This is a genomic window from Acinetobacter radioresistens DSM 6976 = NBRC 102413 = CIP 103788, from assembly GCF_006757745.1.
Classification (GTDB): Bacteria; Pseudomonadota; Gammaproteobacteria; order Pseudomonadales; family Moraxellaceae; genus Acinetobacter; species Acinetobacter radioresistens.
Genome location: NZ_AP019740.1, coordinates 2,073,245 through 2,534,617, shown reverse-complemented (window position 1 = coordinate 2,534,617; position 461,373 = coordinate 2,073,245). Strand labels below are relative to the sequence as shown.

Annotated in this window: 408 protein-coding genes, 9 tRNA genes, 2 other RNA genes and 4 pseudogenes (2 of these 423 only partly in view); 257 read left to right on the top strand and 166 right to left on the bottom strand. The window is 41.9% G+C overall.

Annotated features, from left to right (window positions below):
- The 6 genes from ACRAD_RS11870 to fghA form a co-directional block, all read left to right on the top strand.
- On the top strand, positions 1-468 hold the 3' portion of the coding sequence (locus ACRAD_RS11870; RefSeq protein WP_005018592.1) for a gamma carbonic anhydrase family protein. 63 nt of this gene lie to the left of the window's left edge; the window shows 468 of its 531 coding nt (coding positions 64-531); its start codon lies off the left edge, out of view; its stop codon occupies positions 466-468.
- A 135-nt stretch (positions 469-603) separates the two neighbouring features.
- The gene (gene tsaB / locus ACRAD_RS11865; protein WP_005027710.1) at positions 604-1,269 is read left to right on the top strand and encodes a tRNA (adenosine(37)-N6)-threonylcarbamoyltransferase complex dimerization subunit type 1 TsaB; all 666 of its coding nucleotides are present in this window, start codon (positions 604-606) and stop codon (positions 1,267-1,269) included.
- A gap of 13 nt (positions 1,270-1,282) precedes the next feature.
- A complete protein-coding gene (locus ACRAD_RS11860; protein ID WP_005027708.1) occupies positions 1,283-2,107 on the top strand; it encodes an undecaprenyl-diphosphate phosphatase in 825 nt (274 codons plus the stop codon).
- Positions 2,108-2,110: 3 nt separating this feature from the next.
- Positions 2,111-2,911: a class I SAM-dependent methyltransferase gene (locus ACRAD_RS11855; RefSeq protein ID WP_005027706.1), complete on the top strand. Its 801-nt coding sequence runs from the start codon at positions 2,111-2,113 to the stop codon at positions 2,909-2,911.
- Positions 2,912-3,039: 128 nt separating this feature from the next.
- On the top strand, positions 3,040-4,467 hold the full coding sequence (locus ACRAD_RS11850; RefSeq protein WP_005027704.1) for a C13 family peptidase: 1,428 nt from the start codon (positions 3,040-3,042) through the stop codon (positions 4,465-4,467).
- A gap of 13 nt (positions 4,468-4,480) precedes the next feature.
- A complete protein-coding gene (gene fghA, locus ACRAD_RS11845) occupies positions 4,481-5,320 on the top strand; it encodes an S-formylglutathione hydrolase (protein ID WP_005027702.1) in 840 nt (279 codons plus the stop codon).
- Between the two features lie 24 nt (positions 5,321-5,344).
- On the opposite strand, the gene ACRAD_RS11840 is transcribed toward fghA, so the two are convergent.
- Entirely contained in the window at positions 5,345-5,626 is a 282-nt protein-coding gene (locus ACRAD_RS11840; RefSeq protein ID WP_005018600.1) for a DUF2218 domain-containing protein, read from the bottom strand.
- A gap of 172 nt (positions 5,627-5,798) precedes the next feature.
- Between ACRAD_RS11840 and rpe the strand changes: the two genes are divergently transcribed.
- The 3 genes from rpe (at position 5,799) to ACRAD_RS11825 (ending at position 7,849) form a co-directional block, all read left to right on the top strand.
- Positions 5,799-6,485: a ribulose-phosphate 3-epimerase gene (gene rpe / locus ACRAD_RS11835; protein WP_005027700.1), complete on the top strand. Its 687-nt coding sequence runs from the start codon at positions 5,799-5,801 to the stop codon at positions 6,483-6,485.
- A 538-nt stretch (positions 6,486-7,023) separates the two neighbouring features.
- The gene (locus tag ACRAD_RS11830; protein WP_005018603.1) at positions 7,024-7,344 is read left to right on the top strand and encodes a DMT family transporter; all 321 of its coding nucleotides are present in this window, start codon (positions 7,024-7,026) and stop codon (positions 7,342-7,344) included.
- 16 nt (positions 7,345-7,360) lie between these two features.
- Positions 7,361-7,849: a methylated-DNA--[protein]-cysteine S-methyltransferase gene (locus tag ACRAD_RS11825; RefSeq protein WP_005018605.1), complete on the top strand. Its 489-nt coding sequence runs from the start codon at positions 7,361-7,363 to the stop codon at positions 7,847-7,849.
- A gap of 17 nt (positions 7,850-7,866) precedes the next feature.
- Here ACRAD_RS11825 and ACRAD_RS11820 read toward each other — a convergent pair whose 3' ends face one another.
- Positions 7,867-8,430 (bottom strand): 3'-5' exonuclease, encoded by a 564-nt coding sequence (locus ACRAD_RS11820; protein WP_005027697.1) that lies wholly within the window; start codon positions 8,428-8,430, stop codon positions 7,867-7,869.
- Between the two features lie 125 nt (positions 8,431-8,555).
- On the opposite strand from ACRAD_RS11820, the gene ACRAD_RS11815 reads away from it, so the two are divergent.
- From ACRAD_RS11815 to ACRAD_RS11805, 3 genes are all read left to right on the top strand, one after another.
- A complete protein-coding gene (locus ACRAD_RS11815) occupies positions 8,556-9,182 on the top strand; it encodes a nuclease-related domain-containing protein (RefSeq protein WP_005027695.1) in 627 nt (208 codons plus the stop codon).
- 450 nt (positions 9,183-9,632) lie between these two features.
- Positions 9,633-11,846 (top strand): TonB-dependent siderophore receptor, encoded by a 2,214-nt coding sequence (locus ACRAD_RS11810; RefSeq protein WP_016801133.1) that lies wholly within the window; start codon positions 9,633-9,635, stop codon positions 11,844-11,846.
- Positions 11,847-12,449: 603 nt separating this feature from the next.
- Positions 12,450-13,364: a LysR family transcriptional regulator gene (locus tag ACRAD_RS11805; RefSeq protein WP_005027690.1), complete on the top strand. Its 915-nt coding sequence runs from the start codon at positions 12,450-12,452 to the stop codon at positions 13,362-13,364.
- 288 nt (positions 13,365-13,652) lie between these two features.
- Here the strand turns inward: ACRAD_RS11805 and ACRAD_RS11800 are convergent, their stop codons facing one another.
- The 3 genes from ACRAD_RS11800 to ACRAD_RS11790 all read right to left on the bottom strand — a co-directional run bounded on the left by ACRAD_RS11800 (position 13,653) and on the right by ACRAD_RS11790 (position 18,457).
- Positions 13,653-14,936, bottom strand: a complete 1,284-nt coding sequence (locus ACRAD_RS11800; RefSeq protein ID WP_005027688.1) for a ribonucleotide-diphosphate reductase subunit beta — start codon at positions 14,934-14,936, stop codon at positions 13,653-13,655.
- 139 nt (positions 14,937-15,075) lie between these two features.
- Positions 15,076-15,204, bottom strand: coding sequence for a hypothetical protein (locus tag ACRAD_RS11795; protein ID WP_005018611.1), 129 nt, complete (start codon positions 15,202-15,204; stop codon positions 15,076-15,078).
- A gap of 424 nt (positions 15,205-15,628) precedes the next feature.
- On the bottom strand, positions 15,629-18,457 hold the full coding sequence (locus ACRAD_RS11790) for a ribonucleoside-diphosphate reductase subunit alpha (RefSeq protein WP_005027685.1): 2,829 nt from the start codon (positions 18,455-18,457) through the stop codon (positions 15,629-15,631).
- Between the two features lie 597 nt (positions 18,458-19,054).
- Here ACRAD_RS11790 and bfmR point away from each other — a divergent pair.
- Entirely contained in the window at positions 19,055-19,771 is a 717-nt protein-coding gene (gene bfmR, locus ACRAD_RS11785; RefSeq protein WP_005018641.1) for a response regulator transcription factor BfmR, read from the top strand.
- A 55-nt stretch (positions 19,772-19,826) separates the two neighbouring features.
- Positions 19,827-21,479 carry a sensor histidine kinase BfmS gene (gene bfmS / locus ACRAD_RS11780; protein WP_005018642.1) on the top strand — a complete coding sequence of 551 codons (1,653 nt, stop codon included), beginning with the start codon at positions 19,827-19,829 and terminating at the stop codon, positions 21,477-21,479.
- Between the two features lie 22 nt (positions 21,480-21,501).
- Here the strand turns inward: bfmS and ACRAD_RS11775 are convergent, their stop codons facing one another.
- Positions 21,502-21,858 (bottom strand): hypothetical protein, encoded by a 357-nt coding sequence (locus ACRAD_RS11775; RefSeq protein WP_005018643.1) that lies wholly within the window; start codon positions 21,856-21,858, stop codon positions 21,502-21,504.
- A gap of 96 nt (positions 21,859-21,954) precedes the next feature.
- Positions 21,955-23,376, bottom strand: coding sequence for a GGDEF domain-containing protein (locus tag ACRAD_RS11770; protein ID WP_005027683.1), 1,422 nt, complete (start codon positions 23,374-23,376; stop codon positions 21,955-21,957).
- A 414-nt stretch (positions 23,377-23,790) separates the two neighbouring features.
- Between ACRAD_RS11770 and ACRAD_RS11765 the strand changes: the two genes are divergently transcribed.
- From ACRAD_RS11765 to upp, 14 genes are all read left to right on the top strand, one after another.
- Positions 23,791-24,342 carry an NADH-quinone oxidoreductase subunit A gene (locus tag ACRAD_RS11765; RefSeq protein ID WP_005018657.1) on the top strand — a complete coding sequence of 184 codons (552 nt, stop codon included), beginning with the start codon at positions 23,791-23,793 and terminating at the stop codon, positions 24,340-24,342.
- 6 nt (positions 24,343-24,348) lie between these two features.
- On the top strand, positions 24,349-25,026 hold the full coding sequence (locus ACRAD_RS11760; RefSeq protein ID WP_005018660.1) for a NuoB/complex I 20 kDa subunit family protein: 678 nt from the start codon (positions 24,349-24,351) through the stop codon (positions 25,024-25,026).
- Positions 25,027-25,114: 88 nt separating this feature from the next.
- On the top strand, positions 25,115-26,902 hold the full coding sequence (gene nuoC, locus ACRAD_RS11755) for an NADH-quinone oxidoreductase subunit C/D (protein ID WP_005018663.1): 1,788 nt from the start codon (positions 25,115-25,117) through the stop codon (positions 26,900-26,902).
- Positions 26,903-26,915: 13 nt separating this feature from the next.
- Positions 26,916-27,425 (top strand): NADH-quinone oxidoreductase subunit NuoE, encoded by a 510-nt coding sequence (gene nuoE, locus ACRAD_RS11750; RefSeq protein WP_005018664.1) that lies wholly within the window; start codon positions 26,916-26,918, stop codon positions 27,423-27,425.
- Positions 27,422-28,750, top strand: coding sequence for an NADH-quinone oxidoreductase subunit NuoF (gene nuoF, locus ACRAD_RS11745; RefSeq protein ID WP_005018667.1), 1,329 nt, complete (start codon positions 27,422-27,424; stop codon positions 28,748-28,750). Before nuoE ends, nuoF begins: the two co-directional genes overlap by 4 nt.
- An 11-nt stretch (positions 28,751-28,761) precedes the next feature.
- Positions 28,762-31,446 carry an NADH-quinone oxidoreductase subunit NuoG gene (gene nuoG, locus ACRAD_RS11740; protein WP_005027681.1) on the top strand — a complete coding sequence of 895 codons (2,685 nt, stop codon included), beginning with the start codon at positions 28,762-28,764 and terminating at the stop codon, positions 31,444-31,446.
- A 2-nt stretch (positions 31,447-31,448) separates the two neighbouring features.
- Entirely contained in the window at positions 31,449-32,462 is a 1,014-nt protein-coding gene (gene nuoH, locus ACRAD_RS11735) for an NADH-quinone oxidoreductase subunit NuoH (protein ID WP_005027679.1), read from the top strand.
- Positions 32,463-32,480: 18 nt separating this feature from the next.
- A complete protein-coding gene (gene nuoI, locus ACRAD_RS11730; protein WP_005018674.1) occupies positions 32,481-33,023 on the top strand; it encodes an NADH-quinone oxidoreductase subunit NuoI in 543 nt (180 codons plus the stop codon).
- The gene (nuoJ, locus tag ACRAD_RS11725) at positions 33,023-33,547 is read left to right on the top strand and encodes an NADH-quinone oxidoreductase subunit J (protein WP_171063943.1); all 525 of its coding nucleotides are present in this window, start codon (positions 33,023-33,025) and stop codon (positions 33,545-33,547) included. Before nuoI ends, nuoJ begins: the two co-directional genes overlap by 1 nt.
- Positions 33,540-33,848 carry an NADH-quinone oxidoreductase subunit NuoK gene (gene nuoK / locus ACRAD_RS11720; protein WP_005018679.1) on the top strand — a complete coding sequence of 103 codons (309 nt, stop codon included), beginning with the start codon at positions 33,540-33,542 and terminating at the stop codon, positions 33,846-33,848. Before nuoJ ends, nuoK begins: the two co-directional genes overlap by 8 nt.
- Positions 33,845-35,737, top strand: coding sequence for an NADH-quinone oxidoreductase subunit L (gene nuoL, locus ACRAD_RS11715; protein WP_005027674.1), 1,893 nt, complete (start codon positions 33,845-33,847; stop codon positions 35,735-35,737). The genes nuoK and nuoL overlap by 4 nt, the downstream gene beginning before the upstream one ends.
- Position 35,738: 1 nt before the next feature.
- Positions 35,739-37,346, top strand: a complete 1,608-nt coding sequence (gene nuoM / locus ACRAD_RS11710) for an NADH-quinone oxidoreductase subunit M (RefSeq protein WP_005018684.1) — start codon at positions 35,739-35,741, stop codon at positions 37,344-37,346.
- A gap of 3 nt (positions 37,347-37,349) precedes the next feature.
- Positions 37,350-38,843 carry an NADH-quinone oxidoreductase subunit NuoN gene (gene nuoN, locus ACRAD_RS11705; RefSeq protein WP_005018687.1) on the top strand — a complete coding sequence of 498 codons (1,494 nt, stop codon included), beginning with the start codon at positions 37,350-37,352 and terminating at the stop codon, positions 38,841-38,843.
- 120 nt (positions 38,844-38,963) lie between these two features.
- Positions 38,964-39,599: a uracil phosphoribosyltransferase gene (upp, locus tag ACRAD_RS11700; RefSeq protein WP_005018688.1), complete on the top strand. Its 636-nt coding sequence runs from the start codon at positions 38,964-38,966 to the stop codon at positions 39,597-39,599.
- A gap of 284 nt (positions 39,600-39,883) precedes the next feature.
- Here upp and gigC read toward each other — a convergent pair whose 3' ends face one another.
- Entirely contained in the window at positions 39,884-40,765 is an 882-nt protein-coding gene (gene gigC / locus ACRAD_RS11695; protein ID WP_005027671.1) for a LysR family transcriptional regulator GigC, read from the bottom strand.
- 85 nt (positions 40,766-40,850) lie between these two features.
- On the opposite strand from gigC, the gene ACRAD_RS11690 reads away from it, so the two are divergent.
- Entirely contained in the window at positions 40,851-41,612 is a 762-nt protein-coding gene (locus ACRAD_RS11690; RefSeq protein ID WP_005027669.1) for a ferredoxin--NADP reductase, read from the top strand.
- Between the two features lie 26 nt (positions 41,613-41,638).
- On the opposite strand, the gene ACRAD_RS11685 is transcribed toward ACRAD_RS11690, so the two are convergent.
- Positions 41,639-42,061 (bottom strand): hypothetical protein, encoded by a 423-nt coding sequence (locus tag ACRAD_RS11685; protein ID WP_005018694.1) that lies wholly within the window; start codon positions 42,059-42,061, stop codon positions 41,639-41,641.
- A gap of 156 nt (positions 42,062-42,217) precedes the next feature.
- On the opposite strand from ACRAD_RS11685, the gene ACRAD_RS11680 reads away from it, so the two are divergent.
- From ACRAD_RS11680 to ACRAD_RS16520, 4 genes are all read left to right on the top strand, one after another.
- A complete protein-coding gene (locus ACRAD_RS11680) occupies positions 42,218-42,541 on the top strand; it encodes a flagellar basal body-associated FliL family protein (RefSeq protein WP_005027667.1) in 324 nt (107 codons plus the stop codon).
- Between the two features lie 272 nt (positions 42,542-42,813).
- Entirely contained in the window at positions 42,814-44,775 is a 1,962-nt protein-coding gene (locus tag ACRAD_RS11675; RefSeq protein ID WP_005027665.1) for a mechanosensitive ion channel, read from the top strand.
- 78 nt (positions 44,776-44,853) lie between these two features.
- Positions 44,854-45,060, top strand: coding sequence for a hypothetical protein (locus ACRAD_RS11670; protein ID WP_005027663.1), 207 nt, complete (start codon positions 44,854-44,856; stop codon positions 45,058-45,060).
- A 145-nt stretch (positions 45,061-45,205) separates the two neighbouring features.
- A complete protein-coding gene (locus tag ACRAD_RS16520; RefSeq protein WP_005027661.1) occupies positions 45,206-45,352 on the top strand; it encodes a hypothetical protein in 147 nt (48 codons plus the stop codon).
- A 1-nt stretch (position 45,353) separates the two neighbouring features.
- Here the strand turns inward: ACRAD_RS16520 and ACRAD_RS11665 are convergent, their stop codons facing one another.
- From ACRAD_RS11665 to ACRAD_RS11650, 4 genes are all read right to left on the bottom strand, one after another.
- The gene (locus ACRAD_RS11665; protein ID WP_005027659.1) at positions 45,354-46,553 is read right to left on the bottom strand and encodes a BaiN/RdsA family NAD(P)/FAD-dependent oxidoreductase; all 1,200 of its coding nucleotides are present in this window, start codon (positions 46,551-46,553) and stop codon (positions 45,354-45,356) included.
- A 31-nt stretch (positions 46,554-46,584) separates the two neighbouring features.
- The gene (locus ACRAD_RS11660) at positions 46,585-47,481 is read right to left on the bottom strand and encodes a 1-aminocyclopropane-1-carboxylate deaminase/D-cysteine desulfhydrase (RefSeq protein WP_005027657.1); all 897 of its coding nucleotides are present in this window, start codon (positions 47,479-47,481) and stop codon (positions 46,585-46,587) included.
- A gap of 102 nt (positions 47,482-47,583) precedes the next feature.
- The gene (locus ACRAD_RS11655; RefSeq protein WP_005027655.1) at positions 47,584-48,729 is read right to left on the bottom strand and encodes an HlyD family secretion protein; all 1,146 of its coding nucleotides are present in this window, start codon (positions 48,727-48,729) and stop codon (positions 47,584-47,586) included.
- Between the two features lie 57 nt (positions 48,730-48,786).
- Positions 48,787-50,424 (bottom strand): MFS transporter, encoded by a 1,638-nt coding sequence (locus tag ACRAD_RS11650; RefSeq protein ID WP_005027653.1) that lies wholly within the window; start codon positions 50,422-50,424, stop codon positions 48,787-48,789.
- 463 nt (positions 50,425-50,887) lie between these two features.
- Here ACRAD_RS11650 and ACRAD_RS16515 point away from each other — a divergent pair, with 463 nt between their 5' ends.
- Positions 50,888-51,055 (top strand): NF038215 family lipoprotein, encoded by a 168-nt coding sequence (locus tag ACRAD_RS16515; protein ID WP_005018716.1) that lies wholly within the window; start codon positions 50,888-50,890, stop codon positions 51,053-51,055.
- A 268-nt stretch (positions 51,056-51,323) separates the two neighbouring features.
- On the opposite strand, the gene ACRAD_RS11645 is transcribed toward ACRAD_RS16515, so the two are convergent.
- On the bottom strand, positions 51,324-51,779 hold the full coding sequence (locus ACRAD_RS11645; protein ID WP_005027650.1) for a DIP1984 family protein: 456 nt from the start codon (positions 51,777-51,779) through the stop codon (positions 51,324-51,326).
- A gap of 186 nt (positions 51,780-51,965) precedes the next feature.
- Here ACRAD_RS11645 and ACRAD_RS11640 point away from each other — a divergent pair, with 186 nt between their 5' ends.
- Positions 51,966-52,589, top strand: a complete 624-nt coding sequence (locus tag ACRAD_RS11640) for a LysE family translocator (RefSeq protein ID WP_005027647.1) — start codon at positions 51,966-51,968, stop codon at positions 52,587-52,589.
- A gap of 66 nt (positions 52,590-52,655) precedes the next feature.
- On the opposite strand, the gene ACRAD_RS11635 is transcribed toward ACRAD_RS11640, so the two are convergent.
- Complete coding sequence (locus ACRAD_RS11635) at positions 52,656-53,012, bottom strand: hypothetical protein (protein WP_005027645.1); 357 nt, start codon at positions 53,010-53,012, stop codon at positions 52,656-52,658.
- A gap of 144 nt (positions 53,013-53,156) precedes the next feature.
- Positions 53,157-55,217, bottom strand: coding sequence for a methionine--tRNA ligase (gene metG, locus ACRAD_RS11630; RefSeq protein ID WP_005027642.1), 2,061 nt, complete (start codon positions 55,215-55,217; stop codon positions 53,157-53,159).
- Positions 55,218-55,584: 367 nt separating this feature from the next.
- On the opposite strand from metG, the gene apbC reads away from it, so the two are divergent.
- The 8 genes from apbC (at position 55,585) to ACRAD_RS11595 (ending at position 64,511) form a co-directional block, all read left to right on the top strand.
- Entirely contained in the window at positions 55,585-56,814 is a 1,230-nt protein-coding gene (gene apbC / locus ACRAD_RS11625) for an iron-sulfur cluster carrier protein ApbC (protein WP_005027640.1), read from the top strand.
- Between the two features lie 220 nt (positions 56,815-57,034).
- Entirely contained in the window at positions 57,035-57,211 is a 177-nt protein-coding gene (locus ACRAD_RS16510) for a hypothetical protein (protein WP_005027638.1), read from the top strand.
- A gap of 246 nt (positions 57,212-57,457) precedes the next feature.
- The gene (locus ACRAD_RS11620; protein WP_005018736.1) at positions 57,458-58,051 is read left to right on the top strand and encodes a LysE family translocator; all 594 of its coding nucleotides are present in this window, start codon (positions 57,458-57,460) and stop codon (positions 58,049-58,051) included.
- Positions 58,052-58,167: 116 nt separating this feature from the next.
- Positions 58,168-58,737 (top strand): dCTP deaminase, encoded by a 570-nt coding sequence (gene dcd / locus ACRAD_RS11615; RefSeq protein WP_005018739.1) that lies wholly within the window; start codon positions 58,168-58,170, stop codon positions 58,735-58,737.
- A 243-nt stretch (positions 58,738-58,980) separates the two neighbouring features.
- Entirely contained in the window at positions 58,981-60,444 is a 1,464-nt protein-coding gene (locus ACRAD_RS11610; protein ID WP_005027635.1) for a hypothetical protein, read from the top strand.
- 9 nt (positions 60,445-60,453) lie between these two features.
- Complete coding sequence (locus tag ACRAD_RS11605) at positions 60,454-61,110, top strand: hypothetical protein (protein WP_005027633.1); 657 nt, start codon at positions 60,454-60,456, stop codon at positions 61,108-61,110.
- Between the two features lie 33 nt (positions 61,111-61,143).
- Complete coding sequence (locus ACRAD_RS11600; RefSeq protein ID WP_005027631.1) at positions 61,144-63,420, top strand: DUF6160 family protein; 2,277 nt, start codon at positions 61,144-61,146, stop codon at positions 63,418-63,420.
- A 29-nt stretch (positions 63,421-63,449) separates the two neighbouring features.
- Positions 63,450-64,511, top strand: coding sequence for a hypothetical protein (locus ACRAD_RS11595; protein WP_005018748.1), 1,062 nt, complete (start codon positions 63,450-63,452; stop codon positions 64,509-64,511).
- A 39-nt stretch (positions 64,512-64,550) separates the two neighbouring features.
- On the opposite strand, the gene ACRAD_RS11590 is transcribed toward ACRAD_RS11595, so the two are convergent.
- The 4 genes from ACRAD_RS11590 to ACRAD_RS11575 all read right to left on the bottom strand — a co-directional run bounded on the left by ACRAD_RS11590 (position 64,551) and on the right by ACRAD_RS11575 (position 71,244).
- A complete protein-coding gene (locus tag ACRAD_RS11590) occupies positions 64,551-66,266 on the bottom strand; it encodes a proline--tRNA ligase (protein ID WP_005018749.1) in 1,716 nt (571 codons plus the stop codon).
- A gap of 90 nt (positions 66,267-66,356) precedes the next feature.
- Positions 66,357-69,461, bottom strand: a complete 3,105-nt coding sequence (locus ACRAD_RS11585) for an efflux RND transporter permease subunit (protein WP_005027629.1) — start codon at positions 69,459-69,461, stop codon at positions 66,357-66,359.
- A 12-nt stretch (positions 69,462-69,473) separates the two neighbouring features.
- Complete coding sequence (locus ACRAD_RS11580) at positions 69,474-70,601, bottom strand: efflux RND transporter periplasmic adaptor subunit (RefSeq protein ID WP_005027627.1); 1,128 nt, start codon at positions 70,599-70,601, stop codon at positions 69,474-69,476.
- Between the two features lie 61 nt (positions 70,602-70,662).
- Positions 70,663-71,244 (bottom strand): hypothetical protein, encoded by a 582-nt coding sequence (locus tag ACRAD_RS11575; RefSeq protein WP_005027625.1) that lies wholly within the window; start codon positions 71,242-71,244, stop codon positions 70,663-70,665.
- Between the two features lie 337 nt (positions 71,245-71,581).
- Between ACRAD_RS11575 and pilG the strand changes: the two genes are divergently transcribed.
- The 6 genes from pilG (at position 71,582) to ACRAD_RS11545 (ending at position 80,039) form a co-directional block, all read left to right on the top strand.
- Positions 71,582-71,965 (top strand): twitching motility response regulator PilG, encoded by a 384-nt coding sequence (gene pilG, locus ACRAD_RS11570; protein ID WP_005018759.1) that lies wholly within the window; start codon positions 71,582-71,584, stop codon positions 71,963-71,965.
- 21 nt (positions 71,966-71,986) lie between these two features.
- Positions 71,987-72,355 carry a response regulator gene (locus ACRAD_RS11565; RefSeq protein WP_005018768.1) on the top strand — a complete coding sequence of 123 codons (369 nt, stop codon included), beginning with the start codon at positions 71,987-71,989 and terminating at the stop codon, positions 72,353-72,355.
- A gap of 4 nt (positions 72,356-72,359) precedes the next feature.
- Entirely contained in the window at positions 72,360-72,896 is a 537-nt protein-coding gene (locus ACRAD_RS11560; protein ID WP_005018769.1) for a chemotaxis protein CheW, read from the top strand.
- Positions 72,897-72,941: 45 nt separating this feature from the next.
- Positions 72,942-75,023, top strand: coding sequence for a methyl-accepting chemotaxis protein (locus ACRAD_RS11555; protein ID WP_005018770.1), 2,082 nt, complete (start codon positions 72,942-72,944; stop codon positions 75,021-75,023).
- 165 nt (positions 75,024-75,188) lie between these two features.
- Entirely contained in the window at positions 75,189-79,559 is a 4,371-nt protein-coding gene (locus ACRAD_RS11550; RefSeq protein WP_005027622.1) for a hybrid sensor histidine kinase/response regulator, read from the top strand.
- 15 nt (positions 79,560-79,574) lie between these two features.
- The gene (locus tag ACRAD_RS11545) at positions 79,575-80,039 is read left to right on the top strand and encodes a hypothetical protein (protein WP_005027621.1); all 465 of its coding nucleotides are present in this window, start codon (positions 79,575-79,577) and stop codon (positions 80,037-80,039) included.
- A gap of 60 nt (positions 80,040-80,099) precedes the next feature.
- Here the strand turns inward: ACRAD_RS11545 and dapE are convergent, their stop codons facing one another.
- From dapE to ACRAD_RS11530, 3 genes are all read right to left on the bottom strand, one after another.
- On the bottom strand, positions 80,100-81,236 hold the full coding sequence (gene dapE / locus ACRAD_RS11540) for a succinyl-diaminopimelate desuccinylase (protein WP_005027619.1): 1,137 nt from the start codon (positions 81,234-81,236) through the stop codon (positions 80,100-80,102).
- A gap of 143 nt (positions 81,237-81,379) precedes the next feature.
- Positions 81,380-81,520 carry an entericidin A/B family lipoprotein gene (locus tag ACRAD_RS11535; protein WP_005018775.1) on the bottom strand — a complete coding sequence of 47 codons (141 nt, stop codon included), beginning with the start codon at positions 81,518-81,520 and terminating at the stop codon, positions 81,380-81,382.
- A 137-nt stretch (positions 81,521-81,657) separates the two neighbouring features.
- Positions 81,658-82,527 (bottom strand): DUF1853 family protein, encoded by an 870-nt coding sequence (locus ACRAD_RS11530; protein ID WP_005027617.1) that lies wholly within the window; start codon positions 82,525-82,527, stop codon positions 81,658-81,660.
- Positions 82,528-82,632: 105 nt separating this feature from the next.
- Between ACRAD_RS11530 and ACRAD_RS11525 the strand changes: the two genes are divergently transcribed.
- From ACRAD_RS11525 to ACRAD_RS11495, 7 genes are all read left to right on the top strand, one after another.
- The gene (locus tag ACRAD_RS11525; protein WP_005027615.1) at positions 82,633-83,040 is read left to right on the top strand and encodes a YbaN family protein; all 408 of its coding nucleotides are present in this window, start codon (positions 82,633-82,635) and stop codon (positions 83,038-83,040) included.
- Positions 83,041-83,043: 3 nt separating this feature from the next.
- A complete protein-coding gene (gene elsL / locus ACRAD_RS11520) occupies positions 83,044-83,553 on the top strand; it encodes a cell wall-recycling L,D-carboxypeptidase ElsL (protein WP_005027614.1) in 510 nt (169 codons plus the stop codon).
- A 229-nt stretch (positions 83,554-83,782) separates the two neighbouring features.
- A tRNA-Val gene (locus tag ACRAD_RS11515) sits at positions 83,783-83,858 on the top strand.
- 24 nt (positions 83,859-83,882) lie between these two features.
- Positions 83,883-83,959 (top strand) — tRNA-Asp (locus ACRAD_RS11510).
- A 45-nt stretch (positions 83,960-84,004) separates the two neighbouring features.
- Positions 84,005-84,081 (top strand) — tRNA-Asp (locus tag ACRAD_RS11505).
- A gap of 102 nt (positions 84,082-84,183) precedes the next feature.
- Positions 84,184-84,259: transfer RNA gene (locus ACRAD_RS11500), tRNA-Val, on the top strand.
- Positions 84,260-84,335: 76 nt separating this feature from the next.
- Positions 84,336-84,797 carry a DUF2750 domain-containing protein gene (locus ACRAD_RS11495; protein ID WP_005027612.1) on the top strand — a complete coding sequence of 154 codons (462 nt, stop codon included), beginning with the start codon at positions 84,336-84,338 and terminating at the stop codon, positions 84,795-84,797.
- Between the two features lie 58 nt (positions 84,798-84,855).
- Here the strand turns inward: ACRAD_RS11495 and ACRAD_RS11490 are convergent, their stop codons facing one another.
- Both ACRAD_RS11490 and ACRAD_RS11485 read right to left on the bottom strand, forming a co-directional pair.
- Positions 84,856-86,031 carry a thiolase family protein gene (locus ACRAD_RS11490; protein WP_005027610.1) on the bottom strand — a complete coding sequence of 392 codons (1,176 nt, stop codon included), beginning with the start codon at positions 86,029-86,031 and terminating at the stop codon, positions 84,856-84,858.
- Between the two features lie 110 nt (positions 86,032-86,141).
- A complete protein-coding gene (locus tag ACRAD_RS11485) occupies positions 86,142-86,666 on the bottom strand; it encodes a type IV pilin protein (RefSeq protein WP_005027608.1) in 525 nt (174 codons plus the stop codon).
- 382 nt (positions 86,667-87,048) lie between these two features.
- On the opposite strand from ACRAD_RS11485, the gene omp38 reads away from it, so the two are divergent.
- Positions 87,049-88,095: an outer membrane protein Omp38 gene (gene omp38 / locus ACRAD_RS11480; protein ID WP_005018785.1), complete on the top strand. Its 1,047-nt coding sequence runs from the start codon at positions 87,049-87,051 to the stop codon at positions 88,093-88,095.
- Positions 88,096-88,496: 401 nt separating this feature from the next.
- Here omp38 and ACRAD_RS11475 read toward each other — a convergent pair whose 3' ends face one another.
- Genes ACRAD_RS11475 through ACRAD_RS11465 form a run of 3 tightly spaced genes read right to left on the bottom strand, consistent with a single transcriptional unit; the run spans position 88,497 to position 92,389 of the window.
- The gene (locus tag ACRAD_RS11475) at positions 88,497-89,924 is read right to left on the bottom strand and encodes an amino acid permease (protein ID WP_005027606.1); all 1,428 of its coding nucleotides are present in this window, start codon (positions 89,922-89,924) and stop codon (positions 88,497-88,499) included.
- Between the two features lie 18 nt (positions 89,925-89,942).
- Complete coding sequence (locus ACRAD_RS11470) at positions 89,943-90,959, bottom strand: class I SAM-dependent methyltransferase (protein ID WP_005027604.1); 1,017 nt, start codon at positions 90,957-90,959, stop codon at positions 89,943-89,945.
- A 59-nt stretch (positions 90,960-91,018) separates the two neighbouring features.
- Positions 91,019-92,389 carry a uracil-xanthine permease family protein gene (locus tag ACRAD_RS11465; protein WP_005027602.1) on the bottom strand — a complete coding sequence of 457 codons (1,371 nt, stop codon included), beginning with the start codon at positions 92,387-92,389 and terminating at the stop codon, positions 91,019-91,021.
- Positions 92,390-92,563: 174 nt separating this feature from the next.
- Between ACRAD_RS11465 and typA the strand changes: the two genes are divergently transcribed.
- A complete protein-coding gene (typA, locus tag ACRAD_RS11460; RefSeq protein ID WP_005018791.1) occupies positions 92,564-94,399 on the top strand; it encodes a translational GTPase TypA in 1,836 nt (611 codons plus the stop codon).
- Positions 94,400-94,574: 175 nt separating this feature from the next.
- Positions 94,575-95,021, top strand: coding sequence for a large conductance mechanosensitive channel protein MscL (mscL, locus tag ACRAD_RS11455; RefSeq protein WP_005027600.1), 447 nt, complete (start codon positions 94,575-94,577; stop codon positions 95,019-95,021).
- A gap of 94 nt (positions 95,022-95,115) precedes the next feature.
- Here mscL and ACRAD_RS11450 read toward each other — a convergent pair whose 3' ends face one another.
- Both ACRAD_RS11450 and mutM read right to left on the bottom strand, forming a co-directional pair.
- Positions 95,116-95,400, bottom strand: coding sequence for a peptidylprolyl isomerase (locus ACRAD_RS11450; RefSeq protein WP_005018793.1), 285 nt, complete (start codon positions 95,398-95,400; stop codon positions 95,116-95,118).
- Positions 95,401-95,426: 26 nt separating this feature from the next.
- Complete coding sequence (mutM, locus tag ACRAD_RS11445) at positions 95,427-96,245, bottom strand: bifunctional DNA-formamidopyrimidine glycosylase/DNA-(apurinic or apyrimidinic site) lyase (protein ID WP_005027597.1); 819 nt, start codon at positions 96,243-96,245, stop codon at positions 95,427-95,429.
- Between the two features lie 87 nt (positions 96,246-96,332).
- Here mutM and ACRAD_RS11440 point away from each other — a divergent pair, with 87 nt between their 5' ends.
- Together ACRAD_RS11440 and ACRAD_RS11435 are read left to right on the top strand one after the other, a co-directional pair.
- Entirely contained in the window at positions 96,333-96,899 is a 567-nt protein-coding gene (locus tag ACRAD_RS11440) for a DNA-3-methyladenine glycosylase (RefSeq protein WP_005018795.1), read from the top strand.
- Positions 96,900-97,066: 167 nt separating this feature from the next.
- Positions 97,067-98,188, top strand: a complete 1,122-nt coding sequence (locus ACRAD_RS11435) for an NADH:flavin oxidoreductase/NADH oxidase (protein ID WP_005027595.1) — start codon at positions 97,067-97,069, stop codon at positions 98,186-98,188.
- Positions 98,189-98,232: 44 nt separating this feature from the next.
- On the opposite strand, the gene ACRAD_RS11430 is transcribed toward ACRAD_RS11435, so the two are convergent.
- Both ACRAD_RS11430 and ygfZ read right to left on the bottom strand, forming a co-directional pair.
- A complete protein-coding gene (locus tag ACRAD_RS11430) occupies positions 98,233-99,021 on the bottom strand; it encodes a tetratricopeptide repeat protein (RefSeq protein WP_005018797.1) in 789 nt (262 codons plus the stop codon).
- Positions 99,022-99,449: 428 nt separating this feature from the next.
- Positions 99,450-100,169 carry a CAF17-like 4Fe-4S cluster assembly/insertion protein YgfZ gene (gene ygfZ / locus ACRAD_RS11425; protein ID WP_005027592.1) on the bottom strand — a complete coding sequence of 240 codons (720 nt, stop codon included), beginning with the start codon at positions 100,167-100,169 and terminating at the stop codon, positions 99,450-99,452.
- Between the two features lie 260 nt (positions 100,170-100,429).
- On the opposite strand from ygfZ, the gene acnD reads away from it, so the two are divergent.
- The 12 genes from acnD (at position 100,430) to ACRAD_RS11370 (ending at position 110,678) form a co-directional block, all read left to right on the top strand.
- Complete coding sequence (gene acnD / locus ACRAD_RS11420; protein ID WP_005027590.1) at positions 100,430-103,036, top strand: Fe/S-dependent 2-methylisocitrate dehydratase AcnD; 2,607 nt, start codon at positions 100,430-100,432, stop codon at positions 103,034-103,036.
- A gap of 140 nt (positions 103,037-103,176) precedes the next feature.
- Entirely contained in the window at positions 103,177-104,136 is a 960-nt protein-coding gene (locus tag ACRAD_RS11415) for a hypothetical protein (protein ID WP_005018801.1), read from the top strand.
- A gap of 73 nt (positions 104,137-104,209) precedes the next feature.
- Positions 104,210-104,392 (top strand): zinc ribbon-containing protein, encoded by a 183-nt coding sequence (locus tag ACRAD_RS11410; protein ID WP_227499300.1) that lies wholly within the window; start codon positions 104,210-104,212, stop codon positions 104,390-104,392.
- A 140-nt stretch (positions 104,393-104,532) separates the two neighbouring features.
- Positions 104,533-105,216, top strand: coding sequence for a hypothetical protein (locus ACRAD_RS11405; RefSeq protein WP_005027583.1), 684 nt, complete (start codon positions 104,533-104,535; stop codon positions 105,214-105,216).
- A 39-nt stretch (positions 105,217-105,255) separates the two neighbouring features.
- The gene (locus ACRAD_RS11400; protein WP_005027581.1) at positions 105,256-105,963 is read left to right on the top strand and encodes a DUF1003 domain-containing protein; all 708 of its coding nucleotides are present in this window, start codon (positions 105,256-105,258) and stop codon (positions 105,961-105,963) included.
- A gap of 604 nt (positions 105,964-106,567) precedes the next feature.
- On the top strand, positions 106,568-107,233 hold the full coding sequence (locus ACRAD_RS11395; protein ID WP_005027579.1) for an RluA family pseudouridine synthase: 666 nt from the start codon (positions 106,568-106,570) through the stop codon (positions 107,231-107,233).
- 231 nt (positions 107,234-107,464) lie between these two features.
- Positions 107,465-107,851 carry a ribonuclease E inhibitor RraB gene (locus tag ACRAD_RS11390; protein ID WP_005018810.1) on the top strand — a complete coding sequence of 129 codons (387 nt, stop codon included), beginning with the start codon at positions 107,465-107,467 and terminating at the stop codon, positions 107,849-107,851.
- A gap of 99 nt (positions 107,852-107,950) precedes the next feature.
- The gene (locus tag ACRAD_RS11385) at positions 107,951-108,331 is read left to right on the top strand and encodes a hypothetical protein (protein ID WP_005027576.1); all 381 of its coding nucleotides are present in this window, start codon (positions 107,951-107,953) and stop codon (positions 108,329-108,331) included.
- Between the two features lie 231 nt (positions 108,332-108,562).
- Positions 108,563-108,799 carry a hypothetical protein gene (locus ACRAD_RS11380; protein WP_026443988.1) on the top strand — a complete coding sequence of 79 codons (237 nt, stop codon included), beginning with the start codon at positions 108,563-108,565 and terminating at the stop codon, positions 108,797-108,799.
- 128 nt (positions 108,800-108,927) lie between these two features.
- Positions 108,928-109,521, top strand: a complete 594-nt coding sequence (locus ACRAD_RS11375; RefSeq protein WP_005027573.1) for a DUF2939 domain-containing protein — start codon at positions 108,928-108,930, stop codon at positions 109,519-109,521.
- Between the two features lie 114 nt (positions 109,522-109,635).
- Positions 109,636-109,959 (top strand): DUF1176 domain-containing protein, encoded by a 324-nt coding sequence (locus ACRAD_RS16705; RefSeq protein WP_005027571.1) that lies wholly within the window; start codon positions 109,636-109,638, stop codon positions 109,957-109,959.
- Entirely contained in the window at positions 109,887-110,678 is a 792-nt protein-coding gene (locus ACRAD_RS11370) for a DUF1176 domain-containing protein (RefSeq protein ID WP_319938792.1), read from the top strand. The genes ACRAD_RS16705 and ACRAD_RS11370 overlap by 73 nt, the downstream gene beginning before the upstream one ends.
- Before the next feature lie 29 nt (positions 110,679-110,707).
- On the opposite strand, the gene ACRAD_RS11365 is transcribed toward ACRAD_RS11370, so the two are convergent.
- Complete coding sequence (locus tag ACRAD_RS11365; RefSeq protein ID WP_005027566.1) at positions 110,708-111,649, bottom strand: tRNA-dihydrouridine synthase; 942 nt, start codon at positions 111,647-111,649, stop codon at positions 110,708-110,710.
- 216 nt (positions 111,650-111,865) lie between these two features.
- On the opposite strand from ACRAD_RS11365, the gene ACRAD_RS11360 reads away from it, so the two are divergent.
- Positions 111,866-112,633: a class I SAM-dependent methyltransferase gene (locus tag ACRAD_RS11360; protein WP_005027564.1), complete on the top strand. Its 768-nt coding sequence runs from the start codon at positions 111,866-111,868 to the stop codon at positions 112,631-112,633.
- 43 nt (positions 112,634-112,676) lie between these two features.
- On the opposite strand, the gene ACRAD_RS11355 is transcribed toward ACRAD_RS11360, so the two are convergent.
- Positions 112,677-113,486 (bottom strand): cytochrome C assembly family protein, encoded by an 810-nt coding sequence (locus ACRAD_RS11355; RefSeq protein ID WP_005027562.1) that lies wholly within the window; start codon positions 113,484-113,486, stop codon positions 112,677-112,679.
- A gap of 144 nt (positions 113,487-113,630) precedes the next feature.
- Here ACRAD_RS11355 and ffh point away from each other — a divergent pair, with 144 nt between their 5' ends.
- Positions 113,631-115,046, top strand: coding sequence for a signal recognition particle protein (gene ffh / locus ACRAD_RS11350; protein WP_005018824.1), 1,416 nt, complete (start codon positions 113,631-113,633; stop codon positions 115,044-115,046).
- Positions 115,047-115,202: 156 nt separating this feature from the next.
- Positions 115,203-115,769, top strand: a complete 567-nt coding sequence (locus ACRAD_RS11345; protein WP_005018825.1) for an RBBP9/YdeN family alpha/beta hydrolase — start codon at positions 115,203-115,205, stop codon at positions 115,767-115,769.
- Here the strand turns inward: ACRAD_RS11345 and ACRAD_RS11340 are convergent.
- Both ACRAD_RS11340 and ACRAD_RS11335 read right to left on the bottom strand, forming a co-directional pair.
- Positions 115,751-116,485, bottom strand: coding sequence for a type III pantothenate kinase (locus ACRAD_RS11340; protein ID WP_005027558.1), 735 nt, complete (start codon positions 116,483-116,485; stop codon positions 115,751-115,753). The genes ACRAD_RS11345 and ACRAD_RS11340 overlap by 19 nt on opposite strands.
- Before the next feature lie 17 nt (positions 116,486-116,502).
- Positions 116,503-117,249, bottom strand: a complete 747-nt coding sequence (locus tag ACRAD_RS11335; protein ID WP_005027555.1) for a biotin--[acetyl-CoA-carboxylase] ligase — start codon at positions 117,247-117,249, stop codon at positions 116,503-116,505.
- A gap of 30 nt (positions 117,250-117,279) precedes the next feature.
- On the opposite strand from ACRAD_RS11335, the gene ACRAD_RS11330 reads away from it, so the two are divergent.
- The 6 genes from ACRAD_RS11330 to ACRAD_RS11305 all read left to right on the top strand — a co-directional run bounded on the left by ACRAD_RS11330 (position 117,280) and on the right by ACRAD_RS11305 (position 126,990).
- Complete coding sequence (locus tag ACRAD_RS11330) at positions 117,280-118,089, top strand: sulfite exporter TauE/SafE family protein (RefSeq protein ID WP_026055462.1); 810 nt, start codon at positions 117,280-117,282, stop codon at positions 118,087-118,089.
- Between the two features lie 150 nt (positions 118,090-118,239).
- Entirely contained in the window at positions 118,240-118,935 is a 696-nt protein-coding gene (locus ACRAD_RS11325; protein WP_005018832.1) for a GntR family transcriptional regulator, read from the top strand.
- Positions 118,936-118,945: 10 nt separating this feature from the next.
- Positions 118,946-122,395 (top strand): chromosome segregation protein SMC, encoded by a 3,450-nt coding sequence (gene smc, locus ACRAD_RS11320; protein ID WP_005027551.1) that lies wholly within the window; start codon positions 118,946-118,948, stop codon positions 122,393-122,395.
- A 2-nt stretch (positions 122,396-122,397) separates the two neighbouring features.
- Entirely contained in the window at positions 122,398-123,408 is a 1,011-nt protein-coding gene (locus ACRAD_RS11315; RefSeq protein ID WP_005027549.1) for a cell division protein ZipA C-terminal FtsZ-binding domain-containing protein, read from the top strand.
- A 75-nt stretch (positions 123,409-123,483) separates the two neighbouring features.
- A complete protein-coding gene (ligA, locus tag ACRAD_RS11310; RefSeq protein ID WP_010700205.1) occupies positions 123,484-125,520 on the top strand; it encodes an NAD-dependent DNA ligase LigA in 2,037 nt (678 codons plus the stop codon).
- Between the two features lie 270 nt (positions 125,521-125,790).
- Complete coding sequence (locus tag ACRAD_RS11305) at positions 125,791-126,990, top strand: MFS transporter (RefSeq protein WP_005018836.1); 1,200 nt, start codon at positions 125,791-125,793, stop codon at positions 126,988-126,990.
- A gap of 93 nt (positions 126,991-127,083) precedes the next feature.
- Here ACRAD_RS11305 and ACRAD_RS11300 read toward each other — a convergent pair whose 3' ends face one another.
- Complete coding sequence (locus ACRAD_RS11300; RefSeq protein WP_005027543.1) at positions 127,084-128,520, bottom strand: alpha,alpha-trehalose-phosphate synthase (UDP-forming); 1,437 nt, start codon at positions 128,518-128,520, stop codon at positions 127,084-127,086.
- Positions 128,508-129,356 carry a trehalose-phosphatase gene (otsB, locus tag ACRAD_RS11295; protein ID WP_005027541.1) on the bottom strand — a complete coding sequence of 283 codons (849 nt, stop codon included), beginning with the start codon at positions 129,354-129,356 and terminating at the stop codon, positions 128,508-128,510. The genes ACRAD_RS11300 and otsB overlap by 13 nt, the downstream gene beginning before the upstream one ends.
- Before the next feature lie 533 nt (positions 129,357-129,889).
- On the opposite strand from otsB, the gene ftn reads away from it, so the two are divergent.
- The 6 genes from ftn (at position 129,890) to bioD (ending at position 135,140) form a co-directional block, all read left to right on the top strand.
- Entirely contained in the window at positions 129,890-130,354 is a 465-nt protein-coding gene (gene ftn, locus ACRAD_RS11290; RefSeq protein ID WP_005027539.1) for a heteropolymeric bacterioferritin subunit Ftn, read from the top strand.
- Positions 130,355-130,461: 107 nt separating this feature from the next.
- Positions 130,462-131,178 (top strand): alpha/beta hydrolase family protein, encoded by a 717-nt coding sequence (locus tag ACRAD_RS11285; protein WP_005027537.1) that lies wholly within the window; start codon positions 130,462-130,464, stop codon positions 131,176-131,178.
- 105 nt (positions 131,179-131,283) lie between these two features.
- Positions 131,284-132,576: an adenosylmethionine--8-amino-7-oxononanoate transaminase gene (gene bioA, locus ACRAD_RS11280; protein ID WP_005027535.1), complete on the top strand. Its 1,293-nt coding sequence runs from the start codon at positions 131,284-131,286 to the stop codon at positions 132,574-132,576.
- Positions 132,563-133,720, top strand: coding sequence for an 8-amino-7-oxononanoate synthase (locus ACRAD_RS11275; protein WP_005027533.1), 1,158 nt, complete (start codon positions 132,563-132,565; stop codon positions 133,718-133,720). The genes bioA and ACRAD_RS11275 overlap by 14 nt, the downstream gene beginning before the upstream one ends.
- A complete protein-coding gene (gene bioC / locus ACRAD_RS11270; RefSeq protein WP_005027532.1) occupies positions 133,717-134,499 on the top strand; it encodes a malonyl-ACP O-methyltransferase BioC in 783 nt (260 codons plus the stop codon). Before ACRAD_RS11275 ends, bioC begins: the two co-directional genes overlap by 4 nt.
- Positions 134,496-135,140 carry a dethiobiotin synthase gene (bioD, locus tag ACRAD_RS11265; RefSeq protein ID WP_005027530.1) on the top strand — a complete coding sequence of 215 codons (645 nt, stop codon included), beginning with the start codon at positions 134,496-134,498 and terminating at the stop codon, positions 135,138-135,140. Before bioC ends, bioD begins: the two co-directional genes overlap by 4 nt.
- 48 nt (positions 135,141-135,188) lie before the next feature.
- Here bioD and rluB read toward each other — a convergent pair whose 3' ends face one another.
- The 6 genes from rluB to ACRAD_RS11235 all read right to left on the bottom strand — a co-directional run bounded on the left by rluB (position 135,189) and on the right by ACRAD_RS11235 (position 139,470).
- A complete protein-coding gene (gene rluB / locus ACRAD_RS11260; protein WP_005027528.1) occupies positions 135,189-136,094 on the bottom strand; it encodes a 23S rRNA pseudouridine(2605) synthase RluB in 906 nt (301 codons plus the stop codon).
- A gap of 41 nt (positions 136,095-136,135) precedes the next feature.
- On the bottom strand, positions 136,136-136,726 hold the full coding sequence (gene scpB / locus ACRAD_RS11255; protein ID WP_005027526.1) for an SMC-Scp complex subunit ScpB: 591 nt from the start codon (positions 136,724-136,726) through the stop codon (positions 136,136-136,138).
- Positions 136,723-137,514, bottom strand: coding sequence for a segregation and condensation protein A (locus ACRAD_RS11250; protein WP_005027523.1), 792 nt, complete (start codon positions 137,512-137,514; stop codon positions 136,723-136,725). The genes scpB and ACRAD_RS11250 overlap by 4 nt, the downstream gene beginning before the upstream one ends.
- A gap of 237 nt (positions 137,515-137,751) precedes the next feature.
- Positions 137,752-138,021, bottom strand: a complete 270-nt coding sequence (locus ACRAD_RS11245) for a hypothetical protein (protein ID WP_005018862.1) — start codon at positions 138,019-138,021, stop codon at positions 137,752-137,754.
- A gap of 74 nt (positions 138,022-138,095) precedes the next feature.
- Positions 138,096-138,713 carry an L-threonylcarbamoyladenylate synthase gene (locus ACRAD_RS11240; RefSeq protein ID WP_005018864.1) on the bottom strand — a complete coding sequence of 206 codons (618 nt, stop codon included), beginning with the start codon at positions 138,711-138,713 and terminating at the stop codon, positions 138,096-138,098.
- Between the two features lie 94 nt (positions 138,714-138,807).
- On the bottom strand, positions 138,808-139,470 hold the full coding sequence (locus ACRAD_RS11235; protein ID WP_005018867.1) for an elongation factor P hydroxylase: 663 nt from the start codon (positions 139,468-139,470) through the stop codon (positions 138,808-138,810).
- Positions 139,471-139,567: 97 nt separating this feature from the next.
- Here ACRAD_RS11235 and ACRAD_RS11230 point away from each other — a divergent pair, with 97 nt between their 5' ends.
- The 6 genes from ACRAD_RS11230 to lysM all read left to right on the top strand — a co-directional run bounded on the left by ACRAD_RS11230 (position 139,568) and on the right by lysM (position 143,316).
- Positions 139,568-140,125, top strand: a complete 558-nt coding sequence (locus ACRAD_RS11230) for a YceD family protein (RefSeq protein WP_005018869.1) — start codon at positions 139,568-139,570, stop codon at positions 140,123-140,125.
- A gap of 73 nt (positions 140,126-140,198) precedes the next feature.
- Positions 140,199-140,384: a 50S ribosomal protein L32 gene (gene rpmF, locus ACRAD_RS11225; RefSeq protein ID WP_000290730.1), complete on the top strand. Its 186-nt coding sequence runs from the start codon at positions 140,199-140,201 to the stop codon at positions 140,382-140,384.
- Between the two features lie 154 nt (positions 140,385-140,538).
- Positions 140,539-141,525 carry an ACP S-malonyltransferase gene (fabD, locus tag ACRAD_RS11220; RefSeq protein ID WP_005027519.1) on the top strand — a complete coding sequence of 329 codons (987 nt, stop codon included), beginning with the start codon at positions 140,539-140,541 and terminating at the stop codon, positions 141,523-141,525.
- On the top strand, positions 141,522-142,256 hold the full coding sequence (fabG, locus tag ACRAD_RS11215) for a 3-oxoacyl-ACP reductase FabG (protein WP_005027517.1): 735 nt from the start codon (positions 141,522-141,524) through the stop codon (positions 142,254-142,256). Before fabD ends, fabG begins: the two co-directional genes overlap by 4 nt.
- Before the next feature lie 85 nt (positions 142,257-142,341).
- Positions 142,342-142,581, top strand: coding sequence for an acyl carrier protein (acpP, locus tag ACRAD_RS11210; protein WP_005018879.1), 240 nt, complete (start codon positions 142,342-142,344; stop codon positions 142,579-142,581).
- A gap of 219 nt (positions 142,582-142,800) precedes the next feature.
- On the top strand, positions 142,801-143,316 hold the full coding sequence (gene lysM, locus ACRAD_RS11205; protein WP_005027514.1) for a peptidoglycan-binding protein LysM: 516 nt from the start codon (positions 142,801-142,803) through the stop codon (positions 143,314-143,316).
- Between the two features lie 84 nt (positions 143,317-143,400).
- Here lysM and ACRAD_RS11200 read toward each other — a convergent pair whose 3' ends face one another.
- A complete protein-coding gene (locus ACRAD_RS11200) occupies positions 143,401-144,168 on the bottom strand; it encodes a hydroxymethylpyrimidine/phosphomethylpyrimidine kinase (RefSeq protein WP_005018882.1) in 768 nt (255 codons plus the stop codon).
- Between the two features lie 99 nt (positions 144,169-144,267).
- Here ACRAD_RS11200 and ACRAD_RS11195 point away from each other — a divergent pair, with 99 nt between their 5' ends.
- Positions 144,268-144,924 carry an HAD-IA family hydrolase gene (locus ACRAD_RS11195; RefSeq protein ID WP_005027511.1) on the top strand — a complete coding sequence of 219 codons (657 nt, stop codon included), beginning with the start codon at positions 144,268-144,270 and terminating at the stop codon, positions 144,922-144,924.
- Between the two features lie 123 nt (positions 144,925-145,047).
- Here the strand turns inward: ACRAD_RS11195 and hemJ are convergent, their stop codons facing one another.
- Complete coding sequence (hemJ, locus tag ACRAD_RS11190) at positions 145,048-145,497, bottom strand: protoporphyrinogen oxidase HemJ (protein ID WP_005018886.1); 450 nt, start codon at positions 145,495-145,497, stop codon at positions 145,048-145,050.
- Positions 145,497-146,726, bottom strand: coding sequence for a beta-ketoacyl synthase N-terminal-like domain-containing protein (locus ACRAD_RS11185; RefSeq protein WP_005018889.1), 1,230 nt, complete (start codon positions 146,724-146,726; stop codon positions 145,497-145,499). The genes hemJ and ACRAD_RS11185 overlap by 1 nt, the downstream gene beginning before the upstream one ends.
- Positions 146,727-147,017: 291 nt before the next feature.
- Between ACRAD_RS11185 and ACRAD_RS11180 the strand changes: the two genes are divergently transcribed.
- The 7 genes from ACRAD_RS11180 (at position 147,018) to rimI (ending at position 154,888) form a co-directional block, all read left to right on the top strand.
- Positions 147,018-148,487: an EcsC family protein gene (locus ACRAD_RS11180; protein WP_005027509.1), complete on the top strand. Its 1,470-nt coding sequence runs from the start codon at positions 147,018-147,020 to the stop codon at positions 148,485-148,487.
- Between the two features lie 159 nt (positions 148,488-148,646).
- Positions 148,647-149,021, top strand: coding sequence for a 30S ribosomal protein S12 (gene rpsL / locus ACRAD_RS11175; RefSeq protein WP_000246374.1), 375 nt, complete (start codon positions 148,647-148,649; stop codon positions 149,019-149,021).
- 164 nt (positions 149,022-149,185) lie between these two features.
- The gene (rpsG, locus tag ACRAD_RS11170) at positions 149,186-149,656 is read left to right on the top strand and encodes a 30S ribosomal protein S7 (protein ID WP_004655203.1); all 471 of its coding nucleotides are present in this window, start codon (positions 149,186-149,188) and stop codon (positions 149,654-149,656) included.
- Between the two features lie 132 nt (positions 149,657-149,788).
- Positions 149,789-151,927 (top strand): elongation factor G, encoded by a 2,139-nt coding sequence (gene fusA / locus ACRAD_RS11165; RefSeq protein ID WP_005027507.1) that lies wholly within the window; start codon positions 149,789-149,791, stop codon positions 151,925-151,927.
- Positions 151,928-152,021: 94 nt separating this feature from the next.
- Positions 152,022-153,212: an elongation factor Tu gene (gene tuf, locus ACRAD_RS11160; protein ID WP_005017071.1), complete on the top strand. Its 1,191-nt coding sequence runs from the start codon at positions 152,022-152,024 to the stop codon at positions 153,210-153,212.
- A gap of 236 nt (positions 153,213-153,448) precedes the next feature.
- Positions 153,449-154,324, top strand: coding sequence for a metal-dependent hydrolase (locus tag ACRAD_RS11155; protein WP_005027503.1), 876 nt, complete (start codon positions 153,449-153,451; stop codon positions 154,322-154,324).
- Between the two features lie 105 nt (positions 154,325-154,429).
- A complete protein-coding gene (gene rimI / locus ACRAD_RS11150) occupies positions 154,430-154,888 on the top strand; it encodes a ribosomal protein S18-alanine N-acetyltransferase (protein ID WP_005027502.1) in 459 nt (152 codons plus the stop codon).
- 11 nt (positions 154,889-154,899) lie between these two features.
- On the opposite strand, the gene ACRAD_RS11145 is transcribed toward rimI, so the two are convergent.
- From ACRAD_RS11145 to trxB, 3 genes are all read right to left on the bottom strand, one after another.
- Positions 154,900-155,715: an arginyltransferase gene (locus ACRAD_RS11145; protein ID WP_005027500.1), complete on the bottom strand. Its 816-nt coding sequence runs from the start codon at positions 155,713-155,715 to the stop codon at positions 154,900-154,902.
- Between the two features lie 19 nt (positions 155,716-155,734).
- Positions 155,735-156,466, bottom strand: a complete 732-nt coding sequence (aat, locus tag ACRAD_RS11140; RefSeq protein ID WP_005027498.1) for a leucyl/phenylalanyl-tRNA--protein transferase — start codon at positions 156,464-156,466, stop codon at positions 155,735-155,737.
- Positions 156,467-156,593: 127 nt separating this feature from the next.
- Positions 156,594-157,553 (bottom strand): thioredoxin-disulfide reductase, encoded by a 960-nt coding sequence (gene trxB / locus ACRAD_RS11135; RefSeq protein WP_005018904.1) that lies wholly within the window; start codon positions 157,551-157,553, stop codon positions 156,594-156,596.
- A 251-nt stretch (positions 157,554-157,804) separates the two neighbouring features.
- On the opposite strand from trxB, the gene ACRAD_RS11130 reads away from it, so the two are divergent.
- Complete coding sequence (locus ACRAD_RS11130) at positions 157,805-160,936, top strand: DNA translocase FtsK (protein WP_005027496.1); 3,132 nt, start codon at positions 157,805-157,807, stop codon at positions 160,934-160,936.
- 64 nt (positions 160,937-161,000) lie between these two features.
- Here ACRAD_RS11130 and ACRAD_RS11125 read toward each other — a convergent pair whose 3' ends face one another.
- From ACRAD_RS11125 to ACRAD_RS11100, 6 genes are all read right to left on the bottom strand, one after another.
- On the bottom strand, positions 161,001-161,288 hold the full coding sequence (locus ACRAD_RS11125) for a PA4642 family protein (RefSeq protein ID WP_005027494.1): 288 nt from the start codon (positions 161,286-161,288) through the stop codon (positions 161,001-161,003).
- A 128-nt stretch (positions 161,289-161,416) separates the two neighbouring features.
- Positions 161,417-161,689 carry a cell division topological specificity factor MinE gene (gene minE / locus ACRAD_RS11120; protein ID WP_005018909.1) on the bottom strand — a complete coding sequence of 91 codons (273 nt, stop codon included), beginning with the start codon at positions 161,687-161,689 and terminating at the stop codon, positions 161,417-161,419.
- Between the two features lie 2 nt (positions 161,690-161,691).
- Positions 161,692-162,504: a septum site-determining protein MinD gene (minD, locus tag ACRAD_RS11115; RefSeq protein WP_005018911.1), complete on the bottom strand. Its 813-nt coding sequence runs from the start codon at positions 162,502-162,504 to the stop codon at positions 161,692-161,694.
- Between the two features lie 60 nt (positions 162,505-162,564).
- Positions 162,565-163,266 carry a septum site-determining protein MinC gene (gene minC / locus ACRAD_RS11110; RefSeq protein WP_005027492.1) on the bottom strand — a complete coding sequence of 234 codons (702 nt, stop codon included), beginning with the start codon at positions 163,264-163,266 and terminating at the stop codon, positions 162,565-162,567.
- Positions 163,267-163,386: 120 nt separating this feature from the next.
- The gene (locus tag ACRAD_RS11105) at positions 163,387-164,436 is read right to left on the bottom strand and encodes a hypothetical protein (RefSeq protein WP_005018915.1); all 1,050 of its coding nucleotides are present in this window, start codon (positions 164,434-164,436) and stop codon (positions 163,387-163,389) included.
- A gap of 35 nt (positions 164,437-164,471) precedes the next feature.
- Positions 164,472-165,386, bottom strand: coding sequence for an acyltransferase (locus tag ACRAD_RS11100; RefSeq protein ID WP_005018916.1), 915 nt, complete (start codon positions 165,384-165,386; stop codon positions 164,472-164,474).
- A 240-nt stretch (positions 165,387-165,626) separates the two neighbouring features.
- On the opposite strand from ACRAD_RS11100, the gene ACRAD_RS11095 reads away from it, so the two are divergent.
- From ACRAD_RS11095 to ACRAD_RS11055, 9 genes are all read left to right on the top strand, one after another.
- Positions 165,627-166,256 carry an OmpA family protein gene (locus ACRAD_RS11095; RefSeq protein WP_005018918.1) on the top strand — a complete coding sequence of 210 codons (630 nt, stop codon included), beginning with the start codon at positions 165,627-165,629 and terminating at the stop codon, positions 166,254-166,256.
- A 125-nt stretch (positions 166,257-166,381) separates the two neighbouring features.
- Positions 166,382-168,421, top strand: coding sequence for a UvrD-helicase domain-containing protein (locus tag ACRAD_RS11090; protein ID WP_005018919.1), 2,040 nt, complete (start codon positions 166,382-166,384; stop codon positions 168,419-168,421).
- Positions 168,422-168,460: 39 nt separating this feature from the next.
- Positions 168,461-168,913, top strand: a complete 453-nt coding sequence (dut, locus tag ACRAD_RS11085; RefSeq protein ID WP_005027489.1) for a dUTP diphosphatase — start codon at positions 168,461-168,463, stop codon at positions 168,911-168,913.
- Positions 168,914-169,132: 219 nt separating this feature from the next.
- Positions 169,133-170,557, top strand: coding sequence for a phosphomannomutase/phosphoglucomutase (locus ACRAD_RS11080; protein ID WP_005027487.1), 1,425 nt, complete (start codon positions 169,133-169,135; stop codon positions 170,555-170,557).
- A gap of 10 nt (positions 170,558-170,567) precedes the next feature.
- Entirely contained in the window at positions 170,568-171,488 is a 921-nt protein-coding gene (argB, locus tag ACRAD_RS11075) for an acetylglutamate kinase (RefSeq protein WP_005018923.1), read from the top strand.
- A 143-nt stretch (positions 171,489-171,631) separates the two neighbouring features.
- Positions 171,632-172,480, top strand: coding sequence for a class II glutamine amidotransferase (locus ACRAD_RS11070; RefSeq protein WP_005027485.1), 849 nt, complete (start codon positions 171,632-171,634; stop codon positions 172,478-172,480).
- Positions 172,481-172,764: 284 nt separating this feature from the next.
- On the top strand, positions 172,765-173,211 hold the full coding sequence (locus tag ACRAD_RS11065; RefSeq protein ID WP_005404364.1) for a bacteriohemerythrin: 447 nt from the start codon (positions 172,765-172,767) through the stop codon (positions 173,209-173,211).
- A 150-nt stretch (positions 173,212-173,361) separates the two neighbouring features.
- Complete coding sequence (locus ACRAD_RS11060; protein ID WP_005027483.1) at positions 173,362-174,444, top strand: membrane protein; 1,083 nt, start codon at positions 173,362-173,364, stop codon at positions 174,442-174,444.
- On the top strand, positions 174,444-174,767 hold the full coding sequence (locus tag ACRAD_RS11055) for an RnfH family protein (RefSeq protein WP_005027482.1): 324 nt from the start codon (positions 174,444-174,446) through the stop codon (positions 174,765-174,767). The genes ACRAD_RS11060 and ACRAD_RS11055 overlap by 1 nt, the downstream gene beginning before the upstream one ends.
- Positions 174,768-174,812: 45 nt before the next feature.
- Here ACRAD_RS11055 and ACRAD_RS11050 read toward each other — a convergent pair whose 3' ends face one another.
- Positions 174,813-175,211: an outer membrane protein assembly factor BamE gene (locus tag ACRAD_RS11050; RefSeq protein WP_005027479.1), complete on the bottom strand. Its 399-nt coding sequence runs from the start codon at positions 175,209-175,211 to the stop codon at positions 174,813-174,815.
- Between the two features lie 111 nt (positions 175,212-175,322).
- Between ACRAD_RS11050 and fur the strand changes: the two genes are divergently transcribed.
- Complete coding sequence (fur, locus tag ACRAD_RS11045; protein WP_005018930.1) at positions 175,323-175,760, top strand: ferric iron uptake transcriptional regulator; 438 nt, start codon at positions 175,323-175,325, stop codon at positions 175,758-175,760.
- Between the two features lie 64 nt (positions 175,761-175,824).
- On the opposite strand, the gene ACRAD_RS11040 is transcribed toward fur, so the two are convergent.
- Entirely contained in the window at positions 175,825-176,943 is a 1,119-nt protein-coding gene (locus ACRAD_RS11040) for a PilT/PilU family type 4a pilus ATPase (RefSeq protein WP_005018931.1), read from the bottom strand.
- 28 nt (positions 176,944-176,971) lie between these two features.
- Positions 176,972-178,009 (bottom strand): type IV pilus twitching motility protein PilT, encoded by a 1,038-nt coding sequence (locus ACRAD_RS11035; protein ID WP_005018932.1) that lies wholly within the window; start codon positions 178,007-178,009, stop codon positions 176,972-176,974.
- Positions 178,010-178,132: 123 nt separating this feature from the next.
- Here ACRAD_RS11035 and ACRAD_RS11030 point away from each other — a divergent pair, with 123 nt between their 5' ends.
- The gene (locus tag ACRAD_RS11030) at positions 178,133-178,828 is read left to right on the top strand and encodes a YggS family pyridoxal phosphate-dependent enzyme (protein WP_005027477.1); all 696 of its coding nucleotides are present in this window, start codon (positions 178,133-178,135) and stop codon (positions 178,826-178,828) included.
- Between the two features lie 59 nt (positions 178,829-178,887).
- On the opposite strand, the gene ACRAD_RS11025 is transcribed toward ACRAD_RS11030, so the two are convergent.
- Both ACRAD_RS11025 and ACRAD_RS11020 read right to left on the bottom strand, forming a co-directional pair.
- The gene (locus ACRAD_RS11025) at positions 178,888-182,490 is read right to left on the bottom strand and encodes an AAA family ATPase (protein ID WP_005027475.1); all 3,603 of its coding nucleotides are present in this window, start codon (positions 182,488-182,490) and stop codon (positions 178,888-178,890) included.
- Positions 182,487-183,749: an exonuclease SbcCD subunit D C-terminal domain-containing protein gene (locus ACRAD_RS11020; RefSeq protein ID WP_005027472.1), complete on the bottom strand. Its 1,263-nt coding sequence runs from the start codon at positions 183,747-183,749 to the stop codon at positions 182,487-182,489. The genes ACRAD_RS11025 and ACRAD_RS11020 overlap by 4 nt, the downstream gene beginning before the upstream one ends.
- Before the next feature lie 455 nt (positions 183,750-184,204).
- On the opposite strand from ACRAD_RS11020, the gene ACRAD_RS11015 reads away from it, so the two are divergent.
- Positions 184,205-184,660, top strand: coding sequence for an ABZJ_00895 family protein (locus ACRAD_RS11015; protein WP_005027469.1), 456 nt, complete (start codon positions 184,205-184,207; stop codon positions 184,658-184,660).
- An 18-nt stretch (positions 184,661-184,678) separates the two neighbouring features.
- Positions 184,679-185,593, top strand: a complete 915-nt coding sequence (locus tag ACRAD_RS11010; RefSeq protein ID WP_005027467.1) for a TIGR01777 family oxidoreductase — start codon at positions 184,679-184,681, stop codon at positions 185,591-185,593.
- Between the two features lie 10 nt (positions 185,594-185,603).
- Here ACRAD_RS11010 and ACRAD_RS11005 read toward each other — a convergent pair whose 3' ends face one another.
- A complete protein-coding gene (locus ACRAD_RS11005) occupies positions 185,604-186,737 on the bottom strand; it encodes an NAD(P)/FAD-dependent oxidoreductase (protein ID WP_005027466.1) in 1,134 nt (377 codons plus the stop codon).
- A gap of 15 nt (positions 186,738-186,752) precedes the next feature.
- Positions 186,753-187,766: a porphobilinogen synthase gene (hemB, locus tag ACRAD_RS11000; protein ID WP_005027463.1), complete on the bottom strand. Its 1,014-nt coding sequence runs from the start codon at positions 187,764-187,766 to the stop codon at positions 186,753-186,755.
- 105 nt (positions 187,767-187,871) lie between these two features.
- On the opposite strand from hemB, the gene ACRAD_RS10995 reads away from it, so the two are divergent.
- The 3 genes from ACRAD_RS10995 (at position 187,872) to ACRAD_RS10985 (ending at position 191,354) form a co-directional block, all read left to right on the top strand.
- On the top strand, positions 187,872-188,372 hold the full coding sequence (locus ACRAD_RS10995) for a thioesterase family protein (RefSeq protein WP_005027462.1): 501 nt from the start codon (positions 187,872-187,874) through the stop codon (positions 188,370-188,372).
- Positions 188,373-188,669: 297 nt separating this feature from the next.
- The gene (locus tag ACRAD_RS10990; RefSeq protein WP_005027458.1) at positions 188,670-189,818 is read left to right on the top strand and encodes an HlyD family secretion protein; all 1,149 of its coding nucleotides are present in this window, start codon (positions 188,670-188,672) and stop codon (positions 189,816-189,818) included.
- Positions 189,819-189,824: 6 nt separating this feature from the next.
- Positions 189,825-191,354 carry a DHA2 family efflux MFS transporter permease subunit gene (locus ACRAD_RS10985; protein WP_005027456.1) on the top strand — a complete coding sequence of 510 codons (1,530 nt, stop codon included), beginning with the start codon at positions 189,825-189,827 and terminating at the stop codon, positions 191,352-191,354.
- Positions 191,355-191,402: 48 nt separating this feature from the next.
- Here ACRAD_RS10985 and glpK read toward each other — a convergent pair whose 3' ends face one another.
- Positions 191,403-192,890 carry a glycerol kinase GlpK gene (glpK, locus tag ACRAD_RS10980; protein WP_005027454.1) on the bottom strand — a complete coding sequence of 496 codons (1,488 nt, stop codon included), beginning with the start codon at positions 192,888-192,890 and terminating at the stop codon, positions 191,403-191,405.
- Positions 192,891-193,019: 129 nt separating this feature from the next.
- Between glpK and ssrA the strand changes: the two genes are divergently transcribed.
- Positions 193,020-193,378, top strand: a transfer-messenger RNA (tmRNA) gene (ssrA, locus tag ACRAD_RS10975).
- A gap of 182 nt (positions 193,379-193,560) precedes the next feature.
- Positions 193,561-194,703: a tyrosine-type recombinase/integrase gene (locus tag ACRAD_RS10970; protein ID WP_005027452.1), complete on the top strand. Its 1,143-nt coding sequence runs from the start codon at positions 193,561-193,563 to the stop codon at positions 194,701-194,703.
- Positions 194,704-194,718: 15 nt separating this feature from the next.
- On the opposite strand, the gene ACRAD_RS10965 is transcribed toward ACRAD_RS10970, so the two are convergent.
- Positions 194,719-195,732: a hypothetical protein gene (locus ACRAD_RS10965; protein ID WP_005027450.1), complete on the bottom strand. Its 1,014-nt coding sequence runs from the start codon at positions 195,730-195,732 to the stop codon at positions 194,719-194,721.
- Between the two features lie 367 nt (positions 195,733-196,099).
- On the opposite strand from ACRAD_RS10965, the gene ACRAD_RS10960 reads away from it, so the two are divergent.
- From ACRAD_RS10960 to ACRAD_RS10865, 19 genes and pseudogenes are all read left to right on the top strand, one after another.
- The gene (locus ACRAD_RS10960) at positions 196,100-196,531 is read left to right on the top strand and encodes a hypothetical protein (protein ID WP_005027448.1); all 432 of its coding nucleotides are present in this window, start codon (positions 196,100-196,102) and stop codon (positions 196,529-196,531) included.
- Positions 196,532-196,558: 27 nt separating this feature from the next.
- Positions 196,559-197,491, top strand: a complete 933-nt coding sequence (locus ACRAD_RS10955; protein WP_004812228.1) for an IS5-like element ISAha3 family transposase — start codon at positions 196,559-196,561, stop codon at positions 197,489-197,491.
- Positions 197,492-197,543: 52 nt separating this feature from the next.
- Positions 197,544-198,056: pseudogene (locus ACRAD_RS10950) on the top strand (inovirus-type Gp2 protein); the annotation flags it as partial.
- 103 nt (positions 198,057-198,159) lie between these two features.
- On the top strand, positions 198,160-198,438 hold the full coding sequence (locus tag ACRAD_RS10945; protein ID WP_005027442.1) for a hypothetical protein: 279 nt from the start codon (positions 198,160-198,162) through the stop codon (positions 198,436-198,438).
- Between the two features lie 22 nt (positions 198,439-198,460).
- Positions 198,461-199,492: a DUF932 domain-containing protein gene (locus ACRAD_RS10940; RefSeq protein ID WP_005027439.1), complete on the top strand. Its 1,032-nt coding sequence runs from the start codon at positions 198,461-198,463 to the stop codon at positions 199,490-199,492.
- 175 nt (positions 199,493-199,667) lie between these two features.
- Positions 199,668-200,726 carry a YqaJ viral recombinase family nuclease gene (locus ACRAD_RS10935; RefSeq protein WP_005027438.1) on the top strand — a complete coding sequence of 353 codons (1,059 nt, stop codon included), beginning with the start codon at positions 199,668-199,670 and terminating at the stop codon, positions 200,724-200,726.
- Between the two features lie 195 nt (positions 200,727-200,921).
- Complete coding sequence (locus tag ACRAD_RS10925) at positions 200,922-201,806, top strand: recombination directionality factor (protein ID WP_005027435.1); 885 nt, start codon at positions 200,922-200,924, stop codon at positions 201,804-201,806.
- Positions 201,807-201,885: 79 nt separating this feature from the next.
- Positions 201,886-202,116 (top strand): helix-turn-helix transcriptional regulator, encoded by a 231-nt coding sequence (locus ACRAD_RS10920; RefSeq protein ID WP_005027433.1) that lies wholly within the window; start codon positions 201,886-201,888, stop codon positions 202,114-202,116.
- Positions 202,117-202,188: 72 nt separating this feature from the next.
- On the top strand, positions 202,189-202,773 hold the full coding sequence (locus tag ACRAD_RS10915) for a class I SAM-dependent methyltransferase (RefSeq protein WP_005027431.1): 585 nt from the start codon (positions 202,189-202,191) through the stop codon (positions 202,771-202,773).
- Complete coding sequence (locus ACRAD_RS10910; RefSeq protein WP_005027429.1) at positions 202,766-203,773, top strand: HNH endonuclease; 1,008 nt, start codon at positions 202,766-202,768, stop codon at positions 203,771-203,773. The genes ACRAD_RS10915 and ACRAD_RS10910 overlap by 8 nt, the downstream gene beginning before the upstream one ends.
- A 79-nt stretch (positions 203,774-203,852) precedes the next feature.
- Positions 203,853-206,618: a class I SAM-dependent DNA methyltransferase gene (locus tag ACRAD_RS10905; RefSeq protein WP_005027427.1), complete on the top strand. Its 2,766-nt coding sequence runs from the start codon at positions 203,853-203,855 to the stop codon at positions 206,616-206,618.
- A complete protein-coding gene (locus tag ACRAD_RS10900; RefSeq protein WP_005027425.1) occupies positions 206,615-208,768 on the top strand; it encodes a DEAD/DEAH box helicase in 2,154 nt (717 codons plus the stop codon). The genes ACRAD_RS10905 and ACRAD_RS10900 overlap by 4 nt, the downstream gene beginning before the upstream one ends.
- Positions 208,769-208,783: 15 nt before the next feature.
- Positions 208,784-209,056: a hypothetical protein gene (locus ACRAD_RS10895; RefSeq protein WP_005027423.1), complete on the top strand. Its 273-nt coding sequence runs from the start codon at positions 208,784-208,786 to the stop codon at positions 209,054-209,056.
- Positions 209,057-209,069: 13 nt separating this feature from the next.
- Positions 209,070-210,272, top strand: a complete 1,203-nt coding sequence (locus ACRAD_RS10890) for a GIY-YIG nuclease family protein (RefSeq protein ID WP_005027420.1) — start codon at positions 209,070-209,072, stop codon at positions 210,270-210,272.
- 255 nt (positions 210,273-210,527) lie between these two features.
- On the top strand, positions 210,528-212,156 hold the full coding sequence (locus ACRAD_RS10885) for a PspC domain-containing protein (protein ID WP_005027418.1): 1,629 nt from the start codon (positions 210,528-210,530) through the stop codon (positions 212,154-212,156).
- A gap of 29 nt (positions 212,157-212,185) precedes the next feature.
- On the top strand, positions 212,186-213,136 hold the full coding sequence (locus ACRAD_RS10880) for a hypothetical protein (protein ID WP_010700367.1): 951 nt from the start codon (positions 212,186-212,188) through the stop codon (positions 213,134-213,136).
- A gap of 12 nt (positions 213,137-213,148) precedes the next feature.
- Positions 213,149-215,668, top strand: a complete 2,520-nt coding sequence (locus ACRAD_RS10875) for an Hsp70 family protein (RefSeq protein WP_005027414.1) — start codon at positions 213,149-213,151, stop codon at positions 215,666-215,668.
- Positions 215,669-215,675: 7 nt separating this feature from the next.
- The gene (locus ACRAD_RS10870; RefSeq protein WP_005027412.1) at positions 215,676-217,388 is read left to right on the top strand and encodes an AAA family ATPase; all 1,713 of its coding nucleotides are present in this window, start codon (positions 215,676-215,678) and stop codon (positions 217,386-217,388) included.
- Between the two features lie 180 nt (positions 217,389-217,568).
- Complete coding sequence (locus ACRAD_RS10865; RefSeq protein WP_004672268.1) at positions 217,569-218,777, top strand: IS256 family transposase; 1,209 nt, start codon at positions 217,569-217,571, stop codon at positions 218,775-218,777.
- An 18-nt stretch (positions 218,778-218,795) separates the two neighbouring features.
- On the opposite strand, the gene ACRAD_RS10860 is transcribed toward ACRAD_RS10865, so the two are convergent.
- The 6 genes and pseudogenes from ACRAD_RS10860 to ACRAD_RS16635 all read right to left on the bottom strand — a co-directional run bounded on the left by ACRAD_RS10860 (position 218,796) and on the right by ACRAD_RS16635 (position 224,710).
- Positions 218,796-219,962: an IS256 family transposase gene (locus tag ACRAD_RS10860; RefSeq protein WP_142093798.1), complete on the bottom strand. Its 1,167-nt coding sequence runs from the start codon at positions 219,960-219,962 to the stop codon at positions 218,796-218,798.
- Between the two features lie 121 nt (positions 219,963-220,083).
- Positions 220,084-220,431 carry a hypothetical protein gene (locus ACRAD_RS10855; RefSeq protein WP_005027410.1) on the bottom strand — a complete coding sequence of 116 codons (348 nt, stop codon included), beginning with the start codon at positions 220,429-220,431 and terminating at the stop codon, positions 220,084-220,086.
- Between the two features lie 166 nt (positions 220,432-220,597).
- Positions 220,598-222,025 carry a hypothetical protein gene (locus tag ACRAD_RS10850; protein WP_005027408.1) on the bottom strand — a complete coding sequence of 476 codons (1,428 nt, stop codon included), beginning with the start codon at positions 222,023-222,025 and terminating at the stop codon, positions 220,598-220,600.
- A gap of 26 nt (positions 222,026-222,051) precedes the next feature.
- On the bottom strand, positions 222,052-222,906 hold the full coding sequence (locus tag ACRAD_RS10845; protein ID WP_005027406.1) for a hypothetical protein: 855 nt from the start codon (positions 222,904-222,906) through the stop codon (positions 222,052-222,054).
- A 232-nt stretch (positions 222,907-223,138) separates the two neighbouring features.
- Positions 223,139-223,870, bottom strand: a complete 732-nt coding sequence (locus ACRAD_RS10840) for a Fic family protein (protein ID WP_005027404.1) — start codon at positions 223,868-223,870, stop codon at positions 223,139-223,141.
- A 162-nt stretch (positions 223,871-224,032) separates the two neighbouring features.
- Positions 224,033-224,710 (bottom strand): annotated as a pseudogene (locus ACRAD_RS16635) (cupin domain-containing protein).
- 134 nt (positions 224,711-224,844) lie between these two features.
- On the opposite strand from ACRAD_RS16635, the gene ACRAD_RS10825 reads away from it, so the two are divergent.
- The 5 genes and pseudogenes from ACRAD_RS10825 to ACRAD_RS10805 all read left to right on the top strand — a co-directional run bounded on the left by ACRAD_RS10825 (position 224,845) and on the right by ACRAD_RS10805 (position 229,983).
- Positions 224,845-225,974, top strand: a protein-coding gene (locus ACRAD_RS10825) for an IS3 family transposase (RefSeq protein ID WP_089041187.1) whose coding sequence is annotated in 2 segments (ribosomal slippage) — positions 224,845-225,097 and positions 225,097-225,974 — 1,131 coding nt in all. Because the reading frame shifts where the segments join, the coding sequence is not laid out codon by codon here.
- Between the two features lie 227 nt (positions 225,975-226,201).
- Positions 226,202-227,194, top strand: a complete 993-nt coding sequence (locus ACRAD_RS10820) for a Fic family protein (RefSeq protein ID WP_005027395.1) — start codon at positions 226,202-226,204, stop codon at positions 227,192-227,194.
- A 448-nt stretch (positions 227,195-227,642) separates the two neighbouring features.
- Positions 227,643-228,100: pseudogene (locus tag ACRAD_RS10815) on the top strand (tyrosine-type recombinase/integrase); the annotation flags it as partial.
- Positions 228,084-229,094: a DUF2515 family protein gene (locus tag ACRAD_RS10810; RefSeq protein ID WP_005027390.1), complete on the top strand. Its 1,011-nt coding sequence runs from the start codon at positions 228,084-228,086 to the stop codon at positions 229,092-229,094. The pseudogene ACRAD_RS10815 and the gene ACRAD_RS10810, both read left to right, overlap by 17 nt.
- On the top strand, positions 229,081-229,983 hold the full coding sequence (locus tag ACRAD_RS10805) for a hypothetical protein (RefSeq protein ID WP_010699857.1): 903 nt from the start codon (positions 229,081-229,083) through the stop codon (positions 229,981-229,983). Before ACRAD_RS10810 ends, ACRAD_RS10805 begins: the two co-directional genes overlap by 14 nt.
- Positions 229,984-230,153: 170 nt before the next feature.
- On the opposite strand, the gene ACRAD_RS10800 is transcribed toward ACRAD_RS10805, so the two are convergent.
- A complete protein-coding gene (locus ACRAD_RS10800; protein ID WP_005027387.1) occupies positions 230,154-230,855 on the bottom strand; it encodes a VIT1/CCC1 transporter family protein in 702 nt (233 codons plus the stop codon).
- A gap of 457 nt (positions 230,856-231,312) precedes the next feature.
- On the opposite strand from ACRAD_RS10800, the gene ACRAD_RS10795 reads away from it, so the two are divergent.
- The 3 genes from ACRAD_RS10795 (at position 231,313) to ACRAD_RS10785 (ending at position 233,166) form a co-directional block, all read left to right on the top strand.
- Positions 231,313-231,402 (top strand): hypothetical protein, encoded by a 90-nt coding sequence (locus ACRAD_RS10795; RefSeq protein WP_125825065.1) that lies wholly within the window; start codon positions 231,313-231,315, stop codon positions 231,400-231,402.
- A gap of 324 nt (positions 231,403-231,726) precedes the next feature.
- Positions 231,727-232,614 (top strand): NAD(P)/FAD-dependent oxidoreductase, encoded by an 888-nt coding sequence (locus ACRAD_RS10790; RefSeq protein ID WP_005027386.1) that lies wholly within the window; start codon positions 231,727-231,729, stop codon positions 232,612-232,614.
- A gap of 87 nt (positions 232,615-232,701) precedes the next feature.
- Positions 232,702-233,166 carry an AAA family ATPase gene (locus ACRAD_RS10785; RefSeq protein ID WP_005027385.1) on the top strand — a complete coding sequence of 155 codons (465 nt, stop codon included), beginning with the start codon at positions 232,702-232,704 and terminating at the stop codon, positions 233,164-233,166.
- 651 nt (positions 233,167-233,817) lie between these two features.
- Here ACRAD_RS10785 and ACRAD_RS10780 read toward each other — a convergent pair.
- The 9 genes from ACRAD_RS10780 to fahA form a co-directional block, all read right to left on the bottom strand.
- Positions 233,818-234,258, bottom strand: a complete 441-nt coding sequence (locus tag ACRAD_RS10780; protein WP_005027383.1) for a universal stress protein — start codon at positions 234,256-234,258, stop codon at positions 233,818-233,820.
- Positions 234,259-234,527: 269 nt separating this feature from the next.
- Complete coding sequence (locus ACRAD_RS10775; protein ID WP_005027381.1) at positions 234,528-234,911, bottom strand: carboxymuconolactone decarboxylase family protein; 384 nt, start codon at positions 234,909-234,911, stop codon at positions 234,528-234,530.
- An 80-nt stretch (positions 234,912-234,991) separates the two neighbouring features.
- Positions 234,992-236,170 carry a thiolase family protein gene (locus ACRAD_RS10770; RefSeq protein WP_005027379.1) on the bottom strand — a complete coding sequence of 393 codons (1,179 nt, stop codon included), beginning with the start codon at positions 236,168-236,170 and terminating at the stop codon, positions 234,992-234,994.
- Between the two features lie 91 nt (positions 236,171-236,261).
- Positions 236,262-237,671 (bottom strand): short-chain fatty acid transporter, encoded by a 1,410-nt coding sequence (locus ACRAD_RS10765; RefSeq protein ID WP_005027377.1) that lies wholly within the window; start codon positions 237,669-237,671, stop codon positions 236,262-236,264.
- 134 nt (positions 237,672-237,805) lie between these two features.
- Positions 237,806-238,456, bottom strand: a complete 651-nt coding sequence (locus tag ACRAD_RS10760) for a CoA transferase subunit B (RefSeq protein ID WP_010699856.1) — start codon at positions 238,454-238,456, stop codon at positions 237,806-237,808.
- A gap of 2 nt (positions 238,457-238,458) precedes the next feature.
- Positions 238,459-239,163 carry a CoA transferase subunit A gene (locus ACRAD_RS10755; protein WP_005027374.1) on the bottom strand — a complete coding sequence of 235 codons (705 nt, stop codon included), beginning with the start codon at positions 239,161-239,163 and terminating at the stop codon, positions 238,459-238,461.
- A gap of 18 nt (positions 239,164-239,181) precedes the next feature.
- Positions 239,182-239,739, bottom strand: a complete 558-nt coding sequence (locus ACRAD_RS10750; RefSeq protein ID WP_005018974.1) for a VOC family protein — start codon at positions 239,737-239,739, stop codon at positions 239,182-239,184.
- A gap of 19 nt (positions 239,740-239,758) precedes the next feature.
- Positions 239,759-240,397 (bottom strand): maleylacetoacetate isomerase, encoded by a 639-nt coding sequence (gene maiA / locus ACRAD_RS10745; RefSeq protein ID WP_005027372.1) that lies wholly within the window; start codon positions 240,395-240,397, stop codon positions 239,759-239,761.
- Positions 240,384-241,700, bottom strand: coding sequence for a fumarylacetoacetase (gene fahA / locus ACRAD_RS10740; protein WP_005027370.1), 1,317 nt, complete (start codon positions 241,698-241,700; stop codon positions 240,384-240,386). The genes maiA and fahA overlap by 14 nt, the downstream gene beginning before the upstream one ends.
- Positions 241,701-242,119: 419 nt before the next feature.
- Between fahA and ACRAD_RS10735 the strand changes: the two genes are divergently transcribed.
- Genes ACRAD_RS10735 through ACRAD_RS10725 form a run of 3 tightly spaced genes read left to right on the top strand, consistent with a single transcriptional unit; the run spans position 242,120 to position 245,146 of the window.
- Complete coding sequence (locus tag ACRAD_RS10735) at positions 242,120-242,458, top strand: hypothetical protein (protein ID WP_005027368.1); 339 nt, start codon at positions 242,120-242,122, stop codon at positions 242,456-242,458.
- 47 nt (positions 242,459-242,505) lie between these two features.
- Positions 242,506-244,329, top strand: a complete 1,824-nt coding sequence (locus ACRAD_RS10730; RefSeq protein WP_005027365.1) for a copper resistance system multicopper oxidase — start codon at positions 242,506-242,508, stop codon at positions 244,327-244,329.
- Entirely contained in the window at positions 244,316-245,146 is an 831-nt protein-coding gene (locus tag ACRAD_RS10725; RefSeq protein ID WP_005027363.1) for a copper resistance protein B, read from the top strand. The genes ACRAD_RS10730 and ACRAD_RS10725 overlap by 14 nt, the downstream gene beginning before the upstream one ends.
- 83 nt (positions 245,147-245,229) lie before the next feature.
- On the opposite strand, the gene ACRAD_RS10720 is transcribed toward ACRAD_RS10725, so the two are convergent.
- From ACRAD_RS10720 to ACRAD_RS10710, 3 genes are all read right to left on the bottom strand, one after another.
- The gene (locus ACRAD_RS10720) at positions 245,230-245,916 is read right to left on the bottom strand and encodes a pirin family protein (protein WP_005027361.1); all 687 of its coding nucleotides are present in this window, start codon (positions 245,914-245,916) and stop codon (positions 245,230-245,232) included.
- Between the two features lie 208 nt (positions 245,917-246,124).
- Positions 246,125-246,742 (bottom strand): MarC family protein, encoded by a 618-nt coding sequence (locus ACRAD_RS10715; protein ID WP_005018990.1) that lies wholly within the window; start codon positions 246,740-246,742, stop codon positions 246,125-246,127.
- Positions 246,743-246,762: 20 nt separating this feature from the next.
- Positions 246,763-248,802, bottom strand: a complete 2,040-nt coding sequence (locus tag ACRAD_RS10710) for a choline transporter (protein WP_005027359.1) — start codon at positions 248,800-248,802, stop codon at positions 246,763-246,765.
- Positions 248,803-249,037: 235 nt separating this feature from the next.
- On the opposite strand from ACRAD_RS10710, the gene betI reads away from it, so the two are divergent.
- The 4 genes from betI to ACRAD_RS10690 all read left to right on the top strand — a co-directional run bounded on the left by betI (position 249,038) and on the right by ACRAD_RS10690 (position 253,511).
- On the top strand, positions 249,038-249,619 hold the full coding sequence (gene betI, locus ACRAD_RS10705) for a transcriptional regulator BetI (RefSeq protein ID WP_005018994.1): 582 nt from the start codon (positions 249,038-249,040) through the stop codon (positions 249,617-249,619).
- Between the two features lie 25 nt (positions 249,620-249,644).
- A complete protein-coding gene (gene betB, locus ACRAD_RS10700) occupies positions 249,645-251,120 on the top strand; it encodes a betaine-aldehyde dehydrogenase (RefSeq protein ID WP_005027357.1) in 1,476 nt (491 codons plus the stop codon).
- 15 nt (positions 251,121-251,135) lie between these two features.
- The gene (gene betA / locus ACRAD_RS10695) at positions 251,136-252,791 is read left to right on the top strand and encodes a choline dehydrogenase (RefSeq protein ID WP_005027353.1); all 1,656 of its coding nucleotides are present in this window, start codon (positions 251,136-251,138) and stop codon (positions 252,789-252,791) included.
- A gap of 195 nt (positions 252,792-252,986) precedes the next feature.
- Positions 252,987-253,511 (top strand): acyl-CoA thioesterase, encoded by a 525-nt coding sequence (locus ACRAD_RS10690; RefSeq protein WP_005018999.1) that lies wholly within the window; start codon positions 252,987-252,989, stop codon positions 253,509-253,511.
- A 182-nt stretch (positions 253,512-253,693) separates the two neighbouring features.
- On the opposite strand, the gene ACRAD_RS10685 is transcribed toward ACRAD_RS10690, so the two are convergent.
- On the bottom strand, positions 253,694-253,924 hold the full coding sequence (locus tag ACRAD_RS10685) for a hypothetical protein (RefSeq protein ID WP_005019002.1): 231 nt from the start codon (positions 253,922-253,924) through the stop codon (positions 253,694-253,696).
- Between the two features lie 909 nt (positions 253,925-254,833).
- Here ACRAD_RS10685 and ACRAD_RS10680 point away from each other — a divergent pair.
- From ACRAD_RS10680 to pnuC, 5 genes are all read left to right on the top strand, one after another.
- Entirely contained in the window at positions 254,834-255,856 is a 1,023-nt protein-coding gene (locus ACRAD_RS10680) for a CobW family GTP-binding protein (protein WP_005027351.1), read from the top strand.
- A 93-nt stretch (positions 255,857-255,949) separates the two neighbouring features.
- Positions 255,950-256,480 (top strand): YaeQ family protein, encoded by a 531-nt coding sequence (locus ACRAD_RS10675; RefSeq protein WP_005019006.1) that lies wholly within the window; start codon positions 255,950-255,952, stop codon positions 256,478-256,480.
- A gap of 102 nt (positions 256,481-256,582) precedes the next feature.
- Positions 256,583-257,206: an MgtC/SapB family protein gene (locus ACRAD_RS10670; RefSeq protein WP_005019007.1), complete on the top strand. Its 624-nt coding sequence runs from the start codon at positions 256,583-256,585 to the stop codon at positions 257,204-257,206.
- A gap of 123 nt (positions 257,207-257,329) precedes the next feature.
- A complete protein-coding gene (locus ACRAD_RS10665) occupies positions 257,330-257,671 on the top strand; it encodes an FKBP-type peptidyl-prolyl cis-trans isomerase (RefSeq protein ID WP_005019015.1) in 342 nt (113 codons plus the stop codon).
- 125 nt (positions 257,672-257,796) lie between these two features.
- Entirely contained in the window at positions 257,797-258,369 is a 573-nt protein-coding gene (pnuC, locus tag ACRAD_RS10660) for a nicotinamide riboside transporter PnuC (protein WP_005027348.1), read from the top strand.
- A 116-nt stretch (positions 258,370-258,485) separates the two neighbouring features.
- On the opposite strand, the gene ACRAD_RS10655 is transcribed toward pnuC, so the two are convergent.
- Positions 258,486-258,860 carry a copper resistance protein NlpE N-terminal domain-containing protein gene (locus ACRAD_RS10655; RefSeq protein WP_005027346.1) on the bottom strand — a complete coding sequence of 125 codons (375 nt, stop codon included), beginning with the start codon at positions 258,858-258,860 and terminating at the stop codon, positions 258,486-258,488.
- 158 nt (positions 258,861-259,018) lie between these two features.
- On the opposite strand from ACRAD_RS10655, the gene ACRAD_RS10650 reads away from it, so the two are divergent.
- Both ACRAD_RS10650 and ACRAD_RS10645 read left to right on the top strand, forming a co-directional pair.
- The gene (locus ACRAD_RS10650) at positions 259,019-259,306 is read left to right on the top strand and encodes a hypothetical protein (RefSeq protein WP_005027344.1); all 288 of its coding nucleotides are present in this window, start codon (positions 259,019-259,021) and stop codon (positions 259,304-259,306) included.
- Positions 259,307-259,450: 144 nt separating this feature from the next.
- On the top strand, positions 259,451-259,948 hold the full coding sequence (locus tag ACRAD_RS10645; RefSeq protein ID WP_005027342.1) for a DUF2505 family protein: 498 nt from the start codon (positions 259,451-259,453) through the stop codon (positions 259,946-259,948).
- Between the two features lie 51 nt (positions 259,949-259,999).
- Here the strand turns inward: ACRAD_RS10645 and ACRAD_RS10640 are convergent, their stop codons facing one another.
- Together ACRAD_RS10640 and ACRAD_RS10635 are read right to left on the bottom strand one after the other, a co-directional pair.
- Complete coding sequence (locus ACRAD_RS10640) at positions 260,000-261,268, bottom strand: MFS transporter (RefSeq protein ID WP_005027340.1); 1,269 nt, start codon at positions 261,266-261,268, stop codon at positions 260,000-260,002.
- Positions 261,269-261,544: 276 nt separating this feature from the next.
- Complete coding sequence (locus ACRAD_RS10635; RefSeq protein ID WP_005027337.1) at positions 261,545-262,186, bottom strand: helix-turn-helix domain-containing protein; 642 nt, start codon at positions 262,184-262,186, stop codon at positions 261,545-261,547.
- A 159-nt stretch (positions 262,187-262,345) separates the two neighbouring features.
- On the opposite strand from ACRAD_RS10635, the gene ACRAD_RS10630 reads away from it, so the two are divergent.
- The 4 genes from ACRAD_RS10630 (at position 262,346) to ACRAD_RS10615 (ending at position 268,587) form a co-directional block, all read left to right on the top strand.
- A complete protein-coding gene (locus ACRAD_RS10630; protein WP_005027334.1) occupies positions 262,346-264,622 on the top strand; it encodes a cytochrome P450/oxidoreductase in 2,277 nt (758 codons plus the stop codon).
- Positions 264,623-264,669: 47 nt separating this feature from the next.
- The gene (locus ACRAD_RS10625; RefSeq protein WP_005019035.1) at positions 264,670-266,058 is read left to right on the top strand and encodes an MFS transporter; all 1,389 of its coding nucleotides are present in this window, start codon (positions 264,670-264,672) and stop codon (positions 266,056-266,058) included.
- Between the two features lie 637 nt (positions 266,059-266,695).
- Positions 266,696-268,405 carry an FAD-dependent monooxygenase gene (locus ACRAD_RS10620; protein ID WP_005027332.1) on the top strand — a complete coding sequence of 570 codons (1,710 nt, stop codon included), beginning with the start codon at positions 266,696-266,698 and terminating at the stop codon, positions 268,403-268,405.
- Positions 268,402-268,587, top strand: coding sequence for a hypothetical protein (locus ACRAD_RS10615; RefSeq protein ID WP_005019038.1), 186 nt, complete (start codon positions 268,402-268,404; stop codon positions 268,585-268,587). Before ACRAD_RS10620 ends, ACRAD_RS10615 begins: the two co-directional genes overlap by 4 nt.
- A gap of 188 nt (positions 268,588-268,775) precedes the next feature.
- On the opposite strand, the gene metH is transcribed toward ACRAD_RS10615, so the two are convergent.
- Entirely contained in the window at positions 268,776-272,462 is a 3,687-nt protein-coding gene (gene metH / locus ACRAD_RS10610; RefSeq protein ID WP_005027330.1) for a methionine synthase, read from the bottom strand.
- A gap of 475 nt (positions 272,463-272,937) precedes the next feature.
- On the opposite strand from metH, the gene ACRAD_RS10605 reads away from it, so the two are divergent.
- Positions 272,938-274,554, top strand: a complete 1,617-nt coding sequence (locus ACRAD_RS10605) for an inorganic phosphate transporter (protein ID WP_005027328.1) — start codon at positions 272,938-272,940, stop codon at positions 274,552-274,554.
- 77 nt (positions 274,555-274,631) lie between these two features.
- Here ACRAD_RS10605 and ACRAD_RS10600 read toward each other — a convergent pair whose 3' ends face one another.
- The 4 genes from ACRAD_RS10600 to ACRAD_RS10585 all read right to left on the bottom strand — a co-directional run bounded on the left by ACRAD_RS10600 (position 274,632) and on the right by ACRAD_RS10585 (position 280,112).
- Complete coding sequence (locus ACRAD_RS10600; RefSeq protein ID WP_005027327.1) at positions 274,632-276,188, bottom strand: hypothetical protein; 1,557 nt, start codon at positions 276,186-276,188, stop codon at positions 274,632-274,634.
- Positions 276,189-276,683: 495 nt separating this feature from the next.
- Positions 276,684-277,667, bottom strand: a complete 984-nt coding sequence (locus tag ACRAD_RS10595) for an SUMF1/EgtB/PvdO family nonheme iron enzyme (RefSeq protein WP_005027324.1) — start codon at positions 277,665-277,667, stop codon at positions 276,684-276,686.
- Positions 277,664-279,325 carry an arylsulfatase gene (locus ACRAD_RS10590; protein WP_005027322.1) on the bottom strand — a complete coding sequence of 554 codons (1,662 nt, stop codon included), beginning with the start codon at positions 279,323-279,325 and terminating at the stop codon, positions 277,664-277,666. The genes ACRAD_RS10595 and ACRAD_RS10590 overlap by 4 nt, the downstream gene beginning before the upstream one ends.
- Before the next feature lie 166 nt (positions 279,326-279,491).
- The gene (locus ACRAD_RS10585; protein WP_005019051.1) at positions 279,492-280,112 is read right to left on the bottom strand and encodes a rhomboid family intramembrane serine protease; all 621 of its coding nucleotides are present in this window, start codon (positions 280,110-280,112) and stop codon (positions 279,492-279,494) included.
- Positions 280,113-280,270: 158 nt separating this feature from the next.
- Between ACRAD_RS10585 and nfuA the strand changes: the two genes are divergently transcribed.
- Positions 280,271-280,909, top strand: a complete 639-nt coding sequence (nfuA, locus tag ACRAD_RS10580) for a Fe-S biogenesis protein NfuA (RefSeq protein WP_005027320.1) — start codon at positions 280,271-280,273, stop codon at positions 280,907-280,909.
- Between the two features lie 179 nt (positions 280,910-281,088).
- Positions 281,089-283,296, top strand: coding sequence for a TonB-dependent siderophore receptor (locus ACRAD_RS10575; RefSeq protein ID WP_005027318.1), 2,208 nt, complete (start codon positions 281,089-281,091; stop codon positions 283,294-283,296).
- Positions 283,297-283,335: 39 nt separating this feature from the next.
- Here ACRAD_RS10575 and ACRAD_RS10570 read toward each other — a convergent pair whose 3' ends face one another.
- Both ACRAD_RS10570 and ACRAD_RS10565 read right to left on the bottom strand, forming a co-directional pair.
- The gene (locus ACRAD_RS10570) at positions 283,336-284,337 is read right to left on the bottom strand and encodes a hypothetical protein (RefSeq protein ID WP_005027316.1); all 1,002 of its coding nucleotides are present in this window, start codon (positions 284,335-284,337) and stop codon (positions 283,336-283,338) included.
- 17 nt (positions 284,338-284,354) lie between these two features.
- Positions 284,355-285,386 carry an alpha/beta fold hydrolase gene (locus ACRAD_RS10565; RefSeq protein WP_005027314.1) on the bottom strand — a complete coding sequence of 344 codons (1,032 nt, stop codon included), beginning with the start codon at positions 285,384-285,386 and terminating at the stop codon, positions 284,355-284,357.
- Positions 285,387-285,707: 321 nt separating this feature from the next.
- Here ACRAD_RS10565 and ACRAD_RS10560 point away from each other — a divergent pair, with 321 nt between their 5' ends.
- A complete protein-coding gene (locus ACRAD_RS10560; protein WP_005019060.1) occupies positions 285,708-286,322 on the top strand; it encodes a carbonic anhydrase in 615 nt (204 codons plus the stop codon).
- A gap of 54 nt (positions 286,323-286,376) precedes the next feature.
- Here ACRAD_RS10560 and ACRAD_RS10555 read toward each other — a convergent pair whose 3' ends face one another.
- Complete coding sequence (locus ACRAD_RS10555; protein WP_372410819.1) at positions 286,377-286,934, bottom strand: arylesterase; 558 nt, start codon at positions 286,932-286,934, stop codon at positions 286,377-286,379.
- Between the two features lie 84 nt (positions 286,935-287,018).
- Here ACRAD_RS10555 and ACRAD_RS10550 point away from each other — a divergent pair, with 84 nt between their 5' ends.
- Both ACRAD_RS10550 and ACRAD_RS10545 read left to right on the top strand, forming a co-directional pair.
- Positions 287,019-287,765 carry an ABC transporter ATP-binding protein gene (locus tag ACRAD_RS10550; protein WP_005027311.1) on the top strand — a complete coding sequence of 249 codons (747 nt, stop codon included), beginning with the start codon at positions 287,019-287,021 and terminating at the stop codon, positions 287,763-287,765.
- The gene (locus tag ACRAD_RS10545) at positions 287,746-290,226 is read left to right on the top strand and encodes an ABC transporter permease (RefSeq protein ID WP_005027308.1); all 2,481 of its coding nucleotides are present in this window, start codon (positions 287,746-287,748) and stop codon (positions 290,224-290,226) included. Before ACRAD_RS10550 ends, ACRAD_RS10545 begins: the two co-directional genes overlap by 20 nt.
- Before the next feature lie 27 nt (positions 290,227-290,253).
- Here the strand turns inward: ACRAD_RS10545 and ACRAD_RS10540 are convergent, their stop codons facing one another.
- A complete protein-coding gene (locus ACRAD_RS10540; protein WP_005027306.1) occupies positions 290,254-291,060 on the bottom strand; it encodes a rhomboid family intramembrane serine protease in 807 nt (268 codons plus the stop codon).
- A gap of 78 nt (positions 291,061-291,138) precedes the next feature.
- On the opposite strand from ACRAD_RS10540, the gene mtgA reads away from it, so the two are divergent.
- Positions 291,139-291,813, top strand: coding sequence for a monofunctional biosynthetic peptidoglycan transglycosylase (gene mtgA, locus ACRAD_RS10535; protein WP_005019068.1), 675 nt, complete (start codon positions 291,139-291,141; stop codon positions 291,811-291,813).
- A gap of 109 nt (positions 291,814-291,922) precedes the next feature.
- Positions 291,923-294,001, top strand: a complete 2,079-nt coding sequence (gene ppk1, locus ACRAD_RS10530) for a polyphosphate kinase 1 (RefSeq protein WP_005019069.1) — start codon at positions 291,923-291,925, stop codon at positions 293,999-294,001.
- Between the two features lie 43 nt (positions 294,002-294,044).
- Here ppk1 and oxyR read toward each other — a convergent pair whose 3' ends face one another.
- The 4 genes from oxyR to rubA all read right to left on the bottom strand — a co-directional run bounded on the left by oxyR (position 294,045) and on the right by rubA (position 297,390).
- Positions 294,045-294,965, bottom strand: coding sequence for a LysR family transcriptional regulator OxyR (gene oxyR, locus ACRAD_RS10525; protein WP_005027304.1), 921 nt, complete (start codon positions 294,963-294,965; stop codon positions 294,045-294,047).
- Positions 294,966-294,971: 6 nt separating this feature from the next.
- Positions 294,972-295,916, bottom strand: coding sequence for an esterase EstB (estB, locus tag ACRAD_RS10520; protein WP_005019072.1), 945 nt, complete (start codon positions 295,914-295,916; stop codon positions 294,972-294,974).
- A 60-nt stretch (positions 295,917-295,976) separates the two neighbouring features.
- Entirely contained in the window at positions 295,977-297,155 is a 1,179-nt protein-coding gene (locus ACRAD_RS10515) for an NAD(P)/FAD-dependent oxidoreductase (protein ID WP_005027302.1), read from the bottom strand.
- Positions 297,156-297,225: 70 nt separating this feature from the next.
- The gene (rubA, locus tag ACRAD_RS10510; protein WP_005019074.1) at positions 297,226-297,390 is read right to left on the bottom strand and encodes a rubredoxin RubA; all 165 of its coding nucleotides are present in this window, start codon (positions 297,388-297,390) and stop codon (positions 297,226-297,228) included.
- 611 nt (positions 297,391-298,001) lie between these two features.
- Here rubA and ACRAD_RS10505 point away from each other — a divergent pair.
- Entirely contained in the window at positions 298,002-298,544 is a 543-nt protein-coding gene (locus tag ACRAD_RS10505; protein ID WP_005027299.1) for an adenine phosphoribosyltransferase, read from the top strand.
- Positions 298,545-298,570: 26 nt separating this feature from the next.
- On the opposite strand, the gene ACRAD_RS10500 is transcribed toward ACRAD_RS10505, so the two are convergent.
- Complete coding sequence (locus ACRAD_RS10500; protein ID WP_005404380.1) at positions 298,571-299,080, bottom strand: YqiA/YcfP family alpha/beta fold hydrolase; 510 nt, start codon at positions 299,078-299,080, stop codon at positions 298,571-298,573.
- A gap of 245 nt (positions 299,081-299,325) precedes the next feature.
- On the opposite strand from ACRAD_RS10500, the gene lysS reads away from it, so the two are divergent.
- From lysS to cysN, 4 genes are all read left to right on the top strand, one after another.
- A complete protein-coding gene (gene lysS / locus ACRAD_RS10495) occupies positions 299,326-300,855 on the top strand; it encodes a lysine--tRNA ligase (protein ID WP_005027297.1) in 1,530 nt (509 codons plus the stop codon).
- A 153-nt stretch (positions 300,856-301,008) separates the two neighbouring features.
- Positions 301,009-302,463: a capsule assembly Wzi family protein gene (locus ACRAD_RS10490; protein ID WP_005027295.1), complete on the top strand. Its 1,455-nt coding sequence runs from the start codon at positions 301,009-301,011 to the stop codon at positions 302,461-302,463.
- Between the two features lie 257 nt (positions 302,464-302,720).
- The gene (gene cysD / locus ACRAD_RS10485; RefSeq protein ID WP_005019079.1) at positions 302,721-303,644 is read left to right on the top strand and encodes a sulfate adenylyltransferase subunit CysD; all 924 of its coding nucleotides are present in this window, start codon (positions 302,721-302,723) and stop codon (positions 303,642-303,644) included.
- Between the two features lie 20 nt (positions 303,645-303,664).
- Positions 303,665-305,278: a sulfate adenylyltransferase subunit CysN gene (cysN, locus tag ACRAD_RS10480; protein WP_005027294.1), complete on the top strand. Its 1,614-nt coding sequence runs from the start codon at positions 303,665-303,667 to the stop codon at positions 305,276-305,278.
- Between the two features lie 190 nt (positions 305,279-305,468).
- Here the strand turns inward: cysN and ACRAD_RS10475 are convergent, their stop codons facing one another.
- A complete protein-coding gene (locus ACRAD_RS10475) occupies positions 305,469-307,871 on the bottom strand; it encodes a glycerophosphodiester phosphodiesterase family protein (protein ID WP_005027292.1) in 2,403 nt (800 codons plus the stop codon).
- 305 nt (positions 307,872-308,176) lie between these two features.
- On the opposite strand from ACRAD_RS10475, the gene ACRAD_RS10470 reads away from it, so the two are divergent.
- Positions 308,177-309,172, top strand: coding sequence for an NAD(P)H-quinone oxidoreductase (locus ACRAD_RS10470; protein ID WP_005027290.1), 996 nt, complete (start codon positions 308,177-308,179; stop codon positions 309,170-309,172).
- 167 nt (positions 309,173-309,339) lie between these two features.
- The gene (locus ACRAD_RS10465) at positions 309,340-309,846 is read left to right on the top strand and encodes a hypothetical protein (protein ID WP_005027286.1); all 507 of its coding nucleotides are present in this window, start codon (positions 309,340-309,342) and stop codon (positions 309,844-309,846) included.
- A gap of 342 nt (positions 309,847-310,188) precedes the next feature.
- Here the strand turns inward: ACRAD_RS10465 and ACRAD_RS10460 are convergent, their stop codons facing one another.
- The gene (locus ACRAD_RS10460) at positions 310,189-311,511 is read right to left on the bottom strand and encodes a hemolysin family protein (RefSeq protein WP_005027283.1); all 1,323 of its coding nucleotides are present in this window, start codon (positions 311,509-311,511) and stop codon (positions 310,189-310,191) included.
- 124 nt (positions 311,512-311,635) lie between these two features.
- Positions 311,636-312,628, bottom strand: coding sequence for a LysR family transcriptional regulator (locus tag ACRAD_RS10455; protein ID WP_005019090.1), 993 nt, complete (start codon positions 312,626-312,628; stop codon positions 311,636-311,638).
- A gap of 578 nt (positions 312,629-313,206) precedes the next feature.
- Here ACRAD_RS10455 and ACRAD_RS10450 point away from each other — a divergent pair.
- Complete coding sequence (locus tag ACRAD_RS10450; RefSeq protein WP_005027281.1) at positions 313,207-314,811, top strand: isocitrate lyase; 1,605 nt, start codon at positions 313,207-313,209, stop codon at positions 314,809-314,811.
- 78 nt (positions 314,812-314,889) lie between these two features.
- On the opposite strand, the gene ACRAD_RS10445 is transcribed toward ACRAD_RS10450, so the two are convergent.
- Together ACRAD_RS10445 and ACRAD_RS16505 are read right to left on the bottom strand one after the other, a co-directional pair.
- Positions 314,890-315,387: a copper resistance protein NlpE gene (locus tag ACRAD_RS10445; protein ID WP_005027279.1), complete on the bottom strand. Its 498-nt coding sequence runs from the start codon at positions 315,385-315,387 to the stop codon at positions 314,890-314,892.
- 224 nt (positions 315,388-315,611) lie between these two features.
- Positions 315,612-315,755: a hypothetical protein gene (locus tag ACRAD_RS16505; RefSeq protein ID WP_005019096.1), complete on the bottom strand. Its 144-nt coding sequence runs from the start codon at positions 315,753-315,755 to the stop codon at positions 315,612-315,614.
- Positions 315,756-316,038: 283 nt separating this feature from the next.
- Between ACRAD_RS16505 and ACRAD_RS10440 the strand changes: the two genes are divergently transcribed.
- Complete coding sequence (locus tag ACRAD_RS10440; RefSeq protein WP_010699851.1) at positions 316,039-316,620, top strand: 1-acyl-sn-glycerol-3-phosphate acyltransferase; 582 nt, start codon at positions 316,039-316,041, stop codon at positions 316,618-316,620.
- A gap of 242 nt (positions 316,621-316,862) precedes the next feature.
- Here the strand turns inward: ACRAD_RS10440 and ACRAD_RS10435 are convergent, their stop codons facing one another.
- Together ACRAD_RS10435 and ACRAD_RS10430 are read right to left on the bottom strand one after the other, a co-directional pair.
- Positions 316,863-317,186: a hypothetical protein gene (locus tag ACRAD_RS10435; RefSeq protein WP_026055455.1), complete on the bottom strand. Its 324-nt coding sequence runs from the start codon at positions 317,184-317,186 to the stop codon at positions 316,863-316,865.
- 143 nt (positions 317,187-317,329) lie between these two features.
- Positions 317,330-318,091: a 3-oxoacyl-ACP reductase gene (locus tag ACRAD_RS10430; protein WP_005027272.1), complete on the bottom strand. Its 762-nt coding sequence runs from the start codon at positions 318,089-318,091 to the stop codon at positions 317,330-317,332.
- A 320-nt stretch (positions 318,092-318,411) separates the two neighbouring features.
- Between ACRAD_RS10430 and ACRAD_RS10420 the strand changes: the two genes are divergently transcribed.
- Positions 318,412-318,648 carry a hypothetical protein gene (locus tag ACRAD_RS10420; protein WP_005027268.1) on the top strand — a complete coding sequence of 79 codons (237 nt, stop codon included), beginning with the start codon at positions 318,412-318,414 and terminating at the stop codon, positions 318,646-318,648.
- Positions 318,649-318,667: 19 nt separating this feature from the next.
- On the opposite strand, the gene rsmD is transcribed toward ACRAD_RS10420, so the two are convergent.
- On the bottom strand, positions 318,668-319,219 hold the full coding sequence (gene rsmD, locus ACRAD_RS10415; protein WP_005027266.1) for a 16S rRNA (guanine(966)-N(2))-methyltransferase RsmD: 552 nt from the start codon (positions 319,217-319,219) through the stop codon (positions 318,668-318,670).
- 2 nt (positions 319,220-319,221) lie between these two features.
- Entirely contained in the window at positions 319,222-321,234 is a 2,013-nt protein-coding gene (gene mrdA / locus ACRAD_RS10410) for a penicillin-binding protein 2 (RefSeq protein WP_005027265.1), read from the bottom strand.
- 238 nt (positions 321,235-321,472) lie between these two features.
- Here mrdA and ACRAD_RS10405 point away from each other — a divergent pair, with 238 nt between their 5' ends.
- From ACRAD_RS10405 to ACRAD_RS10390, 4 genes are all read left to right on the top strand, one after another.
- Positions 321,473-321,985, top strand: a complete 513-nt coding sequence (locus ACRAD_RS10405) for a hypothetical protein (protein ID WP_005019112.1) — start codon at positions 321,473-321,475, stop codon at positions 321,983-321,985.
- 60 nt (positions 321,986-322,045) lie between these two features.
- Positions 322,046-323,359 (top strand): hypothetical protein, encoded by a 1,314-nt coding sequence (locus tag ACRAD_RS10400; protein ID WP_005019113.1) that lies wholly within the window; start codon positions 322,046-322,048, stop codon positions 323,357-323,359.
- Positions 323,360-323,465: 106 nt separating this feature from the next.
- Positions 323,466-324,125: an adenylate kinase gene (adk, locus tag ACRAD_RS10395; protein ID WP_005019114.1), complete on the top strand. Its 660-nt coding sequence runs from the start codon at positions 323,466-323,468 to the stop codon at positions 324,123-324,125.
- Positions 324,126-324,216: 91 nt separating this feature from the next.
- Positions 324,217-324,402 (top strand): hypothetical protein, encoded by a 186-nt coding sequence (locus tag ACRAD_RS10390; RefSeq protein ID WP_005019115.1) that lies wholly within the window; start codon positions 324,217-324,219, stop codon positions 324,400-324,402.
- 7 nt (positions 324,403-324,409) lie between these two features.
- Here ACRAD_RS10390 and nth read toward each other — a convergent pair whose 3' ends face one another.
- Positions 324,410-325,126: an endonuclease III gene (gene nth, locus ACRAD_RS10385; protein ID WP_005019116.1), complete on the bottom strand. Its 717-nt coding sequence runs from the start codon at positions 325,124-325,126 to the stop codon at positions 324,410-324,412.
- Positions 325,123-325,923, bottom strand: coding sequence for an RnfABCDGE type electron transport complex subunit B (locus tag ACRAD_RS10380; RefSeq protein ID WP_005019117.1), 801 nt, complete (start codon positions 325,921-325,923; stop codon positions 325,123-325,125). The genes nth and ACRAD_RS10380 overlap by 4 nt, the downstream gene beginning before the upstream one ends.
- Positions 325,924-326,258: 335 nt before the next feature.
- Between ACRAD_RS10380 and gdhA the strand changes: the two genes are divergently transcribed.
- The gene (gene gdhA, locus ACRAD_RS10375; RefSeq protein ID WP_005027261.1) at positions 326,259-327,602 is read left to right on the top strand and encodes an NADP-specific glutamate dehydrogenase; all 1,344 of its coding nucleotides are present in this window, start codon (positions 326,259-326,261) and stop codon (positions 327,600-327,602) included.
- Positions 327,603-327,669: 67 nt separating this feature from the next.
- Here the strand turns inward: gdhA and ACRAD_RS10370 are convergent, their stop codons facing one another.
- The 3 genes from ACRAD_RS10370 to rlmH all read right to left on the bottom strand — a co-directional run bounded on the left by ACRAD_RS10370 (position 327,670) and on the right by rlmH (position 330,305).
- Complete coding sequence (locus tag ACRAD_RS10370) at positions 327,670-328,773, bottom strand: META and DUF4377 domain-containing protein (protein ID WP_005027260.1); 1,104 nt, start codon at positions 328,771-328,773, stop codon at positions 327,670-327,672.
- A gap of 158 nt (positions 328,774-328,931) precedes the next feature.
- Positions 328,932-329,708, bottom strand: a complete 777-nt coding sequence (locus tag ACRAD_RS10365) for a dioxygenase family protein (RefSeq protein WP_005027257.1) — start codon at positions 329,706-329,708, stop codon at positions 328,932-328,934.
- Positions 329,709-329,825: 117 nt separating this feature from the next.
- The gene (gene rlmH, locus ACRAD_RS10360) at positions 329,826-330,305 is read right to left on the bottom strand and encodes a 23S rRNA (pseudouridine(1915)-N(3))-methyltransferase RlmH (RefSeq protein ID WP_005019124.1); all 480 of its coding nucleotides are present in this window, start codon (positions 330,303-330,305) and stop codon (positions 329,826-329,828) included.
- 154 nt (positions 330,306-330,459) lie between these two features.
- Between rlmH and ACRAD_RS10355 the strand changes: the two genes are divergently transcribed.
- Entirely contained in the window at positions 330,460-331,410 is a 951-nt protein-coding gene (locus ACRAD_RS10355) for a M28 family peptidase (protein WP_005027255.1), read from the top strand.
- Between the two features lie 259 nt (positions 331,411-331,669).
- On the opposite strand, the gene lon is transcribed toward ACRAD_RS10355, so the two are convergent.
- Both lon and ACRAD_RS10345 read right to left on the bottom strand, forming a co-directional pair.
- Complete coding sequence (gene lon / locus ACRAD_RS10350) at positions 331,670-334,096, bottom strand: endopeptidase La (RefSeq protein ID WP_005027253.1); 2,427 nt, start codon at positions 334,094-334,096, stop codon at positions 331,670-331,672.
- Between the two features lie 152 nt (positions 334,097-334,248).
- The gene (locus tag ACRAD_RS10345) at positions 334,249-334,830 is read right to left on the bottom strand and encodes a 5-formyltetrahydrofolate cyclo-ligase (protein ID WP_005027251.1); all 582 of its coding nucleotides are present in this window, start codon (positions 334,828-334,830) and stop codon (positions 334,249-334,251) included.
- A gap of 841 nt (positions 334,831-335,671) precedes the next feature.
- On the opposite strand from ACRAD_RS10345, the pseudogene ACRAD_RS10335 reads away from it, so the two are divergent.
- Positions 335,672-337,012, top strand: a pseudogene (locus ACRAD_RS10335) (amidohydrolase).
- A 77-nt stretch (positions 337,013-337,089) separates the two neighbouring features.
- Here ACRAD_RS10335 and ACRAD_RS10330 read toward each other — a convergent pair.
- From ACRAD_RS10330 to ACRAD_RS10320, 3 genes are all read right to left on the bottom strand, one after another.
- Positions 337,090-338,118 (bottom strand): helix-turn-helix transcriptional regulator, encoded by a 1,029-nt coding sequence (locus ACRAD_RS10330; RefSeq protein ID WP_005027238.1) that lies wholly within the window; start codon positions 338,116-338,118, stop codon positions 337,090-337,092.
- Between the two features lie 114 nt (positions 338,119-338,232).
- Positions 338,233-339,438, bottom strand: a complete 1,206-nt coding sequence (locus ACRAD_RS10325) for an alkane 1-monooxygenase (RefSeq protein WP_005027235.1) — start codon at positions 339,436-339,438, stop codon at positions 338,233-338,235.
- Positions 339,439-339,659: 221 nt separating this feature from the next.
- Complete coding sequence (locus ACRAD_RS10320) at positions 339,660-340,019, bottom strand: hypothetical protein (RefSeq protein ID WP_005027232.1); 360 nt, start codon at positions 340,017-340,019, stop codon at positions 339,660-339,662.
- A 253-nt stretch (positions 340,020-340,272) separates the two neighbouring features.
- On the opposite strand from ACRAD_RS10320, the gene ACRAD_RS10315 reads away from it, so the two are divergent.
- A complete protein-coding gene (locus ACRAD_RS10315; RefSeq protein ID WP_005027230.1) occupies positions 340,273-341,034 on the top strand; it encodes a sulfite exporter TauE/SafE family protein in 762 nt (253 codons plus the stop codon).
- Between the two features lie 185 nt (positions 341,035-341,219).
- Positions 341,220-341,330, top strand: a complete 111-nt coding sequence (locus ACRAD_RS16500; protein WP_016801167.1) for a hypothetical protein — start codon at positions 341,220-341,222, stop codon at positions 341,328-341,330.
- 193 nt (positions 341,331-341,523) lie between these two features.
- On the opposite strand, the gene ACRAD_RS10310 is transcribed toward ACRAD_RS16500, so the two are convergent.
- The gene (locus ACRAD_RS10310) at positions 341,524-342,156 is read right to left on the bottom strand and encodes a LysE family translocator (RefSeq protein ID WP_005027228.1); all 633 of its coding nucleotides are present in this window, start codon (positions 342,154-342,156) and stop codon (positions 341,524-341,526) included.
- A gap of 138 nt (positions 342,157-342,294) precedes the next feature.
- Here ACRAD_RS10310 and ACRAD_RS10305 point away from each other — a divergent pair, with 138 nt between their 5' ends.
- Positions 342,295-342,765 carry an Lrp/AsnC family transcriptional regulator gene (locus ACRAD_RS10305; RefSeq protein WP_005027227.1) on the top strand — a complete coding sequence of 157 codons (471 nt, stop codon included), beginning with the start codon at positions 342,295-342,297 and terminating at the stop codon, positions 342,763-342,765.
- A 42-nt stretch (positions 342,766-342,807) separates the two neighbouring features.
- Here the strand turns inward: ACRAD_RS10305 and ssrS are convergent.
- The 3 genes from ssrS to ACRAD_RS10290 all read right to left on the bottom strand — a co-directional run bounded on the left by ssrS (position 342,808) and on the right by ACRAD_RS10290 (position 343,934).
- A non-coding RNA gene (gene ssrS / locus ACRAD_RS10300) (6S RNA) lies at positions 342,808-342,991 on the bottom strand.
- Between the two features lie 101 nt (positions 342,992-343,092).
- Complete coding sequence (locus ACRAD_RS10295) at positions 343,093-343,377, bottom strand: cell division protein ZapA (protein ID WP_005019143.1); 285 nt, start codon at positions 343,375-343,377, stop codon at positions 343,093-343,095.
- Complete coding sequence (locus tag ACRAD_RS10290) at positions 343,374-343,934, bottom strand: hypothetical protein (RefSeq protein ID WP_005027224.1); 561 nt, start codon at positions 343,932-343,934, stop codon at positions 343,374-343,376. The genes ACRAD_RS10295 and ACRAD_RS10290 overlap by 4 nt, the downstream gene beginning before the upstream one ends.
- Before the next feature lie 64 nt (positions 343,935-343,998).
- Here ACRAD_RS10290 and ACRAD_RS10285 point away from each other — a divergent pair, with 64 nt between their 5' ends.
- The 5 genes from ACRAD_RS10285 to ACRAD_RS10265 all read left to right on the top strand — a co-directional run bounded on the left by ACRAD_RS10285 (position 343,999) and on the right by ACRAD_RS10265 (position 348,904).
- A complete protein-coding gene (locus tag ACRAD_RS10285; RefSeq protein ID WP_005027221.1) occupies positions 343,999-344,628 on the top strand; it encodes a UPF0149 family protein in 630 nt (209 codons plus the stop codon).
- A 71-nt stretch (positions 344,629-344,699) separates the two neighbouring features.
- Positions 344,700-346,025 carry a Xaa-Pro aminopeptidase gene (gene pepP / locus ACRAD_RS10280; protein ID WP_026055443.1) on the top strand — a complete coding sequence of 442 codons (1,326 nt, stop codon included), beginning with the start codon at positions 344,700-344,702 and terminating at the stop codon, positions 346,023-346,025.
- 24 nt (positions 346,026-346,049) lie between these two features.
- A complete protein-coding gene (gene ubiH / locus ACRAD_RS10275) occupies positions 346,050-347,258 on the top strand; it encodes a 2-octaprenyl-6-methoxyphenyl hydroxylase (protein WP_005027217.1) in 1,209 nt (402 codons plus the stop codon).
- The gene (locus ACRAD_RS10270) at positions 347,255-348,496 is read left to right on the top strand and encodes an FAD-dependent monooxygenase (protein ID WP_005027216.1); all 1,242 of its coding nucleotides are present in this window, start codon (positions 347,255-347,257) and stop codon (positions 348,494-348,496) included. Before ubiH ends, ACRAD_RS10270 begins: the two co-directional genes overlap by 4 nt.
- Before the next feature lie 147 nt (positions 348,497-348,643).
- Complete coding sequence (locus ACRAD_RS10265; RefSeq protein ID WP_005027214.1) at positions 348,644-348,904, top strand: hypothetical protein; 261 nt, start codon at positions 348,644-348,646, stop codon at positions 348,902-348,904.
- 74 nt (positions 348,905-348,978) lie between these two features.
- Here ACRAD_RS10265 and rsmI read toward each other — a convergent pair whose 3' ends face one another.
- Positions 348,979-349,821, bottom strand: a complete 843-nt coding sequence (rsmI, locus tag ACRAD_RS10260; RefSeq protein WP_005027211.1) for a 16S rRNA (cytidine(1402)-2'-O)-methyltransferase — start codon at positions 349,819-349,821, stop codon at positions 348,979-348,981.
- A gap of 12 nt (positions 349,822-349,833) precedes the next feature.
- Between rsmI and ACRAD_RS10255 the strand changes: the two genes are divergently transcribed.
- The 4 genes from ACRAD_RS10255 to ACRAD_RS10240 all read left to right on the top strand — a co-directional run bounded on the left by ACRAD_RS10255 (position 349,834) and on the right by ACRAD_RS10240 (position 352,864).
- Positions 349,834-350,784, top strand: coding sequence for a penicillin-binding protein activator (locus tag ACRAD_RS10255; protein ID WP_005027209.1), 951 nt, complete (start codon positions 349,834-349,836; stop codon positions 350,782-350,784).
- A gap of 20 nt (positions 350,785-350,804) precedes the next feature.
- Positions 350,805-351,209, top strand: coding sequence for a YraN family protein (locus ACRAD_RS10250; RefSeq protein ID WP_005027205.1), 405 nt, complete (start codon positions 350,805-350,807; stop codon positions 351,207-351,209).
- 81 nt (positions 351,210-351,290) lie between these two features.
- Complete coding sequence (locus ACRAD_RS10245; protein ID WP_005027202.1) at positions 351,291-351,986, top strand: BON domain-containing protein; 696 nt, start codon at positions 351,291-351,293, stop codon at positions 351,984-351,986.
- Positions 351,987-351,991: 5 nt separating this feature from the next.
- Entirely contained in the window at positions 351,992-352,864 is an 873-nt protein-coding gene (locus ACRAD_RS10240) for an alpha/beta hydrolase (protein ID WP_005019162.1), read from the top strand.
- Between the two features lie 10 nt (positions 352,865-352,874).
- On the opposite strand, the gene nudC is transcribed toward ACRAD_RS10240, so the two are convergent.
- The 3 genes from nudC to dnaQ form a co-directional block, all read right to left on the bottom strand.
- The gene (gene nudC / locus ACRAD_RS10235) at positions 352,875-353,633 is read right to left on the bottom strand and encodes an NAD(+) diphosphatase (protein WP_005027199.1); all 759 of its coding nucleotides are present in this window, start codon (positions 353,631-353,633) and stop codon (positions 352,875-352,877) included.
- Positions 353,634-355,277 (bottom strand): hypothetical protein, encoded by a 1,644-nt coding sequence (locus ACRAD_RS10230; protein ID WP_005027196.1) that lies wholly within the window; start codon positions 355,275-355,277, stop codon positions 353,634-353,636.
- 134 nt (positions 355,278-355,411) lie between these two features.
- Entirely contained in the window at positions 355,412-356,779 is a 1,368-nt protein-coding gene (gene dnaQ / locus ACRAD_RS10225; RefSeq protein ID WP_005027195.1) for a DNA polymerase III subunit epsilon, read from the bottom strand.
- A gap of 221 nt (positions 356,780-357,000) precedes the next feature.
- Between dnaQ and ACRAD_RS10220 the strand changes: the two genes are divergently transcribed.
- The 6 genes from ACRAD_RS10220 (at position 357,001) to ACRAD_RS10195 (ending at position 366,979) form a co-directional block, all read left to right on the top strand.
- Positions 357,001-360,054, top strand: a complete 3,054-nt coding sequence (locus ACRAD_RS10220; protein ID WP_005027193.1) for a lytic transglycosylase — start codon at positions 357,001-357,003, stop codon at positions 360,052-360,054.
- 25 nt (positions 360,055-360,079) lie between these two features.
- Positions 360,080-361,924: an extracellular solute-binding protein gene (locus tag ACRAD_RS10215; protein ID WP_005027192.1), complete on the top strand. Its 1,845-nt coding sequence runs from the start codon at positions 360,080-360,082 to the stop codon at positions 361,922-361,924.
- Between the two features lie 37 nt (positions 361,925-361,961).
- The gene (locus ACRAD_RS10210) at positions 361,962-363,029 is read left to right on the top strand and encodes a microcin C ABC transporter permease YejB (RefSeq protein WP_005027190.1); all 1,068 of its coding nucleotides are present in this window, start codon (positions 361,962-361,964) and stop codon (positions 363,027-363,029) included.
- Complete coding sequence (locus ACRAD_RS10205) at positions 363,029-364,042, top strand: ABC transporter permease (RefSeq protein ID WP_005027188.1); 1,014 nt, start codon at positions 363,029-363,031, stop codon at positions 364,040-364,042. Before ACRAD_RS10210 ends, ACRAD_RS10205 begins: the two co-directional genes overlap by 1 nt.
- Positions 364,017-365,612 carry an ABC transporter ATP-binding protein gene (locus ACRAD_RS10200; protein WP_005027186.1) on the top strand — a complete coding sequence of 532 codons (1,596 nt, stop codon included), beginning with the start codon at positions 364,017-364,019 and terminating at the stop codon, positions 365,610-365,612. Before ACRAD_RS10205 ends, ACRAD_RS10200 begins: the two co-directional genes overlap by 26 nt.
- Before the next feature lie 122 nt (positions 365,613-365,734).
- On the top strand, positions 365,735-366,979 hold the full coding sequence (locus ACRAD_RS10195; protein ID WP_005027184.1) for an NADH:flavin oxidoreductase/NADH oxidase family protein: 1,245 nt from the start codon (positions 365,735-365,737) through the stop codon (positions 366,977-366,979).
- Between the two features lie 299 nt (positions 366,980-367,278).
- On the opposite strand, the gene ACRAD_RS10190 is transcribed toward ACRAD_RS10195, so the two are convergent.
- From ACRAD_RS10190 to pyrC, 7 genes are all read right to left on the bottom strand, one after another.
- Positions 367,279-367,354 (bottom strand) — tRNA-Glu (locus ACRAD_RS10190).
- A gap of 25 nt (positions 367,355-367,379) precedes the next feature.
- A tRNA-Glu gene (locus ACRAD_RS10185) sits at positions 367,380-367,455 on the bottom strand.
- Positions 367,456-367,656: 201 nt separating this feature from the next.
- Positions 367,657-369,075: an amino acid permease gene (locus ACRAD_RS10180; protein ID WP_005027182.1), complete on the bottom strand. Its 1,419-nt coding sequence runs from the start codon at positions 369,073-369,075 to the stop codon at positions 367,657-367,659.
- A gap of 98 nt (positions 369,076-369,173) precedes the next feature.
- A tRNA-Glu gene (locus ACRAD_RS10175) sits at positions 369,174-369,249 on the bottom strand.
- A 179-nt stretch (positions 369,250-369,428) separates the two neighbouring features.
- A tRNA-Glu gene (locus tag ACRAD_RS10170) sits at positions 369,429-369,504 on the bottom strand.
- 20 nt (positions 369,505-369,524) lie between these two features.
- Positions 369,525-370,184: a ribonuclease T gene (gene rnt / locus ACRAD_RS10165; RefSeq protein WP_026055442.1), complete on the bottom strand. Its 660-nt coding sequence runs from the start codon at positions 370,182-370,184 to the stop codon at positions 369,525-369,527.
- A complete protein-coding gene (pyrC, locus tag ACRAD_RS10160) occupies positions 370,169-371,203 on the bottom strand; it encodes a dihydroorotase (RefSeq protein ID WP_005027176.1) in 1,035 nt (344 codons plus the stop codon). The genes rnt and pyrC overlap by 16 nt, the downstream gene beginning before the upstream one ends.
- A 148-nt stretch (positions 371,204-371,351) precedes the next feature.
- Here pyrC and ACRAD_RS10155 point away from each other — a divergent pair, with 148 nt between their 5' ends.
- Positions 371,352-372,611 (top strand): GGDEF domain-containing protein, encoded by a 1,260-nt coding sequence (locus ACRAD_RS10155; RefSeq protein ID WP_005027173.1) that lies wholly within the window; start codon positions 371,352-371,354, stop codon positions 372,609-372,611.
- A gap of 61 nt (positions 372,612-372,672) precedes the next feature.
- Here ACRAD_RS10155 and argG read toward each other — a convergent pair whose 3' ends face one another.
- Positions 372,673-374,016, bottom strand: a complete 1,344-nt coding sequence (gene argG, locus ACRAD_RS10150) for an argininosuccinate synthase (RefSeq protein WP_005027172.1) — start codon at positions 374,014-374,016, stop codon at positions 372,673-372,675.
- 616 nt (positions 374,017-374,632) lie between these two features.
- On the opposite strand from argG, the gene lldP reads away from it, so the two are divergent.
- From lldP to ACRAD_RS10120, 6 genes are all read left to right on the top strand, one after another.
- Positions 374,633-376,267 carry an L-lactate permease gene (lldP, locus tag ACRAD_RS10145; RefSeq protein ID WP_248122120.1) on the top strand — a complete coding sequence of 545 codons (1,635 nt, stop codon included), beginning with the start codon at positions 374,633-374,635 and terminating at the stop codon, positions 376,265-376,267.
- A 21-nt stretch (positions 376,268-376,288) separates the two neighbouring features.
- Positions 376,289-377,032: a transcriptional regulator LldR gene (gene lldR, locus ACRAD_RS10140; RefSeq protein ID WP_005019193.1), complete on the top strand. Its 744-nt coding sequence runs from the start codon at positions 376,289-376,291 to the stop codon at positions 377,030-377,032.
- A gap of 1 nt (position 377,033) precedes the next feature.
- Positions 377,034-378,179 carry an FMN-dependent L-lactate dehydrogenase LldD gene (gene lldD / locus ACRAD_RS10135; protein ID WP_005027168.1) on the top strand — a complete coding sequence of 382 codons (1,146 nt, stop codon included), beginning with the start codon at positions 377,034-377,036 and terminating at the stop codon, positions 378,177-378,179.
- 4 nt (positions 378,180-378,183) lie between these two features.
- The gene (dld, locus tag ACRAD_RS10130) at positions 378,184-379,875 is read left to right on the top strand and encodes a D-lactate dehydrogenase (protein ID WP_005027165.1); all 1,692 of its coding nucleotides are present in this window, start codon (positions 378,184-378,186) and stop codon (positions 379,873-379,875) included.
- A 233-nt stretch (positions 379,876-380,108) separates the two neighbouring features.
- Complete coding sequence (locus tag ACRAD_RS10125; RefSeq protein WP_005027163.1) at positions 380,109-382,139, top strand: NADPH-dependent 2,4-dienoyl-CoA reductase; 2,031 nt, start codon at positions 380,109-380,111, stop codon at positions 382,137-382,139.
- 87 nt (positions 382,140-382,226) lie between these two features.
- Positions 382,227-382,316: transfer RNA gene (locus ACRAD_RS10120), tRNA-Ser, on the top strand.
- Between the two features lie 270 nt (positions 382,317-382,586).
- Here ACRAD_RS10120 and ACRAD_RS10115 read toward each other — a convergent pair.
- A complete protein-coding gene (locus tag ACRAD_RS10115) occupies positions 382,587-383,009 on the bottom strand; it encodes an Lrp/AsnC family transcriptional regulator (protein WP_005027161.1) in 423 nt (140 codons plus the stop codon).
- Positions 383,010-383,238: 229 nt separating this feature from the next.
- On the opposite strand from ACRAD_RS10115, the gene ACRAD_RS10110 reads away from it, so the two are divergent.
- The 13 genes from ACRAD_RS10110 (at position 383,239) to ACRAD_RS10050 (ending at position 401,757) form a co-directional block, all read left to right on the top strand.
- The gene (locus tag ACRAD_RS10110) at positions 383,239-384,513 is read left to right on the top strand and encodes a Glu/Leu/Phe/Val family dehydrogenase (protein WP_026055441.1); all 1,275 of its coding nucleotides are present in this window, start codon (positions 383,239-383,241) and stop codon (positions 384,511-384,513) included.
- A 52-nt stretch (positions 384,514-384,565) separates the two neighbouring features.
- Positions 384,566-385,771: an aspartate aminotransferase family protein gene (locus tag ACRAD_RS10105; RefSeq protein WP_005027156.1), complete on the top strand. Its 1,206-nt coding sequence runs from the start codon at positions 384,566-384,568 to the stop codon at positions 385,769-385,771.
- Positions 385,772-385,792: 21 nt separating this feature from the next.
- Complete coding sequence (astA, locus tag ACRAD_RS10100) at positions 385,793-386,836, top strand: arginine N-succinyltransferase (protein ID WP_005027153.1); 1,044 nt, start codon at positions 385,793-385,795, stop codon at positions 386,834-386,836.
- A complete protein-coding gene (gene astD, locus ACRAD_RS10095; RefSeq protein WP_005027151.1) occupies positions 386,836-388,305 on the top strand; it encodes a succinylglutamate-semialdehyde dehydrogenase in 1,470 nt (489 codons plus the stop codon). The genes astA and astD overlap by 1 nt, the downstream gene beginning before the upstream one ends.
- A gap of 32 nt (positions 388,306-388,337) precedes the next feature.
- Positions 388,338-389,678, top strand: coding sequence for an N-succinylarginine dihydrolase (astB, locus tag ACRAD_RS10090; protein WP_005027149.1), 1,341 nt, complete (start codon positions 388,338-388,340; stop codon positions 389,676-389,678).
- A 32-nt stretch (positions 389,679-389,710) separates the two neighbouring features.
- On the top strand, positions 389,711-390,685 hold the full coding sequence (gene astE / locus ACRAD_RS10085) for a succinylglutamate desuccinylase (RefSeq protein WP_005027147.1): 975 nt from the start codon (positions 389,711-389,713) through the stop codon (positions 390,683-390,685).
- A 175-nt stretch (positions 390,686-390,860) separates the two neighbouring features.
- Positions 390,861-392,348, top strand: a complete 1,488-nt coding sequence (locus tag ACRAD_RS10080; protein ID WP_005027143.1) for an amino acid permease — start codon at positions 390,861-390,863, stop codon at positions 392,346-392,348.
- A 380-nt stretch (positions 392,349-392,728) separates the two neighbouring features.
- On the top strand, positions 392,729-393,517 hold the full coding sequence (locus tag ACRAD_RS10075) for a TorF family putative porin (RefSeq protein WP_005027141.1): 789 nt from the start codon (positions 392,729-392,731) through the stop codon (positions 393,515-393,517).
- Between the two features lie 414 nt (positions 393,518-393,931).
- Positions 393,932-395,644: a potassium-transporting ATPase subunit KdpA gene (gene kdpA, locus ACRAD_RS10070; RefSeq protein ID WP_005027140.1), complete on the top strand. Its 1,713-nt coding sequence runs from the start codon at positions 393,932-393,934 to the stop codon at positions 395,642-395,644.
- Between the two features lie 10 nt (positions 395,645-395,654).
- Positions 395,655-397,679 (top strand): potassium-transporting ATPase subunit KdpB, encoded by a 2,025-nt coding sequence (kdpB, locus tag ACRAD_RS10065; protein ID WP_005027137.1) that lies wholly within the window; start codon positions 395,655-395,657, stop codon positions 397,677-397,679.
- 10 nt (positions 397,680-397,689) lie between these two features.
- On the top strand, positions 397,690-398,295 hold the full coding sequence (gene kdpC / locus ACRAD_RS10060; protein ID WP_005027135.1) for a potassium-transporting ATPase subunit KdpC: 606 nt from the start codon (positions 397,690-397,692) through the stop codon (positions 398,293-398,295).
- A 93-nt stretch (positions 398,296-398,388) separates the two neighbouring features.
- Positions 398,389-401,049, top strand: a complete 2,661-nt coding sequence (locus tag ACRAD_RS10055) for a sensor histidine kinase (RefSeq protein ID WP_005027132.1) — start codon at positions 398,389-398,391, stop codon at positions 401,047-401,049.
- Positions 401,050-401,061: 12 nt separating this feature from the next.
- Positions 401,062-401,757 carry a response regulator gene (locus ACRAD_RS10050; protein WP_005027129.1) on the top strand — a complete coding sequence of 232 codons (696 nt, stop codon included), beginning with the start codon at positions 401,062-401,064 and terminating at the stop codon, positions 401,755-401,757.
- A gap of 112 nt (positions 401,758-401,869) precedes the next feature.
- On the opposite strand, the gene ACRAD_RS10045 is transcribed toward ACRAD_RS10050, so the two are convergent.
- Complete coding sequence (locus ACRAD_RS10045; protein ID WP_005027127.1) at positions 401,870-403,297, bottom strand: glutamine synthetase family protein; 1,428 nt, start codon at positions 403,295-403,297, stop codon at positions 401,870-401,872.
- 376 nt (positions 403,298-403,673) lie between these two features.
- On the opposite strand from ACRAD_RS10045, the gene ACRAD_RS10040 reads away from it, so the two are divergent.
- Both ACRAD_RS10040 and epmA read left to right on the top strand, forming a co-directional pair.
- The gene (locus ACRAD_RS10040) at positions 403,674-404,744 is read left to right on the top strand and encodes a 4-phosphoerythronate dehydrogenase (RefSeq protein WP_005027126.1); all 1,071 of its coding nucleotides are present in this window, start codon (positions 403,674-403,676) and stop codon (positions 404,742-404,744) included.
- Positions 404,741-405,715, top strand: a complete 975-nt coding sequence (gene epmA, locus ACRAD_RS10035; protein ID WP_005027123.1) for an EF-P lysine aminoacylase EpmA — start codon at positions 404,741-404,743, stop codon at positions 405,713-405,715. The genes ACRAD_RS10040 and epmA overlap by 4 nt, the downstream gene beginning before the upstream one ends.
- A 53-nt stretch (positions 405,716-405,768) precedes the next feature.
- Here the strand turns inward: epmA and ACRAD_RS10030 are convergent, their stop codons facing one another.
- Positions 405,769-406,770: a Tim44 domain-containing protein gene (locus ACRAD_RS10030; protein WP_005027122.1), complete on the bottom strand. Its 1,002-nt coding sequence runs from the start codon at positions 406,768-406,770 to the stop codon at positions 405,769-405,771.
- 106 nt (positions 406,771-406,876) lie between these two features.
- A complete protein-coding gene (radA, locus tag ACRAD_RS10025) occupies positions 406,877-408,268 on the bottom strand; it encodes a DNA repair protein RadA (RefSeq protein WP_005027120.1) in 1,392 nt (463 codons plus the stop codon).
- 499 nt (positions 408,269-408,767) lie between these two features.
- Here radA and ACRAD_RS10020 point away from each other — a divergent pair, with 499 nt between their 5' ends.
- The 6 genes from ACRAD_RS10020 to ACRAD_RS09995 all read left to right on the top strand — a co-directional run bounded on the left by ACRAD_RS10020 (position 408,768) and on the right by ACRAD_RS09995 (position 414,210).
- Positions 408,768-410,171, top strand: coding sequence for an amino acid permease (locus tag ACRAD_RS10020; RefSeq protein ID WP_005019232.1), 1,404 nt, complete (start codon positions 408,768-408,770; stop codon positions 410,169-410,171).
- Between the two features lie 137 nt (positions 410,172-410,308).
- Positions 410,309-410,560 (top strand): LPS translocon maturation chaperone LptM, encoded by a 252-nt coding sequence (gene lptM, locus ACRAD_RS10015; protein ID WP_005027117.1) that lies wholly within the window; start codon positions 410,309-410,311, stop codon positions 410,558-410,560.
- Between the two features lie 23 nt (positions 410,561-410,583).
- Positions 410,584-411,834, top strand: a complete 1,251-nt coding sequence (gene lysA / locus ACRAD_RS10010; RefSeq protein WP_005027116.1) for a diaminopimelate decarboxylase — start codon at positions 410,584-410,586, stop codon at positions 411,832-411,834.
- A 9-nt stretch (positions 411,835-411,843) separates the two neighbouring features.
- Positions 411,844-412,689 (top strand): diaminopimelate epimerase, encoded by an 846-nt coding sequence (dapF, locus tag ACRAD_RS10005; protein WP_005027115.1) that lies wholly within the window; start codon positions 411,844-411,846, stop codon positions 412,687-412,689.
- Between the two features lie 80 nt (positions 412,690-412,769).
- Positions 412,770-413,660 carry a site-specific tyrosine recombinase/integron integrase gene (xerA, locus tag ACRAD_RS10000; RefSeq protein ID WP_169332038.1) on the top strand — a complete coding sequence of 297 codons (891 nt, stop codon included), beginning with the start codon at positions 412,770-412,772 and terminating at the stop codon, positions 413,658-413,660.
- A gap of 178 nt (positions 413,661-413,838) precedes the next feature.
- The gene (locus ACRAD_RS09995) at positions 413,839-414,210 is read left to right on the top strand and encodes a hypothetical protein (protein WP_005027111.1); all 372 of its coding nucleotides are present in this window, start codon (positions 413,839-413,841) and stop codon (positions 414,208-414,210) included.
- A gap of 324 nt (positions 414,211-414,534) precedes the next feature.
- Here ACRAD_RS09995 and ACRAD_RS09990 read toward each other — a convergent pair whose 3' ends face one another.
- A complete protein-coding gene (locus ACRAD_RS09990) occupies positions 414,535-415,029 on the bottom strand; it encodes an Lrp/AsnC family transcriptional regulator (protein ID WP_005019243.1) in 495 nt (164 codons plus the stop codon).
- 115 nt (positions 415,030-415,144) lie between these two features.
- On the opposite strand from ACRAD_RS09990, the gene ACRAD_RS09985 reads away from it, so the two are divergent.
- From ACRAD_RS09985 to gyrA, 4 genes are all read left to right on the top strand, one after another.
- The gene (locus ACRAD_RS09985) at positions 415,145-415,750 is read left to right on the top strand and encodes a LysE family translocator (protein ID WP_005027109.1); all 606 of its coding nucleotides are present in this window, start codon (positions 415,145-415,147) and stop codon (positions 415,748-415,750) included.
- Between the two features lie 499 nt (positions 415,751-416,249).
- A complete protein-coding gene (locus ACRAD_RS09980; protein WP_005027106.1) occupies positions 416,250-417,002 on the top strand; it encodes an electron transfer flavoprotein subunit beta/FixA family protein in 753 nt (250 codons plus the stop codon).
- Between the two features lie 18 nt (positions 417,003-417,020).
- Positions 417,021-417,953 carry an FAD-binding protein gene (locus tag ACRAD_RS09975; RefSeq protein ID WP_005027104.1) on the top strand — a complete coding sequence of 311 codons (933 nt, stop codon included), beginning with the start codon at positions 417,021-417,023 and terminating at the stop codon, positions 417,951-417,953.
- A gap of 374 nt (positions 417,954-418,327) precedes the next feature.
- Positions 418,328-421,285, top strand: a complete 2,958-nt coding sequence (gene gyrA, locus ACRAD_RS09970; protein WP_010699842.1) for a DNA gyrase subunit A — start codon at positions 418,328-418,330, stop codon at positions 421,283-421,285.
- 47 nt (positions 421,286-421,332) lie between these two features.
- On the opposite strand, the gene ACRAD_RS09965 is transcribed toward gyrA, so the two are convergent.
- The 4 genes from ACRAD_RS09965 to ACRAD_RS09950 are packed head-to-tail and all read right to left on the bottom strand — an operon-like array spanning position 421,333 to position 426,205.
- Positions 421,333-422,421: an ABC transporter permease gene (locus tag ACRAD_RS09965; protein WP_005027101.1), complete on the bottom strand. Its 1,089-nt coding sequence runs from the start codon at positions 422,419-422,421 to the stop codon at positions 421,333-421,335.
- Positions 422,418-423,548 carry an ABC transporter permease gene (locus tag ACRAD_RS09960; RefSeq protein ID WP_005027099.1) on the bottom strand — a complete coding sequence of 377 codons (1,131 nt, stop codon included), beginning with the start codon at positions 423,546-423,548 and terminating at the stop codon, positions 422,418-422,420. Before ACRAD_RS09960 ends, ACRAD_RS09965 begins: the two co-directional genes overlap by 4 nt.
- Positions 423,548-424,678, bottom strand: a complete 1,131-nt coding sequence (locus ACRAD_RS09955; protein WP_005027098.1) for an HlyD family secretion protein — start codon at positions 424,676-424,678, stop codon at positions 423,548-423,550. Before ACRAD_RS09955 ends, ACRAD_RS09960 begins: the two co-directional genes overlap by 1 nt.
- An 18-nt stretch (positions 424,679-424,696) precedes the next feature.
- Positions 424,697-426,205: a TolC family protein gene (locus tag ACRAD_RS09950; RefSeq protein WP_005027096.1), complete on the bottom strand. Its 1,509-nt coding sequence runs from the start codon at positions 426,203-426,205 to the stop codon at positions 424,697-424,699.
- Positions 426,206-426,650: 445 nt separating this feature from the next.
- Between ACRAD_RS09950 and serC the strand changes: the two genes are divergently transcribed.
- Positions 426,651-427,730 carry a 3-phosphoserine/phosphohydroxythreonine transaminase gene (gene serC / locus ACRAD_RS09945; RefSeq protein WP_005027094.1) on the top strand — a complete coding sequence of 360 codons (1,080 nt, stop codon included), beginning with the start codon at positions 426,651-426,653 and terminating at the stop codon, positions 427,728-427,730.
- A gap of 67 nt (positions 427,731-427,797) precedes the next feature.
- Here the strand turns inward: serC and ACRAD_RS16495 are convergent, their stop codons facing one another.
- Both ACRAD_RS16495 and ACRAD_RS09940 read right to left on the bottom strand, forming a co-directional pair.
- Positions 427,798-427,947 carry a hypothetical protein gene (locus ACRAD_RS16495; RefSeq protein WP_005027092.1) on the bottom strand — a complete coding sequence of 50 codons (150 nt, stop codon included), beginning with the start codon at positions 427,945-427,947 and terminating at the stop codon, positions 427,798-427,800.
- Positions 427,948-427,985: 38 nt separating this feature from the next.
- Positions 427,986-428,930 (bottom strand): hypothetical protein, encoded by a 945-nt coding sequence (locus tag ACRAD_RS09940; protein ID WP_005027091.1) that lies wholly within the window; start codon positions 428,928-428,930, stop codon positions 427,986-427,988.
- Between the two features lie 290 nt (positions 428,931-429,220).
- Between ACRAD_RS09940 and ACRAD_RS09935 the strand changes: the two genes are divergently transcribed.
- Together ACRAD_RS09935 and ACRAD_RS09930 are read left to right on the top strand one after the other, a co-directional pair.
- Positions 429,221-429,691, top strand: coding sequence for a YaiI/YqxD family protein (locus tag ACRAD_RS09935; RefSeq protein WP_005019268.1), 471 nt, complete (start codon positions 429,221-429,223; stop codon positions 429,689-429,691).
- On the top strand, positions 429,688-430,614 hold the full coding sequence (locus tag ACRAD_RS09930) for a DMT family transporter (RefSeq protein WP_005027088.1): 927 nt from the start codon (positions 429,688-429,690) through the stop codon (positions 430,612-430,614). Before ACRAD_RS09935 ends, ACRAD_RS09930 begins: the two co-directional genes overlap by 4 nt.
- 9 nt (positions 430,615-430,623) lie before the next feature.
- Here ACRAD_RS09930 and ACRAD_RS09925 read toward each other — a convergent pair whose 3' ends face one another.
- Positions 430,624-431,196 (bottom strand): PilZ domain-containing protein, encoded by a 573-nt coding sequence (locus tag ACRAD_RS09925; protein ID WP_005019270.1) that lies wholly within the window; start codon positions 431,194-431,196, stop codon positions 430,624-430,626.
- A gap of 25 nt (positions 431,197-431,221) precedes the next feature.
- Between ACRAD_RS09925 and ACRAD_RS09920 the strand changes: the two genes are divergently transcribed.
- The 3 genes from ACRAD_RS09920 (at position 431,222) to ACRAD_RS09910 (ending at position 435,659) form a co-directional block, all read left to right on the top strand.
- On the top strand, positions 431,222-432,457 hold the full coding sequence (locus ACRAD_RS09920) for a lipoprotein-releasing ABC transporter permease subunit (protein ID WP_005019271.1): 1,236 nt from the start codon (positions 431,222-431,224) through the stop codon (positions 432,455-432,457).
- Complete coding sequence (gene lolD / locus ACRAD_RS09915) at positions 432,450-433,133, top strand: lipoprotein-releasing ABC transporter ATP-binding protein LolD (RefSeq protein ID WP_005019272.1); 684 nt, start codon at positions 432,450-432,452, stop codon at positions 433,131-433,133. The genes ACRAD_RS09920 and lolD overlap by 8 nt, the downstream gene beginning before the upstream one ends.
- An 84-nt stretch (positions 433,134-433,217) precedes the next feature.
- The gene (locus ACRAD_RS09910; protein WP_005027085.1) at positions 433,218-435,659 is read left to right on the top strand and encodes a DNA internalization-related competence protein ComEC/Rec2; all 2,442 of its coding nucleotides are present in this window, start codon (positions 433,218-433,220) and stop codon (positions 435,657-435,659) included.
- Here ACRAD_RS09910 and ACRAD_RS09905 read toward each other — a convergent pair.
- Complete coding sequence (locus ACRAD_RS09905; RefSeq protein WP_005019275.1) at positions 435,652-436,602, bottom strand: lysophospholipid acyltransferase family protein; 951 nt, start codon at positions 436,600-436,602, stop codon at positions 435,652-435,654. The two genes, ACRAD_RS09910 and ACRAD_RS09905, sit on opposite strands and share 8 nt — an antisense overlap.
- A gap of 129 nt (positions 436,603-436,731) precedes the next feature.
- On the opposite strand from ACRAD_RS09905, the gene sppA reads away from it, so the two are divergent.
- Together sppA and ACRAD_RS09895 are read left to right on the top strand one after the other, a co-directional pair.
- Entirely contained in the window at positions 436,732-437,748 is a 1,017-nt protein-coding gene (gene sppA / locus ACRAD_RS09900) for a signal peptide peptidase SppA (protein WP_005019276.1), read from the top strand.
- A 17-nt stretch (positions 437,749-437,765) separates the two neighbouring features.
- The gene (locus ACRAD_RS09895; RefSeq protein WP_005019278.1) at positions 437,766-438,563 is read left to right on the top strand and encodes an alpha/beta fold hydrolase; all 798 of its coding nucleotides are present in this window, start codon (positions 437,766-437,768) and stop codon (positions 438,561-438,563) included.
- 59 nt (positions 438,564-438,622) lie between these two features.
- Here ACRAD_RS09895 and purN read toward each other — a convergent pair whose 3' ends face one another.
- Both purN and purM read right to left on the bottom strand, forming a co-directional pair.
- On the bottom strand, positions 438,623-439,255 hold the full coding sequence (gene purN, locus ACRAD_RS09890; protein WP_005019279.1) for a phosphoribosylglycinamide formyltransferase: 633 nt from the start codon (positions 439,253-439,255) through the stop codon (positions 438,623-438,625).
- Between the two features lie 6 nt (positions 439,256-439,261).
- Positions 439,262-440,332, bottom strand: a complete 1,071-nt coding sequence (purM, locus tag ACRAD_RS09885; protein ID WP_005019280.1) for a phosphoribosylformylglycinamidine cyclo-ligase — start codon at positions 440,330-440,332, stop codon at positions 439,262-439,264.
- Between the two features lie 137 nt (positions 440,333-440,469).
- Between purM and cxpE the strand changes: the two genes are divergently transcribed.
- The 4 genes from cxpE (at position 440,470) to ACRAD_RS09865 (ending at position 446,733) form a co-directional block, all read left to right on the top strand.
- Entirely contained in the window at positions 440,470-441,657 is a 1,188-nt protein-coding gene (gene cxpE, locus ACRAD_RS09880) for a chloramphenicol efflux transporter CxpE (protein ID WP_005027082.1), read from the top strand.
- 21 nt (positions 441,658-441,678) lie between these two features.
- The gene (gene hda, locus ACRAD_RS09875) at positions 441,679-442,386 is read left to right on the top strand and encodes a DnaA regulatory inactivator Hda (RefSeq protein WP_005027080.1); all 708 of its coding nucleotides are present in this window, start codon (positions 441,679-441,681) and stop codon (positions 442,384-442,386) included.
- 116 nt (positions 442,387-442,502) lie between these two features.
- A complete protein-coding gene (gene rbtA / locus ACRAD_RS09870) occupies positions 442,503-444,314 on the top strand; it encodes a rhombotarget A (protein ID WP_005027077.1) in 1,812 nt (603 codons plus the stop codon).
- Between the two features lie 13 nt (positions 444,315-444,327).
- A complete protein-coding gene (locus tag ACRAD_RS09865; protein WP_005027075.1) occupies positions 444,328-446,733 on the top strand; it encodes a CSLREA domain-containing protein in 2,406 nt (801 codons plus the stop codon).
- A gap of 46 nt (positions 446,734-446,779) precedes the next feature.
- On the opposite strand, the gene ACRAD_RS09860 is transcribed toward ACRAD_RS09865, so the two are convergent.
- From ACRAD_RS09860 to ACRAD_RS09835, 5 genes are all read right to left on the bottom strand, one after another.
- Complete coding sequence (locus ACRAD_RS09860; protein WP_005027073.1) at positions 446,780-447,187, bottom strand: DUF3106 domain-containing protein; 408 nt, start codon at positions 447,185-447,187, stop codon at positions 446,780-446,782.
- A complete protein-coding gene (locus ACRAD_RS09855) occupies positions 447,177-447,497 on the bottom strand; it encodes a hypothetical protein (RefSeq protein WP_005027070.1) in 321 nt (106 codons plus the stop codon). The genes ACRAD_RS09860 and ACRAD_RS09855 overlap by 11 nt, the downstream gene beginning before the upstream one ends.
- On the bottom strand, positions 447,490-448,110 hold the full coding sequence (locus ACRAD_RS09850) for an RNA polymerase sigma factor (RefSeq protein WP_005406789.1): 621 nt from the start codon (positions 448,108-448,110) through the stop codon (positions 447,490-447,492). The genes ACRAD_RS09855 and ACRAD_RS09850 overlap by 8 nt, the downstream gene beginning before the upstream one ends.
- Before the next feature lie 163 nt (positions 448,111-448,273).
- Positions 448,274-449,050 carry a TrmH family RNA methyltransferase gene (locus ACRAD_RS09840; protein ID WP_005027066.1) on the bottom strand — a complete coding sequence of 259 codons (777 nt, stop codon included), beginning with the start codon at positions 449,048-449,050 and terminating at the stop codon, positions 448,274-448,276.
- A gap of 52 nt (positions 449,051-449,102) precedes the next feature.
- A complete protein-coding gene (locus tag ACRAD_RS09835) occupies positions 449,103-450,077 on the bottom strand; it encodes a class 1 fructose-bisphosphatase (protein WP_005027064.1) in 975 nt (324 codons plus the stop codon).
- 173 nt (positions 450,078-450,250) lie between these two features.
- Between ACRAD_RS09835 and ACRAD_RS09830 the strand changes: the two genes are divergently transcribed.
- Positions 450,251-450,439, top strand: a complete 189-nt coding sequence (locus tag ACRAD_RS09830; RefSeq protein WP_005027062.1) for an NF038105 family protein — start codon at positions 450,251-450,253, stop codon at positions 450,437-450,439.
- A 53-nt stretch (positions 450,440-450,492) separates the two neighbouring features.
- Here ACRAD_RS09830 and pal read toward each other — a convergent pair whose 3' ends face one another.
- The 6 genes from pal to ybgC all read right to left on the bottom strand — a co-directional run bounded on the left by pal (position 450,493) and on the right by ybgC (position 455,488).
- Positions 450,493-451,065, bottom strand: coding sequence for a peptidoglycan-associated lipoprotein Pal (gene pal, locus ACRAD_RS09825; RefSeq protein ID WP_005019302.1), 573 nt, complete (start codon positions 451,063-451,065; stop codon positions 450,493-450,495).
- 37 nt (positions 451,066-451,102) lie between these two features.
- The gene (gene tolB / locus ACRAD_RS09820; protein ID WP_016801359.1) at positions 451,103-452,386 is read right to left on the bottom strand and encodes a Tol-Pal system beta propeller repeat protein TolB; all 1,284 of its coding nucleotides are present in this window, start codon (positions 452,384-452,386) and stop codon (positions 451,103-451,105) included.
- 281 nt (positions 452,387-452,667) lie between these two features.
- Complete coding sequence (gene tolA / locus ACRAD_RS09815) at positions 452,668-453,906, bottom strand: cell envelope integrity protein TolA (RefSeq protein ID WP_010699841.1); 1,239 nt, start codon at positions 453,904-453,906, stop codon at positions 452,668-452,670.
- 4 nt (positions 453,907-453,910) lie between these two features.
- Positions 453,911-454,360, bottom strand: a complete 450-nt coding sequence (gene tolR / locus ACRAD_RS09810) for a protein TolR (protein ID WP_005019311.1) — start codon at positions 454,358-454,360, stop codon at positions 453,911-453,913.
- Entirely contained in the window at positions 454,360-455,058 is a 699-nt protein-coding gene (gene tolQ / locus ACRAD_RS09805; RefSeq protein WP_005027054.1) for a protein TolQ, read from the bottom strand. Before tolQ ends, tolR begins: the two co-directional genes overlap by 1 nt.
- Before the next feature lie 22 nt (positions 455,059-455,080).
- A complete protein-coding gene (gene ybgC, locus ACRAD_RS09800) occupies positions 455,081-455,488 on the bottom strand; it encodes a tol-pal system-associated acyl-CoA thioesterase (protein ID WP_005019316.1) in 408 nt (135 codons plus the stop codon).
- A 519-nt stretch (positions 455,489-456,007) separates the two neighbouring features.
- On the opposite strand from ybgC, the gene ACRAD_RS09795 reads away from it, so the two are divergent.
- From ACRAD_RS09795 to ACRAD_RS09785, 3 genes are read left to right on the top strand one after another with little or no spacing between them, the layout of a single operon-like run.
- Positions 456,008-457,003 carry a metal-dependent hydrolase gene (locus ACRAD_RS09795; RefSeq protein ID WP_005019318.1) on the top strand — a complete coding sequence of 332 codons (996 nt, stop codon included), beginning with the start codon at positions 456,008-456,010 and terminating at the stop codon, positions 457,001-457,003.
- A gap of 30 nt (positions 457,004-457,033) precedes the next feature.
- On the top strand, positions 457,034-457,867 hold the full coding sequence (locus tag ACRAD_RS09790; protein WP_005027051.1) for an SDR family NAD(P)-dependent oxidoreductase: 834 nt from the start codon (positions 457,034-457,036) through the stop codon (positions 457,865-457,867).
- Between the two features lie 13 nt (positions 457,868-457,880).
- Positions 457,881-459,428 carry a flavin-containing monooxygenase gene (locus tag ACRAD_RS09785; protein WP_005027050.1) on the top strand — a complete coding sequence of 516 codons (1,548 nt, stop codon included), beginning with the start codon at positions 457,881-457,883 and terminating at the stop codon, positions 459,426-459,428.
- 89 nt (positions 459,429-459,517) lie between these two features.
- On the opposite strand, the gene ruvB is transcribed toward ACRAD_RS09785, so the two are convergent.
- The 3 genes in view from ruvB to ACRAD_RS09770 are tightly spaced (at most 20 nt apart) and all read right to left on the bottom strand, a layout consistent with a single transcriptional unit that may run on beyond the window.
- The gene (gene ruvB / locus ACRAD_RS09780) at positions 459,518-460,522 is read right to left on the bottom strand and encodes a Holliday junction branch migration DNA helicase RuvB (RefSeq protein ID WP_005027049.1); all 1,005 of its coding nucleotides are present in this window, start codon (positions 460,520-460,522) and stop codon (positions 459,518-459,520) included.
- 20 nt (positions 460,523-460,542) lie between these two features.
- Positions 460,543-461,145, bottom strand: a complete 603-nt coding sequence (gene ruvA, locus ACRAD_RS09775; RefSeq protein ID WP_005027046.1) for a Holliday junction branch migration protein RuvA — start codon at positions 461,143-461,145, stop codon at positions 460,543-460,545.
- A 20-nt stretch (positions 461,146-461,165) separates the two neighbouring features.
- Positions 461,166-461,373, bottom strand: partial view of a deoxyguanosinetriphosphate triphosphohydrolase gene (locus ACRAD_RS09770; RefSeq protein ID WP_005019325.1) — the 3' end only. Its footprint extends 1,124 nt past the window's final position; 208 of the gene's 1,332 nt are visible here — the last part of the coding sequence; the start codon falls outside the window, past its right edge; it ends in the stop codon at positions 461,166-461,168.

Here is a 461,373-nt window from a genome sequence, read left to right as displayed (position 1 = left end):
GCAGACAACGCCACAGTGATTGGTCAGGTTGAAATGGGGCAGCAGGTCAGCATCTGGTTTGGAGCGGTGATCCGTGCAGATAATTCTAAAATTCACCTTGGTGATTATACCAATGTGCAGGAAAATGCAGTATTACATACTGATGCCGGCATCGAGATGAATGTCGGGCAATATGTTACGATTGGTCATCAAGCCATGCTGCATGGCTGCACCATTGGAGACAATACATTAATTGGAATTAATTCTGTAATTTTAAATAATGCAGTGATTGGTAAAAACTGTATTATTGGTGCTAATGCATTGATTCCAGAAGGTAAAATTATTCCAGACAACTCAGTTGTTATGGGGTCACCTGGAAAAGTCGTGAAACAGGTGGATGAGCAGGTTGCAGCGCATATCCGTTTCAGCGCACTACATTATGCAGAACATTTTAAGCGGTTTACACACCTAGAAGAAGTTAAACTTTAACGGAATCTGAAAGACGAAAATTTAGCCAAGTATAGACTTGGCTTTTTTGTATTTGCTCTGTGAAATCCTCGCCACTGAAACATGAGTGGAGTATGATAGCCAACAATTTTTAACTGATTTTATTTAAGGTTGTGCATGAAATTGCTGGCATTGGAAACTGCCAACGAGCAGTGTTCCGTATCCATAGTAGATGACATTCAGGAGCTGTTCTTTCAGCTGGATGAGCGTACTAAAGCACAGACACAAATGATACTACCTATGATTGAAAAGGGATTGCAGCAAACTTCACTGCAATTGGAGCAGTTATCCGCAATAGCGTTTAGCCGTGGACCAGGTTCATTCAGCGGCGTACGCATTAATGCTGCAGTCACCCAGGCACTGGCTTGGGCCAACGATTTGCCAGTCATTCCCGTATCAACCTTACAGGCACTGGCTCAGGCAGCCTATCGTCTGACGGGCCTCAAAGAGGTGAGTGCCGTACTGGATGCACGGATGCAGGAAGTTTATATAGGCAGTTTTCAGTTAGATGAACAGCATATTATGCGGCCAGTTGCTGAGGAACAGCTACTTGATTATGAGACTGCCAGACAAGCTGTCCAGTTTCCACTGGTGGGTTCTGGTTCAGCCTTAGTTGATACAGCACAGGTAAACTACCAGCAGATTACGGCAACAGCCCAAGATATTGCAGCGATCGCACGAGTACAGGCATTAAAAGCCGAGTGGTTAAGTGCCGAGCAGGCTTTACCAGTCTACTTGCGTGACAATGCGTGGAAAAAAATACCAGAACAAGGTAAAGCATAATTAGGAATACGGTATGGATCTTTTACTGCTATTTAAAGCAGCCATCATGGGTATTGTTGAGGGAATCACTGAATTCCTTCCGATTTCAAGTACTGGACATTTGATTCTGGCCTCAGAGTTAATGGATTTCTGGACTAAAGAAAAAAGTGCAGTCTTTGTAATTGCCATCCAGATGGGGGCAATCGCGGCAGTGATTTATGAATACTGGTCGCGTCTATGGGACGCTGCCACAGGTATGATCACGGGCGAAGAAAAAGGTCGCCGTCTGGGCTTTGGGCTGATTCTGGCCTCGATTCCAATTGTACTGGTGGGTCTGACGTTTGGTCAGCAGGTTAAAGAGCTTCTATTTAATGATGTGGCAGTAGCAATTGGTTTGATTGTTGGTGGCCTGATTATTATATGGATAGAAAAGAATCCACCTAAAGTCAATGCACCTGAAGTTGAGAATATCAGTATCAAACAGGCAATCTGGATTGGCCTGATTCAGATCTTATCACTGATTCCGGGCACTTCGCGCTCAGGCGCAACAATTATTGGCGGCATGATGTTGGGTCTGTCACGTAAATCGGCAACCGAATTCTCTTTCTTTCTCGGTATTCCTGTCATTATCGGAGCCGGTCTTTTAGATCTGTATCAAAGTTATGATGTACTGGAAAGTAATTTTGACTGGTTGGTAATCGGCTGGGGGATTCTAGTTTCCTTTATTTCAGCATTGTTCCTGATTCGTGTTTTAGTCGCTTATGTGGCCAAGCGTGATTTCATGATCTTTGCCTGGTACCGGATCGCATCCGGATTACTGATCCTGTTATTTGCCTTTACTGGCTGGAGATTATGGTAAGCCATGCGCTTATTTTGTGAAGCTGAATATGAGGATCAAGCACAGCACTACGCTGCTGTGCTTGGTTCACGAGGTATAAATTTAGGTATAGAAACAGTTGAGAAAATCAATAGCCGTTTTTTACGCCTGAATCCGGAACTTGCTTTATGTACAAACGCGCAGGGTTTATGGCTATGTGCAAATGGCATGAAAATGCAACCAGACTGGAAAGCTGAAATTCCACGTTTAAAGCGTGCCAGTTTAAAGTCGGAAATGCTTGCCCGCGCCTGCCAACTGGGAGAAAAGCCGCAACTGATTGATGCCACTGCCGGTTTGGGGCATGACAGCTTGCTGATGGCCCATTTGGGTGCAGAAGTCACTTTAGTCGAGCGTCATCCCATTCTATTTACGCTGCTGGAAGAAAGTCTGGCCCAGGCACAAACTGATGCATTCCTGAACTCAGCCGCAGCAAGGATTAAACTGGTTTTTGCCGACTCTGCTGATTATTTGCGTCAGCAAACAGCTCGACAGCACAGGATAGACGTTGTTTATCTTGATCCGATGTTTCCACAGCGTGACCAGAATCAGCAGGACCATAAAAAACAGGCCCAAGTTAAAAAACAGATGCAGCTTTTACATATGCTGTTGCCTGAACAGGGAGAGATGGATTTGGGAGATAGACTTTTATCTCTTGCACAAGCAGTTGCAAAACGGGTCATAGTAAAACGGCCACGTCATGCAGGATTTCTAGCCGAACAAACACCTGATCATCAATGGTTAGGCGACGCCTGCCGCTTCGATGCCTACTTTTATCTGCCTGATTAAAACTATTTGGTAACAGCTTCAATATTAAGCAAAGTTTTGTTATATAGTTAGAAAGTGGCATTGCTAAATTCTATCTCAGGCCTAAACTGTTTAGGCCTTTAAAAAAATATCATTTTCCCAGACATCCTATGATTAACCTCAAACCATCGATTAATTTTTGGCATGATTTTCAAAGCAATCAGATTGCCGGGATGTGGTTATTTTTAGGTTCTCGTCGCGCACTGGCTGCTGTGCGGCCTTCAATCCTTCAGTTTATTGTCTGGGGCGTACTGGGAGGGCTGGCCAATACTTTATTTAGCTGGCTGACTGCTGGTGAAACTGGCGAGTTTAATTCTCAAGGACTGGTGAGTTATGCCTTATGGCCTTTTCTGGCCTTAATTGTCGGCATATTCCTGTCACAGCGTACCAATAATCCACGATTAATGCTGGTACCGACTATCTTATGGCTGATTCTGGATACGCATATTGCGCTATTGCAAAGCCTGATTCAGTATCTGGGGCAACTTGATTATTTACCTTATGCAATTTATGACTATTTGCCCATCCTGTTTATGGTGCTGTTTGTCTGGCAGAGTATGGCTGTGGTCTGGGTATTTGGTCGTGAACTAAAATGGCCGTGGTGGGAATTTGCCCTGATCATGCTGGCGACATTTATTACATTGGTCGTATGGCAGATGTCAGTTAAAGACCAGCCAATCTGGAAAGTAGAAAGTGTCCCGCCATCATTTTCTGAAGAGGCTTTCTATAAGCAGAGTCAAATACTGAATCGTACTCTAGAAGATGTGGAGTATGGTGAGTTTGCTCAAACGCACTGGTATTTCTTGGGTGTCGCTGGCGCCAGCTATCAGGATGTTTTTAAATCTGAAGTAAAACGGATTAGGGAACAGTTTGATACCCGTTTCGGAACATTCGGCCGTTCGGTAATGCTAATTAATAACCCAGAAACCCGTACTGAAATACCTATTGCTTCTAGAACCAGCATTAATCTGGCGCTACGCCGTATCGGGCAGCAAATGAACCGTGAAAGTGATGTGCTATTTTTATATATGACTTCACACGGACTGCAAAATCAGTTTGAAATTGAAAATGCGCCTTTAGAGCTGGATCAGGTTGATCCAAAATGGCTACGTGAAGCATTGGACCGTTCCGGTATCCGCTGGCGTGTAATTGTAATTTCTGCCTGCTATTCTGGCAGTTTTATACCGGCCTTGCAGTCTGCCAACACTTTAATTATCACAGCTTCTGCTGCTGACCGTGCTTCATTTGGCTGCTCCAATGAAGCTGACTATACTTATTTTGGGCGGGCTTTCTTTGATCAGGCTATGCGTGAACAGTCTTCCTTAAAAACGGCGTTTGAACAGGCACGCAGTACGGTAGCGACTTGGGAGAATGCTCAAGGTTTTGATCCTTCTGAGCCTCAGTGGGTCATCGGCAAAAATATGGAACTGATGTTGCCTCAACTGGAACAGCGCCTGTTCCCGGCTACCACAGCAAATCAGCCTAATTTATCATTAGCTGTATCCCAGTCTGCTCAGCTCGAAAGGGCAGGAAAATAAAAGGAATAAGAATATGGAACTATTGCAGACCAATCGTTGCTTTGATGGTGAACAGCGTATTTATCAGTGGACTTCAAAATATCTGAAGGGTGAGAGCCGTTTTAGTATTTTTTTGCCACCTCAGGCGCTGCTGGATGAACCCTGCACCACTTTATTTTATCTGGCAGGCTTAACCTGTACCGAAGAAACCTTTGCAATTAAAGCCCACGCCCAGCGACTTGCTGCCCAGCTCGGACTAATTCTGGTCTCTCCTGATACTTCGCCAAGAGGGGAAAATGTTGCCCAGGGAGACAGTTGGGACTTAGGCCAAGGCGCTGGCTTTTATATTAATGCCTGTGCAGAGCCATGGTCTGAACATTACCAGATGGAAAGTTATGTGACAGATGAGCTTTATCCGGCAATTCTGAAAAACTTTCCAGTGCAGACCGATAAAGTCGGGATATTCGGACATTCTATGGGTGGCCATGGTGCCTTGACGCTAGCATTGAAATATCCGGAAAAGTTTAAATCGGTATCCGCATTTGCACCGATCTGCGCACCGTGTCAGTGTCCGTGGGGAGAAAAAGCATTTCGACATTACTTGGGTGAAGACCACCAGCAGTGGACTAAACACGACGCTGTACAGCTGGTGACACAAAAAGGTACCTTATTTCCTGAAATCCTGATTGATCAGGGGCTGGATGATCAATTCTATGACCAGCTCAATCCTGAACTGTTTGCACAGGCCTGCAAACAGGCAAGCCAGCCACTACGCTTGCGCCAGCATACTGGCTATGATCATGGTTACTATTTTATTCAAAGCTTTATGGATGACCACTTACAGTTTCATGCCATCCAGCTGGAAGAGAAATAAGCTTGAATGATACAGAGCATACTTCTAGTATGCTCGCCATTGTGCCTGAAATTCCTGTTGTGCCATGCGATTCAGATGATCAATAACGACTTTTTCCAGACGTTGATGCTCATCTTCGGCACGTTGACTTTCTACCTGAACAGCTAACTGTTCAGTTTCAGGGGTTAAAATGACTTTTGCATCTGGCATAACAATTGTAAAAGCTGTCCCATGCTCTTCAATTTCAAACTTGTGTTTCCAGTGATTTACCAGACGTTTAGCTATACGACCAGCATCTTGAGTATCAATTTCTGTGCGACTATTCATGTTGCTTCTCATTCTCAATAACAAGCATACTGTAGCAGAGTTTTACTCAAAGTACTTCCTCAAAATTTTAATACCTGTCTCAACAGGGATTGCATTTATGCTTTAGTGCCCAGTAATCAGGAGCTTTTTGCTATAATAATACAATAGTCAATTTCTCAAGCCAGGTCCTCCGATGTCCAAGCCCTATCTAATTGCACCTTCAATTTTATCTGCAGATTTTGCCCGTCTCGGTGAAGATGTGGAAAAAGTATTGGCAGCCGGTGCTGATGTAGTTCATTTCGATGTAATGGATAATCATTATGTGCCTAATCTTACTTTTGGGGCGGGTGTATGCAAGGCGCTCAAAAAATATGGTATTCAGGCACCCATTGATGTACATCTGATGGTTTCACCAGTTGATCGCACAATCGGTGACTTTCTGGACGCAGGGGCGGACATTATTACCTTTCATCCAGAAGCATCTGACCATATTGACCGCTCTTTACAACTGATCAAATCTGGCGGAGCGCAAGCTGGGCTGGTGTTTAACCCAGCAACTCCATTGCATTATCTGGACTATGTACTGGATAAGGTAGACCAGATTCTGTTAATGAGTGTAAACCCAGGGTTCGGCGGCCAGAAATTTATTCCAATGACTTTAGAAAAACTACGTCAGGTACGCAAGATTATTGACGCAAGTGGCCGTGATATCCGTTTAGAGGTAGATGGTGGCGTAGGACCTGCCAATATTCGTGAAATTGCTGAAGCAGGTGCAGATATGTTTGTAGCAGGTTCAGCCATTTTTGGAAAACCAGATTATAAAAATGTCATTGATGAGATGCGGGCTGAACTGAATAAAGTAGGCAGTGTAGAAGTTTAAGCTATTTTAAATAACTCGATAAGGTCTGTGGATAACTTTGTTTATAACTCTATGGATATCCTTGTTGATAACGCTAGGGATAACTTGGGTGAAATATAAACAATTAACTATCAATTGCTTATTAATTAGACAAAAAAAGTATAAAAAGGATTCAACTGAATCCTTTTTTATTGACTTAATCACTCCAAAAGCAAGTATTTTTATTAGCCAGTGTCTAAAATTTGAACTGTCTAATTTATAGCTACAGCCTGTAGAACAAGGCTTTTTTAAAGCTATATACTTATCTGGAAGTGAAGTTTGGCTTTTGTGCATAACTTTGATAAATTTTTCCCCATCTGCTGTAACACTATTTTTAGGGTTTACTTAAAGCTCAAGAGATTTTAAATTTAAATGAATGGAATCTGAGCAAAAGATACCTTTGTATTGAGCTACTGTTTATCTGGAAAAGCTCAGTTAAAATAATCAAAGTTTCAGGAGGAACGGCCTCCCCATAGTGGAAAAATTGTCAGGACGGCCTGACGAGAAAGGAAAAGACCGGATGGCATGGTTACTATTACTCTTAGCAGGTCTTTTTGAAGTAGTTTGGGCTTACTCAATGAAGCTTTCAGAAGGCTTTACTCGCTTAGGCCCAAGCGTAATTACGATTGTTTTTATGATACTGAGTGTAGTGCTGCTCTCTATTTCGATGCGGACTTTACCTCTAGGTACAGCTTATACTGTCTGGACAGGAATAGGCGCAATCGGTTCTTTTTTACTGGGGATTTTTATTTTAAATGAACCGGCAGGAGCAATGCGAATGCTGGCAGCAGTACTGATTGTATCTGGATTGGTTCTGATGAAATTATCTTCAAGCAATTAGAGGCAGGTAAAAAAATATGAAACTTGCAATGCAGTATATGGATTCTCCAGTGGGCCGTTTAAGGCTGATCGCAAACGAGAAAGCACTGGTAGCCGTTCTTTGGGAAAATGAGCAACCTAAACGTATTCAGCTGGCAGAACTGGTGGTTGAGCCGGAGCATCCGGTTTTGCTTCAGGTACGCCAGCAGCTTGAAGAATACTTTGAGGGAAACCGGCAGCGATTTGACATACCGCTAGACTTTGCCGGAACAGAGTTTCAGAAACTGGTCTGGACCGAACTGTTAAAAATTCCTTATGGACAGACCCGTAGTTATGGGCAGATTGCTCAAGCGATTGGTCGACCTAAGGCGATGCGCGCCGTAGGTGCTGCAAATGGTCGTAATCCGATTTCAATAATTGCACCTTGTCATCGGGTAATAGGAGCTAGTGGTGCATTAACTGGTTTTGCGGGTGGACTGGATAATAAAACAATTCTGCTGAACCTAGAAAAGAATATCCAGCTTTAAGGCGTTGATTTGCTGAGTTAGCCAAGCGGACGGTTCATCTTTAACTGCTGACCCCGTATTAGCCTAAACAGCTCTGCCTGATATAAAGCATCATCTAGAGCATTGTGATTTTTACTTAGCTTTGGATGTAATAGTCGGTCCATATGCCGTGAACTGGTTTCTGACCATTTACAGTGCTGGGCAGCCATAAAATAAGACTTAATATCCAGCGCGCTGATTCCAAATGGGTTATGCCCTAAAAATGCCCAGAAATAATAGTTAATAAACGACCAGTCAAATCCGGCATTTAAACCTACAAAGACCAGTCGTTGATCTCTTACAAGTGAGCTAAGCCACTGATCAAACATTTGCATAGCCTGAACTGGTTCCAGACCGGTTTGCTGTAAGCTCTCTAATGAAAGTCCACAGACATTTAATGCTTCCGGTATTGCATTACTATTTAATGGCTTGATTTCACATTGAAAGTTCTGTTCAGGATGATCAATATTACATGCGCCAATGGAAAGCAGGCTATAAATACCAGGTATAGGGCCAGACGCTTCAATGTCGACTGAAATATAAAGTTCTGATTTCTGAGCCAATATAATTTATTTCCTTGAACACTGCATATTAAATCATAATAGCGCTGAATGAGTTTGAAAAGCTTGATAGAACCTTAAATTCTACTTCATAACATATTTATAGCTAAACAACTGGGGTAAGGAAAATGTTATTTAATTTTATAATTATAGTGGCTGTAATCGGCCTGATTGCTTGGATTTCTTCTCCTAAATTTAAAGGTAAACTGGGCGAATTCACAGTGAAGGTACATGCTAAAAAATACTTGAGTGAAGAGTATATTATGCTAAATGATTGCACGCTACCTGATGAACAGACTGGTACTACTCAAATTGATCATATTCTGTTAAGTCCTTATGGTATATTTATTATAGAAACTAAAAATTATCAAGGATGGATCTTTGGCGGAGAACGCCAGAAACACTGGACACAGAAAATATATAAAAAATCTTTTAGGTTTCAAAATCCGTTATATCAGAACTACAAGCACATTAAGGTATTGGAGTCAGTGCTTAAAGATGTAGTTGAGCCTGAGTATTTGCATTCAATTATAGTTTTTACCCCCCAGAGTACTTTCAAAACACCCATGCCAGCTAATGTATTACAGGGAAAAGCATGGACAGATTACGTCAAACAATTCCAGCAGACTGTGATTCCGGCAATGAAACTCAAACGCATTAAATACCATCTAGAAAAAGAAATACTAGAAAAGGGCTGGAAAACTGACCGGCTGCATATCGAAAATCTTAAGCAAAAACAGGAAGAGCAGAACTGAACCTGTGCAAAAATAAATAACTGATAAAAATAGTCAAACACTGGATTGAGTAAAATTATAGAAATTAAAATCTGATGAATCTTTTATAAATTTGTACCGCTTTCTAATAGGAAAAAGAGAAGCTAATAATTTGTTTAAATTAAATTTTTAGAAATGATTTTAATATCTGAACAATTATATTTAAAATCTAAAAATAAGATAATGATGATAAAAATGATAATTAGTATCATTAAGGTATGCTTCATGTTAAGATTCTGCCGCGATTGAATTGATATACCTTGCTTTAAAAAATTGACTTTAGTGGACTTTGAAAGAAGAACCGTACTATGCAAGGCTAAGGCGAGTTGCAGCCAGTGCCCTATAAAAGTCTAACCTTAATAAAAAGATGAGGGAGACTATATCAATTCATTAAGGGAATTATTGACGACAACTATTTTTGGCTTAACTCGTATGTCTAGACCATTAAACTCTACGCCTAAACCTTTATTTTTGGCAGTACGGACTATTCTGTTTGCTTCCACTGCTTTACTGATACAAACTACCTTTGCAGCAGAAACGGATCAGAAAAATGAAACAAGTCATTCTGATAATGTACAGCAGCTTCAAACCATTACTTTAACAGCAGAGCAGCCACAGGCAGTCACAGAAAACTCCGGAAGCTATACGGTTAAAAGTGCAAGTACAGCGACCAAGCTGGATCTATCTTTACGAGACACGCCACAGACAGTTAAGGTCTATACACGGGCCTATCTGGATGACCGGAATATTGAGTCTTTTCAGGAACTCATGAGCCATATTACGGGAGTAACAGCTTCACGTACCGATGAACGCCAGAGTTATTATGCACGTGGTTTCCAGGTCGATTATTATCTGGTCGATGGCTTGCCAAGTACCTTAACACTGGCTGAAGGTGATCCGGATTTAAGTATTTATGACCGGGTAGAGGTAGTTAAAGGGGCAAATGGTTTAATGACGGGAGCTGGAAATCCGGCAATCGGCCTTAATCTGATCCGCAAACATGCTAATGCAAAAGAACTGACAGGTAACCTGACTGCATCAGCCGGTTCATGGGATAGCTACTCTAGCTCGGCAGATTTTTCAAATGCTTTAAATGAAGACGGTTCATTACGCGGTCGGGTCTTTGTGAAACATTTACAAGAAAATTCCTTTATGGATTTTTATTCCAAAGAGCGCAATATTGCTTATGGAGCACTGGACTACGACCTGTCCGATCGGACCACTTTATCGTTTGCCGCCATGTACCAGCAATTAGAACGTGATGGAATTCGCTGGGGAGGGCTACCGGCCTTTTATAATGATGGTACACGAACCAAATTTGACCGCTCCCTAACCGTTAGCTCAGACTGGACCTATTGGGATGTCGACTCAAAGGCCATATTTGCTTCACTCCAACATAACCTGTTTAATGATGTCGATTTACATATAGGTTATTCTTATCGTCGGGATGACAAAGATACAGCTCTGCTTTATGTCGATGGTAATGTAGATAAAAACACCCAAAAAAGTTTGGGGGCTATTTCTGTTTATTCCTCTGAACAGAGAAATGATGAAAATAATGTCGATATTTATATTACTGCGCCGTTTACCTGGGCTGGACGCCAGCAGGAAATTGTAACTGGTGCTTCATGGAACCAGAATGAGCTTCTTACCAATAAATATGGAACGATTCAGGGAAAAAAAGAAGGTACAAATGATCTGGACATCAATACCCCTAATGAGCTGGATTTTTCCAATATGAATACGGAGTTGCTGACTCCGATTACTAACCCGAAAAGACTGGCATTAAACAAGACTACTCAAAGCGGTGTTTATATTGCTGGTAAATTTCATGTGCTTGACCCTCTTAAAGTTGTGACAGGGGTACGGCTGTCAAACTGGGAATTTGAATCAAGTGATGGCAAGGGAACGCGTAAATTCGACAATCAGGTTACTCCTTATGTCGGAGTCATATATGACTTTGCAGCAGATCATTCGTGGTATGCCAGTTATACCGATATTTTTAAATCGGAAAACCGTCGTGATATAGATGGTGGTTATTTAGACCCGGCTATTGGTAAAAACTATGAAACGGGTATTAAAAGTGAATTTTTTGATGGCCGTTTAAATACAGCTTTATCTGTCTTTAGAATAGAGCAAGATAACTTTGCCGAGAAAATTACAGATGGATATGTAATTGTTAATGGCGTTAAGACCTCTGAACAGGCTTACCGAAGTATTGATGGAGTCGTCAGTAAAGGGGTAGAGCTAGAGGTTGATGGCGAAATTAATGATCAATGGAGTCTTAACTTTGGTATCGCCAACTTTGAAGCACGAGATGCTAAAGGTGAGAAGGTAAATCCCAATAATTCCCGTACTACCTCAAATCTGTTTGTTAAATATAGCCAAGATAAATGGAGTGCTGGAGCAGGAGTGGATTATCGAAGTAAAACTTATTCATTAATAAAAAAGGATAACTGGCGAATTGACCAAGGTAATATCTGGTTGGCGAGTCTTATGCTGGGTTATCAGGTTGACCCGAATATCAAGGTTCAGCTCAATATCGATAACTTATTTGATAAAGTTTATTATGAAGGGATTGGTGAAAGCAGTATGAATTATGGTGCACCACGTAATGCAACACTAAGCTTGCGTTATAAATTCTAACCAGACTTTTGTCTGAAGATTATAAATATTCAAAAGACAAGTAAAAAGGGGTAAATAGCCCTTTTTTATTGTATATAATAGATATATATTTAATGCTCATAAATAAGAATTTTCTTTTAAAGTAAAATATTAGAAGAACTAAATATATTTAAATTTTTATTAATTTTAAATTGTGGTGTAGAGGCGTTTTAAAAAAATAATAGAATAAATGAAATTTTACCCTAATATAAAGGTTTTAACTTAGTTTTTAATAATTAGTCAAAAGTAAGATTTTAATAAAAATAAGTTTAATTTAAATATAATTCAGTATTGAATTAAATGTTAAAATTTGAAGGGTTATTAAATAAAATAATTTATTAATATAATATAAAGATTAATCGGTTAATAAATCTATAGTCTCTAAAGCTGATTTGGAAATGTTTTTAGTGTAGTTATCATAAGATTGGGCTGCTAGACATATAGCTATTATAGTCATAAATAAGATAATTTTTTTATTAATAATCATGTTGAATTAACCCTATTCAATTCTGTTAAAGAAAAGATATATTAATTTAATGATCTAATCTAATATAGAAATATTACTCATCTATCTGTTTTTGAGATATGTTAACTTTTAAACAATGTAATTATCTGATCAGTATTGTTGAAGAAGGCAGCTTTAATGCTGCTTCCGAAAAACTTTTTATTGCTCAGTCAGCTTTAAGCAGACAAATAAAAAATCTGGAAGATGAAATAGGTTTTTGTGTTTTTAATAGATCCGAAAAAAAAATTAAATTGACCCCTGCTGGATTGGTTCTTTATAAAAGTTTAAAGAATCATCTTGAGAATTTTAACAATTCAATTGAACTGGCAAAGAGAATTAGCGAGGGAGAAGACAGAAATATAAAAATCAGCCACTCTAGCAGCATTATCTTTGATCAAAAAAAGTTGCAGATTTTAGATGAGTTATGCGGAAAATATAAAATTAATATAGAAATTAATACTATTTCATCTGAGGATCAAATTGAAGCAATTCTTAGCGGTAATATTGATATCGGTTTTATTCGACCGCCTGTTCATCACAATTTAGATGAAATAGCTTCTATAAGTTTATATGAAGCCCCTTTATATGTAGCAGTTTCTGCTTCTAATCAGAATTTTAGTGACAAGACCAAGGTTTATATCAGAGATTTAAAGGACTTAGAATTTGTTTCTACCCCCCATTCTGAACGAGGAGGACTGAGCTACTTAGCTTCTAATCTTTGCTTAAGCAATGGTTTTTCTCAAAAAAAATCAAGAATAACTTCACGAAAGTTGTCCCAACTGGATTTAGTTGCAAAGGATTTTGGGATTTGTATTGTTCCTGAGGAATTTGTTAGTATTCTTCCACAGAATGTAAAGTTGCTTTCTATAAACGATAAGAATAATCAATCTGAAGTTAAATTAATTTGGAAAAAGGGGAATGATATTATTATTAAAAACTGTGTAGAAGCTATTCAGGATTCTTATATATCGGATTTTAAATTATCTGAAAATTGATAAATAAAGTTTATATTAAGTATTAGAAATATTTAAAAAATAAGGTTTTAAACTAATTTAATAACTTTTATAAAATATAATTTTTATTTATAAGCTGGTTGCTTTTAATACTTAAGCTAAGTTAGATATTAATTTTTCAAATATAAATAATCTTTAAGATATTAAATAAATTTTTATTACTAATTTGATAGAATTGATATAAAGATAGAGCCCTAAAGCTCTATCTTTACTAGTAAAATATATATAATGAAAATAACATCTGATATGTTGTTTTATATTAAGCTACTTTTACCAGCTTAATGCGCCACCCGTCTGATAATCAGTTACGCGTGTTTCAAAGAAGTTCTTTTCTTTACGCAAGTCCATCATCTCAGACATCCACTGGAATGGATTATTTACACCAGCAAACTGCTCAGGCAAGCCCAACTGGTTTAAACGACGATTACAAATAAATTTGAGATACTCTTCCATCATAGCTGCATTCATACCAAGTACTCCACGTGGCATGGTATCCCGTGCATACTCAATCTCAAGCATGGTGCCTTCTAAAATCATCTGAATGATTTCTTGCTGGAACTCTGCAGTCCATAGATGCGGATTTTCAATTTTGATCTGGTTGATCATATCGATCCCGAAATTCAAATGCATTGACTCATCACGCAAGATGTACTGGAACTGTTCAGCTACACCATTCATTTTATTACGGCGGCCCATTGATAAAATCTGGGTAAAGCCACAGTAAAAGAAAATACCTTCAAGAACACAATAAAAGGCAATCAGGTTACGTAGCAGAATCTGGTCATTTTCCGGGGTGCCCGTTTTAAAAGTCGGATCACTTAAAGACTGGGTATACTTCAGTCCCCACGCTGCCTTACGTGCTACTGACGGTACTTCACGGTACATATTGAAGACTTCGCCTTCATCCATTCCCAACGACTCGATACAATACTGGTAAGCATGGGTATGAATTGCCTCTTCAAATGCCTGACGCAGAATATATTGACGGCATTCCGGGTTGGTAATATGACGGTAAATTGCCAGTACCAGGTTATTTGCGACCAGTGAATCTGCAGTCGAGAAGAAACCGAGTGAACGCATGACAATAGTACGCTCATCTTCAGTCAAGCCGTTTTCAGACTTCCAGAGCGCAATATCATGATTCATGTTAACTTCTTGCGGCATCCAGTGGTTGGCACAACCATCCAGATACTTTTGCCATGCCCACTCATATTTGAATGGAACAAGCTGGTTTAAATCAGCACGACAGTTGATCATGGCTTTATCATCAACCTGTACACGCTGCGCACCCATTTCCAGCTCTTCAAGCCCGGGCGCAACATCCAAATGATTTAAGGATTCAGATGCTCGAGCCAGCGTATCGGTTGAATCTGCTGGTCGCAGCTGACCGGTTCCAGCGGATTGTCCATAAGCCGCATTCTGCGGTGATGGCTTTGCATCAGATACCACTTGCGTATGAGCCGCTTTTTGCGGTTCGACGGGCGCAGGCTGCTGTGCTGGAGCAGCCGGTTTTTGCGAATCATCTTCGAAATCGTCCCAACTTAGGATAGACATAATAGTTCTCTCTTCGTTGCTTATATCTTTATCTGACATCTCACATACGAAGATGTCACTACTATACGCTCATTCTGTGTAAGCAAAATTAAGTTTTACCAATTGCTGCTCTATTTTTAGTCATTAGGCTGCATTGATCTTACTTATTTTGGTTACGCTGTTGTGCCCGGATTTTAATAAAGGCATATACCATCGGTACGTAGAAAAAAATAAAGGAAAAAACCAGAACCGCGAGTCCTAACACATAGTTATGAGTCATATGAGGCATTGAGGTTTCCTTTTATTTAAATTGAGAGGCCTTTCAGCCTCTCAAACCATCTCAATCACTTGGGATGACTACGATAGTGTGTACATACAGTTTCAAATCGATTAAATCGACGTCGAACGTATGAACGCACATGTACACTCTTATTTTGAGTTAACATGTCGTTTGCTCCATACAAATCAAGATGACTTGTACTGGCTCGATAGCTAATTCGATGATAGAATCACTATCGCATTCACATATGCCAGCCTCGTCGTGACCATCTTGATATCACTTCGAGATTGAAAGCCTTCTAGTTAGTTTTGACGGACGCTAGAGGGCTTTTTTATTGCCTGAATTTCGTAATCCCCCTAAGTCCCCTTTTTAAAAGGGAGTGTTCTCCCTCCTTTATTAAAGGAGGGCCGGGGAGGATTTAAAACCTGTCAGATTACTGACAAGCTTCACAGTCAGGATTATCAATCGAACATGCCATAGGCACCGGCGCAGCTTGAGCAAAACCGTCTTCTTCAGCTACAGTTTCCGGTTTGGTTTCTACCACAGGAGCTGCAGCTACTGGGGCCGCTGCTGTGGCTTTAACAGCATTTAATGCACCAGTGTTGATAGTTGATTTCTCGGCTGAAGTAGCACCAAGCGCTCGCAGATAATAGGTTGTTTTCAGGCCACGCAACCATGCCATTTTATAGGTTAGATCAAGTTTCTTGCCATTGGCACCTGCAATATACAGGTTCAGGGACTGGGCCTGATCGATCCATTTCTGGCGTCGTGAAGCAGCATCTACAATCCAGCGTGGCTCAACTTCAAATGCTGTAGCAAAAATAGCTTTTAACTCATCTGGAATACGGGCAATCTTCTGTACAGAACCTTCAAAGTGTTTCAGGTCATTTACCATTACCGAATCCCACAGGCCGCGTTCTTTCAGGGCACGTACCAGATACGGGTTTATCACTGTAAACTCACCAGACAGGTTTGATTTCACATACAGGTTCTGGAAGGTTGGCTCAATTGATTGCGAAACACCACAAATATTAGAAATGGTTGCAGTCGGTGCAATCGCCATTACATTCGAGTTGCGCATACCGTCTTTCTGGACTTTAGTACGTAGAGTATTCCAGTCCAGACGTTGGGTACGGTCCACTTCAAACATACGGTCCGGGCGGGATTTTGCTACAATTTCCAGAGAGTCAATTGGTAAGATTCCTTGATCCCATAGCGACCCTTTGAAGGTTGAATAAGCACCACGCTCAACTGCAAGATCACTTGAAGTCTCAATGGCGTAGTAACTGATCACTTCCATAGATTCATCAGCAAATTCAACTGCTGCATCTGAACCGTAAGCCATACCAAGTTCATACAGTGCATCCTGGAAGCCCATGATACCCATACCAACCGGACGGTGTTTCAGGTTAGAGTTTTTGGCTTGTGGTACAGCATAGTAGTTAATATCGATAACGTTATCGAGCATACGTACAGCTGTTTTTACGGTACGTGCTAGTTTCTCGCGGTCAAGCTTGCCGCCTTGTACATGCTGTACCAAGTTAATAGAACCGAGGTTACATACTGCAATTTCATCCTGATTGGTATTCAGGGTAATTTCAGTACACAGGTTGGAAGAGTGAACCACACCCACATGCTGCTGAGGTGAGCGCAGGTTACATACATCTTTGAAAGTAATCCAAGGATGACCTGTTTCAAACAGCATAGACAGCATTTTACGCCATAAGTCTTTTGCACGGATTTTCTTGTGCAACATGTTCTGTTCTTTGGCAACAGACTCATAATAAGCATAACGCTCTGCAAATGCTGAACCTGTCAGGTCATGCAGATCAGGCGTTTCAGAAGGGGTAAACAGGGTCCATTCACCATCTTCGAAGACACGCTGCATAAACAGGTCAGGTACCCAGTTAGCCGTGTTCATGTCATGGGTACGACGACGGTCATCACCTGTATTTTTACGTAGTTCCAGAAACTCCTCAATATCAAGATGCCAGGTTTCAAGATAGGCACATACTGCACCTTTACGCTTGCCACCCTGGTTAACTGCAACTGCAGTGTCATTTGCAACTTTAAGGAATGGAACTACACCTTGAGATTTGCCATTAGTCCCTTTGATATATGAGTTCAGCGCACGGACCGGGGTCCAGTCATTGCCCAGGCCACCAGCCCATTTTGACAGCATGGCATTATCACGCATTGCGCCATAGATATTATAAAGATCATCTGAAATGGTGGTCAGGTAGCAGCTGGAAAGCTGTGGACGCAGGGTGCCTGAATTAAATAGTGTTGGCGTAGATGCCATATAGTCAAAACTGGACAGCAGATTATAAAATTCGATTGCACGGGCTTCTCGATCATCTTCCTGAACAGCAAGTCCCATAGAAACGCGCATAAAGAATAGTTGGGGCAGTTCGAAGCGTATCCCATTAGAATGGATGAAATAACGGTCAAATAAGGTTTGCAGGCCTAAATAGGTAAACTGGTTTGAACGTTCTGGCTGAATTGCTGCTGCCAGCTTTTTCAGGTCAAATTTCAGCAACTCGGCATCAAGCAGTTCAAGCTCGACCCCTTTTTTCAAGAAACCTTCAAGCGCTTCACTTTCCGGTGTATCTTCAGACAGTCCCAAAAATGCCAGACCGGTTGCCACCAGTTCATCACGTAACAGACGGGCCGTAACATAAGTATAGTTAGGTTCCTGTTCGATACGGGTACGTGTTGCCATCATCATGGTGGTGGCAATATCAGATGCTTTAACGCCGTTATAGAGGTTTTTTACAGTTTCATCAATAATTGCCTGTACATCAATGCCTTCCAGACCTTCACTAGCTTTTTCCAGTGTGGTTTGAAGTTTGCTCATGTCCAGTGGCTGAAGCTGTCCTTTACTGTCAGTAATCTGCAGTGTTGGATGGTGATGAGCGCCAGTTTGCTGGCGAGCTTGGTTACGCTGTTCACGATAAATAACATAAGCACGGGCAACTTTCTGCTCGCCAGTGCGCATAAGTGCCAGTTCAACCTGATCCTGAATTTCTTCAATATGAATCGTCCCGCCAGAAGGTAAACGACGCTTGAAGGTATTCATGACCATTTCAGTTAATTGGGTAATCCGGTCATGGACGCGACTAGAGTCAGCACTTTGCTGGCCTTCTACCGCCAAAAATGCTTTACCAATCGCAACAGAGATTTTTTCTGCATCGAAAGCGGCAACCTCACCGGTGCGTTTAATCACCTGAAGTTGACCTGGGGTTGAAGTGATTGCGCTCATCTCAGTCGCTCTCCATTGTCATCTATTGTTATGTTTAATAAGCCTGATTCATCTGTTTGCAAAACAGGACAGCTGATCAGGATAAACACAAGACTTAGTGGTTTATATTTGAATTGGACACAAGATACGGGAATTTTTAGGGTATATCAATATTGACATTTTAGTAAAAATTTTTCTTGGAAAAGGCCTTTGCTTCGCAGCAAATTTTCCCATTTTCTGTCATTCAGCTATAAGCCTTATTGGCTAAGGCATAGCATAACAAAGCTGGTTCAGCATGCTTATAGATAACTATGTGGATAACTAAAAAAGCGACGAATCAATTACTCAGTTTCTGAACAATGCAATCTTTTGTATATAAAAATACATTTTATCGGTTAAAAAAAAGCTAAAATCCAGGACAAATACTAGAATTTATATAAAAGCCTAGTGATATCAAGCATTAAAAGAATATTACAAAACAATGCTGACATGTATCAGTTTGGTGAACAGCTACTTGTTTACAATGTAAACGTGTGTATATTGCGAATTATTAATGACGTATCACTGAGTTTCGATTCATTAAAGATACCAACAAACATATACATAGAGGCATATTTCATGAGCCAAGAAGAAAAGTTACCAAAAATTTTAATCGTTGAAGATGATGAGCGTCTTGCTCGTCTGACCCAGGAATACTTAATCCGTAACGGGTTGGAAGTGGGGGTGGAAACGGATGGTAACCGTGCAATCCGCCGTATCATCAGTGAACAGCCAGATATGGTCGTACTTGATGTAATGTTGCCAGGAGCAGACGGATTAACCGTTTGTCGTGAAGTGCGTCCACATTACCATCAACCGATTCTGATGCTTACAGCACGTACTGAAGACATGGATCAGGTACTGGGTCTGGAAATGGGCGCTGATGATTACGTGCCGAAACCAGTTCAGCCACGAGTACTATTGGCGCGTATCCGTGCACTGCTGCGTCGTACAGATAAAACTGTAGAAGATGAAGTAGCACAGCGTATTGAGTTTGATGATCTGGTTATTGACAATGGCGGTCGCTCGGTCACTCTCAATGGTGAGCTGGTTGATTTCACCAGTGCTGAGTATGATTTGCTGTGGTTACTGGCTTCGAACGCGGGCCGTATCTTATCACGTGAAGATATCTTTGAGCGTCTGCGCGGTATTGAATATGATGGTCAGGACCGTTCAATCGATGTACGTATCTCACGTATTCGTCCAAAAATCGGTGATGATCCAGAAAATCCAAAACGTATTAAAACTGTACGAAGCAAGGGATATCTGTTTGTCAAAGAAACCAATGGTCTATAAGATATAGCGGTTTTTTTGCTTCTAAACAAATTCATCTCCTTACAAGGTTGGTCGAGTGTTCAAACACAGTATATTCCTGCGTATATACGCAGGACTTGTAGTTCTGGTTGCTTTAGTTGCTGTATTTGGTTACCTGCTGGTCCAAATCATTAACTATCAACGGGCGCAGGAATATCGGGAATCACTCACAGATGGTATTTCTTATGTGATCAGTGAGGGGGTTTCCCGGCAGCCAAGTGAACAGCAAAAGCTGGACTGGATTGCGGATGCCTCTGATCTTCTGGAACTTTCAATCTATTATGTTGATGCCAGTAAAGTAGAGCTGTCACGTGCGGAACGCAAACGAATCAATAATTTGCAGGCAGTAGTACGTTATGATGCCAAGAATACAACTGCGTATATTATTCTTGGGCTAAAAGATGATCCTAAACATTATCTCTATGTCAAAGTAGACAAGATTGGCGAGCGTCAAATGAAGGCCTTGCCAATTTTTATTTTAGATTATCTGATTTACTATCCGGGTCAGGAGCGCGAGTATCTGGCCAAGATTCAAAAATACTTTACTTATCCAATTTCTATTCAAAACCTGCATGAGCTCCAGCTCGATTCTGAACAGATCGGTCAGCTGCGTCAGGATCAGAGCATTATGCTCTATAAAGACAGCGCGACCATGCGTGGTACCAATATTACGATTATTTCACCAATGCCAAGCAATCCGTCTGAAGTGCTGGTGATTGGTCCTGTGCCGGTCTTTAACTGGATGCCATTCCAGCTGGCTGGTGGCATTACCTTGCTGAGCCTATTTTTATTGAGCTTGGGAGTTTACGGTTTAATTGTACCGCTAGAGCGCAAGATCCGTCAGGTACGTTATGCTTTAAACCGTATGAAATCTGGTGATCTGTCATTACGTGTACCTATTGAAGGTAATGATGAAATGGCTAATCTGGCAGCCAGTTACAACAATATGTCAGATCATATCCAGCGCCTTATTGAAGCACAACGTGAGTTGATGCGCGCCGTTTCACATGAGCTAAGAACACCAGTGGCCCGGATTCGCTTCGGTATGGAAATGCTGGCAGAAGAAGATGATTATGAATATCGTCTGCAACAGATTGAAATGATCGATAAGGATATTGAAGCACTGAATACCCTGATTGATGAAATTATGACTTATGCCAAACTGGAGCAGGGGACACCTTCGCTTGAGTTTGAAGAACTTCCGCTGGTAGAAGTGCTGAGTCAGGTAGCAACCGAAACAGAAGCTTTAAAGACCCAAAAGGAAATTGAATTGTTAGCACCAGCCCCTGATCTCCGGGTAGATGCTGAACGCCGCTACCTTCATCGTGTAGTACAAAATCTGGTGGGTAATGCAGTACGTTATTGTGACCATAAGGTGCGAATTTCGGGTGGTATCGATAAAGATGGGAAAGCTTATGTCAGTGTTGAAGATGATGGAGCAGGTATTCCTGAAATAGACCGTGCCCGTATTTTTGAAGCCTTTGCTCGTCTAGATGACAGCAGAACCCGTGCTTCAGGTGGTTATGGACTGGGCCTTTCTATTGTCAGTCGTATTGCATACTGGTTTGGTGGAACCATACAGGTTGATCAGAGCCCGGACTTGGGAGGGGCGCGTTTCATTATGACTTGGCCTGCTCAGCGTTTTAAACATGAAGCCAGAAAAAATCGTATCGATAAAAAAAGCACCTGACAGGTGCTTTTTTATATTAGCCTTATTGCTGGATGGTGGGGTCAGGTGCAATCAGTGGATTGCCTTGGCGTAAACCTTCTAAAGCTGCCTGATTAAAATCAACCAGAAGTTTATGATTTTCGACATCGATACGATGGTTAAGAATTACTTTACAGTCCCCATTGATAGTTTCAACTGTATATTCGTCCGCAATATTTAAAATGCCAGCCAGATTAACGGTAGTAGAAGCATAATCTTCAGTGAAAAGCTTATAAATATCGTTTAAGTCAAAAATGGCATTATTAACTTCTGGATATTTACGTACATACCCCTGTATATATTTAATCAGTAAATCTGCATATAAAAAATAATTAGGTTTATGGGTAAATTTTAAACTCATGTTATTGCTCCTTATTCTTTGATTTTAAGCATAACCTGTAGTGAAAATTAGCAGTGTATTAAGTTCATTAAAGCATGTAACTGAATTATCAAAAAATTATTGAGTGATCACAACACGGTCCCGTCCTGAGCGTTTAGCTTCGTAGAGAGCTAAATCAGCTTTATGCAGTAGTACTTCTATATTGTGTGGGACTGCCGGATTAAATAAAGTCAGGCCAATACTGATCTGGATAGAAAATTGAGTCTCTGCATCTAGCTGGATGATATGTGTTTTTAAAGTTTCTCTTATTCTTTCAGCAATTTCAAATGCCTCAGCAGGACCAACATCAAGCAGCACTATAGCAAACTCTTCACCACCTAACCGGCCAAAAAGATCATAGCCGCGCAAGCTGCGCCGAATAACTGCAGCACAGACCCTTAATGCCTCATCTCCAGCCTGATGCCCATATTTGTCATTGATCAGTTTAAAATGATCAATATCAAGCATAAGTACCGCAAGTGACTGACTTTCCTGAGTGCGCTGTCTAAGAAGTAAATGGGCAGAGCGCATAAATTGGCGCCGGGTTAAGCTGGCAGTCAGCTCATCATGTGCTACATGGTGTTGAAGTTCCCGGATCAGTTGGGAACGGATGCGGTTAATACTTGAAACAGTTAAGGGGGCAATTGCCATGGTAATAATACCAAAGCGGAGTGAAATCATTTCCAGATAGTACTGTTCAGGATAAAGTGTCAGGTATTTATCTGACATGAAAAAAGCAATATAGAAGCAGCTAATTGATGTAATCAGTGCCACAGTAAAATGCCGGTAATTCAGGGCACACCAGATTAATGCTGCAATCGGATAAAGAATGGCGCCTGGGCCTGAATCGTAGTAACTGAGTGATAACGAAAATAACAGTACAAAAATGGGTAAGATATGCAGAAAGCTATATGGTCCATCTGCTGGGCGAAAGATCTGATGAATTCCTTTTTGATAAGGCAAGTTTAAAATAAGAGGCAAAATTAAAATCGCATTCTGTAACTCGGCACTAAACCAGTAGCCAAAAATAGTCCAGAATGAGCCGTGAATAAGTTTGGTATCTAATTGAGGAAATAGACTGGCAATAAAGAGTGAGCTAACCAAACTGCCTATGCAGCAGAATAAAAGCAGAAACAAATAAAAATAGCCTTGGTGCAGTAGACGAAAATAAGGGCGAAATTTTATATAAAAGGCAAAAGCAATAATTACATAGAGCAAATTGGCAGTAGTAAAACCAAGGGCAATACTCCATGAGTGAAATGACAGAAGATCTGAAACTACATAACCAGTAAAAGCACCTGCTAAAGTATAGGCATTTCGGGTAACCGGAAAGCGTGCCAAGCAACCCAAGAGAATGGAGTTAGCTGGCCAGAAAGCTGCCAGATGGTTAAAAGGACGGGTTGCAATACCCCACATGCAGCAAGCGAAAATCATTATTGCGAAGATGAAGAAGTATTGCCATGCCTGAACCTTTAGTATTCTTCCTTGAAAATAGGGCATGAGCTAAGCCTTGCAAGATATATAATTACAGTCTCATAAAAAGTTAATAAAGCATTGTTGTTTAAATGTTGATCATAGTTGAGTAATATTTATAAATACAGTCATGTTTTAAAGCAAGATCAAGAAAAATGTAAACTGAAAGAATAGGGATATTAGAAAAGAATATTAATATGAAAAAACAATAGAGCTTGAAAATATTATTTTTTTAACCGATTTTATGGCTGTAAAAGTACAAGACTTGTCTATATAGGTTTAAAAACGAATAAAAAATCATCCAAAAGACTAAGTGCCTTTAACTAGCAAGTCAAATCATAAATCAGGTACAATTGGCGGGATTAATTTTATGTTTGGTATATTTAAACGGCCAATACATACATTCTTTGTTAATATAGGCCTGCCAGGAGTTATCCCCGCATGAGTGCCATTACTCCATACGATTGGGCAATTATTGCTTTCGTGATCGGCGTTACATTTCTTTGTGTTTTTATGCTGACAGTTCCCTTACTCCTTGGGGGTAAATCATGGGGGCGTGCCAAGCAGGAACAGTTTGAATCAGGTGTAGTGAGTGCCGGTGGTGCACGTATTCGCTTGTCTGCAAAGTTCTATCTTGTTGCTATTTTCTTCGTGGTATTTGACCTTGAAGCTCTCTATCTTTATGCATGGGCATCTTCTGTGCGCGAAGTGGGCTGGATCGGTTTTGCAACAGCCGCTGTATTTATTTTAGTTTTACTCGTTGGTTTGATTTACGAAATGTCGACAGGTGCACTGAACTGGGCACCTTCAGACAAGCGTAAAGCAGCAGGGATTAAACCTAAAGTAGGCTCACCTAATATGGATCTTGCAGAAATTACCCGCTTCAACTCTATCGACGAGCTGGTGATGGACCCAACGGGTCAGATTCCAGCTCAATCCTCAGGTCGTATGAAACAAAAAACATCGACTGTTTTGACATCTGAACAGGAGTAACTCGGGATGAAATATACCTTAACCCGTGCGAATCCAGATGCTGAGCAATATCCGCTTCAAGAGCGTCAAATCGTAACTGATCCGCTTGAGAGTGAAGTGAATAAAAATGTGTTCATGACCCGTTTAGAGGACGTGCTGCACACAGCTGTAAACTGGGGCCGTAAAAATTCTATCTGGCCTTTTAACTTTGGTACGTCTTGCTGTTATGTAGAGTATGCAACGACCTTAACAGGCGTTCATGATATGTCACGCTTTGGTGCCGAGGTTATCCGTGCTTCACCGCGTCAGGCTGACCTGATGATCGTTGCCGGAACCTGTTTTACCAAAATGGCACCGGTGATTCAGCGTCTGTATGAACAGATGCTTGAGCCAAAATGGGTTATTTCCATGGGTGCCTGCGCCAACTCGGGCGGTATGTATGACATTTACTCTGTAGTCCAGGGTGTAGATAAAATTATTCCTGTAGATGTATATGTACCAGGCTGTCCGCCGCGTCCTGAAGCTCTGCTCCAGGCATTGATGCTGTTACAAGACCAGATTCAATTAGAGCGCCGTCCGCTTTCTACAATAATCGGTGATGATCTTCAGCCAGTATATAAGCCAAAGATGATGCCGGAACGGGACCGTAAACAGGCTCAGCGTATTGCTGTGACTAATTTGCGCTCTATGGATGAAATTGAATAATTTTAGCGACTGAATTTTTAAATGCACCCGTATGGGTGTAATTGTCGTTAGGGTTGACCAAATTTGTATTGAATAGGAAGCCAAGCCAATGGCTGAAACTGACATTGCTATGCCAGAATCAACGCCAGTTGATTCACGCCCAGCATTTGCAATTGTAGAAGAACTCAAAACCAAGTTTGGTGAGAACTTCTACGTGCAACCGACTTGTGAAAATTTTCCGACGGTCTGGGTCGAACGCGCACGTGTACAAGAAGTGCTGATGTTCTTGCGTACGGTAAGTAAGCCGTATGTGATGCTATTTGACTTGTCTGCGATGGATGAGCGTTTACGCCAGCATCGTGATGGTTTGCCTGCATCAGACTTTACTGTGTTCTATCATTTGTTATCGCTTGAGCGCAATACCGATATCCGGATTAAAGTGGCGCTGAATGAGCATGACTTGAACCTGGGTACCATTACCAATATCTGGCCAAATGCCAACTGGTATGAACGCGAAGCTTATGACATGTTCGGGATTAACTTCGAAGGTCATCCGATGCTTCGTCGTATTCTCTTGCCAACTTACTGGGAAGGTCATCCGCTTCGTAAAGAGTACTCTGCGCGTGCAACTGAATATACGCCATATATGCAGGACAAGGCCAAGCAGGACTATGAACAGGAGCATCTGCGTTTTGTACCAGAAGACTGGGGTCTAAAACGCGGCAATGCCGATGAAGACTTTATGTTCCTGAACCTGGGTCCTAACCACCCGTCTGCGCATGGTGCATTCCGTGTCATCTTGCAGCTAGATGGTGAAGAGATTAAGGACTGTGTACCGGACATTGGTTATCACCATCGTGGTGCCGAAAAGATGGGTGAACGCCAGACTTGGCATTCATACATTCCTTATACTGACCGCGTAGACTATCTGGGCGGCTGTTCTCAGAACATGCCTTATCTGATGTCGATTGAACAGTTGGCTGGTATTACTGTGCCAGATCGTGCACAGTGTATTCGTGTCATGATGTCAGAGCTGTTTCGTATCAATAACCATCTGTTATATATCGGTACTGCGATTCAGGATGCCGGCGGTATGACTCCGGTGTTCTACATGTTTGCTGACCGCCAGAAAATTTATGATGCAATTGAAGCTATTACCGGTTTCCGTATGCATCCGGCCTGGTTCCGTATTGGTGGTACTGCACATGATCTGCCAAATAACTGGCAGAAACTTATCCGTGAAATCCTTGAGTGGATGCCGAAACGGATGAATGAATACTATACGGCTGCACTTCGCAACTCGGTGTTTATGGGCCGTACCAAAAACGTAGCACAGTATGATGCTAAAGCAGCATTGGCTTGGGGCGTAACGGGTACAGGTTTGCGTGCGACAGGTATTGATTTTGATGTGCGTAAATACCGTCCATATAGCGGTTATGAAAACTACGACTTTGAAGTGCCAGTAGAGTATGAAGGTGATGCTTACGCGCGTGTCATGGTTCACTTCCATGAAATTAACGAAGCACTGAAAATTATCAAGCAATGCTTGGATAATATGCCTTCTGGTGCTTATAAGGCAGACCATCCACTGGCTGTACCACCACCAAAAGATAAAACTTTAAAAGATATTGAAACCCTGATTACCCACTTCTTGAGTGTGTCTTGGGGACCTGTGATGCCAGCAGGTGAATCCGCAGTGATGGCAGAGGTGGTTAAAGGCGCGTCAACTTATTATTTGACTTCAGACAAGTCAACGATGAGTTATCGTACCCGTATCCGTACACCGACCTTCACGCACTTGCAGCAAATTCCTTCTGTGATTAATGGCAGCCTTGTGTCTGACTTGATCATTTATTTAGCGACTATTGATGTCGTAATGGCAGACGTGGATCGCTAAGGGGTAACGCATTATGATGATTTTGACTGACAAAAAACCACGTGTGAATGTCGAAGGGATTTTAACTTCTGAAGAAATCCATGAAATTCAGCATCACATTGGTCATTATCCCTATGCACGTGCGGCTTCACTGGACGCACTAAAATGTGTGCAGCGCCGTAACGGCTGGGTAGATGATGCCCAGCTTAATGCGATTGCCCAGCTGCTTTCAATCAGTACTGCTGATCTGGAAGGTGTTGCAACATTTTACAACCGTATTTATCGCCAGCCTGTAGGGCGTCATGTGATCCTGTTGTGTGATTCGATTGCATGCTTCCTGATGGGTGCAGAAACTTTGGCAGAAGCATTTCAGCGTGAACTTGGCATCCAGTTTGGTCAAACGACTGCTGATGGCCGTTTTACTTTGCTACCAATCTGCTGCCTGGGTAACTGTGACAAAGGCCCAACGTTAATGATTGATGGAGATACTCACGGTCTAGTTGAAGTGACCTCTATCCAACAGTTATTGGAGAAGTATGTATGAATACCGAACCAAAACCAATTTACGGCGACGGTAACCCGGAAACTCATCCATTAACTTGGCGTCTAAGTAAACAAGAGCATGTACGTAGTGCTGATGACTATGAAACGCTTGAAGGTTATGAAGGCTTTAAAAAAGCGCTAGGCATGCCGCCAAAAGATGTACTGGAAATTGTCAAAGCTGCAACCGTTAAAGGGCGTGGTGGTGCAGGCTTTCCGGCGGGTATCAAATGGTCGCTGATGGCGCCAAATGATAATTCAGGTCCACGTTACCTGATCTGTAACGCCGATGAGATGGAGCCAGGTACGTTCAAAGACCGTTTGCTGATGGAGCGTTTACCGCATCAGCTGATCGAAGGTATGCTGATTGCAGGTTATACCTTGGAAGCGACTCACGGTTATATCTTCATCCGTGGCGAGTATATCGAAGCTGCACAGTATTTAAATGAAGCTTTGGAACAGATCCGTGCCAAAGGTTATTTGGGTGAAAATATCCTGGATACTGGCTGGAACTTTGAAATGTACGTGCACACTGGTGCAGGACGTTATATCTGTGGCGAAGAAACTGCACTGATCAACTCGCTGGAAGGTCGCCGTGCCAATCCGCGTACCAAACCGCCATTTCCACAGGTCGCAGGTGCTTGGGGACGTCCTACAATTGTCAACAACGTAGAGACTTACAACAATCTGCCAGCGATTATGCTGCGTGGTCCGGAATGGTATATCGGTCTGTCTGCAGGCAAGTCTAAAGATCCAGGTACCAAAATTTATGGTGCATCAGGCAAAGTGAAATTTCCTGGGCTATGGGAGCTGCCATTTGGTACTACGGCACGTGAAGTCATTGAAGAGCATGCCGGTGGTATGCGTGATGGACTGAAACTAAAAGCCTGGCTGCCAGGTGGTGCATCAACAGACTTTCTGACCGCCGATCATATTGATCTGCCAATGGACTCTGACAGTATCATGAAAGCTGGCTCTCGTCTGGGAACCTGCTTGCTAATGGTGTTTGATGAGAACCAGTGCATGGTTTCAGCGACCCGTAATTTAGAAGAATTCTTTGCGCGTGAATCTTGTGGCTGGTGTACACCGTGCCGTGATGGGTTGCCATGGAGTGTGAAAGCACTGCGTTCAATTGAAAATGGTGAAGGCAAGATGGAGGATATCCAGCATCTTCAGGAACTCACCAAGAAATTGTGGATTGGCAAAACATTCTGTGCCCACGCACCAGGTGCGATGGAACCGCTACAGAGCGCATTAAAATATTGGCGTCATGAGTTCGAAGCGAAGATCAAAGATCATGCTCCAGCTCGTGAAGCAGAACAAGCTTAAGGAATTCGACTATGGCTACAATTCATGTCGATGGAAAATCATACGAAGTTGACGGCTCAGAAAACCTGCTACAGGCCTGTCTGTCACTGGGTATCGATATTCCGTATTTTTGTTGGCATCCATCCTTAGGCTCTGTAGGTTCCTGCCGTCAATGTGCAGTAACCCAGTATGCAAATCCTGAGGATACACGCGGTCGTCTGGTTATGTCATGTATGACCCCCGCGGCTGACAATACCTATATTTCGATTGAAGATAAGGAAGCGGTAGATTTTCGTGAGTCTGTCATTGAATTTTTGATGACAAACCACCCGCATGACTGTCCGGTATGCGAAGAGGGTGGCCACTGTCACTTGCAGGATATGACTGTGATGACCGGTCATGACCGCCGTCGTTACCGGTTTACCAAGCGGACACATTACAATCAGGAACTGGGTTCATTTATTGCGCATGAAATGAACCGCTGTATCGCATGTTACCGCTGTGTACGTTATTACAATGACTATGCCGGCGGTACTGACCTGGGCGTATATGCCAACGCGTCACGTGTGTATTTCGGTCGTCCAGAATCAGGTGCTTTGGAATCTGAATTCTCTGGAAATCTGACAGAAATCTGTCCAACTGGCGTGTTCACTGATAAAACCCACTCAGAGCGTTATAACCGTAAATGGGACATGCAGTATGCGCCGAGCGTATGCCAAGGCTGTTCTTCAGGTTGTAATATCTCTCCGGGCGAGCGTTATGGTGAGCTGCGCCGTGTTGAAAACCGGTTTAACGGAGAAGTAAACCAGTACTTCCTGTGTGACAAGGGTCGTTTTGGTACCGGTTATGTCAACCGTGCCGACCGTCCACGTCAACCGCAGTTCCGTTCAGGTACCACAGTGACTACCGCAACTGTAGATGAAGCGCTGGATCAAACTATTGCCAAGTTAAAAGGTAAAAAAGTTCTGGGAATTGGTTCGCCACGTGCCAGCCTTGAGTCTAACTTTGCACTACGCGAACTGGTTGGGCAGGAAAACTACTCAACAGGTATGAACCAGAAAGAGCAGTCACTGGTCGAGCTAGCCGCAGCTATCATGCAGACTGAGGGAATTTATAACCCGAGCATGCGTGAAATTGAAAGCTATGATGCCGTTCTGATTTTAGGTGAAGATCTGACCCAGACCGCACCACGTATGGCCTTGTCTGTACGTCAGGCTGCAAAAAATAAAGCCAAAGAAATGGCTGCAGAGCGCCGTACTCAAGAATGGCTGGCTGAACCGGTCAAGCGTATTGCTCAAGATGCAAAATCTCCGATCTATATCTTGGCTGCAACCCAGACCCGACTGGCAGATGTCGCTACAGGTGAAGTGGTTGCTTCTCCAAACGATATCGCGCGTTTAGGCTTTGCGGTCGCACAAGCAGTGGCGGGTGAAACCATTACTGGTCTGGATGACAGTGCATCTGCATTTGCACAGACTATTGCTGATACCCTGAAAGCTGCGAAAAAGCCTTTGATCATTTCAGGCACCAGCTTGCAAGATGCTGCCATCATGGAAGCTGCTGCACAGGTCGCACAAAATCTGGGTGGTCATGCCGGTTTAAGTCTGACTGTTCCTGAAGTGAACTCAATGGGGCTGGCTCTGTTTGGTGGCTTAAGTCTCGAACAGGCTTTTGCACAGGATTATGATGCAGTAATTGTGGTTGAAAACGATTTGTATCGTCGTCTGCCAGCTACCCGTATTGATGCAGCACTGGCTAAAGCAGCTGAGGTTATTGTATTGGATCATTCTGATACAGCGACTGTTGCTCAAGCATCGATTGTATTGTCTGCTGCAAGCTTTGCTGAAGGAGATGGTACGGTAGTTAGTCAGGAAGGTCGCGCACAGCGTTACTATCAGGTTTATGATCCGTCATACTATAACCCGGCTTATGCGATCAAGGAGTCTTGGCGCTGGCTGCATGCTTTACAGACCGGTCTTGAAGACAAGAACATTAGCTGGACTGTACTGGATGATGTCATTGAAAGTGTCGCTAAAAATGTACCTGTACTTGAAGCGATCCAAGACGTTGCTCCGGACGCGGGCTATCGTATCCATGGTCTGAAAATTGCGCGTGAACCACGTCGCTATTCTGGTCGTACTGCAATGCGTGCGCCGCTTTCTGTACATGAGCCAAAACAGCCAACAGATATTGACTCTGCATTAACCTTTTCTATGGAAGGTTATGTGGGTCCGCAAAAAGCATCATCTCTGGTACCATTTGCCTGGGCTGCGGGTTGGAACTCGCCACAAGCCTGGAATAAATATCAAGATGAAGTCGGTGGCCATTTAAAAGGTGGAGACTCCGGCGTGCGTCTGTTTGACCGTCTGGCTAAACGCCCGGCACGTAGCTATGTTGCACCTGCTGCAGTTCTTGCAAATGCAGAAAGCTTCCGCCTGGTTCCAATGCATCACATCTTTGCTTCTGGTGAGTTCACTGTTAAAACACCAGCGATGGAAACCCGTATTCCTGAAGCGATGTTTGCTGTAGGTGAACAGGATGCCAGCCGCCTTAATGTACAAGATGGTCAGCGTATGACTGTTAAAACGGGGGATACCACCATCAGCCTTCCTGTACAAGTGATTGAATATTTACCGACAGGTTATATCGGTTATCCGGTAGGACTGGCACCTACGGTATCCTTGGCTGAGCCTGTATCAGTTGCGGTAGGAGTGTAATCATGAACGAAACCTTACGCGTACTACCGCAATGGGCAGCCGGTTGGGAAACTACCTTTATGGTAGTACAGGCCATTATCGTACTGCTGGTGGTGGTATTAATGGCAGCGCTGATGTCTTTTATTGAGCGTCGCCTGCTGGCTGTCTGGCAGGACCGTTATGGTCCGAACCGTGTAGGTCCAGGCGGCATGTTCCAGATTGTAGCTGACATGCTTAAAATCATGTTCAAGGAAGACTGGACACCAAAATTCTCTGACAAACTGACATTCCGTCTGGCACCTGCGGTTGCGATGGCAACTGCAGTACTCTCATTTATGGTGATACCTGTATCACCATCTCTGGGCGTAGCCGATATGAGTATCGGCCTGCTGTTCTTTATGGCGATGGCTGGTATTGCAGTTTATGCCGTATTATTTGGCGGCTGGTCTTCAAACAACAAGTACGCATTACTGGGCGGCCTGCGTTCTGCAGCCCAAACAATTTCTTATGAAGTCTTTCTGGGTATTTCACTGATGGGTGTAGTTGCAATTGCAGGTTCTTTCAACCTGCGTGAAATTGTAGAAGCCCAGCGTGACATGTGGTTTATCATTCCGCAGTTCCTTGGTTTTATGATCTTCGTAGTCGCAGGCGTAGCGGTGACTCACCGTCATCCATTTGATCAGCCGGAAGCCGAACAGGAACTTGCAGAAGGTTACCATGTTGAATATGGTGGTATGAAATGGGGGATGTTTTTCGTTGCTGAATACGTCAATATCATCCTGATTTCTGCCCTGATTGTAACTCTATTCTTTGGTGGATGGCTTGCACCATTCAATCTTGAAATTCCGTTCTTGCCACCAGCATTCTGGTTCATTATTAAAACTGCTTTCTTTGTCATGATGTTTGTATTGGCTCGTGGTTCACTTATGCGTCCACGATATGACCAAGTGATGAATTTTGGCTGGAAAGTGTGTCTGCCATTGGCGTTAGTAAACCTATTGGTAACTGGCGCTGTTATTCTGATGAATGCGGCCTAGGACAGCAGGGAGTTAAAAATGTATAAAATTCTAGCTGGAGTTGGGTCAATTGTTCGTACGCTATGGATGGTCTTCACCCATGTCGGACGTAAACGTGACACCATTTTATATCCGGAAGTACCTGCTGAGCAGATCGTACCGCCACGTTATCGTGGACGGATTATTCTGACACGTGATCCGGATGGTGAAGAGCGTTGTGTTGCCTGCAACCTATGTGCTGTCGCCTGTCCGGTAGGCTGTATTTCACTGCAAAAAGCAGAGAAAGAAGATGGTCGCTGGTATCCGGAATTTTTCCGTATCAACTTTTCACGTTGTATCTTCTGCGGTATGTGTGAAGAAGCATGCCCAACCACAGCCATTCAGCTGACACCTGACTTTGAACTTGGTGAATATGTTCGTCAGGATCTGGTTTATGAAAAAGAACATCTGCTAATTTCTGGTCCTGGCAAATATCCTGACTACAATTTCTATCGTGTAGCAGGTATGGCAATCGAAGGCAAAGACAAAGGTCAGGCACAAAAAGAAAGTGCACCTATTGATGTACGGAGTCTATTACCATGATGTGGCCATTTTATCTAATGGCTCTTGTGGCCATTATCTCGACGATTCGTGTGGTAACCAACACCAATCCGGTACACGCTTTACTCAGCCTGATTGTTTCACTTCTGGCAGTAGCAGGTATTTTTCTGATCGTAGGTGCGCCGTTTGCTGGTGCACTTGAAGTGATCGTTTATGCAGGCGCTATTATGGTGCTGTTCGTGTTCGTGGTTATGATGCTGAATCTGGGGCAGCAAACCATGGAGCAGGAGCGTAAATGGTTAAACTCATCTGCCTGGGCCTACCCGGCACTGATGTCATTCCTGATGGGGCTGATTTTAGTGTGGATGCTCGGTGGTGAATACACTACTGCAGGTGCTACGCTCGGCCGTGAAGTTATCGGACCCAAGGCTGTAGGTCAGTCACTCTTTACACATTATTTATTATTGGTTGAGGTTGCCGCAATGCTGCTTCTGGCTTCGCTGGTTGCTGCATTCCATATTGGTCGACGTGAACCGGGTGCAGAAGAGGAAAACAATAATGGGTAACATCCCTCTAGAACATGGTTTGATTGTCGCAACCATTCTTTTTGCACTGGGCTTTTATGGTGTAATGGTACGACGTAACCTTTTGTTTATGTTAATGAGCCTTGAAGTCATGATGAATGCAGCAGCATTGGCATTTGTATTGGCGGGTAGTGCCTGGGCACAGCCGGATGGACAGATTATGTTTATCCTGATTTTGACCTTGGCAGCAGCAGAGGCTTGTATCGGTCTCGCGATCGTCCTTCAGTTTTATCATCGCTTCCATCATCTGGATGTGGATGCTGCTAGTGAGATGCGCGGATGAGCTATTTATATTTGACAGTATTATTCCCGCTAATCGGTTTTCTCTTGTTGGCGGCGGGACGCGATAAGCTTTCTGAAAATATCTCTGCAGTAATCGGTGCAGGCTCAGTAGGCCTGTCTGCTCTGATCGCACTGATTGCTGGTATAGAGTTTGTAGGTAATGGTTCAGTGGCTCAGGCTCAGCATTTGTGGACCTGGTTCAGTGTTGGTACATTTGCTCCTGGCATTAGTCTACATCTGGATGGTCTATCTTTACTGATGACCGGTATGATTACTGGGGTAGGTTTTCTGATCCATATCTTTGCTTCGTGGTATATGCGTGGTGAAGAAGGTTATGCACGCTTTTTCTCTTACTTCAACCTGTTTGTAGCAAGCATGTTGTTGTTAGTACTTGGCGATAACCTGGCACTTTTATTCTTGGGCTGGGAAGGCGTGGGCCTGTGTTCATATCTGCTGATCGGTTTTTATTATTCGAATCCTGCTAATGGCTGGGCGGCAATTAAAGCCTTTACCGTGACTCGTGTAGGTGACGTATTCCTGCTGATTGCATTATTCCTGCTTTATCAACAGTTCGGAACATTAAATATCCAGTATATCGTGGCAAATGCAGCTCAGGTCATGACTCTAAGCTCGTCACTATCTATCTGGACTGCGTTAATGTTATTCCTTGGAGCAGCCGGTAAATCTGCACAGATACCACTGCAAACCTGGCTTGCAGATGCAATGGCAGGTCCAACACCTGTTTCTGCACTGATCCATGCCGCTACTATGGTAACCGCAGGTGTCTACCTAACCTGCCGTATGTTTGCTGTAATGGAAATGGCACCAGAAGTGATGCAGTTTATCTCCATTACTGGTGCGGTTACTTTGCTGGTTGCTGGTTTTGCTGCCTTGGTACAGACCGATATCAAACGTATTCTGGCTTACTCAACTATGAGTCAGTTGGGTTATATGTTTATGGCGGTTGGTGCAGAAGCTTATCAAGCAGGGCTGTTCCACATGCTGGCACATGCTTTCTTTAAAGCATTACTGTTCCTGTCTTCAGGTGCAGTGATTCTGGCTTGTCATCATGAACAGAATATTTTCAAAATGGGTGGCTTACGCAAGAAAATTCCATTTGTGTTCTGGTGCTTTGTTATTGGTGGTGGTGCACTGGCAGCGTTACCAATTGTGACCGTGGGCTTCTTCTCTAAAGATGCGATCCTTGGTGCAGTTTATGCACAGTCAGCCATGTCCAACCTGCCACTTTATAATACATTGTACTGGGTAGGGGTAGTGGGTGCTTTCCTCACTTCAATTTATACATTCCGCTTGATCTGGGTAGTATTCTTTGGTGAAGAGAAGACTCATGCGCATGAAATCAAGGGAGTGACCTATTGGGGTCCGCTGGCAATCCTTGCAGCGTTGTCAACCGGTTTGGGTTACTTCTTGCAAGGTCCAGTAAATAAGCTTCTGGCTACAGCTATTCCTGCATTTAGTATTCCTGAAACACTGGAAGATGCGGTTGCACATGCCGAGCATCTAGCAAGCGGTGTTGCAATTGCTGGTCTGATCGTGGGAATTATCCTGTTTGCTTTTGCTTACAATGTCGTAAAAAGCATTGCCCATACATCGTTTGGTACAGGTATTGCCAATATCTGGCGTAATGCTTTTGGCTTCGATGCCCTTTATCATCTTGTTTTTGTAAAACCATATTTGCTCATCGCGAAGATCATGGGTCGTGATCCGATTGACAGTCTGTGGCTGGTTCTGCCTGCGCTAGTTAAAAGCGGCAACAGCTTTACAAGTTCTCGTCAAACCGGTTTGCTACGTGAATACGCATCTAGCATGTCACTCGGGGTAGTGGTGTTGCTGATGATCCTGATCGTGATTCAGGTAGTGGGGAAATAAAATGGAAAACAATTTAATTTTACCCGCGCTGATCCTTGTTCCGTTCATTGCAGGTTTTATTTGCTGGCTGGTCGACAAGCTCGACCAACATCTACCACGCTGGATTGCTTTAATTGGCATGCTCGTTACTTTGGGCCTGACCATTGCTCTTTGGCAGACTGGTACTTATGACTATAGCTTGGGCCAGAAGGTTCCAACCTGGTCTGCAGAGTTTGCACTACCTTGGATTCAAACCCTGGGTATCAATATTCATTTGGCAGTAGATGGACTTTCTTTACTCATGGTCGGCCTGACAGCACTTCTTGGTGTGCTGGCAGTAGGCTGTTCATGGGGTGAAATCCAGAAAAATGTTGGTTTCTTCCACCTGAACTTATTATGGTCTCTAGGTGGAGTCATCGGGGTATTTCTGGCTATCGACATGTTCCTGTTCTTCTTCTTCTGGGAGATGATGCTGGTGCCGATCTACTTCCTGATCGCACTTTGGGGACATAAAGGTTCAAATGGACGTTCGCGTGTTTATGCGGCAACCAAGTTCTTTATTTATACGCAGGTTGCAGGCCTGATCATGCTGATCGGTATTCTGGGGCTGGTGATTTACGGTTATATGATGACCGGTACCATCAACTTCAGCTATAACTATCTGCTGGGCGTTGCCAATGCACTGGACACTCAGCTGCCTTCAGTTGCATACGCATTTATGATCTGTATGTTTATCGGGTTTGCGGTCAAGTTGCCAGTATTCCCGTTACATGGCTGGTTACCAGATGCCCATGCTCAGGCGCCTACAGCAGGTTCGGTTGACCTTGCAGGGATCCTGATTAAGACTGCTGCTTATGGTTTGCTCCGTTTTGTTATTCCGTTCTTTCCGGCAGCATCTGCAGATTTTGCCAATATCGCTATTATCTTTGGTTTGATCGGTATTTTTTACGGCGCATGGTGTGCTTTCCAGCAAACAGACATGAAGCGTCTGCTGGCTTACACTTCCATTTCGCACATGGGTTTTGTGTTATTGGCGCTATATGCCGGTAATATCCTGACCTTCCAGGGTCTGATGATCATGATGCTGGCTCATGGTTTGTCGTCTGCTGCATTGTTTATTATGTGTGGCCAGATTTATGAGCGTCTGCATACACGTGATATGCGTCTGATGGGCGGTATTCGCGGTCAGTTCCAGTATCTGCCATTCTTCCTGATGTTCTTCGTGGCAGCGTTAGTCGGTATTCCTGGTTTGGGTAACTTCATCGGTGAGTTCCTGATCCTGATGGGTTCTTATGCAAAATTCCCAGTATTTACAATTCTTGCAGCAGTCAGTCTGGTATTTGCCGGTCTGTACGGTTTAATCCTGATTCACAAAGCTTTATTTGGTGTGCCAAATGAAGAACAAAAGCAGCATTATTCACATCCATTAAAAGATCTGAATGCTCGTGAAATGGTAATTCTGTTGATCTGTGCGCTAGGTCTAGTCTGGCTTGGTCTCTATCCACAAACTTTCCTTGATGTGTCCAACTCAAGTATGGCGTGGTTAGCAAATAGCTACATTCCTGTTCAAGAAGTCGTTGATGTCACCCAGCAGGTGTCGACTCAACTCGAAAATGTGGAGATCCAATAAGCCATGAACTTCACAATGTCATTTTCCGAGCTTATGCCATTAGCTCCTGTGATGATCGTGGCCTTAACTGCGATCGTGGTAATGATCCTCACGGCAATCAAACGTAACCATAACTTGATTGCTACTGCCACAGTAGTGGGTTTAAACCTGTCCGTCATCTATATCCTGATGGAAATGTTCGGTGGTCATTTTGTACCGGCGAATGTTATGGGCATGTTTATGGTTGATCCATTTACCATGCTGTACCAGTTACTGATCTTGATCGCTGCACTGGCCTGTTCAACACTGTCTCATGCTTATATCGAGACCTATAAGAGTAACCGTGAAGAGCTGTATATTCTGCTACTGACTTCAGTGGTTGGTGCAATGCTGATGGTTTCAAGCAGTCACTATGCATCTTTCTTTATCAGCCTCGAACTGATGTCAATTCCGGTTTACGGTTTGCTGGCCTATACACATCAGCGCGCCCGTTCTCTTGAATCTGGTGTGAAGTACCTGGTGCTGTCAGCTACTGCTTCAGCTATGCTACTGATGGGTATGGCATATATCTATGCTTATACTGGCTCACTGTCATTCTATGACTCTGTACAGGCACTCATGCAGGCAATCCAGCAACCAATGGTAATTATTGGTCTGGGACTGATTATCTTTGCTATTGCATTTAAACTATCGCTGGCGCCATTTCATAAATGGACGCCTGATGTTTATGCAGGTGCACCAGCACCGATGGCAACCTTCCTTGCTACCGCAGCAAAAGTAGCAACTATTGGCCTGTTTGTGCGCTATATACTCACTTCAGGTGCGATCCTGATTGAGTCACTAGTGACTATTATTACCATTATTGCAGTTTTATCGATTCTGGTCGGTAACCTGCTGGCAGTTCGTCAAGTAAACTTAAAGCGCATTCTAGGTTATTCATCGATTTCGCATTTCGGTTATCTGCTGATTGCACTGGTCAGCATGACCTATGTAAGTCTGGGCAGTGTAAGCGTTTATGTGATTACTTATGTATTAACTACGATCGGCGCTTTCGGTGCTGTTGCCCTGATGTCGAGTCCATATAATAATCTGGATGAAGCTGAATCACTGGCAGATTACCGAGGTCTGTTCTGGCGCCGTCCGGTTCTGACTGCAACCTTAACTGTCATGATGCTGTCTTTAGCCGGTATTCCGTTGACTGCAGGCTTTATTGGTAAGTTTCTTGTAGTTATGGCAGCAGTTACTACCCAGCACTGGTTCTTGGCTGCAATGGTGATTGTAGGTTCAGGTATTGGTCTATATTACTACCTGCGTGTAATGGTGGTTATGTATATGACGCCGCCTGAGACACCGCGTATCGATGCAGATAAGCACTGGGGCCAGAAAGTCGGCGGTTTAATGGTTCTTGGTGCAGCTGTGCTGGTATTGTTCCTGGGTATCTATCCAGATCCGATGATCAAGCTTGCGCTCCAAGCCGAGATTTTATCTCCAATCCACTTCATGTTAAGTCAGCAATAATTCTTAAAAATTATTGGATTTAACAAAAAAAGCCCCCAGACATTGGGGGCTTTGCTTATTTCAGATATAAAAAACATTTATAATGCCCCCAACTAAAACTTATTCTTTAGGTGTTCTCCCGTGCCCATTCAAGAAATCCGACATCCATTAATCCGTCATAAAATTGGTCTTTTGCGTCGTGCCGATATCAGCACCAAGAATTTCCGTGAACTGGCTCAGGAAGTTACTATGCTGCTGACTTATGAAGCAACACAGGATCTGCCAGTAGTTGACCATGAAATCGCAGGATGGGCAGGACCAGTTACAACTCAACGTATTGCCGGTAAAAAAATTACCGTAGTACCAATTTTACGTGCCGGCATTGGTATGCTGGATGGTTTTTTAAACCTGATTCCGAGCGCCAAAGTTTCTGTATTGGGGCTTGAACGTGATGAAGAAACATTAGAAGCGCGGACTTACTATAAGAAACTGGTTCCAGATGTACAAAATCGTATCGCCATGATTATTGATCCAATGCTGGCCACAGGTGCTTCGCTAGTGGCTGCAATTGATGTCCTTAAAGCCAGTGGCTGTAAAGATATCCGGGTGATGGTCCTAGTTGCAGCGCCTGAAGGAATCAAGAAAGTAGAAGATGCTCATCCAGATGTGCGTATTTTTACTGCTTCAATTGATGAAGGACTAAATGCACAGGGGTACATTGTGCCGGGTTTAGGGGACGCAGGCGACAAGATTTTTGGTTCAGTACAAAAAGACTAAAATATTTGCTGTCGAGGTAAGAAAGAGGCGAAAGCCTCTTTTTTTATTAGAATATTTTAAATTTGAAATACTGCAAATTATGCTGTTAAGGTTAAGAGTGTAACATTATAGCAAAGGCCTGTACCCGCTTAATCTGGCTAGAATGAGCGTGATATTAGCCAGATGAATTCCTGCTAAAAAATGAGATTTTTTCAAAAATAGCTCCAAAATAAGAAAGACAGTAAGAATATAGCTAATGAAAATGATGTAGACTGATCAAAAAAAGCGCCTTAAGGCGCTTTTTTTTATCTCTCTTCACAAAATCGCATAAATGCTTTTAAACCCGGACCCTGATATTTCTGGCGGTGAACCAGCATAAAAAGAGGGCGCGTTAACTGCCAGAAGGGTGTATCTAGTATGACTAACTGACCTTTTTCACGAAGAGGCTCAATAGCTAGTCTGGAAATACAGGAAACCCCCATACCACCAGCAACTATTTTTAAAATGGCTTCATTATGCCCAAGCGTTAAACGGATGTTTGCATCAGGTAGATCCTGCAAAATACTATTATCAAATACTTCACGGGTACCTGAACCTTCTTCACGCAAAATCCACTCAGCATTTAAAAAATCTTTCTGACTCAGCGGTTGTTTATGCTGTGCCAATGGATGATCAGGTGCACAGCAGACAGCAAGCTCATCATCACGCCAATGGATACATTGCAGTTGGGGTAAATGGCATGAGCCTTCAATGAGTGCCAAATCCAGCTGAAACTGATTTACAGCTTCAATCATCTGGCGGGTATTACCTACCTGAAGCTGTAGATGAGCTTGGGGCTGAAGCTGCAAGAAGCCAGCCATCAGATCAGGCATTAAATAATCACTGATCGTTAAGGTCGCACCCAGACGCAAATCAATACTTTGTAGTTCACCTTTAGCAGCCTGTTCAAAAGACTCACAACGACCTAGTATTTCTAAAGCTTGCGGAAGCAAGAAACGTCCCAGATCATTCAGTTGTAGACGTTTACCTAAGCGGTCAAACAGGGGGGCACCCAAACCATCTTCCAGATCTGCCAGTGCCATACTGGCTGCACTTTGAGTCAGTTTTACGGCATCGCTTGCCCGGGTGACGGTACCCTCTTGAGCAACTGCTACAAAAACCGCCAGCTGGCGTAATGTCATACGCATGAATGAAGCCTTAACGTTTAAAAAATATAAAATAAATAGATGGTCATGCTACCATGAGCACAGTCTCTCATGCCATGTAGAAATCATGTCAATTGAAAAATTTACTCAGGAAAAAGTTTTATCAGTACAGCGCTGGACCTCTAACCTGTTCAGTTTTACGCTGACACGACCTGCACATTTCAAGTTTACTGCCGGCCAGTTTGCGCGTATAGGCTTAAAAGTTGGAGATGAGCTGATCGTACGCGCTTATTCAATTGTTTCTTCACCTTTTGATGAAACTCTGGAATTTTTCTCGATTGTTGTGCCTGACGGGGCTTTTACTTCTCAGCTACAGTACCTGAAAGTAAATGACGAGCTGTATCTGGAAAAGATTCCTTATGGATATCTGACTTTGGCACGTTATCAGTTGCCACTGCCTAAAGATCTATGGCTGCTTGCCACAGGAACTGGTCTGGCGCCGTTTCTATCAATGCTACAGGATTTTGAAACTTGGACTAAATATCAGTCAATTCAGCTGGTCTACAGTGTACGTACAGAGGCCGAGTTAGCTTATCTAGACCGCATTCAGGAAATGGCCAAAATATTTGGGGAAGGGCATCAAGGCTTTCATTTTATACCAGTTATCACCCGTGACCCAAATGCCCGATTACATGAACGTTTGCCCGTACTTATTGAAAATGGTGCACTGGAAGCTGCGGCAGGGCTGCAATTTAACCCTGAGACCAGTCATGTAATGCTTTGTGGTAATCCGCAAATGGTAGAAGATACCAAGGAGGCACTGAAACGGCGTGGGCTCAGTATGAATCGTCGGGGTGAGGGAAATATTGCGGTGGAAAATTACTGGTAAGGGATAATAAGTATAGATAGATATGTTTAATGTACAAACATATCTACAAACTCACGGATCTCCTGAATTGCACTGTCAACATCTGAACTGAGCCAAGTCGGTTCAAATATCCCTGAATAATGTTCAATACGGTCTTGTGGGACCACCAGCCGGATTGGACAGTCTTCTTCAAGCAGGCGCCAAGGAATAATAGGCACTTCCTGATCCAGAAATGCACTGATATTACGAATATCAATGATCATCGCATTTACACAATCGGGAAATGGCATTACTGAAAATTCTTCAGTACGACGCCGAAAGTATTCTAGATCGCCCCACTTTAATACATAGCTAGGCTTGCTAAACTCAATAATCCCGATCAGGTGCAGGTCACGCGTATGATGTAAATAGCACTGATGCGTAACATCGGTGTCTAGATCCAGTGAGGTACGCTGTAGACGATATGCCATAAATAAACAGAATGCATAAAACTTGGCCCAATAGTATAGCGCATTTTTAACTACAACTTAGAAACATTGCACACGTTCCCACTATGCTTTTTCACACAATACAACATAAGTGCTTGTTATGATGAAAATCCAAGCCATAAGAATAAGAGAATGACTATGCAACACGATTTTAATAAACCGCCTCATACTAATGGCCCACAGGATACGGTAAAAAAAAACCGTTTACCTATTTATATTCTTATTGCGGTAGGTATTTTTCTGGCGGCTTTAGTGGTTTATATGATTGGCGACCGTGATCCGGATTCTTCTGAGGCTCCGCCACAGCATCCTAATGCAGAAATGGAACAAGCTTCCATGAACAATACAACCCCAGCAGTAGCCGGTAATACCGAAGCGACGGCAGTAGACAGTACGGCAACAGATACTGGCGGTACAGCAGCAGCTCATGATACCGGTACTGGCTCTGCCCATGGTCAATAAGGCTAGCTAGACGAGGATCAGACTATAGTGGCGGCTGTTTAAATATTGCTATCCACTTAAGTCACCTCAGCCTATAGCCTTAATGTGTATACATTAGGGCTTTTTTGCAATCTTTTACTGACGATTTGTTGTATTTATGCTCACTGTAGTTGAATAAACATTGTCCACAAAATATGTTGAAAAGGAATATAAGCCTAGCTTTCTAAACATTCTTAACAACTTAAAACGCTTTAAAACAAGCAAATTGAAGCATAACAAGAGGGCATAACAAAATGAATGATTACTATGCTGGAGGAGCCCGAGGTCCGGGTTTTGATGCAATGTACTATTGGGATCAATTCCATCCCATTATTGCGGCGGTTGTGATATTAATTCTGGGCTGGATTATTGCATTGGTCATTGCTGCCGGAGTTAAAAAGCTTCTGCAAAAAATGAATACCAATCATAAATTATCTAATGCAGCAGGGCACACTACAACTACAGGAACGTCTCCGAATTATGAGGGACTTTTCTCACGTATTGTATTCTGGTTTATTTTAATTATTGCCATTATTGCTGCTTTAAATGTTCTGAATATCAATAGCGTCAGCGGTCCGTTTAGTAATATGATCAGTCAAGTGCTGGTATTTATTCCTAATCTGATTGCAGCAATCGCGGTAGGCTTTATTGGCTGGCTGGTAGCACGTCTGGTGCGTACCGGTTTAACCAAAGTACTGGCCCGTACACAACTTGATGAAAAGTTGAGTAATGATGTCGGTGTAAGTCCTATCAGTAAAAATATTGCTGATATCATTTACTGGTTAATCCTTTTACTGTTCCTGCCAATTGTCCTTTCTATTCTGGGACTGGATGGCCTCTTGGTGCCAGTTCAAAACCTGGTTAATAAAGCTGCGCTATATATTCCTAATATATTCATGGCAGCTATCATCCTGTTTGCAGGCTACATTCTGGCCAAAATTGTTCGTGGTATTGTAGAAGGTCTGGTTAACAGCCTTGACTTGCAGACTCAGGTACAAAAAGTAGGTTTATTTAAAAATTCTAATTTACCTGGATTCCTTGGTTCATTCGTGTTTGCAATCATTATGATTACAGCACTGATTGTAGCTTTTGAAGCATTAGGTATACAAAGTATTTCTCAACCTGCAACTGCGATGCTCTATGAAATCATGAACGCAATTCCGCATATTATTGCTGCGGGCCTGATTCTGATTCTGGCATACATTGTGTCACGCTTTGTCGGTCGTCTGGTTGCTGAACTGATTGCCGGTACAGGTGCAGATGAACTACCAGCTAAGGTTGGTGTTCAGCGTTTCATGGGTAATGCCAAAGTATCCAGTATTGTTGGTTACCTAATTGTATTCTTCACTATGCTGTTTGCTCTGTCTGAAGCAGCAAACCGTCTTGGTTTTGAGCAGGTCAGCGCGCTGATTGCCATGTTCATTTACTTTGGTGCCAATATCCTGCTAGGTGCAGTAATTTTGGTAGTAGGTTTCTGGCTGGCCAATATAGTAGCGAATGTTGTTGAACGTGGTGAATACAATAGTTCACGTTGGTTAGGTTGCCTGGTTCGTGTATTAATCATGGGTCTGGTAATTGCTATGGGTCTACGTGCAATGGGCATTGCCGACTCTATTGTAAACCTTGCCTTCGGTCTGACTCTGGGTGCTGTGGCAGTAGCATTTGCTCTAGCCTTTGGTTTAGGTGGACGCCAACCGGCTGAACGTGTTTTGACTGACTTGATTGATAAAGCGAAACGTGAGGCGAACCATCCAAATCCTTTACGTAATAATGACTCCGGTACTACCAGTTCAACAATGACTTCAACCACTGGTTCATTTGCAGCTGCTCACACCCCTGCAACTAGCCCGTCAATGACTTCATCTCAAGGTACAGATACTTCAGCTGCTAAATCATCTGAATTATCTATGGACGGGGCTTCGTCCCAGGTAACTGACAGCACAACTAAAACTGCGGAGAATGGAACTTTTATGCCAGATACCGATAATGATACCAATGCGCCAATGCGTACTGATTTGTCAAATACTACTCCGGCGACATTAACGACTGCACCATATGGTGATAATGAAGCCTCTGGCATTGATCAGGTTACGCCTGATTCAGTAGGGGTTAATCCAGTAAATCCGCCTACTAATAATCCATTTGGCTCTACAGGTGAAGCTGAGCCGAATGTAGATGCTAACAAAAATCCAGAAAAGAAAGATGATCAAAAATAAGCTTTGATCTGAATAAAAGATGGGTCACCTGAGCGTGGCCTTTCTTTTTAAGTTCATAACAGGAGAGGTATAAAAATAATGCAAAACTATCCGGAGCGACGTCCACCCAACAAGGTTCTTGCACCATTAATTATTGCCGGTATTACTACAGGTTTTTTAAGTGCGGCTTATAAGTTTATCTTTAAGAAAAATTCTGAGTTAAGTCATAAACAGAATATAACCGAAAATAAGTCCGAACATAATTCAAAGGTAAAATGTCCAGAACAGAAGCATGAGGAGTTCTGAAAAATCTTTAGGACCAAATATCGTCATGAAAATATGGCAAATTTTATAGGGTCTCAATTGTACTGAGGAAACAGTTTATATATGATGAAGACTTAAAGAAAAATATTACTCAGCTATTCAATAAAAATCTAAACAAGGAACTGTTATGTCAATTAAAAATCTTTTAAATACAATGTTTAAAATAGAAAAATCAAGTTCAATGAGGCTTGCTGTAAACAAGATGGAAACAGCCATTAGCCGTTTACAGCAGGCGCGCCAGATCATTTTATTACGTACAGATTATCTCGAATAACTTATACATATTGACTGGCAGCATGGGCAGAAGCCCATGCCCATTGAAAGTTGTATCCCCCTAAGTGACCAGTGACATCCAACACTTCACCAATAAAATAAATCCCTTTCTGTTTTTTGCTTTCCATGGTTTTGGATGAAACTTCAGTCGTGTCTATCCCACCCAAAGTTACTTCAGCGGTACGGTAACCTTCTGTGCCAGAAGGCTTAACACTAAAATTTTGCAGATTCTCACCGATTTCTTCTAGTCTCTGGTCACTTAAATTACCAATTCCAATTTCAGATTCTTCAGGCCAAATCAAGTTCTGTAGCTCTACTACAATACTTTTAGCCATATATTCATTAAGTAATGTACGGAGCAGAACTTTAGGCTGCGACTGCTTTTTTTGTTTTAACCATATCGCTATATCTGTTCCCGGCAGAAAATTAATCTGAAAGCTTTCACCATTACACCAATAATTAGACAGTTGTAGGGCACTTGGGCCACTTAGACCGCGATGGGTAAATAACAGGGCCTCAGTAAAAGTATTTAAGGAATTACTTAGAGTTGCCTCCAGTGCATTACCACTTAAACGGGTAGTCACTTCCTTGAACTGATCACTAAAGGTGAAAGGAACTAAGCCTGCACGGGTAGAGTAAACATAATGACCAAACTGTTTTGCCAGTTCATAGCCGAAACCTGAACCACCCAGTGTAGGAATGGACAAACCACCAGAAGCTACAACAACAGATTCACAATTAAACTGACCTTGTGCTGTGATAACTTCAAAGCTGTTTTCACAAAGTGGATTTACCGCTTTGACTTCACAGCTGCTTCGAATTTCAACATTCCCTGTTTTTTTACATTCGCTGAGCAGCATGTTTAAAATATCTTTGGCGCCGTTTAAGGTAAAGAGCTGTCCATGCTTGCGCTCTTCATACTCAATACCATAATCACACACCAGTCCAATAAAATCCCAGTTGCTATAGCGGGATAGAGCAGAGATAACAAAATGCGGATTATGGGAAATGTAGTGTTCAGGCTCGACATATAAATTGGTAAAGTTACATTTACCGCCACCAGACATAAGAATTTTTTTGCCGACTTTATTGGTTTTCTCTACAACCAGAACCTTACGCCCCCGTCTGGCAGCCAAAGCTGCGAGCATTAGTCCAGATGCGCCGGCACCTATAACAATCACATCATAATATGCTGCAGCCATCAGTAATTCCCAGTCATAAAAAAGCTCGGCATTATAGTCGATTTTCAGAAAAAGATTCAGGAGGTAGAGGGAAACCTTGTAATCCTCCACTGTGAATGGCGAGAATACGGGTATGAGGTTGAAAATAATTTTTTTGAATCAGATCTATTAGTCCAAATAGCATTTTTGCCGTATAGATTGGTTCAAGAGGAATACTATAAGCTTTCTTAAAGTGTTGTATAAAGTCGAGCAGCGCAGGCGTAATTTTAGCATAACCACCAAAGTGATAATCCTGTAGCAGCTGCCAGTGGGTTTTGTTAGTCCATTGAGTGATTTCTGCTTGTAAAAAATCTCCCTTTAGCACTGGAAAACCTAAGACCTGATGCTGTTCTGAACTGGCTTCAATCAAGCCACTCATAGTTCCGCCAGTACCCACCGCACAGCAGAAAACATCATAGTTTTCCAGATCTTGTGAAGAAAGGATTTCCTTGCACCCAGTTACAGCGAGTGAATTGGTACCGCCTTCTGGAATGATATAAGCCTGAGGAAAACGTTGCTGTAACGTCTGCAGGTAGGCCTGATCAGCCCGGTATTTGTATTCATGACGACTTATAAAATAGAGCTGCATGCCATTTGCTTGGGCCTGCATAAGGGTTGGATTAAACGGACGCTGAGCCAGTTCTTCTCCCCGGATAATACCTATAGTAGATAAACCGGCAAGTTTGCCTGCGGCGGCGGTAGCAGCAATATGATTCGAAAAAGCGCCTCCAAAAGTCAGAAGTTGTTTGAATCCTTCTGCCAGAGCAAAATGGATATTGTTTTTAAGTTTATAAAATTTATTGCCAGAAATTTCTGGATGAACCAGATCTAGCCGCTTGACAGTTAAGCTCAGTTGAGCGTGCTGAATAATAGTCTGGTAAGGTACAGGCTGAGCTAAAAGGTCAAGCATAAAAACTGGCAATATAGACTAGACTAAGATAAAACAATCATAAACTGTTGTAGCTAAAAAGGCAGTTCACTGCTGTTACATGGTAGTTATTTAAACAGCTCATTATGAGCTGGTATCAACTGAACTGATTACGGACATACCCGGACGCAAATCCTTAATTCCTGGCTGATTTGGATCAATTGCAATCCGTACCGATATACGCTGTACCACCTTGGTAAAATTGCCTGTAGCATTATCAGCCTTAATTACACTAAATTCTGAACCGGCTGCTGGAGCGATCCGTTCTACGCGACCAGTAAACTGACGATCATTCAAAGCATCTACTGTAAAACTTGCTTTCTGACCAACTTTCATATTGGCAATCTGGGTTTCTTTAAAGTTGGCAATAACCCAAGTCTGTTTTGGAATCAGAAATAACAGCTGTGAACCTGCAGCAACGTATTGCCCCACACGCGGGTTTACCTCCCCAAGCTGGCCGTCCATTGGAGCACTGATCAGACTATAATTTTGGGTGGTCTGAGCCTGTGCTTGTTGTGCCTGTGCATTTTTGACCTGTGCTTTCAGACCAATCTGGGCCACTTGAGCAGTTTTCAATGCTTCACGTGCGACCTCAACATTTGCCTCAGCCTGTCTAAGCTGTGCTTGTGCATTTTTTACATCAGCTGCGGCTCTATCCTGTTCTGTTTTAGAGGCAGCACCACTATTACCAAGCTGCTGATAGCGCTGTAGCTGGCTACGCGCTAGTTCATACTGTGCTTTGACCTGTTCTACCTGCGCCTGAGCTGCTGCAATATCGGCGCGGTGCTGGGCAATTGCCTGTTCTTGGTTAGCCAGATTGTTTTCTGCCTGTTCTACCGCAGCTTCTGCCTGGACAACTTGTTCCCCATAAGTTTTCGCATCAATTCTCAGTAAAGGTTGCCCTTTTTTGACATAGTCAAAGTCTTTGACCATAACCTGCTGAATATAGCCATTAATTTGAGAAGACAAAATAGTTGTTTGCCCTTTAACATAGCTGTTATCAGTACGTTCGATTGCTGTATGAAACGGACCTAAATGCCAGGCCCATAAGATAATTGTAATACCAATAATTAAAACAAGCAGCATCCAGAATAAAGTGGAATGTCTGGTTGGAATCAGCTTGCTGGAAGGTTGAGGTGTAGCAGGAGCTTCAGTCTTTTCATGCTCAACCTGTTCAGATTGTGCTACCGGTTCTGTCTGTTGATCAGTTTTATTTTGGTCTTCTGGCATGGATATAACTCAAATTCTGTTTTTATATCAAATTTTCATTTAACTTGCAGATTGTGTCTATGTCTGCATGCGTCTTGCAACAATCTTCATCCGGACAATAATAAACAGACCCCAGATTAGCAGTACTACAGCAAACAGCCCGTTCAGGGCAATAACATCATTATAGGCCCGGACTTGTGCTTCGCGGGTTACAACTTGATTCAAGTTTCGTAATGCTTGAGTTTGTGCGAGTACCGTATCAGGTGACTGGGCAGCTGTGGCTACTTGGTATTGATGTAAACGCTGGCTAATCAGTGGATCGGTTCTGTCCATTTCTAAAGTAATTTCAGCTTTGTAGTTTTGGGTACGATGCTGTTGGTAGGTATTGAAAAATGAAGAACCGACCAGTCCGCCAAAAGTCTGAGTTGCAGAGAACAGCACAATGAAGGTAACGACATGCGATGGCCCTTGTGCTAGTGTTTTGGCAAAACCGGCCAGTAGCAGGGGGCCAATAAAAACACCACCTGCAAATCCAACCAGAAACTGACTGGTAAAGAAATTGGAAGGCCGTACATCACTGGTCAGATGATAATCTAGACCACATGCCACCAGGATCAAAAACTCAGCCAGTACCAGATGTATAATAATTCGCTCTCTAGAAAAGGTTAGAGCACTAAAAAGTGTACCAGACAGAATACCCGCTCCAATAACGATATACAGTGGCACAAACTGGTCTGGCCCCATACCTATCGTTTTTAAAAAACTGACAGCGGCATAACTTTGTTCCGACATGAGCAGACGAATGGCAAAAGCGCCCAGAATAAAATGTAAAATTGCCCCTGTACTCAACCAGCGCGTCATAATAAGCGGGTTGACCCGGTAGTGTTCATAAAGTAATCCGGCGACTAACAGGGTAAGACCAGCAATAAGCACATATGCCAGCCATTCACTATTAAACCACCACAAGATTGGTCCCTGAGTAAGTACTATACACAGGGAGGCAAAACCTGGAGCAAGTAATAAAAAAGTAAAAAAGTCCTGTTTTTCAAAAACATAAATTCTTAGACTGCGTGGTAATTTTAATGAAACTACCATTGCCAGACAGCAGATGGCTAACCCTAGTTCAAAAGTGTAAAGTACCATCCAGCTATGAGTATCGACCAGGTAAGGTGAAATAATCCAGGCTAGAGGCAAGCCAAGCTGCTGAAAACCAAAAGCAATATAAATACCTTTGGCCATATCTTCTTTCTTGAAAGCTTGCATAACATAATACATACCTAGAGAACTGAGCGGCGCGGCAGCCAGACCGGCAATAAAACGGGCAAAGAGAGCCATTTCATAGGTATGTACTAAAATATGCAGAATCAGAACTGCAATAAAAGCAATCAGCCCGACTTCTGAAAACAGACGTAAACCATATTGTTGTCGGGCTTTAAATAAAATCAGGTTTGAGCTGACATTAGCCATAACATAGGCTGCTGGTAGCCATGCCGCTTCTGATAGGGTTAAACCATATTCTCCCTGAATGATAGGTAAATTGGCAGTGATAAAGCCATTACTCAAGCTGGCCGCAATGGCTACAAATAATCCAATAAACAGATAAAGAAAACGCTTTGGGCGTGAGTGGGCGATTGCTGCTGGAGAACCAGGTAAGGTCGGGCGTTCATCCGGTGTCCAGTCCGGTGGAGTTTCTATAAAACGTGGTGTTTTATCCATACAGCTTCCCAGTTTTAGAACCCAAGGTTATAAACCTTAAGTTCCACTCATATTTCCCTATATTAAGGCGACCGCCAACTCTATAAATAAAGCTTCAAACAAAGAGTGAGCTTATTACAAGTCATAGCTTTCTCGCTAATTGAATTTTTAAGTATTAAAAATGATGGAGAGTTCGACTAGGCATATATTGAAAGCTATATACTGATATGTAAGTAAGTTTTTTGTTGAAACTTTAAAGCTTTAGTTAAATATAAGACACCATAGTATAAAAAGAAAACTGCATTTATACTTTTCAAAGGGGCAGTTTTGAGCATGCTCCTTATGGTTTTCTGCAAGTTTAAGGAAGGCTAAAGTAAATATAAGTTTTATATAAAAGTTTACTTATTCAGGCTGTTTGCTGAGCGATGACTGTTGTATTATTTTCAGTATGAAACAATAACAACAACAAAAAAGGAGTGCCAGTATGGAAAAGCAGTCCCCAATTTTTTATCTATTTGTATTAATGCTGCTGAGCGGATGCGGTCAAGATCAGTTGAATAAACCGGTAACTCAGACACCGCTCAGTATTGCAGGTACGCCTGTATATGAGCAGCATTACCGTTTGACAGATACACAAACAGCTAGGCCATAAGACAAATTATATCCTTACAAGAGAGTTAGCTGAAAAAGAAAGGAAGGTGGGCATATTGTCAGTACGCGGTAGTGCCAACTAAAGAGTAAGAGATAAAAGATGAAAAGTGCTACGTCAGACTAATGAAGTATTGAAGTAGACGTCTTACCTCTATGCAAGGGTTTGTCTTATTTAAAACCTTACAAACCGGATAAAAAGGTCTTGTACTCGCCCAATATGCCCGAACTTTGAATATTGTCCTGTTTTTAAAAACAGATCAATAAAATAATCAAATGAGATCTACTTGCCAGTTTGATGCTTGAATTTCCAGATTGTTCTGACGCAATTTCTGACTGATCTGGTCGGCCTGTTTTTGTAGATCGCTGACAGAGACTACTTTTATCCAGCGAATTTCACTGGAACTGTATCTTGCAGATTCACGCCGTGTACTGTCAATTGCCTGTTGAAGAATACGATGCTGACTAATCAGGAAATCCCGTTCATTTAAAACATCCAGTAAAGCTTTACCCTGAACGGTTTGGGCCTGGGCATTAGTCATGTGAATCCGTTTAATCAAATCATGCAGCTCGGTGTTGACTGCAAATGCTTCTTTTAGCAATTGCTCGGGGTCTTCACTGGGCTGGTCGCCTTCTTGTATCAGTACATTGTTATTAATACGTTGCTGCAAAGATGCAAGCTTGGTCTGTAAGTCACTTCGCAGTATCAACGCTTCAGCAAGTTTCATGAGATAAAGTTATACTCTGCTATTTTCTTAATATAAAAATATTCTGAGTCTTTATTTAATACTATACAATTTCAGTTTGTATCTTGGCTGCTGTATGTTTTCTAATAAATTGATAGACTAAATCTATGCACTTCGCTATAAAGACCACGATTAAAGATTTCTCTCTAATGATTTGAGGACACGCTTGTGGAATCGTTATTTATTATAGGTTCAATTGCACTAGCTCTGATGCTGGGCGCAATAAGTCCGGGCCCAACATTTATTTATGTGGCAAAAAATTCAATTGCGATTTCACGTAAGCATGGCCTGTTTACTGCACTGGGCACAGGGACTGGCGCAGCATTGTTTGGTTTTCTTGCCGTCATGGGGTTACAAGCCATATTGCTGGCTGTGCCTTCGGCCTATTTTATTTTGAAAGTCTGTGGCGGTTTATATTTACTTTGGCTGGCTTATAAAATTATTAAGCATGCTAAAGAACCAATGGGTAGTACCTATGGATCAGTTCAACCGATGAGCTATGCCCAAGCTTATCGTTTAGGCCTGATTACACAGTTAAGTAATCCTAAAATTTCTATTATTTTAGCCAGTATTTTTACTGCACTCTTACCTAAAGAAATACCTCCCTATTTTTATGTGGTCTTACCTCTGCTGTGTTTCTTTATTGATGCTGGCTGGTATTCTCTGGTAGCTGTTGCACTATCTGCCGAGAAGCCACGTCAGGTTTATTTGAAGTTTAAAGCTATTTTTGACCGGATTGCTGGTGGTGTAATGACATTATTAGGTCTTAAATTAATTTTTGGGATGAAGTAATAATTTCTTTTTTTTATGAAATAATAAGGCTTGTTTAAAAAGCCCCTCACTTGAGGGGCTTTTATCTTATTTTCTACAGTTTGGTTGAGAAAGGTCAATCACTTGAGAGCCTTCTACACGGTAACCAATTTGACCAACAAGAAAAGCCTGATTTAATTGAGTAATAACTACATCAGAAAGCGCTACAGAGCATGGATTTTTTTCAATGGCACGATCAATAGCAGTTTTAAAGTTTGGTATGCCTAGTGGAAACAATATAACAGGTACTTTATCTTCACCTGTAACGCGTTCACCTTTAATAAACTGATTAGAGTTTAAGTTATAGTTTTTGGTTGAAGCAACCGTCATATCTGCAATACGCATCGTACAACCTGTAATTGCAATAGTTGATGCAGCTAGTGCAATTACTAATAGATTTTTCATATATTCCCCGAATAATTGTAATAAATAAAAAAGCGCAGGTATTTTTTAATAATTTAGAATAAATTTCAATAAATTAATTATACTTTTAAATAAAAAGGCCTCTATAGTTGCTATAAAGACCTTATGCAGTTTAAGTGTTGAGTGTTAAGACACTTTATCACCCGGTTTAGCACCATTCTCAGGTGAAATTACCCACACACCTTCGCCATTACCTGCCGCCAGAACCATCCCGTTAGAAATACCAAAACGCATTTTACGTGGGGCCAGGTTTGCCACCATAACAACTAATTTACCTTTAAGATCTTCAGGTTGGTAAAACTCACGAATTCCACTAAATACATTTCGCGGTTCAGTTTCGCCAACATTTAAGGTAAGTTGAAGAAGCTTATCAGACCCTTCTACATGCGCAGCTTCTAAAACTTCTGCTACACGCAGGTCAACTTTTATAAAGTCTTCAATACCAATAATGTCTGCTTCACCGACTTGAGCTTCAGCTTTTTTCTCTTTGGCTTTTTCTTTTTTCTTCTCTACTTTAGCAGGCTCTGCCACAGGTGCTCCTAATGACTCTTTAGATGCATCAACTATTGCTGTAACTGCTTTTGGATCAACGCGTTGCATCAGCGGCTGGAATAGTCCAATTTCATGATTTACCAGTATCTGCTTACGGGATTCAAAGTTAAAACTGTCAAGCTTCAAAAAGTCTTGAACCTGTTGAGCTAATACTGGAAGTACGGGCGCCAAGTAAATTGCCAGTTGGCGGAACAGGTTAATACCGACAGAACATACATTATGAACTTGAAGCTCTTCACCTTCAATTTTCGCAAGCGCCCAAGGTTTTTTCTCATCAATATACTGATTTGCACGGTCAGCCAAGGCCATGATTTCACGAATAGCAGTCGAGAATTCACGGGCTTCATAAGCCTTCGCAATCGAATCGCCAGCTTCAATAAAACTCTGTACCAGCTCAGGTTCAGCACATTCAGCAGATAGTTTATGATCAAATTTAGTATTAATAAACTTGGCACAGCGGCTGGCAATATTAACCACTTTTCCAACTAGGTCAGAATTTACCTTCTGAATAAAGTCGTCCAAGTTAAGGTCGGAATCTTCTACTTTGTCTGAAAGCTTTGAAGCAAAATAATACCGCAGGTATTCAGGATTTAAATGTTCCAGATACGTTTCTGCTTTAATAAAGGTCCCACGAGATTTTGACATTTTCTGTCCATTAACAGTCAGAAAGCCGTTTACAAATAAACCTGTAGGGGTACGATAATTAGCACCTTCAAGCATGGCAGGCCAAAACAGGGCATGGAAATAAACGATATCTTTTCCAATGAAGTGATACACCTCATTTTCAGAATCTTTTTTCCAGAAATCATCAAAATTTAAATCTGGGCGTTTGGTCTGGATATAGTTTTCAAAACTCGACATATAGCCAATCGGTGCATCTACCCAAACGTAGAAGTATTTATTCGGTGCATCTGGAATTTCGAAACCAAAATAAGGCGCATCACGGGAAATATCCCAGTCTGAAAGCCCTGCATCAAACCATTCATCTAACTTGTTGGCAATTGAAACCGGTAAACGTCCTGAATCACGAGTCCATGTCTGCAGATATTCTGAAAAGTTAGGTAATTTAAAAAAGTAGTGATCTGAAGATTTCTCTACTGGTGTCGCGCCGCTTAAAGTTGATTTTGGATTAATCAGCTCAGTTGCATTATAGGTCGTTCCACATGCTTCACACGAGTCACCGTATTGGTCTTCCGTTTTACATTTTGGGCAGGTACCTTTAATGAAACGGTCTGAGAGGAACATGCCTTTTTCAGGGTCAAATAGCTGAGTAACCGGGCGAACCGCAATATTTCCAGCTTCACGGTTTTTAATATAGATTTCTTGAGAGCGTGCTTTATTCGTGTCGCTATTGGTAGAGTCATAATGATCAAAGTGAACCCCAAAGCCATTAAAGTCACGAATGTGTTCTTTTTGCACATTGGCAATCTGTTCTTCCGGTGTAATGCCATTTGCCTCGGCACGTAACATAATTGCTGTACCGTGAGCATCATCTGCGCAGACATAAGTCACGTCATGGCCCATTGCACGCATAGCACGAACCCAGATATCCGCCTGGATATAACCAAGTAAGTGTCCCATATGGATGGGGCCATTAGCGTAGGGAAGGGCGTTAGTGACTAAGATATTACGCACAGATTGACTCTCTCATTCGTATTCATTATTTAAGACGGTCAATTTTACCTGATGAGCGAAGGAAAACAAAGCGAGGCTTTATTTAACAGTAAGTCTCACGCTGTAGTTAAGTAAAGAAAGAAAAATGAGTTTTCAAAGAAAATAAGACCAAATTTTTATTTGATAAATAAAGGCAGAGATAATTAAAAAGAATTGAATAGAACTAGATTTAGAAAAGAAATTAGAAACCAACAGCTATAAAGCTGACTAAATTACTTGAAAATTAGAGGCTTTTGTCTGTCTGGCACAGAACAGCTATTAACCTTCACGACACTTACAGGTAAACTAACCCTATTCAGCAGAAATGGTCCGGTTTGGAGTCAAAGTTATGTCATGGTTTTCTTCATTAAAATCAGTATTTTCACCAGCTAAAGGCGTGAAAGAAGAAGAAATCCAGCAGGTACTGCAAAATTATGTGCTGCCGCATTCTAATAACCGTTTGCAGGACCGTATTACCCAGTTGCAATTGCATGAGGCAACCCTGCAACTGACCATTAAAACATATCCTGAAGAAAAGCCTTATCTACAGCAATTACATGATGAATTGGCTGACCAGTTAGAAAAATGCGGATTGCAAGAACTGAACCTGCATGTAATTCAACAAAAAAATAATCTCGCAGCTGCGACCCCTGCTCAAGATAGCCAGAGTGAGAAAAGTTCTTTACCGCCGGTAGTGGATGCTTCAGCTCAAGTCAGTCCTAATACTGCGCCTGACAATGACCCGAATAATCCACCTATTGAAAAAGCTGCGCCCCAGCAACGCGATGTACCAAAACATTCACGTATTCAGAATATTATTCTGGTCTCTTCTGGAAAAGGTGGGGTAGGCAAGTCTACAACAACTGTTAATCTGGCGTTAGCATTACAGAAACTGGGCTTAAAAGTTGGCGTACTGGACGCCGATATTTATGGGCCGAGTATTCCGACTATGCTTGGCAATGCTGGACATACGCCTCTTATTGAAGCAGAAAATTTTGTTCCTCTTGAAGCATATGGCATGGCCGTACTTTCAATCGGCCATTTAACCGGAGATCACAATACACCTGTAGCGTGGCGTGGTCCCAAAGCTACAGGCGCGCTGATGCAGCTATTTAACCAGACTTTATGGCCTGAACTGGATGTGCTGGTAATTGATATGCCACCTGGAACAGGGGATATACAGCTTACATTGGCTCAGCGTATTCCAGTAACAGGTGCTGTAATTGTAACTACACCTCAGAATGTAGCATTAATGGATGCCACTAAGGGAATCGAACTGTTCAATAAGGTAAAAATTCCGGTGTTAGGTGTAATCGAAAATATGTCTACACATATCTGCTCAAATTGTGGTTATGAGGAGCAGATTTTTGGCACAGGCGGAGGTGACCAGTTGGCAGATCAGTACCAGATTCCGCTGCTTGGCCGTCTTCCACTCAATGTTCAGATCCGTGAAAATACCGATGCCGGTAAACCTTCCGTAATTGCAGAGGATGAGGCAGCTGAAAGTTATATTGAAATTGCCAGAAAAATTGCTGAAAAACTGCCTCAGCATAGTCGAGATGAGAAGCGCATCTTCTAATTTCGATATTCTGAAAGCAAAGCCTTCTTGATACGGCAGGGTGAAGTTCAAGAAGGTTTTTTTGTTTGATATTTTAAAATAACTAAAATTAATTAAGTATTTACTCTAGAATGACTGCCAAGTCAATTTGAAAATTTTCGCCGTTTTTATCATTTTTTCTTTACCGGCTCCCCGCTAAGCTCTCAGCTGTTTTTTAACTGTTATTTTTAGAGCTAACCTTATGAAAACTCTCCTGAAAGTTTTACCTCTCTCTTTAGGTATGCTGGTCGCGGCTGCTCCTGTGATCAGTTCTGCTACAGTGGTTTATACTCCTTCATTTCCTGCTGCGAAAAAAACCGTGCCTGTTCAGGCAGCTGAGGTACAAAATGCAGGAGTTACTACAGAAGCAGCTGCTTAATATTTCAACTACCTAGCTATAAATAAAAAAGGATCAGCTCTGATCCTTTTTTATTTATAGTCTTTCGAACAGAAGAAGTGACTCAAGCGTTCTATTTGTATTTTTTCTTACAAATTATTGTATTTAATATATTTATATAAATAACACTCGGTGGTAAATTCTATTTTATAAAGGCTCCTAAAATTATATTTTGCGAGAGTTTATAAACTCCTTTAATCTTCGCTCACTCAATAGTGAGGTGACTCTATGATTTCATGGCTTTTTATTGGCCTAGTGGCAAGCGTGCTGCTTACACCAGGACCGACAAATACTCTATTAGCCTCTTCTGGAATCCGGCTTGGGGTGCGACGTTCTGCACGTTTAATTCCAGCAGAAGTTTTAGGTTATATTATTGCCATTACTGTCTGGGGCACCTTGATTGATACAGTATCAGCTACCCTGCCGATCCTACCAACTTTATTAAAGCTTTTAAGTGCGTTTTATATTATTTTTCTGGCAGTTAAACTATGGAAAACTGCAAATGTACAGCTTGATCTGAACCAGCCCGCGATTCGTCCTCGTGAGCTATTTGTAGCGACTCTACTCAATCCTAAAGCTTTATTGTTTGCTTCAGCTATTTTTCCGGTTGCTGCATGGGTCAACTGGTCTATCTATGCTGTGCATATGGGAGTTTTTCTGGCTCTTATTGTGCCGATTGCATTATTCTGGACTTTTATTGGCTCAAGTTTGAATACTCCAAAAGTCCGGTGGTTAAATCAGCGTAATCTACAGCGAACGGCTTCCTTGATTTTGGTCAGCTTTTCTATTCCACTAAGCTACTCGGCTTTACTGAGTCTGTAATAATATTCAACATGCATACGTCTCAAGGCTTGTAGCTGATCTTGTTTTCATTGTGACAGATTTAAGTTAAAGTACAGCGCAATAATTGATTTTCAGTATTTTTGGATAGAAACAACATGGCTATTAAGTCTGATCGTTGGATTCGCGAAATGAGCGAAAAACACGGCATGATTGAACCGTATGCAGAAAACCAGGTCCGCCTCGATGAAAATGGTCAAAAACTGATTTCTTATGGTGTGTCCAGCTATGGCTATGATGTTCGCTGTGCACGTGAGTTTAAAGTTTTTACAAATGTCCATTCTGCAATTGTTGATCCAAAAAATTTCGATGATAAAAGTTTCATCGATATTGAATCAGATGTCTGTATTATTCCACCTAACTCATTTGCTTTGGCCCGTACGGTAGAGTATTTCCGTATTCCACGCAATGTACTAACAATTTGTCTGGGTAAATCCACCTATGCACGCTGCGGTATTATTGTTAATGTCACGCCGCTGGAGCCAGAGTGGGAAGGCCATGTTACGTTAGAATTTTCAAATACTACCAATTTGCCAGCGCGTATTTATGCAGGTGAGGGTGTTGCTCAGATGCTGTTTTTTGAAAGTGATGAAGTGTGTGAAACTTCTTATAAGGATCGTGGCGGGAAATATCAGGGACAACGAGGTGTGACTTTGCCAAAAGCATAATTCAGGTTTCATTTATAAATAGGCGGATCATTTGAATCCGCCTATTTTTTTACAATTCATTCATCGGAAACCATGTCTTTCAAGGCTATTTTTTTTGCAATTACATTTATATTCAGCATAATTAACTTTAAAAGATCTAGGTATAAGTACTGCTATAGCAATAATTGAATAAAGCTAGAAATACCAAGATATCGAGGAATAAAAATAAATGATGCGGAGCATCAGATAAAAAGGAAGACCGAGATGATTCATCATTGGAAGACTACAGGATTTCGTATGTCCTGTTTGGCCGCTATGGCCGGCTTATGCTTGACCCAAACTGGTTATGCACTTGAATCCTTGTCTGATGACCGTTTAGCTGAAACAACAGGAGAGGGAATAGCACTTCTTCCCGAGAATTTTAAAATGGTCTTTCAGGGACCCAATGATCAGTCGGCAGCTTCAAGTTATAACCGTTCAAATATTACCGATGCAGCTAAGTATGATACAGGTTTCATCCGAATTATTCCGACGGGTGAGAACTATGAACAACTTAAACTGACCGCCGCCCAAGCCGCAGCAATGCATAATAAAGCAGACATTTTTATCTACGGTCTGGCCTTATCAAAATCCAATTCAGACTTGAACCAGAGGTTCAGTAATCAGGGGTTTAACTGGGGAGATGCTGCAAATCCATGGTTATTCCGTGCCGGAACAGCGACCAATATTAAACAGTTCGCTGCAAAAAATCCTTCTGGTGATATCAGCTATCTGGCTCTAGAAGCTCCCCTGGTTAAAGTTGATGCCGATGAATCAGATAATAATATCAAGCTGGGTTTCTGGCTGGATGCTTTTTCACGCTCTTGGGATTCCTCTAATACATTAAATCCCATTACGGGAGCACCGATTCCCAAGCCAACTTCTGATGGAAATGATCAGGATCTTGATAGAAATCAAAGACTGCGGATGCAATTCGTAGCAAATGGCCTGAGCCTAAATGGATCTCAAGTCCGTTTATTTCAGACTCAAGCTTCAGACAATACCCAGCATAACCAGTCACTTGGTATGGCTAATATTATCCGGTTGAATACCAATGATAACCCATCCACTCTCAAGATAAGTGACTCAGCAACCAGCCGCAATGCTAAAGCTATACGTTTGAGTACAGCAGCTATTCAGGAGGGTACGGCAGCTACACCAGCTTTGGATAAATCTTTCGCGCCAATTTTTAATGATCAGGAAGGTTTATATCTGTACAGTCCAAACCTTAATCTGGTCTTGGGTAATATGTATCAGCCTTTTGTTCTAGGTTCTGAAGGAAACAATATTATTCTTGAGGTCACCCGCATTCCGAATGTGCCGGAAATCTATAGCCAGATTTATACTTTTTATAATGATACAGATAAAGATACCAAGCTTGAGGGTGCTTTAACCGCAGCTTCTTTTAAGGGCTCAACCTGTAATGTGGCTTATTGCGGTTCGAATTTATCTGATGTCAAAGCTGGTACCTCAACTATTAAATATCAGGGCACAAATGCTACTCATAGCAGTATCTCGATTGGTAGCGTAACACGTGATCCAACTACAAATTTACTTAAAGCAAATACTGATAGTAATGCTACAGGTGTGGTATTCAGAGGACCATCTAATACGATGACTAATTTAGGCTCTGCGGTGATTGACGGGGTCATGATACAGCATCTTAAATTCAAGACGACCGGGCTATAGGAGAAGTATATGTTAAATAAATTTAATTTATTATGTGCTTTAGTCCTTTCATCTACAGCGCAAGCAGAACTTATAAATCTCGATAATGAGGCATTGTTGAATATCACAGGTCAGGGGGGAGCTGATTTAAGCTGGACACTGTCGTTAAACCATCAGTATGCCAATAATATGAGTCTTAAAAATATTTCTGAATATGATCCACAGGGAACTGTAACTCAGGCTTTTTATTCTTATCAATGTGTTTCAGATATTTTATGTCGATTCGCTTTTTCACCCAACAACCATACCGAAAATGGCAGTCAAAAATGGCTGGTATTTAAACAGTTACAGGGTACTCTTCAAATAGATAAATTCTCTTTAGATGGTTCTACAATTCTAAACCGGGAGGGTGAACCGCAAACTGCACTGCAACTTACTTTTTATGATGACCATCCGTTAAAAGTCCGTAATTTGGGCTTTAAAAGTCTTGCGGTAGAAAGCGGAAGTGAAGGGTATTTAAATGATAAAAAGTATACAACTTACGATGGCGGCAAGCTGGTTCCGAGATTTGATCAAGGAGGGGAACAAGGCTTTATGGGAGTGAACATGCATGGGAACCTGCATATGTCAGGTAATCTGAAGATTTTCAGTTATAACTGTGCGGGCACAACGACAAGTCGCTGTTAAAAGAAAAGAGAGCTCATCAATAAGGATGTTGAAATGAGAAAAATAACAAAATTAAAGTGGCTCAGTGTCTGTATATTTATGGCACAGCATTCTTATGCATTGCAGCAACTTTCTGATACGTCATTAAGTACAGTCACCGGTCAGGATGGTATTTCTATTACTCATGAAGTATCTAAAGTGGTTGTTGATCAAGCGAACTGGGTAGATTATTCCAACACTGGAAAAATGAAACTAGGTTTACATAATGTCAGAGTAGAGGGAACCCATCAGCAGAATATCAAAAGTACTTTAGATATTGATGTTGGAAAAACTGAGCGGGGCGTAGGAATAAAGATACAGGGCAGTATTTCACCTTTTCAGGCGACTATCGAAAAACTGATGCTGATCTGTGATACTAGTTGCACGAACACCGTGGCTCAACAAAACCTGGGTTCCTTGAGCCTCGCGACTATCTCGCCACTTATTTTTAATCTGGAAACAACAGCGGGCTTGTTTAACCGTGACGAGAAAGCTCATCTGGATTTCAGACTACAAAATGCCAGTATTGGTTATGGCTTGAATGGCCATAATCTGACCTTGAAAGATTTAAATTTTAATATTTCAGCGGATGGATATATGTATATCGACCCGACAGAAGGAATTGTACTGGCCACAAAAAGTAAAAATGGAGCCACAGATCATATAATTGAACTGGGCCGGGTTTCTGATCTAACTGATGTTCATTCAAGCCGGAGTGATGCTACTAATCCTGGAGTAAACCTGGATTTACGTTACGGTTCTGACCCCGCTAACCAGAAAAACCTGATCCGTATGGGAGCATCAGGTGCTTTAACCAATGGCAAGATTTTTCTAAATGCTGACCAGACAGGACTGGCAAATTTTAATACAGTTAATGCTACAGATTTGAAAGAAACAACACGTAAGGCACAAGGGTACGATACCAAAGGTGGCTTACACTTAGGACTGGCAGCAGAGTTTACCCGTCAGGGAAATCCATTACTTACGGCTAATCATCAGGCTACAACTCTTGAGCTAGGTCATACGGGTAAAGGCAGTTATGCGATCGAATTTTCTAACTTGTCTCCCTTGGCCATTCGCAATGCAAATAGTATAACTGCTTACAACACCCAAAATGCTTATATAGACTTGGGTGATATCTATATTAATGCTGCCCAGACACCTACATTAAGTTTTATCATTAATGAAAATATGAGAAAGGTATTGGGTGAAACAGCAGCTGAACTGGTCTATAACATAGTGCCATCCGGTACTACACAAAATATTGCCTTACTGGCTATGCGTGGTATGGACTTTCAGGCGATTGCCCGTAAAGCAAGATTCATTTCTGATAATTCTATGGCAGCATTAACCAATCAAAGTGCGGAATGGGGTATTGGTATTCCTATTTTTAACTTAAATACCAATCTTGCCCTATTTTCTAAGAATTATAGTTACCACGGAAGCAGCAAAGCCGGATTAGGCTATAACTTGGCTTTGTCTACAGAAGGTTATGGTATTGACCAGAAAACTAATACGCCTAGTACTACCTCGCTTATTATTGTTGATGGTGCAAGAGGTTCGCATGGTGAAGAAGTAAATTATTATGCAGGTTTTAGAAATATAGATGCGTATTTAAAATCTGATGGTGTCATCGGATTTGAAGATGAGGGAATCTATATTAAGGCTGACCACTTGTTACTCGCTGCTAAAGCAGAAATCGCAATTGGCCAGTTACCTGGCTCTTTATATAACTGTCCGGCTGGGGTAACAAGCTGTGATAAAAAGGTAGTACCCATTGATAACTTTGCTCGCAAAAATGATGTTTTAACCTCGTTGGCATTTAAACTGGATGGTAATGGTGAGTTGTTTATTATTCCGGGTGTTAACCCGACTGAAGGGAATCTGGATAGCAATTTTTTAACTCTAAAGGCAAATTTCGATTTTAGCGAGTTAAATACTTCACAAAAGCAAGATCCTTCAGTGTTAGGAAGTTATGTAAGTCTGATTAATGAAGACATAAGGCCAGACGGTACGTCTAAAACTTCAAGCATAAATATCAATAAAATGCAGGGTAGTGTCGGTCTTGAATCTAGAGTCTATGTAAAGCAGGATACCGTGAAGGTAGACAGTCAAATACAGTTTAACCGGGCTTCTACATTAATGAGTCCTGGACAAGTTAATACATTGAATACGGGTAAGATTTTTAAAGCAGAGATGGCGATGTCCCCTTCAGGTAGCATGCAAAAGATTGCAGACCTTGCAATTACGGGTGGCACCATGCGTAGTACTTTAGGTATTACACCACGCTAGATTATAAAAAGAACAGATAAGGAAAGATAATGAAAAAGACTGGTTTAGGTATTTTGTTTGTCTCTATATTAAGCAGTTCAACCCTATATGCGATGACAGAGTTAGATGACAATGCCCTCTCACAAGTTGAAGGGCAGGCTTTATTAAATTTAACATATAATCAAGGCATAAACTCTGGCTCTATGCAGCAAAGCAATATGGGATTTTATCGTTTAGGACTGGCTGCTGAATTATCTCTGAATGCCAATATTAAGAAATTACAGTTAGGATGCGGGGGAAGTAAGGGAGCAGGCTGTGATATTGATATTGATAATATTGCTCTGACTGGAATAAATCCTGTAGATGGTTCATATGTAAACTCAGATTTTGTCTTAAATAATCCTTTCATTGAATTTGCTATTGATAATCCTAATTCAGCAGCCACACGTCAAGTGGCTGGTTTCCGTCTGGGTGCACTTTCAGCTTTAGGTATGATGAGTATAGGTGGAAATTCAGATTTAAGTAAACTTAATGATGATAAGGGGATTAATAGTTTAAGTGGTGATATTGGAGTGAGAGTTACAAATGCTAATATTAAAGGCATCCAAGTCACCCTATTGGGACTACCAATATCGACGGCAGATGCGAAAGTTACAGATTATGCTACTACTCTAGTGGTAAATCGTTCCTCTACATTTGATCTATTAGGTATGGACGCGAATAGTACTTTAAATATTGCAGGCTATCCATTATTAAAGAATCTTCATTTAGATACCAATATGAAAGATATTCCATTTAGTACCGTCCATCGCTTAGTAATTGCAGATAGCAATGGGGGGGCAACAAGTAATGCTTCTCTATCTTTACAGAATAAGGATATTTTTTGGCAAAATGTAACTGATAACTCTTGGAAAGCAAATGCAGCTCAAAAAGGCTGGTGGATGTCTATTCCTGATACGCAGTTTGCAAATTTAAATATGGACGGATCAAATGTTAAACTTCCTATTTCAAGTGCGGTTGGAGGTTTATTAGGAGCAACAGTTAATATTGATCCTATGGACTTAGGTCAGCTGCCTATTTCCAACTGTTACGGTGGCCTTAAATTCTGCTAATAAAAAAATCCCGCATTGAGCGGGATTTTTTATGGAAACCTATTTAGCAAGTTTTGCCAGTAATTCATCTTTGTTAATGTTAACTGATTCTATATCAGTACGGCCTTTATATTCAAAAGTACCCGCATCCAAGCCTTTTTCACCAATCACAATTCGATGTGGAATACCAGTGAGCTCCAGGTCAGAGAACTTAACGCCTGGGCGCTCATTACGGTCATCTAGCAGTACATCAAAACCTTGAGCTTGTAGTTCGATGTACAGTGCTTCAGCGGCCTCCAGAGTGCGTGGCGACTTATGGGCATTCATTGGTACAATCGCTACTTCAAAAGGAGCAATGGCAGCAGGCCAAATGATACCTTTTTCATCATAGTTTTGTTCAATTGCTGAAGCAATTACACGAGTTACCCCAATACCATAACAACCCATAGTAACGGTAAGTGGCTTGCCATCTTCTCCCAAAACTTTACAGCCTAGCGCTTCAGAATATTTTTTACCAAGCTGGAAAATATGTCCGACTTCAATACCACGCTTAATTTGTAAAGTACCTTTGCCATCTGGAGATGGATCGCCCTCGACCACATTACGCAAATCATAAACTTCAGTAAATGATGCATCACGTTCCCAGTTCACTCCAGTTGCATGTTTGTCAGCTTCATTCGCTCCAGCAACAAAATCTGAAAGTACTGAAGCAGCACGGTCAACAATTACGGTAAGCCCTTTCTCGACCAGCCCTTGGGGACCAATGAAGCCAGCAGTCAAGCCCAGTGCGGCAATTTGTTCTTCAGTCGCGAAAGTGAGCGGTGCAGCAATCAGTGGATGCTTCTCTGCTTTAATTTCATTAAGCTCATGGTCACCACGCAAAAATAATGCAATTACAGGTGAGTGACCTTTTTCATCGGCGATACCCTGCACGAGGAGTGCCTTAACAGAATGGGCAGGATCAGTGTTCAAGAAAGTTGAAACATCTGCAATGGTTTTTTGATTTGGCGTGTCTACAATTTCGAGTGCTTGAGTAGGCGCTGCACGTTCTCCCACTAAAATAGCCTCTGCCATTTCAATATTGGCTGCATAGTCCGACTCTGTCGAGAAAGCGATATCATCTTCACCACTTGAAGCCAGTACATGAAACTCATGTGAACCTGAGCCACCAATAGAACCTGTATCTGCTTGTACCGGACGGAAATCGAGTCCTAATCGACTGAAGATACGGCAGTAAGTTTCATACATCACATCATAGGTTTCTTGTAGGGATGCCTGGTCAACATGAAAAGAATAGGCATCTTTCATGATAAATTCACGTGAGCGCATAACACCAAAGCGCGGTCGAACTTCGTCACGAAACTTGGTCTGGATCTGGTAAAAATTGATTGGCAACTGCTTGTAGCTTTTAAGCTCATTACGCGCCAGGTCAGTGATTACTTCTTCATGAGTCGGACCGAGTACGAACGGGTTAGTATGACGGTCATTGAAACGCAGTAATTCTGGACCATATTGTACATATCGGCCAGATTCTTCCCAGAGACTGGCAGGCTGGGTCACGGGCATAAAGGTTTCCAGAGCACCGGCCCGGTTCATTTCTTCACGTACAATCGCCTCTACTTTATTCAGCACACGTACGCCCATCGGCAACCAGGTATACAGCCCTGAAGCCAATTTACGAATCATCCCCGCTCTTAACATGAGCTGATGCGAAATAACTTCTGCATCATTTGGGGTTTCTCTTAACGTTGCAAATAGAAAGCGGCTTGCGCGCATGGAAACAGTCCTAAAAGTGAGCATTGTAAAAATAAGATTATACGACAAAAAATGAGATGAATATTTCATCTCATTTTTTTCATGGCCTGATTATGACATTAATTTACGGAATTGACGTATCATCAGGTTCTTTAGATCATCCAGATAAGTAAAAATGACTGGAACCACAACCAGTGTCAACAATGTAGAGGTAATTACGCCACCAATTACAGCATGGGCCATGGGGGAACTCTGTTCACCACTTTCACCTAAGCCCAGTGCCAGCGGTACCATCCCCATGACCATAGCGCTAGTTGTCATCAGAATGGGTCTCAAGCGTGTTGTACCCGCAGCAATAATGGCATCGTAGCGGTCCATTCCACTTTCAATTCCTTTTTTAATAAAATCAATCAGCAAAATGGCATTTTTGGTCACCAGACCCATTAACATGATGATACCGATAATCGAGAACAGGTTCATGGTCGAGTTAAATAGATAAAGGGCCAAGAATACCCCAATCAGTGAAAGGGGGAGAGAAGCCATAATAGCAGCCGGATGAATAAAGCTATTAAACTGTGAACCTAAAACAATATAGATAAATACAATGGATAAGGTAATTGCAGTGATTGCATATCCTAAAGATTCAGCCATATCTGCATTAGCGCCTTCTGTGTCGAAACTATAGCCGGGCGGCAGTTTGAACTGGGCTTGCATGGCATCAATATCCCGGCCAATATCGCCAGCAGGGCGGCCTGAAGTATTCGCTTCAATCAGCACTTCACGGGACAGTTCACGGCGGTTAATCTGGGACGCACCTGAAGTTTCCTTGAAGCTTGCGACCGTTGCTAGCGGAACCAGAATATTCTGGTTGTTATTATCCAGTTTTTCTGAAGTAATATACATATTCTGGATATCACTTGGCAGAGTGCGCGCATTTTCACTCAAGCGTAAATTAACGTCATAGTTCTCACCACGTTCATCTTCCCAAGTTGTGACGTTATCACCTGCAATTAGTGGACGTACGACATTTGCAATCTGGTTCACTGATAGTCCTAAATCACTCGCCAAGATACGATTAATACTGACAGAGAGTGTGGGTTTTGGCTCTTTAAGAGAAGTTTCAAGATCAACTACACCATTAATTTTTTTCATTTCTGCCATAAAACGGTCGGATATTCTCTGGAGTTCATCCAGATCGGGTCCTTTGATTGAAATCTGGATAGGTTTACGTCCACCAGAAACGACCTCATCTGCCGATGCCACTGAAGTAATAGTAATACCACCGACCCGTTGTAACCGGTTACGCAGGTCATTGTTCAGATCATTTAAGGTTTGTTCACGTTCGTGTCTTGGCGTAACAGTCACCCGGATGCTGCCGTGGTTTTTTCCGCGGTCAGTCATACCGTTAATTACGCCATATGTGGTCTGTACTTCCGGGTGCTGCCGAATAATATTTTCGACCTGTTGCAGTTTTGCCTGGGTATATTGCAAAGAGGCATCAACCGGAGTTTCAAACTTTACCCGGATAGAACCTTTGTCAGGTGTAGGTACAAATTCAGTACCAATCAGTTTTGACAAGGCAAACGCCCCAAATAAAGAAAGTACAGCAATCAATACTGTTAACAGGCGAAAGCGTAAGGCTAACCTGAGCAACTTTTCATAAACTGCTGTCAGGTCATCCAGCTTTTTAGAAGTCCATGCAAAAAAACGAGTTAAAGCATTCTGTTTTTTAGGCCTGTCTTTGCGTTCAGCCCAGTGTGCAGAGAGCATCGGGTCAAGAGTAAAGCTGACAAACATGGAGATCAGAACAGCGGTACTAACAGTAACGCCAAACTGATAGAAGAAACGGCCAATAATGCCACCCATGAAAGCGACAGGCAAAAATACAGCCACAATGGTAAGGGTAGTTGCCAGCACTGCCAGTCCAATTTCTTTGGTACCATCAAGTGCTGCGGTCACATGATCTTTACCCATATCACTGTGCCGGACAATATTTTCCCGAACTACAATCGCATCATCAATTAGTAAGCCGATACTTAAAGAGAGTGCCAGTAGAGTCATCATATTGATAGTAAAACCAAATGCCCAGATAAAGGTTAGTGTTCCGAGCAAGGAAATCGGCAGAGTTAAACCGGTAATGACAGTAGAGCGGAAAGAGCCTAAAAACAACAGTACAATAATAATTGCCAGTACCGCCCCCTCTACAATGGTGCGGGCAACGTCCTTAATGGTGGATTGAATTGATTCTGAGTTATCAACTACTACTTTTAGCGTAGTACCTGCCGGTAACTGTTGCTCGATCCGGTCAATGACTTGATAGGCATTTTTGACCACATCTACAATATTGGCGTCCGCACTACGTAAAATATCAATGGCAACTGCTGACTTGCCATTTAAATAGGCCGCGGTTTCCATTTCAGCCTGAGAGTCGGTAATCGTGGCAACCTGTTTTAGGTAAACTGGAGTACCTTGTTTATTGGCTATAATAAGCTCGCCGAACTGATACGGATTGAGAACCTTGGCCTGAATTTCAACCACCAGTTCCGAGTCAGGTTGCTGCAACGCTCCACCTGGAATCTGTACATTTTCATTTTTTAAAGTATTAATTACCTGGTCAATACCGACTCCAAAGCTTCGGAGCTTTTTTGGATCGACTGCAATACGGATTTGTCGCTGTGCATCGCCGAGCAGATTAACATTACCGACTCCTTCTACAGTCCTTAACTGCGGTAAAATCCGCTGATCCAGATAAGAGCTCAGGTCTTTTAATGACATGTTATTAGATTCGAATACCAGCGACATGATGGCACTTGAGGTCGGATCATACCGCTCTACTACCGGATCTTCAATTTCATCCCTGAACTGTGCTGTTACTGATGCAATTTTATCGCGAACGTCTTGTGCGGCTACAGAGGATGAAATATCCAAGTCAAATTCTGCCACAATGGTTGAAAGCCCTTCGCTTGAGGTCGAGGTAAGCTTTTTCAGGCCTGAAATGGTGTTAATCTGATCTTCCATTTTTTTTGTAATTTCAGACTCAACCGTTTCCGGGGATGCGCCTGGGTAACTGGTATACACCACTACAAAGGGAAAATCTACGTCGGGATATTCTTCTACACCCATTCGTTGCCATGAGGCAAGTCCCAGCACCATCAAACATAACATCATCATGATAGTAAAGACCGGGTACTTCACACTGATCCGCGTAAACCACATATGTCTAGATCCTTATGATGCAGGCTTGCTGATACTGACCGGCTGGTTAACCTGATCATTGGAAAGCTGGACCCGGCTGACCACATCCGTATTTTGCAGTCCTTTTACCACAGCCGTATTATTGCTGAAGTCTTGACGCAGAAGAGTAAGGGGAACCTTGGTAATACGATTATTGCGGATAGCCCAGACATATGGGCTCTGGTCTATGCTCTGAATCACATCTAGAGGTATAAGCTGACCCTGAAGCTGGTTACTGCTAATGATATAACCTTCAACAAAAGCACCAATACTTAGGGACTGAATGGCTTCATTTGGTCTTGCAAAGAACTCAATCTGGCGGCTGACCTGATTAGCAATTGGTGAAATCCGGCTTAAGGTTGCAGTGAGCTGCGCCGAGTTACCCTGAATCTGGTATTCGATTTTCTGGCCGACTTTCAAGGCCTGCTGCTGATCAGCTGGTAAGGATGCCTGTATTTCCAGCTGGCTAGGATCAACAATTTCAAATAAGGTCTGACCGGCGCTCACTGTCTGGCCCGGCTCCACTTGGCGTGCAGTAATTACACCTGAAATCGGACTGCGTAAAATACCGTCTCGGTCAGCTTTTTGTGCAATATCTACATTCGCCTGTTGAGCTCTGACGTTTTCCTGCTGACCTTTATAGTCAACCTGGGCTTCCTCATACTCTACCTTGGAGATAAATCCTTGATTAAACAGGCGACGTTTACGTTCTACCATTAAACGGCTCTGTTCAGCCTGAGCACGGGTAGAGGCTAAATTAGCTTGTGCTTGAGCCAGTCTGGCAGCATTATCCTGATTATTAAGCCGCACTAGCACTTGGCCTTTATGAACAGACTGACCTACGGATGCATTCACTTGAGTGGCAGTTGCTGTAATTTGCGCCTGAATTGAGCTTTGATTTACAGCTTTAATTGTTCCGGTAAAAGCCGTTCTATTAAATAAAGTACCACTTTTAACCGGAATCAGATCTTGAGGAATCAGTTCAATTTTAGTGGCTTCGGTCGGTGTTGCAACAGGTTCTGACCTGTCACAGGCTATTAAGGCCAGACAGAGACATAACAGGCTTATTCTGGGAATAAGGTCAAGAGTAGGCAGAGTCAATATACGCGTTGCTACTCGCATGCATATTCATCCTTATGTTCAGCATAATGCTTTTAAATTATTTTTCTCTAAAAAGCTTACATTATTCAATGGCTTTTAAACGTGAGATAATTCTGTCGTATTGGGCTTGGGTATTGCGATAGTTCGTTTGTAAAGAAGTAATATTATTTTTAATGAGAACAAGATTCTGATAATTGCTGTTCAGACTATTTTTCAAGACAGCAGGTACAGGTTGGCCTTTCCTTAAATAATCCATTTCCTGCCGTTTAAAATAGATCCGGTCACTCTGTAATTGTCGAAGCTGGTCTTGTTGAAAACTAAGCTGTTTTTTGAGGTTAGCTAAATGTTCATCACGTTTAGCCTGAGCTACTCGGCTGTTGGTATATGCTCTTTTAAGTTTTAGGTCCTGTTCACGCTCTCGGGCCTGAACAGCGCGCTGTGGAGCCTGCTTTATGTCTTTATCTACATTGTAGGGCCGACTGCGTTGAATAACCTGCATATTCTGATCTAGTGCTTCATATCCATAACGAATATGGGTCGGTGTCACCGAGGTACTAATATTGGCAATACCATTATTATCATAATAACGGTACCACACCGCTTTAGGTGTTTCAGTGACATTTGCAATGACTGGAATAGTCAGGCAGCTCAGGCTGCAAACCATCAAAAACTCACGGGTTATATTTTTCGTTCGTATCCAGCAACTTTTAGCTATAGCATGTAACACCATAAAATTCCCCAACACACTGGACCGAAGCACTTATCTTTCAGTAATAAAATTGTTATATTAGAGCTGATTTTTGCAGTTAAAAATACGGTATAGGCAAAAAAAACCAGTTTCTGATAAAAACATAAATTATCTTATTGATTTAAATGACACTCTGTAAAGCTATACTTAAAATGTTCATTGGAAATACAAGTAAATTTATGTTAAAAAAGTTGAATAACTGTAAAAATTAATCCGTCAAATATTATGTTGAATAAGCGGGAAGGCCGATTAGATGGAAGACAAATTTCAAAACCTTAAGGTTATGGTAATCGATGATTCAAAAACTATTCGCCGTACAGCAGAAACTTTGCTGCAACGTGAGGGCTGTGAGGTAATTACTGCAGTTGATGGTTTTGAAGCATTGTCCAAGATTGCCGAAGCCAATCCTGATATTGTCTTTGTCGATATCATGATGCCGCGTCTAGATGGTTACCAGACCTGTGCACTGATTAAAAACTCACAAAATTATCAGAATATACCGGTCATTATGCTGTCTAGTAAAGATGGGCTATTTGATCAGGCTAAAGGTCGTGTAGTGGGTTCGGATGAATATCTGACCAAACCGTTTAGTAAAGACGAATTGCTCAATGCAATACGTAATCATGTCAGTGTCTAGAAAAAGAACTTGGGGAAGAAAATGGCTCGTATCTTGATTGTTGATGACTCACCTACCGAAACTTTCCGTTTTAAAGAGATCTTGACCAAGCATGGTTATGAGGTTCTTGAAGCGACTAATGGTGCAGATGGGGTAACTATTGCCCAGGCAGAATTACCGGACCTGGTATTGATGGATGTGGTGATGCCGGGTGTTAACGGTTTTCAGGCAACTCGTCAGATTGCTCGTGGTGAAACAACTAAAGATATCCCGGTGGTCATTGTCAGTACAAAAGACCAGGCAACTGACCGGGTTTGGGGCAAGCGTCAAGGCGCCCGTGACTATCTAACCAAACCTGTTGATGAAAATAAACTAATCGAAGTAATCCAACAATACCTCAACGCAGGATAGTGCTATGGCAGCAAATGGATTTATCGAATTACTTCGGCTGGCAAAGCGTGGCAACCGTAGCTATGCTGCCAGCAATAATGAAGTAAACCGGTGGTCAGGTATTGCTTTTGAAATGCTGGGGCAATATTTTGTTGCTCCACTTGGGGAGGTTTCTGAGGTTATTTATCCTCCAAAGTATACCGCAGTCCCTAATACTCAGCCTTGGGTCCGTGGACTGGCTAATATTCGGGGAAGACTACTTTGTGTGGCTGACTTGGCACAGTTTATATCTGGACAACGCAGCAATTTCTCACCTACTCAAAAAGTACTCTGCATTAGTCATAATGAACAATATGTGGGTGTGGTGGTCGATCGGGTTTTGGGGATTCAGCATTTTAACAAACAAAGTTTTTTTTCAAAGAATGACGGGCTGGAGGATCAGTTAAATCCATATTGTCAGGGTTATTTTTATCAGCATAACCAGCATTGGCATGTGTTTTTATTCAGCCGTTTATTGAAAGACTCACAGTACATGAACGCATCTACAAAATTTATAAACTAATTTGACGCGCCTACTCAATAAAAGCGTTTTCAGGGGAGAGGCTGTATGGGCTTTAAACTCAAAAAGAAAAATACGGGAGAAAGCGGTGCTGCTCACAGCAGTAATGCGTTTTTAACCAAAATACAGACACAAGTCGAAGACTTTGCACGGTTATTTGGAGATAGTTCCAAATCTAAACCGTTTATTTATGGGGCAGCATTATCTTTAATTCTATCCGTTATTCTTTTACTGTTTTTATTCTATAGCGTACCTCGTCATAATGAGTTAACTCGTAGTTTGGGTGAATTGCGTCTACTGTCGCAAACTATTTCCCGTCAAGCAACCGAGGCGACTGCTTCTGGAACGCCTGAGTCCATTAAAACCCTGTCACAGTCACAGGCGCGCTTTGCTGAAAACCTAGAAACTGTACAGGATATTCATGGCTCAACTGATGCCGAGGTTCGGCAGGTTGAACAGACCTGGAATGCGGTATCTCGAAATATTGACCAGATTACCAGCCAGCAGAAAATTATTAACAAACTCTACGATACCAATATTGCTATTTCTGAAACCATTCCAGGTATTCAGGCAGAATATAACCTGCTAGTCGACCAGATGGCACGACAAAATATGAGTAGTAGCCAGGTAGTTATTGCTAAAAACCAGGTATTTATTGCAGAACGTATCTTGCGTTCGATCAGTTCCGTACTTGTAGGTAATGACAGCTCACGTGAATCTGCAGACGACTTCAATGCTGATACTGAAACTTTCGGTACTTATCTCAATGCACAGCTGAACGGCAGTAGTGAGCTAGGTGTAGAGCGTATTAATGACCCTGCATTACGTGAATCTCTAACCAATATTCAAGATGAGTATAATGCGGTCTTAAAATCTGCTGCAGCGACAGTTCTAAATAACTCCAACCAGATTGTTCAGGTCCGTCAGGCATCAGCACAAATTTTCTCTCAATCTGACGAACTGCTGGCAGCTCTAAACAAACTGACTGAGTCGGCAAGTAGTAACTGGGCAGAAGTGGCTCTTGCAATTCTGCTGCTGGCGTCAATTGCTGCCTTGATCTTCTCTGTAATTAAACTTCTGGCACTGCGGGGAGCGACGGATAAACAGCGTGTGACCCGCCTACAGGACGAATACGACCGTAACCAGAATGCAATTTTACGTCTGCTGGATGAAATTGCAGATCTTGCAGATGGTGACTTGCGTTCTTATGCAACCGTATCTGAAGACTTTACTGGTGCGATTGCGGATTCGATTAACTTTGCGATCGACCAGCTACGTGATCTGGTATCACGTATCAATGAAACCTCGCAAGAAGTATCACGTTATACCCAAAATACGCAGAATATTACTAACCAGCTGGCTGAGGCTTCAGAACATCAGGCTCAGGAAATTGCCGGCGCTTCCAGTGCAATCAGTGAAATGGCAACCTCAATTGACCAGGTATCTGCCAATGCTTCTGAATCTGCCGAGGTTGCACAGCGCTCAGTACAGATTGCTTCTAATGGTGCAGATGTTGTAAACCGTTCTATTGAAGGGATGGATACCATCCGTGAACAGATTCAGGAAACATCAAAGCGTATTAAGCGTCTGGGTGAGTCTTCTCAGGAAATTGGTAATATCGTTTCCCTCATCAATGATATTGCAGACCAGACAAACATTCTGGCATTGAATGCGGCTATTCAGGCATCGATGGCTGGTGAAGCAGGCCGTGGCTTTGCTGTGGTTGCCGATGAAGTACAGCGTCTTGCAGAGCGCTCAACCTCTGCAACGAAACAGATCGAGACACTGGTAAAAACCATTCAGGCCGATACCAATGAAGCAGTAATCTCGATGGAGCAGACCACAGCCGAGGTAGTACGCGGTGCCAATCTGGCAAAAGATGCGGGTATTGCACTGGATGAAATTCAGAAAGTATCAGGCGATCTGGCAAAACTGATTGCGAGCATTTCTGATGCTGCAAAGTTACAGGCTGCTTCAGCAGGTCATATTTCTAGTACCATGAGTATCGTACAGGAAATTACCTCGCAGACCACCAGCGCTACTTTCGATACTGCACGTTCAGTATCAGAGCTGGCCAGTATGGCAGAGTCACTACGTGAATCTGTAACTGACTTTAAACTGCCTGAATAATCTCAATAAAAATAGAAAACCAGACAGCAGCCCCTGAAGCAGGTTGCTGTCACAGGCACTAAGCGCATCGACAAGATGAATTCGTGTTCGAAAGTAACGTCTTGCATGATGGTTACAAAATAGTTTTCTGCCGGTCTTGGTAGAAGAAACGAAGAAGTTTTAGCTATGAAACAAATACTAAAAGACTTGATTGGAACAACGACTCTTCCTGAAGATAGCTATCTTGACCAAGATGCAGAGATTCTTGAAATTTTTGTTGAAGAACTAGAAGAAATCTTTACTGATTTGGATATTTTGATACAGCAGCCTGAGCAGCAGGACAAGCTGACCAGTATTCGCCGTTATTTTCATACCTTAAAAGGCTCCGGCCGGATGGTAGGAGCTAAAAGTTCCGGCGAGTTGGCTTGGACGGTTGAAGATCTCTTGAATCGAATAATTGCTAAAACACAGGCTTTTACCCTGGCGATCAGTCGTTATGTAGAATTAGTCTTTAAGATTTACAAATACAAGTTATTTTATAACTTTAAAAATAGTCAGCCTCATGCGATTGATTTGCGTCCCCTCGTATTGATCGGGCAACAACTGCAACAGCATGGCAGTCTTGAACCGGCACTTGAGGAATTGCTGGAGCTTAGCTGGACCTTATGTTCGCCTGAGACAGTCACCGGGCTTGAGCTGGTGGAACATACAGCAGAGACTCTACCACCACTAGGTGTAGAGAAGCTTGAAATTCACGAGGAATTTGATTCACTAACTGCCGAGACACTGGCGATCTTTCTTGAAGAGTCGGAAGAACATCTGGCAACTATTGATGAGTTCTTGAATAATAATGAACAGGGCAGTAATTATAATGCTCTAATCCGCGCTTTACATACTTTGCGTGGCAGCTCGGCCATGGCTCAGGTAGAACACATATTTGAAGCAAGTAGTAAAATTGAAAATCTGTTTAAAACCATGCTGCAAGATGAGCTGGTATCTACTTCAAATGAAACCGCTTTACTTACTCATTATGCTGAATTTGTAAGGGATTATCTCTACATTCTAAAACAGGAATGTAATATAGAACAGTTGGAACGGGTTTATCAGACCTTTAATCATGCTTGGGAAAACTACGGATTTCATCAAGAACCTGTGGATGATCTCGTGAACCCTCAAGGTCTGGTTTCAAGGCTCCTCGAGCTTGAGATCAACCAGTTACTAGATGCCGAGTTCGAGTTTGATCAGCGTACCCGTACCGAATATCCAGAATATTTACAGCTTTTGGTACAGCAGGCACAGGAACTGGTTGAACATACACGAAACCGTGCCTCCCAAGGTGTATATGATTTTACGTTAGAACTACTTCAGAGCTATCAGCAGCTCTTGGCAAAGCCACAGCTATTAAATCTTGATTATGCATATGAACTTTATACTCAAGCTCATCAGCAGCTGATTTATCTGTTTGATACGCTTGCAGCGGGACAGCGTGTCAGCCTGAGCCCGGCTCATCAAAGTCTGCTTGAAGAATTATCTGCATTTGTACAGCAAGAAATACAACAGGTAGATGAGTTGTCCACTGTTACTGAGCCTTTTGAGGCTCCGGTTGACGTAGCAGTTTTGCAACATACTTTCAACCTGGGAGCGCTTTCAGCACGTATAGCGGCTGATAAAGCGCTGATGCATTCTGAACATAGTAATCAGGTTGCTGATGCTGATCTGCGCGATATCTTCTTGGAAGAGGCCGAAGAATTACTGGCTGGTATGGATAGTGACCTGAACAGTTGGACAAAAGAATCAGGCCAAGTTACTGCTCTGAACAATCTAATGCGTTATTTGCATACCTTAAAAGGTGGTGCAAACATGGTGCAGGCCACCCATATGGGATTAATTGCACATGAGCTGGAAAGCATTTATCAGAGAATTATTAACGGGCAGGTTCAGGTCTCTACTGTACTGATGAGTATTATCCGGCTGGTACAGGATGAGCTGGCAGAACGCATCCAGATACTACGTGAACAGCAGATTGACTACCCGGCGCCAGCAACTATTGAAATCCTCAAAAATATTGAGTCGATCAGCACTGGTGTATTAGTGACTACGGCTGAGCCAAAAGTAGCAGAAGAGAAGCTGTCCGAGTCGAGTCAAAATATTGAATCAGATATAACTGATTGTACACTTGCGGATGCGGAAATCGCTGAGCATTCCGAAGAGTTACAAACAAATGAACAGGTAAGATCAATTGTTGAAGAAGTTTTTCTCGAGGAAGCCGAAGAGCTGTTACAGACCGCTCATAAATTACTAGATCAATGGGTAGAAGAGCGCAGTAACCGGAGTCTGTTACTACAGCTGCAACGGAATGCTCATAGTCTTAAGGGCGGCGCACGGATGGCCGAGCTTGAGCCGGTAGCCGTGATTGCTTATGCGCTGGAAAATACTTTTGAACAATTTGGTCTGCACAATCTTACCACTAGTGTTTATGACCCGCTTTTACATACTGCTTTACGCTGGTTGGAAAATGCTATCTTCAAAGAGCAGTATGAAAACTTTGACAGTTTGAAGCACAGCTTGGACTCGATCCAGTTTACTGAAATTCCTGCTCAGCTCATCAATCAGATTCCTGCAGATAATATCGTAGCTGATGGCAGTCTGTTTGAATTCGTGCATGGTGATGGTACTGAACCGCCTTCCATGATGGGTGAATGGGACAATACAGAGCGGACTGAAAATAATGAAATGATCCGGATTTCAGCCGATCTGGTTGAGAAAATGATTGATCTTGCAGGTGAAAACTCCATCAACCGTTCCCGTATTGAAATGGATGTGGGACAGGTCGGTTCTATTCTTTCCGACATGGAACTGGCTATTCAACGACTGGCTGACCAGTTACGCCGTATGGAGGGTGAGCTTGAGAGTCAGATTATTGCTAAGCATGGTACAGAGAATTCACGTTATAGTGATTTTGATCCTTTAGAAATGGATCAGTATTCTTCGCTAAATCAGTTATCCAAATCACTGGCTGAGTCAGCATCTGACTTACTTGACTTTAAAACCACATTATCTGAAAAAATACGTGATACTGAAGGTCTGCTATTACAGCAGTCAAGGATTCAGGCAGAGATTCAGGAAAACCTGATGCGGACCCGTCTGGTACCCTTTTCTCGATTATTACCGCGTTTACAGCGCATAGCACGGCAGACCTCTTCAGCACTAAACCGTCCTGCAGAACTCGTTGTTCAAAACACTGAAGGAGAGCTGGACCGCAATATTTTAGAGCGACTGGTCACCCCGCTTGAACATATGCTGCGAAATGCAATTGATCATGGTATTGAAACCATTGAGCAGCGTCTCAAGCAAGGGAAACCTGAAAGTGGCCGTATTGAGCTAAATATTAATCGCCAAGGTACAGATGTCATCATTACTTTTACAGATGATGGCCAAGGTATTAATCTTGACAAGCTGAAAAATAAAGCACTAGAGCGAGGCCTGATTGGAGCGGAACAAAAACTGGAAGCTGAAGAGCTGGCCCAGTTGATTTTCCATCCAGGTTTAAGCACTGCAGCAGAAATTACCCAGATTTCTGGTCGTGGTGTAGGGCTGGATGTGGTACAGAGCAGTATCAAGGCGATGGGTGGTCACGTGACGGTCGAGTCTGTACAGGGGCAGGGTACAACATTTACGATTCGTGTACCAACTACAGTAGCAATCAGTGATGCCCTGATGGTTAAAGCAGGTGACCAGCAATATGCTGTACCATTGGCGCAGATTGAACGTATTGTGCGTATCTCTCCTTCTATGCTGGAAGACTATTTTGCTGGCAAAGAAGATACTTTCCGTATCGACAATATGTATTATAAGCTGCGTTATCTTTCAGAGTTTGTAGCAAATCAGTCTCTGCCTCGTCTTACCGGTATAGCCCACTCTCTGCCGGTACTGCTGATTAAAGGGAGCAGTGGCCAGACAGTAGCGTTACTAGTTGACCAGCTGGTCGGATCTCGTGCACAAATTGTGGTGAAACCAGTGGGTCAACAGCTGGCTAGCGTAGGTGCAGTAGCTGGTGCAACAATTTTGGGTGATGGACAGGTTTGTCTCATTCTGGATGGGCAGTATATTGCTCGTCAGGTACAGTCTTCATTACGTGTCAAGGAAGTAAAAGAATCTCGTGAGTTGCATCGCTTTAATGATGAACGACGTCTGATTATGATCGTTGATGACTCAGTCACTGTACGCAAAGTCACCAGCCGATTGCTTGAGCGTCAAGGTTATGATGTAGTGACCGCTAAAGATGGTGTTGAAGCGATTGAACAGCTGGAAAGTATTAAGCCTGATTTAATGCTGCTCGATATTGAAATGCCGCGTATGGATGGTTTTGAAGTAACTAATCTGGTACGTCATCATGATGTACATCGTAATATGCCAATTATTATGATTACTTCACGTACAGGTGAGAAACATCGTGAGCGCGCTTTTGCACTCGGAGCAACGCAATATATGGGCAAACCTTTCCAGGAAGCAGACCTGTTGGCCAATATTGAAGCGTTACTTGAGGTTATGGTCTAACGCGGGAGAAAAAAGATGAGTCAAACCAAAGCGAATTCAACTCTGGCAAAGATTGATCAACAAGAGTTACAGCACCTGATTACAGTATCGACCGGTTTTATCGATGCTTATATTATTCAATGCTATGCTCAGGTACCGATGTTGCTACCCCAGAATATTGTATTGTCTGCTCTTGATAGTTCGATTAACGTCGATCATATTGATTGGCATGATTTTAAGCTTCCGGTCTATAAGGTAAATAGCCCTACGGCTAAAACAGCAGTTGCACTGGTAATAGAAGGAGAGCAGGTAGATCAGCGCTTTGCCTTGATCTGTGATGAAATGCCTCAGACTATCAGACTGCGGATTTCAGAGGTGGTCGATGAAGAACAGCCTTTTGATGATTCAAATATTTATCAGTATGTACGTATGGGAGACCAGATTTTTCAGGTTCCCAACCTGAACGAGATTCAAAACCAGTTAAGTCATAAGACATTCTAAAAATTCATTTGAAACAAAAGAGGAACCGACAGGGTTCCTTTTTTGTTTATCTTATATTCATCAGCTCAGGAGCTGTATCAGGATTTTTTCATAAATCTCTGCTAGCGGTTCCAGATCGTCTACATTTACGTGTTCATCAATTTGGTGGATACTGGCATTCAATACCCCAAGCTCCAGTACCTGTGCACCAGTTGGAGCAATAAAACGTCCATCTGAAGTACCACCGCTGGTTGAAAGCTTGGCTTCTACACCATTAACCTCATGTATCGCTTGTACAGCAGCGTTTACGAGCTCCCCCACGGGTGTCAGGAAAGGTAAGCCAGATAAGGTCCACTTAATATCAAAATCAACCTGATGATACTGTAAAATAGCAATTACTCGTGCTTTAAGCTCATCTGCGGTCACTTCAGTAGAATAACGAAAATTAAATGTAACTGTCATTGTGCCAGGCACTACATTGGTTGCACCGGTACCAGCTTGGATATTGGAAATCTGGAAAGAGGTTGCTGGAAAATACTCATTCCCGCTGTCCCATACGGTCTCACATAGCTCTGCAAGCGCTGCAGAAGCTGTATGAATCGGGTTAATCGCCAGATGTGGATATGCTACATGTCCCTGTTTACCCTTAACAGTTAAAACACCATTTAGAGAGCCCCTACGACCATTCTTAATGATATCACCCAGCTGATGAGTACTAGACGGCTCGCCCACCAGACACCAGGTCATTTTTTCATTACGGGACTCAAGTGTTTCTACTACCTTTACGGTCCCATTTATTGAAGGACCTTCTTCATCAGAAGTAATTAAAAAAGCAATTGAGCCTTTATGATCAGGATACTTGGCAACAAAACGTTCTGAAGCGATTACCATCGCTGCCAGAGCTGTTTTCATATCGGCACTACCACGACCATATAGCTTACCATCACGTATTTCAGGAATAAACGGATCAGAATTCCAGGCATCCAGGCTTCCAGTGGGCACCACATCAGTGTGTCCTGCAAAACAGAAAACTGGGTCTTTAGTACCACGACGGGCCCATAAATTATCTACGTCTTCAAAGCGCATGTTTTCTATATGAAAACCGACCTTTGATAAACGTTCAGCCATAATATTCTGGCAGTTATGGTCTACAGGAGTAACTGAGGGCTGGCGCAAAAGTTGCAGGCTAAGGTCGAGAGTGTCTGATGATGAAGTCATACCGGAGATCAATGTCTTTAAAACTTGCCGATATAATAGGGGAATATGTAATTGAAAGGGAGTTTAATTAGAACAAACCTAGTCTGTATAAAATTAGGAAACCCTATCCGTAGATAAGGTTTTTTGAAAAACTGATAGCAAAATTAAAGTTTTTGTTTAGTATCTTCTGCAGTATTTGATACAGCACTTCCTGCACTAGAAACATCCTCGCCCAAGCCTTTTACTGTGTTACAACCAGTCAGTACAATTGCCAAAAACATTGAAGCAGCTAAAATTTTTTTCATCATCATCTCCAAGTTAGATTTATTTTGATGTTCACTCAGGCTAAAAAATATGCTTAATAAATAACATTATGTTTTGATAGTAGAAACGTTATGAAATGTTTCAGAAAAAGATAAATCACTTATTTATATTGCATTTTTTAAACATTATTAGAGGTTTTGAGTAAGGGAGGTAGACGGTACATAAAGAACTGCGGAGATGCATGATCAGAATAATATAAACCTTGAGTCCACCATAAAGCCCTGTCCGAACTTTGCACCTGATCCGGACATAACCACTCCTGTCGCTGTAGACGATAGTAGTCTTGCTGGGGAATATAATCAGCCCATCCTCCAAATCTACGAGATAAATTAATCCAGGTTGAAAAGGGCTCAGAAGAGTCAGGCCAGTTTTTTAAGGGGAAGTAAAGTTGTCCCTTGAGAATAGCGTAGCGCTCTTGAATGAGATGTCCTGATACCTCTTCAAACTGGAACTGTTTCTGCGTAAAGTGATTTAGTTTGCGTAATAAGGTATCACTACGGTTAAGACCAAACCACGATGCCAAAGAAGGTTCTCTTTCAGCCAGATAATATTTTAAAGCCACTTCCCAATGTTCTGTTTTTCCCGTTTCGGTATTTAGAATTAAAAAATCCAGCTCACCAATTGTTTTTGGTCCATCAATAATCTGGATGCTATGTCCAAGTAAACGATATGGATGATATGCATGATCAAGTAGCCAGAACCAGATCAGCATTTCAAAACGTAGTCCTAGGCGCGTACTTTTAAGCTGTCGAAGGAAGTGCTCAAGTGGTTCAGGTTGCTGGTCAAGCTGTTTTAAACGGGGTAAATAGGCTTGGAAATATTTTTGCCAGATATGGTCACTATGCAAATTAAAATGATGCTTAATTATGAGTTCTTGTGGCAGGCTTTTAAGAATATTCGGACTGGCTAGACTAAAAGCCAGCTGACGTATGGCAGGATGCTTAAATTGTAACCATGGTTCAAAATAAGCCTGCTGATCACCAAACATATACATAGTCCGCCCATAAATATCATAAGAAAACGCGCAGAATAAAAATATAGTGCGCATATAAAACACTTTATACTAGCGCAATTGCGGGATTAGGAAAGAGATATGAGAACATTGTTTTGGCGAAGTCTGGTACTGATTTTTATTGTACTTGGACTGATAGGGGCAATTTTACCCGGCATGCCAACGACAGTGTTTTTAATACTTGCTGCATGGGCTGCGTCTAAAGGCTGGCCACAAATGGATAACTGGTTACTGAATCATCCAAAATATGGGTCAACGCTCAGAGCTTGGAGAGCTAATGGCACTGTTCCGCGTAAAGCAAAATGGCTGGCCAGTATCATGATGTTAATAAGCGGTATTATGATGCTATTTACTAATGCACCACTGCTTGTCAAAATCTTTACAGATGGCATTATGCTGGTTGTGGCCATCTGGTTATGGATGCGTCCTGAGCCTCAAGATCGACCTTTACAGTCCATCGAAAAAAAAGTACCGGGAGAAATTGAGTAAAAAATGTCTAGCTATACCTTGGATCAGGCAGATCTGTTAATTGATCTGGCACAGCAGAAGCTTCATCTTCCTAAACTAAAAAAGTGTTATGCCATTTCTTCTGGTAAAAATGGAGTAGGTGAGCAGGAAAATACAGGCCAGACTCCACGAGGTTGGCATCGTATAGAAAAAAAAATTGGGGCGGAACATCCTAAAAATTCAGTGTTTATTGCACGTCAGTTTACTGATGAGATTTATAGTCCTGAACTGGCTGCCCAGTTCCCACAAAGAGACTGGATTCTAACACGCATACTCTGGTTACATGGGCTTGAGCCAGGTTTTAATCAGGGAGAAGGGCGGGATACCTTCCAGCGCTATATTTATATTCATGGTACACCAGATACTGAGCCGATGGGTATTCCGATGTCACATGGCTGTATTCGTATGCGTAATGAAGAAATCATTGAGCTTTTTGATTTAATCCCCGAGCAGGCTTTAGTTTTTCTCTCAGAAACACCACTTGAATTGATTTAAACAATACATAAGTCACATTATGTTTATCAGATACAAATAAAAAATAGTCTGTATAAACACCTCTAATTTTTTAGAGACATGTTTAAATAAAATACAAAAAACATTGTTTTTCCTTTAATTTACCTATTTTTTAATCATTCGAAAGTATTTTTATGAAAACAGATAGAAAAGCGTTTGACACCAGATGAGGATTCTCTATAATGCACCTCACAAACGATGAAGACCTAAAGGGCGCTTAGCTCAGTTGGTAGAGCGTCTGCCTTACAAGCAGAATGTCGGCGGTTCGATCCCGTCAGCGCCCACCAAGCCTTTATGTTGTGATCTTTCGTGCAGCGGTAGTTCAGTTGGTTAGAATACCGGCCTGTCACGCCGGGGGTCGCGGGTTCGAGCCCCGTCCGCTGCGCCACTTAAGATTTCAGAGTTTGTACCACAATAGCGACATTGTGCAAATGCAGCGGTAGTTCAGTTGGTTAGAATACCGGCCTGTCACGCCGGGGGTCGCGGGTTCGAGCCCCGTCCGCTGCGCCATTTTATAAAATTTGGTATCCTAATTTCCTGAGATTAAGATATTAATCAGTGTATATGCATAACTGCTTATGCTACTATCTCTAATAGCTATGCTATTTCTCAGGGCGCTTAGCTCAGTTGGTAGAGCGTCTGCCTTACAAGCAGAATGTCGGCGGTTCGATCCCGTCAGCGCCCACCATATATCCTCTTCAGTTGCAAAACATTATTTGTTCCCCTAAGATTATCTAAAAATATTCTTAATATAACTAATAATTATGAAAAACCCTTATCAGCGTAAAACTGTATCAAAAAATCAGCAGAAACCTTATTCGGTGCTCGAGAACTATCAGCAATTTATTCAAAATATTATTGCGCAACGTATGATTATTGCGCTTTATCATGAAGGATGGGCACTCTGCGCAACGCCTTCAGGTCAGCAGGCATTTCCCGCCTGGCAAAGTAGAAGTCTGGCAAGATTGTTAATAAAAGATCAGTGGGAAAACTATAAGATTCATGAAATTACATTAAAAGATTTAATTGGAAAAGTTCTGCCTTATTTGAGGGCACATGAAACACATCTGTCTTTAGATCTGACACCAGAGGGACAAAATATTCTGGTTCGACCAGAAAAATTTTTACTTGATCTTAAAAACTATTTATATCAGCTGTATTTACAGCAACCCGAAGTATTTAGAGAAATGCAATTACCTGCTCCTCGAAGTATTCGTCTTCATTAAAAGTTTATTTTTCTAAATAAAAAATCCCGCAATAGCGGGATTTTTTATTTGATTATTTTTAAAGAATTTCAATTGCCACAGCTGTAGCCTCACCGCCACCAATACATAACGCAGCTATGCCTTTATGTCCACCTGTACGTTTCAGGGCATGAATAAGTGTCAGAATAATACGTGAGCCGGTAGAACCTACAGGATGACCAAGAGCACATGCACCACCATGAATATTTACTTTTTCTGGATCAAGGCCAAACTCATCGATTGGGCACATGGTAACCATTGCGAATGCCTCATTAATTTCCCATAAATCGACATCAGCCGCGGTCCAGCCTGCCTTGTCTAGAACTTTTTTTACTGCACCTACCGGCGCAATGGTAAATTCAGAAGGGTGCTGGGAGTTTGAAGCGCTCGCAATAATCTTTGCTAAAGGTTGTAAACCACGTTGCTTAGCAGTTTCATCCGAGCAGAGAACAAGCGCAGATGCTCCGTCCGAAATTGAGCTGGCATTGGCTGCTGTAATTGTTCCATCTTTTGCAAAAGCCGGACGCAAAGACGGGATTTTATCAATATTGGCATTAAATGGCTGCTCATCCTGATCTACTACTGCCTCACCTTTACGGCTAGAAATAGTTACAGGGACGATTTCATCTTTAAAATAACCTTCAGTAATCGCAGTTTGAGCACGTTTTAAAGAGCGGATGGCAAAATCATCCATTTGTTCACGTGTATAACCGCGCTCATTGGCCATATCCTGAGCAAAAGATCCCATCAGGCGTCCAGTTTCTGCATCTTCCAGGCCGTCAAGAAACATGTGGTCTTTGATTTCGCCATGACCCATGCGAAAACCTTCACGGGCTTTTGGCAGAAGGTAAGGCGCATTCGTCATGGACTCCATACCGCCTGCAACTACAATGTCTGCTGAACCGGCTTTGATCATATCTGCGGCCTGCATTACAGCTTTCATCCCTGACCCACAGAGTTTATTAATAGTAACAGCGCCTGTACTATCTGGAATGCCAGCTAAACGCATTGCCTGGCGAGCAGGGCCCTGTTTTAAACCTGCTGGAAGCACGCAGCCCATAATGACTTCTTCAACGTCGTGTGCCTGCAGCCCAGCACGGGAAACTGCTTCTTTAATTACTGCTGCACCCAATTCTGGTGCAGTCTTTGTAGCGAGTGAACCTTGGAAACCACCCATCGCAGTACGCGCACCGTTAAGAATCACGATGTTTACCATTGTTCTAATCTCCACTATTTCATTATAAAAATAACTGATCTTGAGCAGTATATTTAGAAAAAATTAATGAATAAAGAATAAACACTAGTGAACATTAGACTGAACAGTTCTTAGCAAGTACTTGCTAACGATTCTACTCGTAAGTGGCCCATAGGACTAAGTACTAAACGTTTATTTAGGCTGGCAGATGAGCTGGCACAATAGAAAAAACTACCATTCGAACCACGCGGTAGCCCGGTATCTGCTTTAAAAAACAAACGCGGTTTATTAAGAGCCCCTCGCCAATCTAGTCGACCATACTCAAGATCAAGCATTACTGTAGACAGTATTTTTTCATTAGAATTAAGCTCCTTATCATTATTGGTATCTATAAAGATGAGTAAACCTTTATTCCATTGCTCATCTTCACACTGCTCTAGGTTCTGGCTTGAACAGATAACTATCTGATTACGATAAGTTAATGCATAATTTTTAGCTTGAATAATCTGCATGTTTAATAAGTGTGGAAGTGATTTGGCTTCCTGCTGTGCTCGGTACTCTTGGTAAGCAGGAATAGCAAAAGAAGCTAAAATTGCCACAATCGCTATACAAACTACGAGTTCCAGTAAAGAAACTCCATTGTTATTTTTCTTCATGGTTAAAAAATTACCTGTTTATTATAGTTTTTTGTTTTTTTAACAGTAAATTAGTGTGTAGTTATTGCATTCAAAACCAGAACAAATGATCATTAGCTTAGCTTTTGAATACTGTTAAAATAAACAGAAGCGAAAAAGATAAGCTATTCATTAGAATAAATTGAGTGAAAATTTACCGAATTACAACGGAAATTGTAAGTAATTTTGTCAATAATTTACTTGATTAAAATTATCAAGCACTTGGAAAAAAAACAAAGTGTTTGTATGATTCAAAGTGAGTAGCTTAAAAATAATACTGGGGTATATATAAGCTTATCTCAGGAGCCAAAAAGTTAATTTTAGGCTGAGCTTGAACAACAATGTTATCTCTGGAGGATAATCCATGAAATTGAGTCGTATTGCACTTGCTATGCTTGTTGCTGCTCCTCTTGCTGCTGCAAATGCTGGCGTAACTATTACCCCATTAATGCTTGGTTACACAATGTTTGATACCCAGCACAACAATGGCGGTAACGATGGCGACCTGACTGATAGCGTAGAACTTGATGATGACCTGTTTGTTGGTGCAGCACTTGGTGTTGAACTTACTCCATGGTTAGGTTTTGAAGCTGAATATAGCCAGATCAAAGGTGATACCAGCGTTGCAGGCAATGAATATAAAGGCGAAAATATCGCTGGTAACTTCTATGTTACTTCTGACCTGTTCACTAAAAACTATGACAGTAAAATCAAGCCTTATGCATTGTTAGGTGCTGGTCACTATAAATATGAGTTTGACACTGATGCTGGTCGTGCTGGTCGTGGCTTAGATGAAGAAGGTACTCTAGGTAACGCAGGTCTTGGTGCATTCTGGCGTATTAATGATGCCCTGTCTCTACGTACAGAAGCACGTGGTACTTACCATTTTGACGAGCAGTTCTGGAACTATACAGCTTTAGCTGGTCTGAACGTTGTTTTAGGTGGTCACCTGAAACCTGCTGCTCCTGTGGTAGAAGTTGTTCCTGTTGAGCCAACACCAATTGTTGAGCCACAACCACAAGAACTGACTGAAGATCTGAATATGGAACTTCGTGTGTTCTTTGATACTAACAAATCAAATATCAAAGATCAGTACAAGCCAGAAATCGCTAAAGTTGCTGAGAAGTTAGTAGAATATCCAAATGCTACTGCTCGCATCGATGGTCACACTGATAACACTGGTCCACGTGCTCTGAACGAACGTCTGTCACTGGCTCGTGCTAACTCTGTGAAATCTTCACTGGTGAACGAGTACAATATTGATCCATCTCGCTTGACTGCTCAAGGTTTTGCCTGGGATCAACCAATTGCTGACAACAGCACTAAAGAAGGTCGTGCTATGAACCGTCGTGTATTCGCGACAATTACTGGTAGCCGTACTGTTGTTGCTCAACCAGGTCAAGCTCAATAATCTGAGTTTAACTAAAAAAAGCAGTTCTTCGGAACTGCTTTTTTTTATACTAATTTTATTCTAATAAGCCATCTTTCAGTATCTATCTTTACTTTTAATTACTCACTGTTTATCTCTGGTCAGTTCAAAATTTTTACCTTAATTTTTATTCTTAACTTATAGGCTACTTATTTATCTGAATTTTTTAAGAAGAGCAGGCGCGATATAGTAGAATAATTTTTATTTCCTAATTTAGAAGGCAATAATTGCTTTTCATAGTTACATCTTATGTCATATGAAAATAACCAAGAGCGCTACAAGTATAAAGAAATATAGAAATAAAAATACCCAGCACAATCATATATAGAGTGAGCTGGGTATATTCATATTTAGAAAGAGGGTTAAGTTCTTGAAGGTAGGGACTAGTCAAGGTTTCCCGGTTTAACATCCATTTCTTTGTAAGAAACTAACTTGGTTTTATGTTTAAGCTTATAACCAAACCAGATGACTAAAAACAAGGGAATACTGATATAGGTTGATAGCAGTCCAATCCAATCAATTTTTCCTCCTGTCACAGCTTCATAATTTTGCCCAAGAATAATAATGGAACATAAAATAAATGCGAACCATGGAGCGAAAGGAAAGAATTTTGCTCGATAAGCCAGGTCTTCAAGCTTGTAGCCTTGCGCGATATAACCTTTACGGAAACGATAATGTGAGATCGCAATACCCAACCAGACAATGAAACCGCACATGCCCGACATATTCAGTAACCAGTTAAAGACTTCCTGCTCACCGACAAATGTCGTCAAGAAGCACAGCGCGGCAATCGCAGTGGTGGCGTATAATGCGTTCATTGGAACGCCACGTAAATCCAGCTTAGAAAATATTTTTGGCGCCCGGCCTTCACGTGCCATATCAAATAACATACGAATGGCAGTCAAAATTACAGCATTCATCAGGCTGGCAGCAAAGGCAAAGCCGGCCTGTTCATAAAGTAAAGTAAAGGGTGAAAGTGCTATATCTTCACTGGCAGCTGCTTGTAGCAATCTTGGATCATCATAGCTCACTAACGTGCCAATGATAAAAATACATACGATATAAAACAGCAGGATACGCCAGAAAATCTGTTTAATAGCAAGCGGAATAGTGCGTTTTGGATCTTTGGATTCCCCTGCAGCTACTCCGACCATCTCAGTGCCCTGAAATGAAAAACCAGCAATCATGGCTACACCGATCATTGCCTGTAAGCCACCAACGAATGGTGCTTCGCCTTTGGTCCAGTTGCTAAAAGTAATCATTCCCGGCGTTAACATGATTTTTATAATCATGGCGATACCAATAATGATAAAGGCAATAATGGCTACTACTTTGACCATGGAAAACCAGAATTCGCTTTCTCCAAATCCTTTAACGGTCAGTGCATTGATGCCGAAAATGATGGCCAGAAAGATTGCACTCCAGTAAAAACCAGGAATATCTGGAAACCAGAATTTCATAATGAACTGAACTGCCACCAGTTCAAATGCGACAGTAATAGCCCAGTTGTACCAGTAGTTCCAGCCCAAGGCAAAACCAAACCCATCTTCTACATATTTGCTGCCATAGGTAAAAAAAGCACCAGAGGTTGGATTATGGGTGGCCAGTTCACCAAGGCTGGTCATCAGAAAATAGATCATGATACCGATTAGGCCATAAGCCAGCAGCGCACCACCAGGACCGGCATTGGCAATAGTTGATCCTGACGCAAGGAACAGTCCTGTGCCAATAGAACCACCGATCGCAATCATATTTAAGTGGCGAGCTCCCAGCTTGCGCTTGAGTTTCGCGGGCTGATTTATTTCGCTCATCGAGATTCCTTTATTACATTAACGCGCACAGGCATACAAAACTTTAAAGCCTTGTTGATCAGCCTTAAGAGTGCATTGACCAAAACGCTGTTCAATCAAATGGGGATAATTTAAAAAACGGTTTGCAACAATCCATAGCTCGCCACCATTCTTTAAATGCTGAGGCGCAGTCTTACAGAGTTCTTCGCTGGCCTCATAATGGGTATGAATACCCTGATGAAAAGGCGGATTACTGACAATTGCATCAAGCTCAAAAGGTGCATCTGCAATACTGCTCACAGGTTGCAGACGCAATTGGGATGCTGGAACCTGATTACGCTGAAAAGTAAGTTCTGTTGAACGTAAAGCAAAAGCATCGACATCAAGGGCATATACAGTATTTGCCGGATTGGATTTTGCCAAATAGCAGGCAATAACACCAGCCCCGCATCCAAAGTCGGCAAGTGTACCTGATTTTACTTGGTCCAGATAAGGAATTAATACAGCGGTGCCAACGTCCAGATGACTCTGGCTAAAAACGCCCGGAAGGGCACAAATCTCGATTTGCTGGTCTTTTAACTGGACAGTATAGGTTTTTAACCAGCTCTCAAGCGGTTTTTGCTGTTCTATATGTTCCAGTTTTACTTGCCAGAACTGGCAATGACGTGCACTGTCGAGCTTGACCGGATGCCCAAAAGTATGTAACTGCTTGGCTGCACGTTCAACACCTCCTTTTTTCTCTCCGACCAAAAATACAGACTGACCGATTTCTAAATGGCTGACAACATTATGTAGTACATAGTTAAGTAGTTCCTTGGACTTAGGAACAAATATGACCACCTGATTAAACTGTTGTAGCGGAAAATCTACACCAAAATGTGCTTTAAAACCTGCTGCCTGAAATCCCTGATAATCACTAAAATTCCAGGTCCAGATAGAAGCATCTATCCGCGGTCCCAACTGGTTCATGAGCTGATCATTGGGTGCATGAATAAAAAGCACCTGCCCAGAGAGCTGGTCAATCTGCCGCAGCACAACTTCACTTCTTGGATCCATGGCATTTCTCATCAAAAACAATGCCCAGGCTGGGCTGGGCAATATCACTATAACAAGTATTATTTCTTGGTTTCAGGTAATACGATATTGAGAATTAATGCTGCAATACCACCTGTCGCTACACCAGAACTAAAAATATTTTTAAATAATTCAGGCAAATGTTCTAGAATTTGAGGCACCTGCGCCACACCTAAGCCCAGTGCCAGAGAAATTGCAATAATCAGCAGGGCACGACGGTCAAGCTGAATACCTGACAGGATATTTACCCCGGATGCAGCAACTGCACCGAACATCACCATCACTGCACCACCGAGTACCGCTTGTGGTACTGCTTGAATAATCCCGGCAACGGCAGGGAACAGACCCAGGATAATCAGCATAATTGCAATCCACAAACCTACATAACGGCTAGCCACACCAGTCAGCTGAATGACACCATTATTTTGTGCAAAGACTGAACTCGGGAAAGTATTAAATAAACCTGCCAGCAAAGAGTTGGCACCATTTACCAGAACGCCACCTTTAATACGTTGCATCCAGCTATCGCCATCTACTGGCTGATTTGACAGTTTACTGGTTGCAGTAATATCACCAATTGCTTCTAATGAAGTGACCAGATAGATGAAAGCCATCGGAATAAATAAACTCCATGAGAAGCTTAAGCCAAAGTGCATTGGTGTCGGTATCTGGATTAAAGGTGCCTCTTCAAGCGTAGAGAAATCTAAATAACCCATAAATCCGGCCAGAATATAACCGGCAACTAAAGCAATTAAAATGGCGGAGCTTTTGATCCAGACTGCTCGCATACGGTTTAGCAAAATAATAATTGCCAGGACAGTACAAGACATAATCAGGTTATCGGCACTGGCAAAAGTTTTACTTTCCATTGCCTGATAGCCACCACCCATAGAGATCAGGCCTTCTTTAATTAAGGTTAACCCGATGAGCAGTACAACAATACCAGTTACTAAAGGCGTAATCAGTTTTTTTACCCAAGGTAAAATACGGGACACCCCCATTTCAATGAATGAGCCTGCAATCACTACACCGAAAATAGCAGCCATAACCGCTTCTACCGGCGTGCCTGACGCTACCATGGCTGAGCCAATCCCAATGATAGGGCCAATAAAATTAAAACTGGTGCCCTGTACAATCAGTAGTCCAGCACCAAATGGTCCGACTTTCTTACACTGCAAGAATGTCGCAATACCTGAAATGACCAGAGACATTGATAAAATCATGTTGGTATCTTCACGAGACACCCCCAGCGCCAGACAGATCAGCAGGCCTGGAGTAACAATAGGTACAATGATGGCGAGCAAATGCTGTAATGCAGCCAGAAATGCAATTAATGGACGAGGCCTGTCATTAAGGCCGTAGACTAGATCTAGACGCTCATTTTGATCAGATGAAGTGTTTAAGTCAGACATGAGACAAACAGGGGAGTGGCAAGGTGGCGCTATTCTAATCGAGTTGTTACACTTTAAAAACCTTAAAGTACACCGCTTGTCAAAATATATTGTAGTTGTCAATCAACTGTCACTACTAATGCGTAGCATTTTTTTGTATAATTTGCCCTCAAAATTGTAGGCGTATCGAATTTCATGTCAGATATCAAAACTCTCCGCAACATCGCAATTATTGCGCACGTTGACCACGGGAAAACCACTCTTGTCGATAAACTTCTTCAACAATCAGGTGCACTCGGTGATCGTGCCGGCGAGATTGAGCGTGTCATGGACTCGAATGCGCTTGAATCAGAGCGTGGTATTACTATTCTCGCTAAAAATACAGCGATTACATGGTTAGATAAGCGTACTGATACCACTTACCGTATCAACATCGTAGATACTCCGGGACACGCAGACTTTGGTGGTGAAGTTGAACGTGTTATGTCGATGGTAGACTGTGTACTTCTTCTGGTTGACTCTCAAGAAGGCCCAATGCCACAAACCCGTTTTGTAACACAAAAAGCGTTTGCACGTGGTCTGAAACCAATCGTCATTATTAACAAAGTAGACAAGCCAAGTGCCCGTCCAGACTGGGTTATCGACCAGGTATTTGACTTGTTCGACAACTTGGGTGCAACTGATGAACAGTTAGACTTCCCGATTGTATATGCCTCAGGCTTACGCGGTGTTGCTGGTCCTTCACCAGAAGAACTGGCTGAAGACATGACACCACTGTTTGAAACTATTGTTGACATCGTTGAACCACCAGCAGTTGATGTTGATGGCCCATTCCAAATGCAGATTTCATCACTTGACTATAACAGTTTTGTTGGTGTAATCGGTGTTGGCCGTATTCAGCGCGGTTCAGTTAAAACCAATACACCAGTAACTGTGATTGATAAAGAAGGCAAGACCCGTAATGGTCGTATTCTGAAAATCATGGGTTACCATGGCCTCGAGCGTATCGATGTTGATTCTGCAAATGCAGGTGACATTGTATGTATTACCGGTATTGATGCACTAAACATCTCTGACACTATTTGTGATCCGAAAAATGTTGAAGCATTACCGCCACTGTCTGTAGATGAACCAACCGTATCTATGACTTTCCAGGTAAATAACTCACCATTTGCCGGCCGTGAAGGCAAGTTCGTGACTTCACGTAATATCCGTGAACGTCTGGACCGCGAATTGATCCATAACGTTGCTTTGCGTGTTGAAGATACAGACAGCCCGGACCGTTTCAAAGTTTCAGGCCGTGGCGAACTTCATCTGTCTGTACTGATTGAAAACATGCGTCGTGAAGGCTTCGAGATGGGTGTATCCCGTCCTCAAGTGATCATGAAAGAAGTTGACGGTCAAATGCAGGAACCGTATGAAAATGTGACCTTTGATGTTGAAGAACAGCATCAGGGTTCAATCATGGAACAGATGGGTAACCGTAAGGGCGAGCTGACCAATATGGAAGTTGACGGTAAAGGCCGTATCCGTATTGAGGCAACTGTACCTTCACGTGGTCTGATCGGCTTCCGTTCTGAATTCCTGACCATCACTTCTGGTACAGGTATCATGACTTCTAGCTTCTCGCACTATGGCCCAGCCAAAGCAGGTGCTGTAGCTAAACGTCAAAACGGTGTGCTGATCTCTATGGTAAATGGTACCTGCCTGGCATTTGCTTTGTTCTCGCTGCAAGACCGTGGCCGTCTTTTTGCTGAACCACAGCTTGAAGTTTATGAAGGTATGATTGTTGGTATGAACTCACGTTCAGACGACATGGTGGTCAACCCGACTAAAGCAAAACAGTTAACTAACATGCGCGCATCTGGTACAGATGAAGCATTAACACTGACTCCAGCTATTAAATTTACGCTGGAACAGGCGCTTGAATTTATTGAAGATGATGAACTGGTTGAAGTTACACCTAAATCAATCCGTATTCGTAAAAAATTCCTGACAGAAAACGAACGTAAACGTGCTTCACGCAGTTAATTCTCGTTTAAGTTGAAAAAACCGCCAGTAATCTGGCGGTTTTTTTATATAAATAACAAAAAGAAATTGGAATCTTTAAAGAAATCGCTAAATTATCCTAAAGGTTAATGCCCTTTAAATAGGATTAAGAATGTGAAAAAGATTAGGGCATGGGTAAATTGAGTCTGGAGATAAAATGAGTATTATTCAAGAATTTAAAGAATTTGCTATTAAAGGCAATATGATTGATCTTGCAATTGGTGTCATTATTGGTGGGGCGTTTAATAAAATTATTGACTCTCTGGTTAAAGATATTTTTATGCCCCTGATTTCTTTTATTCTAGGTGGAGAAGTTGATTACTCTAACTGGTTTCTGGTGCTAGGCGATAATCCAAATAATGTTAGTAATCTTGCAGCGGCTAAGGAAGCAGGTCTGAATGTCTTTGCCTATGGCAATTTTCTTACCATCTTAATTAATTTTCTGTTACTGGCTTGGGTTGTCTTTTTAATGGTTAAAATGATTAACCGTTTACGCCGTAAACACGAGGAAGCGCCACCTAAAGAAGAGGCAGCACCTACACCAGAAGATATCCAGTTACTGCGCGAAATCCGTGATGAGCTTAAAAATCGCTCGGCACCTTAAAATATAAATGGAAAAACGGCACAACAAATGCCGTTTTTTATTTTGACCGAACGCATCACTTTAAGTCTTAAAAAAATAAAGCTGAATAAAACCGCTAGAAATTCATACGGAACTTGATTTCCAGCAAGTGGAAGCCAAACTGGCTTTTTACCGGACCATGGATTACACGTTCAGCACCACTAAAAACCAGTTTATCGATTACCGGCACCAGTTGACCTTTTTTGACTTCACCCAATTCACCTCCGCGTCTAGCTGAGTTACAGGTCGAGTATTGCTGTGCAAGTTTATTAAAGTCTGCACCACTCTGGAGCTTCTTTTTCAACTGTTCAGCCAGTGTTTTTTCTTTAACCAAAATATGACGGACGATTGCTGTTTTCATATAGTTTCTCCTACAGCTGAACCGGTTTATTTTACTGTTCGTAGCGGCTGGCATTCAGGGCAAAAAACACTTGCACGCTGTCCTAAACGGATATTCTGCAAAGGCGTTTCACAATTAATGCACATTTCACCTTCACGGCCATATGCCAGCAGAGTCTGTTGAAAATAGCCATTTTCTCCTGCGGCATTACTGTAATCACGCAAGGTCGAACCCCCCAGTTCAATTGCAAATTTTAAAATCCTTTTAATTTCAATCACCAACTGATCAATTTTTTCATAGCTTAAGCTTGAAGCAGGTTGAGCTGGATGGATTCTGGTATTGAAGAGACTCTCGGTTGCATAAATATTGCCGACACCGACCACTACATGATTATCCATGAGTGCAACTTTTATGCCGACCTGCTTGTTTTTGAGTTTATTTACCAGGTATTCAGTATTAAATGTCTCAGATAGTGGCTCTGGTCCTAATGGATCAATTAATTTATGTTGTGTTTCATGGTTCAGCCATAAAATACAGCCAAAACGACGCGGATCATGATAACGCAGCTGTATATTTTCGAAACTAATAATTAAATGATCATGTTTACGTAATTCGGTCGCAGGCTCACACAAGCGAAACGAACCTGACATGCCTAAGTGCCATAACATGGTATCGTGTTCAAACTGCGCAAGAATATATTTAGAGCGGCGATTTAACCTGATGAGCTTCTGGCCTTGTAGCTTTTGAATATCTTGAGGAATGGCCCAGCGAAGCCGCGGCTCACGGACCTCAACAGACATAACTTTTTGCTGTAATAAGGGTTCAAGGCTCTTTTTGGTGGTTTCAACTTCGGGTAATTCAGGCATTGATCGACTCATTCTTATGCAATAGCAATAATATCGGGTTGCATGAATAATTTACAAGCTGGCATTGATATGAAAAGGAGGGAACACATGGCAGAGATTCTACCTTTAACCTGGTTTCAGCGCGATACTTCAGACGTTGCGCATGATCTGGTTGGGTGTAGGTTATGTGTGCGCCAAGATAGTGGAGAAATCAGGCGCTGTATCATTACAGAAACAGAAGCTTATCTGGGCTGTCAGGATAAAGCCTGTCATACCTATAATAACCGTAAAACACCACGTACCGAAGTTATGTACCAAGCAGGTGGAACTATTTATGTATACCTGATCTATGGTATGTATGAAATGCTTAATATTATTACCCAGACTGAAGGTGTGCCAGAAGGTGTGATGTTGCGGGCCGGCTATTTTGAGGATGCCGAGACACGGCAGGAATTCAAGTTAATGGCTGGTCCAGGGAAACTGACCCGGCATATGGGAATTAATCGTACTTTTAAAGGACAGAAAGTCGGACTGGAAAGTGGGCTATGGATAGAACAGAAAACTCAGCAGCCTGAAATTGTACAGACACCGCGTATTGGGATCGACTATGCTGAAGAGGCCAAAGACTGGCTGGAGCGTTACTGCTGGAAAGCACATCCGAGTTTGAGCCGTTAAGGTTTGGTTCATATTAACTCCTGTACAGAGTATGTTGTATTAAAGGCTGTCTTACTCATGATTTTGTATGGTTTTTTTAGGCTGGACTATAAAAATAAAGCTGGTTCAGTGTAGGCTAGTGAGCGTCTAGGCACTCTGCCCACTTAATAATAAAACCGGAGAAATATATGGCCAAGCTGTTTGAGAAAATTAATTTTGGTAGCTTTGAACTTGCCAATCGCATTATTATTGCACCTATGTGCCAATATTCAGCCACTGATCAGGGTGAGGTGACTTACTGGCATGAACAGCAGTGGGCCAATTATGCTCTGTCTGGTGCCGGTTTATGCATTGTAGAGGCAACGGCGGTACAGGCTGAAGGTCGAATCAGCTATGCTGATCTGGGCTTATGGAATGATCAGCAACGCGATCAGATGTGGGCTTTGCTTAGTAAAGTCCGCCAGATATCTCCCATGCCTTTTGCGATTCAGTTAGCTCATGCCGGGCGTAAGGCATCAACCGATAAGCCATGGCTAGGCAAAGGCCAGATTGCACCAGATCATGAACATGGCTGGAATACGGTGGCACCCAGTGAATTAAGTTTTGCCGCAGCTGACCTGAAACCACATGTCTTAACACTTGATCAGATTCATCAGGTACAGGCAGATTTTGCGGCAGCTGCGCGTCGTGCAGTCGAAGCAGGTTTTGACCTGATTGAACTCCATGCAGCCCATGGATATCTGTTGCATCAGTTTTTATCGCCCTTATCCAATCAGCGTACAGATGAATATGGCGGCTCACTTGAAAACCGTATGCGGATGGTACTGGAAGTATTTCAGGCGATCCGTGATGCAGTACCAGCAGGCTTCCCGGTCGGGGTGCGTCTTTCGGCTACTGACTGGATGGATGAGCAGGGAGGCTGGAATGTAGAATGTAGTGCCGGCCTATCAAAAGCCCTACAGATGCTGGGAGCGGTTTACATCCATGTTTCATCAGGCGGACTGCATGAAATGCAGCGTATTGAAGTCGGGCCAAATTATCAGGTGCCTTTCGCAGAGAAAATTAAACAGGGTGTAAGCATTCCTGTTATCGCAGTCGGACTGATTACCGAGCCCGAACAGGCCGAAGAAATCCTCCAAAAAGGTCAGGCAGATGCAATTGGTTTAGCCCGTGCTATGCTATATGACCCACGCTGGCCTTGGCATGCAGCTGCAAAACTTGGTGAAAATATTTCGATCGCACCGCAGTATCTACGGAGTCAACCGCATGGTTTAAAAGAGTTGTTCCATCCTTTTAAAGCAGAAAAATAAATTATAAAAAACCCCGTCATCTGGCGGGGTTTTATATTCAATCTTTAGCTTTTCTTGGCTTTATTCTGATCAGTCATCATTTTATTAACGGTATCCAGTGATTCTTTAGCGCGTGGAACATTCTGCTGGGCCAGTGCACTAAAAATTTTCTGTGCCTCAGGCAGATTCTGCTGCACAATGGTTCCATTGGCAAGCATATTACCCACTGCCATCAAGGCTGGTATATAACCTTTTTTGGCCAGATTCTGAATACTTTGGAGCCCCTGATTAACCTTGGTTTCCTGCTTGTTCTTGATCCCCGTACTAATGTCATAAAGTGCCTTGGTATGAATTGCCGGCATACTGTTTTTCTTGATAAGCGGATCAAGTCGCTTTAATGCCTGTTGGTCAGATGCTGGCTTATTTTCTGAAAATAGCGCCACTGCAAGCTGGACAGTTGCATCATCAAAGCCCGCATTTGAGGCTTTTTCCAGATACTCTCTGGCTTTCTTCTCATCTTTAGGCAGGCCCAGTCCACCAGTCACGTAGTTATTGGCAAGTACATAATCGGCCACTACATAGCCTTTCTCTGAGGCCTGCTGGTAGTATTTTAAGGCCTGCTGCTCATTTTTAGTTACGCCTTTTCCCACCTGGGTCAGGTAACCCAGATTATACAACGCTTGCGGATTACCTTCTTGAGCCAGCTTTTGCAACTGTTGATAAGCGGTGGTGTAATCATTTGCTTTAATTAGCTGTTCAATTTGTTCAAAAGCCGGATTTTTATCACTACTTGGTGCAGCCATGCTAAACGTGCTGGTGACTGCAATCAGGCTGGCGAGCAGAATTTTTTTCATTTTTTTCCTCTTCTTTCTACACATAATTCCATTTATGTGGAATAACTGTGATTCATTCAACATAAATCATAAGCTGAATTATATGAATGTAAATATGGAACACCAAAAATCTTGCAAGATTAATCAGGCTACAGCTATGACTATGCCGGTCTTTCTTTAAATTCTGATTAAAAAATAAAAGAATGTATTAGGTAATAATTTTTAATGAAAGCTCTAAAACTATTGAAATAGTTTTTATATCTTAACCTGCTTCAGAGATAAAAAATATTTATAGTTGTTTGATTTTTATATTAAAAATTTGGTTAAACCTGGTTTTTTCCAGAACAATAGGGTTGAAAGAATGAGTTTTAAAAAATATAGACTGATTGATAAAAAACCTCCAGATTTACTGGAGGTCATATTTACTACCCATAATTTCAAACACAGCTTTATTTTGGCCGTGCCACATCGCCTCTAAGCGATTCTGGCAATTCCAATAAGGTTAATCCAAGCGTATCAAGTGCTACCGGTTTAGCGACTACTAATGCCTTATAGCCATTTTCAACAGCGATACTATTAACCACTTCTACATCATCATGCAGTAGAGTCGCCGGAGCAGGGGCAGTACCTGAACCTTGTACCAAATGTAGCCAGTGCTTCGGTTTTGCCTTGAACCATAGCCGAGCGACGATTTCCTGACCCAGATAACACCCCTTGTCATAATGCACACCACCACGCTGATGCAGGCGTAGTTCCTGAGGCTGGAATTCATGCTCAGTCAAGCTGGTGATCCAGGCTTGGCCCTGTTCAATTGCCTGCAATTGCCAGGCATTTAAATCCGTATCTTCACTACTAAATCTGGTGAGAGCATTATCCATGCTTGGAGAAACGGCACCACTCTCTTCAAATGCCATTTTAGAGAATGCACCATATTTGCGGATATGCTTGGCAAATTCTTCAGACTGGTCCTGAGTCACCACAATACTGAAATTTTCAGCATCTTGCCGACTTAACCATAAGCCAAAATGAATACGGCCTTTTAAGTCACAAATAGCAGTATAACGGTAGTTACTGTCCAGTCGCTCTACATCTGCCGTGACTTGGCCCTGCAAGAATTTTTGTGCATCGACACCTTTTAAGCTAAAACAGAGAAAAGCCAAACTAGTCATGTTATCAGTCTCAATCTTGCAATTTAATACTAAAGAATGAGTTGTATTTTCCCTGATTTTTAATAAAAAAGCAGCTTTTTGCTAGAAAAGCCCATTTAAAGGTAACCAAATATTTCAAAAACCGGTATTTTTATATATAGGTATTTGAAATATATAAGATTTGGGAAATGGGTTTTGAACAGCGTACAATGCCAATGCACGGAAAGTGAAATCAACACAAAAAGATGAAATAAAGCAAAAAGATGCAGAGGCAAGTACGTATGAATAACCAATACCGCAAAACGTTGCCAGATACCCAGCTTGAATACTTTGATGTGCGTCAAGCCGTCGAAGATATTCAGCCAGGCGCTTATGACCAGCTTCCCTATACTTCCAAAGTACTTGCTGAACAACTGGTGCGCCGCTGTGAACCAGAAATATTAACCGAATCTTTACAGCAACTGATTGAGCGCCGCCAGACTCGTGACTTTCCATGGTATCCGGCACGTGTGGTTTGTCATGACATTTTAGGCCAGACTGCCTTGGTTGATCTGGCAGGCCTGCGTGATGCAATTGCTGAACAGGGCGGTGATCCGGCCAAAGTTAATCCGGTGGTACCGACCCAGCTGATTGTTGATCATTCGCTGGCTGTAGAATATGGCGGTTTTGACCCGGATGCTTTTGAAAAAAATCGCGCTATTGAAGACCGCCGTAATGAAGACCGGTTTCATTTTATTAACTGGACTAAAACTGCATTTAAAAACGTTGATGTCATTCCTGCCGGAAACGGCATTATGCACCAGATTAATCTTGAAAAAATGTCACCAGTGGTTCAGGTCAGAGATGGTGTTGCATTTCCAGATACCTGCGTCGGAACAGATTCGCATACCCCCCATACCGATGCGCTGGGCGTAATTTCGATTGGGGTGGGTGGCTTGGAAGCTGAAAACGTGATGCTTGGCCGTGCCTCATGGATGCGTCTGCCGGATATCATTGGTGTAGAACTGGTTGGACAGCGTCAGCCTGGCATTACTGCGACTGATATTGTGCTGGCTTTAACTGAATTTCTGCGTAAGGAGCGTGTAGTAGGTGCCTATCTGGAGTTTTTTGGAGAAGGTGCTGATAGCATGTCAGTCGGTGACCGTGCCACGATTTCCAATATGACGCCGGAATATGGCGCCACTGCAGCAATGTTCTATATTGACCAGAATACTATCGACTATCTGCGCCTCACAGGTCGTGAACCGGAGCAGGTACAACTGGTTGAGCAGTATGCCAGACAGATCGGGCTCTGGGCCGAGCAGATGAAAGAAGCAGTTTATCCAAAAGTATTACGTTTTGATCTGTCTCAGGTAACCCGTAACATCGCCGGGCCGTCTAATCCGCATGCGCGGGTTTCTACCAGTGACTTAAAAGCAAAAGGAATTGCCGGGGTAGTTGAACAGCGTGATGACGGTTTAATGCCGGATGGGGCGGTTATTATTGCTGCCATTACTTCATGCACCAACACGTCGAACCCGCGAAATACAGTAGCTGCCGGTTTGCTGGCACGTAAAGCCAATGAATTGGGTCTAACCCGTAAGCCTTGGGTGAAATCTTCATTTGCCCCCGGCTCAAAGGCGGCAGCATTATATCTTGAAGAAGCAGGGGTGCTTGAAGATCTGGAAAAACTCGGTTTTGGTATCGTAGCTTATGCCTGTACCACCTGTAACGGTATGTCAGGCGCGTTAGATCCAGCAATCCAGCAGGAAATTATTGACCGTGACCTGTATGCCACAGCTGTACTTTCTGGTAACCGTAATTTCGATGGCCGGATTCACCCTTATGCTAAACAGGCATTTCTGGCTTCACCGCCATTAGTCATTGCCTATGCAATTGCTGGGACTATCCGCTTTGATATTGAAAATGATGTGCTGGGTCATGATCAGGCAGGAAACCTGATTTATCTGAAAGATATCTGGCCTTCTGATGAGGAAATTGATGAACTGGTGGCACGTAGTGTAAAACCGGAGCAGTTTCAGCAGGTTTATATCCCTATGTTCAATCTGGACCGATCCGAGCAGGCAATAAGCCCGCTATATAACTGGCGGCCGCAAAGTACCTATATTCGCCGTCCACCATATTGGGAAGGAGCGTTGGCTGCACCGCGTACCCTTGCAAATATGCGTCCTTTAGCAATCCTTGGCGATAACATCACTACCGATCATTTATCTCCATCAAATGCGATTGTACGTGATTCGGCAGCGGGTGAATACCTGGCAAAAATGGGTGTGCCCGAGGAAGACTTTAACTCTTACGCGACGCATCGTGGGGATCACCTGACTGCACAGCGTGCCACCCTGGCGAATCCGAAACTGTATAACGAAATGGTGGTACGTTCTGACGGTACCATTAAGCAGGGTTCAAAAGCGCGTGTGGAGCCTGAAGGTGAGGTGATGCGCATGTGGGAGGCGATTGAAACCTACATGAACCGCAAGCAGCCGCTGATCATTATTGCGGGTAAGGATTATGGCCAGGGTTCAAGTCGTGACTGGGCTGCCAAAGGTGTACGTCTGGCGGGAGTTGAAGCAATTGTGGCTGAAGGTTTTGAGCGTATTCACCGGACCAATCTGGTTGGTATGGGCGTGTTGCCGCTTGAATTTAAGCCGGGTACAGATCGTAAAACATTAAAACTGGATGGTACTGAGCTGTATAGTGTGATTGGGAATATTGCACCACGTTCGACTTTGATGCTTGTGATTGAACGTGCCACAGATGATGGTAAAGAACAGACGATTGAAGTGCCTGTGACCTGCCGTCTGGATACCGAAGAAGAAGTACATGTGTATGAAGCGGGTGGGGTGTTACAGCGCTTTGCACAGGATTTTTTGGAAGGGAATGTGGCTTAATTTAAAATCCTCCCCAACCCTCCTTTGAAAAAGGAGGGAGTTCCCCTCTTTTTAAAGAGGGGTTAGGGGAGATTTTATTTTATTGAAATTGGTTAAATAATAATCTAAATTGTCGTTAAATAATTTAAAAACTAAGTTTTATAAAATTCAAGGATCGAAATTTACGCGCACTAGCTGAATGTATTATTGGTGATAAAAACTATTTTAAATACAAGAGTAGTATGTTTATTACTGAATTTTTTGAGGAATGTGATTTACCATTTAAGCATGATGGTTCTACTCGATGGTATTGGACAGCTGAACGATTGAATGAGCTATTACAAGAACCATGCCTGCAAAACTGCTTACCTGAAAAATTTATAAATGTTTTAAGGGTATTAATGCATAAATCTGAGGCTACAGAAGATGATCCATATAGGATTAATGCATTGATTGAACTTAATAAGCCTTTAAGTCGAGAAGGTTATGAAGCTTATTATGGAGAAGATAATAATCTTTATATTAAAAATATAATTACGAATCAAACAATAAAACCTAATGAAAATCCAAATAGAGTATTTTCAGAAGCAGAAATAAAAAAAAGAGAGCACCTAGCAGATTACTTAAATAAATGTTCCGAAGACCAGCTTATTGAAAATATTTTACTCCCCTTATTTAGAACTATAGGATTCCAACGGATCACTGTTGCAGGTCATAAGGATAAAGCTTTGGAGTACGGTAAAGACATATGGATGAAATATACTTTACCTACGCAACATATAATTTATTTTGGAATACAAGTTAAAAAAGGGAAGCTAGATTCATCTGGAGTTTCTAAATCAGGTAACCATAATATTGCTGAAATTTATAACCAAACCACAATGATGTTAGGACATGAGATCTTTGATCCTGAGACTAATAAAAGAGTCTTGGTTGATCATGCTTATATAATTGCTGGTGGCGAAATTACTAAAGCAGCAAGAAATTGGTTAGGTAACAAATTAGACGCTAATCGTAGAAGTCAGATCATTTTTATGGACAGAGATGATATTTTAAATCTGTTCACAGTAAATAGTATTGAAGTGCCTAAATTAGAGTCTAATTTTGCGAATACATTTTAGAAATACTACTTCGCCCATCTGCCATCATCATTTACAAAAATGGACAATAGACATTCATCACAACAGGGTTATACTGCTTAGACCATTTTCTAAACACTCATGGAGAACAAAGATGGTAACAGCTGGCTCAAAACCGGGAACAGGTTTCTATTTTTGTGTTCAATGCGGACATCGCGTTTACTTAGAAATTGGTACAGACCGTTTACCCCCGTGTACCAAATGCTACGGCACCCAATATAACGATAAGGTGGCTTAAGCAATAAATAAAACAGATACCCCTGTTTTTTAGAAAAGCCCTATTACTCTATAGGGCTTTTTGCTTTTTAAACACTCCTCTATTTTACAGACAGTCGAGTTCATACTGTAAAAAGCTATTACCTTGGAAGTATCATTCTGATGATTCCTTATATTTTTATATTCTTCATGGTTGTTACGTTTCCAACATTAATATGGGCTGAAAATAAAAGTCCTGAAGAAATCCGGCTGAAAGAAGACAGTAGTCGCTACAAATCTTATATTCCGAGAAGTTATAGACTTACTGAAGTTATAACAGGAGATTTGAATAAAGACCGGAAAACAGATGTGGTGCTGATAGTTAAGGCAACTGATCCTGCAAAATGGGTAAATGATGAGTATCAGGGAAAGCTAGACCGAAATCGTCGTGGCATAATTGTGCTTGTAAATGAAAATGGTCAATATAAAAAGATCATACAGAATCTGTCATGCTTCTCGTCGGAGTATGAAGATGGGGGCGTATATTATGCGCCGGAATTACTATTATCTGTCGAACAAGGGTTGCTGAATGTGCATTATGCCCATGGCCGTTATGGTTACTGGCGCTACCGCTTTCAACTAAAAGAATATGATCTGCAATTGGTGGGCTATGACAATTCAGATAATTTCGGTCCTTATATTAATAGTCAAACCAGTATTAACTACTTAACTCAGCGGAAATTAGTAAGAGAAAATATAAATAAGAACCGGGATGACGATACACCAAAATTTAAAGAAACTTGGTATAAGATGAATCAGGCATCTGTGTATTTATCTAAAATTAAAGATTTTGATCGTTTAAATTAATTAAAATAAGCAGACTGAACTATAAAAAAGGATATAAGGATGAATGATAAAAACGAATTACATAAATGTCTGGTTTGTAAAAGAAATTTTAATGAAAAGAGTCTGATTCCTTTAGATACGGTACGGCAAGATATTACACAGGAAATAGCAAAAGATTTTCCAGCATGGTCTGTTCATGATTATATTTGTCAGGTTGATTTAACCCATTATCGTATGCAGTACGTGCAAGGGTTATTAAAGTCTGAACAGGGGGAAGTTTCTAGTCTTCAGTATGAAGTTATTCAAAGCTTGCAAGAACATGAGCTTATTACAAAAGACACAGAATCAGAATTTGACCAGAACTGGACACTGGGTGAACGGATGGCCGATAAAATAGCAACTTTTGGTGGTAGCTGGGCATTTCTGATCTGTTTTACACTTTTTCTGGCAGGCTGGATATTAGTCAATACCGTTATAATGATAAACCGTCCGGCAGATCCTTATCCATTTATCTTGCTAAACCTGATTTTATCATGTCTGGCTGCAGTGCAGGCGCCTATTATTATGATGAGTCAGAACCGGCAGGAAGCCAAAGACCGGTTACGTTCGCAAAATGATTATCAGGTCAACCTGAAAGCAGAGCTTGAAATCCGGCATTTACATGAAAAGCTTGATCATCTGCTGATGCACCAGTGGGACCGGTTAGCTAAAATTCAGGAAATTCAGCTAGATCTATTAACTGAGCTCAACAAACGAAACTTAAAGTAATAAAATAAAATTATTTAATGACGAGATAAATATAGAGTTAGAAGTTTTCTGATTTTAAAAGAAAATAATTCTGTAAAAATAAACTTTACTGCAATAAAAATATTAAAAAATGAGAGATAAAAGAAAAAATCCTTAAAACTTTACTTTTAGTAGAAAATTTTTCTAAAAAATATAAAAATTAACTGAACTTCGAAAATTAATTCCGTCCAGCATTAGTTAAAGTAGATCTCAAGGTGTAGTAGGGATCGAAAAGAGTAGCATGCTGTGAGCGGCGCAAAACGCGAGTGCAGTACTTACCCAAAAGGTCTCGATTCGGCTTAGGACGCTATAAACCAGAAGTTTATAGGCTATAAGATCATCACTTACAAAGTTATGATAGTTGAAGTAAACCGTAAAGTTTTCCCTGACACCTGAAATATTCTGTTATTACAATAAATCTTTAGATAGTAGAACTATCAAAATAATACTTTCAAAAATATAAAGCTGCCCTTTCAGTTTGAATTCTAGACCAGAAAATCAACTGATTAACCTGTTATAAATCAAGAATTGACAGCTGTATAATCCCTTGTTATTTTTCGGGCTAATTCATTCTTCATATAACCGCATGGCTTTGAATCAACCCTTTATCTATGCACCGCCGCAACAGCCATTATCTATTATATATGAAGATGATGATTTAATTATTATAGATAAACCAGCAGGATTACTTTCTGTACCCGGACGTCTGCCTGAGCATCAGGACAGCGCATATCTACGTCTGTTGGAAAAATATCCGCATGCTAAGATCACCCATCGGCTGGATATGGCAACTTCAGGTATCCTGATGTTTGCCAAACATCGTGATGCAGAAGTCGCGATCAGCAAAATGTTTCAGGCACGTACCGTAACCAAGCGCTATGTTGCGCTGATACAGGGCCAGCTTAACGATCAGGGCAGTATTGATGTGCCATTAATTACCGATTGGGAAAACCGTCCGCGGCAAATTGTACATTTTGAACTGGGAAAATCGGCTAAAACCTTATTTCAGGTGCTTCAATATCATGAGGAGCATGACATGAGCCGGGTATTGCTGACACCTATAACTGGTCGTTCGCACCAGTTAAGAGTACATATGCAATATATTGGACATCCTATTATGGGAGATAAGCTATATCACCCTGAACCTGGTGGTTTTTACTTAAAGCGAATGGCATTGCATGCCAGTTACCTGGCTTTCCAGCAACCGCTAAGCAAAGATTTGATTGAAATTAATATGGCTATCCCGTTTTAATCGCAGGTGATCTTTAAACTGGTATATTAGCTATATAAATTAATTTAAATATAAAACAGGCTAGTTCTTAAACCAGATGCCTGGTTATAAACTTTATATTTAAAATCATCATGAATTAATTAGAAACAGAATTAAGCTGGTCATGTGAAATTAAAATAGATTAATCTTTGTGCTGATATTGAATAATGATGATTTATTTATAATGACCACAAGCATAACAAGGATAATCTCATGACTCGTGACTATCAGCAATTTCCTGACGATGAAAATGGCGATGTACTTTGGCAAATGTATGAAGATGGCAATGACTTGAGCGACCTGCATGAGGTCGAATTTTCTATTGTTTTTAAAACTCAGGAACTGGCAGAAAAGTGCGCGCTACATTTACTGCAGCAGGAACAAAAAGTTTCCATGTTTCAGGAAGACGAGCAGACTGACGGGGCAAACTTATGGATAGTAAATATTCATATTAATATGATTCCTGAACATGAAGATATTGTGGACCTAGAAGAATGGTTTACTAAAATTGCTGGAGAATTTGACGGCGAATATGATGGTTGGGGTTGCATGTCTTATATCTATGAAGATGAAGAAGAAAGTCCTAATATTTCATCCTGATAAAATTTTGATCTGACCTCAAGATTGTAAATAAAAGTATTTTGTTCCTGATATTAAGTACGCTATTTTGGCCGATAAATTTTCTAGATTTAATCGGTCATGATTCGTACTTTATTTTTAAGCCTGCTGTTGGCTAGCCCTTTGATTTATGCAGCCAACTGGAGCTGCAAAAATCATGATTTCGAAATCTATTGTGGTGCGCGTGGCTGTGAAATAAATCAGGAAAATTTTACGCCGATGTATATCCAGCTGCAGCAAGCTGGTGAGTTAAAGGTTTGTGCCTATAGCGCTTGTTGGTCAGGACAAGCAAAAATTTTATATGACCGGCAGCATCTTTTAGCCTCAGCGAATGAATTGGCAATGGAGGGACAAAAAGATATTGCAGCCAATTTTATTCTGGCAATAAATGAAAATAACCAGACTGGATTTATTCAGGGTGAGGGTTTCGCAATGCCGGTACAATGTGAGCCTGAAAAATAATTATAAGTATCTTTTATCATGGGAAGCCTAATTTTATGGCAGCTGAACTTATTAGCCATTATTTAAATACATGAAGTATTCAGGTTGCTTTTCAGCGTTTGCCCGTTGATCAAAATTATACAAAGCGGTAGGGCTGAAAGATTAAACTAATACAACGTAAATTAAAAAATCAGTTGCTCACCTTGCAGGATAGAATAGGGCGACTGTGTTAAGAGACAGGTGGGCCTGATCTTGGAAGCATATAAAGACGTTAGCGGTAAATCCCATATTGAATTTTATTATATTGGTTCGGACTATATCATGGTGCAGTTTAAAGGATCAGCCAAACAATATGTCTATACCTATATTAGTGCGGGCGAACATCATGTCGAAAAGATGAAGCAGCTTGCAGTCAGTGGTAAAGGACTCACAGCTTATATTAATCAGCATGTGCGTGATGCCTTTGCTACTATAATGTATGCTCAATAAAAAGTAAGAATTAACTAAGGCACAGAGATTTTAAGATAAAAACTGAATAGCTGAAAGAAGACTAAAACTGAAACCAATGATGCAATAAATAAACATCACCAGTTTAGATAAAATGGTATAAAGGTTATATGAAAATTCTGAAAGTATTCAGTGGATTATTGGTATTATTGATTGCCGGTTGGTGGTTTGCATCACCTTATTGGGTACTTTATCAGGTTAAGCAGGCAGTTGAGGAGAATCAGCCTGGCAAACTTTCAGCCTATATCTATTATCCCGCTGTGCGGCAAAGCTTAAAAAGTCAGCTAAGCCAATACTTAGAGCAAAAAATGGGTTTTGAGCAACGCTCTAATCCGTTTGAGCAATTTGGTGCGCAGCTTACAATCAGCTTAACTGGCTACCTGGTAGAAACTCTGGTTAATCCATATGGTGTCGCACTGTTACTACAAGGGAAAGAGTTCTCAGAAGTAATCCGGCTCACCCGGTATGAACGCTCATCAGTTGTTTATCATCTGCCTGAACCTAAAAAAGCTGCTGCCTCATTCTTATCTGGGGCATCTGTTGCTTCAGCATCTTCTTCACAAACAGCTTTAAATTACAAGGCTGGGTATTTGAGCATAAACAGGTTTAGAGTTCAGGTACCTGCAGCTAATAGGTATACCAGCTTTATCTTGAGTCGTAGTGGGTGGAGCTGGAAAATTACGGCCATTAAACTGCCTCAGTAAATAAAAAACTTTAAAAAAACTATAATTATTTCTTTTTATTTACAATTTCAAACTAGGCATCTGGGCAGATGCAATTCAATATCAGGGACAATAAAATAAGTACAGGAAGCCAGTATGAAAACAGTATTTGGTCTCGGCGCTATTTTAATGTGGCCTACATTATGTCTGGCCGGTACCTCTGCCAGTTTGGCCTTTGAATATAAAGACTGGTCACTCGCCTGTGAAAATACAGGTACCTGTCGTGCTGCCGGTTATCAGACTGAAGAAAACATCTCCCATCCGGTATCTGTTTTGTTGACACGTAAGGCTGGGCCAGATACCGCAGTGCTGGCTCAGGTCCAGATTAGTCATGAAGACGAAAATTTCTGGAACAGATTAAAGGTACTCCTTATCTTAGTTTATATATTAATGGTCGCCCGCTGGGCAGTATTATACTAAAAAGAGACAATGCGCGTGGTACGCTCTCTAAACAGCAGACCCAGCATCTTTTAACCGCTTTAAAGGGCAGTAGCCAGATTGTCTTTAGTTTGGGTAAGGAGCAGTGGCAACTGTCTGATCAGGGCGCAACCGCAGTATTACTTAAAATGGATGCCTTTCAGAACCGGGTAGATACTGCATCTGCTCTGATTCGTTTTGGAAATGTCAGCCAAGATAAAGTAATCAAGGCCCAGTCTATGCCAGTACTTACTAAAACCTACCGGCCGGGCACAGCACGACATTTCGCCTTAAATAGCCCGCAAGCCAAGGCACTAATTACTAAATTTAAAAAAACAGCAGACCGGGAAGGCTGTCCAATTTTATTTGAAGCAAATTATCCTGATCATGACCAGATAACGGTCTATCCATTAGACAAGCAGAATGTTGTAGTTGAAAGTCCGTGCTGGCGTGGTGCCTATAATGCCGGTTCAGGTTACTGGGTGATGGACCCTCAACTTAAACAGGTCAAGCATCTGGCAACTACACAGGGTTCAAGTTTTAGTGAGGGTGAAATTTTTGCCCATCATAAAGGGCGTGGCTTGGGAGACTGCTGGAGCCGGCAGGAGTGGGTCTGGACCAGTAACGGTTTTGTAGAAAGTTACAATGCAACCACTGGTCAATGCAAAGGTTTTGCAGGTGGAGCCTGGCAGTTACCTACTTTTGTTTCACAAGTTAAGTAACGGTATGGCCAGTCTATCATATTTTAATTTTACGGACTGGCCAACTGTATTGTGATCTTTTCATTAATTTCGTCAATTTTTTTCAGACGTTTGATTTCATTCCACAGCATTTTTGCTTCTGGATAATGTTTTGACATCATGCCTAACCACTGTTTATAACGGCCAACCATACCGATTTCAGTTTTGGATGGACCATTGATAAAGCGTATCTGTAAAGCTAACAGGTCTTGCCAGCAAAGCAGAGGTTCATCTGAGTTATTGCGGATGCATTGGGTTAAATCAGGGGTGGTAACGGCACCACGTCCAATCATCAAATCTTCACAGCCAGATTCTAGCTGGCATTGACGTGCATCAGTGTTGTTCCAGATTTCGCCATTAGCAATTACATTAATCTTCAGGGCTTCACGAATGGGTTGCAGCTGGTCCCAGAACGCAGGCGGAGTATAACCATCAGCTTTGGTACGGGCATGAACTGTCACCCAAGATGCGCCTGCATCTTCAATAGCATGCGCATTGTCCAACATAAAGTTACGGTCCATATAGCCTAAGCGCATTTTAGCCGAAACTGGAATATGGGCCGGGACTGCATCACGTACAGCTTTTACTAGCTCGTATACAACTTCTGGTTCATCTAGGAGTACAGAACCACCACGATGGCGGTTTACAGTTTTTGCCGGGCAGCCAAAATTCATATCGATTGCGGGAGCACCTAGTGTAGCAGCGCGTACCGCATTTGCCGCCAGCATTTCAGGATTATTGCCTAAAAACTGGACATGAACCGGAGTACCTGCGGCTGTTTTACCTTCAGTTTTTAATTCAGGACAATAACTGTAATAGATATGGTCGGGCAGAACAGAGTCCGTAACACGAATAAACTCGGTCACACACCAGTCAAAGCTCCCCACATGTGTGAGTACATCCCGCATAATCGGATCAGTTAAGCCTTCCATAGGCGCAAGAACAAGTTTCACAGTGTCTTACCTGGACAATGAAAAAACAGCGTTATACGCATTTTTAAGTGGGATGTCCAGAATCGAGATAAAATAAGCTTTAATAGAATTAAACTAAGTTATGAGGATCAATTAATCTACCAAACTACTTTGTATTTTAACTATTTTAATAGATAGCAACAGGATAGGCTTTGCATTGTACAAGGTTTTATTCAAATTCAGGCAGGATGGGTTCCCATGGAAAACCGACAGTTTAAGGACCATTTTTCAAAAGACTCAAGACAGTATGCATTGTACCGGCCGAATTACCCCCATATATTAGCCAAAATGCTGGCCGAGCTTGCTCCATCTTGTGCGCGTGCATTGGATTGTGGCTGCGGTACAGGCCAACTTTCGGTCTTGCTTGCCGAGTATTTTGATGAGGTGGTTGCGACAGATGCCAGTACAGAGCAGATTGCCAAGGCTCAGCCACATCAACGGATAAACTATAAAACTGCCTTGGCAGATAATAGTGGACTACCCGGAGAAAGTGTAGATCTGATCACGGTCGCGCAAGCCGCGCACTGGCTTAAACTGGAAAGTTTTTATGAAGAGGTGAGACGGGTTGCACGTCCAGATGCCATAATCGCTCTGATAAGTTATGGTGTGTTACATGTAGACGGAGAGGTAAATGCACCTATTCAACATTTTTACTACGACACCATCATGCCTTATTGGCCTCCTGAACGGCGCCATGTAGAAGATGAATACCAGAACTTGGCTTTTCCATTTCAACCAGTTGAAACACCTGCTCTGAACATGCACATGATGTGGAATCTGGAACAGCTTCTCGGGTATATCAGTACATGGTCTGCATTAAAACAAGCCAGACAGAGCTTGGGTATTGATCCCTTAAAGTCACTTCAAGCCGAATTAGTGGCAATGTGGGGCAATCCTCAACAGACCAAACTGGTTAAATGGCCATTAGCCTTGCGTATTGGTCGTGTACATCCAGTATTAAAATAAGAAGCTGACGTAAAACTGAGATTCAAAAAATACTCAATTTTATTTAACGGCCTAATATCATTTCTAAAATAAATTTACTGCCAATGAAGCCAATAGCCAGCAAAAGAAAACCGACTAATGTAAAGCGAATCGCCTTTTGACCACGCCAGCCGAATTTGTAATGCCCAAGTAAAAGGGCACCATAAATAAACCAGGAAATGATACTAAAAGCCGTTTTATGAGCCAGATGCTGGGCGAAGAAGTTATCAACAGTAAAGAAACCCAGACCCAAGGCAATCGTAAGTAAAATAAAGCCGGTAATAATCAGGTCAAATAGCAGGGATTCCATTGCCTGAACAGAAGGCAATAAATTCACCCAAATCCGGCGTTTCTGTTTGTTTTTAAGTTCACGGTTCTGGAACCAGAGCAGCACCGCATGAATAGTTGCCATCAGCAGAACCGCGTATGCAGATAATGATAAGATAATGTGCAGGTCTAAACCTAAATCCCGCTGCTCAATAATCTGGGTCGGACGGCTAAAAGCGAATCCCATGACCAGACCGGTCGCCGCTACAGGTATACCTAACAGGTTTAAGGCCAATACCGGTCGGTAAGTACTAAACAGCAGGCTCAACAGCAGCATCAGTCCTGAGGTGAAAGACATCAGGTTGAAAACATCATAATTAATGCCCGCTGGTGTAAGCATATCGCTATACAATACTGCTGCATGCAGAAAAAGTCCTAAGCCCAGCATAATGCCGATGAGCCCATGGTTTGGTTGATGTTTAGACATTAAATTAACAAACAAATACCAGAATGATGTGGTATAAGCGATTAATGCTAAGATCGTAAAAACCAAGGGGAGACTGAGCATGTCAAACCTTTTCTCGGACTATGAATATTGAAGTTATAAGATATAAATTCTACGCGAACTACAGTATCCTATAGCATTCTATGCATAAATTTTCTATTTTTAGGAAAGATTTTTTGCAACTGGCCATTTTAAGCGGATTTTGCAATGTTTGATACCTTAACAGAACGACTCACGCAGAGTTTAAGAAATGTTACTGGCTCAGGGCAACTGACCGAAGACAATATTAAAGATACGTTACGCGAAGTACGTATGGCGCTTCTTGAAGCCGATGTTGCGTTACCTGTAACTCGTGAATTTATTGCGAAAGTTAAGGAACAGGCATTGGGTCAGGAAGTTATGAGCCAACTTTCTCCTGGGCAGGCTTTTGTCAAGATCGTCTATGACGAACTGACCAAAATGATGGGAGAGGCTAATGAAAGTCTTGACTTAGCTGCAAAGCCTCCGGTTATAGTACTACTTGCAGGTTTGCAGGGCGCTGGTAAAACGACAACTGCTGCAAAATTGGCTCGCTTTTTAAAAGAACGTCAAAAGAAAAAAGTAGCAATGGTTTCTGCCGATATTTACCGCCCGGCAGCCATTAAACAGCTTCAGACCGTTGCGAATGAAGTCGGTGCGGAATTCATTGAGTCAAGTGCTGATGAAGATCCGATTGTTATTGCGAATCGTGCCATAGAACAGGCCAAGATCAAGTTTGCTGATGTGCTGATTGTCGATACTGCAGGCCGTCTGCATATTGATGATGACATGATGGGTGAAATTAAAGCACTCCATGCTGCCATTCAGCCAACTGAAACCCTGTTCGTGGTAGATGCCATGACTGGTCAGGATGCTGCAAATACTGCCAAGGCGTTCAATGATGCCTTGCCTTTGACTGGCGTGATCCTGACCAAAACTGATGGTGATGCACGCGGTGGTGCGGCATTGTCAGTGCGTGCTATTACCGGCAAGCCAATCAAATTTCTGGGGATGGGTGAGAAACTTGATGCCCTGGAACCTTTCCATCCGGAACGTGTTGCACAGCGTATTCTGGGTATGGGTGATGTTCTGTCACTGGTCGAAGAAGTTGAACGTAAGATCGACAAAGAAAAAGCCGAAAAAATGGCGAAGAAACTGCAAAAAGGTGGCAGTTTTAACTTTGAAGATATGCTGATGCAATTCGAACAGATGAGCAAAATGGGCGGCATGATGGGTTTTCTGGACAAGTTGCCAGGTATGAGCAACTCAGGAATTCAGCAGGCGCTAGAGCAGGCTAATCCTGAAAAGCAGGTCAAGAAAATGGAAGCTATCATTCAGTCTATGACTGTAAAAGAGCGCCGTAATCCTGACCTGATTAATCCGAGCCGTAAAAAACGTATTGCTGCTGGTTGTGGTATGGACGTCGCCGAAGTCAATAAACTGATTAAACAGCATGCTCAGATGGCAAAAATGATGAAAAAGTTCTCCAATCCCGCAGGTATGAGCAAGATGATGCGTTCACTTGGCAATCTGCAAAAACAGTTTGGTGGCGGTGGTGGCGCAGGCCCGCTTTTTGGCGGAAACGACCCGCAGAAAAAGCCTTAATCGTATTTAAAAACAGAGCGCACTAAGCGCTCTTTTTTATTTTCAAGCTTAAGAATTTAGATATTTTAAGGTTAAGAAAACCCAACATTTGCTTACCCGAATCAGTCATAGTTTACGGCACACTCAAGGCATTCATCGTCAAAAGTGAGAAGAAAAATGACACAGGTTATTGTAGTTCATGGTTATACCGCTGGCCCTGAACAGAACTGGTTCCCCTGGATTCAACAATATGCCAAACAGCAAAATGTCAGTTTGCAGGTACTACGTCTGGACCCTTCAACAACTCCTAAACTGCAAGACTGGGATCAGCAAATGGCTGAGCAAATTAAAGAGATTAATGAAAACAGTATCTTTATTGGTCACAGTCTGGGCTGTATTGCCACCTTGCATTACTTATCACATCAATTAAAGAACCAGAAGATCAAACAATTGGTACTGGTGGCAGGCTTTAACGGTCGTTTAGGGCGTCTTGAAGAGGTTGACCCTTTTATTGATGCCTGCAAAATTGACCTGGAACTATTAAAGCAGCAGATAGAGCATCGGGTTGTGATCTATTCAGAGGGTGATGACCGTGTACCACCAAAATTTAGCTTGGAACAGGCTAAAAGCCTGGATGCTGAAGTTATCCAGGCTAAGCATCAAGGGCACTTTATTGACTCTGAAGGCTGTACCGAGCTGCCGGAGGTGTGGCAGGCGATTGAACCTTATGTGCTGACTGAATAATAATGAATATAACGTTGTAGCCCCTTGAGCAGTAAATCAGTTTCAACTTCAGGTTCATACTGCTCAAGGAAGCGGGCAAACAGTGGTGCATCGCCTCCAGTCAGAATTAACTGACGGGGGGACTGTAGCAAGACATGCTTGATAGTACTGAGGAGGCCTAATAATATTCCATGGTGTACTGCATCGAGTGTATTACGGCCAGGGCTCAAGTCATCAAAAGCTGCTTCAGGAATACGAATTCCTTTAGTGTGCTGAATCAATGCATCACGTTGCAGATAGAGGTTCGGCAAAATATATCCACCTAAATGCTGATGACCGTGTGTCAGATCAATAGTCAGTGCTGTTCCACAGCTGATGATACATAAGTCCTGTTTTGGCCGGGCTACGGCAAGAACCTGCAGCCAGCGGTCAATACCGAGCTGCGTGACATCATAGGCACATTCAAGGCCAGCATATTCAGCATGAACTTTGGCAAAAGTTACAGGAATATTCAGGAACCTTAAAATTTTATAAATACGATCATTATTTTTTTTATCCTGAACCGAAGATACGCCAACCCGGGATAAATCTAAACTTTTAAAGTGCTGAATCAGACCTAACAGCAAGTCAGACGGTGACTGTAAATGCAACTCGGCTGCATGTTCAATCACCTGTTGATCTTCAGTAATCCAGTATTTCAGGCGTGTATTGCCAATATCTAACCATAACTCTCTCATAGCACAACCCTGATTTTTTACTGCTGACGGCGTAAGCGGCCCTGATAAAAAGTATGGCTTTCATCAGCGATTTGTAACGTAACTGCGCCATCATTTTGAATTCCGATGAATTTTCCTTCAGCAATACCTTGATGATGCTCGAAGTAAACCATATCGTTTAAAAAAGCGGCATGATGATTAAAGCGGTTTGCCAGCTGATGGCTACCATGACTAAACCATTCTCCTGCCTGCTGGATGGCATGATAAAGTTCAGCGATAAGTTGCATTAAATCTATTTGAGCCAAACCCAGTTGTGTCAACGAAGTTACCGACTGGTCGAGTACATCATGTATCTGGTAAATGTTGATCCCTACGCCAATAATAGCTTGCTGTGCAGTAATTGGTTCCACCAGAATGCCGCCCCATTTCCCCTGATGGCTGTAAAGGTCGTTTGGCCACTTGACCTGAAGTTTAAGGGGTTGTAAAGAAGGGCATTGCAAGATATTCAGGGCTATTTCAAGAGCCAGCCGGCCGTCTATTGCTGTTCCTGTCTGCAACAATGTGCTTAAATAAATGTTTCCTTCAGGCGATACCCAAGGCCTCTGATGCTGGCCACGCCCTTGAGTTTGTCTGGCACTACAGACCAGTGCAGACTTTATTCCTTTCTGTGCAATTTCACGGACATCATCATTGGTTGAGGTGGTCTCTGCTTTAAGTACTACTGCCTCAGGGCAATGGTGTGTTTGCGCCAGTAGTTGCTGGAGCCGGCGGGAATCTAAATCCATATTGAAATAAAGAGAAATGAGAAATTAATGATGGAGTTAATCATATATTTGCTGATTGGTGCAATTGCAGGTTTTGCTGCCGGTCTGTTTGGAGTAGGCGGCGGCCTGATTATTGTACCTATTCTTTATATCGTTTTTACCCAGTTAAATTATGATCCGAATGTGCTGATGCATATGGCGGTTGGTACTTCTTTAGCCACCATCATTGTTACTTCAATCAGTTCGGTAATGGCACATCATAAACGCGGTGCCGTATTATGGGCAGTGTTTAAAAACTTGGCTCCTGGCTTGGTTCTTGGTTCTTTTCTGGGAGCGGGTGTGGCAGATCTGCTGTCTGGACAGCATCTGCAGCTGGCTATTGGGCTGTTTGCCATATGGGTTGCATACAAGATGTTCAGGGGTGCACATGTTCAGGTAAATCCGGACCGCACATTACCTTCTGCACCGGTACAAATGCTGGCCGGAGGAGGTATTGGTATAGCTTCTGCCATTTTTGGCATTGGTGGAGGCAGTCTGACAGTGCCTTATTTAAACCGGCATGGTGTGATCATGCAAAAGGCTGTAGCTACCTCTGCGGCCTGTGGCTTACCAATTGCCATTGCAGGTGCCTTGGGCTTTATCTGGTTTGGACACCAGGCAAATGTAGAAGTGCCAAATGCGATTGGCTATGTTCATATCTATGCATTTATTGGTATCAGTACAATGAGTTTCATTACTGCCAAGCTGGGTGCCAGAGTCGCCCATATGCTTTCTCCCGTTATGCTCAAAAAGTGCTTTGCCGGAATGTTGAGTGTCGTAGGTGTATATTTTATTTATCAGGCAGTCAGTATTTATTTCTAAAGCTTTCTCTTTCATGATGTGAGAATTGACCTAAAATACCTGAAAATTGTCCGACAATGACATAGTTTTAAAGTTTAAAGCTGTCAACAATTCATTTACCAATAAAAAACTGCATTCAGTGCAGTTTATATAAATAAAAGTAGGTGAGTCATGACAGTTAAAGCAACAGACAGTCTCTCTGAACAAATTGCTAAAAGCATTGCTGAACAGATTATCAGCGGAGAACTGGTTGAGGGTGAACGGATACAGGAATTGAGAATTGCCAAGGAGCTGGATGTCAGCCGTGGGTCAGTCCGTGAAGCACTGCTTTTATTAGAGCGTACTCATCTAATTGAGATTTATCCGCGTCGGGGGGCAATTGTAGCTGAAATGTCGCCTCAACAGGTTCGAGCGCTATTTGATACCAGTTGCTTGCTGCTCGGGCAGGTGGTCCAGCAAATCAGTCAGGGCTGGCGTGGTACAGATGCCCAGATTCTACAGCAACTTCTGGTTTATTTGCAGGAGCAGGTAAAACATGGCCATACGGAAAAATTTTATGATCAGATTTTCGAATATCTGATGGAGCAGCAAGGATTAGTTGTCAATCTCTATTTGATGAAATTTCTGAATGAGCTGTTACCTTCTTTGAGACGCAGTTATTTTCTGACCTTAAATACTTCACGTCGTGAGCTGCAGGAGTCATTTGAACTGTTTAAATTAGTGATTGATGCTATTTTGAACCGAAATTCACAACAAGCCACTTTATTTATGGAAGATTTTTGTCGACACTTGCGCAACCTTGTGTTGGAATCGCTGACACGAATGAAACAGATCGAATTAGCTTGGGCCCGTCGCTCGCGTCGCTAATCAGGACACTATGCGTTTAAGCAGTTTAAAACTTTCCGGCTTCAAATCGTTTGCCGATTCAACCACCTTGAATTTCAGAGATAGCCGCAGTGCAGTGGTAGGCCCAAATGGCTGTGGCAAATCTAATGTGATTGACGCTATTCGCTGGGTAATGGGCGAGTCTAGTGCTCGTCAGCTGAGAGGTGGCAGCATGCAGGATGTTATTTTTACCGGTACAGCAAAACGAAAACCTGTGGGTATGGCCAGTGTCGAACTCCGCTTTGACAATACCTATGGAAAACTGGGCGGCGCCTACAATGCATATAACGAACTGGCTGTACGTCGACAGGTTAACCGTGAAGGTAAGTCTGAATATTTTCTTAATGGTACGCGCTGCCGCCGCCGCGATATAACCGATATCTTTTTGGGAACCGGTTTGGGCCCACGTTCCTATGCCATTATTGAACAGGGCATGATTAACCGGCTGGTAGATGCCAAACCTGATGAAATGCGGGTTTTCATTGAGGAGGCCGCCGGTATTTCACGTTATCAGGCCCGTCGCCGAGAAACGCTGCTACATCTTGAACATACCACTCAAAACCTATCCCGTCTGGAAGATATTGCGCTAGAGCTTAAAAGTCAGCTAAAAAGTTTAAAAAAACAGGCCGAAACTGCAGTTCAGTACAAGGAACTGGAAAACCGGATTCGTACCCTTAAAATCGAAATTCTCTCTGTGCAATGTGAACGAAGCCAGCATTTGCAGCAGGAATATACCTTGCAGATGAATGAACTGGGAGAGTCTTTTAAACTGGTGCGTTCTGAGCTACATACTCTAGAGCATAATCTGACCTCGACCAGCGAGCTGTTTCAGCGGTTATTGCAGCAATCTGCCCCTTTACAGAGTGAGTGGCAGCAAGCTGAAAAAAAAATGGCTGAACTCAAAATGACGCTGGAACAGAAGCAGTCACTATTTCAGCAAAACACCACGATGCTTAACCAGCTTGAGCAGCAGAAAGTTCAGACTAAAGAACGGCTGAAGTTGATTGAGCTTCAGCTGGAAAATCTGTATCAGCAACAGGAACAGCTGGATGAGCAGACACAGCAACAGGAACAGCAGCACCAAGGTCGGACTCAGGATATACAACTTTTAAAAGCCCAGCAGCAACAGGTAGGGCAACAGTTTGAGCAGCTCAAACAACAGGTCGAAAAACAGCAACAGCAGAAAATGCAGATGTTGGCGCAGACCGAGCAGCTCTTAAAAAATATTGGTCGGATTGAACAGCAACGTGAAACCTTACATACCCAGATTGCCCAGCTTCAACAGCAGTATGAATCAGATGAGCTTGAACAGCGACATACTGAAAAACAGCAGTTGCAACAGCAGATTGAAGTTTTAGAACTGCAGATTAATACAAGAAAGCAGAAAATTATCGGGCTTGAATCAGTCTATACACAAAAGAGCAGTAAACTGGGAGAGCTGAAATCATCAATTCAGATACTATATTCTGAACAGAAAAACCTGAAACAGTTGATGACTCAATATGGCCCGGTAATCCAGAAAGACCAGGTACAGTTAGTACAAATACTTAAACTGAACAAGCAGGCCAAACCATATGCAAGCCTCATTGAAAAGTTTCTGTCTAAATGGCTGACTGCACATGTGCTAGAGACCGGGCAAAGCTTCAGCGAGAACATTTCAAGACAACTTAAAGGCCATTCAGATGAACTCATTCAACTGGACCACTTACCCTGTTTAGCCAACTGGATTGAAACACCACATTATTCTTTATGGACTCAGGTTGCGGTCGCTACAACTTTATCTGAAGCGCTATATTTAAAGGATAAACTGCATACTGGTCAGTCCATCCTGACACTCGATGGTTATCATGTAGGTGCAGATTGGGCCATTGCACTTTATTATGATGATGACAGCCAAGCCGGACAAGGTATGTTAAGCCACCGTATCCGTCTGGAAGAAATCGAAGCATTATTAATGCAGTCTGGTGAGCAGCTGGAACAGCAAGAAGCTCAGCTGTTAACGGTCAAGCAGCAAGTCCAGACTGAGCAGCATCAACAGCAATTACAGCTTGATCTGCTTAAGCAGCAGCAAACAGTATTACAGCAGCTTGATATCAGCATTGCTAAAATACAAAGTACCGCACAGGCACTGAAATTACAGCAGCAGCAATTACATATCCAGCTGCAACAGTTTGATCTTCAGCTGCAAGAAGATGCCATGCAAAAGGATGATCTGGAAATTGATCTGCATGCCCTAGATTTAAAGCTCGAGCAGATACTGCCAAACTATAAAGCCCAGCAGTTCCAATTTGAAGAACTGACTGAGCAGCTGGAAAGTACCCAGCAAAATCTGCAACATGCCCAACAGGAGCTGGATTTAATACGCCGGCAGGCAATGCAAACCAAGCAACAGATTGAATTGCTGGAAAAAGATGCTTCATTTTTAAAAGTCCAGTATCAGCAGATTATAACGCAAATAGAGCAGTCTAAAAAATTTGTTGACCCTATTCAGCTGGAGTTACCTAATCTGGAGTCGCAATTTTCACAGCAGCAGCAACTTACTGAAAATTTAGAAAAAAGCTGGCATAAATGGCAAGTTGAACTGAATCAGATTCAGGAAAAACAACAGCAACTGACGGAACAGCGTTATCGTTTTCAGCAGCAGGATGAGTCTTTGCGTACCGAGCTGGAAGAAAAGCGTCTAGCCTGGCAGGCGGCCAAATCAGACTTTTTGCATTATACTGAACAGCTTAAAGAATTAAATAGCGAGCCGGTTCTAGGGCTAAAGATTGATTTGTCTGGTCATCAGCAACAGCTCGAAAAAATACAGCAAAAATTTGAAAAAATTGGTGCAGTAAACCTGGCTGCTTCACAGGAATATGATGAGGTAAGCCAGCGTTTTGAAGAGCTGATTCATCAGATGCGGGACTTGGAAAATACTGTAGAGCAGCTAAAAAATGCCATGAAAAGTATCGATCAGGAAACCCGTAAGCTGTTTATGAGTACTTTTGATCAGGTAAATGCCGAGCTACAGGTACTATTTCCTAAAGTCTTTAATGGCGGTGAGGCCAGTCTGAGCTTGGAAGATGACTGGCAATCTGGTATTAAATTAATGGCACGGCCACCTGGGAAACGTAACAGTTCTCTGGCTTTATTGTCAGGTGGAGAGAAAGCACTGACTGCATTGGCCTTGGTATTTGCAATTTTCAGGCTAAATCCGGCTCCTTTTTGTGTACTGGATGAAGTTGATGCGCCTTTAGATGATGCCAATGTTCAACGGTTTTGTAATTTGGTAAAAGAACTTTCTGAACAGGTACAATTCATTTACATTACACATAATAAAATTGCAATGACCATGGCAACAGACTTACTCGGTGTAACCATGCCTGAGCCAGGAACATCAAAATTAGTCACAGTCAATTTAGAACAAGCAAAAGAATACGGTTTAGTCGCGGAGGCATAAGTATGGAAGTCACTACCCTGATAGGGATTATTGTTGCTGTTATTATTATTCTGGTCGGGCTGCGTATGATGCTGAAAAAGCCAAATACGGCACCCTCACTCGAATCTGAACTTTATATAGACCCGCAAAGCAACAAGCCGGTGATTCCCCGTCATGTCCGTGACCAGCTACAGGCCAGCGAGAGTGCAGCTACACCAACAGTGCGTAAAGAACCACAGCTTGATCAGAGCTCGGCCACTCAACAGTCTGTACCAATAGCCGGACAACATTCTAAACAAGCTTCAGAACCTGAAGTATCTGCTTCTCAGTCTGTCTCTACAGATAAGGCTGAAACTCGGGCTCAGCCAGAAGCACCTGCAGAAGCTATTGCTTTGAGTGAAACTCAGGCGCAAGTAAAGAAAGTAGAAAAGACAACTTCAGAATCAACTGAAGTGGCTGATGGGTCTGAGCCAAAAGAGCCTGAATTTAGCTTGAATCCCACTATTGAAACTGCCGAGATTGCCGAGTTTGATGGTGAAAGCAATATCCTTGATGTACATTTACATGAACAGCAGCGCTGTGATGATGAAAGTGCTCTAGCAACTGCGCAGCAAATTATTGCACTGAATGTTTATCCGAATCCGCGCCGTGCTCTATCAGGTGATAAGGCCCTGAAGGTATTGTTAAAATATGGTCTGCGTTATGGTGAGATGTCCTGCTTCCACCGCTATGAAAAAACAGAAGAACAAAGTCCACTGATGTTCTCTGTACTGCGTATTACTGATGAAGGTCCAGCAGGTTTTGACCTTGAAAGTCTGTCTACCGAGCAAGTACAGGGTTTGGCTTTCTTTCTGGCATTGCCAAATCCGAATGCTATTACCGGTTTTGATATGATGACCAGTATTGCCGGCCTGATTGCGCGGGAAATTGATGGTAAAGTATATGATGAACAGAATCTTGAGTTTACGCCACAGCTTAAAGAGCACTGGCGTCATCAGGTGATTGATTACCGGCCGGATCATGTCAGTGTCTGATCGGATATTTAATTAAAAAACAGATTGAAAGCAGCATCAGGGCGGGAGTATCCGCCCTTTTATATGGTGAATCTTATGGAATCTACAGCAGGCATTGTGACGCAGATGCGTCAACTTATACAGCTGATCGCACAGCATAATCACGCTTATTATGTAATGGATCAGCCCAGTATTTCCGATAATGAATATGATTCCCTGTTTCATCAGTTAAAAGCACTCGAAGAGCAGTATCCGGATCTTGTTCAAAATGATACGCCGACTCGTCGTGTAGGTGGACAAGCTCTGAGCAAGTTTATGACAGTCAGACATGCAGTGCCGATGCTGTCGCTCGGAAACGTGTTTAATAAGGAAGACCTGTTCGCGTTTGCCCGTCGGGTAGAGGAGCGTCTTCCGGGACAACAGGTCAAGTATGAGGTTGAGTTAAAACTCGATGGGCTGGCTATTTCACTCTGGTACGAAAATGGTGAGCTGGTACGTGGGGTAACGCGGGGCGATGGAGAAACTGGAGAAGATATTACCCAGAATGTTAAAACTATCCGTAATTTGCCAAAGTACCTTTATTCTGATCAGGCTGCTATACCTAAATTGCTGGAAGTACGAGGGGAAGTTCTAATTCCTAAAACCGGTTTTTTAAAATTAAATGCTGAAAATGAAGCCAAAGGTGAAAAAATATTTGCCAATCCGCGCAATGCTGCTGCTGGAAGCCTTCGCCAGTTAGATCCGGGTATTGCCGCTGCACGTCCATTGGCCTTTTATGCTTATGGAATTGCCCAGTGTGAACCAGAGCATCACTTAAATTCCATGACCGAAAGTCTGCACTGGTTACGTGATCTGGGCTTTGAAATTGCCGAACGGCAATTTTTATGTGATTCGATTGAAGAAGTACAGCGCCGCTATGAAAAAATTATGGAAGAGCGCGCTGACCTGGGTGTAGAAATTGATGGCATGGTGGTTAAGGTAGATAGCCTTAAACAGCAAAAACAGTTGGGCTTTCTAAGCCGGGAACCACGCTGGGCAACTGCCTATAAGTTCCCTGCAATTGCAGCCCTCACTACAGTAGAGAATATAGACTGGCAGGTAGGACGAACAGGTATCCTGACGCCTGTTGCCCGGTTAAATCCGGTATTTGTCGGAGGTGTAACAGTATCCAATGTAACACTGCATAATATTGGCGAGATTCACCGTCTGGATGTAAGAATTGGCGATACAGTGAGCGTTTACCGAACCGGAGACGTGATTCCTAAAGTGGAAAAAGTCTGGCCTGAGTTTCGTCCGGACACTGCCGAAGTCATAAACCTACCGGAAACCTGTCCTGTGTGTGCCTCACCTGTAGTGATGCCGGAAGGTGAGGCTTTGGCCCGCTGTTCGGGAGAGTTATATTGTGCAGCACAGCGAATTGAATCAATTCGCCATTTTGTGTCCCGCAAGGCTATGGATATTGAAGGTTTGGGGGACCGCTGGGTAGAGTCACTGCTGCATCTTGAACTGTTGAAAGATGTCTCAGACATTTATCATCTGCACCAGCATCGGAATACGTTGCTTGGCATTGAAAAAATGGGTGAAAAATCAGTTCAGAACCTGATCAATGCAATTGAACAAAGTAAAAAAACTACACTGGCCCGTTTTATTTATGCCCTGGGGATACGAGGTGTCGGTGAAACAACGGCACGGATGCTGGCCAACAGCTTTCAAACCCTAGAAGCCTTGCAACAGGCAGATGTAGATAGCTTGAAAAAAGTGCCTGATGTAGGCGATATAACAGCCGAATGGATTTATGACTTTTTCCGTGCAGAACATAACCTGGAAGTAATTGATCGATTGCTGGCCGCAGGCATCCATTGGGATGCACCAATTGCCTCAACGCGTCAGCCATTGAATGGTGAAAGCTGGGTTTTAACAGGCACACTTGAGCACCTTACACGCGAACAGGCTACCCAGATGTTACAAGCTTTAGGCGCACGTGTAAGTGGCAGTGTATCTGCCAAAACTAAATGTGTGGTTGCCGGGGAAAAGGCTGGGTCAAAACTGGAAAAAGCACAAAAGCTTAATATTCAGACACTAAATGAAAGGCAGTTTATTGAGCTAATGGAGACCTATGGTCAAGTAATTTAATGTAAATTAAATTACATGGTTTATCCACATTCATGCTGTTTTTTAGTGCATTGAAAATGTTTTCAAAGCCTTACGTAGTAAGACTTTTACAGTTACAAAAAAGACTGAAAAAATATTTTGAAATGGATGTATTGTTCTTGTAAGTGTGTATAATTTCGCCATCAAAAGCCCTTGCCAATAAGTAGATATATCTACAAACCGGTAGGGGTTTTTCTATTGGAATTCTCTGGAATGGAATACCAAGGTCTTTTTTAATGGTGGTGGCACACTGTGATACTTTTCTCCAGAACAGCAGTTTTAGATAGCGCAGCTCAACTGAGTGCACAACGTCTATCTACACGTTTGAACTTTTTTAGCTTGGGCTTTGGAACGGCGGCCTGGGCGCCCTTGATTCCATTTGCACAGCAGCGTCTAAATTTAAATCATGCTGATTTTGGTTTGTTATTGCTCTGTATGGGTGTAGGGTCAATGATTGCTATGCCTGCGACTGGGGCTCTGGTACAACGAATCGGTTGCCGTGCAATTATTGGCTTTGCGGCGCTGTTGATACTGTTAGTATTGCCGGGGCTTGCTGTCTGGAATACATCAGTAATGATGGCGGTTTCTCTGTTCCTGTTCGGTACAGCTGCAGGAAGTTTTGGTGTCGCCCTCAATTTACAGGCAGTTATTGTAGAGAAGAACAGTCTGCGTGCCATGATGTCGAGTTTTCATGGTATGTGCAGCTTAGGTGGCTTGGCTGGTGTAATGACTGTAACGGCGCTTTTAGCGGCTGGCGTATCGCCACTGATTAGTGCGCTGGCAGTAAGTATTATGCTATTCGTCATTAGCATTATTGCGGTTCCAGCTTCATTAAGTGAAATTGAACGCGATGAACAGATTGAAGCAGACACGGCAGAGCATAAAAAAAGTCATAAAAAACTGCCTGCGCCTATTATCTTGCTAATTGGACTAATGTGCTTTATCGCATTTTTATCGGAAGGTGCGGCCATGGACTGGAGTGGCATTTACCTGACCAGCAAATATGGTGTTAATCCAGCCTTTGCAGGGCTGGCTTACACTTTCTTTGCGATTGCCATGACATTGGGCCGTTTCTCGGGGCGTTACCTGTTGAAAATACTGGGTGAAAAAAATATTGTAACTTATAGTGCTATCTGTGCTGCTACAGGTTTAGCAGTAGTGGTACTGGCTCCACATTGGTTTATTGTATTGTTAGGTTATGCACTGGTTGGTCTAGGTTGTTCAAATATCGTACCTGTCATGTTTTCACGTGTTGGACGTCAGAACTTTATGCCTAAAGCGGCAGCCCTATCTTGTGTATCGACTATGGCTTATACAGGATCTCTGTCTGGCCCGGCATTGATCGGTGTAATTGGTGAGATGACCGGCTTAACCATCATGTTTGCGAGTGTGGCAGTATTATTGGCTACTGTAGCTATTTTAAATCGGTTTACTCGAGTAGGCCCCGCCTAAAGTCAGCTTATTTAAACGCCACTACATAAAAACCGGTAAGCTGGAAGTTTACCGGTTTTTTTATGGACAATACTTCTATATAAACTGAGGGCACTACAGCAATTGATAAACTGGATTGGCTGTATCACGGCCAGGCCGTTTAAAGTTCTGCAATTCATTATTTTGACGCAGATCAACCAGAAATGCATTACGCCAGTCATTAATATCAAAAGCTTTAAGCCCCGCAATCAGTTTTTGATAACGGCGGATACGTTCCTCTTGAGGCATATCTAGCGCAAGTTTTAATGCCTGAACCATTGCTTTAGGATCTTCTGGATCAACAATAATAGCTTCTGGCATCTGCTCAGCAGCCCCTGTATATTTTGAAAGGATCAATACACCAGGATTTGCAGGGTCCTGAGCTGCAATGTATTCTTTTGCTACCAGGTTCATACCATCACGGATTGAACTGATCCAGCAGATACTTGATTTGCGGTAGATGCCCATTAATGCCTCATGAGCGACGACATCATGACTGCATTCAATTGGCAGCCAGTCATCTTGAGCAAATTGTGCATTAATAGTTTTAACCTTCTCTTTTAGACGTTTAAATAATTCCTGGTAAGCCACAATATCCAGACGGCATGGGCAGGCAATCTGTAAATCTGTTACTTGACGGTGATATTCCGGATAAGTAGCTAAAAAGTCGGAATATGCATTAAAACGTTCAAGTAATCCTTTGGAATAATCAATTCGGTCCACCCCAATAATGGTCTGCTGTTTACCTAAGGCATCAAAGTCAAAAACAGACTGTGAGTCATCGGCATACTGACGGGCTACTTTCTGAATATGATCCGGATTGACCCCAATCGGATAACATTTAATAGTGGTAATGCGTTTCTGGTAACTAAGCAGGTATTGCTGAATCTTTTGTGCCTGAAGTAGGGTGGTGCAGGCCTGCATACACAGGTTCTGATCATGTTCAGTTTGTAAACCCACCACATCATACTGACATAGGTCTTGAATGAGGCGGTTTGCCATAGGTATCTGGCGCCATATGGCTAAACGTGCAAATGGAATATGCAAGAAGAAGCCGATTTTGTTTTGCATGCCTAATTCACGGCAATAGCGTGCTACGCTAAAAAAATGATAGTCATGAACCCAGATCACATCATCTGGCTGGGCAATATCTTTTAGTTTTTCAGCAAATAAGCGGTTTACCTGCTGATAGGTTTCATATTCTTCTGCATTACATTCAATCAGGTCTGCGCGCTCATGCATCGCAGGCCATAGCGTATTATTGGCAAAACCGCAGTAGTACTGTTCATATTGCTGGTGAGTCAATGGACAGGTCAGATATTCTACATTTTTATTATTAATGCGACCAAACTCGGTTTGTTGATCATTATTGATTTGCTCGCCATTCCAGCCTAACCATATCCCGCCGGTTTCATCAAGTGCATCCTGTAACGCCACTGCCAAGCCTCCCGCAGCGGGCTTGTCGGGATTTGGCAGACTAACACGATTCGATAATACGATTAGTTTAGACATGCTTTTTCTCCATTTGGTGTTTGATTCTGTGTCAAAACACGCGTTTTTAAGAATTCTGAAAATAGTGCAAGAAAATCAGCTACTGTTTTAATATCTTTGAGCCGATAATGAGCCTGGGTTTCTCCTGGGCCGACTTTTATACTTATACCGTTATGGTTATTTATTGTTCTAAAACCAGATTCATCGGTTTTATCATCACCTATAAAAATCGGTAAAACTTGAGTAAGTTCCAAATGCTTTAATATGGTGTTTATTGCTTCTCCTTTATCGGCTTGTCGAGGAAGTAACTCAATAACACATTTACCTTCATTGATTTTAAGTGCCGTATGAGACTGATGCAGTACCTGCATGATTTGCTTTGCTGTGTCTGCCAGTTCAGGACACTGCCGGTAATGCAAAGCAACCGAGTACTGTTTATCCTCAATTAACAGCTGGGGATAAGATGCACAAGCTGCTTTTAAATCCTGCCTCAAGCGGACAAAATCAATCTGACTCAGATCAGGTTTGAAATGCGTATGAGCATCAATTTGGGTATCTAGCCCATGCAGTCCAGCAACCGGAATGCATAAGGGGGCAAAAAGAGACTGGGCAACCTGTACATGTCGGCCGGTTACCGCAATAACAGGCACATCAAGCTTTAAAATGGTCTGAAGAATATTTAATGTGTTTTCAGGAATAAAACTATCTTCGGGATCATCCTGAAAATCAGAAAGTGTGCCGTCAATATCGAGAAACAAACAATAATGAGTATTTTCCTTATGACCATCTGCAATCATCTTCTGTAATAAAACAGCAGAGAACTGTACTGTGGCAGGGGAAAATGCAGATTCGTTCATTGCTCAAATAGCCTGATTATTCTGATAAATGGTCTATCTTATTTATCATTAAAAGTTGACTTTTGGCCGGAATTTATTATTAAACCTACATAAGGTTAACAACCTTTACATACTTTATTCACATTAACAATATAGTAAAAATAAGCCAATTTGATATGTTGCGTGAGTGCTGTCTAAAAAATTGAAAGACCTAGCTTTTTCTATATTACTTATAAAAAGTAGGATCCAGCTGCTTTATATAGTTCACTCAAATCATATTAAAACCTGTTTTTAAGAGGTATTTAGTTATAGCTCAGCAGTTAATAAGATTACTTTTTTAATTTTTTGTAAATAAATTAAATGACTTTAAAAAATCGCCAATCTCAAAATAAGAAAAATCTATTATGAAAACAACCAATTAATTGATGATATAAAATGCAAATGCGTATGCTTCTCATTTTTAATTTATATAAATCATAAACTTACATAATTTTAGTTTTGCATTCTAAATACCAATCACCCATAATAACTTTAAAATGATGAGGAGTAAAAATATGCGCGGCAATCCAGAAGTCATAGACTACTTAAATATGTTGATTGGTGGCGAACTGGCAGCTCGCGATCAATACCTGATTCATTCTCGCATGTATGAAGATTGGGGCCTGAATAAAATCTACGAAAGAATTGACCATGAAATGCAGGAAGAAGCAGCTCATGCTGATGCAATTATCCGTCGTGTCCTGTTTTTAGGCGGTACACCTAATATGGAACGTGACAGTATTGATGTTGGTTCAGATGTTTGCACCTGCTTAAAAGCTGATCTTGCACTTGAATATCATGTGCGTGAAAAACTGGCCCGTGGTATTCAATTATGTGAAGAAAAAGGGGATTATATCAGCCGTGACATGTTACGCCAGCAGTTGTCTGATACTGAAGAAGACCATACATATTGGCTGGAAAAACAGTTAGGTTTGATTGAATTGATTGGCCTGCAAAATTATATTCAGTCTCAAATTTAAAATTTGTATGATTCAAGCAAGCCCAGTCAGAAGATTGGGCTTTTTAATGACTGTATTCTATTGAGCAGTATTTTATAGTAGAACCGATCAATTAAATTAGATTAAGCATGCAAAAGATTTTACTTATTAGTGGCTGGGGCTTGGGCTGTCAGCCTCTAGCGGGACTTAAAACTGCTCTTGAAAACCTGCATTTTCAGGTTGAACTGATTGATATATTCGACAGTTCTAACCCGGCAGTTTTGGAGGAGGTGCTTCAAAAAGCGGTTAAAGCTGATATTTTAATGGGCTGGTCGCTAGGAGGTCAGCTTGCCACTATTCTGGCTCAGAAGATTTTTGAACAGACCGGTCAGGCTAAAATTCTGGTTACATTGGCTTCCAATCCGTGCTTTGTTGCTACAGTAGAGTGGCCAAATGCAATGTCTCGTGTAACTTTTGAGGCATTTAAAGGTGCTTTTCTGAATGACAGGGAGGCTACTCTAAAGCGTTTTTGTCATCTGGTCGGTGCAGGGGGAGTTACAGCTCGTAACGATATAAGATATCTACAAAGTTTTATTAAAACTGATGATCCTATAAATCTGATTTCTGGTTTACAGCAACTTGAGCAATTAAATTTAGTTTCAATCTTACAAAAATATCCAGGTCGACAGTATCATCTCGTCTCTGAACAGGATCAGCTCATACCCTGCCAGATTATCGCTGATTTTCATTTTTTAAAGGCAAATTTACTTAAAATCGAACTGTTGCCTAATGTTGGACATGGTTTTCCTTATAGTGAAATTACATTAACTAGCAAAAAAATTTGTAGTTTTTTAAATATGACTTAGGGAAATATAAACTTTGTTGTTTCTCGCAATTTATTTTATTGCTTTACGCTATTAAGATGGATGAGTTATATAAATAATAGTTTTAATGTGAAGGATGGGTGTTGGATGGCTGACTTATTTGATCTTGAGCATCTTTGGCATCCTTATACTTCTATGACTCAGCCTTTACCAGCTTTCAAAGTAAAACGGGCCTATGGCTCAACTATCGAACTGCAGAATGGTCACAAGCTTGTTGATGGTATGTCATCTTGGTGGTGTACTATTCATGGTTATAATCATCCTGAATTAAATCAGGCTGTTCAAGATCAGTTACAAGATATGGCACATGTCATGTTTGGTGGACTGACCCATAATCCTGCGATTGAGCTGGGCAAGCTTCTTCTGAATATTACGCCACCAGGTCTCGATAAGATTTTCTATGCTGATTCCGGTTCGGTTGCAGTTGAAGTCGCTTTAAAAATGGCCGTGCAGTATTGGAGCGCGCAGGGCCAGCTGAAGAAGACTAATTTTGTTACGCCTCGCTCCGGGTATCATGGTGATACTTGGAATGCAATGTCGGTATGTGATCCAGTAACCGGCATGCACCAGATTTTTGGTAGCAGTCTGCCCAACCGTTTTTTTGTTCCGGCTCCACAAACTGCTTTTGATGAAAAGTGGAATCCACAAGATATTGCAGAGCTAGAGCAAACTTTAGTACAGCATCATACCTGTATTGCCGCGCTGATTCTGGAACCCATTGTACAGGGTGCAGGAGGTATGCGTTTTTATCATCCTGAATACTTGCGTCAAGCCAAGCTACTTTGTGAAAAGTATCAGATCCTGCTTATATTTGATGAGATTGCTACCGGTTTTGGACGCACTGGTAAACTGTTTGCTTGGGAACACGCGGGCGTTGAGCCGGATATCATGTGTATAGGAAAAGCCTTAACTGGCGGATACATGACTTTGTCAGCAACTTTAACCAGTAAAGCGATTGCTGAAAAAATCAGTCAGGGAGAGGCAGGGGTATTTATGCATGGGCCTACTTTTATGGCCAATCCACTTGCCTGTGCAGTTGCCCTTAAAAGTACACAGTTATTACTGGCTCAAGACTGGCAAGCCAACATCTGCCGTATTGAACAGCAACTCAAACAGTACTTACCTGCACTATCTCAACTGGAGTATGTTGAGGATGTTCGAATATTAGGTGCTATCGGTGTTGTTGAACTGACTGTGCCGGTAAATATGCAGATTCTACAGCAGGAATTTGTCCGTCGTGGAATTTGGGTACGCCCGTTTGGAAGGCTGGTATATGTGATGCCTCCTTATATCATCACTTGTAATGAACTGGATTATTTACTTCAGCAGTTGGTAGAAGTAGTGCAACAGCTACAGGAGCTTCAGCATGAAACTACTTGAGCATTTTACCAAGCAGCTGGAGCAGTTAAGACAGCAGGGGAATTTTCGCCAGTTTACGGCCAACCGGCAACAAGGACGGATCATTGAAATTGCAGGCCAGCATATGCTGAATCTGTCTTCTAATGATTACCTGGGTCTAGCTGCTGATCTCGGATTAAGACAAGTCTTTTTTGATCAGTGCCCTCTGGAACAGCGCTGGCTCAGTTCCTCTTCATCACGTCTGCTTACTGGTAATTTTCCAGAATATGAACAGCTGGAAGCCTGTATGAGCCAGGCTTTTGACGGGCGTGCAGTGCTGCTGTTCAATAGTGGCTATCATATGAATATAGGGATTTTACCGGCATTAAGTGATGGTAAGACTCTGATTCTGGCCGATAAACTGGTTCATGCCAGCATGATTGATGGAATTCGCCTGTCCTCAGCCAAATATCTGCGGTACCGTCACAATGATTTAAACCATTTACAGCAGCTCTTGCAAAAGTATCATGCAGATGAAACTTATGAACGCATCATTGTGGTCACCGAATCTATTTTTAGTATGGATGGCGATGAAACAGACCTGAACCAACTGGTGTCACTAAAACGGCAGTTTGTAAAAGTTATGTTGTATGTCGATGAAGCTCACGCTATTGGCGTCCGCGGAGCGCGGGGATTAGGCTGTGCGGAGCAATATGCAGTGATTGACCAGATTGATTTTCTGGTAGGCACCTTTGGTAAGGCGATTGCTTCAGTGGGAGGATATCTGGTCTGTGAACCTGTAATTCGTGAATATCTGATTAACAGCATGCGTCCACTTATTTTCAGTACCGCATTACCTCCGATTTCGATAGCCTGGACTCGGTTTGTTTTCGAGCATATGCAAAAAATGCAGAAGCAGCGCGATCACCTGGCAAATTTAAGCCATCATTTACAGCAGAAGGTTCAGAGTCTTGGTTTTTGCTGTCCCTCAAGTAGTCATATTGTTCCAGTTATTATCGGAGATAGTCAGCCGGCGGTAGACAAAGCCAACTATTTACAGGCACAAGGTTTTTATATCATGCCAGTACGCCCACCTACTGTACCGGCCAATAGTGCACGACTGAGAATTTCACTGACATCACAAATTCAGCCAGAAGAAATTGAACAATTGGTAGCATTACTGTGAGTCAAAATTTTCATATAGATACCGGGCTGATTGCCCAGCGCTTTGCTAAAGCTGCCTCCAGTTATTCTGAACATGCAGTCGCGCAAAAGATAATTTGCCAGCGATTAATTGAAATGATGCGCCGGCATATAGCCATACAAATTCCTCGAGTACTGGAACTGGGCTGTGGCTCAGGTCACTTAACAATATTACTGCAACAGAACTTTCAGATTGAACAGCTCATACTCAATGATCTGTATCCTGAGGTCAGACAGCATTTTTCTGCTGCTGAACAGCTGGACTGGTGTATTGGAGATATTGAACGGCTTGACTTTCCGGGACAACTTGATGCTATTATGTCCAGTTCAGTCTTGCAATGGATGCATGACCTGGAGCAGGTATTTAAGAAATGCAGCGAGGCATTAAAATCACAGGGCTGGTTTTGTTTTTCAAGCTTTGGTTCAGAAAACTTGCGTGAGATTAAAACTTTAACGGGTCAGGGGTTAAACTACCTCAGTCTGGAAGAGCTAAAAGAAAAAATGTGCAAATCAGGGTTTGAAGTCCTTGAAATACAGGAAGAGCAGGAAACCTTATATTTTGAGCATCCAAAACAGGTTCTCCAGCATTTAAAACTGACCGGCGTAACGGCAACCAGTAGTCAGCATCGCTGGACTAAGCAGTCACTATACAAGTTTTATGATCAGTATCAGCAGTTTGTAAAGAGTCCAGCTTATGAGGGAATACAGCAATATCCATTAACTTACCACCCAATTTATTGTATAGCTCGGAGAGTTCGATGACAGGCTCAATTTATTTCGTGAGCGGAATTGATACTGGTATAGGAAAGACCTTTGCCACTGGTTATCTGGCCAAAATCTGGAATGAACATGGTACCCGTACTATTACACAGAAACTGGTACAAACTGGAAATATCAATATTTCGGAGGATATCGAACAGCACCGGACTATTATGGGCATGGGCTGGTTTGCCGAAGATGAAGAAAAGCTTACGATGCCGGAAATTCTGTCTTATCCAGCTTCGCCGCATCTTGCAACAAAAATTGATGGGCGTGAGATTGATCTGGATAAAATTCATGCTGCGACTCAAGAACTGGCTAGACGTTATGATGCAGTACTGCTAGAAGGTGCCGGCGGGCTTATGGTTCCTTTAACAGATGATGTGCTTACTATCGATCATGTAGCGGCTCATCAGTTCCCTGTTATTCTGGTTACCTCTGGGCGTCTGGGAAGTATTAATCATACGTTACTGAGTCTGGAGCTGCTGAAAAGCCGAGGGGTAGAGCTGTTTGCTGTGGCCTATAATGGAATGGATGATTCTCAAGACCCGTTAATCGCCTGTGATACATCAAACTATCTACGGGCTTACATGACAAAGCATTTCCCGGAAGCAGAATGGATTGAAATCCCGGTGATCCGTTAAAAAAAGTCGCCAAGGCGACTTTTTTGTTTAAAGCAGTAAAAGACCGTTTTAAAACTTCTTCGGACTATAAGGCTTGCGTGGTGCAGCAGTTTGTTCTGTTCCTTCATTCTCGCGGCGCTGTTGACGCAAATAACCACCGCGGCGAGCTGCCATAGGTTTTTCAGCCATACGTTCAGTACGACGTTTCGCCATGCCATACAGGCCAGTACCTTGACGCGGTTTAAGCTCAACCGACTTGGTCAGGTTATCGATATCTGCTTTATCCAGCTCAATCCAGCGCCCAGTGCGCAGCTCACGCGGCAGAATAACTGTACCATAGCGAGTACGTAAAAGACGACTTACTTTTAAACCCTGTGATTCGAAAATACGGCGAACTTCACGGTTACGTCCTTCTTTAACCACAACCTGGTACCAGCGGTTAATACCATCACCACCAATTTCAGAAAAAGTTTCAAACTTGGCTGGGCCATCATCTAGCACGACGCCATTTAGCATATTCTGACGGATCTGCGGGGTAACTTCGCCCATAACACGGACTGCGTATTCACGTTCGATCTCATTTGAAGGATGCATTAGACGATTTGCAAGCTCACCGTCATTGGTAAACAGTAAAAGGCCGGTAGAGTTAATGTCCAGACGGCCTACCATAACCCAGCGGTCATTGGCGATTGTAGGCAAATGATCAAATACAGTCGGACGTGACTCTGGATCATTGCGTGAGCAGATTTCACCTTCTGGCTTATAGTAAATCAGAACGCGACGACGAATCTCATCTTCAATCTGAAATTGCACCTTACGCCCATCAATACGCAATTCGTCGCCTGGTTCAATACGCTCACCGACCTGAGCAACACGACCATTGACACTTACGCGACCAGCAGCAATGACCTCTTCCATATAACGGCGAGAACCTAGCCCGATACGTGCTAGGACTTTTTGCAATTTTTCACTCATGACAGCATAACCTTAGAAATAATTATCAACAGTCCACCGATTCATGACATTGCTGCATTAGCATCAAGCGTCATGAAAGCTTCCTTGGCATCCTGCAGGGGAGGCAATTGACCTAATGAAGCCAGGCCAAAAGCATTTAAAAATTGAGACGTCGTCACTAACAACGCGGGGCGTCCCGGAATCTCTCGGAAACCGGATTCTTTAATCCAGTTCCAGTCAAATAATGTTTTCAAAATCTGGCTATTATTCGAAACTCCGCGAATCTGTTCAATATCTGCACGTGTAACAGGCTGATGATAAGCAATGACAGCTACTGTTTCGAGCAAAGATGGGGAAAGCCGGGTTGGCCGCTCCGGCCAAGTCTGGGCAATAATCTGTTTGTATCTGGCACGAACCTGAAAACGAAAGCCCTGAGCACTTTCGACCAGCTCAATTGAACGGCCATGTTGTAAAACAGCCAGCTGCTGTAAAAACTGTCGCAACTGCTGTTTATTATACTGGTTCTGGAAAGCTTCTTTAAGCCTCAAAAGACTGACCGGTGCTTCACTGGCAAAAATAATGGCTTCAAGCTGCATCAGAACTTCATGATGCAGCTCATCAACTGAGAATGCTGCACTTTGGTCGATGGTCATGCTACTGCTCCCTGAATAGTCAAGGGTGCTTCTATTCCGCTATGAATAATCTGGATTCTCTGCTGGCGGGTGAGCTCCAAAACTGCCATGAATGTCACCACCATACCCATTTTACCTTGGCTCGGTTTGAGCAGCTCGTCAAAACTTAAGCTTTTGCCTGATTCAATCAATTCTTCAATATAGGCAATCCGCTCTTCAAGTAAAACTGGTTCCTGCTGAATCTGATGAACGACAGGCTCAGGGCGGTTAAAGATGCAATATAGCGCGTCTCGCAGATTTGCAGCTTCATAGCCTTCATAAATACTATTTACTGTTCCTAAACTTACATTCACATTGAATGTATCACGTTCCAAAACTGGCATTTGTCCTAAACGTTCAGCTGCCTGTTTAATGCGCAAATAATTTTCGAGCCGGTCAATCAGCTGCTGCTTGGGATCTTTTTCCAGAGTTATAGCAGCAGGTTTAGGTAATAGCAGTCGGGACTTCAAGTCTGCAAGCAAAGCTGCCATGACCATATAGTCCGCAGTCAGTTCAATGTTGAGAGATTTCATGCTATCCATGTAGGACAGATATTGGCTGGCAATTGGTGCGATATCTAACTGCAGTAAATCAAAGCCATTTTTCTGGATCAGGTAAATTAAAAAGTCGAGGGGACCTTCGAAATGTTCAAGTAAAATTTCGAATGCAGCAGGCGGAATATAAAGATCATCTGGAATACTGTGCTGCCATTCATCCATTACGCGGATATAAGGCAACTGTTCCATAGAACTATGGGTCGCTTGATTCATTTCGGTTATAGGCCACGCGAATTTTCAAAGGCATGAAAGCTGGAGAACTTCTAGGATCTTGCACGCAAGAAAGCGAGATCACTAAAAAGCAAAAAATAAGGTGAACGTATTCTAATAGAAAAGCCAGGCTGAATAAATTATAAAAACCATAAAAATGTAAAAAAACTGATAAACCTGCGTGGTAGGCAGGAAAGAATAGGGTGAGCTATAGAAATTGGTAAAGAGCCTTTTTAAAGGTCAGGCATCATTTATGGCGTATTCGATCACTTTCTGACAGCTCTCCCGTAAACAAAGGTTTGTTTTGGTCAGACTAATCAACAGCTCTTCAGCTATATATACTTCTAGAAAATAGCTATAGCTAATATCTTTAATGTTTAGGGTTACGCTCCCGGAGTCTGGTTCTGAGACGACAATTGTTTCAGATTCAAGTGTCCAAGGAAGCTCGGCATAAATAGTGTGATCTTCTGGAAAATTCTCTAAATCAAGAAGGACTTTAAAAAGGTTCATACCAATTGCCTCAGCATCAACTTATCAGATGTTGGGTGCATATGATTTTACAATTGTCCGAGAAAGTGTAAAACCTACTCAAAAGCACTGACATCACCTTCGCCATAGCGGATAATTTCCGGATTTTCTCCAGAAAGGTCTACGATACTGGTGGTGCTTAGCATGCCAAAGCCCCCATCAATGAAAACATCAATACGTTTACCAAGTTGCTGCTCGATTTCGTAAGGGTCATCCAGCGGGTCTTCCTGTCCAGGTAAAATCAGGGTACTAGTGAGTAACGGTTCTCCCAATTCCTGGAGTAACATCTGGCAAATTGGATTACTTGGAATACGTAAACCAATAGTTTTCCTTTTCGGATGCATTAAACGCCGTGGTACTTCACTGGTGGCGGGAAGAATAAATGTAGTAATTGCAGGGGTATTGGCCTTTAACAGCCGATACATGGCATTATCAACCTTGGCATAGGTTGCAATATCAGAGAGGTCACTGCACATAATGGCGTATTGATGTTTAGGCCCTAAACCGCGGATTTGCGCAATACGTTCCATAGCATTTTTATTTCCGATCTGGCAACCAATTGCATAAGCAGCATCGGTGGGGTAGACCACTACATCGCCCGCACGGATCCGTTCGACTGCCTGAGTGATGAGCCGTGGCTGTGGATTCTCAGGATGTACTCTTAAATGAAGCATCTTATTGTTCCTCAAAGTTCACAGACAGTAACTTTCTAAATTATCAGTGCCCAGAGAATTGGGTTACAAGTTTAGATCGGTTGATTTATGTAAATTAATCAAGCATTTCTCTTTTAAATTCGCTGGCCTGTAACATTTCGCCACCACGTATGCAGGTACAAATACAGGAAATCAGATACCAGGCGTCTTTTGGCAGACAGGCTTCTGCATTCATATAGCGGCACACTTGGGCATAGACATTGTCTTTAAAGGTATTGCCATTACCACTTTCACCAGTAAGGTTATCTAAAGAGACCCGAAACTTGCGGCCAAAAGCTGTGGCAAAAAGCCATTCAATTGCCTGCGGTTTAACTTCAACCTGTTCGAACAGGGCTTGCTGCTCTCTTGTCCGTCCATCTGGAGCATACCAGTATCCCAGATCAGCCAGCAGGCGACGCTCTTTACCGGCAATCGTCCAATGGCTGATTTCATGCAGGGCGCTGTTAAAAAAACCATGGGCAAACTGGATGCGGGCAGGAGAGGTATCGGTGGCCGGGAAATATTCTGGTTCAAATTCTCCTCGTACCAGCATGACATTATGGTGGGAAAACCAATAATTAAAGTGTAAGATAAGCCAATCAACTTGCTGTTCTTCTGTATGCAGTGCGTTCCAAGGCAAGAGTTGCAGTGCCGCCAGAGCCGATATCTGCCCAGAAGTGGAGTTGATGCGAACAAGAGACGAAGTTATGACTTCAGGTTGCGGCTGCAACTGATCCATGACTGAATAAACCCAAATGATCTGTCTAAATAAGTACAAAATTGTATCTTAATCTTTGACAGAGTACTGATGAATTTGTAGAATTGCCGCCTTAATTATGTCAGCAAATACCTTTCCGGCACAGATTGAGCCGTTTAAATGGGCTGAACAAGGCTTTACATGGTCAGGTACCCTGCCATTGTCTCGCTTTGTTCGTATTGCTCGTGAAGCTGTTGGACCAATTGATCATCAACTGGTCTCTATAGACTGTAAGCTATCAATGGATGCGTATCATCGTGTCGCGTGGTTTGATGGTCATGTTGAAACGAAAGTTCCAATGGAATGCCAGCGTTGTCTGGAACCGGTGGAAATTTCACTTGTTTCAGACTTTCATATCGCGTTACTGGATGATGAGTCACTGATAGAGCGCTTGGATGAGGATGCTGATTACATCGTTCTAGCTGAGAGTGAAGCTTTGATCAAAGGTGATCCTGATGCACCTGCCCTGATTGATTTGGTCACTCTGCTTGAGGATGAGCTGTTATTGTTGGTGCCACTTTCACCTAAGCATGACGCTTGTGAACATAAGCATCGACCTGCCGAAGAGCATGCCGAAGAAAAGCGTGAAAATCCGTTTGATGTTTTGGCAAGTTTGAAAGGCAAACTTAACTCATAAGTGCTATACTTACAGGTTAAGACAACTGAATTTTTGTTCTGATCCATTTTTTCGATCTTTGTAAGGAGCCATCATGGCCGTTCAGCAAAACCGTAAAAGTCGCTCTCGCCGTGACATGCGCCGTTCACATGACGCTTTAACCGAGAATGCATTAACTGTAGACCAAGCTACTGGTGAAACTCATCGTCGTCACCACGTGACTAAAGACGGTTTCTACCGTGGTCGTCAATTGTTCGCTAAAGCAGCTGATGCTGAATAATGAGCAATAATATGCATTAAGCATCATGCTTAAGTATAGAAAAAATGGGAGCGTATGCTCCCTTTTTTTGTTGTATTTCGCAATTAAAAAATGATGAATTAAATGTTAAATTTCTGCACCGGAAATGAGTGAAGACGAAATAAAGGATTTTTATATGTCTGCTAAACGACTCGAGCAAGTGGCTCAGGCAACAAAAACTGCATTTGTGTTTCCTGGTCAGGGCTCACAAAAAGTCGGCATGCTCGCTGAACTTGCAGAACAGTTTAGTGGTGTGATTGATACTTTTGCGGAATCTTCAGAGGCTGTGGGTTTTGATCTTTGGCACATTGTACAAAGTGGTGAAGGCCTGGACCAGACAGAAAATACTCAACCGGTGCTGTTAACGGCAAGTATCGCCTTGTGGCGTATATGGCTGGAACTTGGTGGCTTAACACCGAAGTATTTAGCTGGTCACTCTTTGGGAGAATACAGTGCGCTGGTGGCTGCAGAAGCGATGTCTCTGGCAGATGCGGTGAAACTGGTACATTTGCGCGGAAAACTGATGCAGTCTTCCGTACCTCAAGGTGAGGGTGCCATGGCAGCAATTCTGGGCCTTGCAGATGAGCAGGTGGTTGAATTGTGTCAGGTTGCTTCACAGGCGGGTCAAGGTTCGGTTGAAGCGGCAAACTATAATGCACAAGGTCAGGTAGTCATTGCAGGAACTGCTGCACTGGTAAGTAACGTCATGGCCCAGGCCAAAGAAAAGTCAGGCAAGGCAATTGCACTTCCGGTATCTGTACCATCACACTGTTCATTAATGAAGCCTGCCGCAGAGAAATTTGCAGAAGCATTGGAACAAACTGCCATTGAGCTACCTGTACTACCTGTAATACAAAATGTCAGCGCAGAAATCGCGACAGATGTTGGCCAGTTGCGTCAAGCTTTAACTGCACAACTGTATCAGTCAGTTCAGTGGACCAAAACTATGCAATACCTGCAAGATCATGGTATCCAGTACGTTGTAGAATGTGGTCCGGGTAATGTACTGGCAAATCTGGCAAAGCGTTTACCGAATATTGAAAAAGCATTTCCACTCGACACTAAAGGTCGTATGGAAGATGCGTTAAATGCCGTTTTAGTGGCAGAAGGGAAAATCGCATGACACAAGAACGTAAGGTTGCTCTGGTTACAGGTGCAAGCCGGGGCATTGGTGCGGCCATTGCTCAACAGCTTATTCAAGACGGTTATTTTGTTGTGGGCACTGCAACTTCGGAAGCAGGTGCTCAAAAGCTGACCCAAGACTTTGCAGAACAAGGTGCTGGAGCAGTGCTGGATGTACGTAATGCCGAGGCAATTGATACTCTGGTAACTGAAATTGAGCAGAAATATGGTCCAGTTCTGATTCTGGTCAATAATGCCGGTATTACTAAAGATAACTTATTACTACGTATGTCAGAAGATGACTGGGATGACATCTTAAATATTCATTTAAAAGCTGTTTATCGTCTATCTAAACGTGTATTAAAAGGCATGACACGTGCCCGTTTTGGTCGCATCATCAATATCAGTTCAGTGGTAGCTCATTTTGCGAATCCGGGGCAGGCCAACTATTCTGCTGCAAAAGCTGGTATTGAGGCATTTAGCCGCTCGCTGGCAAAAGAAATGGGTAGCCGCCAGATTACAGTAAACTGTGTGGCGCCTGGCTTTATAGCAACGGAAATGACAGAGCAGTTGAGCGAAGAAATACGTAAGAAAATGAGTGATCAAGTGGCACTGCAACGTTTAGGTGAGCCACAAGATATCGCTAATGCAGTAAGTTTCTTGGCTAGTGAAAAAGCAAGTTACATTACTGGTACAGTTTTACACGTAAATGGTGGTTTATACATGGCTTAAGGCTGATGGATAAACTTTTAAAATAATTGATATTCAATTAAACTAACGGCAATTAAAAACGCCACAAGCAATGAGGAGAATTCCTGTGAGCGATATCGAACAACGCGTAAAACAGGCTGTAGCAGAACAACTCGGTATGCGTGCTGAAGAAATTAAAAATGAAGCATCTTTCATGGATGACTTGGGTGCAGATTCTCTGGACTTGGTTGAACTTGTGATGTCTTTTGAAAATGATTTCGACATTACTATTCCTGATGAAGATTCTAACGAAATCACTACTGTTCAATCAGCAATTGATTATGTTACCAAGAAACTTGCTCAGTAAGTTATATTTTAGCATGTGCTGATAAAAAGCCACCTTAAGGGTGGCTTTTTTATTTCATCCTTAATTGAAACAAAAGACTAATAGGTAGTAAGTAGAGCGTAGTAAGTCTTACATAAGTTTACTGTTTACAGCCGAAATAAAACTTAAGTACCTTAAATTGTTCGGTATAAAAATAAGATAGCAATACACAATATTCATCCACTAACATGGAGTAGAACGATGGGACTTTTTGACTTTGTAAAAGGTATTGGTAAAAAGAATGAAGCAAAGGTAGAACAGCATCAAGCTGCTACGCCTGCTAATTCTGCCCCTCAAGCGGCTCCACAGGCTCCACTTAAGGCTGCAGAACCTTCAGCACAACAGATCGCGAATCAGTTACTGGCTCATGTAAAGAGTCTGGGGCTTGGTGTAGAAGGTCTGTCAGTCAGTTATAATAGTAATACTGATTTGGCTACAATCAAAGGCCAGGTGAAAAGTCAGGCAGACCGTGAGAAAATTATTCTGGCCGTCGGTAATATTGATCATGTGGCTCAAGTAGATGATCAGATGACAGTTGCTACACCTGAACCGCAAAGCAAATTCTATACTGTAAAGTCTGGGGATTCTCTTTCTAAAATCTCTAAAGAATTTTATGGTGATGCTAATCAATATAATAAAATTTTTGAAGCTAACCGTCCTTTGTTAAAAAATGCTGATGATATTTATCCAGGTCAGGTTTTACGTATTCCCCAATAGACAGGGTGAGTAAGCAAAAATTGTTGTTTGTATGCTCGATAAAGCAATAATAAAAAGCCCGCTATATTAAGCGGGCTTTTTATTTTAAAAACGTTTTGGTATTTTCTGCCCATCAGGCACTGGAGTTTCTGCATTTTTTAAGACACCAAATAGCCAGGTTTCTGCATGTTGGACTGCCTGAACCAGCTCATCTCCTAATGCTAAGCGTCCTGCGATAAAGCTTGCCAGTGAACAGCCAGAACCATGATATTCACCTTGTAATCGTGGACAGTGGCTTTCTGCCACCATTTCACCCTGAATATAAAGTGCATTACGAATATAGTCTGGGGTATTCTCATGCCCACCTTTAACCAGAACGGCTTTTGCACCCATTTCAAACAGCTTTTGAGTGGCAGTTTCCAGGTCGTCAAAACCAGTTAAAGCCCGCAGTTCGACTGTGTTAGGGGTTAGAATGCTGGCCAGAGGAATAAGCTCTATAAATGCTTTAACTAAAGTTTCCTGATTACCAAGTGAACCGCCACTATTGGCAACCAGTACCGGATCAAGCACATATTGATAATCCGGGTGAGCTCTTAAAAATTCAGCCAGCGCGCTAATATTTTCTGTAGTACCCAACATGCCAGATTTTACACATCGGATAGGTAGGTCACCGACTACTGCATTGGCCTGCGCTAGTAATAATTCTCGTGAACTTGCCTCAAAACCAAATACTTGTTGAGAGTTCTGTATGGTTAGAGCAGTACAGGCAATTGCAGCATGTGCACCACTTTGCCCAATTGCTTCAATATCAGCCTGCAGACCTGCGCCGCCTGAAGGATCAAGTCCGGAAAAACAAAGAACTGTAGGACGCACTGCCGTATCCTTATTTAATGCAAATTACGCTAGTATAGAATAGTTTACTTCATCTCTCGACCTTAATCCCGCGTTAAACCTACTGAATGACTGTGCAACATGACTATAAAGAATCTGCTGATTGACCTTGATGGCACCCTGACTGATCCTAAGGTGGGAATACATACTTGTATCCGCTATGCCATGGAAAAACTGGGTTATCCCCTAAAGCCCGATCTGGATATTGACTGGACCATTGGGCCGCCTTTAAAAGCATCTTTTGTTAAGCTGCTTGATAATGGAGATGAACAACTTGCTGAGCAGGCTTTGCTGGGGTATCGGGAGCGTTTTTCTGTAGTCGGACTTTTTGAAAATAAAGTTTATCCAGCTGTGTCAGAAACTCTCGGATATCTCCAAGAGCAGGGGTATCAATTATTTCTTGCCACAGCAAAACCTACTATCTATGCCAGACAAATTTTGGAACATTTTCAGCTCGCAGATTATTTTACTCAAATTTATGGAAGCGAGTTGAGCGGTGAGCGTACAAACAAAGCAGAATTAATTGCTTTCATTTTGCAGCAGGAGCAACTTAGGCCACAGGAGTGTTTAATGATTGGAGACCGTGAGTATGATATTTTAGGGGCGCGTTATAATGGCATAAATACAATTGCGGTCGAGTATGGTTACGGTTCCGCAGAAGAACTCATGCAGGCACAGCCTCAATATATGATAAAAAGTTTTGATACATTACCGGCAATTTTAAGTAGGCTGAGCTAAAAAATATGGGAATCAGTTTTTAATTTTTTATTTATATAATTTAAAGATTTTATACAAAATAAATTTAAAAAGCTGAGACAAATAAAAAAGCCCCGAATCTGGGGCTTTTTCGATTATTGATAATTAAAAGGGTTTGACCACTACTAGAATGACAATAGCAAACAGTAAAAGGGTCGGCATTTCATTAAAAAAACGCCAGAACTTATGTGTCTTGTAATGTGCATTTCCGATCAGTTTTTTACGGTAATAGCCACAAACAAAATGGTAAATGACCAGTAAACCGACTAATGCTACTTTTAGATAAAACCATAAAGCTTCATGGTAATGATAAAACTGATCCCCCCAGTCCACCAGAAAGTGTGCTGTAATCAGGGTGGCTATCATTGCAGGCCACATAATTCCCCGGTACAACTTACGCTCCATTACTTCAAAGCGCTGATGACTGACTGTATCATCACTCATGGCATGATAAACATAAAGACGTGGTAGATAGAACAGAGCAGCAAACCAGCATACCACGGCAATAATATGTAAAGCCTTTATCCAAAAGAAAGCATCAGAAGGTGCATTCATCAATTATCCCATTTCTTGAAAATCAGGCAGGCATTGACGCCGCCAAAACCAAAACTGTTACTCATTACAGTATTTAGTTTCGCATCACGTTTTTCAAGCACAATATCAAATGGTTTAGCGCCTTCATCCAGTTCGGTCACGTTAATGTTAGGAGCAATGAAGTCATTCTGCATCATTAAAACAGAATAGATTGCCTCATGTACTCCTGCTGCCCCCAGACTGTGACCAGTCATGGACTTGGTTGAGCTGACTGCTGGTACATGGCCTTCGCCAAAAGCGCGTTCCATTGCTTTAAGCTCGGTTACATCGCCAGCAGGTGTTGATGTCCCATGAGTATTCACATAATCGATGCTTTCTATACCATGCTGCTTGGCTTCTTCAAGCGCCATTAAAATACAGCGGGTTGCACCTTCACCACTTGGTGCTACCATGTCCGCACCATCAGAATTGGCTGCATATGCAACCACTTCAGCAAGGATTTTGGCGCCGCGAGCCTGAGCATGTTCAAGAGATTCTAAAACAACAAAACCACCGCCACCCGCAATGACAAAGCCATCACGATCAGCTGAATATGGGCGTGAAGCTTTTTCTGGTGTGTCATTATATTTTGAAGACAATGCGCCCATAGCATCAAATAACAGGCTTTGAGACCAGTGATCTTCTTCACCGCCACCTGCCAGCATTAGGTCCTGTTTGCCTAGCTGAATCAGATTATAGGCATACCCAATTGCATCAGCAGAAGTAGCACAGGCGCTGGTAATAGAGTGCGCCATACCTTGAAGTTTGAATGCAACACCTACGTTAGCAGTAATGGTATTACTCATATTGCGTGGCACAAAAAAAGGTCCGATTTTACGTGCGCCTTTTTCTTCTAGTAACTTGGTCATTTCAACTACAGAAGCTGTTGAGTTGCCGCCAGAGCCACCCGCAATGCCATAGCGTGGATTGCCAGCGAGATCTTCTACCTGAAGGCCCGCATTTTCTACTGCAGCCACAGCCGAGTTATAAGCATACATCGCACATACGCCCATAAAACGTTTCAGTTTACGGTCAATATTGTCAAAGTTCTGTTCTGCAGCTGCACTTACATGACTTTTGAAATTAAGTTCAGCATAAGTTGGATTAAAACGTGTTCCTGAAATGCCGTTTTGTAAAGAGTGAGTAACATCTTCTAAAGTATTACCAATGCATGAGTTAATACCCATACCAGTGATTACAACACGTTTCATCTACAGTTCCCTTTATGGTGAGGTTATGAGCTTGGCTTGGACACTCTGGCAGGAGCGGGGTTATGCCGGATGCGCTACGCTACTCATCTTTCAAATTGAACTCATAATAACAGAAAGGTTTTTGTTTTCTTATGGCAAATCCTATGCGTATTGCAAGCTATACACGAGTTGCACATAGCATGCTTTGAGTTACCTGCTTATAACTAAAAGAAACACTTTAGAATTGTGTTAAATCTTCACTACACCTAGTATTTACTATCAAATAACTAACTGAATGAAGAGGGGAGATTGATGACGAATACTAATAATAATCAGTCAGCAGGTTTTATTTCCAGTGCTGTGAAAGTGGCTAAAAAGCTCAGTTCTACAGGTTTGGATATGCTGAATCAAGCAACGCCTGGTGGTGCCACTAAGCAGAATGGACAGACAGATCAGAATCAGGTTATTGAAGGCTCTGCTCGTGTAAAAAGTCCAATGGAAGCTAGTCCTGATGATCATCCACAGCATATTTTACGTGATTATGTGCCCAAAATGTCACGTCAACTATTAGGTCGTCATTACAACCGTTTTAATGGTATTGCTAATTTTATTCCTCCTGAAGTCAGTAACAAAATCTCTGATTATATGTTTGAATGTCTGAGTGAACTCAGTTCACAACTCAGTTCGGTGGAAGCCATTTTAAGCGAGGCAGGTGCCAGTAAACTTGAAGAGCTCGAAAAAGATCCTAAACGTTCAAAACGTTTAAGTCAGGCTCTGGCAGAGCAGAATAAATGGATTGCATCAGTCCAAGGCGCAGTCAGCGGTGCAACCGGTATTGTAGGGGCCGCGGTTGATGTACCAGCATCTCTAGCGTTAGCTCTTAGAACCATTTACCAGACCGGACGGGCGCATGGCTTCGATTTGAAAGAAGATCAGGAAATCGTACAGCATGTGCTACGGCAGATTGACATGGGTTTGATTGCTGAAAAACAGGCAATACTGATGGGCCTTAAAGCTGTGAGCGGTATGCTGCAAAATAATGATGTTTCACAGTTACAGCAGCTTTTAGGGTCGAGTAATGATTTTGAAATGCTTAAAAAATGGATCGGGCAGGATGGTCAGCGACAAGATAATCCTACTGTTTTTTCTAAGCTATCTATATTGACTAAACTTACTCCTTTGGCTGGTGCAACAGTTGGCGCAATCTATAGCTGGAAACTGGTTGAAGAGGCCAGCCAAAAGGCACAGACAGCATTTGCTGAAGCACGATCTTATCTAGAGCAGCATAATGACTCTTCACTTTCACCTCTGGAAGCATTTAACCGTTCAGAAAAAGCCTTAGAGCAGGCAAGTCCTACGGTTTCTGCCAAACCGGAAAAAATTGAACAGCCGGAACAGGTCAATCTTGACAAGGTAAAAGAAGTTGAGCTTAAAGACCATGACACGATTGCCAAGGTGAAAGTTCAGAAAAAACCTTCTGAAGAAGAGAAAAAGACAGAAACTGATATTGAGCAGGAAGTTCAGCAAGATATCGAAAGCTTGGCGGAAGATATGGTGGAGCCTCATGAAGCAGTAGAGCCTCAAAAGACTGCTGTTCCATTAGATGAAGATAACCCGGTAGTTGATGAGGAAGAACTGGTTGCTAGCAATCAGGCTAAACTTGCAGCCGAAGAAGCAATAGATAAGCCTGTTGATCAGGTTAAAGTTGAAACTGGTGACACTACAAACTCTTCTACAGAAGCTAAAGAAGCAGTTACAAAAAACTCTTCTTCGAAAAAATAGGCTAAAAACATAAAAGCTTGATAAATAAGCTTTGTCAGGTACTTGGTCAACATTTGTTATGGCATCAAATGTTGACCATTTTTGTGTCTTGGCTTACAATTGCATGCCCTCAAAAAGTGGTATTTTTTTGAGGTTTTTTATTTACGGGAGAATTGCCATATGGCAACAACAAATCAGTTGATCCGCAAGGGTCGTACGACTTTGGTTGAGAAATCCAAAGTTCCTGCGTTGAAGGCTTGTCCACAACGTCGTGGTGTTTGTACACGTGTTTATACAACTACACCTAAAAAACCTAACTCAGCAATGCGTAAAGTTTGCCGTGTTCGCTTAACTTCAGGCTTTGAAGTATCAAGCTATATCGGTGGTGAAGGCCATAACCTGCAAGAGCACAGTGTTGTTCTGATCCGTGGTGGTCGTGTTAAAGACTTACCAGGTGTACGTTACCATACCGTTCGTGGTTCTTTAGACTGCGCTGGCGTTAAAGATCGTAACCAGTCACGTTCTAAATATGGTGCTAAACGTCCTAAGAAATAATTTCTTAAGGATATAGAGCCACAAACCTTTATCGTCTCGCTTGTCTGATTTCTGCATTTATTTTTGTGAAATTCAAGCGACGTGTAGTAAGGCCAGCGAATGCACACGACACTTTGTGCTACTGCTGGATTAACCTGAAGTGTCATATTTATAGGTAGTTTAAAATGCCAAGACGTCGCGTAGTCGCTGCTCGTGAAATCCTTCCGGATCCAAAATTCAGCAGCCAAACCATCGCTAAATTCATGAACCACGTAATGCAAGATGGTAAAAAATCTATTGCTGAAAGCATCGTTTACGGTGCTTTAGACCGCGTTCAAGAAAAAAACAAAGTAGATCCGGTTGAATTTTTCGAGACTACTCTTGAAAAAGTTCGCCCTATGGTCGAAGTAAAAGCACGCCGTGTTGGTGGTGCTACTTATCAAGTACCTATGGAAGTGCGCCCATCCCGTCGTACTGCCCTAGCAATGCGTTGGTTAGTAGATGCTGCTGCTAAGCGTTCTGAAAAAACTATGGCTTTACGTCTTGCTGGTGAGTTGCTAGATGCAGCTGAAGGTAAAGGCGCAGCGATCAAAAAACGTGAAGATGTGCACCGTATGGCTGAAGCTAACAAAGCCTTCTCTCACTACCGCTTCTAAGCGGTTAAAACAGGCCCTAATCAGGAAGATGATAGGCATGTTTTTCATTGATCTGTCATCAATTCGCTTTAAGTTGCAAAAGTAGCTTAAAGCGTCCTGTTTTAACAACAAAATTTAGGAATGCAAGAAATCATGGCTCGTCAAACCCCAATTTCTCGTTACCGTAATATTGGTATCTCTGCGCACATTGACGCAGGTAAAACAACTACGTCTGAACGTATTTTGTTTTACACAGGTGTTTCTCACAAAATCGGTGAGGTACACGACGGTGCCGCGACTATGGACTGGATGGAACAAGAGCAAGAACGTGGTATTACCATTACTTCTGCTGCAACTACTTGTTTCTGGTCTGGTATGGGTAACCAATTCCCGCAACACCGTATCAACGTAATTGATACCCCGGGACACGTTGACTTTACAATCGAAGTTGAACGTTCTATGCGTGTACTTGATGGTGCATGCATGGTGTACTGTGCGGTAGGTGGTGTACAGCCTCAGTCTGAAACAGTATGGCGTCAGGCAAACAAATATAAAGTACCTCGTTTGGCATTCGTGAACAAGATGGACCGTACTGGCGCCAACTTCTTCCGTGTTGTTGAACAAATGAAATCACGTCTGGGTGCAAATCCAGTACCTGTAGTAATCCCTGTTGGTGCTGAAGATACTTTCACCGGTGTTGTTGACTTGATCGAAATGAAGTCAATTATCTGGGATGAAGCGTCTCAAGGCATGCAGTTTGAATACGGCGAAATTCCAGCTGATCTTCAAGATCTGGCTGAAGAATGGCGTGTAAACATGGTTGAAGCCGCTGCTGAAGCTTCAGAAGAGTTAATGGACAAATACCTGGAAGAAGGTGATCTTTCTAAAGAAGACATCAAGAAAGGTTTACGTGCCCGTACATTAGCGTCTGAAATTCAACCTATGCTTTGCGGTTCTGCATTCAAGAACAAAGGTGTTCAACGTATGTTGGATGCAGTAATTGAGTTCTTGCCTGCTCCTACTGACGTTGAAGCGATCAAGGGTATTCTTGACGATAAAGCTGAAACAGAAGCGACTCGTGAAGCATCTGATGAAGCACCGTTCTCTGCTCTTGCATTCAAAATCATGAATGACAAATTCGTAGGTAACCTGACGTTCGTTCGTGTTTATTCTGGTGTATTAAAACAGGGCGATCCTGTATACAACCCGGTTAAATCTAAGCGTGAACGTATTGGCCGTATCGTGCAGATGCATGCCAATGAGCGTCAGGATCTTGATGAGATCCGTGCAGGTGATATCGCAGCATGTGTAGGCCTGAAAGACGTAACTACAGGTGATACTCTGTGTGATGAGAAAAACATCATTACGCTTGAGCGTATGGAATTCCCAGAGCCAGTAATTTCATTGGCTGTTGAGCCAAAAACTAAAGCTGACCAAGAAAAAATGTCAATTGCTTTAGGTCGTCTGGCGAAAGAAGATCCATCGTTCCGTGTTCGTACTGATGAAGAATCAGGTCAGACCATTATTGCTGGTATGGGTGAGCTTCACCTTGACATCATCGTTGACCGTATGAAGCGTGAATTCGGTGTTGAAGCGAATATTGGTAAACCAATGGTTGCTTACCGCGAAACAATCAAAAAGACTGTTGAGCAAGAAGGTAAATTCGTACGTCAAACAGGTGGTAAGGGTAAATTCGGTCATGTATATGTCCGTCTTGAGCCTATTGATGTTGACGAAGCGGGTAAAGAATACGAATTCGCTGAAGAAGTTGTTGGTGGTGTAGTACCTAAAGAATTCTTCGGTGCAGTTGACAAAGGTATTCAAGAACGTATGAAGAATGGTGTACTGGCTGGTTACCCTGTTGTGGGTATTAAAGCGACACTATTTGATGGTTCTTATCACGATGTCGACTCTGACGAATTATCGTTCAAAATGGCAGGTTCTTATGCCTTCCGTGACGGTTTCATGAAAGCAGATCCTGTTCTTCTTGAACCTATCATGAAAGTTGAAGTAGAAACTCCAGAAGACTACATGGGCGACATCATGGGCGACTTGAACCGTCGCCGTGGTATGGTTCAGGGTATGGACGACTTACCTGGCGGTACTAAAGCTATCCGTGCAGAAGTTCCACTGGCTGAGATGTTTGGCTACGCGACTCAAATGCGTTCTATGTCTCAAGGCCGTGCAACATACTCAATGGAATTCGCTAAATATGCTGAAACTCCACGTAACGTGGCTGAAGGCATCATCAGCAAATTCCAATCTGGCGGTAAAAAAGGTGACGACGAGTAATCTTTCGATTACTATAAGCCCAAACTAATTCTTAGTTAAAAACCAAGTGCTCATGGGGTGACCCTCCATGAGTAGTTAATAAAGGAAGATCATCATGGCTAAAGCCAAGTTTGAACGTAATAAGCCACACGTAAACGTGGGCACAATCGGTCACGTTGACCATGGTAAAACAACTTTAACCGCTGCGATTGCAACAATCTGTGCAAAAACTTACGGCGGTGAAGCGAAAGATTACGCAGCAATTGACTCTGCACCAGAAGAAAAAGCGCGTGGTATTACCATTAATACTTCACACGTAGAATATGACTCTCCAACTCGTCACTACGCTCACGTAGACTGCCCGGGCCACGCTGACTATGTTAAAAACATGATCACTGGTGCTGCTCAGATGGACGGCGCGATCCTTGTATGTGCAGCAACTGATGGCCCAATGCCACAGACTCGTGAACACATCCTGCTTTCTCGTCAGGTTGGTGTACCTTACATCATCGTGTTCCTGAACAAATGTGACCTTGTTGATGACGAAGAGTTACTTGAACTAGTAGAAATGGAAGTTCGTGAACTTCTGTCTACTTATGACTTCCCAGGTGATGACACTCCAATCATCCGTGGTTCAGCTCTTCAAGCACTGAACGGCAACGACGGTCAGTATGGCGAGTCTGCAGTTCTTGCTCTGGTTGAAGCGCTTGACACTTACATTCCAGAACCAGAACGTGCAATCGACAAAGCATTCCTGATGCCAATCGAAGACGTATTCTCAATTTCAGGTCGTGGTACAGTAGTTACGGGCCGTGTTGAGTCTGGTATTGTTAAAGTCGGCGAAGAAGTTGAAATCGTTGGTATCAAAGATACAGTTAAAACGACTGTAACGGGTGTGGAAATGTTCCGTAAGCTGCTTGACGAAGGTCGTGCAGGCGAGAACTGTGGTGTTCTGCTACGTGGTACTAAACGTGAAGACGTTCAGCGTGGTCAGGTACTGGCTAAACCAGGTACAATCAAGCCGCACACTAAATTCGATGCAGAAGTATATGTACTTTCTAAAGAAGAAGGTGGTCGTCACACTCCATTCCTGAATGGTTACCGTCCACAGTTCTACTTCCGTACAACTGACGTAACTGGTGCGATCCAGCTGAAAGAAGGCGTTGAAATGGTTATGCCAGGTGACAACGTTGAGATGTCAGTTGAGCTGATCCACCCGATCGCGATGGACGCTGGTCTGCGTTTTGCGATTCGTGAAGGTGGCCGTACAGTAGGTGCTGGTGTTGTTGCGAAAGTAACTGCATAATCACTTTACTGTGTCAAAAAAAGCGTCCTTTTAGGGCGCTTTTTTTATTTATATAAATATGCATTTAAATAGCTTTATAAAATTGTCAGACAATAATAAATATCAGCTGTCCTTAACTGATAATTCTATGTCCTTATCTGCCCTTATAGCACAATAAAAAAAACGTATGATAAGAAATAAGAAATCAAAAAATAAAAGCAAGCTAGCGAATTGCTCACTTGCGAGGAGTAACCCTAATGAATGCTAAAGTAAATATTTCAAATCGTGCTGGTGCTAGCTTTCCTGTACGTCGTATGGACTTTGAATTTAATCAGGTTCCACGTTACTGGGCGAGCGGTGATGCCGGTATAACCCATTTTATGACAGCTTTATCTGCACTGTTCCCAGAGGGTGAAAAATTTTTTGTAGATAGTACCCGTGCGGTACGTCAAAACCCTAAACTTTCAGATCCAGTACTTCAAAAAGAGATTAGTGCTTTTATCGGGCAAGAAGCTATGCATTCTAAGGAGCATCTTGCCTTTAATGCTTCTGCTCAGGCTTATGGTTATGATGTGCGTAAAATGGAAGAGCAGACAGGGCAGGTACTTAAAGTAGGTACGGAAGTCGTATACCGTCTGATGAAACCGTTCGGTTACACCAAGGAAATGGTTGATTTAACAGGTACATGTGCTCTTGAACATTTTACTGCCACTATCGCGGCTGAGCTGTTGCAGAATGCAGATGTGCAGGCCTTATTTAATGATGAGACCATGTATAAACTCTGGATGTGGCATGCCATAGAGGAAAATGAGCATAAAGCTGTAGCCTTTGATGTTTATACAGCAATGTATGGGCAAGGGCCTAAGGCTTATTTTATGCGCTCTTCGGCGCTAATCATTGCCTTAACGCTGATTTTCTTTACACAGTCATATTTTACTGTGCGTCTCTTAAGCGCAGATAAAAAACTAACCTGGAAAGATACCAGATATATGCTGAAATTTATGTATGGCCGTAAGGGTTTTATAACTCGACAAATTCCTGAACTGGCAGACTTTTTAAGACCAAAATTTCATCCAAATGATACAGATACCACAGCTCTTTTAGAAAAATGGCGTAATAAACTAGGTTTCTAAAAGTATATAAGAAAAGGGACAATTTAAATTGTCCTTTTTTATTCTCGATTTTTCATAAACAATTCTTATAATGCAAGTTGGATAGCTATAAAAGCCCTGTTGTATATGATCCGCTTAATGCAAAAATCTGACCTGCCTCAGGTGACTGAGATTGAAAAACAGGTTCAAACTCACCCGTGGTCTTTTCGATTATTCGAAGAGGCATTACAAAGTTATCTGTGTACTGTATACGAGCTGCAAGGTCAGGTTATCGGCTTCTGTATTCTACAGCCCGTTCTAGATGAAGCTAACCTGTTATTAATGGCTATTCATCCTTCCTGGCAAGGTAAAGGACTAGGTTATACCCTGCTTGAGCAATCAATTTCACTTTTAGAAAATATGCCTGTACAAATTTTTCTGGAAGTACGTGAAAGCAACACAGCTGCCATTGCACTTTATGAAAAGAGCGGCTTTCATCAAATTGATCAGCGACGTAATTATTATCCTGGACCGAATGGAGGACGTGAACATGCCATTATCATGGTCAAGTCTTGTAGTGAGGATTTCAGCCAGTTATTTCGCTAAGTCAAACTGATTTATTTAACAATCAGCTGATTCCAGCCCGAAGGAAGGGTGGTGAGGAGCGAATCACCCAGCGCATGAATCTCTTCAGCGTTTAAGGATCGGTTCAAATGCCGCCACTGTCCATCTAGTAAAATTTCTAATGGGGTATATTGGGATTTATAGTTCATTTTAGCTGAATGTGGTACCCAGTAACCGAGGTAAATGTAATCTAGACCTAGCATTTTTACATATTCAATCTGCTTTAAAATTGCAAATACTCCTAGGGAGCGACGGTTTTCATCAGGATCAAAAAAAGTATAAACCGCTGAAATACCATCATCCAGCGGATCACATGTAGAAACGCTGATGAGCTGTTCATCCTTCCACAGCTCAAGAAAGAAGCTTTCTGTACAGCTATGTACCAAGAATTTTTCAAACTGGTCTTGACTGGGTGGATACATGTCTCCATCAGCATGACGTGCCAAAATATAGCGCTCATACAGTGCATAATGCTGCCAGGTTGCATCACGGGTTGAAATAATATTCATGCGTAAATTCTGGTTACGCTTCCATGCTTTTTTCTGGCTGCTGTTCATTTGAAAAGCATTTACAGGGACCCGACAGGAAAGGCATTGCCGGCACAGATGGCATTCTGGACGATAGATAAAGTCGCCACTACGTCGGAAGCCTAGCCGAGAAAGTTCAGACAATGTTTCTACGTCAATACGATGAACAGGGTCCAGAAAGACCATGCGTGCAGATTTCTTTTCTAGATAACTACAGTCATGTGGTGGTGTAATATAGTACTGCAAGTCATTTAACAGGGACTTAGGGTGATAAGATTTCATACATGGTCCCTCATTATTATCATTCGCTCAGGCGGCTATTAAGTGCAACTGTTTCACTTGAAAATACACGCTCCTGATACTTTTTCCAATCGATAGCAGGTTGAATAATTACATCTTGTAACGATTTAAGATAATCCTGCCGAGAAACTGTACAGGCACCCAAGCTAAGCAGATGTTCATTTACCAGCTGGCAGTCGACCCAAGGTAAATTATTCTCCTTTGCAATTAACATGAGGCTATAAAAAGCCATTTTTGAAACATCAGTGCGGGTACTGAACATCGATTCACCGAAACAGCCTTTGCCAATGGTGACCCCATACAGGCCTCCTACCAACTTTGTATCGTCCCAGACTTCAACACTATAACCAAAACCTGCATTGAACAGGTTGCAGTAGCCTTGGATAATTTGTTTGGAAATCCACGTCTCTTCACTATAGCTACGCGGTAGGGCACATGAGGAAATAACCTGTTCAAAGGCCTGATTGACCGTGATGTGATAGTCGTACTTTTTCATACTCCGTAGTAAAGATTTGCTCGGTTTATAATGTTCTGGATAAATTACACAGCGTGGTTCTGGTGACCACCAGCAAATAGGTTCACCTGCATTAAACCAGGGAAATAACCCATGTGTGTAAGCTTCTAATAAAGTAGATGGAGAGAGGTCAGCCCCAATACATATGAGGCCTTCGCCTTCAGGATCGGCTTCTATAGGATCAGGAAAAATATATTGAGAGGGGGGAAGCATGGTCATGATTCAGTCTGAAAAAATCACTTTAATTTATGGTAAGTAATTTCATACAGCCATACAAGCACAACTGTAAAACTGAAAATAAGAATAGCCGCACTAAGGCGGCTATTAAGAAAATAACCAAACTCTGTTAACTTTCTGGTGTTAAACCATCCAGGTATTTCTCTGCATCAAGTGCAGCCATACAGCCTGAGCCCGCAGAGGTAATGGCCTGGCGATAAACATCATCTGCTACATCACCTGCTGCAAATACGCCTGGGATTGACGTTGCAGTCGCATTACCTGCTGTGCCACTTTGTACCTGAATATAGCCATTACGTAATTCAAGCTGGCCCTCAAACATTGAGGTATTTGGTTTGTGGCCAATAGCAACAAATAAACCTTGAACATCAACATCACGTAGTGTGTCATCCTGAACAGATTTAAGTCTTACACCGGTTACTCCCGTATTGTCGCCCAGGACTTCTTCAACCTGATGGTTCCAGAGAATCGAAATTTTGCCTTCTTTCTCTTTTTCAAACAAGTGATCTTGTAAAATCTTTTCTGAACGCAGTTTGTCACGACGGTGTACAAGCGTAACATGTGAAGCGATATTTGATAAATACAATGCTTCTTCAACCGCAGTATTACCTCCACCTACTACCATAACTTTCTGGTTTTTGTAGAAGAAACCATCACAGGTTGCGCAGGCACTTACACCCTGGCCCATAAATTTGGCTTCGGATTCCAGACCAAGATACTGGGCAGTTGCGCCTGTTGCCACAATCAGGGCATCACAGGTGTACTCTTCCATATCACCCTTCAAAACAAAGGGACGAACATTTAAGTCCACTTCATTAATATGGTCATAAATCATCTCAGTACCAAACCGCTCTGCATGAGCATGCATACGTTCCATTAAAGCTGGACCAGTCAGACCCTCAGGGTCACCTGGCCAGTTGTCTACTTCAGTAGTGGTCGTAAGCTGGCCACCCATCTGCATGCCTGCAATGAGTGTCGGCTTTAGGTTTGCACGTGCTGCATACACTGCTGCGCTGTAACCGGCAGGGCCCGAACCCAAAATAATTAACCGTGAGTGACGAATGCTCATTAAAGCTATCCTTTTTTATGTAGAATTGTTAAAAGTATACGTGAAACATCAGCAAAGTTGTGTTCAATCCATGTGGATAATCTTGATGATGGAAATCGGTTTGAGCTATATAAAATATGTTAACAACACAAATAAATAATGATGCATCATTTTAATGGGAACCGGTGCATAATATAAAGTTTTCTTCTTTGAAGAAAGCCTGACGGCTTCTATATAAGAACATCAATTGATAAATGGTTACGGGACAGTATATGACTGCGGTGTCAAATGTTTATGCACAGCGCTTATTAATGACATTATTCTTGGTTTCATTCGGGATTTACCTGTTTCTGGCAACAGTAACATATACACCGTTTGACCCCGGGTGGATGCATATTTCCAGTGATACCCAGCAAGTCTCTAATGCCAGTGGCGTAGCGGGTGCCTGGATTGCAGATTTGCTTTTTGGCTTTGTAGGATGGGCAAGTTTGCTTATTCCCATCTACCTGTTTATTGAAGCTATCCAGCTCTGGTGGCCACGCAGTTTCCTGAACCGTCCGTTTCGTTATGCTGCCCAGTTTTTTTTAATCCTGACCACGTCCAGCCTTTTATATCTACACTGGAATTTACCTGCAGATACTCTGGAAAATGCCTCTGGTGGCATTATCGGTTATGAACTGGGAAGTAGTCTGGCGCAGGTGTTAACAATTTATGGTGCTACTTTCTTTCTGATTGTATTTTGTCTAATTTTACTGACCTTGGCATTTGGTATTCAATGGAATAAAACCTGGGTTACGCTTAAGGCAACCCCTGCATACCTGCAAGATCTGTTTTACCGTAATGTACCTTCCAGTGAATCAGACTTTGACCGCACTGAACAGCAACCAATAAAAAAGTCGGTCGCGATCAGAACCAGAGAATCTGCACAAGAGCAGGTTTTAGCTTCAGAAATAAAGCAGCCAGCTAAGATAGTCTCTCAACCTTCAGCAGCAGACCTGCAAGCAGAGCGTCTATTTAACGATATGTTGGCAAAAGAGCAGATACAACATCAGATGCCTTCACTTGATCCTGAAGATGAAGCAGAGTTTGAACGTACTTTAGAAAAAGCCCATCAGTTACAGCAGGACAGCCAGCGTGTGGTCGCAACCGGTGAAGTATGGCGTGCTTTACAACATGATGATAATCATGACCGTGATATTGATGCCCTGTTAAAAGCTGCCGAAGATGACAAACCGGTTACACCACATGAGCATCTGCAACAAGTGGTAGTGGCTCAGGAAGAAAGACAGCCTGAATCCCGTTCTCCTGCGTATCAGCCTCAAACATCACATGATGATGAGATATTGGACTGGAATGATGACCAGATTTTTGATGAACTGTTAGCTGCTGTACCGCCAACTAAAACGGCAACAGATGTACATACACCTTTTAACAGCAAAAATATATCAAATGGACAGGGCTCATCTGCCGCATCAGCTACTGTATCCAGTGTGACAGCCAGTGTTTCTGGGGCAGCAAGCGCCACGGGAGTTCAATCTGCACTGATGAGACAGTCTATGCAGAATAACGGCAGTGATGTTGCTGAGCTTGAGGAGCTGGTTGATTTTCTGGTGGAAGATGAAGATCACTTTAAAGATCAGCCTGTGAGAACAACAAGCAGTTATGCTCAGTCTACACCCTTTGTAAAAGCAGAGATTAAAACTCAGTTTAATGCACCAGAGCGTGAAACAGAGATTGAGCAACATCTAGATGAGCGTAAAATTCTTGCCAAAGATAAAGAAGCCTTTATTGAGGCTTGGCATGAAACGGCTGGTAAACCTCAAGAAATTGAAGAAGAATTTGATCTTGATGCGCCATTAACTGACCGGGCCGGGCGGCCGATGTCACGTGCCATGCAAGTGGTACACAAGCGTCGTGATCTATCAACTTTGCCTCCAGTTGACATTCTAGATCCGGTAGACCCGAACAAGAAAGTAAACTTTACTGCTGAGCAGTTGGCACGCCTGTCAGAACTGCTAGAAATCAAGTTGCAGGAGTTTAATGTTAAAGCCAAGGTGGTTGAGGCTCAGCCAGGGCCGGTAGTCACCCGTTTTGAACTGGATCTGGCGCCTGGGGTAAAAGCTTCTAAAGTAACCAATATTTCCCGTGACCTGGCTCGCTCAATGTCCATGGCTTCGGTGCGTGTAGTAGAAGTTATACCAGGCAAACCTTATATTGGAATCGAAGTACCGAACAGTAGCCGTGAAATGGTACGTTTAACCGAGCTACTGGAAACACCAGCATATCGCGACCCGAATGGTCTTATCTCAATGGCTATGGGTAAGGATATTTCAGGTAATCCGGTTTTGACTGATCTTGCCAAGGCACCTCACATGCTGGTGGCAGGGACTACCGGTTCGGGTAAGTCAGTCGCTGTAAATGCCATGATTCTTTCCATGCTGCTCAAATATACCCCCGATCAGTTGCGTTTAATTCTGATTGATCCGAAGCAATTAGAACTGGCTAACTATAATGATATTCCTCACCTTTTAACGCCTGTAGTGACTGATATGAAAGATGCGGTCAGTGCACTAAACTGGTGTGTTAATGAAATGGAACGTCGTTACAAGCTGATGTCCTTTATGAAAATTCGTAAGATTACTGATTATAACCGTAAGGTCGAAGAAGCAATTGCGAACGGTGAGGATCTGATTGATCCGACATGGAAACCCGGTGATTCGGCAACTCAAGAGCGTGCCCCACGCTTAACTCCTTTACCTATGATTGTGATTGTGGCTGATGAATTTGCAGATATGATTATGCAGGTGGGTAAAAAAGCAGAAGAAATGATTACTCGTCTCGCGCAAAAATCACGTGCTGCTGGTATTCATTTATTGCTTGCAACTCAGCGTCCTTCTGTGGATGTCATTACCGGCCTGATTAAAGCCAATATTCCTACCCGTGTGGCATTACGTGTTAACAGCAAAATTGACTCCCGTACTATTTTAGATGCAGGTGGGGCAGAGGACTTGTTAGGGCATGGTGATATGCTGTTCTTGGGGCCAGGTAAAATTGAACCCGAACGTGTACATGGCGCCTTCATTTCTGATGATGAAGTTAACCGTATTTGTGATGCATGGCGCGAACGTGGTGATCCTGATTACATTGACGAGATATTGACACCGTTTGATGAAGAACCAAGCTCACGCGGTTTCGAGGATGGTGGAGAAGGCGGTTCCGACCGGGATATGCTTTACGACCAGTGTGTCGCATTTGTACTGGAAACCCGTAAAGCCTCTACGTCTTCTCTCCAGCGTAAATTTAGCTTGGGTTACAACCGTGCTGCGCGCATTATTGATCAGATGGAAGAAAATGGTATTGTAAGTGCGATGGGTGCAAATGGTAAGCGTGAAATTTTAGTATAAAAGGTCTTTAAATAAAAAACCTGCTTCAAGCAGGTTTTTTATTATTTCGGTTATAAAGCTGTTTTTAAGCAAACTTAGCTAGAACTTCTAGAAATGGAGCACTTTGGCGCGGAAATTCAGCAATCACTTCATGAATACGTTGTCCCTGAGGATTAGTAGCATTTAGATCCCGGCCATCAGCAATAAACCTGTTCAGCAAACGTTCATAATCACTTGGACGCATATGCTTGAATGCATGATAGAGAACGTGAAAGTCAGCATTTATGCCTTCAGGAGGAAGCTGATTCAAATAGCCAAACACACGTTCATCTGACCATTCTTCATTGAATGTTGCTGGCTGTGACAATGCCATCACGATCTCCTCAGTATTCAAAACAAAATTAAAAAAGCAAAATACTTGCAGCAGGAGAAAGAGATACTTTCCATGCGCTGCTGCATATTTTGCCTTGATTTAATTCGGTTGCCTAATCAGTAATGAGATTAACGTTCTTCAGGCAAATTGATATTCATCTCTAGCATTTCGATGTTCGCTTCAGAACGAACAGACATCTGAATATGCTGCTCATCTACACCGCGTACATAACGGTTGACCACCTGCATAATTTCTTTTTTCATCTGGTCTATTTTGTCTTGGCTTAGACGTCTACCTAAACCCTGTTCAGAGGCCACGATGACTTTCAGTCGGTCTTTAGCTGTTTTAGCACTTGATGGTTTTTCATCACCACTAAAAAGCTTACTCCAGAATCCTGCCATAATTATGCTCCAAATAGTCGTGCTAACCAGCCCTTCGGTTTCACAGTAATGTGACGATAAGGACGTTCTTCACCAAGGAAGCGCGCAACCAGGTCATCATAAGCCTGTCCGGCACTGGTTTCAGTATATAGAATAACCGGTTTACCTTCGTTTGATGCCTGAAGTACAGTTGGACATTCTGGAATCACCCCTAAAGTCGGGACACGTAAAATATCTTTTGAAATATCATCAATTGATAACATTTCCTGACGGTCTGCACGTTCTGGATTAAAACGAGTGATACACAGATGCTTGCGTACACGACCCTCATTTTGTTCTACTTTTTTAGTCTTGCTGTCCAGCATGCCAATAATGCGATCTGAGTCTCGCACAGAAGAGATTTCAGGGTTGGTTACGATAATCGCTTCATCAGCATGATACATGGCCAAGATAGCACCACGTTCAATACCGGCTGGTGAATCACAGATAATATAGTCAAACTCTTGTGAGAGCTCATCTATAATTCGGGCAACACCCTCATCTGTTAATGCATCCTTATCACGGGTCTGTGATGCCGGTAAAATATAAAGATTTTCAATATCTTTATCACGGATCAAAGCTTGTTGTAAACGGGCTTCATTATTTAAAACATTGACAAAGTCATAAACCACGCGGCGTTCACAACCCATGATCAAATCCAGGTTACGTAAGCCTACGTCAAAATCAATAACGACGGTTTTGTGACCACGTAGGGCTAAACCTGTTGCAAAAGATGCGCTTGTTGTAGTTTTACCCACTCCACCTTTGCCTGATGTTACGACAACAATTTTGGCCACCGAATCCACTCCTGTTATGGTCCATCCCCTTAAATGGGGCTTTTGGTGATAATTTATACCTTAAAATTCCAAGGCTTCAAATTCAAGCTCTTGGTCATCATTCAAGTAAATATGTACAGGTTTTTTGGCGACATGCTGCGGGATGTCGTCTGCTACACAGTATGTGCCTGCAATAGATACCAGTTCTGCCTCAAGGGAATGACAGAAAATTCTTGCAGAGGTATTGCCTCCTACGCCGGCAATGACTCTACCACGAACACTGCCATAAATATGTATATTTCCTGAAGCAATCACTTCAGAGCCGCTGTTGATTCCGGCTTTTAGAATAATATCGCCATGGTCTTGGACCAGACACTGCCCAGTACGTAAAATCTCATCGTGATAAGAGGTAATATAACGAATACTGCCTGTTTTTTCAGCCTCAGCCTGTTGAGATACTGGCGCTTCAACTACCTGTTCTTTGGTAGGCTTGATGCGCTGTAACGGGCGGTCAGAGGCGAGTACCGGGAACTGAATGGCGCGTGCCTGATCACCTAGGATGCCGTCAATTACAGCCATAGGCTGCAAATCTAGGCTGACGAGCAGCTGGATCAGTGCAATCAGTTCCTGCTCGACTGTACTGTCAAGAATAACCAGGGCACCCTGATAAGCATTTTCATCGAGTAGAGTGTTCAGTTGCTGGCGGATAGCATCATGATCATTGGTGTCAAAGGTTAACCGGGTAAAGTTAACCATTCTGCCTGTAACCCGTATATCAGCCATAATTATTCCTTAGAGGCTTTTAACTTAAAGTTTGCCAAAGTCATGTTATTAAATAGAGCAAATCCTAGACTAAAATGCATGAATTCTCTAGCCGAAGTACAAATATTTTGACCGAGATGTTTATTCTTTGGCTACTTTGCTCTCGGCCAGAATCTGTTGCCATTGTTTAATTTTTACTTGTTTACGGATGGATTCTAAACTTTCAAATACTGCTGATTCAACCAATTGCTCAAGTGCCTGATTATTTATATTTAACTGGCTGGCTCTTTGTGCGATCAGCATATAGGTCGAGTTTGGCTGATCCAGTGTTCCATCTACCAGCGGATCAATTAAACCATAAGTAATATTTTCACCCAAGCGTTGGCCGATACTCTGTATCTGCTGTTCAATACGGCTGCCTACAATCGGTATCAGGCGTAGCAGTTGGGTGAGCTCCGGCGTTTCTTCGATGGCCCGGTTAACAATCAGGCCAACCTCTTTTGAGAGCTGATTCTGATGTTCTTTTAAGGCCAGAGCTAATGATTCCTGTAATACCTGAGCCAGAGCTGCCGCAAAAAGGTCCCGGTGGTGATCGACCAGATCATGGATCAGCTTTTTATGGGTAGTACTGGTGACCAGTTCACGATGTACACCATCTAATATGGTTAAGACTACACGACTGGAAAGTTCTTCCATTACCACGTGATAATAGAACAGCGCACGCTTATAAATGCTTTCAGGAATAACCTGATAACCCAGTTCATTTAAACGGTAAGCAATTACCCCGGCGCGCAGTAATCTTAAAAAACGTAATTGTGGAATGATGGCGAGTAATTCATACCAGTGTATAAAAGGAAAAAAGAACCAGCGTGGGTGATGTTTATAAATAATGGCAATCAGCCAGCGTACCAGAAGCTCTACCACCAGAAAGCTGGTAAACCAGCCTTCTGTTTTAATCACCCAAGGACGCAATTCAGTCTTATAAAACTGAAGGGCTTCAGGCACACGGATAAACTCAAACAGCCATTCTCCGAAGTCACTCATTAAAATGGCATTACCACTTAAACAGACCAGATTAATGACAATCAGTACCATCATGAATACGTCATAAACCAGAAACAATTTCCAGGCTAACGTATCATGTCGCACTGGAATAAAACTGGTTCTCGCTTTGACGGGCTCTTCTTGCATACAGGTCCTTAATGATTGTTCAGAGTATAGAAAAACTAGGCATATTTTTGCTGTATGGATTCAATTAACTGATCTTTTTCAGTCCAGATCTGATGTACCCAGGCTTGAAAGCGTTTACGGTATTCTTCATCTTCTTCGTAATTGCCACCTTTAACCCAAGCAGGTATTTCAATTTTACGCAGGTTTACTGCAATCCGGCTTACGTCACCTAACCAGAAATCTCCATAGCCTGGGACACCATCCGGATAAACAATAGTCATATCCACCAGCGCATCAATATTATCTTCTAAAATATTCAATGCTAATGCCAGTCCACCAGCCTTAGGTTTAAGCAAATGCTTATAAGGTGATTTCTGCTGGTCATGTTTTTCTTGGGTAAAACGTGTCCCTTCCAGATAATTGAGCAGGGTATAAGGCTGACTTACCAGTTGCTGACAGGCCTTGCGTGCTTCTTCCAAATCACGGGTTTTTAAATCAGGATTCTTTGCGATCTGCTCTTTGCTGTGCCGCTTCATCATCGGAAAACCTAAAATTTTAAAAGCCTGGCCGACAAAAGGAATAAAGATCAGTTCCCATTTGGTAAAAAAACGGGTTAGAGGCATACGGGTCAGACCAAAGTACTGATTCACTGTAGTGTCTACCCAGCTCTGATGGTTGCAGGTCATTAGATAACGACCTTGCATGCTTAAATCGAGATTTTCATCAATGGTAATATCCCATTTTAAATCAGAAAGTACATGCTCAATTAACCAGTTATTGACTGCTAACCAGCGGTTCGTAATCTCAATATTCGTTTCATCAATTTTACGCGAGTTTTTGATCAGCTTTGTTAACCCGAGCGCCAGCACAGGTGGTCCGTGCAGGAAAGTACTTCCTGTAATTACCGAGCCTACGGTCAGTCCACGTGTAATTTTTTTTAGTAAAGCTTGTTTCTTGTTTTGGGATGACATAGAAAGGTCCTGTTACCTGAACCCTGTCATCCTAAATGAAGCAATTCATGAAATGAAGTATTTCATCAAAAAAACTCATCAATAAGCGAGTATGAAGAAATTATGGGCTATGACTTCCGAAAAAGATCTAAAAGTATTACAAAATGTAAATAATCCATTATTTTTTAACAAAAAATCAATGTTATAAAAATTTTTTTTATTTCATTATCCTTTTAGACAACAAGGACAAGGAGGCATGCAATGCGTGCACTAATGATTTCAACTGTGGTAGGGGCAATGGCACTTTCGGGTTGCCAAAACATGGAATATGATAAAGCAGCAATTGGTACCGGTCTGGGTGCACTTGCGGGTTATGGTATTTCTAAGTCAAATGCAAATTCAAGTGCACAGAATAACCGTGCAGCAGCAATTGGTGCGGTGGTCGGTGCAGCTACAGGCGTGTATCTTGACAATAAAGAGAAAAAACTTCGTCAACAAATGGCAGGTACTGGGGTAGAAGTTAACCGTAACCCGGATGGTTCTGTTGGTCTGATTATGCCAGGCAACATTACATTTGATACCAACAAGTCTACGATCAAGCCAAACTTCTATACAACGCTTAATAAAGTAGCTCAAACCCTGACAGAAGATAACAAGAGTGCCATTTTGGTAACTGGTTATACTGACAGCACTGGTAATGATTCAATCAATATCCCGCTATCTCAGGCGCGTGCTCAGGCTGTAGCCAACTATCTGGCTGGCCAGGGCGTTCCACGTACCCGTATTAATGCTCAGGGTCTAGGTGCTTCTAACCCGATTGCATCAAATGCAACTGCTGAAGGCCGTGAACAAAACCGCCGTGTAGAAATTAGTATTTATGCAACCCAATAATTTAATTGAAGTTGTATAAAAACCACCTTCGGGTGGTTTTTTTATGGCTATTTGTTACCCAATTAACATTAGGCATCTGAAACAGACCTGTCTATAATCATGCTCGGTTCAGGAGAGGTAGTATTATGTCGTCGGCAAGTCAGTTAAATAACAAGCAACTTGAAGCTATGAAATACACTCAAGGACCCTTGTTAGTACTTGCAGGGGCAGGTTCAGGTAAAACTTCGGTAATTACCCGTAAAATTGCTTATTTAATCCAGCAGTGCCGAATACCGGCGCACCGGATTACAGCAATGACCTTTACTAACAAAGCTGCACGAGAAATGAAAGAGCGTGTCGGTAAATTGTTGTCACGTGAGGAAATTAAAGGACTTTCAGTTTCGACCTTTCACACTTTTGGCTTAAACATGTTGCGCCTTGAGCTGAAAAATACGCCTCTTAAAAACAACTTTTCTATTTTAGATGCAGATGATTGTAAACGCATACTGATGGATCTGATGCATCGTGACAATCTATCGGGTGCAGAAAGTAAAGAACTCATTGCGAAGGCAATGAAAAAAATCTCTGACTGGAAAAATGATCTGATTTTACCGGAACAGGCACATAGTACTTGTGAAACTCCAGAAGATGTACAGATGGCACATCTCTACCAGTTATATGAGCGCAACCTTCGTGCCTACAATGCTGTTGATTTTGATGACTTAATTGTGATGCCGACCCGCTTGTTGCAGGAAAATGCGGAAGTACGTGATAAATGGCAAAATCGGGTACGTTATCTGTTGGTCGATGAATATCAAGATACCAACACCGCACAGTATATTCTGGTTAAGCTGCTGGTAGGCGTGATGGGCCAGTTTACAGCTGTAGGTGATGATGACCAGTCAATTTACGCCTGGCGAGGGGCTAAACCTGAAAACATGGCATTATTACAGCAGGATTTTCCTAACCTAAAAGTAATCAAGCTTGAGCAGAATTATCGTTCGACCAGCCGTATCCTGAAATCTGCCAATGCGGTAATTGCCAATAATCCTCATATCTTTGATAAACAGCTCTGGAGTGATAAAGGCCACGGCGATGTGATCCGGGTCATTACCTGCCGTAATGACGATGATGAGGCAGAACGTGTTGTAAAGGATATTTTAACGCATAAACTGATGAATGCCCGCAGCTGGAAAGATTATGCAGTACTGTACCGTGGTAACTTTCAGGCACGCGTTTTAGAAACCCAGCTTCGCCAGATGCAAATTCCCTATAAACTGTCGGGTGGCCAGTCTTTCTTTGCCCGTGCAGAGATCAAGGACGTCATGAGTTATCTGCGCCTTATTATTAATCCAGAAGATGATAGTGCCTTCTTGCGTATTATTAATACACCCAAGCGTGCAATTGGACCGGTAACCTTAGAAAAACTTGGACTATTTGCACAAGATAACCATCTGTCTTTATTATCTGCAGCCGGAGATCAGCGGCTCACGATGGTTATTCCTAAAAAAGCTGTAACACAGTTGCACGAGTTTGCTGACTTTATTGGAAATTTTACCCGTGAATTGCTGGATGATGACGAACCGGTTCCTAAAATTCGCCAGATGATGAATGAAGCAGGTTATATCGACTATATCCGGGAACAGGCAGCTACACCTGCTCAGGAAAAGAGCAAGTTAGATAATATTGAAAGTCTCTACAGTAGTATTCAAAGTCTGATTAACCGTGCAGAAGATGTAGATGATAAAAATATTGAGAGTGTCATTCGTAAAATGGTTCTGCTCGATATGCTGGAGCAGCAACAGGAAGAGGAAGATATTGATAAAGTAAACTTGCTAACTCTTCACGCTGCTAAAGGGCTGGAATTTCCGTATGTTTACATGATTGGACTAGAAGAAGAATTATTGCCCCATAAAAATTCGATTGCCAGTGAAACTATTGAGGAAGAGCGTCGCCTGATGTATGTGGGTATTACCCGTGCCCGTCAGGCTCTAACTCTAACTCTGGCAGAGCAGCGCAAGAATGGGGGACAAATGAAACAGATGACGCCAAGCCGCTTTCTGGATGAGTTGCCTCAAGATGAAGTTGAATGGCTAGGCCGCAAGAAAAAACTGGTTGCTAATGTAGACCCGAAAGAACAGGCACAGCAATATTTACAGAATCTCAAAGCTTTATTGAAACGTTAAGTCAGCCGGTCTGTACTCGACATAGAAATAGGAATACTTATGAAAGTTCAAATTAAAGTACTCGACACGCGTCTGGGTAATGAATGGCCTTTGCCAACTTATGCGACCTCTGGTTCTGCCGGATTGGATTTACGTGCCTGTCTGGATGAGGAGGTGCAAATTAAACCTGGTGAGACTATTCTGGTTAAAACTGGAATGGCGATTTATATTGAAGACCCAAATTTTGCGGGTCTAATTTTGCCACGTTCTGGACTGGGTCATAAGCATGGGATTGTACTTGGTAATCTGGTGGGCCTGATTGACTCAGACTATCAGGGCGAGCTTATGGTATCTGTCTGGAACCGTAGTCAGACAGTTTTTACACTGGAACCTGGTGAGCGCCTAGCTCAATATGTACTGGTTCCTGTAGTCCAGACACAATTTGAACAAGTGAATGAATTTACTGTATCCGAGCGGGGAACTGGCGGTTTTGGCCATACCGGGCAGAAGTAAAATAACAGCTTATAAACAGAGAATAGTCTGTTTATAAGCTAATAAAACTTTTAAAAACAATTTCTTAACATTTCTTGTTGAAACATTACTGAATCTATATTAAAAAATATTCTTTTTTTAGGTATACCTTATGCATTCTGATAATAACCCGCCTACTTTTTTATTCTGAATTTTTAGTTTTTATTTCCAAGGTAGGCGCCTTGAATAAAAGAATATAGTATGGAATTAAATCATTCTCCTTTTCCAAAAGCTATTTTTCGCGCATATGATATCCGTGGAAAACTTGCTTGTTTTACCCCGGCTGTGGTCCGGGCAACTGCACACGCCTTGGCAAAACAATTCAAAGAGGCTGGCCAGTCTGAACTGGTGATTGGTTATGATGCGCGATTAAGTAGTCCTTTCTATGCACAAATTCTGACTCAAGTATGTGGTGAAGAGGGGCTGAGCGTTACTGAAATTGGTTGCTGTTCCAGTCCGCAAATGTACTATTTAGCGCGCAACTATAGTGGAAACGGTATAATGGTGACCGCTAGCCATAATCCAAAAACCGATAACGGAATTAAATGGATTATTCAGGGTGAACCGCCGTGTCCAGATATGATCCAAACCATCGCAAGTACAGCAGAAAATTATTATCAGCCTCCTATATTTGATTCTATTTTAACCTTGCCACATCAGCATAAGGCCGAGTTCTGTAGCCTTTACCAGCAGGCAATTTTAAAAGATATTCACTTAAAACAACCGCTCAAGGTGGTACTTGATGCGTTGAATGGTTCAGCAGGAGAGTGTGCAGAAACCATTTTGAAGAAACTCGGCTGTGAAGTGATCGCTTTGCGCTGTAAGCCTGATGGTAATTTTCCAGATCATGCCCCGGACCCATCTCAAGCTGTTCATTTAAAACAGTTACAGGCAAATATGATTGAACAGCAGGCCCATATTGGTATCGCACTGGACGGTGATGGGGACCGGGTAGTACTGGTCGATGAACAGGCAAATATTATTACTGCAGATCGTCTGCTTTCTTTATTTAGCCAGATGTGTCTGGAAAACCATCCCGGTCACGCAGTGGTATTCGATGTTAAATGTTCCAGCATGGTCCGTAATACGGTTCGAAACTTGGGTGGACATCCGCATATGATCCGTACAGGAAGCAGCTTTCTCAGAAAATATTTATCACAATCTGGGGGCTATGCTGTTTTTGGTGGAGAGTACGCTGGCCACTATGTATTTAATGATGGTCGTGGTTTTGGCTATGATGATGGTTTATATGCAGCGTTACGTGTCATTGAATATATGGGACATTTCCCAGATAAAAAGTTATCAGAGCTGTTGGCGGTCTATCCTGAGCGCTGCTGTACCGAAGATACTTATATCAGTACACATCAAACCAATCCTAAAACCGTATTAGAGGATATCGAAATCCTGAGTCACCGTTTTGGTGCCCAACTGAGTAAGATTGATGGAATACGCCTTGATTTTAAAGATGGTTTTGGCATTATTCGAGCTTCCAATACTGGCGAGTACTTTACCGTACGTTTTGATGCGGACGACCGCCTGACGCTGGATAAAATACGATATAAATTTGTTTCAATGTTAAGTGAACGATATCCTGAAATTGCACAAGATATCCTAGATGCTCAATAAGGAGAGGTGAATGCCACATCAGCAAACTAGTGCTGGCATCAACAAGGCTGAAATTCTGACCGAAGCGTTGCCGTATATTCAACATTTTGCCGGTAAAACGCTGGTGGTAAAATATGGTGGTAATGCCATGACTGATCCGGCACTGGAAAGCTCCTTTGCCCGTGACATTGTTCTGTTAAAAACAGTCGGTTTAAACCCGGTCGTCGTACATGGTGGAGGCCCGCAGGTCGATTCATTTCTAAAACAGTTAGGCCGCGAGTCTGAGCGTATAGATGGGATGCGTGTAACAGATCCTGCGACTATGGAAGTAGTCGAGATGGTGTTAGGTGGCAGTGTTAACAAATCTATTGTCAATCTGATTAACCAGCATGGTGGCCGTGCAATTGGTTTGACCGGCAAAGACGGTAATTTGCTTAAAGCCCGCAAACTTCTGATGGAAAAACAGGCAGAAGATGGCAGCATTCACCAGATTGATCTGGGACTGGTAGGGGAAGTCGTTGAAGTAAAAACCGATGTCATCGAAATGTTTACCCAGAGTGACTTTATTCCGGTGATTGCACCACTGGGTGTAGATGAGGAAGGTAATACTTACAATATCAATGCTGATCTGGTTGCAGGGAAGGTGGCTGAAGCTCTAGGTGCTGAAAAACTGGTACTGTTAACCAATATTGCCGGTGTACTGGATGAAAATAAAAAATTGCTAACAGGCCTTACCACACAGGAAGTTGATCATCTGATTGAAACAGGCGTGATCTATGGTGGCATGATTCCTAAAGTTGGCTGTGCACTTGATGCAGTCAAGGCAGGGGTAGTTAGTGCCCACATTGTTGATGGTCGCGTACCTCATGCAACCCTACTGGAAGTCTTTACTGATCATGGAGTTGGAACTTTGATTACTAACCGTGCCCATTTTGGTGCAAGCAGGTCATAACTGGACAGTTTAAAAAGTCACTTCGGTGACTTTTTTCTGTTTGCAAAAAATAAAACAGACATACACCAAGATTAAGATTTACAAGTTTAAGATGACTCATGCACAATAACTTCAAGATTTTATTAAGACCCTGATTAAAGATTATGTGTCAGCTTTTGGGAATGAATTGTGCAACTCCGACAGATATAACGTTTTCTTTTCGCGGCTTTTCACAGCGGGCTGGAGTAACTTCTGACCATTCAGACGGTTTTGGTATCGCTTTTTTTGAAGATAAGGCCTGCCGGCTATTTGTAGATAACCAGTCGGCAGTAGAATCGCCGATTGCTGAGCTTATCCGTAATTATCCTATCAAATCTCGAAATGTAATTGCCCATATCCGTAAAGCAACACAGGGTAAAATTACTTTAGAAAATTCACATCCATTTATACGTGAATTATGGGGGCGCCACTGGATTTTTGCCCATAATGGTGACTTGCATGAGTTTAATCCTCCATTGACTGGCCGCTTTACGCCGGTAGGAAATACTGACAGTGAATATGCATTCTGTTATTTGCTTGATCAGCTGGTTGAGCATTTTGGCTATAATGAGCCTGCAATAGAAGAGATCTTTGCTGTACTAGAGGACGTTGCACCTAAAATTGCAGAGTACGGTACGTTCAATTATTGCCTTTCAAATGGCCAGGCATTATTTAGCTATGCCACCACCAAGCTGCACTGGCTGGTACGTGAATATCCGTTTCAGCCTGCACAATTAATCGATTTAGATGTTGAAGTCGATTTTAGTCATGTGACTACACCAGAAGACCGGGTTGCAGTTATTACTACAGAACCTTTGACTCATAATGAGATCTGGACTGCATATCAACCAGGGGAAATGATTTTATTTCAGCATGGAAAACCGATTAAATATGCCTTTACGCATATTGAACGACTCATTCGGGAAGCTAAAAATCCTGAATTAAAGCGAGTCACTAAAGCTGATCAATATTAAAATATAAGTTACTATAAAATAATAGATTTATTATATGGCCCTTAATATATAAAATATAGAAAAGCTTGTATTAATAAAGTATTAAAAATTAAATATAATATAAATTGGTTAAAAAATAACTTACTCTTTTGGTCTGGTTAAAATATTTTTTATATCAAAAATAATAGTTTGAATAATAAATATGGAAATTATATTAAAACCAACTAAATTACTTCATTTTTATTTTGTTTTTTTACCGATATGATTCTCTCAGTACTTAATTGATTATAGCTGGGGCGGACGTAATGAAAATGAAATGGAGTCCAGAGTATAATACTGGTATTGATGTAATTGACGATCAACACAAGCGGATTCTGGATTATATTAACCAGATTGACCAGAATACAGATCGTCATCATACGAAACAGATTCTTGATGATATTATTGATTACACCCAGTCACATTTTACTTTTGAAGAGAGCTTGCAAGAAGAAGCCGGTTATAAATATCGTGTACCTCATAAACGTGTACACGATCTGTTTATTAAAAAGATTGAACTTTACCGTCAACAGTTTGAACAAGGGGCGTCTATTGAACATGAGTTACATGAAATCCTTTCAAAATGGTTAATTAACCATATTCAGCATGATGATGCTGATTATGTTGGCGCTGTAAAAGAAAATATGATGGGCATCCTGAAAGAGAAAGAAAAGAAAAAGGGAAAAAATTGGTTTGCTCGTTTCTTTTCATAAGAAAACTGACATAAGAATAACAAGGAATAAGTAAATAAAAAATTAGCGCTGCAAATCATCTTTCGGGGTGGTTTGCATTTTTTATTTGAGTCTTTGATTTTCGTTCATGAGAAAGGCAAAATATCGGCAGACTCATTCAAGGAACGCATCATGCAGGACAATTCTATGTCACGATGGTTATCGCCGCTGATGGCATTTTGTTTAACCTTTATTATTATTGCGACGCTTGCCCCTGTGGTGGGGATTCAGTTCGAGCGACAGTTTGATTTTTGGTTGCTCTGGTTAGGAACGATGCTATTTTTAGCCTTACCGATTACTTATCTGGAAATTGCACTCGCTAAACGTTCCAAAACTACCGCATTAAATGCTTTATCTGGGCTGACCCGCGATGCAGATGCCTCAGCACGCTGGCGTCTGGTAGGCTGGCTTGCAGTTATCTTTATTCCATTCTTGGCTGGTGCCGTATTATTTAATGCTGCTCAGCTGATTCAGCTGCAAATGATTCCGGACTTTGCTCCACATCTTGTTTTTCTAGCAATGGCAGTAGTTGCATTAATTGGCTCTTTTATTCCACGCCAGTTCCTTGTTCCTGTGACAGCTTTAGGCGTTATTGTTTCACTAATTACTGCAAACACCCTAGGTACGCCGGCTGCAAGCTGGCAATGGACATCAGTCGAGTTTAGCGAGTGGGGAAGTGCAACAGTACTTGCGCTTGTGGCCAGTGGTCTGGGATTGGGCTTATACTGGCAAAGTAGTTTGCCCCGGGTACAAACACAAAATGCAGTAACGGGTACGGTTCTACCGATCTGGTTTGCACAGCTAGTCGCTTTAATTGCTTTTGGGTTCTTTGTTGCCAATGGTGAGCTTCCTGTTATTGCATTGGTAATTACTGCACTAGCAGCAGCGGCATTGTTTATTCAATTTGCCCGTGAGCAGTTATTACAACGTCAAGTTGCGATTGTTCTACAATGGGCGATTTTACTAATTGCTTTATTGGTTTGGGCAATTCCAGAAATTTATTCAGCGCTAAATCTGGTATTAATGTTATGGGGTCTTATAATTTGCCTGATCTATGCCATTTTTGCTGGCTGGATCATGAAGATTAGCCATTTACGCAAATCTATGAACTTTAGTAATGAGCTGTTTTACAACTTGTGGCGTATTGCAGTGCGTATTGTTTTACCGTTATCTATTTTATTAGCTATGGTTGCGATTATCAGGCAGTTTATATAATGGTGAAGCATCAGCAAGTCTGGGTCGCTTATGCCCATCCTGAAGTACAGTTTCTGATTGCTGTTGAGTTTACTGAAGGAATGACCGTTCGGGATGCAATAGAGCAAAGTGGTATACGGAATAAGATTGATTTACCTGAAGTGCTACAGACCGGAATTTTTGGCATAAAAGTGACTGCGATGAGTCAGCCACTACAGGCAGGAGACCGGGTAGAAATCTATCGGCCTTTAACCATAAATCCGAAAGAGACTCGCCGTAAACGGGCAGAAAAAAATCCGGTAGGACGTTATGCCAAAAGTAATCGTCTCAGACAATTGAAATGATATGAAAAACCCCTCATCGAGGGGTTTCTTTTTATTTTAAAGCGTCTATAGTGGGGGCGCATTTAAAATCGCTTCTCTGGAAGCTGGCAGACCAGGTTGGGATTCTGGAATAGTTTCCAGCCCTTCAATTTTGGTAACAATGCCTGTTTCATTAAAGTAAATCTTTAAATGCTGGCCATGTGCCGCTGGAATCTTGGCTTTCTTGGCATAGGTTCCTGGGATATAGTTGTAAATGTAATCCCAGCGTAATGGATTCAATGGATCAGTTACGGTTGGGCTTCCAAGCAGAAAACGTACTTGCTGATGAGACATACCCACCTGGACTTTTGAAGCTTGTGCCTGAGTTAATGGCGTTCCCTGAGGGATATCAACTTTATAAACGCCCAAGGTTGAACAGCCGACAAGCAGTGAAGTGACGACTAACGTCAGCATAAGTTTTTGCATTTTGCTACACTATCCCAATTAATTATGATGCATTTGATCCAAGGATAAATCATACTGCATCTAAACTCTGTTGCATATTCCAACTTAAAATTTGTTGAGAGACCTTTTTTCATGGCTATTTCAAATCAAGATTTACGCAAAGCTGGACTTAAAGTTACCCTTCCACGAATCAAAATATTGGAATTATTAGAAAATTCAAAACAACATCATTTGAGTGCGGAAGATATTTATAAAACTTTACTCGAACAGGGTGAAGATGTAGGTTTAGCAACCGTTTATCGTGTGTTAACCCAGTTTGAAACAGCCGGTATTATCCAGCGTCACAATTTTGAAAATAGCCATTCAGTTTTTGAAATTATGCAGGAAGATCATCATGACCATCTGGTCTGCCTAAACTGTAATAAAGTGGTTGAATTTACAAATGATATTATTGAACAGGAGCAGCATAAGGTTGCTGAGCAATATAATTTTCATTTGACAGGTCACTCGCTCAATTTATATGGTTACTGTGGCGATACTGAATGCCAAGATGCTTTTCGCAAGAAATAAAATCTACATAAATACAACATATTAAAAGGGCCATGGAATGGCCCTTTTTTATTGTCGTTATCGTTTATTGACCATCAAAAGTAATATTACGTCCTGCAGCCATTAACTGACTGGCCCCTTCTTCGGACAGTTTGATTTGCAGACGTAAATCATTTGGAGCATCGGCATGTTTAAGGGCATCTTTGTAACTAATCTGACCGGCCTTATACAAATCATATAGTGCCTGGTCAAACGTCTGCATACCCAATTCACGTGAACGCTTCATCAGGTCCTTGATTTCATGTACTTCGCCTTTACGGATGTAATCTGCAAGCAGAGGGGTATTGATCAGGACTTCAATTGCAGCACGCCGGCCATTACCATCTAGAGTAGGAATCAACTGCTGGGCAATTACCGCTTTTAAGTTCAGTGATAAATCCATATACAGCTGGCTATGCCGGTCTGCCTCAAAGAAATGGACAATACGATCTAGTGCCTGATTGGCATTATTGGCATGTAAAGTTGCCAGGACCAGGTGACCAGTCTCTGCAAATGCAATCGCATAATCCATTGTTTCCCGTGAACGAATTTCCCCGATTAAAATAACATCAGGTGCTTGTCGCAGCGTATTTTTTAGCGCAATTTCAAAGGATGCTGTATCAATACCTACTTCACGCTGAGTAATAATACAGCCGGCATGTTCATGAACAAATTCAATCGGATCTTCAATGGTAATAATGTGACCTTTGGAATTATGGTTCCGATAACCAATCATTGAAGCAAGCGAGGTTGACTTACCTGTACCGGTGGCACCCACGAAAATAATAATGCCGCGCTTGGTCATAGCCAGTTCTTTTAACACCTGTGGCAGTTTCAGGTCATCCATTGTTGGAATCTGTGTTTCAATCCGGCGTAAAATCATGCCGGGTAAATCACGCTGCTGAAAGGCGCTGACCCGAAAACGGGCTGTTTTTTCCCGGTTAGTGATAGCAAAGTTGCATTCACGTGTATCTGCAAATTCCTGCCGCTGTTTATCGGTCATAATTGCATGAATTAGCTGTCCGACAATCTCACCAGTCAGTTTGTTTTTTGAAACCGGAACAATCTGGCCATTAATCTTCATTGACGGTTCAACATCGGCAGTAATAAACAGATCCGATGCTTTTTGTTCCATCATCAGGTTAAGCAAGTCATTAAAGTCCATGTGCTATCTCACTTAATTACATTGCAAATTACATAAAAGCTTCGGGCTGTTTTGCTGCCATACGGGCAGTTTGCGGGCTGATGACGCCTTTAGAGACTAAAGTTTTCAGGCTTTGGTCAAGGGTAGTCATACCATGGTTGGCGCCGGTCTGAATAGCAGAATACATTTGAGCAACTTTATTCTCACGTATCAGGTTACGGATGGCCGGTATTCCGATCATGATTTCATGGGCGGCTACACGACCACCACCATTTTTCTTGAGGAGTGTTTGTGAAATCACAGCCTGAAGTGACTCAGATAGCATGGCACGAACCATATCTTTTTCTTCAGAAGGAAATACGTCAATTACACGGTCAATTGTTTTTGCAGCTGATGTGGTATGCAGGGTACCAAATACCAGGTGACCAGTTTCTGCCGCAGTCAGTGCCAGACGGATAGTTTCAAGATCACGCATCTCACCTACCAGGATAATATCCGGATCTTCACGTAAGGCTGAGCGCAGGGCTTCATTAAAGCCATGTGTGTCACGGTGGACTTCACGCTGGTTAATCAGGCATTTTTTAGACTGATGTACGAATTCAATCGGATCTTCTACTGTTAAAATATGGTCATAACGGTTTTCATTAATATAATCGAGCATTGCTGCCAGCGTGGTTGACTTACCCGAACCTGTCGGGCCAGTAACCAGAACAATACCACGTGGGTAGTCACAGATATCACGGAAGATTTGGCCCATGCCTAGATCTTCCATAGTCAGTACTTTCGATGGAATGGTCCGGAAGACTGCACCAGCTCCACGGTTCTGATTAAATGCATTCACACGGAAACGGGCGACACCGGGAACTTCAAAAGAAAAATCGGTTTCCAGCAGTTCTTCATAGTCACGGCGCTGCTTGTCATTCATAATGTCATAGACCAGACGGTGTACATCCTTATGCTCAAGTGCCGGCAGATTTATACGGCGGACTTCTCCATCGACCCGGATCATCGGCGGCATTCCTGCTGAAAGATGTAAGTCTGAGGCACCATTTTTAACCGAGAATGCCAAAAGTTCTGTAATATCCATAATGTCCCCGCCACCGTAAAAGAATTCTTGATTATTTTGTAGAATAATACGGCTTTCCCTCAGCTGAACCAACAGTTGAATACAGGGAATTTAAAAAAACTTGGCAAAATGAGAACTCAGTCAATGAATAAACTTCAAGATGCCCGTGATCAGGTTCTGGCACAGATTCAAGAAGCAAGCCACAAAGCAGGACGTGCAGATGACGCAGTACAATTACTGGCAGTTTCCAAAACACATTCTGCTGTCGTCTTACGTGAAATGTATCAGGCTGGGCAACGCAGTTTTGGTGAAAACTATCTGCAGGAAGCACTCGAAAAAATACACAGCCTGCAAGATTTAAATGATATTGAATGGCATTTTATCGGACACGTGCAGCGCAATAAAACCAAACTGCTGGCTGAAAATTTTGACTGGGTACATGGGGTAGACCGTCTTATTATTGCAGAGCGGCTGTCTGCTCAGCGACCTGAACAGCGAGCTGCTTTAAATATTTGCATTCAGGTTAATATTGATGGGCAAGAAAGCAAAGATGGGTGTTCACCTGAACAGGTTGCAGAGCTGGTCAAGATGATCAGTCAGCTTCCAAATTTATGCCTGCGTGGCCTAATGGTTATACCGGCACCAGGCCATACTGATGCATTTGAACATACCCGGCAACTATTTAACCAGGTGCGCACATTTCATGCCCATCCGCAAGTTTGGGATACCTTGAGTATGGGAATGTCAGCTGACCTTGAAGCTGCAGTGGTAGCCGGCTCTACCATGGTGCGGATTGGAACAGCGCTATTTGGCACCCGGGATTATTCAGATAAAGTATAATCAGCACCGAAGCAACTATTTTCAAATCTGCCGGCAGTTTAAAATGAAGCTGCCTTATATTAACCAACAATTTGAATCCGACTGGCACCAGAGCCAACCGCTTTCACCTGAATCTGGATAGGAATACGCTCATGCATTTCCTGTACGTGTGAAATTAAGGTTACTTTACGGCCTTGACCCTGTAAACGGTCCAGTGCATCCATGACTACATGTAGAGATGCCGGGTCTAGCGTACCGAAACCCTCATCAATAAATAAAGATTCGATTTTCATGGAACCTGAAGCCATGTTGGCAATTGCCAGCGCCAATGCGAGTGAAACCAAAAAGGTTTCTCCGCCAGAGAGTGACAGGACCGGCCGGACTTCGCCGTTCATGTGGTGATCAATAATAGCCAGTCCCAGACTGTCTTCAATTCGTTGCAACTGGTAGCGTGGTGCTAATGGTTGAAGCTGCTGGTTGGCATATTCGACCAGAATATCCAAGTGATGTTCCTGAGCAAGTTTTTTAAAGCGTGCACCGTCTGCACTGCCAATCAGCTCCGAAATACGGCTCCAACGGTATTCTTCCTGCTGTACCTGCACAATCTGTTTTTGAAACTGTTGCTGCTTATGCAAATTATGCTGCTGGATTTCCAGTTTTGTTCTTAGCTGATCACGTTCCTGATAAGTATGTTCTAGCTGTATTTCCAGATTTTCAAGCAAACTCTGTAACTGTTCAAACTCATGAGCCGGTTTGGTAGCAAGATGCTGTTCAAACTGTTCCTGTAGGGTATTTAAGGCAGTTTTTGCCTCAGATAGACCCCGATCGTTCGCCTGAATCAGTTGACGTATTCGCTGTTCTTCTGTCACATCTTGTAATACTAAAAACTCAATCAGTTCAGAGGAATAGTCAGGATGATCATTGAGCCAGTGTTGAACTTGGGCATATATATTCGTATATTCCTGCTGAACATGCTGCCGGGTCGCCTGAAATTGAGAAATTTTGGATTGCTGCTGCTGATAGTTTTGCTGAAGTCCTTCAAAATATTGCTGTTTTTCCAAGTAGGATTGTTCCAGTATGGAAAGCTGTTGCGTAAGGTCATCCAGCCAATGTTGGGCCTGTTCATAAGTTTGTCCGGCAACTTTCAGCGTTAATTCTTTAACCTGTGCAACATTATCTAGACCTTGCTGCTTGAGCTGTTCCAGCTCTTGCTCTAATTGAACAATTTGCGTATTTAAATATTGATATTGAAGCTGTTGAGGCTGTAATTTTAGGTTTAGCTGCTCTACTGAGCCTTTATGAGTATTTAGCTGCTCAAGCTGTAACAAGCGATTCTGGAAGACCTGATAAATATGTTGTGCTTCTTGAAGGCTATTGTCATGCCAGTCTGAATGTTGACTTGAAGGCAGTTTCTTTAAAATTGGAGTAGCGAGCTGTTGTAATTGCTGTGCACGGATACATTGTGCTCGAAGCTTTTCGAGTTGCCGAACCAATTCATTATACTGCGACTGGGTCTTTTGAGTTTCTGTAATATTAAAATCAAGCTGTTCACGTACTTTAAGCTGAACCTGTTGTAGCTCTCCTAGTTTTAAAAGCAATTGTTCGGGGGGCTGTTCCCATAGAAGCTCTAGCCCGGAAAAACTGTATTTGTGCTGAAGCTGCTGTTGTAATTGCTGTATCTGTTCAAGAGAGTACTGCTGCTGTTGCTGCAAATGTGACAGGACGGTTTCCTGTTTTAGATACTGCTGCCGGGCAGCCAGCCACTGATTTTGAGCTTCCTGTTCTTTTTGCAGATAATTTTTTTCCTGCTGTTCCTGTATAGCCAGCAATGATTTCTCAAGTGAATGCTGCTGTTCACGATAAGGATGCTGCTGGCTGCCGCAGACCATACACGGTTCATCTGGCTGCAGAGCTGCACGTAACTGCTCAATATTTTCTGAAAAGAGTAGACGCTGTTGCTGTAATTGCTTCTGTAACAGTTCACGCTCTTTCTTGTCATGCTCATAAGCTGAGTGCTGTTCCAGCATTGCAGTGTGCAGCTCTTGAATCTCACTTTTTAATTGATGAATATTCTGGTCGAGGCTTTGATGTTCACTATAGTGTATCTGCCAACGTTCCAGCTGGTGTTGGAGCTGTTCAAACTGATAGGTGCGTTCCAGCTGTTGCTCACGCTGCTGATACAAATCACGCAGTTCTTTCTCAAGCTGGTTGGCATTACCTGCATGTTGAACCAGTTTATGAAGTTGCTGTTCAATTGAATCCTGCTGGATTTGAAGATGGACAATTTGATCTTGCGTGTACAGTTCCGATGCCTGTTGAGCCTGAGCTATATAGGCTTTCAGGTGCTGTAAACTAGCTTGCGGTTCACTATCAAAACCGCACAATTGCTGGCTTTGTGCAAGTTGCTGCTGTAGTTGCTGCTGTATATTTTCCAGCTGCTGATATTGTTGCTGTGCCTGCTGTAACTGTTCAAGTTGCTGCTGTTGTTCAGCAGTTTTTTCCTTAAGTTTATTGCGTATCTGCGTATACTGACTCTCAATTAGCTTCCGCTGGTCCAATAACTGCTTGGCCTGATTCAAATAGGGAGCTAGCTGGTTCTGACGCAGCTTTTCATCTTCTACTGCAGTTCTGGCTGCCTGACAGCTTTTTTGTGCTGTCTGATACTCTTCACAAACCTGCTGGAACAACTGCTGGTGTTGAGAAATTTGTTTTTCAAGATTCTGCAATTGCTGCTCACAGCGTTTTTGCTGAAGCAGGACTGGACGAATGGAGGCGAACTGCTCAAGCTGTTGTAAACGCTGGCGCTGTTCACCCAGCTTCTGGTTGGCATCCAGCTGGACCTGATAAAACTCCTGCTTGGCCTGTATCTGAGTGTAGAGCAGGTCGTGACTTTTATGCCATTGCAGCTCATTTCTTAAAATCTGGCGCTGTTGCTCAAGTTGCTGCACTTGCTGTTGTCGTGCTTTATATTGATCTTCGAGTTGCGCCATCTGTTCAGTACTGAGCAGCTCTACATGGCCAATCAGCTCATTTAATTTTTCTCGCTGTATCCGGACCATTTTGGTCCGTTCAAACGCAGCCTTACCCACCAGACTGAAAATATTGGAATTGGTCAGGTATTCCAGTAAGTCAGCCCGCTCATTGTCTTTGGCTTTTAAAAAAGCTCCAACTTCTGACTGCGCCAGAAGTACGGCCCGGGTAAACTGTTCAAAGCTCAGGCCAATCAGCTCCAATACCTGTTTATCACACTCTTTAGCCTTGTCTGTAAGCATGTTGCCATCAGTGACACAGACCAATGCACGCTGCACTGCCTGTAATTTACCTTCGGCATGTCCGCGTGCACGTTTTAATTCCCAGCGGGCAATATAGCGTTTCTGGTTCTGGGCGATGAACTCAAGCTCACTATAGGCATGGGCTGTTCCTCGCCGCAGGATATTGAGAGTTGAATCAATCTGTACGTCTTGGCCACTGACATCCTTGAGCTTACCTTCATGGGTTTTTAATCTGGGAATTTTATTAAATAATGCCAGACACATCGCATCCAGCAGGGTCGATTTTCCTGCACCTGTGGCGCCAGTAATAGCAATCAGACCAGCATGCTGTAGAGGGTCAGCCTCAAAATCGATTTCCTGTTCACCCGCCAAAGAAGCCAGATTCTGGAGTTTTAGGCGTACAATTTTCATGTATTATCCGCCGTTTTCACTTTATGTTCTGACTGCTGTGCATCTTGCAGTAGTGTCATAAAATCTTGCTTGACCTGTTCATCCTGACTATAGCCCATTTTTTGCCATAACTGTTCAAAGAGCTGTTCAGGGGTTGGCGGTGCCAGATCAATTTTAGATGCATGAACTTCAGATGAACTCTGCTGTAAATATTTTCGGCTAATCCGCACCAGCCGATAGCGCTCGGGTGGGAGCAGATCTTCAATTTTTTTGCGTAAGTCAGGTGGAGGCGGAGTCAGGCTATAATATTCAATATCAAGATAATCACGCTGGTCGATATCAGAAATTTCTCCTGCAGGTAGTAAGGTAAGCTGCGTTAATACCTCATCGAGTTCACCGCTCAAGCGGTGTAGCTGTACAGTACGCGGAATATAAAGCGGATTCATCTCGAGTCTATTCTCAGATAGATCCGGATCAATATTGACCTCAAGTACCTGATGTTTATAGTTGAGTTCGCTAAATGAAAGAGGAATCGGAGAGCCACTATAACGGACATGTGGAGACTGGACTTTCTGTGGTTTATGTAGATGACCCAAAGCCACATAATCAATTTCAGGGCTAAACAGTTCAGTCGAAAGTGCTTCATGGTTGCCAATAATGATGGGCCGTTCCGACTCTTTAGATTCATCAGCACCCTGCATATGTGCATGAGACATAAGAATTAATGCCTGATCTGCAGTTTTACGCTGCAAGGCCTCCTTAATAAGTGCCTGATGTATGTATTCGATTGCCTGCTGGCTGTCTTGGGTTGCTTCACCATGACCGGTAATTTCAGCCGGGCGTAAAAAGGGCAGTGCAATACACCAGGCAACTATTTCTTGATATTCATTATGAATAGGTAAAATCAGCCGGTCGAAATCAAGACGATGCTCGGTATTCCAGCGCACGATACCGACTGTTTTTGCATTGTATTTCTCAAGTAAAGGTTCAACCTGTTCAAGACGATAACCAGAGTCATGGTTGCCGGCAATCATCAGGGTTTGCATATGGGGAGCAGCAGAGTGCGCATCGGCCAGAAATTGATAGAGCTGCTTTTGAGCACTAGATGCCGGATTAATCACATCAAAAACATCACCAGCAATTAGTAGCGCATGTGGCTGTTTGTCTTTAATCTGTTCTATAAGCCAGGTCAGAAACTGTTGATGTTCATACTGCCGCGAATGGTTATAGAAAAACTGCCCCAAGTGCCAATCTGAAGTATGAAAAAAACGTACCGCCATGCCTGCCCCAAAACTCAATGCTACCACTGCAAGGCTATACTATAAGCATTTCCGCCTGTACTTGGCTAGTTGCCAGCAGATAATCTATTGTATGTCAGCTTAAAACTTATAAGGATAAATAAATAGAAATAAAGGGTTTTAAAGTAGCAAGCTAAAATATACAGGCAAAATAAAAGCCGACGATTCGAGTGATGAGTAAATCGTCGGCCAAGGAAGGAAACTTCGATGAGTGATACCAAGATATACACTCGCCATGAAGTTCAAGTTATTGCTTTGATAAGTAAAGGCCACCGTAAACAGATGCGGATGCCATGCATCGTTTGCGGTTGCTGCTGGCCTTGTACCCTATATAACGTAATGTCCTCGGATTTGGTTGACAAAGAAATGCAAAAAAATTAAAAAAACTTTTTATCCGGCTTATACTGAAAAAAATCTGTTGTTTTAGGACTGGTCAAATGCCCTCGCTTACAAGATATTATTTGCAGTTTTTCCTTTGGTGTTTGGGACTTACCTTAGTGGTAGGCGTGGTCGCTGCATTATTACCGGCGGGTCTGGGCGGTATCTTGACTATTATTCCTTATATGGCCGCGATGATCATTACCCTATACAAGTTTTTAAATCAACAGGGCCGTGCGCCAAGCCAGCGGGAAAGAAAAAGGCTGACTTTGGGATTTACCCTGATATTTTGGGGTTATAACCTGAGTTTTCTGGTTCTAGGTTTAGTGTGGTTTTCAAGAAAAGATCCGGAAATATGGCAGAATTTTATGCTGTATCTTCAGCACCCGCAATTTTTGAGTCTGGTTGTAATTATGTGTCTGCTCATGGCCATTCCTTTATATTTACTGACATACTGGTTCTATGGACCACAAGCCCAGCGTATGGCTCAGCATAAATTTGGCTCATCTGACTAAAAAATATAAGAGGACTACATGATGCAGCAGAAACCACAGGTATTAATCACCGGTGCCAGCGGTTTTATTGGCCAACATCTTGCTGCTTACCTGATTCAGCAGGGTTATCAGGTGATTGGTCTGACACGTAATCCAAATAGAAGCTCTTCTCAGGCCGGTTTGCGATATATTCACCGTTTGGAACAGATCAGTCAGGAACCGATTGATTATGTAATTAATCTGGCAGGTGAGAATATTGGCCAGTCACGCTGGACAGAAAAGCGCAAACTTGAACTGATCAATAGCCGGATTGAGACAACACGTCAAGTATTTGAATGGCTACAACAGAACAGGATACAGCCACATCGCATCATTTCAGGTTCTGCGATAGGGTACTATGGTATTGATCCACAAGAACAGTGGAGCGGATACTGTAATGAAAGCTCACCGCCGCAGGATATCTTTATGTCCGAGCTATGTCAGCGGTGGGAACATCAGGCAAAAAACAATCCCGGACAACAGGTTAGTATTATCAGGCTTGGAGTAGCCTTTGCCAGAAACGGCGGGATATTGCCACAGATGCTTATGCCAATCCGTTTTAATCTGGTCGGCAAGATCGGTCATGGCCTTCAGCCGATAACCTGGATTCATATTAATGATGTGGTGCGTGCCATTACATTTATTTTACAGCAGCGTGAGGCAAAGGCAGTCTATAACCTGGTAGCGCCAGAACAGGGCACTCAGAGAAAATTTGCTGAAATAGCTGCTGCTAAATTACATAAAAAACCATTGTTGAGTATGCCAGCCTGTGTATTGAAAACAATGCTGGGTGAACAGTCACAACTGGTATTAAATGGGCAGTTTGTAATGCCTCAAGCTTTATTGGAACAAGGCTTTGAGTTTCAATATCCAGATTTAAATAGTGCACTTACCGATCTTTTAGATGAGAAATGATCATCTGCTTTTAGCTGGCCGTTGAGTGAACCCTATCATAGCTTTGAGGAATTAAGCGTTCAGGTGAATAAACTTGAGGCTCAACCAGGGGCGGCTGCTTAAGAATGAGCTGACGCAGCAGGCGGGCAGATGCAGGTCCCATGCAGAGACCATTACGGAAGTGCCCAAAATTCGCCCATAAATTATTAATATCCGGTATTTTTCCGATGTAAGGGATACCTTCTGGAGAACCGGGACGCAGTCCAGCCCACTGTTTCACAATAGGAAATTGAGCCAGTTCAGGCACCATTTCCAGAGATGCAGTTAAAATACTTTCTGAAGTCTGAGAATTTATAGAAGTATTAAAACCCTGATGAGCCATGCTCGAACCACAGACAATATGGCCATCAGAACGTGGTATCAGATACATTACCCGGTTCATGCACATGGTCGGTAACCAGTTCTCCGGTGTCTTGAACAGAATCATCTGTCCATGTACCGGTTGTACCGGTAACTGGATATTTAACTGTCTAGACCACTGTTCAGACCAGGCACCTGTAGTCAGTACAAACTGATCGGCCTGGAAGCTACGAAGATTCTGGTCTCGTACAGCTACAATCTGTCCATGTTGAATATCAAGCTGTTGAATTGCTGTATTTTCGAAAAACTGCACGTTAGGATGCGTTTTTAAATAATTCTGAATGGATTGTAATAGCCGTGGATTACGAATATTAGCAAGCTGAGGGAAATAGAGGGCTTCTTTAAAACCAGATGCAATATGCGGATTAATCTGACGAAGCCGCTCATGCTGTACAAGCTCACAGATTTGCATTGGCTCCTGAAATTGCTGGCTATAACTCAGGCCCTGCCTAAAATCTTCCTGGTCAAAAATCAGCATACCGGTTTCATGAATCTGAAAATCTATTCCTGAAACCGGTTGCAACTTCTGGTTCCATTCCTGGTATAAAGCTTTGCCAAATTGAGCCAGCTGGTTTACGGCGGGTGCATAACGCCAGGGATACATTGGAGAGAGGATTCCACCGCCTGCCCAAGAGGCACTCCCGCTGTAGGGCTGATCAAAAATATCAACTGAACAGCCCTGTTCTATAAGCTCAAGTGCCGTAAGCAGTCCACTGATTCCGGCTCCAATAATGGCAATCTTCATTATCCTGTCCGAATTTTACTGCATGGCTTTAAGTTTAAGCGCTGCTTCTTCAGCAAAATAGGTCCAGATTCCATCCGCACCAGCCCGACGGCAGCAAAGTAATGATTCAAGGATGGCACTGTCGGACAGCCAGCCATTCTGGATCGCGCCTGCCAGCATCGCATATTCGCCACTTACCTGATAAATAAAAGTAGGTACACCGAAAGTATCTTTCACCTCTCGAACAATGTCGAGATATGGCATACCTGGCTTGACAATCACCATGTCTGCACCTTCCTGCAGGTCTAGGGCAATTTCATGCAGGGCTTCGGCACGGTTACCTACGTCCATCTGGTAATTATATTTATTCCCACCTTTCAGATTGCTGGCTGAGCCTACCGCATCGCGAAAAGGGCCATAGAAACTAGAAGCATATTTTGCTGAATAGGCCATGATACTGGTATAAATATGTCCATTGGCTTCAAGCGCCTGACGGATTGCACCAATGCGTCCATCCATCATGTCACTTGGTGCAATCACATCTGCACCTGCTTCAGCATGGCTTAATGCCTGCTTGATCAGGCATTCTACAGTCTCATCATTAAGTACATAGCCACTAGCATCAATAATACCGTCCTGGCCATGAGTCGTATACGGGTCAAGTGCACCATCCGTGATAAGTACCATATCAGGTAACTCTTTTTTCAGCAGGCGAACAGTAGTTTGTACCAGACCATCTTCATGCCATGCAGCCTCAGCTGTCAGGCTTTTATCTTCTTGAGGCGTCACCGGGAATAATGCCAGCTTGGAAACTCCGAGTTCCAGAAGACGTTCCGCTTTTTTTAGTAATAGGTCTGCAGAGAGGCGCTGTACATTCGGCATGCTTGGAATATCCTGGCTCTGATTTTGTCCAGGTAACACAAATACGGGATAAATCAAATGATCAGCTGTTAGTTGCGTTTCCCTGACCATTGATCTCATTTTTTCATTTTTTCGAATACGACGCATGCGGGTGGCAGGAAATGCAGGACGATTGAACGTATAAGTCATAACAATCTCGATCATCAGTATTAAACTACCCGCTATTGTAGACCCATAATCTGGGTTTAGGGCGAAGGTATTTATTTATTTATTCAATAAAGGTAATTCGGGTAAATGGTTAACGAGACAAATAAAAGCTGGACTGGCAATATTCATCTGGGCTCGAAAGTCGATATTGATGTGGTGCTCAAACAGTTATGCAAGGCCTTTAACAGTTCTCCCTATTTTCAGCATAATGGCATGACTATGCGGGTCGTTGAAGGGCAAATTGAGGGTTACATTGAAATGCAGCCTTATATGATCGGTAATGTGGCTTTCCAGATTCTGCATGGCGGTGTGGCTGCAACTTTGCTGGACAGTATCGGTGGTATTGTTGCCATGGGTGAGCTATATAAGCGCGCGCCTGCAGAGCAACTGGCAGATACCATTAAAAAAGTTTCCCGACTGGCGACTGTTGATATGCGGGTTGATTATCTGGCTCCGGGCCGTGGACAGCAGTTTATTGCACGTGCTGAAACGCTCAGATTAGGACGTAAAGGCTGTACCATGCGTATGACTATGGTCAATGACGAAAACAAGGCGATTGCCACAGCAATTGCGTCTTATGCCTATTAGAAAAATAGTTAAAGCAGGACCGCCTGATGCAGATGAGATAAAGTCGGCTTTGGAGTTAAATGCTAAAACTTCTATAAAATTGGAGTTTCTATTTGGAGAATCGGCAGAGCTTTCTCATATAAAGAGAACTTGCCAGTTACATTTTTTTTGCGACATTTATTTTAAAGCTGCATTAAAATCCATCTCCTTCTCCAAAGCCCTGCATGAAAAACAAGCCCCAAATAAAAGTTGGATAGGCTCCAGACAAGGTCTTTTCATCCATACAGTGCTTTGGTCCATATTCAAAAGGAATAGCCTATGACTGATGCTCAAGCTCATGATCTCGACCCGGCGCAAGTCACTTCTTCTGGCGATCTCCCTCCTCCCAATAAAAGAAAAAAACTTCTTAAAATTGTAGCGATTCTCTTTATTGTCGCGGTGCTGATCTATGCATTGTGGATGTACTTTGCCAGCCGTTCGGTTTCTACAGATAATGCCTACGTAGGGGCCGATACTGCCCAGATTACCTCTATGGTGAACGGACAGGTTACAGAAGTGCTGGTCAAGGATACCCAACAAGTCAAACAGGGAGATGTACTGGTACGTATTGATCCGCGTGATGCCAAAATTGCTCTGGTGCAGGCACAGGCAGAACTAGCCAAAGCCAAACGACAATATAACCAAACCTCGGCCAACAGCCAGTCCCTAAATTCACAGGTGTCGGTACGCGCTGATGAGATTGCCAGTGCTCAGGCACAGGTTAAGAAGGCAGAGGCTGATCTTGCTAAGGCTCAGGCTGATTATGAACGCCGTCGCAAGCTCTCAGAAACAGGCGCAATTTCCAAAGAAGAAATGAGCAGTGCGCAAACCGTGTTAGATACCGCACGAGCTAGCTTGACCTTGGCACAAGCGGGGCTGTCTCAAGCTGAGGCTAACCGTAAAGCAGCACAAAGCACACTGGCCGCCAACGAAGCACTGATTCGCGGTGCTACTGAACGCTCTACTCCTGATGTGCTGATTGCCCAGGCACGGGTAGAGCAGGCGATGCTCGATCTGGAACGGACAGAAGTACATGCGCCACTTGATGGTGTGGTTAGCCGCCGTAATGTGCAGGTCGGACAGCGTGTAGCGCCAGGAAACTCACTCATGGTGGTGGTTCCTGTGGCCCAGCTTTATGTCGATGCTAATTTTAAAGAAAGTCAGCTGGCAAAAGTCAGAACCGGTCAGGCTGTAGAGCTGATATCAGATTTCTATGGTGATGAGGTGGTTTATCATGGCAAGGTTTTAGGCTTCTCCGGGGGAACTGGAGCTGCTTTTGCTTTAATTCCAGCCCAGAATGCCACAGGAAACTGGATCAAGGTGGTTCAACGTCTACCAGTACGGATTGCACTTGACCCGAAAGAGCTGGCACAGCATCCGCTCAGGGTAGGGCTGTCCATGAACGCAACGGTTGACCTGACCAGGTAATTCAATATGAATAGCCAAAGCACACCTTTTGCCGACCTTAAAGGCGGACGGCTGCTGATTGCAGCGCTGGTGCTGGCACTGGCTAACTTTATGGTGGTCCTTGATACCACCATCGCCAATGTCTCATTACCACATATTACTGGAAGCCTTGCTGTTTCAAGTACACAAGGTACCTGGGTAATTACTTCCTATGCTGTTGCCGAAGCAATCTGCGTACCATTAACCGGCTGGCTGGCTGGCCGCTTTGGAGTGGTCCGTACCTTTGTTGCCTGCGTCATCGGGTTTACTGTCTTTTCAGTATTATGCGGCCTTTCAAACAGCCTGGCCTTGCTGGTCATTTGCCGTATCGGGCAGGGGCTTTTTGGCGGGCCGATCATGCCACTGAGCCAGACTCTGCTTATGCGGATTTTCCCGCAGGAAAAACATGCACAGGCGATGGGTCTCTGGGCGATGACTACCGTCATTGGACCAATTCTTGGACCAATTCTTGGCGGTACAATCAGTGATAATATTTCCTGGCACTGGATTTTCTTTATTAATATTCCAGTCGGTATTATTTGCGCTTTAGGAGCAGTGAGCCTACTCAAAAGTGCTGAAACTCCATTAAATAAGCTCAAGATTGATCATATCGGACTTATCCTGCTGGTAATCTGGATTGGTGCCCTGCAATTGATGTTGGATCTGGGTCATGAACATGACTGGTTTCACAGCAATATTATCAACAGTCTGGCTGCAGTTGCGATTGCCGGATTTATCGTATTTTTAATCTGGGAAATTACCGAACATAATCCGATCGTAAATGTACGGGTCTTCAGGCATCGGGGATTCACGATTTCAGTACTGGCCTTATCGTTTGGTTTTGGTGCATTTTTTGGCAGTATTGTGCTGATTCCACAGTGGCTACAGATCAATATTGGCTATACTGCGACTTGGGCCGGATATGTGACAGCAACAATGGGTTTTGGCAGCCTGACCATGTCTCCTGTGGTTGCCAAGCTTTCTACCCGTTATGATCAGCGTGCCTTGGCGTGTTTCGGTCTGTTAGTCTTGGGCGGAGTAACCTTTATGCGAGCACTCTGGACCTCGGAAGCAGACTTTATGGCATTGGCAATTCCACAGATTCTACAAGGTTTTGCAGTGCCATTTTTTTTCATTCCATTGTCGAATATTGCTCTGGCATCGGTATTGCCTCAGGAAATAGCCTCTGCTGCTGGTCTGATGAGTTTTATGCGAACGATGGCAGGTGCAATAGGTGCTTCTATGTCTGCCACGATGTGGGATGATCATGCCAAACTGGCACGCAGTGAAATTGTGTCGAGCTTGAACCCTGAACCGGCACAACATACATTAGTCCAAAGTGGTATGAGTCCGGAAGGTGCTTTAGCGATGATTTCCAACCTGGTAAACAAAGAGGCACTCACATTAGCGGCTGACCATGTGTTTTTACTATTTTCACTGGTATTTGTTGTATCTGGCCTGATTATCTGGTTGTGTCCAAAACCAAAAACAGGCGCTGCAGCGGGGCCAACACACTGATGAAAAAACCAGGCTTGGCCTGGTTTTTTATTATTTACTCTTGTTGAATTAGCTTAGGTCGGACCGTACCCGCTGTAGGGCATCTTTCCAGCGCGCTAAATGTTGCTGACGCTCATCTTCTGACATTTGCGGTATAAATTCTCGCTCCAGTTGCCAGGAAGCTGAAAGATCATCCAGACTATTAAATACTCCAGCTTTTAGCCCCGCCATGGCTGCGGCGCCCCATGCCGTCGATTCCTGTAGTTTAGGCCGTAACACTGGCACATTCAGCAAATCTGCCTGAAACTGCATCATCATATCATTGCAACTGGCTCCACCATCTACACGCAGTTCTTTTAAGGGCTGATCCAGATCAGCCTGCATTGCAGATAATACATCAGAAACTTGAAAGGCAATTGCTTCTAGCGAAGCACGTGCAATATGCGCTTTTGTAGTTCCGCGTGACATACCACAAATCATGGCCCGTGCTTCACTATCCCAATGCGGTGCGCCTAATCCGGTAAAAGCAGGCACTAAAACTACACCTTCACTGGATTTAACCTGTGCTGCCAGTTTTTCAGTATCACTGCTTTTTTGAATGATCCCTAAACCATCACGTAGCCACTGCATAATTGCACCCGCCATAAAGACACTCCCTTCGAGTGCATAATGGGCTTGATACTGGCATTGCCAGGCTAAGGTGGTCAGCAGCTTGTTCTGACTGAACTGGATGTCAGTGCCTGTATTAAATAACATGAAACAGCCTGTACCATAGGTATTCTTGGCTGTACCTGCCTCAAAGCAGGATTGGCCAAATAGTGCAGCCTGTTGATCACCTAAAACTCCCATAATTGGAATGGTTGAGCCCAAAAGTCCACTGGCGGTATCTGCAACATAGCAGTCAGACGAGATAATTTTAGGTAATACGGAACATGGAATATTAAACAGCTCTAAAAGCTCTTCATCCCAACTTTGGGTTTGCAGATTCATGAGCATGGTTCGTGAAGCATTACTCGCTTCGATGACATGTTCAGCACCTTGTGTCAGATTCCAGATTAACCAGCTGTCAATTGTTCCAAACGCTAAATGTCCCTGATCAGCCAGTGTACGCAGTCCCTCGACATGTTCGAGTAACCAGACCAATTTGCTTGCACTGAAATAAGGATCAATTCGCAGTCCGGTTTTTTCCTGGATTAACTGCATGTGGCCCTGTTCAATCATCTGATTACACCAGTCGGATGCACGACGGTCCTGCCATACAATGGCAGAAGTAAGTGCCTGACCAGTACGTTTATCCCATACGACCGTAGTTTCACGTTGGTTGGTTAAACCTAAGGCTTTAATATCCTTCGCCAGCAAATTTGCTGAGGCGAGTGCCTGCTGAACTACGGCAATTTGTGTAGTCCAGATTTCCTGTGCATCCTGTTCCACCCAACCGGAATGAGGAGTCTGTATATGAATTTCACGCTGTGCAGTGGCATGAATGCGGCCTGATTCATCAAAAACAATTGCCCGGCTGGAAGTTGTTCCCTGATCGAGTGCTAATAAATAACTCATGTTTTTATAAGAAGAACTTGAAAAATAAAATACTACCGCAATTATAGTATTAAACCTATCTCGCTCTTGATTTTAATGAATTACAGCATGGTAAATCAGTAAAAGTATGCTAAGATAGGAACGTAACTTGGGGGTGTCTCTGGCTTCGACGCTGGTGATGAAACTCATAGATGCATGCCGAGAGCGCATTTTCTCTCGTAAATCAAATTTGCATTTTTTAGTCGCAAACGACGAATCATACGCTCTAGCTGCCTAAGGGCAGCTTGTCCGCCTCTCTGAATACTTGTGGTTAGGGAGTCCGACTGAAGCGCACGCACACAAGTCCGTATAAAACCAAGCCTCGGGGTTTTGTACTAAATTAAGAGGATCGCGATTTGTACCCTGTTCGTCGGGTCACAAAGAGTTAAAAAAGTAGACGATATCTAAGCATGTAGTATTCTCGAGTGTAGTGCTGGCGGACGCGGGTTCGACTCCCGCCACCTCCACCAAAATTCTTTCCGAAGTAATCCATCGGAATCTAAAAAAGCCTTTAAACTCAATGTTTAAAGGCTTTTTTTTATGCCTGTTTGTCCGATATTGTCTGATCCTATTTGACCCCATATTTGCTCTTTGCGGGTAAATATTGGGAAAATTTACCCAGAAATTAATACATCAATTATGGGTAATCGACATGCCACTTACAGATACTGAATGCAGAAAAGCACAGCCGAAAGATAAACAGTATCGTCTTTCGGATTTACATGGTTTATCCCTCATCATTACCACCAAAGGTCAAAAATATTGGAATGTACGCGTCACTGTCCATGGTGAACGTAAGTCTGAATCGCTTGGCCCATATCCAGATTTAAGCTTAAAAAAGGCAAGGGAGCTTGCATATGAGCTTAAGCATCGATACTCACGTTCAGTATTGCATGAAGACTTAAAGCCCTATTTCGAAGAAGTTGCAGAAGATTGGTTTAATAATCAAAAAGAAACCTGGTCATCCAAACACATCAGTAATGTTCGAGCTTCATTGGATGAGCTTTATATTGCTCTTGCTAATAAGCGTATTAATCAGATTCAGGCACCTGAGATTCTGCAGATCATTAAGAAGATTGAAGCTAGAGGCTCGCTTGAAATTGCAAAACGGACCTTATCTCGTTGCGGCATGGTCATGAAGTACGCCATTGCGCATGGCTATCGCTATGACAATCCGGCAGGTGATTTAGTCTACGCCCTCAAGAATAAAAGGGTCAAAAACCTGGCTTCGCTTTCTGCCTCTGAGATGCCTGAATTTCTTAGACGTATTAAGGCTTATCCTGCCGATGCTCAAACACATCATGCCATTGTCCTGATTATGCTGACAGGCGTTCGGGTCAGTGAATTACTACAAGCACGCTGGGAAGAATTTGATCTGGAGGGGCGTAAGTGGGATATCCCTGAAGAGCGGATGAAGAACCGACTTTCACATCGTGTGCCGTTGACGGACATGATGATTGCCGAGCTTCAGGCTTTGAGACTTACCCATAATCAGGAACTGCTATTTCCCCATCGTTTAAATAACAAAGAACCTATGCGTAGCGAGTCTATTTTGGCTGTGATCAAGCGTTCGGGCTATGCAGGTCGGATGACCACACATGGTTTTAGATCGCTATTTAGTACAGTCGTAAACGAATCGAATCTGTTTAATCCAGATGCCATTGAACGCCAGCTTGCTCATGTGCCTCAAAATAGAATTCGTTCGGCATATAACCGAGCGCAATATTGGGATGAGCGGGTGAGATTGATGCAGTGGTATGGGGAGCAGGTAGAAGGATGGATGGCTCAGTATTGAGCCTTTCCTTTCTAGTTACTTATAGTCTTTATATTCTTCATATTCCTTATTAATCAATTTTTCTAGAAGTTCTGATTCAGAAATATTGTAAAGCTCTGCTAATTCTTTCAATCGAACTTTTGTATTTTTTCTTAAGGGTAAGTGAAATTTCTTTTTAAGATTATCCTTATTTTTTAATCTAAAAACATTTTGCTGCCATGCTTTTTTAAGTTTATTTAAATCATTAATATACTTTTCTCTATTATGAATATAAAGATCGTCAAAATAAGCATAGATATAATTCTCATGTAACTTTTCTTTTTCAAAAAGAAATTGAGGGAAAACATTGTATTCAAAATTTTTATCAATATAGCTTTTGCTCCACTCTATAAAATCTTTATTCTTAATGTATTTATTTAGATTTATTTTTTCTTTTATTATTTTATCAAAATCAGCAATATATTCTTCCAAGTCTAAATTTTTTTGAATGATATTGTGCGTTATTTCGGGGTTTAAATAAATCAAAGCTAAAATAAAAATTCTAGGATTATTAATGTTTTTATGAACTTTATGATTGTCGTTTTGTCTAAGTATTTTAGGGTTGTGGGCGGATTTGTGTATTATATTATTATTAATTTGACTTGATGTTTCTGAGTTTTTTAATTTTTTAAATGTACTTTCTCTAATAAAAATAGGTATATCGTAGTCTTGGGTGAATCTATTAATTAAGAACCAACATAATCTGTCATCCTTTAGGTGTAGATTAATATCTATATTTAAAATATATTCTTCCTGTTCTTTATGACAATTCTTAATAAAGATATTTATTTCTTCTTCTTCAAGTTTAGATAAAGTTGTTTTTATATAATCAAATAAATATTCATAAGAATATTTTTCATTATAAAAATTGAAAAAATCACGAGGGGTGTAATTATTAGTGCTAGCCACTTTCCAAGCTATCCATACATACTCATGCTCTTTAAAACCTCTTAAAAGTTTGTCAATCAAAAGCCCTTTACGGATATTGTGATTTACTGAAGTTAAGCCCATTTTTATTAATTACCTGTAGTATTTCTTGTAGTATTTATACTAATATTTTCTCTAGTATTTTTCAATACTGAAGTCACCTTGAATGCTTAAAAATATTAGCTTATGGACATTTTTATTAGCTATTAATTAGGTTTTAGCTTAACTCTAGCTTTTTTGAGACTCGATCCTACATGAATTTAAGCATAGAGCAGGGAGGAAAAGTTTTTCATGTGGAGAATAGGTACTGCACTACAGGAGGAATTTGGACTCCCTAACGCTTTGGTTATTAATCTAATCGTTTATTAGGTAACACTTTATTGTAAAGTAAACGTATATATATACTGAATTCCCTATCTCTTATGTAACTATCACACAAATAGGTTTAAACATGAGAGCTTTAATTAATCAGGCACAACTTACACTTGAGATCGAGAGCTTCTTAAAATGTCTAAAAAGAAGAAGTAGGGAATGGGATGAATTCTATTCACAGCTTACCAATCTGTTATTAGACTTTGATGATATTTATAATCCTGATGATGAATACCCAGGTTATCTCCAATTCTTTGTAATTCTGAGATATGACTTACAGAGAATAGACTCCGATTATTTTGATCTTAAAGATGAATTGGAAATGATTGGGTATAGAGCGTTGAGATCGGACTTTTTGAAGTTATCTAAGAGTTTCGAAAGAGATTATGAAATTATCGAAAAACAGAAAGATGAAAATAAAATTGAAGTGCAGGAATATTGTAGGTCAATACTTAATAAATGCAGTCGAATATTAGTTGCTCGTGGCTTTGTTGCACAAAGCTATTCTTGAAGGCTTCTTCAGTAATATAATTTCCAGATGAAGAAGCCTACACCTAAAATCTATCGTACAACCAATTGGTCCTCGTATAACCAAGCTTTAATCAAGCGAGGAAATATTTCAATCTGGTTTGATCCTAAGACGCAATGGTATGCACAACCACAAGGCAAGCAAGGACGAAATCAAACTTATTCCGATACAGCGATTCAATGCTGTTTAATGATCAAATCTCTATTCCGTCTTTCTTTACGTATGGTTACTGGCTTTGTTCAAAGCCTGATTAAACTCTGTGGCTTGAATTGGACAGCACCAGATTACTCCACCCTTTGTAGACGACAAAAGCATATTGATATTGCGATAAGCTATCAGAAAAGTCATGATGGGTTACACCTACTTGTCGACTCTACGGGTTTAAAGTTTTTAGGTGAAGGCGAATGGAAGCGTAAAAAACATCAGCCTGAATACCGTCGGCAATGGCGTAAACTGCATATTGGTATAGATGCTGAAACACTGCAAATACGTGCCGTTCAGCTTACTACAAATAATGTCAGTGATTCACAAGTACTAGGTGATTTACTGGATCAAATTCCACTAGATGAGCGAATAGATTCTGTCTATACCGATGGCGCGTACGACACGAAGTGCTGCAGAAAAGTGATTTCAGATCGTCAAGCACATGCAGTAATTCCACCCAGAAAGAATGCCAAGCCCTGGAAAGATTCTAAAATAAGTTCAATAGAACGAAATGAGTTACTTCAAACGGTTAAACATTTAGGTAGAACCCTATGGAAAAAATGGTCGGGTTATCACCGTCGTAGTTTGGTGGAAACCAAGATGCATTGCATCAAATTATTAGGTGATAGGCTGACGGCAAGACATTTTCAAAGTCAGGTCAATGAAATTCATGCGCGTGTGGCAGTTCTGAATAGATTTACGGAATTAGGTAGACCTCGCACCCAAGTTGTGTCTTAAATTTGAATGGATTGGGGAGAACTCAGCTTTTGAATGTTTATGCAACAAAGCCGTTGCTCGTGTAGACTTGGGTTATTTGCAAGAATATTCTAATCGAATCAGAGTTGAAGATATTTATAAGGACTTAGATATACTGCTTAATCGTATCCAAAATAAAGATGGCATATTTAAACATGTGATCGGATATATATGGGGAGTAGAGCAAGGTGGTAAAAGTAAAGGTTTTCATTGCCATTTAGCAATCATTTATGATACTGCCTTTCGTGATGGAAGCGCAGCATATTGGGGGAATAAAATTATCGCGCTTTGGAGTGAGATTACTCGAGATTATGGTCAAGGCTATAATTGTTGGAATCGCAAACGCGTAAAGGAGCTCCGAGGTAGAGATGAGTTGGGGATCGGTTTAATTTATCGTCGCGATTCAACCCAAGTGACAAATTTCATTGAGGCAATGGAATACCTCACTGATCATCACAAACGTACCCTTCAATACTTACGTGTAAAGCCAAAAGGACGAAGAGTATTTGGTAAAGGCCAGTTAAGAGTACAGTATGATCGACGCTAAATGAAAATAATCTCAGATATACATTATCTAGATGAAAACGAGTTTTTTAACTTTGCAAGGCTTGCCAATCGGCGAGCCTTTGTCATTTCTAGAGGTATATATTATGAGTTTAAATTGTCCTTATTGCTTATCGGATCAAGTCATTCAGGTTGTCAATCAGCAGGTGAGTGGATCTGATTCTACAGGTCTAGCAGCATCAGCTTCGTTCGCAACTATCGGTGCATCCATATCAAAGGGTTTACCTTTACCTGTATCACCACTGCTTGGCGGGCTTGCAGGTGCGGTCATTGGTGGTTTATTCAGCAGCGTGTTTGATGAGCCTAAAAAGCCGATCACCCTGGCCTACTATCACTGCAATCACTGTCAGCAGAATTTTCGTTGAATCAGCATAGGAGATAAGAACGATGGCACATCAAATCGAACAAATCGCCTATGTTGGCGAAACCCCTTGGCATGGTCTGGGTAATCAACTCAGTCCGAACCAACCACTCGAAGTTTGGGCACAGCAAGCTGGAATGGACTGGCGGATTGAATCGTCGAATGTCAGCTACATGGCACAGAATGAACGTGGTCAAAGCATTATCATGCCATTTGAAGAACAGCGAGTGTTGTATCGTTCAGATACCCATGCACCTTTATCTGTAGTCAGTCAGCGTTATCAGGAAGTTCAACCCAAAGAGATTCTGGAGTTCTACCGGGATCTGACTGAGCAATCTGGCTTTGAGTTAGAAACCGCAGGGGTTTTGAAAGGTGGGAAGAAGTTCTGGGCTTTGGCACGTACCGGGCAAAGTACCGCTTTAAAGTCTAAGGATGTCAGTAATGGTTATATCCTGTTGGCTACTGCGTGTGATGGCACTTTGGCAACGACAGCACAGTTCACCAGTATCCGAGTGGTCTGTAACAACACTTTAGCCATTGCTCTACGTGGACAGAGCAGTAGTGCAGGTGTAGTGAAGGTTCCACATAGTACCAAGTTTGATGCAGAGAAAGTGAAGCAGCAATTGGGTATTTCAGTTCGTGCATGGGATGAGCACATGTATGAGATGAAACAGCTCACACAGCGTAAGGTGAGTCAGCAGGAAGCCAAAGCTTATTTTGATGCCGTATTCAACAACAGCACCATGTCAATTTCCGATCCTGAAGAAAACATCATTCAGTTCTATCGTAATGTCGCGCAGCAAGCTCAAGAGAAAAAGCCTGAACCAAATGGTCGTGCCATGAATAAAGCTTTGGACATGTTCAATGGGCAAGGACGTGGTGCTGACCTGTCATCCGCCAAAGACACTGCTTATGGCTTACTTTGTTCGATCACGGAATTTGTGGATCATGAACGACGTGCCATGAGTACAGATCACCGTCTTGATTCAGCTTGGTTCGGTGCAGGTGCTAGTGTGAAACAACGAGGGTTGGAGCAAGCACTTGCCTTGATCGCCTGAAATTAACCGATTCACTTATGTTGAAATCGAGTCACCCCAAACAAGTGCTAGTCATAGCACTCATGTAACCCCTCTCAATTAAAACAGCAAACAAATCGCCATACCCGACCTCGTGTCGGGTATGGCTTTTTTATGCATTTCTTTTACAGAGATCAGAATTTATAAGGATAATTCCATGAATCAAATTGTACCTATTTCCCATCAGCCTACGACGGTAGCATCAAAGATCGTAGTTAATCAAACCATCACCACCAAACGCTCAACAGCAGCCAAGCGACTGGTCAACACCAAAGGGATGGAATATCAGGACTGGCTTGAAGTTCGTAAACAAGGTATCGGTAGCAGTGATGCCGCGACTGCCTGTGGTCTCAATCCCTACATGTCGATGCTGGAACTCTGGCTGATCAAAACCGGACGGCAGGCTCAATCCATAGAAGATGAAAGCTCAGGTGTAGCACCGCTGTATTGGGGTAAGCAGCTGGAACCTTTGGTGGCAGAGTTCTATAGCATGCACACCAATAACAAGGTGCGACGGATCAATGCGGTGCTTCAGCATCCTGATCCCGATAAACACTTTATGTTAGCCAATCTGGATTACAGCGTGGTCGGCAGTGATGAAGTCCAAATTTTGGAATGCAAAACAGCAGGTGAGCATGGAGCAAAATTGTGGCGTGATGGTGTGCCTTTATATGTGCTTTGTCAGGTACAACATCAACTGGCGGTGACAGGCAAGCAGGCAGCGCATGTCTGTGTCCTGATCTGTGGGCATGAAACCAAGATATTCAAAGTGACACGGTCTGAATCAGTGATTGAGCATATTGTTAAAGCAGAACGTTATTTCTGGGAGTGTGTAGAAAACGATACTCCGCCATCAGTCGATGCCAGTGAATCCGCAGCCAAAGCCATTCAGCAGCTCTATCCAGCGCATATCCCACTAAGTGTTGAAGATCTTTCACAAAATGAAAATGCCAATTTGATGTTCGATCAGCTCATCAAAATGAAAGAAGAGATTCAGCATAAGCAGGAACGCTTTGACCAATTTAAACATGAAATTCAGATGATGATGCAAGACAAAGAAAGGGCGGTCTTTGCACATGGCTCAGTAGTCTGGAAGAAAGCCAAGGACTCCATCAGCCTCAATACCAAGACATTGCTTCAGCACCAGCCTGAACTCATCGAGCTTTATCCACTTGAAAAGCAGGGCAGTCGTCGATTTAACATCTATACCGACTAAGCCCGATCTACAGCACCAAATCAAAAATTCACAAAAATCGCTCCCCGCTCTCTACCCTTCGGTAGAGAGCAAATCGGTCGCGATCTCTGTAGCACTTTATCTGGCTCTACATTCTTTGGGTAACTTATTTGGTCCTTGTTCTGACCTACATACATAGACCCAAATTTGTAACGTAATACATTAAGGAATATCAATATGATTAAAGGTTTAGCAATTACCCCTCCAATATTGGGGCGTATCAGTATCGGTCGTATGGTTGAAAAGAATGGCAAGCGATTGCCTGAAAAAGATGATCAATTCACCATTACTTCCCAGATTCAAAGCAAAGAAGGCTGGGTGAAACATCCACTGGATGATCAGCTTCGAGCCAATACGCCTAATCAAAAGCTACGTTCAATCCCTGTTCGCATGATCTTTAATGATCCTGACTTAAACCTGCGTGCAGAATACAGCCTGTTTGACCGTCAAACCGGTCGTCCCGTCTGTGTGGGCAATGGTGAAACCTGCCAACGTTTAACCAACCAAGGCGTGGAGCAACATCCCTGTCCATCCCCTGATTTATGTCCATTGGCTCAAGGAGGGAACTGCAAGCCCTATGGTCGTTTGCATGTGAACTTAGATGAGTCGGATGAATTTGGAACTTTTATCTTTAGAACCACAGGCTTTAACAGTATTCGGACTTTGGCAGCACGGTTGAGTTATTACCATGCGGCATCAAATGGTTTGTTGTCATGCCTCCCCTTGCAATTGATATTGCGGGGCAAGAGTACGACACAGAGTTATCGTCAGCCGGTGTATTACGTGGATCTAACGTTAAGGGAGGGGATCAGTTTAAATGAAGCGATTATTCAGGCGAAGCAAATTGATGAGCAAAGTAAGCAGGCGGGGTTTTATCAGGAGGCTTTAGACTTTACCGCAAGGAAGGGTTTGGGGAATGGAAGGATGGACGTAGACATAGAGGAAGGTTTGGATGTGGTTGAGGAATTTTATCAGCCTGTCGGAGACCAGCAGATCGAGGAGACTCAGACTGCATTTGATATCCAACAGGGATTGAAAGGATCTGTGACGGCTTTGAATTAAATCAGACAAGGTAAAACCTTACGAGATTGCCGTATCTCATGAGCGAGTTGCTCGAAATCATGAGATAGGAGTAAACATCATGAATGCATTTGTAGGTCAAACTTTTCAAATGAATCAACTGATCAGTATCAAGCAAGTCATGGAATTTGTTGGAGTGGGGCGTTCTACTATCTATGAGATGATGGATGAAAACTCACCTTATTACGATCCTTCATTCCCAAAGAAAGTTAAAATTACTCAAAATCGTATCGGCTGGTCAGCTTATGAGATCCATCAATGGATTGAAAGTAAGTTGGCGAATCGAGAGTAAGGGACGCTCTTAGCTCCCTTATTTTTTTGTTTTCTTGTAGACTGAAAGTGTCTTTTAGCCTAAGTGTCCGTAATGAAAACAATAGAATACTACAATAAGCATGCAGAAGAATTTACAGCTTCAACGTTTGAAGTTGATATGGAAAGCCTATACCAGCCTTTTTTAGTATTTTTACCTGAATCAGCGAAAATCTTAGATGTAGGTTGCGGGACAGGGCGCGATACTTTAGCTTTTAAGAATAAAGGCTATCACGTTGATGCGATCGACTACTCAGAAGAACTTGTTAAAAAGGCGGCGGAACTTACTGGTATTCAAGTGAAGTACCAAAGCTTTTATGACTTAAGTGAAGTGGCTGTTTATGACGGTATTTGGGCATGCGCGTCTCTGCTTCATTGTGAGCGCAATCGATTAGCTGAAGTTCTTCAAAAAACGCTTCGAGCGTTAAAGCCTCATGGCGTAATCTATATGTCATTTAAATATGGGGATTCAGTCCGAGAGAAAGATGGTCGAGAGTTTACCGATTTGAATGAATGCCAAGCGGAAGAGTTACTCGAAAAATTTTCTCATGTCAGTTTGGTTCATCAGTGGATCACGGTTGATAAAAGACCTGAGCGAGAAGAGCAGTGGTTAAACCTGCTTTGGAAGAAAAATGATTAATTGCAGTCCGACAGCTCAAGAGCAACTTAAATTCCTTAAAAATATCCAACTGATTTTGCAGTCAGGTAGCTTTAGCAGTACCTATAAGTTTGCCTTGCTGATAAGCCTTAGTCGATTGGCGATTGAAAAAGGTGAGAATAGTGGCGAGCAATTGGTGCTTGAGTACAGTGACATTGCTGAGACGTTTATCGAACTGTATTGGAAACAGGCTGTGCCATATACTTTCAATGACGAAGGGCAACTGATCTTAAATCAAAATAATGGTAAGCAAGCAGCAATCGTCAATCAAATTATTGAGCTAAGACAGATTTATTCATCTCTTGGATTATTGAGACGAAATTCCGTTGTTTGGTCCAAGTTGGTTAAAGATGTGGCTCGTACCGTAAAAGAGATGCCGGTACGTTATCTGCAAAACATCAATGGGCAAAATTTCGAGTTTTTATATCAATTTGAGCAATCTAAGCAACAGCTGACTTTACTACCCCAAGCCATGTTTTGTTTACGCCAGTTTAGCGAGATTATTGAAGAGCTATGTCAAAAGCGATGGATTGATTACATTCGAAAAAACAGTAGTAATGCACCCATCTTAAATAAACTCCCAAACCTTGAACAGTTTATGTTTGAGCCAACTCGAAATCAATTGAATGCTGTGGCAAATATCTTGGTCGAATTGCAAGAATGTAAATGCTTCTACTGTAATAAGGTAATGAAAAAAGGCAATTATGCAGTCGATCATTTTATTCCTTGGTCAATATACCCATCTGATACAGGGCATAACTTTGTGTTAGCAGATTCAAGTTGTAATTCTAAGAAAAGTAATTTGCTTGCATCAAATGAGTTCCTGCATAAGTGGCAAGAACGGAATGAAGAACATAATTTGATTATTGTGGATCAGATATCTGTACTAGGTTTTTTGACGGATAAAGAGAGGTCGCATAAGGTGGCGGAATGGGCTTATGAGCAGGGCAAAGCGAACAATTATTTAATGTGGAATGGATAATTTATCAAGGTGTGATTTTTTTTATTACTGATGGTTGATAGACTGCATCTCATATTGAATTTATTTACATTGTATTATCATGAACGCAGTTGAAATTGAAGCGGCCGTATCCGAGCTGGCAGAAAAACCTTTTGATGCTCAAGAGTTTGCTTTTGATTTTTTAAGAGCATTTGGTAATAAAGAAACAACAATAAAAAAACTCCGAGCAGGTCAAAGCAACTCATCAGATATTCAAAATGGTGTATTACAGCGTAACCATATTCATATTGCCGTATGCGAGCAAGACAAAGTATCTGAAGTCTTAAAGGCTTTACGAGAAAGTAAGGCAACAGAAAAAGCGAAAGCAAAATTTGTTCTGGCAACAGACGGTTTCAACTTACAAGCTGAGGATCTAATTTCTGGCGACACGATTAGTTCAGATTTTCATAATTTCGCAGATCATTTTGGCTTCTTTTTACCTTTGGCAGGTATTTCTACAATTCGGGAGATTAAAGATAACCCGATTGATGTACGTGCAACGGGTCGTCTCAATAAACTCTACATTGAGCTTTTAAAAGAGAATCCAGATTGGGCCACTGAAGAACGTCGCCAAGACATGAATCATTTCATGGCTCGTTTGATTTTTTGTTTCTTTGCAGAAGACACAGAAATTTTCCAACCGAGTGGTATTTTCACGCAAACCATTGAGCAAATGTCAGAGCGTGATTCAAGTAATACCCATGAAGTCATCAGCACTCTGTTTCATGCAATGAATGTAGATCATTCAGCGCGTGATACTACTAAATTACCTGTATGGGCGAAAAAATTCCCGTATGTAAATGGCGGTTTATTCTCTGGTAGTACTGAGGTTCCTAAATTTTCGAAGATTGCCCGTACTTATTTACTACATGCTGGTGAGTTGAATTGGCAAAAGATTAATCCCGATATTTTTGGTTCAATGATTCAGGCTGTTACCAATGATGACGAGCGTGGTTCTTTGGGCATGCATTACACCAGTGTGCCAAACATCTTAAAGGTTTTAAATCCTTTATTTTTAGATGATTTAAATGAACAATTAGAAGCATCAAAGGAAAGTCCTTTAAAACTGCTCAATTTACGTAAACGTATTGCACGTATTCGTGTTTTTGATCCTGCATGTGGCTCGGGAAATTTCCTTGTTATTGCGTACAAAGAGCTACGTAAAATTGAGGCTCAAATTAATGAGCTTCGCAATGAAGGTGGACGTGCGACTGATATTCCATTAACGAATTTCCGTGGTATTGAGATCAATAGTTTTCCTGCTGAGATTGCACGTTTAGCATTGGTGATTGCTGAATACCAATCGAATGTTCAGTACTGTGGTCAAATTGAAGCACTTCAAACAGTATTGCCCTTGTCAAAAGAGAACTGGATTATTTGTGGTAATGCTTTACGTTTGGATTGGTTAAGCATTTGTCCACCGACAGGTAATGCAGTTAAAGTTGTTGCTGATGATTTATTTCAAACTCCATTAGAGCAGACCGAAATTGATTTTGAGAATGAAGGTGGAGAAACCTATATTTGTGGTAATCCTCCTTATTTAGGTTCCACTTGGCAGAATCAAGAGCAAAAAGATGATCTCGAGAAGCTATTTAAAAGTAGCACTAAAAATTGGAAGCTACTAGATTATGTGGCAGGGTGGTTTATCAAGGCTGCTTTATATCACTCCGTAGATCACAAATCTAAATCGGCTTTAGTTTCAACCAACTCTATTTGCCAAGGACAACAAGTCGGTATCTTATGGCCCTTAATTTTTGAAAAAAATATTAATATTAATTTTGCATATACAAGTTTCTCATGGGCAAATTTAGCCTCTCATAATGCTGGCGTTACTGTAATAATTGTAAGTTTAGGTAAGAGTAATAATAATCCAAAATTATTATATAGTGCTAATAAGGATGATAAGTTACTTGAGAAAAAAGTCAGTAATATTAATGCCTATCTAGTAGGAGGTGAAAATATTATTGTTAGAAAACAGTCAAAGCCTATTTCTTCACTAACAGTTATGTCATCTGGAAATAAACCCGTTGATGGTGGAAATCTTTTGCTTACTGCAGATGAAGTAAATCAATTAAATTTAACAGATAATCAAAAGTTGAAATTTGTTAGAAAAGTTTATGGGTCTGCTGAGTTTATTAGAGGATTACAACGATATTGTCTATGGATTGAAGATGACAATCTAAATGAAGCTCTACAAATAGCTACTATTCGTGAAAGAGTTGAAAAAGTTAAGCAAATGCGCTTAGCTAGCCCAGACATAAGTGCAAATGAGATGGCGAATAAATCTCACCAATTTAGAGAAATGTATACTGCTAAAACACATACAATTATTGCTCCAGTAACTTCTTCTGAAAATAGAGATTATTTGCCAGTAGGTTTAATTAGAAATAATGAAATTGTTTTGAACACTGCTTGTGCTGCCTATGATGCCCCCTTGTGGAATTTATCTATAACTGCTTCAAAACTTATGCAAGTATGGGTGGGCACTGTTTGTATCCGTATGCGTACGGATTTTAGATTCACGCCTACATTGGGTTGGAATACGTTTCCCGTTCCAAGTCTTACAGAAAAAAATAAAGCAGATTTAACACGCTGTGCAGAAAATATTTTATTGGCTCGTGAAGCGCATTTCCCTGCAACGATTGCAGATCTTTATGATCCAGAAAAAATGCCAGAGAACCTACGCCAAGCACATGAAGAAAATGATGAGGTGCTAGAACGCATCTATATTGGTCGTCGCTTTAAAAATGACACAGAGCGCCTAGAAAAACTATTTTCAATGTATACAGAAATGACTTCAAAACAAGCTGGGAACAAAAAAGCATGACAACTTCAGAAAATCCAACCAATCAACGAACTGTCCCTGCTGTTTCTATTAAAACGGCTTGTACAGGAGCATCAAATAAAGCCAATGAACTCGGCATGCGTCCAATGCAGGAACGTGCTTATGATAAACGTGGTGAACAATACCTACTAATTAAATCACCACCAGCGTCAGGTAAATCACGTGCATTAATGTTTATTGCTTTAGATAAATTAGCCAATCAAGGGATTCAGCAAGCACTTATTGTGGTGCCTGAACGTTCTATCGGCAGCAGCTTTGCAGACGAAGAATTAACAAAGCATGGTTTCTGGGCAGACTGGAAAGTACAACCGCATTGGAACCTATGTAATGCACCCAATGCTGATGATGAAAAAGTTGCAAAGTCTAAAGTAAAAGCAGTAGCTGAATTCTTAGCGGGTGAAGACAAAGTATTAGTGTGCACGCATGCAACCTTCCGTTTTGCTGTTGAAGAGCTTGGTGTGGATGCATTTGATAATCGGCTGATTGCGATTGATGAATTCCATCATGTGAGTAGTAATCCAGACAATAAATTGGGTGCACAACTCAGCCAGTTTATGGAACGAGACAAAGCGCATATCGTAGCGATGACGGGCTCATACTTCCGTGGGGATTCTGAAGCAGTTTTATCACCAACGGATGAGAATAAGTTCGAGACTGTTACTTATACTTATTACGAACAGCTGAATGGCTATACCTATTTAAAAGCATTAGATATTGGATATTTTTTCTATACAGGGAAATACACTGATGCTGTTATGAAAGTCTTAGATCCTACGCTTAAGACCATTATTCATATTCCCAATGTGAATTCTCGTGAAAGTACTAAAATTGGGAAGCACCTCGAAGTTGAACACATTATGGATGCAATGGGGACTTGGAAAGGGGTAGATGAAGAAACAGGTTTCCATTTAATTGAATTCACGACAGAGATGGGCAATAAGCGCATTTTAAAAGTTGCTGACCTTGTGGATGATAGTGATGCTGCAAAACGCTCTAAAGTACTGACAGCACTGAAAGATCCCACACAACGATTTAACCGTGATCATGTTGATATCATCATTGCATTAGGTATGGCCAAAGAGGGCTTTGACTGGATTTGGTGTGAGCATGCCTTAACTATTGGTTATCGTAGTAGCTTAACCGAGATCGTTCAGATTATTGGTCGTGCAACTCGAGATGCTGAAGGTAAGCACCGTGCGAAATTTACCAACTTAATTGCTGAACCAGACGCTTCTGAAAAACTCGTTGTGGAAGCTGTCAATGATATGCTGAAAGCCATTGCTGCCAGCCTGTTGATGGAGCAAGTATTAGCCCCTCGCTTTGAATTTACACCTAAAGATCAGGGTGCATTAGATGGCTTTGATTATGGTGAAGATGGTTATCAGAAAGGTAAAACAAACGTTGGTATTAATGGTAAGACAGGACAAGTCCATGTCGAGATCAAGGGTTTAAAAAAACCAGAATCTGAAGAAGCCAATCGTATTTGCAAAGAAGACTTAAACGAAATTATTACGGCTTTTGTTCAAAATAAATCTGCTATTGAACGTGGTCTCTTTGACCAAGAAAATATCGTACCTGAAGAATTAACGCAGTTAGCACTGGGCAAAATTGTTCAGGAAAAATATCCAGAATTAGAGCCTGAAGATCAAGAAGCAGTAAGACAGCATGCAATTGCAGCATTCAACTTGATTCAACAAGCGAAAAAAGAACTTGAACAAGCTCAACAAACGCTTGGAGGTACAACAGCTGGCCCTGGCGGAGCTGGAAATCCAGATGATAAACCTGAATCTAATATAGCGTTTATTCAGGGTGTTAAACGCTTTATGAATGTACGTGATTTGGATATTGATTTGATTGATCACATTAATCCATTTGAATCAGCTTATGCCGTACTTTCTAAAGCCATGGATGAAGCGATCTTAAGACAAGTCCAAGCGCATATTTCAGCTAAACGTATCAACCTAAGCCCTGAAGAGGCAAAAGAATTGGCAATCCGAGCTGTGCAGTTTAAAAAAGAGCGAGGCCGTTTGCCTGATATTAACTCTCAAGATGCTTGGGAAAAACGTATGGCTGAAGGTGTTGCAGCCTTTGCTCGATTCAAGGCACAAGAAAAAGCAAAAGCTAGTTCTTAATCAGGAAAATGAGTGATGGAAAGACTGACAGATGATCAAATTCTAGATGAACTCGAAATTCAACTTGAGTTAAAATCCTCAAAGATCTTAACACCTTTACAGGAACGTGTGATTTCTGGATTTGAAGAAATTAATCACTTCTTTGAAACTCATCAGCGAGTTCCATCACATCATGCTGATGCAGATATTTTTGAAAAATTATGTGCATCTCGATTAGATAAAATCAAACAGAATTCTGATATGAAATCTGTTGTTTTATTTTTAGATAAATTCAATCTCTTAGGTTAAACAAGGTAAATTTATGGCTGATTTTTCTGATGACGAGTTATTGTCAGAGTTGGGAATTGATCTAGCACCAGTTAAATCAGTGACCTATACAGCTAAAGAAGAACGTTTAATCTCTGGCTTTGAAGAAATCATTCATTTCTATGAAGAGCATAAAAGAGTTCCATCAAACTCTATTGATACAGATATTTTTGAACGTATCTACGCTGTGAGATTAGGTCAGCTAAAGCAATCGGATGAAGCAAAGAAGCTTTTAGCAGCTTTTGATCATCTTAATTTATTATCTGACTCTGATAATGAAGAGGCCGATTTAGCTAGTTTAGAAGATGATGATTTGCTTGCTGAACTAGGGATTGAACTGGAAGATGAAGAAAATATTTTTGTCTTACAGAATGTAAGAACGCAAAAAGAACGTGAAGCTAATGAATTAACCGCTACAAGAAAAGTATGTGAAGACTTTGAAATATTTAAAGAACTATTTGAGCAAATAGCTAAGGAGCTTGAGTTAGGACTTCGAATCACTAAGCCTTTTGGAAAAGATGCTAGTATTGAATTGCATGATTGGTTCATTCTAGATGGTCAAATAGTATATGTATCTGAAATAGGCGAATATTTTAAAGCTCCGAATGGTGAAAATGATGCTCGTCTAAGGGTGATTTATTCCAATGGAACGGAAAGTGATTTATTGATGCGTTCTCTTAAAAAGGCATTAAATAACGATAAAGCAAGTCGTCGAATTTTAGTTGCAAACAATGTAGGGCCTCTATTTTCTTCATTTAAGTCTAATGATCACTCAAATGAACTTGAGATAAAAAGTGGCACAATCTATATTTTACGTAGTTTGTCAGACAATCCCTTTATTAAGAAACACAAAGATATTATTCATAAAATTGGCGTGACTACGGGGAAAGTGAATAAGCGAATTACTGATGCTAAGAATGATGCAACTTATTTACTTGCGGATGTGGAGCTTGTTGCTGCCTATGGATTGCCTGAAAATGTAGTGCCTCATAAGCTAGAAAAGCTTATACATAAAGTTTTCCAGGCTGCTCAGCTAGGTATCAGTATTGACGATAGATTTGGTATTCCCGTTCAACCTAAAGAATGGTTCTTAGTTCCAATTGATGTAATCAATGAGGTGATCGAACATATCAAAAATGGAACGATTGAAAACGTCATTTATGATCCAGAGCAATCTAAGCTAGTGGGTAATCAGTGATTTAAAATACAATAAAAGAGACCATGGCATTTGCCATGGTCTCTTTTATTTAATGGGTAAATTGGGGTAAATCATTTTTTAAAAAATAAACATAATTTAGATGTTTAAGTACTTAGTTAAACTGTCACCATCGCTACAGATATTTCTACTTTAAGTTTTAAATTAACTTAAAGTAGAAATATCCATTAATAAATTGTTGTTTTTATGTAGAAATGTGATTAAATTACAAAAAATTAAATATTAGTAGAGGGTAGCTTGCAGTTCGTAATTAATAATCCTTACCGTATTTTGGGGCTTACTGCAAATGCTTCATCAAGAGAAGTAGCAAAAAGAGTAGCTGATTTAGAAACATTTGCTGAGTTTGGTAAGCCAAAAAAATATTCCCTTGATCTAACTGAAATAGCACCTCTTACAAGAACAGTAGATACGATTCAGCAAGCTGCGAAAGATATAGAAAATGATACTGACAAATTGGTATACGCTTTCTTCTGGTTTGCAAAAGTTGATAGTGTTGATGAATTAGCAATTGAATGTATTGAAAACAATCAAGTTCAAAAAGCTTTCGAAATATGGGATCAGCAAATTAGTAAAAATGAAAATGATGCTAAATTTTCATGGCGACTTAATCGAGCTGTTATTTCATTATTTTGGTGCCAAGGTTCAAATTTTGATACTGACAATTTTGAATCAGCGTTGAAAGATTTAGGATATTTAACAGATGACCATTTTCAGGATGTTCAAGGATTTATATTTGGGGAAAGTAATTTAAAAATTGATATAGAACAAATAAATAAAAAAATTATAGATGAGATTCTTAAATTCATAAGTAATTTAGAAGAGCAACCTTATGGTGCATATGGTATTGGCCTATTACATGAGTTTTGGACATTTTCAACAAGTGCACAAGACTATGTACAGACAAAGTTATTTGCACTTTGTATTAATCAGATAGAAACTGCGATCCAAAAGAGTCAGCAGTTGAGGGATACTGAAAATTCAAGTTTTATAAATCAATATAATGGTTTGAAAGAAGTTGAAGACCTGATTTATGAAATAGATGAATTTTCGGAAAATTATAAAATACAAAATATTCTTAATGAGTATGTAGAAGAGGTTAGAAAGTGTTCCCTATATGCAAATAATAAGCTAGATAATCGTGATTTAGCCTATGATTTAATTACATGGGCAGAACAATTACCATCTTATGGACAGGTTGCTGAAGAGGTAAAGGTAAATAAAGAACAACTAATAGATTTAATTGAAAATGATAAATTTTCAAAAAACTACTCATCTATCGCTGAGTATATGGAAAGAGACATTAATTCAATCGAAGATGCTAGAAAAATTTTAAATATCTTTAAACAAGAATTAAAACAGATAGATATACATGATGACATGTATTACAAAGTATCTTCTTATTGTGTGACGAAAATTTTGAACTTTTTAATTGATGAATTTAATGATGCACATAATAGATTGGAAAACCACCAAGATATAGCATATTTCCTGAGTGTGGCTAAGCCTGTATGTAGCTTAATGGAAATAATGAGAACGTTCGAACTTGTGCCTGAGGTGGAGGATCGAGTTGAACGGAATTATAAAAATATTAAAGAACAGATTGAAGAGTTTGAAAATATTATTAATAAATTCGTGAAAACCCAAAATAATCATCAATATGAACCATCATCCTATCAAGAGCCTGGGTTTTATAAGTCAGATAAAGATATTGTATTTAGTGGGGCACTAGGTGGTTTAGCTGAACTTTGGGGATGGAATGCTGGTTTTCTAAGAATTTTGTTTGTTGTAGTTAGCGTATTTACATCTATTTGGCCAGGTGTAATTGCATATATCGTACTTAATATGATCATGCCTAAAAGAAATTAAGGTTTGAGTATTTAAAAATGAAGAATTCAATGAAAAGAATAGCTGTACTTATAGTATTGGGTGGGATGTTAGGGCATGCTTCAGCAGCATCTAATGAGCAAATTCCACAGGATATACGTGTTAAATTTGGCGAGCTTGAAAATTTAAACAAGCAGGCATTAGAACAAATTAATCAGATAAAAGCAGAGAGTCTTAAACAGCAAAAAGCATTAATTTCAAAAATTACTGAGCAGGATGAACAACACCAGCTGCAAATTAAAACTCTGAATGATGATTTAAAAATTCTAGAAACTAAGTTGCAGGATAGTATAAAAGCACATACACAAACTGTTGAAGAATTAAATCAACTTAATAAATCAACGGCTGAAACTACTGCCACGATCAATGACAGTATTGCTACTCGAACAATCATTGTACTGATCGGGTTACTTTTAGCATTAGGTTTGATTGCCACAAGTTACTTATTACTCAGAAAAAAACAAGCGAAATCGACCGAGGATTTGTCATCTCAAGTGAAACTTGCATTGGATAATGTGCGTCAGACTGAAGAAAATATTGTGAAGTCTGATATTCAACTTGCTGACCGCTTACATGAAGTTTTAATTCAGCTTAAAGAACAAGCCAAAGTTACACCTGTGGTTCAACAGAATAGCGAACTGGATCATAGTCTACCTCTAAAATTGGCTGACGAAATTCATCGTATGCGTAAACGTCTTGCAGCATTGCCTGAAGATACTAAAGGGTTGAAGCCACTCAGTAAGTCATTAGAACGGTTAGAAGATGAGTTATCTGAACAAGGCTATGAAATTATTGACCACACAGGTATGGAATTTAGTGAGAATTTATCAATCCAATCACGTTTCATACCAAGTGATGAGTTAGAACAAGGACAAAGTATTATCTCTAAAGTTGTTACACCACAAGTGAATTTTAATGGGGTAATGATTCGTATGGCAGATGTAGAAGTTAGTGTAGGTTAAGGAACTATAAAAATGCGTCAAAAAATTGATTACGGTATTGATTTAGGAACGACAAATTCAGCAATTGCTCGTATGGAGGATGGTGAAGCATTAATATATAAAAGTGATGATAATCAGATGGATACTACTTCATCTATCGTTGCATTCAATAAAAAACAAACCCTTTTTGTAGGATTGAGTGCAAAAAATGCTTTAGATAAAGAAGCGACTTCTAATTTCAAAAATCGTAAGCAAGTAGATCCAAATGGTTACCAAGAATTTAAAAGAACCATGGGGACAGACCACGAATATAATTTTTCAAATATGCAACGGTCTTATACTTCCGAGGAATTGTCTGCTGAGGTCTTGAAAAAACTGAAAGGTTATATTCGTGATGAGGATATAAATTCTGCAGTAATTACTGTACCTGCAATGTTTAGGCAGAGTCAGTTAGATGCAACACAACGTGCAGCTGAGTTGGCTGGTCTAAAATATTGTGAGTTATTACAAGAGCCAATTGCAGCTTCAATTGCTTATGGAATGAAAGTTAATAATACTAATGGGTATTGGTTGGTCTTCGACTTCGGTGGAGGAACCTTTGATGCGGCATTAATGCATGTTGACGAAGGCATTATGAAAGTCGTGGATACTGAAGGAGATAACCATCTTGGCGGTAAAAATTTAGATAATGCAATTGTCGATCAGTTATTAATTCCAGAATTAGAAAAACAATGTGAATTAAGTGATACGCTTGAAAATGAAAGTACTAAAAAACTCCTTCAAGAAGCATTAAAAAAATATGCGGAACAAACTAAAATTTCATTATCTTCTAAAGAAAAAATAAAATGTGATATTGATGATTTAGGTGATGATGATGATGGGGAAGAAATTTTAGCTGACTTTGTAATTAGCTTAGAGCAGTATGAAAAAGTGGTTAGTCCAATTTTTCAACGTGCCATTAATATTGTTAAAGATGTATTAAAACGTAATAATTTAAGTGGCCGTGATCTAGAGTCACTCATCCTTGTTGGAGGCCCAACCTTCCAACAGACTTTGCGTCGAATGTTAAAAGAGCAAATTACAGAAAAGGTTGATACAAGTATTGACCCGATGACAGCAGTGGCAAAAGGTGCTGCATTATTTGCCTCTACAAAAGATATTCCAAGAGATCTACAAAAACGTGATAGTTCAAAAGCACAATTAAGCCTGAAATATCCGGAAACCACTGTAGAAACGCATGAAAATTTAGGTATTCGCATTAATCGTGATCAGTCTACAGCTAATTTACCGGATACGTTTACTTTAGAAATTATTCGTGGTGATAGTGGTTGGTCTTCTGGGAAAGTGATCGTTGAAGGTGATGTAGAAATTATAGAACTCATGTTAAATGAGGGTAAGACCAACCAATTTAACATTAAATTATCTGGACCTGATGGTTCAAATATACCGTGTGAACCAAGTTCAATTACCATCATTCAAGGGATGAAAATTGCTAATGCAACTCTACCTTATAGTGTTGGGATTGAAGTCTATGACACAGTGGATAACAAACAGGGTGTTTATCCACTTGCAGGATTAGAAAAAAATAAAACGTTACCTGCTAAGGGTAAAGGTTCTTTCAAGACCATGAAAGATATTCGACCTGGTGTTAAGGAAGATCAACTTTTGATACCAATTTATGAATTGAGTCGAGGGAATGCAGGATCTAGAGCAATTTTAAATACATTCTTCGGTAAATTTGCTATCACGGGTCAAGATATTTCAGGTTTTCTTCCTGCGGGTAGTGAGGTGGAAGTAACCTTAAATATTGATGCTTCACGCCGAGGAAAATTATCGGTTTACCTTCCGTCATTAGATGAAAGTTTTGATATTGTGATTGAGCCGACAATTGAAAAAGACGTGAAGAAAGAAGAATTACAGAAAGAGATTGTTCAGGCAAAAGCAACAGCACAACGCCTTGCAAATGAAGGTAACAGTGTTGCAGAGAAACAGCTCGAACAGTTAGATGAAGTAGAACAAGTTCTGAATTATCGTGGTCATGAACGCTCAAGTAAGGAAGAAGTGAAAGCTAAACTTCAAGAGTCTTTGATTGAGTTAGATAAGCAAGAAGAAGCTGGCGAGTGGCCAAAAGTAAAGCAAGAGCTTCAAGATACGCTTAATGACCTAATCATGCAAAATAAGCGTTACGGTAATACTCAGACGAATCGTCTTGTTGAAGAGTCTGAAGAGCATGTCCGTAAAGTGATGGCTGCCAAAGATATTCAATCTGCAAAGAAGTTAGAGGGTCAATTGTCTTCTATGGCATTTGAGCTACAAGGACAAGATATTAGTTTCTGGGTAGGTGCTATCTATTATCTCGATGAAAGTTTTGATGAAATTAAATGGACAAACCGTACAGAAGCATATCGTGGTGTACAAAACCTCAAACAATTGCTTAATATGAATCCTAATAAAGATCGTCTTGAGCAGGCTGTCTGGGAAGTTGTGCAATTGATGAGCCCTGAAAGTAAAGCAGCTATGCAAAATGTTAATAATGACCTATTGAGACGTTAAGAAGAAAATGAAACGAGTCGGTACATTTCCTAAAAAATCTGTAATCCAAGACCAATATCAAGTTCAGATTTACTTAGGTGAACATGATTGTTGTGAAGTGTATCGAGTCGTGGATTTAAACTCTCATGAGCTTAAGCTGATGAAAGTTATTCAAAATAATTTTCTAGCCAATATTGATATTGATTTATTAAAAGAAAATTTGTATCAAGCATCTTTGTTCGTACATCCAAATTTGATGATACAGTCTGAATTAAAAAACTTTATAAGTGATGGGGTTAAGTATTATTACTTTTTAAATGATTATCTTAAAGGCGAATCACTTGAAAATTTAGCAGAGCGAAAATTAAAACTCACAGTTACGGAAAGTTTAGATATTTTATTACCGATTTTAGAGGCATTGGAATATTTGGGCCATCACAAGAAGATTCACAAATTCATAGATCCGAGTTATATATACTTGGATTACAGCTCAGAAAAAAAACAAAGTTTTTTATGTTTGGTTAAAGTAAATCAATTTTTTGATGGTTCAAAGAAAAGTATAGCTTTAGCATATCAATCCAGTGCCAATAATATTAAAGAATGTGATGCAGAAGGTGATCTTTTTGCATGGATGGTCGTTTTATACAAGTGTATTACTGGTGTGCATCCTTGGAATTATGATATTGACTGGGAAGAGCAAACAGCTAATATTATAAAAAAACGGATAGTGATACATCGTATGAGTTATCCATCTACGCCTTTATCTTTTTATAAAAAAATATATGAAAAAGCGGATGATATATTTGGTTGTATTTTAGATGGCGACCAAATAAAAGCAAAACTAAGTATAAATGCTCTTAAATCCAATTTGCTGACAGTATTTGATTCATCTTGGAACGATTGGGACTCCAAAGCACATAAGAATCTTACATTAGAAAAGAATTCGAAAAAATCTAATGAAAATAATACATCTAGAAAAGGCTTAGAAAAAGTTGCAGGTATGAGTGACCTGAAAAAACAATTGGATGTGGATGTTATACAATCGCTAAGGCAAATTGAAAAATATCAAAAATATGGTATTGAGCCATTAAATGGGATACTGTTATATGGTCCACCTGGTTGTGGTAAGACATTTATTGCGAGATGTTTAGCTGAAGAAATAGGTTATTCATATTTTGAAATAAAACCTTCAGATTTAGCTAGTGTTTATATACACGGAACTCAAGAAAAAATTGCAAAATTATTCAAGGAAGCTGAACAGGAAAAACCTTCATTAATTTTTATTGATGAGATAGATGCTGTGTTACCAAATAGGAATGAGGGTAATTTGAATCACCATCATCTAAGTGAGGTCAATGAATTTTTAGCGCAAATTTCAAATTGTAATGAGAAAGGAATTATTATTATTGGAGCAACAAATCGACCTAAAGCGATAGACTCAGCAATGTTAAGAACAGGTCGATTAGAAAAACATATTTATATAGGTTTCCCGGACTTTAATGCTCGTCTAGATATGCTAAAACAGTATATCGAAAATAGACCATTTTCTGAGGATTTAGATCTTTTTAATGTAGCTATTTTAACGGTTGGTTACACTTCTAGTGATCTTAAATATATAGTAAATGAGACTGCTAAAATGGCATTGAAAAAAGATAGCAAAATTACGGATGAATTTTTTAAAGAGGTTATTGAAAAGTATAAACCATCTGTAAAAAATGATGATAGTTTCAGTCAGTTTTAAGAACAAATAATGAGGGTGTAAATAATTCTGTGTAAATACAGTTTTAAAAATACTTGGTTACACGCTCTTCAAACATGATACTAAAGCGATTCATGGCAGCTTTCCAAGAGACTGTAAATAAAACTGTGTAAACGCTTAAACTATCCCTCAACGCTGTTGGGGGCAACACAGGTGTTTACCATGAAAGATGAAGCAATGCTGGCATTGGCAAAAGAATTTGCTAAGAACTTAAAAACAGAAGCTGACCTGAATAATTTCAGTAAAGCTTTAAAGAAACTCACCGTTGAAACTGCACTCAATGCTGAACTGACTGAACATTTAGGCTATGAGAAGAATAGCCCTCGTATAGGCAAAAATACACGTAATGGCTATACAACTAAACGGCTATTTACTGATGATGGTGAATTTGAACTAGACACGCCTAGAGATCGTGATGGCACTTTTGAGCCCCAGTTGATCAAGAAGAGTCAAACCCGTATCACACAAATGGATAGCCAAATCCTATCCCTATACGCCAAAGGCATGACGACACGAGATATTGTTGCCACATTCAAGGAAATGTACGATGCGGACGTCTCCCCAACGCTTATTTCCAAAGTGACGGATGCAGTTAAAGAACAAGTAATAGAATGGCAAAATAGACCATTGGATGCCCTTTATCCTATTGTCTATATGGATTGTATCGTCGTGAAAGTGCGTCAAGATAGTACGATTATTAACAAAGCGGTATATCTGGCATTAGGTGTCAATACAGACGGACAGAAAGACCTATTAGGTATGTGGATGTCAGAAAACGAGGGTTCTAAATTTTGGCTCTCAGTGCTTACAGAACTGAAAAATCGTGGTTTAAAGGATATTCTGATTGCCTGCGTAGATGGATTGAAAGGGTTTCCTGATGCGATTAATACAATTTACCCTGATACGCATATTCAGTTGTGTATCATTCACATGGTACGCAACAATCTTAAATATGTGAGTTGGAAAGACTACAAAGCTGTCACAGCCGATTTAAAAAAGATATATCAAGCTGTTACAGAAGACGCAGCCTTACAGGCTTTAGATGAATTTGGACAAAAATGGGATGAGAAGTATCCTCAAATCAGCAAGTCATGGCTTGCCAACTGGTCGAATCTAAACACGTTTTTCGCTTACTCTATGGATATTCGCAAAGCGATTTACACGACCAATGCGATTGAATCATTGAACAGCGTTATCCGCCATGCAACCAAGAAAAGAAAAATCTTCCCAACTGATGATTCCGTGAAAAAGGTGGTATATTTAGCAATTATGGCAGCAAGCAAAAAATGGACGATGCCTATTCAGAATTGGAAAGCTGCCATGAATCGCTTTAGTATCATGTTTGAAGAGCGTGTAACCAAGTATTTTTAAAACTGTATTTACACAGAATTATTTACACCCTCCTTTCCAATTCTGAATAGGCATCGTCCATTTTTTGCTTGCTGCCATAATTGCTAAATATACCACCTTTTTCACGGAATCATCAGTTGGGAAGATTTTTCTTTTCTTGGTTGCATGGCGGATAACGCTGTTCAATGATTCAATCGCATTGGTCGTGTAAATCGCTTTGCGAATATCCATAGAGTAAGCGAAAAACGTGTTTAGATTCGACCAGTTGGCAAGCCATGACTTGCTGATTTGAGGATACTTCTCATCCCATTTTTGTCCAAATTCATCTAAAGCCTGTAAGGCTGCGTCTTCTGTAACAGCTTGATATATCTTTTTTAAATCGGCTGTGACAGCTTTGTAGTCTTTCCAACTCACATATTTAAGATTGTTGCGTACCATGTGAATGATACACAACTGAATATGCGTATCAGGGTAAATTGTATTAATCGCATCAGGAAACCCTTTCAATCCATCTACGCAGGCAATCAGAATATCCTTTAAACCACGATTTTTCAGTTCTGTAAGCACTGAGAGCCAAAATTTAGAACCCTCGTTTTCTGACATCCACATACCTAATAGGTCTTTCTGTCCGTCTGTATTGACACCTAATGCCAGATATACCGCTTTGTTAATAATCGTACTATCTTGACGCACTTTCACGACGATACAATCCATATAGACAATAGGATAAAGGGCATCCAATGGTCTATTTTGCCATTCTATTACTTGTTCTTTAACTGCATCCGTCACTTTGGAAATAAGCGTTGGGGAGACGTCCGCATCGTACATTTCCTTGAATGTGGCAACAATATCTCGTGTCGTCATGCCTTTGGCGTATAGGGATAGGATTTGGCTATCCATTTGTGTGATACGGGTTTGACTCTTCTTGATCAACTGGGGCTCAAAAGTGCCATCACGATCTCTAGGCGTGTCTAGTTCAAATTCACCATCATCAGTAAATAGCCGTTTAGTTGTATAGCCATTACGTGTATTTTTGCCTATACGAGGGCTATTCTTCTCATAGCCTAAATGTTCAGTCAGTTCAGCATTGAGTGCAGTTTCAACGGTGAGTTTCTTTAAAGCTTTACTGAAATTATTCAGGTCAGCTTCTGTTTTTAAGTTCTTAGCAAATTCTTTTGCCAATGCCAGCATTGCTTCATCTTTCATGGTAAACACCTGTGTTGCCCCCAACAGCGTTGAGGGATAGTTTAAGCGTTTACACAGTTTTATTTACAGTCTCCAAATAATGGATAGTTTATAATAACAAACTATCCATTATTACTAAAAATTATTTTAATAGCCCATCAATACTTTCTCTAAGTCGATCAACACTGCGACCTTCTTCGAGACTGATTTTTTCACGTAGTCTTGTGAGAGCCCGTTTCGCATCTTCATCATTTCTTAATAGTTCACGAGCTTTGTATTGATTTTGGTTGTTCAAGGCGGCTAAAGCCAAAGCTCGGTTACTTGCATTACTGCGTTCTGACGTATTATTTTGCTTATAGAAATCAATAAGTCTACTTTCTGATGCGCGCTCCATTTTTTCCCATTGTTCAAGTTGCTTTTTTGTTACAGCATCAGTCATCGCTTTTCCTGCAGCCTTACCTGCACTTACTAAAGCATCAAAAAACCCCATAATTACTCCTAATTTTGTAGTTAATAAAATTTTATTTTTTAATAAAATTATTCACTTAATTTAACTTTAGATACCATTTTAATCAAGCAATTTGATTGAAAATTATTTATTAAACTCTGGGTTTTTATTTGCTTTAGTTCATTTACTTTACAGATGTCCAATTGTTTTAGTCAAACAAAAAACTTCGTAAATCATCTTCATTTTTCAATATCTTAGATTCCTCTACTCCATGAGCACGAGCCAATATAATACTGGACTCTATAATTGAAATATTAGTATTTAAGTCAAATGCTTTACTTCTTAAATCAGCAATTTTTTCAAATTCAGTATTAATTTTATTTATGACATTTATATAAACTTCATCAACCTTAGCTAAAAAAAGTTGCATGGAAGCTTCCATCTTCTGTGCTAGCTTCTTATCTTCGCCTAATAAAATTTCACATACAAACTTTCCTGCGATTGAACCAATGACGGCACCTAAGACCGGTATAGGGATGAATGTTTGTCCTGCTAGCGCAGCAAGACCAACACCTGCACTATCAGCACAAACAAAAATTGAATTCATTTGAAATTCTTCAAAAGTTAACTTCCCTTGGTAAAAGTCATGTACTAATGAGCTTACCCCTTTTGATGCACTAACAAATGCACCAGCTAGGGGAGCAGCTAACCCCGCACAATTAGTTAAACCATAAACTGCAGCACCAGTCACACCCGCTAATGCAGATGCTTTAGCTGTGTCTAATCCAACTTCTTTCCAATCTTCTTTAGTCAGCTCACCCTTAAATAAATTTTTTCCTTCATTTTTATATTTAAGATATAAAGAGGAACTTAGGGCAATAGCACCACCGACAGCTGCAGCAGTTCCAGCTGCTTTTAGCCCTTCTGTTAAGTTGGCTTGATGTTTATCGTGAATAATATCCTTCAATTTTTCATTTTGTTGTTCGAGGTCAGCACTATGCTTATTTAATGTTTCATGCACTTGACCTTGTTGAACTTCAGCATAATCAGATACTCCAGGACGAACCACCTCATTAAATGGCTGTCCAGACTTGGTTTGGATTTCTTCAATTTTTGCTTGAATAGAATTGATTGTCTTTTGACTTAAACCTTCAATAGATTCACCGCGATGAATTTTAGAAATCAATTCATAGTGATCTTTTGGAATATGATAATAAGATCTGTCACGACCGAAGTTTTCATATTTGTCCATATGCTTGAGTACATGTTCAAGATTATTGCCCAAACCGTTAATAAATTTTGATTGAACCTGAATTCCATCAATCAAATAATCTTCGGGCGCAGTGCGTCCCACCCCCTCAAAGGTCGCTCTAACAGTATCACCTGCAAGAGCATCTCTTGCATTGCGAATACCAACTTCAACATGTTCGGCAATTTCTCCATGTTTAGTAAGATCGCTACCTAAAATATTTTTAGGTGTGCCAATAAATTCTCGGACTTGATCAACATGCTTCATTGAATTAATGAAACATTGATCCTGCAGATTAAGTTGAGTAATTTTATCTTGTAGTCGAGCAACATTAATGCCATCGACTATGGCACTAGAAATCTGGTCTTGTACTGAAGTTGTTTGCATTAATATTGCCTGATGATTTAATTAAATTAGAGTTCAACTTTCTTTTTCATAAGTAAACATAAGCTCTCTACATGATTTTTCAGTGAAATCATAAGTGCCTTCTGACCACTATCCAGTTGACTATAATCAAGTGTGATAAGTGTTGAATCTAATGTACTTAATTGGGATTGCATCCCCACAATATGCTTTTGGGTCTCTTCCGCAAGTTTTTCTATTTCTAAAGATGCTGCTCTAAACTGTCTATTTAGAACTTCGATTTCCTTTCTTTTTTCATCAGCTTCTTTAGCGATTTTCTCATTTCTACTGCGTGCAAAAAGTGCACTTCCGACTAATGCCGTACCGCCAATTGCCCAGCCTACTGGTCCTGCAAGTGCTAATAAGGCATTGCCTGCAACCATACCACCACCACCTGCAGCAAGAGCACCTCCACCTAACCAAGCTAAGGCAGCATTAGTAGCTGCTGCCCCTCCTAAAGCAGAAATAGCGGTACCTGTAGATGCTGTCCCAAAAGTAGTAGCAATTGCCATAGCTGCGGTTGGGGCGAAAGCTACAACACCAGCCCCAGCAGCTACTCCAGCTCCAGCAGTACCGCCAGCCTGTATATCAATTTGACGTGCGTTTTCCTTAATCTTATCGAGAATATCGTTAAAAACTTTAAATTCAGCTTTATATTCACTGAATGTTTTATCAAACTCTTTAGGTTTATTGGCGATACCACTAAAAAGTGCTTCGATTCTAGTAATAATGTTATGACCATCATTTTTACGAAGATTCATTAATTTTTCAGACTGTAATCCTACTTTTTGTCCTAGGTGTTCATAAGCGCTTTTTGTGGCTTCAAATTGAGCAATAGCATTTTTTTTTAAATCGCCATTTAACATTTTTCCCTCTTACATATTTATGTATTTTGTGTGTAATGTATCATGTATGTTATTATTTTTAGTAAAAATGTAATCTGATATTTTTGAATAATTTTTCAATATTCACATTTCGAGTTGTTGACAATAAGTTTATGAATTACAAGGTTAATTAAAATTCATTAGGGGTAAAGTGAATACTTTACCCCTATATTTGATATTGTTGTATAAGATACATTACAAGCTAATTTTTATTTTAAAGATTTAAAACAACTTGATACGGTTTAAACCCTTCTAGTACAGCAGCGGAGACTAATTGTATAAACGCTTCGGTCTTCCCATATGCCATCCACTGATCCAAAGCCTCATAGTAAGCCAAACGATTTTCTACTGTAATCACACAAGGCGGATAGCCTGCTTTTAATAGTTCAAGATTCATCAAAAGACGTGACGTGAGACCATTGCCGTCAATGAATGGATGAATGCCAACAAAATCAGCATGTACTTTGGCTGCACGTTCAATTGGATGTAGCTTATGTGCTTCACTATTATACCAGTCTACTAATTGAGCCATCTTGTCATTTAATAACGTGTAATCAGGCGGGGTAGACGTAGCACCTGATATCAGGACATTTTGCTGACGATAACGTCCAGCATTATCATCATCAATATTCTTTAAGATAAGCTGATGGATATTACGAATTTGCCATTCAGAAAAAGGCTCCTCTTTCCGAATGATATCTTCAACATAGTAAATTGCATTTCTATGGTTGATCGCTTCGAAGTGTTCTCTTAATGCTTTTCCACCAACAGTAATACCTTCGAGTACTACTTTTGTTTCTAGCAGGGTGAGGGTATTACCTTCAATTGCATTGGAATGATAGGTCCAGCGGATAATAAGATCTTCTTGTAAATTTTTGACAATTGAGGGAGAGAGAGGGCGATGTTGATCTAATTTTTTCTTTAAATCATCAATAGTTTCAAACATAACCTTATCCCTGAATTTGTCTTAGTCGATCATACATGAAAAAATAAAGATCAGAAATGTAGTGATATATCATTACATTTTGTATGAGTTTTAAAATTGGTAAGTGGACTGCTCCAAGTATTCTAGACACGAGACAGCTTCATTTCGGAAACACATTATTGTTCATTTCACCCACGCATCTATGGCATGTTGTAGATGACCAGTTTTGACATAAAGCGTTGCGCCTGATGGACCTGCCTGAAATTTAGCAGCACTATTGAGGGGAAGACGGACCCACGAACCTGCTGGATATATTTCAGTGCCGCAAAATAATTGACCTTTAATAATGAACAATTCAATCCCTTGTTCTGATTTCTCTACGAAAATTTGATCAGGTTCTAGCTTTTCTAAATAGGTCTGCTCATGTTCAGATTGAAATAGCGGGCATATCATCCGACGTTGGGTAAGCTTCTAATTCGCTAAGTCATTGGTGTTAATCCGGGTTGGTTCTCTCTCATGTTCAGTCATTTGCATCAGTTTCACAAAGATTAAACAACCTGCTTTACTGGAAACCCGATGAGTTGAATGATGGAGGTTACGTAAATACCAGCCTACCGGATAATCATCTTCAGCATTCTCGGTAAAAATGCCTGACAATATGAGGACTTCTTCACCCAAAGGATGCTGATGTTCAGGAAAGGCAGATTCTGGCGCGTATTTCACAAGACTAGTTGCACGTGCTTTCTCATTGCCAATACGATCAAGCATCATTCTATCGACTTCACCTCCTGGAGATTTCACCCAATGGTAATCCTCTGGCTTGATGATGACGGGCTGTGAGAAGTCGGCATGAATAAACATAATGCTGTCCTGTAATGAAAAAACCTACGTATTTTAACGAGAATGCTGATGTGGATCTATGATTTTAGACCACGTCTATAAGTGATAATCTACTCCCCAATAAGCATGGGAAATGCTTGTTTCTGGAGTCAACCATGACACGAAGAAAACGTCGTAATCACTCAGCAGATTTCAAAGCTAAAGTTGCTCTCGCAGCAATTAAAGGCGACCACACACTCGCTGAGCTTTCTACTCAATTCGATTTACATCAAAATCAAATCATTGATTGGAAAAATCAACTGCTTGAGCAATCGATCAATATTTTTTCACGACCAACAGCACAACAAGAACCAGAGATTGATCTTAAAGCTTTACATGCCAAGATAGGACATCAGGCATTGCAAATTGATTTTTTAGAAGGTGCACTCAGAAAAACAGGGCAACTGAGCGGCAAAAAATGATCGATAAGACCCATCAACTTTCGGTACGACAACAATCGCAATTGATTCAAATCAATCGCAGCACGTTGTATTACAAGCCCAAAGAGATTTCATCAACTGATTTGAGTTGGATGCGTCTAATCGATGAAATTCATCTCGACTACCCATTTATGGGCAGTCGAATGATACGAGATATGCTACAGCGTCAAGGACATCAAATAGGTCGGCGTAAAGTCCGACGTTTAATGCGCTTGATGGGAATACATGCCTTGTATCCAAAACCCAATACCAGTAAGCCTAATCTTGCACACCGTATTTTCCCATATCTGTTGAAAAACATGGTCATCGATCACTCTAATCAAGTCTGGTGTACAGATATCACGTACATTCCTATGGCTAAAGGCTTTGTCTATCTGTGTGCAATTATAGATTGGCATAGTCGTAAAGTACTGGCTCATCGAGTATCGATCAGTATGGAAACAGACTTTTGCATAGATGCGTTGCAAGAAGCAATTGTGAAATATGGTTGTCCAGAGGTGTTTAATACAGACCAAGGCAGTCAATTCACAAGCGAGGCATTTTTGAATGAGTTAAAATTGCGAAATATCCGTATCAGTATGGATGGGAAAGGACGATGGATGGATAATGTAATGATTGAGCGTTTATGGCGCAGCGTGAAGCATGAGGAAGTCTATTTGAAGGCTTACGATACGGTTAAACAAGCGAAACTATCAATTGCTGAATATTTGGATTTTTATAACATGATACGTCCTCATTCAAGTTTGAATAAGGCAACACCAAATGAATTTTATGATCAACATTTACTAAAAGTAATGGCAGCATAATTTAAATATTTAGAGCGGATTTATCACTTATAAAACTAGATTGAGTGGTCTAATTAACGGAACCACATCAATGCATAGGTTTATTTTAAAAGAAATAGCGATGAGTTATCTCACTGTTTCAGAAAAGATAAGCAGGTTAATAGCAGATATTACTCATTAAGCTATGCAATATTAATATTTTAGAGTTTAATCAACTGTGCTTTGTTTTTACATCAATGAGGAATGGCATGAGATATCAACCGCCTTATACGATCACCTCTAGAATTATTCACTTGATTGCACAAATTAGTGAATCAATAGGGCGTTTGACTGCATTAACCCAAATTCAAGATAGCCTTAAATTGCGAAAAGCAAATCGTATCCGAACGATTCAAGGGTCTTTAGCGATCGAAGGGAATACCTTGAGTACAGAGCAAATCACAGCGATCCTGAATGGCAAGACCATTATCGCGCCACCTAAAGAAGTTCAAGAAGTCCGTAATGCCCTAAAAGCATATGAAGAAATTCAAAATTGGAACCCTGATCAAGAAACACATTTGCTGAAAGCACATCAAATATTGATGACAGGACTGATTGATGAAATTGGACAGTATCGTCATGGCGGTGTTGGTGTGATGTCAGGGGATCGGGTCGTGCATATGGCTCCGCCTGCAAATCAAGTCCAGCGTTTAATGAGAGAGTTATTACAGTGGTTGGCTGAAGGCAATGAGCACCCATTGATTCAGAGTTCAGTATTTCATTATGAGTTTGAGTTTATACATCCATTTGCTGATGGCAATGGGCGTATGGGACGTTTATGGCAAACTTTAATCTTAAGCCAGTGGAATCCAATTTTTCTCAATATCCCTGTAGAAAGCTTGATTTATCAAAACCAAAAAGCTTATTACGATGCATTGCAAGCGAGCACAGATCGCTCAGATTCAGCACCTTTTATTGAGTTTATTTTGCAGATGATTTTAGATGCAATACTCAGTTCTGATGCCAGCGATCAAGATACCGCTCAAGCTAGCGTACAAGTTAGCGATCAAGTTAAACGTCTCGTCCAGAAGATGGAGCAGAAGGAATATAGCTTAGCTGAGCTTATGGCTCTATTAGACTTGTCCCATCGAGCAACATTCCAAAAAAATTATTTAACTCCAGCATTAGAAGCCGGTGTGATTGAACGCACCTTTCCTGATAAGCCTAAGAGTCCTAAGCAAAAGTACAAATTAAAAAATTGAACTATACTGAGGTTGATGTGATTATTAATATCATAATGAGCTAATTGAAATGTTATAACATTGCATTTATTTTTAGGTGTAATTTTCTGCTATAATGCCGTACGCCACTTCAAATCCTGAATTCGGATTTGAACAAGATTTTAAAGTGATTCAATGCACTAAATCTAATTTGGGTCAAAATTGGGTCAATGAATATTTATATTTGTAAAATTATGTTTAAAATGAATGGGTTGGGTTTTGAGTTCAATTGACGCCACCCCACCAAAATTCTTTCCGAAGTAATCCATCGGAATCTAAAAAAGCCTTTAAAATCAATGTTTAGAGGCTTTTTTATTGGCTGTGTTGTCCGACCTTGTCCTAAGCTGTTTGACCCTATTTTTGCTTTTATGAGGGTCAAAATTGGGACAATTTGACCCACTAAATAAGTTTAATTATGTGGGACAAAGATATGTCGCTTACCGATGTGCTGTGTAAAAAAGCATTACCGCAGGAAAAACAGTACCGCCTTTCTGATATTAATGGTCTGTCTTTACGAGTCGATCCGAATGGCAAAAAATATTGGTCTATCAGATACACGGAAAATGGACAAAGGAAGTCTAAAGCATTAGGTATCTATCCTGAGCTAAGTTTAAAGCGTGCAAGGGAGATCGGTTTGATCTGAGATATAAACTCAAAAATACAACTGAGGTTGAGCAGGAGCAGCCTTATTTTAAGGAAGTCGCAGAGGATTGGTTCAATAATCAAAAAGAAACTTGGTCATCCAAACACATTAGTAATGTACGAGCTTCATTGGATGAGCTTTATATTGCTCTTGCTAATAAGCGTATTAACCAGATTCAGGCTCCTGAGATTCTACAAATCATTAAGAAGATTGAGGCAAGAGGTTCGCTTGAAATTGCAAAACGTATCTAATTTAATGGATGTACGAAAAAATCTCTATAAACTCGAACCAGGATATGAAGCAAGAGCTAGAAGAATAGCATCGGTCTATGCCAAAATTTACCTTGAACAGGAAAATCATGGAGATAAACAACTTATAGGTCGTTATTATTGGATGGGTCTAGGCGCATTTGCCTCAAAAACAGTTGCAGCAGTGTTTAAACATGGACTCACCGCATGGGGATATAAGTGGATGCCACTCAGTGTGATTCGAGACCCTGTACATTCTTTTGCAAAAGGAAATTTATGGTTATTCATGGATATTGCTCCATGGCACTACGCTTGGAGTATGTCATCTGCATCTTTTAACCAGTGTAGAACTCAACGTGATGTCTCAAAATTCACCCATATAAAAGAAGAAGTAAGAAATATTCCTTGGTCAAGTTGCTTACCGATAATTAAGCACTTACAAAGTACCCCTGAAATTACACAGGCTTTTGAGTATCTTCCAAAAATTGAAAATGTATTTAAAAGAAAGAATGAATCAAGACAAGTTAGATTTAAGTTGTCTAGTAAAAATCTTTTAAAACATTTGATGGCGATTGCAGTACAAGAGCAAAGAAATATTTTACAGGAATTGGTATGGAAAGATTGGAAAGTACAAGCACAGGCAACGTTACAAAGCTATACCAAGCTCCCTGATAGTACCTTAGTCTTATCTAGTGATTATGGCGTTGATACGGTCAAACCTGATAAAAATGGAAACTATAAAGGTCGTCATGCAGGAGTTATTAATCAACTCCCTGAATCTGTCTATATTGAGCCTTTGCCACATACTAGAGTTCAAAACTATGATAGCCGTATGGAATGGATTAAAAAAGCAGCAGAAAAATATCATCTTTTAATGTTGAGTAACAAAGGACGTCCATTTTTAGAAAAGGAACTCGCAATTATTGCAGGATGGGGTAACAGTAAAGCTGATTTTAATGTTGGTAAGGACAGTAATGATGGAAAAATTTAAGATCTATTTTAACTTGATCTTTGTCTTTATATTCGGACTCTTCCTTTTAAGCTGTCAACCTCATCCAAAAAATACAGAGAACAATACAATGAATCAGCAACCTTATTCACTACATTTTGGTCCACAAGGTTTTAAAGATTTTGCTCACTACAATCAAGGGAAGGTAGATAATCACCCAGTAGCGAGTTTTCGAGAATTAGATTTTTCACTACCGAACTTAGGCCAAATTAAAATCGAGAATAGTACAAGTAGCTTGACCATTAATCATGTTTTTTCAGTACTTGGAGCATCTTTTCATGGGGAAGAAGGTATTGAGGTGATGACTATCAATGCAGGTTTAAACAAAGAAGAGTTTGTACGTCCTGAACAAGCCTATCAAGCTTATGTTGATTTAATGAAAAAAATTAATCAGGCCGAGTGGAAAAATTATTTCTATCGTTTTTCTGCACGAATAGCAAAAGAAGATAATATTCGATATCTAATGGAATCAGGTGATGTCATTGATCCGACTTATATCTTTAATTATGAAGAATGGAAAAAAATAATAAATACAGTTGGAGGAAACTCGATCGGCTACCGCTTATATGGCAATGGTATCCTTTTGGATCTGAGTATAAAACAAACTAAAAAAACTGAAGATGGTAAAGAACAATATATGGTTCATTATACTTTCAATACAATTCGCTATGATGAAAGAAATTCAATGGATGATTCAGAGAATAATATTGATACTTATAAAATGACATCAAAAGAGTTAGAACAAGCATTTACAAATGAGTTGAGAAGAAATAAAAAATCAAGGGAAATTGATGAAAAAGAAGTTATGGCACAGGGCTACCATATTGATGAAGATTATGTTGATCCTGTCGTTTGGCCGTATGTTAAATAGATCAGTTATGGTTATTTGATTTTAAGAAATTCTAAAATTAACATGATGGGTGTTATATGAATAAGCCCATAACCTGATCACATAAACATACTATCTGGATTATAGTTTTTCTTTCTTAAAATATAATTAAAAGAGTTATAAGGATACAATATGTTTATATGATTTATTACCTAAACAGCTGTGACATTAAATAATGAACCCACCCATGCGCTAAACAGCATCGCAATAATTCCCCATATCATAATACGTATGGCACCTTTCCAGATAGAATTGCCACCGGTATAGCTTGCCAGCGCACCCAGAACTCCCAGACTTAATATACCAATTATAATAATGCCTGATTGGAGTATAGATTCAGGAAGAAAAATAATTGCAGCAACAGGAAACAAAGACCCCACTGAAAAAGCCAGAGCTGATGCGACTGCTGCAAGAACAGGATTTGCTGAAGTCTGTTCTGAAATACCAATTTCATCTCTTGCATGGGCGTCCAGAGCATTATGTGCAGTCAGCTGTTGAGCAACCTGACGGGCAAGGTCAGAGTCTAAACCGCGACGTATATAGATATCTTGGAGCTCCTTTAATTCATGGGCCGGATGAAGATCTAATTCTCGTGCTTCCATATTCAAATCACTCTGCTCGATATCCTGCTGGGACTTAACTGATATATATTCGCCGGCTGCCATTGAGGCAGCGCCAGAAATCAGGCCGGCTATACAGGTAATTAACAGGGTATGAGTGGAGGCCCCACTTGCCGCTACGCCAATGATAAGGCTGGTAACAGAGATAATCCCATCGTTTGCACCCAGTACAGCAGCACGTAACCATCCCGCACGCTCCATATAGTGCTGTTCAGCATGATAAGAATGACGCATAGAACACTCTTTTATTGTTAAGGTTGTTAAAATAGAGGGAATTTATTTTAGCTATATATTAGGGCTTATAACTTCTAAATTGAATATATTTTTAACTTATTGATTTTAATAAAAACTAAAATAACAAGACAATTTCTATTATAGTCAGCCTTAAAAATCTTATTTTATAGAAATATTTTTTAAATATTGAGAATTTTAACATCTAAATAATATGGTATCAGAGAAGGTTAAATATTAAAAAATAGAAGATCGATACTTAAGATGCTATCTATTCTCATGATCAGGCTAGAGCAAGTTTTTTAGTGACCAGTTTAAGGGAGTTATCCCTGAAGAAGTAGTGCTAAATTATAAATCAAGTGATAAATGGAGTAATAAGCACATCCGTCTTATAAGGAAAAACCGTGTTGATGCCGATCTGTAGAGATCTGAACAGGCAGTTGCTGTAGGTTATCAGCGGATTGTTGATAACAATAATAGCCTGAGCATAAGTGGGGCATTTACTCGAAAAGAAAGTTCTGCTGGTATAGGGGGAGATTTTAGCTGGTAAATTTATATAAAGTGTTTAGTTTTGATATATTATTTAAGTGAATAAAATAATAAGTAAAAAAGTACCTATATAATAAATATATTCATTAAAAATAACTGGTTAATTAAAATTAATATTTGGGGTAGGTGTGATCTGCTATAGATTTGAGGTTTCTATTTTAAAAAAATGCTGCTTGAGATAGCCATTTCACTTTAAGGTGATAAAGAAATTCAGTTAAGCAAACAAAATAATCATAAAGTTGCATTTCTCATAAAGGACATCAACATTGGTATAAGCTAGAAGTATTAAGCTAATTCCTGAAATGAGATTTTCGGAGTTATCAAAATGATTTATGACGTTGCAATTATTGGCGGAAGTTATGCCGGCTTATCTGCGGCAGTACCTTTGGCAAGAGCACGTCGAAATATTATAGTAATTGATGCAGGGCAGAGACGAAATCGATTCGCCGAAAATTCTCATGGTTTTCTTGCACAAGATGGAATTCAGGCGCTGGAAATTATAAAAAAGGCACGGGAACAATTACAGCGCTATAAGACAGTCAACTGGCAACAGGGCACGGTCCAGCGGGTAGAAAAAAATAATCAGGATTTTTATTTGTATTTGGATACTCAACAGCCAATTTATGCCAAAAAAATAATCATAGCCTCGGGGGTCACTGACCGCTTACCGGATATTTCAGGTCTAAACGAACGCTGGGGGAAATCTGTATTTCATTGCCCGTATTGCCATGGCTATGAACTCAATCAGGGAAATATTGCACTTTTAGCCAGTTCTGCCCATGTTACCCATCTGGCCATGATGCTTCCAGACTGGGGTAAGACTACACTCTTATTAAATGGTCAGCCAGACCTGTTGAATCTGAAAGCCAAACAGCAATTACAAGAAAGAGGCGTGACTATAGATGACCGTTCAATTAAGCAGATGGATTCTCATGCTGATGTGATATTTACAGATCAGAGCATCACACACTTTGATGGATTGTTTATACAAACTAAAACCTTTTTAGAGCAAGGTTGGATCAAGGATTTGGGTTGTAAAATTGAAGAAGATGAAACAGGGGAATTCATTTATACAAATGACCTAAAAGCAACCTCAGTTGATGGGGTGTTTGCCTGTGGAGACGCAGCTCGGCCCGGCGGTTCAGTGTCTTTAGCCGTAGGTGATGGGGCACTGGCAGGAGTAAGCGCACATAATGCTTTAATTTTTGATTAAATTAAAAATATAAAATAGAGAAAGTTATCAGTCAAAACCTAATCTGCTACGACTATAGTCAGAAATGAAAGAAAGGGAAAATAATAAATGCCTGAAAATACTATAATTCCAGTTCTTTATTTAATGTGTGGATTACCAGGCTCAGGAAAGACTACATTGGCTAGAATTCTAGAAAAAGAATATGGGGCTATTCGCTTTTCACCAGATGAGTGGTTGTATGATCTCGGTTTAAGTTTTTACGATGATCAGGCAAGGATTAAGGTAGAGCAGCTCCAGTGGCAGCTCGCCCTGCAGTTACTTAAACAGGGCCACAGTGTCATTCTTGAATATGGATTCTGGTTAAGGACGGAGCGTGATCATTATCGCGCTGTAGCCAAGGAGCTTGGTGTTATAGCCAAAGTCTACTATTTGAAGGCGTCTATAGATGAGCTGAAGTCACGACTGAAAAAACGTAACCAGCTGGGCATCGATAGTATACCTGTGGTTAACTTGGCAAACCTGGATCAATGGATAAACCGCTTCGAAGAGCCTGCTCAAGAAGAGCTGAGTTGATTCTGGTTGGATCATTTATTTTTTGTAAGAATATAAAAGATGGCTAGTGAGCAGTTCTCTCTATGCTTTAAAAAGATCTTAAATATTTAGACTGCTGAATATTATTGCTTGGGTATTGGGTCAGCAGTTTTTAGTTAAGTAAAAAATCAGCTTTACTCAGGATTTTTATCTCAGGCATTGTTTTTCTGACTATAATAAATAGCCTCTAAAAATGAAATATAGAAAGCTAAATGAATAATAATTATTTATATGTACAAGGCCGTACTCATGCTATTTAAATCGCTCCTTATTCGTATAACCTGTTGAGTGATGATCCTGAATTATTTTAGATAAAATAACAGCAGAAGGTTTGATTTGAGCTACAGCTTTTTCTGAATCATGAAGAAGGTGAGCAAAGGCATATTGAACAATCAGTATGCCGGGACTCGGCAGTTTTTACCTAAAGAGAAAGAAATGTTATCTAAGTGACCTACAGCAATAGTTGGGAGTAGTGCAATCGATTGAAGATGGATCGGGATCTAAGTTATTCATCAGAACCGATATCTTAGAAAGTCATGTGAGGAAAATGAGCTGAATAGTCTTTAAAACTGTCTAGGCTTATTTTCCTCTCCTGACCTGAGATTCAAATGCAATTAACAGATTAAATAATTATTATTTGATAATCATGACTGGTAAATGCGTTGCTGCCAATACACTCTGGGCTACACTTCCGAGAAAGATTTTCTTGATCCCTTTACGGCCATGTGAACCCATAATAATCAGGTCGGCATTTATCTCTTCTGCGGTATTAATAATTTCTTTATAAATTTCCTGTCCTTCAGTCAGACGGGTTTCTATTTCTACTCCTTCTGCGGCAAAAAGGGCTTTGGCCTGATCCAGAGTTTTCTGTATTTCCTGTTTAGCTTTATTACGATAGTCTTCTACCAGCGTCTGGGTATCGACAAATTCAACAGCAATAAAAGGTTCAACTGAAAGTACACAAACTGCTGTAACCTTACTGCCAAAAGCCTTGGCAATATCAGCTGCCTGTTTGACTGCAGTGAGAGAAGTTGGTGAACCATCTACGGGAACTAAAATATGTTGATAAGTCATGGTGCTGACTCCTTGGGGAATAGTTCTTAAAAGGATACTTATTATTAGATGTCTTAATATTATACGCTGTCCAGCAGTTAAATATATGAGGAAAACTTAATTTATATAACTGATGTCCATTAATTTCAAAGCTAAGCCATCAACTTAAGGCTAACACACTTCCAGCAAACAAAATGCTTTTCTAGCACTAAAGTTTAAATAATAACCATAAAATATTTATATTAATAAAAATAAAAAATGCAGGTTAAAGGCCTGCACTTTATAAAATTTTACGAATTATGGTAGTCATTAATCACTTCAAGCGCAGCCCGGAAAGCTTCTTGGGCTGCTGGTGCTCCACAATAAGGTAGGCTGTGCAATAAAACTTCCTGAATCTCTTCAACTGTGGCACCGTTATTGAGTGCACCACGAACATGTCCCTTTAGTTCGGTAGGGCTCTTCTGGGCAACCAGAAATGCAAGCGTAATCAGAGAACGGTATTTGCGTGGCAGTATACCTTCACGTTGCCAGGTTGACCCCCATGCATGTTCATTAATCCAGTCTTGCAGCGGCTGGGTAAATGGAACGGTGTTGTTTTGGGCACGCTGTACAAATGCCTCACCCATAACTTCAGTGCGGACTTTCAGGCCATTTTCGTAATCTTGCTGAGACATGATTGTTTCCAGAGTCAGAATATGAAAAAGGATATACCACGCTCGATGGTATATCCTGCAGAAAATTGACAATACTCAGATCAGGCCATGATTTCAATCGCTATTGCAGTGGCTTCTCCACCACCGATACAAAGTGCTGCAATACCTTTACGCTTGCCAGTGCGTTTAAGTGCATAGATCAGTGACAAAATAATACGTGAACCTGATGAACCCAATGGATGACCTAGGGCGCAGGCACCTCCATGTATATTAACTTTTTCAACATCCAGCTCAAAGGCATCAATCGCGGCCATCGTTACCATGGCAAAGGCTTCGTTAATTTCCCATAAATCAACTTCTGCTGCATTCCAGCCGGCTTTCTTCAGAACTTTTTCAATTGCACCCACTGGAGCAATTGTGAATTCAGAGGGATGTTGTGAATGTGAAGCATACGCTACAATTTTTGCTAGTGGTGTCAGACCACGCTGCTGTGCATTTTCTTCAGTCATGACCAGCATGGCTGAAGCGCCGTCACTAATTGAGCTGGCATTAGCTGCCGTAATTGTTCCATCCTTGGCAAAAGCCGGACGCAAGGTGACAATCTTATCAATTTTAGCATTAAACGGATTCTCATCCTGAGCCACAATGACCTCACCTTTACGACTGCTGACAGTTACTGGCACAATTTCATCTTTTAAATAACCTTCGCTAATAGCCTTTTGCGCACGAGTTAAAGAACGGATCGCAAACTCATCCATCTGTTCGCGGGTATAACCCTTCTGGTTAGCCATGTCCTGTGCCAGTGAACCCATCGAACGGCCGGTTTCTGCGTCTTCAAGACCTTCTAAAAACATGTGGTCCTTGACCTCACCATGACCCATGCGAAATCCTGCACGTGCTTTAGGCATCAGATATGGAGCATTACTCATTGATTCCATCCCGCCTGCCACTACAATATCAGCACTACCTGCCTTAATTGCATCTGCTGCCTGCATGACAGCTTTCATGCCTGAACCACAGATTTTATTGATAGTGGTGGCGCCAACATGGTCAGGCAAGCCCGCCAAACGCATTGCCTGACGGGCCGGACCCTGTTTTAACCCGGCAGGGAGTACACAGCCCATAATCACTTCATCAACCTGATCGGCTTGAACACCAGCGCGTTGTAGAGATTCCCTGATGACGGCTGCTCCCAGCTCAGGTGCAGTTAAACTGGATAAACTACCCTGAAAACTTCCCATAGCAGTACGGCTACCAGAAACAATAACAATCGGTTGCATATTTGAATTCCTATTCAGACCATAACGAAAAAACGCAGTACAGTGTTGGTAAAAATGAAAGGCTCTTTTGTTCTTGAAAAAGCCAGTACTATTAAAATACAGGTGGGGTATAAGCCAGAGTACGCCCCAGTATCCACAATAAAAAAAGAACCAGCGGAAAATGCACGACCAGCTGGGTTACGGTAAAACCAATCACATCTTTAGGTTTAAGTTTCAAAATACCCAGCATCGGCAACATGAAAAATGGATTGATCAGGTTCGGTAAAGCCTCAGCAGCATTATAAATCTGCACTGACCAGCCCAAATGTACTTTCAGGTCATTGGCAGCTTGCATAACATATGGGGCCTCTATGATCCATTTTCCACCACCTGAGGGTACAAAAAAGCCAAGAATAGCTGAATAAATTCCCATCACTACAGCAAAACTTTCCTTGGAAGCAATAGAAACAAAAAACTCGGCAATATAGTGAGATAAAGAAAGATCATTGCTGTTCATGGCATGAGTCATGATAAAAGCAATACTGCCGTATAAAGGAAACTGGATTAATACGCCAGAGACCGCAGGTACTGCCTTGGACACGGCATTAAGAAAATTACGTGGTGTCCCATGCAGAGCCAGACCCAGCATCAGAAAGACAAAGTTATAGGTATTTAAACTGGAAATAGCCAGAATTGGATTCTGCTGGGTAAATTCGAGAATCATCCAGCCTATACCAATCGCCACCACTAGTATGGTTAAGATTGGTGAATTTTCTAGCCAGTCTCCCGGGCGGCTAGACTTTGATTCCGGCTTTTTCTCAGTTTCAAAGTCCAGTTTAAAATCCTGCATGGTCTTGACGTTTTCACCTTTAGGGGCAGACCAGTAGGCAATTGCAATTGAGACAATGATCAGTACCAAAGTCATAACGATGGATTGCCACAGAAAAATTGTTTCAGTGAAGGGAATAACCCCGGTAAGCTGATAAATAGATTCAGGTAAACTGTCTTTATTGGCTTGTAGCTGGGCAGCAGATGAACTGATACCCAGTGCCCAAGTCGCACCCATACCAATAATAGCTGCAGCAGCCGCGGCCCGGTAGTCCATTCGCAGTTCAGTACGTTTTGCCAGTGCAATCACTAAAAGAGCCGTCAAAATAGTACTCACGGCCCAATTGACAAGGGAAATCAGCAGACTGACGGTAGCAACCAGTACAATTGCTCCACGACCGGAACTGGGTATAAGAGCCATTTTCTGAATAAGGAGTTCGACGGGTCTGGAAACCGAAACCACATAGCCGACAATAATCAGCATGGTCATTTGTAGGGTAAATGGAATGAGACTCCAGAATCCATCACCAAAAGCTTCAGCTACAGCTTGGGCCGGAGCACCGATCGTCATCGCGGCAATTGAAACAATGATGACTCCCAGTAAAGCGAAGATATAAGAGTCAGGAAACCATTTTTCTGACCAGTTACTGATACGAAGAGCGAACCGCTCAAGTAATCCTTGATGTTTATACATAGTTTTTGAAATCCATTTGTCTGTTTATTCTTAGATATGGTATCTAGCTGCCCATAGCCTGTTTTATTATTTACTTAGGACACACAAAGCAGCCGAAGCTGCTTTTTTATTCACATGATTTTTATAGTATTGGATCAGGCTGCATCATTCTCTAGCTGTACATTTAGCTGTACGCCTGTAACTGCCTGAATCTGCTCTAGCGTCACCTCTTTGGCCAGTTCTATCAGTTTCACCCCTGCGGCGTCAATATCCATCACACCAAGGTCGGTAATAATCCGGTGGACTACACCTTTACCTGTAAGTGGCAGGCTACACTGTTTTACAATTTTTGGTGTTCCATCTTTCGCATAGTGCTCCATCAGCACCACGACTTTTTGTACACCTGCAACCAGATCCATGGCTCCGCCCATGCCCTTAACTTTCTTGCCCGGAATCATCCAGTTGGCCAGATCTCCCTGTTCGGAAACTTCCATTGCTCCTAAAATCGCAATATTGACGTGTCCACCACGAATCATGGCAAAGGATTCAGCACTTGAGAAAAATGCAGCGCCGGGCCGGGCTGTTACGGTCTGCTTACCCGCATTGATCAGATCAGCATCCACCGTTTCTTCAGTCGGAAACTCCCCAATCCCCAGTAAACCGTTTTCAGACTGGAGCCAGACATTGACCTGTTCTGGAATATAGTTGGCGACCAGGGTCGGCAATCCAATACCCAGGTTGACATAAAATCCGTCTTCAAGCTCCTGTGCGGCACGCTGTGCCATTTCATTACGTGACCAGACCATATTTATCCCTCCGCCGTTTTCAGTGTCATCTGTTCAATCCGTTTTTCAGGTGTGGCATTGAGTACAATACGGTTAACATAGATTCCCGGCAGGTGAATAGCATCCGGATCCAGCTCACCAATCTCGACAATCTGTTCAACTTCAGCCACAGTAATTTTTCCGGCCATGGCACAGACCGGATTAAAGTTCTGCGCGGTTTTGCGAAAGACCAGATTCCCGGCTTTGTCGGCTTTATAGGCTTTAACCAGCGATATATCGGCTATCAGTGATTCTTCCATGATATAGGTTTTGCCGTTGAACTCTCGCTCTTCCTTCCCTTCAGCAATGAGAGTGCCTACGCCGGTCTGGGTAAAAAAAGCGGGGATACCAGCACCGCCGGCCCGCAGTTTTTCGGCCAGTGTACCTTGAGGGGTAAGTTCAACTTCAAGTTCACCACTCAGGTATTGACGCTCAAATTCTTTATTTTCTCCAACATAGGATGAAATCATTTTCTTGATCTGACGGGTAGCCAGCAGCTTCCCCAAACCGAAGTCATCTACTCCTGCATTATTGGAAATACAGGTCAGGTCTTTTACTCCGGTTTCTTTTAGAGCTGAAATCAGAGCTTCAGGAATGCCACACAGGCCAAAACCACCGACTGCCAGAGTCTGTCCATTTGCGACTACATCCTGAAGGGCAGCAGTTGCACTTTCATAGACTTTATTCATAAGTTGAATTCCTATGGTTTAAGCGGTAGTTTGATCCAGTTCGTCAGCATGCAAAAAATGAGTATGATGAGGCGCACGCTTGGTTTTACTCCATTCTTCTAGCATCTCATATTTCATTTCTTCAGTAATCATGGCAATTTTCTGCGGGGCTTTTTCATCATCATAAGCCAGCTCCAAACGGTGACCGTTTGGATCAAAGAAATAAATTGAATGGAAAATGCCGTGGTTAGTAATACCGAGTACATCTACACCATTTGCCTCTAGATGTGCTTTGGCGGCTTCAAGAGCTGTACGGTCTTTAACTTTCAATGCAATATGCTGGACCCATTTTGGTGTATTTTCGTCGCGGCCCATTTCTGGCTGGGTTGGCAGTTCAAAAAAAGCAAGAACATTACCATTCCCGGCATCTAAAAACAGGTGCATATAAGGGTCAAAAGCTTTGGTAGAAGGTACATGGTCTTCGGCAAATGCCAGAATAAAATCCATGTTCAGGTTTTTCTTATACCATTCGACGGTTTCTTTAGCATCTTTACAGCGATAGGCCACATGGTGAATTTTTTCGATTTGAATAGTCATGAACAAATGTCCTTATTTTTTATGCGGCATCCGACTGCGCTTCTGGCGCAGCATTCTGGAATGCGCTCAATGTTGAGCAGTGTGTATAAATACATTCAATTTTGGGGAAAGCTGTCAGGTCAATATTAAAACGCTTGGCGTTATAGACCTGAGGAATCAGGCAGCAGTCTGCCAGTGTAGGAGTATCGTTAAAACAGTAGCTGCCATTTGAGTCGTGTAATAAAGCTTCAAGTGCTTTAAAACCTTCAGTCACCCAATGGGCGTACCATTCAGATTTTGCTGTTTCACCAATTTGCAGGGTTTGACTTAAATACTGTAATACCCGCAGATTGTTCACCGGATGAATATCACAAGCAATACTCTGACAAAATGCCCGAATTCTTGCTCGCGAATGTGCATCTTTGGGTAAGAGGGGCGTTTCAGGATGAGTTTCTTCAAGATACTCTAAGATACTCATGGACTGGCCCAGATTGAAGTCTCCATCTGTGAGCGTAGGCACCAGTGCAGTTGGGTTCATGCGGCAGTAAGCTTCAGAACGCTGTTCGCCTCCATTTTTCAGCAGATGTACAGGCACAAGTTCGTAGTGCAGTCCTTTAAGATTCAGGGCAATACGCACCCGATAAGCCGCGGAACTACGGAAGTAACTATACAGCTTCATGTTGCTCTACCTCTGATTCATCAGTATTAAAATCAAACTGGACAGCTGGCAGTACCTTGCCGCTTACCTCACCAAAACCGATACGCAGACCATCTTTTTCACAGTAGCCTTTCATGACCAGGGTATCGCCATCTTGTAAGAAACTGCGCTGTTCGCCATTTGAGAGTGTAAGTGGCTTGGTCGTATTCCAGGTAAGCTCCAGCAGGGAGCCATAAGAATCGGGGGTAGGGCCAGAAATGGTACCTGAACCCATCAAGTCACCGACCTGAACGTTACAGCCAGAAATCGTATGGTGAGTCAGTTGCTGGGCCATTGACCAGTACATATATTTAAAGTTGGTTTGGCAGATCACATCGGCCTGTACCTGTCCGGCTGCCTGAAGTTCAACAGAAAGCTGGATATCGTAACTGTTGGCACTGTTGTCTTCACGCAGATAAGCCAATGGACGTGGTTCCTGTTCCGGACTGTTGGTCTTGAAAGGTTGCAGGGCGTCTAGCGTGACAATCCACGGTGAAATAGAGGAAGCAAACGTTTTGGCATTAAATGGACCAAGTGGTACATATTCCCATTGCTGAATATCACGTGCTGACCAGTCATTAAACAGTACCATTCCAAAAATATGGTCCCAGGCATTTTCAATGGAGATCGGTTCGCCCAGCTGGTTTGGTTTGCCAATAATAAAAGCGGTTTCCAGTTCAAAGTCGAGCTTGCGACAGGCAGTGAATACAGGGCGTTCTTCACTTGGCAGTTTAACCTGGCCCGACGGGCGAACTATATCTGTACCACTAACTACTACTGAGCTGGCACGACCATTATAGCCGACCGGAAGTTCTGACCAGTTAGGAAGCAAGGCATTCTTGGGATCACGGAACATACAGCCAACATTGGTAGCATGCTCTTTTGAAGAATAGAAATCGGTATAGCCGGGAATGTGGACTGGCAAATGTAGCACTACTTCTGAGCGTTTAAAGAAGGCTTTTTCACACAGTTCGCTATTATCACGTAGTTCTGGATTTGTACTGGAAAGAAGGAATTGCAGGGTAGAGCGAACTTGAGTCCACTGATCACGTCCAGACTCAATAAACTGATTTAAGGTTGACTGATCAAAATAGTTTCTGCCTGCTTCAATAGTGAGTAAGCCAGCCTGTTCAAGTACTGCCAGATCTACTACATACTCACCTAGTGCAACACCGGCGCGACGTTTTCCATCAGCTGTTTCACTAAAAATACCATAAGGCAGGTTCTGAATCGGGAAATCTGAATCTGGTGCAACATCGATGAATGATTTAAGTTGTGTCGTCATTTAACTGTTCCTTTTGTCCAAATGAAGGCAGCCTGCCGCTTTTATCTGACCTGATGTATCTATGGAAATCAGGCTACTTGCTTAAAGTTAGTTCGTGTTCAGAAATTAAAATGTCTGCAAATTTTCCAAAGCTTAAGACAGCTGTTTTTATCTTAGTTCTATCATACTTATTTTTATATATTACACAATATATAATTTAATTATGAATATCGTAATAAGTGGAAATTAAAGTAATACTCAGCCATTATTTTTCGGTTTTTATATAGAATGACCTATTGAAATCCGCTTGCACCCCGGCAAAAATCCGTTATGCTGATATAGCTAATATACGATTTGTGGACCTGAACGTGCGCCTTGGCAGACTTTTAAAACAGTCTTGGCTTATCTGTTTTCTTGTTTTTGTAACAGGATGGTCTACTGTGTCTGCTCATCTGCTAAGTCATTCCGGCGGATCTCAACCTACGCAGCAAGTGAACCAGCATGTTGGCCATGCAGGCTGTCACGAAGTGTCTCATGCTGCATCACAATCTGCGCATCATTCTTGTATCAATGGTGATAACCATCAGACAGTGCAGCAGGTTCATTGTCACGATTGCAGCTCACTACATTGCAATACACTGCAAGTGGTTTTAGCAGCAGCTGATAACGTGCCTGAATCTTTACCAAATCTTTCTTTACCCGAAACAAGCCACAGCCATTATTTTGCCCGTTACTTGCCAGGATACTGGCAGGAAATTCTGCGCCCTCCTAAAGCCTGACCTTAATTTCACGATTAAAAATTATTTTTAATTATCAAGGTCAAATCATGTCTATAAAACTGAGTCAAGCCCTGTTACTGGGTGCCTGTCTGTCCTCATCCACCTGGTTAATGGCGGCAGTCAAGGAATATCATCTTACTATTGATGAACAGCTGGTGAATGTAACCGGCAAGCCACTAAAACGTATTACTGTAAATGGAAAATTTCCAGCTCCTTTACTCGAGTTTGAAGAAGGCGATGAAGCCGTAATTCATGTTTATAACAAGCTTAAAAATGAAGACTCTTCCTTACACTGGCATGGATTGTTATTGCCGGCTTTAATGGATGGTGTACCTAGCTTTAATGGATTTCAGGGTATTAAACCGGGTGGTCATTTTGAATACCGTTTCAAAATTCGTCAGAATGGAACTTATTGGTACCATGCACACAGTAAGGGACAGGAGCAGGATGGCCTATATGGGGCATTTGTAGTCTATCCCAAAGATCACCGGCCTGCTGCCAAGCATGAACAGGCAGAGCGTGATTACGTAGTGATGCTATCCGACTTTCACCAGAGCAAGAGTGACCAGATTCTAAATAACCTGAAGAAATCAGCAGAATATTATCAGAACCGGCGTGAAACCCTAGGTGATATCTGGCAGCAGGTAAAACGTGAAGGTTGGTCAGCTACCTGGAAAGACCGTTCTATGTGGAACCGGATGCGCATGCTAAAAACCGATTTATCGGATGTCACAGGTTATACTTTTCTGGTTAACGGCAAGACACCAAAGCAGAACTGGACAGGTCTGTTTAAATCAGGCGAGAAGGTCCGCTTACGTTTTATCAATGCCTCAGCCATGTCCTTTTTTGATATCCGAATCCCGGGCCTGAAAATGCATGTAGTGAGTGCAGATGGGCAGCCAGTTCAGCCAGTACCTGTAGATGAGTTCCGAATTGGTACAGCCGAAACCTATGATGCAATTGTCGAGCCCAAAGATAGTCATTACCAGATTGAGGCCGAATCAATTGATCGTACCGGCTTTGCACTTGCCTCATTGCATGATCAGGCGGATTCTGCCCGGCCCGCAACCCGGCAGCCTGATGCCAAACCACGTGCCTTGCTGACCATGGCTGATATGGGGATGCAACATGGCGGCCATAATAATGATATGGCCAATCAGCATGCCGGACATATGAGCAATAGCGACGCTCAGGGTGAGATACATTCCCAAATGCCCGTACCGGGCACAGACCATGCTGCCATGGATCATTCCAAAATGATGACTTCATCAAAAAAACAGGAAGCAGCAGAACAGCGGACTATGTCGGATATAACGGAGCAAAGATTATCACAAAGTACCACTACACCGGTCTATGGCTGGGCTAATGCCTCGACCCCTGCAGGACATAAAGCACTCACTTATGCAGACTTAAAATCCTTAAATCCTCAATCTGACCAGCGTCAGCCTGAACAGGAGCTGGTCATCCGTCTGGGGGGGAATATGGAGCGCTATGTCTGGACTATGAATGGTAAGAAATTTACTGAGGCTGAGCCTTTACAGGTGAAATATGGTGAGCGTATCCGGCTAAAATTTATCAATGACAGCATGATGGCCCATCCGATGCATTTGCATGGCATGTTTATGCAGTTGGAAAATGGTCAGCCGCTGGCAAACATGCCGAATAAGCACACTGTGATTGTACCGCCAGGCCAGACCGTCACGGCTTTACTCACCGCCGATGAGTTGGGTGAATGGGCGATTCATTGTCATCTGCTTTATCACATGAGTGCCGGTATGATGAATAAACTGGTAGTAGCCCAAGTTGGATCAGCAACTCATACGCCAGCAGCAAGTCACTCGTCACAAGGAGCTGGGCATGCACATCACTAAGTTATGTAATCGTCTGCTAATTGGTAGTGGTATTTTGCTTTTAAGCAATATAAGCCTTGCTGAAACTTTGCATGACCATCAGGACAAGTTACAGCAGCAATCTGTTACAACGCAGAAAACCATGAGGGTAACTTCAGAAGCACAAGCTCATGCCAACCATATACGTGAACATGGTGGACAAATTTTTCAACGTACTGAACTTGAGCATCGTTGGATCTGGAATCCGGATGGACAGGGAACACTAAAAACCGAACTTGAAAGCCGAATCGGAACAGATGAGAACAGGCTGTTTATAAAAGGTCATATTCATAAGGCTGAGTCAGAACAGACAGATTATGATATTGCCGCTTTGTATAGCCGGGCTATTTCCGACTTCTGGGACGTGCAGACCGGTGTGCGTTACCGCTACACAGAGCGGCAACCAGAACAGCAGGAGCAGCTAGACGCCATGCTTGGATTGCATGGTCTGGCGCCCTATTTCTTTGAAACAGATGCCTATCTGTATGCTGGAAAAGACCAGCAACTCTCTTTTAACTTGAAGAGTGAGCGTGATCTGCTAGTAACGCAAAAGCTGATTTTACAACCTTATGTTGAGTCAGAGCTGGTGTTAAGTGATGATTCAAAGTATGCGCGTAAAAAAGGTTTATCCAGTTTGCAACTGGGTGTGCAGACCCGTTATGAAATTAATAAGCGAGTCATGCCTTTTATTGATGTGGCTTATGCCTATGAGAAAGGGCGTGAAGCTACAGTTTGGCAGCAAGAAACCTCGTCAGAAAAAGACTGGCAGTACGGACTTGGTCTGAAACTGATTTTTTAAATAGATAGAAGTTTATGAACTTGTAATATTTAAAAAAAAGGAAGGGCAAGCCCTTCCTTTTTTTTAATTATGACTTTAAAAAGTTAAGGTAAATCAAACCAGATCATGCGGCTGTCTGCTAGGGCTTTAACTTCAGTTTCAGCTTCGAAAACTAAAGCATCACCGGCATTTACGGTATATTCACCAATTTGCACACAGCCTTCAATTACATGAACATAGTTGATCTTATGCTTTGCAGCAATCTCTAGAGAAGCATCTTTTTGCAAGACAGCAGTTTTAACCTCTGCATCTTGGCGTATGTGCATTGGTGCATTTGCTTCTGGTCCGGCAATCAGATGCCACTGGTCAGGATGTTTGCCCGGGTCCAGACTGATCTGTTGATAATTTGGCTCAGCATTTTTGATATTAGGATGAATCCAGATCTGGAGCAGATGTACGGGCTCATCATGATTATTGATTTCACTGTGCTGAACGCCGTGGCCTGCACTCATGAGTTGCCATTCACCGGCATGAATCTGGCCTTCATTACCCATACTGTCGCGATGAGAAATAGTTCCAGACAGGACACAGGTTAAAATTTCCATATTGTCATGGGCATGCGTACCAAAGCCATTATGGGCCGCAATCCGGTCGTCATTGATAACACGTAATGCACTGACACCCATGTATTTTGGATCATACCACTGACCAAAGGAAAAGCTGTGTCTTGTGTCGAGCCAGCCTGCCTGCACATGACCCCGGTTTTCACTGCGGTGTAAATAAGCATTCATTTTGACACCTCTATATATCTGTTCTATCTGTTATCTATTTTATTGTTTTTAGTGGCGCGATAAACCCGTATAGCTATAACGAAACGTAGCATTTTTAGAACGATAAGAGCTGATCTGTATCTTTCCATACACTCAATTAAAAATTCTGGTTTTTCTATTAAAAGGCACAGTAAATTAGCTGAAAATTACCTGCCAAAATAATTGGTATTTAAACCATGTCTGTCCAGATTCCTACTACACCAGTAATCACCATATCAATTGCAATTGTACCAATGAGTAAGGCAGCCAGCCGTCCGACAATTGCAGTGTACATATCTACATAACGGGTCGAGCGTTTCTGTAAATGATCATGTGCATATTTCATCAGGATCAGCAGGCTACAACTAAGTAACAGGGTAAATGCAATGACTGCCGCTGTCTCTAGTATAGACATTTTCATACCGGTAATGACTGCTGCACTGATGGTCCCTGGCCCGATCATAAAGGGCATGGCAATTGTGCCGGCCAAATGCTCGGGTGCTCCACGCATAACGCCGATAGTTTCTGCACCTTCAAAAACATACCGATAGCCAATTACTAAGAAGATCAGGCCACCAAAAATCTGGAAAGATTCAAAACGCACATGTAGGTACTGGTTAAATACCGTTTCACCACCCCAGGCAAAAAGCAGAAAAACCATGAAACTGATCAGACTGCCTGTAATCAGCGCTGTATTAAACGTTTTTGCCTCAGAGGTGCGGATAATTCCCAGCATATAAATGCTCATCAGGAAAGGATTGAGCAGTGAAAAGAACAGGGCAAATGAATGGATTGCATCTGGGTTCATTGGAGTCATCCGTATTGAGTTTAAGCATCTGGATCTGGGAAAAGTGGCCGTGTACCCGGACTAATCCGGTTAATGTGCAGGAACATCATATGACGTTCATATTTATCCAGAATATCGTTAATCACCTGTTCGCGACTGTAACCAACCAGGTCATTTCCTTGGGAGCCTTCATAGAGATAGCTTTCCAGACGGTAATAGTGGCGTTTACCACGTTTGCCACGTTCACTAAAGTTGGGTGTGATGTAGCGTATCGGCCAGATCTGATAAATAAAATTCTGTTCCTGTTCTAAATGAATAATAATATCCAGATGATAAAGCGGCAGTTCATCTTCAAGCAGTTTTTGTTCTACACTGGCTTCAACACCCCGTTTCATCAGTTCATCTGCTACAGCCTGCATGGCGGGCAAACAGACCTCATCCAGCATACGCTTGGTTTCGGTAGTTCCCGGATGGTGCATAACCCGGTTCAGACGTTTTTTCCAGTTAAAAATATCGACATTGCCCACCACAGGAGCGGCGTTCATACTGGTACTGGCTTGCCGGAAATCTTCCAGACGTAATGATTTATATAAACCGGCCATAACCAGAAAAATTACAAAGCTAAAGGGTAGTCCCATAATAATAGTGGCATTTTGTAGGGCTGTAATACCGTTTGCCATCAGCATTGCCAGTGTAAGCAGGCCAATCGCAACTGACCAGAAAATGCTGAGCCAGCGGGGTGAATCATGGTCAATGTGGGTAAATTTCGTTGTAAAGTTCCCCAGCACCAGCGCCCCTGAATCGGCTGAAGTCACATAGAACAAGAGACCAGTAATAGTGGCCACTGAAGCAATAAATGGAAAGCCCGGATACTGGGCCAGCAAATCATAAAAACCATGGGCCGGGTTGGCAATTACTGTCTCGGCAAGCTGAATATTGCCTTCAAAAATTACACTATGAAGGGCGCTGTTACCAAAGATAGATAGCCAAGTCATGGTAAACAGCAAAGGAATGATCAGGGTGCCACAGACGAATTCACGAATGGTGCGCCCTCGAGAAATACGTGCCAGAAACAGACCTACAAAAGGAGACCATGCCACCCACCAAGCCCAGAAAAACAGTGTCCAGCTCTGCATCCACTCTGTTGGCTGTTCAAAGGCAAAACTCTCCAAAGTAAGTTTTGGAAACTGGCTAAGATAATCGCCGAAATTTTGAATTAGGGCATTCAGCAGGAACTGGGTATTGCCCAACAGCAATATAAAAATAAGCAAACCCACTGACACATAAATGTTGACTTCGGAAAGTATCCGCAAACCTTTATTTACACCAGACGTGACCGAGATAATACAGATAATTACAGCCACTAGAATTAGCAGAGTTTGGACCCATAAATTCTCTGGCAGGCCAAGAAGTACGTGTAAGCCATAGTTAAGCTGTACAACACCAATACCACAAGTGGTAGCTATACCAAAAATTGTTCCCAGTACCGCAGCCGTATCGACCGTATGACCCAAGGCACCATTAATTCTTTTACCAAAGATGGGATAAAGCGCAGAACGAATGGTTAAAGGCAAATTATAGCGATAGCTGAAATAAGCCAGTGACATACCGATCAGGGCATACATACACCAGCCAGTCAAGCCATAGTGAAACATGGTCCAGACCATACTCTGCCGCGCAGCTGCATAAGTTTCGCCCGTACCTACTGGTGGATTAATATAGTGTGACAGTGGTTCAGCCACTGAAAAAAACATCAGATCGATACCGATTCCGGCAGAGAACAGCATTGCTGACCAGCTGAGCAGACTGAATTCCGGCTTTGAATGCTTGGGTCCAAGTTTAATATTGCCATAACGTGAACAGGCAATAAAAATAACAAAGACCATATACAAGGTAGCTGCGAGGAGGTAATACCAGCTAAATGTACTGGATACCCAATTTAGTACAGCTGTAATAACATAATTTGCCTGTTCATTAAATAAAATAGTAATAGTAGAGAACAGTAGAATGAGTGAAGCAGAAACGTAAAAGACCACCTTGTTCAGGCTGTCCCTCGGCTGCCCGACTGTTTTATTCGCCATAAATCTCGAGATTCCAAAGAATATGTAAATTTCGGATTTACAGTACACTTTATTCTTTTTTAAACAGTTTTTTTAAGTAAATAGCTTGGTTTTAAAGCTACAACGAGTCCAAAAATAAAGTGTGCTGTACATCTTTGCTATAAAACTATAGGTTTTTTTAATTGAACGTTCAATAAAAATAAAGATAAAATATGTAGCAGTTCACATTTGTTCTGTATTTTGGAAGATAAGACCGATGCCTAAAGTTGGAATGCAACCGATTCGTCGCCAACAACTGATTGATGCCACACTGGAAGCTATTAACGAGTTAGGCCTTGCTGAGGCTTCAATCTCCCAGATTGCCAAAAGAGCAGGTGTATCGACCGGTATTATCAGTCATTACTTTAAAGACAAGCATGGTCTTATTTTTGCCACCATGCAGTATTTGCTGGCGCAGCTGGAAACTGCAGTGGCACAGGCATTAAGCCAGACAGAAGCTTCTCCCAAAGCCCGGCTTATGGCCATTGTGCGGGGCAATTTTTCGCCCTCACAGATAAATCAGGCTGCCATGAAAACCTGGCTGGCTTTTTGGTCGGTTAGCTTATATCAACCGGATTTACATGAATTACAGCAAGTCAATGAGCAATGGCTGTATTCCAGCCTTAAACACGAATTTTGCAAGTGTCTGGATGAAAAACAGGCCGAAGATGCAGCTCTCGGACTTGCTGCACTGATCGATGGTTTTTGGTTACGCGGCGCATTAAGCCAGACACCGCTCAGGATCGATGAAACCATCCGGATCTGTGAGCAATACATCGATCACAAGCTTGTATATTAAGAATCACAACAAAAGGAGATTTCTCATGTCGAAGTTCAATCTGCAACGTCCATACATCCACGGACAATTTACAGACAGTTCTTCTCCTGATGTTTTTAAGACCATTAACCCGGCCAATGGTGAAGTTCTGGCAGAGGTTCAAGTCTGTACCAAAGATGATATTGACCGGGCAGTTGTTTCTGCACAAAACGGTCAGAAAATCTGGGCAGCTATGAGCTTGATTGAACGTTCACGTATTTTGGCAAGAGCAGTCAGCATCTTACGTGAACGTAATGATGAGCTTGCAGTGCTTGAGAGCCTCGACAGTGGCAAGGCATATAGTGAAACTTCAACGGTCGATATCGTGACTGGAGCTGATGTACTTGAATATTATGCTGGAATTTTACCGATGCTTGAAGGGCAGCAGATTCCATTGCGTGAGGGTTCATTTGCCTACACCCGCCGTGAACCATTAGGGGTGGTAGCAGGGATTGGGGCTTGGAATTATCCAATTCAGATTGCCTTATGGAAATCTGCCCCAGCTTTAGCTGCCGGAAATGCAATGGTATTTAAGGCCAGTGAAACTACACCACTGACGACCCTGAAACTGGCTGAAATTTATACTGAGGCTGGCGTGCCAGCCGGTGTCTTTAATGTTGTAACTGGTGCGGGAGAAATCGGGCAGTATCTGACGGAACATCCTGATATTCAGAAAATCTCGTTTACCGGTGGGGTAGAAACCGGCAAGAAAGTTATGGCATCAGCAGCAGGTTCTTCTTTAAAAGATGTAACGATGGAACTGGGTGGGAAATCACCTCTGATTATTTGTGAAAATGCCGATCTGAATCTGGCTGCCGATATCGCGATGATGGCAAACTTTTTCAGTTCAGGTCAGGTGTGTACTAACGGTACTCGGGTATTTATTCCTAAAAAGTTACAGTCAGCTTTTGAAACAAAGCTTCTGGAGCGGATTCCATATATCCGGATAGGAGATCCCTTGAAACCTGATACCAATTTTGGTCCGCTTGCCAGTTTTCCTCATATGCAGAAAGTCTTGGACTTTATTGAGCGCGGTAAGCAGCAGGGTGCACGTGTATTAACTGGGGGGCATCGGCTTACTGCAAATGAACTGGCCAAAGGTGCTTTCGTTGCACCCACTATTTTTACTGACTGTCATGACGAGATGGAGGTTGTGCAGCAGGAAATTTTCGGGCCGGTCATGAGTATCTTGAATTATGAGAATGAAGAAGAAGTCATTCAGCGCGCTAACGATACCCATTACGGACTTGCCGCGGGAGTAGTAAGTTCAGATCTGGCACAGGCACATCGAATGATTCATCAACTTGAAGCCGGAATCTGCTGGATCAATACGTGGGGAGAATCGCCTGCACAAATGCCTGTTGGAGGATACAAACAGTCTGGTGTAGGCCGTGAGAATGGTATCCAGACCCTGCAAAATTATACCCAGCTCAAATCGGTACAGGTAGAACTGCAACCATTTCAGTCTATTTTCAAAGCCTGATCAGGAGAGGATACTGTGCAGAAAAAATATGACTACATCATTATCGGTGCCGGCTCCGCAGGTAACGTACTGGCAGCACGCTTAACTGAAGATGCGCAGACCAGTGTTCTTTTGCTAGAGGCAGGTGGACCGGATCACCGTCTGGATTTTCGTACCCAGATGCCGGCTGCTCTGGCTTATCCTTTGCAGGGTCGTCGTTACAACTGGGCTTATCAGACTGACCCTGAGCCTCATATGAATAACCGCCGTATGGAATGTGGCCGCGGTAAAGGTCTAGGTGGCTCTTCACTTATTAATGGCATGTGTTATATCCGGGGTAATGCCATGGATCTGGAACAGTGGGCCAGCTTTAAAGGTTTAGAAGACTGGAGCTATGCTGACTGTCTGCCCTACTATAAAAAAGCAGAGACACGTGATATTGGTGGCAATGATTATCATGGAGATTCGGGTCCCGTTTCTGTAGCCACCCCTAAACAGGGCAATAATGAGTTATTTCATGCTATGGTTGAGGCAGGGGTACAGGCTGGTTATCCACGTACTGATGATTTGAACGGCTACCAGCAGGAAGGTTTTGGCCCTATGGATCGTACTGTAACACCGCAAGGCCGACGTTCCAGTACAGCGCGTGGCTACCTGGATATGGCGAAGGGCCGTTCGAACCTCACGATCCTGACTCATGCCACGACTAACAAAATCTTATTTCAGGGCAAACGTGCTATTGGCGTTGAATATATTCAAGGTGCAAATACTGCTCAACTACATCAGGTATATGCTAGAAATGAAGTGTTACTGTGTGCAGGAGCTATTGCTTCACCGCAAATCTTACAGCGCTCAGGCATCGGACAAAGTACTTTTTTGAAGTCAATGGATATACCGGTATTACATGACTTGCCTGGGGTGGGCGAGAACTTGCAGGACCATCTGGAAATGTACCTGCAATACAGATGCAAAAAACCGGTCTCACTTTATCCTGCGTTAAAGTGGCATAATCAGCCGGCAATTGGTGTCGAGTGGCTGTTTTTAGGAAAAGGTATTGGAGCCAGCAATCAGTTTGAAGCAGGTGGTTTCATTCGCAGTTCAGATGAATTTACATGGCCCAATATCCAGTATCATTTCTTGCCGGTTGCCATTAACTATAATGGTTCTAATCCGGTGAAAGAACATGGCTTTCAGGCCCATGTTGGTTCTATGCGTTCACCTTCACGGGGCCGGATCAAGCTTAAATCCAGAGACCCATTTGAGCATCCGAGTATCCTGTTCAATTACATGAGTACTGAGCAGGACTGGCGAGAATTTCGTGATGCAATCCGTATCACCCGAGAAATTATGCATCAGCCCGCATTAGATGCATATCGTGGGGAGGAGATTAGCCCGGGTAAAAACTTACAATCTGATGCTGAACTGGATGAATTTGTGCGTAATCATGCAGAAACAGCTTATCATCCCTCCTGTAGCTGTAAAATGGGTGAAGATGATATGGCTGTAGTTGATGGTCAGGGCCGTGTTCACGGCATAAATGGTTTAAGAGTAGTTGATGCGTCTATCATGCCCGTAATTATGACTGGGAATCTGAATGCAACCACCATCATGATTGCAGAAAAACTGGCTGACCGGATTCGTAACCGGCCCTCTTTACCCAAATCACAAGCCCCATTTTATCGGGCAAGTTAAACAAAAGCCGGCATCTGCCGGCCTTTCTATTCAGGCAGATGTACTCATTAAAAGCCTTAAAGCTTCTATTAATATGTTTCTAAATAACTTATTTTATTGTTACAGGTGATTTGCCGCTTTGAACATGTTTTTTCAGTGAAAAGCGATATAATAATGTCCCTTAAATATCCCAGTTATAGATGAGACAAAGAGACAATGTCACCATTAGATCAAGTCGTTCCTGCTACAGATGATCAATCTGAACTTACAATGTCTGTCCTGATGACGCCTGATATGGCTAACTTTTCGGGTAATGTCCACGGAGGAACGATTCTGAAGCTACTGGATCAGGTGGCATATGCTTGTGCCAGCCGCTATTCAGGAAGTTATGTGGTGACGCTGTCTGTAGATAAGGTAAATTTTAAAGAACCCATTCATGTTGGTGAGCTAGTGACTTTTCTGGCCAGCGTAAACCATGTAGGCCGTACTTCAATGGAAATTGGCATACGGGTAGAAGCACAGAATATTCAAAAGCGTACAGTGCGCCATACCAATAGCTGTTATTTTACTATGGTTGCCGTAGATGAGCAGGGTAAACCACGTCAGGTTCCACCACTGAATTTGAACAATGACTGGAAACGTTGCCGCTTTGAAGCTGCTGAACAGCGTAAGGTGCTACGCCTGCAAGAGCATCATCATCCTTCTTGCAGTATTTATAAAAAGACAACATCCCCAAGTTAAGCCAATATATTTACCAGATGATCGCTCCGGCGATCATTTTTTATATCTCTTATTTAAACTTAAATAAATATATTTCAATCATAATGTACTAAAAAGCAAAAGGCCAAGCCGCAGCAAGGCTTGACCTATTTCTTTAAAACTTTTATACAGCTTTAAAAAAATGATGTCACTAAAACATAAAATTACTGTGGCTGAGCAACAGAATCTTTAGCTTCTTCAGCAGCACTTTCAGATGCAGGCTGAGCAGTTGTAGGTTGAGCAGCTGCACTTTCTGTACCAGCAGCAGTTGGTTGTTCCTGAGTTGAAACAACCACTTTTTCTTCAGTAGCTGACTGATCTTTAGCAGTTGCAGCAAAGCTGGTAGCAGCAGTTAGAGCAAGAGTAGTAGCAAGTAATGTTTTAACAAGTTTCATATTGGCATCCTTCTATTTGTAAACAATAAAGAACCCAGTACATATCCCTCAACAGTGTATATGTTCAGGACTTCTGGGTTGGATGTCATGCTATGTTCCCTTTTCTGAGCCTGCAATAATTCATACAAAGCGTAACTTTACGGTTACACTCAAAACACAATTAAGGATTTAATGTAAGTTTAATGTAAAAAATTAAATGATAAATCATACTAAAATGTATAAAATCATGTAAATTAGATTAATATTTGATCAATAAATTAACCTAAATACACAATAGAGGTGATATATTTTTATAGCAATGATTGGTTATTCCTTATATTTTTTATAAATCAATAAAATTTAACAATCATAGAAATTAAATTTATTAAACAATTCAATAATTTGCTTAATTTAAGGTTCTTTCTTTATTTTTCTAAAAATTATTATAAAAATCCAGTAAAAATCTTATATCTTGAGAAAATAAACTATATTTAAATTAAATTGATTAAAAATTGATCTTAAATGTAAGCAAATAAAAATTATTATGTTCATCATTTATATTTAATATGAGCCTAAAACTCTTAAAATCACATAAATCTGGTCAACAAAACACAGCTATAGAATGGTTCAGAATTTTAAAACAGTAGTACGGTGTTTTTGAAAATTATTTTTCCATCTGTATATAGTAAAGAAAAATAAATTTGAAAGAGGATTATTTGAATAGATACATGGCGGAGAGCAGTTAAAAAGTAAAAACTTAAATTAAAAAGATTTCGCAAGCTTTATAAGAGTAAGATTAAGCCTGAATAATTTGTTTATGTTCAGATTTCAATGCAAGTCCAAGTAAAAACTGAACCTATGGTATGAATAGGTCACCAGTATAAAATTGAGATCCCTTGTCTACTATTTTCATTAAGCAGAGTAATTTTCGTGAAGTTGATTCAGACACCAGCCGCAATACCAACCCACATTATTTCCGGTTTTCTAGGTGCAGGAAAAACCACACTGTTACAACATCTGTTGAGGCAGAAACCAAAGCATGAAACCTGGGCTATTTTAATGAACGAATTTGGTCAGATCGGAGTTGACCAACAACTGTTACCTCAGCAGCAGGGGTACGCAATAAAGGAGCTGCTGGGAGGGTGTTTATGCTGTAGCAGCCAGCTTCCTATGCAGATTGCTCTTTCAAGACTGTTATCTGAAACCAAGCCAGACCGGCTATTTATTGAACCTACTGGGCTTGGACATCCGGCCCAGTTACTCGAACAGCTTACTGAGCCTCATTGGCAACAGACGCTTACCGTTCGTGCTCTGGTGACAGTGCTGGATGGTTCACGTTTACACGAACAGGAGTGGGTAAGCCAAAACCTTTATCAGGATCAGCTTAAAGCCGCACAAATCATAGTGGTTTCACATGGTGATCTGATGAGTTTTGCTGATGGGGAGGCTTTAGAACAGCTCAAAAAGGAATATGCGGCCTATGGCCAAGACTGGATAATGGCCGAACAGGGGCAGCTTGATCTGGCAGAAATTGATTTGCTGTATCAGGGTATACAGCGCAAGTTACAGCCTTTGCTTAAAGTACAGCGTTTACAAACAGCACTGCTGAGTGAAGAACCAATTAAAAAGTTACCTTATCATTATGTAGAAACTGCACAAGGTTATAGTGTAGCGGGCTGGAAATTACCTAAGCGCTGGCAATTTGATTTTTATGCTTTGCTGGATCTGTTTTGTACAACCGAAAACTGGCTGAGAATCAAAGGGATCTTTAATACTGATCAGGGCTGGATCTATTTTAACTTCAATCCGCAACAGCTGAATTACAAGTCAGGTGAAGAAGGGATAGATAACCGGATAGAGATAATTACAGATGAAAATCGTAATTGGGAAAATTTTGAGATGAGCCTTTTGGCTGCACAGTTAAATATAGCCGAGGAAAATAGCCAGATTTAAAATTTTCCTTGAGATGGCCATTACTTAAAATAAATAGACCTATTTTTTTGCTATGCTTGGCGCCATTTATACTTTTATGATGAAGATACCGTTATGGCGTTAAAAGCAACAATATATAAGGCAGACCTGAATATTGCCAATATGGATACACACCAGTACAGTGACCATCAACTGACTCTGGCTTTGCATCCATCTGAAACCATTGAACGCTTGATGGTACGTATTGCTGCTTTTGCTCGGTTTGCTGATGAGCAGCTTGAGTTTACCAAAGACCTGTTTGAGACCAATGAGCCAGCCTTGTGGCAAAAGGACTTAACGGGGCAATTGGAAAAATGGATTGAGGTAGGCTGTCCGGATGAAGATAAAGTTAAAAAAGCCAGTTCACGCTGCAAGCAGGTCGCCATTATAGCCTATGGCAGCCAGGTGTCGGACTGGTGGAAAAAGAACAGCAAGATAAAAACTTTGGATAATGTCGAAGTATGGCAGATTTCTGAGGCTTCTACTGAGGCGTTACAAGCCTTGTGTGAACGAACCATGCAACTACAGCTCAATGTAATGGATGGTGAATGGACCTTAATTGGTAACCATGCACAAGCTGTAATTGAGTGGCAACAACTCAAGTAATAGAAGTGTTTTATTCATGATGGAAATTTATTAAAAAGGCTTGCCTCATTCAGGACCTGTTGTTTAGATCATGTTTAATATAAAAGCAAGATTCTTCGCGCTATGGACAGTGAACTCTATTATTTGTTATGTGCCGCAGCAATAGGCGCAGTCATCGGGCTGGAACGGGAATATAAAAATAAGACCGCCGGCCTACGTACTATGATTATGGTCAGTATGGCTTCCTGCCTGTTTACCATATTGTCTCGGCAAATTGGGGAGGTTAGTGATGACCGTATTGCTGCAAATATTTTGACTGGACTGGGTTTTCTCTGTGCTGGCGTTATTTTTAAAGATGAAAACCGTATTTCGGGTATTACTACCGCGACCACTATCTGGATGGTCGCGGCTTTAGGCATGGCAATTGGCGCAGGCTATATTGCTTTAGGCCTGTATGGCACCATACTGGTACTGGTGATCTTAAGCCTGTTAACCTACCTTGAAAAACTGGTAGAAGAATTCAATTTAATCCGTGACTATAAAATGATTTGTCATTATGAGCAGGGATTATCACATTATTATGAGCAGCTCTTTAAGCAGTATGGCTTGAAGGCCAAGCATGTATTGCAGGTTCTAAAGTCCGATGAAATTATTTTGCACTGGAATATAAGTGGTAAACGCCAGCGACATAATTTATTGGTTGAAGAACTGAGTCAGGACCCGCGGATTAAACGTTTAAGTTTCTAGATAAAATTCTAGCCTTTCAAAATATTCTGAATTCCAACTTGTCTTCAAAAAGCATGAACTCGGAAAAAGACTGACCAAGTTTCAGTTATAATAAATGCAATATGACGATTTAGAGTGTATTAAATGTCCAATGAACTGGAAATTATAGATTTGAAAGTGGGCTCTGGTAAGGAAGCAGTAAAAGGCGCACTGATTACCACCCATTATACTGGCTGGCTGGAAGACGGAACAAAATTTGACTCATCGATTGATCGTGGTAATTACTTTGAATGTGTGATTGGTACGGGCCGAGTCATTAAAGGCTGGGATCAAGGTATTATGGGTATGAAGGTAGGTGGAAAACGTAAATTGCTGGTTCCCGCACATTTAGCCTATGGAGAGCGAAAAATGGGCAAAATTATTCCGGCTAATTCGAACCTGATATTCGAAATTGAATTATTTGATGTGAAAACCCGTGATGAATAACTGCGGTCTTTAAGAGCTTTTAAAAAGCCCGGTAGCGGGCTTTTTATTTGGTTGTGCTTAAACAGATGATTTGCGGATTTTACCGTGTTAAATAAAAATAGTCCTTTTCCTATAGGAAAAATACCATGACCCCCTTAGAAATCTTTGCTGTTCTGATGAGTGTGATAGGAGTAGCTCTTACCATTCAGCGAAATATACTCTGTTGGGGCTTTAATATTGTGGCATGTGCCTTATATGCTTACTTGTTTTTTGAATTTAAGCTGTACGGAGAAACCCTTTTACAGGGAATATTTATAATTATGAATTTTTATGGTTTGTACCATTGGTGGACAGATCATCAGCAGAGTCATGAAATCAAGATCATTTCTATTGCCAGGCAGCTGGTAATATTACAGCTTTTACTCTCAGCAGTTTTAGGGCTGCTACTCGGACTGACTTTAAAATACTGGACAGATGCTGCTGTTCCATTGCTAGATGCGCAGCTGGCTGCCTTTAGTTTGCTTGCTACATACTGGACCAGTCGTAGATATATTGCTACCTGGATGCTCTGGGTGTGGATTGATATTATTTATGTCGGAATGTTCATCTATAAAGATTTGCTGCTGACAGCAGGTTTATATGCAGGATTTGTCGGGCTGGCTTTATTTGGCTGGTGGCAATGGAAACAGATTGAACAAAAACAGCTACAAGCCAGCTAAGTACTGTTTGACTGTTAAACTCTTGTCTAGCTGCTAATCTTTTCCAGCTGAAAATCTGGATAAGCTGCATAGGGCTGGCCGGATTTAGTATCTATAATTTCGGTATAATCTGCCCCCTATACCAGAATATTACGGTCTTTTACTTCATTTAGCTGAATTTTAAGTTTATCACCATCTAAAAATTCAAAATATCCGGTGTAGACCTCGGCAGCACTTTGAGTGCTATAGCTGGTGCGCACCAGTTTAAAACTCATATCAGGATGCAGTTCAAGGTCTACGCCCATACTGTCACAGCCTTCACAACGTGAAATACAAGTAGCGCAGGGGATTATTCCTTCATATTTCCCAACCCAGGCTTGCAGTTTGGGATCGCTTGTCTGGCCTTGGTCGGTTTTAACCGCAGAGGTCTTCTGTTCAGGTTCAGTCGTCTGGTTGGAACAGCCAAAAGAAATACTTGCTGCAACAAAAGAGGTCAGAAGTGCTTTTTTCATGGCTTACCGGAAAGAAGTATTAAATTGTTATAATGTTATATAACTTCTTTTTAAACTTCACCTGTTAAATCATTTTAACAGCACAATTATGCAGTCTAGCTTAAAGAAGGTTTATATAATGAGTACCAGACTCATTTAATGTCGTAAGTAGAAGTAATATGTTGATTGATTTTATTCAAACTCAGGAACAGCAATTTTTTCGGGTTGCAGAGAAAATCATGAATGAGCCTGAGCGTTATCTGCAATTTGATTCAATTTCTGATTTTTACAAGGCAGTATGGCTGGCAGAGTTTCCTAAAGGTACGGTCTGGTTTGCAAGCGGGCTTGACGATGGAGCCGAAGAATTTTATGCCATAATTGAATATCGGCAATATACTTTAAATATGACCTGTACCGGACAAAATACAGTATGTTCTGGCATCAGTCGGAAAGATCAGTATTATTAAAGTCAATGACAGATCTGAAGAATCAGGATTTAATTGAACCATTATAATGTTTTAACCCTGTTTAATAATTAAAAGGGTTTAACAGCGCAATTTGAATGGATCACTTTGCGACAGAGTCTACAATAAAAAAGAAAGGATTAAATCATGGCACATCGTTTTACTGTTTATGCCACTATTCCAGGTGTTTCTCTGAGTGATTTTAAACGGCTGAGTGCCGATACTTCACTGCATGAAAAAGTCTGTAGACGTATTCCGGGGGATAAGCTGGAAATTCTGGAATCCAGGATTGATCAGGGGATTTATACACTCAAGCGTGCTTATAATCTGGATGTCAATATTCCAGACATTGCCAAAAAATTATTAAAAGATGCTTTTCGTCTGAGACGTACAGATATTACCAATCTTGAAGCACTAACCTCGACAGTGGCACTTGGCGCCAACCTGCCACTGGAGGCAAGTTGTGACCGTAGTGTAACTGGTGATGACCAGCAGATTCATATAAAACTGGACTGGCAGGTCAAAGTAAAAGTGCCATTAATCGGTGGAATGCTGGAGAAACATGCTGAAGGTGAAATCCGCAAGTTTAGCGATATCGAAATAGAAATTGTAGAAGATGAGCTCAGAAAGAACTTGCAGGCCTAGGGGTGCTTGTCCCTCATTCATTTAACTTAAAAAGAATGAGGGACAACAGACTTATTCAAATTTTGATCTGTAAATTATGGCAGTAAAAAATGCCACCAGACATACCACCCAAATATAGTACATTGCACCAATTTTACTGTAGAGGCTCAGCCACTGTACCAGTGGCAGGGTCAGGCCACCTGCAATTGCATAAGCGACATTATAAGAAAATGAAATTCCCGAAAAACGAATCTGGGCAGGGAACATTCTGACCATACTGTAAGACACCATACCGACCGTACCTGAGAACAGTCCGAGCAGCATATACAATATAAAAATGGTTGACTGTGACACATGACCCAGACTGGTATAAAAAATTCCTGCAATCGCAGCGACGCAGAATGAACCGATCAGAATAACTTTTCCGGCACCAAAACGGTCAGCCAAAAGTCCCGCCAGAATACAGCCTGCCATCTGCATGATAATAGCAGCACTTTGCATGGTAAAGGCATCTGAGCGTTCAATACCGAAAGCGCCGGTAAGCAAGTTAGGCATTGCTAAAATCAGTACCACTACACAACCAGTTAAAAACCAGGTAAACATCATGCCAATAACAACTGCTGTTTTGTGGCGAGCGAGTACCTGCTTGACCGGTAACTCTTTAGACAGTTCTTTACGTGCCTGCATGGCTTTAAAAATGGGTGTCTCTTTCAAGTAAGACCGCAGATATAAAGCAACCAGTCCAAATACACCACCAATAATAAATGGAATGCGCCATGCCCAGTCATGAATCTGCGCTTCACTAAATTTAAGGGAAATAAATAGTGACATCAGGGCACCAAGTAGAATTCCCAGTGAAAGTCCGGCGGTTAACAGGCCATTAGCAAAGCCAATCTTTTTCTCAGGCACATGTTCTGATACAAAAGTCCAGGCAGCCGGTATTTCTCCACCAATTGCAATACCTTGTACTACCCGCATTAGAAGTAATAATAAAGGGGCAGCATAGCCAATACTTTCAAAAATAGGCATCAGGCCAATGACTAAAGTTGGCAATGCCATCAGCAAGATAGATAAACTAAAGAGACGTTTGCGTCCTACCAGATCGCCAAAATGAGCCATAACTACGCCCCCTAAGGGCCTGAAAAAATAACCGGCTGCAAAAATTCCATAAGTATTCAGCATAGCCCAAAAAGGACTCAGGCCACTTGGAAAGAATAGCTCTGAAATAATTTTGGCGTAAAAAACATAAATGACAAAATCATAAAATTCGAGTGCGCCTCCCAAGGATGATAATCCCAGGGTACGTTTATCCTGCGCACTTAAACCTGAATGTGCTTCCATGCATTGAATTCCATAAAATATATTAAATTTAACTGATTGTAATAAAATGTTAATTAGATGATTAATCAATCTTTTTTAAAGCATTGTTAACAAAATTTTATATGCCAACTCCATGGGCCAAGAGTAATTTTAGTTTACTTTTCTATTAAGTCGAACACTGTGAGCATAGCATCTTTATTTTTAACTTTAGCCTGCTAACGAAAATTATTAAAATATTCTTTAAGCCAGCTTCTGGGTAAAATAAATAAAGATAATACTATGCTTGAACAGGGGGGCTTAGTTTAAAGCCCGTACCGCATCATTTAAGGCCTCTAAAACGGCTTCTTTATTAACTTCTCCAATACTGACAATTCCAATAGCCATATGCCGCTCTGGAATTGGCATAAACAGGCCTACGGCTCCAGATTGCAGCCGACCTTCAGAATAACCATAACCAAGCTGGCGGGCTAGCTTGATTTCTTCTTTTTCCTCCGGTTGAGACGGATAGGTGGTAGCAATTGCAATACCAGCTGCAGCTGTACCAATCGGATGCCGTGAACCCAGCTGATAATTAATACGTAAATAAGAGGAACCAGTCGATGCAGTTTTAACTACTACACAGTCTGATCCTTCAGCAATTACTAGCGAAGCGCTGGCTTGAGTCCGATTAGACAGACTATTCAGAATCTGCTGGCTATTAGAGGGAATCGTCATTTCATAGCAGTGATATAAATCCTGGATCTTGCTGCTGAGCTCCAGCCCCAGATTTTCATTGGTTTTAATATAACCTAAATGAGTTAAGGTCCGGGTAATACGGTAGGCAATAGTCCGGTTAATCTCTAATAGTTCAGCCAGCTGCGCTACGGTCAACTGGCCTTGATGTCTGGCAATCAGTTCTAATGCATGAATGCCCCGTTCCAGCGTCTGTAAGGTCTCCAATTCTTTTTCTACTCCGCTTGGTCAACCCGGATTTGGGTCTGTCTTAAATAGTAAACAATTGCAAAAAGACATTTTAGCCAATTGACAACATGTCTGCTCATTATTTATTCTTTTACTATATTAGAACATAATGTACGATAATAGAACAGGAAGTTCAGGATGAACGTAAAAGTACCTATGCATGGGCAATGCCCTTTTCATGCCGAGTTACAACAGAAGGGTAAAAACTTTGACATGTTTGCAGTGCCATATCAGCAAGACCCTGCATTGGCTCTGAAGGAATTTCGTGCACAGCTCCCGATTTTTTTCTCTGAAGCGATGGGTTACTGGATTGTGACCCGTTATGAAGATGTCAAAGCAATTTTTCGTGATCCTATTACCTTTTCTGCCTGTAATGCACTCGAGAAACTGACGCCTTCTTGCCCTGAAGCATTAAAAATTCTTGAAAAATATAATTATGGTATGAACCGTACACTGGTAAATGAAGATGAACCGGTTCACATGGAACGGCGTCGTGCTTTAATGGATGCTTTTACACCACAGAATCTGGAAGAGCACCAACATTTCGTTAGAGAACTGGTCAGGAAGAAAGTCGACGGATTTATTTATAAGGGACGGGCAGATCTGGTACAGGAAATGCTCTGGGAAATACCCTTAATGGTAGCGTTACACTTTTTGGGCGTACCTGAAGATGACATGCAGGAACTACGTAAATTTGCAGTTGCTCATACCGTTAATACCTGGGGAAGACCAACATTAGAACAGCAGTTGGAGGTTGCCGAGGGAGTAGGACAATTCTGGGAGTACTCTGGCCGTGTGCTGGAGAAAATGAAAAATAATCCAGAAGGTAAAGGCTGGATGTATGACATGATTGCTAAAAATCGTGTAATGCCAGAGGTGGTGACAGACAATTATCTGCATTCAATGATGATGGCTATTATGGTGGCCGCCCATGAAACTACCGCACTAGCCTCTGCCAATGCATTAAAACTACTTTTAGCTGACCGGAAAGTGTGGAAAAAAATCTGTGATAACCCGCAGCTGATTCCGGGTGCAGTCGAGGAGTGTTTACGGCATTCAGGTTCTGTAGTGGCTTGGCGCAGACAGGTCACTACCGAGAGTGAAGTCAGTGGAGTCAAGTTTAAGAAAGGCGATAAATTGTTTTTGGTGTCGGCTTCTGCTAACCATGATGAACTTCATTTTGAAAATGCCGATGAGCTGGATATTTATCGTGATAATGCTATTGAACATCTGACATTCGGTTACGGTGCACACCAGTGTATGGGTAAGAATATCGGCCGTATGGAAATGTGTATTTTCATTGAAGAACTGTCACGCCGTATACCAGACCTGAAACTCTGCGAGCAGGAATTTACCTATCTGGCCAATACCTCGTTCAGAGGACCAGAGGCCTTGTGGACTGAGTGGCATGCCCAGCCAGAACAAACTGCCAGACAAATTACCACTTTTCCTATTGGAGCGCCTGATCTTAAAGCCATGACCCGCCCGGTACGTGTTCAGGCAGTTTATCCTGAAGCAGAAGATATTATACGTATTGAGCTGGCTGCTATACACGGTGAAGAATTACCACGCTGGAGTGCCGGTTCACATATTGAACTGGTATTGCCTAATGGCCTGAGCCGTAAGTACTCTCTATGCGGTTTAGTGACTGATCAATTTTATACGATTGCTGTAAAGAGAGAGCCAGAAAGCCGGGGTGGTTCACAATGGATTCATCAGTATTTAAAAGCAGGAGAACAGATCTACATTAAGGGACCCAAAAACTTTTTTAAATTAAATTTACAGGCGAGCCAGTATGTGCTGATCGCGGGGGGGATAGGTATTACTCCTATTCTGAGCATGGCCAACAGCTTACGTGAACAGGGGCGCCCTTACCGGCTAATTTATCTTTCACGCCAGCGGGCTAGTATGGCATTACTTAAGGAAGTTGCTGCACATGGTAGTGCTGCCGAACTCTACATTTCTTCTGAAGGTAAACGGATAAATCTGCAACAGCTCTTGTCAGCGTTGCCTGCCGGTACACAGGTATGCGCCTGTGGTCCGGAAGCATTACTTGATACCTTGACCAACTATACCGAAGACTTGTCACAGGTTCAGCTCACGGTCGAGCATTTTGGTTCAGGGAAGAACCTCTTTTTATATGAAAATGATACCGACTTTGAAGTTGAACTACTGGATAGCGGTTTAACACTGACAGTAGCCCGGGACCAGACCTTATTGGACTGTTTGCTGGACAAAGGAATTGATGTCAGCTTTGACTGTACCGAGGGTTTATGTGGAAGCTGCCAGCTTCCGGTTGAAGAAGGTGAAATTGATCATCGCGACAAGGTATTGACCCGAGCCGAGCGTGACGGAATGAAATCAGTAATCAGTTGCTGTTCACGAGGAAAAGGAAAACTCAAACTCAAGCTTTAAATGGTAATAACAACAAATCCAGGGAAAATGATAAAAGGAAAACTAAAATGGATCAGATTAAATCTGTAGCGCTGACGGATGTCAGTGCTATACCTCAACAGGTTCATACACAGGCTGACAAAAAAGTTGCCTATGCCACTATTATTGGAACCACAATCGAGTGGTATGACTATTTTATTTATGCAGCAGTGGCAGGCCTGGTCTTTAACCAGCTATTCTTTGCACCTGCCGGACCAGTGGTTGCCAATTTGCTGGTATTTGCCTCTATTGGAATCAGCTTTTTATTTCGTCCTTTAGGTGCATTTATTGCCGGCCACTATGGGGATAAACTCGGGCGTCGTGCCATGCTGGTAATTACCCTTATATTGATGGGTGGTGCTACGGCATTAATTGGTCTGCTTCCTACCTATGCCTCAATCGGTATTGCAGCTCCTATTATCCTGATCATCTTGCGGATTCTACAAGGAATTTCAGCTGGTGGAGAATGGGGCGGAGCGGTATTGATGGCTGTTGAGCATGCACCAGAAAATAAGCGCGGGCGTTTTGGTTCATTTCCGCAGCTAGGTATTCCATTCGGGCTATTGCTGGCTTCTCTGGTATTAGTGATTATGACAGCTTGGGTCTCACCAGGGGATGCCTTTGTTGAGTGGGGCTGGCGCATTCCATTTCTGCTTAGCTTGTTGCTACTGCTGATTGGCCACTGGATACGTCGTTCTATTGGCGAAAGTCCAGTATTTGAAGAAATCAAGCAACGTAAGTCTGCCAATCCACATCCGATTAAAACCCTGTTTAAGCATCATAAGCTTTCAGTACTGCTTGCGGCACTACTATGTGCTGGAACAACCGCACTGGGTTACATGACGACTGGGGGCTTCATCCAGAATTATACAACGAACCCGGCCGGACCGATTGCACTGGAACGCTCGACTATTTTAACGCTCGTAACGTTATCTGCGATTGTGTGGGCTGCATTTACTTGGATTTCTGCCAGCCTGTCTGACCGATTTGGGCGTAAGAAAATGTATATTCTAGGGGCATTACTACAGCTGGGTGCGGCTTTTGTAGTATTCCCTCTGGTCGATACAGCAACCTACTCTGGTATTGCTATTGCCCTGTTTTTGCTGTCAATGGGTGTTGGCTTTACCCATGGTATCAATGCAATTGTTTATACCGAATTATTCCCTGCCTCGATTCGTTTTTCGGGAATCTCAATTACTTATGCACTTGGTTCTATCATCGGCGGCGCATTCGCACCCCTGATTGCAGCCTGGCTCATCAGTGTTTCAAATTCGACCACATTGGTAACTGTTTACTTAATGATGATGGCGAGTTTTGCCCTTATAGCCATCTGTTTACTCAAGGACCGTACCGGCATGCCACTAGGTGCAGATCATGAGGCAGAACAGAATCAGTCACCATTTATTTGGCATAAATAATAGCAAGCTATATAGCCCCCTATGGGGGGCTTTTTATATTTTATTGATCTAAACCATAAATTTTTGTACTAGATGTCTACTCTATGCTTAGTCAATTTTACTGTCTGATAAACCGGATTGTTCAGTTCTAAAAATGCCATATTATTTTTGGAAATTAAAATGAGGGGGTCAGTTCAATATAAAATTAACGGGAGAATGAGCAAGGAATCTGAATCTTAGCTATGTTTTATGGGAAATCATGTGACCTGAAAGACTTATTTATTTATATCGGTCATCGAATGATACTTATAATATTTGCTCCTTTATATAAATGAAAAATCAACCAATAAAAATAGATTTTGATTGTTTAAATTTAAAAAAATATTATATTAAGTTTATGATAAATATATATTTTAATAGATTTTAATAGCAGGCCTGATTGACTTTTAAAATGCTTGATTTTTACTCTAAAACTTAGCATACTAAAAATTATATTTTACGGTAAAAGTAATTTAATTATGTTTATCGTAATTTATTGAGCATCTTGAAGATGCTATAAATTGCATAAAAATGCTATAGGAAGAAAAAGCAGAAATTATTAGAAGAAAGCACGCAGTTTGAGCAATGCTGCGTTAAAAAACATGACAAGGAGTCAAATATGCATTTTCCCGAAACGCAGCCAAGAAATTCACTCTATTATCCTTATCAGGTTTATCCCTACTTTCATAGTCCGCAAAAGACTGTGGCCCAAACAGGTACAGTAACTATTGTAGGAGCAGGACCAATTGGTATGGCAACAGCATTACTGCTAGCCAGACAAGGTATACGGGTCGTTCTGCTGTCTGCTGAACAGCAGTTATCTGAAGGCAGCCGGGCACTGGTATACACCAGGCGCTCTATGGAAATCTTACAGTCTGCTGGCGTTGCCCAACGTATCATGCAAAAAGCTCTACCGTGGACACATGGCAACTCTATTTATAAAGGACAGGTTGTCTTTCGCATGGCTTCACCATCTGACCCACATGATCAGTTCGCGCCATTAAATAATCTGCAGCAGAACTGGCTGGAAAGTTACTTGCTTGAGACCATACATGAGCAGGATAATATTGAGATTCGCTGGGGTAATAAGGTCATTGCACATGAACAGAATGATGAAACAGTCACTTTAACCATCCATACCCCAGAAGGTGAATATCAGCATGAAAGTAGCTGGGTGGTTGCAGCCGATGGAGGACGCTCTGCATTACGCGAACAGATGAAGCTGCGGATGCAAGGCGCCAGTTATGAAGGCCGCTTTGTTATTGCGGATATTCGCATCAAGCTGGACTATCCGACCGAACGTCTGGCCTTTTTCTCACCGGACTGGAACCCGGGCAATACCATTCTCATGCACCGCGAACCAGATCATATCTGGCGTTTTGACTATCAGCTTGATCCAAGTATCAGTCCGGAAGAAGCACTCAAACCGGAAAATCTGAGCAAGGCTGTCAATGACCAGCTCAAAATGATTGGACAGGAACATTTACAGTGGGAAATGGACTGGAGTACAGTCTATTCGGCACGTGCGTTAACACTCGACAATTATGTGCATAACCGCATTATATTTGTTGGTGATGCTGCGCATCTGTTACCAATTTTTGGCGTGCGCGGTGCCAATACCGGCTTTCAGGATGCCAAAGATCTGTCATGGAAACTGGCCGGTGTAATTCAAGGCTGGGCATCCCGCGAGCTTTTAGAAAGTTATACCTTCGACCGGGTTGGAGCAGTGCGGGAGATTATTGCTGAGGCCGGGAAATCTACCCGCTTTATGGCACCACCCACCCAAGGCTACCGCTTGCTACGTAACGCAGTACTGTCTTTATCGCTAGAACACGAATTTGTACGTCCACTCTATCATTGGCGTACATCACGGCCACATGCCTATAGCTATTCATCTTTGAACAGTCAAAATGATGACAATGCCAGCATGAAGGAAATGACTGAAAATGGTGCCTTGATTCCTAATGTTAAAACTGTAGATGGTTCATTTTTGTATGACCGGATCGATGGTAAGTTCAACGTTCTGGTTTTCACAGAGCAGGGCGAACTTCCTGCCGGTCTTTATACTGAAATTAAAGCATTACAAGCCTGTGCTATTCCTGTGCAGATTATTGCACTTGCGCTGGATGGCCAGACAGTACATAACGCAGAGATGACTTTAAAGATCACTGCAGAACTTGCAGCAGAACATTTTTTTGCACAAAGTGGTTCAATTTACCTGATACGTCCTGATCATCATATTCATGGCCGCTGGCTGCATTATAGGAACTCTGCCATTACCCAAACTTTTGAGCAGTTTTGTCAGCTAACAAAAGGAGTAGCAGCATGAGTAATATTCGGATTGAAGACCTGGAACAGGTATATGACCATCTGGCAGAAAGTATTGATCATCTGGATGCAGAAAAACGTGAGCTGTTTCTGGTCAAGCTGGCTTTACTCAGTGCAAACCAGATTCAAGACAGCACTATATTTTTAAGACTGATTAACCAGGCGAAAGTATTTGAAGATTAATATCTGACTCTATAAGTATTTTAAAATACGGAAAGAAAAAATGAAAAGTACTTGTATTTCGTATTGAAAATATCTTTAATTTTTAATGATATAACTCGGCTGGTAAAGTTTAAAGCAAGCTAGTACAAGAAAAGAGTTTAAAATAAGAATCCCCTCAATAGAGGGGATTTTTTAAACCGGATATTTATTTAGACAATTGAATCATCCAGATTTGGTGCTAGCCAGCGTTTGGCCTCATCCAGCGTCCAGCCTTTACGTTTTGCATAATCTTCTAACTGATCCAGAGAAATCTTGCCAACATTGAAATACTGAGATTCGGGATGAGTATAATAGAAGCCGCTCACCGATGAAGGGGGCCACATTGCAAAGCTGGAAGTGAGCTGTGTACCAATCTTGTCAGTAGAACCCAGCCAGTCGAATAGAACCGCTTTTTCAGAATGCTCAGGACAGGCCGGGTAACCCGGTGCCGGACGAATACCGATATATTTCTCTTTAATCAGTTCCTCATTGCTTAGCTGTTCACTGGCCTGATAGCCCCAGAACTCTTTACGGATACGTTCATGCAGGTGCTCGGCAAAAGCTTCGGCAAAACGGTCACCCAAAGACTGAACCAGAATAGCACTATAGTCATCACCTTTAGCTTTGTATTCATTGGCAAGTTCTTCAGCACCAAAAATTGAAACTGTAAAACCCCCCAGATAGTCCTGAGTCTGGTTCTCTTCGGTGACAATAAAATCTGCCAGAGATAAATTTGGCTTACCGGTAACTTTGTCTGACTGCTGGCGTAAATGCTCAAAATGATGTGTCGCAGTACCTTGTTCATCGTATACCGTGACAGTATCGGCAGCCGTACGTTTAGCAGGGTATAAACCAAATACGGCCCGGGCATCAAAACGTTTATTCTCAATAATATCTTTGAGCATAATCTGTGCCTGCTGATACAAATCAGTTGCTGCTTCACCGACTACTTCATCTTCCAGAATTTTCGGGAATTTGCCTGCCAAGCTCCATGAAATAAAGAATGGAGTCCAGTCAAAATACTCAACCAGTGTTTCTAGCGGATACTGGGTAATGGTTTGAACACCGATAAAATTTGGTTGTGGTGGTACGTAGCCCGGAGCGATCTTGAAACCGTGCTTAACCGACTCGGCATAAGACAGTTTAGCTGCTTTTGGCTGCTTGTTCGCCAGGCGCTCGCGTACCTTAACATATTCATCACGGTGACCCTGTACAAAAGCAGGCTTCATTTCCGGCGAGAGCAGGGAAGTGGCGACCCCTACCGCACGTGATGCATCGGCAACATAAATGACGGCATCATTTGAATATTGCGGATCAATTTTTACAGCAGTATGGGCTTTTGATGTAGTTGCCCCGCCAATCATTAAAGGAATTTTAAAGCCTTTACGCTGCATCTCTTTAGCTACAAAGACCATTTCATCCAGACTTGGCGTAATCAGGCCGGACAGCCCGATAATATCAACTTTTTCATCAATTGCAGTTTGCAGAATTTTCTCTGCCGGCACCATTACGCCTAAATCTACAATGTCATAACCGTTACAGCCAAGTACTACACCGACAATATTCTTGCCAATATCATGTACGTCACCTTTGACTGTTGCCATCAGGATTTTCCCTTTGGCTTCACCAGCAGTTTTTTCAGCTTCAATATACGGGTTAAGCCAGGCTACAGCCTGTTTCATAACCCGAGCCGATTTTACAACCTGTGGCAAGAACATCTTGCCTGAACCAAACAGGTCGCCTACGACATTCATTCCGGCCATAAGCGGGCCTTCAATAACATCCAGCGGACGGGCAGACTTTAGCCGTGCTTCTTCGGTATCTTCATTAATAAAGGCAGTAATACCTTTCACTAACGCATACTCAAGACGTTTTTCTACCGGTTCGTTGCGCCATTCCAGATTTTCAGCTTCACGTTGGGTTCCGCCCTGACCACGATATTTCTCAGCAATACTCAGTAACTTTTCAGTGGCTTCCTGTCCGCTTTCTCCCTGATTGCGGTTCATCACTACGTCTTCAACCGCGTCTTTTAGCTCAGCCGGAATGTCATCATAAATTGCCAGCTGTCCGGCATTTACAATTCCCATGGTCAAGCCCTGCTTGATGGCGTAATAAAGAAAAACTGCATGGATTGCTTCACGTACCGGCTCATTACCGCGGAACGAGAAAGAAACGTTAGAAATACCGCCCGAGATCATGGCATTTGGCAGGTTCTGCTTGATCCACCCTGTTGCTTCAATAAAGTCCACACCATAGTTGTTGTGTTCTTCAATACCTGTCGCTACCGCAAAGACATTCGGGTCAAAAATAATATCTTCAGAAGGAAAGCCAACTTCATTGACCAGCACATCATAAGATCGTTTACAGATTTCTTTCTTGCGCTCAACCGTATCGGCCTGACCTTTTTCATCAAAAGCCATAACAATGACAGCCGCGCCATACTGACGGCATAAACGTGCTTTCTCTACAAACTCATCATAACCTTCTTTCAGCGAGATTGAGTTTACTACGGCTTTGCCTTGTACACATTTCAGTCCTGCCTCGATAATTTCCCATTTTGATGAGTCAATCATGATCGGTACACGGGAAATATCAGGCTCAGAAGCAATCAGGTTCAGGAATGTCACCATCGCATTTTGCGAATCAAGCATCCCTTCGTCCATATTGATATCGATAATCTGGGCACCGCCTTCGACCTGTTGACGGGCAACATCCAATGCTTCTGCATAATTCTCTTCACGGATCAGACGTGCAAATTTCTTTGAACCGGTTACGTTGGTTCGTTCACCTACGTTTACAAATAGTGATTCATCGTAAATATTAAATGGCTCCAGACCACTCAGTCGGCAGGCTGGTTTAATCTGGGGTATCTGGCGGGGAGCAATATCTTTTACAGCATTATAAATGGCTCGTATATGGTCCGGAGTCGTACCACAGCAGCCACCGGTAATATTGATTAAGCCACTTTCTGCAAACTCTTTCAGAAATGCAGCAGTTTCTTCCGGTGTTTCATCATAACCGCCAAAAGCATTGGGCAAACCGGCATTCGGATGGGCAGAAACAAATACATCAGCAACATCAGCCACTGTTTTAACATGTGGGCGCATGGCATCTGCACCCAAGGCACAGTTAAATCCGATTGAAAGCAGATCGCCGTGGCGCACCGAATTCCAGAAGGCTTCAGCAGTTTGTCCGGTCAGCGTACGTCCGGAAGCATCTGTGATCGTGCCGGAAATCATTAAGGGTAATTCATAACCTAATTCTTTAAAGACTTCCTTTACCGCAAAAATAGCTGCCTTACAGTTCAGGGTATCGAACACGGTTTCAATCAGAATAATATCTGCACCGCCTTCAATGAGGGCATGAGTCGCTTCTATATAGTTTTCTTTTAGGGCATCAAAAGTAATATTACGAAACGCCGGGTTATTAACATCCGGTGATATAGAACAAGTACGTGAAGTAGGGCCAAGTACACCGGCCACAAAGCGCGGTTTATCAGGGGTTGAATATTTTTCACAAGCTGCTTTGGCCAGCCGTGCAGCTTCACGATTAATTTCTGGTACCAGATCTTCCATATGGTAGTCTGACATGGAAACGCGGGTACCATTAAAACTGTTGGTCTCGATAATATCTGCACCAGCATCCAGGTAAGCTTCATGTATGTCCTGAATAATTTGTGGCTGAGTCAATACCAGCAGGTCGTTATTACCCTTCAGGTCATGGGCCCAGTCTGCAAAACGTTCACCACGATAATCTGCTTCCTCAAGCCTATGACGCTGGATCATGGTTCCCATCGCACCGTCAATAATCAGGATGCGTTTGGCAAGAAGCTCTTTTAGGGTGGCAAGCGTAGACATGAAGAGACCCCCAATGCGGATAACTGTAAAATGGGCGCTATTGTAACAGATTCAACTTATATAGTTATGCCTTTGCATGTTAAGCATTTCCTATAAGGATTGTGGCTATTCCTGATATAGCCGGCTACTTTTACCTGATTGATCCTGTATTTTTTCATGAAATTGCAATATCTTTGCAGCATAGTCATTAACTGAACATGAAACAGACAATTGGTGACTTATAGCTGTAATAATTCAATGAAAGTAATTTATTAGCCCGTAGCTTGTTCTTTTTTATTATTTTGAATATAAGTTATTGAATTTAGAAATATAAAAAATAGTAGGAATAGAATGAGGACAAAGGTATGGGTTCTAAGGATGACCTAAATAAGCTCAATTAGATGAAAATTGGCTTTATATGACACCCTTTTGTCATATAATTGTCACAATTTAAATAAAGAATAAGGGGATTTTATTATCCTCTTAAACCATCTAGATGAATTCGAATATTCCTCCCGATTCAGATCCAGTACTTCCCGTGGCATCCAGTAATGTACACGTGCCAACACCGAAGTTTTTTATGCCGGTGTTCCTGACGGTAATTGTTGCCACGCTAATTTACATTGGCTTTCAGGTAAATGCTGATCTGGCTCATGTTCCGCCGCTTGGTTTATATTCTATTATTCTGCTAGCCACTGCTTTATTAATTGCATTAGGCTTTGAATTTGTTAATGGTTTTCATGATACAGCTAATGCTGTAGCGACGGTTATCTATACCAATGCCTTGCCAGCACCTGTGGCTGTGATGTGGGCAGGCTTTTGTAATTTTCTTGGGGTAATGGTAGCAAGTGGGGCAGTCGCGTACGGTATTATTGCGCTGCTTCCGGTTGAGCTGATTATGAATGTCAGTAGCGGTGCCGGTTTTGCGATGGTATTTGCTTTACTGATTGCCGCAATCATCTGGAACCTGGGTACCTGGTTTCTTGGTATACCTGCCTCAAGTTCGCATACCCTGATCGGTTCAATCTTGGGGGTGGGTATCATGAACCATCTTCTAAATGCCGCGACTGGTGCCAGTGGTATCGATATGGATCAGGTCATCAAGGTGGGTAAGGCCTTACTGTTTTCACCACTAATTGGTTTTGCATTTGCTGCGGTCTTGTTCCTGCTGGTTAAAAAGATTTTTAAGAAACAAATGGAACTGTTTCAGCCGCCAAAAGGAAACAAGCCGCCTCCGCCACTGATCCGTGCCATCCTGATTTTTACCTGTACCGGTGTTAGCTTTGCTCATGGATCAAATGATGGGCAAAAGGGCATGGGCCTAATCATGCTGATTCTGATTGGTCTGGTACCTTTAGCTTACTCTCTGAATAAAAATCTGGATCAGGCACATTTACAGTCATTTGAACAGCTATCTACTCAAACTGCTTCTGCTATTTATGCTAATTATCAGGATATCCCGGATGAGCAGGCACGGACTGTACTGACCCGTTATATCCAGACCAAGGAAATTAGTCCTGAAGTAGTGCCAGCATTGGCAAGCCTGACTGACCATCTGGGTGAGCGTGTAGCAGCCTATGATAATTTAAGAGACATGCCTGAAGCAGTAGTCAGCGAAATTCGTAATGACATGTACCTGAGTACCACTACATTTAAGCGTCTAGATAAGGCAGAGGCCTTACCTGCGTTACCTGAAGCTCAGAATAAACTGGTAGATGAATATCGCGATAATCTGGATTCATTCCTGCAATATATTCCGACTTGGGTCAAAGTGGCGGTAGCCCTGGCACTGGGCCTTGGAACTATGGTGGGCTGGAAGCGAATTGTCGTGACAGTAGGTGAGCGTATTGGTAAGCATCATATGACTTATGGTCAGGGGATGTCTGCCGAGCTGGTAGCTATGTCTACAATTGCTGCAGCAGATGGCCTGGGTATGCCTGTATCGACTACACATGTTTTAAACAGTGCAGTTGCAGGTACCATGGTGGCCAATAAATCTGGCCTGAACTTTAATACTGTCAAAACTATTCTGTCCGCATGGGTATTTACACTGCCAGCAACCATTTGCTTATCTGGCGGTTTATATTGGCTGTTTCTCAAGTTATTTGTTTAATTAAAATAGACATTAAAAAAAGCTTTGCCTCGGCAAAGCTTTTTTTTGTATCTGCTATTGTTTGTTCAGAAAAAGCTTCAGCTTTTCTTTTTGAATTTTGAAAGAAGTTTTTCTACTGGCAGTTTATCTGAAGCCAGGCCATATAAGGCAGCAAAAGGTAGTGCAGTTCGTGCCAGATAAGCGACACGCCACAGACCGCCATGGTTAGCACCTTCCATCATCAGCTCTAAAGGATGTTCTAGTGCAGTGTCTGGATGTGCAGCTGAATCAGGATTGCGCAGATCGTGGATCCATAGGGCTGCCATGATGGCATTGGTAGTTTCAGGTGCAAATGCTTCTACATCAAATAAGCTGGCGCCAGTAAAGGCAGCCTTTAGTAATGGATTCTTGGTGACAGAATGCGTCGTGGTTGACGGGGCAATATTAATACTGACCTGTTGACCCTGATGGCGTGCGAGTACAGCGCGCCATTGTTGTAGGCGCTTGGCTAGTGCATAATTCGGGCCTTGTTCCAAGACCAGACAGTCAGTAATGCCGTAATGTTTACCATTATCTGACTTTACAAGTATTTGCTGGTTCTTCTGGAAAAAATGTTTCAAAGAAGCGGTTGAAATACCCTTAGTTAGAAGCTTTTGTAACTGCGAGCGGTGTTTGAACTTGTCAGATGCAGCTTGAGCAACTTCTTCCGGCACCGCATATACATCGGTCGGAGTACACATAAACATCAGGCTGGTATCCGGTTTATGCTGGCTGACATATTGCATGATGGCATCCATTGCCATAGAAACCCGTACATGTTTTTCACCATCCAGATAGGCGATAGCTGCCAAATCCAGTTGCTGCTTAAAGGTCACCAGCCACTGGCCAATCTCTGGTAACTGGGTCAACAGATTGGCTCCCAGATGCTCTTTTAGCTCGGAAATACTGGCCTGTTCGGGAAAAGGCTGATCGCTGGGTGCGATAAGCGTGGCATTTCCTGCTTCAATAATATTTAAAATTCTTTCCCATACCTGAGCCCGCGGCAAGTCAATAGCAACAATATTGGCTTTCCATTTGGCCAGCCAGGTTAATGGGCCGGCTTCAGAACCTGCACCAAGCAAAACCAGTGTCCGGTCAGACAGGTCAAACCATTCCGGATGTGCCACAGCCTGCTGCAAAGCTTCAGCATGACTTGCCTCAATGATGCCAGCTGCCAGCCATTTTTCTATCTGGCTGAGCAAACTCTGGCCCTGAAGTTTCTGGCCGTGATAAGGCACATACCATTCAGGAGTGTTATCGCTCTTGCCTTGGAACTTGACTGTATAAAGTTTTTTTTCTACAGGAATCTGCATCACATCCTTGAGTAAACAGGATTCACCTGCACGGTAAAATACAAAGCTATGATGTGCCTTATGTAAACCTTGCTTGGCAATAGTAATCGGATGATTAACCTGCCGGATACCCTGATACACCAGCGCTTTAAAATATTTTGGATATGTCTTGCGCCAATTTTTTTCTTTAGATGCCTGCTGTGAGCTGTCGGAATCGACCAGTGATAATGCTTCAGCAATAATTTCTTTACCGGTACGGGTCGTACTTGGCTTGTTAGAGCCTTCCTGTACGGGAAATTGTAAACCTTCAAGTGGGTTAGACATGCAAAATATCTCTTCGGATCATTGATTTAATATACAGTTGTATACATTATCTATGCCAGATTAGATTAAGGGGTGGCATTATGTGACAAAATTGCAAGAAAATAAGAAAACTCATTTGGTGAGTAAAGAGAGTAAAACCGTCTACCAGTAGAATGCTTTTCTCTATAAATAGATCAACCGTGAATTTGTCTGATCTGTTTTGATGACTAGAAATCGTTTGGATAATAATAAAAGCCACGCTGGTTCAAGCATAATACTTGCTTGTTCAGTATGAGCTACAGCTATTTAAACCTATTCAGCAGTTTACCGAAAAATAATAAAACTTCTTTTATGACTCAATCTTGGTTTTTGTTTTTATTATATTTATTTTTAAATATTTACTATGATGGTTGCTTTATGATCTTGTGGCTCAAGCCATGAATTAAAGTTTATAAAACAATATATGGTCTTTACTCTGTTCAGTTTTTTCTTTGTAAAATGAGCCAGTGAATGTAGTTATTTACTACGGTCAATAGTACGAAACCCGGTATGAGTCGTAGCAAGGTTAAATTCTTGTGGATGACGGCTACTTTTTCTATAACGGGCACAGTATTGACTGGCACAAAGAAAGGAGCCCCCCTTAATCACAAAGGATTGTGGGATATGCTGCGAAGTTCTTAACGCTGAATAATTTCCCATATGCTCATCATGAGCACCGGTATATACGGAACTGGTCCATTCCCATACGTTACCAATCATATCATAAAGCCCAAAGGCATTCGGGCTGAAACAGCCCACAGGGGCTATACCTTTAAAATGGTCTTCTTGAGTATTCTGAAAGGGAAAATCACCTTGCCAGTAATTTGCATCAGGCCGGTGCTGATGATTACGCGGTTCATGTTTTAAGGGCACATCTGTCTCGTCATTACCTTTGGCTGCGTATTCCCATTCAACTTCAGAAGGTAAATCATGGCCGAGCCAGAGCGCGTAATGTTCAGCATCGTTTTTGGTAATATACCGTACTGCTTCGTTAGCGCGGGCAGGTGGACCCTCTGGCCCTTCAGGCAAGCGCCAGTTATAACCTGATTTAAGTTTCCACCACTGTTGTGGTGACTGCTCATCTGCTTCAAATACGGCAGCTTCGTTCTGTTTTTCGGCATCGGTAATATAGTGTGTAGCTGCTATAAAACTTGCAAACTGAGCCACAGTCACTTCAGTCTGATCAATCCAGAATCCTTTCACTTTCCTTTTTTGAGCCCCAAAATTGATCTCATCTGGATAAGCCAGTTCTGATCCTAATTTCACCTCGCCTTCAGGAATATATAACATCCCGGCATGTGCCTGTTCTAACCAGCCTGAAGGCAGTCCAGAATATGACTGACAGTATGTTATATTTCCCAGATTTAAATTTTTTTTATTTGTGGGGAGGCTACTTTGTTCGGTGTTATGGCAGCCTGCAAAAAGTAGACTGCACAGCCCTAATCTTAACGCTAATTTCATTTGCGGTATTCCAGTACACCATGCTGCTGTACATACTGCTGATAAAGTTGACTCAGCTTTTGAACCTGATCGGGATACTGCTCGGCAAGATTCTGATTTTCGCCGCGGTCATTTTTCAGATTATAAAGTTCCCACTGGCCTGTACCAAGTTCAGGTTTCGCCTGCAAGGCTATTTTCCATTCACCTGAACGTAGATATTTGTTGCCATGTAATTCATCCCCGAATATGAAATCGGCAGGGCGAACCGAGGCAGCTTTATTTTGTAGGAGTGCTTTCCATGAATAGCCATTTGGTGTGTTAATTTTTCTTCCCTTATATTCACTTTGCGGTACAGGAATGCTGGCGAAATCCAGTACAGTAGGCAGTACATCAAGTACTGAAGTAAACCCATGATATTTTTGTGAATCTGATAATACATTAGGGACTTTTATTATTGCAGGTGCAATAGTTGCGCCTTCACCAGCGGTTTCTTTCCATAGATGAAAAGGAGCAGCACTGACCTCTGCCCAACGTGGACCAATATAATGATAGGACTGTGCTGTACCAACAGCATTCAGAGAAGCATCGAAACTCGGATCGCTTACTCCGCGAATAGTACCTTCTGCACCATTATCAGAAACAAAAAAGATAAGGGTGTTATCATAAAGACGGTTAGCTTTTAAGTACTGGATAATTTTGCCAATATTAGCATCCAGGTTTTCTACCATACCCGCATAAACTTCCATTTTACGGGCTTCTATAGCTCTTTGTTCTGGACTCAGTTCAGTCCATTGGCCATAACCTAATTTATCAGTTGCCAACGGTGTGGCTGACTGAAAGTCAGGAGGAATAATACCGAGCTGTTTCTGGCGTTTAATCCGGTTTTCGCGGATGACCCCATATCCTGCATCATAAACGCCTTTATATTTATTGCTATAAGCTTCAGGCGCCTGTATGGGCCAGTGGGGTGCGGTGTAAGCTGCATAAGCAAAGAAAGGTTTGCCACTATTTTTGCCACTTTCCAGATATTCCAGTAATTTATCAGTAAAATAATTTGTTGAAAAAAAGTCATCAGGTAAATCTGCGATAGAAATAATTTTCCCGTCTTCTGTATAAGTCGCTGTGCGTTTAAATGCAGCAGGTGCGTCTTTAAAATGTAAATCCAAGCCCTGAAGCAAGGTGAAAGAGCGGTCAAATCCTTTGACATGAGCATTACTCTCAGGCGTCAAGCCTAAATGCCATTTTCCACTGATATAAGTACGGTAACCATGATCACGCAAGACTTCTGCAATTGATAAAGATCGCTCGTTCAGATAGCCCTCATAACCTGGTTGACCTTTTAAATGGGCAGGAGTGAGTTCTGCCATTGCACCAATTCCGGCCAGATGATGATCTGTACCTGAAATCAATTGGGAACGGGTAGGAGAGCAGGTTGCGGCTGTATGATAATCGGTAAGAATTTTACCCGCTTGCGCTAATGCATCCAGATTAGGCGTATGTATTTCACTGCCAAATGCTCCCAGATCTGAATAGCCTAAGTCATCTGCCATAATAAACAATATATTAGGCTGCTGTATTTTATTCTGTTTATTGTCTTCGTTTTTATCATCATTACAGCCAGACAGAGAAAAACTGAGTGCCAAACTGGTAAGGGTAAAAAATAGTTTAATTTTTTTCATAATCTAATCAAGTGGCAATAAGCTTGCTGCCAAGCCTAAGACAAAGCCACTCGTTGAAAAATGAATAAATTTTGCTTTAGTAAGTAAGAAAATTGCTTAGAACAATTGTCACTATACTAAGCAATTTTTTTAAGAAGAAATTTAATTGATTACTACATTCAGATTATTAAAAAGAAGGCAGTTGTGATAGTTTGTTCAAAAAGTGTGGAATCAGGCGTGGCTCAAGAATAACAGTCATTATCACCCCGTAAGCAGCACCCCATAAGTGAGCACTATGGTTAATATTACTGTTACCTCGCTTACCGGACCAGATACTGTACGCTATATATAAAACTGCAAAAATAATAGCGGGTACCGGAATAAAAAATACAAAAATCAGTTTCCAGGGCTCAAACAGGATGTATGCAAACAAAACAGCAGAAACTGCGCCGGATGCGCCTAAGCTGGCCCAACGGCTATCATTTTTATGTTTAAGGTAACTTGGCAGAATTGCAATGATTAATCCACCCAGATAAAACAGAACAAAGCCCAGATCATAAAAGTACTGTCGATAAAAGCTTTCAATAATACTGCCAAAGAAAAACAGGGTAATCATATTGAACAGCAGATGAGCGCCATCTGCATGCACAAAACCATGAGTAATAAAACGGTCATACTGACCTTTCTGCATGGCTGGTGGCCAGAAAATCAGGCGATTCATCAGGGCCTGATTGGAAAATGCCAGCAGTGAAACGATCACTGTGATAATAATCAGGGTAACGGTATGATTAAAAGGTAGACCTAGCATAAAATCTCGTATTCATTTGGATCTGTTTAAAGTCATCATGCCATTAAAACAGATCGTGGATGGGAGTTTCATAATAATTCCGACAATTTTAGTTGATTTTTTCGAAATCCCCCGCATCTTCAGTTAAAATACTTGCAATAGCTTGAGGAATAATTGTTATGTCGACTGAGACCAACAGCACTGCAGTAGCAGAAGAGATCCCGAACCTGTTAATTACTCCAAATGCACAAGAGTATTTGCATGATTTGCTAGAAAAGCAGAATACTCCGGGAATTGGTGTTCGTATTTTTGTAGAAAATCCGGGAACACCACGTGCTGAATGCTGTATGGCGTATAGTGCTCCGGAAGAGATTATTCCTACTGACTACAAACAGGATTATCCAGATTTTTCCGCATTTATCGATGCCCCGTCTATTCCATATCTACGTGATGCGGTTATTGACTACAATAAAGACCGTTTCGGCGGGCAGCTGACATTCCGTGCTCCAAACTCTAAAGTACCACGTGTCGGTCCAGATGCGTCAATCGAAGAGCGTATTACCTATGTACTCCAGTCAGAGATTAATCCGGGACTGGCAGGACATGGCGGTAACTGTGCCTTGGTGGAAGTGGTAGAAGATGAAGAACATGGCCTAACAGCTGTACTTAAATTCGGTGGAGGCTGCCAGGGCTGTTCAGCAATTGACGTAACCCTAAAACAGGGAGTAGAAACCACATTGAAACAGCATATTCCCGAGTTGTCACGCGTAGTCGACCAGACTGACCATAGTCAGGCGGAAGGCGCTTACTTTAAGTAAGTTTTACTTTAGGTCAGATATGTATCTAGAAACCTCCTTCGGGAGGTTTTTTTATAACCATAAGAAAATATAAATAATGAGAATTGTTATCAATATCATTCCTAATTTAAAAGTTTTTTGTTACACTGCGCAACATTAAATTTCATTTTTCTCCATAAATCCGTAATTTGGGGGCAGTAATGTCTAACCGTATGATGAAGTCTGTACTTACCGTTTCGATTCTCTCAGCTATGTTATCTGTAGCCAATGCAGCTGAAACAGACAAGGCTCAGCAGCAGGAAAATGAGAGCCAGCCACAGGATGCTGTCAAATTAGAAACTATGGTTCTTACCGCAGAAGAGCAGGTAAAACAGTCTTTGGGCGTTTCTATCATTACAGAAGAAGATTTAGATAAGTTACCCGTAACCAATGATATCTCGGAATATGTACGTCGTATGCCAGGTGTAAACTTAACCGGTAACAGTGCTACTGGCCAACGTGGCAATAACCGTCAGATCGATATTCGCGGAATGGGTCCTGAAAACACCTTAATTCTGATCGATGGCAAGCCGGTAAATTCACGTAATTCTGTACGTTATGGCTGGCGAGGTGAACGTGATACGCGAGGTGATTCTAACTGGGTACCAGTCAATGCAATCGAGTCAATAGAAGTATTGCGAGGTCCTGCTGCTGCCCGTTACGGTTCTGGCGCTATGGGAGGCGTGGTCAATATTAAAACTAAAAAAGTGACCAATCAATTACATGGTTCTATTGAAACTTATACCAACCAGCCAGAAAATAGTAAAGAAGGTGATACTAATCGTATAAGTGTCAATTTGAGTGGACCGATTATTCAGGATATTCTGTCTTATCGAATTTATGGAAATTATAATAAAACTGATAATGATGCGCCAGACATCAATCCTGTGGTGGGGTCAAACGGTTATCGTGCCGCAGGTCGTGAAGGGGTAGAAAATAAAGATATTAATGCCCGCTTGGCCTGGAAAATGACTGATCATCAACATTTGTTTTTTGATATAGGTTCGGGACGGCAGGGTAACCTGTATGCAGGTGATTCACAGAACAGTAATCTCGACCCGACTACTAATGACATCTTGTCTCAATTATTTGGTAAAGAAACTAATACGTTGTATCGCGATAACTATGCTCTGACTCATGAAGGAGAATGGAGTTGGGGTGATAGCAAGCTTATTGCTCAATTTGACCGTACCAAAAACAAGCGACTACCCGAAGGAACAGCAGGAGCAAGTGAAGGCCGTATTAACAGTCTGGAAGACCGGGTGACTTCTACCCTCGATACATTGCGTTTTAATGGAGAAGTCACCGTCCCTTTTGAACTGTATGTCCCGCAAAACCTGACGATAGGTGCTGAATGGGTTGAAGATGATTTTAGCGATCAGGAAAATACCAAGCAGGGTGATGGCTCTTATAGTGAAAATTTAACTACGGGAGACCGTAGCAAGATGAAGTCGCGCATAGCTTCTGGATATCTTGAAAACAATATGAAAATTACTGATGCTACAGATATGGTGGTCGGTATACGTTTCGATGACCATAACCGGTCAGGTTCCAATTGGAGCCCAAGTTTAAACCTCAGCCACAAACTGGGTGATTACTTCACTTTAAAAGGTGGTATTGCCAAAGCCTATAAGGCACCAAACCTTTATCAAAATGCGGAAGGATATTTGCTGGGTACAAGAGGAAATGGCTGTCCGATTGGTCTGAGTCAGTGTGTACTACAAGGAAATGCCAATCTAAAACCTGAAACTTCAATCAATAAAGAGATTGGTTTCGAATTTCAGAAAGATATTGTAAATGCCAGCCTGGCATGGTTCCGTAATGATTATGAAGACAAAATTACTTCTGGAGATGAAGTAACGCAGCAGGTAGTTATTGGGGATACAACCTATAATGTATTGCAATGGACTAATATTCCTAAAGCACTTATTCAAGGTCTTGAAGGAAGTATCAGTCTGGATTGGGGGAATGTAACCTGGACTAACAACTTTACTTACATGACTGACTCGGTAAACAAAAAGACAGGAAATCCTCTCTCGGTGGTGCCAAATTATACAATTAACTCTATTTTCAATTACGACATTACTGATGCATGGGATGTAAATTTTGTTTATACCCAGTATGGCCGTCAAAAACCGCGCCAATATAAAGAAACTTCGCTTGAAGATAAACAGGGTATAATTACTGAGAGTGTTAAAAGTTATGGTCTGGCCGGTATCAATACAGGCTATAAATTTAATGACAATTTCAGTGGCCGGATTGGTATTAGCAACCTGTTTGATGAGCAAAAACTGCGTGACAATACAGTAAATCAGACTTATAACGAACCTGGCCGTGCATATTATGCAAGCTTGAAGTACGAATTCTAAAATCTCTAAAAAAGCCGCTTTCAAAGCGGCTCTTTCAATTTATCCGTTTAAAATATTTTGAGCAGATTCGGAAGTATAAAACCGTTCCAGATATACTCTAGCCCGCTTACGCAGATATTCGGAACTGCACATCGTCTGAATTACTGGCTGTAACAGTTGTTGTAACTCATGCTGGATCAGTGACTCATCAATATTCAGGTCACGGAGTAAAAGATCAAAATTACGTTCCTGATTGCGGACGTACCAGGCATGTACACCATCATGGATCTGCTGTTTCAAATACTCGCTCTGGCGCATAAAGTCCCAGATTTCATGCCCCAGCTTCACAGTATTGGGTAAGTCCTCAACTTCAATATATTGCCGTAAAACACTTAAAGGCTGTTTTTTAATTTTATGCCAGAGATTGGCCTGAAAATGATAGAGCTTGTCATTATTGAAATGCTGGTTCAGCACATGTTCACTCATCTGGCTGAGTTTCAATATATTTTTTTGCAAATAATGATGGATTGTATCATCCAGACTGCTATCAGTAACAGTTTCCAGGACTGATTTTCCCATTTTCATAAAACGGCTTACACCCGGCACCTTTTTTGAGACTATAGAGTTATCCAGATAATCCTGAATGGCATGCTGAATGAGCTGAGTAATCATGGCAGAAAAAGCCGGACTATTTACGACGCTTTTAATGAGGCGTTCACGATGCTTACTTTTGCTGGCTACATATTGGGCAATACGATCAACTGTCAGTACTGGAATAACATCTTCTATTCTAGTCGAATCGTTACACGGATGAATCAGTGCAAAACGGATATGTTCAGCAATCTGTTCAATCAAAAAACTGCTGGCGGGTGTGGCCAAAATCTGCTTATGTAATAAATGATTAATCTCTTCAAAAGACCAGAGATCCTGTAAACGCTGCTTTCTGAACCATTGATAAAAACTGCTAAATTCCAGCGCAATAGTTTCAGGTAAACTAAATTCATGTTGTAAAAAATCAAGATGAGCTTCGATCAGCTGTTCGGTTTTTGTGGCTATTGTCATAATCTTTTTTCTATGGCCTAAGGTTGAGTGGGCTGAGTATTTAACGGTTTTTTCAGATTCCGGGTCTTCGCCAGAAAAGGCAGGTAGTGCTGGATGACTAGCTGTTCTGCCTCCATGATGGGCATATGGCCGACCTGGTCCAGAATTACGGGCGGTTCCGCGTGTTTTAATAGTGTTTTTAACTCTTCGGCAACCTCAACATTAATGATTCTGTCCTGCTTACCCCAAATAATCAAACTCGGTGCATCAATAGTTCGGGCTAAGAGTGCAAAAGACTGCGGTGTATAGGTACGATTTAAAGCCACCAGCTGGTCTACCATTTTTGCTGTTTGTGGTGCCTGAGCAATCATGATCTGTTCTTGCGCCTGCTTGTAACGGCGTGGCAAGAAGGGAGGGTTCTGCATTACAGTTTTGAGCAGATAGTTAAAATCTCCAGGTTTAGAAACCACCAGCTGTTTAAGGTAAGCCGGATTATGCAGATAAGGCGTTTTGGCATTTCGAAATACGCCACCACTACTGACCAAAAATAGGCTCTGGGTTTCAAAAGGATATTGGGCTGCATATAGCATGGCAATTGCACCACCCAATGAATGCCCAGCAAGATGCACCTGGTTTGGAATATTAGCTGCCTCGACAAAACGGCGTAACTGCTCGGTAATGTGCGGAACAGACATATCAAAATCTGCTGGGGTCCGGGTTTCACCTCCTGTAGGCAAATCTGGAATGACCACATGATAATGCGGCGTTAAATAATGAGCCAGCCGGTTCCAGTTGTCACGGCTTCCGGAAAGACCGTGCAGGAGGAGTAGCGTGGGCTTGTCAACCGGTCCGCCTTCACTGTAGGACCAGGTCACTTCACCGACTTTCAGGGTTTTACTGCGTAGCCCGGCCCAGCTCCGTTCTTCCTGTAAGGCCTGCTGAAATTCTTTCTGTAATTCTTCATTTTGGGCAATTGCAGTTGGACTTAATATACTTAAACAGCTTCCGAGCAAAATCATGGCAACTGTAGAGGAAAATTTAAAAGTACGCTGCATGCTTGAGCCTGTCATTTATCGGACTTCCCTGAAAAGTTACTCATTATATAAAAAAATCGCTATTGTTATCGACTCTGGCACAGATAGCATACCTGACTGACAACTAATCAGATAAAATGCAGTCAATTCCGTCAGCAGGAAAATAGCGGGTCTGATCATACAGTGTCTTTTATTTTGACAAAGTATTGATACGTAACTATATGAATCAATCATTATAAAAACGTTTCATTCATGAAGTTCGTTAAAAAAGTACGTGATACTCTATTTTTTGTCAGTGACATTCAAAAATTGCAGGATTAAAATATTTTTTAACATTTAAAACAGATGGGAAATAGAATGCTAACTGCCCAAGAAGCTTTAGAACGCCTCAAACAGGGAAATCAACGTTTTGTGAAGGGAGAGACGACTCACCCCAAGCTTCTGTCACATCAGGAACGTGCAGAGATGGCAGAAGACCAGAATCCGTTCGCCATTATTCTGGGCTGTTCTGACTCACGTGTTCCGGCAGAAATGGTATTCGATCAGGGCCTCGGTGACCTGTTTGTTATTCGTGTAGCTGGTAATATTGTTGCACCTTCGCAGGTAGGAAGTGTCGAATTTGCTGCAGAGCGTTATGACTGTGCTGTAGTTGTGGTACTAGGCCACAGTCATTGTGGTGCAATTCAGGCCACTATTAATGCTCTGAATAATCCGGATCAGGAACCTTCCATGAACCTGATGTCAATTGTGAACCGTGTACGGCCTTCAGTTGAAATCCTGATGCAGACCGAACTTAAAAATGATGTTAAGAAACTGTCCAAGCATGCAGTACGTTCTAACGTGTTCGCATCAGTTAACCAGTTGCGTCATGGTTCAGCCGTACTGGAAAGCCTGATTGCTAAAGGTAAGATGATTGTTGTAGGGGCAGAATATTCACTCGAGACAGGTGAAGTAGAGTTTTTGGATTTCTAACACAGAAAAATATTTAATCAGGCCTGGTATGTAATGACATACCAGGCCTTTAATTTATAGTGCGCCCTTAATATAAGGGTAAGCATTGTTGAGTAGTCTCATTTGGGCCTTGCTATTGGGGTGTACCAGATCTGCCTGCATCAAGGTTTTATTGCCAGCAATTCCTTCCATAAAAAATGGCATCAATTTTACCTGATACTGCTGGCTGACTCTTTTATAAGTATTTTCAAAACTCTGACTATAAGCCGCGCCATAGTTTGGGGGTATCTTCATGCCAAATAGCAGCACTTTGGCTTTTGAAGCTTTTGCCTGCTGTACAAGTTGTCCAAGATTTTTCTCAATCATCTGTGGTGGCTGTCCACGCAGACCATCGTTCCCGCCCAGCTCAATCACGACCACATGGGGTTTATAGGTTTGTAAAAGCTTTGGAAAACGGGCCAGAGCACCACTAGTGGTTTCACCGCTGACGCTTGCATTGACCACTTTGTGCTGTTTCGGGTACTGTTGGTCAAGGCGCTTTTGCAATAACTGAACCCATCCCTGTTCCGGTTTCATACCATAACCGGCACTGATACTATCGCCTAAAACCATAATAGTTTTAGCTGACGCCATTAGCGGAACTGCAGCCAAGCCTGCAATAGCCAGACGTTTAAGAATTAAAGACCACAATTTTCGATTTTGCATATCAGGAATTTTATGAATCAGGCCAATTTGCGATCTTCCATCATGCCACAACCGATTATTTCTGCCCAGCAGATCACACAAAGCATCCAACTGCCGCATCAAAATTTAACAATTCTAAAAGAGGTTAATTTACAGATTATGCCGGGAGAGCAGGTGGCTATTACAGGTCGCTCTGGTTCGGGTAAATCGACATTGCTGGGTATTCTGGCAACACTGGATCAGGCCAGTTCTGGTGAACTGATTATCTGCGAAGAAGAAGTTCATCGGTTAAATGAAGAGCAGCGTGCTCAGGTGCGCCTGAAATACATTGGCTTTATTTTTCAGTCTTTTCAGTTATTGCCAGCCTTAACTGCTGTCGAGAATGTGATGTTACCACTCAGGTTACAGCCAGACTTCCATTACCAGACAGCTGAACAAAGGGCTTTAAAACTTCTGAAAAGGGTAGGGCTTGAGCGACAGGCCGGTCAGACTCCAAAAGTACTTTCGGGCGGCGAGCAGCAACGTGTTGCCATTGCACGGGCACTCATCAGTGAGCCTGCGATCATTTTTGCCGATGAGCCAACAGGCAACCTCGACGGACAGACAGCTGAAGAAATTGAGCAGTTACTGTTTGAACTGAACCATGAACTGGGCACTACACTGGTACTGGTTACTCACGACCCTGAACTTGCCCGACAGTGCCAGCGTCACTTCGAACTGGTGAATGGCCATCTGATTGAAAAGACTTCAGGAGATACCCATGTTAAGTCCGGTGCTTAAACCGCTATTAACACAGAGCTTTCGTAGCAGTGGTATCTATCTGTTGATCATTGCACTGGTTCTGGCCATCAGTGCCACAACCGCAGTTAAATTCAGTAATCAGCAGGTACAGCAGGCGGTTGCCTTACAGGCAGCGGAAATGCTTGCCGCTGATCTGGTGCTAAGTGATACCGCGCCGCTCGAGCAAAAATGGTTCCAGCAGGCCCGGCAGCTGGGTTTGGCACAGTCAAAGGTTACTGTATTTAGCTCAATGGTCCATACGGATGACCAGTTTGTTATGGTTAATGTTAAGGCCATAGATCAGGCCTTTCCTTTGAGAGGAGAACTGCAGAGTACCTCTGCTGCTCAAATTCCCAATCCGGGAGAAGTCTGGCTTAGCCCACGTGCCTTGGAACTATTAAAGGTAAAAGTAGGTGACCAGATCCAGATTGCAGATGGCAGTTTTAACGTTGCAGCAAAAATTGTTAAAGACAGCAATCAGGAATTAGGATTTTCGGGATTTTCACCCACTGTCATTATTCACCAGCAAGATATCGCACGTACAGAAGCTATTCAGGTGGGTAGCCGGGTACAGTACCGTTTATTGATGGCCGGATCACCGCAACAGGTACAAGCTTTTGAAAAAGGTTTTGAACAGCTCACCGGACAAAAGCAGAAAAATAAAATTGATACAGAACAGGCAGGGGAAACTACCAGCCTGCAGTTGCGTAATGCGGGTGAAGCCAATACACGTCTGATGAAACCGCTTGAGAATCTGGATACCTTTTTGCAACTGGCAAATATTCTTACCATTTTACTCTGCGGTATTGCTATCGCGCTCACTAGCCAACGCTACGTCATGCAAAACCAGGACCATCTGGCGCTGCTGCGCTGCCTGGGTGCTTCCAAACATAGTATTTTATGGGCTTATCTTATACTGCTGGTGATTATCATGCTAATTGCCATCAGTTTTGGTGCAATACTGGGAATTGGACTTGGTTATGGCTTGCTTCAGTTGATGCTGCAGCTCATCCCTAATTTGAACATCCAGTTTTCGGCACTGGTCATGCTACAGGGCCCGTTGCCTGTAGCCATGTTTACCAGTGCCATTGTGTTGTTGGGTTTTATCGGACCAAGCTTATGGCAACTTTTGAATACGCCCCCTATTCGGGTGATTCGTCAGCAGGAAAAATCGGTTATCTCCATTCTGGTCATGCTTTCCACTGGGCTATTAAGTCTGGTGATCTTCAGTGTGGTACTCACAGAAAATCTGCGACTGACGGCATGGGTAATGCTGGCAATTATCCTGTTATGTATAGTACTTTACGGCTTAGTCTGGCTTATTCTAAAAATATTAAAAGCAGCAAAAGGCCGGATTTCAGCTTATGTGCGTACACCCTATCAGACTGCTTTACAAATAACAGCGCTGGCCTTGGGTTTAAGCCTGATCACGGTGCTGGCCGTATTGCGTACCGATATGCTGGAGCGCTGGCAGCAGCAACTCCCTGTAGATACACCGAACCAGTTCGTTTATGGCTTGCCTCCTTTTGACCTTGAACCATTTCAGCAACAGGTTCGACAAAATGGTTGGGCTGGAACAGCACTTTATCCAAATATCCGGGGACGTTTGACTGAGAAAAATGGTCAGCCTTTCTCAAGTGAACTTATTCAGAAAAGTAACTCCTTGCAACGTGAGCTTAATCTTACCCAGACAAAACAATATCCGGCAGATAACCGGATTATTGAGGGAGCTGCTTCATTTAGCCGGATTGGACAGGTTTCAGTTGAAGCAAAAACAGCAGAAGAGTTAGGAATCAGGGTCGGGGACGAGCTGGGTTTTAGTTTGCCAGAAGGCCTGTTAAACGCCCGGGTCATTAATCTGAGAACCGTTGAGTGGGAAAGTTTCAGTCCTAATTTCTTCTTTATTTTTTCACCAGATACAATAGATGAAAATGCGGGCAGTTATCTGGGCAGTTTTTATGTACCTGAAGAAGACAGGCCTAAACTGGTTAATCTGATTCAACAATTTCCGAATACGGTTTTTATTGATGTCAGTATGATTCTGGAACAGGTTAAACAGCTGGTAAATGTTCTGGTACAGATTATTACTGTACTGGCAGTACTGGTAAGTATCTCCGGTTTTCTGGTACTGCTGGCATGTCTAAACCTGCTGCTGGACGAACGTAAGCAGGAAGTTGCACTATTACGTTCTTTTGGCAGTTCAAAACATAAATTAAAACAGATGCTGAGTCTGGAAATTGGATTAATCGGTTTTATTTCCGGAGCGGTCGCTTGTCTGTTTGCAGAGGTGATCAGTGCAATTGCCAGTTACCGTATGGAGTTGCCGATACAGTTACATGCTGAAATCTGGCTGTTTCTACCACTTGTCATGACAGTCGTATGTGCCATGATTGGCCGATATCGCTTGAGTTATCTCTGTGATATTCCACCATTAGAGAGTCTGCGCTCGATTAATCAGTAAAAGTTTTTAGATAAATGCCAGCCTGGTTTAAAAGCCAAGCTGGTTTTTCATCTGGCTTAAAATTTCCTGCCAGAGGGGCTGAATCTGCTGTATCTGCTCCAGATTATACTGATACAAGGCCAGACAGCATGCTGCACCTATCAATAGGCCAGCCATTCCCCCTATAACGCTGACACGTAAACGCTGGCTGAGATACCAGAGCAGTGCTAACAGTATACCCATCAACATGCCGCCGATATGGGCTGCGTTATTAATGCCACTAATCATAAAACCCATGCCCAGATTAAGCCCCATAACCAGTAATAAGGATTTTCGGTCCAGAATAAACTGCTGTCGGGGCAGTACTGGTAATAAAGATAGTATAGCCAAGGCTGCCCCCAGACCCATGACTGCGCCCGATGCGCCTGCACCTACACGTGGCAATAGCTCGGGTTCAAACTGATTCAGCAGGCTATATGTATTTTGAACATCAATATAGCCGCTGAGCAGACTTCCCATAAGACCGGCCAGTACATATAAACCTATAAAATAGGACCGTCCAAACAGCTGTTCAGCCACACTGCCAAAGATATAGAGGGCCCACATGTTTAACATAAGATGGATCAGACCAAAATGAAAAAACATGCTGGTGAATAGCCGTTGAGGTTCCTCTAAATAGGTTAAAGGTGCATAATCAGCACCCCAGCGGATTGCATCAATGATCTCAGGCTGGGTAATATCAACACCAGCGAAAATCTGCCAGGCGAACAACCCGACATTGATTGCAATCAGAAGCGCTGTACACCACCAAAGCTGCGTATTGGATTGAACCGGAAAAGGTGAATAGTTCGACATGCTTTTTTAAAAACAGATACGATATGGTCGAAGACAGCTTAACACGAAAAAAAATGAATACAGGAGTAACTCTCTGACATGAAAGCTATTATTGTTCGCACTTTGTTAATTCTTGTCAGTCTGTTTCTTTTAGTACAACTCTGGATTTTTAGCAGTCTGGTGTGGTGGCGTACCCATCCGGTTGAAACCACCATGTTTATGCGACTAGATTACTGGGCAGATCGAAGTCAGCCTATCCAGCATGAGTGGCGTGACTATGACCAGATCAGCGATTACTTTAAACATGCAATTGTCGCTGCAGAAGATGGCAAATTCCTTCAGCATCATGGATTTGACTGGGATGGCATCCAGCACGCTATTGAACGTAACGGAGAAAAGGGACAAGTGGTGGCCGGTGGTTCGACTATCTCCCAGCAGCTCGCTAAAAATCTGTTTTTATACAATAAACGCTCTTTTTTACGCAAAGGTCAGGAGGCTATCGCGACCTGGATGATGGAGCGTATGTGGACCAAACAGCGTATTTTAGAAGTTTATATGAATTCGGTTGAGTTCGGGGAAAATATCTATGGGGTAGAAGCTGCGACCCAGCATTACTTTGGTAAAAGCTCGCATAGTCTAAGCCGTGAACAGGCCGCTTTTCTGGCTGCACTTTTACCAAATCCGAAATACTATGATGAAAACCGGAATGACCGGAAATTACAGTACCGCAAGCGTATGATCAGTAAATATATGCGTTATAGCCATATTCCTTAATAATTTTTTAAAGATAAGCCCATTTTTTGGGCTTTTTTTTATGAAATTGTCAAAATTTTAACGCATACTTGAATGAAATATATCAGTTCTCATTCGTATAGGTTGCAGCATGAATAGTATAGTTCCAGCCAGTCCTTCAGAATATACATATAATGACCGCTACATTAACCGTGAACTGTCCATTCTGGACTTTCACCTGCGGGTACTGGAACAGGCTGTTGACCCGATACATCCCTTGCTGGAGCGTATGAATTTTCTGCTGATTTTTTCCCGTAATATGGATGAGTTTTTTGAAATCCGTGTTGCTGGAGTTATGGAGCAGCTGTACTTGGGAAATGAAAGCCGCAGTCCTGACGGTTTAACTCCCAAACAGGTCCTGGAAAGCATTTCCAAAACTGCACATGAGGCCATTGCCCGCCAATACCGGATATTAAATCAGGAAATTTTACCCAAGCTGCGTGAAGAAGATATCTGTTTTCTGCGCCGTGGTGATTTAACACCTGCCCAATCCGCCTGGGTCAAAAAGTATTTTCAGGAGCAGGTTGCTCCAGTACTTACACCTATCAGTTTAGATCCAGCGCATCCATTCCCAAGACTGGTAAATAAAAGCTTAAATTTTATTGTCACCTTGGAAGGTAAAGATGCGTTTGGCCGGCAGATTGATCTGGCTGTTGTTCCTGCCCCCCGTTCATTACCGCGTGTAGTTCGCTTACCCGATGAACTGACTGGTGGTAAAGAGCATCATGTCATGCTGTCTGCGATTATTCACGAACACGTTTCAGACCTGTTCCCCGGTATGACAGCTACCGGCTGTTACCAGTTCCGTGTGACCCGAAATGCCGATCTGGCACTCAATGAGGATGTGGAAGATCTGGCTAAAGCTCTTAAAGGCGAATTAAGCTCGCGACGGTTTGGCCGTGCAGTACGTCTGGAGGTAACTGAAAACTGTCCACAACATATTTATGAGTACCTGCTAAATGAGTTTGATCTGGATGAGGAGCAGTTATATAAAGTGGATGGTCCGGTCAATCTGGCCCGGCTGCTGTCAAACTTTAAACGTCCTCATCTACGCTATAACTCGCATACCCCGATAATTCCTAAAGTCCTAAAAAAATCAGAAAATATTTTCTCTGCCATGCAGAAACAGGACATTTTACTGCACCATCCATTTGAATCTTTTGCACCGGTAATTAATCTGCTGCGTGAAGCAGCGCGAGATCCGCAGGTATTGGCCATCAAGCAGACTCTATACCGTTCTGGACCGGATTCTGAAATTGTACAGGTTCTGGCAGAAGCTGCACGTAATGGCAAAGAAGTAACCGCAGTGATCGAGCTGCGTGCCCGTTTTGATGAAGAATCCAATATTGAGGTAGCCAATGTCCTGCAGGAGGCAGGTGCGGTAGTGGTATACGGCATTGTAGGCTATAAAACTCATGCCAAAATGATTCTGGTTATTCGCCGTGAAAACAACAAGCTGGTACGTTATGTGCATTTGGGTACAGGTAACTACCATGCAGCCAATGCACGGATTTATACTGACTATGGCCTGATGACCACTGACAAAGAGCTTTGTGAAGATGTACACCGTATTTTCCAGGAATTAACTGGAATGGGTAAAATGGCCAAGCTGAAAAAGCTGCTGCATGCCCCATTTACACTTCATCAGCAGTTGATTCACTATATTGAAGAAGAAATTGCCAATGCCAAAGCTGGGAAAAAAGCCCGTATTATCGTAAAGGTCAATGCTTTAACTGAAATGCAGCTGATTAACAAACTGTATGAGGCTTCACAGGCTGGGGTCAAGATTGACCTGATTATTCGCTCTATCTGCTGCCTGCGTCCGGGGTTGCCAGGCCTTTCGGAGAATATTCAGGTCCGTTCTATTGTAGGGCGTTTTCTGGAGCATACACGGGTTTATTATTTCTCAAACAATGGCAATCCGCGTATTTACTGTTCCAGTGCCGACTGGATGGACCGTAATTTGTTTAATCGGGTAGAAGCCTGTTTCCCTATCGAAGATCCGGCATTGAAAAAACGTATCTATGAACAGGGGCTGGCAACCTATCTTAAAGATAACCAGCAGGCATGGATATTACAGGGCAACGGGCAGTGGCATCGTGCCCAGCTGGCTGAAGGTGAGGTACCTTACAATGCCCAGCAGACGCTACTGGAGATTTTTCAATCATGATAAAAAGGAGCCTTAAGGCTCCTTTTTACACTAAATAAAATAATCAGACATGAGCCTGAGCTTGTAACTCACTGCTGATTTTCTGAAAAATCTGTAACAGGACGTCGAACTCGCTCTGTAATGGCGTACTTTTACGGGTAACCAGTGCAAGCGTACGGTTTGGCGCCGCCTCAATCGATTTCACCATCAGCTCTTCATTGCACTTAATCATATTATTATGAATGGCAATTTCAGGAAGCAAAGTAAAGCCCAAATTAGAAGATACCATTTCTACCAATGTAGGTAATGAGCTGGCTTTCAGGCGACTATCATTTTTACGCTCACCAATCGGGCAGGCGCTCAAAGCATGGTCACGTAAGCAGTGGCCTTCTTCAAGCAGCATCAGTCGCGACAGATCCAGATCTTGCAGACTGTTTGCATTGGCTGCTTTCTGGTCAGCCTTATGATAAACCAGATACAGATCTTCTTTTGCGATTTCAGCCACTTTCAAATTACGTGTATCAAAGGGTAGAGCCAGAGCAACCATATCCAAATTACCATGTTCAAGCTTTTCTACAATTTTCTCGCTTTGAGCTTCATGCAGATGTAGCTGAATCTTGGGTAACTGTTTATGCACTTCTTCAAGTAGCTGTGACAATAGAAAAGGTGCCATGGTTGGGATAATGCCCAGATGCAGGTCACCAGTCAACGGCTCGCTCATTTCACGGCTTAAACGCATTAAATCCTGAGCATCGGCCAGCAATACACGCGCTCGTGCGACCACCTGTTCACCCAGGGGAGTTAAACGTACATTCTGGCGGTCACGTTCTACCAGAACCCCACCAAGCAAACGTTCCAGCTCCATAATTCCGCCCGATAAAGTGGACTGAGTTACGAATGAACGGCGCGCTGCTTCAGTGAAATGCAACGTTTCAGACAGTGTTACAAGATATGACAGCTGTCTTAAAGAGGGTAATGCAGCCATAGTGTCCTAATGTGTATGATTAAAATGATGAGCAAATAAACTGCTAAGTTTAGGAATAAAATGCGGCGGAATATCATGCCCCATTCCATGAATCAATTCAAACTTAGCGCCTGGGATTGCTTTCGCAACAGCTTTGCCGTGGCTCGGTGGAAGTAAACGATCACGTGATCCATGGATCACTAATGTGGGCTGATGGATCTGTTTATCCAGCTTTAGCAATGAACCTGTACATAATATTGCTAAAAACTGTTGAAGTACACCCGCTGGATAATAACTCCGTTGATATAGTTTACGTGCACTCTGTATGGCTTCAACCTGATTAATATAGCCGGGAGATCCTATAATCTCAAATAACTTCAAACTATGACTAATAATTCCTTCTTCATCATTGCTTTCAGGCTTGCCAATCAGGCTAAACAGCTGTTTTGGAAAAGGAGGGGGAAGCAAAGGCTGATTATTGCTGGTAAACATCAAGCCTAACTTTTCGACCTTATCCGGATAGCGTGCTGCAAGAATCTGCGCAATCATACCACCCATTGAAGCACCGATAACATAGGTTTTTTCCAGCCCCATTCTTTCAAGCAGTAAAGCTACATCATCAGCCATGTCATAGAGGGTATAAGGTGCTCCCTGATTCTGTAGACCAAGCGCAAAACGTCCCATCAGCTTAAAAGTATTTAAACGTGGTCCTTTATGACGTATCTTTGATGAAAGTCCAATATCACGATTGTCAAAACGAATTACCCGATAACCCTGGTCAATTAATGATTTACAAAAGAAATCCGGCCAATATAAAAGCTGCGCACCTAGTCCCATAATTAACAAAATAGTTGGATGTTCAGGTTTACCGCCAATCTCTACATGAAGTTCGATTCCGTTGCCTAAATCGACCCGAGTTTCATGCATAAAAGAAGAATAAGGTGAAGCTTTAAGTTGAAAATTACTATTCATAAAACCACTTATCTCCCGAAACAGCGGTATTGACTGAAAATCACTCTGCTTATTTATGCGCTAAACTTGAGGCGGAATCAAGTCAGGGACCTGTTTTGCCAGGTTCAGGCGCTGCTTGCCTGCTGTTGGACCAAGTAAAACAAAACCGCGTAATGTTCCTGAAGCATCTACAGCTTTGGCAATCAGACCATCTTCAAGCTCTTCATTTTCCCAGGAGACTTCAATATCTAAAGGGGCAGGAAGAACAGTAAGAGGGGCAGCCGGAGTTTTTACTGCAACGGGCATAGCCGGATAATGGACGTGAGTATGCTCACCATTTAAGGTTTTAGCCAGAGCCCGTGCCTGTTGCATAATCGGCATGACATAAGGGAGCAGGGTTCCATTTACCTCGGCACAGTCACCTACGGCATAAATATCAGGCTGACTGGTTTCCAGCAGGCCATTTGTAACTATACCGCGACTGGTCTGAATCTGGGCTGCTTTCGCCAGTTCAAGGTTTGGCTGCAAGCCAATTGCAGAAAGCACGATATCAGCCTCCAATACTTTTCCATTTGCAAGACTCACAACATAGTCATCATTTTCAATTTTATTAACCTGCTCTACAGTAGTATTAAACACAAACTTGATACCGGCCTGTTCCAGTTTATGCTGGAATGAACTGGCCACATGCTGAGGTAATAAACGGCCAAGCGGTTGTGAGGACAGATCAATCACAGTAACGCCGTGTCCGGTATGCTGCAAGTCATTGGCAAATTCACAGCCAATTAGACCCGCACCTAAAATCACAACACGCTTATCTTTACGCGATGACAGATTTTCACGGAATGTACGGTAGTCGATTAATGAATTTACGACATGAATATCTTCACTGGCGTTCCCGGCAATATTCAGGCGAACCGGATTAGCCCCAACGGCCAGAATCAGCTTGGAATATTTCTGCTTTCGGGACTGCTGATCTTTTTCAATGAGCAGTTCATGCTGCTCAGGATGAATTTCTTTTACCCAAGTAAAGGTCTCAATCTGCATATTGAGCTGGGCCGCCATTTTCTGTGCATCACCCAATGGAATCTGTTCAGGTGATTTATTACCTGCCAAGGCGTTTGAAAGAGTCGGTTTAGCATAATTTACTGCATCATCGGCACAAATCATCACAAGTTCCTGTTCAGTATTTAATTTACGGAACTCCCGTGCAAGGGTATAGCCTGCCATCCCTGAGCCGATAATGACGATAGGGTCCATATTTTTCTCCATGTTCAATAAATTATGCTCGATGTAAAAAAGACCATGTCGGGCATGGTCTTAGTATTATTTAAACTTCGATCATCTCGAAATCTGCTTTAGATACCCCACAATCCGGGCAGGTCCAGTCATCCGGAATATCTTCCCATTTTGTTCCCGGTGCGATGCCATCTTGTGGCCAACCTTGAGCTTCGTCATAAATCCAACCACAAACGATGCATTGGTACTTCTTCATCTGTATCTCCAAAACTGCTGGGCCAAAAGACCTGGCAGGAAAAACAAGCAGCTATTGTTAAATCTTTAAAATTATAAACATTCAGGAATGTTCATCTTGCCATAAATTTTTACGCTGTTCAGCAGTCAAAGTAAAGCAAATACCGGAGTTTAACCAGTTTGAAAACTGAGGTAATGGCAGAGTAGGTCAAAAGGAGGGGCAAACAGGCAATATTTTGTACTATTTATTCCTAAATGACTGAATCTGTAAGGATATAAAAATATTAATTGTTTTAAAATTATCAAATATCAAATATCAAATATCAAATATCAAATATCAAATATAGGATCAGTCATTATTTTTAATAAAATATCTGATAACAGACATGAGACTAAAAAAGGAGAAGCCTAGATAATAAGACCATAGTCTACTAGCTGGGCAGCGATGATTCATTTATTTTAAAGATAGGTAAAATTTTATTTAGAAATACCTTTAATTAAAATTAATTAAATTCAGACACTTATATTTTTTATTTTTTTGATTACTGAATACTCTGCATTAGATAACTGGCTATAACCTGAATAAAAGCATAAAATTCATGCATTCTTTTTCGTTTTTTCAGATCCTCTCCCATGACCAGTTTGCATACAACATTGTGGACTCATATCCGCACGGTACAAGATTTCCCTAAGCCCGGTATATGTTTTTACGACCTGACACCTTTATTCATGCAGAATATTGCCGCTTTAACAGATGCTTTAATTGCTAGCATTCCGGCTGAAGCGCTAAATGAAGTCGACAGTTTCCTGGCGGTAGAAGCACGTGGTTTTGTTTTGGCCAGTCTTTTAGCCCAGCGTTTAAATAAAGGTTTATTACTGGTGCGTAAAGCTGGCAAATTGCCGCCTCCAGTAGTGGGTGTTGGTTATAGTCTTGAGTATGGCGTAGACCGTCTGGAAATGGCTGATGGTATTGCACCACAGAAAGTTATTATTGTTGATGACGTGCTGGCTACAGGCGGTACTTTAAAAGCTGTAAAACAGCTTGCTGAAAAATGTCAGCATCATATTCTTGGAGCAAGTATTTTACTTGACCTGCCAGATTTACATAGTGATTTAGGGGTTAATATCTGGTCTGTTCTGGATGAACGTACCCAGCCTGAAGCACAAGTCGCCTAAAATTTATTCTTATAAAGCCGGATAATTCAGATAGGTTGCAAAAAATGGTTCTCCAGATGATGCAACAGCTGATTTAAATTATCCGGATTAGACAGGCGGTGACAACCGCCTTCTACTGCTTCAACTAGCATAAACTGTTCCAGATATTCTTGTGCTTCCAGCATATTCAGCTCTTCATCACCCAGTTCAAGATATGCAATTTTGGGTGCATCAGAATCCAGATCTGTCTCATTAATAGATGGATAATCTGTCCGGAATTGTGGTTTCAAACTGGGATTGGCAACCAGTGCCGGTAGCTTGAATAAGGCCGACATCTTTAATGCCCAGTACGCACCCAGGCTATGTCCTACCAGCACATCAGGCTGAATTTTCTGGATTATTTCCTGATAAAAGTGAGCAACTGTCTGATAATTCAGATTACGATAGTCCACTGTAATACAGCATTTATTTTCTGACTGAAGTGCATGGAACTTGGTAGATTCCCGTGAGGAATCCAGCCCATGCATAAATAATATCTTTAATGTGCACTTATTCATTTAATTTACTTCAAATCGCTATCCAGAAATATCCAAGATATCCGTTATCTTTTCTTGTCCCTTCCGGTAGGTAGTTTAATTTTGCGCCTGTCGCTTGGCTGTTAGCTATTGGTCTAGATTAGATCAAAGTCTAAGTAAAATGCATTGATGAAATTATTTTGCTTTAGCGTGATGCAAGGCATACGAAAAATGTAACCAATCTGCTATGCTATGTGACTTCTTTTTATACTTGAATCGAGGCAGAGATGACGCAACATAACGCTCAATCGACTTCTGAACACACTATTTCCGAAAACGATTTAATTGCACAGCGTCATGCCAAACTAAAACAGATCAAAGAGCAGGCCGAAGAGACTGGTAAGAGTCCTTGGCCAAATACATTTAAACGTGAACATTATGCGCAGGATCTACAGAATCTTTTTGCTGGCAAAACCAAAGAAGAAATTGAAGCTGGTGAAAAAGTTTATGTGTCTGTAGCAGGGCGCGTGATGCTGAATCGTGGCTCCTTCATTGTCATTCAGGATATGACTGGCCGTATTCAGCTTTATGTTGCACGTAAAGAATTAGATGAACAGACTCTTGCAAGCATTAAGGGCTTGGACCTTGGTGATATTATTGCTGTACAAGGTTACATTGGGCGTTCAGGTAAAGGAGATCTTTATGTTCATATCGAACATTTTGAATTACTCACCAAATCGCTCCGTCCATTGCCTGATAAGTTTCATGGTTTAAACGATACTGAAGTTAAGTATCGTAAACGTTATCTGGATTTAATTGTTAACGAAGAAACCCGTAAAACATTTGAAATTCGTGCCAAAGTTGTTGCAGGCATCCGTAGTTACCTGAACAGTGAACGTTTCATGGAAGTTGAGACGCCGATGATGCATGTCATTCCTGGTGGTGCTTCAGCACGTCCGTTTGAAACTCACCATAATGCGCTGGATATGCCACTCTTTCTGCGTATTGCGCCTGAGCTTTACCTAAAACGTTTGGTTGTGGGCGGCTTTGAACGAGTATTTGAGATTAACCGTAACTTTCGTAATGAAGGGGTATCGACCCGACATAATCCGGAATTTACTATGATCGAGTTTTATCAGGCTTATGCAGATTATAAAGACCTGATGCAACTGACCGAGAATATGCTAGAAAAACTGGCGCTCGATATTCTGGGAACAACCGATGTGCCTTATCAGGGAGAAGTTTTTAACTTCAAAGGGCCATACAAGAAAATCTCGATGTTTGATGCCATTCTTGAGCATAATCCGGAATTTACACCAGAAAATGTTAATGACCGGGAATTCTTGGCAAAATTTGTTCGGGAAGAACTTAAAGAACAGGTGAAAGCTGGTTTTGGTTTAGGTAAGCTGCAAACAATCGTTTTTGAAGAAACAGTAGAAACCAAACTGCGCCAGCCGACTTTTATTACTGAGTACCCGGCAGAAACCTCTCCATTGGCACGCCGTAATAATGATAACCCCCATATTACAGACCGTTTCGAATTTTTTATCGGTGGTCGTGAACTTGCCAATGGCTTTTCAGAGCTGAATGACCCGATTGATCAGGCAGAGCGTTTTCAGGCTCAGGTTGAAGAGAAAGATGCAGGTGATGATGAAGCAATGCACTATGATGCAGAGTTCATTGAAGCTTTAGAATATGGCCTGCCACCAACCGCCGGAGAGGGAATTGGTATTGACCGTCTGGTAATGATTTTTGCAGATGCGCCAAGTATTCGTGATGTAATTTTATTCCCACACATGCGTCGTAAAGATGTCTGATTACTAAAATAAAGAGAAGCCTGCTGAATGCAGGCTTTTTTATATTCCAAGATTTAGTTATAGATATGTAAATAGCCGAATTTACAATGTTGAAAAACCTAAACGAAATCTTTAAGGTTGGTAACAATAATTACACCTGAGCATGACACTACAATGTTTTTAAAAAAAGTTTTGGGCCTTTCCCTTTTATCGGTCCTGTCTTCTCCTGTCTGGGCACAAGGTCTGGTCCTCAATAACCAAGATTTGCGTACTGATCTGAACTGGTTAAACCAACAAGGTGTAATTCAGATCAGTACTTCAACTTGGCCGCTGAGTGGAGATGAAATTCAACGCGCTCTTGCACAAGCTAATATCAAAAATACTACTCAGCAAAAAGTAATTGATTCTGTACTCAATACTCTAAAAGCTGACAATAATATGCTAAAAGCCGGGCTATTTGCTGAAACTGACCAGAAGGTTCTACCACAAGCTTTCGGCGACAAACAGAAAGCCCAGTATCAGGCCGCGCTTGAATTCAATGCAGGAGGAGAAAACTGGGATGCGAAAGTCCGGGTGAATGCAGAGAAAGATCCGCAAATTGACAATGGACAGGATATTAATGTCGAAGGTTCCTATATTGCTGGTAAACTCTGGAATCAGTGGGTAATTGCCGGTCAGATCCCAAGCTGGTGGGGACCAGGACATGATGGCAGTCTGATTCGTGGTGATGCTAGTCGTCCTGTTATTGGTGTTACTGCTCAGCGTGCAGTACAAGATTCTTTTGAAACACCATTACTTTCATGGATTGGGCCTTGGCAGTATCAGGCGTTCGCAGGTCAACTTGATGATTACTCTGCAGTACCAGATGCGAAACTGATTGGACTGCGTCTGACAGCTCAGCCTTTACCTTATCTCGAATTGGGGGCATCCCGAATGATCCAGTGGGGAGGAGAGGGCCGTCCAGAAAGTTTAAGTTCGCTTTGGGATGCTTTCGTTGGTAATAAAGATAATGGGGGAACAGGTGAGCCTGATCCTTCTAACCAGCTTGCAGGATTTGATGTACGTCTGAATCTTATACCACTTTTAAATACACCGGTAGGTATTTACGGTCAGTATGTGGGTGAGGATGAAGCTGGAGGCTTGCCATCAAAGAAAATGTATTTAGCTGGTGTAGACTACTCATCCGTCTATAAAAACCTGCCATTTCAACTTTATGCCGAGTGGGCAGATACTCGAACCAACGGCGAGGTTCGAGGTGTTTCTTATACTCATAGTACTTATACTGACGGTTACTATCAGCATGGCTATCCTTTAGGACACGCATTGGGAGGCGATGCTCAAATGGTCTCTATTGGTGGAGATATTCGCTTTGATATTATGAACCGTTTAAGTGGACGCGCCCTGGTTGCAAAAGTTAATCAATCTGAACGAGGTGCGAAAAATAATTTAGCTTTTGCACAGGATGATGAAATTAAGGCAGTCGATTTAACCTGGACCCATTATATGCAGCCTGATATTCCTTTAAAACTGAATGGCTGGCTAAGTGATTCAGATGCGAATGGTAATGATGCCGGTGTATCAGTCGGAATCGAGTTTCCGTTGGATCGTGCTTGGGCAGCATTTCGCTAGTTGTGTCTAAAAGAAAAGCCTGCTAAATGCAGGCTTTTTTATTGTTCGCTATTCTAAATAACTGATGAACCCAGTTAGTTCATTGTATAGGTTTTATTTAATGCACAATTTATAACTTCTTATATGAAAACCAAGAATATACATATCACAAAAGAAGCAATAGCCCAGACTGGCAAATCACTATAATGAATATAGTTCGTCAGATGCGTAATAAGCATCGATCCAAGTTTTAATCAAGATAGACATCCGGAGTTGTTATGGCAATCGTTCCTCCAACTGAGGAAAGACTTACACATCTAAAACAGCTTGAAGCTGAAAGCATTCACATTATTCGTGAAGTTGCTGCCGAATTTGAAAATCCGGTGATGTTGTATTCTATTGGTAAAGATTCTGCGGTAATGCTTCATCTGGCTATGAAAGCATTTTATCCAGCTAAGCTTCCTTTTCCGTTACTGCATGTAGATACCGGCTGGAAATTCCGTGCCATGATCAAGTTCCGTGATGAGATGGCGAAGAAACTGGGTCTGGATCTGATTGTTCATCAGAATAAAGAAGGCCGCGATGCCGGAATCAATCCGTTTGACCAAGGCAGTTCAAAATATACTGATATCATGAAGACCCAAGGTTTAAAGCAAGCTTTGGACAAATACCAGTTTGATGCAGCTTTTGGCGGTGCACGTCGTGATGAAGAAAAATCACGTGCTAAAGAACGCGTCTATTCATTCCGCGATTCTAAACACCGTTGGGACCCAAAAAACCAGCGACCAGAACTCTGGAATATTTATAACGGTAAAGTAAATAAAGGTGAAAGTATTCGTGTCTTTCCTTTATCAAACTGGACCGAGCTTGATATCTGGCAATATATTTTCCTTGAAAATATAGAACTTGTACCTTTGTATTTCTCTGCTGTACGTCCAGTGGTAGAACGTGATGGTACACTGATTATGGTAGATGATGAGCGTATGCGCCTGAAAGAGGGCGAAGTTCCACAAATGAAATCTGTACGTTTCCGTACATTAGGCTGTTATCCGCTTACAGGGGCTGTGGAATCTACAGCAGCAACCTTGCCGGATATTATTCAGGAAATGCTTTTAACCACCAGCTCCGAACGTCAGGGTCGCATGATTGACCATGATGAAGCAGGGTCGATGGAAAAGAAAAAGCAAGAAGGTTATTTCTAAAAATTTGTGGAGCGTGATGTATGTCTCATCAGTCTGAACTGATTAGCCAGGATATTCTGGCTTACCTTAAACAGCACGAGCAAAAAGACCTTCTACGCTTTTTGACGTGTGGTAATGTTGACGATGGTAAAAGTACCTTAATTGGCCGCTTATTATTTGATTCAAAGCTGATCTATGAAGATCAGTTACAGGCAGTAACCCGCGACAGTAAAAAAGTCGGCACTACAGGGGATGCACCGGATCTGGCTCTTCTGGTTGACGGTTTACAAGCAGAACGCGAGCAGGGCATTACGATTGATGTCGCTTACCGTTATTTCTCAACAGAAAAGCGCAAATTCATTATTGCCGATACACCGGGACATGAGCAGTATACTCGGAATATGGCAACCGGTGCCTCGACCTGTGACCTTGCCATTATTCTGATTGATGCACGTTATGGGGTACAGACCCAAACCCGCCGTCACAGCTATATCGCCAGCCTGTTAGGTATTAAAAATATTATTGTTGCCATTAACAAGATGGACCTGGTGGACTTTTCTGAAGCCCGTTTTAACGAGATCCAGGCTGAGTACAATGATTTTGTTAATCAGCTGGGCGACCGTAAACCGGCTAATATTATCTTTACGCCGATTTCAGCATTAAATGGTGACAATGTAGTCAACCCATCAGCCAATACCCCATGGTATAAGGGCCAGACCCTGATGGCGACGCTGGAAAATGTAGAGATCAACCGTAATTCTGCTAAGCAGGAATTCCGTTTTCCAGTGCAGTACGTAAACCGTCCAAATCTGGATTTTCGTGGATTTGCTGGTACGATTGCATTAGGCGCGGTAAATGTGGGTGATGAAATCATTGCCTTACCATCAGGTAAACGATCAACAGTCAAAGAAATCGTGACCTATGATGGTAATCTTGAGCAGGCAGTTGCAGGGCAGGCAGTCACTTTAACCTTGAATGATGAGATTGATATTTCTCGCGGTAACCTGATTGTTAAAGCAGGTGACCAGCCAGAAATCTCACGTTCTGTACGTGCTACCGTCGTATGGATGACTGATCAGCCTCTTGTAAAAGGCAAGCTTTATAATATTAAGCTAGGCACACAAACTGTTCCCGCCAAAGTCACCGAGATTAATTACCGCGTCAATGTGAATACGCTTGAGCAAACTCAGGTAGAACAGCTTGAACTTAATGCAATTGCCAATGTAACAGTGGAATTTGATGCACCTGTAGTCTTTGACCGTTACCAGGACAGCCGCTATACCGGTGCATTTATTTTTATTGACCGTCTGAGCAATGTGACAGTTGGCGCAGGTATGGTTGAATCTGCCGTTGAGTGGAAGGCTAATGCCAAGCCAGTTACTCCAGAAGACCGTGCTGCACGTTTAGGTCAAAAACCTGCGGTTGTGAGTGTAAATACACAAGTACTTGAACACGCGCAAGGGCTGGAAAGTTTACTCATGCAGCAAGGCATAGTTGCACTTGCTAAGGCTGGCTTAACGGCAGAGCAGGTAACCCTGTTACGTGAAACAGGTATTGTAGTGATTACAGATGTTACAGAAGGTGCTGATGTTGAGCTTAATTTAGATACGGTTGAAGAGCTGGCTGATAAAATTGTCGAATTAGTTCGTCTATAGGACTGGATTATTCTAAACAAAACCCGTCTTAATGGCGGGTTTCTTTATTAACACCATACTTATAAAAATATTAAATTTCCGTGTTGAAAACTTTTATTTTAATCGATAGATTTTTAATTTGATTACTTCTACTTATACATCAGAAAAACCAAACCGGCGAACCAGTCTGGTTTTTAATTTAAAAAAAAGATTATTGAACATTTACCTGTACAGGTGGCGCATAAATTGTATATTGACTGGTTGTGTCAATATTATAGGTATAGCTCGGCATAACGTAAGCTGTCCCTTTCTCAGAGAAACTCAGTTGCCCTTGCGCATTCTGGCTGTATTTTCCGGAAGTAGGTAATAGCAGCATTTGACTCAGAGTAACATTGCTAACTTGGCCTTTCTGCGTAATCTTTTCACCCTGAATACTGACAGGCTTGCCAATACTGGCATTAACCTGAGCAGGGACTTTGAGTTTTACCACAAAGTCTGATGCATCATGAGCGTAATCAGTGGTTAAACCATGAGTTCCTGCAATATACATCCGGTTGAAATCGGCCTTATTTGTACGGAAAGTCCATGGCCAGAATGTTACACCCCGGTGTTTGGCCATGTTCATTAAATTGGTAGACAACCCATTATAGGATGGATTGAAGGTAGAGGAATACTGCTGCGTTGCATCTAGGATACGACGTGTATTGACTATATCGCTTTCTGCGGTAGGAGTGTTGGTTAGAAAACCGGTAGACACACCCGGTAAAATATTTTTCATCTTTAAAAGTTGAGGCCCATTAAAACTGATCACCACGACTTGATCATAAACATCATGTTTATCTAACAAAGCTTTTAATGCAGGTACAATTTCTGGTTTGGAACTCTTGATTTCAATAAAATGCATCACATTCTTATGAGTTTTTAAAGCGTCCAGAAATTCCTCTAAAGTAGGTACAGTACGGTTATAGCCTAGTGTACGAAGCTGACGTACTTCAGCTAATGTCATATCTTCAATATTACGGTCTACCCCAGTTGTCCGTTTCGCTGACCCATCATGCATAATGACAATATGACCGTCAGTAGTCAGATAGATATCGTTTTCAACTGCATCTGCTCCTACTTCAACGGCCTTTAATGCACCTTCTAGAGTATTTTCATCATCAAGTGCCGGTATACCACGGTGACCGGTAATAAGCGGTTTGCGAAGCAGAGTATTTGGCTTCATACTTTTCATGATGTTCTGAAATACATCAGGAGAGGTAGCAATAATTCCATTAACCCCACTTGTAAGAATCCTGGCAGCCTTTACCGGATCAGTAGTGGTGCTATAAGCCCACGGTGTAAGCAATAACCGTTGTAAATGGCTAACAGTGATATCATTCACAAGCTGCTCAGGTAAAATTATAATTTTTGCCAAAGCCGTATTGGTGTTATGAGTAATAGTGACAATATCTTTTACGCTATTGGTCAGGTTTAGCTGTTTTGAATAATCCAGTGCAGTCCGTACTGTGGGCAGGCTGATACGGGCTTTACGTAGTAGCTCGACGTTGTCTGAACTTAACGTAATGTCTGCAATATCAACTGAATCTGAAAATACCTTTAAACGTTCAATTGTTGACTCGTTTTTAATGTTGAACAGGGGGATGGTGTTACGTTTAGGATCACTCAAATAATCTTTTAGAGAAGTGATTTTTTTATTGGATGCATCAAGAATATTTAACTGATCGTCCAGCTGATAATAGACTTGGCTTACAGCATTTGAAATCACTCCTTGAGTTGAGGCGGGTTGAATCAAAGTGGGTGCCATAGAAACCGGCAAGCTCTGCTCGGCTATAGGCGTAACTTTATTTGATTCAGGCAAGGCATCCAACTGTTGGGTAACCCTGATACTATCTACCCGCATCAAGAGACCCGCAGTTGAGAGTCCTATTCCGCCCTGGTTCAGGTTGTAAGGTAAAGTGGTATCGTGAATCAGATTATTATCCAGATAATGGCGTACCCGGTTGCCGGATACGACTACCGTGGCTTTATAGGTTTTATTACCTTCAATATTTTCTTTATAGGCCCCTTTTTGTAAAACATTCCATGCATTGGTAGGCTGTCGTAATGCCAGTTCTACACCACTTGCTCCAGTTGCCTCGGCACGGATTGCAAACTGGTAATAAGGTGTAAATGCCGGTTCACTTAAAGCATCAGCTGCACGATACATAATACTGCCCCAGCGGGTAGCATTATTTTTTTCGGGGTAGCTAAACTCAATATCGATCCGATAGTCGCGTAATTTCTGCAATTCTTCAGGCAAGATAACCGAAGTCATCTGGGTATCATTAGCCCGGCCATCAATAAATAGGCTGCCATTTTCTATATAAACTTTTCCCGCATTTGCTTTAGGGGCAATCCAGCCTGCCGGAAGTGCGGACAGCTGGTCAAAAGTTTCATCAATGTAAATTTTGGGTTGTGGTACTTCTTCACTTGGGTCGGTGGGAGTTGGAGCTGGAGGAGTCACTACTGGCGTATCATTCGAGCCGTTATTTCCACTTGAGTCGTGATCATCATTACAGGCGACAAGGCCCAGAACCAGCAAGATAGTAAAGCTCAACTTGGCAAATTTCATGAGTAACCTCAGTTTTAGTTATAGTTCGGGCCAGAAGGCTAGAGCACTAAAATGACAAGTAGATGGATTCAGCAGTTATTTAAAAAATTCTTACATATTAAAGTTTTATTAATTTCATATGGATGAGACACAAGTATGCTGATAGCTAATGTTTTATGCGGGGAATATAAATAAGTGGAGTGAAAACCGGTAATCTGCCGGTTGCTGTTTAAATGTGTGCATAAATCCGGCTAAGCTTCATTGTGGCAAATTTATATGTTCAAATAGCAGCTAGAAACTTGAACAGTAACAGATAGGGAAAGATCATGTCACAGCAAACCACCATGCAACAGGTCATTATTACTGAACCGGGCGGCCCAGAAAAGCTGGCCTATGAAAGTGTTGCTATTCCAGTACCAAAAGCTGATGAAGTTTTAGTCAAGGTTCATGCTTTCGGAATTAACCGGCCAGATATCCTGCAACGTCAGGGACTTTATCCGATGCCTGCAGGGGTCACTCCGGTTCCTGGTCTGGAAGTGGCTGGTGTGGTCGAAGCAGTAGGTAAAGACGTAACTCAATTTAAAGTAGGTGATCCGGTCTGTGGACTCACCAATGGTGGTGGCTATGCCGAATATTGTGTAGTACCTGAAACCCAGACCCTGATGGTTCCAGAAGGAGTCAGCCTAGTTCAGGCTGCTGCTATTCCAGAAACATTTTTTACGGTTTGGGCTAACCTGTTTCAGATGGGTAAAGCCAAAGCAGGAGAAACTGTACTGATTCATGGTGGCACCAGTGGTATTGGTACTACAGCTTTAATGTTATGTAAGGCACTAGGCATTAAAACTTTCGCCACAGTCGGCAGTGATGAAAAAGTTGCAGCAATTGCGCATCTGACAGATGCGATTAATTATAAAACCCAAGACTTTGAAAGCTACATTACTGAGAAGACTGACAAGAGCGGTATAGACGTGATACTGGATATTGTTGGGGCACCCTATCTTGAACGTAACTTGAACCTGCTGCGTAAAGATGGTCGTTTGGTTTATCTGGCCTTTTTAGGTGGACGTAAAGCCAAAGAAATAAACCTTGGCCATATTATGATGAAACGTCTGACTATTACTGGTTCGACCATGCGTGCACGCAATACTGCAGAAAAACACACCATTGCTGAAGGTCTAAAACAGCATGTCTGGCCTTTATTGGCAAAAGGTGAGTGTTTGCCAATGATTTATCAGACCTTTAAGTTCGATCAGATACAAGATGCTCATGCAGCAATGGATACGGGCGAACATGTAGGCAAAGTTGTAGTAGAAATACTCTAATCTGTATTTCTGTTATTAAAAAGCCGCCCGTTAGGCGGTTTTTTCTCACCATGAAATTTAAAATAGAGAGAAACATGAATTTAAATACGGTCCCATATCTAAAATCACATTTTCAGAAGTCATTTTATGTCAAAATAAGCGTTTAGTATATTGTCCAAGGACTTTCCATGACTGAACACTCTTCCGAACAGCTTAGCGATATTGAAAAACTGGATATTCTAAATGCCATGAAAAATGATGCCTTAGATATACAGGCAAAAGAAATCATTCGTTCCGGTGGCAAGGCTGGACGTCAGGAAAGTCATCGGAATGCTCTGATTGCACTGAATCAGGCTTTTGAAAATAATTTTGTTGAAGCGGTAACCCTTGCACTAAACCTAAATGAGGCCCAGGCCAAAAAAATTCGCTATAAGAAAGACCGTATTCGTATTCTTAAAGCACACGGAATCGATTATATGGCAATTGATGGGGCACAAACTGCTCAGGTATTGGCACAAGTAGCTCAGGCAATTACCCGTGAAGAAGCAGTGGTGACTCATGACCTGCATAATATCTTTCCATTCTGGAAAGAAGGCTGGCCAATGGTACAGTTTGACAATGCCTATAAAATCTTATCAGAAGATATCCAGATTCATTATGAGGCAGTACTCGATACTTTGCTGAATCTGCAATAAATCATTTCATGTAAAAAGAGCCAGCTGGCTCTTTTTTAATGTCCTTATGAATATGATTTTATAATTATTTATAATTTATAAAAACTGCATAATTAAATCGGCCAGTTAACTGAAAATCATATACTTCCAGTTAATTGCTTTAAGGCGGTTAAGCCAATTTGCCAACTGCTTAAGTTTATAGCTATATGATGTCAACTAAGCTCAAGAAAAATGAGCTAGCAAGCCGTAAAGCTTAAATAATTTCTCTTTATCTAATCATTTGTGCCACACGTTAGATGGCAGAAAAAATTAGAGAAATATAGGGGATAAGTCTCCTGTTATTTTTATTCCTATAAAATTCTCTTATTCCTGCTCTGTAGAAGGCGTAGCATTTGGTTCCAGCATACGGGTCACTAGAAGCTGGTCTATTTTGAAATGGTCAACATCCACGACTTCGAACTTGTAGTTGGTATAAATTACTACATCGGCAGGGCGTGGAATCTTGCGGAGCTGGTACATCATAAAACCAGCTAAGGTTTCATAGTTGTCTTCATCCGGCATTTCATCAATTTCGAGGGCATGTTTCAAATCTTCGATGGGGGTACTGCCATCAATTAACCAGGAATTATTATCCCGTTTAATGATTTGCTGTTCTTCTTCAAGTGGCGTCACCCAATCCCCCATAACAGTAATCATAATATCACTTAAAGTAATTACCCCGACCACCAAAGCATATTCATTAATAACAACTGCAAACTTTTCTTTGGTTGAACGAAAACGGTCAAGCAGTTCAGAAAGCGTTAGCGAATCTGGTATGGTCAATACAGTACGTATGGTATTTTCATTGAGTTGAAGCAGGGACTGGTTATTTAAAATTCGTACCAATATATCTTTGGCGTCTACATAGCCAATTACTTCATCGATATGTTCATTACAAACCAGAAATTTTGAATAGGGATACTCTCCCAATTTCTGACGAATGCTGGCCTCGGACTCTTTTAAAGTAAAGTACACTACATTTTCGCGGGTGGTCATACTTGAGGGTACGTTACGTTCTTCTAGCTCAAAAACATTTTCAATAAAATGATGTTCCTGTTTTTGCAGGACACCCGCCTGTGCACCTGCATCCATTACGGCAGAAATATCATCAAAAGTAATATTATCTTCCCTGGTGGTATTTACCTTAAATAGCCGAAACAAAGTATTGGCAATTGCATTAATGAACCAAGCCAAAGGTTTACAGACCTTGATAAAAATCTGTATAGGATTAATCACCGAAACAGCAATTTTCTCAGGCGCAATCATGGCCAGACGTTTTGGCATAAGATCTGCGAACAGAATAAAAAGTGAAGTTACCAGCGTAAAGGAAAGAGCAAAACCTATCGTTTCTGTCCAGGGCCCTTCATAAAAACGGTCAATCAGATTTACAAAATAAGGGCGGAAAGCAGCCTCACCTAAAATACCACCTAAAATTGCTACCGCATTTAGACCAATTTGAGAAGCTGCGAAGAAGTCTGCCGACTGCTCTTGTAACATTAAAACTTTAGTTGCCCGCTCGTCTCCGGATTCTGCCAGAATCTTGAGCTTGACCCGACGAGCGCCAGCCAGTGCAATTTCAGTTAATGAGAGAAAACCTGCACCAATGATCAGGAGAATAATGATGACAATATTTTGAAAAAGGCTCACAAGACACCTGTGTGATTCATCGTTATTATGAAATTGTTTTAACACAAAAAAGGCTTAAGGAATAAGAATTCTCCTTAAGCCTTAGAGTATAAACCGAAAAATAGAAAATAAAGAAATTTACTCTCTAGTAATGAGGTGATAATTGTGAATTATTCATCAGAAATTCTCGGTTTTCATCTTCAATCATCTGACGGGCTACATATAAAATTAACTGACGTAACCAGCGATGGGCAGGGTGATGATGCAAAAGCGGGCACCATGCCATCTTCAGCTCAAACTCAGGAATATAAAATGGCGGATCTTTAATAATCAGATTTTGGCTTTTCGCCTGTAGACGTGCGATACGTGTTGGTAATGTCGCAATCAGATCAACATTTGCAGCCAAGAGCGCCGGCATCTGGTAATGCCGGGTAAAAACTGAAATCTTGCGTTTCTGGCCAATACGTTCTAAAGCTTGATCAATCCAGCCCAGTCCGGCCTGTTTCTCAGGATTCACCCCAAAACCAACGCCCATACCTGTTTTAGACACCCAGATATGCTGGGCATCCAGATAACTTTTCAGGTTCAGATTGTTCATGGCGGGATGCTTGTTATTCAGCAGACAAGAATAACTGTCACGCCACACCAGTACCTGATGAAAACTCTGTGGAATCTCATTAAAACGGTTAATGGCCAAGTCAACTTTACCTTGCTCCATATCACGGTAAGACACATCGCTTGGTGTTAAGAAGTCCAGCACAACATTAGGTGCTTCTGAGCGCAAGGCCTTGACCAGACGTGGTACCAAGGTTGCTTCAGCATAATCTGAAGTCATAATGCGAAATACGCGATTAGACGTATAAGGACGAAATTCGGTACGTGGCTCCAGAATCATGGAAAGATCAGCCAGCGCATCACGAATACGCGGCTGTAACTCTAAAGCACGTTCAGTCGGGGTCATACCCTCAGATGAACGGATCAGCAGTGGATCATTGAACAGGTTACGTAAACGACGTAAAATATTACTCATGGCGGGCTGGGTTACCCCGAGTTGTTCTGCTGCACGAGTTACATTTTTTTCGCGAAGAAGGACATCAAGATAAATTAGTAGATTCAGGTCTACCCGCTCAAGATTCATAAAATAAATACCGAAAATAAAAATGTTAAATCATATTGAATTATGCCACAGTTAAATATATTTGTGCTAAAAGCACTGAAAAATTCAGATAAATAATCTGAATAAGTTTAAAAGGTATTGATCAGTAAAAATCCAATTTTATTGATTAGAATAATTATTTAACTTTAAATGGAGTAAAAATTTAAAAGTTCAATCTATATACAAATGTATTTTTATAAAAAACCTTGAATGATAATTTTTTCTCTTAATTTGTAAGCCCTACTTGGAACTATAAAAGCACTCAACTTAAGTCTAACAAACAAAAAAATGGCTAAATATTAAACATTAAAAGTCAAATCTTATTTAAAATAATTTAATAAAAACAATGGTGTAATATATTGAAACATAATTATAATACGACTTTGATCTAGGTATTTTCTAAAAAAATATTGAAAATCAATGGAGAATATTGGATTAATTTTTTTATCACCACTAAGCTGTGTTCATCGTAACGAAGTGTTCTAAATCTAAACAAATTATACCGAGTATGATTTAGTGCCTCGATTGATGAACTCCTAAAATGAATACAGGAAAATATCATGACTACATATCAAACAGCGATAGATGCAGTACGTGAATTAAAAGCTAAATTTGGCGACACTTGGCGTGATATCAGCCCAGAAGATGCTGCTCGTATGCAACTACAAAACCGTTTCAAAACCGGTTTAGATATTGCTAAATATACAGCTGCTATTATGCGTCGTGATATGGCTGCTTATGATGCTGACTCTAGCAAATATACTCAATCTTTGGGTTGCTGGCACGGTTTCATCGCACAACAAAAAATGATTGCGAACAAAAAATACTTCGGTACAACTGAACGTCGCTATATCTACCTTTCTGGTTGGATGGTTGCTGCACTTCGTTCAGAGTTCGGTCCACTTCCTGACCAGTCTATGCATGAAAAAACTTCTGTTCCTGCATTGATCGAAGAAATCTATACGTTCTTGCGTCAAGCCGATGCGAAAGAACTGAATGATCTGTTCCGTGCTTTAAATAAAGCTAAAGAAGCGGGTGATTCTGCAAAAGTTGCTGAAATTACTAGCCAGATTGATAACTTCGAAACTCATGTTGTACCAATTATTGCTGACATCGATGCTGGTTTTGGTAATGAAGAAGCAACTTACCTGCTTGCCAAGAAAATGATCGAAGCGGGTGCTTGCGCACTTCAAATCGAAAACCAGGTTTCTGACGCGAAACAATGTGGTCACCAGGCTGGTAAAGTAACAGTTCCACATGAAGACTTTATTGCGAAAATTCACGCGCTTCGTTATGCATTCCTGGAAATGGGTCTTGAAGACGGTATCATCGTTGCACGTACTGACTCTGAAGGCGCTGACCTGACTCAAAAAATCCCAGTGGTTAAAGAGCCAGGCGACATCGCTTCTCAATACATCAGCTACCTGGATACAACTGAAATTGATATCTCTGAAGCTCAAGAAGATGAAATCCTGATTAAACGTGATGGTAAATTACACCGTCCTAAACGTTTGGCATCTGGTCTGTACCAGTTCCGTGAAGGTACTCAAATCGACCGCGTTGTACTTGACTGTGTAACCAGCCTGCAAAACGGTGCTGACTTGCTGTGGATCGAGACTGCAACACCAAACGTTGAAGAAATTGCACACATGGTTAACCGTGTGAAAGAAGTTGTTCCAAATGCGAAGCTTGTTTATAACAACTCTCCATCGTTCAACTGGACTTTAAACTTCCGTCAACAAGCTTACGACCGTTGGGTTGCTGAAGGTAAGGACGTTTCTGCATATGATCGCGCTAAATTGATGAGCGCTGAGTATGACGATTCTGAACTGGCTGCCGAAGCTGATGCGAAAATCCGTACCTTCCAGGCAGATGCTTCTCGTGAAGCAGGTGTATTCCATCACTTGATCACATTGCCGACTTATCATACAGCTGCGCTCTCTACTCATGAGCTGGCTCAAGGTTACTTCGGTTCTGAAGGCATGTTGGCTTATGTTGCTGGTGTACAGCGCAAAGAAATCCGTGGTGGCATCGCTTGTGTGAAACACCAAGCAATGGCGGGTTCTGATATCGGTGATGATCATAAAGAAATTTTCGCTGGTGATAACGCGCTTAAAGCGGGCGACGATGCGAAAAACACAATGAACCAGTTTGCTAACCACTAAGGTTTAAGCTGATTCAAAAAAACCCCGCTTCTGCGGGGTTTTTATTTGGTCGACGTTAAAGAACTAAAATAAATTTTTTTAAAATTCTTTCTTCAAGGTGTAATTCAGCTTGCTATCTATTTTTTCACCAGTAATGCGATCGCGCAATTCAGCAAAGCTTTCACCAATAAAATATTTACGCTGATCACCAGCCTGATCCAGTACAACTAGAGAAGGGTTAGCAGCATCAAAATGGAACAGCCCACGTACCTTAAATTTATTATTTGGCCCTTTACCTAAATATTCTTCTGTTAATTCATAGGTTTTATCGGCATGCAATTCCAGCTCTGTTTTAATGCCTTCGCAGTCAGCACAAGGTAATATACCTTCATATTCACCTTCCCAGTCGAGTGAGTTTTCAACATTATGGGCGCTATCCGCCATTTGAGCTTTACGAGAAGTCGATGGAGTAGGCGTCATTACAGTAGTAGCATGTCGGTCATTATCCTTTTCAGAATGTTGAGTAGCCTGCTCATTTGTACTACAGGCCGTAAAGAAAATAGATGAGATCGCAAAAATACAGATAGTCTTTTTCATTATTCCCTCTTGGCAGTTCGTGAATAAATAATTTATATAGATAAATTGATATAAGTAGTTTAATAGAGTAAGTATTTCGACTTATAGGTCATCATTAGAAATTACTACAACACTGTAAATAAAATGCTACTAAAATAGTTACAGGCCAAAACTGGCCTGTCTTTAACTAATTTGGTTATGTTGGAATGATCTGGTCAACTAGAAGTTAGAAGCTTGGTACAAAGTTATTTCTGCTTTTGAGGAATTCCTTTATCAATTTCTTTCTGCTGTTGTTCTTTCTGTTGTTCTTCTTTTTCAGAGAATTTTTCATGAGTATTGTCCGTATGCTGAACATGGGGATTATCATTCGCAGCATTTGGTGTAGTCATAAGAATTACCTCTAACATGGCTATTTTATAGATTCAATATAGAAGTATTAAGTCTGTGTCACGAGTAGAGATCTGTATTTAAGTGTTAAACAATGTTAGGTCTAAAATAACGCTATTTTATTTCGCAAATTATTCTTATATTAGTCTTGGATCAGATAAAAATTAAATTTATACATATATATATTAATTGCATGTATTTTGATCAAATTTAGATTGAATCTCCCTCTTTTATACAGAATAAATTGTTAGAATCTGCCTCCTTTTAGAAAGTGGGTAAGCTTGAGTGTTAAGAAAAATTGCAGAATATAGCTTGGGCCTGATGGGGTGGGAAACAGATAATCAATGGCCACAAGGTCTTGAACAGTGTGTAATGATTGCTGCGCCGCATACCAGTAATTGGGATGCTGTTTATGCCCGGCTGGCCTTAAAAGTTTTAGGGGTTAATGTACGTATTACTATTAAAGACAGTTATATGAAGTTTCCTCTAGGACCGTTTGTTCGTGCTATGGGCGGTATTGGAATTGACCGCAGTCCAAAAAAAGAAGGACAAGCCCGGGCAAGTATGGTGCAGCTGATGGCTGACCTGTTTAAAGAACATCCTCATCTGGTAATGCTGGTAACACCAGAAGGCACACGAGCCAAGCAAGAAAACTGGAAAACTGGTTTTTATCATATTGCAATGACTGCCGGTGTTCCAATTGCGCTTGCTTATATGGACTATCAAAAGAAACGGGCAGGAGTCGGTAAAATCATTTACCCGACTGGAAATTATGAGCAGGATATGCAGGAAATTATGCAGTTTTATGCCAATATCGAGCCTAAATTTCCAGAAAAGTTCAGTGTTGATGTACGTTATCTAAATTGATTTTGCTTACTTTTTCCTGAATATAGAAAACAGACTCAAGTCTGTTTTCTATAAAATATATCTTAATGGTAGTCCTAATGGCTTGTTCTAGCATAATAAAACGAGTTTACTAGGTTGAAGAGTGATTATGTTGTTTCAGCGCCAAGTATAAGCAGCAGAGAACTTAACAATAATAGAATCCGTTATTTTTTAATAGGCGCGTGATATTAAGTCTTAAAACCTTAATTATAAATTCTCCCACTTTATTCATCTGGACTAATTCCCCCTAACGATTCGCAAGCCGCCTTATAAAGTTGATATTGTTGTGCTACAACTTCATCAAGAGGCATATCGAGCTCTGCTTCTCCATCCTTATAATTTTCTATATAGCTTCTTACTTTGGCTTTAGTGGCTCCAAGAGACTGCTGGTGATAAGTATTAATATCGCTGTGAGTAATCTGAGTACTTTCAATATTATTGCATTCAAACTGGCTGAACAGCTTCTCTGCTCGTTTAAGCTCAGCGGATGAGCCAAATGAACAGCCAGTCAAAAGGATTAGGCTGGAAAATAATGCTAAAATTTTCATTACTTTTTCATGCAGCATAAAAAGGGCGGTATTGTAACGACTTCCTGTTTATACTGCTGTTGAGAGCAGTAAAATTTTCTGGATTTTATGTCTGCTTGTTGAATAAATCAGCAGTATTCCTAAATTTATTAAACAGAGTCGTCTTATCCTTTAACTAATCCACCATCTACAATCAGATTCTGGCCCGTCACTGCACGTGCAAATGGGGACAAAAACATTAAAATGGCATCTGCAAATTCTTGAGGTGTAACCACCCTTCGTAGTGGTGTAGAGGCTGCAATAAGTTGAAAGACTTCATCTGGTGTGGCTCGGCTGGCGTCTGTAGCTTGTAACAGGCCGCCAGAAAGCATATTTACATTAATACCATATGGCCCTAAATCATGTGAAGCAGTGCGAGTAAAGGCTAATAATGCAGCTTTTGCAGTAGTATAGTCATGATAGGGGACTACCGGATTCTGAACCAGATTAGTACCAATATTGATAATACGACCAAAATGTTCGGCTTTCATATCAGTAAATGCAGCTTGCGTAGTATTTAGTGCGGCCTTCACTGCACCTTCAAACTGGTTTTGTATTGTCTGCCAGCTTAGCTCTTCTATTTTGGGACGCGCATCCCCATTAAACTGGAATTGAACCAAGGCATTATTGATGACCGAGTTAACTGCCTGCCCGAAATGCTGTTTAGCAGCTTTAAACATGGCCTGTACCTGAGAAGAATTGGTCACATCAGCCTGATAAATAAAAATCTGTTCTGGAAAATCTTGTTGTAACTGTCGTGCTGTTTCATGACTGCTCATATAGTTAACTACTACACGGGCTCCCTGACTCACTAATGCTTGAGTGATCGCTATGCCTAAACCACGGGCTCCTCCCGTCACCAGTACTACCTGTTCTTGAATATTCATATAACTTTGTCCTGTAACTTTTTAGTTAAAATAGCAATTTATGGGTAAAAGATAAAAATGAAAGCTATTTTAAACCCTGTTGAAATCGCATTCGGCCTGTAATGGGCTGATATACGCCATTGTAATTCTTCTTTTAAATTAGAAGTTGGAAATAATATTTTAAATATCTGTAATTTAATATAAAAATAAATAATGAACAAAAAGTGAAGAAAGTTTGCAGAGCTTAAAGAGACTGAAAGATTCGGCAACATTGTATTGGCTAATTCTTCATAAAACCCTTTCATACTCATTTTTTATTAATAAGTAATTCAGGAGGTAAGATGAAGCAGCTGTTCTTACTATGGTTAACCATGGCGGTATTCAGTGGAGCTGTTGCGGCGCATATGAATGATTATCCGGAACAGTCTGTAAAATCTTCTTCACCGGTGTACCATTTTAATTTACAGGCTGGAAACAGCCGGATGACTGAAGATGTTAAAAATGGCCGGCCACGACCTAATCTTATCCAGTCTGGTCGGGGGAGCCGTTTACAGGGAAACCGTAACCTACGGCCATAACAATAGAACTAGGTCTACGTTATTTACTCTGTTTCTGGTAAAGACCGGCTCTTACTGTGCCAGCCCTAGTTTGCTTAAGCAGTTGCCAGTTCACAGGCAACTGGAGCCGCTGTAACTCCCGATCTGCTTCTACATAAATATAAGCCTGATCTTTAATGAGTGGATCAGCTAGCTCAGCAAGTTCCTGCCACAAGTCCAAGCTATAGGGAGGGTCTAAAAACACTACATCAAAGCTTTGTTGAAGTGTAGGTAAAACCTGTTGTGCAGTCGCAATCTTGAGCTGGCTGTTTTCAGCTTTTAACAGCTGACGGTTTTGCTGAAGGAAGCTGGCCTGTATAGTGTTGGGTTCAATCATAACAACTGAAGCAGCACCGCGTGATAAAGCCTCAAAAGCAAGTGCACCGGAACCTGCACAGATATCTAGAACATGGACATTCTGGATTTCCCACATGAGCCAGTTAAACAGCGTTTCACGTACCCGGTCTGGGGTAGGCCGTAAGCCTTCAATACTGGCAAATGGCAGTTGACGCCGTTTCCATTCACCACCAATAATGCGGAGCTGGTTTTTCATCTTTAATCACTCTCTACATTTTGTACGCGGCTGACCGTATTGGATTGAACAACAGGCTGGTTTGTACCGGATGCTGTTTCAGGTGAAGGGAGGCCTGTAGTACCACTAGGTAGCTCTGCCGGTTTAATACCGGCAGTCATCAAGCCACCGCTGATCTGGTGTGCACTTGGGCGGATCGGATTTTTCTCTTTTTTGACCAGCCAGTAATCGAAAATGGGGCGGGCGAGCTGTGCAGCGGAACCACCATGACGGCCATTTTGCCAAACTACCGCAATGGCAATTTCAGGATTTTCAGCAGGTGCAAATCCTACAAATAAGCCATGATCAAGCTGGCGTTCAGTAAGCAAGGATTCATTATAACGCTTGCCTTGTGCAATACTTTTAACCTGTGCTGTCCCTGTTTTTCCGGCAATGTGATAAGACAGGCCACTACGGATTCCTTTACCTGTACCGGTTTGAATTACATCCACCATGGCCTCACGCATCTTGATCCAGTCTTCAGGTGTTCCATTAAACTGGATTTTTCCATTGGTGCCGTTATGCACATGGTAAGTTTTGGTCCCGCGGGTCTCACGTAAAACATGAGGCGTTACCCGGGAGCCCTGATTGGCCGTAATAGCTGTGGCAAGAGCCAGTTGTAGGGGAGAGGCAGTAAATGCACCTTGGCCAATACTGACTGAAATTGTTTCACCTTTAAGCCATTTTGCTTTACGGGTACGCATTTTCCATTCAGGATTAGGATACAGACCTTCGCTTTCGCTAGGCAGATCTACGCCAGTTTTTTCACCAAAACCAAACTGACGCATCCAGGCATTCATTTTCTCAATACCCATACGGTAAGAAAGCACATAAAAGTAAGTATCGCATGATACATTTTGAGCTTTATGCAAATTTACCATGCCATGACCAGTTTTTTTATGGTCACGGAAACGGTGGCTGTCACCGGGCAAAGTAAAGTAACCTGGATCAGAAATAGCAGTATTCCAGTCGACATAACCATAATGAATACCACCTAATCCAAACATGGGTTTGATGGTTGAACCTGGAGGATAAGCTCCCTGTACGGCACGATTATATAAAGGCTGGTCCAGATTATCACGGAGACCGCTATAGTCTGTATGGCTGATACCAGTTACAAATAAATTCGGATTAAAGCTGGGACTGGAAACCAGCGCCAGAATTTCACCAGTACGAGGATCAAGGGCAACAATGGCGCCACGACGGCCAGCCAGCTGTTCTGTGGCAACCACTTGCAGGCCATAATCAATAGAGAGGTAAAGGTCATTACCACGAACCGGGTCTTTACGTCCCAAATTGCGTAACACATTACCATGTGCATCTGCCTCAACTGACTCGTTCCCAGGAATACCATGCAGCAGTTCTTCATAGGACTTTTCAACACCAATTTTTCCAATCAGGTTGGTGCCGGCATACAGATCTTTATCAATTTTCTTAAGTTCTTTATCATTAATCCGGCCCACATAACCAATAACATGGGCAAATAGGTCACCATGTGGATAATAACGAGTCATCTGGGTTTCAATATTGACTCCCGGAAACTGATATTTTAATTCGCTAAACTTGGCAATATCTGTCTCGGTCAGATTCATTTTGATTGCCACACGTTCAGTTTTTCTGGAAGCTTTGATTCGGCTTTCAAAACGGGCAATATCTTCAGGAGTCAGACTTAAAACTGGAGTAAGACGCGCCAGCGTAGCCTCAATATCTTCGATATCTGCACGGCTCATGGTCGCTGAAAATACCGGATAATTATCAGCCAGAAGAATACCGTTTCGGTCATATATATAGCCGCGGGCAGGTGCAATCGGTTGCAGGCGAATACGGTTTTTATCTGAAGCTGTACTGAACTCGTCATAATGCGCAATCTGCAAATATGCGTAATGTCCTGCGAGTAAAAGTAAAAAGAACGCCACAATACCCATTGTGATGAAAATGCGGCTACGATAAATCCGCTTTTCCTGCTGTTCATTTTTAAGGGGGAAATGCTGCTTCATACGGCGTACTTTGACCAAACGTACAGGGAGAACAAATGACCGGCTATTTTAGCCTATCATCATTTGGAATGATCAGTTATTTTTAAATAAAGTAAAAAATAAATAAGCTGCCCATTCTTTGACTTTATAGACAGCAAAATTCTAAAGTGCTGTATATAACAAGCATATTAATTCTGTTAAAGTCAGGAGTTAGGCCAGCTGGACTGCTGTTGTTTTTACAGGGAAAATGGAGAAAATAATGAGAAAAATCTATCCCTTACTGGCACTCTTTGTGCTGGTGAATGCTGCCCATGCCCAAAATTTACTTCAGGCCAAGCTGGGAGCAGGGGACGCTGCTAGCTGGAATGTAGGCGCAGGGATAACCCAGGAGCTTCTTCATCTAAATGCTGAATGGGTTAATCAATATGGTATTGCTTACACTAAAGCTGGTGTTTTTCTGGACGATGATAATCCGTTTGGTGCCCAAGTTGGCTTCCGTTATCCATATTATTTCACCGGAGAAGCTAAAAACGGTTACTATATCGGTGCCTATCTGGGACATCTCGACAGTCAATTTAACAATAACGAGTACAAGTCTCGTTTAGGTGCTGGTATAGATTTAGCATATGTCTGGCTCAGTCCTGAACGGATCAGTACTTTAAGTGTCGGACTGGGAGCGGCAGAAAAGTTTAAGAACCAGGCGGGTGAAGTAACTGCCGATACTGAACCTCAACTACAATTTTCTTACACCCTGAGTTTTGGCCTGAAGTAAAAATAGCGAACTTGATAACGTGAATAATTTAGCGAATAGAAATAAATACGAGAGTCATGCATGTTAGAGTACGTCAGTGAACTGTGGCAAACCTTTTCAAATCGACCTGATTTTTGGGCCGTGCTCAGCATTATTCCTGTCACAGCTTTTGTTACTTGGGCCCATGTCTGGATGGCACTGAAAATGGTGTTTTATCCAATCAATTTCTGGGGCTTTTACTTAGGTCCTATTCCAATTGGCTGGCAAGGAATTGTGCCGCGTAAAGCTGGCCGTATTTCGGGCATTATCACTGACAATACCTTATCTAAACTTGGGTCGCTTCAAGAGTTTCTCGAGGCAATGGACCCAGCCGATATGGCACGTATTATTGGTGAGCAGGTTGGTTTTGAACTGGAACACCTGATTGATGAGGTTATGCTGGACCGTAATGCTGTGCTCTGGGAAAATCTGCCTTATTCAATTAAACGCCGTATTTACGCACAGGCCCATAAGCAGCTTCCGGTTGTTCTGCATGACCTGGTCACTGAGCTTACCCTCAATGTAGAATCTCTAGTCAATATGCGTGAGATGGTGGTTCGCCAGATGGAAGGTGACCGTTTGCTCATGGTTCGCATGTTTCTGAAAGTTGGCCAGAAAGAGATTAACTTTATCTGGCATATTAGTGCCCTGATTGGTATGTTTTTTGGTATCTTCCAGATGATTGTCTGGTTTGTAGTGCCTTGGCACTGGACAGTTCCTTTCTGGGCATCCATCTGGGGGTTCCTGACCAACTGGATTGCAATCTGGATGGTGTTTAACCCGGTAGAGCCACATTACATTCGCTATCCACAGTTATTCCGTTTAACTAAAGACCGTAAATTCCCGTGGATTGTACCTGTCTTGCGTATAGGCCGTTATAATATGCAAGGCGCTTTTATGAAGCGTCAGGATGAGGTCTCTGATGTATTTGCAAGAGTAGTGACTGAAGACCTCATTACTTTAAAATCGATTATGACCGAAATGATGTACGGTACCCGTAGAGAGAAAACCCGTCGTATTGTAAAACGTCATATTAATGAAATTATGGAAACTCCGCTGGTTCGGACATCGTTACAGCTGTCTTTAGGGCCAAAAGAATACGCAAGACTCAAGACAGACTTGATCGATCGCTCAATTGAAATTACGATGGTGCCTGTGTGTGACCCGGCATTCAATGCGAGCCGTGCACAGAAGATCTATCAAATGTTTAGAGACCGTATTCGCGAATTGACGCCTAAAGAATTCCAGAACCTGTTACGCCCTGCGTTTCAGGAAGATGAGTGGATTCTGATTGTATTGGGCGGTGTAACCGGATTTTTCGCTGGTTTAATACATTTGTTTGTCGCCTTTTTATAATTGTTGATGGCTTCCTTCTTATAAAGAGTCGCCACAAGAAATGACAATTACAACGCTAGTTATTATGTAAATGTCGAATACATTGTTAAAATGAGGATGTTTTTTTATGCGCATTATCTTACTCGGACCACCTGGAGCAGGCAAAGGCACTCAGGCTCAGTTGATCTGTAAGCGCTACAATATCCCACAAATTTCAACCGGTGATATGCTCCGTGCTGCAATTCGTGAAGGTACTGAATTAGGTCTTAAAGCTAAAAGTGTGATGGATGCTGGTGGTCTGGTGTCTGATGAGCTGATCATCGGACTAGTTAAAGAACGCATTGCTCAGCCAGATTGTGAAAATGGTTGTATCTTTGACGGCTTTCCTCGTACCATTCCGCAAGCTGAAGCGCTGGAAAAAGAAGGCATAGCCATCGATCATGTCATTGAAATCGATGTGCCGGACGAAGAAATTGTAAAACGTCTTTCTGGTCGTCGTCAGCATCCTGCCTCTGGCCGTGTATACCACATCGTCTATAACCCGCCTAAGGTAGAAGGTAAGGATGATGAAACTGGTGAAGATCTGGTACAGCGTCCGGATGATCTTGAAGAAACTATTCGTAAGCGTTTAGGTTCATATCATACTGAAACTGAGCAGCTGGTAGGTTTTTATCAAGGCCGTGCCGCCTCTGGTGAAAATGCGCCAACTTATAATAAATTAAATGGCTTGCGTGCTATTGATGAAGTTCAGACTGAACTGTTTGCTATTTTAGACCAGACCAAATAAAACTCGGGTAAGCTCGAGATTCTTTTGACTTTAAAAGGGTCCTAAGCCATATTAGGGCTCTTTTATTTTATGCAGAGCAGAGGATGGATCAATGCTGAAAATTGGCTTGATTATCTTGGTCATTGTTTTTTTTATTATCTTGCTGGCCTTACTTTATCAAAGTCAAAAAATGTTACGTGCTGTAGAAAAGCAGGAAGCTCAGGAAAAAGCCAACAGACCAGCGCCTAAACGTCGACTGCATCCTAAACTTCAGGCACAGCAAAAGCAGAAGAAATAAAAATATCTTACTTATCTGAAAGTTGTGGAATTAATGTGGTGATGGCCTGTTCTGCGCCCAAGGCATAACGGTCCGGCCAGTTACATACATCGGCCACCACACATTCAAAACATTTTGGCTTACGTGCTATGCAGGTGTAACGACCGTGTAAAATCAGCCAGTGATGTGCATCAACTATAAATTCTTTCGGTATTACTTTTAATAGCTGCTGCTCGACTTCTAGTACGTTCTTACCTGGTGCGAGGCCAGTCCGGTTACCTACTCGAAAAATATGAGTATCTACAGCCATAGTCGGCTGCCCAAATGCGGTATTGAGTACTACATTGGCTGTCTTACGGCCTACACCAGGCAAAGCTTCAAGCTCTGCACGAGTTTCTGGAACTTGGCCATTATGCTGTTCAATCAGAATTTTACAGGCTTTAATCACATTTTCTGCTTTGGCATTATAAAGGCCAATTGTCTTGATATAGGCTTTTAAACCCTCGACACCTAAGGCATAGATGGCCTCCGGAGTATTAGCCACAGGAAAAAGTTTGTCGGTTGCTTTATTTACACTTACATCCGTAGCCTGAGCCGAAAGTGTAACTGCAACCAGTAGCTCAAAAGGGCTAGAAAACCTGAGTTCGGTGGTAGGGTGAGGGCGCTGCTGGCGTAAACGCTCAAAAAAAGTATAAACCTGTTTTTTATTCATTTTTTTTACAGGTTTGCTGGTTACTGTACTCATTTTGACGATTCCTGTAGAGCCTGTAACTGCCGGTTTAATTCTATTAGCTGTGTCTGTTTTTGTGCATCTTCACGTACAGAGAGCTGTTTTTCCAGTTTTTTAATCTGTGTACGTATTTTGGCGAGTTCAATTGTTGTCTGTGCACTTACCGTGTTCTGAACAGATATATCTTTCTGTTTTACTTCAATCGCTGGAACTGCATCAGTCTGCTGGGAGAAGCGTGCAAACAGTTCGCTGTCGATCTCCGCACGTACAACAGGACCTTTCCGATACATCCGTCGAGTTTCCTCACGTTGGATATGCGCATAATAACGGCGGCGTAAATCGTTCTGCTCCTGAATCCGTAAATCTTCTGTAGGCAAGGGCTGAACATCTTCAATCAGGTCGATACAGTCAACCGGGCAGGGGGGAATACACAATTCACAGCCAGTACACAGGTCAGTCAATACAGTATGCATGAGCTTACCACTGCCTATAATGGCATCCACTGGGCAAGCACTAATACATTTGGTACAACCAATACATTCATCTTCACGAATTACTGCTTTCATGCGTTGCGGACGTCCATCCGCCTGAATTGGCCAGACACTTTCTTCAGCTTTTAGTGCTCCACGATCGAGCAGTTTTGCCAAAGCATCTGCTACCGGCTGCCCCCCAGGAATGCATTTATTGGCGGCTTCACCTTCAGCAATAGCCTGCGCATAAGGCAGGCATCCATCACGATGCCCACATAGTCCGCATTGGGTTTGTGGTAGAAGGGCATCAATTTGGCGAATCATGGAAATGGTTGAATTCATGGTCAAATCATAAGTGCACAGCAAAAAACAGGAAAAGCAGAAAAATGCCTGATCAGAAATAGTATTTTAACATATCTCAGCGCTATAATTTGCCGAGTTTCACTGTAATGTTTCAGTAAATGGGTAATATTGACAAGTGATTAACTGATCAGAATTATGATTAAAAGTGATATAATTCATAAAAAAAAGTAATTTAATTATCATTTTAATTAAACTTTTTTTAAAAAAGTCTTGTGCTAGCAGTGTAAACGATATTTAATAATTTGCGCCAAAATATATCACTTTGAGTAAATTTTTGCACAATTTTGAATCACCTTTCTGCAGAGGACTAAGCGTTGAAATATAACAGCCTTAACGACTTCTTAGACTACGTCAAAGCACGTGATCCACATCAACCAGAGTTTTTACAAGCTGTAGAAGAGGTGATGACCAGTTTATGGCCTTTTATTGAAAAGAACCCAAGTTATGCAGAACATGGCCTGCTTGAGCGTTTAGTCGAACCAGAACGTGCAATCCAGTTTCGTGTTTCCTGGGTAGATGACCAAGGTCAAACTCAGGTTAACCGTGCATTTCGAGTACAATATAATTCGGCAATTGGGCCATTCAAAGGTGGAATGCGCTTCCATCCTTCTGTAAACCTTTCTATTCTTAAGTTTCTTGGTTTCGAGCAAACTTTTAAAAATGCATTGACCACATTACCAATGGGTGGTGGTAAGGGCGGTTCTGATTTTGACCCTAAAGGTAAGTCAGAAGGTGAAATCATGCGTTTTTGCCAAGCATTAATGATCGAGCTTTATCGTCATTTAGGCTCAAATACCGATATTCCTGCGGGGGATATTGGAGTAGGCGGTCGCGAAGTTGGCTACATGGCCGGCATGATGAAAAAACTCAGCAATGACACTTCATCTGTATTCACGGGTAAAGGTCTGTCATTTGGTGGCAGTCTGGCCCGTCCCGAGGCTACCGGTTACGGTACTGTATATTTTGCAGAAGAAATGCTTAAAACCCGTAACGAGGTTTTTCAGGGTAAAGTGGTTGCAATCTCGGCTTCTGGTAATGTTGCCCAATATGCTGCAGACAAGGCTATGTTCTTGGGTGCTAAAGTAGTATCCCTGTCTGATTCAAACGGTACTGTCTACGTAAAAGATGGCTTTACTGATGAATTACTTGCAGAGGTCATGGAACTTAAAAATGTGAAGCGTGGCCGTATGTCAGAATTCGCTTCCAAGCATGGATTTGAATATCTTGAAGGTAAACGTCCTTGGGGAATTAAATGCGACATCGCACTACCATGTGCTACACAAAATGAACTCGATGGTGATGATGCACGTCAACTGTTAGCCAATGGAGTGATGTGTGTGGCCGAAGGTGCCAACATGCCTTCTACCCTTGAAGCAGTAGAAGAGTTTGTTAAAGCAAAAATTCTTTATGCACCAGGCAAGGCATCAAATGCAGGCGGCGTGGCTACCTCAGGTTTAGAGATGTCTCAGAATGCACTGCGTTTAGGCTGGAGCTTTGAAGAGGTGGATGAGCGTCTGCATGCGATCATGAAAGAGATTCACCGCAACTGTGTAAAATATGGTACCCAGGAAGATGGTACTGTCAATTATGTAGATGGTGCTAACATTGCTGGTTTCGTAAAAGTTGCTGATGCCATGCTGGCACAGGGCGTATACTAAGTTTTTCTAAAATTACTTATAAAAAACCGATGCATTGGCATCGGTTTTTTATTATTTAGATATAAACTTAAGGCTTTTTAATAGTTTCCTGTTCTACAGTCATATCATGCACATACGCATATTTTGATTGATCGGCAGCAACATTTTTACGTTCATAGCGCTTTACCCGTACGATGACTCGCTGATTAGGTTCATGCTTAAAACCTTCAATATGATCATAAAATAGTGTCCAATCTTTATCGACCTGTGTTTTTATACCTTTATCATCATATTTGATTTCACGCACTTGCAGGCAGGTTTGTGGTGCAACTCCTGTACATGACTTGGTTTCAGGTGCTATTTCTAGAAAAATAGTTTCACCTTGAGACTGATATTGAGCTTCAGGGGTCATGTTACCCTTAAATGTATAACTTTGACCTTGGGTATCTTTCAAGATCAGGGTGGGCTGTTCAGGGTTCGCCAGATTGAGTTCAAAAGGAATACTGCGTTTTTGAAATAGGGAACTGGAGAACTGCTCCTGTTTCATTAATACCGGATCACATGCCATCTGTGTTGAAACTAAGTCACCAGTCAATAGCTGACCATTTTCAATTTTCCAGCTTGTACCCTGACGGTTACATCCGGTATCAATTCCAATCCGGTCATTGGAAAAATTCAACAGGATAGGTTCTTTGGAACCTTCCGGTTGATAGGTCCAGTTATAAGAAGTTAAAGCACTATGTTCAAGCATTTTACTACCTTTAAACACGTGCTTTTGTCCCTTTGTATCTGTAATGGTTAAAATGGCCTGACCATTCGCTAAGCTAATATCAAAATTTGAACGTGCTTCATTGAAGATACTGCTAGAGAGCTGTTCCTGTTTCATTAAGTCTGACTGGCAGGCCATCATGGTTGAAATCAGATGAGAAGTTACCAATTTACCTTCTTCAATTTTCCAGCTGCCGCCTTGTCCGTTACAGCCAGTCTGTATAGATAACTGATGATTATCTATAAAATTGATGACTAGAGGTTTAGAAGCTTGAGAATTCTGGTAAGTCCAGCTATAGGCAGAGAGCTGCTGCTCAGTATCGGCTTGTTGTGAGACATGTGGCTGCTTTTGATGCGGCTGAATAGATTGGCAAGCCATTAAAGAAAAAGGAAGCAGGGCAAGAAACAAATATTTCAATTTCATTTTAAATCTTTTGTTACAACTAAATTAGAGCATAGCTTAAGGCATCGTTCAGCTCATAAAAACCGGACTGGTTAGGTTTTTAGTTTTAAAACGTATTGTTTTGTAACTTCAAATGAGGGTTTCAAATGAAGTTTTTCTAATCATAGTGAATATTTGTACTAATCAAACCTGTAAATATCCATTCCTAGAGCCCCCATAGAAAAACTGCTATGAACCAAACTGAATCTTGAGCCAGTACCCATAGCAAAGAAAAGGGGAGCTAAATGCTCAAGAGTGGGATGATTCCGTGCAATATAAGGCAAATGTTGCCATTCAAGTACTTCATCATAACTGCTATGGCTAAGTTTACTCACCACATGGTTGCGAAAAGTCGAAGCCCATTCAGGTACTTCAGACGTATTACCGTGCCAGTTTAACTCGGCCAGATTATGAGTAATGTTACCTGAACCAATCAATAAAATTTGTCGTTCACGTAGAGGCGCCAGCACCTGCCCAATTTGATAAATCTCATCAGCACTCATGCCCATAGGCAGCGAAATCTCGATTACCGGAATTTCTGCTTCGGGATACATGTGCAATAAAGGCATCCAGACACCATGGTCACGCGGGCGGATATTGTTTGCATGTGCCTGTATCTGTGCTTCAGCAAACAGATGCAAAATTTCTTCGGCCAGTTCCGGGTTACCCGGAGCACGATAGTGAATTTCATAAAGCTCGGCTGGAAAGCCACGAAAATCATGCCAGGTTTCGGGACGCGTTGCTATACTCACTTCCAGGGCCTGACTTTCCCAGTGAGCCGACATTACAATAATAGCTTCCGGTTTAGGCAGGTTAATGCTCAAACGTTCTAAGGCAGGTCCCACCTGTTCCGGATCAAGAGCGAGCATGGGAGAACCATGCGAAATAAATAAACCGGGGAGAGTCTGTAAATTCATGAGCGCCTGACCTGAGCAATTTAAATTAAACTTCATGATGCAGAAAAAAAGCCGCTTATTAAAGAAGCTTTATTTCAACGGTATGTTTCAAAAATGCAATTATGGGATTAAGAATATTCAAGCGCGATGATAAGGATGATTATGATTAATACTCATTGCCCGATAAAGCTGTTCGATCAACATCACTCGGACTAAAGGGTGAGGTAAAGTCAGCTTGGAGAGTGACCAGTGCCAAGCTGCTGTTTTACGGACTTGATCTGAAAGCCCATCCGGTCCACCGATTGCCAGAGCTATATCGTGTCCTTCAAGCATCCAGCCTTTCATTGTTTCAGCCAGCTTCTCGGTGCTGAGCTCTTTTCCACCCACTTCTAGAGCAATCAGAATTTCGCTGGGTTTAAGCGTAGCGAGAATACTTTCACCCTCAATCTGGCAATATTTTAATATATCTGCGTCTGAGTCATTCTTGCCGCGTTTAGCCATGGGTAACTCAATGACCTGAGTTTGTACAAACGGTTGAATACGTTTGAAGTAATCTTCAAAGCCAGTCAAAACCCAAGCTGGCATTTTTTGACCTATGGTTAAAATACGGATTTTCATAACTGCTGTTTGGTATCAAAATAACATTATTATAACGTTGAAATGCTATCTGTACTGATACAAAAAGACATAATGAAGCTGGAAAATAACCAGAAGGGCAGGTTGCCCATACGAACAACAAGCCTGTCATGATAACAAATGGAAAAATAAGCGAATGTGGAATCGGTTGATATACAGATACTTAATTTTAATTATAAGTGGTTTTTTTTCATGTGTAGCAGCAGCTGATCTAAGCACATCTTTTAAGCAGGCAGATCCTTCTAATCTAACAGTTTACATGAACCAGATTATTCGGCCGGGAGTTGCACGAAATTATAAAAATGTAGAGGAACTTAATCGGATATCAGCAGGATTAAAAGAGCAGATGCGTCTGTTCGGTATACCCTGTAACTATCAGACTTATGAAGTATACGGAAAAAATTATCGAAATGTCTTGTGCTATATCAATGTTGGCCGCTCAGATAAAATAATTATCGGTGCGCATTATGATGCTTTTGAAAAAACTTCTGGAGCAGATGCCAACGCCTCCGGAGTCGCCGGTGTACTTGAAATAGCACGCATTCTGGCAGCAGAGCGCTCTTCCTTAAAGCATAATATCGAATTTGTCTTTTATACCTTAAAAGAGCAGCCATTTTTTAAAACTGCACAAATGGGAAGTTATATTCATGCCAAATCGGTACAGCAGCAAAAAGAGCAGATTAAGGCAGCTTTCATACTTGATATGATAGGCTACTATGATATTAAGAATGTACAGCAGTATCCGGCAGGCATGAAATGGATATATCCAAGTCATGCTAATTTTATTGCAACCTTAAGTAATATACAGTCAAGTGAAATCGGGAATGCTTACTGTGCATCAATGCAGAAGTTAAACCAGCTGGATTGCCAGCGTATGGTAACACCTTCATTTCTGGCAGGGGCAGACTTTTCTGACCATTTTAACTATTGGCAATTTGATATTCCGGCAATTCTGATTACAGATACCGGAAAATACCGCAACAAGTTTTACCATACACAAGAGGACCGTATTGATAAGCTTGATACTGTAAAGATGGCTCAGGTAATTAACGGCTTAGCCTCTACCATTCTTGAATCTAACTTCTAAAATTAAAGTATTTAAGACAAAAAAACGCAGTCCTTAAAAGGGGCTAAAAGGACTGCGAAATAGGCCATCCGTCTGGAGATACAGATGGCCATTTAGTGTACGTTGTGAGAAAAATTAAAACCCACAGAACCGTATGTCTATACTGAATAAGATGGGGAAACTGCTCAGCTTTTTCAAGCTAAAATAAAGGCTACACATACTATATATACATTTTTTAACACAAAAAAGAGAGCCGAAGCTCTCTTTTTCTTATTTACCCTTAGTGGCGGGCTGTATTTGACTCTTCAACTGGTTTTACCAGAGGTTGCTTTGGAAGAGGTTTTGGCATAGAGGTTAAAGCAAGTGGCAATATCTCATCGATACTTTTCACTGCCTTGATTTCTAGCCCTTCCTTCACATTTTCTGGAATTTCTGCAAGATCACGTACGTTCTCTTGTGGAATGAAAACCAGCTTGATACCTCCACGGTGGGCAGCAAGCAATTTTTCTTTCAACCCACCAATACGCATTGCACGACCACCCAGACTGGTTTCACCTGTCATTGCAATATCTGCTCGAATTGCAATACCAGTAAATGCTGAAACAAGTGCAGTAGTTAAAGCAAGACCGGCAGATGGGCCATCTTTTGGTGTTGCACCTTCAGGCAAGTGAACGTGTACATCCGTTTCTTCAAAACGCGATGCCTCAATTCCAAGTTCATCTGCACGGGTACGCACTACTGTCATAGCCGCAGTAATCGATTCTTTCATAACATCACCCAAAGAACCGGTAGTAATGAATTTACCTTTACCTTTAACTGCTGCAACTTCAATAGTCAGTAATTCACCACCGACCGAAGTCCATGCCAGACCATTTACACGGCCAACTTGGGCTTCTTCTTCCGCCATGCCAAAGTCAAACTTGTGTACACCCAGATAATCTGGCAAGTTTTCTGCAGTAACATCGACATGCAGATTTTTGGCTTTCTTGCTCACGGCTTCTTTCACGACTTTTCGCGCAATTTTGGAAACTTCACGCTCAAGACTACGTACACCTGCTTCACGAGTATAACGACGTACGATGTCACGAATCGCTTCTTCATGTACTGTTAACTCTTTAGCACGTAACCCGTTATCTTTAATCGCTTTGGGTACCAAATAACGATCAGCAATATTTACTTTTTCGTCTTCGGTATAGCCCGGCAAACGGATGACTTCCATACGGTCAAGTAATGGACCCGGAATATCCATACTGTTTGCAGTACAGATAAACATGACTTCAGACAGGTCAAGATCCAAATCAAGGTAATGGTCATTGAACTTGTGGTTCTGCGACGGGTCAAGCACTTCAAGTAATGCAGAAGCAGGGTCACCTCGATAATCCTGTGCCATCTTGTCAATTTCATCAAGCAAAAACAGCGGATTCTTAACGCCGACTTTTGTCAGGGACTGCACAATTTTACCTGGCATCGCACCAATATAAGTACGACGGTGTCCACGTATTTCAGCTTCATCACGCACGCCACCTAAAGCCATACGCACAAATTCACGACCTGTAGCTTTAGCAATAGATTCACCAAGAGAGGTTTTACCTACACCTGGGGGGCCAACCAGACAGAGGATTGGTCCACGCAGCTTTTTCACACGCGACTGTACTGCAAGATACTCAACGATACGCTGTTTTACTTCATCTAGGCCATAGTGGTCAGCATCCAGGATTTCCTGAGCTTTATTCAGGTTAATACTAACTTTGCTAGCCTTGTTCCACGGTGTATCTAAAATAACTTCCAGATAGTTACGTACCACAGCCGCTTCACTTGAAGCCGGTTGCATCGCTTTTAGCTTACGGAATTCAGCTTCAGCTTTTTTGCGTACATGTTCTGGCAGATCAGCTTCTGCGAGACGTTTTTCAATCTCGGCCACATCATCTTCAGCGCCACCATTCATGTCAGAGAGTTCGCGCTGAATAACTTTCATTTTTTCATTCAGGAAATATTCACGCTGATTCTTTTCCATCTGGCGTTTAACTGAATCATGCAAGGTCTGTTCTAGCTGTTGTTCTTCAGATTGCTGAAGCAGATAAGTCATCAGTTCTTGCAGATGAACTTCGAACTCATCATGTTCAAGGAACTTCTGTTTCACTTCAATATTAAGTGGAACTCGAGTCGCAACAAAGAATAACAGTTGCAGCAGATCTTCAATTTTATTGGCCGCCGCAATCAGCTCACGCGCATTACGCAATTTTGCTTCAGCATACTGGGCAAACAAGGTACGCAAATCTTGCAGGCGGGCATCTTGCTCTTCCTCGCTAGACTCTACAGTCATTGGACTAAGAGTATGCTCAGCGCTCAGATATTCTTCTGAGTCAATAATACGGGTAAGTTTAGAGCGATGCAGGCCTTCAATCAGGACTTTAATACAGTTTTCATCATTTTCATGATTCACAACTTGCACAATCTTCGCGACAGTACCGTATTGATAAAGGTTGTCGTGATCAATTTCTTCTGTAAGCGAATCTCTTTGTGCAACTACAAATACTAAATTGTCACTGTTACGAGCCACATCAACTGCATTGATCGATTTTTCACGACCCACAAATAACGCAATTTGCATGTGTGGATACACCACCACATCACGTAGCGCTAATAGTGGTAATACACTTGGAACCTGAGGCTCTAAGGTTTGTTCATTCATAAGATATTCGGACATGGGCACTCCTAATGAGTGACAACGGTGTTGCCATGACTTTTATAGTGATGGGTAATTTAAAAAATACAAGGGCCCATGCAGATAAATTGTTTTATTTTTAGGTGAGATATGAAAAGTTCATAGTTTTAAACAAGTTAAACGTATAGTTAAGATTAAAAATAATGTATTTTCGTAGGTGTAACTAATGCATTTAAAGGTTGATCCCATTTTTCTCGCTTTAATCTTGAGGGAATAAACTGGAAATCATGTGCTACTCCTAACCGGTACGGATACTGTGCGGCCTGAGCCAAGGTACGATCATAATAGCCTCCGCCCATACCAATGCGTGTCCCGCTAGAGTCACAAGCAAGCAACGGCATTAAAATTAAATCTAATACAGTAACATTACAGCCACGGCCTGCCATGGGCTCCTTCATGCCTAATGGATGATAGGCAAAGCACTGATTACGATACTGATCACGACTTATAGAAACCCAAACTAGTTTTTGATTCATGTTGCAGATCATAGGTAAGTAAACTTTCTTACCTTTTTTAAAACAGTACTCAATAATTTTACGTGTATGGATTTCACCAAAAGCATTCAGGTAAATACCGATTTTATTAGCATGTTGAAACCTTGGCATTTTTATAAGATGTGTCAGCACTCTTTGTTCAGATTGCCGATGCTCAAAAATACTGACTTGGCGGCGTTGAGAACGCAGAGATCGCCGTAAAGAGTGAAGAGAAGTGGACATAATAATTTCAATTACTTTCCAAGTTAAATCGATTTAAAGACTGATGATCTATAAACTGATCAGACAGCTATCTTATTATTAACATGTTATATTGTCCCAATAAGATAATTTGGCTCTGTACCCTTAACCAGACTTTATACTATCACAATCTTATTTTAGTATCAGCTCGCAGCTATAACAGAGCAACTAAAAAATTCTGCCACTACGGCAATGATTAAAAAGTGATAGACTGTAACAATATATTGTCTGATTTTATTATTAAAGTTGAATCATTATATTTTTATCAGTCATATGTATATCTATTTTGGAGTAAATCTTATATAAATAATATAATGTTATATTCTAAATATTATAAAACTTGGAGTTGAAAATAAAATGATTATATATCGAAAAGGTTATAATATTCATTATAATATTAAACTAAAAATTAGAAAAGTAAAACTAGCTAATAATTATGGCTCTGAAGGATTATAAATATGTGTATTATTTTTATAAAGTCTTGAGAAATATATAAAATAATAATTATTATTAATCTGGAATATATTGATTTATACTGCAATATACATGTGAGAAATACTATTTTATCTTCCTATAAAAATTTTTAATTAATAGTTTAATTGTATTTATAATAATTTTTTTTAAAAAATACCTTGTATTTTTTTTGGTTAATCTTATGCATCTTGGAACCTTATGATTATATTTTTATATATAAAAGGTATTAAGAGTAGTTAAGAATAAAATATAATTCATTATAAAAAACTGTAAGATATTTTTTATTAATTTACTTTAATCTTAAACATTGAAAAATGAATAATTTTAACGATTAAAATAGGAATATTTCATGTATTTAAAAAAGAGTTTTATAATTATAAATCTTATATTAAGTATACAACATTTAGCCTATGTAGACTGGATTAACCAAGCCGCTATGAAAGTTGAACCTCATACTATCCAGTTAAGACACTATATTCATGCAAATCCCGAGTTGGGAAATTTAAAATTTAAAACCTCTGAACTGGTACAAAAAGAACTTAATACCTATGGTGTTGAGGTTAAAAAAGGCTTCGCAAAAACAGGTATTATAGGTGTACTGAAAGGAGGAAGACCCGGACCGTTCATTGCACTACGTGCCGACATGGACGTTTTACCTATGCAAAAAAGCTCCGGTTTCTTTTGCCAGTCAGGCCACAGGGTTATATCAGGGTAAAATAACGCCAGTTGCCCACGCATGTGGCCATGATGCTCATACTGCTATGTTATTGGGTGCTGCGCAAGTTTTGGCTGAACATAGGGAAAAAGTTGCAGGTACAGTTGTATTTGTTTTCCAGCCTACCGAAGAAGGGAGAGCAGATATTGATAATTTTAGTCAGGACGAACAGGTGGGTTCAAGAAAAATGATCGCAGATGGTGCATTGAGTAATTCAAAGCCAGAAGTGATTTTTGGATTGCATGTTATGGCAGGTATGCCAAGTGGCCACTTATATTATAAAGATGGAGCTGTCTTAAATAGTGCTGATGGTGTCCGGATTACTTTAAACGGCCAACAGGTTCATGGTTCCATGCCATGGAAAGGAAGAGACTCGATTGTTGCTGCAGCAGACATTATTCAGAACATGCAAACACTGGTATCGCGTGGTACTGATCTTAGCAAGGGCATGGGCGTTATAAGTATAGGTCAGATTCAGGGAGGAACCAGTGGCAATATTACATCGGAACAGGTATCAATGACCGGAACTATCCGCTCCAATCGTGAAGACATTCGCCAGAATATTTAAAGAGCTTGCCTGAAATGATTGATCGTACTGCAAAAGCCAATGATGTTCAGACCAAGATAGAAATTTCTGCTTATGCTCCTGTGACACTTAATGATAAAACTTTAACTCACCTTATGGCTTCCAGTTTAAAGTCAGTTGTAGGGGAGAATAAAGTTCATGTGCTGGAATAAAATGAAAGTGCCAGTGAGGACTTCGCGTATTATGGACAGATCATGCCAGCTTTATTTGTATTTCTAAGGGCTACCCCAACCGATCAGGACATGCACAAGGCAGCCCCTAACCATAGTCCCTACTTTATGGTAGATGATAAAACCTTAAAAACAGGAATAGTTTCACATATACGTTTTGTGATGGATTATCCAAAAATTGCCGGTCAGGTTCAGGCTGCCTGGAGAGCGAAAAAATGATAGAAATTCATATAGAAATCAGAAAATAGAGATACTGATCCCTATTTTTGGCTACTTTTTTGGATGATAGAGATTCTTTATTGAAATTGCTGTCGATAAGCTTCTGGCGTAAGACCCACTAAAGCCTTAAAGGCACGGGAAAAATTAGAAGAAGATGAATAGCCGAGTTCATAGGCAATCTGGGTAATGCTGGCAGATGAATGACTCAGTCTCTCTTGTGCTTTTAATATAATGACTTGTTTTTTTATTCCATTGAAATCAGCATTTTTTTTATGTAACTGTCGTTGTAAGGTTTTGGTTGAAACATGCAGTAATTCTGCACATTCGGTAAGAGTTGGCATTTGATAAGTATTTAAGAGAATCATTTTGATCCATTCAGGGAAGTCCTGACTTTGGGTAATCTCCCTCATTTGCTCCTGACATTTAAACTCTACCGCTTTTAAGGTCATTTCATCTGCTAATGGCAGTTTATAAGCTAATAGCTCCTGACCAAGAGTAATTTTTAAACTAGGGCGGTTAAGGGCATTAAAATGAAACCTGACCTGCTTTAACTGGTTAATTTGTTTAAGATGAGGCGGTTCAGGCAGAGATAAAAAAATAGAAAAGGATAAGAAAGGTGAATCGATCAAGTCATTAAGATTATTATGCAGGGCGATAGCAATCGCTTCAATGTGAAAATTCAACACAGATTGATCCATGTCCAGTTCAGGCTCAATCAGCCATTCGGCCTGCTGATTTTTATTGAAATAAATTGATGCTTTAAAACTTGGCATAATCAGACTGAAGTATCTGGTCACCAGCTTAAGAGCATGTTCAACTGTCTTGGAGGTTAAAATTGCATAACCTACCAAGCTATGTGAACTTAAGTGTAACGAGCGGCCAAGTTCAAAGGCCAGATCAGTATTTACCGGGAACCTTAAACAGTACTGAATTATTTTTTCTACTTGAGAAATAGATACTTTCAAGTCCGGTTGAGCCAGATACTGTTCTATATCGATATGCAGTTCGTCCAGAAATACCTGTATAGGAATATTTCTGGCTATGAGCAGTTCGACCAGTTTCAAATAGTAACGTACAGGTATAAGTGGAACATTCTTATTAATCATTTTAAAACAGCTCTGGTCTCCATACCGATAAAAACTTAAGCAATTCTCTCTATTATTTTCTAAAACTATAAAGAGAACTGGCAGTAGCTTTGTTTTCTATATTATTTAATCAGTTTAAGATCGTTCAGTTCTGGTTTTAAACAAATGCACATACTTACCTAAAATCTTTTCTCGGGCTTTAGGATAAAAATTAATCTTATCTATATGACCATCATAGTGTTTAATCACACGTTCATCCATTAATTTAAACCACCATTTTGGAATTAGAGCGGGGAGAACCATACTGGCATAACCCGCGGGTAACTGTGGAACATTATCGTAATGGCGCAGGGACTGAAAGCTGCGGGTCGGATAGGCATGATGATCCGAATGGCGCTGTAGCTGATAGAGCAGTACGTTACTGAACCTGCTGTTATTGTTCCAGCTGTGTTCTGGCCGGGTACGGGCATACCGGCCACTACCTAAATCCTCACGTTTTAAGCCATAATGTTCCATGTAATTAACGACTTCAAACAACGTGATACCACAAAATGACTGCGTAAGCTGGGTTGGAATAATTCCTGCTCCAAACAGCTTTAGCATAAGCATGTGATAGGCAGCAGTTATTGTCCATCCATGAAACAGCTCGTTCTCTAGAGACCAAAATGTTTTCCCTTTGCGGGCCAAGCGTCGTGTTTCAATTTCTATGGCTGACTTAAAGCTTCCAGTTACAGTTCTTGGCCAGAACTGCCAGAAACTTTCACCTAACTGCGAAGAAGCCGGATCTTCAGGGGTAGCTACACGACGGTGATGCCCATAAGGATGTTCAATACGGAAATGGTTATACCCTGTAGGGGCAAGACAAAGATGCGAAAGGTAATGTTCCAGCTTGCCTGACTTATGGCTCAGCTCATGTGCAGTATTAATTGCTACACCATTGACTAGACCAAGAATATGGCCAAAAAGAATACGCTCTTCCAGTGAAACTGCTTTTTGACTGACAAGATAATTACCATACAGATTGGCAATTATCTGTAAAGGAATAAATAATTTAACAACCCGTGCATAATACGGATCATTCTCCAGATCAGTTACAGCTTCTTCAGGCGGATTTTCCGGGTCTTCTCCCATATACTTATCAATGGCTGGAATGATAATATGTAATGCCAGAGGACCCATATAAGTAAATAATTTCTTAGTAATTTTAGGGCCAAACTGATAACCCAAAAAGGTAGCATTGGCAATATTGGGTACAACCAGACCTAACAGCCAGAGTTTACGTTTTTTATCTGTGAATTTAACGGGCTCTGTGATCTTGTCTACTTGAGTAATTGTATTCATCATCTATTCCATGAGTTATTTTATTTATTGATAAACTCAAGTATGACTTTAAAAGGTTGTAAGCAAAATTCATTAGCGGACATTTATCATTCATTTTAAGACACTAAAAGAGTGGCTACTGACTTACCTTTATAAAAATAATAGTTTTTGTGAGGTAATATCTGGTGATTAAAATAATTAAGATATTTCTTAAGAAAAATAGAAGTATTGTTTTAGTAAAACTATAGAATATTGTCTACTATTTTAATATTACTTAAATTTTTAGGATCATATTTAATCTTAACTTTATTTCCGACATGATAAAATGGGATATCCTTTTTATTTATAATGACTTTGATATTTGGACTTTCTACTACACCGGATGATATTTTAAATTTGAATCTCATATAAAATAGAGGGCGATACTGTACATAAATAGCAGAATCTAGTACATAACTGAGCTCAGCAATTGTAACTACTCCTCTTCTATAGAGAACTATTTTATAGAATAAATCTTTTAAAATTATTTTCCAGAAAATATAGGCAATAAAAAGCCCGAACCATAGAGAGAAAATAGTATAAAATATTTCTTTTAAATTCATATGATTATGAAGATTTCTGTGGTTTGAAAGCAATATTTAATATACTTTGATTTCTGAGATAAACCAAGTAAAAATATAATCAGATATATTGATTATAAGAATTTAGATTTTTTATTATATTTTAATGCCCTACTTTAATTAAATTTTACTTCTAAGGCGATATTGATATAGGGAAGTAGAAAGATATTTATAAATAACTAAAGCCAAAGGCTGATCATAAAAAATTAAAAACTAATATTTGAGGAGGGCTGCATTGGATATTACTCTTATTCTTTTAGGTTTGTTTGCCTTTTGTGGAGGATTAATTGATGCGGCAGTGGGCGGCGGTGGCCTCGTTCAGTTACCGGCACTAATACATGCTTTACCCCAATATAGCTTGGCTACCGTATTTGGAACTAACAAGATTGCTGTCCTGGCGGGCACTTTCTCATCTATTTTTACTTATATAAAAAGAGTGAAAATAGTTTGGAAGCTGATATTTCCAACTATGATTTCAGCTTTTACCTTTGCTTTTCTAGGGGCAATGTCTGTTTCCCTTATTCCTAAAGAATTAATGAGATATATTGTTTTTTGTCTGTTGATTCTGATTGCAATATATACTTTTATTAAAAAAGATCTAGGAAAAACTCATACTGAGCTACAGTATGGTAAAAAAGAAATTGGTATGGGCATACTTTTTGGTGGATTGATTGGCTTTTATGATGGAATTTTTGGTCCAGGCAGTGGTAGTTTTTTAATTTTCCTGTTTGTTAGAATTTTTTCATTCGATTTCCTTAATGCTTCAGCATCTGCAAAGCTTGTAAATCTGGGAACATTTACTGCCTCATTATTGTTTTTTATTCCTGCAGGCCATGTATTATGGAAAATTGGTGCCTTTGTAGGCGTCTGCAATGTCTTAGGCTCCCTGGTCGGGACTATCTTGGCATTGCGATATGGTAGTGGTTTTATCCGTATTTTTTTTCTTGTTCTTCTTATATTTTTGATTGGGCGAATGGGCCTTGAGCTTTTTAAATAGCCTAAAAAATAATCTGAAATTAAAACGGATTAGTTTGAGTCTGTGGCTACTGTTAAAGATAAAAAATTAAGCTTCATCTAAAGTGACCAAAGAATTTAAATACTGAACAAGACTTTTTATGGTCGCGCTAATCTGTAAAAATGCGTTAAGATGGTGCAAATCGGGTTAAAGGCTGGGGTATCAGTATGAATTTTTTTAAAAAGAAAAATAAGGCAAGCTTTGTATTTTTTATTATTACGCTTTATGCACTGATCGGCTTTAGTTTAGGGTATTTCATATGGGAAGACCTTTTATAGCAGAAATGGATCAGGCGATAGCGCTATGATTAATCACTGCTTAAATCAGTCGGCTAGCTGGAATCTGTTCCTCATGTACCTATATCTGGCCAACAAATATACCTAGGCGCTTTGTTAGCTTTGTATAGCGACTTAAAACAATGTCTATAGAAAGCTAACCTGAAGATCTAGAAGTTATTTATAAATCAATTCGTTAATTTAGCAGGATAACCTCTTTATAAAGCATGACTACAGCTAAGAAGCTCATCATTAAAGAAAGGCTTTTCAACAGTATTCTTTGTATTTTGATATTTTTAAGAATTTTCTTTATCTTCCATGAGAAAAATATATAGAGACTGCCAATAATGGAGAGAGTAATAACCGTGATAATAATGAGTAATAAACTATACTGTTGAAGCGAGTTTAACCCAAAAATAGCAGGGACCAAGGCAAGATAAAATGAAATGGTTTTAGGATTACTAAGAGTAATCAGTAAACCGTCTCTATAGGTTGAGAAAGTTTTATTTACATCCAGGACAGCCTGTTCTTGAACAAGATTTTCATTGAACATCCAGAATTTATAGGCGATAAATAATAAGTAAAAGCATGAGATAATGACAATATAGGCTGAAAAATTGGAACTCAATTGAGTAAGATAAGAAATAAAAAAAATAGAAATAGATAAAAAAATAATATCTCCTGTAATTAGACCTAGAAGCATCAATATGCCACTCCAATAGCCTTGGCTAAGTGTCTTAAACATTAACCCCGTCATGCCTGGTCCAGGCAGAAAAGCTGCCAATGCTAGCGTTAAACTGTAGGTGAAAATCTGGGTTAGAATATCCATACTATAAAGAATCAAATAAAAAACTGGTTTTATTTTTCTATAAAATCACAGAAAAAAATGATCTATTTATTCTATTAAAATTAAAAATTAAGGTATAAATTTAATTTTTATTATATTTATTGGAAATATTATACCCATATGCAAATCGATAAGACAGATGCCAGAATTCTGGAGCGTTTACAGGCAGATTCACGAATTACCAATTCTGAACTATCGGAATATATTGGTATGTCAACATCGCCGTGCTGGAGAAAAGTGAAGCAGCTAGAAGAAGCACAAGTTATTAAAGGTTATGGCGTGCTTATTGACCGAAAGAAAATAGGTCTGGGTGTGATGGTTTTTATAAGGGTTTCTATTGATAGCCATAGTGAAAAAGAGGCAAGGAAATTTGAAGAAGAAGTAATTGCTTTAGAGCATGTAGTAGCTTGTTATAGTATTGGTGGGGATGCAGATTTTTTATTACAGGTCGTTTCTCCCGATCTGGATACTTACGCTGAATTTTCAATGTCAGTGATCAGGCGTTTACCGGGCATAAAAGAAATGCAAAGTATGTTTGTATTAAAAGAAATAAAACCTTTTCTGTCTTTTCCAGTCAGAAGTCAAAGATAGTTTTTATAAATTATTAAAATTTAAATTATTTTAGTGAAAACTGGTGTCTCCGGTGATGCCGCTGCATGTCGTTACCCTTGAACCCTAAAGTTCAAGGTGGACGCGACGCATACTTGCTGGGTTTCCTGCTCAGGGCAGGCATACACTCTAAATATGCAGAACGCAATCCTAAAGTGATGATATCGGCTCAGGGGAATAGACTCGCTGGCGAACATCTCAGAGACAAGTTAAGTATAACTGATCTGAAGCTGATGGCAATTGAATAAACTTTTAGGAGTGTAAAGTTAATTTTCAATTGACGAGTATTTATACGTAATCATGTATATGTCAGACAATTTTCTCGACATCTTGCATAATAGTACTCAGCAAACGTTCACAGTGTGCATATTCCTGAAGTGATTTATTTAAAGTGAGTACTTCCTGCATTAGGGAAAGCGCTACCATAATAACCAGTTTGTTATGTTCAGTCCGTGGCGCATTACGGCGTATTTCATGAAATTTTTCATTTAACAATTGCCCGGCACGCTCCAGTTCTTCCTTTTTGTCCGCAGTAGTTGCCAGCCGGAAAGTCTGTTCAATCAGACGCAGTTCAACCATTACCGGTTCACTCATGTCGAAGACTCCTCACTCATATCCGTGTTTGGGTGGGCAAGCTGCTGGATTTCCTGCGCATGCTGATCCTGACTGGTTCCTAAAATGGCCAGACGCTGAATAATGGCTTCTACCTTGTGTTTAGCCAGTTCGTTTTTCTGAAGCAGCCGCTCACGCTCCTGCTGAAGATCATGTATTTCCTGCTGGGACTGACGTTGCTGGGCCTGTAACTGCTCTTTAGTCGCACGGAGTTCATTCCGTTCGCTTAAAATTTCCTGAAAACGATTTTTAAGGTCAGTACAGCTTTTTTCTAGACGGCTATACCGATCTGCCAGAGCAGTGGCATCTGTATTGAGCTGTTTGAACTGACTTTCTACACTGCCCAGTTTCTCTGTCAACTGGTCAATTTCTTCTTGTTTTTGGGTAATGATGCCATTTTTTTGCACAACTTGAGCGTGATGATGCAGATCACTCTCTTCTTTGGCTTGAACGAGCGAACTATTTTCACTCTCAAGATGATGAAGTCGTGTTTTTAAAACACCAATATGCGCCTGTAGACGCTGTAATTCTTCTAACATAACGAGGTCGCACAGAATTGCAATCAAAGGTAATATATAAGCAGTATAAAGATTGGAAAAGCGAATGCAAGACGATATTTCAGGTTGGACAGACTGGCAGCAACAATTTAATGGAATTGAAGAAATTTCGAGCCCAAGTGAGTTACATGGCTTACTCACAGGTATAGTTTGTGTTACAGAGGCGCCTACTCGAGATGAGTGGATGAATATTCTCGCAACTCTTCATGTACCTGCTTTAAATGATGAAGCACTGGCCATGCTGGCAGAGGAAGCAGAAGATGTATTTCATGCGCTGTCAGAAGATGAACTCGACTATTTACCTTTACTACCTGATGATGAGCATATGCTGGCTGATCGGGTACAGGCACTGGCAGACTGGTGTGCAGGTGTAGTGCTGGGGTTTGGTCTTGCATCAGGACATATTCGATCTGACGAAAAAGAACTGATTGAGCACTTACAGGATGTAGCCGCAGTTGAATTTGAAGAGTCAGATGATGATGAAGAAGGTGAGGAAAGCTATCAGGAGTTATATGAGTTTGTACGTCTGATACCGGTTAGCCTTTCGATTGGACGTAAAAAAATTACAGTGTCAGAAAGCTCATTATTGCAACATGTTCAGGCTCAGGCTAAAAAGACCGCCTTATCTGATAGCCAAAATGTAGTTGAAATGTTTACGCCGCACCGTCCGAGTTAACTCGGACTTGGTTTTTGGTTAATACCAGCCGTGTTATATCCCATACTTTACAATTAAAGATTACCAGCATGATAAAACTAACTCAAGAAGACTTTCAACAGCGTCGCGACTGTCTGGCTGTACATATGGGGCCAAACAGTATTGCCATTATTGCCACCAGTCCGGTTGCCTACCGTAACCGGGATGCTGACTATAAATTCCGTGCCGACAGCAGCTTTTACTATCTCACCGGGTTTGCAGAACCAGAAGCAGTGGCAGTCATTGAAACCTTTGAGACAGCAGATGACTACACCTACAGCCTGTTTTGCCGTGAACGTAACCGGGAAATGGAAATCTGGAATGGATACCGTGCTGGTATTGATGGCGCAATTGAAGATTATGAAGCTGATGAAGCTTATGCGATTGATCTGCTTGATGAAGAGATTATTGAAAAGTTGCTGAATAAAGCACGTCTGTACTATCGTATTGGACACAATGCCGAATTTGATGCCCGAGTCAGTCAATGGATTAAGCAGGCTGATACCCAGCAGCGTCGTGGCGATGGTTCTCCATCACAGCTTTTACAGCTGGACCGTATTTTAGATGAAATGCGCCTGATCAAATCTGCCAAAGAAATTGAGATCATGCAAGCCGCATCTGTAATTAGTGCACAGGCCCATACTCGTGCCATGCATCAGGTACGGCCGGGAATGATGGAGTATGCTCTGGAAGCAGAGCTAAATTATGTATTTGGCCAGCATGGTTGCGTACCTTCCTATAACAGCATTGTCGGTGGTGGAGGTAATGGCTGTATTTTACATTATGTGGAAAATAACCAGCCACTTAAAGATGGTGATCTGGTATTGATCGATGCGGCTTGTGAATATGAGCATTATGCCTCTGATATTACCCGTACATTTCCGGTAAATGGTAAATTTAGCCCTGAACAGAAAGTCTTGTATGAAATTGTATTAAAAGCTCAGCTGGCTGCTATTGACGCAGTACGCATCGGGAATTCTTACCGTGAACCGCATGAGCGTGCAGTTCGTATCCTTACAGAAGGTCTGGCAGCACTTGGACTTTTAAAAGGTAATGTAGATGAACTGATCGAAACTGAAGCTTACCGCCAGTTCTATATGCATGGTACCGGCCACTGGTTGGGGATGGATGTGCATGATGTCGGGTCTTATAAGAAAGATGGGGAGTGGCGCAGTTATGAAGCTGGTATGGTGGTTACTGTTGAGCCCGGATTGTATATTGCTCCAGACGATGAAGCCGTAGACAAAAAATGGCGGGGTATTGGAATCCGCATTGAGGACGATGTAGTGGCTACAGAACATGGTCCACTGATTTTAACAGCTGAAGTCGTAAAAACAGTTACAGACATTGAACATTTAATGGCTCAGGCCCAGCATTGATCTGCCAGAAATAAGGAAACTGTTATGCAGCAACAAGTGATTATTGTTGGTGGGGGGATGGTCGGCTTAAGTCTTGCTTTAATGTTGGCTAAAGCCAAAATCGGAGTCAAGTTGCTCGAAGCTATTCGCTACCCTGACTACACCGATACAGAAAGTGTTCCCTATCACTCAAGTTTTGATGCACGTAATACGGCACTTTCACGCCGGAGTGTACAGATTTACCAGAAGTTAGGGCTGTGGGAGGCTCTTCAACAGCATGCTACACCTATTCTGGAAGTTCATATTACAGAACAGGGAAGTTTTGGTAAGGCTCGTCTGAAAGCTGAGCAGGAAAATGTTGAGAGCTTTGGACAGGTGATTGAGAATGCCTGGCTTGGACGAGTACTTCTAACTCAAGTGCGCCAGCAACCTTGGATAGAATTAATTGATGGAGTACAGGTTAAGGCATTAACTCAAGATACAGAACAGGTCTACATTGAGGCAGAACGAGAAGGTCAAGAACTGCAACTTACTTCAAAACTGGTGATTGCTGCTGATGGCCGCGATTCTTTTTGCCGACAGGCCTTGGGTGTTGGTGTAGATGTGCATGATTATGACCAGGTGGCAATTGTCACCGCGGTACAGACATCCAAACCGCACCGTCAGGTTGGTTTTGAGCGTTTTAGTCCTTTAGGACCGTTGGCGCTCTTGCCACTTCCGGGTGAGTATCGACGTTCTGTGGTCTGGCCAGTCAAAAAGGGGACTGAACATGAGTGGCTGGGTGAAGAAAATGATCAGCATTTTTTAAATGCCTTACAACAGACTTATGGTGACCGGGCAGGGAAATTTGAAAAGACCGGAAAACGCTTCAGTTATCCATTGTCACAGGTTCTGGCCCATAAACAGGCAGTTGGCCGGGTAGTTTTGATGGGCAATGCTGCACATACACTCCATCCTGTGGCCGGTCAAGGCTTTAATCTGTGCCTGCGTGATGCGGATGTCTTGTTGCGTTTTCTCGGCAGTCATCTGACAGTATCTGATGATCTGGGTGAGCCAGAAGTTCTAAAAGCTTATGAACAGGCCCGCCTGACCGACCAGCAACGGGTCATCAAGTTTTGTGATTCGGTAGTACGAGGTTTTAGTAATCAGAATCCGGTTCTGAAACTGCTACGCAATACCGGTCTGATTGCTTTTGATATAGTCCCGGGAATAAAACCTCTAGTAGCCAATTATGCAATGGGGCTAAAAGCATGAGTGAAATTCTAGATGTGGTTATTGTCGGTGGTGGTCTGGTTGGTGGTCTAACAGCATTATTATTGGCGCAAGGTGGAGTTCAGCCTACTGTACTGGATGCGGCACCGGTCTTGGCAGAAGCGCAGATATTGCCTGTAGTAAATCCCAGGGTATTGGCACTGAGCCAAGCGACCGTTCATCTTTTAAAAACAGTAGGCGTGTGGAAAGAAATCGCCAGACATATGCCCTATACCGGTATGCAGGTCTGGAATAAAAATGGCTATGGCGAAATAGCTTTTGGTCATGAATCACAGTCCTTTCCGCCAGAAGATCAGTGGCTTGGCTCAATGGTCGAGCCAAGTATACTCAATCTTGCGATTCAGAAAAAATTGCTGGAAAATGTACAGGATTATCGTACCCAAATTAAAGTCACTCACATTGAACAGGGTATAAATTGCTGGCATCTACAGCTTGCTGATGGTTCAGCAATATATACCCGGTTACTGATCGGGGCAGACGGTGCCCAGTCATTTGTACGTGAACAGGCTATGATCGATCTGGACGTGCTGGACTACAAACAATCAGCGGTTAGCTGTGCCATTAAAACCGCCCAGCCACATCAGCACGTAGCACGCCAGATCTTTTTGCCCACTGGCCCGCTGGCTTATCTGCCTATGGCCAGTATACAGCCCGAAGTATATGGCTACTGGCAATCAATTGTATGGACTTTGCCAGAAGATTATGCCGATGAATATTCGGCTCTAAGTGATGAAGAATTTGCCCGGCTTTTAACTAAAGAAAGTCAGCATATGCTGGGAGAAGTTCAAGTAGTGCGTTCAAGGGCCAGCTTTCCTTTAAAAGCGCGCTCCGCTCAGCGCTATGTAAAAAAAGGACTGGCATTGATAGGAGATGCTGCTCACGTAATCCATCCGTTGGCCGGTCAGGGAGTAAATATTGGTTGTCTGGATGCTGCCATACTTTGTGATGCATTATTACATGATGCTAAACGGGGAGTATGGGCACATGAGCAGACATTGCTACGTTATGAGCATCGCCGTAAAGGACAGAATGCAGCTATGATGCATGGTATGTCAGTATTGGGCTGGCTTGAAACCCGAGAGCTGTTTCCAGTGATCTGGGCACGAAATCTGGGGAAAAAGCAGGTTAATCAGCAGCCATTACTTAAAGATCTTTTTATGTCGCAAGCCAGTGGCCTGATTCACTTAAAAGATACACGTTATTGTAAAACTGGCGAATAAAAACACTTTCGTGCATTTCTTTTATAATTGATTACGAATTTGATTAAAAAAGATACGTTTTTTCTGCTTTTAGCTCTTTGCGAATTCGTTAGAGATTGCTAAATTCCAATCTAAATTACCACGGTTCACCATGGAATATAGGCATTTATGGGGAGTGAGAAAACAGATATGAATGATTATGATGATGTAGAAGATGTAGCAGTCGATGAAGATGAAGCAAAAGCAGCTGAGAAAGGTGCAGTTGACGAAGAAGCGGTTCTTAACGACACAGATCTGGCGGAAGCTGAAACTCTGACCGTCACTGCAAAGCAGAAGAAACGTCAAGCTTTGGAAGATGAAATAGCACGCTTTTTGGCAAGTGGTGGGAAAATTATTGAAGTCCCGCCTGATGAAGGTGTACGCAGCTAATCGCATTGAACAGAGTTAATCTAAAAAAGCATCATTCGTGATGCTTTTTTAGTTAGGACATTAATTTCAATAACCTATCCGGTTTGAGACTGCAATTCCAAGGCGCGCTGGTAAGCCACTTTCTTTTTAATACCAGTCAAGTCCGCAGCAAGTTGAGAAGCAGCTTTAACTGATAAATCCTGAAGCAGGCGGCTCAGAAGCTGGTCGAGTTTCTCTTGATCAATATCTTTTTGCTGGATAGAGCCTCCTATCACAACGACAATTTCACCCTTTTGCTGATGATGGTCTGCTTCAATAAAAGTGACCAGTTCACCTAGGGTCATTTTTTTGATGGTTTCAAAAGTTTTGGTAATTTCCCGTGCAAAACCGACCGGACGCTCTGATCCAAATACCTTTGCCATATCCTGGATGCTGTCCAAAATACGGTGAGGTGCTTCATAAAAAATTAAAGTTTGCGTTTCATCTTTCAGTTTTTCCAGCTGCACCAGACGCTGTGAAGACTTGGAGGGCAAGAAACCTTCAAAACTGAAACGGTCACTAGGCAGGCCAACTGCACTTAAGGCTGCAATTGCAGCACAGGCGCCAGGCACCGGTATCACTCGAATACCTTTTTCTTGAGCAGCACGTACCAGTTTAAAGCCAGGGTCACTGATCAGGGGAGTACCTGCATCACTGATCAGCGCCATATTTTCACCTGATTGTAATTTTTCAATTAAATAATCAATTTTATTATTTTCATTATGATCATGACATGCAGTAAGGGGCGTGGTTATATTATAATGTTTTAATAATTGGGCAGACTGTCGTGTATCTTCTGCTGCGATCAGAGCTACGGATTTAAGAACATCAATTGCTCGATAGGTCATATCATCCAGGTGCCCAATCGGCGTTGCCACTACAAATAATTGAGCACTCATAAGGGTGGTTCCATGATTAATAATAAAAAAGTTTTGCTGTTGATCAGTTTGTTTAGCTTCATGCAGACAGTACAGGCAGAAGTTCTGGTTATTCTACCTGAAACCGGCCCGCTCGCGCGAGCTGCCTCCAGTGTGAAGCAGGGGTTTATGAGTGCTTATGAAGCATCTGGCAGTCAAGAACAGCTTAAATTTGTAAACTCATACGGACAAAACATGAAAAGCCTGTTCGCCAAACATATAAAACCCAAGACTCGGCTAGTTGTAGGGCCATTGAGCCGTGAAAAAGTAGAAGAGGCCGTCAGGCTTAATCCAAAAGTACAGGTACTGGCTTTAAATGAAATTGGGCAGCATCATAACAAGGTATTACAGTTTAGCCTGTCTAAAAATGCAGATGCAGCTACTATGGCCGCGCTTATGCTTCGTGACAATATCCGTCAGGTGTCAGTTTTAAGAGAACCGGGCATAGAAGCAGATAGTGAAATCTTTTTAATTGCACTGATGTCACAACTGGATTATCCGGTTCAGATCATTGAAGTTTTGCCTAAAAAACTGCCGAAACAGCAGGCACTTTTACTGCTGGGTAAGACTGACTGGCTCAATAGCATGGTTAAATTACCAAAAACAGGTATTTATGCCCATGCGATTGCGATTGAAGAGGGAGCGAAAATTCCGGAGGGCTTGAAATTCTGTGATGCTCCGGCACTTTATGAAGCAAAATGGCCAGAAATGATCATAGCTTATCAGCAGCAGCCGGTTAACATGGCTTATCAGCGTCTACTGGCTTTTGGTGGAGATGCATGGACTTTGGCAGAGCATTACTTACAGCAGCCCAAAAATATTCCCATAGGTGACTTCAGTTTTGAAGGACGAACAGGACAGATCCATGTAGAGACCCGGCAGATAAAGCGCACTCCACAATGTTATCAGCAGGTGCAGGGTAAGTTGCAGCGAATAGCATTATAAAATCTTTGATTATTATAAAAATGGTTACTTTTACTAAACAGTTAGGGCAGTGGGCTGAGCAGCAGGCCAAGATATTTCTAGAGCAGCAGGGCTTTGTATTTTTGAATCAGAATTATCATTCCCGGTACGGAGAAATAGATCTGATTGTATGCCGGAACCAGGAACTAATATTTGTTGAAGTCAAAGCCCGTAGTATGACAGGTTATGGACGTGCCCAAGAAGTCATTTCCAGAAGTAAACAAAAAAAGATTATTCAGACGGCAATGTCTTTTATAAGCCAACATCCTGTTTATGAAAATTATTACTGCCGTTTTGACGTGATTTGCTTTAACTTCTCTACACAAATTGCAAAAAAGGTACAGCAAGACTTTTATAAGCTACCGTATGATCTTGAGTGGATTGAAAATGCATTTACTTTAGATTGAGAGTTCTTTACTCTGTCATACAGTCTGGGAAAATGAACCTGTCAATAAAGATCAGATCTAAAAATTAGGGAGTCTTGCTGAGTGTTTAATCGTTTCACTTTGGCTTTGCTATGTGTGGCAAGCTTATCTGGATGCGCAAGCTTTATTTCAAATGGTACTGGTGCTACTCCTGTTGGTACTGATAGTGGTGTGCGTTCATTGGGACAAGTTTTTATTGATTCTTCAATTGAACGTACTGCCAATATTAATCTTTATAAACTTGATCCCCGCTTTAAACAGTCACGTATTAATGTCGAAAGCTTTCATGGCAATGTCCTGCTTACAGGACAAGTACCTGATGTTTATCTGAAACAGCTAGCAGAGGACAATGTGCGTGCCATGTCTGATGTCAAAACCGTGCATAACTATATTACAGTGGGTGATAAAGTCGGTTATAACACTATCATGCAGGACGCAGCCGTTACCGCAAATACGCGCGGACTGATTATGAAGGCCAAAATGGTCTCTGACAGCAAAGTACTGGTGCATACAGAAGATGGCGTACTTTATGTAATGGGTCGTCTGAATAATGCTGAAATAAATGATCTTAATCAGGTTTTACAGCAGGTAGGCAATATTACCAAAATCGTTACCCTGATTGATAATGTCGAGCAGGGTTCAGGTCCAGTTGCCAGTTCTTCTCTCGCAAGTCCTGTAGCAAACAATTATGCAGCACCGGAAGTCGAAACTCCTGTTGCCATTGATCCTGATCAGCCTGAACCGGTCTCTATTCAGTAAATCTTATGCAGATTCTTCAAAATTTACAGCGTTTAACTACACAGGCGAAGCTTCGTTATCAGGAGTTTCGCCTGTATGACGCGGCTAGTTATATGCTCAATCATCTGACGCCTAGACAGTCTTTTGAATTGAACCAAGATATAGCATATGGCACAAAAGCTAGACAGCTTCTTGATATTTATCGTACTAAACATCCACTGCCTCAACGTCCGCTAATTGTCTTTGTACATGGAGGAGCTTGGCAGCATGGAGATAAAAAGGATTATGTGTTTATCGGCGAAGCATTTACACGCGAAGGCTATGATGTAGTAGTTTTAAACTATCATCTGGCCCCCCAGCATATTTTTCCGAGCTATATTGATGATCTGACCCTAGCATTAAACTATCTGGACCAGCATCAGCAGGACTTGCATATTTCAACTGAACAGCTGATTCTGATGGGACACTCTGCAGGCGCATTTAATGTAATGTCGGCAATCTATCATCCTACACCCTATACCTTGGAATGCCGTTCAAAAATCAAGGCAGTAATTGGAATCGCCGGCCCTTATCATTTTGATTATAAGGGTGATCCAATTGCTCAGGATGCGTTTGATCAAACCATTCCTTATCATGAGGTCATGCCTTATTACTTTGTTGACCATAACCCGATCCGGCACTGTCTGGTTGTAGCTGAGAATGATCAGATCGTTAAAAAAAGTAATAGTGATGACTTGGACCAGCAATTACGGCAGTGTGGCAATTATAGCCAGATCGTGATGATCCCTAAAACTGGACATATTACAGTTTTAGGGAGCTTATCGAGTCTGTTCAGTTGGCACTTTCAAACCAAGCAAAGCATACTTAAATTTCTTGATGAAGCACTCAAGGCCAGTTAACTGGCCTTTTTTAATATTCAATAATTGGCGTTCCATGAAGTACGTGCATAATCATGGAATGGGCAATACTGCCTTTGAACGGAATTTCTGGTAACTCATCAAATTTGAAAAAACGGGCATCACTGATTTCTTCTTCCTGAAGCTTGATGTCACCCGACTCATATTCAGCATGAAAAGCCAGCATCAGATTGCTGGGAAATGGCCAAGGCTGGCTGGCCAGATACCGGATGTTCTTCAGGTGCAGGCCTACCTCTTCTAAAGTTTCACGACGTACTGCATCTTCTAGCGTTTCACCTACCTCGACAAAACCAGCAATCAATCCGTACATTTTGCCTTTATTGCGTACAGACTGCGCCAGCAGAATTTCATCTTCGCCGCGAGTAATAATTGTAATCACGCAAGGTTGTACACGTGGATATTGCCGATAACGGCAAGTAGGGCAGATCATGGCGTATTCGAGAGGATGGACCTCTGTTTCATGTCCACAGTGGCTACAAAATTTATGATTACGACGCCATTCTAATAGCTGCACAGCACGGCTGGCCTGTTCAAACTGCATACGGCTCCATAAACTGATCAATTGCCGGATCGGAACCAGATGCAGACCTTCAGGAATAGCGTCTATATCAAGAAGATCACGGGCAATGATCTGATCGCCCGGAATAAAATCAAGATCATCTTCCAGCTTCTCGACCTCAGGAAGCTGGAAGTTTTCATCAACTAACAACTGTTGTTCATGAAAGATGTAAGCAAGTGATAGTTCAGACATTTAGGCAGCGGCAACAAGTTTTTGACTACTTGCTAATGCTACATTAAACATCGAGGCTAAAACAGGCTGTTTGTTTTTTAAATTTTCAATCAGCATATCGGCGCTCGCCAGAATATTGAGCAGATCTTCAATATGCTGGGCTTCAATAACCAGCGCATGTTTGTTTGAATGTTCCAGAAACCGCGCCCCTTCAAGTAAAGCCTGTTGACATTTTTCCATTCCCAAGAATAAAACGGCACCAGAAATTTCCTTAAACTGGTTACATACCCCTTCAATGTTTAAGGTGTTCGGGTCTTGCAGATAAAGGGTAAGGCTCTGGCTGGCCAAATCGATGAGTGATTTGGTCTCGGTTAAAAGCATTTCATGAGCTTCATCAAGCCTGTCCAGAGAGATACTCATGTTATTTACACGAATTTGCAGGCGGCTGGAGGTGTGGTGGCGTTCCAGTATTCCAATAGAGTTCATTGCCGATAAAATACTGTTCATGAGCTGTTGGGCATAGTTTTCATCTGTCAGAACGTTCGGCTGACTTAAAGCCCGAGCCTGCTGCGTTAACTCTATATAAGCTTCATTCAGGTTCAGCAGTTTGAAAATATTGGCCAGCATCAGCAGGTTCTGCTGAATATCCTGACTTTTTTCTGGCGACATATTCTGATAATTGTATTCAATATCATGACGAATCTGGGCCATCTGGGTGGTGATCAGATCAGTAATTGCATGAATGGTTTCATAGTCCGGTCCGAACAGATGACGGCTCAGTACCTGAAGCTGAGTATCAGTCAAGATTTCATCACCAATATTGAGCTGTTCACGGACATGTTGCGACAGTGTATCTTCTTGACTAATACACAGTACCACTATGTCAGCCAGATCTTCAATTGATGGGCTAAAGCTGTCTGGTTGTGTTAAAAACTTATCAATACTGGTTTCAATACGGATTAAGGTGCGCAGGCGCGGTTCATTTAAAATCAGTTTTTCTATCTGGTTAAAGGCCATATACACCAGATTCCAGTACTGTTGACTAGGCTGGTTATTGGCTAGAAATGCCAGATATGCTCCTACCAGTTTAATGCCTTGTAAATCGAGCTCGGTTTCCTGCTGTTTTAATATTCTGTTCAAACACATTTTATAAAGCTGGTGTACATAGCTGGATTGTTCCAGATGTGGCGCAGCAGGCAGTTTAAACTCAGGTGACATAAAGTCGAGCAGTGGAACCAGTGGCTGACCTTCACGGGTTAGAGGCTTATCCAGTGCTTTTTCAAGTTGATTCAATGTATCCAGTAGAAATTGGGGAACTTTGACTTCACGCAGGCAAATAAACTCAACATAGCGTTTGAGCATGGTTGTACCCTCACTGAGCGCCACCACCTGGTCATGATCAATATGTTGTGGATCGCTCATAATCTTGCGCATCAGTTCTGCAGAGTAAGCTGCAATCTGGGCCAGATGTGGTATATCAATCAGTGCAAGTACATGTGCGCATTGCTGAAACTGCGCTAGGGTATCCTCAATACCAAAAGGTAAACTCTGATCCTCTGCCAAGGTGCTTACAGCGGATTCAACCAGTTTTATAGAGTTGTCGATTTCATTTTTTATTATCAGTAATGCAGTTGGATCAAAATGAATCGAGGTTTGGTAAGACATGTGATCTGCACCTTTCCTAGTGTTATATCTGTTCATGTAAGGACTGGTATAAATAACCGCCTTACTTCTAGAGATTAATATAACTTAACTAGAAAAGGTTTATATACAAAAAATAACACTTTATGTGGTTTTTTTTATCGGGCAAATAAACAGGGTTCGCCATTCTTTTCCTGATAGTGTTGAACCCACTCTTCATGAGCCGCAAGCTCTTCGGGTGAAGGCATAATTACGGGCAAATCAACATTGATTACTTGTCGTGAAGCCTGTGACTGACTTATTTCGCTTTGAGACAGGGCATCCATATCAAAGGATACTTGTCCACCTGTCATGGCCAGATATACATCGGACAAGATCTCGGCATCGAGCAAAGCACCGTGAAAAGTACGGTCTCGTGCTGGAATTTCATAACGGCGAACCAGAGCATCCAGCGAGTTCTTCTGTCCGGGATGCTTGCTTTTAGCTAGTGCCAGGGTATCAGTTACTTCACACACTTCAGATAATGCAGGGAATCCTGCGCGTTTGAACTCCATATCAAGGAAGTTCATATCGAAGCTGGCATTATGGGCAATAATCTCGGCACCTTTTAAATAATTAAAAAGAACCTCTGCAATTTCCGCATAACGTGGCTTATCCTGCAAGAATTCATCAGTAATACCGTGAATGTCTACTGAGTCACCCACCGGTTTTTCCGGATTGATATAAATATGGATTGAGCTGCCGGTAAGTTTACGATTTACCATTTCAATGGCACCGACTTCAATAATCCGGTCTCCATCCTGGAAATAAAAACCAGTAGTCTCCGTATCAAGAATCAGCTGGCGCGGACCATGTAGCTCCAAGGTCGCTTCAGTAGTGACTACATATGGATGGCTTGACTCAGCCGTCTCTATTTCAGTAGCTAATTCATCATCCATTAATTCAACCTGATCTGGCAATAACAGAGTCGACTCTTCTATATGCTCCGGTTCTGATTCAAGTAAATCGAAGCCTAACGGATCATCCAGTAACCAGTCGCTTTCAGACTTTTTTTCTGATGTATGCTCACTATTGAGCTGTGCCTGAACCGGGGTACTGATGCCTTGCATGATTTGATCTGCACCTAAATTTGCCAGCTGGTCTGCCATTTCATTGCCTGCATGGCCAGCATGTCCCTTAATCCAATTCCATTCGATTTCGCGTCCTTGGCAGGTTGCATCCAGTTTTTGCCATAAGTCAGGATTTTTGACGTCTTTCCAGTTTTTCTTTTTCCAGCCTTGAATCCATTCGGTAATACCCTTTTTGACATAGTTAGAGTCTGTCCAAATGACAAGCTTGGCATCTTTTGGGCAGAATGAAATGCCTTCAATTGCAGCAGTCAATTCCATACGGTTATTGGTAGTAAGGGGTTCACCGCCACAGATTTTATGTTCTTCCTGCTCGGTAATGATATATGCACCCCATCCACCTAAGCCGGGATTACCGCGGCAAGCACCATCTACATAGAGTGTGATTGTTTGAGACATAAATCAGAAACCTGTCAAAAAAATACAAGGGGAAAATACATACCTGAGACTTCTATTGTATACACAAAAACTGGAAGACGACCTGCTGTTAAAGGGAAATTTTAATTTCTTGTAACATTTCAGGTGGAATCGCGCTAAATTATTGCCTTGTGTCATTGGCAGTCATCACTACAATGGCTTATTTAAAAAATAAACTTTGTGCGAGTTGTTTGGAATTTTTTATGTATAAACCAACCACAGCAGTGTGGCAGCCTTCTGCGTCAATCTTGTTTAAAATTACTCTACTTGGCTCTGCTATTGCAGCACTCGGGATGACGACAGGCTGTTCATCAACTCCCGCGAATTCAAAAACAATAAAATCAAACCAGGTTGGGTCCGGTCTTTTAGATGCCAGCAGTCTGGATTCACTTGAAGATCTGCTTTCTGCGACTGATATGCGCGCTGTCGAAGGCGATCGTCTGCTGATTCTCAAGCACGGTGATGTGTGGAAGCGGATGACTGTAGGCTTCAAGATGGATTTAAATCACTGGGACTCACGTATTGAGGCACAGCGTAGCTGGTTTATTTCACGTCAGCCTTATCTTGACCGTCTAAGTGCACGTGCCAGCCGCTATTTGTACCATACCGTAAAAGAAGCCGAGCGTCGTGGTCTGCCAACTGAATTGGCCCTATTACCAGTCATTGAAAGCTCCTATGACCCGGCAGCGACCAGTAGTGCAGCAGCAGCAGGTTTATGGCAGTTTATTCCAAGCACCGGTAAAATTTATGGTCTGAAGCAGACTTCACTATATGATGGCCGTCGAGATGTGGTTGAATCGACTCGTGCAGCCTATGAGTTCTTAGGCAGCCTGTATAATCAGTTCGGTTCCTGGGAATTGGCACTGGCTGCCTATAATGCCGGGCCGGGTCGCATCCAGCAGGCCATTAACCGTAACCGTGCTGCAGGCTTACCTACTGATTACTGGTCGCTTAAACTGCCACAGGAAACCATGAATTATGTTCCACGTTTCTTGGCAGTAGCACAGATTATTAAAAACCCGTCAGCATATGGGGTATCTTTACCGCCAATTGCTAACCGTCCACACTTCCGCGAAGTTAATTTAAATGGCGGAGTCGGGTTAAATCAGGTTTCTTCTATTACTGGCCTAAGCCGTGCCGAACTTTATGCCTTGAATCCCGGCCATCGCGGTGAATATGTAGATCCGGCCAGCCCGATGCGTATTCTGATTCCAGCTGATCTTAGTCCGGCAATTGATACAAAGCTGCGCAGCCTGAATTCAGGTTCAGGAGGGCTATGGGCAAGCAACCAGCCGCCAGTAGCTTCTAAGCCCGCATCATCGGTAAGAGTCCAGACCAGGGTAACTCCAGCTGCTTCTGCAACAGTTCCTTCATCTTCATTAAGCTCTGCACCTGTGTTGGCAAGTAATAGCAGTAAAACAACTACAGCTAAAGTCTCAACACCTAAAGGTTCGGATGCTCTGGCTTCATTTGCAGCAAAAGCAGACATACCAAGTGCTCCGCGTATACCTGTTGCAGTGACACCAGCGGCAAATATTACACCGGTACGTGTAGAGCCACCAATTTCACAAACTGAACGTGACCAGATTCTGGCTCTGGTTAAGGCTGAAGGTGAGAAAAAGTCAGTTGAAGAGGTACTCCAGCCTCAAGCCAGCCAGGCTGAAAAAGATGAAGTAGTTGCTGAGCTAAAAGCCTTGGCTCCGCAAGGTACAGAAATTGTAGATCCATATGATGGCAAGATTAAACTGACAGCTATCCAGACTAGTCTCTCAGTAGCCGAACAGCAGGGTAAAGAGGTTAAGCGTGGATTCTCTTATCCAAAAGCCGTGGCGGAAAATACCCTGGCAAATTCGGAAGAGTTAGAGCGCAACAAGGGCAAAGACTATATTAAGACTGACAGCGAAATTGTAGTTATACCACCAAAGGGCAAGCGCAGTACCTATACGGTTCAGCCAGGTGATACCCTTGCAGTAATTGCCATGAAAAATGGGGTAAGCTGGCGTGATGTGGCGAAATGGAACCAGATTGACCCAAGTGCTACCTTATATGTAGGAACTTCTTTATACCTGTACGATGCCATTCCACAAAAAGTTGAAGAAAAAACTGTAAAAGCCAGCAAACCGGAAACTTACCTGGTCAAAGCCAATGATAGTCTGACCAGCGTTGCTGACCAGTTTGGTCTCTCATTGAAACAACTGGCCGACTGGAATAATCTCTCTGTAACTAGTGGTCTGTTTGTAGGACAGAAACTTCAGTTGAAAGATAATCCGAATGCAGCTGTGGCAAAACCTGTTAAGGTGGCTGACACCAGAGTAACCGCAGAACAGCGGATCAAGACCAAGAGTTACACTGTTAAACGTGGCGAATATCTGAAAATGATTGCTGAACGTTATGCATTATCTAATCAAGAATTGGCAGATTTAACACCTGGCCTGACTTCAACCAGCAGCCTGCTGGTAGGTCAGAGAATCAATGTTCCTGTAGAGGAGACCAGTGTTTCTGCTAAAGTCGAAACTAAAGAAGATAAGAAAACAACTTTGAATGACAATATCAAAGTCAGTACGAATTATAAGACTGAAAGTTATAAGGTACAGCGTGGCGATACTCTCACCAGTATTGCAGCACAATCTAAAGTGTCTGTAAGCGACCTGGCACAGCTTAATAATATCAATACCGGTAGTGGAGTCCGTATTGGCCAGACTTTAAAAGTTCCGGCTGGGGCAAGCATGCCGGATGAATATATTGTTCAGCCGGGCGATACTCTTACATCAGTTGCCGGAAAATATCATTTACAGGTTAATTTTCTGGCAGGCCTAAATGGAATTAACCGTAATTCAGGCTTGCGTGTCGGCCAGAAAATCAAGCTTGATGGAGAACTGCCAGTATCACCTGCACCTGTAGAGAAAGAAACAGTAACTGCAAAGAACAGTAAAAATAATTCTTCTGGCAGTCATCGTGATACTGAGCGTTATACCGTAAAAAATGGAGAGTCTCTGAATACCATTGCCAGCCGTGTCGGTATTTCGGTTAAAGAGCTGGCAGAGTTAAATAATCTGGAGTCACGTGCTGGTCTTTTACGTGGTCAGAACTTGCTGATTCCAAAAACAGTAACTTCATATACGGTAAAACGTGGGGATACATTAATTGGTCTGGCCAACAAATATGGTATGAATACGAGCGAACTGGCAGAAATGAATAATATTCAGCCAAGTACGCAGCTTCGTATCGGTGAAGTGATTAAAGTACCAAATCTATAATAAAAAAACCTGAACAGGATCTGGTATGCACTGGAGTTTTGCAAAAGCTAAGCAGCTGGGGTTTGCGGCTGGATTAAGTGTATGTGCTCAAGGCGGGTTTGCTGCATTGCAAACCACGCCTTATATCGCGCTTCACACCCAGCCCAAGTATAGCGGCCTGAATGCCATGCCATATGCTAATCCGGCAGCTCCTAAAGGTGGATTATTAAGTACAGCCAGTAATGGTACTTTTGATAACTTAAATAGCATGAATGGTAAAGGCAGCTCGGTAGATGGGATTAATTTTCTGTTTGATTCCCTGATGAGCAGTTCTCTGGATGAGCCGGGAGTGCTTTATCCGCTATTGGCAGAAAAAGCCAGCTATGATCCAGAACATACTAAATTTGTTATTTTCTATCTGAATCCTAAAGCACGTTTTAGTAATGGTCTCCCTGTCACAGCTGAAGATGTGAAGTTCAGCTTTGACGCTTATCAGACCAAATCCAATCCGGGGTTGCAGATGTATCTGGCGGATCTGGAAAAAACTGAAGTTCTATCTAGGTATCAGGTCAAATTTACTTTCAGGTCAGATAATAATGCAGAGATGCCACTAATTTTGGGAACATTACCCATCTATTCCAGGCAGGACTGGAAAAACCGGGATTTTACTCGAATTACTATGCAACCTATTGTTGGTTCAGGCCCCTATCTGATTGACCGGATTGATGCAGGGCGTAGCGTTACCTATAAACGAAATCCGCATTACTGGGGGCAGAATTTACCTGTAAATAAGGGACGTTATAATTTTGACCGGTTAAAATATGTTTATTACCGAAATCTGGATATTGCTTTTGAAGGTTTTAAGTCAGGGCAATATACTTTGCATGAAGAGATGACAGCGCGTAAATGGGTGACAGAGTATAATTTTCCGGCAGTAAAAGCTGGGATGGTCAAGACCTATCGCTTTCGGCATCAGAATCCGGTGGCAACCCAGAGTTTTGTGTTTAACACACGTCGTAGCCCCTTTAATGATATTCAGTTCCGCCGCGCTTTAACTTATGCGTATGACTATGAATGGCTGAATAAGGCCCTGTTTTATGGTCAGTATCAGCGGTTGCAAAGTTATTTTGCCAATAGTGAACTTGAAGCAAAAGGACCACCCGGCCCTAAGGAAATGCAGATCCTTCAGCCGCTATTACCCAAATTGCATACTGTAATGCGTCAAGGTGTACTCAAGAACTGGAAGTATCCGGTTTCAGATGCCAGCGGATTTAATCGTAACAATCTGTTGATTGCACGTCAGATTTTAATTAAGGCCGATTATCGAATTCATGATGGCAAACTATATGATTCCAAAGGACAGCCGGTTGAAATCGAATTCCTCATTCATCAGGACGGTTTACAGCGTACCTTAATGCCTTTTGTACGTAATCTGAAAAAACTCGGTATTGTAGTGACGCTACGTCAGGTAGATGTACCTCAGTATCTTGAAAGGATGCGCCGTTATGATTTTGACATGACGACCAGCGTAATGCCGCAGTCACTGACGCCTGGTAATGAACAGGCACAGTTATGGGGAAGTGCTGCAGCTGATCAGGCAGGAAATTATAATTATGCCGGTATCAAGAACCCGGTTATTGATCAAGTAATTAATAGTGTCATCCGGGCACCAGACCGTCAACAGCTGGTTATTCGTACCCGCGTATTAGACCGTCTGCTGCGTGCGGGCTACTATCAGATTCCAACTTATGGCAAGGGGGAAAATTGGTTGGCATACTGGAATATGTATCATCAGCCAAAACAGAAACCAAAACTTTCTGTAGGTTTAGACTACTGGTGGATTGATAGCAAGCAGGCTCAGCAGGTGAGCAGTTATTTGCGCAGGCAATAACCTTATAACAATTGAAGTCACAGGGAATGGCGTCTTTATGGGCACATATATATTAAAAAGACTTCTGTTAATTATTCCAACTCTATTCTTGATTCTGCTGATTAACTTTATGATGATCCAGCTAGCACCAGGAGGGCCGGTAGAGCAGGCTATCCAGCAAGCCCAGAATTTCCAGGGAGTGGGAAACACTAGCCATGCTGAAACAGCTGGCCATTCATCTGAATATCAGGGTGCACGGGGCCTTAGTGATGAAATGGTGGAAAAAATCAAAGCACAATACGGTTTTGACAAATCGGCACCTGAACGTTTCTGGATTATGCTCAAGGGATATCTCACTCTGGACTTCGGCATCAGTTTTTTTAAAGATAAGCCCGTTACCCAGCTGCTCTGGGAGAAAATGCCGGTTACAGTTTCTCTGGGGTTATGGAGTACTTTACTGATTTATCTGGTGTCTATTCCATTGGGGATTAAAAAGGCCAGACAGCACGGCACGCTATTTGATAAGTCTACTTCATTACTTCTGGCGGTTGGTTATGCTGTACCGACCTTTGTATTTGGTGTTTTACTGATTGTATTTTTCGCTGGCGGCAGTTATTTTCAGTGGTTTCCGCTGCAGGGGCTAGTCTCGGAAAATTTTCAGGAGCTCAGCCTGCTTGGAAAAATCAAAGATTATTTCTGGCACATGGCCTTGCCTTTATTCACCATGATTCTGGGCGGGTTTGCTGGACTAACCTACTTGACAAAGTACTCTTTTATGGAAGAGTTGAGCAAGCAGTATGTGTTAGCTGCACGTGCCAAGGGATTAAGTGAAAACCGGGTTCTATACGGCCATGTATTTCGTAATGCAATGCTGATAGTGATTGCCGGTTTACCTGAAGCTCTGATAGGGATTTTCTTTGTAGGCAACCTGTTTATCGAGATAATTTTTAATCTGGATGGACTGGGATTGATGGGTTTTGAAGCCATAGTACAGCGTGATTATCCAGTTATTTTTGGCACATTGTTTTTATTTACCCTGCTGGGTTTGATTTTGCGTCTCATCAGTGATGTGCTATATCAGATTATCGATCCACGCATCAATTTTGATTCACGGGGGGCAAAATAATGTCTCCATTAATGCGGGCACGCCTTCAACGTTTTACCCATAACCGTCTTGGTATGGGCTGCCTGATTATTTTTATTCTGATTTTTATTTGTTCTCTTGCGGCAGAGTTTATCGCCAATGATAAACCGCTACTGGTGAAATATGAAAATTCTTATTATGTGCCTGTACTGAAGGAATATCCGGAAACAGCTTTTGGCGGAGTTTTTGAAACGGAAGCTGACTATAAAGATCCGGTGGTACAGCAGCTTATCAACGCCAAAGGCTGGGCAATCTGGCCCTTAATTGAATTTTCTTATCAGACGCCAAATCTTGAACTGGCTGTTCCTGTGCCATCGCCACCAACAGCACAAAACTGGTTAGGTACTGATGATCAGGGAAGAGATGTACTGGCACGTGTTTTATATGGTTTGCGTATTTCTTTACTGTTCGGCTTTGCCCTGACATTTTTTGCTGCCTTAATTGGTATCGTGATAGGTGCAGTACAAGGCTATTACGGTGGGTGGATTGATCTGCTCGGGCAGCGTGTACTTGAGGTATGGGGTGGCCTGCCCATGCTGTTTATGGTCATGATTCTGGTCAGTATGTTTACTCCAAATGTTTATTGGCTATTTCTGATTATGTTACTGTTTGGCTGGCCAGCCCTGGTTGGTCTGGTTCGGGCAGAGTTTTTGCGTGCAAGAAATTTCGATTATGTGCGCGCTGCACGTGCGCTGGGAGTAAAAGATCATGCCATTATCTTCCGGCATATTCTTCCCAATGCCATGAGTTCCAGTCTGTCCCAGCTCCCTTTTATGCTTACCGCCAATATTACTTCCCTGACTGCACTGGATTTCTTGGGCTATGGTTTACCACCTGATGCTGCATCATTAGGGGAAATTCTGCTGCAAGGGAAAAATAATCTTAATGCGCCCTGGCTGGCTTTATCTGGTTTTTTTAGTCTAGCACTGGTTCTTTCATTATTGATCTATATTGGGGAGGCAACCCGCGATGCATTTGACCCAAGACGCCAGTGACCAGTCAGCTGCGCTAAAGCTACAGGTTGAACAGCTGCATATTCAAAATGAGCAGGGCGAAGTTCTGGTAGAAAATTTAAATTTCCATCTATATGCCGGACAGACCTTAGCTATTGTCGGAGAGAGTGGTTCAGGAAAATCCATCAGCAGCTTGGCTTTGCTTGGACTGTTACCTGCTAATCTTAAAGTTCAGGGGAATGCTATTTTAGATAGTCAGAATCTTTTAAATCTGTCTGAAACAGCAAAACGCCAGATTCGTGGCCATAAAATTGCCATGATTTTTCAAGAACCCATGACTGCACTTAACCCGCTGCATCGGGTAGAAAAAATTATTGGAGAAAGTCTGTATTTACAAGGCTGGTCTAAAGATCAGGTTCGGCAGAGAGTAGTAGAATTACTCCATGATGTCGGAATAACTCATCCGGAAGACAAACTGCGCCGTTATCCACATGAGCTTTCCGGCGGCCAGCGACAACGGGTAATGATTGCGATGGCGTTAGCCTTAGATCCCGATATCCTTATCGCTGATGAACCTACTACCGCTCTGGATGTAACTTTACAGGCGCAAATTCTTAAACTGCTACAGAGCCTGCAACATCGCCGAAATATGGCCATGATTCTAATTAGTCACGATCTTAATATAGTTAAGCGCTGTGCCCAGCAGGTGGTTGTGATGAATCAAGGCAGAGTTGAAGAACAGGGGAGTGCCGAACAAATTTTTAAACAGCCTAAGGCTGAATATACCCGGCATTTATTGGCACATAATTTTGGTCAGGCATTGCCATCCTCCGCAGGCTCCGAACTGTTGAGACTGGAACAGGTCAGTGTATGTTTTCCTATTCGCCAAGGGTTGCTTAACCGTGTAAAAGATTATTTTGTGGCAGTTGAGCCTTTAAATCTGGTCTTAAGACAAGGTGACTCCATTGGAATTGTTGGGGAAAGTGGCTCTGGTAAAACTTCTCTGGCTTTAGCGATTGCCCGGTTGATAGAGAGTAAAGGCCAAATCTTTTTAATGGAGCAGGACCTTAACCTGCTTTCCGAGAAAAAAATAAGGTTATTACGCACTGATTTCCAAATTGTATTTCAGGATCCGTTCAGTAGCCTGAATCCTCGTATGACGGTCGAGCAAATTATTGGTGAAGGGCTGAATTTAAAACATCATATGCCGTTAGCTGTAACTGAGCAGATTGACCAGATTCTACAGACGGTAGAGTTGCCTGTACATTTTAAACAGCGCTATCCACATGAACTTTCTGGCGGACAGCGGCAACGTGTAGCACTGGCACGGGCTTTGATTCTTAAGCCCAAGCTTATTATTTTAGATGAGCCTACTTCTGCATTGGACCGTACCACCCAGCGGGCAATTGTACAGTTATTACGAAATCTGCAACAGGAATATCAGTTAAGCTATCTGTTTATCAGTCATGATTTACAGGTAGTCCGTGCCTTATGTCAGCAGGTGATGGTGCTACGGCATGCGCAACTGGTCGAATTTCAGGATACTGAACAGCTATTTTCAAATCCTCAGTCCGAGTATACCCGGCAATTGATAGCTGCAAGTCAATATTAAAAACCGTCATCAGGAACTTTTTCTGTGACTCCTGCGGCATGCATTGTAATAGAGTAAACCTTGACTAGACAGGCGTTTAAACTAGAGTAAGGACTCTAATTCAGTAAATTGGAAAAAATATCATGAGCTTGATTGCTGAACCGATCACAATTCGTAATACAACCTTTAAAAACAGAATTATTAAGGGCGCAATGAGTGAAGCACTGGCTAACGCAGCAGGGCAACCTAATCATCTGCATTATGGCTTATATGAGGCATGGGCTAAAGGTGGTCTGGGCTGTGCCATTACTGGTAATGTAATGGTTGATATCGGCGCTAAAAATGAGCCAGGTGTAGTAGCAATCGAGACTGAACGTGATCTGGAACAGCTCAAGCACTGGGCAGAAATTGGCAAAGAATATGGTATGGTTCAACTGGTCCAGCTGTCTCATCCGGGACGTCAGTGTCCTAAGGGCCTGAACAAAGAAACAGTTGCACCTTCAGCTGTGCCATTTAGTCCGGTTCTGGCAACTACTTTTGGTACACCGCGTGAACTGCGTGAAGAAGAAATTCTGGATATTATCCAGCGTTTTGCCCATGCTGCCAAAATCTGTGAAAAAGCAGGCTTTGAGGGTATACAGCTACACGGTGCGCATGGTTATCTGATTAGTCAATTCCTGTCGCCACTGACCAACAAACGTCAGGACCAATGGGGCGGTTCAATTGAAAACCGTATGCGTTTCCTGCTGGAAATCTACAAGGCCGTAAGAGCAGGGACTTCAGAGAACTTTATTATTTCTGTAAAACTCAACTCGGCAGACTTTCAGCGTGGTGGTATTACCGAAGAAGATGTTATCTATGTATTCAAAGCAATTGATGCGGCTGGTATTGACCTGATTGAAATTTCAGGAGGAAGTTATGAAGCACCAGCTATGGCTGGTGTCAAGGAAGGTCAACGTAAAGCCAGTACAATTGCCCGTGAAGCTTATTTCCTTGATTTTGCTGAAAGGATCCGTCAGGAAGTCAAATGCTATCTCATGGTAACAGGCGGTTTTAGAACCGTAAAAGGTATGAATGATGCCCTGGAGAGTGGGGCATGTGATTTTATTGGTATTGCACGGCCATTTGCGGTAGAAACTGACTTGACTAACCATTTGATTGCCGGGAAAGACGTTCGTTATGGTGTAGAGAAAATTAAAACTGGCATTCCGATGATTGATAAAATGGCAATTATGGAAATTATCTGGTATGCGGCACAGTTTAAAGCAATTGCTGAGGGTAAAAAACCTAATCCAAAACTTTCTCCCTTAAAAGTATTTTTTAAATACCTTAAGGGAAACCTGACTGCTGTGGTCAAGGGGCAGATTAATTCGCGTAAATCGGCCTAGTTTGTGTATATAGATGAATGTGTTGCATCTAGTGGTAAATAGTCCTGTCTTTAGGGTCTTTCAAACCTGAGGGCAGGCCTGTTTTATATTCTCAGTATGTAATGAAATAAACAGGTTGATTGATTCAGTATAGATGCAGGAAATAAGTAAAAATATCGAACTTCTTCTGTCTGTTAAAAACTTGCTCTGATTGCAGCTCTCATCACTGCATCAGAATAAAACAAGATTTAAAAATAAGAATAAAAAAAGCCCAAGTCATAATGCTTGGGCTTTTTTATAAGATGCTGCCATCTTGAATATGGCGTCCCTACGGGGATTCGAACCCCGGTTACCGCCGTGAAAGGGCGATGTCCTAGGCCTCTAGACGATAGGGACTTTAAGTGAGGCATAGTTCTGAAATTGGCGTCCCTACGGGGATTCGAACCCCGGTTACCGCCGTGAAAGGGCGATGTCCTAGGCCTCTAGACGATAGGGACGTTTCAGAGGTGGGCGTATATTAGGGTGAATCCCCGGATGTGTCAAACACTTTTCTGGCATCTTTCCCTTAAAAATATACCGTTCGTATAAAAACAAAGCAAAATGCCATAATTTGTTTGAAATTGCTGCAAGATATTCTGATTCATGCTTTTGTATAAAAAAGAGCGGTATTTGCCGCTCTTTAGTGCTTTAGGTCGGCATCAAGACTTAGGATGGTAAAACACATAATAACTTGTATAGCATGCTGCAATAAACAACAGGCATCCGAAGAAACTGATTCGCATGGATGGATCAAAAACCATACTGATACAGGTAATCAGACAGAAAACAAAACCTAGAATCGGAACAATAGGAAACAGCGGCGCAGCAAACGCAAGATCTTTAGCAGTTTTTCCCTGCTTATACCAGTCTCGGCGGAAGTTAAACATGCTGAGACAGATACTCATCCAGACTACTACCATGGTAAAGGCTGCGATTCCGAGCAGATTAGTAAAAATAGTTTCTGGGGCAAACTGCTCAGACAACAGACCCGGCATACCGCCGATCATGGTAACGATTACTGCAACATAAGGAATGCCGCGTGCATTTACTTTTGAAAATACTGCTGGTAATTGCTTGTTATAAGACAATGACCACATCATACGTGAGGCAGCAAATAAACCAGAGTTGGCCGCTGACAGCAATGCTGTGATAATAACAAAACGGATAATATCTTCAGCATAAGGGATACCAATGTGCTGAAATACCGTAACGAATGGGCTACTGCTTACACCCTCGGCTGCTAAACCTGCTTCCTGATGAGGTAGAAGTGCAGTTACCACCAAGATTGTTCCTACAAAGAAAATCAATAAACGGAAAATCGCTGCATTGATGGCTTTGGGTACATTTTTGGCGGGGTCTTGGGTTTCACCTGCTGCTACCCCAATCAATTCGGTCCCAGAAAAAGCGAAGTTCACAATCAACATGGTAGTGAAAATAGGAAACAGGCCTTCAGGGAACCAGCCTTGCGCGGTCAGATTACTAAAGAGTGGTGTAGACTCATAACCTTGGTAGCCAATTACACCGAAAATTGCCAGTAAACCAAACAGAATAAACGCGACAACAGTGATTACTTTCACCAGTGCAAGCCAAAATTCAGATTCGGCAAACCAGCGTGTGGAAATCATATTTAAGGTAAATACGAAGGCACCAAAAACCAGTGTCCACATCCACATGGAGCTATCTGGAAACCATTCCTGCATAAGAAGTGCAGCAGCAGTAAATTCGGTACCAAGGGTTACTGACCAGGTTAGCCAATATAACCAGGTAATGGTATATCCTGTTCCCGGACCAATAAACTTATTGGCATAGGCACCAAAAGAGCCTGAAACAGGCATATGTACAGCGAGTTCGCCAAGGCAAAGCATCACCATATAGGCAATAAGGCCACCCAGCACATAAGCAAGGATGGCGCCGACCGGCCCCGTTTGTGCAATGACTTCACCCGAGCCTAAAAACAGGCCAGTACCAATTGCGCCTCCCAGAGAAAGCATAACCAGATGTCGGGTACTCATAGCGCGTTTTAATGGCGCAGAATTGCCCTGATGCAACGCATCATTCGGAGAAGGAGATGACGGCATAGAGTTAAACGGAAAAGAGTAATGAAGCCGGCTATTTTAGAGAAAAAATGTAAATGTGCAATCGAAATAAAAAGCAGGAGAAATAACAGCAGAAGAATTGGCGTCCCTACGGGGATTCGAACCCCGGTTACCGCCGTGAAAGGGCGATGTCCTAGGCCTCTAGACGATAGGGACGTTTCAGAGGTGGGCTTATAATAGGGAGATTTTAAGGATGTGTCAAATGGCAGCTGGTATTATTTTTAACCAAATGAAAGCCTTACATCAATCAACTAACTTCTATGTTCGGGTTATAGGCAGATATACTTATGCCTAGGCCAGAGAGTTTAATTAGGCGATCAGAATAAAATAAAAGATGGCGTCCCTACGGGGATTCGAACCCCGGTTACCGCCGTGAAAGGGCGATGTCCTAGGCCTCTAGACGATAGGGACGTTCAGAAGGTAGCGGTATCTTATTGATCCGCTACCAGAGTGTCAAGCAGTTGAGGTGCGAGTTTGTTTAAAATATAGCAAAACAGCTCGGCAGTTTTCTGCGTGTCATATAATGCTGAATGTGCTTCTTTCCCGTCAAACTCAATTCCCGCCTGTAGACAGGATTTAGCCAGCACGGTTTGGCCAAACATTAAGGCACTGAGCGTGACCGTATCAAACACTGAAAAGCTATGAAATGGATTCTGGTTTTTAGTTCCACTTCGGTTAATAGCTGCCTGTAAAAAACCCAGGTCAAAATGGGCATTGTGGCCAACCAGTATGGCATGAGTACACAGCTGTTCACGGCGGATATCATGAATAGACTTGAAGATACGTTTCAATGCAGTCTTTTCATCTTCTGCCATCGCCATACGCATCGGATTAAAAGGGTCAACCCCAATGAAGTCTAGCGAGCGGCGATCCAGATTAGCGCCTTCAAACGGATTAATATGTGCATGATAGGCAGGACCCGGAATAAATTTTCCTTCCTCATCATAGATAATCGGAATACAGGCAATTTCAAGTAACGCATCAGTCTGTGCATTAAAGCCCGCAGTTTCCACATCTACCACAACTGGCAGAAAGCCACGAAAACGCTGACCAATCACAGGTCGTGAATCTTGTTTCACACTTTTCTCCATTGAATGGTTTGACCGGCATAAAGTGGAATAATCTGTTCATTTTCTAGATATTCTAGGCTCGCTGGAATCACCTGCGGTTCTTTAACCAAGGTAATTGTTTGAGTATTACGTGGTAAGCCATAGAAGTCTGCACCAAACATGCTGGCAAAACCTTCAAGCCGCTCAATACGTCCTACCTGATCAAATGCCTGTGCATAAAGTTCAATAGCAGTAGGTGCACTATAGCAGCCTGCACAGCCACATGCATTTTCTTTAGCATTTTTAGAATGGGGCGCACTGTCTGTACCAAGAAAGAATTTCGGGTTACCACTAGTTGCCACTTCCAGCAGGGTCTGCTGGTGGGTCTGACGTTTCAGAATTGGTAAACAGTAAAAGTGCGGCTTGATTCCGCCTACCAGCATATCATTACGGTTAAATAACAGGTGTTGTGGAGTAATGGTAGCTGCAACATTACGGTCCTGTTCCAGAACAAAATGTGCTGCTTCACTGGTAGTAATATGCTCAAGCACAATTTTAAGTGCTGGAAACTGCTTCAAGAGAGGAGAAAGCACTTCATCCAGAAAACGCTTTTCGCGGTCAAAAATGTCTACATGATTGTGAGTAACTTCACCATGTAACAGTAAAGGCACCTGATATTTTTCAAGCTGCTCTATGACTGCATATACTTTACGGATATCGCTGACACCATTGTCTGAATTGGTAGTTGCACCAGCCGGATAAAGCTTGATGGCATTAACATATTCTGAATCTTTAATTTTTTTAACTTCTTCAGGTGAAGTGTAGTCAGTAAAATAAAGAACCATACGCGGATCAAAATTTACCCCTTCAGGCGCATGAGCCATAATCCGTTCACGATAGGCTAGAGCCTCATCAACCGTTTTTACTGGTGGAACCAGATTGGGCATGCAAATGGCGCGGGAAAACTGTCTGGCCAGATCAGGCACGGTACGTTTAAGGACTAGGCCGTCACGTAAATGGACATGCCAGTCATCTGGTTGGAGAAGAGTAATCGTATTCAAAGTGTTCAGGCAAGAAAAATAAAATAGATGATAATCGATAAACTCTAAAAATGATAACGGCAATTATGGATAAAAGGCACAATAAAGTTCGTAATTTGCCCTAAGGGTATGCTATTTTTATAGAACTATAAAAACTATGCACGATGTTATGGAATATAAATATTACCTTACAACGTTGCAGCAACAAAAAGAAAAAATTGAAACTCTGGTCGCCCTGCATTCTCATCGTACCAGTAGTTCGTTGCCACAGGCACTTGAACAAGAGTTCTGGCAGCAGAATACTGAACGGGCCCGGATCAATATCTCACAATCTTTTGCTGCAGGTGTGTGGGCTTACCTTTTGTTTACGGCTTTAGTGTTGCCAGGTGATTACTGGCTCTCTGGTCAGCGTTTTTTCTCTGCAGATTTCCTGCTGTGTATTGTTGCCATGCTTAATGGCGCAGTAAGCCTGTTGACCCTTTACGGCTTTGCTAGAAGTAAACTGCTTCAGCCTTACTTTTATCAGGCTGCATTAGGTTTAATGCTCTGGACTATTATTTCAAGCTGTCTGCTGAGTATGAGTTTTGCTACCCCTGCACTTAAGTATCAGTCAGCGATTGTGTTGTGTTTTATATATATGCTGGGGTTTATGATCAGTGGGGTACGGCCACTCCACATGCTTTTGGTCGGGACACTGGCCGCGGTTATATCTATTTACTTACTGTTCGTATTTCATATTTCTTTTGAAGTGATCATTTTAAGCCGGGTACTGTTGGGAAGCTGTCTGTTTGGTTTTACTTTAAGTACCATGCTGATCAAGCGGGAACGTATACTGTTTTTAAATACCAAGCTTGCACAGCTTAATGAAAAAATTCAGTATATTCATGCTTCTGAACTTTTACATTTAAGCCAGCATGACGAGTTAACCCAGATCTCTAACCGCCGTAATTTTGATGAGACTCTGGACAGTTTTTATAGGCAGTCACGTAAAGAAGGAACGCCCTTATCTCTACTGTTTATCGATGTGGATTTTTTTAAAAATTATAATGATTTTTATGGTCACCAGATGGGCGATAAAGTGATTTATAGTATTGCCAGAGCAATTAAAAATTCGATTCGGCACAGGGATTTTGTGGCGCGTTATGGTGGAGAGGAGTTTGTAGTGCTTCTTCCTGAAACCGAGGCGCATGGTGCTTATGCGGTTGCGTCCAATATTTATAGGGAAATTGAGCGGCTTGCTATTCCTCATGAACGTTCATGTATTGCCAGCTATATCACTGTAAGCCTGGGTATTACAATTTATAGGGGAGAAGCGGCTGTAACACAGGAGGCTTTGCTTGAGTCTGCTGATCAGGCACTCTATCGAGCCAAACAGTTGGGCCGTAACCAGATTTTCTATCAGTCAGTCGGTTCAACAAAAGTTGCATAACCATTAATTCTTGTAAAAATAAAAGCCGCCAGAATCAGGCGGCTTTTAAACAGATTAAAAATTACTTCTTGTTATTTTTAAGCTGGGGTAAAGCTGAACCCTGGCCCAATGATAGCAGGCCAGAGTCAGTATAAAGACCCAGTTTGGCGCGTGTATCTGTAATATCCAGATTACGCATAGTCAGCTGTCCAATACGGTCCATTGGTGTAAACATTGAATCACCTTTTTCCATAGTCAAGCGTTCAGCTTCATAGGTCAGGTTCGGAGATTCAGTGTTCATGATGGTGTAGTCATTACCACGACGCAGCTCTAACGTGACTGTACCCGTAATTGCTTTAGCAACCCAACGTTGGGCAGTTTCACGCAACATCAGTGCCTGAGAGTCAAACCAGCGGCCTTGATAAAGAAGACGACCTAAACGCAGACCATTGATACGGTATTGTTCAATGGTATCTTCATTATGAATACCCGTTACCAGACGTTCATAAGTGATATGCAGCAACGCCATGCCAGGTGCTTCATAAATACCACGAGACTTGGCTTCAATAATACGGTTTTCAATCTGGTCGGACATTCCCAGACCATGACGTCCACCAATACGGTTCGCTTCAAGAATAAGTTCCACCGGATTATCAAAACGTTGGCCATTTAATGCAACTGGCATACCTTCTTCAAAAGTCACGGAAACTTCTTCAGCTTTAACTTCGACTTCATCTTTCCAGAACGCTACCCCCATAATTGGCTCGACAATCTTGATGCCGGCATTCAGGTATTCAAGATCTTTGGCTTCATGAGTTGCACCCAGCATATTTGAGTCGGTCGAGTAGGCCTTTTCTTTTGACATTTTGTAGTCAAAACCGTTATCGATGAGGAACTGTGACATTTCAGCACGGCCACCAAGTTCATCAATAAAGGTCTGGTCTAGCCAAGGTTTATAAATTTTCAGGTTAGGATTGGTAAGCAGACCATAACGATAAAAACGCTCAATATCGTTGCCTTTATAAGTTGAGCCATCACCCCAGATGTTGACATCATCTTCTTTCATGGCCGTTACCAGCATAGTACCGGTGACTGCACGACCTAATGGAGTGGTATTAAAATAAGGCATACCGCCTGTACTGATATGGAATGCGCCACATTGAATTGCAGCAATACCTTCAAGTGCAAGTTGCAGGCGGCAGTCGATCAAGCGAGCTTTTACCGCACCATAATTTTCAGCTTTCTTTGGAATGGCATCATAGTCATCTTCATCAGGCTGACCAAGATTTGCAGTATACGCATAAGGCTCTGCACCTTTTTGTTTCATCCACAATAAAGCAGCAGAAGTATCCAGGCCACCAGAGAAGGCAATTCCGACTTTTTTGCCTACTGGTACATGCTGCAAAATGGTTGCATTATCAGTCATTGCTAGTCCTAACTATAAAACAGGCACCACGAATTGGCTGCCATTGAAAAATCTATAAACATTTTATTGTAACACTTTTAAACGAACATGTTTTCTTAAAAAAAAGACAAACTTTAAAAATTATAGGGGCGCTAAATTTATAATTACGCTTTTATGAGTTAACTCAGTTCATAGAAATTAATAAGGAGGTTTTATTTAGAGCAGAAAATAATACGGGCTTTTCTTGACTCTATTTCATCATATTTTAAGTTTTAAAAAATCTATAAGACTAAAGTTTTACAAGAGCATTAAAAGTACAGTTTTTAATACTTTGAATTTAAATATTCTATTTATTAAACAATATATTAAGAAAAAATAGAGAATTTTTATTTTAAATTGACTTTGCCAGAAATTAAACATTTTCTAATTTAAATTGGTATGACCAATTTTATAGATAAAATTTTATATTGATCTTTAAATAAGCAAAATTTAGGATAATTAAAGTAATTAAAAGATTTATTGTTCTTTAAAGTAAATATTGGTCTGACCAATTATTGTAGGGTTAGACTAGTTAATATCTCGTGAGCATATCAAGGAGAAGAATGTGCTTTCACAATGGCAACAGATTTATGATCCGATGGGGAATTTATGGATTTCCAGCTTGGTCGCCCTGATTCCAATTATTTTCTTTTTTCTGGCATTGGCAGTTTTCCGTTTAAAAGGAAGTGTAGCGGGAACAATTACGGTGGTACTGGCTTTGCTGGTTTCACTTTTTGCTTATGGCATGCCGACCGATATGGCATTTGCCTCGGTAATTTATGGTTTCTTCTATGGTTTATGGCCAATATCCTGGATCATCATTGGTGCAGTATTCCTGTATAAAGTTTCTGTTAAAACAGGCCAGTTCGATGTAATCCGTTCTTCAATTTTATCTATTACTGAAGACCAGCGTTTGCAAATGCTGTTGGTCGGATTTGCTTTTGGTACCTTTCTTGAGGGAGCAGCAGGTTTTGGTGCACCGGTTGCGATTACTGCGGCATTACTGGTCGGTTTGGGCTTTAAGCCATTGTATGCTGCCGGTCTGTGCCTGATTGTGAATACCGCACCCGTTGCCTTTGGCGCAATGGGTATTCCAATTATCGTAGCGGGGCAGGTGTCTGGTGTAGATACCATGGAAATCAGCCAGATGGTAGGCCGCCAGTTACCGTTTATGGTGCCAATCGTACTGTTCTGGATTATGGCCATTATGGATGGCTGGCGCGGAATTAAAGAGACCTGGCCGGCTGTAATTGTAGCAGGCGGTGCATTTTCACTGGCACAGTATTTGACCTCAAACTTTGTAGGGCCTGAATTACCAGATATTACTGCGGCCATTGCGTCACTGGTGAGCCTGACAATCTTATTAAAATACTGGAAGCCTAAGCATATCTTTCGTTTTAAAGATGAAAATGACAGTCAGGTCGATGCCGAGCTGCTGGCTTCACAGAAGCAGAAATTCAGTATAGGCCAGATTGCCAAAGCCTGGTCACCATTTGTGATTTTGACAGCGATGGTAACTCTATGGAGTATCAAGCCTTTTAAAGATCTATTTGCTAAAGATGGTCCAATGCAGGATTGGGTGATTTCGATCAAGGTTCCTTATTTGCATCAGCTGGTTCAGAAAGTGCCTCCAGTGGTACCCGAAGTTAAGGACTATGATGCTATCTTCAAATTTGACTGGCTCTCAGCAACCGGTACAGCAATTATTATTGCGGCGCTTATTACGATTGTTTATCTGAAAATGAAGCCACGTGAAGCACTGGTGACTTTTGGCGAGACAGTAAATGAACTAAAGACCCCGATTTACTCGATAGGCATGGTTCTGGCCTTTGCATTCATTGCGAATTACTCAGGAATGTCAGCAACATTGGCATTAGCCTTGGCGCATACTGGTAATGCTTTTACCTTCTTCTCGCCATTCTTGGGCTGGTTGGGCGTGTTCCTCACAGGTTCAGATACTTCTGCCAATGCACTGTTTGCAGCATTACAGGCAACTACTGCCCAGCAGATTGGTGTGCCAGAAGTTTTACTGGTAGCTGCCAATACCAGCGGTGGAGTCACCGGCAAGATGATTTCTCCGCAGTCGATTGCCATTGCCTGTGCAGCAGCAGGACTGGTAGGTAAAGAGTCCGATCTGTTCCGCTTTACGGTTAAACACAGTATAACCTTTACCGTAATGATTGGTATCATTATCACTCTACAGGCATATGTGTTCCCATGGATGATTCCATAGGATAGAAAGAGGAAGTGCAGGGTGAAGGTCTCCGATAAAGTTATACAAAGTTTGTATCAGCTGATTGAACAGCAAGGAATGAAAGTCGGAGATCGCCTCGCTTCTGAGCGTAAGCTATGTGAACAGCTTGGTGTATCGCGCTCCTCATTACGGGAGGCCCTACAGCAGTTAAATACTCAAGGTATAGTGCAGAGCCGGTTAGGAGATGGTACTTATATTTGCCAACTGCCTGTTACCTGGTCACAGCATAAAATTGTTCAGCCTCTAAGCGGCCTGATTGACCAGGATCCACTTTACCGCTTCGATGTGCAGGAAGCACGGTTGGTACTGGAAGGGGGAACAGCCTGGTATGCAGCTTTACGCTCTACTGCTGAGGACCGTGTCAAGATTCATCACTTTTATGACCAGATCAGCCATTTCCAGTCAATTGGTGATCCGGATCAGGCTTCGGTAGCAGACGCCAAGTTTCATCTGGCAATTGCTGAAGCATCTCATAACCTGGTCCTGATACAGACCATGCGTGGCCTGTTTGATCTGTTGCAATACAACGTGGTGCTGGGTCGCCGTAAAGTCTATTCAGAGTCAGACCGCTTTGACCAGTTGCATTTACAGCATTTCAAGGTCATGGATGCAATTGACCGTAAAGATCCGCAGGCAGCCCGCATGGCAGTTTGTGGCCATATCGAATTTGTTATACAACAGGTACGCTCGATTGATGAGGAAGAAGCCCGTCATCAGCGTGCCAGTCGCTTAAACAGGATTTAAAATGATTATTTCATCTTCTAATGATTATCGTGAAGCAGCGCGACGCCGTTTACCTCCATTTCTGTTTCATTATATTGATGGCGGGGCATATGCGGAATATACCCTGCAACGAAATGTAGAAGACCTTTCCAAAATCGCTTTGCGGCAGCGTGTCTTAAATGATATGTCCGAACTGAGTCTGGAAACCAAGCTGTTTAATGAAACCCTGTCGATGCCAGTTGCTCTGGCACCAGTTGGCCTGACCGGAATGTACGCTCGCCGTGGGGAGGTTCAGGCCGCGGTTGCTGCAGAGAAAAATGGCATACCTTTTACTCTGTCAACGGTATCAGTCTGCCCAATTGAAGAAGTTGCACCAGCCATCCAGCGCCCGATGTGGTTTCAGCTTTATGTATTGCGTGACCGGGGCTTTATGAAAAATGCATTGGAGCGTGCCAAGGCTGCAGGCTGTTCGACTCTGGTCTTCACCGTAGATATGCCGGTACCAGGTGCACGTTACCGTGATGTTCATTCAGGCATGAGCGGACCTAATGCTGCCATGCGCCGCTATATGCAGTCCTTTATGCATCCACACTGGGCATGGAATGTTGGACTGATGGGACGTCCACATGATCTGGGCAATATTTCTAAATACTTGGGTAAACCAACCGGCCTAGAAGATTATATTGGCTGGTTAGGGGCAAACTTTGACCCGTCCATTTCCTGGAAAGATCTGGAATGGATCCGTGAATACTGGGATGGTCCAATGGTCATTAAAGGTATTCTGGACCCTGAAGATGCCAAAGATGCGGTGCGTTTTGGCGCTGATGGAATTGTGGTATCTAATCATGGTGGACGTCAGCTAGATGGCGTATTGTCTACTATCCGTGCATTACCGGCTATTGCAGATGCTGTTAAAGGCGATCTGAAAATTATGGTCGATTCGGGAGTCCGTAACGGACTTGATGTAGTACGTATGATTGCGCTTGGGGCTGATTTATGTCTGTTGGGTCGTGCTTTTGTCTATGCATTAGGTGCTGCCGGCGGTGAAGGTGTAAATCACCTGCTTGAGCTGATTAACAAGGAAATGCGAGTTGCCATGACACTAACTGGCGCTAAAACTATTCAGGATATTTCTTCTGAATGTCTGGTCAAGCGCATCATGGAGTAAAACTGTGTCTATCACCGCCTCTAAAGTCATACAGCAGTTTCAGCAAGTGGTCGGAGAAAAATTTGTACTTACCGATGAGCAGGAAACCCGTCTTTACCGGCAGGGTCGACGTTTTGGTGAAGGACAGGTTCTAGCCGTAGTAGCTCCCGGTAGCCTGATTGAACAATGGCGTATTTTACAGATTGCAGTGGCTGCGGATTGTATTGTAATTATGCAGGCCGCCAATACTGGCCTGACTGGAGGCTCTACACCTTATGGTCATGATTATGACCGTCCAGTAGTACTGATCAGTACCCGTCGGTTAGCCGGTATACAGGTTATCAATTCAGGAAAGCAAGTTATATGCTTGCCGGGAGCAACTTTAGATGCATTAGAAAAAGCCCTGTTACCCTTTAACCGGGAACCGCATTCAGTGATTGGTTCCTCCTGTATAGGTGCCTCTGTATTAGGGGGAGTGTGTAATAACTCTGGCGGTGCACTGGTAAGACGTGGGCCGGCGTACACCGAACTGGCCTTATATGCTCAGGTTGATGAACAGGGACAACTGCATCTGGTTAATCACTTGGGAGTAAGTTTAGGTACCCAGCCAGAACAGATTCTGATACGTCTGCAAAATGGTGAGTATCAGGAAAAGGATATTGATTACAGTCCGCAGCACCGCGCTTCTGATCCTCATTATGGTCATGACGTGCGTCAGGTTGATCTTGATACACCGGCGCGTTTTAATGCTGACCCTAACCGGTTGTTTGAAACTTCAGGTTCTGCCGGCAAGGTCTGTGTTTTCGCAGTGCGGCTGGATACTTTTGAAAAATTACCAAGTCAGGTGTTTTATATTGGAACCAATAGTCAGGATGATCTGACTGCAATTCGACGCTATTTACTGACACAATTGCCGCGTCTGCCGATTGCAGGTGAGTATATTCATCGGGTAGCGTATGACATTGGCGAGAAATATGGAAAGGATACCTTTCTGTTTATCGAAAAATTTGGAACTGCGCGGGTCCCTAAAGCTTTTGCCATGAAAGACAAAATTGATGGCATGCTGGAAAAAGTCAAAATCAGAGGATTAACCGACAAGGTTTTACAGCTGTTAACCGGCGTTTTGCCACCCCATTTACCGCAGCGTATGGCCGAGTTCCGTAACCGCTATGAACATCATTTACTACTTCGTATCGAAGATCAGGATATAGCACAGGTAGAAAGTTACTTGCAGGAGTATTTTAAAATACACTCTACAGGTAACTATTTTCTGTGTAATGAAGAAGAAGGCCGTAAAGCTTTTTTACACCGATTTGCCATTGCAGGAGCAGCTATACGTTATCGTGATGTACATCGCCGGGAGGTCGAAGACATTGTGGCGCTCGATATTGCCCTAAAACGCAATGACCGGGAGTGGCTGGAAACCTTGCCTGAGTCAATGGAAGAGCAGATTATACATAAACTCTACTACGGTCATTTCTTGTGCCATGTTTTTCATCAGGATTACATCGTCAAGAAAGGGGTTGATCCATTGGCTATGGAGCATGCCATGTGGAAACTGCTAGATCAGCGTGGTGCCGAATATCCGGCCGAACATAATGTTGGACATTTATATGTAGCCAAGCCTGCTTTAAAACAACACTATCAAAAGCTTGATCCAACCAACAGTTTCAATGTGGGCATTGGTTATACTTCCAGAAAAAAATATTGGTCATAAACCAAATTCTTTTAACTGTGCTTTTAAGAACTATTTATTAAAAGCACAGTTAAATTCTTCCCCGCAATACTCTTAAAGCCACCCTATATTTATATTTAAATTTTTTAAATAGCCTAAGCTTAAAATTGACGTTCAAGTCTTTATCCTTCAAATAAACAGCCATAAACAATATAAAAAAATCAGTTAAAGTAGATGCAACAAATTGCAAAGCCCACTAATTACAAGGATATCCTATGACCAGCTATGCAAATATTTTAAAGCCATTAGATTTGGGATTTACTACAATTAAAAACCGGATAGTAATGGGGTCTATGCATACCGGGCTGGAAGACCGTTTTTATCATTATCCGAAGCTTGCGGCCTATTTTGCCGAGCGTGCCAAAGGTGGAGTTGGACTCATTATTACCGGAGGTATAGCACCTAATCGAGAGGGCTGGCTATCGCCAATGGGAGGCACCATGAACAGTCTGGCCGACATTCCCCATCACCGGTTGGTCACTCATGCTGTACACAAACATGGCGCTAAAATTTTGCTTCAGATTCTGCATTCTGGGCGTTACGGTTATCAGCCACTGGTCGTTTCTGCCAGTCCGGTTAAATCACCTATTTCCCTGTTTAAACCACGAGAAATGAGTGAGCGTAATATCCTGACTACTATTAAGGATTATGCACATGCTGCCAGCCTTTCAAAAAAGGCGGGCTATGATGGGGTTGAAATTATGGGCTCGGAAGGGTATCTGTTAAACCAGTTTATGAGTCGGCATGTCAACCAGCGTCAAGACCGATGGGGCGGCACACTGGAAAACCGGATGCGGTTTTCACTTGAAATTGTAAAAGCTATCCGTGAGGCAGTGGGGGAGAAATTTATTATCTGTTTTCGTTTATCAATGCTGGATCTGGTTGATAACGGTAATACCATGGATGAAGTCATCCAGATTGCCCAGGCGTTAGAAAAAGCAGGTGTAACTTTGCTAAATACCGGGATTGGCTGGCACGAAGCGCGTATTCCGACCATTGTTACCTCTGTACCGCGTGCTGCTTTCGTCGATTATACCGCTGAAGTGAAGCAGTATGTGAATATACCGGTCATTGCCTCAAACCGTATTAATATGCCGGAGACTGCCGAAATCATTCTGGCTGAAGGAAAAGCCGATATGGTACAAATGGCACGCCCATTTCTGGCTGACCCTTTTTGGGTAGATAAAACTGCTACAGACCGTGTCAATGAAATTAACACTTGTATCGCCTGTAATCAGGCCTGCTTGGACCATACATTTAAATGGCAGCGTGCAACCTGTCTGGTCAATCCGCGGGCAGCTTATGAAACAGAACTGGTCTACGTGCGTACAAAAAAACCTAAGCGGATTGCTGTAGTGGGGGCTGGGGTTGCCGGAATGTCTGCGGCTACAGTTGCTGCGGGACGAGGGCACCAAGTGACTTTATTTGAAGCAAGTGATGAAGTCGGGGGACAGTTTAATTTAGCCAAAGTTGTGCCAGGCAAAGAAGAGTTTCATGAAACCATTCGCTACTTTAAGGTTCAAATTGAGAAAACCGGCGTAGAGCTTCGCTTAAATACCCGCATTAATCGGGAGCAGTTAGAGCGTGAAGGATATGATGAAATTGTGGTTGCCACAGGTGTTATACCGCGTCAGCTTAAAATTGCTGGCAGTGAAGCGCCGCAGGTTTTGTCTTATGCAGAAGTGCTTAAGGGCGCAAAAGTGGGATACAGGGTTGCAGTGATAGGAGCAGGAGGAATTGGTTTTGATGTTTCTGAATTTTTACTCAAACCTGTCTCACAGCCTCAGCCACAACCTTTAACTGAATGGCAACGTGAGTGGGGCGTAGATTTAGAATCTCATTACCATACGGAAGGTGGAATGGTTTCGGCCGAATTGGAAACACCCGTTCGGGAAATTTATTTACTGCAGCGCAAACCTACGCCCTTAGGTGCAGGGCTTGGTAAGACAACAGGCTGGGTGCATCGTGCACAACTGAAAAAGCATCAGGTACGTATGTTGTGCGGTGTAAATTATAAAGCAATTACTGATGAAGGCTTATGGATTTCTCACGATGGGCATGACCAGCTGCTCCGTGTCGATACGATTGTAGTATGCGCTGGACAGGAATCCGTTAAAGATTTGATGCCACAGGGTGGAAAGAAAGTGCTGGCCAACTATCACATTATTGGAGGAGCAAAGCTGGCAGCAGAGCTTGATGCCAAGCGTGCTATTCGTGAAGGAGCTGAATTGGCTGCAAAGCTTTAACTAAATGATGAAACAATAGACATTTGACTATAAAGCACTAAAATTTTTCTTGAATAAAATGAAGAGGCTTTGTATTCTTAGCGGCATGGAAGCGTGGCAGAGCGGTTTAATGCACCGGTCTTGAAAACCGACGAGGGTTCACGCCCTCCGTGAGTTCGAATCTCACCGCTTCCGCCAGATATCTAAATAAGCCCTTGTATTTACAAGGGCTTATTTTTTTAACTATAGTTTCTTTACGTGTCTCTATAAAAAGTTAAAGCAGGCATACTTTTTTGCGTCATATTTGGAGCATAAAAGATGTGGTTTAAAAATTTTACCTAAAGCATTAACTTTTAAAGCTGATGCAATTTATAAAAGTTTCAACACTAAGCACTCTAATAAAGTTATTAAACTTTCTTTATAGATTTAAGAGTAAAAATAACGTAACTTTTTTAAATAAAGTCATATTTAGGTTTTATAGGTGGAGAGTAAAATACTCGTTTCACTATTATAGATACCTGAAATATTACGAATCCGTTCCAGTACTTTATCAAAATTCTCAAGAGTATCTGACTGTAATTCGACCAATATATCCCACTTTCCATTGGTTGTATGAAGACGTTGCACTGCTGACTCTAAACGTAATTCGCGAATGACCGCCTGAGCCTTAGTTCCTTCAACCATAATATTCATCCATGCACGGATCACATTTTTCTCTGCATTTGGGCGAAAACGTACCGTGTAGCCTGTGATAGTGCCTGAAGCCTCCATATATTCAATTCGCTTTTGAACAGTAGCTCTAGAAACACGCGCTTTTAGGGCTAAATCTGTAATAGACATTCTCGCATTATCTTTAAGTAAACCTAAAATAATATGGTCAATATTGTTCATTTTGATATTGGGTATTAGCAAATTGATAAAAATTAAATCATTTTAATATTTATAAATAATTTTTTGAATCAATTTGTTTATTAATAATAGTGCAAACATAAAGTCCCGAAGAGTTTTAGCTAGATCACTTGAAGTATTAAGCGTTCTTAAAAGGGTGCTGAATTACAAATAAGTTCTCAAGTACCGGGAATCTAGAGACAACAGGGACAATGGATTAATTAAGGAACAGATGATGTCTTTATCGTATACGGATCAGAATAATGGTGCTTGGCAAACTTACCTTACTCAAATTGACCGGGTAGCGCCCTATTTAGATGCTGATTTAAGTAATTTTATTAATACTCTTAAAAGACCAAAGCGTACTCTGATTGTTGATGTTCCAATTGTTATGGATGATGGGACAATTCGTCATTTTGAAGGTTACCGTGTACAGCACAATCTGTCACGTGGACCAGGTAAAGGTGGTATTCGTTATCATCAGGATGTTGAATTAAATGAAGTTATGGCCTTATCTGCCTGGATGACGATTAAAACTGCGGTATTGAATCTTCCATTTGGAGGTGCTAAAGGGGGAATTCGAGTCAATCCTAAAGAACTTTCACTACGTGAACTGGAACGTTTAACTCGTCGCTTCACCAGTGAGATCAGTTCAATTATTGGTCCTCAAATTGATATTCCTGCTCCAGATGTAGGTACGAATCCTAACATCATGGGCTGGATGATGGACACCTACTCAAGCATTAAAGGGCACACTGTAACAGGTGTCGTAACAGGCAAACCTGTACATTTAGGCGGTTCTCTCGGACGTGTACGGGCTACCGGTCGGGGCGTATTTGTAACGGGGCTGGAAGTAGCCAAGAAAATTCAGCTGCCTGTTGCAGGTAGCAAAGTCGCTGTGCAAGGCTTTGGTAATGTAGGAAATGAAGCAGCTTATCTGTTTAGTCATGCTCAAGCCAAAATTGTTTGTGTTCAAGACCATACAGGCACAATTTTTAATCCCGAAGGTTTAAGTGTTAAAGCATTACAAAAACATGTCACAGAGCATGGAGGCGTAATGGGCTTTGCTGAAGCTCAGGTGATTGCAGATGAAGATTTCTGGGATGTCGATATGGATATTCTTATTCCTGCGGCACTAGAAGGTCAGATTACAGTTGAACGGGCACAACGGCTTAAAGCTAAAATTGTTCTGGAAGGCGCTAATGGCCCGACCTATCCCGAAGCAGATGATGTTTTCGTGAGTCGTAATATTGTAGTGGTGCCAGATGTCATCTGTAATGCAGGTGGTGTAACGGTAAGCTATTTCGAATGGGTTCAGGATATGGCGAGTTACTTCTGGAGCGAGGAAGAGATTAACGAGCGTCTTGATAAATTAATGATTCAGGCCATCGCTGATGTCTGGAATACAGCAGAAAATAAAGCATGTAGCTTGCGTACAGCAGCTTATATTCTCGCATGTGAACGTATTTTAAAAGCACGTAAAGAACGCGGTATTTTCCCTGGATAAGTCAGTTTCATAAAGTCAGAGCCAAATATAAAACAGGAAGTGGGTAAATAAAATGAATGACGTAGCGATTACACGTAGCAACTTTAATGATTGGATGGTTCCAGTTTTTGCTCCAGCAAATTTTATTTTAGTTCGTGGGGAAGGTTCTCGTATTTGGGATCAAGACGATAAAGAATATATTGATTTTGCCGGTGGCATTGCAGTGAATGCTTTGGGGCATGCACATCCTGTTGCAGTAAATGCCCTGACTGAGCAGGCACAAAAACTTTGGCACATTGGCAATGGTTATACCAACGAGCCTGTTTTACGTCTCGCCAAGCAATTGGTAGAAAGTACTTTTGCCGACAAAGTGTTTTTCTGCAACTCGGGGGCAGAAGCGAATGAAGCTGCATTAAAACTGGCACGTAAGGTAGGCCTGCTAAGCGGTAATTCTGAAAAAAATCATATTGTAGCATTTAAAAATGCTTTTCATGGCCGTACTTTATTTACAGTGACAGCAGGTGGACAGCCAAAATATTCTCAAGATTTTGCACCATTACCAGGTGGGATTGAGCACACTGTATTCAACGATCTTGAAGCAGCTAAAGCGGTAATTACTGAAAATACATGTGCTGTTATTGTAGAACCGATTCAGGGCGAAGGCGGTGTTCTGCCAGCAGATATCGAATTCCTGAAAGGCTTACGTGCACTATGTGATGAAAAAGGTGCTGTACTGATTTTTGATGAAGTACAAACGGGCGTTGGCCGTACCGGTTCGCTTTATGCTTATATGAATACAGGGGTAACGCCTGATATTCTCACCACAGCAAAAGCATTAGGCGGTGGTTTCCCGATTGGTGCCATGATCACCACAGATCATTATGCCAACATGTATGCAGTGGGTGATCACGGTACCACCTATGGCGGCAACCCATTGGCCTGTGCAGTGGCGGGTGCGGTATTTGAATTTATCAATACATCACAAGTATTAGACGGCGTAAAACAACGTCATCAATATTTCATTGATGCCTTAAATAAAATCAATGCGCAATATGGCCTGTTCAAAGAAATCCGTGGTCAAGGTTTATTAATTGGCTGCGTGCTGAAAGATGAATACGCAGGTAAAGCCAAAAATATTGTGACACTGGCCGGTGAGGAAGGATTACTGGCTTTGGTTGCTGGAGCAGATGTGGTTCGTTTTACCCCTTCCTTAATTATTCCGCAAGAAGATATTGATGAAGGTCTGAACCGTTTCGCCCGTGCACTTGCACGTCTTTAAATCTTTTGTGAGCATCTAACCATGATGATTGTTAGACATGCAGCGCATCGGGATTTAGATGATATTTATCGTTTGGCGCAAAGAGCCGGTGAAACAGGGATTGGTCTGACTTCCTTACCACAAAATCGAGACATTCTAGCTGAACGTATTACACGTACCTCGCGTACTTTAGCGGGTCTGACCGAAAAGTGTGAGGCAAGTTATCTGTTTGTACTCGAAGACACCAGCCTGCAGAAAATTGTAGGTGTAAGTGCTATTGAAGTGGCAGTAGGGCTAAAGGAACCTTTTTATAATTTTCATGTGGCGAAGCAGGTCCATGCATCTAAAGCATTAAATGTTTATAAAACTTTAGATACCCTGTTTTTAAGTAATGACCATACAGGGTGTAGTGAGCTTTGCACCTTATTTCTTGATCCTGAATACCGTAAAAACCAGAATGGAAAATTTTTATCTAAAGTCCGTTTTCTGTTTATTGCGGCGTTTAGAACACATTTTGAAGAGCGGCTGATTGCAGAGATGCGAGGTTTTTCGGATGAAAAGGGTTACTCGCCATTCTGGGATGCATTAGGCCATCACTTTTTTGATATGGACTTCGCTGCTGCCGATTATTTAAGTGGGACCGGACAAAAAGTATTTATTGCTGAATTAATGCCTAGATTTCCGGTCTATGTCGATTTACTTGGCGCAGAAGCTCGGAAAGTTATTGCAGAGGTCCATCCACATACTTTACCGGCTGCAAAGGTATTGATGTCAGAAGGACTTAAGTATCAAGGTTATGTTGATATTTTCGATGCAGGTCCTACTTTGGAAGCCAATATTGCTGACTTACGCGCAGTCAAAGAAAGTCGTGTATTGAAGATCAAAATTACTGAGCAGGTCGAAACATCAAATAAACAGTATCTGATTGCAAATGATCAATATGCAGATTATCGCGTATTACTCATTAATAACCAGATATTAACTACCGATATCTTATTGGTGACGCCACAGCAGGCTCAAGCACTTAATGTCCAGGAACGGGATGAAGTGCGAGTTTTAGCATTAGAAAAAATGGAGAATAACTAATGTCACAAGGTGCATTATTCATTAATGATACCTGGATTCAGGGACAAGGGCCTGCGTTCAGTAAAAAAAATCCTGTCAGCAATGAGCAAATTTGGGCAGGGCATGAAGCCAGCCAGGCCGATGTTGAGCAAGCTTGTCATGCTGCTCGGCAGGCATTTCCAGCTTGGGCACGCTTAGCCTTAGAAGAACGAATTGCCATTATTGAGCGTTTTGCCGGCTTATTGGAACAACATAAAACCCAACTGGCTGAAGTGATTAGTCAGGAAACCAGTAAACCGCTATGGGAAACCTTAACCGAAGTACAATCAATGATCGGTAAAGTGGCGATTTCAATCCGCGCTTATCATCAACGGACTGGTTTTAGCGAAACTGAAATGCCAGATGGGGTGGCGTCGTTACGTCATCGTCCTCATGGCGTGCTGGCTGTATTTGGCCCGTATAACTTCCCGGGTCATTTACCAAATGGTCATATTGTTCCTGCACTGATTGCCGGCAATACCGTGGTGTTTAAACCAAGTGAACTCACCCCTTGGACTGCGGAAGAAACTGCAAAATTATGGCAACAGGCCGGTTTATCCAAAGGTGTACTGAACATCGTACAAGGTGGGCGTAGCACGGGTGAAGCACTTGCAGCAGCTGAACAAATAGATGGTTTACTGTTCACAGGCAGCGCCAACACAGGTTATCAATTGCATAAGCAAATGGCTGGTGCACCTGAAAAAATTCTTGCTTTGGAAATGGGCGGTAATAATGCCCTGATTATTGATGAAGCAACCGATATTGATGCGGTGGTGAATTTAGCCATTCAATCGGCTTTTGTTTCTGCGGGACAACGTTGTACCTGTGCACGCCGTATTATCGTTAAACAGGGTGCCAATGGGGATGCCTTCATTCAACGTTTTGTTGAAGTCGCTAAAAACTTGGTGGTTGGTGTCTGGAATGCTGAACCACAACCCTTTATGGGCGGGGTGATTTCTGCACATGCTGCGGAACAGATGCTGGCAGCACAAAGCAAACTGATTGCTCTAGGTGCAAAAGCATTGTTGGAAATGACGCGTCCACAAGCAGATAGTTCATTGCTCACCGCAGGCATTTTAGATGTAACCCAGGTTACCGATATTCCTGATGATGAATACTTTGGCCCGCTCACCACGATCTATCGCTATAACAGCTTCGATGAAGCCTTAAATATTGCCAATAACACCCGCTTTGGTTTGGCCGTAGGGCTGGTGTCACCTGACCGTGATTTATTTGATCGTGTATTGATTGAAGCGCGGGCAGGGATTGTGAACTGGAATAAGCCATTAACAGGTGCATCAAGTGCGGCACCGTTTGGTGGGGTGGGCGCATCGGGCAATCACCGTGCCAGTGCGTTCTATGCCGCAGATTATAGTGCATGGCCGATGGCTTCCCTGGAAAGTGACAGTGTGAGCTTACCCTCAAAATTGTCACCGGGCATTGTGCTGTAAGACGGACCACATCAGGACACATGGAGAAAAAAATGTCAGGTTATGAAATCAACTTTGATGGTCTGGTTGGGCCGACACATCATTATGCAGGTCTGTCTTTTGGCAATGTCGCATCAACTAAAAACCGTAATAATGCATCCAATCCGAAATTGGCCGCAAAACAAGGCTTGAAGAAAATGAAAGCGCTGGCGGATTTGGGACTCAAGCAAGGCGTGTTTGCCCCACAAGAGCGGCCACATGTGCCAACGCTACGCCGTCTGGGTTTTAGCGGCAGTGATATTGACGTGATTACCCAAGCCATGCGCACTGCGCCGGCACTGTTGTCGTCATTGAGCTCGGCTTCCTCCATGTGGACTGCGAATTCTTGTACGGTGTCGCCATCGGCAGATAGCGCGGACGGTCGCATGCATTTTACTGCGGCAAACCTGAACAATAAGTTCCATCGCTCAATTGAGCATCATACGACCACACGTATTCTGCAAGCAATGTTCAACAATGATGTATATTTTGCGCACCATGAAGCATTGCCTGAAGCCGCACTGTTTGGGGATGAAGGTGCAGCCAATCATAACCGCCTCGGTGGTGCTTATGATCAGGTTGGTGTACAGGTGTTTGTATATGGCCAGCAACAGATTGGCGGCGGGGTTGCTCCACAGAAATTTCCTGCACGTCAAACTCGTGAAGCAAGTGAGGCTATTGCCCGTTTGCACCGTCTCGATAATAATCGCACGATTTTTATCCAGCAAAATCCTGAAGTAATTGATCAGGGCGTTTTTCATAATGATGTTATTGCTGTCAGTAACCAGCAGGTTCTCTTTCATCATCAGCAGGCATTCTTAAATCAAACTGACGCATTGCAGGAAATCCGTCAGAAAATGGCAGGGATTGGGCAAGAGTTTGTGTCGATTGAAGTACCTGAAAGTCGAGTCAGTGTTGCTGATGCGGTATCGACCTATTTGTTCAATAGCCAGATTCTGACCCGTGCGGATGGCGGCATGAGTATTGTGGTACCGGAGGAATCTCGCCAGAACAAAGCAGTTTGGGACTATTTAAATGACATGATTCAAATGGGTACGCCAATTGATGACATCAAGGTGTTTGATCTGCGTGAAAGTATGCGAAATGGCGGTGGTCCTGCATGTTTACGCTTACGTGTGGCGGTGAATGAGGCGGAACTTGCTGCGATCAATCCAAACCTGTTTATGAATGATGCATTGTTCAAAACCCTGAATCAGTGGGTAGATCAATATTATCGTGACGAGTTAACCCAGGACGATTTGGCTGATCCGGATTTATTGATTGAGAGTCGCACCGCGCTGGATGAACTCACCAGGATTCTGGGTTTAGGTTCGGTTTATCACTTCCAGAGATAAATATTCAATAACGCTTTTAAGGATGAAAGTACATGGTTGATCTACTCGCGTTGACGTTGGCGCAACAGCCCCCTGAGCAGATACAGGGTGAAACGGCTGGATTTACATGGCAGTGGCTGGGTGAAGGGCTATTGCAATGTACGCCAAAAACGGCTTATCGAAAAACCATCGTGCTTTCGGCTGGTATTCATGGCAATGAAACGGCACCGATCGAATTGCTGGCACAGATCATTCAGGATTTGTTTTCCGGTCAGCTGGCTTTAGCGGTTCGTGTACTTTTCGTATTGGGCAATCCCGCTGCAATCCGACAAGGGGTTCGTTATCTTGAAAATGATATGAATCGCATGTTCTGCGGTGCTTACCAGCAATTGGCCCAAGATGGCGAAACTCAACGTGCAGCGTTATTGGAACAGGTTACTACACAGTTTTTTCAGCAAAGCCAGTCAAATGCACAACGCTATCATTATGATTTACATACCGCGATTCGTGAATCTTTACTTCCAGTTTTTGCCCTATTCCCTTACCAGATGCAGCCTTATGATGACTTTTTAATTCAAAGCTTAAAGGCTGCTGATCTGGATGCCTTGGTATACCACAATGCAGCTGGAAAAACTTTCACGCATTTCACCACTGAACGTTTTCAGGCCGCCAGCAGTACTTTGGAATTAGGTAAGGCCAAACCCTTTGGACAAAATGATTTGGCCGGGTTTTTCAGTACGGACCAGATGCTGCGTGCTGCACTTTCAGGTCAGGCCTTACCAAACAGACAGAAGCAGGATATTCGTCAGTTTAAGGTAATAGATTCAATCCTAAAAATAAATGATGACTTTAAACTGAACTTAAGTGCAGATGCACCTAATTTTTCTACCTTTCAACCAGGTGAGGTGATTGCTACACAGCAAGCGGGCAGCTATGTGGTACAGGATCAGCCGCTCTGGATTTTATTTCCTAATCCAGAAGTAAAAACGGGGCTTAGGGCAGGCCTGATTTTGAAAGAAATTAAATAGGTTAAAGCGATTAGAAACAGACGGGATGTCGGTAGAGAAGAATATACATGGAGTTTGAATATGGAAGCTCAGTAAAAATACAACAGGGATAAAAAATATCTTTTTGATATTAATTTTTTATGGAACTAAGCAGCAAGGACAGGTTGTCATAAGAAGACAGTTGGAGCAAGCGTGTATGAGTAACAACAATGAAAAAATATTTCCGTCAGGAGAAGTTCTGGGTGAGCAATATGTGGTTCAGCAAGACACATGTAGTAAGACAGAAGTTTCTGCAGCAGAGACAGATAAACCCCTAAAGCGTGCCATGACCAAGCGTCATTTAGTCATGATTTCACTGGGGGGCGCAATTGGAACAGGACTGTTTTTAGGCTCAGGTGATGTCATTTCTCAAGCTGGCCCAATAGGCGCCATTTTATCTTATCTGCTTGGGGGAGCGATTGCCTATATGGTGATGCTTTGTCTTGGGGAGCTTGCTGTACAAATGCCTGTATCGGGCTCATTTGGTGAATATGCAAGAATGTATATTGGTCCGGGTACAGGTTATATGATTACCTGGCTATACTGGTTAACTTGGACGGCTACTTTAGGCACTGAATTTACTGCGGCTGCACTGCTTATGCAGGAATGGTTTCCTTCCATTTCTATGTGGACATGGACATTGCTGTTTGCTGCTCTGGTTTTTGTACTCAATGTGAGCTCGACACGCTTATTTGCCGAATCTGAATTTTGGTTATCCTTGGTTAAGGTACTCACTATTTTATGTTTTATCGGATTAGGTTTGGCCGCTATTTTTGGTGTGATTTCCTATCATGGTCATGAATCTGCTCCGTTATTTAGCAAGCTGACAGAACATGGCTGGTTTCCAACCGGGATTTATCCCATTTTTGCCACCATGCTCATCGTTAATTTTGCTTTTTCTGGTACAGAATTAATTGGTGTAGCCGCCGGTGAAGCTGAAGAGCCAGCCAAGAATGTTCCCAAAGCCATTAATGCAGCTATCTGGCGTTTATTAATTTTCTTTGTTGGCACCATTGTGGTGATTTGTGCATTACTTCCATTTGAAATGGCGGGTATCAATTCAAACAGTGTTAGTAATAGCCCCTTTGTAACGGTCTTTAATTATATTGGAATACCTTATGCAGAAGATATTATCCGTTTTGTCATCATTACAGCATTATTATCTGCAGCAAACTCAGGGTTATTTGCTGCCTCTCGAATGATGTGGTCATTGTCCAGCAAAAATCAGTTGCCTAAAATCTTTGCCAAATTGACACGCTCTGGCACACCCATTGTTGCCATAATTGTAACTATGTTCGGGGCAATACCTGGTTTGTTATCTGAACAGTTTGCTCCTGAAACGATTTTCAAGAATCTGCTCGGTGTTGCTGCCTTTACCATGGTAGTAGTCTGGATTTCAATATGTGTATGCCAATTCAACTTTCGCAGACAGTGGATTAAATCAGGTAAAACGGTCAAGGATCTTAAATTCGCTGCACCACTATTTCCACTCACACCAATTTTAGGAGGGCTCTTCTGCGTCATTACATGTATCAGTATGGTTGCTGATCCTTCAATGCAAGTCGGTTTTATCTGTTGTATTCTATTTATGATTGCATGTTACTTGAGCTATAGCATTTTCTATAAAAATAGACCCTGCTCATAACAATAATGTAATATTTTACTCTACACAAAAGCTCTCTTTACTTGCTACACAGTATTTGGGTAAGTAAAGAAGAGTATATTAAATAGGTAGGTTTAATCTCATATCTAAATAATTATAAAAATAAAAACATCTTATTCTATATCTGATTTTTAATGATTATATAATTAATTGAATATTAATTAGAAATAGTATTTTATTAAATTTTTATTTAAATTGTAGGTATTATTTTTTTTGCTCTTTATTAATTAATTTTTATTTAATCTATTATTATTTTCTAAAATTTTTATATAAAATTTATGTTTTTCAAGTAATTTATGCTATAAATTTTACGCTCTGCCTAATTAATCTTATAACTTATTTTAGTATCTATGTGATGTATTATGCTTTTTAACTCCAATTTAATCTTTAAAAAGGTTATAGCTTTTTCAATTGTTGGTATATGTTCAAATCAGATTTTTGCTGCTTCTGAAACAGCTGAAAATACCCAAGACTTTGAACTCAGTGGTAATATTACTCTTACCAGCGATTACCGTTTCCGCGGGATTACCCAGACCCAAACTGATCCAGCTATTCAGGGAACCGCAACTCTGACACATAAAAGTGGATTATATTTTAGTGCTTTTGCCTCGAATGTAGATTATGGTACTGCAGACCCTCATATGGAACTTGATCCATCAATTGGCTATAGCACGCCTCTCAAATTATCAAGTTCAGTACCTGTAACTTTAGATATAGGTGCAAGTTACTATAACTATATTAGTGGTAATGAGGGTGATTATGCAGAGTTATATGCCAGACTTATTCTTGAACGTATATTAATAAATGATGACAGTCTATTAACAAGTCTGAGCTATACCAATGACTATGCAGGTCAAGACAAGAATAGCTGGAATGCTACGCTGGGGTATGCTGTACCGCTTGCCCAGACTAATTTCGGTGCGGTGGCCAGTATTGGCTATACTACTGTAGATGACTATGATTTTAATCAGCAAGGTGAAAATAGTTATTTCGACTATAAAGCTGGTCTGACTTATAATTTCGCTTCTTTCCCTGATGCAAGCGCAGAACTTGCTGTAGTGGGTACTAATCTGGATAAAGATGCGTTAGATCATGCTGGCAAGCGCGGTGTAGATACTGGCGCAGTATTTACCCTTACCAAAGCTTTTTAAGATGCGATAAGCTCAAAAGTATGACTGCGTACTTTTGAGCTTTATTTTTAGTAATCTGGCTATAAATATATTAATAAAAACAGTTTATATCAGTTAGATTATTCTCCAGGATATTCACTTTGATAAATATGAAATAGTTTTATGTCATTGTTTTTATTTTTTTAAAAAGTTTATATAGAAATTAGAATTTACGCAAAATTTACGCCCTTTAGTGCTTTATCAATAGAAAATTTACGGTGCCCTTTTTCATACTTGATAGTGGAATTTTCCAATGATCAAGGTTCGAAAAATGTTTACCCAATTTGCAGATGATGCGTACATGAGAATAAGTCATCATGGGGACGCGTTATTAAATAAGAAAAAATACCAGATGCTCCTTCTGTCTTCTAATTTATTGAAATAGGGGAAAGAGGCATGTTGGAATTCTTTTTATTGATCGCGCTGGTAGTAATTTTTGCTTTTCCTTTGGGGAAATATCTATCAGACGTGATGCAATATCACAAAATGAGAAGTGACATCCTGTTTAGCTGGATAGAAAAACCTGTTTACGCCGTACTGGGCACTCAGCCTCAACAGGAAATGAGTGCCAGAACCTATATATTGAGCTTTGTCTTAAGTTGTTTTGTAGTAGGCATGCTGGTCTGGATACTCTTTATGGTACAGGCATGGCTACCACTTAATCCAAACCATGCACCTAATATGTCATGGGACCTGGCTTTACACACCATGATTTCTTTCCTGACTAATACTAACCAGCAGCATTATTCTGGTCAGGCACAGCTATCTTATTTGTCACAAATGGTCGGTATTGTGGGCTTGCAGATAATTACGCCTATGATGGGGCTGGCTATGGTAGTTGCTACCTTGCGTGCGTTGTTTAATCTGAAACAGCCAGGACCTATCGAATGTGATAACAGTTCAGCGCTGGCCAGACTAAATGTAGGAAATTACTGGGCAGATGTAATTCGGCCAACATTCCGTTTTTTAATTCCACTTTGTCTACTCTGGTCGCTGCTACTGAACAGTCAGGGTGTACCTTCGACTTTTGAGGGCGGGCCAGAGGTTCAGGTAGTTCAACCTAATGCTGAACTTTCCACTCAGAAAATTCCATTAGGGCCTGTGGCACCGATGGTGGCAATTAAACAGCTTGGTAGTAATGGCGGCGGCTGGTATGGGCCAAACAGTAGTGTGCCCTTAGAAAATCCGACACCACTTTCCAATTTTCTGGAAATGTTGGCAATCTTGCTTATTCCAGTTTCTATTATTGTCATGCTGGGTTTTTTGACCAGACGTCCAAAATTTGCAGGCTTTGTATTTGGTTCAATGCTGCTGATGTCAGTCATCTCGGCGACTGGCGCAATCTGGTCAGAAAGCTTATCTGATACAGCCACAAATATCTCATCAATGGAAGGTAAAGAAGTCCGCTTTGCTGAGAGTTCTTCAGCACTCTGGGCTGCTGTGACAACGCAGGTGAATAATGGTTCTGTCAATATGATGCATGATTCATCCGCACCATTGACTGGACTGGTTGCATTGTCAAACATGTTGATCAATGCCATCTGGGGTGGAATTGGTTGTGGCTTGCAGCAGTTTTTGGTCTATCTGTTCCTGGCGGTATTTATTGCCGGGCTGATGACAGGTCGTACACCAGAGCTATTCGGCCGAAAAGTGGAAGCGCCTGAAATCAGATTACTGGCTGTGGTTATTCTTATTCAGCCAGTAATTATTTTACTGTTCACTGCAATAAGCCTGTTCTTTCCTGAACTTACTGGTAACAGTAATCCCGGGAGTCATGCAATCAGCCAGGTATTTTATGAATATGTTTCGGCCTTTGCCAATAATGGTTCTGGGTTTGAAGGACTGGCTGATAATACTGTCTGGTGGAATATCAGCTGTAGTATTGCACTGCTGGCAGGCTGCTTTCCGGCACTGATTATTCCTTTACTGATTGCTGCGCGTCTGGCAGTTAAACGGCAGGCACCTGAAAGTGCAGGCAGTCTGAAAGTAGAAACGCCAACGTTTGCCTTAACACTGATTGCTATTGTGGTCATGCTAACTCTTTTACAATTCATGCCCGTCTTGATCTTGGGACCCATTGCTGACCATTTACTACTGGTTCAGGGCTAAGGGGAAAATAATGAAATCTGTGAATCAAACACAAAAAGTTCCTGCTCTATACCAGAGCACTGCCTGGAAAAATGCCTTTATTAAACTGCTCCCACAGCACATGATTAAAAATCCGGTAATGGCAGTGGTATGGCTGGGAACCTTGATTACATTGTTCAGTACAGTGTTCGGACAGACCCAGCTGTTTTTTGGGATGACTGTTACTTTTATTCTTTTTATTACGGTCTTATTTGCCAATTATGCAGAAGCTGTAGCAGAGGCCAAAGGACGCGGGCAGGCAGCTTCCCTGCGGCAGGCTCGTCAGAACCTCACGGCCCGACGTTTAAAAACCTTGCAGGATAAGGAGGGCGAACAGATTGCTGCTACAGTACTGGCTCTAAATGATTTAATAGAAATCCGGGCAGGGGAGCTGATTCCTGCAGACGGTGAAATTGTGCATGGCTTTGCCACGATTAATGAAGCTGCGGTTACTGGCGAATCTGCACCCGTACTGCGTGAAGCAGGGACGGACCGTTCTGGTGTGATCGGAGGAACCAAAGTTCTGACTGACCGCATTATTGTACAGGTCACTGCTGAAACTGGACATAGTTTCCTGGACCGGATGATTGCACTGGTTGAGGGCTCAAACCGCCAGAAAACTCCCAATGAGATTGCTCTGGGGATTTTATTGACGGTTATGACCCTAACCTTTGTGCTGGTGGTAGCAACCCTGCCGGTCATAGCCAGATCTCTAGGTATTATTCTTGATCCGATTGTACTGGTGGCCTTACTGGTCTGCCTGATTCCGACAACGATTGGTGGTTTATTGCCTGCCATTGGTATTGCTGGCATGAACCGCGCATTAAAAGCCAATCTGATTGCCAAATCTGGCAAGGCGGTTGAAGTAGCGGGAGATGTCGATGTGCTATTACTGGATAAAACCGGAACCATTACTTATGGAGACCGTCAGGCAACTGCATTTTATCCACTAACTGGCGTAACACCATCTGAGCTACGTCAGGCAGCAGTATTAACATCATTTGCTGATCCTACACCAGAAGGTAAATCTGTGGTGTCTCTGGCAAAAGAACTGGGCGAGCATGTGCACCAGCCAGAACAAGCCGAATTTATTGCTTTCAATGCCGCCAGCCGTATTTCTGGAATTAATCTGGAAACTGGCCAGCAAATCCGCAAAGGAGCCATAGATGCAATCTTGAAATTTACCTCTCAGTCTCTTGAAAATAATCCTGAACTGAAAACACGGGTAGAGCAGGTAGCCTCCAAAGGTGCAACGCCACTGGTAGTCAGTTTAAACCAGAATATTCTTGGAGTGATTGAACTATCTGATGTGGTCAAACCCAGCATTAAAGAAAAATTTGCACGCCTGAGAGAGATGGGAATCAAGACCGTTATGATTACCGGTGATAATCCTCTGACTGCGGCTGCAATTGCAGCTGAAGCTGGCGTAGATGACTATATCGCCGAGGCTAAACCAGAAGACAAACTGGCCTGTATTCGCCGCGAGCAGCAAAATGGTCATCTTGTGGCAATGGTAGGGGATGGTACTAATGATGCACCGGCATTAGCACAAGCCGACATTGGTCTGGCTATGAATTCTGGAACTCAGGCTGCTAAAGAGGCCGGTAATATGGTAGATCTGGACTCAGATCCGACCAAACTGCTGGCAGTGGTTGAGATTGGGAAACAGCAGCTAATTACCCGCGGTACATTGACAACTTTCTCGCTGGCAAATGACATCTCTAAATACTTTGCAATATTACCGGCTTTATTTGTATTGGCTATTCCACAAATGCAGGTACTCAATGTCATGCAACTCGCCAGTCCGGAAAGTGCCATTCTTTCTGCACTGATCTTTAATGCCATTATTATTCCATTACTGATTCCACTAGCATTGCGCGGTGTCAAATTTACGCCTTCCACTTCAACTCAGCTATTACGCCGAAATATGCTGATTTATGGCGTGGGGGGAGTCATATTGCCTTTTGTTGCTATTAAGGGCATTGACCTGATTGTCAGCCTGATCATGGGTGTTTAAGGAGAATCATATGCAAATATTAACTCAGCCTGTTACACAGCCAGCCATGAGTGCTTTAATCAGGCCCGCAATCGGTTTAAGTCTGATCGCCTTAATAGTATGCGGATTTGGTTATAGTGCGACTGCAACAAAGATCGGACAAGCAATTTTTCCAGAGCAGGCTCATGGCAGCCTGATTAAATATGAAGGCAAGGTTGTTGGTTCCAAACTGGTGGCGCAGCCTTTTACTGCTCCTTCTTATTTCCATTCACGGCCATCAGTGGCCAATTATGACCCCATGGCGCTGGCGGGAAGTAATCTGGCCAGAACCAATCCCGAACTTCAGAAAGTGATCGCTGAACGTATTGTTCAGGTTGCCAGCCTTGAAGCAATTCAGCCAGATCAGATCCCTAAAGATCTGGTCACTGCTTCAGGAAGCGGGATTGACCCTGAAATTAGCGTACGGGCAGCTCTCATACAGGTAAAGCGTATTGCTGAACAGCGTAGTATGCCTGAACAGCAGGTAAGGGAACTTGTCCTTAAATACGCCCAGCAGCCAACATTTGGAGTATTAGGTTCAAACCGGGTAAATGTACTGGAGTTGAATCTTGCACTTGATCAGCTAAAACGAAAATAAGTTTTCAAGATTTCATTTATACTGAAATTGCACGTTCAGGATCATTAATACCTTGCTTAAGAGATTGATGATCCTCTGTTTTAAGAATGAAAAATGACAAATATACAAACAAATAAGGCCGATATACTGTTACAGCAGGTCAAGCGTCATCAGACGGGGCACATGACAATTTTTCTGGGTGCAGCACCAGGAGTGGGAAAAACTTTTGCCATGCTGTCACGTGCGCATGAGCTATATGGACAGGGCCAGAATGTAGCAATTGGTTATATTGAAACTCATGGGCGTCCGGAAACTGAGGAGCTGGTTGCCGGCCTGCCTGTGATTTCAAGAAAGATAGTTGAATACAAAAACCATAATCTTGAAGAGATGGATCTGGACAGTATTTTACAGATCCATCCAGACATTGTACTGGTAGATGAATTGGCGCACCAGAATATACCCGGGAGCCGCCATAAAAAACGCTGGCAGGATATTAATGAGCTTCTTGATGCCGGTATCGATGTTTTTACCACCATGAATATTCAGCATCTGGAAAGCTTGAACGATGTCATATTCCAGATTACGGGAATACGGGTAAAAGAAACCGTACCAGATCAGATTTTTGAGCGTATCCGTGATATACGCCTCATCGACTTGCCGGTAAATGAGCTGCTGGAGCGTTTAAATCAGGGTAAAGTTTATGTACCTGATCAGGCGGCGCATGCCTTGAAAAGCTTTTTTAATATTGCCAACTTGACAGCATTACGTGAACTGGCCATACAGACGGTGGCCCATCATATTGATATAGATGCACGGGAGCAGTTTGATGTAAAGGGTCTTTCGCTAACGCCCTTAAATAATCATGTGCTAATCATGATTCAGGGTAACCAGAACTCTGAAGCATTAGTACGGATAGGAAGCCGTATTGCCGAACGTCGTAATGCAAAATGGACTGTAGTCGCATTTTTAACTACAGCATCCGGTTATAATCCGATCTCATTTGAAACTCAAAGTACAGGCAGGGAAATTGAGCGGGCGCTTCATCTGGCACGGCAGCTAGGGGGAATGACTGATATTCTATATGGAAAAAATTACGCAGGGTCACTGTACAATTTTGCCTGTGAACGGGGAATTTCAACACTGGTACTAGAACAGGAACGTCGGCCGCTATTTTACAGCTGGTTAAGGCCGCCCTTAGCCCATCAGCTGTTAAAATATCAACCCGCATTTGAACTGAGTATTGTTCCGGTTCAGCAAGGTAAGCCGCAAGCCTACCGTTTTAACAGGCAAAATTATGTCTTAAATTTAAAAGAACTGATTTTTGTACTGATCACAACGGTAACTAGTATTCTGATTGCAAAACTAAGTGTGCAATACTTAAAAGTTGAAGAGCTATCACTGATTTTTATTACTGCGGTTATTTTTGTTGCAGCCAATACCCGAATGACTGCTGCCATGCTTGCAGCTATTCTTTTTTTCTTTGCCTATAACTTTTTCTTTATTCCACCGACATTAACTTTCCAGATTTCGGCTCATAAAAGTGTGATCACTGTAGTGGCGTTTCTGGCAGCAGCACTTATTGCGGGCCGTTTGGCATCACGCTTGCGTGAACAGGTGGTCGCCCTAAGATCGGCAAACAGCTATAACAGTATTATGCAGGATTTGGGGCAGAAACTCTCTGTTGCGGTTGACCTGCAGCAGGTCATTGAAATCGGACAGAACAGTCTGGAAAAAAGTTTAAATGTTCAGGTCTGGTTTAAGCTGAGTGATGAAACAGCACTAAGCTCAGATGAAAATCTGCTGACTGAAAAAGAAAAAATTTCGGCAAACTGGACATTGAAGAATCACCAGCCTTCCGGGCGTTTTACCCAGACTTTGAGTGAAAGTGCTTGGTGGTTTCTGCCTTTATTGGCTTCGAAAGAATGTATAGGTGTTATCGGGCTCAATATTTCAGAAAATCAGAGGGAAATGAATATTGAACAAAGACGTCTGGCTGAAGCTATGGTGGAATATATTACCCAAGCTATTACCAGGACGCAGCTCAGCAAGGAACTGGAATATGCCAATATCAGCTCTGAAACTGAAAAACTTCGTTCAGCTTTACTTTCTTCGGTGTCTCACGACCTGCGCTCACCTTTGGCTGCTATGATAGGAGCAGCAGATACTATTGCTACTTACAAGTCTACTATGACCGAAGAAGACCAGCTTACTTTACTCGAGACCATAGGGCTGGAAGGAGAACGTCTAGACCGTTATATACAGAATTTGCTGGACATGACTCGACTGGGCTATCAGGGGTTGAAACTGACGCGTGACTGGATTGAGGTCCATGAACTGGTGGATACAGCAACCAGACGCTTAAAACGTTATAAACCTGTAGTTGAGTTTAATATTCAACGCCTGCCGCAAGAGCTGAAAATTTATGTACATCCTGCACTGATTGAACAGGCATTATTTAATGTGCTGGAAAATGCTGCCAAATTTAATCCTGAAGATCAGCCAATTGATATTATTCTTTCACAACCTGATACCGCACATATCCAGTTTGATATTAGTGACCAGGGTAAAGGTATCGATATTGCTGACCGAGAAAAAATTTTTGATATGTTCTATACCATGCATGGCGACCGTAATCCTACTGGGACAGGCTTGGGACTGGCGATTGTTAAAGCCATTATCTCCGCACATATAGGAAGTATTAAGGCGCAGATTGGTCTCAAAAATAAAGGGACCAATATTCAGATTGTTTTACCTGTCCATATTTCACAAGATTAAAAGGCAATAACTGTGAATATACACCCAGCAGAAACCAGAATCGTAGTGATTGATGATGAACCGCAAATCCGGAAATTTTTAGGAATCGCATTAAGGTCAGAAGGCTACCAGACTCAGCTATTTGGCACGGCTATGCAGGGGCTGGAATATCTCTCTTCCCAAAGTGCGCAACTGGTTATTCTGGATTTGGGCCTGCCTGATCTGGATGGTCAGGACGTATTGAAAGAACTCAGGTCCTGGAGTGAAATTCCAGTTATTGTGCTGTCGGTACGCTCAGATGAACAAGAAAAGGTGACCTTGCTGGATGCCGGAGCCAATGACTATGTAACCAAACCGTTTAGCGTTCAAGAGCTCATGGCCAGGATTCGTGTGGTCTTGAGGAGCAGGCTAAACCAGACTGAAACCCATGACTATGACGATGGTTATCTAAAAATCAATTTTGTACAGAGACAGACCTATATCAACAGCCAGGCGGTTGCTCTTACCCGAAAAGAATTTCATCTGCTCTCATTGCTGGCCAGAAATCGGGGGCAGTTACTGACTCAACCACAAATTTTAAAGGAGCTATGGGGACCTACCCATCAGGAAGATACACATTATCTTAGAATACTGGTGGCTAAGCTTAGAAATAAACTGGGCGAAGATGCAATTCATCCTCAATATATTATCACTGAACCGGGAGTTGGGCTGCGCTTTCTGGGCAAATAAAATTTCTCAGCACTTATTTTTTAATTAGCTAAATTTTATTTATATAAGTAAAAAGCTAATAGGTATATTAGCTTTTTAAACTTGATATTTGGAGTATTAACTATAATTAAAATTAAATATTCCAGTTTTGTTCGGTTTCAGTAATCTGGTTATAAACATTATAATATTCAGCAGATTTTACTGTACACCATACCTCTATAAATTCTTTACCTAAATATTTTTTTAATACCGGATTGTTCTTAAGAAGATTTAATGCCTCGAGCTGATACTTGGGTAAATTAATATGCTCATGTTTTGATTTCGCAAGATGGACTGGCTGCGGAGTATCTAACTGGTGTTCTAAACCATGTAAGGTAGCAATCAGTATGACAGCAATAGCCAGATAAGGATTACAGTCTGCGCCAGCTACACGGTATTCTAGACGCTGATTTTCCTGATCGGAGCAAGGTATACGGATGGCAACATTGCGGTTATTAATTCCCCAGTTTGCTTCCAGTGAAACATGATGACCAAGTGTAAATCTGCGGTAGGAATTAATGTTGGGGGCTAATATAGCCATTGATGCAGGCATTAGCTGAATCATGCCACTAATCGTTTTTAACAACATTTTTGATGGTGTAGACAGATCATTTGAGCTAAACAGATTTTGCATGGAAGCATTACACAAGCTCATATGAAAGTGCATGCCGCTACCCGCTTTTAGCAGGGTGGGCTTGGCAAGAAAGCTGGCATGCAGCTGATGTTTTCTGGCCACCTGCTTGATAATACGTTTTAGCGCCATGATCTGATCGCATAACCGTAAAATATTCGAAGTATGCTGAATATTGATTTCATACTGACCAGAGGCGGCTTCTGCAACAATACCGATCATTTCGATAGATTGTAAACGTGCAATCTGCTCTACTTCTTCAAGTACATACTGATAGTCATCAGGCGTATTCAGGTCAAAGCACTGACTTGATAAAACCTCATCTTCCCCATCTGCATTTTGCTTGTAGAGATAGAACTCAAGCTCAGCCGACATCACCGGATAATAGTCCTGCTGATGAAGCTGAGCGATAATATGGCTTAAAAGATTGCGGGGTTCATATTTACAGGCCTCACCATTTTCATCTTGCATGGTCAGATAAAGCTGTGCATGCGTCTCAGGCTGAATAGCGCAAGGTTGTAATGTGCCGGAAATCGGTATGCAGAGCATATCAGGCTCACCGATTGACTTTCCGAGACCTGTTTCCTCAACCACTTTGCCATCTAGATCCATAGCATAGACAGACAAGGGAAAATAGCAGCCTTTATAAATCTTCTTCAAACTTTGAACATCAATCTGTTTGCCGCGGACATGCCCGTTCAGATCATGCAGGCAGATATCAATATGTCGGGTAAGGGGATACTGGCTTAAATATTCATTGACTTCGCTGGAAAATAAATCTTCTGGATGATCAATATTTAAATATTCTGGTCTCTTGTTGAGTAAATTCTCTTTAATTTTAATAAAAGGATTTAGATCTTTTTCTTGGGTTGGGACGCTAATACTACTCATGCTTAAAACCTTTTTTATAAGGATAAGAAAATAGTAGATGAGTACAAAAAATTATTACGTAAAGAGTTCGTAATTTTTTAGATTGTAAGCGTTTAAAAATAATAAATTCATTTTTTTATATAATTCTATTGATGTAATTAAATAATTTATTTATATAAAGAATTAAAGCGTAGATATCATTTTTACTATAAAAAAGTGTATGTTTTAATTAAATCAAATATAAAAATAATTACCTTAAAATACATTTAAGATCTGAAAATCTCTATTGGGATAGCTAAAAGTTCTATCCTCACTACTGCTTAATAAAAAAACAGGATGGATTGTGATCCAGCTCATCTCGGTTGATAATAATATTTTAATGCCCGGATGACTGAAGATGAAGATCGTAGCAGATGAGAATCTTGCTTTTACAGACTACTTTTTTTCAGATTTCGCTGAAATTGACCATCGTGCTGGCCGTAGCCTCATGCATGAGGATGTGAAGGATGCGGATGCTTTACTGGTACGTTCTGTAACACGTGTCAATCAGCAGCTTATTGAAAATACAAAATTAAAATTTGTTGGTAGTGCTACAATCGGAAAAGATCATCTTGATATTCCTGCTTTAGAAAAGCAGCAGATTAGCTGGTCAAATGCAGCGGGCTGTAATGCACAGGCCGTTGCTGAATATGTAATTACGGCATTACTGTATTTAAAACCAGAGTTACTGGATGCTGGAAAACAGTTTACCTTGGGGATTATTGGTCTGGGTAATGTCGGTTCACGGCTGGCTTATATGGCAGAACTGCTAGACTGGCAAGTAATCGGTTATGATCCTCTGGTTAGTCACTTGACAGTTACACAGGTTCCATTGCACGAGTTGCTGGCTTCAGCGGACGCAGTTTCTCTCCATGTACCATTAACTAAAACAGGGCATTATCCTACTCATCATTTAATTAATGCCGAAACTTTGGCTCTTATGAAAACTCAGGCAATTCTGGTGAACTCGGCAAGAGGACCAGTTATTGAAGAGCAGTCTTTAATCCATGATATACAAACCACACATCGTCTGGTGGTACTGGATGTATTTGAACATGAACCCGTGATCTCTGAAGAGCTCCTAAAATGGGTAAAGCTGGTTACACCCCATATTGCTGGTTATAGTCTGGAAGGAAAGGCCAGAGGAACACAAATGATTTATGAAGCTTTCTGTGAAAAATTTGGTTTTATGGCCAGCAAGACTTTTATAAGCCAGTTACCCGTATGCGAACAATATTTTACTGAACAGGCAGATATTAAAACTGTTCTCAAAACTTGTCTCGGCAAAATTTATGATATAGCCCGAGATGACCAGAATTTACGTGTTTGTCTAAAGGACGGCAGGATTGATCAGCAGGCTTTTGACCACTTGCGTAAGACTTACCCACTGCGCCGTGAATGGTCTGCGCATGGGGGGCCTCAGGCATGAAACATAGTTATCAGCCCACCTGTACATTAGAAGTAATGCAGGCACGTGCTACCATGTACACCCAGATTCGTCAGTTCTTCGCTGAACGGAATGTGCTGGAAGTTGAAACACCTGTACTTTCACAGGCTGGAGTCACTGATGTACATCTTGCGTCTGTATCAGCGCAGCGCCATGTAGAAGGGAGGTTGCAGATACATTATTTGCAGACATCGCCCGAGTTTGCCATGAAGCGGCTGTTGGCGAGTGGAAGCGGTCCGATTTACCAGATCTGCAAGGTGTTTCGTGATGATGAGCATGGCCGCAAACACAATAGTGAATTTACCATGCTGGAATGGTACCGGCCAGGTTTTAGTCTTCTTGATTTGATGCATGAAACCACAGCGCTTTTAAATATATGTCTGGCGCAACGTTTTGGTGAAATGCGCCCGGTGGTAATAAGTTATAAACATGCATTTCAAGATCGTCTAGATATTAATCCATTACAAGCTTCTGTAAAACTCCTGAAAGATACTGCCAACCGTTTAGGCATAAACTTGGATTTGAGTGATGACCGGCTTGCCTATATTGATCTGCTATTCTCACATTTCGTCGAGCCAAGTTTAGGCTTTGATGCACCCGTATTTCTTACCGATTTTCCACCAGAGCTAGCTTCTCTGGCCAAAGTGAAAACTGATGAGGATGGGGAACAGGTAGCGGCCCGTTTTGAGCTTTATATTGAAGGACTGGAATTGGCTAATGCCTATGATGAGCTAATTGATAGCAAAGTGTTGCGGGAACGCTTTGAAGCTGACAATACAGAACGAGGTACACTTGGCCTACCTATCATGCCAATAGATGAAAATTTATTGACCGCTCTACAGTATATGCCGGAATGTTCAGGAATTGCCTTGGGAATTGATCGTTTATTAATGATAGCAACCCGACAGATGCGGCTGGAAAATGTCATTACATTTCCTGCACAGATTGCTTGAGTTTAAAATAAAAAAACCGCTCGAAAGAGCGGTTTTTTTATGAGCAAAGACAATTAGTCTTGCTGAATGCCTGCAACTACCCAGTCTTGCTGAGAACCAGCAGGTTTAACAAAATGCCAGGTTTCAGAGAAAGGTTGTGGCAGACTGTTTAAGTCTTCACTCACTGTACCTGTAAACCGTACACTGACCACATACTGACCATTCTCAGTTGCACTGTCAACTACCATAGCATTTAGGTTACTGAATTCGGCAACATCTTGGTCCTGATTGGCCATAATGTCACTACGCATTGCATTATAAAGTTCCGGAGTTAAATAACGACGGATCTCTTCAATATTACTCGCCGTATTCATTGACTGAATATGGTTGAAACGTTGACGCGCAATACGCAAGAATGCTGCCGGTTCAGTGCCATCTGGTAACTGTTGGCCACTATTCGTGTAGGCCGTACCAAATGGCGCATTATTTGCCGTGTTCGCTGCAGTTGAACTGCCGCCAACTGACTGACCGAAAATATTGGTATTGTCTTGAGTACGCGGTGCTGCATTATGCTGGCCAAATGGTGATGAATTTGGTCCAGCTGAGTTTGGTGCATACGGATTGTTAGTAGCTAGTTTTTTTTTTGCTCCGAATTTACGGAATACAAAAAATGCAACTGCGGCTGCAAGCAAAACCCAGAGCCAGCCAGGAATGCCGCCTTTCTCTTGTTCAGCCTGTTGCTGTGCAGCCAGCTCCTGATCATTTGCCGCTGTCTGTGCATTTGGGTTGGTATTATTGTCATCTGCTAAAGCATTCGCTGCTACTGCACCTACTGCAGCACCTGCTACACCTGCAGCAACCATTGAACCTACACCCGGACCAGAACGCTGGGGCGCAGTTGCAGGCTGTTGAACCGGAGCTGCCTGACGAGGCTGTTGATAAGACTGGGTAGGTGCCGCAGAACGTGACATACCCATACTCTTACCACCGCCGGCACGTTTTGCTTCAGCCAAAGGTGACATAACCAAGGCCGCCATTAAAATACCGGCCATCAAGCCACGCTGGTGTACTTCCATCAAAATTTCCTATATCTAAACGATTTCGATATGTTATTTATGCCGGCTTTTATATAGAAATTCAATGCTAGATCGGTATTTTTTCAAATTAAATGATTACCATATATTAAGACAGTTCATCACTCAGCTGTAGCGCTTCGCTTAAAGCCTCATGTAACCGGGCCACCGCAATCACCTGAACACCAGGTACCGGTTTCTGTGGTGCATTGGCTCGAGGTAAAATTACGTACTTGAACCCATGTTTGGCCGCTTCTTTAAGACGTTCCTGCCCATTGGGAACTGGACGGATTTCCCCAGACAAGCCGACTTCGCCAAATACAGCCAGTTGTTGGGGGAGAGCTTTACCACGCAAACTCGATGCACATGCCAGAAGTACTGCCAGGTCAGAACCTGTTTCAGTAATTTTTAAACCGCCCACTACATTCACATAAACATCCTGTCCCGAGGTTTGTACACCGCCGTGCCTGTGCATTACTGCCAGCAGCATATTTAAACGGTTTTGCTCGAGACCCAGAGCAACCCGCCGTGGCTGCCCATGAGCGTCATCGACCAAAGCCTGTACCTCGACCAATAAAGGTCGGGTGCCCTCACGGCTAATCATAACAATTGATCCAGGAATAGCTTCATCGTAACGGCTCAAGAAAATTGCAGAGGGGTTGGCTACTTCCCGCAGGCCTTTATCTGTCATCCCGAATACGCCCAGCTCATTGACAGCACCGAAACGGTTTTTGACTGCACGAATCATGCGGTAACGTGAATCTGACTGACCTTCAAAATACAGTACGCAGTCGACCATATGTTCAAGTACACGAGGCCCGGCCAATGCGCCTTCTTTAGTCACATGACCAACCAAAAATAATGCTGTTCCACTATTTTTAGCAAAACGAGTCAATAAGGCAGCTGATTCACGGATTTGCGAGACACCGCCTGGGGCAGACTGCAAGGTCTCAGTGTATAAAGTTTGGATAGAATCAAGAATGGCAACCGCCGGGCGCTCATGGGCAAGAACTTCACAAATTCTTTCAACACATGTTTCAGCCATAACCTTTAGCCGGTCAGTCGGCAGGTCTAGACGCTGAGCGCGTAACGCAACCTGCGAAAGTGATTCTTCACCTGTAACATAGAGCGCAGCGCTGTTTGCACTTGCCATATGTGTCGCAGTCTGTAGCAAAATAGTGGATTTTCCAATACCCGGATCACCACCGATCAGGACAACAGAGCCTGTAACCAGACCCCCACCGAGGACTCGGTCGAACTCACCAATACCAGTCGGCAGGCGCGTTTCATGAGAGACCGAGACTTTGTTTAAAGTCGTGATATTGGCAGCTTGTCCGGCATAACCGCCTCCTAAATTCGGTTTGGCACGGTGATTCACGGCAGGTTCTACCACAACTTCTGTCAGGCTGTTCCATTCGCCACATTCTGAGCATTGACCTGCCCATTTTGAATGGTCTGCTCCACACTGTTCGCAGCGATAAACCGTTTTTGCTTTAGCCATAATCGAAATATATAACCTTTGGAAAAGGGTTCTATTGTAGAGATAAAGCTGCTGAAACGGAAAGCTTCGTACATATAGAACGTTAGATCATGTCGTCAGAAAGCAATTTATATATTCTTCAGAACTATAAGGATTCTACCCAAGTGGGGCACAAAGAAGTTGTTTTATAGGAGGTCTGGCAATAGGAATGTTTAATATAAGAAATAGCAGTAAATTTTTCCCATTATTGTGTTAGGAAAAACACAATAATTAGTCGAAGTGATTTAAAGTTATTATTTAATGGAAATATAGGGATAATTTATATATAACTATTTAATTAATATATTAAATTTAAAAAAAGACTATTAAATATTATATGAAAATTAAACTATATGAAAAAATAAAATTAATTCTCTGGTTAATTAATGTTCAAAAGAATGTTGCCGAGTGAAAAATAATTTTTGTTTTAGATGAGTTTTGAGCTAAGTTTGTTGCAAAATGTTTTAAGAAGAAATTAAAAATGTCTAACCAAATGCATAGCTCTATTCCAGAAGAGGAGGGAGAGCTAAAACGGAGTTTATCGAACCGTCACCTGCAGCTGATCGCCATTGGCGGTGCTATTGGTACCGGTTTATTCATGGGATCAGGGAAAACGATCAGTTTGGCAGGACCATCCATTTTATTCATTTATATGATCATCGGGGTAATGGTCTTTTTAGTGATGCGTGCATTAGGAGAACTGCTACTTTCTAATCTGCACTATAAATCATTTATTGATTTTTCTGCTGATTTGATCGGTCCTTGGGCAGGTTATTTTGTTGGCTGGACTTACTGGCTATGCTGGATCACTATAGGGATTGCTGATTTATCCGCAATTATTTACTACCTGCAATTCTTTAATAATGGCCTACCTTTTACACCATTAGAAGGTGTATTGATCAGTATTGCGTCAATTGTCTTTATTATGGGGCTGAATCTGGTTACCGTAAAACTGTTTGGCGAGATGGAATTCTGGTTTGCCCTGATCAAGATTATTGCCATTGTAGTACTGATTGCCGTAGGTCTGTGGATGATCTTTACTGGCTTTACTTCAACAGCAGGTGAAGTAGCTTCCTTTACTAACTTGTGGTCACATGATGGTCTATTCCCCACAGGGATGAGCGGTTTCCTGGCAGGCTTCCAGATTGCAATTTTTGCCTTTGTTGGCGTGGAGCTGGTCGGTACAACAGCTGCTGAAACTAAAGACCCGGAGCGTAATTTACCTAAAGCGGTTAATTCAATTCCAATACGGATTATTATTTTCTATGTGCTGGCGCTATTGATTGTCATGTCAGTTACTCCTTGGAATAAGATTGATCCTAATATCAGCCCGTTTGTAAACCTGTTCAGTCAAGCAGGCGTAGCAGCAGCTGCAATTATTATGAACCTCGTAGTGCTGTCTTCGGTCATGTCATCAATGAACAGTGGTGTGTTTTCAACCAGCCGGATGCTATTTGGCCTGTCCCGTGAAGCTCAGGCACCACGCTGGTTTGGTAAACTGACATCACGCGCTATTCCGGCAAATGCCTTGTATTTCTCAGCTGTCTGTCTGTTGTTGGGAGCTGCTCTACAGTATTTTGTTCCAAACGCAGTTCAGGCATTTACGCTGGCAACAACCTTGTCAACTATTCTGTTCATCTGTGTCTGGATCATCATTATGTGGAGTTATATTAACTACCGCAAACAGCGTCCGGAATTGCATGCCAAGTCAATTTTCAAATTGCCAGGTGGAGTATTTACCTGCTGGGTGGTCATTATTTTCTTTATTGGGATGGTTTATGTATTGTCCTTGGAAGCAGATACATTCCAGGCGCTCAAGGTTAGCCCGTTGTGGCTGATTATTCTGGCCATTGGCTACTTCTTTACTAAAAGCAAGAAATCATAATTTGCAGTAACTGTTAAAAAACGTCAGTTTAGAACTGGCGTTTTTTTTCATCTCGCTTTAATCTCTATAGCCTGAAACACTATGGTCAAAATATTGATCACAGTATACTTTATGGAAATTATCGAATAGGTGGCCAGATGCGTCTTGTCGTTTGCTACATCAGTGTATTGGTTACGGCGACTCTACTTGCCGGTTGCGGTCAGTCAGGGGCTTTACAGCTACCCAATGATCCCAATTATGATAAACGTGCAAGATATCTGCTTTATCCAAATACCGCGCCCGAGCAAAGCAAGCCCAGCGATACCCATCAAGCCCAGCAATCTGACGAGCCAGTAAGCGAGACTTTTGCAGCACCTGATGCTGAACCAGCTACTCAACCTACACCATAAGCAGAACAGATAAGGATACATTCATGAGTTTTACCCGCATCAATGGGGTGTTGCATGCAGAGCAATGTTCACTGAAGCAGCTTGCACAGCAGTTTGGTACACCTTTGTATGTTTATTCAAAACAGGCTTTTGAAAAACACTATACAGATATGGACCGTGCATTTGACTTCATTGATCATCAGATCTGTTTTGCCGTAAAATCTAACTCCAATCTTGCGGTTCTGGGTGTGTTGGCCAAACTGGGCGCCGGTTTTGACATTGTCACTGGTGGTGAGCTGGCTCGTGTTCTGGCTGTTGGCGGTGATCCGGCTAAAGTAGTATTTTCAGGTCTTGGAAAAACTGAAGCAGATATTGAAAAAGCCTTAAATGTTGGAATTGCCTGTTTTAATGTTGAATCTCATGCCGAGCTTGACCGTATTCAGAAAGTTGCTGAAAAATTGGGTCAGAAGGCGCCTGTTTCCCTACGGGTAAATCCGGATGTCGATGCAAAAACTCATCCTTATATCTCAACGGGCTTAAAAGAAAATAAGTTTGGTATACCTTCAGATAGCGTATTTGAAACCTATCAGTATGCAGCTTCACTGCCTAATTTGAATATCGTGGGGATTGACTGTCATATTGGCTCACAGCTGACTGAAACCAAACCGTTTGTAGACGCCTTGGAGCGCGTCATGTTAATGATTGAACAGCTTAATGGGTTGGGGATACAGCTCAAGCACATCGATATTGGAGGCGGATTGGGCGTAACTTATAAAGACGAAGTGCCACCGACTGTACAGGAATATGCAGATGCCCTGAAACCGGCTTTGCAAAAGCTGGGGCTGAAAGTTTATATGGAGCCGGGCCGCAGTATTTCAGCCAATGCAGGTATACTGCTTACCAGAGTAGATCTACTCAAGCCAACCAATCACCGTAATTTTGCTATCATTGATGCTGCAATGAATGATTTGATTCGACCTGCACTCTATGAAGCATGGATGGATATACAACCAGTGGAACCACATCAGGATATTCAGGAAAAAGAATGGGATATCGTAGGTGCTATTTGTGAAACAGGCGATTTTCTAGGGAAAGAGCGTAAACTGGCGCTGGCAGAGGATGACCTTCTGGCCGTTCTGAGTGCTGGTGCTTACGGCTTTGTGATGAGTTCTAATTACAATACACGAGCGCGGGCAGCAGAAGTTATGGTAAATAATCATCAGGCATATCTAGTGCGTGAACGTGAGACTATTGAGTCGCTGTGGGAACGTGAACATCTGTTACCAGAAGTGTGAGTAAAAAACATGCTGGAATTTACTAAAATGCATGGGCTGGGTAATGATTTTATGGTCGTGGACCTGATTACCCAGCGTGCCTATTTCGATACGCTTACTATTCAACGCCTGGCAGATCGTCACTTTGGTATCGGTTTTGACCAGCTACTGATTGTTGAGCCACCAGACATACCTAGTGCTGATTTTAAATACCGTATTTTTAATGCAGATGGGTCAGAAGTAGAGCAGTGTGGTAATGGAGTGCGCTGCTTTGCACGTTTTGTGCATGAGCGCCAGTTAACCGCAAAAACCAAAATTAAAGTACAGACCAAATCTGGTATTGTCGAGCCGGAACTGGGACCAAACGGCTGGGTTCGGGTTAATATGGGTTATCCGAAATTTGCTCCAGAGCTCATTCCGTTTGTAACAGAAGAAACTGATCCTTTATATGCGCTAGAGCTGAGCAACAACCAACTGCTTAAAATTGATGTGGTGAATATGGGGAATCCCCATGCAGTAACTATTGTGCCAGATGTACTGACTGCTGATGTCGCAGCTATTGGTCCACAAGTAGAATCACATGTACGCTTCCCTGAACGTGTGAATGTCGGCTTCATGCAGATCCTGAATGAAAAACAGGTGCGCTTACGGGTTTTTGAACGTGGCTCTGGAGAAACACTGGCCTGTGGTACAGGTGCTTGTGCTGCTGCGGTAAGTGGCATGCGCCGTGGTCTGCTTGCCCCAGAAGTGGAAGTCGAGCTGGCGGGTGGCAAGTTACAGATTGGCTGGCGTGAGGGTGATATGGTATGGATGACAGGTCCTACAGCAAATGTTTATGAAGGCCGTTTGGATTTGCGTTATTTTCAAAGTAATTAAAACCGAATTAAATAGTATTAAAAGTTCTATTCAATCCCAGAGAGGGCAGGATGCAGCCTGAAGCATTACACTTGCTTTCTATGTGGCTCAAAGAGCGAGAGATCCAGAATCAATCTGCCCATACTTTAAGTGCCTATGCACGTGATGTAAAAGATTTTCTGGATTTCTGTGCTGTTAAGAAGTTACCGCTGAACAGTATTGAAGCTTCAGATTTGCGTGAATACTTGGCTTTAAAGGTAGAACGAGAGCAGTTAAGCTCCAGCAGCCTGCAACGCCATTTATCTGCCATACGGCAGTTCATGAAATGGGCTGAGCAGGGTCAATATCTTGGTTTTAATCCTGCAGATGACTTTCAGCTTAAACGGCAGCCACGGCCATTGCCCGGCATGGTAGATATTGAAACGGTGCAGCAGATTCTGGACCAGCCGGCGCCTGAAAAACTTCAGGACCGGCATTTATGGCTGCGTGACAAAGCCATGCTGGAGCTACTTTACTCTAGCGGATTACGCCTAACAGAATTACAAAGTCTGTGTATGAAAGATATCGATTTTAATCGACGACTATTGCGTATTACAGGTAAAGGTAACAAGACCCGAATTGTACCATTTGGTACTCAAGCTTATGAGAGTCTGCTGAAGTGGCTCGAAGTCTATCGGCTCTGGCAAGGCCAATTTAATGCAGATTCGGCAGTTTTTATCAGTCAAAAAGGCGGCCAGCTGGGACCCCGGCAAATTGAGAACCGGGTCAAGTTACAAGCACTGCGGGCTGGAGTAAATATTGATCTGCATCCACATTTACTCCGGCATTGTTTTGCAAGTCATATGCTCTCTAATAGTGGTGACCTTCGAGCAGTTCAGGAAATGTTGGGCCATAGTAATTTGAGTACCACCCAGATTTATACCCATATTGACTTTGACCATCTGGCTAAAATTTATGATCAGGCCCATCCCAGAGCTGTTAAAATTAAATAAATAGTTTCTAAAAAGAATAACTAAAATCCATCTGACCTAAAACTAGAACTATTGTAGAATAATCAAAACTTAATTTTTCAAGTATAAAAACAGCTTAATTTTATAGTGATCGAGATAGGAAAATGAACCGGTTTCTCTTCTCATCACTGGAATATTTTAATAGAAATGGGGACCTAAAATGATAGTCAATATTCAACAGAAATATGATGAGCTAAGTTCGGCACAGAAAGATATATTTGCTGGGTATGGCTTACGTCAGGTCAAACATTTTGTAGAAATCAGTTTACCTACTATTGAAGCGGCGCTGCCTGCTCATACCCTGGTTCAGGGAATCAATGTCGAGGGTAAAATTCAGGCTATGCATTCTGATACCTTGCAAACTTATCTCTGGATTTCAGATCAAAAGTGGCAAGAAACTGCTCATGCTCTAATGCCTATAGACTTAAAAGAAGACTTTATAGAAGTATGGAGAATATTTGGGCTGTCTCAATATGAATTGATTGCTTTGAGTCATGTACATCGCGATTTTTTAGAAAATTATATTACTTGAAATTATAGACATTGGATTTGAACAGTAAGCTATAAGGAAAAAAGTAGTTAAGCTTATTAATGAAACTTCCAACTGAGCATCGGGCAAGGATGCTACTTAAGGATACCCCTATACAAAACATGCCCCATATTTTGACTAAAATAATTATTTAAAAGAGCAGTTTCTGATTGTCTCTTAAGAGAAAGAGTGGCTGATTTATATACTCACAAAACAGAATTCCTTCAATAATGTAAGAGGAAAATATTGCTTCAAGGAACAGTCATTAGATGAAGCAAAATAAATACTGCCATATGCCATCATTCAGGAATCTAAGTCGAGCTAAAATCAAAGGTCATCAAGAGGCAACTGAAAACTTTGTTTAATAATTTGACTAGGTAAATCTGTTTTTACGCTTGTAATACCATTCTTTTTAGTCAGATGTGTAGATTGAAATTTTCGGTAACTCTCCAGATCAGGTACTACAACTTTAAGCATTGCATCACATTCACCCAAAATAATATAGCACTCCATTACTTGGGGCAGTTCTTTCATTGCACAAATAAAAGTATCGATAGTTTCAGCATCCTGCCCAACCAGCCAGATTCGTGAAAATAAAATCAGTTGAAAACCGATTTTCTGCATATCTACGACAGTAGTGTAATGCTGAATAATGCCAGCTTCTTCAAGCAGTTTGACTCGTCGTAAACACGAAGAGGGGGATAGTCCAATGACTGTGGCCAGATCATTATTTTGGATACGGGCATTCTTTTGTAATGCCTGAATGATATTTCTGTCGATGCGATCTAGCTTTATTCGAATTAATTTAGAATCTTGTTTCATAAATTAGAATTTTATTCGAAAATTAATTCTTATTATAAAATATTTGAAATCCTATTTTACAGCTTTTTGTAGATACTTATTTTCCTGATTCAGGACATTCAACAGGAAAAAGAAAATGTCTGTATTTGTACTCTTTGCATTGACTGTGCTTCCCCTGATTTTCACACCTGGACCAGATATGCTGTTTATCTTGTCACAAGTCATGGGTAAAGATGCAAAAGCAGGCATGATGGCAACTTTTGGTATATGTTTTGGCTATCTGATTCATTCAGTTCTGGTTGCTTTAGGAATCGCAGCAATTATTGTATCTTCACCCTTGCTGTTTGATACGATCCGCTATATAGGAATTGCCTATCTGTTGTATCTGGCTTTTAATTTGCTGAAGTCTGTGTTTAATCAGAAAAAAGTGACAGTTGAAGAGATACCTCATACAAATTCGGTCAGGAAGGGGTTCTTTACGGCTTTACTGAACCCAAAAGGAATGCTGATCTATTTTGCTATTCTTCCCCAGTTCATTGATAAAACACAAAATACAGTAAGTCAGGGCTTAATTTTATCCTTTATCTTTATTGGGCTCATTTTTATTGTATATTGCAGTTTAAGTATGGTCTTTGCCAAAATTACACAAAAAACTTCCATTGATGCAAAAAAACAGAAATGGATTGATGGAACCTCGGGTGGATTGCTTGCAATGGCGGCCACTTGGCTTCTAGTGAACTGATGAATATAAAAAGCATGCTATCTAGGCATGCTTTTTAGATTTAAAGTACATTAGAAAATTTGATTGTGTTAAAGCGTTTTAAGGCCAGAATGCTGGTTTCTTGTAAGCTAAAAGCTGAATAAGCTGTTCTGGTTGTGTCTTAAATGACATTTTTGATCTGTACAGTCATACTTTAAAACTTAAGCTACCAGCCTTTAAATCACTTCAGTACCGGTTCAGGTTTTCTGACTTTAATACCCGAATTTGAATCATAAAATTTTAATAAAAATAAATATATAAATATCAGTTAACTAGTAGAGTAATTACCCTAAGATCCCTGTTACATTTTTTTATGAACTCTGCATTTCACGGTTTTTACGCTTTTTTACGTCTCCAAAGGTAATTGTGACTTGACCCAAATGCCATACCCATTGCAAGATAAGGCACCTAAAAAATTTTAATTGAAGAGTTATCATAGCTTTTCTCAACATTTACTTTTGCTAAAACAGCCGAGGATTACATGAAGGCTCTTGTTGCTGTAAAACGTGTGGTTGATGCCAACGTTAAAGTTCGCGTTAAGCCGGACCATAGTGGGGTAGACCTTACTAACGTTAAAATGTCAATTAACCCATTTTGTGAAATCGCAGTGGAAGAAGCGGTTCGCTTAAAAGAAAAAGGAACAGTATCAGAAATCGTAGTGGTTTCTATTGGTCCTAAAGAAGCACAGGAACAAATTCGTTCTGCTATGGCTCTAGGCGCTGATCGCGGAATTTTAGTAGAAACTGCGACTGATGAAATTGGGGCACTCGAAGTTGCCAAAATTTTAAAAGGGATCGTGGAGCAGGAACAACCAGAAATTATCCTTTTGGGTAAACAGGCTATTGATGACGACAGTAATCAGGTCGGTCAGATGCTGGGCGCATTGCTTGGTGCCGGCCAAGGTACCTTTGCTTCAGAAGTTAAAGTTGAAGGTGGCAAGGTTCAGGTAACCCGTGAAATTGATGGCGGTCTGCAAACTGTTGAGCTATCACTTCCTGCAATTATTACCACTGACTTGCGTTTGAATGAACCCCGTTATGCGGCTCTGCCAAACATTATGAAAGCACGTAAAAAACCGCTTGAAACCAAGTCTCCAGCAGATTATGGCGTAACAGCAGCTTCTAAGCTGAAAACTGTTAAGGTTGAATCTCCGGCTGAACGTCAGGCAGGGGTGCAAGTGAAGTCTGTTGATGAACTGATCAACAAACTTAAAAATGAAGCGAAAGTGATCTAATACAGAAGGATAAAAATCATGAGTATTTTAGTTATCGCTGAGCACGACAATAACACCCTGAATGCTGCGACTCTAAATGTTGTTGCTGCGGCTCAAGAAATCGGTGGTGATATCACTGTATTGGTTGCAGGTTCTGGTGCTCAGGCAGTTGCTGATGCTGCTGCTAAAGTTGCTGGTGTAAGTAAAGTCTTACTTGCTGATAATGTAGCTTATGCCAACCAGCTGGCTGAAAATGTTGCTGCTTTAATTGCAGAAATTGGCAAGAACTATTCGCATATTCTTGCTGCTGCTACAACTTCCGGTAAAAATATTTTACCACGTGCGGCAGCTCTGCTTGATGTCAGCATGGTAACTGATATCGTGGCTGTGGTAGGTCCTAAAACCTTCCGTCGCCCGATTTATGCAGGAAACGCGATCGCGACTGTTGAATCTTCAGAAGATGTTATTGTAGGTACAGTTCGTGGTACAGCATTTGATGCAGTAGCTGCTGAAGGCGGTTCTGCAACAGTTGAAACGATTGGTGAAGTGAAAGATGCTGGTGTTTCGTCATTCGTAAATGAAGAGATCGTCAAATCTGAACGTCCTGAACTGGCTGGTGCACGTATTGTGGTATCCGGTGGTCGTGGTGTAGGTTCAGGCGAGAACTATCATAAAATCCTTGATCCGCTCGCTGACAAGCTTGGTGCTGCACAAGGTGCTTCACGTGCCGCAGTTGATGCTGGCTTTGTACCAAATGATATGCAGGTGGGTCAAACTGGCAAGATCGTTGCACCTGAGCTTTATATCGCTGTAGGTATCTCTGGAGCGATTCAGCATTTGGCTGGTATGAAAGATTCTAAAGTGATCGTAGCGATCAATAAAGATGAAGAAGCTCCAATCAATGCTATTGCTGACTACTGGCTGGTAGGTGACTTGAACCAGGTCATTCCTGAGTTGGTTTCTAAGCTTTAAGCATTTATATATCAAAAAACGTCCGTTTTCGGGCGTTTTTTATTTTTAAGTCAGGGCACTCTAAATTAAATACAAGAATTGCTAAGCCTAATAAAAAAATGAAAAATAAAGTAAATTTAACTTGGAAATTTTGAGCCAACTATAAAAAATAAAATAGCGTCAAGCCATCTTGCAAAACGCTCCTTATTTGAACAGTAAATAGCTGAAATAACTCAATAGAACTCGATGTTCAAACAAACAAAACCAAGCAGTTTTATGCTATACTCATTCGCTAATTTTTAATTTTGGCCTGAAGTTTTTTTAGGCTAATTTTTCGCAAGATTAATATATAAATATCTGTGGTTTTTAGGCCGCCGGTATGAAGAGGAGTATGCATGAGCGTATCGGAAATCCGCCCGATTGCCATTGAGGATGAACTCAAGCACTCGTATCTAGATTATGCAATGAGCGTGATTGTATCGCGTGCCTTGCCAGATGTGAGAGATGGTCTGAAACCTGTTCATCGTCGTGTGCTATATGCTATGCACGAGCTGGGTAACGACTACAATAAAGCTTATAAAAAGTCTGCCCGTGTGGTCGGTGATGTTATCGGTAAATATCACCCGCATGGTGATTCTGCCGTTTATGAAACTATCGTACGTATGGCGCAGGATTTCAGTCTGCGCTATCAACTGGTTGATGGCCAGGGTAACTTCGGTTCTGTCGATGGCGATAGTGCCGCCGCAATGCGTTATACCGAAGTACGTATGCGCAAACTCACCCATGAGATTCTGGCTGATCTTGAAAAAGATACCGTTGACTGGGAAGACAACTACGATGGTTCTGAGCGTATTCCTCAGGTCATGCCAACCCGTATTCCTAACCTGTTGATTAATGGTGCAGCCGGTATTGCAGTCGGTATGGCGACCAATATGGCGCCACACAACATGACTGAGGTGGTAAATGCCTGTCTGGCCTATGCAGACAATACCAATATCAGTGTTGAAGGGTTGATGGAGTATATCTCTGGTCCAGACTTCCCTACAGGTGGCATTATCTATGGTAAGTCAGGTATTGTAGACGCTTACCGTACAGGTAAGGGGCGCTTGCATATACGTGGTAAATATCATTTTGAAGAAGATGAAAAAACTGGCCGTACCACCATTGTATTTACCGAGATTCCTTATCAGGTTAACAAGGCAAGAGTAATCGAACGTATTGCTGAGCTGGTTAAAGAGAAAAAGCTGGAAGGTATTTCTGAGCTGCGTGATGAATCCGATAAAGACGGTATGCGTATCGCGATTGATTTAAAACGTGGCGAAAATGCTGAAGTTGTCGTAAATAACCTGTTTTTAAATACTCAGCTCGAAAATTCTTTTAGCATTAACATGGTTTGTCTGGACAATGGCCAGCCAAAACTGATGAACCTGAAAGATATTATTGCAGCGTTTATTCGCCACCGTCAGGAAGTGGTCACGCGTCGTACCATGTATGAGCTACGTAAGGCACGTGAACGTGGTCACATCTTGGAAGGCCTGACTGTCGCATTGGCGAATATCGACGATATTATCGATGCGATTAAAACTTCTGCGAATCCGGCAGAAGCACGTGAGCGTTTGCTTGCCGCAGATTGGGCCGCAGGTGGGGTTGGAGCAATGCTTGAAAGAGCAGGTTCGGTTTCAATTCGTCCAGATGAAATTGAAGGTGAAGATCCGAGTCGTCCATTCGGACTGGATCGCGACATTTATCGCCTGTCTCCAACACAGGTTGCAGCTATTCTTGAACTTCGCCTGAACCGTTTAACCGGTTTGGAACAAGATAAATTACATGCTGAATATTCAGAAATTCTGGGGCAGATTACTGAACTGACCGCGATTCTAAATGATTTCAACCTGTTAATGGCTGTAATTAAAGAAGAGCTGGCTTTAGTATTGCAACAGTATGGTGACGCACGGCGCACAGAAATTGTAGAATCACGGGTCGATTTTTCACGTGAAGACCTGATACCTGAGGAACAGGTTGTATTGACGGTCTCCCAGTCTGGCTATGCCAAGACTCAGCCATTGTCTGATTATGCAGCTCAGCGTCGTGGTGGACGGGGTAAGTCAGCTACCTCAATGAAAGAAGATGATTTCATTCAGCATCTGATTGTGACTTCAAATCATGCCACCGTACTGTGCTTTACCAATGTTGGTAAGGTTTATCGTCTGAGAGTTTTTGAAGTACCGCAGGCATCACGTGGTTCGCGTGGTCGTCCAATGATTAACTTGTTGCCGCTCGATGCAAATGAGACCATTACTGCCATTTTACCTGTCATTGATGCGCCGAAGAAATTTACTGAACGCTTGGCAGCCTTTAAAAACTTTGTAAAAACGAATACTGTAAAACTTCAGGATAATCCGGTCATTTCCGTGCATTTGCCAGAACTTGAGACAGCATTGGCAACGCTTGATGATAATGCTGACGAGCTCTCAGCTGAACTGCGTACCCAGCTAAAACAGTTATGTGTAGAGCTGGCTGTAACAGATTTGGATGATGAGATCATTATCGAGTTTGCCCAGCAGGCCGAAAGTGTCCGTAAAAACTATTATGTATTTATGGCCACAGCTTCCGGTACAGTAAAACGTGTTGAGCTTGAGCAGTTCAGTAATGTGCGCTCGAATGGTTTACGAGCAATTGAACTCAATGAAGAAGATACCCTGATTGGTGTGACTATTACTGATGGTGAACAGCAAATTATGCTGTTCTCTAACGAAGGTAAGGCTATCCGTTTTGCAGAAACTGATGTACGTGCCATGGGCCGTTCAGCTAAAGGTGTGCGTGGCATGCGTGTCGCACTGGCTGCCCAGGCAGAGGATACGGAAGATACTGATACTGACTCGGAAGATGAAGACTCTTCAGATTCAAATGTAGTCAGCCGTATAGTTTCACTGGTGGTTGTACCAGAAACTGGAGAAGTACTGTGCGCATCTGCAAATGGTTATGGCAAACGTACCCCTGTAGATGATTTCCCAACCAAAAAACGTGGCGGTAAAGGGGTTATTGCAATTAAGACCTCTGAACGTAATGGTGAACTGGTGGGTGCGGTTGCAATTGACGAAACCAAAGAGCTGATGCTGATTTCTGATGGGGGGACGCTGGTCCGTACGCGTGCAGCAGAAGTAGCCCAAACTGGGCGTAATGCTCAGGGCGTGCGTCTGATTCGTCTAGGCGAAGGAGAAACACTGGTTGGTGTGGTTTCTATTGAAGCCGTTGAAGAAGATGAAGTAGAAGCTTTCGAAACAGTTGAAAGTACTGAGCAACTGGAAGTTGAGAAAACTGAAACAGAACATCAGGAACCTCAAGAAGATTAAAGCCTGATAGTTAAAAAGGACGCTTCGGCGTCCTTTTTATTAGGTGATTATTTATAACTTAAACGATAATTTCCCCAAACCAGACAGACGGCTGCAAAGGCAGCCAGATAAATCATTTTGGGAAGCACCAAGCTGGTCGGCACACCCATCTGGTTAAGCTGAATAAACATCTGAATGCCTTGTGTAGAGGGTAAAGCGACTCCTAGCCATTGCATCCATTCCGGCATAGCCGCGTGCGGCCATGCGGTACCAGAGAGTAAAAATAATGGGATTGAAGTGAAAACAATAACATGGCCAGCACGTTCTGGCATGTCTAAATAAGAAGCCACCAATATAGCTAGGCCAATAACACTACTAATAAAAATAGGAACGCCGAGCAGCATTCCCCAAAAATTACCACCACGCGGATAGTCATAAAACCAGAATGTAAAACCGAACAGATATAAACAGCCTAGACAACCAATCGTTAAAATGGCAAAAAATAGACCAGATACTTCGGATTTTACTGGGCGCCACAGTTTTTCTCGATAGCCTGCAATTAACATGCTTAAACCCAGAACAATAGTTTGATGGATAATTAATGGCGCAATCGCTGGAAAAATATAGCTTCCATAGCCAGAGAGAGTGTTAAATAAAGGAATCTGATGTATAGGTACAGCAGGAGAAAAATGTGCAATTTCACCAAATTTTTCAGCCTGTTGAGCAATAGCATTTTCGACAGAAGTTGCAAGGCCTAAACCAATCTGCTTGGTTTTTAGAAAATAAGCTGCACTTAAATATAGTCCGATACCTCCTACCTCGCCGCGGCGTATACTATTGGAGAGCTGATCCGGCAGCAATAATATTCCATCTGCCTGCTGTTTCTGGATCATTAATTTCGCTTCAGCGAAATTTCCGGTTATTGCCTGGATTTTGACGTTTGGACTTTTTGCAACTTCAGTAATAATACTGGAAGTAACCAGACTTTGTTCTTCATCTACGATAACAATGGGTAAAGCTTCTGCTGTCTGAGCTTTATAAGCAGTCGGATAGAAAAAACTATAGAAAAACACAGAAAGAATGAGGGTAGTTAAAATTGAGCTATTACTGGCAATATCCTTAAATGTTTTTAAATAAAAATACAGGAACTGCTTCATAGGGCCGCTCCTTTTAAATATTTTTTCAAAAGCAGATAGCTGATTACTGCATAGAAGGCACAATAGACCGCAAGTATCAGTGCAGGAAGCCATGACACAGTAAGCGGGCTACCGACTACCCATTGTTCTGTCTGTAGTTTGGCATAAGGGGTATAAGGAATAATATTTGCCCAGAATTTTGTAAAAAGTGGGGCATTATTTAAAGGCAAGGTAACGCCAGCAAAGCTTAAGGAAGACCCGCCATAAACTGCAATAAAACCAAATGACTTTGCTAGATTTTGCGTAGCAAGTACCACAGTACTGCTAATCAAAGCGTAAGCACTATATAACAGGATTTGGCCAAGTAAAATTAACCATAAATGTCCAGCTATAAACCAGCCACGGATACCAGCAAGCCAAAACATCCACAACCAAGTCCAAGCTGTAAAAATAATTACATAGGTTATGTTTTTAGAAATAAGTGCACTAAAAATCGTTTGATGATGTACCCAGCTTTTAACACTCCGGTTTTTGAGTTCTTGGCCGACTGCAAATGCAACACAGCAACACAGCAACAAGTGTAAAATGGCCGGCACCATAAAAGGTTCCAGATAAAATTCGTAGCTCAGTCCCGGATTATATAAAGGTGAAATCTTTACATGGGGAGTAGGAGCCTCAAGATAGGGCAGTTGATTGGCCAGATAGCTTCTGCCCATAAAATCTGCGATTGCTTCTAATGTACCAATCAGCATGGCAGAAGAAATAGTATTTCCAATACTGAAATAACTCTGGTTGAATGCTATTGCAATCCCGCTATCCTGTGCCTGAACCAGGCGCTGCTCTGCGCCTTCCGGAATAATCACATATCCCCAAATTTTTGTCTGGTTCAGCAGGCGTTCAACTTCATCTTGATTAGGTGAAATAATTGCAATTTCTAGCACACTATTATGAGACAGATATTTATCAATATTTTGGCTGAGCTGGCTCTGATCCTGATCAATAATTGCAATAGGCAAATGCTCAGGCTTACCCTGATAGAACATGCTGCTGAATAAAATGATAATAAATAGTGGCGCCACTGTGACCAGACATAAATCCCAGCGGTGAGTGAGTAGATATTTCAGTTCACGACAGATTCCATACAACACTAGTGGTCCTCTTTAATCTTAAAAAGAACACTCATGCCAACTTTTAAATCAGGAATCTGCTGGGCAGGTGTCAGGTGTACTTTAAAACTGCGAATATCATAACCACCAGTTTGCCGGGTAGTTTTAATAGTGGCAAACTCACCTTCTGCATCAATATTCTCAATATTGAAAGTTGCCCGCCGGTTAAGTGCCGGAATAAAACCTTCCAGTTTTTGGGCTTTATAAATCTGTGTATACTGATCTTCACGGATGTTCAGGCTTACCCATAAACTGTCATCCTGAATCAGGCTGACTACAGGCACGCCAATCGCAACGAGTTCACTTGGCTTACCATAAGTTTTAGACACTGTACCACTAACAGGTGCGTATAATTTGGTCTCTGCCTCTAAAGCTTCTGCTTCACTTACCGCTGCTTTGGCTATATCGACCTGTGCATCTGCTGAAGAGCGCTGCTGTTCAGTACTGCCGCGTTTGGCACGCGCATATTGCTGATAGGCTGCTTCAGTCAGCTCCTGTGCAGAAACTTGAGCAGCATACAACTCGTCACGACGCTGCCTTGAAATTACTCCTTCCTTATACAGGTTTTCACCACGCTTATAAGTCGTTCGAGCCAGCTGCTCCTGAGCTTTAACACTTTGCCAGTTAGCATATAAGGTTGCGATATTTTCTTCTTGAGAGCCACGTTCAGCAGTTGACTGTAAAGCAAGAGCAGACTGCAGTGCTGCTAAGGCCTGCTGCTTTTTTGCGTCTACTTCGGGACTAAACAGACGAACCAGTGGCTGGTTTTTATTTACTTTCTGGCCCTCCCGTACATAAATTTCTTCAATACGGCTAGGGACCTTGGTGCTGACATAGATTGTTTCTGCTTCAACCCGGCCTTGAATTTCAATATCCTGTGGCTGATAACTTTTCCATAATCCAAATGCAATGGTAGCCAGTAAAATAATAACCAATATAATAATTGCAAGTTTAAGCCAGGCTCTTTTATGCTGAGGCTGCCGTTGTCTTGTTGCAAGCTTCTGTTCGGTATCAGCAGAATCTGGCTCAGTTTGACTCGGCTCGGCTGGCTCATGAATATTATCTTGAGAAGATGCAGTATTTTGTGCAGGTAGTTTTTTTTCTTCATTCATACTCATATCCTGTCGACCTTAGCGAATATAGACTGTATCAGGTTGATGAATATAGCTTTTAAACTGTTCAATTGAGCCATGACCCTGTAACAGACTTGCCAGTGAAATAATATATTTATAAGCATTTAAAGCCATTTCACCTTTTAAAATATTTAAACTGTTTTGGGCATCAATGACTTGGGTGGCTGTTCCCATATCTTCTTTAAATGATAATTCCTGTATACGAAGATTTTCTTGAGCAGCACGCATGTTTTGCTGTAACAGTCGATGACTGTTTTGCGCAGAGGTTAATTCACTATAAGATTTGAACAGAATATTCTCGATTTCCTGTTTGGTGCGTTCGGTAGCAAGACCAGCGGCGTAACGTTGTAGTTCCGCTGCTTGCACTTTTTTCTGTTTATCTATACCCGAAAACAGATTATAACGGGCAGCCATACCTATGATCCAATTTTGCTGTTCGTCTAAACTGTATTCACCAAAAGCAAAAATACTGGGTTTCTTTGCAGCATTTTGAGCACGCACATTTTCTTCAGCTAATAGTGTATCAGTCTGCATTTTGCGAATGAGAGTGGATTGTTCAGGATAAGTCGCCATAAGTTGAGCCAGAACCGGTGACTGCTGTGAATTTATAAACAAAGGCGTATTAAGACTGTCTACAGTTTGCTGCTTAAGTAAATTCTGTAATTGAAAACGGCTGGCCTCAAGATTGGCTTGACTATTTTGCAGGGCACGTTCGGCATTATTGCGGGCAACTTCAAATTGCATGCGCTGCCCTTTACTGATAAACCCGGCACGTTCCAGCTTGAGGGCATTATTATAATGATTTTGCATTGCATCACGATTAGTACGGCTAATGCTATTCAATTCTTGCTGTAACTGAGTATTAAAATATGCCTGAATGATTTCAAAGCGTTGTATATCTTGTTGTTGCCGGCTATCAAGCTGACTACGCTGTGCCTGAATATTAGCAATTTGTTTGGCGCTTTGGGTAAGACCGCCCGTATATAAAGGCATCATCAATGATATAGTTGGGCGTACCACTTCATCTTCAAGCACAACATTTGCGGTATCCGGTATAAGGCCAATGCCCCCATGAATAACTTGTCCTATACCGTTACGCAATGGGTCAGTAATATCTGTAGGTAAACCATTTTCTCCTTGCCATTGGTCGATACGCTCATTCACACCCTGTGAAAGAGTTTGTTCAAGGTTATTTTTTACAGATTTGAGGGGAAGATCAATTTCATTATGAAAGGTATAGGCCCGTACATTTAAATCTATGCGGGGTAAGCCTAAACCTTTAGTGGCTTCAGCTTCTAACTGTGAAGCCTGCTGCAAAGCCATGCTTGCCTGTGAACTATAAGAGTTTTGAAGGATATATTGTTCAGCTTGTTCATAACTAAACGTCTGTGCAAAGCCAGTTCCTGTATATAATAGGAAAGTTGTAATAAAACCTATTTTATAAAAATAGTGAGGAACTAGTTTTAAATCAGAAGATCTGAATATTAATTTTCTTAAAATCTGCATATATTAAACAGCTTTTCAAAATTTCTAGGTAGTTTAATCTTTTATATCAATATTTCTATTACTACATTGTTTCTGTTGAAGTTGTCTTTTAAGACTAAAGTTTGTCTTTATCCTTTATATTATAGTTTAAAATAAAATTTAACAGGTAAATCTTATTTTAATATTATATAAAATTGCAGAGAATTGGGCTAAAAGCAAATAATCTTTTTAGTATTTAATCTACAAATGTATTGATAAATAGTTCTCTATGATTTTTTAAATAAACTTTAGAAAGGTTGAATTATTATATAAGTTCCTAATTAAACTAACATCCTATTTTTATTGAATAAACTGTTCTATCTTTAAGTAAGTATTGAAATATCGGTTCGAGAATTTACTGCATCATTTGCCAATATGTGATTAAATGCCTTGATTTTATTTTTTTAATTTCTTGAAGGGAAAAATCATGCGCGCGTATAATTTCTGTGCTGGTCCTGCTGCATTACCTACTGCTGTTTTAGAAAAAGCTCAACAGGAACTGTTGAATTGGCAGGGTAAAGGCGTTTCCATCATGGAGATGAGCCATCGAAGTAAAGATTATGTCGCTGTTGCCGAAAAGGCAGAAGCAGACCTGCGTAAACTCATGAACATTCCTCAAAACTATAAAGTTTTATTTTTACAAGGTGGTGCCTCCCTACAGTTTTCTGCTATTCCGCTAAATCTACTGGGTAAAAATAATAAGGCCGACTATATTTCTACAGGTATCTGGTCTGAAAAAGCCTATAAAGAAGCACAGCGTTATGGCGATATTAATGTAATACAAGCTGGCACAACGGTGAATGGCAAACTGGCGATTAGTGAACAGGCTCACTGGAACCTATCTAAAGATGCAGCTTATGTGCATTATGCAGATAATGAAACTATTGGTGGATTACAGTTTGCAAGTGTTCCTGAGGTAGATGCGCCACTGGTTTCTGATTTTTCTTCAAGTATTTTATCTGCGCCGCTGGACGTTTCCAAATTTGGACTGATCTATGCGGGTGCACAGAAGAATATTGGTCCTGCTGGTCTGACTCTGGTTATTATACGTGATGACCTGCTCGATCAGGCTAAACCTGAAATTCCAAGTCTTTTGAAGTATTCAGCGCAAGCTAAAGACGGCTCTATGGTAAATACACCTTCAACCTATGCCTGGTATTTATCTGGATTGGTATTTGAGTGGCTGCTGGAGCAGGGCGGTGTAGAAGCAATTCATAAAATTAATCTGGAAAAAGCTAAACTGCTGTATGGTTATATTGATGCCAGTGATTTTTATGCGAATCCAATTGCAGAAGCAAATCGTTCACTCATGAATGTTCCGTTTACTCTGGCAAATCCGGAACTGGAAAAACTTTTCTTGAAAGAAGCTGAAGAAAACCATCTATTAAATCTGGCCGGTCACCGTTCAGTAGGTGGTATGCGTGCAAGCATTTATAATGCTGTACCATTAGAGGGTGTTCAGGCACTAGTTGATTTTATGGATGACTTTGCCAAACGCAATGCTTAAACTGATACATATAATTAATAAAGAACCCTCTATAAATTAGAGGGTTTTTTATTAATGAATAAAAATTTTAGAATTGGATTATGCCCAGTTGATGAATAATAATGGCAGAAATAAACATACCGAGAAGAAAGAAACATAAGGCTCCCATATCAACTTTAATACGTAGACCGCTATGTTCAACAATTCGTGTAGTCGTCTGTTCTGGAATAATTTTCATCAAGGAACCTAAATAATGCTATTATTTTTTAAATCCTATCAATTGCTGCTAGTTTTAGCATAAATATTCGCCTGAATCCAGATATTGCCTCGAATATATTGGCCAATTTTAAAGTTTTCGTACTTTTTATTGCGAGTCGCGATCCGGATAAGAGTAGCTGGTGTGTTTTCTTCTAAAATAAGCGTTACATCATAAACAGTATAATCCTGGTCCATAAACTGCATACTGGTCTTGCCTACAATATTCCCTTGAAACCAGGCTTCATCTTCTTGACCGATTGTCTCTCCATACAGATAGGCTACCATTTTAGAAAAATCAACTGTTACAGGCGCAGTATCTTCTTCAGACTTTGGTTCCCATGCATCAATCAATTCCTGAAGATTGGCTGGGGCAACACCATTATGTTGCTGTAAAATATCATTTAATGCCCGGTGCTGACGAATCGATGCCGGGTCATCGACTACCAGTTCTTCATGAGCAGAAACAGCTTCAAGTTCATATGCCCAAGCATTAAGCTGAACCTGATAGCTTTGACCTTTTTCATAACACTGATGATTAACACTGTATAAACTGTCAAATGCATACACTACAGTATTCGGATTATTACCAAGTTGCAGACGCAGAACTGCCTGAGTACCTGATTTACAACTAATAATACGCTCTATTTTTGCATTATAGCGATAAGGACTATCAAATACAGGAAATGCAGTCTTGAGTGCTTTTGGCTTATTATTTTCTACTGCAATAATTTGTGCTAGACGAACAGGTGATTTATCCGGACCTTGAATCAGCCAGACAGAGGCATCCATTTCCTGCTCATTCTGACATAAACCCATAGGCATCATCGGTGAGTCAAGTGACATACCTAACCATTTAGGGACTTCAGTTTCAGGCTGGTCAGTTAATAAATTCCAGTGTTCAACGTGACTACCAAAATTCTGATCATTGATCAGGATAATTTCCGGGCTGTTCTGATTATTCATATGCACTATTAGGGATCGCGTGAGTATATCTATTAAATCGAGGGTAACTTGTATTTTTCAAGCCCATCATTACGCTCTTTTACTTCTAAATTCAGCATTTGGAGCAAAACTAATTTATCTGAAACTAAACTGTAAATAAAGACCAGAGATCTGGTGCGTTTTAATGCCTGTTAAAGACTTGCAATCAGTAGGGTGAAGAATATGGCAATAAAGGATAATTTATAAAGATTGTTCCTAAAAAATAACTGAACTTTGTTAAACTGAGAATCTTATACTTACGGAGTTTTCAGGTGCTGCCCTTTAAATTATGGATTGATGCGGATGCTCTACCGCGTATTTTACGTGATGTGATTATGCGGGCTTCAGATCGTTACCAGCTTGAAGTAACTTTTGTGGCAAACCAGAATGTCGGTATTACTCCATCAGTACGTATTAATTCGATTCAGGTCATGGGTGGGGCTGACCAAGCCGATCAGGAAATTGTCAACCGGATGCAAAATAATGACATTGTGGTAACACAAGATATTCCATTGGCCGCACAGGTCATCGAAAAGGGGGGTATCGCTATTCACCCTCGTGGAGAGATTTTCACTACAGCTAATATTAAAGCGCGGTTGCATTTACGGGACTTTATGGATACCTTGCGCGGAGCTGGGGTTCAGACAGGGGGCCCACCACCTATTTCAGACCGAGATAAACGTGAGTTTGCCAGTAGCCTGGATCAGACCATATTAAAGCAGAAGCGTAAGACAGCCTCATGAATCAGAAGGTGCCGGTCTCTCGCGGCAATATTGTGTTTACCTACACTATTCTGGTATTCATCTGGGCTACTACTCCACTGGCAATCGTCTGGAGCGTCCATGATCTGCATGTCATGTGGGCAATGGTGATTCGTTTTTTTATAGCTTTACCACTAGCAGCTCTTTTGCTGCTCTTGCTCAGAGTAAAGCTTCCCATTCATAAAGTAGCGCTGCACAGTTATATCGCGGGTTCCTTTAGCTTGATTGGTTCGCAAATTTTTACCTATGCAGCGACAGGTTATCTCAGTTCAGGCATTATTGCATTGATGTTTGGGCTGGCACCAATTATGGCAGGTTTAATTGGCCGTTTTTTATTTAAGCAGCATTTATATAGTATGCAATGGCTGGGAATGGGGATCGCAGTAGCAGGGCTCTCGATTATTTGTCTGGGAGGAAATACAGGCCAGCAGGTTCATCCTGTAGGCATTCTCCTGATGTTGCTGAGTGTTTTTAATTATGCTTTATCTATTTTCTGGGTAAAGAAAGTAAATGCGCAGGTTGAACCAATGGCACAGGCGACTGGTTCGATTATCGTGTCCGTGCTCGGTTGTATGCTGCTGCTTCCTTTCATCTGGCAGTATGCACCGAGCCATATTCCAGATACCAAATCGTTGATGGCTTTATTCTATACGGTGATTATGGCATCTCTGGTTGCAATGTTCTGTTATTTCAAACTGGTCCAGAACATTCAGGCAACTACTCTGTCTTTAACCAACGTCATGACACCGATGCTGGCTATTCTCATTGGTTCAGTATTAAATCATGAAAAACTGACAGTCATGATTTTTGTGGGCGCTACTGTACTGTTATCAGGACTTTTTCTTTACTTTTATCGTGATATTAAGGCAAGTCGTGAACTTGCCCAGAAAATTAAAAGTAATTAGAACTTTAATCTAGCTTGCTACACCTTGAGTAGAATTAATACATTCAGCAAGCTTGGCACGATCTTGAGGATGCAGTGTCACAAAATAAGCTCCTGTCCGGAAGCCTGTTTCATCCTTAGGCTTGCTATAAACCACTTGGGCAATTGTTGCTACATGAAAGAAATTATCAGGATGACTTAATGTTAAATGAATATAGCTTCCATCTTTAAGCTGTTGATTTGTATAAAAGCTGATACCACTTTCTGAAATATTAACCTGTTCAGGCACAGGTAGCATGGTCTGGACGATAGCGTCATAAAGAGACCCTGTAATCAGATTCATTTTCTGGTTAAATAAGGATAGTATTCGAGCAATTTGTTGATCTTTTTGATTTAATTGTTCTAATTCGTAGTTAATAGCATGATCAAATTGATCTAATTCTGCAAGTAGTAGAAAATAACGCGGCAATACAAAATTAGGGTCGTAAGGATCGTTAAGAGCAACATCATCAGAGATAATCTGATAATTAATCCTTAAAGCAGCATCAATGCGGGACATCACGCGACGTTCGTTCGAAGCACCCTGATGCTGTAATGTTTCCATAATGAATTACCTCGGACTAGATGGTATGTTTAAACCAATCTCGCTGTATATAGGGTTGAGATACACTCGCGCACGGCGTAGTAATCACTTTATTTCTTTTATTGCTTTAGTTTCCATGATCGGCCTGACCTTGGGTGTAGCAGTTCTTATTACAGTTCTGTCTGTCATGAATGGTTTTGACCGAGAGTTAAAAAACCGTGTTTTGGGCATGATACCTCAGGCCACAGTTTCTTCAACCCAGATTTTAACAGATTGGCCCGAACTTGCAAAAAAAGTCGAGAGCCACGAACATGTTACTGGCGCAGCACCATTTACCCAGTTACAGGGGATGCTAACTGCACAAGGCCAAGTTGCAGGTCTGATGGTAACTGGAATAGAACCTCAATATGAAAAAAAGGTTTCTATTATTCAGGATCATATGGTTGAGGGAAGCATTGATAGCCTGAAAAAAGGTGAATTTGGTATTGTGCTGGGGAAACAGATGACAGATGCACTCGGCCTCGGGCTGAATGACAGTGTCACTTTAGTATTGCCTGAAGCCACACCTTCACCGGCAGGGGTTGTGCCTCGCTTTAAACGTTTCAAAATTGTGGGCATTTTCAGTATTGGAGCTGAAGTAGATTCCATGATGGGCTATATTGCCTTAAATGATGCTTCGACTTTGTTACGTTTGCCGGATGGTGCTCAGGGTGTACGTCTGAAGCTGGATGATATCTTCAGTGCACCTCAGGTAGCTAGCTCGATTGCCCGTGAATTACCAGGGAATTTCTATGCTTCGGACTGGACCTATACTCATGGGAACCTGTTTAGTGCCATCCAGATGGAAAAAGCGATGGTAAGCCTGCTCCTGTTTCTAATCGTTCTGGTTGCTGCATTTAATATTGTTTCTTCTCTGGTCATGGTAGTGACCGATAAAAAATCTGATATCGCTATTTTAAGAACACTAGGTGCATCACCCGCTACAATTACCCGTATATTTATGGTACAGGGAACAGTAATTGGAGTCATCGGGACAGTATCAGGCGCAATTTTAGGAATTATTTTTGCCTCAAGTATCAGCAGCTTTATTTCATGGCTGAATAATGCTTTTGGTCTGCACCTGTTTGATGCCTACTTTATTAATTATTTGCCTTCTTATCTCAGATGGCAGGATGTCGTAGTCATCGTCAGTCTGTCTCTGATTTTAAGCTTTCTGGCAACTATTTATCCGGCACTGCGTGCAGCTAAAATTCAACCTGCCGAGGCTTTACGTTATGAATAATACAGTACTTGAAGCCCGTAATATCTATAAGCATTTCACGGATGGGAAATCAACCGTAGAGGTGATTAAAGGCTTATCTTTAGAGATCAAGGCGGGTGAGTTTACATCGATTGTTGGAGCCAGTGGCTCTGGTAAAAGTACCTTACTACATGTTTTAGGGGGGCTAGACCGGCCAACTGAGGGTGAGGTGTTTCTAAATGGACAGCGCTTTGACAATTTAGGTGAAGCTGAACGTGGTTTTATGCGTAACCAGTATCTTGGGTTTGTCTACCAATTTCATCATTTACTGCCAGAGTTTACTGCTTTTGAAAATGTAGCAATGCCCCTGATGCTGCGCAAAAATACACAGTTTAAAGAAGCCAAACAGCAAGCAGAATACTTGCTGGAACGGGTCGGCCTGTCACACCGGATAACGCATAAACCAGGCGAATTATCTGGTGGTGAGCGTCAGCGTGTAGCTTTGGCGCGGGCATTGGTAACCAAACCTGCTTTAATGCTGGCTGATGAGCCGACAGGTAACCTGGACCGTAAAACTGCTGTAGGTATCTTTGAGTTATTAAGTGAACTGCGTCAGGAATTGAACATGGCAATGCTGATTGTAACTCATGATGAGCAGCTGGCCCAAGCTGCCGATTCAATTCTGCATATGCAGGATGGCTTATGGGTGAACGCGTAAGTCGGAGATAATCTGATCATTAACCTTGTTAAAGCCCATCAGTATGGGCTTTAATTATTTTAATAAGTTATAAATATAAAAATCATGTGGAAAACTATTTTATTGGCCTGGATTGCTGGAATCTCGGTCATGGGGAAAACTTTTAACTTACCTGTTTTTCTGTTACCTGGACTGATGATCTTCAGCGTAGGTTCAGGGCTATTATATTGGTATCAATATAGTAAGCTGGAGTCGCACCATCCGATTCCATGCTTATCTAGAGCAGTTTTTATTCTAGCCTTAGGCATCCTGACAGGCACATTGGGTTATCGCTACGCTGACCATGCGCTAGAACAACGTCTAGATAACAGGGAAACAGAAACAAGAAATATTGAGGCAATTGTTTATATCCGACATATTGATGAGCGTTCTGAGAAGCAGATCAGGCAAAAAGTGGAAGTACTTGACCAGAAAAAACAGCCTGTTCAATGGTGGCTCACATTTAAAAATATACCTGAGCAACCTATAAAATTTGAGTTAGGAGAATATTACCGGATTTATGGGGAAGTCATACCTGCTCATGGATATGCCATGCCGGGAGTATTTGATCAGGAAAAATGGTTTATTCAGCAGAATATCATGGCCAGTGTAAAAATCTGGAAAATAGAGAAATTGGACCATGAGGCAGTTTACCGGCTTGGTTTTAATCAATATCTGAATAATCAACAGGGTTGGATCAATGGTCTTCTATTACTGATGGAGCGGCAGCGCTATCATTTTCGTACTTTTATTCAAAATAGCACACTGAAAAATAAAGGCCTGATTTTAGCACTTCTTACAGGTGATAAAAGCTTACTTTCCTCTGAAACAGAAGAACAATTTCAGCGGCTGGGAATCAGTCACCTGCTGGCAATTTCTGGCCCACACGTATTAATTTTCGCAGCTCTGGTCAGCTGGGTATTGCAAACCCTGATACGGCTGTATGGTCCAAAACTCTATTTAAGCTTGCCTCGCCCTTATCTGCTGGTTTTTCCTTTCTGTTTTTGTGTATTACTTTACAGCGCTTTTGTCGGTTTCGAGATTCCGGCACTACGAACACTGCTCATTACTCTGCTAGGGAGTAGCCTGCTTTTATTAAGACAAAAAATCCAGGCATTAAGCTTATTGCTGGCAAGTGCCAGTTTACTATTATGGATAGATCCTTTTAGTGTTCTCTCGGCAGCTTTCTGGCTTTCTTTCGGGGCCTGTTTTATTCTGTTGCGCATTTATGAAAGTATAGATCGGCAGCCTGCCCAACCGGCTTTTAACTGGAAGCAAAGAGTTTTAACTGCTGGAAAGTTACTGATTGAATCACAAGGGAAAATTTTTATTGCTCTCTTTCCGTTAGTACTGATTTTTTTCAAACAGGTAAGCTGGATTGCGCCATTGACCAATATTCTTGTCATTCCATTATTAGGTGCTGTCGTAGTGCCGCTAGATATACTGGCTGCATGTCTTTCCTATATCATTTCTCCTTTGGGCCTGCTTTTATTTCATTGTAGCGATTTAGGCTTGAATTTAGGCTTGTGGATATTAGAAATACTGGACCATCTGTTTAATCCCCAATTACAGGGAATTGCATTTACACCGTTGCTTATTGTGAGCCTCAGTATCGGCCTGATTATTTTATATCTGCCTCGATCTGTTATTCCTAAAGCTTGGGCGCTGTTATGTTTTGTACCAGTTTTTACGAGTAGGGCACCAGACTCGGATTTTAAGTTAACCGTTTTAGATGTAGGGCAGGGCCAAGCCATTCTACTTCAGAGTAGTCAGCAAAAAATAATGTTAGATACAGGCGGTTACTATGATGAAACCAAATTCAGTATAGGCCAGCAAATTCTTGCACCATTTTTATTTTCCCAAGGGATAGCTCGCTTAGATCGGGTGCTATTAACTCATCTGGATCAGGATCATAGCGGGGCACTCTTACCATTAAGCCAAAAAATTAAAATCGATGAAGTAATAGCCAATACCCAGTTACCTGAAACATGGAATATAAAACAGTCATCACCATGCCGGGAAGGACAAAGCTGGTCTTATCAGAATTTTAAGGTCCAGGTACTATCACCTGGCTTAAATACTTACCCATCAATGGTAGAAGCCAATCCGAATGAATATTCATGTGTGTTATATGTGCAATTAAACCAGGCCCAGCCTTACCGGAATTTCTTGATTATGGGAGATGCTGGCTGGCCAACTGAATATGAACTCATGAAAAAGTATCCCGAACTTCAAGTCGACGTACTAGTATTGGGTCACCATGGCAGTAAGCACAGTTCTGCTTACAGTTTTCTAAAATATTTGCATCCTAAGCTGGCAATTGCCTCAGCAGGACAGAATAACCGTTATGGTCACCCGACCAAAGAAGTTAAGGTACGTCTAAAGGCACTTGATATTCCACTTCTTTTAACTGCCCAAACCGGTAATATTGAATTTTATCAAGAAGCTGATGAACAAATAAATTACACGCTCTATAGAGAGCAGTGGAAATGGTTAAAGATTAAGTAAGATTTTTGTTGTGCTGCCGCAGCTGATCCACTTTTTGTAGTGCTTCAGCTTTATCAAGCGTATAAATGGAGCGTAATTCTGGGTGAGCCTTAAAACGTTTATAGCTCCAGTGGTAATGTTCGGGATAGCGTGTAATCAAATCTTCGATCACATGATGAATAACTTGGGTACCTTCTACAGCGCTGCCTTCATAAATTTTCTCATCAATTGGTTCAATAAACATATTAAAGCCATCCTGTTCATTACGGATGGCGTAAAGAAGCAAAGTACTGGACTTAGTTTTTTGAATCAGCTTGGCGCTCAGGCTGCTTGAGGCTAAGGGTACACCAAAGTATTCCACCAGATCACCACCCACATTTGGTGTATGGTCAGGCAAGATAACAGTTGTGCCTCCCTGTTTAAGCGCCTTAAAAATCTGGCGAACACCAGTTTCATCTGTAGGAACCAGATTGGCCTGCTCACGGCTGCGCGCTTCGCGGACGAACTGATCTGCATACGGGTCTTTGACCGGTTTATAGAGAATGGTCATTGATGTATATTGCGAACACCAAGAGTTCATAATCTCCCATGTGCCAAAGTGCGGAACGATCAGGACTAATCCTTTTTTGGCTGCCACCGCCTGATGAAAATAATGCTCGCCTACAATTTTATGAATTCTCGAAATATTCTTCTCTGTACTTGAGCCCCAAATACTAAAAAATTCAAAGTATGACTGTATTTCATTGCGTATAGCCTGACGAATAATCTGATTACGCTTTTCGGTCAGCAGATATGGAAAAGCAATCTCCAGATTCAGATTTATTGTTTTTGAGGTATTCGACAGTTTTAAAGTATTCATCAGACCTGCAAGTATACGAGCAATAAAGCGTGATACTCGTATAGGCTGGCGACTAATGATTTTCAAAAGACGATAAGATAAAGGCTGGGAATTTGAGCTAGTCATTATTTAAATGTAGGATTCTGCTTAACAAACGTAAAAGAAAAAATATTATAAGTTAAAAAGCTTTATTTAGACAGTTTTTCATTTTCCAGTGTATATAATGAAGATATTTTACTTTTCGGATAAATATATATGTCGGATTGGCCGCCAAAACCTAATAATGAAGTTCCAAGTTCAGACAGCAGAAGCGGTAAAGAGTGGCAGATACTAGAAAAAGCTGTACTGGCTTCTGTTGAAGAACAGCGCCGTAGCCGTCGCTGGGGAATATTTTTTAAGTGTTTGACTTTTGCCTATATTCTATTGCTTTTGCTCATGATGGGTAGGGGCTGTACTACGGCAACTACCAGTGGGGCAGGCTCAAGTTCAAATGCTCATCTGGCTGTGATCGATATTATTGGTACGATTGACTCTAGTGACCGTTCCGTAAATAGTGAAGATACCAATAAAGCTTTGAAACGTGCATTTGAAGCAAAAAACAGTCACGCAATTGTGCTCAATATCAATTCACCTGGGGGGTCACCTGTCCAGTCAGATGAGATCTGGCAGGAAATTCGCTATTACAAACAGCAGTATCCTGAGAAGAAAGTATATGCACTAATTGGTGATATGGGAGCCTCAGGCGCTTATTATATTGCTTCGGCTGCTGATGAAATCTGGGTTAATCCATCCAGTTTGGTCGGCTCAATTGGTGTGATTATGCCAAACTATGGGGTGATGGGCCTTGCGCAGAAACTGGGTGTTGAAGACCGGACATTAACTTCAGGCGACAATAAAGATATTCTGAGCATGACTAAACCAGTCAATCCTGCACAGAGGGAGCATGTACAGACGGTCTTAGACAATGTGCATAGTCACTTTATTGCTGCTGTAAAAGAAGGCCGTGGCAAGCGCCTGAAGAGTAATGACCCTGCAATTTTTTCAGGATTATTCTGGAGCGGTGAGCAGGCGGTTAAACTGGGCGTTGCAGATCGTACCGGAAGCATAAACAGTCTTAAACGTGAGCTTAAACTGGATAATGTTCTGGATTATACAGTTCAGCGTAGCCCATTTGAATCGGTACTTGGCCGGGTAGGTTCTGAAATAGGCCAGGGCTTTAGTGAATCAGTTACCCAGCAACTTAAAATTCAGCAGGATACCAAGCTGCAATAATGAACATAAAGGGATATATGACGAAGCCATTAATACACTTTGCACATGCCAATGGTGTGCCTTCAAAAGTTTATGAAAAGTTGTTTGAACAGTTGCGTGATGAATACGACATTATTTATGTGCCTTTGATTGGCCCAGATAAACGTTATCCAATTACCAATCACTGGCCTCATCTGGTAGAGCAGATCATCGACAGCATCGTTCGGCAGGCTCATGGTCGCAAAGTTATCGGGCTTGGACATTCGCTAGGTTCAGTTCTCACGATGATGGCTTCTTATCAACGTCCCGAGTTATTTTCACAGGTCATTATGCTAGATCCGCCGTTGATTATGGGAAAAGCATCTTTTGTTTTCCATATGGCTAAATGCTTTAAACCCCAACTGGTAGATCAGATGACTCCAGCAGGGTTATCGGTGCGGCGACGTGATCATTGGGAGTCGCGCGAGCAGGCAGGCGAGTTACTTCGCACTAAAGGTTTCTATAAAGATTTTGATGCAGACTGTTTTCAGGCCTATCTGAAATATGCATTAACTGAAGATCCGGTAAGGGGTGGCGTAACTCTGACTATCCCTAAAAATGATGAAGTAGAAATCTTTAGGAAGAATCCTTCGCTCTGGTGGTTACCGATGGCAAAACCGAAAATACCAGTACATCTTGTGGTCGGAGATAAAAGTGTTTTTCTTAAGCGGCGTTTTCCACACGTAGCCAAGAAAAAAATCGGTGTTTCTTTTAGCATAGCCGAGGGCGGCCATATGTTCCCGTTAGAACATCCTGTTGAGGTGGGCCGACTGGTAAAACAGCTGATCCATGCATAAATGATGAGCCAATAAAAAAGCGCCTATATGTGGGCGCTTTTTTATTGGCATAAATTGTATTATAACTTGCAAAACTGCATGGGTTTAGTCAACAGAGAATTTCTATAAAGTACAGAGCCATCTTCTAGATGCTGAACGGCGCCAATACAGATCCATTCAACCACCTGAGGGTAAACCAGGTGTTCTAACTCATGTACACGGTTTGCCAAAGTCTCAACTGTATCAGTTCTTTTAACCGAAAGTATTCCCTGCGCTAGTGCCTGACCAGCATCTAATTCAGCTGTCACATAATGAACTGTACAGCCATGATATACATCACCTGTATTAATTACACGCTGATGAGTATGCATACCTTTATAATAAGGCAACAGGGAAGGGTGAATATTCAGCATTTTCCCTTCCCAGGCTTTGACAAATTTTTCACTTAAAATCCGCATGAAGCCTGCTAGCACGACCAGATTAACTCCCCAGTCAAGCAGCTGCTGATGCATAACATCATCAAATGCTTCCCGGCTTGGATACTGTTTATGTTCAACAAGAGCAGTCTTAATTCCTGCCTGTTTAGCACGTTCTAGAGCATAAGCATCAGGCCGGTTGGACAGTACACCAACAATTTGGCCTGATAGTTTGGCATCGATCAGGGCCTGCAAGTTAGATCCACTGCCCGAAACGAGTACAGCAATTTTAATCATATGAAATTACGCGAAGATCACACGAATTTTTTCATCTGCACCTTCAACAGATTCAGCATTGTCAACAATGTGACCCATTATCCATGCTTTTTCGCCGAGGTTATTTAGCGTGTTAACCGTTCTCTCAGCATCTGCCGCATCAACAGCCAATACCATACCTACGCCACAGTTAAATGTGCGGTACATTTCAAATTGTTCAACACCACCTTCCTTTTGAAGAAGCTTAAACAATTCTGGCCATTCCCAAGAAGATTCATTAATGACTGCTTGAGCACCATTTGGAAGTACGCGTGGTAAGTTACCCGGTAAACCGCCACCTGTGATGTGTGCCATTGCGTGCACATCAACCTGTTTGAGTAATTCAAGGATTGGCTTGACGTAAATGCGGGTAGGTTCCATTGCAGTATCTGCAAGTGGGCGACCATCAACGATTTGAGTTAAGTCAACATTTTTTACATCTAAAATTTTACGAAGCAGAGAGTAGCCATTAGAGTGCGCACCTGAAGATGCAATTCCAATCAGTACATCATCGGCTTTAACTTTAGAACCATCAATAATTTTGCTTTGCTCAACTACACCTACGCAGAAACCTGCCAAATCATAATCTTCACCTTCATACATGCCTGGCATTTCAGCAGTTTCACCACCTACTAACGCACAGCCAGCAAGTTCGCAACCTGCACCAATTCCTGTAACAACATTTGCAGCAACCTCTACGTTTAAGTGGCCTGTTGCATAATAGTCAAGGAAGAACAATGGCTCTGCACCACATACAAGAAGGTCATTTACGCACATTGCCACCAGGTCCTGACCAATCGTGTCATGACGGTTTAAATTCAGTGCTAAACGTAATTTGGTACCCACACCATCCGTGCCAGATACGAGAACAGGTTCTTCATAACCTTTAGGAATTTTACAAAGTGCACCAAAACCACCAAGTCCGCCCATCACTTCAGGACGTGAGGTGCGCTTGGCGACAGATTTGATTCGATCGACTAATGCGTCTCCCGCTTCAATGTCGACACCTGCATCTTTGTAGCTTAAACCAGTATTTGGGGTAGAAGTTGAGTTGCTCATAATGAAGTCTCCGCGTTCGCGCGGGGGATTATAACCTGAATATACGAAACTCTTATGTTATTTATGCTCTAAAATGCTATTTTACTAAAATATTTCTTTCTTCATAATGATTAGATACTTATAAAAGGCGTGTTTCCATGGTCGACCGTACCTTACGTCGTATTTTTATTCTTGCGGCGATTGCATTATTACTTTGGGTGCTTTACCTGCTAAAACCGGTAGTCATACCATTTTTAATGGCCTTTCTGATTGCTTATCTATTTAGTCCGCTAGTGGCATGGCTCCACAAATATCATTTACCGCGCTGGCTCTCGATCAGTATTGTCTTTATTGGAATTGGTATTCTCCTGGTACTGGCAATCTGGTATGTGGTGCCTTTGGTCTGGCAGCAACTGGTTTATGCGCGTGACAGTATTCCAGCAGGTATACATTGGTTAAACGCGACCTTTTTGCCTTGGGTTTCTAACACATTTAATGTCGAGCAGATGGAAATTGATACTGAACAGATTTCTACTGTAGTCATGGATTATATTCAGACCAATTATAGTGCAGATAGCATTCAGACCATGTTGCTACGTCTGGCGCAATCCGGATTAAATTTCATCCAGATTGGCGGTACAATTGTTCTGATACCAATCATTGCTTTTTACTTTCTGCTGGACTGGGACCGGATGCTGAACAGTATGCGTCGCCTGATTCCACGGCCTTATGAAAAAAATACTATTCAGGTAGTTCATGAATGCCATAATGTATTAGGTGCCTTCGTTAAAGGGCAATTCTTGGTCATGATCCTGCTGGGAATTGTTTATGCAGTAGGTTTACAGCTGATTGGTCTTGAAGTCGGGCTGATCATTGGGATGGTTGCCGGGCTTGCCAGTATTATTCCTTATCTGGGTTTTGCTGTAGGGATTATTGCCGCAGTCATTGCGACATTGTTCCAGTTCGGTTTGGACTGGACCCAGCTAATTCTGGTTGGTGTCGTCTTTATGGTGGGTCAGGCGGTAGAAGGCTATATCCTGCAGCCTTTTCTGCTCGGTGATAAGATAGGTTTATCACCTGTTGCTGTTGTATTTGCTGTGTTGGCCGGTGCACAGCTAGCTGGTTTCTTCGGTATGCTCATTGCTTTGCCAATGGCTGCAGTGATTGTAGTACTGCTTAGACATTTACGTGAATGCTATGAACACAGTACATTCTATGGTCCACCTAATCTGATGGGAGATAAAGGTACGGACAGTCTCATTATAGATGCCGAACAGGTAAATCTTGATATTGAGCTTGAAAAGTCGCAAGATACTGAAAAGACAGTTCATATTGATACTAAATAACGATAGGATATGGCCAAATATATGCGTCAGCTGCAACTGGATATAGAACTTCAACTTGATGCTCGAATCAGTGATTTTTCCGGGCCAAGCTGGGGGCCTGTAGTAGATGCAGTCCGGCAGTTGCATGCTGGTCTTATGAACCGGTTTTATATTTATGGTGCAGCAGGCTCAGGTAAAAGCCATCTTCTATCTGCGATTTGCGATTCCTATATGGAGGTAGGTAAATCTGCCATTAAAGTTTCACTCCTTGAACTCTTGGATGCGCCTATTGAAGCAATTACATCACTGGAAAAATATGATCTGGTTGCACTGGATGATATCGAAGCTATAAGTGGTGTTCCACATTGGCAGCGTGCCGTTTTTCATCTTATTAATTATAATAATGAAGAGGGAGGGCAGCTGATTTTTTCCTCACGGTTTGCACCAATGGAATTGAAACTTGAACTACCTGATTTACAGTCACGGCTGACTCAGGCGGTCAGTGTAAAAGTGCCCAACGGTAGTCTCTATGCAGATCGTCAAGCACTAGTTCATTCAGTACTAGCACGCAGGGGCGTACAGCTAGACCAACAGATTATTGATTATCTTTTATTACATGGGCCACATCAGGCAGCACGTCTTTTACAAACTTTAGAACAATTGGAAACCTTGCTCAAGGGAGAGCGAACACGGCTTTCAAATATGACTTTGCGCCAGATATTTGCCTTAATTGATGAGTATGGCCGGTAAACGGAAAAATCTTGAGTAATTACTCAAGCTGTGACACAGTACAGAAAAATAATTCGATGTTGCACGGAACTGCAGCTTAAGAATAAAAAATAGAAATAAAGTATAAGGAGATGGATATGCTCAAACAGAGCATAGGCATAGCTATGTTATGCATTGCGGGGCAAGCCTATAGTGCTGACATTGTGGTAACAACAACTGAAGATATATCCTCTGCAAATGATAAACAATGCTCGCTTCGGGAAGCAATTGAATATATCAATCTGGGTTTACCTGAAGCTGGCTATAATGGATGTGGTGGGAAATCATCTACTTCTACGATTTTGCTTGAAAAAAAAGCAGTCTATAAACTCAGCAATCATATTAACATCAAGGCTGACCTGTCGATCAGAACCAGTTATACCACCGATGTTAATGATAAGGATGTACCCGGTTTAAATAACGCCACAATTCAGATGCTGGGTACTGATAATATTTTCCGCATTGATGACAGTAAAAAAACTTTAGCGACAGTCAGTCTAAGAGAAATTACTTTGCAGGGATGTGGGGCCAGTCAATGTGCCGAACAGGGAGGGCTAATTTATAATAATGAATATCTGACTTTGGAATACACCCGTTTATATAATGGATCAGCAGCCCAAGGCGGAGCAATATATAATATGGGCCAGCCAGAGGCTGAAACTGCTGCCAGTATAGTTGAAATAAAATCAAGCCTTATTGAAAATAATAAAGCTCTGGCAGGTGCTATTTTATATACCCATGCTCCTGAGTTCCGGATTTCAAATTCAGTATTTCGTGAAAATAATACAACTCAAACAGGTTCCAGCAATATTTATTCGGCCAGCCGTCTAGAAGAAAATAAGATTACTGATTTTCCTCAAGCTAGGGCTTGGGTAAATAGTAGTACTTTTTTAAAAAATCAGGGCCATATTATTAACTTGCGTGACGGGATCGGGTTAAACAATCTGACCATTGTCGGTAATCAGGCTGGTATTTTATTCGATGCACCTTTAGGTAAAGGATACTTGGCCAACAGTATCATTTTAGGAAATCCTTATCCTGGTGGTCAGCAGACTAACTGTGCTTTTGCCGAAAATGACCAAAGCATTCTACAGAATAATCTGGTCAGTCAGGAATGTGGATTAGGTGCTACCCATTATCCTAATGAATACTGGTCCGGTACACAGCTGATTGCGGGAGAGACCTTACAGGGCGCATGCAAGAGTATGTCGCAGGACCCTAATAGCCTGTTATGTCCCTATAGTCAGCCTAAAGATACATTTTTGGGATATTTTCGTCCCCGTATCCTGCTAAGTTATAACAGTCTGGCGGATTCACCTATAGTCAATAAAGGTAAAAATTCATTTAATCCTGATATCAAAATAGTGGGCTGTGAAGCTGCTGACCAGCGCAAACAGGCGCGAGATTCAAATAATATATTTTGCGATCGTGGAGCAATTGAAATTATTGTCCCAACGACAGTAAGTCTGGTGGGTGAAGATATACGGACTGGTAGTCAGGCCAAAATGTCGGTTGCCGATTTACTTGGAGATAGCGACCTGATTCCTAAAGAACAATGTAACGCAATCTTAGGCCCTCATCCATCCGGAGAAGCATGGCAGGCTGGCTGTATACAAGTTGTACAAACAGTGACTCAATCTAAGGGGACATTAAAGATTGATGAGGAAGGTAATCTGGTCTATACCCCGAATGGTGGCTGGCATGGAACTGATATTTTTAAGATCCGTCTGGTAACTACTTCTACGCGCTTTAACCAGAATATTCCTTATATGGAAATTAATGTACAGGTCAGACAAGAACCTGAAAACCACATGGAAAGTGACAAAATTAAAACTTCCGGTGGGGCACTCGGAATGTTCAGTTTATTTACGCTTTTAGCATTAGTCGGGCTACGTCGGTATACAAAATAATTAGGGCCAAATAATGAAAATTTATAAAAAGGGGCTATTGAGCCTGATGATACTGACGGCCATGACTTTGATGGCTGCAGAAGACAAGACTATTTATGTCAATACGTTTGAAGATGAAGATGGCGAAAACCTGAATAAGTGTTCGCTACGTGAAGCTCTGGTTGCAGCCCGTAAAAATATTGCATATGGTGGGTGTACAGCAGGAAATACTGGAACTGGTCAGCTAGACAGAATTCAATTGCAAGCCGGAGAATATATACTTAAGAGAGAGTTACGGCCAGAAAGTGCGGTCAAGATTTATGGAGAAACACCGTTCGATTACAAGACAAAAGATCCTTTAACACACCAGTATCCGGCACGTGGGCCTATAAGCACAGTTATCAACGGAAATCATACCTCCCGAATTTTCAATACTTCAGAAACCCAAGCCAGTATCTTTCTTGAAAATATTGAACTGAAAAATGGTTATTCCTCTGCTGAAGGAGGAGCATTACTCATAGCTGGCCCACTAAATATGACAAATACGGCTATTAAAGATTCTAAGTCGGATAAAGCAGGTGGTGCTGTTTATATCATTGCACAAAACCTAGAAAAACAGATGACTTTAGTAAACACCCTAATTCAAAGAAATCAGGCAAAAATTGGAAGTGCTTTTGCCATGGACTGTTCAGCAAATCTGTTGGGTACCCAGCCTGCTATCAGTGTAGAGCGTAGTAGCTTGGTTCAAAATGGTACGATAAATGACCGCAGTACGATTGAGTTATGCGGCTTAACACGTGTTTCCTTAAGTGCCAATACTATTGCCCGGAATAAAGCAAATCTGGTAGATGGCCATATTATTCGTGCGGTATCTGAGCTAGGCCGTCCATTATACTCCGCCTCATCTCTCGCTTTAATCAGTAATACCATTGTAGAAAATCAGGCCAATAGTACATTTTATTTTGATGAAAACAGTACCAAGGCTTTAGCCTTTAATGTTTTAGCTTTCAATACAGGCAAATCCTGTGACTTTGTCCGTAAAGACAGTAATAGCCAGAATAAGACATTGGGGCTAACTCTGGCATACAATGCACTACAACTTGGCAATGTGGAAGGTCAATGTGTATTGCCTGAAGAACTATTAAAAATACAGACAACGGTAGACCTGAGCAATATCTCACGTCAAAGCGTTCTATCTGATTATCAGCAACCCTCAAAATACAATCTCTATCTACCGCTCTATTATCCTAAGGACAATCAGAATGCTTCAGATCTGGTGAACACAGGCGCAACACAGGATTGCAGTACACTTGATCAGCGCGGACTGGCCCGGATTACAAATGGTACTTTAACTTTAAATCCTGAAATGAAAAATACCTGTGAAATCGGTTCTGTAGAGCGCATGCGCCTAACAGCAGCTGATATTACAGATTTAAAGAATCTGTCTATTGTACAAGTTCTAGATACCTATCAAAAAGAAGCTGACAACTTGAAAGAGGGCATAAAAGAAATAGAAGATACTGAAGAGCAGGCTATTTATCAAAAAGAGTTGAGCGAATTAGAACGTCTAATTGCCAATATCAAGTTGAAACAGAAGTATCGTACCATTTACATTGATCCTTTTACGCTGGCTTTACCAAGTGAAGAAGAATTTCTCAACGAAAATGGCAAGCTTGAATTGCGTCCAAAAGAACTCAGTACAGATCAGTATAGTATCGAAACGCATAAATACGGTGTAGGTTCAGTTTCTGGTAGTGGTGCAGATTTTAAGTTTAATGGACAGCAAGATGAACATCTGTTTTGTGAATGGATGCCTGAGTTAAAGCGTATTATGATTTATCGGACAGATGACCAGTTATCTGCTAATACCGGTAGCGCTTATTGTGCTTACACCATCAAGGCAAAAACGGGTGAGTCTTCAACAGGACTTGTTAAAGCAGATTTTATTAATATTGCTCCAATTGCAAAAGATGATAAATATACATTACAGTATGGCTCAGACTTAAAAGTCAGTATTAATCCGCTAGAAAATGACAGTGATGATGGTGATGGTCCTACATCACAATTAAAGCTCAATACAAATAAATCAGCCTTCTTTCACGATGCAGACGGACAGGAATTACCTATACGTTTTAGCGTTATTCCTCCAGGTGTAACGGTCAGTGCAGACCGTACCGGTCCATGTCCGGGTAATTATATTCGAGAGACCTGCTATGGTGGACAGATCCATATCCAGGCCAAAAATAATTTCAGCCAGTTTAACTATCGGTTTGAATATAATATTTTTGATGCTGAAGGTGAGGAATCTAGTACGGCAACTATCTTGCTAGAAAATACAGCTAAGAATACTAATACTGCCGGTGGAGGAGGAAGCTTTGGAATATGGGGAATATTAAGCCTATTAGCTTTAAGCATGTATCGGTTTCGCCGTAACGTTTAAAAAAAGCCTCGTAAGAGGCTTTTTTATTGAATTGATTGATTTTTATCTAGTTTGCCTTAAGTGCAGCAGGCATGTATTTATTCATATATTCTTGGCGGATTGATGCACGTTGCTCTGAGGTAGCTGCTTTTTGCATTCTTTGTCTCAGATCATGCCGTTCGTGACTGCTCATCTGTTGCCAAGTTTCACGCATTTTCTGTTTTTCCTGCTCTGGCAGCTGGGTAAACCAGTCCATGCGTTGCTGTAGAGCGGCACTTTGTTCTTCAGGTAATTCTTTTAAAGTCTGATAACGTTTAATCAGGGCGCGCTGTTCTTCATCGGACAAGGTGTCCCAAGTTTCATTAATCTGGGCCCCGGCATCTTTAGAAAAAATCCAGAAACGTTCGAACCCTGCAAAGCTGGTTTGTAAAAAGCTTAAGGTACATAAAGCTAAAGCCAGTTTCTTAGCTGCCATGACCGACCCTATCCTCACCTAAAACCAGTAACATTTCCAAATCTTCCACCATTTGGGGTGAAAGTTTTGGAGTAACAGCAACCTGATTTTGTGGCTGCTCTGTCATTTCCATAGAGTTGGGTAATATGACAAAACCAGTAATGGCTGCAGCAAGAGCAAAACCTGTCATCCGCCACATGCTGTAATGTGGTGATGGACGATCCTGTATGGTTTCGAGTACATGATTCATCACTACAGGTTTAGCCTTATGATGAGTAGCCAGTGTATCAAGCTTGGAAGTCACTTTTTTTGTGAAATCATCTTTATTCATCTGATGATCCTCCCATATGTGGATTTAAATGCGCTAAAGCTGTTCTTAATCCCTGAATTGCCCGATGGTAATGAGTTTTTACACTGCCCTCGGTACAATCCATAATTTCCGCAGTAGTTTGGGTATCAAAACCCTCCCATGCCCGCAACATAAAAGCCTGTTGCTGTCGAACTGGAAGTTTTGAAACAGCGGCCTGTATTTCTTCTGCAGTAACCGCTTGATCCAGAAAATCAGAAGGGTTTGGACTCGATTCATCCACGATATCCATCATTTCTTCTTCATCTGAATCCAGACTGACTTTTCTAAAAAATGAAAAAGGTTGGGCACGGCGTGCTTCCTTACGACGCCAGTCCTGTAATTTGTTATTTAAAATTGTATAGAACAGGGGGTACCATTCTTCAGTACTTTTATCACGATAGGATTTATGTAGGGAAATAAATGCTTCCTGTACCAGATCCATAGCTATGCCTTGTTGCCCCTGTGTTGCACTTTCCATCATGACCAGAGCACGACCCGTCACATCCTGCATAAAAAACTTCAGACGCTGCTCAGCCGTACTGGCATGCGTACTGCTGAGATGTTCTGCATCAGGCTGTTTCGGTACTAAATCCATAGAGATGGAAAATCCCGTCATTGGACACCCACTCATTATTTTGTTGGTCATCACTTAAATAACGTCAAAAATAATGTTTGGGTTGACATAGTAGATAATTATTTTTTAAGAGTTTAAAGGATTTTTAACCACAATTAGCCCTTTATTAAAATAATTTAACCTTTTAGAGCCGCTGGCGAACCATTTCAAAAAAACAGATAGAGCCTGCAACTGCAACGTTCAATGATTCTTGACCACCTGGTTGGGGAATCACGACAGCTTTTGCATGCTGTAACGCATATGCTGACGCACCCTGTCCCTCATTTCCTAAAATCCATGCACAAGGTTGTGTGAGGTCCTGCTGATAGATACTTTCAGACTGATGTGAACTGGTTACGAATACAGGAATTTCAAACTTCTCCAGTATGTCTTCAAGCTGGACATTTTCATAAATATTTAAAGAAAAATGAGCTCCCATACCAGCACGCAGTACTCGTGGTGACCAGAGTGAAGCTGAGCCTTGGGTACATACAACCTGCTGAATATTAGCGGCGGCAGCAGAACGCAATAATGTGCCTACATTTCCTGGGTCCTGTACATTCTCTAAAATAAGTGTATCAAGATGATATTGCAGGGGTTGGGTATTTGTCGGCAGATCAATAATTGCGAGACAAGCCAAACTTGTACCCAAGGTACTTAAATCACGATAAAGTGCTTCACTTAAGACAAATACATGACCCTGATAATACTCAAGGATCTGTTTAAAGTCTGGATGATTTAATGCCTGTTCAGTACTGAACAGTGAATGGATTTTTTTATTTTCCTGGAGCCAGCTCAGACAGAGATGGGTTCCTTCAAGAATAGTTTGCCGCTGTTTTTTACGGTAACTGTTCTGTTCAATGAGTCCCCGTAAATGTTTGATTTTAGGGTTGTCTTTAGATTCAAGAAAAATAATTGACATAAGTAAAGAGTCCACAGAGATGAGTAGTTAAACCCATCTCTGTATAAATAAATTATTGGTGATAGCCTGTAACCAGCTCAACTTCATTTTTGGAACCAATAATCACTGGCACGCGCTGATGCAGATCGGTCGGCTCAATTTCTAAAATGCGTACGCGACCTGTAGTTGAAGCACCACCAGCCTGCTCAATAAGCATACTCATTGGATTTGCTTCATACATCAGACGTAAACGGCCCGCTTTTTCAGGATCTTTTAAATCATATGGATAAAGGAAAATCCCGCTACGGCAGAGAATACGATGAATATCGCCAACCATACAGGCAACCCAGCGCATATTAAAGTCTTTAGCGCGTGTAGAAGTTTTTCCAGCCAGCAGTTCATCAATATAACGCTTAACCGGTTCTTCCCAGTGGCGCTGATTTGAGGCATTGATAGCAAATTCCTGGGTATCGGCTGCGACCTGAATATTCTCTGCGGTTAAAACAAATTCCTGGCTGTCTGGATTAAAGGTGAAGAATACAACGCCTGCACCTACAGTCAGTACCAGCATTGTGGAAGGGCCATATAGAACATAACCGGCAGCAACCTGCTGAGTCCCTGCCTGCATGAAGTCGGCAGCCTGAGTTATATGGTTTTTTGCAGGTAAAATTGAAAAAATAGTTCCTACACACATATTGATATCAATATTGCTTGAACCATCTAACGGGTCAAATAATACCAGATATTGACCATTTTCCTGAGCAGGCGTAAATTCATCAAGCTCTTCTGAAGCCAGCCCGCCTACTTGGGGATGTACTTTTAATGCATCAATCAAATAGTCATTAGAAATAACATCAAGTTTTTTCTGGGTTTCACCTTGTACATTTTCATGCTCTGCGCTGCCCAAAACACCTGCAAGTGCACCCTTTTGTAAAGTCTGATCTATTACTTTACAGGTATCGGCAATAGTGCTGATAACTTGAGCCAGCTCAGGCGTTAAATTCCCAGTTTGTTGTTGTAAATATTGGGACAAGGTGTAATTGGTCATACCAAAAAGCTCCAGCAAAGAGAAAATAGATGTATAAAAAGAACTGGGCTATTTTAGAGGAGAACCAATGTAATTAACAATTTTATTGCGTGATGAGATGTGTTGTTTTTGCGCTTGCAACTCTACACGAACATGCTATGTTGAATTATGTTCATAAAAAAGGAAGTAAATCTATGACGACCAAACATTTTGATGCGACTCCAACTCCAAATGAGCCAATTAAGCTGGATAATATCTCAACTGAAAAAGTGAAAGAAGTTTGGGAAAGTTATGAAGCGAAACCTGAATACAAAGAATTTAATAAGCATGACATGATTGAAGCCATGCAAAAAAATGAAGAAGATAAAAAGTCGGAGAATTAAAAAAGCGCCCAACAGATGTTGTGCGCTTTGCTCTTGGAAATTTGAGCGTTTAATTATTTAAGTAATGGCGGTACAGCTTCGTAGTTGATTTCTACACGACGGTTTTCTTTCCAAGCTGCTTCATCATGGCCAGGATTAATTGGCATCTCTTTACCATAGCTCACAGCTTCAAGCTGATTGGGGTTTACACCATTTGTCACTAAATAGCTTTGTACTGCTTTGGCACGACGTTCACCCAATGCCATATTGTACTCACGTGTACCACGTTCATCGGTATGGCCAGTTAGAGCAACTTTTGAATTGGCATTTGCCATCAGGAACTGGGCATGAGCCTGTAGGGTCTGATAATCCTCATTGCTCAGATCACTGCTATCATAGTCAAAGTATACAACACGTTTTGCTAAATAAGCACGATTCGCTGCGGTAACACCTTTAGCTGAAGCACCAGCCATATTCTGTGCATTTAATGCCGCATCTTCACTTAGACCGGTTGTGTTAACACTCGTACCCGCTGTAGTTGGAGTGGTAGTGGTCGTAACATCTGAAGTAGGTTTACGGTTGGCACAACCAGTAATAACTAGGCTGGCAGCCAGTAAGGGAAGAGTTAAATATTTTACTGCGTTCATCTTAATCTCCATGAAAAAATTGTTATAGCCAGTTAAATTATTTGGGTGCCCAAGCAGGCTCACGAACTTCGCCTTGTTCACTTGGCAGATTCATCCGGAAGCGCCCATCAGTTGACATAATTGCCAGTAATCCCCGGTTACCTTCACGGGTAGCATAAACGACCATCTGGCCATTTGGAGAAAAACTTGGAGATTCATCCAGACTGGTTGGGGTAAGAATGTTGGTAATGCCAGTAGCAATATCCTGAATGGCAACTTTATAGTTACTTCCGGCTGGGCGGTGTACCAGTGCGACTTTTTTACCATCTGCACTTAAGGTACCGCGCGCATTAAATGCACCTTTAAAAGTCAACCGCTTGACTGAGCCATCTGCAAAGCTATAACGGTAAATCTGTGCTGAACCGCCACGATCTGAAGTAAAAATAAAAGATTTACCGTCTGGTGCATATCGGGCTTCTGTATCGATGGCAGAATCATTAGTCATACGTTTAAGCTGACGGGTATTCAAATCCATCTGGTAAACTTCAGGGTTTCCATGCATAGACGCTGTGAAGAGCATAGACTGTCCGTCTGGAGAGAAACTTGGTGCACCATTAAGACCACGGAAACTGGCCAGTACTTCACGTTGCCCAGTAGCCAGATCTTGCACATAAATCGCAGGGCGCTTGGTTTCAAACGAGACATAAGCCAGTTTTTTTGCATCTGGTGTCCAGGCTGGAGACAGAATCGGGTCACGTGAAGAAAGGACAGTACGCGGCTGTTCACCATCAGTGTCAGCGATCTGTAAGGTATAACGCTGTTCTGGGGTTGCCGGATTGCGCAGTACATAAGCAATACGGCCACTAAAATCACCAGGAATACCTGTCAGTGCCTGATAGATTGCATCACTGATCATATGGCCAGCCTGACGTATACGTGAAGCGGGTACAGTTAAAAGTTCATTTAACAGATAAGTCTGCTTCTCGACATCATAAAGCTGGTAATGCACTTCATACGAATCACCTGCGACAGACTTGATACTACCTGTCACTACATAAGGGATTTTAGTCGCTTGCCAGCTTTGCGCATTAATATTATTGAGTGCAGCGCTAGCCGGAAGATTTTTTGATGAACTAGTAAAGCGCCCTGAACGATTCAAGTCACTTTCAACTATTGGATAAATAGACTGATCATTTGCAAAGGGTACTATTGCTATTTTAGGAGCTTCTTCAGGAGCCTTTGCAATTTCAAGGTGTAACTGGGCAAAAGCTGTAGTGGTGATGGCCGGACTAAAAACAGCTGTTAAGGCAAAGGCTAAAAGAGTTTTACGCGTCATATTCATAATCGCAGGGCGCTCAATTCCATGATTCTGGGGTATGGGAATGCTAATTTGTAACATGATGACATAATTTAAATCTATTTAAAGCATGTAAATATGACTATCTCGTGAGAAGTCAGAACCATCTTATAACTAAAGAAATAGATACCCCAAGTTATAGGTTTCAGAAAATTATAAAGAGTAAAATTAATATATTGATATTAAAATCAAAATAACCCAATCCTATCGATAAAAAATAAAACTCGGTCAATTTATTTAAACACCCTCAAAAGAGGGTGGTTTTTTTATTTAGCAGTAAATGTAGAGGTAAAGGTACGTGCTTCACGTCGTGCATCGGCATCAGATGGCATTGGATAAGGAGCGGCTGCCCTTACCGCAGCTTCTACACTGGCTTTCATATCTGGGTCACTTGAATTCACTACCACTGAGAGAACAGCTCCACTATCACTTAAAGTTACACGTGCTGTTGCCTTGTTACCAGAAGAGCCATTAGGTATATCCCAAGCACGTTTAATTTTATTTTCAAAATCACGTTTGGCAGATGAAGCAATTTTTTTAGCTTCAGCTTTTTTATCAGCCGCTTCTTCAGCTGCTTTTTTTGCAGCTGATGCTTTCGCTTCAGCCTCAGCCCGGTCTCTGGCATCGGCATCGGCTTTGGCTTTTTCAGCAGCATCCGCTTTGGCTTTGGCCTGCGCATCAGCTTTGGCAGCAGCGTCAGCTTTTGCTTTGGCCTGCGCATCAGCTTTGGCTTTTGCAGCAGCGTCAGCTTTTGCTTTGGCCTGCGCATCGGCTTTGGCTTTTGCAGCAGCGTCAGCTTTTGCTTTGGCCTGTGCATCGGCTTTGGCTTTTTCAGCAGCATCGGCTTTGGCTTTTGCAGCAGCGTCAGCTTTTGCTTTGGCCTGCGCATCAGCTTTTGCTTTGGCCTGTGCATCGGCTTTGGCTTTTTCAGCAGCATCCGCTTTTGCTTTTGCAGCAGCGTCAGCTTTTGCTTTGGCCTGCGCATCAGCTTTGGCTTTTTCAGCAACGTCAGCTTTTGCTTGTGCATCAGCTCTAGCTTTTTCAGGAGCTTCGGTCTTTTGTTTAGCCAATGCTTCAGCTTTAGCTCGTGACGCGGCATCTGTTTTTACTTTTGCGTCTGCTTGAGCTTTTAATTTTTCTGCCTCTGCTGCTTTCGCCTTTTCTTCTGCACGTTTTGCAGCTTCAGTTGCCTGTAGTGAAGCAGAGGTTGTAGCAGGAACTGGAATAACAGGAGCTGGTTCTATACTTGGCTCGGCAGTTTGCGTAATTTCGGTTGCCTGGTTTTCATGTACGGTCTCTACAGTATCCGTCTGTTCTAGAGGAACAGGTTCAGGCGGGGGGAGATCCTCAGGTTTAATAAGTACAGTTTTAATTTGTTTAGGAGCTTCAGGCGGTGTACTCATACCCAAATAAAGCAAGCCGACCACAGCCACCAGATGTACGCCTAGCGTAAATCCAATTGCTACTGCTTTTTGTTTAAAAGGAGGCTTTTTAAAATCTTTCATAAAATTACTTTAATGGTTCGGTCAGTAAACCCACTTGAGTTAAACCGGCTTCCTGAAGACTGGACATCAAGGCTATGACATCACCGTAAGGGCGGGTATTATGTCCACGGATCACTACATTGAGCTGTTTGTTGTCTGCCTCAGCCTGAGTCTGTGCTTCAGTTAAAATCTGGGTCAGCTGAGATAGCTCTAGAGGCTCTGCCTTATGCTGTTCGTATTCTAGATAGTAATGACCATCTTTATCTAGGGTAACCATGGCAGGTGCATCTTTAGATTCAATCGGATTACCATTAGCTTGTGGTAAATCTACATTAATGCCACTGGTAATCATTGGAGCAGTTACCATGAAGATCACCAGCAATACCAGCATGACGTCGATATAGGGCACGACATTCATATCACTTTTTAAAGGTTTTTTGATCCGCTCAAAGCGTCCGGAACGTTGAATAGCCATTATTCAGCTTCCTGTGCAGGACCCACAGACTGACGTTGTAGCAAGGCTACCATTTCTTCGGCGAACAGGGCACGGTCTGAGTAAAGTGCTTCACCTTTAGCTGTAAAGTGGTTAAAAGCCAAGACAGCAGGAATAGCTGCAAACAAGCCAATAGCAGTTGCAATAAGTGCTTCGGCAATACCTGGTGCGACAGTAGCGAGTGTTACCTGGTCAACAGCAGCAAGACCAATGAAGGCATTCATAATGCCCCATACTGTACCGAAAAGACCGATATAAGGGGCAACTGAACCAATGCTGGCCAATGCTCCCAGCCCCTGCTCAAGATTACCTTGGTCACGGCTCAGACCTACACGCAAAATACGTTCGGTTCCCTCAATCGACTGTGTCGTTGAGGCATGTCGTTTACTCAATTTAAAAAATTCGCCCAGTCCCTGATAAAAAATATCTTCCAGGCCTGAGCGTTTTGAGTTGAGCTGGGCGTTATTGTATAGCGTATTCAGCTCGGCACCAGACCAGAACATTTTCTGGAAATGTTCATCATCTTTTTGGGCTTTCTTATGACTCATATACAACTTGGCAATCAGGTACCAGCTATAGATTGAAGCGAGTAGTAGAATCAGCATAACCAGCTGAACCACAGGACTTGCTTGCAGAATTAAATCGGAGATATGCAGGGTTGATTCAAGTTGTGTTGCCATAGAGAAGTTGCCAGTGATTTTTCTAGTCTTGTTCCAGTTCTTTACGGATGAGATCGCGGATTTGCTCTGGCAGCTTGCGCGGCATCATTTTGTCATTCAAGCAGGCCAGTTCGACTTCACCCGAAGCCAGCAAGATTTCACCACGATAAATATTCTGTTGCAACACAAATGATGCAGCTTTACACGAAATAACACGTGCTGTAACAGTGATCAGGTCATCCATGAGAATTGGACGCATGTATTTGACATTAATCTTATGCACCACAAAGTTATAATCTTTTTGGTGCCAGTAATGATCAACACCAGCAGCGCGTAGCCATTCCGTACGGGTGCGTTCCATATAGCGGATATGATTGGCGTGATAAACTATACCGCCCGCATCTGTATCTTCAATATATACCCGAATCTGAAACTCGAAATGATTTGCCATAGATCGCATCCGTCTAAAATACTTTTAGATATTTAAAAACTAAATATCTGGTTTTGCTTTACTTAGGGTAATACTTGATATTTCTTTCTTGACCAGACTTGAACTTATTTCAATACAAGGAAACTTAAACCAAAACATGTAATTCATTACGACTGATATAAAGAAATTGCTATTTTACCTCTGGCTGAAAGAAAGCTTTAAATTGAAAGTCCTACCAAGATACCACCCTGACTCAGGCCCGGATTTTAGCATAGACGTTCTGAACTCAAATGGCACAAGCTGACAATCCTGTAGAGAGCATGCAAATACAAGAAAGCAATTAATTGGCAAAAAGGTTCAGTGCATGCGAGCACTTTGCCAATTGTATAAAAACTGCCTATACCGCACCCTAACTATAAAAATCGTGACACTTGGCTAAAGAAGCATAGATGAACCTGCTAACGGATATTTCCATAAGTTCTAAAAATGTATTTAGCCAAATTTCACATGTAGAAAAATAAATTGGATAAGAGGTGTGCAATGCTCACGCAAGTTGTACGTAAAATCTTTCTCACCCGTAGCGGGAATGAAACTGCATGTAAGCAGCATAATGTAGCGAGTCTGAATATACCTATTCGACATTTTGATTTTAAATTTGATAAAGATGAGCTGGATAGCAAGTTCTATTTTCAGACTGTTTTAGGCAGTGCGTACTGGCAGGCGCTCTCGATTTTTCTGACGTATGGTGAAGACCTGGTTATTGAAACTGCTCGTTTTCATCGTGATCTCGTAATTGATCCGGTCTTAAAACAGAGAGTTACCAGCCTAATTGGACAGGAAGCCATCCATTCAAAAATTCATGAGGAATGGAATGAAATCTTAAAAGATAACCGTTTCCCTGTCACTCTGTACCGTTTTTTGGCAGACAAAGTCTTTGACCATATCTTTCTGCGCTTTCCTCAGCCAATGAAATTATCACTTATGGCGGCTATTGAACATTTCACCGCGGTTATAGCCCAGCATATGATGGTTAATACGGATTCTTCGATTATGGCTATGATGGACAATCCGCTAACTCGTACTGAAGATAATAAGACTATGGCGCTATGGATGTGGCATATGCTTGAGGAGTCTGAACATAAAGATATTGCTTATGACGTTTATCAGGTTCTATCAGGTAATTACTGGTTAAGAGTTTCTGGTTTTGTACTGGCATTGGTTACTATTCTGGGGCTGGTGTCATTAGGTGGCATCATGCTCCCTTATCTGCGTTCACCACGTTATCTCATCAGCCGACGTTATTACAACGATGTCAAAGATAGTTTAAAACTGCTGGTCGGGCGGAAATATGGCGTCTTCGGTAGTAACTGGCATCATGTATTCGATTATCTGCGCCGTGATTTTCACCCGAATGACCATGACACTACTGAGTATCTGGAATTCTACAAAAAATATTTGCTTGATCCGGAGAAAGGGCTGTTAACGCCATACTTTATTAAAGAGTTTGTGCCACCTCTGCGTACAGCTGCAGCTTAAAAATCTTGAATATCGAATATTGGATTCAGCATGAAATTATCAGGTAATAGAAGTAAATCAAGCCAGAATGCCTATGCGGTAGTTACCGGTGCCGGTAGCGGTATTGGACGGAGTTTTGCATATGAGCTGGCTAAACGTGGAGGTGCAGTAGTCTGTGTAGACCTTAACCTGGCAGCCGCACAGGATACTGTTGATCAGATTAAGGCAACTGGTGCGAAAGCATTTGCATTACAGTGCGACGTAGGAAATGCTGAACAGGTAAACAGTGTTGCTGAACAGGCTGAGCAGCTTTTAGGACACCCGGTTACACTTTTAATCAATAATGCTGGCGTTGGGCTGGGTGGCAAGTTTGACGAAGTATCACTTGATGACTGGAAATGGTGTATGCAGGTAAATCTATGGGGTGTTATCCATGGCTGCCATGCTTTTGTGCCAAAATTTAAAAAGCTGGGGTATGGCGCTATTATCAATGTGGCCTCAGCAGCCTCTTATACAGCCGCTCCAGAGATGAGTGTATATAACGTCAGTAAAGCAGGGGTATTAGCCCTCTCTGAAACTTTGTCATCTGAGCTGAAAAAGTTCAAGATTCAAGTAAATGTGGTCTGTCCAACTCTGGTCCCTACCAATATTATCAAGAACGGCCGTATTCCAGGCCAGTACTCAAAACTTGCTGATCATGCCTTGATGAATTATGCATTTACGACCAGTGATAAAGTCGCCAGATTGAGTTTAGACCGGCTGGATAAAGAACAGCTTTATACAACACCACAACTTGATGCCAAACTGTTCTGGCTGATGAAACGAACTTCTCCAAGTCTGTATGCCAAGTTTCTTGGCCTGTCTTATCAGTTTATAAAAACTTGAGAGTATAAATATAATGATGACTGAAGTTAAAACCAAACAGCGCGTCCATAAGAAGAAGCAGTCTGCTAAAAATGATAACCAGTTATATGATACTTTTATTATCGGAGCTGGTATTTCTGGTATTGCAGCTGCCATCAAGTTAGATGAAGCAGGGTTGAATCATTTTAAAATAATTGAAAAGGCAAGTACTGTAGGGGGGACCTGGCGGGAAAATACTTATCCGGGGTGCGGCTGTGATGTTCCTTCGGCACTGTATTCCTATTCATTTGCGCCGAGTACTCGCTGGAGCCATTTATTTGCCAAACAGCCTGAAATATTTGCTTATCTGAAAAATGTAAGTGAAAAATATAATATTCTGTCAAAAATTGAATTTAATCAGGAGCTGGTCAAGGCCAGCTGGCATGAAGACCAGCAAAGATGGATACTGGAAACTCATGAGAGGGTTTATCAAGCTAGAACTGTAATTTTTGCTACAGGCCCTATTACTGAGCCGCAAATTCCCAAGCTTGAAGGACTAGAAACCTTTACAGGAAAGATGTTTCATTCAGCAAAATGGAATCATGAATATGATTTAACAGGCAAGCGCATCGCAGTTATTGGAACAGGTGCCTCAGCAATTCAGTTTATCCCGCAGATCCAACCCTTAGCCAAGGAACTTTTCGTGTTCCAGCGTACCGCACCTTGGGTCTTGCCAAAACCTGATTTACCCTTAGGAAGATATACCAAGACCTTGCTTGCCAGGGCCCCAGTCATTCAGCAGAGATGGCGTCAGGCTGTAGCGGGTTCTCTTAACCTGATTAATTTGGGGTTACGTCATCCTGTATTTTTAAAACCAGTCAACAATGGAGCTAAACAGCTGCTTAAACTTCAAATTAAAGATGCAGTATTACGTCAAAATGTTACCCCTCAATTCTTGATTGGCTGTAAACGTATTCTGTTTGCCAATAATTATTATCCCGCCTTAATACAGCCGAATACCCGGTTAATTCCACACGGACTGGTTCGGGTAGAGGGCAATAAAGTAATTGCAGCAAATGGAGAAAGCCACGAGGTAGATGTCATTATCTGGGGTACAGGATTTGAAGTATCCCATCCGCCGATTGGTCAGCGCGTGATTAATGAAAAAGGACAGTATCTGGCAGATTTATGGAAAAATAGCTCACCGGAAGCCTACTTGGGGACCAGCCTTGAAAGTGTCCCTAATGCTTTCTTGATGCTAGGCCCAAATATTTTGGTCTATGATTCATTTATAGGACTGGCAGAGGCACAGGTACAATATATCGTAAACGGCTTATTGCAGATGAAAAAACAAGGAATCAGTAAGCTCTCTATAAAGTCTGATGTGATTCATCAACATAATATTCAGGTGCAAAAACACCTGCGTAAGACTGTATTTAATAGTGGTGGATGTAAAAGTTACTATCTTGATCAGAATGGCCGTAATTTTGCTGCCTGGCCATGGTCGCTTAAAGTTTTAAAGCAGCGGCTAAGCCGACTGGACTTAAATGATTATGACATAGAATATTTAGAGAATATGCAAGAAACTAAACGCTCTGCATAAAACTCTAACTGAGCATTTTTTAAGATCATATTTTGGAACCGTGATTAACCCGGCTTAGCACACCGGGTTTCTCTATTTCTAGCTTATTCTTAATGTTTTGGTTCTGGTGGGGTCATACCGAACTGCAAGTAAGCCATATTGGTCGCGATACGGCCGCGCGCAGTACGCATGGCATAGCCTTGCTGAATCAGATAAGGTTCAATCACGTCTTCTAATGTCCCTGAATCTTCTGCCATTGCTGCAGCAAGTGCTTCTACACCGGCAGGCCCGCCGTCAAATCGTTCAAGTAGCATGCTTAAATACCGGCGATCCAGCGTATCTAATCCATCTTTATCGACATTCAGCATATCTAGCGCGCGCTGCGCCATTTCCTGAGTTACTTCTCCAGTACCTTTTACCTGAGCATAATCACGAACACGACGCAATAACCGATTGGCAATACGGGGTGTTCCGCGTGCACGGCGTGCGACCTCACGTGAACCTTCTTCAGTAATTGGTACATCCATGAGACTGGCTGAGCGCGTTACAATATGTGTCAGGTCTTCTACTGAATAAAATTCCAGACGCTGTACGATACCAAAACGGTCACGCAGGGGCGAAGTCAGTAATCCGGCACGAGTAGTGGCAGCAACCAGTGTAAAAGGCGGCAGGTCCAGCTTGATTGAACGGGCAGCTGGTCCTTCGCCAATCATGATATCCAGTTGATAGTCTTCCATCGCCGGATACAGAATTTCTTCAATTACCGGGGAAAGTCGATGAATCTCATCGATAAACAGTACATCACCTTCTTCGAGGTTGGTCAGCATTGCTGCCAGATCACCCGCGCGTTCCAGTACCGGCCCTGACGTGGATTTGAGATTTCCACCCATTTCCCGGGCAATAATATTAGCTAGGGTAGTTTTACCCAATCCCGGCGGGCCAAAGATTAAGGTATGGTCTAGTGCTTCACCACGACCACGCGCCGCACCGATAAAGATTTCCATTTGCTCACGTACTACCGGCTGACCAATATAGTCATCCAGTGAGGTTGGGCGGATGGCACGATCAAAATGATCTTCTGGTTTTTCTGAACCACTAATAAGTCGGTCTTGCATGAGCTTGTTATCTACTTAATTTATTTCATCATTGACTTAAGTGCAGCACGGATCAAATCGGCTGATTCACTGAAGTCACCTTTTACTGCAGCTACAGCTTTTTGTGCTTCTTGCGGTTTATAGCCCAGTGACTGCAGAGCGGCTTCTGCTTCGGCAATCGGAGAGTTGGCAATGAACTGGATTTGCGGCAGGGCAGTGCTACTGGTAGTTGCTGCCTGTGCCAGTGTTTTGAAACGGTCACGCAATTCAATCATTAAACGCTCGGCAGTCTTCTTGCCAACACCAGGGATTTTAACCAGTGTGTTCAGGTCATCATGTTCAATCGTATGCACCAGCAGTTCTACACTTAAGGTAGAAAGAATACCAAGAGCCATTTTCGGACCAACACCATTAACTTTGAGTAAGGTACGGAAAATAGTTTTTTCCTGGGCATTACTAAAACCGTAAAGTTGTTGAGCATCTTCACGTACTACCAGATGAGTCCACAATGTAACTTTCTGGCCTTTTTGTAATTGGCAAAATGTAGAAAGCGGGGCGTCAATTTCATAACCTACACCATTAACATTTAAAAGTACGGTAGGAGCTTCCAGTGCAAATACTTCACCAATTAAACAACCGATCATTTTGAGTTTATATTCCTGAATTAAAGAAAAGTAGTACGGCGACCCTGTAAGGCTTGGGCCAGTTCATATGCCTGATGATCTGAAAACTTACTGATAATATCCAGTACCTGCATAATGTTCTGGTAATGATCAGTCTGAAAATTGGCCCCAAACTCCTGTAAAATTGTCATCAGACGCCGCTCTTTAAAGCTTAAAGACTTTTGTGGCAATGTTAAAGGAACAAAAGCA

Excerpts from the sequence above, each read along its gene's own strand:
- ACRAD_RS11025 (WP_005027475.1), bottom strand. The coding sequence starts at position 182,490 with ATGAAAATTGTACGCCTAAAACTCCAGAATCTGGCTTCTTTGGCGGGT.
- ACRAD_RS11155 (WP_005027503.1), top strand. The coding sequence starts at position 153,449 with ATGAATGCTAAAGTAAATATTTCAAATCGTGCTGGTGCTAGCTTTCCT.
- ruvB (WP_005027049.1), bottom strand. The coding sequence starts at position 460,522 with ATGCAAGACCGACTTATTAGTGGTTCAGAAAAACCAGAAGATCATTTT.
- ACRAD_RS11850 (WP_005027704.1), top strand. The coding sequence starts at position 3,040 with ATGATTAACCTCAAACCATCGATTAATTTTTGGCATGATTTTCAAAGC.
- ACRAD_RS11065 (WP_005404364.1), top strand. The coding sequence starts at position 172,765 with ATGAAAATGAAATGGAGTCCAGAGTATAATACTGGTATTGATGTAATT.
- ACRAD_RS10675 (WP_005019006.1), top strand. The coding sequence starts at position 255,950 with ATGGCGTTAAAAGCAACAATATATAAGGCAGACCTGAATATTGCCAAT.
- ACRAD_RS11275 (WP_005027533.1), top strand. The coding sequence starts at position 132,563 with ATGAAACTACTTGAGCATTTTACCAAGCAGCTGGAGCAGTTAAGACAG.
- nuoM (WP_005018684.1), top strand. The coding sequence starts at position 35,739 with ATGGAAAACAATTTAATTTTACCCGCGCTGATCCTTGTTCCGTTCATT.
- fghA (WP_005027702.1), top strand. The coding sequence starts at position 4,481 with ATGGAACTATTGCAGACCAATCGTTGCTTTGATGGTGAACAGCGTATT.
- nfuA (WP_005027320.1), top strand. The coding sequence starts at position 280,271 with ATGTCGACTGAGACCAACAGCACTGCAGTAGCAGAAGAGATCCCGAAC.
- ACRAD_RS09790 (WP_005027051.1), top strand. The coding sequence starts at position 457,034 with ATGAAATTATCAGGTAATAGAAGTAAATCAAGCCAGAATGCCTATGCG.
- dapF (WP_005027115.1), top strand. The coding sequence starts at position 411,844 with ATGCTGGAATTTACTAAAATGCATGGGCTGGGTAATGATTTTATGGTC.
- ACRAD_RS11055 (WP_005027482.1), top strand. The coding sequence starts at position 174,444 with ATGGTGAAGCATCAGCAAGTCTGGGTCGCTTATGCCCATCCTGAAGTA.
- ACRAD_RS09965 (WP_005027101.1), bottom strand. The coding sequence starts at position 422,421 with ATGAAGCAGTTCCTGTATTTTTATTTAAAAACATTTAAGGATATTGCC.
- ACRAD_RS10505 (WP_005027299.1), top strand. The coding sequence starts at position 298,002 with ATGACCAGTTTGCATACAACATTGTGGACTCATATCCGCACGGTACAA.
- xerA (WP_169332038.1), top strand. The coding sequence starts at position 412,770 with ATGTGGCTCAAAGAGCGAGAGATCCAGAATCAATCTGCCCATACTTTA.
- ACRAD_RS10310 (WP_005027228.1), bottom strand. The coding sequence starts at position 342,156 with ATGGATATTCTAACCCAGATTTTCACCTACAGTTTAACGCTAGCATTG.
- ACRAD_RS10845 (WP_005027406.1), bottom strand. The coding sequence starts at position 222,906 with ATGTTAAATGGCGATTTAAAAAAAAATGCTATTGCTCAATTTGAAGCC.
- ACRAD_RS10230 (WP_005027196.1), bottom strand. The coding sequence starts at position 355,277 with ATGTCTTACCAAACCTCGATTCATTTTGATCCAACTGCATTACTGATA.
- ACRAD_RS11855 (WP_005027706.1), top strand. The coding sequence starts at position 2,111 with ATGCGCTTATTTTGTGAAGCTGAATATGAGGATCAAGCACAGCACTAC.
- ACRAD_RS10590 (WP_005027322.1), bottom strand. The coding sequence starts at position 279,325 with ATGAAAAAAATTAAACTATTTTTTACCCTTACCAGTTTGGCACTCAGT.
- ACRAD_RS10115 (WP_005027161.1), bottom strand. The coding sequence starts at position 383,009 with ATGAACAATATTGACCATATTATTTTAGGTTTACTTAAAGATAATGCG.
- ACRAD_RS10515 (WP_005027302.1), bottom strand. The coding sequence starts at position 297,155 with ATGGACCCTATCGTCATTATCGGCTCAGGGATGGCAGGCTATACCCTT.
- ACRAD_RS11375 (WP_005027573.1), top strand. The coding sequence starts at position 108,928 with ATGAAAATTCTGAAAGTATTCAGTGGATTATTGGTATTATTGATTGCC.
- nuoH (WP_005027679.1), top strand. The coding sequence starts at position 31,449 with ATGAACGAAACCTTACGCGTACTACCGCAATGGGCAGCCGGTTGGGAA.
- gyrA (WP_010699842.1), top strand. The coding sequence starts at position 418,328 with ATGAGCGTATCGGAAATCCGCCCGATTGCCATTGAGGATGAACTCAAG.
- ACRAD_RS10760 (WP_010699856.1), bottom strand. The coding sequence starts at position 238,456 with ATGGTCTGGTCACGTAATGAAATGGCACAGCGTGCCGCACAGGAGCTT.
- ACRAD_RS11775 (WP_005018643.1), bottom strand. The coding sequence starts at position 21,858 with ATGAGTTTAAAATTTACCCATAAACCTAATTATTTTTTATATGCAGAT.
- ACRAD_RS09985 (WP_005027109.1), top strand. The coding sequence starts at position 415,145 with ATGTCTGTATTTGTACTCTTTGCATTGACTGTGCTTCCCCTGATTTTC.
- ACRAD_RS10365 (WP_005027257.1), bottom strand. The coding sequence starts at position 329,708 with ATGAATTTACAGACTCTCCCCGGTTTATTTATTTCGCATGGTTCTCCC.
- ACRAD_RS10420 (WP_005027268.1), top strand. The coding sequence starts at position 318,412 with ATGAAGCAGCTGTTCTTACTATGGTTAACCATGGCGGTATTCAGTGGA.
- ACRAD_RS10215 (WP_005027192.1), top strand. The coding sequence starts at position 360,080 with ATGCACTGGAGTTTTGCAAAAGCTAAGCAGCTGGGGTTTGCGGCTGGA.
- ACRAD_RS10820 (WP_005027395.1), top strand. The coding sequence starts at position 226,202 with ATGAGATATCAACCGCCTTATACGATCACCTCTAGAATTATTCACTTG.
- lldD (WP_005027168.1), top strand. The coding sequence starts at position 377,034 with ATGATTATTTCATCTTCTAATGATTATCGTGAAGCAGCGCGACGCCGT.
- ACRAD_RS11185 (WP_005018889.1), bottom strand. The coding sequence starts at position 146,726 with ATGAAACGTGTTGTAATCACTGGTATGGGTATTAACTCATGCATTGGT.
- ACRAD_RS10105 (WP_005027156.1), top strand. The coding sequence starts at position 384,566 with ATGAATGACGTAGCGATTACACGTAGCAACTTTAATGATTGGATGGTT.
- ACRAD_RS11840 (WP_005018600.1), bottom strand. The coding sequence starts at position 5,626 with ATGAATAGTCGCACAGAAATTGATACTCAAGATGCTGGTCGTATAGCT.
- ACRAD_RS10920 (WP_005027433.1), top strand. The coding sequence starts at position 201,886 with ATGAATGCATTTGTAGGTCAAACTTTTCAAATGAATCAACTGATCAGT.
- ACRAD_RS10890 (WP_005027420.1), top strand. The coding sequence starts at position 209,070 with ATGGCTGATTTTTCTGATGACGAGTTATTGTCAGAGTTGGGAATTGAT.
- ACRAD_RS10110 (WP_026055441.1), top strand. The coding sequence starts at position 383,239 with ATGATGTCTTTATCGTATACGGATCAGAATAATGGTGCTTGGCAAACT.
- ACRAD_RS10620 (WP_005027332.1), top strand. The coding sequence starts at position 266,696 with ATGCATTTTCCCGAAACGCAGCCAAGAAATTCACTCTATTATCCTTAT.
- ACRAD_RS10020 (WP_005019232.1), top strand. The coding sequence starts at position 408,768 with ATGTCTAACCAAATGCATAGCTCTATTCCAGAAGAGGAGGGAGAGCTA.
- acnD (WP_005027590.1), top strand. The coding sequence starts at position 100,430 with ATGAATAACCAATACCGCAAAACGTTGCCAGATACCCAGCTTGAATAC.
- ACRAD_RS11060 (WP_005027483.1), top strand. The coding sequence starts at position 173,362 with ATGCAGGACAATTCTATGTCACGATGGTTATCGCCGCTGATGGCATTT.
- ACRAD_RS11010 (WP_005027467.1), top strand. The coding sequence starts at position 184,679 with ATGATGCAGCAGAAACCACAGGTATTAATCACCGGTGCCAGCGGTTTT.
- ACRAD_RS11440 (WP_005018795.1), top strand. The coding sequence starts at position 96,333 with ATGGCAGAGATTCTACCTTTAACCTGGTTTCAGCGCGATACTTCAGAC.
- ACRAD_RS10305 (WP_005027227.1), top strand. The coding sequence starts at position 342,295 with ATGCAAATCGATAAGACAGATGCCAGAATTCTGGAGCGTTTACAGGCA.
- ACRAD_RS09905 (WP_005019275.1), bottom strand. The coding sequence starts at position 436,602 with ATGACTAGCTCAAATTCCCAGCCTTTATCTTATCGTCTTTTGAAAATC.
- ACRAD_RS11030 (WP_005027477.1), top strand. The coding sequence starts at position 178,133 with ATGAATAAACTTCAAGATGCCCGTGATCAGGTTCTGGCACAGATTCAA.
- betB (WP_005027357.1), top strand. The coding sequence starts at position 249,645 with ATGTCGAAGTTCAATCTGCAACGTCCATACATCCACGGACAATTTACA.
- ACRAD_RS10960 (WP_005027448.1), top strand. The coding sequence starts at position 196,100 with ATGAGAGCTTTAATTAATCAGGCACAACTTACACTTGAGATCGAGAGC.
- ACRAD_RS11235 (WP_005018867.1), bottom strand. The coding sequence starts at position 139,470 with ATGGATCAGTTGCAGCCGCAACCTGAAGTCATAACTTCGTCTCTTGTT.
- ACRAD_RS10575 (WP_005027318.1), top strand. The coding sequence starts at position 281,089 with ATGTCTAACCGTATGATGAAGTCTGTACTTACCGTTTCGATTCTCTCA.
- ACRAD_RS11245 (WP_005018862.1), bottom strand. The coding sequence starts at position 138,021 with ATGAACCTTTTTAAAGTCCTTCTTGATTTAGAGAATTTTCCAGAAGAT.
- ACRAD_RS10545 (WP_005027308.1), top strand. The coding sequence starts at position 287,746 with ATGTTAAGTCCGGTGCTTAAACCGCTATTAACACAGAGCTTTCGTAGC.
- ACRAD_RS10850 (WP_005027408.1), bottom strand. The coding sequence starts at position 222,025 with ATGCAAACAACTTCAGTACAAGACCAGATTTCTAGTGCCATAGTCGAT.
- astA (WP_005027153.1), top strand. The coding sequence starts at position 385,793 with ATGATGATTGTTAGACATGCAGCGCATCGGGATTTAGATGATATTTAT.
- mtgA (WP_005019068.1), top strand. The coding sequence starts at position 291,139 with ATGAAAGCTATTATTGTTCGCACTTTGTTAATTCTTGTCAGTCTGTTT.
- ACRAD_RS10900 (WP_005027425.1), top strand. The coding sequence starts at position 206,615 with ATGACAACTTCAGAAAATCCAACCAATCAACGAACTGTCCCTGCTGTT.
- lysA (WP_005027116.1), top strand. The coding sequence starts at position 410,584 with ATGAGTTTTACCCGCATCAATGGGGTGTTGCATGCAGAGCAATGTTCA.
- ygfZ (WP_005027592.1), bottom strand. The coding sequence starts at position 100,169 with ATGACTAGTTTGGCTTTTCTCTGTTTTAGCTTAAAAGGTGTCGATGCA.
- ACRAD_RS10055 (WP_005027132.1), top strand. The coding sequence starts at position 398,389 with ATGACAAATATACAAACAAATAAGGCCGATATACTGTTACAGCAGGTC.
- argB (WP_005018923.1), top strand. The coding sequence starts at position 170,568 with ATGCCACATCAGCAAACTAGTGCTGGCATCAACAAGGCTGAAATTCTG.
- ACRAD_RS10755 (WP_005027374.1), bottom strand. The coding sequence starts at position 239,163 with ATGAATAAAGTCTATGAAAGTGCAACTGCTGCCCTTCAGGATGTAGTC.
- ACRAD_RS10730 (WP_005027365.1), top strand. The coding sequence starts at position 242,506 with ATGTCTATAAAACTGAGTCAAGCCCTGTTACTGGGTGCCTGTCTGTCC.
- ACRAD_RS11035 (WP_005018932.1), bottom strand. The coding sequence starts at position 178,009 with ATGGATATTACAGAACTTTTGGCATTCTCGGTTAAAAATGGTGCCTCA.
- mutM (WP_005027597.1), bottom strand. The coding sequence starts at position 96,245 with ATGCCTGAATTACCCGAAGTTGAAACCACCAAAAAGAGCCTTGAACCC.
- ACRAD_RS10285 (WP_005027221.1), top strand. The coding sequence starts at position 343,999 with ATGCAAGACGATATTTCAGGTTGGACAGACTGGCAGCAACAATTTAAT.
- ACRAD_RS11660 (WP_005027657.1), bottom strand. The coding sequence starts at position 47,481 with ATGCTTGACCTTTTAGCTCAGCCTGTACCTTACCAGACTATTATTCAG.
- ACRAD_RS11545 (WP_005027621.1), top strand. The coding sequence starts at position 79,575 with ATGAGTCAAACCAAAGCGAATTCAACTCTGGCAAAGATTGATCAACAA.
- cysN (WP_005027294.1), top strand. The coding sequence starts at position 303,665 with ATGTCTCATCAGTCTGAACTGATTAGCCAGGATATTCTGGCTTACCTT.
- ACRAD_RS10475 (WP_005027292.1), bottom strand. The coding sequence starts at position 307,871 with ATGAAATTTGCCAAGTTGAGCTTTACTATCTTGCTGGTTCTGGGCCTT.
- ACRAD_RS11810 (WP_016801133.1), top strand. The coding sequence starts at position 9,633 with ATGTCTAGACCATTAAACTCTACGCCTAAACCTTTATTTTTGGCAGTA.
- ACRAD_RS10320 (WP_005027232.1), bottom strand. The coding sequence starts at position 340,019 with ATGAATTTAAAAGAAATATTTTATACTATTTTCTCTCTATGGTTCGGG.
- omp38 (WP_005018785.1), top strand. The coding sequence starts at position 87,049 with ATGAAATTGAGTCGTATTGCACTTGCTATGCTTGTTGCTGCTCCTCTT.
- maiA (WP_005027372.1), bottom strand. The coding sequence starts at position 240,397 with ATGAAGCTGTATAGTTACTTCCGTAGTTCCGCGGCTTATCGGGTGCGT.
- ACRAD_RS10790 (WP_005027386.1), top strand. The coding sequence starts at position 231,727 with ATGATTTATGACGTTGCAATTATTGGCGGAAGTTATGCCGGCTTATCT.
- ACRAD_RS10075 (WP_005027141.1), top strand. The coding sequence starts at position 392,729 with ATGCTTTTTAACTCCAATTTAATCTTTAAAAAGGTTATAGCTTTTTCA.
- ACRAD_RS11605 (WP_005027633.1), top strand. The coding sequence starts at position 60,454 with ATGTTAAATAAATTTAATTTATTATGTGCTTTAGTCCTTTCATCTACA.
- adk (WP_005019114.1), top strand. The coding sequence starts at position 323,466 with ATGCGCATTATCTTACTCGGACCACCTGGAGCAGGCAAAGGCACTCAG.
- ACRAD_RS11395 (WP_005027579.1), top strand. The coding sequence starts at position 106,568 with ATGGCTTTGAATCAACCCTTTATCTATGCACCGCCGCAACAGCCATTA.
- tolQ (WP_005027054.1), bottom strand. The coding sequence starts at position 455,058 with ATGGCAACACAACTTGAATCAACCCTGCATATCTCCGATTTAATTCTG.
- ACRAD_RS10345 (WP_005027251.1), bottom strand. The coding sequence starts at position 334,830 with ATGTCCACTTCTCTTCACTCTTTACGGCGATCTCTGCGTTCTCAACGC.
- ACRAD_RS11015 (WP_005027469.1), top strand. The coding sequence starts at position 184,205 with ATGCCCTCGCTTACAAGATATTATTTGCAGTTTTTCCTTTGGTGTTTG.
- ybgC (WP_005019316.1), bottom strand. The coding sequence starts at position 455,488 with ATGGCAAATCATTTCGAGTTTCAGATTCGGGTATATATTGAAGATACA.
- ACRAD_RS09920 (WP_005019271.1), top strand. The coding sequence starts at position 431,222 with ATGTTTAAACCAATCTCGCTGTATATAGGGTTGAGATACACTCGCGCA.
- nth (WP_005019116.1), bottom strand. The coding sequence starts at position 325,126 with ATGAGTACAGTAACCAGCAAACCTGTAAAAAAAATGAATAAAAAACAG.
- tolR (WP_005019311.1), bottom strand. The coding sequence starts at position 454,360 with ATGGCTATTCAACGTTCCGGACGCTTTGAGCGGATCAAAAAACCTTTA.
- ACRAD_RS10935 (WP_005027438.1), top strand. The coding sequence starts at position 199,668 with ATGAATCAAATTGTACCTATTTCCCATCAGCCTACGACGGTAGCATCA.
- ACRAD_RS10910 (WP_005027429.1), top strand. The coding sequence starts at position 202,766 with ATGATTAATTGCAGTCCGACAGCTCAAGAGCAACTTAAATTCCTTAAA.
- ACRAD_RS10645 (WP_005027342.1), top strand. The coding sequence starts at position 259,451 with ATGGCACATCGTTTTACTGTTTATGCCACTATTCCAGGTGTTTCTCTG.
- ACRAD_RS11400 (WP_005027581.1), top strand. The coding sequence starts at position 105,256 with ATGAATGATAAAAACGAATTACATAAATGTCTGGTTTGTAAAAGAAAT.
- ACRAD_RS11575 (WP_005027625.1), bottom strand. The coding sequence starts at position 71,244 with ATGGTTTGCAGCCTGAGCTGCCTGACTATTCCAGTCATTGCAAATGTC.
- ACRAD_RS09895 (WP_005019278.1), top strand. The coding sequence starts at position 437,766 with ATGACGAAGCCATTAATACACTTTGCACATGCCAATGGTGTGCCTTCA.
- ACRAD_RS10905 (WP_005027427.1), top strand. The coding sequence starts at position 203,853 with ATGAACGCAGTTGAAATTGAAGCGGCCGTATCCGAGCTGGCAGAAAAA.
- pal (WP_005019302.1), bottom strand. The coding sequence starts at position 451,065 with ATGAACGCAGTAAAATATTTAACTCTTCCCTTACTGGCTGCCAGCCTA.
- ACRAD_RS11690 (WP_005027669.1), top strand. The coding sequence starts at position 40,851 with ATGTCAATTGAAAAATTTACTCAGGAAAAAGTTTTATCAGTACAGCGC.
- ACRAD_RS11650 (WP_005027653.1), bottom strand. The coding sequence starts at position 50,424 with ATGGATAAAACACCACGTTTTATAGAAACTCCACCGGACTGGACACCG.
- pnuC (WP_005027348.1), top strand. The coding sequence starts at position 257,797 with ATGACCCCCTTAGAAATCTTTGCTGTTCTGATGAGTGTGATAGGAGTA.
- ACRAD_RS10155 (WP_005027173.1), top strand. The coding sequence starts at position 371,352 with ATGGAATATAAATATTACCTTACAACGTTGCAGCAACAAAAAGAAAAA.
- ACRAD_RS11665 (WP_005027659.1), bottom strand. The coding sequence starts at position 46,553 with ATGGCTGCAGCATATTATGATGTGATTGTTATAGGTGCCGGCGCATCT.
- ACRAD_RS10970 (WP_005027452.1), top strand. The coding sequence starts at position 193,561 with ATGCCACTTACAGATACTGAATGCAGAAAAGCACAGCCGAAAGATAAA.
- ACRAD_RS11565 (WP_005018768.1), top strand. The coding sequence starts at position 71,987 with ATGGCTCGTATCTTGATTGTTGATGACTCACCTACCGAAACTTTCCGT.
- ACRAD_RS10455 (WP_005019090.1), bottom strand. The coding sequence starts at position 312,628 with ATGAATCTTGAGCGGGTAGACCTGAATCTACTAATTTATCTTGATGTC.
- ACRAD_RS11390 (WP_005018810.1), top strand. The coding sequence starts at position 107,465 with ATGACTCGTGACTATCAGCAATTTCCTGACGATGAAAATGGCGATGTA.
- ffh (WP_005018824.1), top strand. The coding sequence starts at position 113,631 with ATGTTTGATACCTTAACAGAACGACTCACGCAGAGTTTAAGAAATGTT.
- ACRAD_RS11595 (WP_005018748.1), top strand. The coding sequence starts at position 63,450 with ATGAAAAAGACTGGTTTAGGTATTTTGTTTGTCTCTATATTAAGCAGT.
- ACRAD_RS09840 (WP_005027066.1), bottom strand. The coding sequence starts at position 449,050 with ATGTCAATTATTTTTCTTGAATCTAAAGACAACCCTAAAATCAAACAT.
- rnt (WP_026055442.1), bottom strand. The coding sequence starts at position 370,184 with ATGGAGAAAAGTGTGAAACAAGATTCACGACCTGTGATTGGTCAGCGT.
- ACRAD_RS10325 (WP_005027235.1), bottom strand. The coding sequence starts at position 339,438 with ATGAATACAATTACTCAAGTAGACAAGATCACAGAGCCCGTTAAATTC.
- ACRAD_RS10265 (WP_005027214.1), top strand. The coding sequence starts at position 348,644 with ATGGGGAGTGAGAAAACAGATATGAATGATTATGATGATGTAGAAGAT.
- ACRAD_RS11485 (WP_005027608.1), bottom strand. The coding sequence starts at position 86,666 with ATGAAGAAAAATAACAATGGAGTTTCTTTACTGGAACTCGTAGTTTGT.
- fahA (WP_005027370.1), bottom strand. The coding sequence starts at position 241,700 with ATGACGACACAACTTAAATCATTCATCGATGTTGCACCAGATTCAGAT.
- nudC (WP_005027199.1), bottom strand. The coding sequence starts at position 353,633 with ATGTCTGAACTATCACTTGCTTACATCTTTCATGAACAACAGTTGTTA.
- ACRAD_RS10550 (WP_005027311.1), top strand. The coding sequence starts at position 287,019 with ATGAATCAGGCCAATTTGCGATCTTCCATCATGCCACAACCGATTATT.
- ACRAD_RS10685 (WP_005019002.1), bottom strand. The coding sequence starts at position 253,924 with ATGAAACTTGTTAAAACATTACTTGCTACTACTCTTGCTCTAACTGCT.
- estB (WP_005019072.1), bottom strand. The coding sequence starts at position 295,916 with ATGAATAGTAATTTTCAACTTAAAGCTTCACCTTATTCTTCTTTTATG.
- ACRAD_RS10450 (WP_005027281.1), top strand. The coding sequence starts at position 313,207 with ATGACTACATATCAAACAGCGATAGATGCAGTACGTGAATTAAAAGCT.
- nuoG (WP_005027681.1), top strand. The coding sequence starts at position 28,762 with ATGGCTACAATTCATGTCGATGGAAAATCATACGAAGTTGACGGCTCA.
- ACRAD_RS10220 (WP_005027193.1), top strand. The coding sequence starts at position 357,001 with ATGTATAAACCAACCACAGCAGTGTGGCAGCCTTCTGCGTCAATCTTG.
- ACRAD_RS09830 (WP_005027062.1), top strand. The coding sequence starts at position 450,251 with ATGACGACCAAACATTTTGATGCGACTCCAACTCCAAATGAGCCAATT.
- ACRAD_RS11070 (WP_005027485.1), top strand. The coding sequence starts at position 171,632 with ATGTGTCAGCTTTTGGGAATGAATTGTGCAACTCCGACAGATATAACG.
- nuoL (WP_005027674.1), top strand. The coding sequence starts at position 33,845 with ATGAGCTATTTATATTTGACAGTATTATTCCCGCTAATCGGTTTTCTC.
- ACRAD_RS10180 (WP_005027182.1), bottom strand. The coding sequence starts at position 369,075 with ATGCCGTCATCTCCTTCTCCGAATGATGCGTTGCATCAGGGCAATTCT.
- ACRAD_RS10840 (WP_005027404.1), bottom strand. The coding sequence starts at position 223,870 with ATGTTTGAAACTATTGATGATTTAAAGAAAAAATTAGATCAACATCGC.
- ACRAD_RS11685 (WP_005018694.1), bottom strand. The coding sequence starts at position 42,061 with ATGGCATATCGTCTACAGCGTACCTCACTGGATCTAGACACCGATGTT.
- lptM (WP_005027117.1), top strand. The coding sequence starts at position 410,309 with ATGCGTCTTGTCGTTTGCTACATCAGTGTATTGGTTACGGCGACTCTA.
- ACRAD_RS11230 (WP_005018869.1), top strand. The coding sequence starts at position 139,568 with ATGTCAGCAAATACCTTTCCGGCACAGATTGAGCCGTTTAAATGGGCT.
- minC (WP_005027492.1), bottom strand. The coding sequence starts at position 163,266 with ATGGCTGATATACGGGTTACAGGCAGAATGGTTAACTTTACCCGGTTA.
- ACRAD_RS11125 (WP_005027494.1), bottom strand. The coding sequence starts at position 161,288 with ATGGCATTGTCACAGCCAGCAACATTCAATGAAGAATGGTCAGATGAA.
- ACRAD_RS11050 (WP_005027479.1), bottom strand. The coding sequence starts at position 175,211 with ATGCAAAAACTTATGCTGACGTTAGTCGTCACTTCACTGCTTGTCGGC.
- ACRAD_RS10750 (WP_005018974.1), bottom strand. The coding sequence starts at position 239,739 with ATGACTATTCAAATCGAAAAAATTCACCATGTGGCCTATCGCTGTAAA.
- hemB (WP_005027463.1), bottom strand. The coding sequence starts at position 187,766 with ATGACTTATACGTTCAATCGTCCTGCATTTCCTGCCACCCGCATGCGT.
- ACRAD_RS11345 (WP_005018825.1), top strand. The coding sequence starts at position 115,203 with ATGACACAGGTTATTGTAGTTCATGGTTATACCGCTGGCCCTGAACAG.
- ACRAD_RS09975 (WP_005027104.1), top strand. The coding sequence starts at position 417,021 with ATGAGTATTTTAGTTATCGCTGAGCACGACAATAACACCCTGAATGCT.
- astE (WP_005027147.1), top strand. The coding sequence starts at position 389,711 with ATGGTTGATCTACTCGCGTTGACGTTGGCGCAACAGCCCCCTGAGCAG.
- ACRAD_RS10955 (WP_004812228.1), top strand. The coding sequence starts at position 196,559 with ATGAAGAAGCCTACACCTAAAATCTATCGTACAACCAATTGGTCCTCG.
- ACRAD_RS10615 (WP_005019038.1), top strand. The coding sequence starts at position 268,402 with ATGAGTAATATTCGGATTGAAGACCTGGAACAGGTATATGACCATCTG.
- ACRAD_RS11645 (WP_005027650.1), bottom strand. The coding sequence starts at position 51,779 with ATGAAACTTGCTGAAGCGTTGATACTGCGAAGTGACTTACAGACCAAG.
- ACRAD_RS10595 (WP_005027324.1), bottom strand. The coding sequence starts at position 277,667 with ATGAAATTAGCGTTAAGATTAGGGCTGTGCAGTCTACTTTTTGCAGGC.
- ACRAD_RS10780 (WP_005027383.1), bottom strand. The coding sequence starts at position 234,258 with ATGACTTATCAACATATTTTAGTTCCCGTAGATGGTTCACCAACTTCT.
- fur (WP_005018930.1), top strand. The coding sequence starts at position 175,323 with ATGGCTATTTCAAATCAAGATTTACGCAAAGCTGGACTTAAAGTTACC.
- ACRAD_RS10605 (WP_005027328.1), top strand. The coding sequence starts at position 272,938 with ATGAATTCGAATATTCCTCCCGATTCAGATCCAGTACTTCCCGTGGCA.
- ACRAD_RS11680 (WP_005027667.1), top strand. The coding sequence starts at position 42,218 with ATGCAACACGATTTTAATAAACCGCCTCATACTAATGGCCCACAGGAT.
- ACRAD_RS11005 (WP_005027466.1), bottom strand. The coding sequence starts at position 186,737 with ATGAAGATTGCCATTATTGGAGCCGGAATCAGTGGACTGCTTACGGCA.
- ACRAD_RS10030 (WP_005027122.1), bottom strand. The coding sequence starts at position 406,770 with ATGGAAGTACACCAGCGTGGCTTGATGGCCGGTATTTTAATGGCGGCC.
- ACRAD_RS10470 (WP_005027290.1), top strand. The coding sequence starts at position 308,177 with ATGTCACAGCAAACCACCATGCAACAGGTCATTATTACTGAACCGGGC.
- rluB (WP_005027528.1), bottom strand. The coding sequence starts at position 136,094 with ATGAGTGAAAAATTGCAAAAAGTCCTAGCACGTATCGGGCTAGGTTCT.
- kdpB (WP_005027137.1), top strand. The coding sequence starts at position 395,655 with ATGAAATCTGTGAATCAAACACAAAAAGTTCCTGCTCTATACCAGAGC.
- ACRAD_RS09860 (WP_005027073.1), bottom strand. The coding sequence starts at position 447,187 with ATGGCAGCTAAGAAACTGGCTTTAGCTTTATGTACCTTAAGCTTTTTA.
- pilG (WP_005018759.1), top strand. The coding sequence starts at position 71,582 with ATGGAAGACAAATTTCAAAACCTTAAGGTTATGGTAATCGATGATTCA.
- elsL (WP_005027614.1), top strand. The coding sequence starts at position 83,044 with ATGTCTAGCTATACCTTGGATCAGGCAGATCTGTTAATTGATCTGGCA.
- ACRAD_RS11330 (WP_026055462.1), top strand. The coding sequence starts at position 117,280 with ATGGAGTTAATCATATATTTGCTGATTGGTGCAATTGCAGGTTTTGCT.
- tsaB (WP_005027710.1), top strand. The coding sequence starts at position 604 with ATGAAATTGCTGGCATTGGAAACTGCCAACGAGCAGTGTTCCGTATCC.
- ACRAD_RS11495 (WP_005027612.1), top strand. The coding sequence starts at position 84,336 with ATGAAAAACCCTTATCAGCGTAAAACTGTATCAAAAAATCAGCAGAAA.
- ACRAD_RS10965 (WP_005027450.1), bottom strand. The coding sequence starts at position 195,732 with ATGGGCTTAACTTCAGTAAATCACAATATCCGTAAAGGGCTTTTGATT.
- ACRAD_RS11765 (WP_005018657.1), top strand. The coding sequence starts at position 23,791 with ATGAGTGCCATTACTCCATACGATTGGGCAATTATTGCTTTCGTGATC.
- ACRAD_RS10465 (WP_005027286.1), top strand. The coding sequence starts at position 309,340 with ATGACTGAACACTCTTCCGAACAGCTTAGCGATATTGAAAAACTGGAT.
- ACRAD_RS11090 (WP_005018919.1), top strand. The coding sequence starts at position 166,382 with ATGTCGTCGGCAAGTCAGTTAAATAACAAGCAACTTGAAGCTATGAAA.
- ACRAD_RS10205 (WP_005027188.1), top strand. The coding sequence starts at position 363,029 with ATGTCTCCATTAATGCGGGCACGCCTTCAACGTTTTACCCATAACCGT.
- ACRAD_RS10785 (WP_005027385.1), top strand. The coding sequence starts at position 232,702 with ATGCCTGAAAATACTATAATTCCAGTTCTTTATTTAATGTGTGGATTA.
- cxpE (WP_005027082.1), top strand. The coding sequence starts at position 440,470 with ATGGTCGACCGTACCTTACGTCGTATTTTTATTCTTGCGGCGATTGCA.
- nuoC (WP_005018663.1), top strand. The coding sequence starts at position 25,115 with ATGGCTGAAACTGACATTGCTATGCCAGAATCAACGCCAGTTGATTCA.
- ACRAD_RS10720 (WP_005027361.1), bottom strand. The coding sequence starts at position 245,916 with ATGAATGCTTATTTACACCGCAGTGAAAACCGGGGTCATGTGCAGGCA.
- nuoK (WP_005018679.1), top strand. The coding sequence starts at position 33,540 with ATGGGTAACATCCCTCTAGAACATGGTTTGATTGTCGCAACCATTCTT.
- ACRAD_RS10670 (WP_005019007.1), top strand. The coding sequence starts at position 256,583 with ATGGACAGTGAACTCTATTATTTGTTATGTGCCGCAGCAATAGGCGCA.
- ACRAD_RS11040 (WP_005018931.1), bottom strand. The coding sequence starts at position 176,943 with ATGGACTTTAATGACTTGCTTAACCTGATGATGGAACAAAAAGCATCG.
- ACRAD_RS10805 (WP_010699857.1), top strand. The coding sequence starts at position 229,081 with ATGGAAAAATTTAAGATCTATTTTAACTTGATCTTTGTCTTTATATTC.
- ACRAD_RS10080 (WP_005027143.1), top strand. The coding sequence starts at position 390,861 with ATGAGTAACAACAATGAAAAAATATTTCCGTCAGGAGAAGTTCTGGGT.
- ACRAD_RS10430 (WP_005027272.1), bottom strand. The coding sequence starts at position 318,091 with ATGAATATTCAAGAACAGGTAGTACTGGTGACGGGAGGAGCCCGTGGT.
- ACRAD_RS11600 (WP_005027631.1), top strand. The coding sequence starts at position 61,144 with ATGAGAAAAATAACAAAATTAAAGTGGCTCAGTGTCTGTATATTTATG.
- ACRAD_RS09940 (WP_005027091.1), bottom strand. The coding sequence starts at position 428,930 with ATGAATAATCAGAACAGCCCGGAAATTATCCTGATCAATGATCAGAAT.
- ACRAD_RS11795 (WP_005018611.1), bottom strand. The coding sequence starts at position 15,204 with ATGCCTCATATGACTCATAACTATGTGTTAGGACTCGCGGTTCTGGTT.
- ACRAD_RS11385 (WP_005027576.1), top strand. The coding sequence starts at position 107,951 with ATGATTCGTACTTTATTTTTAAGCCTGCTGTTGGCTAGCCCTTTGATT.
- serC (WP_005027094.1), top strand. The coding sequence starts at position 426,651 with ATGCGCGCGTATAATTTCTGTGCTGGTCCTGCTGCATTACCTACTGCT.
- ACRAD_RS10915 (WP_005027431.1), top strand. The coding sequence starts at position 202,189 with ATGAAAACAATAGAATACTACAATAAGCATGCAGAAGAATTTACAGCT.
- ACRAD_RS10865 (WP_004672268.1), top strand. The coding sequence starts at position 217,569 with ATGAAAGATGAAGCAATGCTGGCATTGGCAAAAGAATTTGCTAAGAAC.
- ACRAD_RS09850 (WP_005406789.1), bottom strand. The coding sequence starts at position 448,110 with ATGGATTTAGTACCGAAACAGCCTGATGCAGAACATCTCAGCAGTACG.
- sppA (WP_005019276.1), top strand. The coding sequence starts at position 436,732 with ATGTCGGATTGGCCGCCAAAACCTAATAATGAAGTTCCAAGTTCAGAC.
- ACRAD_RS09990 (WP_005019243.1), bottom strand. The coding sequence starts at position 415,029 with ATGAAACAAGATTCTAAATTAATTCGAATAAAGCTAGATCGCATCGAC.
- ACRAD_RS11130 (WP_005027496.1), top strand. The coding sequence starts at position 157,805 with ATGACTGCGGTGTCAAATGTTTATGCACAGCGCTTATTAATGACATTA.
- ACRAD_RS09980 (WP_005027106.1), top strand. The coding sequence starts at position 416,250 with ATGAAGGCTCTTGTTGCTGTAAAACGTGTGGTTGATGCCAACGTTAAA.
- ACRAD_RS11585 (WP_005027629.1), bottom strand. The coding sequence starts at position 69,461 with ATGTGGTTTACGCGGATCAGTGTGAAGTACCCGGTCTTTACTATCATG.
- ACRAD_RS11105 (WP_005018915.1), bottom strand. The coding sequence starts at position 164,436 with ATGCAAGAAGAGCCCGTCAAAGCGAGAACCAGTTTTATTCCAGTGCGA.
- ACRAD_RS10390 (WP_005019115.1), top strand. The coding sequence starts at position 324,217 with ATGCTGAAAATTGGCTTGATTATCTTGGTCATTGTTTTTTTTATTATC.
- ACRAD_RS09995 (WP_005027111.1), top strand. The coding sequence starts at position 413,839 with ATGATAGTCAATATTCAACAGAAATATGATGAGCTAAGTTCGGCACAG.
- ACRAD_RS11435 (WP_005027595.1), top strand. The coding sequence starts at position 97,067 with ATGGCCAAGCTGTTTGAGAAAATTAATTTTGGTAGCTTTGAACTTGCC.
- ACRAD_RS11530 (WP_005027617.1), bottom strand. The coding sequence starts at position 82,527 with ATGTTTGGTGATCAGCAGGCTTATTTTGAACCATGGTTACAATTTAAG.
- lysS (WP_005027297.1), top strand. The coding sequence starts at position 299,326 with ATGACGCAACATAACGCTCAATCGACTTCTGAACACACTATTTCCGAA.
- radA (WP_005027120.1), bottom strand. The coding sequence starts at position 408,268 with ATGGCTAAAGCAAAAACGGTTTATCGCTGCGAACAGTGTGGAGCAGAC.
- ACRAD_RS10560 (WP_005019060.1), top strand. The coding sequence starts at position 285,708 with ATGCTAACTGCCCAAGAAGCTTTAGAACGCCTCAAACAGGGAAATCAA.
- ACRAD_RS11340 (WP_005027558.1), bottom strand. The coding sequence starts at position 116,485 with ATGAGAGAGTTATGGTTAGATATTGGCAATACACGCCTGAAATACTGG.
- mrdA (WP_005027265.1), bottom strand. The coding sequence starts at position 321,234 with ATGAAGCAGCATTTCCCCCTTAAAAATGAACAGCAGGAAAAGCGGATT.
- cysD (WP_005019079.1), top strand. The coding sequence starts at position 302,721 with ATGGCAATCGTTCCTCCAACTGAGGAAAGACTTACACATCTAAAACAG.
- ACRAD_RS10200 (WP_005027186.1), top strand. The coding sequence starts at position 364,017 with ATGCATTTGACCCAAGACGCCAGTGACCAGTCAGCTGCGCTAAAGCTA.
- ACRAD_RS09795 (WP_005019318.1), top strand. The coding sequence starts at position 456,008 with ATGCTCACGCAAGTTGTACGTAAAATCTTTCTCACCCGTAGCGGGAAT.
- ACRAD_RS11285 (WP_005027537.1), top strand. The coding sequence starts at position 130,462 with ATGCAAAAGATTTTACTTATTAGTGGCTGGGGCTTGGGCTGTCAGCCT.
- ACRAD_RS09950 (WP_005027096.1), bottom strand. The coding sequence starts at position 426,205 with ATGCAGATTTTAAGAAAATTAATATTCAGATCTTCTGATTTAAAACTA.
- rpsL (WP_000246374.1), top strand. The coding sequence starts at position 148,647 with ATGGCAACAACAAATCAGTTGATCCGCAAGGGTCGTACGACTTTGGTT.
- smc (WP_005027551.1), top strand. The coding sequence starts at position 118,946 with ATGCGTTTAAGCAGTTTAAAACTTTCCGGCTTCAAATCGTTTGCCGAT.
- rpmF (WP_000290730.1), top strand. The coding sequence starts at position 140,199 with ATGGCCGTTCAGCAAAACCGTAAAAGTCGCTCTCGCCGTGACATGCGC.
- ACRAD_RS10600 (WP_005027327.1), bottom strand. The coding sequence starts at position 276,188 with ATGTCTAACCCACTTGAAGGTTTACAATTTCCCGTACAGGAAGGCTCT.
- bioA (WP_005027535.1), top strand. The coding sequence starts at position 131,284 with ATGGCTGACTTATTTGATCTTGAGCATCTTTGGCATCCTTATACTTCT.
- ACRAD_RS10940 (WP_005027439.1), top strand. The coding sequence starts at position 198,461 with ATGGCACATCAAATCGAACAAATCGCCTATGTTGGCGAAACCCCTTGG.
- betI (WP_005018994.1), top strand. The coding sequence starts at position 249,038 with ATGCCTAAAGTTGGAATGCAACCGATTCGTCGCCAACAACTGATTGAT.
- epmA (WP_005027123.1), top strand. The coding sequence starts at position 404,741 with ATGAAACATAGTTATCAGCCCACCTGTACATTAGAAGTAATGCAGGCA.
- ACRAD_RS16495 (WP_005027092.1), bottom strand. The coding sequence starts at position 427,947 with ATGAAAATTATTCCAGAACAGACGACTACACGAATTGTTGAACATAGC.
- ACRAD_RS10855 (WP_005027410.1), bottom strand. The coding sequence starts at position 220,431 with ATGGGGTTTTTTGATGCTTTAGTAAGTGCAGGTAAGGCTGCAGGAAAA.
- ACRAD_RS11475 (WP_005027606.1), bottom strand. The coding sequence starts at position 89,924 with ATGAGCGAAATAAATCAGCCCGCGAAACTCAAGCGCAAGCTGGGAGCT.
- ACRAD_RS11095 (WP_005018918.1), top strand. The coding sequence starts at position 165,627 with ATGCGTGCACTAATGATTTCAACTGTGGTAGGGGCAATGGCACTTTCG.
- ACRAD_RS16505 (WP_005019096.1), bottom strand. The coding sequence starts at position 315,755 with ATGACTACACCAAATGCTGCGAATGATAATCCCCATGTTCAGCATACG.
- ACRAD_RS10555 (WP_372410819.1), bottom strand. The coding sequence starts at position 286,934 with ATGGCGTCAGCTAAAACTATTATGGTTTTAGGCGATAGTATCAGTGCC.
- ubiH (WP_005027217.1), top strand. The coding sequence starts at position 346,050 with ATGCAGCAACAAGTGATTATTGTTGGTGGGGGGATGGTCGGCTTAAGT.
- ACRAD_RS16520 (WP_005027661.1), top strand. The coding sequence starts at position 45,206 with ATGTCAATTAAAAATCTTTTAAATACAATGTTTAAAATAGAAAAATCA.
- ACRAD_RS11465 (WP_005027602.1), bottom strand. The coding sequence starts at position 92,389 with ATGTCTGACTTAAACACTTCATCTGATCAAAATGAGCGTCTAGATCTA.
- ACRAD_RS10435 (WP_026055455.1), bottom strand. The coding sequence starts at position 317,186 with ATGAAAATTTTAGCATTATTTTCCAGCCTAATCCTTTTGACTGGCTGT.
- ACRAD_RS11525 (WP_005027615.1), top strand. The coding sequence starts at position 82,633 with ATGAGAACATTGTTTTGGCGAAGTCTGGTACTGATTTTTATTGTACTT.
- ACRAD_RS10690 (WP_005018999.1), top strand. The coding sequence starts at position 252,987 with ATGTCACCATTAGATCAAGTCGTTCCTGCTACAGATGATCAATCTGAA.
- ACRAD_RS11635 (WP_005027645.1), bottom strand. The coding sequence starts at position 53,012 with ATGAAAAATCTATTAGTAATTGCACTAGCTGCATCAACTATTGCAATT.
- ACRAD_RS10565 (WP_005027314.1), bottom strand. The coding sequence starts at position 285,386 with ATGACAGGCTCAAGCATGCAGCGTACTTTTAAATTTTCCTCTACAGTT.
- rpsG (WP_004655203.1), top strand. The coding sequence starts at position 149,186 with ATGCCAAGACGTCGCGTAGTCGCTGCTCGTGAAATCCTTCCGGATCCA.
- ACRAD_RS10880 (WP_010700367.1), top strand. The coding sequence starts at position 212,186 with ATGAAAAGAATAGCTGTACTTATAGTATTGGGTGGGATGTTAGGGCAT.
- ACRAD_RS11655 (WP_005027655.1), bottom strand. The coding sequence starts at position 48,729 with ATGCCAGAAGACCAAAATAAAACTGATCAACAGACAGAACCGGTAGCA.
- ACRAD_RS10710 (WP_005027359.1), bottom strand. The coding sequence starts at position 248,802 with ATGGCGAATAAAACAGTCGGGCAGCCGAGGGACAGCCTGAACAAGGTG.
- apbC (WP_005027640.1), top strand. The coding sequence starts at position 55,585 with ATGTCATGGTTTTCTTCATTAAAATCAGTATTTTCACCAGCTAAAGGC.
- ACRAD_RS10370 (WP_005027260.1), bottom strand. The coding sequence starts at position 328,773 with ATGAAATTGAAATATTTGTTTCTTGCCCTGCTTCCTTTTTCTTTAATG.
- lysM (WP_005027514.1), top strand. The coding sequence starts at position 142,801 with ATGGGACTTTTTGACTTTGTAAAAGGTATTGGTAAAAAGAATGAAGCA.
- astD (WP_005027151.1), top strand. The coding sequence starts at position 386,836 with ATGTCACAAGGTGCATTATTCATTAATGATACCTGGATTCAGGGACAA.
- bioD (WP_005027530.1), top strand. The coding sequence starts at position 134,496 with ATGACAGGCTCAATTTATTTCGTGAGCGGAATTGATACTGGTATAGGA.
- ACRAD_RS11560 (WP_005018769.1), top strand. The coding sequence starts at position 72,360 with ATGGCAGCAAATGGATTTATCGAATTACTTCGGCTGGCAAAGCGTGGC.
- fusA (WP_005027507.1), top strand. The coding sequence starts at position 149,789 with ATGGCTCGTCAAACCCCAATTTCTCGTTACCGTAATATTGGTATCTCT.
- ACRAD_RS10585 (WP_005019051.1), bottom strand. The coding sequence starts at position 280,112 with ATGCTAGGTCTACCTTTTAATCATACCGTTACCCTGATTATTATCACA.
- ACRAD_RS11195 (WP_005027511.1), top strand. The coding sequence starts at position 144,268 with ATGACTATAAAGAATCTGCTGATTGACCTTGATGGCACCCTGACTGAT.
- hda (WP_005027080.1), top strand. The coding sequence starts at position 441,679 with ATGCGTCAGCTGCAACTGGATATAGAACTTCAACTTGATGCTCGAATC.
- oxyR (WP_005027304.1), bottom strand. The coding sequence starts at position 294,965 with ATGGCTGCATTACCCTCTTTAAGACAGCTGTCATATCTTGTAACACTG.
- ACRAD_RS10540 (WP_005027306.1), bottom strand. The coding sequence starts at position 291,060 with ATGTCGAACTATTCACCTTTTCCGGTTCAATCCAATACGCAGCTTTGG.
- ACRAD_RS10985 (WP_005027456.1), top strand. The coding sequence starts at position 189,825 with ATGAATAGCCAAAGCACACCTTTTGCCGACCTTAAAGGCGGACGGCTG.
- ACRAD_RS11860 (WP_005027708.1), top strand. The coding sequence starts at position 1,283 with ATGGATCTTTTACTGCTATTTAAAGCAGCCATCATGGGTATTGTTGAG.
- ACRAD_RS10355 (WP_005027255.1), top strand. The coding sequence starts at position 330,460 with ATGTGGAATCGGTTGATATACAGATACTTAATTTTAATTATAAGTGGT.
- ruvA (WP_005027046.1), bottom strand. The coding sequence starts at position 461,145 with ATGATCGGTTGTTTAATTGGTGAAGTATTTGCACTGGAAGCTCCTACC.
- ligA (WP_010700205.1), top strand. The coding sequence starts at position 123,484 with ATGGAATCTACAGCAGGCATTGTGACGCAGATGCGTCAACTTATACAG.
- ACRAD_RS16705 (WP_005027571.1), top strand. The coding sequence starts at position 109,636 with ATGAAAACAGTATTTGGTCTCGGCGCTATTTTAATGTGGCCTACATTA.
- ACRAD_RS10860 (WP_142093798.1), bottom strand. The coding sequence starts at position 219,962 with ATGAAAGATGAAGCAATGCTGGCATTGGCAAAAGAATTTGCTAAGAAC.
- ACRAD_RS16510 (WP_005027638.1), top strand. The coding sequence starts at position 57,035 with ATGAAAACTCTCCTGAAAGTTTTACCTCTCTCTTTAGGTATGCTGGTC.
- typA (WP_005018791.1), top strand. The coding sequence starts at position 92,564 with ATGTCAGATATCAAAACTCTCCGCAACATCGCAATTATTGCGCACGTT.
- ACRAD_RS10875 (WP_005027414.1), top strand. The coding sequence starts at position 213,149 with ATGCGTCAAAAAATTGATTACGGTATTGATTTAGGAACGACAAATTCA.
- ACRAD_RS11405 (WP_005027583.1), top strand. The coding sequence starts at position 104,533 with ATGATTCCTTATATTTTTATATTCTTCATGGTTGTTACGTTTCCAACA.
- scpB (WP_005027526.1), bottom strand. The coding sequence starts at position 136,726 with ATGACCATCGACCAAAGTGCAGCATTCTCAGTTGATGAGCTGCATCAT.
- ACRAD_RS10630 (WP_005027334.1), top strand. The coding sequence starts at position 262,346 with ATGAACGTAAAAGTACCTATGCATGGGCAATGCCCTTTTCATGCCGAG.
- minE (WP_005018909.1), bottom strand. The coding sequence starts at position 161,689 with ATGGCAGGATTCTGGAGTAAGCTTTTTAGTGGTGATGAAAAACCATCA.
- ACRAD_RS10405 (WP_005019112.1), top strand. The coding sequence starts at position 321,473 with ATGAGAAAAATCTATCCCTTACTGGCACTCTTTGTGCTGGTGAATGCT.
- purM (WP_005019280.1), bottom strand. The coding sequence starts at position 440,332 with ATGAGCAACTCAACTTCTACCCCAAATACTGGTTTAAGCTACAAAGAT.
- ACRAD_RS11430 (WP_005018797.1), bottom strand. The coding sequence starts at position 99,021 with ATGAAAAAAATTCTGCTCGCCAGCCTGATTGCAGTCACCAGCACGTTT.
- ACRAD_RS10210 (WP_005027190.1), top strand. The coding sequence starts at position 361,962 with ATGGGCACATATATATTAAAAAGACTTCTGTTAATTATTCCAACTCTA.
- ACRAD_RS10195 (WP_005027184.1), top strand. The coding sequence starts at position 365,735 with ATGAGCTTGATTGCTGAACCGATCACAATTCGTAATACAACCTTTAAA.
- ACRAD_RS11580 (WP_005027627.1), bottom strand. The coding sequence starts at position 70,601 with ATGCGAGTAGCAACGCGTATATTGACTCTGCCTACTCTTGACCTTATT.
- ACRAD_RS11590 (WP_005018749.1), bottom strand. The coding sequence starts at position 66,266 with ATGCGCGCAAGCCGCTTTCTATTTGCAACGTTAAGAGAAACCCCAAAT.
- ACRAD_RS11325 (WP_005018832.1), top strand. The coding sequence starts at position 118,240 with ATGACAGTTAAAGCAACAGACAGTCTCTCTGAACAAATTGCTAAAAGC.
- ACRAD_RS10800 (WP_005027387.1), bottom strand. The coding sequence starts at position 230,855 with ATGCGTCATTCTTATCATGCTGAACAGCACTATATGGAGCGTGCGGGA.
- otsB (WP_005027541.1), bottom strand. The coding sequence starts at position 129,356 with ATGAACGAATCTGCATTTTCCCCTGCCACAGTACAGTTCTCTGCTGTT.
- ACRAD_RS10240 (WP_005019162.1), top strand. The coding sequence starts at position 351,992 with ATGCAGATTCTTCAAAATTTACAGCGTTTAACTACACAGGCGAAGCTT.
- lolD (WP_005019272.1), top strand. The coding sequence starts at position 432,450 with ATGAATAATACAGTACTTGAAGCCCGTAATATCTATAAGCATTTCACG.
- ACRAD_RS16515 (WP_005018716.1), top strand. The coding sequence starts at position 50,888 with ATGGAAAAGCAGTCCCCAATTTTTTATCTATTTGTATTAATGCTGCTG.
- ACRAD_RS11800 (WP_005027688.1), bottom strand. The coding sequence starts at position 14,936 with ATGTCTATCCTAAGTTGGGACGATTTCGAAGATGATTCGCAAAAACCG.
- gigC (WP_005027671.1), bottom strand. The coding sequence starts at position 40,765 with ATGCGTATGACATTACGCCAGCTGGCGGTTTTTGTAGCAGTTGCTCAA.
- ACRAD_RS11610 (WP_005027635.1), top strand. The coding sequence starts at position 58,981 with ATGATTCATCATTGGAAGACTACAGGATTTCGTATGTCCTGTTTGGCC.
- ACRAD_RS11300 (WP_005027543.1), bottom strand. The coding sequence starts at position 128,520 with ATGTCTAAACTAATCGTATTATCGAATCGTGTTAGTCTGCCAAATCCC.
- ACRAD_RS11535 (WP_005018775.1), bottom strand. The coding sequence starts at position 81,520 with ATGAAAAAAATTTTAGCTGCTTCAATGTTTTTGGCAATTGTACTGACT.
- ACRAD_RS11240 (WP_005018864.1), bottom strand. The coding sequence starts at position 138,713 with ATGCTTCATTTAAGAGTACATCCTGAGAATCCACAGCCACGGCTCATC.
- ACRAD_RS11360 (WP_005027564.1), top strand. The coding sequence starts at position 111,866 with ATGGAAAACCGACAGTTTAAGGACCATTTTTCAAAAGACTCAAGACAG.
- ACRAD_RS11805 (WP_005027690.1), top strand. The coding sequence starts at position 12,450 with ATGTTAACTTTTAAACAATGTAATTATCTGATCAGTATTGTTGAAGAA.
- hemJ (WP_005018886.1), bottom strand. The coding sequence starts at position 145,497 with ATGAATGCACCTTCTGATGCTTTCTTTTGGATAAAGGCTTTACATATT.
- ACRAD_RS10255 (WP_005027209.1), top strand. The coding sequence starts at position 349,834 with ATGATTAATAATAAAAAAGTTTTGCTGTTGATCAGTTTGTTTAGCTTC.
- ACRAD_RS11470 (WP_005027604.1), bottom strand. The coding sequence starts at position 90,959 with ATGGATCCAAGAAGTGAAGTTGTGCTGCGGCAGATTGACCAGCTCTCT.
- ACRAD_RS10925 (WP_005027435.1), top strand. The coding sequence starts at position 200,922 with ATGATTAAAGGTTTAGCAATTACCCCTCCAATATTGGGGCGTATCAGT.
- kdpC (WP_005027135.1), top strand. The coding sequence starts at position 397,690 with ATGCAAATATTAACTCAGCCTGTTACACAGCCAGCCATGAGTGCTTTA.
- ACRAD_RS10040 (WP_005027126.1), top strand. The coding sequence starts at position 403,674 with ATGAAGATCGTAGCAGATGAGAATCTTGCTTTTACAGACTACTTTTTT.
- ACRAD_RS10945 (WP_005027442.1), top strand. The coding sequence starts at position 198,160 with ATGAGTTTAAATTGTCCTTATTGCTTATCGGATCAAGTCATTCAGGTT.
- rsmD (WP_005027266.1), bottom strand. The coding sequence starts at position 319,219 with ATGAAAAACCAGCTCCGCATTATTGGTGGTGAATGGAAACGGCGTCAA.
- tuf (WP_005017071.1), top strand. The coding sequence starts at position 152,022 with ATGGCTAAAGCCAAGTTTGAACGTAATAAGCCACACGTAAACGTGGGC.
- ACRAD_RS10445 (WP_005027279.1), bottom strand. The coding sequence starts at position 315,387 with ATGAAAAAGACTATCTGTATTTTTGCGATCTCATCTATTTTCTTTACG.
- fabG (WP_005027517.1), top strand. The coding sequence starts at position 141,522 with ATGACACAAGAACGTAAGGTTGCTCTGGTTACAGGTGCAAGCCGGGGC.
- metH (WP_005027330.1), bottom strand. The coding sequence starts at position 272,462 with ATGTCTACGCTTGCCACCCTAAAAGAGCTTCTTGCCAAACGCATCCTG.
- ACRAD_RS11770 (WP_005027683.1), bottom strand. The coding sequence starts at position 23,376 with ATGCCCTATTTTCAAGGAAGAATACTAAAGGTTCAGGCATGGCAATAC.
- rubA (WP_005019074.1), bottom strand. The coding sequence starts at position 297,390 with ATGAAGAAGTACCAATGCATCGTTTGTGGTTGGATTTATGACGAAGCT.
- ACRAD_RS11790 (WP_005027685.1), bottom strand. The coding sequence starts at position 18,457 with ATGAGCGCAATCACTTCAACCCCAGGTCAACTTCAGGTGATTAAACGC.
- ACRAD_RS10650 (WP_005027344.1), top strand. The coding sequence starts at position 259,019 with ATGTTGATTGATTTTATTCAAACTCAGGAACAGCAATTTTTTCGGGTT.
- ppk1 (WP_005019069.1), top strand. The coding sequence starts at position 291,923 with ATGAATAGTATAGTTCCAGCCAGTCCTTCAGAATATACATATAATGAC.
- kdpA (WP_005027140.1), top strand. The coding sequence starts at position 393,932 with ATGTTGGAATTCTTTTTATTGATCGCGCTGGTAGTAATTTTTGCTTTT.
- ACRAD_RS10770 (WP_005027379.1), bottom strand. The coding sequence starts at position 236,170 with ATGCAACCGATTGTTATTGTTTCTGGTAGCCGTACTGCTATGGGAAGT.
- ACRAD_RS10625 (WP_005019035.1), top strand. The coding sequence starts at position 264,670 with ATGGATCAGATTAAATCTGTAGCGCTGACGGATGTCAGTGCTATACCT.
- ACRAD_RS10250 (WP_005027205.1), top strand. The coding sequence starts at position 350,805 with ATGGTTACTTTTACTAAACAGTTAGGGCAGTGGGCTGAGCAGCAGGCC.
- dcd (WP_005018739.1), top strand. The coding sequence starts at position 58,168 with ATGGCTATTAAGTCTGATCGTTGGATTCGCGAAATGAGCGAAAAACAC.
- purN (WP_005019279.1), bottom strand. The coding sequence starts at position 439,255 with ATGATTAAAATTGCTGTACTCGTTTCGGGCAGTGGATCTAACTTGCAG.
- lon (WP_005027253.1), bottom strand. The coding sequence starts at position 334,096 with ATGTCCGAATATCTTATGAATGAACAAACCTTAGAGCCTCAGGTTCCA.
- ACRAD_RS11490 (WP_005027610.1), bottom strand. The coding sequence starts at position 86,031 with ATGGTAAACATCGTGATTCTTAACGGTGCGCGTACTGCGATGGGTGGT.
- ACRAD_RS11675 (WP_005027665.1), top strand. The coding sequence starts at position 42,814 with ATGAATGATTACTATGCTGGAGGAGCCCGAGGTCCGGGTTTTGATGCA.
- ACRAD_RS11620 (WP_005018736.1), top strand. The coding sequence starts at position 57,458 with ATGATTTCATGGCTTTTTATTGGCCTAGTGGCAAGCGTGCTGCTTACA.
- ACRAD_RS09865 (WP_005027075.1), top strand. The coding sequence starts at position 444,328 with ATGAAAATTTATAAAAAGGGGCTATTGAGCCTGATGATACTGACGGCC.
- tolB (WP_016801359.1), bottom strand. The coding sequence starts at position 452,386 with ATGAATATGACGCGTAAAACTCTTTTAGCCTTTGCCTTAACAGCTGTT.
- ACRAD_RS10045 (WP_005027127.1), bottom strand. The coding sequence starts at position 403,297 with ATGAGTAGTATTAGCGTCCCAACCCAAGAAAAAGATCTAAATCCTTTT.
- ACRAD_RS11555 (WP_005018770.1), top strand. The coding sequence starts at position 72,942 with ATGGGCTTTAAACTCAAAAAGAAAAATACGGGAGAAAGCGGTGCTGCT.
- ACRAD_RS11830 (WP_005018603.1), top strand. The coding sequence starts at position 7,024 with ATGGCATGGTTACTATTACTCTTAGCAGGTCTTTTTGAAGTAGTTTGG.
- argG (WP_005027172.1), bottom strand. The coding sequence starts at position 374,016 with ATGACTGATAATGCAACCATTTTGCAGCATGTACCAGTAGGCAAAAAA.
- ACRAD_RS09925 (WP_005019270.1), bottom strand. The coding sequence starts at position 431,196 with ATGGAAACATTACAGCATCAGGGTGCTTCGAACGAACGTCGCGTGATG.
- ACRAD_RS10490 (WP_005027295.1), top strand. The coding sequence starts at position 301,009 with ATGTTTTTAAAAAAAGTTTTGGGCCTTTCCCTTTTATCGGTCCTGTCT.
- ACRAD_RS10715 (WP_005018990.1), bottom strand. The coding sequence starts at position 246,742 with ATGAACCCAGATGCAATCCATTCATTTGCCCTGTTCTTTTCACTGCTC.
- ACRAD_RS16500 (WP_016801167.1), top strand. The coding sequence starts at position 341,220 with ATGAATTTTTTTAAAAAGAAAAATAAGGCAAGCTTTGTATTTTTTATT.
- ACRAD_RS10400 (WP_005019113.1), top strand. The coding sequence starts at position 322,046 with ATGTTAGAGTACGTCAGTGAACTGTGGCAAACCTTTTCAAATCGACCT.
- ACRAD_RS11020 (WP_005027472.1), bottom strand. The coding sequence starts at position 183,749 with ATGGCGGTACGTTTTTTTCATACTTCAGATTGGCACTTGGGGCAGTTT.
- ACRAD_RS11450 (WP_005018793.1), bottom strand. The coding sequence starts at position 95,400 with ATGAAAACAGCAATCGTCCGTCATATTTTGGTTAAAGAAAAAACACTG.
- ACRAD_RS11670 (WP_005027663.1), top strand. The coding sequence starts at position 44,854 with ATGCAAAACTATCCGGAGCGACGTCCACCCAACAAGGTTCTTGCACCA.
- ACRAD_RS09910 (WP_005027085.1), top strand. The coding sequence starts at position 433,218 with ATGTGGAAAACTATTTTATTGGCCTGGATTGCTGGAATCTCGGTCATG.
- ACRAD_RS09785 (WP_005027050.1), top strand. The coding sequence starts at position 457,881 with ATGATGACTGAAGTTAAAACCAAACAGCGCGTCCATAAGAAGAAGCAG.
- ACRAD_RS11315 (WP_005027549.1), top strand. The coding sequence starts at position 122,398 with ATGGAAGTCACTACCCTGATAGGGATTATTGTTGCTGTTATTATTATT.
- ACRAD_RS10995 (WP_005027462.1), top strand. The coding sequence starts at position 187,872 with ATGGTTAACGAGACAAATAAAAGCTGGACTGGCAATATTCATCTGGGC.
- ftn (WP_005027539.1), top strand. The coding sequence starts at position 129,890 with ATGCGCGGCAATCCAGAAGTCATAGACTACTTAAATATGTTGATTGGT.
- ACRAD_RS11815 (WP_005027695.1), top strand. The coding sequence starts at position 8,556 with ATGTTATTTAATTTTATAATTATAGTGGCTGTAATCGGCCTGATTGCT.
- nuoN (WP_005018687.1), top strand. The coding sequence starts at position 37,350 with ATGAACTTCACAATGTCATTTTCCGAGCTTATGCCATTAGCTCCTGTG.
- ACRAD_RS09855 (WP_005027070.1), bottom strand. The coding sequence starts at position 447,497 with ATGAATAAAGATGATTTCACAAAAAAAGTGACTTCCAAGCTTGATACA.
- ACRAD_RS11080 (WP_005027487.1), top strand. The coding sequence starts at position 169,133 with ATGGAATTAAATCATTCTCCTTTTCCAAAAGCTATTTTTCGCGCATAT.
- ACRAD_RS10990 (WP_005027458.1), top strand. The coding sequence starts at position 188,670 with ATGACTGATGCTCAAGCTCATGATCTCGACCCGGCGCAAGTCACTTCT.
- mscL (WP_005027600.1), top strand. The coding sequence starts at position 94,575 with ATGAGTATTATTCAAGAATTTAAAGAATTTGCTATTAAAGGCAATATG.
- dut (WP_005027489.1), top strand. The coding sequence starts at position 168,461 with ATGAAAGTTCAAATTAAAGTACTCGACACGCGTCTGGGTAATGAATGG.
- nuoE (WP_005018664.1), top strand. The coding sequence starts at position 26,916 with ATGATGATTTTGACTGACAAAAAACCACGTGTGAATGTCGAAGGGATT.
- ACRAD_RS10775 (WP_005027381.1), bottom strand. The coding sequence starts at position 234,911 with ATGTCTCAGCAAGATTACGAAAATGGCCTGAAAGTCCGCACTGAAGTT.
- ACRAD_RS09835 (WP_005027064.1), bottom strand. The coding sequence starts at position 450,077 with ATGACCAATTACACCTTGTCCCAATATTTACAACAACAAACTGGGAAT.
- ACRAD_RS10295 (WP_005019143.1), bottom strand. The coding sequence starts at position 343,377 with ATGAGTGAACCGGTAATGGTTGAACTGCGTCTGATTGAACAGACTTTC.
- ACRAD_RS10870 (WP_005027412.1), top strand. The coding sequence starts at position 215,676 with ATGAAACGAGTCGGTACATTTCCTAAAAAATCTGTAATCCAAGACCAA.
- nuoI (WP_005018674.1), top strand. The coding sequence starts at position 32,481 with ATGTATAAAATTCTAGCTGGAGTTGGGTCAATTGTTCGTACGCTATGG.
- nuoF (WP_005018667.1), top strand. The coding sequence starts at position 27,422 with ATGAATACCGAACCAAAACCAATTTACGGCGACGGTAACCCGGAAACT.
- nuoJ (WP_171063943.1), top strand. The coding sequence starts at position 33,023 with ATGTGGCCATTTTATCTAATGGCTCTTGTGGCCATTATCTCGACGATT.
- tolA (WP_010699841.1), bottom strand. The coding sequence starts at position 453,906 with ATGAAAGATTTTAAAAAGCCTCCTTTTAAACAAAAAGCAGTAGCAATT.
- ACRAD_RS10725 (WP_005027363.1), top strand. The coding sequence starts at position 244,316 with ATGCACATCACTAAGTTATGTAATCGTCTGCTAATTGGTAGTGGTATT.
- ACRAD_RS10380 (WP_005019117.1), bottom strand. The coding sequence starts at position 325,923 with ATGAATTCAACCATTTCCATGATTCGCCAAATTGATGCCCTTCTACCA.
- rbtA (WP_005027077.1), top strand. The coding sequence starts at position 442,503 with ATGCTCAAACAGAGCATAGGCATAGCTATGTTATGCATTGCGGGGCAA.
- bfmR (WP_005018641.1), top strand. The coding sequence starts at position 19,055 with ATGAGCCAAGAAGAAAAGTTACCAAAAATTTTAATCGTTGAAGATGAT.
- ACRAD_RS09955 (WP_005027098.1), bottom strand. The coding sequence starts at position 424,678 with ATGAATGAAGAAAAAAAACTACCTGCACAAAATACTGCATCTTCTCAA.
- fabD (WP_005027519.1), top strand. The coding sequence starts at position 140,539 with ATGTCTGCTAAACGACTCGAGCAAGTGGCTCAGGCAACAAAAACTGCA.
- rlmH (WP_005019124.1), bottom strand. The coding sequence starts at position 330,305 with ATGAAAATCCGTATTTTAACCATAGGTCAAAAAATGCCAGCTTGGGTT.
- ACRAD_RS11825 (WP_005018605.1), top strand. The coding sequence starts at position 7,361 with ATGAAACTTGCAATGCAGTATATGGATTCTCCAGTGGGCCGTTTAAGG.
- dapE (WP_005027619.1), bottom strand. The coding sequence starts at position 81,236 with ATGACTTCATCATCAGACACTCTCGACCTTAGCCTGCAACTTTTGCGC.
- ACRAD_RS10665 (WP_005019015.1), top strand. The coding sequence starts at position 257,330 with ATGTCCAATGAACTGGAAATTATAGATTTGAAAGTGGGCTCTGGTAAG.
- rpe (WP_005027700.1), top strand. The coding sequence starts at position 5,799 with ATGTCCAAGCCCTATCTAATTGCACCTTCAATTTTATCTGCAGATTTT.
- aat (WP_005027498.1), bottom strand. The coding sequence starts at position 156,466 with ATGACCATGCTTCCCCCCTCTCAATATATTTTTCCTGATCCTATAGAA.
- ACRAD_RS10655 (WP_005027346.1), bottom strand. The coding sequence starts at position 258,860 with ATGAAAAAAGCACTTCTGACCTCTTTTGTTGCAGCAAGTATTTCTTTT.
- astB (WP_005027149.1), top strand. The coding sequence starts at position 388,338 with ATGTCAGGTTATGAAATCAACTTTGATGGTCTGGTTGGGCCGACACAT.
- ACRAD_RS10500 (WP_005404380.1), bottom strand. The coding sequence starts at position 299,080 with ATGAATAAGTGCACATTAAAGATATTATTTATGCATGGGCTGGATTCC.
- ACRAD_RS11760 (WP_005018660.1), top strand. The coding sequence starts at position 24,349 with ATGAAATATACCTTAACCCGTGCGAATCCAGATGCTGAGCAATATCCG.
- rsmI (WP_005027211.1), bottom strand. The coding sequence starts at position 349,821 with ATGAGTGCTCAATTATTTGTAGTGGCAACGCCGATTGGGCACCTGGAT.
- ACRAD_RS11145 (WP_005027500.1), bottom strand. The coding sequence starts at position 155,715 with ATGAAATCTTATCACCCTAAGTCCCTGTTAAATGACTTGCAGTACTAT.
- glpK (WP_005027454.1), bottom strand. The coding sequence starts at position 192,890 with ATGAGTTATTTATTAGCACTCGATCAGGGAACAACTTCCAGCCGGGCA.
- ACRAD_RS10290 (WP_005027224.1), bottom strand. The coding sequence starts at position 343,934 with ATGTTAGAAGAATTACAGCGTCTACAGGCGCATATTGGTGTTTTAAAA.
- ACRAD_RS11250 (WP_005027523.1), bottom strand. The coding sequence starts at position 137,514 with ATGAATCAAGCGACCCATAGTTCTATGGAACAGTTGCCTTATATCCGC.
- ACRAD_RS11180 (WP_005027509.1), top strand. The coding sequence starts at position 147,018 with ATGACGAATACTAATAATAATCAGTCAGCAGGTTTTATTTCCAGTGCT.
- trxB (WP_005018904.1), bottom strand. The coding sequence starts at position 157,553 with ATGAGCATTCGTCACTCACGGTTAATTATTTTGGGTTCGGGCCCTGCC.
- ACRAD_RS10270 (WP_005027216.1), top strand. The coding sequence starts at position 347,255 with ATGAGTGAAATTCTAGATGTGGTTATTGTCGGTGGTGGTCTGGTTGGT.
- ACRAD_RS10640 (WP_005027340.1), bottom strand. The coding sequence starts at position 261,268 with ATGGAAGCACATTCAGGTTTAAGTGCGCAGGATAAACGTACCCTGGGA.
- lldP (WP_248122120.1), top strand. The coding sequence starts at position 374,633 with ATGGGGAATTTATGGATTTCCAGCTTGGTCGCCCTGATTCCAATTATT.
- ACRAD_RS11550 (WP_005027622.1), top strand. The coding sequence starts at position 75,189 with ATGAAACAAATACTAAAAGACTTGATTGGAACAACGACTCTTCCTGAA.
- ACRAD_RS10895 (WP_005027423.1), top strand. The coding sequence starts at position 208,784 with ATGGAAAGACTGACAGATGATCAAATTCTAGATGAACTCGAAATTCAA.
- ACRAD_RS10570 (WP_005027316.1), bottom strand. The coding sequence starts at position 284,337 with ATGACAATAGCCACAAAAACCGAACAGCTGATCGAAGCTCATCTTGAT.
- ACRAD_RS11335 (WP_005027555.1), bottom strand. The coding sequence starts at position 117,249 with ATGGATTTAGATTCCCGCCGGCTCCAGCAACTACTGGCGCAAACACAC.
- ACRAD_RS11100 (WP_005018916.1), bottom strand. The coding sequence starts at position 165,386 with ATGTCATCCCAAAACAAGAAACAAGCTTTACTAAAAAAAATTACACGT.
- ACRAD_RS10330 (WP_005027238.1), bottom strand. The coding sequence starts at position 338,118 with ATGATTAATAAGAATGTTCCACTTATACCTGTACGTTACTATTTGAAA.
- dnaQ (WP_005027195.1), bottom strand. The coding sequence starts at position 356,779 with ATGTCTCAAACAATCACACTCTATGTAGATGGTGCTTGCCGCGGTAAT.
- ACRAD_RS10125 (WP_005027163.1), top strand. The coding sequence starts at position 380,109 with ATGACCAGCTATGCAAATATTTTAAAGCCATTAGATTTGGGATTTACT.
- ACRAD_RS11355 (WP_005027562.1), bottom strand. The coding sequence starts at position 113,486 with ATGCTCAGTCTCCCCTTGGTTTTTACGATCTTAGCATTAATCGCTTAT.
- ACRAD_RS10765 (WP_005027377.1), bottom strand. The coding sequence starts at position 237,671 with ATGTATAAACATCAAGGATTACTTGAGCGGTTCGCTCTTCGTATCAGT.
- ACRAD_RS09930 (WP_005027088.1), top strand. The coding sequence starts at position 429,688 with ATGAATCAGAAGGTGCCGGTCTCTCGCGGCAATATTGTGTTTACCTAC.
- rimI (WP_005027502.1), top strand. The coding sequence starts at position 154,430 with ATGATCCGCTTAATGCAAAAATCTGACCTGCCTCAGGTGACTGAGATT.